The organism is Neisseria yangbaofengii, assembly GCF_014898075.1.
GTDB classification, from domain to species: Bacteria; Pseudomonadota; Gammaproteobacteria; order Burkholderiales; family Neisseriaceae; genus Neisseria; species Neisseria yangbaofengii.
On the sequence record NZ_CP062976.1, the window covers coordinates 2,241,690 to 2,645,607 of the forward strand.

Annotated in this window: 373 protein-coding genes, 8 tRNA genes, 1 other RNA gene and 12 pseudogenes (1 of these 394 running past the window's edge); 214 read left to right on the forward strand and 180 right to left on the reverse strand. The window is 50.3% G+C overall.

Annotation, left to right across the window (positions count from 1 at the left end):
- A pseudogene (locus tag H4O27_RS10900) lies at nucleotides 1–73 on the reverse strand (IS30 family transposase) (it extends 918 nt beyond the left edge of the window).
- Between the two features lie 641 nt (nucleotides 74–714).
- Between H4O27_RS10900 and H4O27_RS10905 the strand changes: the two are divergent.
- From H4O27_RS10905 to H4O27_RS13640, 4 genes are all read left to right on the forward strand, one after another.
- On the forward strand, nucleotides 715–2,895 hold the full coding sequence (locus H4O27_RS10905; protein ID WP_165011104.1) for a YadA C-terminal domain-containing protein: 2,181 nt from the start codon (nucleotides 715–717) through the stop codon (nucleotides 2,893–2,895).
- Between the two features lie 202 nt (nucleotides 2,896–3,097).
- Complete coding sequence (locus tag H4O27_RS10910) at nucleotides 3,098–3,406, forward strand: IS630 transposase-related protein (protein ID WP_165010422.1); 309 nt, start codon at nucleotides 3,098–3,100, stop codon at nucleotides 3,404–3,406.
- Nucleotides 3,407–3,443: 37 nt separating this feature from the next.
- Nucleotides 3,444–3,920: an IS630 family transposase gene (locus tag H4O27_RS10915; RefSeq protein ID WP_226883549.1), complete on the forward strand. Its 477-nt coding sequence runs from the start codon at nucleotides 3,444–3,446 to the stop codon at nucleotides 3,918–3,920.
- 116 nt (nucleotides 3,921–4,036) lie between these two features.
- Nucleotides 4,037–4,318 carry an IS630 transposase-related protein gene (locus H4O27_RS13640; protein ID WP_371870284.1) on the forward strand — a complete coding sequence of 94 codons (282 nt, stop codon included), beginning with the start codon at nucleotides 4,037–4,039 and terminating at the stop codon, nucleotides 4,316–4,318.
- Here the strand turns inward: H4O27_RS13640 and H4O27_RS10925 are convergent.
- The 8 genes and pseudogenes from H4O27_RS10925 to efeU form a co-directional block, all read right to left on the reverse strand.
- A pseudogene (locus tag H4O27_RS10925) lies at nucleotides 4,285–5,089 on the reverse strand (IS110 family transposase); the annotation flags it as partial. The gene H4O27_RS13640 and the pseudogene H4O27_RS10925 overlap by 34 nt on opposite strands.
- Nucleotides 5,090–5,245: 156 nt before the next feature.
- Nucleotides 5,246–5,452 (reverse strand): annotated as a pseudogene (locus H4O27_RS13205) (helix-turn-helix domain-containing protein); the annotation flags it as partial.
- Nucleotides 5,453–5,526: 74 nt separating this feature from the next.
- Complete coding sequence (gene rarD / locus H4O27_RS10935; RefSeq protein ID WP_165010960.1) at nucleotides 5,527–6,429, reverse strand: EamA family transporter RarD; 903 nt, start codon at nucleotides 6,427–6,429, stop codon at nucleotides 5,527–5,529.
- A gap of 228 nt (nucleotides 6,430–6,657) precedes the next feature.
- On the reverse strand, nucleotides 6,658–6,924 hold the full coding sequence (locus tag H4O27_RS10940) for a DUF3079 domain-containing protein (RefSeq protein ID WP_100562778.1): 267 nt from the start codon (nucleotides 6,922–6,924) through the stop codon (nucleotides 6,658–6,660).
- A 179-nt stretch (nucleotides 6,925–7,103) separates the two neighbouring features.
- Nucleotides 7,104–8,810 (reverse strand): signal recognition particle-docking protein FtsY, encoded by a 1,707-nt coding sequence (gene ftsY / locus H4O27_RS10945; protein WP_165010958.1) that lies wholly within the window; start codon nucleotides 8,808–8,810, stop codon nucleotides 7,104–7,106.
- Between the two features lie 191 nt (nucleotides 8,811–9,001).
- Nucleotides 9,002–10,270 (reverse strand): iron uptake transporter deferrochelatase/peroxidase subunit, encoded by a 1,269-nt coding sequence (gene efeB, locus H4O27_RS10950; RefSeq protein ID WP_165010956.1) that lies wholly within the window; start codon nucleotides 10,268–10,270, stop codon nucleotides 9,002–9,004.
- A 427-nt stretch (nucleotides 10,271–10,697) separates the two neighbouring features.
- Entirely contained in the window at nucleotides 10,698–11,858 is a 1,161-nt protein-coding gene (efeO, locus tag H4O27_RS10955; protein ID WP_165010953.1) for an iron uptake system protein EfeO, read from the reverse strand.
- Between the two features lie 56 nt (nucleotides 11,859–11,914).
- On the reverse strand, nucleotides 11,915–12,730 hold the full coding sequence (efeU, locus tag H4O27_RS10960) for an iron uptake transporter permease EfeU (protein WP_165010951.1): 816 nt from the start codon (nucleotides 12,728–12,730) through the stop codon (nucleotides 11,915–11,917).
- Nucleotides 12,731–13,059: 329 nt separating this feature from the next.
- Between efeU and mltA the strand changes: the two genes are divergently transcribed.
- The 20 genes and pseudogenes from mltA (at nucleotide 13,060) to H4O27_RS11060 (ending at nucleotide 35,709) form a co-directional block, all read left to right on the forward strand.
- Nucleotides 13,060–14,385: a murein transglycosylase A gene (gene mltA, locus H4O27_RS10965; RefSeq protein ID WP_165010949.1), complete on the forward strand. Its 1,326-nt coding sequence runs from the start codon at nucleotides 13,060–13,062 to the stop codon at nucleotides 14,383–14,385.
- A 429-nt stretch (nucleotides 14,386–14,814) separates the two neighbouring features.
- The gene (locus H4O27_RS10970; RefSeq protein ID WP_165010947.1) at nucleotides 14,815–17,280 is read left to right on the forward strand and encodes a TonB-dependent receptor; all 2,466 of its coding nucleotides are present in this window, start codon (nucleotides 14,815–14,817) and stop codon (nucleotides 17,278–17,280) included.
- Nucleotides 17,281–17,512: 232 nt separating this feature from the next.
- A pseudogene (locus H4O27_RS10975) lies at nucleotides 17,513–18,013 on the forward strand (carboxyvinyltransferase); the annotation flags it as partial.
- A gap of 5 nt (nucleotides 18,014–18,018) precedes the next feature.
- The gene (locus tag H4O27_RS10980) at nucleotides 18,019–18,627 is read left to right on the forward strand and encodes an IS3 family transposase (RefSeq protein ID WP_193004265.1); all 609 of its coding nucleotides are present in this window, start codon (nucleotides 18,019–18,021) and stop codon (nucleotides 18,625–18,627) included.
- A gap of 396 nt (nucleotides 18,628–19,023) precedes the next feature.
- Entirely contained in the window at nucleotides 19,024–20,178 is a 1,155-nt protein-coding gene (locus H4O27_RS10985) for a JmjC domain-containing protein (protein WP_193004267.1), read from the forward strand.
- 2 nt (nucleotides 20,179–20,180) lie between these two features.
- On the forward strand, nucleotides 20,181–20,414 hold the full coding sequence (locus tag H4O27_RS10990; protein ID WP_165010163.1) for a hypothetical protein: 234 nt from the start codon (nucleotides 20,181–20,183) through the stop codon (nucleotides 20,412–20,414).
- On the forward strand, nucleotides 20,407–20,730 hold the full coding sequence (locus H4O27_RS10995; RefSeq protein ID WP_165010161.1) for a hypothetical protein: 324 nt from the start codon (nucleotides 20,407–20,409) through the stop codon (nucleotides 20,728–20,730). Before H4O27_RS10990 ends, H4O27_RS10995 begins: the two co-directional genes overlap by 8 nt.
- 261 nt (nucleotides 20,731–20,991) lie before the next feature.
- Nucleotides 20,992–21,570: a winged helix domain-containing protein gene (locus H4O27_RS11000; RefSeq protein ID WP_193004269.1), complete on the forward strand. Its 579-nt coding sequence runs from the start codon at nucleotides 20,992–20,994 to the stop codon at nucleotides 21,568–21,570.
- 227 nt (nucleotides 21,571–21,797) lie between these two features.
- Nucleotides 21,798–22,151 (forward strand): hypothetical protein, encoded by a 354-nt coding sequence (locus tag H4O27_RS11005; RefSeq protein ID WP_165010154.1) that lies wholly within the window; start codon nucleotides 21,798–21,800, stop codon nucleotides 22,149–22,151.
- Between the two features lie 354 nt (nucleotides 22,152–22,505).
- Nucleotides 22,506–23,084 (forward strand): winged helix domain-containing protein, encoded by a 579-nt coding sequence (locus H4O27_RS11010; protein WP_165010152.1) that lies wholly within the window; start codon nucleotides 22,506–22,508, stop codon nucleotides 23,082–23,084.
- A 2-nt stretch (nucleotides 23,085–23,086) separates the two neighbouring features.
- Nucleotides 23,087–23,389, forward strand: a complete 303-nt coding sequence (locus H4O27_RS11015) for a hypothetical protein (protein WP_165010150.1) — start codon at nucleotides 23,087–23,089, stop codon at nucleotides 23,387–23,389.
- Between the two features lie 341 nt (nucleotides 23,390–23,730).
- On the forward strand, nucleotides 23,731–23,931 hold the full coding sequence (locus H4O27_RS11020; RefSeq protein WP_165010147.1) for a hypothetical protein: 201 nt from the start codon (nucleotides 23,731–23,733) through the stop codon (nucleotides 23,929–23,931).
- 119 nt (nucleotides 23,932–24,050) lie between these two features.
- The gene (locus H4O27_RS11025) at nucleotides 24,051–24,449 is read left to right on the forward strand and encodes a hypothetical protein (protein ID WP_165010145.1); all 399 of its coding nucleotides are present in this window, start codon (nucleotides 24,051–24,053) and stop codon (nucleotides 24,447–24,449) included.
- Between the two features lie 171 nt (nucleotides 24,450–24,620).
- Complete coding sequence (locus H4O27_RS11030; protein WP_165010143.1) at nucleotides 24,621–24,797, forward strand: hypothetical protein; 177 nt, start codon at nucleotides 24,621–24,623, stop codon at nucleotides 24,795–24,797.
- A 340-nt stretch (nucleotides 24,798–25,137) separates the two neighbouring features.
- A complete protein-coding gene (locus tag H4O27_RS11035) occupies nucleotides 25,138–25,443 on the forward strand; it encodes a hypothetical protein (protein ID WP_165010141.1) in 306 nt (101 codons plus the stop codon).
- A 30-nt stretch (nucleotides 25,444–25,473) separates the two neighbouring features.
- Nucleotides 25,474–26,745 (forward strand): HlyD family secretion protein, encoded by a 1,272-nt coding sequence (locus H4O27_RS11040; RefSeq protein WP_165010139.1) that lies wholly within the window; start codon nucleotides 25,474–25,476, stop codon nucleotides 26,743–26,745.
- Between the two features lie 936 nt (nucleotides 26,746–27,681).
- Nucleotides 27,682–29,769 carry a peptidase domain-containing ABC transporter gene (locus H4O27_RS11045; protein WP_165010165.1) on the forward strand — a complete coding sequence of 696 codons (2,088 nt, stop codon included), beginning with the start codon at nucleotides 27,682–27,684 and terminating at the stop codon, nucleotides 29,767–29,769.
- A gap of 211 nt (nucleotides 29,770–29,980) precedes the next feature.
- Nucleotides 29,981–31,234 carry a UDP-N-acetylglucosamine 1-carboxyvinyltransferase gene (gene murA, locus H4O27_RS11050; protein ID WP_165010137.1) on the forward strand — a complete coding sequence of 418 codons (1,254 nt, stop codon included), beginning with the start codon at nucleotides 29,981–29,983 and terminating at the stop codon, nucleotides 31,232–31,234.
- 129 nt (nucleotides 31,235–31,363) lie between these two features.
- Nucleotides 31,364–33,937, forward strand: a complete 2,574-nt coding sequence (gene mutS / locus H4O27_RS11055) for a DNA mismatch repair protein MutS (protein ID WP_165010135.1) — start codon at nucleotides 31,364–31,366, stop codon at nucleotides 33,935–33,937.
- Between the two features lie 92 nt (nucleotides 33,938–34,029).
- Nucleotides 34,030–35,709, forward strand: a complete 1,680-nt coding sequence (locus H4O27_RS11060) for a purine-cytosine permease family protein (RefSeq protein WP_165010133.1) — start codon at nucleotides 34,030–34,032, stop codon at nucleotides 35,707–35,709.
- A 74-nt stretch (nucleotides 35,710–35,783) separates the two neighbouring features.
- Here the strand turns inward: H4O27_RS11060 and lldD are convergent, their stop codons facing one another.
- On the reverse strand, nucleotides 35,784–36,971 hold the full coding sequence (gene lldD / locus H4O27_RS11065) for an FMN-dependent L-lactate dehydrogenase LldD (protein ID WP_165010131.1): 1,188 nt from the start codon (nucleotides 36,969–36,971) through the stop codon (nucleotides 35,784–35,786).
- Between the two features lie 586 nt (nucleotides 36,972–37,557).
- Here lldD and H4O27_RS11070 point away from each other — a divergent pair.
- On the forward strand, nucleotides 37,558–37,806 hold the full coding sequence (locus tag H4O27_RS11070; protein WP_165010129.1) for a BolA family protein: 249 nt from the start codon (nucleotides 37,558–37,560) through the stop codon (nucleotides 37,804–37,806).
- A 202-nt stretch (nucleotides 37,807–38,008) separates the two neighbouring features.
- Here the strand turns inward: H4O27_RS11070 and H4O27_RS11075 are convergent, their stop codons facing one another.
- The 12 genes from H4O27_RS11075 to H4O27_RS11130 all read right to left on the reverse strand — a co-directional run bounded on the left by H4O27_RS11075 (nucleotide 38,009) and on the right by H4O27_RS11130 (nucleotide 50,190).
- Nucleotides 38,009–38,899 carry an ATP-grasp domain-containing protein gene (locus H4O27_RS11075; protein ID WP_165010127.1) on the reverse strand — a complete coding sequence of 297 codons (891 nt, stop codon included), beginning with the start codon at nucleotides 38,897–38,899 and terminating at the stop codon, nucleotides 38,009–38,011.
- 223 nt (nucleotides 38,900–39,122) lie between these two features.
- Entirely contained in the window at nucleotides 39,123–39,554 is a 432-nt protein-coding gene (locus H4O27_RS11080; RefSeq protein WP_165010125.1) for a pseudoazurin, read from the reverse strand.
- Between the two features lie 30 nt (nucleotides 39,555–39,584).
- Entirely contained in the window at nucleotides 39,585–40,379 is a 795-nt protein-coding gene (locus H4O27_RS11085) for an ABC transporter ATP-binding protein (RefSeq protein ID WP_165010123.1), read from the reverse strand.
- Nucleotides 40,380–40,390: 11 nt separating this feature from the next.
- Nucleotides 40,391–41,614 carry an ABC transporter substrate-binding protein gene (locus tag H4O27_RS11090; RefSeq protein WP_165010121.1) on the reverse strand — a complete coding sequence of 408 codons (1,224 nt, stop codon included), beginning with the start codon at nucleotides 41,612–41,614 and terminating at the stop codon, nucleotides 40,391–40,393.
- Nucleotides 41,615–41,675: 61 nt separating this feature from the next.
- Entirely contained in the window at nucleotides 41,676–42,710 is a 1,035-nt protein-coding gene (locus H4O27_RS11095; protein WP_165010119.1) for a FecCD family ABC transporter permease, read from the reverse strand.
- A gap of 180 nt (nucleotides 42,711–42,890) precedes the next feature.
- Complete coding sequence (locus tag H4O27_RS11100; protein ID WP_165010117.1) at nucleotides 42,891–44,000, reverse strand: ABC transporter substrate-binding protein; 1,110 nt, start codon at nucleotides 43,998–44,000, stop codon at nucleotides 42,891–42,893.
- A 559-nt stretch (nucleotides 44,001–44,559) separates the two neighbouring features.
- Entirely contained in the window at nucleotides 44,560–44,892 is a 333-nt protein-coding gene (locus tag H4O27_RS11105) for a zinc ribbon domain-containing protein YjdM (RefSeq protein WP_165010115.1), read from the reverse strand.
- A 126-nt stretch (nucleotides 44,893–45,018) separates the two neighbouring features.
- On the reverse strand, nucleotides 45,019–45,453 hold the full coding sequence (locus H4O27_RS11110) for an EamA family transporter (protein WP_165010113.1): 435 nt from the start codon (nucleotides 45,451–45,453) through the stop codon (nucleotides 45,019–45,021).
- A 257-nt stretch (nucleotides 45,454–45,710) separates the two neighbouring features.
- Nucleotides 45,711–47,930 (reverse strand): methionine--tRNA ligase, encoded by a 2,220-nt coding sequence (metG, locus tag H4O27_RS11115; protein WP_165010111.1) that lies wholly within the window; start codon nucleotides 47,928–47,930, stop codon nucleotides 45,711–45,713.
- Between the two features lie 128 nt (nucleotides 47,931–48,058).
- Nucleotides 48,059–48,322: a hypothetical protein gene (locus tag H4O27_RS11120; RefSeq protein ID WP_165010109.1), complete on the reverse strand. Its 264-nt coding sequence runs from the start codon at nucleotides 48,320–48,322 to the stop codon at nucleotides 48,059–48,061.
- Between the two features lie 120 nt (nucleotides 48,323–48,442).
- Nucleotides 48,443–49,807: a tRNA uridine-5-carboxymethylaminomethyl(34) synthesis GTPase MnmE gene (gene mnmE / locus H4O27_RS11125; protein WP_165010106.1), complete on the reverse strand. Its 1,365-nt coding sequence runs from the start codon at nucleotides 49,805–49,807 to the stop codon at nucleotides 48,443–48,445.
- A gap of 107 nt (nucleotides 49,808–49,914) precedes the next feature.
- Nucleotides 49,915–50,190, reverse strand: a complete 276-nt coding sequence (locus H4O27_RS11130) for a hypothetical protein (RefSeq protein WP_165010104.1) — start codon at nucleotides 50,188–50,190, stop codon at nucleotides 49,915–49,917.
- A 248-nt stretch (nucleotides 50,191–50,438) separates the two neighbouring features.
- Here H4O27_RS11130 and H4O27_RS11135 point away from each other — a divergent pair, with 248 nt between their 5' ends.
- From H4O27_RS11135 to H4O27_RS11145, 3 genes are read left to right on the forward strand one after another with little or no spacing between them, the layout of a single operon-like run.
- On the forward strand, nucleotides 50,439–50,864 hold the full coding sequence (locus H4O27_RS11135; RefSeq protein ID WP_165010102.1) for a CopD family protein: 426 nt from the start codon (nucleotides 50,439–50,441) through the stop codon (nucleotides 50,862–50,864).
- 15 nt (nucleotides 50,865–50,879) lie between these two features.
- Entirely contained in the window at nucleotides 50,880–51,350 is a 471-nt protein-coding gene (locus tag H4O27_RS11140; protein WP_165010100.1) for a CYTH domain-containing protein, read from the forward strand.
- Entirely contained in the window at nucleotides 51,351–52,106 is a 756-nt protein-coding gene (locus H4O27_RS11145; RefSeq protein ID WP_165010098.1) for a hypothetical protein, read from the forward strand.
- A gap of 172 nt (nucleotides 52,107–52,278) precedes the next feature.
- On the opposite strand, the gene H4O27_RS11150 is transcribed toward H4O27_RS11145, so the two are convergent.
- The gene (locus H4O27_RS11150) at nucleotides 52,279–53,580 is read right to left on the reverse strand and encodes a M16 family metallopeptidase (protein ID WP_165010096.1); all 1,302 of its coding nucleotides are present in this window, start codon (nucleotides 53,578–53,580) and stop codon (nucleotides 52,279–52,281) included.
- Between the two features lie 49 nt (nucleotides 53,581–53,629).
- Complete coding sequence (locus tag H4O27_RS11155) at nucleotides 53,630–54,949, reverse strand: M16 family metallopeptidase (protein ID WP_165010094.1); 1,320 nt, start codon at nucleotides 54,947–54,949, stop codon at nucleotides 53,630–53,632.
- Nucleotides 54,950–55,126: 177 nt separating this feature from the next.
- Between H4O27_RS11155 and H4O27_RS11160 the strand changes: the two genes are divergently transcribed.
- Nucleotides 55,127–56,305: a phosphoglycerate kinase gene (locus H4O27_RS11160; protein WP_165010092.1), complete on the forward strand. Its 1,179-nt coding sequence runs from the start codon at nucleotides 55,127–55,129 to the stop codon at nucleotides 56,303–56,305.
- Nucleotides 56,306–56,681: 376 nt separating this feature from the next.
- Here the strand turns inward: H4O27_RS11160 and H4O27_RS11165 are convergent, their stop codons facing one another.
- Nucleotides 56,682–57,998 (reverse strand): TolC family outer membrane protein, encoded by a 1,317-nt coding sequence (locus H4O27_RS11165; RefSeq protein WP_165010090.1) that lies wholly within the window; start codon nucleotides 57,996–57,998, stop codon nucleotides 56,682–56,684.
- Between the two features lie 400 nt (nucleotides 57,999–58,398).
- Between H4O27_RS11165 and H4O27_RS11170 the strand changes: the two genes are divergently transcribed.
- The 3 genes and pseudogenes from H4O27_RS11170 to H4O27_RS11180 all read left to right on the forward strand — a co-directional run bounded on the left by H4O27_RS11170 (nucleotide 58,399) and on the right by H4O27_RS11180 (nucleotide 60,102).
- Nucleotides 58,399–58,590, forward strand: a complete 192-nt coding sequence (locus H4O27_RS11170) for a hypothetical protein (protein WP_165010088.1) — start codon at nucleotides 58,399–58,401, stop codon at nucleotides 58,588–58,590.
- Between the two features lie 185 nt (nucleotides 58,591–58,775).
- Complete coding sequence (locus H4O27_RS11175) at nucleotides 58,776–59,030, forward strand: Blp family class II bacteriocin (RefSeq protein WP_165010086.1); 255 nt, start codon at nucleotides 58,776–58,778, stop codon at nucleotides 59,028–59,030.
- Nucleotides 59,031–59,450: 420 nt separating this feature from the next.
- A pseudogene (locus tag H4O27_RS11180) lies at nucleotides 59,451–60,102 on the forward strand (IS1595 family transposase).
- Nucleotides 60,103–60,237: 135 nt separating this feature from the next.
- On the opposite strand, the gene H4O27_RS11185 reads toward H4O27_RS11180, so the two are convergent.
- Nucleotides 60,238–60,480 (reverse strand): TolC family protein, encoded by a 243-nt coding sequence (locus tag H4O27_RS11185; RefSeq protein WP_193004271.1) that lies wholly within the window; start codon nucleotides 60,478–60,480, stop codon nucleotides 60,238–60,240.
- A gap of 401 nt (nucleotides 60,481–60,881) precedes the next feature.
- Here H4O27_RS11185 and H4O27_RS11190 point away from each other — a divergent pair, with 401 nt between their 5' ends.
- The 4 genes from H4O27_RS11190 to H4O27_RS11205 all read left to right on the forward strand — a co-directional run bounded on the left by H4O27_RS11190 (nucleotide 60,882) and on the right by H4O27_RS11205 (nucleotide 62,554).
- A complete protein-coding gene (locus H4O27_RS11190; RefSeq protein ID WP_165007255.1) occupies nucleotides 60,882–61,073 on the forward strand; it encodes a hypothetical protein in 192 nt (63 codons plus the stop codon).
- A gap of 306 nt (nucleotides 61,074–61,379) precedes the next feature.
- The gene (locus H4O27_RS11195) at nucleotides 61,380–61,628 is read left to right on the forward strand and encodes a hypothetical protein (protein ID WP_165006934.1); all 249 of its coding nucleotides are present in this window, start codon (nucleotides 61,380–61,382) and stop codon (nucleotides 61,626–61,628) included.
- A gap of 389 nt (nucleotides 61,629–62,017) precedes the next feature.
- On the forward strand, nucleotides 62,018–62,188 hold the full coding sequence (locus H4O27_RS11200) for a class IIb bacteriocin, lactobin A/cerein 7B family (protein ID WP_165007252.1): 171 nt from the start codon (nucleotides 62,018–62,020) through the stop codon (nucleotides 62,186–62,188).
- A gap of 198 nt (nucleotides 62,189–62,386) precedes the next feature.
- Nucleotides 62,387–62,554 carry a hypothetical protein gene (locus tag H4O27_RS11205; protein WP_165007249.1) on the forward strand — a complete coding sequence of 56 codons (168 nt, stop codon included), beginning with the start codon at nucleotides 62,387–62,389 and terminating at the stop codon, nucleotides 62,552–62,554.
- A gap of 70 nt (nucleotides 62,555–62,624) precedes the next feature.
- Here the strand turns inward: H4O27_RS11205 and H4O27_RS11210 are convergent, their stop codons facing one another.
- Nucleotides 62,625–62,987 carry a hypothetical protein gene (locus H4O27_RS11210; protein WP_165007246.1) on the reverse strand — a complete coding sequence of 121 codons (363 nt, stop codon included), beginning with the start codon at nucleotides 62,985–62,987 and terminating at the stop codon, nucleotides 62,625–62,627.
- A 922-nt stretch (nucleotides 62,988–63,909) separates the two neighbouring features.
- On the opposite strand from H4O27_RS11210, the gene H4O27_RS11215 reads away from it, so the two are divergent.
- From H4O27_RS11215 to H4O27_RS11225, 3 genes are all read left to right on the forward strand, one after another.
- Nucleotides 63,910–64,101 (forward strand): hypothetical protein, encoded by a 192-nt coding sequence (locus H4O27_RS11215; RefSeq protein ID WP_165007243.1) that lies wholly within the window; start codon nucleotides 63,910–63,912, stop codon nucleotides 64,099–64,101.
- Nucleotides 64,102–65,235: 1,134 nt separating this feature from the next.
- Nucleotides 65,236–66,525, forward strand: coding sequence for an HlyD family secretion protein (locus tag H4O27_RS11220; protein ID WP_165007241.1), 1,290 nt, complete (start codon nucleotides 65,236–65,238; stop codon nucleotides 66,523–66,525).
- Nucleotides 66,522–68,618, forward strand: coding sequence for a peptidase domain-containing ABC transporter (locus H4O27_RS11225; protein ID WP_165007238.1), 2,097 nt, complete (start codon nucleotides 66,522–66,524; stop codon nucleotides 68,616–68,618). Before H4O27_RS11220 ends, H4O27_RS11225 begins: the two co-directional genes overlap by 4 nt.
- A 357-nt stretch (nucleotides 68,619–68,975) precedes the next feature.
- Here H4O27_RS11225 and H4O27_RS11230 read toward each other — a convergent pair whose 3' ends face one another.
- The 4 genes from H4O27_RS11230 to arsC form a co-directional block, all read right to left on the reverse strand.
- A complete protein-coding gene (locus tag H4O27_RS11230) occupies nucleotides 68,976–69,314 on the reverse strand; it encodes a hypothetical protein (protein WP_165007235.1) in 339 nt (112 codons plus the stop codon).
- 172 nt (nucleotides 69,315–69,486) lie between these two features.
- Complete coding sequence (gene gltX / locus H4O27_RS11235; RefSeq protein ID WP_165007232.1) at nucleotides 69,487–70,881, reverse strand: glutamate--tRNA ligase; 1,395 nt, start codon at nucleotides 70,879–70,881, stop codon at nucleotides 69,487–69,489.
- Between the two features lie 117 nt (nucleotides 70,882–70,998).
- Nucleotides 70,999–71,658, reverse strand: a complete 660-nt coding sequence (locus tag H4O27_RS11240; protein ID WP_165007229.1) for a YdcF family protein — start codon at nucleotides 71,656–71,658, stop codon at nucleotides 70,999–71,001.
- 26 nt (nucleotides 71,659–71,684) lie between these two features.
- On the reverse strand, nucleotides 71,685–72,044 hold the full coding sequence (gene arsC, locus H4O27_RS11245; RefSeq protein WP_165007226.1) for an arsenate reductase (glutaredoxin): 360 nt from the start codon (nucleotides 72,042–72,044) through the stop codon (nucleotides 71,685–71,687).
- A 224-nt stretch (nucleotides 72,045–72,268) separates the two neighbouring features.
- On the opposite strand from arsC, the gene H4O27_RS11250 reads away from it, so the two are divergent.
- From H4O27_RS11250 to H4O27_RS11270, 5 genes are all read left to right on the forward strand, one after another.
- The gene (locus H4O27_RS11250) at nucleotides 72,269–72,715 is read left to right on the forward strand and encodes a TlpA disulfide reductase family protein (RefSeq protein ID WP_371864832.1); all 447 of its coding nucleotides are present in this window, start codon (nucleotides 72,269–72,271) and stop codon (nucleotides 72,713–72,715) included.
- Nucleotides 72,716–72,813: 98 nt separating this feature from the next.
- A complete protein-coding gene (locus H4O27_RS11255; RefSeq protein WP_206224737.1) occupies nucleotides 72,814–73,227 on the forward strand; it encodes a hemerythrin domain-containing protein in 414 nt (137 codons plus the stop codon).
- 409 nt (nucleotides 73,228–73,636) lie between these two features.
- Entirely contained in the window at nucleotides 73,637–74,287 is a 651-nt protein-coding gene (gene ftsE / locus H4O27_RS11260; RefSeq protein WP_165007220.1) for a cell division ATP-binding protein FtsE, read from the forward strand.
- Entirely contained in the window at nucleotides 74,284–75,201 is a 918-nt protein-coding gene (ftsX, locus tag H4O27_RS11265; protein WP_165007217.1) for a permease-like cell division protein FtsX, read from the forward strand. Before ftsE ends, ftsX begins: the two co-directional genes overlap by 4 nt.
- Before the next feature lie 164 nt (nucleotides 75,202–75,365).
- Complete coding sequence (locus H4O27_RS11270; RefSeq protein ID WP_165007214.1) at nucleotides 75,366–75,848, forward strand: CinA family protein; 483 nt, start codon at nucleotides 75,366–75,368, stop codon at nucleotides 75,846–75,848.
- 76 nt (nucleotides 75,849–75,924) lie between these two features.
- Here H4O27_RS11270 and H4O27_RS11275 read toward each other — a convergent pair whose 3' ends face one another.
- The 3 genes from H4O27_RS11275 to H4O27_RS11285 form a co-directional block, all read right to left on the reverse strand.
- Nucleotides 75,925–76,122: a hypothetical protein gene (locus H4O27_RS11275; protein ID WP_165007211.1), complete on the reverse strand. Its 198-nt coding sequence runs from the start codon at nucleotides 76,120–76,122 to the stop codon at nucleotides 75,925–75,927.
- Nucleotides 76,123–76,351: 229 nt separating this feature from the next.
- Nucleotides 76,352–76,678, reverse strand: coding sequence for an FKBP-type peptidyl-prolyl cis-trans isomerase (locus tag H4O27_RS11280; protein WP_165007208.1), 327 nt, complete (start codon nucleotides 76,676–76,678; stop codon nucleotides 76,352–76,354).
- 40 nt (nucleotides 76,679–76,718) lie between these two features.
- The gene (locus H4O27_RS11285; RefSeq protein ID WP_165007205.1) at nucleotides 76,719–76,955 is read right to left on the reverse strand and encodes a DUF2061 domain-containing protein; all 237 of its coding nucleotides are present in this window, start codon (nucleotides 76,953–76,955) and stop codon (nucleotides 76,719–76,721) included.
- A gap of 145 nt (nucleotides 76,956–77,100) precedes the next feature.
- Between H4O27_RS11285 and H4O27_RS11290 the strand changes: the two genes are divergently transcribed.
- On the forward strand, nucleotides 77,101–78,051 hold the full coding sequence (locus H4O27_RS11290) for a D-2-hydroxyacid dehydrogenase (protein ID WP_165007203.1): 951 nt from the start codon (nucleotides 77,101–77,103) through the stop codon (nucleotides 78,049–78,051).
- Between the two features lie 328 nt (nucleotides 78,052–78,379).
- Here the strand turns inward: H4O27_RS11290 and gnd are convergent, their stop codons facing one another.
- A complete protein-coding gene (gene gnd, locus H4O27_RS11295) occupies nucleotides 78,380–79,828 on the reverse strand; it encodes a decarboxylating NADP(+)-dependent phosphogluconate dehydrogenase (protein WP_165007200.1) in 1,449 nt (482 codons plus the stop codon).
- A gap of 455 nt (nucleotides 79,829–80,283) precedes the next feature.
- Here gnd and ggt point away from each other — a divergent pair, with 455 nt between their 5' ends.
- Complete coding sequence (ggt, locus tag H4O27_RS11300; protein WP_165007197.1) at nucleotides 80,284–82,041, forward strand: gamma-glutamyltransferase; 1,758 nt, start codon at nucleotides 80,284–80,286, stop codon at nucleotides 82,039–82,041.
- Nucleotides 82,042–82,090: 49 nt separating this feature from the next.
- Nucleotides 82,091–82,432, forward strand: coding sequence for a hypothetical protein (locus H4O27_RS11305; protein ID WP_165007194.1), 342 nt, complete (start codon nucleotides 82,091–82,093; stop codon nucleotides 82,430–82,432).
- Nucleotides 82,433–82,487: 55 nt separating this feature from the next.
- Here the strand turns inward: H4O27_RS11305 and lpxC are convergent, their stop codons facing one another.
- Complete coding sequence (lpxC, locus tag H4O27_RS11310) at nucleotides 82,488–83,405, reverse strand: UDP-3-O-acyl-N-acetylglucosamine deacetylase (RefSeq protein ID WP_165007191.1); 918 nt, start codon at nucleotides 83,403–83,405, stop codon at nucleotides 82,488–82,490.
- Between the two features lie 514 nt (nucleotides 83,406–83,919).
- On the opposite strand from lpxC, the gene gap reads away from it, so the two are divergent.
- Complete coding sequence (gene gap / locus H4O27_RS11315) at nucleotides 83,920–84,924, forward strand: type I glyceraldehyde-3-phosphate dehydrogenase (protein ID WP_165007188.1); 1,005 nt, start codon at nucleotides 83,920–83,922, stop codon at nucleotides 84,922–84,924.
- 70 nt (nucleotides 84,925–84,994) lie between these two features.
- Here gap and tsaA read toward each other — a convergent pair whose 3' ends face one another.
- Nucleotides 84,995–85,675, reverse strand: coding sequence for a tRNA (N6-threonylcarbamoyladenosine(37)-N6)-methyltransferase TrmO (tsaA, locus tag H4O27_RS11320; protein WP_165007185.1), 681 nt, complete (start codon nucleotides 85,673–85,675; stop codon nucleotides 84,995–84,997).
- Nucleotides 85,676–85,884: 209 nt separating this feature from the next.
- On the opposite strand from tsaA, the gene waaC reads away from it, so the two are divergent.
- From waaC to H4O27_RS11350, 6 genes are all read left to right on the forward strand, one after another.
- Complete coding sequence (gene waaC, locus H4O27_RS11325; protein WP_165007182.1) at nucleotides 85,885–86,865, forward strand: lipopolysaccharide heptosyltransferase I; 981 nt, start codon at nucleotides 85,885–85,887, stop codon at nucleotides 86,863–86,865.
- Nucleotides 86,866–86,965: 100 nt separating this feature from the next.
- Entirely contained in the window at nucleotides 86,966–87,715 is a 750-nt protein-coding gene (locus H4O27_RS11330) for an electron transfer flavoprotein subunit beta/FixA family protein (protein WP_165007180.1), read from the forward strand.
- A 12-nt stretch (nucleotides 87,716–87,727) separates the two neighbouring features.
- The gene (locus tag H4O27_RS11335; protein ID WP_165007176.1) at nucleotides 87,728–88,663 is read left to right on the forward strand and encodes an electron transfer flavoprotein subunit alpha/FixB family protein; all 936 of its coding nucleotides are present in this window, start codon (nucleotides 87,728–87,730) and stop codon (nucleotides 88,661–88,663) included.
- Nucleotides 88,664–88,943: 280 nt separating this feature from the next.
- The gene (locus tag H4O27_RS11340) at nucleotides 88,944–89,555 is read left to right on the forward strand and encodes an IMPACT family protein (RefSeq protein WP_165007173.1); all 612 of its coding nucleotides are present in this window, start codon (nucleotides 88,944–88,946) and stop codon (nucleotides 89,553–89,555) included.
- Nucleotides 89,556–89,706: 151 nt separating this feature from the next.
- Complete coding sequence (gene purD, locus H4O27_RS11345; RefSeq protein ID WP_165007170.1) at nucleotides 89,707–90,978, forward strand: phosphoribosylamine--glycine ligase; 1,272 nt, start codon at nucleotides 89,707–89,709, stop codon at nucleotides 90,976–90,978.
- A gap of 59 nt (nucleotides 90,979–91,037) precedes the next feature.
- Nucleotides 91,038–91,610 carry an L-threonylcarbamoyladenylate synthase gene (locus tag H4O27_RS11350; protein WP_165007167.1) on the forward strand — a complete coding sequence of 191 codons (573 nt, stop codon included), beginning with the start codon at nucleotides 91,038–91,040 and terminating at the stop codon, nucleotides 91,608–91,610.
- An 89-nt stretch (nucleotides 91,611–91,699) separates the two neighbouring features.
- On the opposite strand, the gene H4O27_RS11355 is transcribed toward H4O27_RS11350, so the two are convergent.
- The gene (locus H4O27_RS11355) at nucleotides 91,700–92,137 is read right to left on the reverse strand and encodes a surface-adhesin E family protein (RefSeq protein ID WP_165007164.1); all 438 of its coding nucleotides are present in this window, start codon (nucleotides 92,135–92,137) and stop codon (nucleotides 91,700–91,702) included.
- A 168-nt stretch (nucleotides 92,138–92,305) separates the two neighbouring features.
- On the opposite strand from H4O27_RS11355, the gene recQ reads away from it, so the two are divergent.
- From recQ to dinG, 8 genes are all read left to right on the forward strand, one after another.
- The gene (gene recQ, locus H4O27_RS11360) at nucleotides 92,306–94,630 is read left to right on the forward strand and encodes a DNA helicase RecQ (protein ID WP_165007161.1); all 2,325 of its coding nucleotides are present in this window, start codon (nucleotides 92,306–92,308) and stop codon (nucleotides 94,628–94,630) included.
- A 184-nt stretch (nucleotides 94,631–94,814) separates the two neighbouring features.
- Nucleotides 94,815–95,261, forward strand: coding sequence for an HvfX family Cu-binding RiPP maturation protein (locus tag H4O27_RS11365; protein ID WP_165007158.1), 447 nt, complete (start codon nucleotides 94,815–94,817; stop codon nucleotides 95,259–95,261).
- Between the two features lie 74 nt (nucleotides 95,262–95,335).
- Nucleotides 95,336–95,614, forward strand: a complete 279-nt coding sequence (locus H4O27_RS11370) for an HvfA family oxazolone/thioamide-modified RiPP metallophore (RefSeq protein ID WP_193004428.1) — start codon at nucleotides 95,336–95,338, stop codon at nucleotides 95,612–95,614.
- Between the two features lie 187 nt (nucleotides 95,615–95,801).
- A complete protein-coding gene (locus tag H4O27_RS11375; protein ID WP_165007152.1) occupies nucleotides 95,802–96,641 on the forward strand; it encodes an HvfB family MNIO-type RiPP peptide maturase in 840 nt (279 codons plus the stop codon).
- Nucleotides 96,634–97,323, forward strand: coding sequence for an HvfC family RiPP maturation protein (locus H4O27_RS11380; protein ID WP_165007149.1), 690 nt, complete (start codon nucleotides 96,634–96,636; stop codon nucleotides 97,321–97,323). The genes H4O27_RS11375 and H4O27_RS11380 overlap by 8 nt, the downstream gene beginning before the upstream one ends.
- Entirely contained in the window at nucleotides 97,320–97,898 is a 579-nt protein-coding gene (locus tag H4O27_RS11385; protein WP_165007146.1) for a sigma-70 family RNA polymerase sigma factor, read from the forward strand. Before H4O27_RS11380 ends, H4O27_RS11385 begins: the two co-directional genes overlap by 4 nt.
- 4 nt (nucleotides 97,899–97,902) lie before the next feature.
- On the forward strand, nucleotides 97,903–98,091 hold the full coding sequence (locus H4O27_RS11390) for a zf-HC2 domain-containing protein (RefSeq protein ID WP_165007143.1): 189 nt from the start codon (nucleotides 97,903–97,905) through the stop codon (nucleotides 98,089–98,091).
- 157 nt (nucleotides 98,092–98,248) lie between these two features.
- Entirely contained in the window at nucleotides 98,249–100,408 is a 2,160-nt protein-coding gene (gene dinG, locus H4O27_RS11395; RefSeq protein WP_165007140.1) for an ATP-dependent DNA helicase DinG, read from the forward strand.
- Between the two features lie 389 nt (nucleotides 100,409–100,797).
- Here dinG and H4O27_RS11400 read toward each other — a convergent pair whose 3' ends face one another.
- Nucleotides 100,798–101,112 carry a helix-turn-helix domain-containing protein gene (locus H4O27_RS11400; protein ID WP_371865570.1) on the reverse strand — a complete coding sequence of 105 codons (315 nt, stop codon included), beginning with the start codon at nucleotides 101,110–101,112 and terminating at the stop codon, nucleotides 100,798–100,800.
- A 22-nt stretch (nucleotides 101,113–101,134) separates the two neighbouring features.
- On the opposite strand from H4O27_RS11400, the gene dndC reads away from it, so the two are divergent.
- Genes dndC through H4O27_RS11420 form a run of 4 tightly spaced genes read left to right on the forward strand, consistent with a single transcriptional unit; the run spans nucleotide 101,135 to nucleotide 106,116 of the window.
- On the forward strand, nucleotides 101,135–102,253 hold the full coding sequence (gene dndC / locus H4O27_RS11405) for a DNA phosphorothioation system sulfurtransferase DndC (RefSeq protein ID WP_165007137.1): 1,119 nt from the start codon (nucleotides 101,135–101,137) through the stop codon (nucleotides 102,251–102,253).
- A complete protein-coding gene (locus tag H4O27_RS11410; protein WP_165007133.1) occupies nucleotides 102,250–102,468 on the forward strand; it encodes a DNA modification system-associated small protein in 219 nt (72 codons plus the stop codon). The genes dndC and H4O27_RS11410 overlap by 4 nt, the downstream gene beginning before the upstream one ends.
- A 3-nt stretch (nucleotides 102,469–102,471) precedes the next feature.
- Nucleotides 102,472–104,517: an AAA family ATPase gene (locus tag H4O27_RS11415; RefSeq protein ID WP_165007130.1), complete on the forward strand. Its 2,046-nt coding sequence runs from the start codon at nucleotides 102,472–102,474 to the stop codon at nucleotides 104,515–104,517.
- Nucleotides 104,518–104,544: 27 nt separating this feature from the next.
- A complete protein-coding gene (locus tag H4O27_RS11420; RefSeq protein WP_226883401.1) occupies nucleotides 104,545–106,116 on the forward strand; it encodes an FtsK/SpoIIIE domain-containing protein in 1,572 nt (523 codons plus the stop codon).
- Between the two features lie 232 nt (nucleotides 106,117–106,348).
- Here H4O27_RS11420 and H4O27_RS11425 read toward each other — a convergent pair whose 3' ends face one another.
- Nucleotides 106,349–107,134 carry a class I SAM-dependent methyltransferase gene (locus H4O27_RS11425; RefSeq protein ID WP_165007279.1) on the reverse strand — a complete coding sequence of 262 codons (786 nt, stop codon included), beginning with the start codon at nucleotides 107,132–107,134 and terminating at the stop codon, nucleotides 106,349–106,351.
- A 1-nt stretch (nucleotide 107,135) separates the two neighbouring features.
- Entirely contained in the window at nucleotides 107,136–107,879 is a 744-nt protein-coding gene (gene bioH, locus H4O27_RS11430; RefSeq protein ID WP_165007127.1) for a pimeloyl-ACP methyl ester esterase BioH, read from the reverse strand.
- Between bioH and H4O27_RS11435 the strand changes: the two genes are divergently transcribed.
- The 15 genes from H4O27_RS11435 to purB all read left to right on the forward strand — a co-directional run bounded on the left by H4O27_RS11435 (nucleotide 107,878) and on the right by purB (nucleotide 122,192).
- Entirely contained in the window at nucleotides 107,878–108,603 is a 726-nt protein-coding gene (locus tag H4O27_RS11435; RefSeq protein ID WP_165007124.1) for a ComF family protein, read from the forward strand. The genes bioH and H4O27_RS11435 overlap by 2 nt on opposite strands.
- 63 nt (nucleotides 108,604–108,666) lie before the next feature.
- The gene (gene trmL, locus H4O27_RS11440) at nucleotides 108,667–109,131 is read left to right on the forward strand and encodes a tRNA (uridine(34)/cytosine(34)/5-carboxymethylaminomethyluridine(34)-2'-O)-methyltransferase TrmL (RefSeq protein ID WP_165007121.1); all 465 of its coding nucleotides are present in this window, start codon (nucleotides 108,667–108,669) and stop codon (nucleotides 109,129–109,131) included.
- A gap of 93 nt (nucleotides 109,132–109,224) precedes the next feature.
- Nucleotides 109,225–110,073: a septal ring lytic transglycosylase RlpA family protein gene (locus tag H4O27_RS11445; RefSeq protein ID WP_226883551.1), complete on the forward strand. Its 849-nt coding sequence runs from the start codon at nucleotides 109,225–109,227 to the stop codon at nucleotides 110,071–110,073.
- Nucleotides 110,074–110,190: 117 nt separating this feature from the next.
- A complete protein-coding gene (gene ruvA, locus H4O27_RS11450; protein ID WP_165007118.1) occupies nucleotides 110,191–110,775 on the forward strand; it encodes a Holliday junction branch migration protein RuvA in 585 nt (194 codons plus the stop codon).
- 132 nt (nucleotides 110,776–110,907) lie between these two features.
- A complete protein-coding gene (locus H4O27_RS11455; RefSeq protein WP_165007115.1) occupies nucleotides 110,908–111,057 on the forward strand; it encodes a hypothetical protein in 150 nt (49 codons plus the stop codon).
- The gene (locus H4O27_RS11460; RefSeq protein ID WP_165007112.1) at nucleotides 111,036–112,478 is read left to right on the forward strand and encodes a hypothetical protein; all 1,443 of its coding nucleotides are present in this window, start codon (nucleotides 111,036–111,038) and stop codon (nucleotides 112,476–112,478) included. Before H4O27_RS11455 ends, H4O27_RS11460 begins: the two co-directional genes overlap by 22 nt.
- 49 nt (nucleotides 112,479–112,527) lie before the next feature.
- Nucleotides 112,528–113,073 carry a hypothetical protein gene (locus H4O27_RS11465; RefSeq protein WP_165007109.1) on the forward strand — a complete coding sequence of 182 codons (546 nt, stop codon included), beginning with the start codon at nucleotides 112,528–112,530 and terminating at the stop codon, nucleotides 113,071–113,073.
- A 90-nt stretch (nucleotides 113,074–113,163) separates the two neighbouring features.
- Nucleotides 113,164–113,679 carry a hypothetical protein gene (locus H4O27_RS11470; RefSeq protein ID WP_165007104.1) on the forward strand — a complete coding sequence of 172 codons (516 nt, stop codon included), beginning with the start codon at nucleotides 113,164–113,166 and terminating at the stop codon, nucleotides 113,677–113,679.
- A 652-nt stretch (nucleotides 113,680–114,331) separates the two neighbouring features.
- Nucleotides 114,332–114,565, forward strand: a complete 234-nt coding sequence (locus H4O27_RS11475) for a methionine-binding protein (protein WP_165007271.1) — start codon at nucleotides 114,332–114,334, stop codon at nucleotides 114,563–114,565.
- A gap of 174 nt (nucleotides 114,566–114,739) precedes the next feature.
- Entirely contained in the window at nucleotides 114,740–116,596 is a 1,857-nt protein-coding gene (locus H4O27_RS11480) for an ABC transporter ATP-binding protein (RefSeq protein ID WP_165007101.1), read from the forward strand.
- 160 nt (nucleotides 116,597–116,756) lie between these two features.
- Nucleotides 116,757–117,665 carry a patatin-like phospholipase family protein gene (locus tag H4O27_RS11485; protein WP_165007269.1) on the forward strand — a complete coding sequence of 303 codons (909 nt, stop codon included), beginning with the start codon at nucleotides 116,757–116,759 and terminating at the stop codon, nucleotides 117,663–117,665.
- Between the two features lie 120 nt (nucleotides 117,666–117,785).
- Nucleotides 117,786–118,889, forward strand: a complete 1,104-nt coding sequence (prfB, locus tag H4O27_RS11490; RefSeq protein WP_165007098.1) for a peptide chain release factor 2 — start codon at nucleotides 117,786–117,788, stop codon at nucleotides 118,887–118,889.
- Nucleotides 118,890–118,997: 108 nt separating this feature from the next.
- On the forward strand, nucleotides 118,998–119,588 hold the full coding sequence (locus H4O27_RS11495; protein WP_165007095.1) for a YdcF family protein: 591 nt from the start codon (nucleotides 118,998–119,000) through the stop codon (nucleotides 119,586–119,588).
- Nucleotides 119,589–119,997: 409 nt separating this feature from the next.
- Nucleotides 119,998–120,585 (forward strand): YdcF family protein, encoded by a 588-nt coding sequence (locus H4O27_RS11500; RefSeq protein WP_165007092.1) that lies wholly within the window; start codon nucleotides 119,998–120,000, stop codon nucleotides 120,583–120,585.
- Nucleotides 120,586–120,812: 227 nt separating this feature from the next.
- Entirely contained in the window at nucleotides 120,813–122,192 is a 1,380-nt protein-coding gene (gene purB, locus H4O27_RS11505) for an adenylosuccinate lyase (protein ID WP_165007089.1), read from the forward strand.
- 68 nt (nucleotides 122,193–122,260) lie between these two features.
- Here the strand turns inward: purB and H4O27_RS11510 are convergent, their stop codons facing one another.
- Nucleotides 122,261–123,346, reverse strand: coding sequence for an AOC03_06830 family ribosome hibernation factor (locus tag H4O27_RS11510; RefSeq protein WP_165007086.1), 1,086 nt, complete (start codon nucleotides 123,344–123,346; stop codon nucleotides 122,261–122,263).
- A gap of 446 nt (nucleotides 123,347–123,792) precedes the next feature.
- Here H4O27_RS11510 and rsgA point away from each other — a divergent pair, with 446 nt between their 5' ends.
- The 4 genes from rsgA (at nucleotide 123,793) to rnpB (ending at nucleotide 126,400) form a co-directional block, all read left to right on the forward strand.
- Entirely contained in the window at nucleotides 123,793–124,659 is an 867-nt protein-coding gene (rsgA, locus tag H4O27_RS11515) for a ribosome small subunit-dependent GTPase A (protein ID WP_165007083.1), read from the forward strand.
- Between the two features lie 102 nt (nucleotides 124,660–124,761).
- Nucleotides 124,762–124,989 (forward strand): exodeoxyribonuclease VII small subunit, encoded by a 228-nt coding sequence (locus H4O27_RS11520; RefSeq protein WP_165007080.1) that lies wholly within the window; start codon nucleotides 124,762–124,764, stop codon nucleotides 124,987–124,989.
- Nucleotides 124,973–125,869 carry a polyprenyl synthetase family protein gene (locus H4O27_RS11525; protein WP_165007077.1) on the forward strand — a complete coding sequence of 299 codons (897 nt, stop codon included), beginning with the start codon at nucleotides 124,973–124,975 and terminating at the stop codon, nucleotides 125,867–125,869. The genes H4O27_RS11520 and H4O27_RS11525 overlap by 17 nt, the downstream gene beginning before the upstream one ends.
- A gap of 86 nt (nucleotides 125,870–125,955) precedes the next feature.
- Nucleotides 125,956–126,400: RNase P RNA component class A (gene rnpB / locus H4O27_RS11530), an RNA gene on the forward strand.
- A gap of 288 nt (nucleotides 126,401–126,688) precedes the next feature.
- Here the strand turns inward: rnpB and sstT are convergent.
- The gene (gene sstT / locus H4O27_RS11535) at nucleotides 126,689–127,909 is read right to left on the reverse strand and encodes a serine/threonine transporter SstT (protein ID WP_165007075.1); all 1,221 of its coding nucleotides are present in this window, start codon (nucleotides 127,907–127,909) and stop codon (nucleotides 126,689–126,691) included.
- A gap of 349 nt (nucleotides 127,910–128,258) precedes the next feature.
- On the opposite strand from sstT, the gene H4O27_RS11540 reads away from it, so the two are divergent.
- From H4O27_RS11540 to H4O27_RS11560, 5 genes are all read left to right on the forward strand, one after another.
- The gene (locus H4O27_RS11540) at nucleotides 128,259–130,106 is read left to right on the forward strand and encodes an autotransporter assembly complex protein TamA (protein WP_165007070.1); all 1,848 of its coding nucleotides are present in this window, start codon (nucleotides 128,259–128,261) and stop codon (nucleotides 130,104–130,106) included.
- Nucleotides 130,107–130,170: 64 nt separating this feature from the next.
- Nucleotides 130,171–134,343: a translocation/assembly module TamB domain-containing protein gene (locus H4O27_RS11545; RefSeq protein ID WP_165007067.1), complete on the forward strand. Its 4,173-nt coding sequence runs from the start codon at nucleotides 130,171–130,173 to the stop codon at nucleotides 134,341–134,343.
- 77 nt (nucleotides 134,344–134,420) lie between these two features.
- On the forward strand, nucleotides 134,421–135,311 hold the full coding sequence (locus H4O27_RS11550; protein ID WP_165007064.1) for a homocysteine S-methyltransferase family protein: 891 nt from the start codon (nucleotides 134,421–134,423) through the stop codon (nucleotides 135,309–135,311).
- 157 nt (nucleotides 135,312–135,468) lie between these two features.
- Nucleotides 135,469–135,639, forward strand: coding sequence for a hypothetical protein (locus H4O27_RS11555; RefSeq protein ID WP_165007061.1), 171 nt, complete (start codon nucleotides 135,469–135,471; stop codon nucleotides 135,637–135,639).
- 269 nt (nucleotides 135,640–135,908) lie between these two features.
- Nucleotides 135,909–137,513: a tannase/feruloyl esterase family alpha/beta hydrolase gene (locus tag H4O27_RS11560; protein WP_165007058.1), complete on the forward strand. Its 1,605-nt coding sequence runs from the start codon at nucleotides 135,909–135,911 to the stop codon at nucleotides 137,511–137,513.
- A gap of 178 nt (nucleotides 137,514–137,691) precedes the next feature.
- Here the strand turns inward: H4O27_RS11560 and H4O27_RS11565 are convergent, their stop codons facing one another.
- The gene (locus H4O27_RS11565; protein WP_165007055.1) at nucleotides 137,692–138,321 is read right to left on the reverse strand and encodes a tellurite resistance TerB family protein; all 630 of its coding nucleotides are present in this window, start codon (nucleotides 138,319–138,321) and stop codon (nucleotides 137,692–137,694) included.
- 218 nt (nucleotides 138,322–138,539) lie between these two features.
- On the opposite strand from H4O27_RS11565, the gene H4O27_RS11570 reads away from it, so the two are divergent.
- A complete protein-coding gene (locus H4O27_RS11570; protein WP_165007052.1) occupies nucleotides 138,540–139,970 on the forward strand; it encodes a basic amino acid/polyamine antiporter in 1,431 nt (476 codons plus the stop codon).
- Here H4O27_RS11570 and H4O27_RS11575 read toward each other — a convergent pair.
- Nucleotides 139,967–140,134 carry a hypothetical protein gene (locus H4O27_RS11575; RefSeq protein ID WP_165007050.1) on the reverse strand — a complete coding sequence of 56 codons (168 nt, stop codon included), beginning with the start codon at nucleotides 140,132–140,134 and terminating at the stop codon, nucleotides 139,967–139,969. The genes H4O27_RS11570 and H4O27_RS11575 overlap by 4 nt on opposite strands.
- A gap of 166 nt (nucleotides 140,135–140,300) precedes the next feature.
- Nucleotides 140,301–142,163, reverse strand: a complete 1,863-nt coding sequence (locus H4O27_RS11580; RefSeq protein ID WP_165007048.1) for a ribonuclease catalytic domain-containing protein — start codon at nucleotides 142,161–142,163, stop codon at nucleotides 140,301–140,303.
- Between the two features lie 149 nt (nucleotides 142,164–142,312).
- On the opposite strand from H4O27_RS11580, the gene vapB reads away from it, so the two are divergent.
- Nucleotides 142,313–142,537 carry a type II toxin-antitoxin system VapB family antitoxin gene (gene vapB / locus H4O27_RS11585; protein WP_165007045.1) on the forward strand — a complete coding sequence of 75 codons (225 nt, stop codon included), beginning with the start codon at nucleotides 142,313–142,315 and terminating at the stop codon, nucleotides 142,535–142,537.
- Entirely contained in the window at nucleotides 142,537–142,941 is a 405-nt protein-coding gene (gene vapC, locus H4O27_RS11590) for a type II toxin-antitoxin system tRNA(fMet)-specific endonuclease VapC (protein ID WP_245242693.1), read from the forward strand. Before vapB ends, vapC begins: the two co-directional genes overlap by 1 nt.
- 432 nt (nucleotides 142,942–143,373) lie before the next feature.
- Here vapC and truC read toward each other — a convergent pair whose 3' ends face one another.
- Complete coding sequence (gene truC / locus H4O27_RS11595; protein WP_165007264.1) at nucleotides 143,374–144,108, reverse strand: tRNA pseudouridine(65) synthase TruC; 735 nt, start codon at nucleotides 144,106–144,108, stop codon at nucleotides 143,374–143,376.
- Between the two features lie 139 nt (nucleotides 144,109–144,247).
- Between truC and H4O27_RS11600 the strand changes: the two genes are divergently transcribed.
- The 23 genes from H4O27_RS11600 to waaA all read left to right on the forward strand — a co-directional run bounded on the left by H4O27_RS11600 (nucleotide 144,248) and on the right by waaA (nucleotide 168,220).
- Nucleotides 144,248–144,979, forward strand: a complete 732-nt coding sequence (locus H4O27_RS11600) for an LOG family protein (protein ID WP_165007042.1) — start codon at nucleotides 144,248–144,250, stop codon at nucleotides 144,977–144,979.
- Nucleotides 144,980–145,423: 444 nt separating this feature from the next.
- Nucleotides 145,424–145,780 carry an NADH-quinone oxidoreductase subunit A gene (locus H4O27_RS11605; RefSeq protein WP_165007039.1) on the forward strand — a complete coding sequence of 119 codons (357 nt, stop codon included), beginning with the start codon at nucleotides 145,424–145,426 and terminating at the stop codon, nucleotides 145,778–145,780.
- Nucleotides 145,771–146,250 (forward strand): NuoB/complex I 20 kDa subunit family protein, encoded by a 480-nt coding sequence (locus H4O27_RS11610; RefSeq protein ID WP_165007037.1) that lies wholly within the window; start codon nucleotides 145,771–145,773, stop codon nucleotides 146,248–146,250. The genes H4O27_RS11605 and H4O27_RS11610 overlap by 10 nt, the downstream gene beginning before the upstream one ends.
- A 4-nt stretch (nucleotides 146,251–146,254) precedes the next feature.
- Nucleotides 146,255–146,848, forward strand: a complete 594-nt coding sequence (locus H4O27_RS11615) for an NADH-quinone oxidoreductase subunit C (protein WP_165007034.1) — start codon at nucleotides 146,255–146,257, stop codon at nucleotides 146,846–146,848.
- Entirely contained in the window at nucleotides 146,838–148,094 is a 1,257-nt protein-coding gene (gene nuoD, locus H4O27_RS11620) for an NADH dehydrogenase (quinone) subunit D (RefSeq protein ID WP_165007031.1), read from the forward strand. The genes H4O27_RS11615 and nuoD overlap by 11 nt, the downstream gene beginning before the upstream one ends.
- Complete coding sequence (gene nuoE, locus H4O27_RS11625) at nucleotides 148,094–148,567, forward strand: NADH-quinone oxidoreductase subunit NuoE (RefSeq protein WP_165007028.1); 474 nt, start codon at nucleotides 148,094–148,096, stop codon at nucleotides 148,565–148,567. Before nuoD ends, nuoE begins: the two co-directional genes overlap by 1 nt.
- A 72-nt stretch (nucleotides 148,568–148,639) precedes the next feature.
- Nucleotides 148,640–148,957, forward strand: coding sequence for a cupin domain-containing protein (locus H4O27_RS11630; RefSeq protein ID WP_165007025.1), 318 nt, complete (start codon nucleotides 148,640–148,642; stop codon nucleotides 148,955–148,957).
- A gap of 84 nt (nucleotides 148,958–149,041) precedes the next feature.
- Nucleotides 149,042–149,326 carry a chorismate mutase gene (locus H4O27_RS11635; protein WP_165007022.1) on the forward strand — a complete coding sequence of 95 codons (285 nt, stop codon included), beginning with the start codon at nucleotides 149,042–149,044 and terminating at the stop codon, nucleotides 149,324–149,326.
- 105 nt (nucleotides 149,327–149,431) lie between these two features.
- Nucleotides 149,432–150,727: an NADH-quinone oxidoreductase subunit NuoF gene (gene nuoF / locus H4O27_RS11640; protein WP_165007019.1), complete on the forward strand. Its 1,296-nt coding sequence runs from the start codon at nucleotides 149,432–149,434 to the stop codon at nucleotides 150,725–150,727.
- A gap of 74 nt (nucleotides 150,728–150,801) precedes the next feature.
- Nucleotides 150,802–151,764, forward strand: coding sequence for an MBL fold metallo-hydrolase (locus tag H4O27_RS11645; RefSeq protein ID WP_226883402.1), 963 nt, complete (start codon nucleotides 150,802–150,804; stop codon nucleotides 151,762–151,764).
- 135 nt (nucleotides 151,765–151,899) lie between these two features.
- A complete protein-coding gene (gene nuoG, locus H4O27_RS11650) occupies nucleotides 151,900–154,161 on the forward strand; it encodes an NADH-quinone oxidoreductase subunit NuoG (RefSeq protein ID WP_165007016.1) in 2,262 nt (753 codons plus the stop codon).
- A gap of 2 nt (nucleotides 154,162–154,163) precedes the next feature.
- Nucleotides 154,164–155,240: an NADH-quinone oxidoreductase subunit NuoH gene (nuoH, locus tag H4O27_RS11655; protein ID WP_165007258.1), complete on the forward strand. Its 1,077-nt coding sequence runs from the start codon at nucleotides 154,164–154,166 to the stop codon at nucleotides 155,238–155,240.
- 20 nt (nucleotides 155,241–155,260) lie between these two features.
- Nucleotides 155,261–155,740 (forward strand): NADH-quinone oxidoreductase subunit NuoI, encoded by a 480-nt coding sequence (gene nuoI, locus H4O27_RS11660; protein WP_165007013.1) that lies wholly within the window; start codon nucleotides 155,261–155,263, stop codon nucleotides 155,738–155,740.
- Between the two features lie 77 nt (nucleotides 155,741–155,817).
- The gene (locus tag H4O27_RS11665; RefSeq protein WP_165007011.1) at nucleotides 155,818–156,471 is read left to right on the forward strand and encodes an NADH-quinone oxidoreductase subunit J; all 654 of its coding nucleotides are present in this window, start codon (nucleotides 155,818–155,820) and stop codon (nucleotides 156,469–156,471) included.
- Nucleotides 156,468–156,773 carry an NADH-quinone oxidoreductase subunit NuoK gene (gene nuoK, locus H4O27_RS11670; protein ID WP_165007008.1) on the forward strand — a complete coding sequence of 102 codons (306 nt, stop codon included), beginning with the start codon at nucleotides 156,468–156,470 and terminating at the stop codon, nucleotides 156,771–156,773. Before H4O27_RS11665 ends, nuoK begins: the two co-directional genes overlap by 4 nt.
- Before the next feature lie 81 nt (nucleotides 156,774–156,854).
- Nucleotides 156,855–158,888: an NADH-quinone oxidoreductase subunit L gene (nuoL, locus tag H4O27_RS11675; protein ID WP_165007005.1), complete on the forward strand. Its 2,034-nt coding sequence runs from the start codon at nucleotides 156,855–156,857 to the stop codon at nucleotides 158,886–158,888.
- Nucleotides 158,889–159,000: 112 nt separating this feature from the next.
- Nucleotides 159,001–160,500, forward strand: a complete 1,500-nt coding sequence (locus H4O27_RS11680) for an NADH-quinone oxidoreductase subunit M (protein WP_165007002.1) — start codon at nucleotides 159,001–159,003, stop codon at nucleotides 160,498–160,500.
- A gap of 9 nt (nucleotides 160,501–160,509) precedes the next feature.
- Entirely contained in the window at nucleotides 160,510–161,952 is a 1,443-nt protein-coding gene (nuoN, locus tag H4O27_RS11685; protein ID WP_165006998.1) for an NADH-quinone oxidoreductase subunit NuoN, read from the forward strand.
- Between the two features lie 229 nt (nucleotides 161,953–162,181).
- The gene (locus H4O27_RS11690) at nucleotides 162,182–162,481 is read left to right on the forward strand and encodes a DUF2818 family protein (RefSeq protein WP_165006996.1); all 300 of its coding nucleotides are present in this window, start codon (nucleotides 162,182–162,184) and stop codon (nucleotides 162,479–162,481) included.
- Nucleotides 162,482–162,586: 105 nt separating this feature from the next.
- Nucleotides 162,587–163,711: a glutamate 5-kinase gene (gene proB / locus H4O27_RS11695; RefSeq protein ID WP_165006994.1), complete on the forward strand. Its 1,125-nt coding sequence runs from the start codon at nucleotides 162,587–162,589 to the stop codon at nucleotides 163,709–163,711.
- Between the two features lie 135 nt (nucleotides 163,712–163,846).
- Nucleotides 163,847–165,133: an FAD-binding domain-containing protein gene (locus tag H4O27_RS11700; protein WP_165006991.1), complete on the forward strand. Its 1,287-nt coding sequence runs from the start codon at nucleotides 163,847–163,849 to the stop codon at nucleotides 165,131–165,133.
- Between the two features lie 324 nt (nucleotides 165,134–165,457).
- Complete coding sequence (locus H4O27_RS11705; RefSeq protein ID WP_165006988.1) at nucleotides 165,458–166,663, forward strand: FUSC family protein; 1,206 nt, start codon at nucleotides 165,458–165,460, stop codon at nucleotides 166,661–166,663.
- 222 nt (nucleotides 166,664–166,885) lie between these two features.
- Nucleotides 166,886–168,220: a lipid IV(A) 3-deoxy-D-manno-octulosonic acid transferase gene (waaA, locus tag H4O27_RS11710; protein ID WP_165006985.1), complete on the forward strand. Its 1,335-nt coding sequence runs from the start codon at nucleotides 166,886–166,888 to the stop codon at nucleotides 168,218–168,220.
- Nucleotides 168,221–168,280: 60 nt separating this feature from the next.
- Here waaA and H4O27_RS11715 read toward each other — a convergent pair whose 3' ends face one another.
- Complete coding sequence (locus tag H4O27_RS11715) at nucleotides 168,281–168,487, reverse strand: YMGG-like glycine zipper-containing protein (RefSeq protein WP_165006982.1); 207 nt, start codon at nucleotides 168,485–168,487, stop codon at nucleotides 168,281–168,283.
- Between the two features lie 187 nt (nucleotides 168,488–168,674).
- On the opposite strand from H4O27_RS11715, the gene H4O27_RS11720 reads away from it, so the two are divergent.
- On the forward strand, nucleotides 168,675–169,124 hold the full coding sequence (locus H4O27_RS11720; RefSeq protein WP_165006979.1) for a CopD family copper resistance protein: 450 nt from the start codon (nucleotides 168,675–168,677) through the stop codon (nucleotides 169,122–169,124).
- Between the two features lie 172 nt (nucleotides 169,125–169,296).
- Here the strand turns inward: H4O27_RS11720 and H4O27_RS11725 are convergent, their stop codons facing one another.
- Nucleotides 169,297–169,620 (reverse strand): hypothetical protein, encoded by a 324-nt coding sequence (locus H4O27_RS11725; RefSeq protein WP_165006976.1) that lies wholly within the window; start codon nucleotides 169,618–169,620, stop codon nucleotides 169,297–169,299.
- Between the two features lie 165 nt (nucleotides 169,621–169,785).
- Here H4O27_RS11725 and H4O27_RS11730 point away from each other — a divergent pair.
- From H4O27_RS11730 to H4O27_RS11745, 4 genes are all read left to right on the forward strand, one after another.
- Nucleotides 169,786–169,861: transfer RNA gene (locus tag H4O27_RS11730), tRNA-Lys, on the forward strand.
- A 187-nt stretch (nucleotides 169,862–170,048) separates the two neighbouring features.
- Complete coding sequence (lysS, locus tag H4O27_RS11735; protein ID WP_165006973.1) at nucleotides 170,049–171,560, forward strand: lysine--tRNA ligase; 1,512 nt, start codon at nucleotides 170,049–170,051, stop codon at nucleotides 171,558–171,560.
- A gap of 222 nt (nucleotides 171,561–171,782) precedes the next feature.
- Complete coding sequence (locus tag H4O27_RS11740) at nucleotides 171,783–173,201, forward strand: alanine/glycine:cation symporter family protein (protein ID WP_165006970.1); 1,419 nt, start codon at nucleotides 171,783–171,785, stop codon at nucleotides 173,199–173,201.
- Nucleotides 173,202–173,318: 117 nt separating this feature from the next.
- Nucleotides 173,319–173,765 carry a hypothetical protein gene (locus tag H4O27_RS11745; RefSeq protein ID WP_165006968.1) on the forward strand — a complete coding sequence of 149 codons (447 nt, stop codon included), beginning with the start codon at nucleotides 173,319–173,321 and terminating at the stop codon, nucleotides 173,763–173,765.
- 52 nt (nucleotides 173,766–173,817) lie between these two features.
- On the opposite strand, the gene H4O27_RS11750 is transcribed toward H4O27_RS11745, so the two are convergent.
- From H4O27_RS11750 to minC, 4 genes are read right to left on the reverse strand one after another with little or no spacing between them, the layout of a single operon-like run.
- The gene (locus H4O27_RS11750) at nucleotides 173,818–174,738 is read right to left on the reverse strand and encodes a hydrogen peroxide-inducible genes activator (protein WP_165006965.1); all 921 of its coding nucleotides are present in this window, start codon (nucleotides 174,736–174,738) and stop codon (nucleotides 173,818–173,820) included.
- Nucleotides 174,735–175,010, reverse strand: a complete 276-nt coding sequence (minE, locus tag H4O27_RS11755; RefSeq protein WP_165006962.1) for a cell division topological specificity factor MinE — start codon at nucleotides 175,008–175,010, stop codon at nucleotides 174,735–174,737. Before minE ends, H4O27_RS11750 begins: the two co-directional genes overlap by 4 nt.
- A 3-nt stretch (nucleotides 175,011–175,013) precedes the next feature.
- The gene (minD, locus tag H4O27_RS11760) at nucleotides 175,014–175,829 is read right to left on the reverse strand and encodes a septum site-determining protein MinD (protein ID WP_106740117.1); all 816 of its coding nucleotides are present in this window, start codon (nucleotides 175,827–175,829) and stop codon (nucleotides 175,014–175,016) included.
- Nucleotides 175,830–175,871: 42 nt separating this feature from the next.
- The gene (gene minC / locus H4O27_RS11765) at nucleotides 175,872–176,582 is read right to left on the reverse strand and encodes a septum site-determining protein MinC (protein WP_165006959.1); all 711 of its coding nucleotides are present in this window, start codon (nucleotides 176,580–176,582) and stop codon (nucleotides 175,872–175,874) included.
- A gap of 81 nt (nucleotides 176,583–176,663) precedes the next feature.
- Here minC and H4O27_RS11770 point away from each other — a divergent pair, with 81 nt between their 5' ends.
- Entirely contained in the window at nucleotides 176,664–177,521 is an 858-nt protein-coding gene (locus H4O27_RS11770) for a Rossmann-like and DUF2520 domain-containing protein (RefSeq protein WP_165006956.1), read from the forward strand.
- 189 nt (nucleotides 177,522–177,710) lie between these two features.
- Here H4O27_RS11770 and H4O27_RS11775 read toward each other — a convergent pair whose 3' ends face one another.
- The 3 genes from H4O27_RS11775 to H4O27_RS11785 form a co-directional block, all read right to left on the reverse strand.
- Nucleotides 177,711–178,166, reverse strand: coding sequence for a Spy/CpxP family protein refolding chaperone (locus H4O27_RS11775; protein WP_165006931.1), 456 nt, complete (start codon nucleotides 178,164–178,166; stop codon nucleotides 177,711–177,713).
- Between the two features lie 548 nt (nucleotides 178,167–178,714).
- The gene (locus tag H4O27_RS11780; RefSeq protein WP_165006953.1) at nucleotides 178,715–180,187 is read right to left on the reverse strand and encodes a malate:quinone oxidoreductase; all 1,473 of its coding nucleotides are present in this window, start codon (nucleotides 180,185–180,187) and stop codon (nucleotides 178,715–178,717) included.
- A gap of 299 nt (nucleotides 180,188–180,486) precedes the next feature.
- Nucleotides 180,487–180,726, reverse strand: coding sequence for a TM2 domain-containing protein (locus H4O27_RS11785; protein WP_165006950.1), 240 nt, complete (start codon nucleotides 180,724–180,726; stop codon nucleotides 180,487–180,489).
- Nucleotides 180,727–180,985: 259 nt separating this feature from the next.
- On the opposite strand from H4O27_RS11785, the pseudogene H4O27_RS11790 reads away from it, so the two are divergent.
- Nucleotides 180,986–181,699: pseudogene (locus H4O27_RS11790) on the forward strand (formate/nitrite transporter family protein).
- Nucleotides 181,700–181,772: 73 nt separating this feature from the next.
- On the opposite strand, the gene H4O27_RS11795 reads toward H4O27_RS11790, so the two are convergent.
- Nucleotides 181,773–182,354, reverse strand: a complete 582-nt coding sequence (locus tag H4O27_RS11795) for a 5-formyltetrahydrofolate cyclo-ligase (protein WP_226883403.1) — start codon at nucleotides 182,352–182,354, stop codon at nucleotides 181,773–181,775.
- Between the two features lie 72 nt (nucleotides 182,355–182,426).
- Here H4O27_RS11795 and H4O27_RS11800 point away from each other — a divergent pair, with 72 nt between their 5' ends.
- The 6 genes from H4O27_RS11800 (at nucleotide 182,427) to H4O27_RS11825 (ending at nucleotide 187,008) form a co-directional block, all read left to right on the forward strand.
- Nucleotides 182,427–182,672: a hypothetical protein gene (locus H4O27_RS11800; protein ID WP_165006945.1), complete on the forward strand. Its 246-nt coding sequence runs from the start codon at nucleotides 182,427–182,429 to the stop codon at nucleotides 182,670–182,672.
- Nucleotides 182,673–182,905: 233 nt separating this feature from the next.
- Nucleotides 182,906–183,631, forward strand: a complete 726-nt coding sequence (gene rpsB, locus H4O27_RS11805) for a 30S ribosomal protein S2 (RefSeq protein WP_095503062.1) — start codon at nucleotides 182,906–182,908, stop codon at nucleotides 183,629–183,631.
- 126 nt (nucleotides 183,632–183,757) lie between these two features.
- On the forward strand, nucleotides 183,758–184,612 hold the full coding sequence (tsf, locus tag H4O27_RS11810; protein ID WP_165006942.1) for a translation elongation factor Ts: 855 nt from the start codon (nucleotides 183,758–183,760) through the stop codon (nucleotides 184,610–184,612).
- Between the two features lie 424 nt (nucleotides 184,613–185,036).
- A complete protein-coding gene (gene pyrH / locus H4O27_RS11815) occupies nucleotides 185,037–185,756 on the forward strand; it encodes a UMP kinase (protein WP_165006939.1) in 720 nt (239 codons plus the stop codon).
- 107 nt (nucleotides 185,757–185,863) lie between these two features.
- Nucleotides 185,864–186,211, forward strand: a complete 348-nt coding sequence (locus H4O27_RS11820) for a helix-turn-helix domain-containing protein (RefSeq protein ID WP_165006937.1) — start codon at nucleotides 185,864–185,866, stop codon at nucleotides 186,209–186,211.
- Nucleotides 186,208–187,008 (forward strand): IS3 family transposase, encoded by an 801-nt coding sequence (locus H4O27_RS11825; protein ID WP_193004273.1) that lies wholly within the window; start codon nucleotides 186,208–186,210, stop codon nucleotides 187,006–187,008. The genes H4O27_RS11820 and H4O27_RS11825 overlap by 4 nt, the downstream gene beginning before the upstream one ends.
- A 75-nt stretch (nucleotides 187,009–187,083) precedes the next feature.
- Here the strand turns inward: H4O27_RS11825 and H4O27_RS11830 are convergent, their stop codons facing one another.
- Complete coding sequence (locus tag H4O27_RS11830) at nucleotides 187,084–187,563, reverse strand: DUF2846 domain-containing protein (protein WP_165011030.1); 480 nt, start codon at nucleotides 187,561–187,563, stop codon at nucleotides 187,084–187,086.
- A gap of 332 nt (nucleotides 187,564–187,895) precedes the next feature.
- On the opposite strand from H4O27_RS11830, the gene frr reads away from it, so the two are divergent.
- The 12 genes from frr to H4O27_RS11890 all read left to right on the forward strand — a co-directional run bounded on the left by frr (nucleotide 187,896) and on the right by H4O27_RS11890 (nucleotide 199,561).
- On the forward strand, nucleotides 187,896–188,453 hold the full coding sequence (gene frr, locus H4O27_RS11835) for a ribosome recycling factor (RefSeq protein ID WP_165011032.1): 558 nt from the start codon (nucleotides 187,896–187,898) through the stop codon (nucleotides 188,451–188,453).
- A 74-nt stretch (nucleotides 188,454–188,527) separates the two neighbouring features.
- Nucleotides 188,528–189,274 carry an undecaprenyl pyrophosphate synthase gene (uppS, locus tag H4O27_RS11840; protein WP_165011034.1) on the forward strand — a complete coding sequence of 249 codons (747 nt, stop codon included), beginning with the start codon at nucleotides 188,528–188,530 and terminating at the stop codon, nucleotides 189,272–189,274.
- A 4-nt stretch (nucleotides 189,275–189,278) separates the two neighbouring features.
- A complete protein-coding gene (locus H4O27_RS11845; protein ID WP_165011036.1) occupies nucleotides 189,279–190,076 on the forward strand; it encodes a phosphatidate cytidylyltransferase in 798 nt (265 codons plus the stop codon).
- Between the two features lie 126 nt (nucleotides 190,077–190,202).
- Nucleotides 190,203–191,387: a 1-deoxy-D-xylulose-5-phosphate reductoisomerase gene (gene ispC, locus H4O27_RS11850; RefSeq protein WP_165011038.1), complete on the forward strand. Its 1,185-nt coding sequence runs from the start codon at nucleotides 190,203–190,205 to the stop codon at nucleotides 191,385–191,387.
- Between the two features lie 67 nt (nucleotides 191,388–191,454).
- On the forward strand, nucleotides 191,455–192,795 hold the full coding sequence (gene rseP / locus H4O27_RS11855; RefSeq protein ID WP_165011040.1) for an RIP metalloprotease RseP: 1,341 nt from the start codon (nucleotides 191,455–191,457) through the stop codon (nucleotides 192,793–192,795).
- A 4-nt stretch (nucleotides 192,796–192,799) separates the two neighbouring features.
- Entirely contained in the window at nucleotides 192,800–195,193 is a 2,394-nt protein-coding gene (gene bamA, locus H4O27_RS11860) for an outer membrane protein assembly factor BamA (protein ID WP_165011042.1), read from the forward strand.
- Between the two features lie 70 nt (nucleotides 195,194–195,263).
- Nucleotides 195,264–195,776, forward strand: a complete 513-nt coding sequence (locus H4O27_RS11865; protein WP_165011050.1) for an OmpH/Skp family outer membrane protein — start codon at nucleotides 195,264–195,266, stop codon at nucleotides 195,774–195,776.
- 167 nt (nucleotides 195,777–195,943) lie between these two features.
- Nucleotides 195,944–197,002, forward strand: a complete 1,059-nt coding sequence (gene lpxD / locus H4O27_RS11870; RefSeq protein ID WP_165011044.1) for a UDP-3-O-(3-hydroxymyristoyl)glucosamine N-acyltransferase — start codon at nucleotides 195,944–195,946, stop codon at nucleotides 197,000–197,002.
- A gap of 10 nt (nucleotides 197,003–197,012) precedes the next feature.
- Entirely contained in the window at nucleotides 197,013–197,462 is a 450-nt protein-coding gene (gene fabZ, locus H4O27_RS11875) for a 3-hydroxyacyl-ACP dehydratase FabZ (RefSeq protein ID WP_165011046.1), read from the forward strand.
- A gap of 82 nt (nucleotides 197,463–197,544) precedes the next feature.
- Nucleotides 197,545–198,321, forward strand: a complete 777-nt coding sequence (gene lpxA, locus H4O27_RS11880; RefSeq protein ID WP_165011048.1) for an acyl-ACP--UDP-N-acetylglucosamine O-acyltransferase — start codon at nucleotides 197,545–197,547, stop codon at nucleotides 198,319–198,321.
- A 95-nt stretch (nucleotides 198,322–198,416) separates the two neighbouring features.
- Nucleotides 198,417–198,764 carry a helix-turn-helix domain-containing protein gene (locus H4O27_RS11885; RefSeq protein ID WP_165006937.1) on the forward strand — a complete coding sequence of 116 codons (348 nt, stop codon included), beginning with the start codon at nucleotides 198,417–198,419 and terminating at the stop codon, nucleotides 198,762–198,764.
- Nucleotides 198,761–199,561 carry an IS3 family transposase gene (locus H4O27_RS11890; RefSeq protein WP_193004275.1) on the forward strand — a complete coding sequence of 267 codons (801 nt, stop codon included), beginning with the start codon at nucleotides 198,761–198,763 and terminating at the stop codon, nucleotides 199,559–199,561. Before H4O27_RS11885 ends, H4O27_RS11890 begins: the two co-directional genes overlap by 4 nt.
- 1,170 nt (nucleotides 199,562–200,731) lie before the next feature.
- Here the strand turns inward: H4O27_RS11890 and H4O27_RS11895 are convergent.
- The 3 genes from H4O27_RS11895 to H4O27_RS11905 form a co-directional block, all read right to left on the reverse strand.
- Nucleotides 200,732–201,046 carry a hypothetical protein gene (locus tag H4O27_RS11895; RefSeq protein WP_165010916.1) on the reverse strand — a complete coding sequence of 105 codons (315 nt, stop codon included), beginning with the start codon at nucleotides 201,044–201,046 and terminating at the stop codon, nucleotides 200,732–200,734.
- A gap of 77 nt (nucleotides 201,047–201,123) precedes the next feature.
- The gene (locus H4O27_RS11900) at nucleotides 201,124–201,273 is read right to left on the reverse strand and encodes a hypothetical protein (RefSeq protein ID WP_165010918.1); all 150 of its coding nucleotides are present in this window, start codon (nucleotides 201,271–201,273) and stop codon (nucleotides 201,124–201,126) included.
- A gap of 226 nt (nucleotides 201,274–201,499) precedes the next feature.
- The gene (locus H4O27_RS11905) at nucleotides 201,500–202,204 is read right to left on the reverse strand and encodes an XRE family transcriptional regulator (protein WP_165010920.1); all 705 of its coding nucleotides are present in this window, start codon (nucleotides 202,202–202,204) and stop codon (nucleotides 201,500–201,502) included.
- A gap of 122 nt (nucleotides 202,205–202,326) precedes the next feature.
- Between H4O27_RS11905 and lpxB the strand changes: the two genes are divergently transcribed.
- The gene (gene lpxB, locus H4O27_RS11910) at nucleotides 202,327–203,478 is read left to right on the forward strand and encodes a lipid-A-disaccharide synthase (protein ID WP_165010922.1); all 1,152 of its coding nucleotides are present in this window, start codon (nucleotides 202,327–202,329) and stop codon (nucleotides 203,476–203,478) included.
- Nucleotides 203,479–204,292: 814 nt separating this feature from the next.
- Here lpxB and coaD read toward each other — a convergent pair.
- The 9 genes from coaD to pyrE all read right to left on the reverse strand — a co-directional run bounded on the left by coaD (nucleotide 204,293) and on the right by pyrE (nucleotide 210,024).
- On the reverse strand, nucleotides 204,293–204,805 hold the full coding sequence (gene coaD, locus H4O27_RS11915) for a pantetheine-phosphate adenylyltransferase (protein WP_165010924.1): 513 nt from the start codon (nucleotides 204,803–204,805) through the stop codon (nucleotides 204,293–204,295).
- 167 nt (nucleotides 204,806–204,972) lie between these two features.
- Nucleotides 204,973–205,662 carry a Bax inhibitor-1 family protein gene (locus H4O27_RS11920; protein ID WP_165010926.1) on the reverse strand — a complete coding sequence of 230 codons (690 nt, stop codon included), beginning with the start codon at nucleotides 205,660–205,662 and terminating at the stop codon, nucleotides 204,973–204,975.
- A gap of 46 nt (nucleotides 205,663–205,708) precedes the next feature.
- Complete coding sequence (locus tag H4O27_RS11925) at nucleotides 205,709–206,158, reverse strand: prenyltransferase (RefSeq protein ID WP_226883553.1); 450 nt, start codon at nucleotides 206,156–206,158, stop codon at nucleotides 205,709–205,711.
- Nucleotides 206,107–206,538, reverse strand: a complete 432-nt coding sequence (locus H4O27_RS13210) for a UbiA prenyltransferase family protein (RefSeq protein WP_226883404.1) — start codon at nucleotides 206,536–206,538, stop codon at nucleotides 206,107–206,109. Before H4O27_RS13210 ends, H4O27_RS11925 begins: the two co-directional genes overlap by 52 nt.
- A 146-nt stretch (nucleotides 206,539–206,684) precedes the next feature.
- Nucleotides 206,685–206,960, reverse strand: a complete 276-nt coding sequence (locus tag H4O27_RS11930) for an oxidative damage protection protein (RefSeq protein ID WP_095503041.1) — start codon at nucleotides 206,958–206,960, stop codon at nucleotides 206,685–206,687.
- Between the two features lie 136 nt (nucleotides 206,961–207,096).
- Nucleotides 207,097–207,339 (reverse strand): hypothetical protein, encoded by a 243-nt coding sequence (locus tag H4O27_RS11935; RefSeq protein WP_165010929.1) that lies wholly within the window; start codon nucleotides 207,337–207,339, stop codon nucleotides 207,097–207,099.
- Nucleotides 207,340–207,586: 247 nt separating this feature from the next.
- The gene (gene argA, locus H4O27_RS11940) at nucleotides 207,587–208,891 is read right to left on the reverse strand and encodes an amino-acid N-acetyltransferase (RefSeq protein ID WP_165010931.1); all 1,305 of its coding nucleotides are present in this window, start codon (nucleotides 208,889–208,891) and stop codon (nucleotides 207,587–207,589) included.
- A gap of 7 nt (nucleotides 208,892–208,898) precedes the next feature.
- Nucleotides 208,899–209,303 (reverse strand): MJ0042-type zinc finger domain-containing protein, encoded by a 405-nt coding sequence (locus tag H4O27_RS11945; RefSeq protein WP_165010933.1) that lies wholly within the window; start codon nucleotides 209,301–209,303, stop codon nucleotides 208,899–208,901.
- Nucleotides 209,304–209,382: 79 nt separating this feature from the next.
- A complete protein-coding gene (gene pyrE / locus H4O27_RS11950; protein ID WP_165010935.1) occupies nucleotides 209,383–210,024 on the reverse strand; it encodes an orotate phosphoribosyltransferase in 642 nt (213 codons plus the stop codon).
- A gap of 339 nt (nucleotides 210,025–210,363) precedes the next feature.
- Here pyrE and H4O27_RS11955 point away from each other — a divergent pair, with 339 nt between their 5' ends.
- The 4 genes from H4O27_RS11955 (at nucleotide 210,364) to H4O27_RS11970 (ending at nucleotide 213,232) form a co-directional block, all read left to right on the forward strand.
- The gene (locus H4O27_RS11955) at nucleotides 210,364–211,113 is read left to right on the forward strand and encodes a transferrin-binding protein-like solute binding protein (RefSeq protein WP_165010937.1); all 750 of its coding nucleotides are present in this window, start codon (nucleotides 210,364–210,366) and stop codon (nucleotides 211,111–211,113) included.
- A 135-nt stretch (nucleotides 211,114–211,248) separates the two neighbouring features.
- Nucleotides 211,249–212,025, forward strand: a complete 777-nt coding sequence (locus H4O27_RS11960; RefSeq protein ID WP_165010939.1) for an exodeoxyribonuclease III — start codon at nucleotides 211,249–211,251, stop codon at nucleotides 212,023–212,025.
- Between the two features lie 25 nt (nucleotides 212,026–212,050).
- Nucleotides 212,051–212,581: an alpha/beta hydrolase gene (locus H4O27_RS11965; protein WP_165010943.1), complete on the forward strand. Its 531-nt coding sequence runs from the start codon at nucleotides 212,051–212,053 to the stop codon at nucleotides 212,579–212,581.
- 267 nt (nucleotides 212,582–212,848) lie between these two features.
- Nucleotides 212,849–213,232, forward strand: coding sequence for an ACP-like domain-containing protein (locus H4O27_RS11970; protein WP_226883405.1), 384 nt, complete (start codon nucleotides 212,849–212,851; stop codon nucleotides 213,230–213,232).
- A 77-nt stretch (nucleotides 213,233–213,309) separates the two neighbouring features.
- Here H4O27_RS11970 and H4O27_RS11975 read toward each other — a convergent pair whose 3' ends face one another.
- Nucleotides 213,310–214,389: an endonuclease/exonuclease/phosphatase family protein gene (locus H4O27_RS11975; RefSeq protein WP_165010941.1), complete on the reverse strand. Its 1,080-nt coding sequence runs from the start codon at nucleotides 214,387–214,389 to the stop codon at nucleotides 213,310–213,312.
- A 368-nt stretch (nucleotides 214,390–214,757) separates the two neighbouring features.
- Here H4O27_RS11975 and H4O27_RS11980 point away from each other — a divergent pair, with 368 nt between their 5' ends.
- A complete protein-coding gene (locus tag H4O27_RS11980; RefSeq protein ID WP_165088224.1) occupies nucleotides 214,758–215,105 on the forward strand; it encodes a helix-turn-helix domain-containing protein in 348 nt (115 codons plus the stop codon).
- Nucleotides 215,102–215,902 (forward strand): IS3 family transposase, encoded by an 801-nt coding sequence (locus tag H4O27_RS11985; protein ID WP_193004277.1) that lies wholly within the window; start codon nucleotides 215,102–215,104, stop codon nucleotides 215,900–215,902. The genes H4O27_RS11980 and H4O27_RS11985 overlap by 4 nt, the downstream gene beginning before the upstream one ends.
- 83 nt (nucleotides 215,903–215,985) lie before the next feature.
- Here the strand turns inward: H4O27_RS11985 and H4O27_RS11990 are convergent, their stop codons facing one another.
- Nucleotides 215,986–216,900 (reverse strand): foldase protein PrsA, encoded by a 915-nt coding sequence (locus H4O27_RS11990; protein ID WP_165010009.1) that lies wholly within the window; start codon nucleotides 216,898–216,900, stop codon nucleotides 215,986–215,988.
- Nucleotides 216,897–219,374: an LPS-assembly protein LptD gene (locus H4O27_RS11995; RefSeq protein WP_193004279.1), complete on the reverse strand. Its 2,478-nt coding sequence runs from the start codon at nucleotides 219,372–219,374 to the stop codon at nucleotides 216,897–216,899. The genes H4O27_RS11990 and H4O27_RS11995 overlap by 4 nt, the downstream gene beginning before the upstream one ends.
- 70 nt (nucleotides 219,375–219,444) lie before the next feature.
- Between H4O27_RS11995 and amgK the strand changes: the two genes are divergently transcribed.
- Complete coding sequence (gene amgK / locus H4O27_RS12000; protein WP_165010011.1) at nucleotides 219,445–220,449, forward strand: N-acetylmuramate/N-acetylglucosamine kinase AmgK; 1,005 nt, start codon at nucleotides 219,445–219,447, stop codon at nucleotides 220,447–220,449.
- Nucleotides 220,450–220,656: 207 nt separating this feature from the next.
- Nucleotides 220,657–221,751, forward strand: a complete 1,095-nt coding sequence (locus H4O27_RS12005; protein WP_206224764.1) for an acyltransferase family protein — start codon at nucleotides 220,657–220,659, stop codon at nucleotides 221,749–221,751.
- Nucleotides 221,752–221,818: 67 nt separating this feature from the next.
- On the opposite strand, the gene H4O27_RS12010 is transcribed toward H4O27_RS12005, so the two are convergent.
- On the reverse strand, nucleotides 221,819–222,526 hold the full coding sequence (locus H4O27_RS12010; protein ID WP_165010016.1) for a thiol:disulfide interchange protein DsbA/DsbL: 708 nt from the start codon (nucleotides 222,524–222,526) through the stop codon (nucleotides 221,819–221,821).
- 281 nt (nucleotides 222,527–222,807) lie between these two features.
- Here H4O27_RS12010 and murJ point away from each other — a divergent pair, with 281 nt between their 5' ends.
- Nucleotides 222,808–224,346 carry a murein biosynthesis integral membrane protein MurJ gene (murJ, locus tag H4O27_RS12015; RefSeq protein WP_165010018.1) on the forward strand — a complete coding sequence of 513 codons (1,539 nt, stop codon included), beginning with the start codon at nucleotides 222,808–222,810 and terminating at the stop codon, nucleotides 224,344–224,346.
- Between the two features lie 64 nt (nucleotides 224,347–224,410).
- On the opposite strand, the gene trpC is transcribed toward murJ, so the two are convergent.
- The 5 genes from trpC to H4O27_RS12040 form a co-directional block, all read right to left on the reverse strand.
- Nucleotides 224,411–225,193 carry an indole-3-glycerol phosphate synthase TrpC gene (trpC, locus tag H4O27_RS12020; protein ID WP_165010020.1) on the reverse strand — a complete coding sequence of 261 codons (783 nt, stop codon included), beginning with the start codon at nucleotides 225,191–225,193 and terminating at the stop codon, nucleotides 224,411–224,413.
- Between the two features lie 67 nt (nucleotides 225,194–225,260).
- Nucleotides 225,261–225,866, reverse strand: a complete 606-nt coding sequence (locus tag H4O27_RS12025) for a trimeric intracellular cation channel family protein (protein ID WP_165010022.1) — start codon at nucleotides 225,864–225,866, stop codon at nucleotides 225,261–225,263.
- A gap of 98 nt (nucleotides 225,867–225,964) precedes the next feature.
- Nucleotides 225,965–226,921 (reverse strand): YheT family hydrolase, encoded by a 957-nt coding sequence (locus H4O27_RS12030; protein WP_165010024.1) that lies wholly within the window; start codon nucleotides 226,919–226,921, stop codon nucleotides 225,965–225,967.
- Entirely contained in the window at nucleotides 226,918–227,559 is a 642-nt protein-coding gene (locus tag H4O27_RS12035; RefSeq protein ID WP_165010026.1) for a phosphatase PAP2 family protein, read from the reverse strand. The genes H4O27_RS12030 and H4O27_RS12035 overlap by 4 nt, the downstream gene beginning before the upstream one ends.
- A gap of 467 nt (nucleotides 227,560–228,026) precedes the next feature.
- The gene (locus tag H4O27_RS12040; RefSeq protein ID WP_165010028.1) at nucleotides 228,027–228,824 is read right to left on the reverse strand and encodes a competence/damage-inducible protein A; all 798 of its coding nucleotides are present in this window, start codon (nucleotides 228,822–228,824) and stop codon (nucleotides 228,027–228,029) included.
- Nucleotides 228,825–229,001: 177 nt separating this feature from the next.
- Between H4O27_RS12040 and argG the strand changes: the two genes are divergently transcribed.
- Entirely contained in the window at nucleotides 229,002–230,345 is a 1,344-nt protein-coding gene (gene argG, locus H4O27_RS12045) for an argininosuccinate synthase (RefSeq protein ID WP_165010030.1), read from the forward strand.
- Nucleotides 230,346–230,439: 94 nt separating this feature from the next.
- On the opposite strand, the gene rsmI is transcribed toward argG, so the two are convergent.
- Nucleotides 230,440–231,318 (reverse strand): 16S rRNA (cytidine(1402)-2'-O)-methyltransferase, encoded by an 879-nt coding sequence (rsmI, locus tag H4O27_RS12050; protein WP_165010032.1) that lies wholly within the window; start codon nucleotides 231,316–231,318, stop codon nucleotides 230,440–230,442.
- A gap of 67 nt (nucleotides 231,319–231,385) precedes the next feature.
- Between rsmI and H4O27_RS12055 the strand changes: the two genes are divergently transcribed.
- The 7 genes from H4O27_RS12055 (at nucleotide 231,386) to H4O27_RS12085 (ending at nucleotide 238,554) form a co-directional block, all read left to right on the forward strand.
- The gene (locus tag H4O27_RS12055; protein ID WP_165010033.1) at nucleotides 231,386–231,733 is read left to right on the forward strand and encodes a YraN family protein; all 348 of its coding nucleotides are present in this window, start codon (nucleotides 231,386–231,388) and stop codon (nucleotides 231,731–231,733) included.
- 7 nt (nucleotides 231,734–231,740) lie between these two features.
- The gene (locus tag H4O27_RS12060) at nucleotides 231,741–232,334 is read left to right on the forward strand and encodes a phosphoheptose isomerase (protein WP_165010035.1); all 594 of its coding nucleotides are present in this window, start codon (nucleotides 231,741–231,743) and stop codon (nucleotides 232,332–232,334) included.
- A 71-nt stretch (nucleotides 232,335–232,405) separates the two neighbouring features.
- The gene (locus H4O27_RS12065; protein WP_165010037.1) at nucleotides 232,406–233,008 is read left to right on the forward strand and encodes a BON domain-containing protein; all 603 of its coding nucleotides are present in this window, start codon (nucleotides 232,406–232,408) and stop codon (nucleotides 233,006–233,008) included.
- A gap of 76 nt (nucleotides 233,009–233,084) precedes the next feature.
- Nucleotides 233,085–233,702: a hypothetical protein gene (locus H4O27_RS12070; protein WP_165010039.1), complete on the forward strand. Its 618-nt coding sequence runs from the start codon at nucleotides 233,085–233,087 to the stop codon at nucleotides 233,700–233,702.
- Nucleotides 233,703–234,124: 422 nt separating this feature from the next.
- Nucleotides 234,125–234,946: a type I methionyl aminopeptidase gene (gene map / locus H4O27_RS12075; protein WP_255464572.1), complete on the forward strand. Its 822-nt coding sequence runs from the start codon at nucleotides 234,125–234,127 to the stop codon at nucleotides 234,944–234,946.
- Nucleotides 234,947–235,236: 290 nt separating this feature from the next.
- Complete coding sequence (locus H4O27_RS12080; RefSeq protein WP_165010043.1) at nucleotides 235,237–235,530, forward strand: helix-turn-helix domain-containing protein; 294 nt, start codon at nucleotides 235,237–235,239, stop codon at nucleotides 235,528–235,530.
- Between the two features lie 192 nt (nucleotides 235,531–235,722).
- Nucleotides 235,723–238,554 carry a valine--tRNA ligase gene (locus H4O27_RS12085; RefSeq protein ID WP_165010045.1) on the forward strand — a complete coding sequence of 944 codons (2,832 nt, stop codon included), beginning with the start codon at nucleotides 235,723–235,725 and terminating at the stop codon, nucleotides 238,552–238,554.
- A 199-nt stretch (nucleotides 238,555–238,753) separates the two neighbouring features.
- Here H4O27_RS12085 and H4O27_RS12090 read toward each other — a convergent pair whose 3' ends face one another.
- Nucleotides 238,754–239,929 (reverse strand): hypothetical protein, encoded by a 1,176-nt coding sequence (locus H4O27_RS12090; protein ID WP_165010047.1) that lies wholly within the window; start codon nucleotides 239,927–239,929, stop codon nucleotides 238,754–238,756.
- 330 nt (nucleotides 239,930–240,259) lie between these two features.
- Between H4O27_RS12090 and H4O27_RS12095 the strand changes: the two genes are divergently transcribed.
- Entirely contained in the window at nucleotides 240,260–240,457 is a 198-nt protein-coding gene (locus H4O27_RS12095) for a hypothetical protein (RefSeq protein ID WP_165010049.1), read from the forward strand.
- Between the two features lie 57 nt (nucleotides 240,458–240,514).
- Here the strand turns inward: H4O27_RS12095 and H4O27_RS12100 are convergent, their stop codons facing one another.
- Together H4O27_RS12100 and zupT are read right to left on the reverse strand one after the other, a co-directional pair.
- Nucleotides 240,515–241,864: an MFS transporter gene (locus H4O27_RS12100; RefSeq protein ID WP_165010051.1), complete on the reverse strand. Its 1,350-nt coding sequence runs from the start codon at nucleotides 241,862–241,864 to the stop codon at nucleotides 240,515–240,517.
- A 231-nt stretch (nucleotides 241,865–242,095) separates the two neighbouring features.
- Entirely contained in the window at nucleotides 242,096–242,905 is an 810-nt protein-coding gene (zupT, locus tag H4O27_RS12105; RefSeq protein WP_165010053.1) for a zinc transporter ZupT, read from the reverse strand.
- 441 nt (nucleotides 242,906–243,346) lie between these two features.
- On the opposite strand from zupT, the gene pdxA reads away from it, so the two are divergent.
- Nucleotides 243,347–244,342, forward strand: a complete 996-nt coding sequence (gene pdxA, locus H4O27_RS12110) for a 4-hydroxythreonine-4-phosphate dehydrogenase PdxA (protein ID WP_165010055.1) — start codon at nucleotides 243,347–243,349, stop codon at nucleotides 244,340–244,342.
- A gap of 98 nt (nucleotides 244,343–244,440) precedes the next feature.
- The gene (locus H4O27_RS12115) at nucleotides 244,441–245,445 is read left to right on the forward strand and encodes a S49 family peptidase (protein ID WP_165010057.1); all 1,005 of its coding nucleotides are present in this window, start codon (nucleotides 244,441–244,443) and stop codon (nucleotides 245,443–245,445) included.
- 68 nt (nucleotides 245,446–245,513) lie between these two features.
- Here H4O27_RS12115 and H4O27_RS12120 read toward each other — a convergent pair whose 3' ends face one another.
- Nucleotides 245,514–246,410, reverse strand: coding sequence for a LysR family transcriptional regulator (locus H4O27_RS12120; protein WP_165010058.1), 897 nt, complete (start codon nucleotides 246,408–246,410; stop codon nucleotides 245,514–245,516).
- Between the two features lie 102 nt (nucleotides 246,411–246,512).
- Between H4O27_RS12120 and H4O27_RS12125 the strand changes: the two genes are divergently transcribed.
- The 3 genes and pseudogenes from H4O27_RS12125 to H4O27_RS13215 all read left to right on the forward strand — a co-directional run.
- Nucleotides 246,513–246,911 carry a DoxX family protein gene (locus tag H4O27_RS12125; RefSeq protein WP_165010060.1) on the forward strand — a complete coding sequence of 133 codons (399 nt, stop codon included), beginning with the start codon at nucleotides 246,513–246,515 and terminating at the stop codon, nucleotides 246,909–246,911.
- A 22-nt stretch (nucleotides 246,912–246,933) separates the two neighbouring features.
- Nucleotides 246,934–247,539, forward strand: a complete 606-nt coding sequence (locus H4O27_RS12130) for a nitroreductase family protein (RefSeq protein ID WP_165010062.1) — start codon at nucleotides 246,934–246,936, stop codon at nucleotides 247,537–247,539.
- A gap of 45 nt (nucleotides 247,540–247,584) precedes the next feature.
- Nucleotides 247,585–248,112 (forward strand): annotated as a pseudogene (locus H4O27_RS13215) (transposase); the annotation flags it as partial.
- 310 nt (nucleotides 248,113–248,422) lie between these two features.
- Here the strand turns inward: H4O27_RS13215 and H4O27_RS12145 are convergent.
- Nucleotides 248,423–249,304 carry an NUDIX hydrolase gene (locus H4O27_RS12145; RefSeq protein ID WP_165010068.1) on the reverse strand — a complete coding sequence of 294 codons (882 nt, stop codon included), beginning with the start codon at nucleotides 249,302–249,304 and terminating at the stop codon, nucleotides 248,423–248,425.
- Between the two features lie 196 nt (nucleotides 249,305–249,500).
- Between H4O27_RS12145 and nadD the strand changes: the two genes are divergently transcribed.
- The 4 genes from nadD (at nucleotide 249,501) to H4O27_RS12165 (ending at nucleotide 251,951) form a co-directional block, all read left to right on the forward strand.
- Entirely contained in the window at nucleotides 249,501–250,109 is a 609-nt protein-coding gene (gene nadD / locus H4O27_RS12150) for a nicotinate-nucleotide adenylyltransferase (protein WP_165010070.1), read from the forward strand.
- 124 nt (nucleotides 250,110–250,233) lie between these two features.
- Entirely contained in the window at nucleotides 250,234–250,620 is a 387-nt protein-coding gene (gene rsfS / locus H4O27_RS12155) for a ribosome silencing factor (RefSeq protein ID WP_165010072.1), read from the forward strand.
- Between the two features lie 181 nt (nucleotides 250,621–250,801).
- A complete protein-coding gene (gene rlmH / locus H4O27_RS12160; protein WP_165010074.1) occupies nucleotides 250,802–251,272 on the forward strand; it encodes a 23S rRNA (pseudouridine(1915)-N(3))-methyltransferase RlmH in 471 nt (156 codons plus the stop codon).
- Nucleotides 251,273–251,441: 169 nt separating this feature from the next.
- Nucleotides 251,442–251,951 (forward strand): c-type cytochrome, encoded by a 510-nt coding sequence (locus H4O27_RS12165; RefSeq protein ID WP_165010076.1) that lies wholly within the window; start codon nucleotides 251,442–251,444, stop codon nucleotides 251,949–251,951.
- Nucleotides 251,952–252,446: 495 nt separating this feature from the next.
- Here H4O27_RS12165 and H4O27_RS12170 read toward each other — a convergent pair.
- Nucleotides 252,447–252,523 (reverse strand) — tRNA-Met (locus tag H4O27_RS12170).
- Between the two features lie 223 nt (nucleotides 252,524–252,746).
- Here H4O27_RS12170 and hrpA point away from each other — a divergent pair.
- The 4 genes from hrpA (at nucleotide 252,747) to rnhB (ending at nucleotide 267,175) form a co-directional block, all read left to right on the forward strand.
- On the forward strand, nucleotides 252,747–256,826 hold the full coding sequence (hrpA, locus tag H4O27_RS12175) for an ATP-dependent RNA helicase HrpA (RefSeq protein WP_165010078.1): 4,080 nt from the start codon (nucleotides 252,747–252,749) through the stop codon (nucleotides 256,824–256,826).
- Nucleotides 256,827–257,179: 353 nt separating this feature from the next.
- Nucleotides 257,180–264,634 (forward strand): YadA-like family protein, encoded by a 7,455-nt coding sequence (locus H4O27_RS12180; protein WP_193004281.1) that lies wholly within the window; start codon nucleotides 257,180–257,182, stop codon nucleotides 264,632–264,634.
- A gap of 378 nt (nucleotides 264,635–265,012) precedes the next feature.
- Nucleotides 265,013–266,476, forward strand: a complete 1,464-nt coding sequence (locus H4O27_RS12185; RefSeq protein WP_165009342.1) for an MFS transporter — start codon at nucleotides 265,013–265,015, stop codon at nucleotides 266,474–266,476.
- 108 nt (nucleotides 266,477–266,584) lie between these two features.
- Entirely contained in the window at nucleotides 266,585–267,175 is a 591-nt protein-coding gene (rnhB, locus tag H4O27_RS12190; protein WP_165009340.1) for a ribonuclease HII, read from the forward strand.
- 92 nt (nucleotides 267,176–267,267) lie between these two features.
- On the opposite strand, the gene H4O27_RS12195 is transcribed toward rnhB, so the two are convergent.
- The 9 genes from H4O27_RS12195 to rpmE form a co-directional block, all read right to left on the reverse strand.
- The gene (locus H4O27_RS12195) at nucleotides 267,268–268,038 is read right to left on the reverse strand and encodes a ParA family protein (protein WP_165009338.1); all 771 of its coding nucleotides are present in this window, start codon (nucleotides 268,036–268,038) and stop codon (nucleotides 267,268–267,270) included.
- A 113-nt stretch (nucleotides 268,039–268,151) separates the two neighbouring features.
- On the reverse strand, nucleotides 268,152–268,775 hold the full coding sequence (gene rsmG, locus H4O27_RS12200) for a 16S rRNA (guanine(527)-N(7))-methyltransferase RsmG (RefSeq protein WP_165009352.1): 624 nt from the start codon (nucleotides 268,773–268,775) through the stop codon (nucleotides 268,152–268,154).
- 165 nt (nucleotides 268,776–268,940) lie between these two features.
- Complete coding sequence (locus tag H4O27_RS12205) at nucleotides 268,941–269,603, reverse strand: hypothetical protein (RefSeq protein WP_165009336.1); 663 nt, start codon at nucleotides 269,601–269,603, stop codon at nucleotides 268,941–268,943.
- Nucleotides 269,604–269,759: 156 nt separating this feature from the next.
- On the reverse strand, nucleotides 269,760–269,891 hold the full coding sequence (locus tag H4O27_RS13410; RefSeq protein WP_255464576.1) for a hypothetical protein: 132 nt from the start codon (nucleotides 269,889–269,891) through the stop codon (nucleotides 269,760–269,762).
- Nucleotides 269,892–269,982: 91 nt separating this feature from the next.
- Nucleotides 269,983–270,408 carry an STAS domain-containing protein gene (locus tag H4O27_RS13675; RefSeq protein WP_443093820.1) on the reverse strand — a complete coding sequence of 142 codons (426 nt, stop codon included), beginning with the start codon at nucleotides 270,406–270,408 and terminating at the stop codon, nucleotides 269,983–269,985.
- Nucleotides 270,408–270,686, reverse strand: coding sequence for a SulP family inorganic anion transporter (locus tag H4O27_RS13680; protein WP_443094007.1), 279 nt, complete (start codon nucleotides 270,684–270,686; stop codon nucleotides 270,408–270,410). Before H4O27_RS13680 ends, H4O27_RS13675 begins: the two co-directional genes overlap by 1 nt.
- 324 nt (nucleotides 270,687–271,010) lie before the next feature.
- The gene (gene mnmG, locus H4O27_RS12215) at nucleotides 271,011–272,906 is read right to left on the reverse strand and encodes a tRNA uridine-5-carboxymethylaminomethyl(34) synthesis enzyme MnmG (RefSeq protein WP_165009334.1); all 1,896 of its coding nucleotides are present in this window, start codon (nucleotides 272,904–272,906) and stop codon (nucleotides 271,011–271,013) included.
- Nucleotides 272,907–273,085: 179 nt separating this feature from the next.
- The gene (locus tag H4O27_RS12220; protein ID WP_165009332.1) at nucleotides 273,086–274,741 is read right to left on the reverse strand and encodes an ArnT family glycosyltransferase; all 1,656 of its coding nucleotides are present in this window, start codon (nucleotides 274,739–274,741) and stop codon (nucleotides 273,086–273,088) included.
- Nucleotides 274,742–274,932: 191 nt separating this feature from the next.
- Nucleotides 274,933–275,148, reverse strand: coding sequence for a 50S ribosomal protein L31 (gene rpmE / locus H4O27_RS12225; protein WP_165009330.1), 216 nt, complete (start codon nucleotides 275,146–275,148; stop codon nucleotides 274,933–274,935).
- 225 nt (nucleotides 275,149–275,373) lie between these two features.
- Between rpmE and H4O27_RS12230 the strand changes: the two genes are divergently transcribed.
- On the forward strand, nucleotides 275,374–275,886 hold the full coding sequence (locus tag H4O27_RS12230; RefSeq protein ID WP_165009328.1) for an acyltransferase: 513 nt from the start codon (nucleotides 275,374–275,376) through the stop codon (nucleotides 275,884–275,886).
- 65 nt (nucleotides 275,887–275,951) lie between these two features.
- Here the strand turns inward: H4O27_RS12230 and H4O27_RS12235 are convergent, their stop codons facing one another.
- From H4O27_RS12235 to obgE, 8 genes are all read right to left on the reverse strand, one after another.
- Entirely contained in the window at nucleotides 275,952–276,479 is a 528-nt protein-coding gene (locus H4O27_RS12235; protein WP_165009326.1) for a superoxide dismutase family protein, read from the reverse strand.
- A gap of 132 nt (nucleotides 276,480–276,611) precedes the next feature.
- Complete coding sequence (locus H4O27_RS12240) at nucleotides 276,612–277,655, reverse strand: AbrB family transcriptional regulator (protein WP_165009324.1); 1,044 nt, start codon at nucleotides 277,653–277,655, stop codon at nucleotides 276,612–276,614.
- 118 nt (nucleotides 277,656–277,773) lie between these two features.
- The gene (locus H4O27_RS12245) at nucleotides 277,774–279,270 is read right to left on the reverse strand and encodes a tripartite tricarboxylate transporter permease (protein ID WP_165009322.1); all 1,497 of its coding nucleotides are present in this window, start codon (nucleotides 279,268–279,270) and stop codon (nucleotides 277,774–277,776) included.
- A gap of 9 nt (nucleotides 279,271–279,279) precedes the next feature.
- On the reverse strand, nucleotides 279,280–279,717 hold the full coding sequence (locus H4O27_RS12250; protein WP_165009320.1) for a tripartite tricarboxylate transporter TctB family protein: 438 nt from the start codon (nucleotides 279,715–279,717) through the stop codon (nucleotides 279,280–279,282).
- A gap of 181 nt (nucleotides 279,718–279,898) precedes the next feature.
- Entirely contained in the window at nucleotides 279,899–280,900 is a 1,002-nt protein-coding gene (locus H4O27_RS12255; protein ID WP_165009318.1) for a Bug family tripartite tricarboxylate transporter substrate binding protein, read from the reverse strand.
- 499 nt (nucleotides 280,901–281,399) lie between these two features.
- Nucleotides 281,400–282,806 carry a cysteine--tRNA ligase gene (gene cysS / locus H4O27_RS12260; RefSeq protein ID WP_165009350.1) on the reverse strand — a complete coding sequence of 469 codons (1,407 nt, stop codon included), beginning with the start codon at nucleotides 282,804–282,806 and terminating at the stop codon, nucleotides 281,400–281,402.
- 123 nt (nucleotides 282,807–282,929) lie between these two features.
- Nucleotides 282,930–283,943 (reverse strand): Abi family protein, encoded by a 1,014-nt coding sequence (locus H4O27_RS12265; protein ID WP_165009316.1) that lies wholly within the window; start codon nucleotides 283,941–283,943, stop codon nucleotides 282,930–282,932.
- Between the two features lie 91 nt (nucleotides 283,944–284,034).
- The gene (gene obgE / locus H4O27_RS12270) at nucleotides 284,035–285,186 is read right to left on the reverse strand and encodes a GTPase ObgE (RefSeq protein WP_165009314.1); all 1,152 of its coding nucleotides are present in this window, start codon (nucleotides 285,184–285,186) and stop codon (nucleotides 284,035–284,037) included.
- A 445-nt stretch (nucleotides 285,187–285,631) separates the two neighbouring features.
- On the opposite strand from obgE, the gene sodA reads away from it, so the two are divergent.
- Nucleotides 285,632–286,252, forward strand: a complete 621-nt coding sequence (sodA, locus tag H4O27_RS12275) for a superoxide dismutase [Mn] (RefSeq protein WP_165009312.1) — start codon at nucleotides 285,632–285,634, stop codon at nucleotides 286,250–286,252.
- Nucleotides 286,253–286,317: 65 nt separating this feature from the next.
- Here the strand turns inward: sodA and H4O27_RS12280 are convergent, their stop codons facing one another.
- The 13 genes from H4O27_RS12280 to H4O27_RS12340 all read right to left on the reverse strand — a co-directional run bounded on the left by H4O27_RS12280 (nucleotide 286,318) and on the right by H4O27_RS12340 (nucleotide 295,262).
- A complete protein-coding gene (locus H4O27_RS12280; RefSeq protein ID WP_165009310.1) occupies nucleotides 286,318–286,806 on the reverse strand; it encodes a peroxiredoxin family protein in 489 nt (162 codons plus the stop codon).
- Entirely contained in the window at nucleotides 286,803–287,189 is a 387-nt protein-coding gene (locus H4O27_RS12285; RefSeq protein ID WP_165009308.1) for an acyl-CoA thioesterase, read from the reverse strand. Before H4O27_RS12285 ends, H4O27_RS12280 begins: the two co-directional genes overlap by 4 nt.
- Nucleotides 287,190–287,257: 68 nt before the next feature.
- Complete coding sequence (locus H4O27_RS12290) at nucleotides 287,258–287,620, reverse strand: VacJ (RefSeq protein WP_165009348.1); 363 nt, start codon at nucleotides 287,618–287,620, stop codon at nucleotides 287,258–287,260.
- A gap of 242 nt (nucleotides 287,621–287,862) precedes the next feature.
- Entirely contained in the window at nucleotides 287,863–288,699 is an 837-nt protein-coding gene (locus H4O27_RS12295) for an MlaA family lipoprotein (protein WP_165009306.1), read from the reverse strand.
- The gene (locus H4O27_RS12300) at nucleotides 288,696–288,974 is read right to left on the reverse strand and encodes an STAS domain-containing protein (RefSeq protein ID WP_165009304.1); all 279 of its coding nucleotides are present in this window, start codon (nucleotides 288,972–288,974) and stop codon (nucleotides 288,696–288,698) included. The genes H4O27_RS12295 and H4O27_RS12300 overlap by 4 nt, the downstream gene beginning before the upstream one ends.
- 61 nt (nucleotides 288,975–289,035) lie before the next feature.
- A complete protein-coding gene (locus tag H4O27_RS12305; protein ID WP_165009302.1) occupies nucleotides 289,036–289,626 on the reverse strand; it encodes an MlaC/ttg2D family ABC transporter substrate-binding protein in 591 nt (196 codons plus the stop codon).
- A gap of 38 nt (nucleotides 289,627–289,664) precedes the next feature.
- Nucleotides 289,665–290,174, reverse strand: a complete 510-nt coding sequence (gene mlaD / locus H4O27_RS12310) for an outer membrane lipid asymmetry maintenance protein MlaD (protein ID WP_165009300.1) — start codon at nucleotides 290,172–290,174, stop codon at nucleotides 289,665–289,667.
- A gap of 5 nt (nucleotides 290,175–290,179) precedes the next feature.
- On the reverse strand, nucleotides 290,180–290,956 hold the full coding sequence (gene mlaE, locus H4O27_RS12315; protein ID WP_165009298.1) for a lipid asymmetry maintenance ABC transporter permease subunit MlaE: 777 nt from the start codon (nucleotides 290,954–290,956) through the stop codon (nucleotides 290,180–290,182).
- A 66-nt stretch (nucleotides 290,957–291,022) separates the two neighbouring features.
- The gene (locus tag H4O27_RS12320; RefSeq protein ID WP_165009296.1) at nucleotides 291,023–291,544 is read right to left on the reverse strand and encodes an RDD family protein; all 522 of its coding nucleotides are present in this window, start codon (nucleotides 291,542–291,544) and stop codon (nucleotides 291,023–291,025) included.
- A 272-nt stretch (nucleotides 291,545–291,816) separates the two neighbouring features.
- On the reverse strand, nucleotides 291,817–292,620 hold the full coding sequence (locus H4O27_RS12325) for an ABC transporter ATP-binding protein (protein WP_165009294.1): 804 nt from the start codon (nucleotides 292,618–292,620) through the stop codon (nucleotides 291,817–291,819).
- Nucleotides 292,621–292,919: 299 nt separating this feature from the next.
- Entirely contained in the window at nucleotides 292,920–293,573 is a 654-nt protein-coding gene (locus H4O27_RS12330; protein WP_193004434.1) for an HAD-IA family hydrolase, read from the reverse strand.
- Nucleotides 293,574–293,955: 382 nt separating this feature from the next.
- On the reverse strand, nucleotides 293,956–294,243 hold the full coding sequence (locus H4O27_RS12335) for a hypothetical protein (RefSeq protein WP_165009290.1): 288 nt from the start codon (nucleotides 294,241–294,243) through the stop codon (nucleotides 293,956–293,958).
- 32 nt (nucleotides 294,244–294,275) lie between these two features.
- Complete coding sequence (locus H4O27_RS12340) at nucleotides 294,276–295,262, reverse strand: RluA family pseudouridine synthase (RefSeq protein ID WP_165009288.1); 987 nt, start codon at nucleotides 295,260–295,262, stop codon at nucleotides 294,276–294,278.
- 636 nt (nucleotides 295,263–295,898) lie between these two features.
- Between H4O27_RS12340 and H4O27_RS12345 the strand changes: the two genes are divergently transcribed.
- The 6 genes from H4O27_RS12345 to H4O27_RS12365 all read left to right on the forward strand — a co-directional run bounded on the left by H4O27_RS12345 (nucleotide 295,899) and on the right by H4O27_RS12365 (nucleotide 305,418).
- Nucleotides 295,899–298,850 carry an Rne/Rng family ribonuclease gene (locus H4O27_RS12345; protein ID WP_165009286.1) on the forward strand — a complete coding sequence of 984 codons (2,952 nt, stop codon included), beginning with the start codon at nucleotides 295,899–295,901 and terminating at the stop codon, nucleotides 298,848–298,850.
- A gap of 741 nt (nucleotides 298,851–299,591) precedes the next feature.
- On the forward strand, nucleotides 299,592–301,727 hold the full coding sequence (locus H4O27_RS12350; protein WP_165009284.1) for a TonB-dependent siderophore receptor: 2,136 nt from the start codon (nucleotides 299,592–299,594) through the stop codon (nucleotides 301,725–301,727).
- A 310-nt stretch (nucleotides 301,728–302,037) separates the two neighbouring features.
- Entirely contained in the window at nucleotides 302,038–303,243 is a 1,206-nt protein-coding gene (gene trpB, locus H4O27_RS12355; RefSeq protein ID WP_165009282.1) for a tryptophan synthase subunit beta, read from the forward strand.
- A 92-nt stretch (nucleotides 303,244–303,335) separates the two neighbouring features.
- A complete protein-coding gene (locus tag H4O27_RS13220; protein WP_226883406.1) occupies nucleotides 303,336–303,506 on the forward strand; it encodes a dienelactone hydrolase family protein in 171 nt (56 codons plus the stop codon).
- A gap of 12 nt (nucleotides 303,507–303,518) precedes the next feature.
- Nucleotides 303,519–304,064: a dienelactone hydrolase family protein gene (locus tag H4O27_RS12360; RefSeq protein ID WP_226883407.1), complete on the forward strand. Its 546-nt coding sequence runs from the start codon at nucleotides 303,519–303,521 to the stop codon at nucleotides 304,062–304,064.
- A 79-nt stretch (nucleotides 304,065–304,143) separates the two neighbouring features.
- Nucleotides 304,144–305,418 (forward strand): O-acetylhomoserine aminocarboxypropyltransferase/cysteine synthase family protein, encoded by a 1,275-nt coding sequence (locus tag H4O27_RS12365; RefSeq protein WP_165009280.1) that lies wholly within the window; start codon nucleotides 304,144–304,146, stop codon nucleotides 305,416–305,418.
- 93 nt (nucleotides 305,419–305,511) lie between these two features.
- On the opposite strand, the gene H4O27_RS12370 is transcribed toward H4O27_RS12365, so the two are convergent.
- A complete protein-coding gene (locus tag H4O27_RS12370) occupies nucleotides 305,512–306,465 on the reverse strand; it encodes a bile acid:sodium symporter family protein (protein WP_165009277.1) in 954 nt (317 codons plus the stop codon).
- 324 nt (nucleotides 306,466–306,789) lie between these two features.
- Between H4O27_RS12370 and H4O27_RS12375 the strand changes: the two genes are divergently transcribed.
- Nucleotides 306,790–307,185, forward strand: coding sequence for an MliC family protein (locus tag H4O27_RS12375; RefSeq protein ID WP_165009275.1), 396 nt, complete (start codon nucleotides 306,790–306,792; stop codon nucleotides 307,183–307,185).
- A 102-nt stretch (nucleotides 307,186–307,287) separates the two neighbouring features.
- On the opposite strand, the gene H4O27_RS12380 is transcribed toward H4O27_RS12375, so the two are convergent.
- Entirely contained in the window at nucleotides 307,288–307,512 is a 225-nt protein-coding gene (locus tag H4O27_RS12380; RefSeq protein WP_165009273.1) for a GTP cyclohydrolase I FolE2, read from the reverse strand.
- A gap of 183 nt (nucleotides 307,513–307,695) precedes the next feature.
- The gene (gene polA, locus H4O27_RS12385; protein WP_165009271.1) at nucleotides 307,696–310,491 is read right to left on the reverse strand and encodes a DNA polymerase I; all 2,796 of its coding nucleotides are present in this window, start codon (nucleotides 310,489–310,491) and stop codon (nucleotides 307,696–307,698) included.
- Nucleotides 310,492–310,886: 395 nt separating this feature from the next.
- Between polA and H4O27_RS12390 the strand changes: the two are divergent.
- Nucleotides 310,887–311,310, forward strand: a pseudogene (locus tag H4O27_RS12390) (carboxymuconolactone decarboxylase family protein); the annotation flags it as partial.
- A gap of 232 nt (nucleotides 311,311–311,542) precedes the next feature.
- On the opposite strand, the gene H4O27_RS12395 reads toward H4O27_RS12390, so the two are convergent.
- Nucleotides 311,543–312,547, reverse strand: coding sequence for a quinone-dependent dihydroorotate dehydrogenase (locus tag H4O27_RS12395; protein WP_165009346.1), 1,005 nt, complete (start codon nucleotides 312,545–312,547; stop codon nucleotides 311,543–311,545).
- Between the two features lie 351 nt (nucleotides 312,548–312,898).
- Between H4O27_RS12395 and H4O27_RS12400 the strand changes: the two genes are divergently transcribed.
- Entirely contained in the window at nucleotides 312,899–313,603 is a 705-nt protein-coding gene (locus H4O27_RS12400; protein ID WP_165009269.1) for a fumarylacetoacetate hydrolase family protein, read from the forward strand.
- A 55-nt stretch (nucleotides 313,604–313,658) separates the two neighbouring features.
- Here the strand turns inward: H4O27_RS12400 and H4O27_RS12405 are convergent, their stop codons facing one another.
- From H4O27_RS12405 to H4O27_RS12440, 9 genes and pseudogenes are all read right to left on the reverse strand, one after another.
- Nucleotides 313,659–315,077: a tetratricopeptide repeat protein gene (locus H4O27_RS12405; RefSeq protein ID WP_165009267.1), complete on the reverse strand. Its 1,419-nt coding sequence runs from the start codon at nucleotides 315,075–315,077 to the stop codon at nucleotides 313,659–313,661.
- A gap of 50 nt (nucleotides 315,078–315,127) precedes the next feature.
- Nucleotides 315,128–315,598, reverse strand: a pseudogene (locus tag H4O27_RS12410) (capsular polysaccharide export protein, LipB/KpsS family); the annotation flags it as partial.
- Between the two features lie 126 nt (nucleotides 315,599–315,724).
- Entirely contained in the window at nucleotides 315,725–316,264 is a 540-nt protein-coding gene (gene rfbC, locus H4O27_RS12415) for a dTDP-4-dehydrorhamnose 3,5-epimerase (protein WP_165009344.1), read from the reverse strand.
- A gap of 58 nt (nucleotides 316,265–316,322) precedes the next feature.
- The gene (gene rfbA, locus H4O27_RS12420; protein WP_165009265.1) at nucleotides 316,323–317,198 is read right to left on the reverse strand and encodes a glucose-1-phosphate thymidylyltransferase RfbA; all 876 of its coding nucleotides are present in this window, start codon (nucleotides 317,196–317,198) and stop codon (nucleotides 316,323–316,325) included.
- A 214-nt stretch (nucleotides 317,199–317,412) separates the two neighbouring features.
- Nucleotides 317,413–318,474: a dTDP-glucose 4,6-dehydratase gene (gene rffG, locus H4O27_RS12425; protein ID WP_165009263.1), complete on the reverse strand. Its 1,062-nt coding sequence runs from the start codon at nucleotides 318,472–318,474 to the stop codon at nucleotides 317,413–317,415.
- Nucleotides 318,475–318,686: 212 nt separating this feature from the next.
- Nucleotides 318,687–319,703: a UDP-glucose 4-epimerase GalE gene (galE, locus tag H4O27_RS12430; protein ID WP_165009261.1), complete on the reverse strand. Its 1,017-nt coding sequence runs from the start codon at nucleotides 319,701–319,703 to the stop codon at nucleotides 318,687–318,689.
- A 114-nt stretch (nucleotides 319,704–319,817) separates the two neighbouring features.
- On the reverse strand, nucleotides 319,818–320,087 hold the full coding sequence (locus H4O27_RS13225) for a hypothetical protein (RefSeq protein ID WP_226883408.1): 270 nt from the start codon (nucleotides 320,085–320,087) through the stop codon (nucleotides 319,818–319,820).
- Nucleotides 320,088–320,146: 59 nt separating this feature from the next.
- Nucleotides 320,147–320,515, reverse strand: coding sequence for a hypothetical protein (locus tag H4O27_RS13230; RefSeq protein WP_226883409.1), 369 nt, complete (start codon nucleotides 320,513–320,515; stop codon nucleotides 320,147–320,149).
- Between the two features lie 12 nt (nucleotides 320,516–320,527).
- Nucleotides 320,528–321,172, reverse strand: a complete 645-nt coding sequence (locus H4O27_RS12440) for a glycosyltransferase (protein ID WP_226883410.1) — start codon at nucleotides 321,170–321,172, stop codon at nucleotides 320,528–320,530.
- Between the two features lie 75 nt (nucleotides 321,173–321,247).
- Between H4O27_RS12440 and H4O27_RS13235 the strand changes: the two are divergent.
- Nucleotides 321,248–322,101, forward strand: a pseudogene (locus H4O27_RS13235) (IS630 family transposase).
- Nucleotides 322,102–322,125: 24 nt separating this feature from the next.
- Here H4O27_RS13235 and H4O27_RS12455 read toward each other — a convergent pair.
- The 4 genes from H4O27_RS12455 to gltS form a co-directional block, all read right to left on the reverse strand.
- Complete coding sequence (locus H4O27_RS12455) at nucleotides 322,126–322,602, reverse strand: IS630 family transposase (protein ID WP_226883549.1); 477 nt, start codon at nucleotides 322,600–322,602, stop codon at nucleotides 322,126–322,128.
- Between the two features lie 37 nt (nucleotides 322,603–322,639).
- Complete coding sequence (locus H4O27_RS12460; RefSeq protein ID WP_165011108.1) at nucleotides 322,640–322,948, reverse strand: IS630 transposase-related protein; 309 nt, start codon at nucleotides 322,946–322,948, stop codon at nucleotides 322,640–322,642.
- Nucleotides 322,949–323,147: 199 nt separating this feature from the next.
- Entirely contained in the window at nucleotides 323,148–324,182 is a 1,035-nt protein-coding gene (locus H4O27_RS12465) for a lysozyme inhibitor LprI family protein (protein ID WP_165011110.1), read from the reverse strand.
- 134 nt (nucleotides 324,183–324,316) lie between these two features.
- A complete protein-coding gene (gene gltS, locus H4O27_RS12470; RefSeq protein ID WP_165011112.1) occupies nucleotides 324,317–325,537 on the reverse strand; it encodes a sodium/glutamate symporter in 1,221 nt (406 codons plus the stop codon).
- A gap of 168 nt (nucleotides 325,538–325,705) precedes the next feature.
- Here gltS and H4O27_RS12475 point away from each other — a divergent pair.
- A protein-coding gene (locus H4O27_RS12475; protein ID WP_371870279.1) for an IS5 family transposase occupies nucleotides 325,706–326,457 on the forward strand; the annotation gives its coding sequence in 2 pieces (ribosomal slippage) (nucleotides 325,706–326,042 and nucleotides 326,042–326,457; 753 coding nt in all).
- 434 nt (nucleotides 326,458–326,891) lie between these two features.
- Here the strand turns inward: H4O27_RS12475 and H4O27_RS12480 are convergent.
- Both H4O27_RS12480 and leuS read right to left on the reverse strand, forming a co-directional pair.
- Entirely contained in the window at nucleotides 326,892–329,180 is a 2,289-nt protein-coding gene (locus H4O27_RS12480) for a Tex family protein (protein ID WP_165011012.1), read from the reverse strand.
- 121 nt (nucleotides 329,181–329,301) lie between these two features.
- On the reverse strand, nucleotides 329,302–331,932 hold the full coding sequence (gene leuS / locus H4O27_RS12485; RefSeq protein WP_165011014.1) for a leucine--tRNA ligase: 2,631 nt from the start codon (nucleotides 331,930–331,932) through the stop codon (nucleotides 329,302–329,304).
- 235 nt (nucleotides 331,933–332,167) lie between these two features.
- Between leuS and dnaJ the strand changes: the two genes are divergently transcribed.
- Nucleotides 332,168–333,298: a molecular chaperone DnaJ gene (gene dnaJ / locus H4O27_RS12490; protein WP_165011016.1), complete on the forward strand. Its 1,131-nt coding sequence runs from the start codon at nucleotides 332,168–332,170 to the stop codon at nucleotides 333,296–333,298.
- A 190-nt stretch (nucleotides 333,299–333,488) separates the two neighbouring features.
- On the opposite strand, the gene moaA is transcribed toward dnaJ, so the two are convergent.
- The 4 genes from moaA to msrC form a co-directional block, all read right to left on the reverse strand.
- Nucleotides 333,489–334,463, reverse strand: coding sequence for a GTP 3',8-cyclase MoaA (gene moaA / locus H4O27_RS12495; RefSeq protein WP_165011018.1), 975 nt, complete (start codon nucleotides 334,461–334,463; stop codon nucleotides 333,489–333,491).
- A 134-nt stretch (nucleotides 334,464–334,597) separates the two neighbouring features.
- Nucleotides 334,598–334,924: a rhodanese-like domain-containing protein gene (locus tag H4O27_RS12500; RefSeq protein ID WP_165011020.1), complete on the reverse strand. Its 327-nt coding sequence runs from the start codon at nucleotides 334,922–334,924 to the stop codon at nucleotides 334,598–334,600.
- 137 nt (nucleotides 334,925–335,061) lie between these two features.
- Nucleotides 335,062–335,718, reverse strand: a complete 657-nt coding sequence (locus tag H4O27_RS12505) for a protein-L-isoaspartate O-methyltransferase family protein (protein WP_165011022.1) — start codon at nucleotides 335,716–335,718, stop codon at nucleotides 335,062–335,064.
- An 82-nt stretch (nucleotides 335,719–335,800) separates the two neighbouring features.
- On the reverse strand, nucleotides 335,801–336,292 hold the full coding sequence (msrC, locus tag H4O27_RS12510; RefSeq protein ID WP_165011024.1) for a free L-methionine (R)-S-oxide reductase MsrC: 492 nt from the start codon (nucleotides 336,290–336,292) through the stop codon (nucleotides 335,801–335,803).
- A 152-nt stretch (nucleotides 336,293–336,444) separates the two neighbouring features.
- Between msrC and tpiA the strand changes: the two genes are divergently transcribed.
- From tpiA to H4O27_RS12525, 3 genes are all read left to right on the forward strand, one after another.
- Nucleotides 336,445–337,218: a triose-phosphate isomerase gene (gene tpiA, locus H4O27_RS12515; RefSeq protein ID WP_165011026.1), complete on the forward strand. Its 774-nt coding sequence runs from the start codon at nucleotides 336,445–336,447 to the stop codon at nucleotides 337,216–337,218.
- 6 nt (nucleotides 337,219–337,224) lie between these two features.
- Nucleotides 337,225–337,593: a preprotein translocase subunit SecG gene (gene secG / locus H4O27_RS12520; RefSeq protein ID WP_165011028.1), complete on the forward strand. Its 369-nt coding sequence runs from the start codon at nucleotides 337,225–337,227 to the stop codon at nucleotides 337,591–337,593.
- A 21-nt stretch (nucleotides 337,594–337,614) separates the two neighbouring features.
- Nucleotides 337,615–337,700 (forward strand) — tRNA-Leu (locus tag H4O27_RS12525).
- A gap of 80 nt (nucleotides 337,701–337,780) precedes the next feature.
- Here H4O27_RS12525 and H4O27_RS13240 read toward each other — a convergent pair.
- Nucleotides 337,781–338,634, reverse strand: a pseudogene (locus H4O27_RS13240) (IS630 family transposase).
- Between the two features lie 700 nt (nucleotides 338,635–339,334).
- On the opposite strand from H4O27_RS13240, the gene H4O27_RS12540 reads away from it, so the two are divergent.
- The gene (locus tag H4O27_RS12540) at nucleotides 339,335–339,688 is read left to right on the forward strand and encodes a terminase small subunit (RefSeq protein ID WP_371865580.1); all 354 of its coding nucleotides are present in this window, start codon (nucleotides 339,335–339,337) and stop codon (nucleotides 339,686–339,688) included.
- Between the two features lie 467 nt (nucleotides 339,689–340,155).
- Here the strand turns inward: H4O27_RS12540 and H4O27_RS12545 are convergent, their stop codons facing one another.
- The gene (locus H4O27_RS12545) at nucleotides 340,156–340,965 is read right to left on the reverse strand and encodes a DNA ligase (protein WP_165009054.1); all 810 of its coding nucleotides are present in this window, start codon (nucleotides 340,963–340,965) and stop codon (nucleotides 340,156–340,158) included.
- Between the two features lie 99 nt (nucleotides 340,966–341,064).
- Between H4O27_RS12545 and H4O27_RS12550 the strand changes: the two genes are divergently transcribed.
- The 5 genes from H4O27_RS12550 (at nucleotide 341,065) to H4O27_RS12570 (ending at nucleotide 345,169) form a co-directional block, all read left to right on the forward strand.
- Nucleotides 341,065–341,697: an MBL fold metallo-hydrolase gene (locus tag H4O27_RS12550; protein WP_165009056.1), complete on the forward strand. Its 633-nt coding sequence runs from the start codon at nucleotides 341,065–341,067 to the stop codon at nucleotides 341,695–341,697.
- 148 nt (nucleotides 341,698–341,845) lie between these two features.
- Entirely contained in the window at nucleotides 341,846–343,093 is a 1,248-nt protein-coding gene (locus tag H4O27_RS12555; protein WP_165009058.1) for an OmpA family protein, read from the forward strand.
- A gap of 434 nt (nucleotides 343,094–343,527) precedes the next feature.
- Nucleotides 343,528–344,040 carry an outer membrane protein assembly factor BamE gene (locus H4O27_RS12560; RefSeq protein WP_165009060.1) on the forward strand — a complete coding sequence of 171 codons (513 nt, stop codon included), beginning with the start codon at nucleotides 343,528–343,530 and terminating at the stop codon, nucleotides 344,038–344,040.
- A 32-nt stretch (nucleotides 344,041–344,072) separates the two neighbouring features.
- A complete protein-coding gene (locus H4O27_RS12565; RefSeq protein ID WP_165009147.1) occupies nucleotides 344,073–344,480 on the forward strand; it encodes a murein L,D-transpeptidase in 408 nt (135 codons plus the stop codon).
- 173 nt (nucleotides 344,481–344,653) lie between these two features.
- Nucleotides 344,654–345,169, forward strand: coding sequence for a DUF2478 domain-containing protein (locus H4O27_RS12570; RefSeq protein WP_165009062.1), 516 nt, complete (start codon nucleotides 344,654–344,656; stop codon nucleotides 345,167–345,169).
- A gap of 224 nt (nucleotides 345,170–345,393) precedes the next feature.
- Here the strand turns inward: H4O27_RS12570 and fabF are convergent, their stop codons facing one another.
- The 3 genes from fabF to H4O27_RS12585 form a co-directional block, all read right to left on the reverse strand.
- On the reverse strand, nucleotides 345,394–346,641 hold the full coding sequence (fabF, locus tag H4O27_RS12575; protein WP_165009064.1) for a beta-ketoacyl-ACP synthase II: 1,248 nt from the start codon (nucleotides 346,639–346,641) through the stop codon (nucleotides 345,394–345,396).
- 165 nt (nucleotides 346,642–346,806) lie between these two features.
- Nucleotides 346,807–347,043, reverse strand: coding sequence for an acyl carrier protein (gene acpP / locus H4O27_RS12580; RefSeq protein ID WP_165009066.1), 237 nt, complete (start codon nucleotides 347,041–347,043; stop codon nucleotides 346,807–346,809).
- A gap of 261 nt (nucleotides 347,044–347,304) precedes the next feature.
- Nucleotides 347,305–349,344, reverse strand: a complete 2,040-nt coding sequence (locus H4O27_RS12585; protein WP_165009068.1) for a prolyl oligopeptidase family serine peptidase — start codon at nucleotides 349,342–349,344, stop codon at nucleotides 347,305–347,307.
- 161 nt (nucleotides 349,345–349,505) lie between these two features.
- On the opposite strand from H4O27_RS12585, the gene H4O27_RS12590 reads away from it, so the two are divergent.
- From H4O27_RS12590 to ptsP, 4 genes are all read left to right on the forward strand, one after another.
- On the forward strand, nucleotides 349,506–350,066 hold the full coding sequence (locus H4O27_RS12590; protein WP_165009070.1) for a hypoxanthine-guanine phosphoribosyltransferase: 561 nt from the start codon (nucleotides 349,506–349,508) through the stop codon (nucleotides 350,064–350,066).
- Between the two features lie 119 nt (nucleotides 350,067–350,185).
- Entirely contained in the window at nucleotides 350,186–350,626 is a 441-nt protein-coding gene (locus H4O27_RS12595; RefSeq protein ID WP_165009072.1) for a PTS sugar transporter subunit IIA, read from the forward strand.
- Nucleotides 350,627–350,718: 92 nt separating this feature from the next.
- Complete coding sequence (locus tag H4O27_RS12600; protein ID WP_165009073.1) at nucleotides 350,719–350,988, forward strand: HPr family phosphocarrier protein; 270 nt, start codon at nucleotides 350,719–350,721, stop codon at nucleotides 350,986–350,988.
- 1 nt (nucleotide 350,989) lies between these two features.
- Nucleotides 350,990–352,741, forward strand: coding sequence for a phosphoenolpyruvate--protein phosphotransferase (gene ptsP, locus H4O27_RS12605; RefSeq protein ID WP_165009075.1), 1,752 nt, complete (start codon nucleotides 350,990–350,992; stop codon nucleotides 352,739–352,741).
- Nucleotides 352,742–352,780: 39 nt separating this feature from the next.
- Here ptsP and H4O27_RS12610 read toward each other — a convergent pair whose 3' ends face one another.
- The 4 genes from H4O27_RS12610 to parC form a co-directional block, all read right to left on the reverse strand.
- Nucleotides 352,781–353,533 carry a class I SAM-dependent methyltransferase gene (locus H4O27_RS12610; protein ID WP_165009077.1) on the reverse strand — a complete coding sequence of 251 codons (753 nt, stop codon included), beginning with the start codon at nucleotides 353,531–353,533 and terminating at the stop codon, nucleotides 352,781–352,783.
- 99 nt (nucleotides 353,534–353,632) lie between these two features.
- Nucleotides 353,633–355,264 (reverse strand): sigma-54-dependent transcriptional regulator, encoded by a 1,632-nt coding sequence (locus H4O27_RS12615; RefSeq protein WP_165009079.1) that lies wholly within the window; start codon nucleotides 355,262–355,264, stop codon nucleotides 353,633–353,635.
- Nucleotides 355,257–356,837, reverse strand: coding sequence for an ATP-binding protein (locus tag H4O27_RS12620; RefSeq protein ID WP_165009081.1), 1,581 nt, complete (start codon nucleotides 356,835–356,837; stop codon nucleotides 355,257–355,259). The genes H4O27_RS12615 and H4O27_RS12620 overlap by 8 nt, the downstream gene beginning before the upstream one ends.
- A gap of 177 nt (nucleotides 356,838–357,014) precedes the next feature.
- Nucleotides 357,015–359,345 carry a DNA topoisomerase IV subunit A gene (gene parC / locus H4O27_RS12625; RefSeq protein ID WP_165009083.1) on the reverse strand — a complete coding sequence of 777 codons (2,331 nt, stop codon included), beginning with the start codon at nucleotides 359,343–359,345 and terminating at the stop codon, nucleotides 357,015–357,017.
- Nucleotides 359,346–359,738: 393 nt separating this feature from the next.
- Between parC and H4O27_RS12630 the strand changes: the two genes are divergently transcribed.
- From H4O27_RS12630 to H4O27_RS12655, 6 genes are all read left to right on the forward strand, one after another.
- Entirely contained in the window at nucleotides 359,739–360,530 is a 792-nt protein-coding gene (locus H4O27_RS12630; RefSeq protein WP_165009085.1) for a shikimate dehydrogenase family protein, read from the forward strand.
- 54 nt (nucleotides 360,531–360,584) lie between these two features.
- Nucleotides 360,585–362,270 (forward strand): FAD-dependent oxidoreductase, encoded by a 1,686-nt coding sequence (locus H4O27_RS12635; RefSeq protein WP_165009086.1) that lies wholly within the window; start codon nucleotides 360,585–360,587, stop codon nucleotides 362,268–362,270.
- A gap of 252 nt (nucleotides 362,271–362,522) precedes the next feature.
- Nucleotides 362,523–363,173, forward strand: a complete 651-nt coding sequence (gene pxpB / locus H4O27_RS12640; protein ID WP_165009088.1) for a 5-oxoprolinase subunit PxpB — start codon at nucleotides 362,523–362,525, stop codon at nucleotides 363,171–363,173.
- Nucleotides 363,170–364,099 carry a 5-oxoprolinase subunit C family protein gene (locus H4O27_RS12645; RefSeq protein WP_165009090.1) on the forward strand — a complete coding sequence of 310 codons (930 nt, stop codon included), beginning with the start codon at nucleotides 363,170–363,172 and terminating at the stop codon, nucleotides 364,097–364,099. The genes pxpB and H4O27_RS12645 overlap by 4 nt, the downstream gene beginning before the upstream one ends.
- Nucleotides 364,086–364,826: a 5-oxoprolinase subunit PxpA gene (pxpA, locus tag H4O27_RS12650; RefSeq protein WP_165009092.1), complete on the forward strand. Its 741-nt coding sequence runs from the start codon at nucleotides 364,086–364,088 to the stop codon at nucleotides 364,824–364,826. Before H4O27_RS12645 ends, pxpA begins: the two co-directional genes overlap by 14 nt.
- Nucleotides 364,827–365,059: 233 nt before the next feature.
- Nucleotides 365,060–366,250: an NRAMP family divalent metal transporter gene (locus H4O27_RS12655; RefSeq protein WP_165009094.1), complete on the forward strand. Its 1,191-nt coding sequence runs from the start codon at nucleotides 365,060–365,062 to the stop codon at nucleotides 366,248–366,250.
- A gap of 281 nt (nucleotides 366,251–366,531) precedes the next feature.
- Here the strand turns inward: H4O27_RS12655 and H4O27_RS12660 are convergent, their stop codons facing one another.
- Complete coding sequence (locus H4O27_RS12660) at nucleotides 366,532–368,484, reverse strand: transglutaminase TgpA family protein (RefSeq protein ID WP_193004283.1); 1,953 nt, start codon at nucleotides 368,482–368,484, stop codon at nucleotides 366,532–366,534.
- 152 nt (nucleotides 368,485–368,636) lie between these two features.
- Complete coding sequence (locus H4O27_RS12665; RefSeq protein WP_165009096.1) at nucleotides 368,637–368,945, reverse strand: YfcZ/YiiS family protein; 309 nt, start codon at nucleotides 368,943–368,945, stop codon at nucleotides 368,637–368,639.
- Nucleotides 368,946–369,257: 312 nt separating this feature from the next.
- Here H4O27_RS12665 and H4O27_RS12670 point away from each other — a divergent pair, with 312 nt between their 5' ends.
- Entirely contained in the window at nucleotides 369,258–369,941 is a 684-nt protein-coding gene (locus tag H4O27_RS12670) for a 2,3-diphosphoglycerate-dependent phosphoglycerate mutase (protein ID WP_165009098.1), read from the forward strand.
- A 212-nt stretch (nucleotides 369,942–370,153) separates the two neighbouring features.
- Here the strand turns inward: H4O27_RS12670 and H4O27_RS13685 are convergent.
- A pseudogene (locus H4O27_RS13685) lies at nucleotides 370,154–370,540 on the reverse strand (transposase); the annotation flags it as partial.
- Nucleotides 370,541–370,807: 267 nt separating this feature from the next.
- Here H4O27_RS13685 and H4O27_RS12680 point away from each other — a divergent pair.
- The gene (locus tag H4O27_RS12680; protein WP_165009102.1) at nucleotides 370,808–371,953 is read left to right on the forward strand and encodes a 5-methyltetrahydropteroyltriglutamate--homocysteine S-methyltransferase; all 1,146 of its coding nucleotides are present in this window, start codon (nucleotides 370,808–370,810) and stop codon (nucleotides 371,951–371,953) included.
- A 267-nt stretch (nucleotides 371,954–372,220) separates the two neighbouring features.
- Here H4O27_RS12680 and H4O27_RS12685 read toward each other — a convergent pair whose 3' ends face one another.
- The 3 genes from H4O27_RS12685 to H4O27_RS12695 form a co-directional block, all read right to left on the reverse strand.
- Entirely contained in the window at nucleotides 372,221–373,789 is a 1,569-nt protein-coding gene (locus tag H4O27_RS12685) for an AbgT family transporter (RefSeq protein WP_165009104.1), read from the reverse strand.
- Nucleotides 373,790–373,948: 159 nt separating this feature from the next.
- Nucleotides 373,949–374,167 carry a universal stress protein gene (locus tag H4O27_RS12690; RefSeq protein ID WP_165009106.1) on the reverse strand — a complete coding sequence of 73 codons (219 nt, stop codon included), beginning with the start codon at nucleotides 374,165–374,167 and terminating at the stop codon, nucleotides 373,949–373,951.
- Nucleotides 374,168–374,914: 747 nt separating this feature from the next.
- Nucleotides 374,915–375,706, reverse strand: a complete 792-nt coding sequence (locus H4O27_RS12695) for an inositol monophosphatase family protein (protein ID WP_165009108.1) — start codon at nucleotides 375,704–375,706, stop codon at nucleotides 374,915–374,917.
- Nucleotides 375,707–375,851: 145 nt separating this feature from the next.
- Between H4O27_RS12695 and H4O27_RS12700 the strand changes: the two genes are divergently transcribed.
- On the forward strand, nucleotides 375,852–376,577 hold the full coding sequence (locus H4O27_RS12700) for a 16S rRNA (uracil(1498)-N(3))-methyltransferase (RefSeq protein WP_165009151.1): 726 nt from the start codon (nucleotides 375,852–375,854) through the stop codon (nucleotides 376,575–376,577).
- A 68-nt stretch (nucleotides 376,578–376,645) separates the two neighbouring features.
- Here the strand turns inward: H4O27_RS12700 and glyS are convergent, their stop codons facing one another.
- From glyS to glyQ, 6 genes are all read right to left on the reverse strand, one after another.
- On the reverse strand, nucleotides 376,646–378,709 hold the full coding sequence (glyS, locus tag H4O27_RS12705) for a glycine--tRNA ligase subunit beta (protein WP_165009110.1): 2,064 nt from the start codon (nucleotides 378,707–378,709) through the stop codon (nucleotides 376,646–376,648).
- A 59-nt stretch (nucleotides 378,710–378,768) separates the two neighbouring features.
- The gene (locus H4O27_RS12710) at nucleotides 378,769–380,286 is read right to left on the reverse strand and encodes a glycosyltransferase family 4 protein (RefSeq protein WP_165009112.1); all 1,518 of its coding nucleotides are present in this window, start codon (nucleotides 380,284–380,286) and stop codon (nucleotides 378,769–378,771) included.
- Between the two features lie 85 nt (nucleotides 380,287–380,371).
- Nucleotides 380,372–381,124 (reverse strand): glycosyltransferase family 2 protein, encoded by a 753-nt coding sequence (locus tag H4O27_RS12715; RefSeq protein WP_165009113.1) that lies wholly within the window; start codon nucleotides 381,122–381,124, stop codon nucleotides 380,372–380,374.
- A gap of 36 nt (nucleotides 381,125–381,160) precedes the next feature.
- Nucleotides 381,161–381,976 carry a glycosyltransferase family 2 protein gene (locus H4O27_RS12720; protein WP_165009115.1) on the reverse strand — a complete coding sequence of 272 codons (816 nt, stop codon included), beginning with the start codon at nucleotides 381,974–381,976 and terminating at the stop codon, nucleotides 381,161–381,163.
- Nucleotides 381,977–382,034: 58 nt separating this feature from the next.
- A complete protein-coding gene (gene msbA, locus H4O27_RS12725; RefSeq protein WP_165009117.1) occupies nucleotides 382,035–383,885 on the reverse strand; it encodes a lipid A export permease/ATP-binding protein MsbA in 1,851 nt (616 codons plus the stop codon).
- A gap of 297 nt (nucleotides 383,886–384,182) precedes the next feature.
- Nucleotides 384,183–385,088 carry a glycine--tRNA ligase subunit alpha gene (glyQ, locus tag H4O27_RS12730; protein WP_165009119.1) on the reverse strand — a complete coding sequence of 302 codons (906 nt, stop codon included), beginning with the start codon at nucleotides 385,086–385,088 and terminating at the stop codon, nucleotides 384,183–384,185.
- A 232-nt stretch (nucleotides 385,089–385,320) separates the two neighbouring features.
- Between glyQ and H4O27_RS12735 the strand changes: the two genes are divergently transcribed.
- Nucleotides 385,321–385,854 (forward strand): OmpA family protein, encoded by a 534-nt coding sequence (locus tag H4O27_RS12735; protein ID WP_165009120.1) that lies wholly within the window; start codon nucleotides 385,321–385,323, stop codon nucleotides 385,852–385,854.
- A gap of 210 nt (nucleotides 385,855–386,064) precedes the next feature.
- Here H4O27_RS12735 and H4O27_RS12740 read toward each other — a convergent pair.
- The 16 genes from H4O27_RS12740 to H4O27_RS12815 all read right to left on the reverse strand — a co-directional run bounded on the left by H4O27_RS12740 (nucleotide 386,065) and on the right by H4O27_RS12815 (nucleotide 398,164).
- Nucleotides 386,065–386,140: transfer RNA gene (locus H4O27_RS12740), tRNA-Val, on the reverse strand.
- A 39-nt stretch (nucleotides 386,141–386,179) separates the two neighbouring features.
- Nucleotides 386,180–386,256: transfer RNA gene (locus H4O27_RS12745), tRNA-Asp, on the reverse strand.
- Nucleotides 386,257–386,296: 40 nt separating this feature from the next.
- A tRNA-Val gene (locus H4O27_RS12750) sits at nucleotides 386,297–386,372 on the reverse strand.
- A gap of 36 nt (nucleotides 386,373–386,408) precedes the next feature.
- Nucleotides 386,409–386,485, reverse strand: a tRNA-Asp gene (locus H4O27_RS12755).
- A 34-nt stretch (nucleotides 386,486–386,519) separates the two neighbouring features.
- Nucleotides 386,520–386,595: transfer RNA gene (locus H4O27_RS12760), tRNA-Val, on the reverse strand.
- A 71-nt stretch (nucleotides 386,596–386,666) separates the two neighbouring features.
- Nucleotides 386,667–388,649, reverse strand: a complete 1,983-nt coding sequence (locus H4O27_RS12765; protein WP_165009122.1) for a cation:proton antiporter — start codon at nucleotides 388,647–388,649, stop codon at nucleotides 386,667–386,669.
- A 193-nt stretch (nucleotides 388,650–388,842) separates the two neighbouring features.
- A complete protein-coding gene (gene fabG / locus H4O27_RS12770; protein ID WP_165009124.1) occupies nucleotides 388,843–389,589 on the reverse strand; it encodes a 3-oxoacyl-ACP reductase FabG in 747 nt (248 codons plus the stop codon).
- A gap of 115 nt (nucleotides 389,590–389,704) precedes the next feature.
- Complete coding sequence (locus H4O27_RS12775) at nucleotides 389,705–390,736, reverse strand: WaaS/CpsH family glycosyltransferase (protein WP_165009126.1); 1,032 nt, start codon at nucleotides 390,734–390,736, stop codon at nucleotides 389,705–389,707.
- Nucleotides 390,733–391,743 carry a WaaS/CpsH family glycosyltransferase gene (locus H4O27_RS12780; protein ID WP_165009128.1) on the reverse strand — a complete coding sequence of 337 codons (1,011 nt, stop codon included), beginning with the start codon at nucleotides 391,741–391,743 and terminating at the stop codon, nucleotides 390,733–390,735. The genes H4O27_RS12775 and H4O27_RS12780 overlap by 4 nt, the downstream gene beginning before the upstream one ends.
- 94 nt (nucleotides 391,744–391,837) lie before the next feature.
- Entirely contained in the window at nucleotides 391,838–392,764 is a 927-nt protein-coding gene (gene fabD, locus H4O27_RS12785) for an ACP S-malonyltransferase (RefSeq protein WP_165009130.1), read from the reverse strand.
- A 9-nt stretch (nucleotides 392,765–392,773) separates the two neighbouring features.
- A complete protein-coding gene (locus H4O27_RS12790; RefSeq protein ID WP_165009132.1) occupies nucleotides 392,774–394,021 on the reverse strand; it encodes a DUF1294 domain-containing protein in 1,248 nt (415 codons plus the stop codon).
- A 176-nt stretch (nucleotides 394,022–394,197) separates the two neighbouring features.
- Nucleotides 394,198–395,160 carry a beta-ketoacyl-ACP synthase III gene (locus H4O27_RS12795; RefSeq protein WP_165009134.1) on the reverse strand — a complete coding sequence of 321 codons (963 nt, stop codon included), beginning with the start codon at nucleotides 395,158–395,160 and terminating at the stop codon, nucleotides 394,198–394,200.
- A gap of 400 nt (nucleotides 395,161–395,560) precedes the next feature.
- Nucleotides 395,561–396,634, reverse strand: a complete 1,074-nt coding sequence (gene plsX, locus H4O27_RS12800) for a phosphate acyltransferase PlsX (RefSeq protein ID WP_165009136.1) — start codon at nucleotides 396,632–396,634, stop codon at nucleotides 395,561–395,563.
- Nucleotides 396,635–396,776: 142 nt separating this feature from the next.
- Entirely contained in the window at nucleotides 396,777–397,304 is a 528-nt protein-coding gene (locus tag H4O27_RS12805; protein WP_165009138.1) for a phosphoribosyltransferase, read from the reverse strand.
- A gap of 145 nt (nucleotides 397,305–397,449) precedes the next feature.
- On the reverse strand, nucleotides 397,450–397,629 hold the full coding sequence (gene rpmF, locus H4O27_RS12810) for a 50S ribosomal protein L32 (protein WP_165009140.1): 180 nt from the start codon (nucleotides 397,627–397,629) through the stop codon (nucleotides 397,450–397,452).
- A 34-nt stretch (nucleotides 397,630–397,663) separates the two neighbouring features.
- Nucleotides 397,664–398,164 carry a YceD family protein gene (locus H4O27_RS12815; protein WP_165009142.1) on the reverse strand — a complete coding sequence of 167 codons (501 nt, stop codon included), beginning with the start codon at nucleotides 398,162–398,164 and terminating at the stop codon, nucleotides 397,664–397,666.
- 53 nt (nucleotides 398,165–398,217) lie between these two features.
- Here H4O27_RS12815 and H4O27_RS12820 point away from each other — a divergent pair, with 53 nt between their 5' ends.
- From H4O27_RS12820 to H4O27_RS13650, 4 genes are all read left to right on the forward strand, one after another.
- Nucleotides 398,218–398,808 (forward strand): Maf family protein, encoded by a 591-nt coding sequence (locus H4O27_RS12820; RefSeq protein ID WP_165009143.1) that lies wholly within the window; start codon nucleotides 398,218–398,220, stop codon nucleotides 398,806–398,808.
- 67 nt (nucleotides 398,809–398,875) lie between these two features.
- Nucleotides 398,876–399,595 (forward strand): SAM-dependent methyltransferase, encoded by a 720-nt coding sequence (locus H4O27_RS12825; RefSeq protein ID WP_165009145.1) that lies wholly within the window; start codon nucleotides 398,876–398,878, stop codon nucleotides 399,593–399,595.
- 600 nt (nucleotides 399,596–400,195) lie between these two features.
- Nucleotides 400,196–400,546, forward strand: a complete 351-nt coding sequence (locus tag H4O27_RS12830) for an IS630 transposase-related protein (RefSeq protein ID WP_193004237.1) — start codon at nucleotides 400,196–400,198, stop codon at nucleotides 400,544–400,546.
- On the forward strand, nucleotides 400,474–401,025 hold the full coding sequence (locus tag H4O27_RS13650) for an IS630 family transposase (RefSeq protein ID WP_226883537.1): 552 nt from the start codon (nucleotides 400,474–400,476) through the stop codon (nucleotides 401,023–401,025). The genes H4O27_RS12830 and H4O27_RS13650 overlap by 73 nt, the downstream gene beginning before the upstream one ends.
- Nucleotides 401,026–401,165: 140 nt before the next feature.
- Here H4O27_RS13650 and yidC read toward each other — a convergent pair whose 3' ends face one another.
- The 4 genes from yidC to rpmH form a co-directional block, all read right to left on the reverse strand.
- Nucleotides 401,166–402,809: a membrane protein insertase YidC gene (yidC, locus tag H4O27_RS12840; RefSeq protein WP_165010371.1), complete on the reverse strand. Its 1,644-nt coding sequence runs from the start codon at nucleotides 402,807–402,809 to the stop codon at nucleotides 401,166–401,168.
- 223 nt (nucleotides 402,810–403,032) lie between these two features.
- Nucleotides 403,033–403,254 carry a membrane protein insertion efficiency factor YidD gene (gene yidD, locus H4O27_RS12845; protein WP_165010369.1) on the reverse strand — a complete coding sequence of 74 codons (222 nt, stop codon included), beginning with the start codon at nucleotides 403,252–403,254 and terminating at the stop codon, nucleotides 403,033–403,035.
- Nucleotides 403,251–403,595 (reverse strand): ribonuclease P protein component, encoded by a 345-nt coding sequence (gene rnpA, locus H4O27_RS12850; protein ID WP_165010367.1) that lies wholly within the window; start codon nucleotides 403,593–403,595, stop codon nucleotides 403,251–403,253. Before rnpA ends, yidD begins: the two co-directional genes overlap by 4 nt.
- 2 nt (nucleotides 403,596–403,597) lie before the next feature.
- Nucleotides 403,598–403,732 (reverse strand): 50S ribosomal protein L34, encoded by a 135-nt coding sequence (gene rpmH / locus H4O27_RS12855; protein ID WP_002214728.1) that lies wholly within the window; start codon nucleotides 403,730–403,732, stop codon nucleotides 403,598–403,600.
- Nucleotides 403,733–403,918 lie beyond the last annotated feature (186 nt).

Consider the following 403,918-nt stretch of genomic DNA (forward strand, 5'->3'; position numbering starts at 1 on the left):
GTGTGATGGTTTGGTGGCGGTAATGATGCTGAATGTGGTATCGTTCGTCTTGGGTCGGTTGTGTGTAGCGCATTGCAATCTTTCTTGTCGGGAAAGACAGTATGCTGCCGCATACTGACCTTTTCTGTTTTGCAATGTTGCACTTGATAGGCGAATCCGCCGGCCTTTCCCTTCCCTCTGCCTTATCAGCGGTTGTATCCCAAAATCAGGAAGTTAATTCCATCCGCGTCCGTCAAAACAGCCAAGCCGGTCCTCAAATCTCTACAAAATCCTCGTCATCCGCATCCGTCATTATGGACTGCCTATTCTAAAAAATATCCAAATAATCAAAAAAAATACCGCCTGTCTTTTTTTTCCCACAAACTTATGAAACCAATATGCAAAATGATTTACCCAAGATAATGTCCCGAACAGTGAAAAAGCACAAAACCAAATCAAAAATTCATATATTTCATTCGCTTATTATTTTTTTATCATAAGCGGCAAAAAAAAACATTCCGGCAAACTGGAAAATATCTGCCTGCATCCCTCACCTTCCGTCATAAAAAAAATGACGTAAACCTTGATTTTTAATTTCATACTTTTACAATATGTATTGAAACTTTTCTTGGCGACTATCAATACCGTGTATTCAACGGTCTCATCCTTTTTCAGTTTACGGGGGCCGCCAGAAAAGAAACAACGTCCTTACACCCACCAAAAAAGGTAAAAAATATGAAAAAATTCAACGTAAAAGCATTGAGTCTGGCTGTTGCGGCAGCCATAGCGAGTGGCGCGGTAGGCGCAGCGGAACAAGGCTTTACAGGCGATGAAGCCAAGCAGGGGCAGGCAGCATTTGCCGCTGTTTTCGGTAAAGACACAACATACGATCCGGATGCCGGCACAGTAACTTTCAAAAAAGATAGCGAAGCCCTGTTGCCGAAAATCATGGAAATGAACCAAACAATCAACGGCTTTACTGCCGGCAAAGACTTTATCGCCGTTACCAATGCCGATGGATCCAAAGTTATCCGGTCTGCTACCGAAGATGATGCAACTAAAGACGATTTCGGCGGAAAAGGCTTGAGGGCGGCAGTCAAAGAAAACAGCGAAGCAATCAAAGCCAATAAAACCGATTTAGTCAAAACGCAAAACGTATTGGAGCAAATTATTCACAAATCCGCCGAGTCCTTTACGGAATATCATCAGGACCTCAACGGTTTTAAAGAAGGCGACACCATCATCGTTTCCCAAAACGGCAGTAAAGCCTTCAAAAAGGCTACGGAAGAAGACGTTAAAAACGACAAGTTCGGCGGACAGGGCTTGAAAGCAGTGGTTGCAGAACACGAAGAAGTGTTGGCAGAAGCCAAGCAGCTCATCGTGGATCACGCCGAAGCATTGGCAAACACTGCGGAAGTCGTTAACCAAAACAGCGATTTTCTGACTATGACTGCAACTCTGGCAGCGGAAAATACTCAAGAAATCAAAGGTTTTAAAGCCGGTGATCAAATTGTTGCCACCAACGACGACGGTTCTAAAGTCGTTCGTGCTGCTACCGAAGATGATGTGAAAAAAGCCGGATTTGACGGAAAAGGCTTGAAAGCAGTGGTTACGGAACACGAAGAAGTATTGGCAGAAGCCAAGCAGCTCATCGTGGATCACGCCGAAGCATTGGCAAACACTGCGGAAGTCGTTAACCAAAACAGCGAATTGCTGACTATGACTACAACTCTGGCAGCGGAAAACGCCCAAAATATCAACGGCTTTAAAGCCGGTGATCAAATTGTCACCACCAACGACGACGGTTCTAAAGTCGTCCGTGCTGCTACCGAAGATGATGTGAAAAAAGCCGGATTTGACGGAAAAGGCTTGAAAGCAGTGGTTACGGAACACGAAGAAGTATTGGCAGAAGCCAAGCAGCTCATCGTGGATCACGCCGAAGCATTGGCAAACACTGCGGAAGTCGTTAACCAAAACAGCGAATTGCTGACTAAAACTTCAACTCTGGCAGCGGAAAACGCTCAAGACCTCAACGGCTTTAAAGCCGGTGATCAAATTGTTGCCACCAACGACGATGGTTCTAAAGTCGTCCGCGCCGCTACCGAAGAGGATGTTAAAAAAGCCGGATTTGACGGACTGGGCGTGAAAAATGAATTGGCAAGAATCTCACCCTTAGTCAGCCAGCACGAAACAGCATTGGCAACAATCGGCAAAGATGCAGCTGACGCAAAAAATTCAGCCCAAGCTGCCGAAGAAAAAGTAACCCAACTTGCCGCCAATGTTGACGGCAAAGTGAAAGCAGCCGAAAATGCCGCCGATAAAGCGGTAGATGCCGCTGCCAAAATCGACACCATTACTGGACAAGTCGAACAAGCAAGCAAAGATGTAGCAGACTTGGCAGTTGATGTCAGCAAAAACACAGCAGCATTGAAATTAACCGAGCAAGCCATTGGTGAAATCAGCAACGATGTAAACGCTAATACAAAAGCAATTGCAACCAAAGCTGATAAAGCTGACGTGGAAACCGCGCAAATTGCGGCAGTTGCAGCACAAAAAACCGCCACTGCCAATGCGGCGCAAATTGTTGAACTGAAAACTACAAGCAGCCAGCACGCCGCGAACATCGCTAAAAATACTGCACGTATTGACAGCTTGGATAAAAACGTCGCCAATCTGCGTAAAGAAACCCGTCAAGGTTTTGCTGCTCAGGCAGCCCTCAGCGGTCTGTTCCAACCTTACAGCGTCGGTAAATTTAACGTTACTGCCGCTTTGGGTGGTTTCAAATCCGATACCGCGGTTGCAGTTGGTGCAGGCTACCGCTTTAACGAAAACTTTGCTGCCAAAGCAGGTGTCGCAGTCGGTACTTCTTCCGGCGGTTCTGCATCTTACAACGTAGGTCTGAACTACGAGTGGTAATTTCCTTCATAAAATCCGGACCGACCCGCAGCTTTGGCTGCGGGTTTTTTTACGGGGTTTGTAGAAAATTCCGGCGTTGTTTACACTTTTTCTTTTGTGTTTGAAGACCCGTTTCGGGATTTCCGAGTGTTGCCAAGAATGCCGAAAAGCACGGCAAAGCCGCATATAGTCAATCCCCCTAATATAAATTACAATCTCCCCCATGACCTATTCAACAGACTTTCGCCAACTCGCCTTAGCCAAACTCGCCCAAGGCCTCTCCATCCGTCAAGTAGCCAAAGAGCTTGGCATCGGCAGCGATACCGTGTTCAAATGGAAAAAGAATCCCATTCCCAAAGGCTATCCCAAAGACAGAAAACCCCTCAAAATTACCAAAGAAGCACTGCTTAGAGACGTCGAACAATACCCCGATGCCTATTGCTACGAACGGGCACAACGGCTCAACTGTTCGACCAACGGCATTCACCAGGCATTGAAAAGATACGGAATCAGCCGAAAAAAAGACCAATAAACACCCCAAAGCAGATGTTCAGCTCAGAAAACGCTTTATCAGACTCAGACACCGTTTCCAACTGAAAGAACGTCCGATTGTTTGGCTGGACGAAAGCGGATTCAGAGCTTCCGTCCACCGTCCTTACGGTTATGCCCCAAAAGGCAGACGGTGTATTGATACCCATGACCAGCAGGGACGTAATCAGACTAATGCCATCGGTGCGCTGTATGATAATCAACTGTTTGCGGTCGGTTTGTTTGACTGTTCCATCAACAGCAGGATATTCGACACTTGGGTAGAACGGTTACTGATCCCGCAACTGCCGCCCGAGAATGTGGTGGTGATGGACAATGCTGCGTTTCATAAGGGTAAGGCAGAAGCCTTGCTGAAGGAAAAGGGGCATACCGTCCTATGGATGCCGCCTTACAGTCCCGACTTGAATCCAATCGAAAAGAAATGGGCTTGGTTAAAGGCGAGACGGAGAAAACTTGGGGTGGTGTCTGTGGATGAGTTGTTTAGGAGTGTTATTTAAATTCATGAGATTGACTATATATAGCAAATAAACATATTCTTCGATACAATTCCACCACGGCCTATTCAGAATACTTCAAACAACCCGTACTCAAAAAACTCCGTCAAGGATGGACGATTCGCAGAGCCGCAAAAGAATTCGGCATCGCCATCTCCACCATCACGCTTTGGAAACGCCCTCCGGCTCCTCAAACCCCTCCGAAGCAACGGAAAACCCGCAAAATCAGCGCCCAAGCACTGCTCGAAGATGTTGAGCGTTATCCCGATGCCTATTGCTATGAAAGAGCGCAACGCTTTGGCTGTTCCCATACCGCCATACACAAAGCATTAAAGCGATACAGCATCAGCTACAAAAAAAGACCAACCGCCACCACCGCAGCCATATACAGCGTTTTATGAACAACTGAACGACCGCCAAAGCAACGGCTTTTGAATTTCGTTGTTCCGCTCTCTTTTGGGTGCGGTGCAACGCCCACCAAGCCGGTGTTTTTTATACGACACCTTGCCCAATTCAGGCAGCATGGACAATAAAGCGGCTGTTGTAATGCTACCAACCTCTTTGATTTTCTAAATTAATTCAGCTTTATCACCAAAATGGGTTTGGTTGTGGTCATCAATTTGCCTGTCCAAATCGTCAATCAGTCGGGTTAAATGGGCAATCATCTGTTCAACACTTTTTACTTGGCTGCAATGTACTTGTTCCAGACGGTTTTTTTCAGCCGTTCGTATATCCACCAACTGATTGCGCCGATTGAGCAATGCTTCCAGCACTTCTTCGGCTTCGCTGGGTGGTTGGTACAGCAAAGTGGGCAAGTCTGCTCGTTGTGCCAGCATTTGTGCGTAAAAGGCGAGCATTTTGGCATCGGTTTTGGTCAAAGATTGAGATTGGGCAAATTGGTGTGTTTGACGTGGATTGGTAATAATTACATCAATACCTGCGCGGTGAAGTGCTTTGGCGAGCGGCACTTCCAAACCACCTGTGCTTTCCAAAACTACCAGTTTAACCTAATGTTGTTGAAGGTATTCAATGGCATGATTAAAGCCTTTGGGGTTATTGGTTTCAGTTTTGGTTTTACGCAAAGATGAAACACCGATAACGAAGTTTCGTTTGGCAATATCAATGCCGCCGTAATTTGCGATTGTGGTACTCATCATAAACCTGCCTTGCATTCGGTTGTGTTGTCGGGCAACTGTTCGGTTGTGTTGATGGGTGCTTATCTGCTCTCAAAGCTACAGTACGAGTGTGGGTGAGGGCTTGACTCTTGGGACCGCACGAAATACATATAAGTTAATTGCTTGATATTTTACGTTGGTTTTAATATACAAGGGATCGCGCTTTTTCTGTTTGCGTTGGCGGCTTTGCTGTTGTGCTGAGGCGGCGCGATAGTCTTGGTTTTGGCTATGGCGTTTGATTTCGCGGCTGATGGTGCTTTTGTGGCGGCCGATCGTTTGTGCGATTTGTGTGATGGATTGGTGGCGTTAATGGTGCTGAATGTGGTATCGTTCGTCTTGGGTCAGTTGTGTGTAGCGCATTGCAATCTTTCCTGTTTTGCAATGTTACACTTGATAGGCGAATCCGCTGGCCTGTTCAATTTATGACGGCAAGTTCAACCAACCCGTGCTTTCTTCGCCAGCACCACACCAAACAAATACACCGCAATCCCCAGCCACACCCACGCATAGCCGGTGAATTTTTGCAGGCTGAATGCCTCGCCGAACAAAGTCAGCCCCAAGAAAAACTGCATACTCGGCGACACATATTGAATCATGCCCAAATCACTCATGGAAATACGCTTGGCACCTGCGGCAAACAGCAACAGCGGCAACACCGTCACCACGCCCGACCCAATCAACACCGCCAAGGGCAGCGGCGCCAGACTGCCGAACACCAAATTGCCCTGTTGCGCCACCCATAACAAATAGCCCAACGCAAACGGCACCAAAACCAGTGTTTCCAAAGTCATGCCGGTGAGCGCATCCAGCGGCGCGAGTTTGCGCAACAAGCTGTACACGCCGAAGCTGCCCGCCAACAGCAACGACACCCACGGAATGTGTCCGGCCGGCACCGCCAGCCACAAAATGCCGGCCACCGCCAAGGCAATTGCCGACAGCTGCGTGCGATTGAGCTTTTCTTTGAAAAACAGAAAGCCGAACAACACATTCACCAGCGGCGAAATAAAATAGCCCAAGCTGGCATCGAGAATATGATTATTGGTAATCGCCCAAAGGTAAACCAGCCAATTGAGCGAAATGGCAAACGCCGAACCGACAAAAGTCAGCAGCAATTTTCGGTTGTGCACCGCCTGCCAAAGCGTGCCGATCTGCCCTTTAAATACCAACACACCCAGCGCAAACACCGCCGACCAGCAAATGCGTTGCGCCAAAATCTGATCGGCACCGATAGCCGTGCGGGTGATGGGATACCAATAGAGCGGAAAAATGCCCCAAATCAGGTAGCAGCCCAGTGCGTACAACAGGCCTTTGCGGTATTCGTCGGATTGGATATTCATAAGATGCGGATTCAAAACAAAAGAAAACAGGCAGGCATTTTACGCCCACCTTGAAGGAAAAGTACAACAGAACGAGACTTTTGCAAAACCTTTAATCATCAGTAAACTCAAAGCAACGTCATTATCGGGATTGGCCCGATAATGACGACTGTTTTGATTGTTGATGAGTTTTTTCAAAATTCCCAGGCCATCTGAAACCTTCAGACGGCCTTTCAATCTATTAAACTATTAAACCGTTTTATTTTTCAACGGCAGCTTGATGTGCGGTTTGGCCGCTTTCGGCGCTTCTTTCAAACCCAGCTCGATTTGCTGCTCGTCGCTCAACAGATTGCTCCAGTCGCCGGTCTTATACCAATCGCGGCCGTCTAATTCAATCGGGTGCTGAATTCGCTCGCAGCCATTGCCGCACTGCAAATCGTCTTCCCGGCAATATTTGTCGCAGCCCCAGCAAATCCGCTCCGGTGCTTTGGGAAAAATCGGAAACTTCTTGGCCATGCCTGTGTATCCTTGATTGAGATTGTTGTTATGTTTATGAATTGGCATTATAAAGGGTTTTACCGCACAGATGGTTGTTTTATACGGCTTTTTACGTTTGACTTTAAGAAAGGTTAAGGCCGTCTGAACACGGTTTGCGCCAAACCTGTTCAGACGGCCTCAATTCATATCACGCTCAATCAATCCAACAGCGCATCTACAAACGCCCGTGCGTCAAACGGGCGTAAGTCATCGATGCGTTCGCCTACACCGATATAGCGCACAGGAATCGGGCGGCTGCCGGCCAGCGCAGCCAGAATGCCGCCTTTGGCCGTGCCGTCGAGTTTGGTAACAATCAAGCCGGTCAAACCCAAAGCTTCGTCGAAGGCTTTCACTTGGTTGACCGCATTTTGGCCGATGTTGGCATCCAACACCACGATGATTTCATGCGGCGCATCGGGTATGGCTTTTTGCAGCACGCGTTTCACTTTTTTGATTTCTTCCATCAGGTGCAATTGAGTCGGCAGGCGGCCGGCAGTATCGGCCAGTACAATATCGATGCCGCGCGCTTTGGCCGCCTGCACCGCATCGAAACATACTGCCGCCGAATCACCGGTGGATTGTGAAATCACGGTGACGTTGTTGCGCTCGCCCCATTCCTGCAACTGCTCGCGCGCCGCCGCACGGAAGGTGTCGCCAGCCGCCAGCAGCACCGATTTGCCCTGCGATTGGAAATATTTCGCCAGCTTGCCGATGGATGTGGTTTTACCCGCACCGTTGATGCCCGCCAGCATAATCACAAACGGCTCATTGCTTTCGGGCAGCACCAGCGGCTGCTCCAAAGGCTTAATTAAATCGTAAATGGCATCTTTCAAGGCACCGCGCAATTCTCCGCCGTCTTTCAAGCCTTTCAAGCTTACACGGTCGCGCACGTCTTTCATCAAAGAATTGGTCGCTTCCATCCCCATATCGCTGGTAATCAGCACGGTTTCCAACTCTTCATACAAATCTTCGTCGATTTTTCCGCCGCCGAACACACCCGCCAGCGATTTGGCCATTTTGTCGCGCGATTTGGCCAATCCCTGTTTCAAGCGCGAAGCCCAGCTTAATTTGTTTTGCGCATGGTCTTCTTCCGCCACGGCTTGCGCGGCTGTGTCCGTCGTTACCGCAGTAGCCAATACGCTTTTAGACGGCGTTTCTTCAGGTGATTCATCCAACTTAACTTCTTCAATTTCAATATGTTCCTGCGTATTAACCGCTTCTGCAGGCCCGGCTTCCTCTGCTTGGGTTTGTTCGGTTTCCGGTTCAGGGAAGGTGGTTTCCCAAGTCTGGATTTCCGCTTCTTCTGCTGCTTGCGGCCGAACGTGCGATTCTGCTGATGGCACGGCTTCGGAAGGTTCAACAGTGTTTTCATGCTCATCAGCAATGGCTTCTGCCTGCTCCGGGGTCACCGAAACCACTGCAGTGCCTTCCGGCACTTGTACATAATCAATCACCACTTTGCCATCGTCGCTTAAGACGATTTCTTCCGCGTTCCTATCTTTAATAGAGACATCATCCGCCACTTTGATTTGCGCTGCAATGCGCTCAAACGGCATTTCTGCAGACGTTTCTGCTTCAGCTTGAACGTCATCAATCAGTGTTTCGGTTTGCGTTTGTTTTGCCAAAATTTCTGCTTCAACTGATTGATTTTCAATATTTTCAACTGAAATTTCTTCAGTCGGCGGCACGGCCTGCGATTTTTCCGCCGCTGCCTTGGCAAACGCATTTTCCAGCGCCGCCAGCATTTCTTCTACTGATTGGGCCGGCTCGCCGGCGGCGGTTTGCTCGCTGTGCTGAAGTGCGGGCTTAACTGTTTCTTCGGGAGCAGGGTTTTCCTGTTTTTTGCGGCGGAAGAAATCGAACATGGCGGTTCCTTAAAATAAAATGCTTGAGAAATAAGGGCTATTGTAGCGTATTTTGTTGAGATGGGCAGTATGCCGCGCATAATCATATCGGCTTAAATCTTAGCCGTATAAATGTCGTGTTTACAATTTAAAGGCCGTCTGAAACACTATTGTTCAGACGGCCTTTTTCTGGCACTTGGCAACCACTTTATTTACGACATCCCTAACATTCCTTGCGCTAAAAAACCGCCTTTTTCAAATCCCGGCAGAATGAAGAAATAGCCTCCGCCAAACGGACTGATGTATTCTTCAAGCGGTTCGCCGTTAAGCAGATTTTGTACAAAGATAAAACCGTCTGAAAGATTGGCTTGATAAGCGATAAAAATCAGCCCGACATCCAGTTGTCCCGCTTTGGACAGGCCGCGTGAGTAGTTAAACGCACGGCGGAACAGCAAATGTTTTTTCATAAACTCGTGATCGCGCGGATTGGCAATACGCATGTGGCTGTCTTTTGGCGTAACTTTGCCTTCGGGGTCTTTGGCAAAGTCAGCGGTGTCGCTTTCCTGTTTGCCATCAAGTGGCGCGCCGGTGTATTTTTCTCGGCCAAAAATGGCATTTTGCTCTTGCAGCGGCGTACGATCCCAAAACTCAACAAAATGGCGGATGATGCGTACAGCTTGATAGCTGCCATTCTTTGCCCATTGCGGTTCGTCTCGGCTATTGGCGGCCACCCCTGTCCACAATACTTGTTCGGCAATTTTCGGATCGGCTACATCGGGATTACCAGAGCCGTCACGGTAGCCCAAAAGGTTGCGTGCCGCCAAGGCTTGCGGTTCCGCCTTAGGCAGAAAGCCGTCTATGCTCCAACGGATGATGGCAAACTGCGCGGTATGTTTCAAAATATCACGCAGAGCAGCTTGGCAGGTCTCGGGAGAAAACGCACAAAATTGAATGCTTAAATCGCCGTCACACCAATCTTTTTGCAGCTTGTCATTAGGGAAATCACGCATTTCCTGTAAATGAACCGGCTTATTGGCTGCCAAACCATAACGCTCGTCAAACAAACTGCTACCGACACCGACGGTAATCGTCAAGCCGTCCGGACGGAACGATTTACCGAGCAAGCCACTGCTGGCAGGCGGCATTTTTTCGTCAGAGTCTTGGTATTCGCCGCCTTGGGTAAGAAATTCAATACGGGCGGTCAAAATACGGAACAGTTTTTCCAGTTCTTTCACATCGCGGGCGGTCACATCAAATGCACACATGATGCCGAAAAGCTGATGCGGCGTGGTGATACCGGCTTGATGAATGCCGTGGCAACCGTATGTTTGGGCTGAATGGCGGGTGTAATGTTCGACAGTGGCCTGACTGCCACGACGTTCGCCAACAAAATAACCGCCGGCTACGCCGAACACTCCGGCGGCCAATGCAGTTTTAAATAAGGCTCGTTTGGCCGGCTGGGCAGGTTGGTTTGATTTCATGTCATTGCTCTTGTCAAAAAGGTTAATCGGATCGCGTGATGTCTGTCTCTAATGCCTTCACATAGGCAGTGCCGTCTGAAATTAATTTTGAGGCGGTCGGCGGCCGATTTTTTAGCCGGCAATAAACCGATAAGCAAAGCAATGGGCAGACTGATCCACAATCTCGCATTGGGTAAATCCAAGGCGCGTGCCGGCCATGGATACCGCCGAAAAATAATTTAGAGAGCGCCCAAGCAACAAAAACACCAGCAATCTCATCTTTTACCTCCCATCTTTCAGACGCTTTTTGTATGTAACAATTCAGCCTGAAAAATCATTCAATAATTTAAAATATCTTTTTTAAAACAGATTATTATATTTTAAAACAGCAGGCGGAGGCAGGGAGGTTTTTGTGCTTCCGCCTGCTTGGCTACTGCATTCCAAGCCTTTAATCCAAGCCTAAAGTACCGCGCAATTTACCCAATTCTTCCGCCAAAGTATTGATGGGAGCCTGTAGGGTTTTGCGGTCGGCTTCACTAAGTTTGTCATAAGCTTCAAAGCCGTCGGCAGTTTTGTATTTCGCCAATACTTCATTAACCTGTTTAAAATTGGCATCAACCTTGTTCAACAAGGCTTGGTCTTTTTCCGCAATCTGCGTGCGGAATAATTCGACGATTTTTTCCGCACCTTCTACGTTGGCTTGGAAGTCGCTTAAATCAGTGCGGCTGTAACGGTCTTCTTCGCCGCTGATTTTACTGCCGGCCACCTCCTCAATCAAAACTGCCGCACCGCCAACCACTTTACTTGGCGGGAAATTGAGCATATCAATTTCTTTTTGCAGCTTTTGCACGTCCTCATTTAATTTATCGGCAACCGCTTGCACACCGGTTACATCTTTATCTATCCACAATGCGTATTCAATGCGGTGAAACCCGGTAAAAGCCGCATCCTTCGCGCCGTCTTTAAAATCGTCTTCACGCGCATCAATGGCCGGATCCAGCTCGTTAAACAATTCGGCAATCGGTTCGATACGCTCGTAGTGATAACGCGTAGAAGCAAACAGCGATTTGGCTTTTTCAATGTCTTTGGCTTTGACTGCCGCCACGAATTTAGCTGTTTTGGCAACCAAATCTTTGGCTTCGTTTTGTACATACACTTTGTAATCGGCTAATGGTTGTGCCAATTTTTCCATATCTGCTTCGTTGCCTTTATCAACAAAACCACTGTCGGTGACTATCAGTTTGCCACGCGGATTGGTCAACAGGCCGCAGGTCATTTCATATTCGCCCGGCAGCAGGGTAACGGTCATTTTGTCGGACAAACCCGGCGCAATGTTTTCACGTTCGTCCACCACCATCACACCTTTGAGGATTTCCCATTCTAACTTGCGGCCGCTGTTGTTTTTGATGTTGAACACAGTCTGGCCGCTGGGCACGGTCAATTCCATTGGTTCGCAAGCGGTATCGTTTACTGCAACATTTACCGAACCATCCGCATTGGCTGCCGGAGCGTTGGCCGGAGCGGCAGATTGTTCGGCTTCTGGCGGTTGGCAGGCAGTTAAGCCCAGAGCCAGAAGCACAGACACAGCAGTCAGATTCAAAGTCTTCATTTTATATACCTTTTTTCATGTTTTCACAAAACAAATGATTATGCCGTCTGAAATGATTACTTCAGTCCGACACGCGTATCGCGCCAGAACCAAATCATGACCGGCACCAAATACAGCAACCATACCAATACTTCCCCCTGTGTCGGATGGTCGGTGTAGCCGAAAAAGCCACCCAAAACCACACCGAGCGGACTGTCTTCATGCAGATAGGCCGATGAGTCAAACACAACACCCTGCAAATGATTCCACACCCCCGCTTCATGCAGGGCACGCAATGCTCCGGCCAGCAAACCGGCAGCCACTAAAATTAAAAACACACCCGTCCAACGGAAAAACTTCGTTAAATTCAAACGTATGCCGCCCTGATACAACAGATATCCGATCACCACCGCAGCAACCAAACCTGCAACCGCACCAATAGGCATGGCTGCCGTCGGGCTTTGCTGAAACACGGCCAACAGAAAAAAAACGCTTTCCAAACCTTCACGCGCCACTGCCAAAAACGCCATACCGACCAACGCCCAACCCTGGCCTTTTCCTTGGTTTAAGGCCGCCTGAACCGAATCGCGCAAATGGTGTTTCATCGATTTGGCAGCTTTTTTCATCCACAAAACCATATAGGTCAGCATCGCCACCGCCACCAAACCAATCACACCTACCGCCAATTCCTGCTGCTTTTGCGGAATTTCACCGGTGGCACGGTGAATACCCCAACCCAAACCCAAACACAGCAACGCTGCCAAAATCACACCCAACCACACTTTCGGCATCAGGCGTGTGTGTCCCGACTGTTTTAAAAAACCGGCGACAATACCGACAATCAATGCCGCTTCTATGCCTTCACGCAGCATAATGAGAAAAGCAACCAACATGACAAATAGCTTTCTAAAGTAAAATAAATATGTTACTCATCTTATCTTATTAAGATATTTATATTCTTATAGTTAAGCAAATGCAAATTATTTTTATTTCTTAAAATGGTATTTGCCATTAAATTTTTTAATATTGTGCGAATATGTTTGCCGTATAACACATCAAAACAGCATGACACTCAGACGGCCTAATCCGCAGGCAGGCGGCGATTCTGTGCTAGAATCAAACTCCGCAGGCAAGCGGCTGTTTATGCCGCTGTGCCGTTTCCCTGTTTTCCACGCCGTCTGAAACTCGTGTTCAGACGGCCTTTAACGACTTGAAAAAAGCCATGAAGAAAACTCTGTTCCGCGCTGCTTTATTGGGCATCACCGCCGCCTTACTGGCCGCTTGCCCGAGCAAGAGCGTCAAAAAATTACCGTCCGTCGACCAAACCGTAATCAGCGGCCCCGACCGCCCGACCGGCACGCCGCACCCGGTCGGCACCACTTTCACACCGGGCGGCAATGCTGCCTATCTCGCCGTGCCGCATAACGCCATGCCGCAATGGAACAGCCAAGATTTCGTCAAAAGCCTGCAATCGTTCAAACTTGGTTGCGACAGACTGAAAAACCGTCAAGGCTGGCAAGACGTATGCGCCCAAGCTGCGCAAACCCGGTTGAACCAAGCCGCCGCCAAATCGTTTTTCGAACGCTATTTCACCCCATGGCAAGTGAGCGGTAACGGCTCGCAAGCCGGCACCGTCACCGGCTATTACGAACCGGTATTACACGGCGACACCGTGCAGACCAACAAAGCGCGTTTCCCGATTTACGGCATTCCGTATGATTTTGTTTCCGTGCCGCTGTCGTCCGCCCTGCACAACAGCAAAGGCATCGTGCGCGTGCGCCAAACCGGCCAAAACAGCGGCGTGATTGCAGCCAACGGCACCCACACCGCCGACCTGTCGCAATTCCCGATTACCGCCCGATCGACTTCGATTAAAGGCCGTTTTGTCGGCAACCAGTTCATTCCGTACCACACCCGCGCGCAAATCAACGCCGGCGCGCTCAACGGCAAAGCGCCGATTTTGGGTTACGCCGATGATCCGGTTGAACTCTTTTTTATGCACATCCAAGGTTCAGGCCGTCTGAAAACCCCGAAAGGCGAATATGTGCGTCTCGGTTTTGCCGATAAAAACGAATATTCTTATGTATCCATCGGCCGCTACATGGCTGACCGCGGCTACCTGACTTTGGGTCAAACCACCATGCAGGGCATCAAAGCCTACATGCAGCAAAACACCCACCGCCTGGCCGAAGTCTTGGGACAAAACCCGAGCTACATCTTCTTCCGTAAATTAGACGGCAGCGGCGACCAAGGCCCCGTCGGCGCATTGGGAACACCATTGATGGGCGAATACGCCGGTGCCGTCGACCGCCACTACATCACGCTGGGCGCACCTTTGTTCGTGGCCACCGCCCACCCTGTTACCAACAAAGCCCTCAACCGCCTGATTATGGCGCAAGACACCGGCAGCGCCATCAAAGGCGCCGTGCGTGTGGACTACTTCTGGGGCTACGGCGACGAAGCCGGCAACATCGCCGGCAAACAGAAAACCACCGGCTATGTGTGGCAACTGCTGCCCAACAGCATGACACCGGAATACCGGCCTTAACCCTTGCCGGAAATAAAAACAAGGCCGTCTGAAAACCCGATTTTCAGACGGCCTTGCTTTGCGGGTAACTTTTGTCGGGTTTGTGTAAGCTAATAACAGATAGAGTGAATTAAGAATATACTAAAAATTCAGTGAAGCCGCTGTATCAACGGACACATGCCCGCCAACGCATACACATATCTTTATAATATAGTGAATTCACTATAGCGTTCATACCCATGCATATTTTCTGTGAATTTTATATTGATGCCGTCTGAAAATCAGGGCAAGAACAAGCCGGATCAGGACTGAGCTCCATTTGAAAAACTTAAAAAAATAATATTTTATATAAATACCCTCCAACCAAACAAACACCGTTCACTCCAATGGGATTTTGGTGTCTATTTATGTTATAATATAACATTACTAACTTTAAACATTCTTTACATCATGAATATTCCCCATCATTTTTTTCAAACGGCCTTGAGTGTGTCGGTTTTAGCAGCGTTTTCTGTTTCTGCATCGGCACAAGACGAGGGTGCATCGGCGCAGGAACATGAATTGGCAACCGTTCATGTGCAGGGCAAACGCCGTGATTCGAATGCGGAACAACTTTTAGGCGGACGGGAAACGCTGTATGACGAAGACGATTTGCTCGCCAGTGATTTGAAACGCAGACGCTCGGTTTCGCTGGGTCAGACTTTGGAACAAATCAGCGGCGTACAGAACAACAGTTTCGGAACCAACAACGGCTTGCCGCAAATCCGCAGTTTGAGCGGACCTCGGGTCTATATCAGTGAAAACGGTTTGGGCGTGTCCGATATTGCCGCCATCAACGGCAACCTGCCGACTGCGGTTAATCCTTTTCTGGCTGATAAAATTACCGTGCGCAAATCTTCGGCGGCGGTGCTTTACGGCGGTTCGGCTGTTGGTGGGGCGGTTGATGTGCATACCAATCTGATTACGGATACGCTGCCCGACAAGCCGGTTGCAGGCAAACTGGAAATCAGCGGCGGCTACAATACACCGGCGCTGCAGGTATTCCGTTTGGACGGCAAAGCAGGAAAATTCGCTTGGCATTTGGACGGCAGCAACAGCAAAATTTCAGAATATAAAATTCCTGGCAACAGCAAAGCGGCGGTGTGCCATGATGCGGATAGCCTGTTTAACCCGCAAACCGGCGGCGTTGATTCGACTTTGGCACAGTCTTGCCAAGTAAACGTCCGCAGCGAATCGGTGCTTAATCGGGCATATTTTCCTTATGTGGACAAACGCTATCTGGAAAGCAACGGAGAGGCGTGGCTGAAACAGTGGCTGGACGACGGCTATATCGACAGCGTACAGGATATTTATAAAAAAACCCGTTATTACGGCTATACCGACAATCCTTTATACCGTGCCGGAGAAACAAATGAAAAATCTTACCGGTTGGCCGGCATTGAGGATATTTCCCCCAATCCGAAAGGCAAACTGACCAACAGCCACGCCCACAACCAAAGCGTATCGGCGGGTGTGAGCTATATTGCCGACAAAGGGCATCTCGGCGTGGGTGTGAGCCGCCATTTGTTTGATTACGGCGTACCCGGTTTTGCCTATCTTGCCAACAATACCCGCCAAGACTTGGCACCTATCAATATCCGAGCCGACCAAACCCGCTGGATTGCCGAAGGATTGTACCGCCCTGATGTTTCATGGCTGGAAAACGTCAAAGTCCAATCTGCCTATACCGATACTGACAATGCCGAATATTTGGGCGACCAATTTGCCAACAACCTCAACAGCAGCACCCGACAAGTACGCTTAGAACTCAACCACCGTCCGGCTTCTTTCTGGCGCGGCACATTCGGTATTGATGCCCGTCGCCGCCATATCGACGGCAAAGGCGACGACCGCTTTATGCCCGATTCGGATACCCGGGAACACGCCGTGTTTGCTGTTGAACATTTGAAATGGAAACAGCTTGAAGGAGAATTGGGCTGGCGATTCGGCAAAGTACACCACCAAACTGATTTAACCGGCTACACTGTCGGCCGGGGGCTGAACGAAGGCTATATCCACAACATGAAAGACCGCCACTACACACTGCACAGCGGACAAGCCGCTCTGACTTGGCAACCGTGGCAACCGCTGCGGCTGAAAACCCGTTACAGCCGCTCCGAACGTGCGCCCGAAGTAAACGAAATTTTTGCCAGTAACCGCCATTTCGCTATTTTAACCAACGAACAAGGCGATCCTCGTCTGTCGCCGGAACAGGCGGCTACATGGGAATTCGGCGGTGATGTCGATTGGCACAACCACCGCTTCCATGCAGCTTACTACCAAACCAAGTTTAACAATTATCTCTATCTCGGCCATACCGGTATCTCCAGAGACAACATACCCGTCAAAGAATGGCGACAAAGCGGCACCAAAATCAACGGATTGGAATTGGAATGGAAATATCTGTGGCAAAGCAGCCGATTGGGCGACTGGGAACCCCGAATCTTCGCCGACTTAGTCAAAAACAGCCCAATCAACCGACCACAGTCAGCCGATCCGACTGATGCCGAAGCATGGAAACAATATCTGCGTTACAAGCACGACGGTGCCTATATGCCGAACATGCCGACCTCACGCTACGGCATCGGCCTCAACTGGCAGAAAAACCAATGGCAGGCAGCTCTCAGCCTGACCCGCTATCAAGCGCAAAAACGTCTTGGCCGCAACATCAACCCAGAAATCAGCTTCGGCGGCTACAATGTTTGGGATTTCTACCTGAGTCGCAGCCACAAACTCAGTCAAAACAGCAGTGCCGAATATTTCCTCGATACCCGCAACTTAGGCAACGCCGAAATCCGTCCGCACAACGCTATTTTGAAACACCTAGCCCCGCAACCCGGCCGCAATATCCGCATCGGTGCACGACTGACCTTCTAAAATAAACGCAGGCCGACAACAGGCCGTCTGAAAACCCGATTTTCAGACGGCCTTGTTTTGCGGGGAACTTTGGTTTAACGGCCAAGCCAACGCCGTGCGGCTTTTAAAGCGAATTTGCGACAGCGTCTTTTCCTCTCTGTATTGCCGCTGCAAAATCCCTTATAATTTGCCCATCTGTAACCCTTTTCCGAGTGCGCCGCTGCGGCTGCACCGGCTGATAGAGCGAATACTTATGGACAAACTCAAAATCTCTGCCAACGGCCCGTTAAACGGTAAAATTACTGTATCGGGTGCCAAAAATGCCGCTCTGCCGCTGATATGTGCCGGTTTGCTGACTTCGGGAACGCTGCGGCTGAAAAACGTGCCGATGCTCGCCGATGTCAAAACCACGCAAAAGCTGTTGCAGGGCATGGGCGCACGGGTGCTGACCGACAATATCAGTGAATTTGAAATCAACGGCGGCACGGTCAATAATACTTGTGCGCCGTATGAATTGGTCAGCACCATGCGGGCTTCGATTTTGGTGTTGGGCCCGACGCTGGCACGTTTCGGCGAAGCTCAAGTGAGCCTGCCGGGCGGCTGTGCCATCGGCTCTCGTCCGGTCGATCAGCACCTGAAAGGCTTGGAAACCATGGGGGCGGAAATTGTCATCGAACACGGTTACGTCAAAGCCAAAGGCCGTCTGAAAGGCACTCGGGTGGTGATGGACGTGGTTACTGTCGGCGGAACAAAAAGAAAGTGCAGCGCATTATGGGTTTGTTGGGACTGAAAGCCAAAGTCCGCAGCAAAAAAGCCTACCGTCCGCAGGTAATAGGAGAGGCTTCGGATAATATTCTTAATCGTGAATTTACTGCTGGCAAACCGGCAGACAAATGGCTGACCGATATGACGGAGTTCAAATGCACAGACGGGAAGCTGTACTTATCGCCGATATTGGATGTGTTTAATCGGGAGATTGTGGCCTATTCTTTAAGCCGCAGAGCAAACAGTAAAATGGTGGCGCAAATGTTGGATAAAGCATTTGGCCGTCTGAAAGGCCAAACGCCGCTGCTGCATTCCGACCAGGGTGTGCTTTACCGCACCGGGGCTTATCGGGCGAAACTGGCTGAGAAAGGAATGGTGCAAAGCATGTCGCGCAAAGGAAATTGCTGGGACAATGCGCCGATGGAGCGTTTCTTCGGTACATTAAAAGAAGAGAGCTTCTATCAGGAAGGTGCGTTGTCGGTGGCAGAGCTGACAGAGGTAATAGATGATTACATACGTTACTACAATCATAAGCGGATTAGTTTAAACTTAAAAAAGCTGAGTCCTGTCGGCTACAGAACCCAGCTTGAAAAGGCTGTTTGAGAAAGATTCTTAACTTGTCCAAGTATTGGGGGGCAGTTCATACTATTCAGACGGCCTTTATTTATTTTCAAACGACATTCGAATAATTCATCTCTTTTATCCCCTTCCCAAAAGCAAATCCCATCCGAATTCTCTTTATCAATGATGAGTTATAGTAAATCCACTTTAAAAAGAGTACAAGGCGGCGAGCTGCAGACAGTACAGGTAGTACGCACCGTAATATTTTTAAATACTGATATTTTCTGAAATTTCTTGTTAAAAGAAACCCTCAAATTATCTTTAAATGGCTTTTTATACTCAAAAATCAATCTGCACTTGACGTAAAAAAAAAAACAACGAATATCATCACATACAATTATAAAAATTTTATAAATCATAATCAAAAAGGATAAAAATTTGGAAATCAAATTCAATATAGAGCAGGAAGAGTTTTACCGCGACTACCGCTACCGTAAGCCCTACCTGTTTAAACAAGCCTTGAACCTGCCCGACAAACAAACCCTGTGGCGCGAGATTAACGAAATATATCAACGGGCAAACCCGATAGACGATTCGTTCAAATTCCGCAAAGGGCGGCTGATTCCCAAAGAGCAATACGTCGAAGCCTTCGACAACGTCGGCAAAACACGCTACCGTTTTAACAAAGCCGCTGTGTACGAACACCTCAAAAACGGCGCGACTTTGGTGTACAACCGCATCAACAATGAACCGTTTTCCGACGGCATCGCCCACCAAATCGCCCAATTTGCCCGTGCACAGACCATCGTCAGCGGCTATCTCGCCTTCGGTGAAGATGCATCCTACAAAAACCATTGGGACACCCGCGACGTATTTGCCGTGCAACTCGTCGGCAAAAAACATTGGAGTCTGTCCGCTCCCAATTTCGAGATGCCACTCTATATGCAGCAAAGCAAAGACCTACCGCATATTCCCGAACCCGAAACGGCCGATATGGAAGTAGTATTGGAAGCCGGCGATATTCTCTATATCCCGCGCGGCTGGTGGCACAATCCCGTGCCGATGGGTTGCGAAACCTTCCATCTCGCTATCGGCACCTTCCCACCCAACGGCCATAATTATATGGAATGGCTGATGAACAAAGTGCCCGCCATCGTGGGCTTCCGTCACAATCTGCAAGGCTGGGAACATGATAAAAGCCGTCTGAAAACCGCCGCCGAGGAATTCGCCGCACAGATTGCCGACCCCGACAATTACGAAGCCTTTATGCAGGAATTTCTCGGCGAACAGCGCACCGACAGCCGCTTTGCCTTTGAAATCTTCGGCAACCCACATTCTGACGGCCTGCCCGAAGATGCCTTATTAAGTTTGAATACGGTGGATGCTTCTACGCTGGAGAAAGGGTATCTGATTGCGAATGGGATTAAGCTGAATATTGATGATTCAAGCATACTGTTATTAAAAGCTATTCAGCAAGCAGGTGTAATCAATATAAAGCAGTTTTTTCAATCTCAGGGAGGAGATAAGCTGAAGCTCACCGAAACAATTAATCATTTAATCCGATTGGATATTTTGGAAATTAAGATGGGATAAGAATGGGTACTTTTTTGAAAAAATATATTTTTAATCAGGATATTTTTTTTAGTGGATTAGCCTCATTTTTTGTAATGGCTTTTTTAGAAAACAGGATCAAACCTGATTTTTTTACCCACACTTTTTATTTGGAGAATAAATTAATTTTCCAAATAGTTTTATATGTTTTGTTTTTTTTGGGAGCTTTGTGGGTTAACCGTTTTTTTAATAGAGAAAAGGAAAAAGGAAATGCGTGAATTGAATATACAAGAATTGGAGTTTGTGTGTGGCGGCAAAGGAAAAGCTGCTGTAATAGAGAAAGTTAAGGATGCTACTACCGGTATATATCACGGTATTGTAGGCTATAACTCTATAACTTCTGATGCAACATTAAAAGGAAATTTTGCAGCCGGATATGCCGGTGCCGTTACCTATACAAAAAGTGCAACTAAAGCAGGAATGGCAGGAGCAGCTGCAGGGACTGCTGCTGATGCTACAAATTCTAAAGATCAAGACAGATCCGGTAATGATTATGGAGATCAAGACAAATCTGGTAATAATTATGGCGGATAATAATAAACTTTTCTCAATAAGGAAAAAACACACTTTTCAGACTTCTGAATATTCATCATTTTTCTGAAAATTGGAAGGTGTAGGTATCATCTCCGCTTATCAAGCCTGAGCCTGCGTAGGTACTGTTACGTCGCTTGGAGAAGCTAACCGTACCTACCGCTGTTTTTCTTTCAGACGGCCTTTTTGCTTTCAGGCCGTCTGAAAAAGCAACCGTAGGTTGGGTTGCCAAACTCAACAACCTCTTTTAACTTAAGGAATCCGTTGGGTATTGACCCAACCTACACTTGCCGGTGGCACAATCCCGTGCCGATGGATTGCGAAACCTTCCATCTCGCTATCGGCACCTTTCCACCCAACGGCCATAATTATATGGAATGGCTGATGAACAAAGTGCCTGATATTGTTGGCTTCCGTCACAATCTGCAAGGCTGGGAACATGATAAAGGCCGTCTGAAAACCGCCGCCGAAGAATTCGCCGCACAGATTGCCGATCCCGACAATTACGAAACCTTTATGCAGGAGTTTCTCGGAGGCCAGCGCACCGACAGCCGCTTTGCCTTTGAAATCTTCGGCAACCCACATTCTGACGGTTTGCCGGATGATGCAATGTTAAAGTTGAATGTGGTGGATACTTCGACGATTGAGAAGGGGTATTTGATTGCTAATGGGGTGAAAATCAGTATTGATGAGACTGGTAAAAAGATTTTGGAGCTTATTGATAAAAATGCAACTTTATCTTTTAAAAGCCTATTAACAGATTTCAACAAAGACCAGTATGAGAAAATTAGAGAATTAGTTCATCAACTGGGAAAATTAGATTTTCTGAAGGCTATATTGTGAGGTATTTATGAATAACTGGAAGCAATTTCTATTTTTCACAATATTAGTAATCGTTTTTTATCAACTCTTATACTTTATATCAGATATTTTTTTCATAAAGTATATCCATAAATATCGTATAAATTTGAACTTTGTTCAAGGTAGTTTAAATTTTCTTTCACTATATTTACCCTATATTTTAGTAAACCGCATTTTTAAAAACAGTAATAAAAAAAAGGAGTGTAAAAATGATTGAACTCCAACTTCAAGAATTAACGCTTGTTTCAGGAGGAAATGGAACAGCTGTAGCAAATAATATAGTAAGCAATACAGCTAATATTGCTACGACTAGAGAAGGGTTGACTTGGGGAGATGTATTAGCTTTGCCTGCTGCTGCCGGTGCTACTTATTTTCTTCGTGGCGGAACTAAACAAGCTGCAGCGTCAGCTGCAACATATAATTTAGTTCGTGATTGGACAAATGACGCCATCAATGCACCTCCCTATAACGGAAGACCAATCTTTGAAATTGAACATGGGCTAACTGCACCAGCTAGTACAACAGACAAATCGGGAAACAATTATGACGGAACAAATTATTAATTTTTATACCTATCCTTAAAGGACTAATATGAAAATTACTATGAAAAATATCTCGCAAAATTGGAAGGTTTTAGTTTTTTTAATCATTTCAATTAAATTTGTTACCTTTTTATTATTCAAAACTCTGGAAATTGAAAAAATATTTGGGATGGAATTCCATCAGGCAAGTACTCTTATTAGTGTTCCTGTTTTTTTCTTGTATCTACATTTTAAAAATGAAAAGCCCGCATAGGTACGGTTAGCCGCCCCAAACGGCGTAACCGTACAAATGCCTAAATATTATCAATCCATATCGGAAGCAACCGTAGGTTGGGTTGCCAAACCCAACAAACCTCTTTTAACTTAAGGAATCCGTTGGGTATTGACCCAACCTACACTTGCCGGTGGCACAATCCCGTGCCGATGGGTTGCGAAACCTTCCATCTCGCTATCGGCACCTTCCCACCCAACGGCCATAATTATATGGAATGGCTGATGAACAAAGTGCCCGCCATCGTGGGCTTCCGTCACAATCTGCAAGGCTGGGAACATGATAAAAGCCGTCTGAAAACCGCCGCCGAGGAATTCGCCGCACAGATTGCCGACCCCGACAATTACGAAGCCTTTATGCAGGAATTTCTCGGCGAACAGCGCACCGACAGCCGCTTTGCCTTTGAAATCTTCGGCAACCCACATTCTGACGGCCTGCCCGAAGATGCCTTATTAAGTTTGAATACGGTGGATGCTTCTACGCTGGAGAAAGGGTATCTGATTGCGAATGGGATTAAGCTGAATATTGATGATTCAAGCATACTGTTATTAAAAGCTATTCAGCAAGCAGGTGTAATCAATATAAAGCAGTTTTTTCAATCTCAGGGAGGAGATAAGCTGAAGCTCACCGAAACAATTAATCATTTAATCCGATTGGATATTTTGGAAATTAAGATGGGATAAGAATGGGTACTTTTTTGAAAAAATATATTTTTAATCAGGATATTTTTTTTAGTGGATTAGCCTCATTTTTTGTAATGGCTTTTTTAGAAAACAGGATCAAACCTGATTTTTTTACCCACACTTTTTATTTGGAGAATAAATTAATTTTCCAAATAGTTTTATATGTTTTGTTTTTTTTGGGAGCTTTGTGGGTTAACCGTTTTTTTATTAATAGAGAAAAGGAAAAAGGAAAAGCTACCGTAATAGAGAAAGTCAAGGATGCTACTACTGGTATATATCACGGTATTGTAGGCTATAACCTCTGATGCAACATTAAAAGGAAATTTTGCAGCCGGATATGCCGGTGCCGTTACCTATACATATACAAAAAGTGCAACTAAAGCAGGAATAGCAGGAGCTGCAGCAGTAGCCGACGGGAAAGTTACACATGGTGAGATTGTATCGACAACCCTATTAGCAGGTACTGCCTCAAGAACTACAACTCTTTCCAAAGCTGGGGCAATAGGGTTAGCAGCAGAATTAGTTAAAATCGGCATTGATTATGCAGTCAGTCAACCACCATATAATGGAAAAATGATATACGAAATTGAGTATGACCCTAATACGAGAAATACAAAGAATGTAAAAGAAAAAGATGGAAACAATTATGACGGAACAAACTATTAAAGTTATTAAATTTATATTAACTGTTATTATAGGAGTAGCACTATGGTGGTTAATAAAGTTTACAATTAAAACTTGGCTTTACCCCTTATGGAACTTGCCATCAGATTCTGACTTAGGGTCTATATTTGCTATGTCCATCTCCATGATGATTGCTTATCGTTTGATTTACGGTAAAGCATAGTGTAGGTTATGTCAAGTTCAACAAACCTTCCCTTATAACCCAAGAAATCCGTTGGGTTTTGGCTCAACCTACACTTGCTGATTTTTTGATAGAAATTTTATTTGAAAAATTAGTCAATTATGGATATTAGCCTGTGCGTGTTGTTTTTCATTGCGGCTTTATTGGTTAGCCTGTTTTTTTTAAGACAGAGAAAGGAAACGAAAATGCGTGAATTAGATGTTCGGGATTTGGAAATAATCAGTGGTTCTGTGGGCGTTCCCGGAGCAGTAGTAGGAGGAGTTGCTGGTTTGGCTGCATATTCAGGGTCTGTTGCAGCAGGAGGAAAAGAATTCAGCGTTAGGGATGCAACTTATGCGGCCGGTCTTGGTGCAATGACAGGTACACTTACTGGGCCTGTAGGTATCGGTGTCGCCGTTGACACAATAGGTTTATCTACTGTCGGCGGGATTGCTCAAGGCGGATTAGGACGCCTTAGCGAACAACAAGATGGCAACAATTATGACGGCACTAATTATTAAAAAATACCTATAAATGTCACAGTAATCCGGTAACTGGTTAGCGTAAAGACAACCAGCCGAGAATATATAAATATTACAAGGCAGGTTGATTCTAAAGATTAATTTACCAACTTCGTTGTTCATCATTCAATTTGATTCAGCAAGTTGAATTTTATAATGACAGGAGGATACATGAAATTTCTTTTGGGATTTGTTTTTTTAGGTACATTCTTAGTACAAGTTATTGTAGGGAAATTAATGGGTTGGGAAAATAAATTCGACAAACAAAAATATGAATTCGGAATCAGGTGGGTATTTTTCATTATTTCAGGCTTTGTGACAGGCTTGACCAGCCTGTTTCTTAAGTAAATAAAGGTCTCATAACTTCCGCAAAGGTTTTCAATGTCTCCATATATTACTGTCTGTATTAGCTTGTTTTTTTCTTTATTTTTTTTAGCGAGGATTTTTCAACTTAGTGCAAAATTTAAAAAAAAATATGGATTTAATATCCATATCCTATCCTTAATAATTGCCATATTCACGACTATTGTCTTGTATTTATGCCATCAATAGCCCGCGTAGGTTGCTGATTTTTTGACAGAAATTTTATTTGAAAAATCAGTTGATTATCGACATTGCCTGTACGTGTTGTTTTTCATTGTAGCTTTATTGGTCAGACTGTTTTTTAAGACAGAGAAAGGAAACGGAAATGCGTGAGTTAGCTATTCGGGATTTGGAAATTGTATTTGGCGGACAAGACAAATATGAATCAATCGTTGGGAAAATTGGAGAGTTCATTGGGCAACGTGTAGGAGTAGCAACAGGGCTAATGTCAGGAACATTCACCGGTGCTGCAGGAGGAGCTCTTTACCTGAATGCGACCTCTACCGCTATGGCATTAGGAGGCTTAATTGCTTACCTTATTTTTATCGTCATCCTGAAGGGTAAAAGGCATAACCTGCGTAGGTACATTTTTTTCTTTCAGACGGCCTTTTTTTACTTTCAGGCCGTCTGAAAAAGTTTCTAATATTTAACTATATCAATCATGTCACAAACCCCTTTTTTCCGCCCTGAAGTGTTGGCCGCCCGTGAAAACCGCTGGACAGGCAGGATTATCCTTACGCGGCCGTTTTCTTTTGCCTTTCTGACCGGCTGCGCCTGCTTGATTGCGTCGGCGATTGTGTTGTTTCTGATTTTCGGCAGTTATACCGAAAAAACGACGGTTGAAGGCCAGCTTTTACCAGATTCGGGAGTGGTGCGGGTGTATGCGCCGGATTCGGGAGTGATTACGGAAAAGTTTGTCAACGATGGAGCAAAGGTGAAGGCGGGCGATAAATTGTTTGCGCTTTCAACCTCCCGCTTCGGAGCGCAGGGTAATATTCAGGAACGGCTGGTTTCAGAAGCGGCTTTAAAAAAGACGTTGGCGGAACAGGAATTGGCACGGCTGAAGCTGATTCATGACAATGAAAAACGTTCGCTGGAAGGCACACTCAACCGTTTGAAAATCCAACACCGCCATATTGGCCAACGTATTACCGGCCAAAAAAGCCGGGTAAGACTGGCTGAAGAAATATTGAGGAAATACCGTTATTTAAGTGTGAATGATGCAGTATCAAAGCAGGAATTGATGAATGTGGAAGCCGAAATGTTGGAACAGAGATCAAAACTAGATGCCTACCGCAGTGAGGAGGCGGGCTTATTGCAGGAGATTCAGACGCAGAATCTGACATTGGCGAGCCTGCCCGAACGCCATAAAACCGAACAAAGCCAATTGGAGCGTGCGATTGCGGATATTTCGCAAGAGGTGTTGGATTTTAAAATGCGCTCGGAACAGATTATCCGTGCGGGTAAAACGGGCTATGCGGCCACGCCGAATGTGGAAGTCGGCCAACAGGTTGATCCAACGCGGCTTCTGATGAGTATCGTGCCGGAACAGACCGAACTTTATGCCAGCCTTTATGTGCCGAGTAAAGCGGCGGGTTTTGTGAAACCGAACGAGAAAGTGGTGTTGCGCTATCAGGCTTACCCGTATCAGAAATTCGGTCATGCGGAAGGCGAAATTGTTTCTGTAGCGAAAACGGCTTTGGGTAAACAGGAGCTTTCAGGGCTGGGGCTGATTTTCTCTAATCCTGCTTTGATCAATGAGCCGGCCTATTTGGTCAAGGTTAAGCTGAAAAAGCAGACGGTAACGGCTTACGGCGAAGAAAAACCGCTGCAAATCGGGATGACGCTGGAAGCGGATATCCTGCATGGAAAAAAGAAGCTGTATGAGTGGGTTTTGGATCCGATTTACAGCATTTCGGGGAAGTTAAATTAAATTGCTCAGATAAAAAGTAAGACCATCAAGCCAAACCTTACTGAAAACCATTCGGAAATTCCATTGCCACATGGTTTTTCTGATACATGGGACATTTACCGGAGCGGCATTATAGTGAATTCATTTTAAAAGTATTACAACGTAAACGGCCTTTTCCCAATTTTCAGACGGCATCAATGTGAGCTAAAGAACCCGTGCGTGCTTTGGCACGCACCCTACCGTTGGCGGGAAGGGATTAGCTGTCGTAGGGTGGGCAACTTGTTGCCCGCCAAAACCATATTTCAACTATCATTGATTTACTGGTTTGTACAGAAAATTTGGTTGATTCACTATAGGTGCTTTGGTAACTGCCAGAAATCCTATTGAAATTATAGCTGGCAGTTTGGCAGGAGGTATTACGGGCAATGAAATCGGTTCGAAACTCGGAGAAAAAGTAGGAGGTGATAGCGGTGCAGCTATTGGCAAAAGATTAGACGGTTCTCATCATAAAATATTGTCAGGAGCGTCACTGTGCAAATAAACTTAAAAAATATACTTAGCCATTGGAAACTGCTGCTGATTCTAATCATCGCTTTCCAATTGCTATTTCATTTGATTTTTAATTTTATAAACATTAAATACGTGAAGTTTAGGCGGTATTGTTAACTTGGGTGCTGCTTCCTTAGGAACCCTGCTGGCAAATATCGTTTTCTTTACCATCATTAAAATCAAAAAAACGTAACCCTAGACAGAAAGCTGTTTGAAACCGTCTGAAAACCCAGTTTGGCTTTCAGACAGCCTGAGAACTTTGCAAAACTTCATGGCCTGCCAATAAAAACTAAAACCGCCGTTATTCCCACGTAGGCGGGAATAACGGCGGTTATGTGCATTCTGGCATTTGAATGAGTTTTGCAAAGGTCTCAGGCTCTTTAAAACCACTTTACCTTGTCAATCATGATGAATCCTTTAGACAATCTCTCTTTCGGCTTTAGCCGCAAACTTCCCGTGGTGTTGCAGACCGAAATCGCCGAATGCGGTTTGGCCTGTTTGGCATCAGTGTTGCGCTATCACGGTTTTTACACCGATTTGCGCACGCTGCGGCAGAAATACACGCTTTCGCTCAAGGGGGCGAATATGGCGGATATTGTGCGCTTCGGCGACGATATGAACCTTACTTCGCGTGCGTTGCGTTTGGAGTTGGACGAATTGGCCAATCTGCGTCTGCCCTGTATCCTGCATTGGGATTTGAATCATTTTGTGGTGCTCAAATCGGTGTCTGCCGACCATATCACGGTGATGGATCCGGCGACGGGGTTACGCAAAGTGAAAATGGCGGAAGTATCGCGCAAGTTTACCGGCGTGGCTTTGGAAATGTGGCCGAACACGCAGTTTGAGGAAAAGAAAGAGGTGCAGCGCGTCAAAATTCTGCCTATGCTCAAGGGAATTACAGGCTTGCGCCGTTCGCTGGTGCAGCTGTTGTTGTTGGCAGCGGCAATGGAAGTGTTTGCTTTGGTATCGCCTTTTTTTATGCAGTGGGTTATCGACCATGTGATTGTGACGGCCGACCGAAATTTGCTGGTTACTCTGGCTTTGGGCTTCAGCTTGCTCATGTTGGTGCAGCAGGGTGTTTCCTTATTGCAGTCATGGATAGGTATGCATTTTGCCACTACTTTGAGTATGCAGTGGAAATCGAATATTTTTAAGCGGTTACTGGATTTGCCGACGGATTATTTTACCAAGCGGCATTTGGGCGACGTGGTGTCGCGTTTCGGAGCAGCCGACAGTATCCAAAGTACGCTGACGTCTACTTTTTTCGTGTTGATTCTCAACAGCCTGATGGCGGTATTTACGTTTACGCTGATGTTGGTGTACAGCCCGAAGTTGACGGCGGTGGTGTTGGTGACGCTGCTGATTTATGTTTTAATCCGTTGGGTTGCCTATTATCCGCTGCGTCGCGCCACGGAAGAGAATATTGTACATGCCTCCAAACAGAGCACTTATTTTATGGAAACCATACGCGGTGTGCAGACAGTCAAACAGTTCGGTAAAAGCACTCAGCGGCACGGTACATGGATGGGCTTGTTTGCGGACACGGTCAATACGGGACTAACGGCGCAAAAGCTGGGCATTTGGTTCGGCTTTGCCAATACGCTTTTATTCGGTATGGCCAATATCCTGATTGTGTATTGGGGGGCACTGGATATTTTGGACAGTATGTTTACCGTGGGCGTGTTTATGGCTTTTTTGGCTTATAAAAGCCAATTTGAAAGCCGCATCGGCTCATTGATTAATCATTTTGTGGAAGTAAAAATGCTGTCGCTGCACGGCGAACGTTTGGCCGATATTGTACTGACGGAAACAGAAAGCGAACGCACGCCCGATACCGGCATTCCTAATCTGGAAGGCGGTATCGAAATCCGCTTGGAAAATGTATCGTTCAGATACTCCGACAATGAACCTTATGTATTGAAAGATGTGAACTTAACCGTCAAAGCAGGGGAATCGCTGGCACTGACCGGACGGTCGGGTTGCGGCAAATCGACACTGTTGGATATTTTGTGTGGCAACCTCAAGCCCGAATCGGGTAAGGTACTGGTCAACGGCCACGATATTTACCGTCTGCCGCCTCGCTTTATCCGCAGCTTGAGCGCGGTAGTGCGGCAAAACGATGTTCTGTTTGCCGGTTCGATTGCTGACAACATTGGCTTTTTCGATGAAACGCCCAATCGTGACAAAATCGAACGATGCGCGCAAATGGCAATGATCCATGAGGAAATTATGGCTATGCCGATGGGCTATGAAACCTTAATCGGCGACATGGGCAGCGCACTTTCAGGCGGCCAGAAGCAACGTATCGTACTGGCACGCGCCCTTTATCAAAACCCGAAAATCCTGTTTCTCGACGAAGCCACCAGCCATTTGGATATTGCCAACGAAAAAGCCGTCAACGGGCATTTGAAAAACCTGCCGTTTACCAAAATCATGGCGGCGCATAGAAAAGAAACCGTAGAATCGGCCGACCGGATTTTTGATTTGGCTGCTTAAAATAATTTCACAAAAATAGAATTAAGCTGTCTGAACCTGTTTCGCTGCAACATCGATGATTGCGCCTAAACCATCCAGACAGCCTTTTTTACGCTTGGAGAAAATTTTCACCGTCACATCCACAAAAGCGGCAAAAATCCTTATAATCCCAAGTCAAACCTCATTTTTACGCCCAAACACTGTGTTTTGGCGACTGATAAAGCGAATACTTATGGACAAACTCAAAATCTCTGCTAACGGCCCGTTAAACGGTGAAATTACTGTATCGGGTGCCAAAAATGCCGCTCTGCCGCTGATGTGTGCCGGTTTGCTGACTTCGGGAACGCTGCGGCTGAAAAACGTGCCGATGCTCGCCGATGTCAAAACCACGCAAAAGCTGTTGCAGGGCATGGGCGCACGGGTGCTGACCGACAATATCAGTGAATTTGAAATCAACGGCGGCACGGTCAATAATACTTGTGCGCCGTATGAATTGGTCAGCACCATGCGGGCTTCGATTTTGGTGTTGGGCCCGACGCTGGCACGTTTCGGCGAAGCTCAAGTGAGCCTGCCGGGCGGCTGCGCCATCGGCTCTCGTCCGGTCGATCAGCACCTGAAAGGCTTGGAAACCATGGGGGCGGAAATTGTCATCGAACACGGTTACGTCAAAGCCAAAGGCCGTCTGAAAGGCACTCGGGTGGTGATGGACGTGGTTACTGTCGGCGGAACGGAAAACCTGCTGATGGCGGCGACGCTGGCGGAAGGAACAACGGTATTGGAAAACTGCGCCATCGAGCCGGAAGTGGTCGATTTGGCGGAATGTTTGGTAAAAATGGGGGCGAAAATCAGCGGCATCGGCACTTCGACCATGACGGTCGAGGGTGTGAAAGAGCTGCACGGCTGCGAACACAGCGTGGTTCCCGACCGCATCGAGGCGGGCACGTTCCTCTGCGCCGTGGCGATGACCGGCGGCAAAGTGGTGCTGCGCAATGCTGCACCGAAAACAATGGAAGTGGTGTTGGACAAACTGGTTGAAGCCGGTGCCGTAATTGAGGCGGGCGACGACTGGATTGCCATCGATATGCAGCAACGCCCGAAAGCGGTGGACATCCGCACCGTCGTCCACCCCGGTTTCCCGACCGATATGCAGGCGCAGTTTATGGCGATGAATGCGGTTGCCGAAGGCAGCTGCCGTGTGGTGGAAACCATTTTTGAAAACCGCTTTATGCACGTTCCCGAACTCAACCGCATGGGTGCGAACATCACTACCGAGGGCAACACGGCTTTCGTGACCGGCGTGGAAACCCTTTCCGGCGCGACCGTAATGGCTACCGACTTGCGCGCTTCCGCCAGCTTGGTGATGGCCGGTTTGATTGCCAGCGGCGAAACCATCGTCGACCGTATCTACCATCTTGACCGCGGCTATGAGCACATCGAGAAAAAACTCGGCGGCGTGGGCGCAAAAATCGAACGCGTGCGCGGTTAAGTTTTAATCGTTTGAATCGGAAGGCCGTCTGAAAACATGATGTTTTCAGACGGCCTTTTTCCCGTAAAAAAACCTGTTTTTTGTTACAATACACCATTTTCTTAATCCACGTTTGACAAGGCTTTTTCCATGAGCAAACCCGCCGTTTCACCGATGATGCAGCAATATCTCGGCATTAAATCGCAACACGCCGACAAACTGGTTTTCTACCGTATGGGCGATTTTTACGAGCTGTTTTTCGATGATGCTGTGGAAGCGGCCAAGCTCCTAGACATCACGCTTACCACGCGCGGACAGATGGAAGGCGAACCGATTAAGATGGCCGGTGTGCCGTTTCATGCGGCCGAACAATACTTGGCGCGTTTGGTGAAAATGGGTAAAAGCGTGGCAATTTGCGAGCAAGTCGGCGAAGTGGGGACAACCAAAGGGCCGGTGGAGCGCAAAGTAGTGCGCATTGTCACGCCCGGCACACTCACTGATTCAGCCTTTTTGGAAGACAAAGAAACCAACCGCATTGTGGCGGTCAACCACAGCAAAAAACACATCGGCTTGGCATGGGCATCGCTGCAAAGCGGTGAATTTAAAGTGAAGCAGGTCGATGCGGCACAGTTGGCCGACGAATTGGCGCGCTTGCAAGCAGCCGAGATTCTGCTTGCCGACGGCCAAAACCTGCCTCCTTTGGAAAACGCCAACCTCACGCGCCTGAATGCATGGCAGTTTGCGTCCGATACAGCGGTGAAGCTGTTGACCGATTATTTCGGCAGCCAAGATTTGCGCGGCTTCGGCTTGGAAACAGACGAACACGCCGCGGCGATTGGCGCAGCCGGCGCGCTCATCAACTACATCCGCCTCACGCAGAACCTGATGCCGCAACATCTTGACGGCTTGTCATTAGAAACCGACAGCCAGTTTATCGGCATGGATGCAGCCACGCGCCGCAACCTGGAAATCACCCAAACCTTAAGCGGCAAAAAAGCACCGACTTTGATGTCGACGCTCGACCGCTGTGCCACCCACATGGGCAGCCGTTTATTGGCGATGTGGCTGCACCACCCTTTGCGCAACCGCGACCACATTCGTGCGCGCCAACAAGCCGTGTCCGCTTTGGCGGAGCAATTCGGCGGCATTCAAGGCCGTCTGAAAAACATTGCCGACATCGAGCGCATCGCCGCGCGCGTGGCGGTCGGCAATGCCCGTCCGCGTGATTTGGCCGCACTGCGCGACAGCTTGTTTGAATTGGCCAAACTGGAATTGTCCACCGGAGGCAGCAGCCTGCTGGAAACGCTGCATAAGGTATTTCCCACCACCCTGCCCGTGGCCGAGCAATTACAGGCCGCGATTTTGCCCGAGCCTTCGGTGTGGCTGCGCGACGGCGGCGTGATTAACCACGGTTTTCATGCCGAATTGGACGAATTGCGCCACATTCAAAACCACGGCGACGAGTTTCTGCTGGCTTTGGAAACGCGCGAACGCGAGCGTACCGGCTTGTCCACTTTAAAAGTCGAGTTCAACCGCGTGCACGGCTTTTACATCGAATTATCCAAAGTTCAGGCCGAGCAAGCACCTGCCGATTACCAACGCCGCCAAACGCTGAAAAACGCCGAGCGTTTCATCACGCCGGAATTAAAAACTTTTGAAGACAAAGTATTGACTGCGCAAGAGCAAGCATTGGCCTTGGAAAAACAGCTCTTCGAAGCCCTGCTCAAAGACATTCAGACGGCCTTGCCGCAGCTGCAGAAAGCCGCCAAAGCCGCCGCCGCGCTCGATGTATTGGCCACCTTTGCCTCACTTGCGCAAACACGCCGCTTTGTCTGCCCCGAGTTTGCCGATTATCCGGTGTTGGAAATCGGCGGCGGCCGCCACCCTGTGGTGGAAGAACAGGTGCGCCACTTCACACCCAACCACACCCGTTTCGATCACAAACACCGCCTGATGCTGCTTACCGGCCCGAATATGGGCGGTAAATCGACGTATATGCGCCAAGTCGCGCTGATAACCCTGCTCGCCCACACCGGCTGCTTCGTGCCGGCCGAAGCCGCCAAAATCGGCCCTATCGACCGCATTTTCACGCGCATCGGCGCCAGCGACGATCTGGCTTCCAACCGCTCGACCTTTATGGTGGAAATGAGCGAAACCGCCTACATTCTGCACCACGCCACCGAGCAGTCGCTGGTGTTGATGGACGAAATCGGCCGCGGCACCTCCACCTTCGACGGCCTCGCCCTCGCACAAGCCATCGCCGAACACTTGCTGCAAAAAAACAAATCGTTCAGCCTGTTTGCCACCCATTATTTCGAACTCACCCGCCTGCCCGAAGCCCATGCCGGCGCGGTGAATATGCACCTTTCTGCGCTGGATCAGGGGCAAGACATTGTGTTTTTACACGAAATCCAGCCCGGACCCGCCAGCAAAAGCTACGGCATCGCCGTGGCCAAACTCGCCGGCTTGCCCGCCCGCGCCCTCAAAGCCGCTCAAAAACATTTGTCCGATTTGGAAACGCAAGCCGCCGTCCGGCAACCGCAAATGGATATTTTCCAAGTCATTCCGTCTGACGCAAATGATGTCGAAACCGATAAATTCCTTTCTGAAAAGCCATCTGAAACGCCAAGCGAATTGATGGCCGCTCTGGCCGAAATCAATCCCGATCACTTATCGCCACGGGAAGCCTTGGATGCACTTTACCGCTTGAAAGATTTGGTTTAAGGTAAAATAACAGGCTGTCTGAAAAACAGTTTTCAGACGGCCTGTGGTTTATAATCATCACCGTAATTTAATGTCTTAACACACACGCTGACATGATAAAAAATCAATCTACGCACACCTATACCGCCGAAAACGAAGACGGGTTTTCCCATACCCGCGTGCCTGCCGACCGCTTGCTCGGACGCAGCCATTTCGCCGCCGCCTACAGCAGCGAACACGTCGCCGGTGGTGAATTTGTCGTCGGCGCGGCGTTTGCTGCTTGGGGCGCATCGCCGGCCACCGTTATATTCGGTCTGCTGATCGGTAATTTGGCGGCGGTGTTGAGCTGGGCGTTGGTGTGCGCGCCGGTGGCGGTGCAGTCGCGGCTGACGCTGTATCAATATTTGGAACGTGTGGCCGGCCGGCGTTTGGTGTTTTTCTACAATTTAATGAGCGGCTTGATTTTCGCCGTGATTGCAGGCGGCATGATGACGATTTCCGCAGCTGCCGTCCGCGGTCTGACCGATGCGCCGCCACAGGTACAGTGGTATCCGACCAGCGGTTTGTTTGTGGCGGCGGTGCTGCTGATTGGTTTGGCCACGGTGTGGATTGCGATGCGTGGTTTTGCGCAGGTAACCAAGTTTGCCAAAATCTGTGCGCCGTGGCTGTTTGCCGTGTTTGCCGTGTGCGGATTGGCCGCTTGGCCTTATCTGACCGCCGTCGGCGGCGTGCAGGGTTTGGACGGTTATGAAACGCTGCAACGTTATGTGTGGACGGGCAATACGCCCGACGGCAGTCCGTCATTAACCATGTGGCAGATTGCCGCCTTCGCATGGGGGCTGAACCTGCCGCTGCATTTGGGCATGGGCGATTTGAGCACGCTGCGTTTCGCACGCAAGCCCGGCTACGGTGCCTATTCCGCCTTTGCCGCATACGGCGGCCATTTTGTCGCATGGCTGACCGCCGGTATGCTCGGTGCGGCCAGCGCGGCTTTGCTGCAAACCGACATCGGCAAGCTCGACATCGGCGGCGTGGTCGTACCGGTGTTGGGCGTTGCGGGTACGGCGGCCGTGGTGGTGGCTTCGTTTACCACCGCTGTGCCCAGCCTCTACCGTGCGGGCTTAGCCTTTCACGCTTTTTTACCACGGTGGTCTCTGGCAAAAACCACCGCCGCAGTCGGCGCCGTTACCACGCTGATTGCCTGTTTGCCGCTGATTTTCCTGAAATGGCTGGATTTGATGGCCTATTTCAACATTCTCACTGCCCCCGTGGGTGCGATTATCGCCGCCGAACATTTTATCCTGCCCAAACTCGGCATCGCCCCGTTTTGGCGTTATGGCCGCCGCGACCAAAACAACCGCGCCGCATGGTCGGTATGGGTGTGCGGCATGGTCTTGGCTGTGGTACTGCTGGCTGCCGGTATGCACTTGTTTACCGTGTTCATTCCCTTATGGGCAGCGTGTTTGCTGCTGTACGTCTTTTTAGCCCGCCAACAGGCACCGCAAAGCAACAGGCCGTCTGAACGCCTGTATCACGAAGCCTACGGCAGCGACGATATCCGGCTCACCGCACACACGCAAACGGCAACAACCGCATTATCCCAACGCAGCCACCCGCTGCTTTACGGTGCCGCCGCCAGCCTGCTGCTGATGATTGCCAGCTGCGGCATTCTCTATCTGCCGGCATCGCCGCAGCAATACACTACCGTTTTCCAATGGCTGCTGGCCGTATTCTCGGCGGCTTATTTCATTCAGACGGCCTTGTGGGTGAAGGTGTCGGGGGAAAAAACATAATAAAAGGCCGTCTGAAAGATAATCTTTCAGACGGCCTTTACTTCTTCTCAAACCATCGATTCATCACACTTCGATCACCCGTCACCCAACACTTCACGCAAAGCATTCGGGTTTTTCAGCACATTTTCCGCCTGTACCAGGCAATCGGCGGTGATTTCGCTGATGTTGCGGCAGCCGGTCAAGGTCATGGCAACGCGCATTTCTTTTTCAAACAGGTTCAGCAGGTTGGCGACACCGGCTTCGCCGGCGGTAGCCAGCGCGTAGATGAAGGCGCGACCGATCATGGTACAGTCGGCACCAAGCGCAATCATGCGCACGACGTCAAGGCCGTTGCGGATGCCGGAGTCGGCGAGAATTTTAATGTCACCTTTCACAGCATCGGCAATCGCAGGCATGGCACGGGCGGACGACAACACACCGTCGAGCTGGCGGCCCCCGTGGTTGGACACAACAATGCCGTCGGCACCGAATTTCACCGCATCGCGCGCGTCATCGGGGTCGAGAATGCCCTTGATGATCATCGGGCCTTCCCAGAAATCACGAATCCATTGCAAATCTTTCCACGAAATCGATGGATCGAAGTTGGCACCGAGATAGCCCATGTAGTCTTCCAAACCTACGGCTTTGCCCATGTATTTGGAAATATTGCCCAAATCGTGCGGTTTGCCGTGGATACCGACATCGTACGCCCATTGCGGGTGCAACACGGCTTGCAGGTAGCGGCGCATGGCAGCGTTGGGCCCGCTCATGCCGGAATGGGCATCCCGGTAGCGTGCGCCGGGAGTCGGCATATCGACGGTAAACACCAACGTCGAGCAGCCGGCGGCTTTGGCACGCTCCAAGGCGTTGGTCATAAAGCCGCGGTCTTTCAACACATAAAGCTGAAACCACATCGGCCGCTGAATCTGCGGCACCACTTCTTCAATCGGGCACACGGATACGGTCGACAAGGTAAACGGAATGCTCTTTTTGTCGGCCGCACGCGCAGCCTGCACTTCGCCGCGGCGGGCGTACATACCGGTCAGGCCGACGGGCGACAGCGCAACCGGCATGGCCAGCTTCTCACCGAATAATTCAATGCCCAAATCCAACTCGGACATATCGCGCAACACGCGCTGGCGCAGGGCGATGTTGACCAAGTCGGACACATTGCGCTCCAGCGTGCGTTCGGCATAGGCACCGCCGTCAATGTAGTGGAACAAAAATGGCGGCAAACGGCGGCGCGCGCCTTCGCGGTAATCACTTGCGGATGAAATAATCATAAATCGGCTCCGAAAACAGGGTTAAATACATTTGATTGTGATTTTTATTTATATGAAAAAGTATTGTAATCGTTTTTTCATGAAATTTCATCTGATGGCGCGGGTTTTATGCCACCCAAGGCAGAACTTGTTTTAAAGCAGATATAAAAGCAGTTGGTTTGTTGGGCGAAACGGGTCGAAACCTTTGTAGAAACCGTAAATTTTCAGAAATCTTTAAAGTCCATCAAAACGCCGCCTGCCTTATTGCCGCAGTCGCCGATTGGCCGACCTAAGACTGCCGCAAGCCTGTGGATAAAATGGTGGAAAACATGTGGGCGCGTGGTTGATAAAAGGTAGAGACCTTTGCAAAATCCTGAATTTGGGTACAGTTCTTCGAAGCGGGAGCAGCACAGAAAGCGCAGGCATATCACGAAGACAGGCAAGCCTTCGGGCAGCGCATAACGGAAAATAGACTAAAGATGGAGATTTTACAAAGGTATCAAGGCCGTCTGAAAAGCAAACATACTATTCAGACGGCCTTTTATCATTCATTTCAAAAGATTATTCTGTATAATGTGCAGCCATCATCTGAACAAAGGAACACGCCATGTTAACCCCCGAACAAGTCAAAGCCATGATTGAAGCCGTGGCGCCATGCCAACACGTTGAAGTGGAAGGCGACGGCCACCATTTCTTTGCCGTGATTGTGTCATCCGAATTCGAAGGCAAAGCCCGCTTGGCGCGCCACCGTTTGATTAAAGACGGTTTGAAAGAAAAATTGGCCAGCAACGAACTGCACGCCTTGTCGATTTCCGTCGCCGCTACTCCTGAAGAATGGGCAGCGAAACAGGGGTAATCCTTGCATAGATTCAAGGCCGTCTGAAAGCGTTACGCGTTTTCAGACGGCCTTTGTCTATATGGCTCTTTAAAGCAAAACCGCTGCTCATCGCAAAACTACCTTCTCCCTGAATCGCTCCCGCCGGACAGGAGAGGGGATAGGCTGCTGAAATCGGTAAAGTTACTTTGCAAAATCCAATACGGCTTAGTCAAAATCTCTTTCAGCCGTCGCAACTCCACGTCCCGCACCGAATGGCTTCAATCCGTGCCGCCACGGCTTCGGCAAAACGCGCAGTAGCTTGGTCGCAAGTATGCAGATACAGCGCCGGTTCGATTAATTCCAATTCATTGAGCAGAAAAGTGCCGCCGATGAGCGTCCCGTCCACCCGTGCATACAGCGGCATGTGCGGTAAGGTGCGCAACACGGCTTCGGCGGTCGCTACCGCAAAATCAGGCGGATTCACCGGAAAAACGGCCACGCCATAAGCGGAATTGGCGCGCCATTCTCCCTGCGGCGGCTGACGGCGCACGGCGTGGCTGAAGCGGCCGTTGACGCATACCAGCGAAGTTTCGCCCGCCCGTTCGATGTCGCGGATATAGGGCTGCACCATCAGGCCGTCTGAAATTTCGCTGTCCGCCCATGCCGTGCCCAAGGCTTCGCCTGCACGGATTTTGCACACGCCTTTACCGCTTTGGCCGATAGCAGGTTTCACCACGGCCTCAGGCCATTGTTTGGTTGATAAGATGCGTTGCAACGCTTGCTGGTGCGCTTCGCCAAACCGGCCGTCACACGGCAGAAATTCGGTCGGAATCACACGGATGCCCTGCGCGGCCAAGTCGGTGAGATAGCGCTTGTTCATGTTCCAGCGCATGAGTTCGGGCGGATTGAGAAAATGCTGTCCGTTGCCGATTGCATCATCAATCCACTCGACAAACGCATCCGGTCGGTCGGCATAATCCCATGCGCACAAGGGCAGGATAAACGGTGTTTGCGGCACGTTTTGCCAAGTGTCGAACTGTGTATCAATGCCGCGTTGCTGCAAGGCTTGCGCCAAGGGGACTAAGTTTGGCGGCGGCTCGGGATAGTGGCGGCAGGTGGTGATGGTGAGCATGGTGAGACCTTTGTAAAACTTAATTTAAACCAAGAAATCTATGCCGCCGTTCCCGCGCAAGCGGGAATCCGGAAATTTAACTTTTTGTAATTTCTATCTGTTTCTGAAACTGATCTGCGCGGGAATGGCGAATGACAGGTTTCTGAAATATACAAGTTCTGCAAAGGTCTTGGTTTGGTCTTTTTATTGTTAAAACACAATAAAGGCGGAATCCTGCCTTTGATTATTTCACTTGTTCCAAATATTTTTTCAGACGGCCTTTATTCTGCATGGAACGTTTTTCCATTTCATCCACCGCCGCTTGCGCTTGGGCTTTGTTGACCGGTTTTCCAACCTGAATCACACCGCTCATATTCATCATGCGGTGCGGCGGACAGGTGTACACATACACGCCTTCTTTGGTCAGCTTCAGGGTGAATTCTTTATCTTCTTCCGACAAAAAGTCTTCCGCGCCTTCAGGCACGGCTTTACTTTGCACCCAATGGCCTTTGTGGGCCGGCTTGAAGGTAACGGTGTCGCCGACGGCGGCTTTGACAAAGCCCGGCTCAAACACCATACCGCCATCGGCGCCGTTGTTAAGCATTTTTACTTCGTGGTTAGCGGCAAACGCGCCGGCGGACAAAGCCAGCAGCAGGGCAAACAGGGATTTTTTCATTTCGGTTTCCTTATGGTGGATTCAAACACATTAAGCGGTAAACGTTTGGTTGTTTTCAGACGGCCTATGGCGCAAAGGACGGATCACCGGCGCGCCGAAGCGGTCGTACAGCAATTCGACATCGACTTGATACAGCTTGCTGATTAATTCAGGCCGCAACACGTCTTTCGGCGCGCCTTCGGCATGCACTTTGCCGCCGCCGATTAATACGATGCCGTCTGAAAACTGCGCGGCCAAACTCAAATCGTGCAACACCATCAGCGTGGTCAGACCGTTGGCGCGGGTGTAGTTGGCCACGCGCTCGAGCAGGTTGATTTGATGGTGCATATCCAGCGCCGACACCGGCTCGTCGAGCAGCAGGATTTCCGGCCGGCGCATCATCACTTGGGCAAACATCACCAATTGCCGCTGGCCGCCGCTCAAATTCATCACATCATGGTGCGCCAAATGGGCAATACCGAGCGATTCCATGATGCCTGCCGCTTCGTGCAGCATTTCGTCGCCCACATGCAGCCCCAAGCCGTCCATGCGGCCGAGCAGCACCACTTCCAAAGCGGTCAGCGCGGCTTCGGCAAAGGTGTTTTGCGGCATGTAGCCTATGCGTTTGCGCCAGCTTTGCAGGGTAAGTTTGCCCAAATGCTCGTCTTTGTAGCGGATGCTGCCTTGGTGTGCCACCTCGCCGAACAGGGTTTTCAAAAGCGACGATTTGCCCGTGCCGTTGGGGCCGAGTATGGTGTACACCTTGCCCGGCCCGAAGGCCAGATTGATTTGGTCGGCCACCACAAAACTGCCGCGGCGGATGTGTACGTTTTCAAGTCGGATCATTTCAGACGGCCTTAAGCAAAGAGGGCGGCAAACCAGTTTTTAATGCGCTGCCACAAGGATACTTCGGCGGCAGGCTCGGTTCGGGCAGAGGCGGCATCGGCGGCGGTTTGGTTTTTGCAGCCGTCCGGCCCTTCGCAGCCCAAGCGGATAAAGAATGTGCCTTGCGGCTCGACCGGCAGATATTTGCGGTGGAATTCGCGGTAGGTTTCTTCCGGATTCACGTCGGCAAAGGCGTCGGGATACAGCGCTTTGGCGATGAATTGGGCGGATGCTAGGTCTGAGAGCGAACGCGAAGCGGTATGGTAAATGCCGAATACGCGGCCGTTTCGAACCGCCGGAATGTCTGCCCAACCGGCGCGCCCGGTGAAGCCCTTCAGACGTTTTTGCGCTTCACCGGCAGCAATGCCAATGCCCATCGCCATTGCAGTCGGCTGCTTCAGACCGGCTTCGGTGCCGGAAATAACCACCACATCGGGCTGGGCGGCCAGAAACTGCTCGGGGTTAATCGGCCCCCAATCTTTGATAAACGCGGCAGCAATATTGTCGCCGCCCACTGTGTCGGCAATCGCACCCCACATGTTTTTGCCGAAAGTAAAGCTGTGTTCGGCCGGGCCTTTGTCGCCGAATTCGATGTAGATTTTCGGCTTGGGCTTGCCCGCTTCGGCCACGCGTTTTTGAATGTCGGCCATGCCTTGGGCGTATTCCTCGGCAGCTTGCCCGGCGCGCTCGGGCGTACCGGCGATTTCACCGAAAAGCTTGGTGCTGGCGGTGTGGCGTTCGACCGTTTGCGCGTTGAAATCGACCACCACCACCGGAATGCCCGCTTTTTCAAAACGCGGCATTTCTTCTTTCAGCGTGTCATACTGCCAATCGGCCAACACCACCACATCAGGCTTCATCGCCAAAGTTTTTTCAAACGAAAACGTGCCGGCGTTCACATTGCCGATGTCGCCGATGTTTTGCAGCGAAGGGATTTTGGCAGAGTAAAGCGACCAACTGCCGGGATTGAACTTTTCCCAAAATTCGCGCGAAATACCGACCACATTTTCAAACTTATCCGCACCGGCCGCGGCGATGTAATCAGGGTAATAAAAGCCCAGAACCACGCGTTTGGCCGGTACATCGACCTGCACTTCGCGACCGCGCACATCGGTGAGCGTTTTCACCTCCGCTTGCGCGGCGAGCGCGGCAAGGCCGAATACGGCGGCGGCTAAAATACGGCAAACAGGTTTCATTGATTTATCTCGCTATAAAAATGATTTCAGACTGCCTTATCACAATCAGGCCGTCTGAAACTCATCGCTTGGTTAACACAATCCAAAAGAAAAACGGCACACCGACAAACGAGGTCACAATCCCCACCGGGAACAACGCACCGGGAATAATCACTTTCGACAACACGCTGGCCACCGACAAAAACGCTGCACCCGCCAACATAGAGCCGGGCAGGAAAAAGCGTTGGTCTTCGCCGAGCAGAATGCGTGCCACATGCGGCGCAACCAAGCCGATAAAGCCGATCACGCCGACAAAGCTAATCGCCGTGGCGGTCATAATCGCCACCAGCACCAAGGTTTGAATGCGCAAACGTTGCAGGTTGATGCCCAAACCGGCGGCGCGCTCTTCCCCCAAACGCAGGGCGGTGAGTTTCCATACGTCTTTCGCCAGCAAGCTCACGCACACAGCGGTCACCACAGCGGTGACGATAACCGTTTCCCACGTTGCCTTAGTCAGACTGCCGAACAGCCAAAACAAAATCTGCTGCGAGATTTCCGGCGCGGCGATAAACTGAATCAGCGACAAAACCGACTGAAACAAAAACAATAAAGCAATCCCCACCAACACCAGCATGGCGGAATTGAAGCGGCGTATCGATGCAAAAACAAACAACACGCCCGCCGCCAGCATAGTCATCACAAAAGCACCAATCGGCACGGCAAACGCGTGCGGCAAACCGAAGCCGCCAAAGGCAATCACCAGCGATGCACCCAAACCGGCAGCCGCCGCCAAGCCCAGCGTGTAGGGACTCGCCATCGGGTTATTCAGCAGGGTTTGGATTTCCGCCCCGCCCACACCCAAAGCCGCGCCGACCACCAAGGCCATCACCGCCATCGGCAGGCGCAAATCGTACACAATCACCTTGCTCATTTCATCCGCGCCCTGCATGTTCAGCAGCGATTTCACCACTTCGCCCACCGGCAGCATGGAAGGGCCGGTGGCAATGTCGAACACAAAGCCGATAAGGCTGACGATTAAAAAAGAACAAACAACCAACCAGCGTTTGCGCTCTAAAGCACGCTGGTTTTTGACAATATCGGCAGCAGTAGGGGTCATGATAATAGTTTTAAAATGAATGGAGATAAAGGTAAGAAACCGTTTTTTCAGACAGCCATTCAATGAAGCCGTCTGAAAAAACGGACTCCGGCAACACAAGCGAATCAAGCCATGCGCGGCAACAGGCCGTCTGAAAAGTGACAAGCAGCGGGCACATGCCCGCCGCTTCATCAACCTCCCCTATCGCGGATAAATATAGAATGTACCGCTAGGCACCACCGGCAGGTTTTGACGGTAGAAATCCAAATAGGTTTTTTCCGGATTCAAGTCTTTAAACAGCTGCGGATAAATCGCTTTGGCCATAAACTGAATCGAAGCGCCGTCTGAAAGCGTACGCGAGTTGGCATGGTAAGCGCCGTAAATGCGGTTGTTTTTCACGGCCGGCAAGTTGCTCCACCCCGGGCGTTTGGCAAAACCGGCCAGTCGGCGTTCGGCATCGGCTTTGTTGATGCCCCAGCCCGACACCATCGCTTGCGGATTTTTCTTCACTTCGGTTTCACGGCCGGTAATCACAATCACGTCGGGCTTGGCAGCCAACACCAATTCCGGATTAATCGGGCCGTAGTATTCCACCGCTTTGGCCGCAATGTTGTCGCCGCCTACCAAAGTGGCCATTGAGCCCCACATGCTCTTGCCGAAAGTAAAGCTGTGTTCGGCCGGGCCTTTGTTGCCGAATTCGGTGTACACCTTAGGCTTCGGCAAACCGGCTTTCTTCACGCGGCTTTGAATGGTATCGACAATGCGTTTGTAATCGGCGGCGAGTTTGGCGGCTTTTTGCGGCTGGCCGGTCAAAGTGCCGATGATGCGGGTCGATTCGATGTGTTTATCGACAGTTTGCGCGTTGTAGTCCAACACCACCACCGGAATACCGGCTTTATTGATGCGATCCAAATCCGAACCCAAGGCCTGATACTGCCAATCGGCCAATACCAGCAAATCCGGCTTCAAGGCCAATACTTTTTCAATCGAGAATGTACCGACTTCGACTTCGCCTACATCGGTGAGCCGGTTTAATTTCGGCACGGCTTTGCTGAACGCAGCCCAGCTTGGCGGCGCCCAATCCGACCACACCGCTTTAGAAAAACCGACCACATTATTCAGCGCATTTTTGCCGCCGATGGCCATATAGTCTTGATAATAAAAGCCCAATACCACGCGTTTGGCCGGTAAATCCACGGTCACTTTACGGCCGGCCACGTCGGTAATCTGCACCGGTTTGGCATACGCGGACACTGCGCCCAGCGACAAGGCCGCGGCCACAGCAAGAGAAGACAAGCGCACAAGTTTCATCGGACATCTTTCTAATAGTTAATAAAAATAATTTCTTTTCCGTTAAAATATACGAAAACAAATGATAAATCAAGTGGAGAAATAAACAGAAGGCCGTCTGAAAAGTCGACGGTATATATCTGACGATTGCCTGCCATATAGCCGGAAGGCTGAACCAATCGGCTTTAGGCACAAAACGATACGCGCCGTTAACGGGCTTTTTATTGTAGAAAACCCCAGCGTTGTTTACACTTTTTCTTTTTTTCCTGAAGACCCGTTTGGGGGATTTCCGAGCGTTGCCAAGAATGCCGGAAGGTACGGCAAAGCCGCAGGTTCCCGATAACGCCCGAAAATCTTAAAACAATCGTTCAGGCAAAAATAAAAGCTGTTTGGCATAAAAAGTAAACAACCCGACGATTTCCTACGCTCTTAATGAAGAAATACAGTCAAATTACCTATCATTCCGGCTCATTCCTAAAAAAGAGAAGCAAATACCGTTATAACAAATAAAGCAAAGGCCGTCTGAAACTTTTCAGACGGCCTTCACTTATTATCAACACAGGCGTTTATTCTAACCCAATCAAGCCTTTTTTACAAACTCGGATTTCAGGTTCATTGCGCCGAAGCCGTCAATTTTGCAGCCGATGTTGTGGTCGCCTTCCTGTAAACGAATGCCTTTTACTTTCGTACCCTGCTTGATGACCGACGAGCTGCCTTTGATTTTTAAGTCTTTAATCAAAACGACGGTGTCGCCGTCTGCCAAAACTGCGCCGTTGGCATCTTTGACCGACAAGGCTTCATCAGTTGCTTCTTCGCCGACTTGCCATTCGTGGGCACATTCGGGGCAAACCAAGTTGGCACCGTCTTCATAGGTGTATTCGGATTGGCATTGCGGGCATGGTGGGAGGGTCATGGCGGTGTCCTTAGTGTCGGTTTGGGAAATAGCGGTTGTTTGTTGTGTGGTGAACGGAAAGTGCAAAATATACCGTATTCTTGGTTTTTTGTCTTTTCCGGCGGTTGAGGCCGTCTGAAAACGGGGTTATTTTTTAACCAGAACATACAGGCCGAGCAGGGTGAGAATGATGCCGGTGAGTTTGTTCCACGAAAAGGATTCGTGAAACAGGAAAATGCTCAAGGGAATCAGCAGCAACGCAGCCATGCCGTTGACGGCAACGCCGCTCCATTGTGCCGAACCGCCTGCCTGATAGGCGAGCAGAAAGCCCAGTTCAATCAGGATGATACCTAGGGCGACCAGCCAGACTTTGGCGTTGGACAGCAGCAGTGTGGCCTGTTTCCAGCTGCCGCTGCTGCCGAAAAACGGCATGGCGGCCAGGCAAATAATCATGGCGGCGAGGTAATAGACGGCGAGTAGCAGCATGGGATTGGCGGTTTGATTGTGTAGCGATTTCTGCCCGAGGTGGTAGGCGGTGTTGCCGAGGGCGGCAATCAGTAGGAACAGGATGTATTTCGGCATGGTGTCGGTTTGATGGGTGTGCGAGGCCGTCTGAAAACGGGATTTTCAGACGGCCTGTTGTGTGGAAAAGTGATTGTGAATTCGTTGTATAGTGAAATACCCTCAAAGCACTACATCGTTGGCTACGCCTTGCCGTATGATTCATACTGTCTTCGGCTTGCCGCCTTGTATTGCTTTGGGGTTATTCCACTATAAAACAGTACGGCCTTGTTTTCTTTTAAATGGAATTCACGCTGAAAAGCGGTTTTCAGACGGCCTCAGCCGACTTTGTCGCCCGGCTGTGCGCCTGCATCGACATCCAGCAGTTTCAGTTTGCCGTCTGCCGTGGCTGCGCTCAAAATCATGCCTTCGGATACGCCGAATTTGGCCATTTTGCGGGGAGCGAAGTTGGCGACGGCAATCACCATTCTGCCGTTGAGTTCGGCCGGATTCGGGTAGGAGGCGGCGATGCCGGAGAAGATAATCCGTTGTTCAAAGCCGAAATCGAGGTCGAATTTTAAGAGTTTGGTGCTGCCTTCTACGGCTTCGCAGTTCAACACTTTGGCAACGCGCATATCGATTTTCATAAAGTCGTCAAAACTTGCCTGTTCGCTAACCGGCGTAAATGTGCTGTCTTGGGCAGGGGCGGTTTCGGCCGCTGTCTGAATGCTTTGTTTGTTGGCTTCGATGAGATTGTCCACTTGTTGTTGCTCCACTCGTTGCATAAGGTGTTCGTATTTGTTGATGGTATGCTCGCCCAGAGTTTGGCGGGTATTGTCCCACGTCAGTGCTTCCAGATTGAGGAAACGTGCGGCGTTGGCGGCGACGTTGGGCAAAACCGGTGCCAGATAGGCGGTGAGCATGGCAAAGGCGTTGATGAGTTCGCTGCAAACTTGGTGCAGGCGTTCAATATTTGGACCAAATTCTTTAGTAGTTTCTTCTAATGTATTAATGTCTTCTATGCTATGTAAATATTCTTGAGAATTTTTAGGAACATTACTATGTTCCATTTTATTTCTCATAGTTGAAATTTTTTGTTTAGAGAAAGATCTTAACTCAAACTCTTTATCAGCTAGTTTAGCCAATTCCCACGGTTTGTTGGCATCAACGTATTCATTGACGATGTCGGCCAGTGCCATGATGTCCCGCAGGGCTTTGGCGTATTCCCGGTTTTCGTAGCATTCGGCGACGCTGTCGCTGGCGGCGGCCAGTTGTGCCAATAATGCGCTGTCGGCCACGTTTTTCAGACGGCCTTCAAAACGCTTGGCGATAAAACCGGACGCACGGGCGGCGATGTTGACATATTTTCCGACCAAGTCGCTGTTTACCCGGCTGATAAAGTCGTTGAGGTTCAAATCGATGTCTTCGATTTTGCTGTTGAGTTTGGCGGCGATGTAGTAGCGCATCCATTCGGGGTTCAGACCTTGATCCAGATAGGATTTGGCGGTGATGAACGTGCCGCGCGATTTGGACATTTTTTGGCCGTCTACCGTCAAGAAGCCGTGGGCGAAAATGCCGCTCGGCGTACGGTGGCCGGAGAAGTGCAGCATGGCGGGCCAAAACAGGGCGTGGAAATAGAGGATGTCTTTGCCGATAAAGTGATACATTTCGGTATCGCTGCCGGCTTGGAAAAATTCGTTGAAATCGGTGCCGATGCGGTCGCAAAGGTTTTGGAACGAGGCCATGTAGCCGACCGGTGCATCAAGCCAGACGTAGAAGTATTTGCCTGGCGCATCGGGGATTTCAAAACCGAAATACGGCGCATCCCGGGAAATATCCCAATCGGACAGGCCGCCTTCGCCGTTTTCGTCGGGGTGCAGCCATTCTTTCATTTTATTGAGCGCTTCGGGTTGCAGGTGCGGTTTGCCGTCGTGCGGATTGCTGCCGGAGGTCCATTCTTTGAGGAAGTCGGCGCATTCGCCCAGTTTGAAGAAGAAGTGTTCGGATTCTTTCAATACCGGCGTTGCACCCGATACGGCGGAATACGGGTTGATCAGTTCGGTCGGGGCATAGGTGGTGCCGCAGGCTTCGCAGTTGTCGCCGTATTGGTCTTGGGCGTGGCATTTCGGGCATTCGCCTTTAACGAAGCGGTCGGGCAGGAACATTTGTTTTTCAGGGTCGTAAAGCTGCTCGATGATGCGGCTTTCGATTTTGCCGTTGGCTTTGAGCGCACGGTAGATGGCTTCGGAATGGGTTTTGTTTTCCGGCGAATGGGTGCTGTAATAATTGTCGTAACCGATTAAAAAGCCGGTGAAATCCGCCAGATGCTCTTCGCGCACCCGGGCAATCATGTCTTCCGGTTTCAGCCCCTGCTTTTGCGCCGCCAGCATCACCGGCGTGCCGTGGGTATCGTCGGCGCAGCAGTAGTAGCACTCGTGGCCGCGCAATTTTTGGAAACGCACCCAAATGTCGGTTTGGATATGCTCGACCATATGGCCCAGATGGATGCTGCCGTTGGCATACGGCAGGGCAGAAGTCACTAGAATTTTTCGTGTCATGGTTTATGCTTTGGAAACAATCAAATAAAGATGAGGGATTATAGCGTTTTCGCTGTATTTTGGCGAACAAAAGGCTGTCTGAAAGTTGACTGACTTTCAGACGGCCTGTGGCCTTTTGGATTTCGGGTTTAACGCACCTCGCCGCACGCGCCTTTTTCCAGCTTGAGGACTTTGCCCGTATCGCTGCACACGCTGCAACGGTTGCCGAAGGTTTGCCGCACAGTGCGGCCGCCTGTCTGGATGGCGGCGCAAACGGGATCATATTCGCGCGTGCAGAAGCGTTTTTTACAGGAAGCGGTTTGGATTGCAGGCTCGGCCGGCATCGGAACCGACGGAGTGTAGTGACAGGCCGCAAGCAGCATCAGAGCGGCAAGGAAGGATAAGCGTTTCATGAGTTTCCTTTCTTGGCAGACAATAGATTTGGATTGCACAGCCTTTTGCACAGCATGTAGATCGGCCATGCTTGGCTGACGGGCCGTCTGAAAAAACGGTTGTTTTCAGACGGCCTGCGTTTATTTACCGATACAAAACCGTGAAAAAATCACGCCCAATAAATCGTCGGCGGTAAATTCGCCGGTGATTTCGCTGCAGGCCGCTTGCGCCAAACGCAGGTGTTCGGCCAAGATCTCGATTTGGTGGTTGCCGCAAAGTGCCGCGTTTTCCAGCTCGGCTTCGGCGGCGTGCAAGGCAGTCAGGTGGCGGCTGCGGGCGAGGAACAGGCTTTCGCTTTCGCCCTGCCAACCGATTTCCTGCAGCAGAGCTTGTTTGAGCAAATCCAAGCCTTGGCCGGTTTTGGCGGAGAGTTTGATTAAAGTGCCGGCACCGGTTTGGGTGAGGCCGTCTGAAATTTTTTCTACCGTGTCGCCGGTCAAATCGGCTTTGTTGTGGATTTCTATGCGCTTCAAGCCTTCGGGCAGACCGTTGAGAATGGCTTGGGTTTTGGCATTGATGCCTTCGCGCGGGTCAATCAGAATCAGTGCCACATCGGCTTCGTTGGCTGCTTTTTGGCTGCGCTGAATACCGATTTGCTCGACTACGTCGTCGGTTTCGCGCAGGCCGGCGGTGTCGATGACGTGCACCGGCACACCGTCCAGCGTGATTTGTTCGCGTACGGTGTCGCGGGTGGTGCCGGCGATGTCGGTGACAATGGCGATGTCGTCTCCGGCCAAGGCGTTGAGCAGACTGGATTTGCCGACATTCGGCGCTCCGACCAACACCACGTTCATGCCTTCGCGCAAAATCGCACCTTGTTCGGCACTGGCCAACACGGTTTTCAGACGGCCTTGCAAACCGGCCAGCTTACCGCGCGCATCGGCTGCTTCGAGAAAATCAATGTCTTCTTCGGGAAAATCCAACGTGGCTTCCACCAGCATTCTGAGCGTAATCAAATCATCGACCAGCGCGTGAATGTGTTGCGAAAACGCGCCTTTGAGCGAACGCAAAGCCATGCGCGCGGCGGATTTGCTCGAGGCATCAATCAAGTCGGCCACGCTCTCGGCCTGCGCCAAGTCGAGTTTGTTGTTGAGAAAAGCGCGTTTGGTAAATTCGCCCGGCTCGGCGGCTTTGGCACCGAGTGCGAAACAACGCTGCAACAGCATGTCCATCACCACCGGCCCGCCGTGTCCTTGCAATTCGATGACGTCTTCGCCGGTAAAGCTGGCGGGCGCGGCGAAGTAAAGCATCAAGCCGTTGTCGATGGCTTGGCCGTCGGCATCGAGAAAATCGGTGTACAAGGCCACGCGCGGCTTGGGCGTTTTGCCGCCGTTCAAGGCTTGCGCCAAAGGCAGCAAATCTTTGCCGGACAAACGAATCACGCCGACGCCGCCGCGGCCGGGGGCGGTGGCGATGGCGGCGATGGTGGGATTGGGTGCAGACATGGCCGTCTCTTTTCGGATAAACAAAAAGGATTATAGCAAAGGCCGTCTGAAAAGGGTTTCAGACGGCCTTCGGAGGAAATGTTTTATTCCGGTGACAATGCGCCGGCTTAACGCTTTTTCTTCGCCGGTTTGGCCTTATCCGCTGCAGCCAAACGCATAGCCACGAATTCGACCATCAGGTCTTTTTTGTTCCAGAAAAAATCTTTCATTTTTTCCAAAGAATAAATTTTGCGCACCATCATCGGCAGGCCTTCGTGGATAATTGCGGCCACTTCGCCGTTGGTAGTTTGGTCGTCCATCGCGGTTTTCAGGTCGGTTTGCTTGGCCGCCAAATAATCATTCAGGCGTTTTTTTACGCCGCTGTTGATTTCAAATTGTTTCATGTCTTATTTTTCCGTAATTGTGGGGGTGATTATCTTAATCCGTATAATCACATGGTATATTTTCTTCATTTTAGCAAAATCTGTCGGGCATCGCCATCATACGGCAGGGAATGATAGGAAAATTGCGGCTTATATTCTATAAAATTGTTGGTTTTAAGGGTTTATGATGAAAAACAAGGCGGATTTTGGCGGTATTTGTGGATTTAAGGCTACAATAACGTTTATCTGATTAGGAGGCCGTCTGAAAAATGTATTTATGGTTAAAACTGGCGCATATTTTCTTCATCATTTCTTGGTTTGCCGGGCTGTTTTATCTGCCGCGCATTTATGTGAACCTGGCGCAGGTCAATCCGCAAACCGGAGCCGCCGAATACGCGCGGCTGTTGGGCATGGCGCAGCGGCTGTATAAATTCATGTCGCCTTTGGGTCTGTTGGCCGTGATTTGCGGCTTGGCGATTCCGTTTGCCACCGGCTGGTGGCCGATGGGCTGGGTGCATGGCAAGGCCGCTTTGGGCATTTTGCTGATCGGCTACCAACATATTTGCCGCGCCCACCTGCGCCGCTTCGAGCAACATACCTGCCGCCATTCGCATAAGTTTTACCGCGTGTTTAATGAAGTGCCGGTGTTGCTGATGATTTTGGCGCTGTATTTGGTTGTGTTCAAACCGTTTTGAAAGGCCGTCTGAACTATGTCTGTTGAAATCGAACGCCGTTTTTTATTGAAAAACGATGATTGGCGCCACACTGCATCCGCGCCGCAAACGTTGCAGCAAGGTTATTTGAGCGTGGAAAAAGAACGCACCATCCGCGTGCGCATTATCGATAATCAAGCGTGGCTGACACTGAAGGGCTATATTTCCGATGCGAGCCGCAGCGAGTTTGAATATGAAATTCCGCTGGAACACGCGCAAACGATGATGGCGACGATGTGCCCGTTTAAGATGGAAAAACGCCGTTACCGCGCCGAATTTCAAGGTTTTCTCTACGAAATCGACGAATATTTCGGCGACAACGCGCCGCTGATTGTGGCGGAAATAGAATTGCCGTCCGAAGATGCCGCGTTTGCCCGTCCCGATTGGCTGGGTGAAGAAATCACGTCCGACGGCAAATTCACCAATGCTTATCTGAGCAAACACCCTTACGCCGCTTGGGAGCGTTAATTGCGCCTGCCGCTTGCCCTGCCGCTCATCTGCGCCCTGCCCGCATTGGCCGCCGAACCGCATATCCACCGCCAGGTTTACCCTTTGAGCGTGGCGGACAGAGTACACATCACGCGCTATTGCCACCCCGAAGCGACGGGCGTGTTTTTGTTTCACCCGCACGACAACGAATACACCGCCAAGCAGGTCGCGCTCGAAGCAGTGCGCCGCTATCCGGTATGCCTGATCGCGTTGGAACACCGCGGCACGCGCCGTATTTCGTTTCGCAGCGGCGAATCGTATGCCGATTTCGATCCCAACCGCATCTATTCGCCGCAAGGCCGCGCCGCCACGCTTTCAGGCGGCCTTGATGAAGCTGCCGCACACTCCGCCGCCGCCTTTGCCGATGCGGTGTTAAACGCTTTAAAACCGGCCGGTTTCATCATCGCGCTGCACAACAACACCGACGGCGCCACCAACATCGAAAGCTATGCGCTTGAACCTTTGGCCGGCACCGATGCGCCGGTGTTTGTCCAGCCGCAACACGACGAAGACGATTACTTTTACGTCAACGGCTCACGCGCGTTTGCATTTTTCAAAAGCCGCGGCTTCAATGTGGTGCAGCAAACCGACAATGTAGCCGATGACGGTTCGCTGTCGGTCTATGCGGCCAAACACGGCATCGGCTACATCAACATCGAAGCCGAATACGGCCACGAAGCCGAGCAGCGCAATATGCTGCAAGCGGCATGGGAATATTGGCAGAGCCTGCGTTAGTTTTATATAGCGAATTCACTTTAAAAATAGTACGGCGTTGGTTCGCCTAGCCGTATTATCGATACTGTCTTCGGCTCACCTCCTTGTCTGTTTTAAAGTGAATCCACTATATTTTATAAGACAAAGGCCGTCTGAAACGCTTCAGACGGCCTTTGTGTGGATAACAAAACGTTTATTCCGCACCCACCACCACAACATGCAAATCGCTGAATTTTACCCGACGCTGCCAGGCATCTTTGATTTGCGCAGTGGTGAGTTGTTCCACCGCTTTCGGGTAGTCCTGCAAATAGCTGCTTTCCAGATTATGCACGCCAATCAGGCTTAAGTATTTCAGCAGTTTGGCATTGGAATCAAAGCGCAGCGGGAAGCTGCCGATGATGTTGGCTTTGGCCTGCTTCAACTCGGCTTCGGTCGGCCCTTCGGCGATGAATTGCTCCACCACCGCTTGCACATCGGCCAAAGAAGTGCGGGTGTTTTTCTTTTGCGTCGAATAGCCGATGCTGAACACGCCTGCTTCGGTCAGCGGCATCAGGCTGCTGTACACGCCGTAGGTATAGCCTTTTTGGTCGCGCAGGCGGTTCATTAAGCGGCTGTCGAAACCGCCTCCGCCCAGTACATAATTGCCCGCCACCAAAGCGTAATAATCGGGGTCGTGGCGTTTAATCAGCGGCATGCCCAAAATGATTTGTGCCTGTTCGCCGGCAAACGGAATGTCGCGGCGCCGGGCGGTTTGCGGCTGCACTGACGCAATATCGCTGCCCGCTTGGCTGGTGTGCGGCAAACCTTTCAATGCAGTTTGCACCATTTTTTCGGCTTGGCGACGACTGACATCGCCGACAATCGCCACCACAGCGTTGTCTTTGCCGTAATGGGTGCGGTGGAAGGCGCGGATGTCATCGAGCGTAACGGCTTTCAGGCTGTCCGCCGTCACATAAGCATCGCTGCCGTAAGGATGGCTTGGGTAAGCGAGCTTGGTAAACGCGCGGCCGGCGACAAAATCGGGGGTGGTTTCCTGCTGCTGCAAAGCGGTAACGGCTTGCTTTTGGCGACGGGCAAACACGGCCGGATCAAAGCGCGGCGCGGTTAAGGATTCGTTGACCAAGGCCAAGGTTTGGTTCAGGTTTTTGGCCTGGCTCAAGCTGCGGAAGCTGATGACGGCGGTTTCGTGGCCGCTCTCGCTGCCGATGTTGGCGGCGATGTCGTTGGCTTTTTCGTTGAAGGCTTCTTCATCCAGTGTTTTTGTACCGTTGGTCAGCAGCGCGGCGGTAAATTCGGCCACCTGGCTTTTGCCCGGCGGATTGAACACGCTACCCGCGCCTTTGAAGCTGATTTCCATATCAACAATCGGATTTTCACGACGCTCGACCAGCAGAATCTGCGTGCCTTCAGGTGTTGTCCAGCGCTGAATGTCAGCGGCAGCCTGGGCGGCCAGCGGCAAGGCAGCCAGCGCGAGCAGTAAAGTTTTAGAATACATGGTTACCCTTTCGGTTGAGGCCGTCTGAATGTTTCAGACGGCCTTTCGATTATTTTGCCGACGGTGTTTGCGGTTTCACTACGACTACGCTGGAACGCTTGTCGGTCAACAATTTGGCAGCGGCCTGCACCTCGGCGGCGGTCACTTTTTGCAGACGGCGGCGGATTTCGGCTTCGTCGCTGTATCGGAAACCGCGTGTTTCCAAGCGCCCCATCAAGGAGGCTTGCGAGGTCATGGAATCGCGCGCGTAGATTTCGCTGCTCATCATGCGGGTTTTGACGCGTTTGAGTTCGTCTTTACCCACGCCGTTGTCGGCGATGTCTTGGATTTCGGCGCGCATGGCGGCCAACAAATCCTGTTCGCCCACGCCGTTGCCCGGCATGGCCACCACATTAAACAGCGGCATTTCGCGGCTCAAAATATCGTAGTTCACGTCCACACTCAAAGCGGTTTGCTTGCCGCGCACGAGATTTTTATCCAAGCGGCTGGACGAATTGCCCGACAAAATATCACTCAACACATCAAGCGCGTAAGGCAGCGTATCGCTGATTTTCTGCAAGGCGGGCACACGGTAAGACAATGCGACCAAAGGCTGGCGGGTCACGGCGGAGGCGGTTTCGGCAAATACCGGCTCGCGCTCGACAGGTTCGCTCAAATCGTTGCGCGGCGGCAGGGCTTTGGCGGGAATACTGCCGAATAATTGCGAGGCCGTCTGAAGGGTTTGCTTGGCATCGACGTCACCGACAATCACCAACGTGGCATTATTGGGCGCATAAAACCGGCGGTACCAATCGCGCAAATCATCGGCTTTAAGCGTATGCAAATCATCCATATAACCAATCACGCTGGCGCGCATCGACGGCTTGGTGAAGCTGTTGAGAAAAACGTGTTCCCACATTTTGCCGGCGGCGGTGTCTTCGGTGCGCTGGCGGCGTTCTTCACGAATCACGCTCATTTCGTTGGTGAAATCTTTGTCGCTGAAATTCAGGTTCTGCATGCGGTCGGCTTCGAGCTTCAACACTTCGGGCAGGTTGGCGGCGGAAATGTTTTCGTAATACACGGTTTCGCTGCGGTTGGTGTAGGCATTGAGCGTGCCGCCCAAAGCCGAAATACGGCGGTTGAATTCGCCTGAGGGTACCGACGGCGTGCCTTTAAACATCATGTGTTCCAACGCATGGCTCAAGCCGCTTTTACCGGGTTTCTCATCGATGCTGCCTACTTTATACCAAAGCTGCGATACCGCCACCGGCGCGCGCTTGTCTTCTTTGACAATCACTTTCAGGCCGTTGGGAAGGGTTTGCGACAACGTTTGCGCCCACACAGGCGCGGCAACGGCCAGCGCGGCCAGCCAGACGGTTTTGCGTAACATGGTTTTCCTCATCGTTGCAATTGAATAGAATGATAAACATTTCAATCAAAATGATAAAGCGCGTTTGCATGGTTTCACAGTCGGACATTCAGACGGCCAGAAACCTTTACCCGGTTTCTTTGATGGCGGATAATAGCCGTAACTTCATCCGTTTTCCATTCATACAAAGGAAATATCATGGCATTTTTGAAACTGACCGACCAAAACGTCAACGGTAAAACCGTCCTTATCCGCGCCGACATGAATGTGCCGCTTAAAGACGGCCAAATCAGCGACGACACCCGCATCCGCGCATCGCTCGAATCCATCCGCTATTGCTTGGACAATGGTGCGGCGGTAATTGTGATGACCCATCTTGGCCGCCCGACCGAAGGCGAATTCCAACCGGAAGACGATGTCGCCCCCGTAGCCGCGCATTTGGGCAAACTATTGGGCAAAGAAATCAAAGTGCTGAACGACTGGCGTGAAAATGCGCCCAAACTGCAAGCCGGTGAGATTGCCATGCTGCAAAACGTGCGCATCAACAAAGGCGAAAAGAAAAACGATTTGGAACTGGGCAAAGCCTACGCCGCTTTGTGCGACGTGTTCGTCAACGACGCATTCGGCACCGCCCACCGTGCCCAAGCTTCGACCGAAGCCGTGGCACAAGCCGCACCGGTGGCCTGCGCGGGTGTATTGATGGCGGGCGAACTTGATGCCTTGGGCAAAGCCTTGAAAGAACCGGCACGCCCGTTGGTGGCGATTGTGGCCGGCAGCAAAGTATCGACCAAGCTCACCATCTTGGAATCACTGGCCGACAAAGTGGATCAATTGATTGTCGGCGGCGGCATCGCCAACACCTTCCTGCTGGCGGAAGGCAAAGCCATCGGCAAATCGCTGGCCGAAGCCGACTTGGTGGAAGAATCGAAAAAAATCTTGGCCAAAATGGCGGCCAAAGGCGGCTCCGTCCCACTGCCGGCCGATGTGGTGACCGCCAAAGAATTTGCCGAAACCGCCGCTGCCGAAACCAAATCGATTGACGATACGGCCGCAGACGACATGATTTTGGACATAGGTCCGCAATCGGCCCAAGCCTTGGCCGAAGTGTTGAAAAACGCCGGCACCATCGTGTGGAACGGCCCGGTCGGCGTGTTTGAATTCGACCAATTCGCCGGCGGCACCGAAGCCGTAGCCAAAGCCATTGCCGAGAGTCAGGCCTTCTCGATTGCCGGAGGCGGCGATACTTTGGCGGCGATTGCCAAATTCGGCATCACCGGCCAAATCAGCTACATTTCCACCGGCGGCGGCGCGTTCTTGGAATTCTTGGAAGGCAAAGAATTGCCTGCCGTAGCGATTTTGGAAAAACGCGGTGCGTAATTTCGTTTGATTACGGATAATTCAAGGCCGTCTGAAACGTTGTTTGAACAAGGTTTCAGACGGCCTTCTTTCCTTTTATAGCTGTTTGAAATAAAAATATAGTGGATTCACTTTAAAATAGGACAAGGCGGTGAGCCGAAGACAGTATAGATAATACGGCCAGGCGAACCAACGCCGTACTATTTTAAAGTAGATTCACTATAATACAGCGTTGCCGACTCCCTTATGTACTGGGTGTACACGGCGGTCATCGTCGGCGCCTTGCTTTATTTTTATTTTAAACCGTTATATTTCAAAACAGCACAAACGGATAGCCGTCTTTTGAGTTTTCCGGTTCATAACGCAGAATTTTTTGTGAATTGTTCGGTCGAAACGTTTAAAACAATACCGAATTCATGTGATTGACACGCTCCTCACTATCCAGCACACCCGCATGTTGCAGCAATTGCAAATACGCTTGTGCATAAGCATAATGTGCTTCCGCCAATTTTTGCGCGGCCTCCGCCACTGCCTGTTGCGCCTGTGTTTCTTCCAGATTATTACGCACGCCTACCTGACGGCCTATGCGCGTTGCTTCCAGCTTGGCTTGATTGCTTTCCAGCAGCCTTTGCTGTGCTTCGGTCTGCATGCGTCCGCCCCGCGTATTTTCGTAAGCCTGTCTGACCGCCAGTTTGGTATTGCGTTCGGCGGCGGTGAGCAAATCCCTGTTTTGCAACTCGCGTGAGGCCGCTTCGCGGATACGGCTGGAAATGTGCCCGCCCGTAAACAAGGGCACGCTCAGTTGAACGGTGAGCGTCGATCCTTTGCTGCGGTATTTCATATCGCCCATGCCGCCACCGTAGTTATAGGTATTGTGGTTATCCTGATAACCGCCCGACAAGGTGACTGTCGGCCAGCGTCCGCTTTTGGCCTCTTTTACCGCTTCGGCGGCATTTTCTAATGTTTTGCGCTGCAATGCCCAATCCGGGTTATTCGCCTCGGCCAGAGCCTGCCAATCCTGTTCTTTCGTACCGGCCAGTAAATCGACAGGCATGCGGTTGCGTTTTATCGGGCTGATGCGGGCAGGATCAAGGCCGGTCAGGTTGGCCAACGTATTGTTGGCAACAATGAGCTGGTTGTAGGTATCCACTTCTTTGGCCAAAGCCGCATCAAAACCGGCCTCGGCTTCTTTGGTATCCAAAATAGTGGCCGCCCCTTGCTTGAACATCTCCTGCGCACGCTGATACTGCTGCGAATAGGCGGCTTTTTCTTCCCTTATCGCCTCAAGTTTGTCGCGGTTAAGCAAAACATTGAAATAAGCCTTGGCCACATCCATCCTCAATTTGCCTTCATTTCCGGCCAAACGCAAGTCAGCCATTTCTTCGGCGAGCTTACCCTGCTTGTATTGCGAAAAACGGCTCTTATCAAATAAAACCTGCTGAGCCTGCACATTCCAACCGACCGAGCGGGTGTTGGAAGAAAGCGATTCAGGCTGCGTCTGATAAATTCCGTTGGCCGTAATATGCGGCAAAAGCTGCGCCCGTGCCTGATGCTTTTTCTCCGCATCTGCATCACGCTCGTTTTTTGCGGCGGAAAAATCGGCGGAATACTTCAACGCCGCTTCCCAAGCATCTTTCAAGGTAAACGCCCCAACGGCGGGCGACAATAAAGAAACCGACACAAACACCAGCGGCAATCGTTTTAATTTCGACACGGCACATATCTCAAATCAAATTAAACACCTTCCTTAGTGGCGAATTATTAGATTTAGTTTTTAATCTACCCAAATCATGCGGATTCAATGCCATACGGGTTAACGAAGACAAACCCTTCTTTACTTTATAAAAATAATTATCAAAATTATTTACATGAAAATGTAATTGGCCGTTGTCCTAAATTGACTTGTGACAAGGTTAAAAACCAAGCAGCATTAATCTATTTATGAAAATAAAATTTTGAATATGCATTTAAGGTAAATAGATTTTAATCAAAGTTTTCAAAAATATTCTGAAAACCGGTAAACAAAATTAAGAAATCACACACCAACATTGTACTAATGCTGTAAAGCAGTATTGTTGAAAGATTGATTATTTGATTTTTTTAAGGAGTACGAAATGAAACCTTTGAAAGAACATGAGTTGCAGCAAGTGGCCGGCGGCTACAATTGGGGTGACTTCAAAGCCGACTGGAAGGCATTCAAGCAAGATGCACAAGACTGGTGGAAAGCCGTCGACAACGGTCTGGCCGAAGGTGACCGCATCAGCACTATTTGGAAAAACGCCCGCGATGCGGTACGGAATAACTAAGACATCGATTTGATTACTGATGGCGAATCATTGTATGTTTACTTAACAAATTTGGAAAGCGGCATGTTGGATTCTATAGTTTAGTCCGACTACTGTGTTCCGAAGCGGGGAGTTTTCCCCACAATGTAGCGACGTAGATTGTTGCTGTTTTTACTTTGCTTTTAATTTTTTTAAGGAGACTGATTATGCAGACTTTGACTTTGCAAAACGATTTCGGCCGTGAATTGACCATGGATGAATTGGAGATGATTGCAGGCGGTGCTTGGAGCTGGGGTGATTTTGGTAAATCCACTGTAGGCGGTGCTGTAGGCGGTGCTGCAGGCGGCGCAGTTACTGGTTCATTTGCTGGTGGAGTAGGTGCTTTGCCTGGGGCAGGCATCGGTGCGCTTGCTGGTGCTGCTAGTGGCGCAGCCACCTATTTGGCCGTCGGATGGTGGTAAGGTAATCCATCTTTAAGGTGTTGGAGCAGCAGAATTTGTGTTGACTCCAACACATTAATTATTAATTAGGTTATTTAATTTAAAGTTCTATTACCTTAGAAAGGACTACTATGAAAAATATAGTTATGTACATTGTATTTTTTGCTGTTTGCTCAATAATTCTTTATCTTTTTAAAATATCTTGGATAGAAATTGCTTTAACCTCTATTATCGCCACCATCATATATGCGATAGTAATTAAAAAATTTTGGATTCAATGAAAATATACATCCCAATGACTATAAAACTATGATTAAATTGAAAAAAGAATAATACTAAATGGATTAATATATCATTTGTTAATTTTAGCTGAAGAACTATTTTGCACTACAAAAAATTACTGGAACTGACGTAGATTAGCAGTTAGGTTACACTCAAAAAATGAAGATAACCCATTGCAACACAGTAAATCTACACAGCGAAAGTTGCTTCGTTTTTTTTGTGTTAGAAGTTACTGCTCATTCAGTAGCGGATATACTCGGTATCCAATCTAATTCCGCTATGTTTTTTTACCGCAAAATCCGTCAAGTGATTGCCTGCTATTTGGCACTTCAAGCAGACGAAGTTTTTGACGGCTCTATTGAGCCGGACGAAAGCTATTTTGGCGGACAACGCAAGGGTAAACTCGGTCGTGGTGCAGCCGGTAAAGCGGCTGTTTTTGGTATTTTAAAACGCAATGGTAAGGTCTATACTGTTGTGGTTGAAAACACCAAACAAGATACTTTACTACCTGTTATTAAAAGAAAAATCATGCCTGATAGTATTGTTTATACGGACTGTTACAAAAGCTGTGATGTGCTTGATGTGAGCGAATTTATTCATCATCGCATCAATCATTCACAGATTTTGCAGAGCGTCAAAACCGCATTAACGGCATTGAGAATTTCCGGAACCAAGCAAAACGTGTTCTGAGAAAACACAACGGAATTGACCGTAAATCTTTTCCCTTATTTTTGAAAGAATGTGTGTTCGTTTTAATTTTGGCACACCAAAAGAGCAGTTAAAAATTCTGCGAATTTGGTGTGGTGTTTAGGGCTAATCTACGTCAGCCCCCTTTAATTATTAATCAATCAAAATATCAATAACTTCCAATAACTTAATTTCACGATATCTTTTTTATTGTGTTCTAATAAAATTTCTATCTGCTTTTCCTAAAAAAATGTCAAATTCATTCTGCTTTAATAACAGGCTGCGTCTGATAAATCCCGTTGGCCGTAATCTGCGGCAAAAGCTGCGCCCGTGCCTGATGCTTTTTCTCCGCATCTGCATCACGCTCGTTTCTTGCGGCGGAAAAATCGGCGGAATACTTCAACGCCGCTTCCCAAGCATCTTTCAAGGTAAACGCCCCAACGGCGGGCGACAATAAAGAAACCGACACAAACACCAGCGGCAATCGTTTTAATTTCGACACGGCACACATCTCAAATCAAATTAAACACCTTCCTTAGTGGCGAATTATTAGATTTAGTTTTTAATCTACCCAAATCATGCGGATTCAATGCTATATGGGTTAACGAAAACAAACCTTTCTTTACTTCATAAAAATAATTATCAAAATTATTTACATGAAAATGTAATTGGCCGTTGTCCTAAATTGACTTGTGGCGAGGTTAAAAACCAAGCAGCATTAATCTGTTTATGAAAATAAAATTTTGAATATGCATTTAAGGTAAATAGATTTTAATCAAAGTTTTCAAAAATATTCTGAAAACCGGTAAACAAAATTAAGAAATCACACACCAACATTGTACTAATGCTGTAAAGCAGTATTGTTGAAAGATTGATTATTTGATTTTTTTTAAGGAGTACGAAATGAAACCTTTGAAAGAACATGAGTTGCAGCAAGTGGCCGGCGGCTACAATTGGGGTGTCTTCAAAGCCGACTGGAAGGCATTCAAGCAAGATGCACAAGACTGGTGGAAAGCCGTCGACAACGGTCTGGCCGAAGGTGACCGTATCAGCACTATTTGGAAAAACGCCCGCGATGCGGTGCGGAATAATTAAGTGTAAAACAAATTTCCCACTGGTAAATTTGATGAAACCCAAAGGATTTGGAAAAGATTAGAAAACACATGCTGAATATGTTGCTGAAAATCTGTTTATGTATCTTTATCGCATTCTGTGTACTGACCCCTATAGTGTGGCTTTATGAAACCTTCACAAAGGGTTTTTCATGGAATGAAACGGCTGTTTACGCCAAATCTTTTGTAATATTTGTAGCCTTGGGTCTTTTGAGTAATTGGGCGATAAATAAGTATTTCAATTAAACAATTTTTATTTTTTAAATTTATAAATTTAAAGGAGTAGATCATGTACGAAATCACTTTGAATGAATTGGATCTTGTTTCCGGTGGCGGCAGATGGGTAGACGCAATAGAAAGTGCCGCAAATGGTGCCGGTGCGGGAGCTGCGGCCGGCGGCCTTGCCGGAGCAGGACTTGGCCTTTTAGGCGGGCCGTTCGCACCGGTGACCGTTACTGGAGGTGCTGCAGGTGGCGCGTTAATCGGTGGAGGCATTGGTGCCATCGGAGGTTTTGCCGCCGGCTGGAACGACTGGTAAACCGTTTGTGCGGTAAAACGGTTTGCCGTATTGATGACATTTAAATCATGAGGCTTTCAACATTCAGAATGTTGGAAAGTAATATGGGTTTTTTTATATTGTTTTCTTATCTATAACATAACCACCATTACCCTATTTACATCAAGTTGATTGTATTAACCATTATGGTCATGTGTTAGGTTGGGAAAATTTATTTGTGTTACGACGGGTGAATTTTTCCTTGAATGGAAAAGCTTTTTGAAAAATTCAGAAGGCAGGATGTTGAATCTTATAGTCCGGCACCCTGCATTCTAAATCGGGGGAGACCCCAATAGTGTGGCAACGTGATTGATTGCTATTTTTTAATTTGTTTTTAATTTTTATGTACTTATACAAGAAGGAATATGATCATGAAAGAATTGAATCAAATGGAGTTGGATAATGTTGCAGGCGGTGCTTTCTGGGCTCCCATTGTTGCGGCATATGGAGCTAAATATGTGTTGGGAGCATTAGGAGGATCTGCGGCGACTGGCTTGGCTGCTGGGGTTGCGATAGGAGTTAGCCGTCAAAGCAGACGTTAAACAACGAATTTGCTTTATTTGGAATTTCGAGTATACATTAAATTTTCCAAAATATATGGTCTAATTTATGGGTACAGATAAATTATTGATTACGGTTATCTTAGTCTCTGCTGCTGTTGGCTTGCTGATAGGAGTTGCAATAGGACTAAGTAGTCTTAGATAACTAATTTTTAAGAGATTTTATTAAAGGAGTTAATTATGAGCAGTAGCATGATTGAATTGGAATTATGTGAGTTGGAAAATGTACAGGGCGGAGCTCTCCCGGCGATTCTCTTTGTTCCCGCAGCTAAGTTGATTTATGCCTCTGTCGGCACTGCTGCTGGTGCAGGTGTTGTTGGTTATGGCCTTGCCCGGATATTTGGATAATCTCAATTATGTTGTGGCAACGTGAGTTGTTACTGTTTTTAATTTTTTGTTAATCTTTAGCAACTTTTTCTTATTTTGGAGGAGTAGCTATTGGTGATGGTTTAATTGAAGGTGGATATTTCTGAAAAAATTTTAGAAATCTCTTATTTTTAAATAGTCGGGAACGTAGTTTCTGAAATGGAACTGCGTTTCCAAAAAATAGGGTTTTGATGATGGAAATTATTGCAATCGGTATTATTTTAATAGTTGCAACAATTTTTTTGATCCAAAAAGGTTTAGTCAAACCCGATGACAATGCTGATTGTATTAAAAAGAATCCTGTATTCTTTATTGCTAGTTTTATTTCTATTTTAATAGGAGTGACTTTCTTGTTAATAATAATTTTTCGAAAACTATAAAGCTTTAGTTGAACTAAACTATTAGGATTCAGCATCCCTCTTTCCAAATTTGTTAAGTAAGCATGTAATGATTTGCCATCAGTAATCAGAGTTTTGGTATAAAACGGCCTTGAAAATTTCAATGGATTTGCTCTGTCTTTGTATTTTTTCCTGCTATTGGAGCATATTGATTCTGTTCAATATTTTTATTTTTTAATTTTTGGCGCATCAGGATTTTTAACATTGCTTTTTTCTGGTTATTTAAAAAATATTTCCGATAATTAAATTTTATTAAACGGAAATTAGTATACATCATGTGAAAATTTTGATTGATTTATTTCATAGGATTTCTTTTAACCATGTCCGCACGAAAGTTTCCATTGCTTACCGAAAGTATCTTTTTTGTCACAATGCTTTTCCTGGACTATTTTTTTATTTATTCAAATTTTTCAGAAACACTGAAGATGTCCGCCCTTCAGACTTTGATTTTTGTACCGCTTAATTTTCTTTTAAACAAATGGTTCAATAAGAGGGTATTTGAGAAAAGGAATAACCAGATATACCATATAGTTGATTATTGTTATGATTTTTTTGATTAGAGTAAGTATGATGAATGAGAAGGATAAAACCCTGCTGCTCGTTATCCTTATCGGCAGTGCCATTATCGGTTTCCTGTACGGCATTGCGGTTGGTTTGAACAGTTTGAAGTAATGGGGGCAAACCGTTTTCAGACGGCCTGAATACCTTTGCAAAACCTCAGATTTGAACGGAATTCGAAATGACAGAAGCGAAGAAATCTTAGACATATCATTAATATGGATAAGATTTCGAGCAATACATCATGAAGAAATGCACTAAAAGTGCAGGAACAAAATAAGGGCTTCACTTTTGAATATAGGGGCAATCATGCTTTTAAGCTCAAACAGCAGGCCGTCTGAAAACTTTAGGCGGGCTTCTATTATTTTTAAAAAATAGGGAATGAAAAATATGAAAGAAATTGAACAGGTCACAGGTGGCTGGAGTTGGAGAGGTGCCATCTTTGGTGGAGCTGCGGGAGGTGCAGTGGGAGGTGTAGCCGGCGCAGGTGTCGGACTAGGTATTGGATTTATTGGAGGAGGTCTATTCGGTAAGGATGAACATCAAATGAGAGGTGCTAGTGGAAGCTGGTAAAACTAAGCGGTAATTTACTAGCTTGGATAAGCTATATCGAAATTTTTCTTATAGCTTATCCATTTAATTAAATTTTAATAATAATTATTAAAAAGGATGGATGAGATGACAAGTAAGTCAATAATAATACTATACACTATAGTATTCTTTATACTTTTTTCAACTTTTTATTTTTTATCTAAACACACTTTTATTAATTCCTTATTGTTGAGTTTTTCTATTTCAGTATGCAGTGCGGCAACTGTTATTTTTGCTAATAAATATTTAAAAAAAATGAGGTTGATTAAGATTCTCCTAATCGCTAAAGCATTTTATTCGTTAAACTATTTCATATTATTAAAGTAGAATGAATTTGACATTTTTTTAAGGAAAGCAGATAGAAATTTTATTAGAACACAATAAAAAAGATATTGTGAAATTAAGTTATTGGAAGTTATTAATATTTTGATTGATTAATAATTAAATAATTGCTTACAGGAAGCATCTTTTTTGCCGTGATACTTTTCCTACAGTATTTGTTTATTAGCCCTGAACTTAAAGAAGCCTTGAAGGTTTCGCTCTTGCAGACGCTGATTTTCGTGCCGGTTAATTTCTTTTTAAACAAACGCTTCAACAAGCGGATATTTGAAGAAAAGAAATAAACCTGTGCTGTCTAGCCCTCTTTATGGAAAACTCAGATAAACGAAAAAGTAAACGAGAAAATAAAATGCTGTTGAAGCTATAGTTATTATTAGTTTGGTTATCATATGAATTGAATAAAGCCTTACCGCTTATCTTAAGTGGTATTGGCGCAGTATATGTTATTTTTCAAAATTTAACAAAAAAAACGTAACATCGCCGAACTAAACGAGAATGATTATGTCTCAATCAAAGCTCTCAACTATTGAGCTTTAGTTTAGAGATGATATATCCCTAACTAGAGACTCACAAATTGACATAGTATTTATATTTATAGGTGTAAACAATGAAAGAACTAAATTTATAGGCAGGCAAATTAAAAATGTTTGCTGGATATTGTATGCAACCTTATGTCCATACAAAATTTTCAAGCAAGGGGGTATTGATTTTTGATACTCCCTTTTGTTCTTTATCATAAAAACCAGTAATTCAAATCACTCAGTTTATTGAATTTATATGACCGACCAAAAACCTTTTTTCCGTCCCGAAGTGTTCGAGGCGAAGAAAAACCGTTGGACGGGGCATGTTGTGTTGTCCCGTCCGTTTTCTTTTGTCTTTTTAACCGGTTGTGCGGCAGCCGGAGCCGCGACGCTGATTGCGTTTGCCTTTTTCGGCAGCTATACGCGTAAAACCACGGTAGACGGGCAATTGCTGCCCGCTGCGGGTTTGGTGCGCGTGTATGCGCCGGATACCGGTTTTGTGGCGTCGAAAAAAGTTTCAGACGGCCAATACGTCAATGAGGGGGATGAATTGCTGACGCTTTCGATGCCGCGCTACAACGGCAGCGGTGATGTGCGGGCAAGATTGGTACAGGAAGCGGAAATGCGGAAAAAGATGCTGCTGGACGAAATCGGCCAAAAGAAAATGATGCAGCAGGGCGAGGAAAATACGCTGAAAAGCAATATAGGGAAGCTGGAAGACCAGTTGGCCGATGTGCGCAACCAATTGCGCGGGCAGCGGCAACGGGTAGCCCTGGCCAAACAGGTGATTGAAAAATACCGGCCATTGCTGAAGCAGGGCTTTATTTCCGAGCAGCAGATGATTGGTTACGAAAACGAGCATTTGGATCAAGTGACCCAACTGGGCAGTCTGCAGCGCGAAGAGGCTTCCATCGGGCGCGAATTGGCGCAGCAGCGGCAGGCTTTGGCCGACTTGCCGGAAAAGCAGAAATCGGAATTGAGCCAACTTAACCGCAATGTGTCGGAATTGACGCAGGAAACGCTGAATCTGGACATGCAGCAGGAGCAATCGGTGCGCGCGAGCAAATCCGGCTATGTGAGCATGGCTGATGTCGAAAACGGCCAGCAGGTTACGCCGTCTACTTTGTTATTAAGTATTGTGCCGGAAAAGGCGGATTTGGTAGCAAGCCTTTATGTGCCGAGCAAGGCAGCCGGCTTTATTAAGCCGAGCGACAAAGTCGTACTGCGCTACCAAGCCTACCCTTATGAAAAATTCGGTCATGCCGGCGGAAAAATCATGTCGATAGCGAAAACGGCTGTCGGCAGACAGGAGCTGACTTCATTGGGCAGAGCTGCTACAGGGGAGAACATTCAGCAACAAGCCCCCAACGAACCGGTTTATTTGGTCAGGGTAAAACTCGACAAGCAAACCATCAAGGTTTACGGTGAAGAGAAGCCTCTTCAGACGGGCATGGTATTGGAAGCGGATATCATGCACGAGCGCAAAAAGCTTTACGAATGGGTACTTGACCCGCTTTACACCATTACAGGAAAGCTGCATTCATGAATTATTTGGAAAGAATCTCTTTCGGATTCGGCAAAAAATTGCCTGTCGTGCTGCAAACCGAAGTGGCCGAATGCGGCTTGGCCTGTCTCACGGCGGTGGCCGGTTATCACGGATACCATTCCGACCTGCGAACCATGCGACAACAGTATTCTTTGTCGCAAAAAGGCCTGACGATGGCCGATATCGTGCGCTTTGCCAATCATCTGAACCTGACTTCGCGTGCCTTGCGCCTGGATTTGGCCGACCTGCCTAACCTGCGCAAACCCTGCATCCTGCATTGGGATTTAAACCATTTTGTGGTCTTGAAAGAGACTTCTTCAGACGGCATTGTGATTATGGATCCGGCTGTCGGCAACCGTAAAATCCCGATGGAGGAAGTTTCACAGAAGTTTACCGGTATCGCGTTGGAGTTGTGGCCGAATTCGCGTTTTGAGAAAAAGGAAGCACGGCAAAAAGTCAGCATCTTATCGTTGCTTAAAGGCATTTCAGGCATCGGCTCTTCTCTGGCGCAAGTATTGATTCTGGCCTTTGCCTTGGAAATTTTCGGCTTGGTCAGCCCGTTTTTAATGCAGTGGGTCATCGACCATGTAATTGTTTCGGCAGACCGCAACCTTTTGCTGACTTTGGTTTTGGGTTTCGGCCTGTTGATGATTTTGCAGCAGCTTACCGGCTTGCTGCAATCTTGGGTGAACATGCACCTGACCACTATGCTGAATGTGCAATGGAAAGCGAATATCTTCAAAAGACTGCTGGAACTGCCTGCCGACTATTTCTCCAAACGTCATTTGGGTGATGTGGTTTCCCGCTTCCAAGCGATTGACAATATTCAGGAAACCCTTACTTCCACGGCATTCAAATCCGTGTTGGGCGGCATCATGGCCATATTCACGCTGATCTTGATGTTTTACTACAGCGTGATTCTGACCATTGTCGTGTTAATCGCATTGTTGCTGTATATCATCATCCGCATTGCCGCCTATTACCCGTTGCGGCACGCCACCGAAGAAAACATTATCCACGAAGCCAAGCAGAATACCTATTTTATGGAAACCGTCCGCGGTATCCATACCGTGAAACTCTTTGAAAAAAACGAGCAACGGCATAATTCTTGGATGACCCTGTTTGTCGACACCGTCAACACCAATCTGACCACGCAGAAATTGGGTAATGTTTTCGATTTCGCCAACAAGCTGCTTTTCGGTTTGGAAAGCATCATCATCGTTTATTTGGGCGCGACGCGCGTGTTGGACGGCGTATTCAGCGTCGGTGCACTGATGGCGTTTTGGGCATACCGGCAACAATTTGAAAACCGTGTCGCCGAATTGGTCGACCAATACATTAAAATTAGAATGCTCGGCCTGCATGCCGAACGGTTGGCCGACATCGTTTTGACCGAAACGGAAACGGAAACCGTTGAAGACAGCTACATCCCTGAAATTTCAGACGGCATCGATATAACCGTTGATAACGTATCGTTCAGATATTCGGAAAGCGAGCCCTACATCCTGCAAAACGTCAGCCTGCATATCAAGCAAGGGGAATCGGTAGCCTTTACCGGAAACTCCGGTTGCGGAAAATCTACGCTGATGAACATTCTTATCGGCAACCTCAAACCGGAATCCGGCAATGTCACCGTCAACGGCCACGACATCCACAAACTTTCACCGCGCTTTATCCGCGGCCTCAGCGGCACGGTAACGCAGGACGATGTGCTTTTTGCCGGTTCGATTGCCGAAAACATCTGTTTTTTCGATGAAAATCCCGATATGGCCTTTATCGCACAATGTGCCGCCATGGCGATGATTCATGAAGATATCCTAAAAATGCCTATGGGTTATGAAACATTAATCGGCGACATGGGTAATGCGCTTTCGGGCGGACAAAAGCAGCGCATCATTATCGCCCGCGCACTCTACCGCAAACCGAAAATCCTGTTCTTAGACGAAGCCACCAGCAATTTGGATATTGAAAACGAACGTGCCATCAACCATAACCTCAAAATGCTCAACATCACTAAAATCATGGTGGCACACCGTAAAGAAACCATCGAATCGGCAGATCGGGTAATCAACATGGGAGGATCACAAGCTTAAAATTAAATTTCACCCGGGTTTTATAGTGGATTCACTATATACACGTAAAGGTATTGCCCGACCGCGAAGTAACGGTGATTTTATTCTGTGTATAGACGCGCCAAACATCTTGGTATCGGTACGGAGCCGCCGGGCATAAAATAAGTGAAATCCACTATATTTTTCGGTCACCGCGCACCGGTGCATGGCCTCGACTGCCCGGGCCGGCAGTTATTCCGATTCCGTTAATCGGTAATATTGATTGTTACCGTGGGCGGTACTGGCGACAACAACCGTTCCGGTCTTGGCCGGAAGCAGGCGGGCACTAATAATGGGTTGAATTAAAAAAGGAACCGGCAGACAGTTCTTGTTTCATGCTTATTGATTGGCTTTGGTCCCGCCGGAGCCGTAAACCGCGTTCCAAGCCGAATCCAGCTGTTGGCCGGCTTGCTGCAACACCGTTGCCTGCCCGGCTTTCACCGCCGTTGCCGCTTGGATTTCGCTTTGCAAACGGGTGATGTCTTCCTGCGCTTGTTGGGCACGCTTTTGCGCATCGGCCAAATCGGTTTGCAGGGTAATCAGTTTGCTGTCGTTGTTATTTTGAGCTTTCAGAGCGCTGCGGTAAGCAGATTGCGCCGAGAGCAAAGCATCTTCGGCAGAGCCGGCATAGGCGGCTGCGGATACCGCCAACACGGCGGCAGTCAGAAATCTTTTCATAGGGGCGTCCTTTAAAGATGGGGTTTGCCGGATAATGTAGCATAATCGAGGCCGTCTGAACACTTTGCGCAAGGTTTCAGACGGCATATGATGTCTGAATTATCATTCAAAAGGCCGGCTGAAAACCAATTTTCAGACGGCCTGTTATCCAATCAACAAAACTATCCGCAACTTAGCCGCGGATACGGTGCAACACTTCTTCTTTGCCGATTAAAGCCAAAACTTCGTCCACACTCGGGGTTTTGGCAGTACCGCACACGGCCAGACGCAGCGGCATGCCGAGTTTGCCCATTTTGATGTTTTCTTCGTCGCAGAACGGCTTGAACAAATCGTGAATCGATTCGGCATTCCATTCGGCCACACCCTCAAGTTTGTCGGCAAAGCGCAGCATCCGCGCGGCGGCTTCGTCATCCCAATGTTTTTGCACATCGGCTTCGGCAGGCGTTTGTTTTTGGTAGAAATACAGGCACTCATCCGCCAGCGTGTTCAAATCTTGCGCACGGTCTTTTACCAAGGCCAACACATCTTCCAGCGGCGGCTGATTGGTGTCGGTTAAACCGCGCACGGCCAAACGCTCTTGCAACAACTCGGCCAATTGGTCATTCGGCGTGATTTTGATGTGTTCGCCGTTAATCCAATAGAGTTTCTTCAAATCCATACGGCTTGGCGATGGAGAAACATCTTTCAAATCAAACCATTCGATGAATTGTTCCATAGTGAAAAATTCATCGTCGCCATGCGCCCAGCCCAAGCGTGCCAAGTAATTCAGCATGGCTTCAGGCAAAATGCCCATCGCGCCGAAATCGGTAATCGCCACGGTGTCGCCGCTGCGTTTGGAGATTTTTTTGCCTTGCTCATTCAGAATCATCGGCAGGTGGGCGTATTCCGGCAAAGCGGCACCGATGGCTTTTAAGATGTTGATTTGTTTCGGCGTGTTGTTGACATGGTCGTCACCACGGATGACATGGGTCACGCCCATGTCGTAATCGTCGACCACCACGCAGAAATTGTAGGTCGGTGTGCCGTCGGCGCGGGCAATAATCAAGTCATCGAGCGCTTCATTCGGAATGCTGATGTCGCCTTTTACCAAATCGTGCCATGCGGTTGCGCCCTCCAGCGGGGTTTTGAAACGCACCACCGGCTCTACGCCTTCGGGAATTTGCGGCAGGGTTTTGCCTGCTTCCGGACGCCAGCGGCGGTCGTAAGTGGCGGTGCCTTCTTTTTCAGCCTGTTCGCGCATGGCTTCCAATTCTTCTTTGGAACAATAGCAATGATACGCGTGGCCGCTTTCCAAAAGCCGGGCAATGACTTCTTTATAGCGGTCGAAACGGCGGGTTTGGTAGACAACGTTTTCAGCATTGTCGTAATGCAGGCCGACCCAATTCATGCCGTCTAAAATGATGTTGACCGATTCGGCGGTAGAACGCGCCAAATCGGTGTCTTCGATGCGCAGCAGGAATTCACCTTTGTGCTTGCGTGCATAAGCCCATGAAAACAAGGCGGTACGCACGCCGCCTATGTGGAGGTAGCCGGTCGGGCTCGGGGCAAAACGGGTTTTGACGGTCATGATGGTTTTCCTAATGCGATACTGATAAAAGGAGTTATTGTACTGTTTTCAGGTGGTTTGAACAATTCAAAGGCCGTCTGAAAATATGTTCAGACGGCCTGCGGATAAATTGATGATTCAGCTTCGGCGGGTAAGGATATTCCAGACTTTGTCGCTCCAACTTTCAAATTGGTAGAGAAACAGCGCATAGCTTTCCTGCAACAAAAATTTGTCGCGCTTTTTACCGGCATCGTAAAGCGTGGTCGGCGTGGCGGAAACGGCGGCATTCATGCCGAAATTTTTGGCGATGGCCTGCGCGCGCGCCAAATGATAGGGATCACTCACGATAACCAGCGTTTCAATGCCGTTGGGGCGCAATAAGGGTTGGATGTTTTGCAGGTTTTCATAAGTATTGCGCGACGTGTTTTCAAACACGATGTGCCGCGCCGGAATGCCTTGTTTGATGGCGTAGCGCCGCCCGACTTCGGCTTCGGTCATGTAGCCTTTTTTCGGGGTGCCGCCGGTGAAAATGATTTTATCCACACGCTGGCTTTGATACAGCGTAATCGCATGGTTAATGCGCTCGCGGAACACGGGCGACGGGCGTTTGTCCCACGCCGCCGCGCCCAATACCACGGCTGCATCGGCATGGAAATCTTTCGGCAGCGTCTGATTGCCCATGCGGTACACCTGCCAAACCGTCTCGGCAAACATCGCCGACACCAGCAACACGCTGAGTGCCAGACCGCGCAACAAATAGAAGCGCAAGCCGGTTCGACTGTGGAACAAACGGGGCATGATTCAGGCGGCCTCCCAATGTAAGGTTATGCCAATAGGGCTTCGATGTTTTCCAATGGGCGGCCAATCGCGGCGCGTTCGCGACCGACCAAAATCGGGCGTTCCAACAAGGCAGGATGCCTGACAATGGCGGCAAGCAGCGTGTCATTGTCGATATCGGGCGCGTTTAAGCCCAATTCTTTATATAAATCGTCTTTTACGCGCATCATGCCGCGTACATCGTCCAAGCCGAGTTTGCGGAAAATCTCGGTTAAGGCCGCCAAATCCGGCGGCGTGGCCAAATAATGCACCGTTTCAGCCTCAATCCCGCGCGATTCCAATAAAGCCAAGGCTGCACGCGATTTGCTGCAGCGGTTGTTGTGATACAAAATCCATTCAGACGGCATGATGATATTCCTATGGTGAACCGTCCTATTATCAACCCCATTATGGCTTTACTCAACTATGTTATCAAACGATTGCGAATAAATCTCATTTTTGTGCAAAAATCCAACACCTTGACTTGAACCAAAACATTTGCCGTCTGAAAAGTTTACAATGGGCATGTTATCAATCTCTCATTATTCGGGCCACGACCATGAAAACCTTATCCGCCCTGATTTCCGCTTCCATGACCCTTTTATCTGCCAACGCATTCGCCGCCGATTTGCAAATGTGGAACAGCACCGCGCCGCAATCACTGCAAAACCTGAAAGCACCGGTGCGCGTGGTGAACCTGTGGGCAACGTGGTGCGGCCCGTGCCGTAAGGAAATGCCGGAAATGTCGGCATGGTATAAAGCGCAGAAAAAAGGCAGCGTCGACATGGTCGGCATTGCGCTCGACTCAACCGACAATATCGGCAAATTTTTGAAAACCACGCCGGTGAGCTACCCGATTTGGCGCTACAGCGGCACCGGCAGCAGCCGGTTTATGAAATCGTTCGGCAACCAAGTCGGCGTGTTGCCGTTTACCGTGGTGGAAGCGCCTAAATGCGGTTACAAACAAACCATAACCGGCGAAGTCAACGCCAAAAGCCTGACCGCTGCCTTAAAAGCCGCCCAAGCCGAGTGCAAATAACATTTGCCGCCGCTTCGGCGGTCTGGCGCATCAGGTCTCACCGTTTTGTGCTATAAGTGATTCATACAACAAAAAACAAAACAGAACAGGAGCCGCAGATGGATATTTTTAAAGCCTTAATCGAAAACCACGACGTGCAACGCAAGCTGTGCGGTGAATTGGACACAGCCAAGCAGTGGGAAACAAAAAAGAAAAAATACAAAGCCTTGCGACTTGAATCGGTGGCGCATGCGGTGGCGGAAGAGCGTCATCCGTATCTGCCGCCGATGCAATACGATGAAGGCATAGAAATTGCCCGTCACGCCATTGCCGAGCATCACGAAATGGACGAATTAATCGCTACCTTGAGTGATGGGCGCACCGGCGAGAGCCGCTGGCTGGAAACGGCAGAAGAGTTGATCAAAACAGTCGGGCACCATTTGAAGGAAGAAGAAAACGATGTTTCCGAAGGAAGCAGAGTTTCTGCGAAGCTAAAACGAAATTTTCGTCGATGCGCGCAAAGTGTTGGATAAAGCCCAAATCGACCGCTTAGGCCCACTTTATCAAACCGGATACGAAGAATTCAAAGCGGCGGAAAGCCAATAAATCCTGCTGTTTCACCGGCTTGCCGGCCTGACAATAAGTTGTGGATAAATTCGGGATAAAAATGCCGAGCCTTATCCGTCCTGCCGCTGCTGATTGTGCAGCGGTTTTGCCGTCTGACTGTAAGGAGGCCGAACAAATATTGTTCAAAACGGCGCAAAGCCTTTATAATCGGGCAAATCCGATTTTTTCAGACGGCCTGCGGCAAGGTTTGGCCACAGAGATGAAACGCTGTTTGTTGCACGCATGTTTATATCGGCAAAACAGGGGAAAGTTTGTGGATAATTTTTTTGAGTCCTTTATTTTCAGGCCGTCTGAAACCATTTTTCAGGAAGAATTATGATTCGTTTCGAACAAGTTTCCAAAACCTATCCCGGCGGTTTTGAAGCCTTAAAAAACGTCAGCTTTCAAATCAACAAAGGCGAGATGATTTTCATCGCCGGCCATTCCGGATCGGGCAAATCGACTATTTTGAAACTGATTTCGGGCATCACCAAGCCGACCGAAGGCAAAGTGTGGTTCAACAAGCAGGATTTAAGCGAACTGAGCGACAACCAAATCGGCTTTATGCGCCAACACATCGGCATTGTGTTCCAAGACCACAAAATTCTCTATGACCGCAATGTGCTGCAAAACGTGATGCTGCCCTTGCGCATCATCGGCTACCAACCGGTCAAAGCAGAAGAGCGTGCGCGCATTGCGATTGAAAAAGTCGGTTTGAAAGGCCGCGAATCGGATATGCCGGTGTCGCTTTCCGGCGGCGAACAACAGCGTTTGTGCATTGCCCGCGCAGTGGTACACCAGCCGAGCTTACTCATTGCCGACGAACCTTCCGCCAGCCTCGACCGCGCCTACGCGCTCGACATCATGGAATTATTCAAAACTTTCCACGAAGCCGGCACCACCGTGATTGTGGCGGCACACGATGAAACGCTGATGGCAGATTACGGCCACCGCGTCATCCGCCTGCAGAAAGGACGTTTGGCATGAGTTTGATTCATTATGTTTCGCTGCACGTCGAATCGGCGCGCACTGCGTTGAAACAATTAATCCGCCAACCTGCCGGCACTTTGCTGACCCTGCTGATGCTGGCGATTGCCATGACCCTGCCGCTGTTTCTCTATTTGGGTGTGCAAAGCGGCCAGAGCATTTTGGGCAAATTGAACGAATCACCGCAGATTACCGTATACATGGAAACCGATGCGGCCAAAACCGATACGGATACCGTACAAAATCTGCTGCAACGCGATACGCGTTTGGATACCGTGCGTTTCATCAGCAAGCAAGACGGTTTGGAAGAATTGCAATCGAATCTGGATCAGAATTTGGTGTCGATGCTGGATGAAAATCCGCTGCCGGATGTGTTTATCGTTACCCCTGATGCCAACTCTTCTCCGGCGCAAATGCAGGCGATTTATCAGGATTTGGTGAAGCTGCCGATGGTGGAATCGGCGACCATGGATACGGAATGGATGCATACCCTGTATCAAATCAATGATTTTATCCACAAGATTTTGTGGTTTTTGGCGATTACCCTGGGCATGGCGTTTATTTTGGTGGCACACAACACCATCCGCCTGCAAATCTTGAGCCGCAAAGAAGAAATCGAAATCACCAAGCTTCTGGGCGCACCGGCTTCATTTATCCGCCGCCCGTTTCTGTATCAAGCCGTATGGCAGAGTTTATTCTCCGCCGCCGTGAGCTTGGGCTTGTGTGCATGGCTGCTCAATACCGTGCGCCCGATGGCCGATTCGATATTCAAGCCTTACGGCCTGAATATCGGCTGGCGTTTCTTCAACGGCAGCGAAATCGCGCTGGTATTGGGTTTTGTGACTGCGCTGGGCGTATTCGGCGCATGGCTTGCCACCACGCAGCATTTGCTCGGGTTTAAAGCGAAAAAATAAATGGTTTCGGACGGCCTGTGTTATCCACAGGCCGTTTTTATTCGGCCTTAAAATAACCAACATATTTGCGTTTGTTTTTTAAAACGGCGTACAATCTTTTCAGACGGCCCGAGATCTCGGCATTCAGTTCGTTTTCGATCCTATTCATCCCGAAAGGAACCCTCATGACGGCACTTCAAACCATCGCACAACATTTGTCCGACCACCGCCAAACCGTCACCAGCGCGGAATCCTGCACCGGCGGTTTATTGTCGGCCGCATTTACCAGCATTTCCGGCAGCTCGCAGTGGTTTCACCAAAGCTTTGTCACCTACAGCAACCAAGCCAAGGAAAACACTTTAGGCGTAATGCCCGAAACGTTGTTACAACACGGCGCGGTCAGCCGCGAAACGGTATATGAAATGGCGCGCGGAGCAAAAGCGGTGGCGCAGGCGGATTATGCGCTGAGTATTTCCGGCATCGCGGGACCCGAGGGCGGCAGCAAGGACAAACCTGTCGGCACGGTTTGGTTCGGCTTGGTCACGCCGGTGAAAAACATCGAATGCACGGCTTTATTTGAAGGCGACCGTGAAAGTGTGCGCCGCCAAGCGGTGGATTTTGCGCTGAATCTGTTGGCTGGACATTTAACTGCAAATCAAACTGCCTGATGGGATAAACAAATAAAGCAGGCCGTCCGAATTATTTCAGACGGCCTGCTTTATTTAATCTGTCAAAAAATGACGATTATTGTGCTGTGCTCGCTGCGCTGGCAGTCGCATCAGAAGCAGCGGCAGATTCTACCACTTCTTCAAAGGTCACAGGTGCAGAAGCTTGTTCAGCTTGAACTTCAACCGCAGCGGTTTTAGCTTCTTTTTCTGCTTGGGCAGCCAATACGGTGGCCGACAAAGCGGCAGCAGTCAATAATGCAGCAAATTTTTTCATGGTATTTCCTTCTTACTTATGGTTTTCAAACACAGTATCAACAGCGATACGGTTTCTGTAAGAAAGCTTTAGGTAATAAAAGTTCAAAAAAATTTAGAAATATTACTTTAAATTCAATAATATAATATGTTTATATCATAAGTTTATCCGTATAGGAAACAATAAAAGGCCGTCTGAACAACACGTAAGCATATTATTTCAGACGGCCTTTTATTTTATAAGGAACTATTTAGTCATGAACTTTTAACAGTTCTACTTCAAAAACCAACGTTGCATTCGGCGGAATCACGCTACCGGCACCGCGCGCGCCATAGCCCATTTCCGCAGGAATCGTTAATTTGCGCTTGCCGCCTTCTTTCATGCCGCCGAAACCTTCGTCCCAGCCCTGAATCACTTGGCCGACACCCAAAATAATGGTCAAAGGCTGACCGCGGTCGACGCTGGAATCGAATTTGGTGCCGTTTTCCAACCAACCGGTGTAATGTACGGTGATTTCTTTGCCTTTAACGGCTTCTTTGCCGCTGCCGACTTCAATATCTTCAATAATCAAGCTCATGCTGTTTCCTTCTTTGCGTTGGAGAGGGGGAAGGTTTAGCTTAACACATTTTCTGCGCAGCGGCACATTGATGCAGCGGCAGCGGCATTTCCTGTTTTTTTGTTTTTTTGCGCTCGTAGCGGTTCCACGCTTTTTCATGGAAATAAAACACCACGGTATTCACCATCGGCTCGATCAAAGCCACCGCACTGGAAATGCCGATGCTGCCGGTCAGAACATAGGCCACGCTGAAGGCTACGCCGAAATGAAGCATTGCAAAGGTCATGGTTTTAATCATAATATTTCCCTCCAAGGCCCTCTGAAACTCGGCCTGTATCATTAAGAAGAATAATAACGATTCGCAAATCATGCGTACAGTTGGATATTTTTATTTGACCTTAGCCTAAAACAATCGTTATAAAATTTCTCATAAAGGAAATTATATGAAGCCGCTAAAAATCGTCATGCTCGACCGCGCCACGCTGCCGGACCGCGACATTACCTTTGATTTTCCACATGAATTGATTTGCTACGATACCACCGGGCCGCACGAAGCCTTAGCCCGTATTGACGGTGCCGACATCGTGATGACCAACAAAGTGGTGGTCTCCGCCGAAGCCATTGCGCAAAATCCTCAGCTCAAGCTGATTGCGGTGGCGGCTACCGGCGTGAACAATGTCGATGTCGGGGCAGCAAAACAAGCCGGTGTAGCGGTGGCGAACGTGCGCGCTTACGGCAATGAATCGGTGGCGGAGCACGCCTTTATGCTGATGATTGCCTTAATCCGCAACCTGCCCGCCTATCAGCGCGACGTCGCTGCCGGCTTGTGGGAACAATCGCCGTTTTTCTGCCATTACGGTGCGCCGATGCGCGATTTAAACGGCAAAACGCTGGCGGTTTTCGGGCGCGGCAACATCGGGCAAACTTTGGCACGTTATGCCGAAGCCTTCAATATGAATGTAGTTTTCGGCGAGCACAAACATGCCGAAACAGTGCGCGAAGGTTATGTGTCGTTTGGGGAAGCGGTTCAGACGGCGGATGTGATTTCGCTGCATTGCCCGCTGACCGAGCAAACCGCCAATATGATCGGCGAGACCGAATTGAAACAAATGAAGCCCGGCGCGATTTTGATTAACTGCGGCCGCGGCGGTTTGGTTGACGAAACCGCCTTAGTTGCTGCTTTGAAATACGGCCAAATCGGCGGGGCAGGGTTTGATGTGCTGACCGAAGAGCCGCCGCGCAATGGCAATCCTTTGCTCAAAGTGCATTTGCCGAACTTGATTATTACGCCGCACATGGCTTGGGCAAGCCACGAAGCCATCAACCGCTTGTTTGATATTCTGTTGGACAATGTGGATAAGTTTGTCAAAGGCCAACCACAGAATTTGGTGTAAGGTTTAGAACGCTATCCACAATCAACACCCTTTATTCAGTAAGGTTTCTGTGAATCAAGCCGTATCAGCCCGAAAATACTTCTTGAAAACTTGTGGATAGTTTTGTGAACAATATTAAAATGCCGTCTGAAAGGTTCAGACGGCATTTTAATTTTTATCGATAATTCAAAAAGATAGATTGATGATTTTGTCTATTGGCTTTGTTATTTAATGTGGAAAAACTTATCACAACAAAAATCAAGGCCGTCTGAAATACTTTCCTATTTCAGACGGCCTTGATTCAATCAGCCATTCAAGCGGCTCATGCAAATCAGTTATCCACAATTGATTAAATATCGTAAGTGGTTGACGCGGTGTCGCCACCGGTGCCGGTCCAGTTGGTGTGGAAAAACTCACCGCGCGGACGGTCGGTGCGCTCGTAAGTGTGTGCGCCGAAGTAGTCGCGTTGCGCCTGCAACAGATTGGCCGGTAAACGTTCGGTGGTGTAGCCGTCCAAGAAAGTAATCGCCGACGCCATACACGGCATGGCAATGCCGCTTTCGATCGCTTTGGCCACCACTTTGCGCCATGCCGGCAAGCAGCTTTCCAATACGCCTTTGAAATACGGATCCGTACCCAAGAACACCAAATCCGGATTGGTTTCGTAAGCATCGCGGATATTGCCCAAGAAGGCACTGCGGATAATGCAGCCTTCACGCCACAGCAAGGCGGTGTTGCCGTAGTTCAACGCCCAGTTGTTGGTTTCACTGGCTTCGCGAATCAGCATAAAGCCTTGGGCGTAAGAAATGATTTTTGAAGCCAACAGTGCTTGGCGCAAAGCCTCGACCCACTCGGCTTTGTCGCCGCTGATCGGAGTGACGGTTTTGCCGAACAGTTTGCCGGTTTGCACGCGTTGTTCTTTGAATGCCGACACGCAGCGGGCGAACACGGCTTCGGAAATCAGCGTCAACGGAATACCCAAATCCAAAGCATTGATGCCGGTCCATTTGCCGGTGCCTTTTTGGCCGGCGGTATCCAGAATTTTTTCAACCAGCGGTTCGCCGTTTTCATCTTTATAACCTAAAATATCGGCTGTAATTTCAACCAGATAGGAATCCAACTCGGTTTGATTCCACGCGCTGAAAATGTCGTGCATTTCATCGTAAGACAAGCCCAAGCCGTCTTTCATGAATTGGTAGGCTTCGCAAATCAGCTGCATATCGCCGTATTCGATGCCGTTGTGCACCATTTTGACAAAGTGGCCGGCACCGTCGCGGCCGACCCAATCACAGCAAGGCTCGCCTTCGGGTGTTTTCGCGGCGATGGCTTGGAAAATCGGTTTTACTTCCGGCCATGCGCTCTCGTCGCCGCCCGGCATAATCGAAGGGCCATTGCGCGCGCCTTCTTCACCGCCCGATACACCGGCACCGATAAAGCGAATGCCTTTGGCGGCCAGCTCGCGGGTGCGGCGGGTGGAGTCGGGATAATTGGCGTTGCCGCCGTCAATGATGACGTCGCCTTGATCCAATAAAGGCACCAATTGTTCGATAAAATCATCGACCACAGTACCGGCACGCACCATCATCATGATTTTGCGCGGTTTTTCTAATTTATCGACCAAGTCTTGCAGAGAATAAGCACCAATAATATCGGTGCCTTTGGCGGCACCATTTAAAAAATCGTCTACTTTACTGGTGGTGCGGTTAAATGCTACTACTTTAAAACCGTGATCGTTCATGTTCAAAATCAGGTTTTGACCCATGACGGCCAAACCGATGACACCGATGTCGCCTTTCATTGAAGGAAGCTCCGTTATTGTTAATTTATCGGGCATTACTCTACCTGATTTACAGTGCTTTAACAATCCTTAACTTTCAAATTTTTTGAAAAGTTAGCTTAAGGTTTTTATCCGGGCTGAAAAGCCACAAACAGAACAATATTTAAAATTTAAATATAAAAAGATTATGATTACGAGCAGGCAGCTTTCTTGTGTATAACTTTTATCCCGATTATTTTTCAAAAACTTATCTAAAATAAACTCTAAGGATAAAGCGGCTTGCGGATTGTTTGCAAATGTGGATAATTTTAAAATTTTCAGACAGTCTGTGTATAAATATCAGCTTACCGACAAGCTTATGCCAACTTATTCTTGGAAAATGCGAACGCTTTGGGCTATAGTCGGTCTGTTTAAGGTTATACGTTCAATTTAAGACCATTCAGGCCGTCTGAAACATGAGAAAAGAGGAGTATGAAATGAAATCAACTTGGACATTAAGCATTTTGGCCACTTTGCTGCTGGCCGCTTGTGCACAATCTCCGGCGCCGAAACCGGCCGTGGTTTCCGCCGACACCCATTCACCGGAACAAGGTACGGGTTTGACCGAGCAGAAATTGGTGCATGCCAAAGAATTTATGGCCGCTTCGGCCAATCCGTTGGCCACCGAAGCCGGCTATGAAATCTTGAAACGCGGCGGCAGCGCGATTGACGCGATGATTGCCATGCAAACCACTTTGAGTCTGACCGAGCCGCAATCTTCCGGCTTGGGCGGCGGCGCGTTTTTAGTGTATTGGGACAACAAAGCCAAAAAACTCACCACTTTTGACGCACGCGAAACCGCACCGAAATCAGCCACACCGGAATTATTCCTAGATGCAAACGGCAAACCGCTGGCCTTTATGAAAGCCGTAGTCGGCGGCCGTTCGGTCGGCGTGCCGGGCATTCCGAAACTTTTGGAAGATACCCACAAGCGTTACGGCAAATTGCCGTGGCAAAGCCTGTTTGACAAGCCGATTCAGTTGGCCGAGCAAGGCTTTGCCGTATCGCCGCGTATGTCGCAATCAATTGAGCAAAACAAAGAATCGCTGCAACGTTATCCACAGACTGCCGCTTATTTCCTGCCCAACGGCGTACCGTTGGCCGCAGGTACCGTGTTGAAAAACCCTGAATTCGCCCAATCGGTGAAACTATTGGCCACGCAGGGCAGCGCACCGTTTTATAATGGCAAACCGGCGCAGAATATGGTGAACACCGTCACCGGCGCGGCAGACAATCCGGGGAAAATCACGCTGGCCGACTTCAAAAACTACCGCGTCATCGAGCGCACGCCGGTGTGCGCACCGTATCGTGAATACGAAGTGTGCGGCATGGACGCCCCAAGCTCGGGCGGCATTGCTTTGAGTCAGATTTTGGGCATTTTGCAAACGCAAGACATGAAAAAAACGGGTGCGGAAAATATCCACAGTTGGCGCTGGATCGGCGACGCTTCACGCGTGGCCTTTGCCGACCGTGATTACTATGTGGCCGACCCTGATTTTGTCACTGTGCCGACCAAAGCCTTAATCAGCAAATCTTATTTGGACAGCCGCGCACAAGAAATCCGCGCCGCCGATAAAGCCTTGCCGCAAATCAATGCCGGTAAATTGAGCAATCAATTTGCCGCCGGCAAGCCGGTGGAGCTGCCTTCGACCAGCCACATCGTGATTGTGGATAAAGAAGGTAACGTGGTTTCCATGACTACCTCGATTGAAAATGCCTTCGGTTCCACCTTAATGGCCAACGGCTATTTATTGAACAACGAATTAACCGACTTCGCTTTTAACCCGGCCAATGCTGAAGGCAAAGTGGTGGCCAACAGCGTGGCCGGCGGCAAACGCCCGCGTTCTTCCATGGCGCCGACCATCGTGATGAAAAACGGCAAGCCTTACATGGCGGTCGGTTCACCGGGTGGCAGCCGCATTATCGGTTATGTAGCCAAAACCTTAGTCGCGCACATCGACTGGGGCATGGATATTCAGACGGCCATTTCCCTGCCAAACATGCTCAACCGCGGCAGCACCTATGAAATTGAACAAGACACCGCTGCCGCCGCCCGTGCGCCGCAATTGGAACAGCTGGGTTATAAAGTGCAGGTGCGCGATTTGAATTCAGGCGTACAAGGCATTGTCATCGGTAAAGACGGTTTGCAGGGCGGTGCCGACCCGCGCCGCGAAGGCAAAGTGATGGGGGACTGATGAACATCTGCTTTGAATAAAACATGCCGTCTGAAAGGTTTCAGACGGCATGTTTTTATTTTATACTTTAGCGACGGATATTGTGGATAAAGGAATGGCGATGTTGGGGATTTTCATGTTGTTACTCTTTGGCAAACTGCAAGATTATTTTATCGAAAGCAGCAGCGCATGGTATTGGGCGGCAGCATTGGCGGTGTTGCAGGTGCTGATGGCTGGGTTTGGCGGTGCAACTTTGTTTGGCACACTGTTTGCGGCGGCGACTTTATTTGTGTATGCGTGGGCTTATTTTGCACTGCTGCGTTATGTGGCGGATAATTTGCCGCTGTGGTTACTTATTTTATTTTTGGGTGCGCTGGCGCCTGTCTTTGTTTCTTTTATGAGTCTGGCTTAACAAAATGCCGTCTGAAATATTTCAGACGGCATTTTTATGGATAACTATTTCAACTTTAAGCCGCGCTCGGCAATTCATGGAACGCAGCCGGTAAATCATCTTCGTGACTGAATTCTACCCACTCATAATTGCTTTCATCGGCCAAAATCACACGCAGTAAGGCATTATTGATGGCATGGCCGGATTTGTAGCCTTCGAATGCGCCGATAATCGGGTGGCCGACGATGTATAAGTCGCCGATAGCGTCGAGGATCTTGTGACGCACGAATTCATCGGGATAGCGCAAACCTTCCGGATTTAGGATATCCACATCATCAATCACGATGGCATTGGTCAAGTTGCCGCCCAAGCCGAGATTATGGGCACGCATGAGTTCGACTTCCTGCATAAAGCCGAAGGTGCGGGCACGGGCAATTTCGTCCACATAAGATTTGCCGGCGAAGTCGATTTCAAAAGTCGGCGCGCTGCGGTTGAATACGGGGTGGTCAAATTCGATGGTCAATGTCACTTTAAAGCCGTTGTAAGGAGTGAAACGCACCCATTTGCCGGTTTCTTTCACTTCTACGGGCTTTAAAATGCGCAGAAAACGTTTTTGCGCTTTTTGATCGACAATACCGGCATCCTGCAACAGGTAGATAAACGGCAGGCTGGAACCGTCCATAATCGGGATTTCAGGCGCGTTGAGTTCAATTAAAGCATTGTCCACACCGTAGGCGGATAGTGCGGACATAATGTGTTCGACGGTGCCGACACGCACGCCGTTTTCAGTGACCACGGTGGACGACAGGCGCGTATCGTTGATTAAGTAAGGCGTGAGTTTGATGATTTCGCCCTGCTCGCCGCTCAAATCGGTACGGCGGAAGGAAATGCCGCTGTTTTCCGGGGCGGGATGCAGGGTCAGCGCAACGCGTTCGCCCGAATGCAGGCCGACGCCGGTGACGCTGATGGATTTGGCAAGCGTTCTTTGCAACATAATAAGGCTCTCCGATGATTAATAACCTGATAATACGATAAAAATGAATCAATCAGCCATTATTTTTAATAGTATTTACTTATGATTTTATTAAGGCACAATAGGCCGTCTGAAAAATAGTGGGTAATCGGTGGAAAAATATGCACTTATCCACAGACTTGAAAAGAAGCAGATAGATTATCCCATTTCATAATACGGCTCCCGTATGGGTTAAACCCAGCATAATTGACAATCTATCATTTTGTTTTAAAATTTATTTTTTTACTTATCCACACTACAATCAGGCTATCATCCAAATCATCTTTTTATTTTAATAAAATTTGAATTGTTGTGACGTATCATCTTTTATGTTTTGTTTGACCAACAAGGTTTCCTTAAAACGGCTTTATTTGACTATTTGTTTATTTAAATCAAACATTTTTGAAGTAGTGAAATGTAATCGTAGGTAGTAGTTTTATTTCACGATACAATCAGGCCATCGAAAATTTTTCCCTTTTTATGTAGGAGTATACAGATGAGCATTAAAGTTGCGATTAATGGTTTCGGCCGTATTGGCCGTTTGGCTTTGCGTCAAATTGTTAAAGCCGAAGGTATTGAAGTCGTAGCGGTCAATGACTTGACCCCTGCCGATATGCTGCTGCACCTGTTTAAATACGACAGTAGCCAAGGCCGTTTCCAAGGTACTGCCGAATTGAAAGATGATGCAATCGTGGTTAACGGTAAAGAAATCAAAGTATTTGCCAACCCGAATCCTGAAGAATTGCCTTGGGGTGAATTGGGTGTGGATGTGGTCTTGGAATGCACCGGTTTCTTTACCAGCAATGAAAAATGTCAAGCGCACATCCGTGCCGGCGCGCGTAAAGTAGTGATTTCCGCACCGGGCGGCAACGATGTGAAAACCGTGGTATTCGGTGTGAACGAATCAGTATTGGACGGCAGTGAAACTGTGATTTCCGCCGCTTCATGCACCACCAACTGCTTAGCGCCGATGGCTGCCGTGTTGCAAAAAGAATTCGGTGTGGTGGAAGGTTTGATGACCACCATCCACGCCTACACCGGCGACCAAAACACCTTGGACGCACCGCACCGCAAAGGCGACAAACGCCGTGCCCGCGCCGCTGCCATCAATATCGTGCCGAACAGTACCGGCGCGGCCAAAGCCATCGGCTTGGTGATTCCGGAATTGAACGGCAAATTGGACGGTTCTGCCCAACGCGTACCGGTGGCTACCGGCTCGTTGACCGAATTGGTAACGGTGTTGGAACGCCAAGTAACCAAAGAAGAAGTCAACGCTGCGATGAAAGCCGCTGCGAACGAATCTTACGGCTACACTGAAGACGAAATCGTGTCTTCTGACGTAGTGGGTATTGAGTTCGGTTCATTGTTTGACGCAACCCAAACCCGCGTGATGACTGTCGGCGGCAAACAATTGGTGAAAACCGTGGCTTGGTACGACAATGAAATGTCTTATACCTGCCAATTGGTGCGCACTTTGGCATACTTTGCCGCTAAGATCTAATTGGTTTAAACGTAGAAAAGGCCGTCTGAAAAATGAATTTTCAGACGGCTTTTTTTGCTTATCGGCATAGTTATGCTTGATGTAAGGCAATATCGATAATGGTGGCGGTTTGTGCTTGAATTTGAAATTCCACTTCGTAATCCAAGATGTTCATCACATACACGCGCTCCGGAATATTTTGATAGGCAGGGCGCGGGTCTTGGGCGATGCTTTGTACAATAACATCACGCTCTTTGGTGGATAATGCAGTTTGCAGTGCTTCGTTTTGCCACACAACAGTTAATTCTTGAGGTTTGCCGGTGACAAAACCACTGGCTGCATCTGTCTTGGCTTCGACAAACGGAATATAGGGTTTGATGTCGATAACCGGCGTGCCGTCGAGCAAATCCGCGCCGCTGCAATAGAGTTTCACAGTTTTGTTGGTTTCAATGCGTTCGAGTTTGAGCAATGATAAGCCGAGATGGTTGGGGCGATGAGGGCTGCGCGTGGCAAACACGCCCATTTTTTGTTTGCCGCCCAAACGCGGCGGCCGCACCAACGGCGACCAACCTTCGCCCAATACACCATGAAAAATAAAGCTGACCCAAATATAGCCAAAATCTTCCAAGCCGCGCACGCTGTCGGCGTGAAATTCGGGTTGCAATTCAATGCATACTTCCGCTGCCGGCACCAGGCCCGGCTGACGCGCCACGCCGAATTTTTGCTTGTAGGGAGAATGCACGCGGGCAATGGTTTCGATAGTGTAAGACATGATTGGCAAGGAGAGAAAAACCGTATCATATCACAGCAATAAGTCCCAAATCGGGCATGAATTTGATATAATACGCAGGTTTATTTTGCCGATAAACTGCATGTAAAACAGCGTTTCACGCGTTTTTATATGGCAACAGGTTGGTGAAATAATAATTATTTATTTAAAATCAAACAGTTATAATTGTTTCACGTGAAACGTCACTGCTTATGAAAATTCTGCTCGTCCGTTTGTCCAGTATGGGCGATTTGATTCACACCTTGCCTGCTGTACAAGATTTGGCGCAACAGCGTCCGGATGTGGAATTGCATTGGTTGAGTGAAGCCGGTTTTGCCGATATTGCCCGTTTGCACCCGTTCGTTAAAAAAGTGCATGCCATGAAATGGCGGCAATGGCGTAAAAACCTGATCCAAGCGGAAACATGGCGTGAAATAGGCCGTCTGAAAACTGTTTTGCAGCAAGAACAATTTGATTTTGTATTGGATAGCCAAGGGCTGATGAAAAGTGCCTTATTTGCCAAAATGGCAAAAGCGCCGATTTATGGTTTGGATCAACACAGCGCCCGCGAAAGCTGGGCAGCGCATTTTTATCGGCAGAAGTTTGCCGTGGAAAAAGGCAGAAATGCGGTTTGGCGAAACCGTATATTGTTCGCACAAGTATTCGGTTACGCCATGCCCGATCGGCAATCTTTCGGCTTAGAAGTACCCGAAGCAGGCCGTCTGAATAATTTGCACACGCCTTATTATGTGGCGCTACATGCCACCAGCCGCGACAGCAAATTATGGCCATCCGAAAACTGGGTGGCTTTATTGCAGAAGCTGCATGCTGAGCAGAATGCCAAGGTGTATCTGCCTTGGGGCAGTGCTACCGAAAAAGCACGTGCTGAAAAAATCGCCGCCAATCTGCCGTTTGCCATCGTGTGCGATAAAATGAACTTATTGCAGGCAGCAGATTTATTGGATAAGGCGGTCGGCGTGATTGGTGTGGATACCGGTTTACTGCACTTGGCCAATGCCTTGGATAAGCCGGTAGTCGGTATTTATACCGATACCGATCCGCTCAAAACCGGCGTGCAAGTGTCGCCGTGGGCTCAAAATTTGGGCAATGTGGCACAAATCCCGGCGATTGAAGAAGTTTATCGTATTTTGATGAAATGTGTGGTTGCTAAAAATAATTATCAGGCCGTCTGAAACGCAACGCCGTCAAATTATAGTGAATCCACTATACTTAGCCGATGATTGAGTCGGCTGAATCGAAATTATTTTTGAAATTCCTGTTTAGGAGTATGGAATGAAAGCATTGGTCGCAGTAAAACGCGTGGTTGATTACAACGTGAAAGTTCGTGTCAAAGCTGATGGTTCGGATGTGGATATCGGTAACGTAAAAATGTCGATGAACCCGTTTGACGAAATCGCCGTAGAAGAAGCTGTACGCTTAAAAGAAGCCGGCAAAGTCAGCGAAATTGTCGCTGTGTCTATCGGCGAAAAAAAATGCGAAGACACGTTGCGCACTGCTTTGGCAATGGGTGCAGACCGCGCGATTCATATTGAAGCCGATACCAGGCTCGAGCCTTTGGCTGTGGCTAAATTGCTGAAAGCCGTTGTTGAAAAAGAAAATCCGCAGATTGTGTTGCTGGGTAAGCAGGCGATTGATGACGATGCCAATCAAACCGCGCAAATGCTGGCTGCGTTATTGAATGCACCGCAAGCCACGTTTGCTTCTAAAGTGGAATTGAACGATAACGAAATAATCGTGACCCGTGAAATTGACGGTGGCGAAGAAATGATTGCGTTGAACTTACCTGCGGTGATCAGCGCCGATTTGCGTTTGAACGAACCGCGCTTCGTAAAATTGCCAAACATCATGGCCGCCAAGAAAAAGCCGCTGGAAAAAATGGCTTTGGCCGATTTGGGTGTGGATACTGGCGCACGCGTGAATATGGTGAAAGTATTGGAGCCTAAAGCGCGCCAAGCCGGTGTGAAAGTTGCCGGTGTGGCTGAATTGGTCGAAAAATTGAAAAACGAAGCTAAAGTGATTTAAGGGAGCGGAACCATGAGCGTATTAGTGATTGCTGAACACAACAACCAGCATTTGAATCCTGCTACCCTGCACGCGGTCAAAGCGGCTGAAAAATTGGGTGAAGTTCATTTATTGGTGGCCGGTAACGGTGTCGCCACGGTAGCTGAAGATGCCGAACAAGTTGTCGGCGTGGCTAAGGTATTGGTTGCCGAAGCTGCACATTATGCCGAAGGCTTGGCTGAAGAATTGGCTCCGTTGGTGGTGAAATTGGCTGCCGATTACCGCTATGTTGCTGCTACGGCAACCGCATTCGGTAAAAACCTGCTGCCACGTGTGGCTGCGGTTTTGGATGTACCGCAAATTTCAGATTTGACTGAAATTGTGGATAACCAAACTTTTGTGCGTCCGATTTATGCCGGTAATGCTTTTGAAATGGTGCAAACGCCGTCTGAAAAATTGGTGTTGACTTTCCGCGCCACGGCTTTTGAAGCGGCTGCTGCTACCGGTGGTAATGCTGAAGTGGTGAACGTAGTTGCGCTTGAAGCGCAAAATATCAGCCGCTTTGTGAAACGCGAATTGGCGCAATCCGATCGCCCTGATCTGACCCAAGCCAATGTAGTGGTGACCGGTGGCCGTGCGTTGGGCAGCGCGGAAAACTTCAAACAAATTTTGACCCCTTTGGCGGATGTATTGGGTGCGGCCATTGGAGCTTCCCGTTCGGCAGTAGAAGCCGAATATGCACCGAATGATTTGCAAATCGGCCAAACCGGTAAAGTGGTTGCGCCGCAGCTTTATTTTGCCATCGGCGTGTCCGGTGCCATTCAACACGTTGCCGGTATGCAAGACAGCAAAGTGATTGTGGCTGTGAACAAAGATGCAGAAGCGCCGATTTTCAATGTGGCGGATTACGGTATTGTCGGCGATTTGTTCGAAATCGTGCCACAGTTAACCGAAGCATTGAAAAACTAAAAGTGTAGGAAACCCCAGTGTTGCTTACATTTTTCCTCTTTTGCCTGAAGATCCATTTTTGGGTTTTCGAGCGTTGTCAAGAATGTCGAAAGGTACAGTAAAGCCGTAGATTCTTGATAATGCTCAAAATCCCGAAACAAACGTTCAGGCAAAAAAATAAAAGCTGTTTTGCAATAAAAAGTGTAAACGACCCGGCGGTTTTTTACAATTAAAGTGTTTCACGTGAAACATTTTCAGACGGCCTTTTCATCAGGCCGTCTGAAATTTTTCCAGAGTAATCATGACCATCACGACTTATTCCACCATTGCAGCGCATGTGCGGGCTGAAATCAAAGACAAAGGCAGCCGATTTATTGCCTATGCCTATCCGATACACAGCGTCGCGCAGGTTAAGCAATATGTCGATGCTTTACGTGAAGAACACCACAAAGCACGGCATTGGTGCTATGCCTATCGACTGGGTGTAGATGGTTTGCAGTTTCGTGCCAATGATGATGGCGAACCATCCGGCAGCGCAGGACGGCCGATTCTCGGTCAAATCGATTCGGCAGAATTGACCGATGTTCTGGTGGTAGTAGTGCGTTATTTTGGCGGCACATTATTAGGTGTACCCGGCTTGATTCAGGCGTATAAAAATTCTACTGCCGAAGCCTTAGCCATTGCCGAAATCATTGAGAAAAACATCGAAAAAACGGTTTGGATTCGTTGCGAATATCCTGTGTTGAACGAGGCAATTCGAATTGCTAGGCAGCATCAAGCCAAAATTATCGAGCAAGATTTACAATTGGATTGCAAATTAACCGTGCGCCTGCCTTTGGCAAATTACGAAGATTGTGTGACCGCTTGGCAGCATACCCGACAAATTGATGTTAACTTAGAAGAAATATTTTAGTCTGCCGTCTGAAAATTTCAGACGGCCTATTTATTTCAATTTGTGCTTGGCAAAGTTTGAACCATAGTGATTTAAAGCTGTTTAAGTGTGTGAATATAGGCTATAATTTCGTTTTAATCTGATTCGGAAATCAATGTTTCAAGGAGAAAGCATGAAATTGTTGGTTATTGGCAGTGGCGGTCGCGAGCATGCATTGGCGTGGAAACTGGCGCAATCCGAGCGCGTAGAAACCGTATTTGTGGCCCCCGGTAATGCAGGTACGGCGATTGAGCCGAAGCTGCAAAATATTGCTTTAACCGCGCATGCTGATTTGATTGATTTTTGTAATAAAGAAAACATTGCTTTTACCGTGGTGGGTCCGGAAGCGCCTTTGGCTGCAGGTGTGGTAAACGATTTTCGTGCACAAGGTCTGAAAATTTTCGGCCCTACCCAATATTCGGCGCAATTGGAAAGTTCAAAAGACTTTGCTAAAGCATTTATGGCCAAATACGGCATTCCGACTGCGCAATACCAAACCTTTGAAAACGCTGAAGCCGCGCATAATTACGTTAATCAAAAAGGCGCGCCGATTGTGATTAAAGCCGATGGTTTAGCTGCCGGTAAAGGCGTGATTGTCGCCCTCACCTTAGACGAAGCGCATGCCGCCATTGATGATATGCTGCTTGGTAACAAAATGGGCAATGCCGGCGCACGCGTGGTAATTGAAGATTTCCTGCAAGGTGAAGAAGCCAGTTTTATTGTGATGGTGGATGGTGAAAACGTTTTGCCGATGGCTACCAGTCAAGACCATAAACGCTTATTGGACAATGACCAAGGCCCGAATACCGGCGGTATGGGCGCATACAGTCCGGCACCGGTGGTCACACAAGCCGTGTACGAACGTGCTATGAACGAAATTATTTTGCCTACTGTAAAAGGTATGCAGTCTGAAGGTCATCCATTTAGCGGCTTTCTGTACGCCGGTTTGATGATTGATGAAAACGGTGCGCCTTATACCATCGAATTCAACTGCCGCTTCGGTGATCCGGAAACCCAGCCGATTATGAGCCGCTTGGATACTGATTTGGTCGGTTTGATTGAAGCTGCGATTGACGGTAAATTAAACGAAGTCATTGCCGAATGGAACCCGCAAACTGCTGTCGGCGTGGTATTGGCTGCAGAAAATTATCCGGAATCGCCGAAAAAAGGCGACGTGGTTTCCGGTTTGGACGAAGCCAATCGAATCGGTAAAGTGTTTCATGCCGGTACATCGGTGAACGCGCAAAACCAAATTATTACCAATGGCGGTCGTGTATTGTGCGTGGTCGGTTTGGGTGACGACGTGGCAGCAGCCAAAGGCAAGGCTTACGCAGCTTTGGAAAAAGTCAGCTTTGACGGCATGCAATACCGCAAAGATATTGCGGATAAAGCGATTAATCGCTAATCTATGTTTTTAAAAGGCCGTCTGAAAATTCAGACGGCCTTCCTCATTCAGAAAATACCATGAAACCGTTTCCCCGAATCTTATCTGCCAGCCAACAAAGAAAACTCACCGGCCATTTGAACTCAGGTGGTGTGGTGGCGTATCCGACCGAATCTTGCTACGGTTTGGGCTGTTTGCCGAAGCATGCACAAGGGTTGAAACGGGTGATTCATCTGAAAAAAAGGCCGCAGCATAAGGGTATGATTGTTATTGGCAGCGATTTAGACCAGTTGCAACCTTTGATTAAAAGGCCGTCTGAAAATATGCAAATCTTATTGCAGCAAACTTGGCCGGCAGCAAAAACGTTTTTGCTGCCGTCTGAAAAAAGTGTGTTGCCATTATTGCGCGGTAAAGGCAGGGAAAAACTGGCCGTGCGCGTGCCTGATCATGTCGGTGCACGCCGATTGTGCCATGCTTTGAATACCCCATTGGTTTCTACATCGTGCAACCGGGCCGGAAAGCGCGCCTGCAAAACCGAGCGTGAAGTCAGAAGACAATTTGGGCGGAAAGTGTGGATTATCGGCGGTTTAATCGGCCGTCAGAAAATACCAAGCCAAATTATTGATGGTGAAACAGGCAAACGTTTACGCTGATACGTTTTAAAAATCAGCTAATTACGAAAAATGCCGTCTGAACATATAACATTTTCAGACGGCATTTTTATTGTGGATAATTTTGTGGATTAAAGTTTTTTACCACACACCAATTCATATTGTTTTTCGGTGATCGAGCCACTCATCACACTCATCGGGCGTAAATTAGTGGCAGTGTAGCGTTGGTTGGTAACAGTTTGTCCATGGTCATTCAGCAATTGCAAAGCCGTCAGACGGTAGGTTTTGTTGCCGCAATGGATTTCCCAATCGGCCAATGCCGTTTTATAAGCCGGTGTGTTGACGAATTTTTCTTCGTTGGGTTTGGAAATCACTTTACGGTCGCGGAATATTACCAGCTGGCCGTTTCTCTTAATGCTGCTTTTATCCACCGCGATTTTAATATTGCCATTGGATGTGGTGCCGATGTTTTGCCAATTACCACCGCTTGAGTCGCCCGATGAAGCACAGGCAGCCAAAATCAATGCCAAAGAAGCAGTCATACTCAAGCGATACCATTGCATATTCATGTTTATCCTCGTTTTAAAATCAATCATTGCTATTATGCGTGAAGAATCAAGGTGAAGCAAACCGGCTTTGCAAACCTTACCTTCAGATGGCATAGATTGTGGAAACTAAGCCATGCACACTGATGACAAAACCGTTAAAATAAGGCTTTTCACCCCCACGGACGCATCATGAGCCAGCCCACAGCCCGACAAATTTTGCACGAAGTATTCGGTTATCCCGAATTTCGCGGCAATCAGGAAGCAGTGGTCAATACCTTGGCTCAAGGCGAAAGCCTGATGGTGTTGATGCCCACCGGCGGCGGCAAATCATTGTGCTATCAAATCCCGGCCTTGCTGCGAGAAGGTGTGGCCATTGTTGTGTCGCCATTGATTGCGCTGATGAATGATCAAGTTGCCAGCCTGCATGCGGCCGGTATTGAAGCGGCCAGTGTCAACAGCAGCACTAGCGGCGATGAAGCGCGTGAAATTGCCGATAAATTGGCAGCAGGCCGTCTGAAACTTTTATATGTCGCCCCCGAGCGCTTGGTCACCGACCGCTTTTTGCATTTTCTCGATCAACAAAAAATCAGCCTGTTTGCCATTGACGAAGCCCATTGCGTGAGCCAATGGGGGCACGATTTCCGACCCGAATATCAGCAGCTAGACAGGTTGGCGCAACGTTATCCACAAGTACCGCGCATCGCCTTAACTGCTACTGCCGATGCCGCCACGCGTGCTGATATCAAGCATTATCTTCAGTTGGAACAATCGCCCGAATACATCGCCAGCTTCGATCGGCCGAATATCTATTACCAAGTCATCGAAAAAAACAACGGTAAAAAGCAGCTACTTGATTTTATCCACAAGCAAATGAGCGGCCAAAGCGGTATTGTGTATTGCCTAAGCCGCAAAAAAGTGGAAGATGTGGCACAGTTTTTATGCGACAACGGCTTGGAAGCGATTCCTTATCATGCAGGATTGAGCATGAACGTGCGCGAAGCCAACCAACGCCGCTTTACCTGCGAAGACAATGTGATTGTGGTGGCAACCGTAGCTTTCGGCATGGGCATTGATAAGCCTGATGTGCGCTTTGTTGCTCATCTTGATATGCCACAAAGTATTGAGCATTTTTACCAAGAATCCGGTCGTGCGGGGCGTGACGGACTGCCTGCCGTCAGTTGGCTGTGTTACGGCCTGAATGATTGGGTGCTGCTGCATGAACGCATTGCCGAAGGCAACAGTGACGAAGCGCAAAAGCAAGTTGAAATGCAAAAGCTCGATGCCATGCTGTCGGTATGCGAAACCACCGAATGCCGCCGCGTGTTGTTGCTGCGCCATTTTGGCGAAACTTCACAACCATGCGGCCATTGCGACAATTGCCTGCATCCGCCGACTCGTTTTGACGGTACGGTGTTGGTGCAAAAGCTGTTAAGCTGCGTGTATCGTGTCGGCCAACGCTTTGCTGCCGGATATGTCACTAACGTTTTACGCGGCAAAAGCGACGAATGGATTCAGCGCAACCAGCATGATAAGTTATCCACATTCGGCATTGGCGGCAACCTGACCGACAAAGAATGGCGCAGCGTGATCCGACAATGTATCAGCCTGGGCTATCTCACCGTCAATACCCGGCAATACCAATCTTTACAGCTCACCGATGACGCACGCAAAGTATTAAAAGGCGAAGCCGAAGTATGGCTGCGCCCGCTCAAACGCGACAAAGCCGCTACGCAGAAACCGAAAGAAGAATGGCTGCGCACCGAGCGCGAAGAACGCATTTGGCAGGCACTGCGCAAATGGCGCATGGAAAAAGCCAAAGCGGCGGAAGTGCCGGCTTATGTTATTTGCGGCGACAAAACCCTGCGCGACGTGGTGGAAAAACTACCTCAAAATCTGGCCGAATTACACGAAATCTACGGCTTGGGCGAAGCCAAAATCAACAGCTTCGGCTTGGAAATCTTGGAAGTATGCCAAACCGCCGGTAATGGTCAATATACGCCGTCTAAAAACGCAAACGAAAACATTTCAGACAGCCTGATCACCGAACGCGGTAAAATCATGTGGCAAGCCCTCACCGCATGGCGTGATAAACAAGCGCAAACCGAAGGTGTGGCCTTAAGCAAAATTTTAAGCGACGACACCCTGCTTGACCTTATCCGCCTCACCCCCGAAACCGATTTGGACTTGCAAGGCATATACGGCTTGGGTGAAGTCAGAATCGGCCGTTACGCTACCGATATCTTATCGGTCTGTAATCCCTTTGCCGGTTCACTGGATGATGAAGCGGTAACCACACGCAAACTCATGCGTGAATTGCTCGAATGGCGCCGCAAAACCGCCCGCGTTGAAAACATCGGGCCACACCAAATTTTCAGCAAAGTTACCCTGCGAGCCGTTACCGCCAAAAAGCCGCAAACAATGGCAGATTTGGCGGAGATTCATGGGGTAGATGAAGAGAAGCTGGCAAAGTATGGGGGAATTATATTGGAGATTGTGGATAAGTTTGTGAGTTGATTGATTAAGGCCGTCTGAAAAATAAGCTCAGTTGAATTTCTATTAATCTGACATTTTCAATTAAAAAATTTCTATTAAATTCTATTCAAAAACAACAAACTAAAAAATATTTTAAAATTTTTTGTCAGCTTCATAGTACCGTTTCGTCTAAATCATCATTAATCGAATTAAACGGAACAGATTCATGAAAGAAGCTACCTCTTGGCAGGCCGGCATCAGCTTACTGGTGTTGCGTCTCTTTGCCGCGTATGAATTTTTTGAGGCAGGTTTAGAAAAATGGCGTGGCGAGAATTGGTTTGCCGAAATTGCCGATAAATTTCCGCCTCCCTTTTTATGGCTCTCACCAGAAATCAACTGGCAATTGGCGATGTTTGCCGAATTGATATTGCCCTTACTTTTGCTTATCGGTTTGGCTACGCGCTTTGCCGCAGCCGGATTGATGGTTTTAACACTAGTTGCTTGGGCGGCAGTGCATGCCGGATTGGGCTACAACGTCGGTGAAGGCGGGTACAAAATGGCATTGATTTATTTAGTGGTGCTGCTACCATTGCTTTTACAAGGAGCAGGTCATTTTTCATTGGATGCCTTAATCGGACGCCGATGCCGTTTGAAAAGCAGTTTGCTTGGCTAGATTTATAGTCTCAAAACGGACTTAAAACGTTTTATTTCACATTTAATACATTTTTTTGGAAAGGAAAAAACATGATTAATAAAAAAACTGCTGCTGCGTTGGCAAGTGCGCTGTCTCTGTCCTTAGTGGCTTGTGCTCAGGCAGCTGAAAAAGCTTCGGCAAAGCCGACTGTTGCCCAAGCATCTAAAGCCAAGGCCGGTGAAGGTAAATGCGGCGAAGGCAAGTGCGGTGCATCTGCTGCAAAAACCAAAGCTGCTGAAGGCAAATGCGGCGAAGGCAAATGTGGTGCTGCCCCTGCAAAAACCAAAGCTGCCGAAGGTAAATGCGGCGAAGGTAAATGCGGTTCTAAATAACAGCATGTGTTGTTTCAGGCCGTCTGAAAAGGCGGCCTCAATGGCATCTTTTTGACGTAAAATTTATTTTAAGATGCCGTTTAAAGCCGATTTAATTTAAGACAGGGGTTTTGTCATATAAAATAACAAATGAATGCAACGGGTTTACATTAAACCGGCCGTCTGAAAACAATAGGAACGATAAATCATGATTCAATACACAGGCTTAGGGTATCGCCGTGATTTGGCGGAAGATTTTCTCAATCTGCCTGATGACAGCCCCATTGCGTTTATCGAAGCCGCCCCTGAAAATTGGTTGAAAATGGGTGGTCATGCACGCAAACAGTTTGACCGTGTAGCTGAAAAACTGCCGCTTGCTTTGCATGGATTATCGCTTTCTTTGGGTGGACAAGCACCGTTGGATACCGATTTAATTGCCGGTATCAAACAGATGATGCAGCAGTATGATTGCCGTTTTTTCTCCGACCATTTGAGCTATTGCCATGATGGCGGCCATCTTTATGATTTACTGCCATTACCTTTTACCGAAGAAATGGTGCATCATACTGCCGCGCGCGTGAAGCAGGTGCAAGATATGCTCGGCTGCCGCATTGCAGTGGAAAATACCTCGTATTACCTGCATTCCCCTTTGGCTGAAATGAATGAAGTCGAATTTCTCAATGCTATAGTCGATGAAGCTGATTGCGGCATACATTTAGACGTGAATAATATTTACGTTAATGCGGTGAACCATGGTTTGCTCAAACCTGCCGATTTTCTTGCCCAAGTCAACAAAAGCCGTGTCTGTTATCTCCATATCGCCGGCCATGACCAAGAAGCAGAAGATTTGTTGATTGATACCCACGGTGCGCCTGTGTGCGGCGATGTATGGGATTTATTGGCCGATACTTACGTCGCATTGCCGCATATTCCGCCCACTTTGCTCGAGCGCGATTTTAATTTTCCGCCGTTTGAAGAATTAACTGCCGAAGTCGGCCGTATCCGCGATTACCAGCAAAACGCACAAAAGGCTTACCTTCATGTCTGAAACATCCGCAGAATACCAACATCGCTTTGCCGCCGCTATTCGGGCCGGCGGTAATGCGCAGGATTTCGACAGCTGCCGTTTGGCTGTTTATGTGCGTTTGGTGTACAACAATATCCACGGCTTTATCGATCGTTGTTATACCGAAACACCGCAATATTGTGCTGCTGAAAGCTGGCAGGCTGCTAAAATGCAGTTTATCCGCGAAGGGCAGGCTCAATCGCCTTATTTTCAGGAAATTGCCGGTGAGTTTTTACAATACTGCCGCCAACACAACTTATTTTCAGACGGCCTGTTGGCATTGATGGATTTCGAGCACACCCAGCTTTTGGCAGAAACCGCCATCATTGAAGCTATGCGGCCGTATGATGCCGATGCGGTTTACACCTTGTCGGAGGCGGCATTTTTGCGTCATTATAATTATGCCGTGCATCATGATTTGAGCGAAAATCAAACTGCAATGCTGGTGTGGCGCAATCCGCAAGATGTCGTTTGGTACCGTGAAGCCGACGACTTTACTGCTTTATTGCTGCAAGCTTTGTCGGACAATCCGATGAATTTGGCCGGTTTGCAAGCGATGCTGGCTGAATGGATGCCGTCTGAAAATCCGCATTGGGCAGAAGAATTGGCATCACGTTGGCAAACATGGCATGCAGAAGGTATTTTAGCGGAGCGGCAGCCATGAGCCTGAGCAGCTTAAGCCAGCGCCAACTCGATGAAATCCGACGTCATTTGGTGCGCTTTGCCTGCATTCAGTTGCCCGATCAAACCGATTTGGCCGAAGACTTGGTGCAGGAAACCTTTTTTTCAGCATATCGTGCCGAAGAAAGCTTTAAAGGTGAAGCGCACGTCAAAAGCTGGCTGTTTGCCATTTTGAAAAACAAAATTATCGACAACTTGCGCCAAAGCCGCCGTCAGCGTGCCGTGTTTGTCAGCCGAGAAGAAGAAATGCTTGATGAAGCCTTTGACAATTTGTTCAACAGCCAAGGTCATTGGCAGGCGCATGGACGCCCGAGTACATGGACATCGCCCGAGCAAAGCCTGAATGAAAAACATTTCTACGCCGTATTGGAGGCGTGTTTGTACGGATTGCCGGAAAACACCGCGCGCGTGTTCATGATGAAAGAAATTCTCGGCTTTGACAGTGCCGAAGTCCGCACCCAATGCAGCCTGTCTGCCGCCAATTACCATACCATCATGCACCGCGCCCGAGAAGGTTTGCGCCAATGCCTGCAAATCAAATGGTTCAATCAAGGATAACACCATGAGAAACTGCAAACAGATTACCCGCCTGCTCTCTCTGCAGCACGATGAAGGCACACTTTCTTTCAAGCAGCGAATGCGCATGCATCTGCATTTGACCATGTGCCGCGATTGCCGTGAATACCGCAAACAGCTCGACACCATAGAACAGGGCTTGCAGCAGATGTTTGACGGTAAAAAAGCCGAATAGGTACCTGAAACCTGCGCTGCCCATTATTTCGTTTTAACATTGATGAGGCCGTCTGAAAGCATGGAAATCTTTCAGACGGCCTCATCACTTACCCACAACCCCCACCCAAAAAATGCTAAAATAACGCCTTATTTTCCAAACCTTTTCAGACGGCCTCATGCTCACCGACTTAGAAAAAAACGCCATTCGCGACCACTACCAAAATATCGGCAAAAGCCTGCCGCATTTCCGTCCGCGTGCCTCGCAGCGGGAGATGATTGCGGTCATTGCCAATACCTTTTCGCGTACGCAAACGCGTGAAGAGGGCGGCGAAGCACCGCAGCGCGAAGGCGAGAGCATTGCCGTGATTGAAGGGCCTACCGGCGTGGGCAAATCACTGGCCTACCTGTTGGCCGGCGGCATCATGGCGCAGACGCGCGGCAAGCGGCTGATTGTATCGAGCGCGACCGTGGCTTTACAAGAGCAACTAGTAGAACGCGATTTACCGTTTTTGGTGGAAAAAAGCGGTTTGGAACTCAGCTTTGCCTTGGCCAAAGGGCGCGGCCGTTATCTCTGCCCCTACAAACTCTATCAACTCACCCAAGGCAACGCGCAGCAAAGCCTGCTCGGCTTTGAAGCGCCGACTGTATTGTGGGATAGCAAACCCAAGCCCGAAGAAATCCAGCTTTTGCGCGAAATGGCCGATGAATTCGGCACACGCCGCTTTAATGGCGACCGCGACACATGGCCGGAAAAAATCGATGACGTGATTTGGTTTAAAGTTACCAACGACCGTCACGGCTGCCTCAAAGCCGCCTGTCCCAACCGCGCCGAATGCCCGTTTTATCTGGCACGGGATACATTGGAAACCGTTGATGTTGTTGTTGCCAACCACGATTTACTGCTGGCCGACATCAGCATGGGCGGCGGCGTGATTCTGCCCGCCCCCGAAAATAGTTTCTACTGCATCGACGAGGCACACCATCTGCCGAAAAAAGCCTTGAGCCAGTTTGCTGCCGAGCATTCGTGGAATACCGCCGTATGGACCTTAGAAAAACTGCCGCAAATCACTGCCAAAATCGCCGCATTAGCCGACAAAACCGAATTGGCCAACCTTGCCGACGAAGCCGCCTCCTCGCTGCTCGACAGCCTGCACGAATGGCAATTCCACCTTGCTGAAGAACCCAAGCTCGGCCTCAACGCCGGCGAATACGACAGCGATACCGGCCGCAAAAGCAGCGAACCGATGTGGTTGTGGGAAGACGGCAAAATCCCCGAAGATTTGGAATTGCTGGTGTCCAACACCGGCGTGGCCGCGCGCAGCCTGCTGAAACACGTTTATGGCCTCAACGACGCGCTATCTGCCAGCCGCCGCGACAAAGAGCAAGACGGCGCATTGATCGACCGCATAAGCAGCGAATTCGGCCTGTTTGTCTCCCGCATCGAGCAAATCAGCGCCGTGTGGGATTTGTTTTCCACCGTGCCGAAAGAAAAAGAAGAGCCGCTGGCAAAATGGATTACCCGCCGCGTGGACGACAAAAACGACTATGTATTCAATGCCAGCCCTATCAGCAGCGCCGGCCACCTTGCCAACAGCCTGTGGCGGCGTGCCGCCGGAGCCGTATTAACTTCCGCTACTCTGCAATCTTTGGGCAATTTTAACCTGCTGCTACGCCAAACCGGCCTGATTTGGTTTCCCCAAACCACCACACTCGCGCTGAAAAGCCCGTTTGACTTTGAAGCACAGGGTGAGCTTTATATCCCGCCGATTTACGCCAGCCCGAAAGACCCCCATGCCCACACCGCCGCCATCGTCGAATGGTTGCCCAAGCTGATTGCCGCCGACCAAGCCATCGGCACATTGGTACTGTTTTCTTCCCGCCGACAAATGCAGGAAGTCGCCCTGCGCCTGCCCGAAGAATATCTGCCCTTGCTGCTGATACAGGGCGAATTGCCCAAAACAGTGTTGCTGCAACGCCACTACGAAGCCCTGAAAGCAGGCAAAGCCAGCATTATTTTCGGGCTGGACAGCTTCGCCGAAGGGCTGGACTTACCCGGCGAAGCCTGCGTACAGGTCATCATTGCCAAACTCCCGTTTTCCATGCCTGACAACCCCATCGAGAAAACCCAAAACCGCTGGATCGAACAACGGGGCGGCAACCCCTTTATCGAAATCACCGTGCCCGAAGCCAGTATCAAACTCGTCCAAGCCGTCGGCCGCCTGATCCGCACCGAACAAGACTACGGTCGAGTAACAATACTCGATAATCGGGTTAAAACCCAACGCTACGGCCAACAATTATTGGCATGTTTGCCGCCGTTTAAACGGATTGGGTAAGTAGAAAATAAGGCAAAGCCGTCTGAAAATGGAGAAACATCATTTTCAGACGGCTTTGTTTTATTCCACTATAGTTGAACCACTGTATTTTCCATACAAAACCGGCTGTAGGTTGAGATTGATTAGGTATAGGGATGATAAAAAAATCTTATTTTTCAATAGGTTTTAAATAATAGGATCTTGATCCAGCCTGCAGCTTGTTCCCTTTATTATGAGGAAGTGGGAGTTTCTTTGAAACTTAAAGTCGGAATGTTTTCATACATGCTGATATGTTTCTGCTGATGATAAGGTCTGAACCCGGTTCGGTACAGGATTCAGTTCTTGAAAGTTGATTGTGCAGGCTGAATTGTTCACTTTCAGACGGCCTGTTTGTATGAGCGGATGACTTTCTACCATTTATTCGGTTTCGCTCTCTGAATAATTTCCTCTATGACATTCAGGGCATTCAATTCCAAGCCCTCGCAATAAGCCAGAAATTCAAACAAATCCAAGCGGCGGTCGCCGGTTTCCACTTTGCCGATAAAAGAATGTATGACATCAAGCCGATCTGCCAATGCCCGTTGGGACAAGCCCAGTTCAAGCCGCCGCTTAGTCAGTATTTGCCGCAGATGTATATGTTCACTTGAATAAATAGAGAGGCGTAGGTTTTTCATTGCACCGATTTTAGGTACAATACTATTTGCACCTGTTTTAGGTGCAATCAATACTTAATTTTAAAAGCAGTTTATGAATGCGATACCCATCTATGCAGAAACGCCGTTTGACACCATTCGCGGACAAATAATTGAAGAATACCTGAGTGAGGAACAATCCTATCCGTGGATTGTAACTTTTTCCGGCGGTAAGGACAGTACCTTAGTAGCACATTTGGTTTTTGAAGCCTTGCTTGCACTGCCCGCCAGTATGCGGCGGCGGGAGGTATTTTTCGTATCCAACGACACATTGGTCGAAAGCCCGTTGGTTGTGCGGCATATGCGCGGGGAGTTGGACAAAATTCTGAAAGCCGCCAAGATTTTCAAATTGCCGGTCAGCGGAGAAGTAACGACGCCGAAATTACAGGAAACATTTTGGACTTTGTTAATCGGCAAAGGTTATCCGTCGCCCAACCGCAGTATGCGGTGGTGTACAGACCGCCTGAAAATCCAGCCTACCAGTAAATTTATTCTGGACAAAGTGGCGGAAAATGGTGCGGCTATTATTATTTTAGGCGTGAGGAAAGACGAATCCGCAACCCGTAAAGCCAGTATTGAAAGCCATCAAAACTTAGCCGGTTCTAATCTGACACCGCACGGCAGTCTGCCTAATGCCTTTGTGTACCGTCCGATTGTCGATTTAAGCACGGATGACGTATGGGAATTTTTAGCAGGAAATAATCCGCCGTGGGGTGGTTCGCACGCGGATTTGGTCACACTGTACCGCGAAGCGGCGGGCGGAGAATGTCCGATTGTTTTATCACAGGAAGAAGCCCCGGGTTGCGGCACCAATTCCAGCCGTTTTGGTTGCTGGACATGTACGGTCGTAACGAAAGACAAGAGTCTTCAAGGATTTGTCGATGTCGGCAAAACCGAATATCAGCCATTGATTGATTTCAGGGATTGGCTGGTGGAAATCCGCAATAAACCCGAATACCGCCAAGTAGAACGGCGCAACGGCACCATTACGATTAAAGACGGCAAACACATTCCCGGCCCGTTTACCGTGGAAGCCAGACAAATGATATTGGCTAAATTATTGGAAATTCAGACGGCCTACGGGCATGAATTGATTACTCAGGAAGAAGTAGATTTGATTAAACGGATTTGGGCGGAAGATTTGATTCAATCGCATGTAAGGAAAAAATCATGAATAAGGAAACCGAAAAGAGAGTGGCGGATTTGCTGCTGTGGAGTGACGGCACGGCAAAGCAGCTGATGATTAAAATTGCCGGAGAGCACGGAGTATCCGTCGATGCTTTGGCAGAATTGGTGGCATGGGAACGCGACCAGCAGGAACGTATCCGCAAACGGGGCATGACGGAAGCGTTTAACGAAATCTTTGAAAACAAAACCTACTGGAAATAAATCATGTGGATACACTCAATCCGCTTGCGGAACTTTAAGTCTTACGATAATGCGGTTTTTCACTTTCCCGAACCCGAAGGAGAACGCAATATCGTCTTAATCGGCGCACAAAACGGGCACGGCAAAACCACGCTCTTGGAAGCGGTTTACCTGTGTCTGTACGACAAAGACGCAGTCAGCCACCTTCAGCGCGCCGGTTTGAACGGTAAAGAAAAAGGCTATGCCGATTTTCTTCAATCTGCGCTGCACCATCAGGCAGAAACCAAATATCACCGCAAAGAAATGTCCTTAGAGGTGGAAATCTGCCAATACCGTCAAGACAGCAAATACAGCTTGCGTATCAAACGCAAATGGTATTTCGACACACAAGGAAAATACCAGCCTGCCGACGACTCGGCCGTCATCGAATTGGCGAAAAACGGCAAGTACGAATGGGTTAGGGAAGATATGGTGGGACACTATCTGAATGCCTTTGCCCTGCCGATTGACTACGCACCGTTTTTCTTTTTTGACGGAGAGAAAATTGTCAAAACGGCGGAGGGAAGCGGTGCAGGCGTTTGGCTTAGGCAGGCACTTAAAGGGTTGCTGGGCGTAACCTTATTGGAAAAACTGCGGGACAGTTTAAGAAGCTACCGCACCCAAAATATTCCGAAAAACGCCGATAAAAGAATGCGGGAACAATTGGCAGATGCGGAACTCAGGTTAAGTCAGGCTGAGGTTTCTTTGGATGTACTTAACGAGGAATTATCTGACGCAAATACACAATGGCAGCATTGGACAGAGAAACGCGACAGCCTGATGCAGCAACTTGGCGGCGGCAGCGATATACGCACATCTCAGGATTTGATGCAGCAACGTGAACGGCTGGAGCAGGAGATGACTGAGTTTCAAAGCCATATCAAAGCCGCCGTTAAAGCGATGCCGCTGGCCTTTTTGCCGAGAGGCCGTCTGAATGACTTACAAAAACAATTGGAGCACGAGAAAAACCGTTTGAACCATGAAGCGGGTAAAAACCAAATTGCCGAAAAAGTCGATGATTTTTGGAATGCGTTTGTTGCCAGTGAAAAAGTGAATCGGGCATTTGGAGAAATGGCTGAGGTGATTTTTCGCCGACCTTTGCTGAAAGATGCGGTAGCAGAGTGTTGGGAGCAATTGTTTTATCCGCTGCCTGAAAACTGTGCCGGTAACATCGAACACAATTATCTTTCGGTCAATGCCCATGCTGAAATTCAAAACGAAATTGCCCGCTTAAGCGGTATGCCGCAAGGTGAAATCAGCAAACTGTTGGCAGAACAAGAAAAACGGGAAGCCGAACGGAAACGCATTATCGGCGAAATCGAAAATTTGAAAGGAACCAATAATGACGAATTGGTCGGGCAGCTTCAAGAAGCCAATCAAGAAACGGATAAATACAAAGAATGTTTGGGTCATCTGAAAAGCAATAAGATTCAACAAGAGCAATCTAAAGAACGCTGCCTTAAAGAAATTTCCGATTTGCAGAATCAGATTAGTAACAGCAACCCGCAATTACTTAAATCCCGTCGCGCGGGCGAAGTGGGCGAAGTGATTGAACTGCTGACAGCGGAATTATTGAAACAGAAAGTTGAAGAAGTCGGCGAAGCGGCGACACGGATTAACCGTTCTATTGCGCACGACGAGCGCATCGACCGTATCCGCATCGGCGCAGACGGCACAATGGTTTTGTTCGGCAGGGACGGCCGCGAATCACGGGTGGACTTGTCTGCCGGGCAGATGCAGATTCTGATTATGTCTTTGGTGTCTGCATTGGCGGAAGTAACACGTTATCAGGCACCGTTCATCATTGATACGCCGTTGGCACGTTTGGACGAAGGTCATCGCGAAGGCTTGTTCAACCATTGGAGTCATTTAAGCCAGCAGGTGATTTTGCTGTCGCAAGACACCGAGATTACCCCCGAAGTTTACCGTCGTTTGGAACCGCATATCAGCCGCACTTATCTGGTAGAGGCCGAGTCTCTGGCCAGTGCCGGTGCGCGTTCGCAGGTTACCGCCGATGTGTATTTTGAATAACGGGCCGTCTGAAACATACAGGAAAATATGATGTACCGATTGAAACATACCGATAAAAAATGGGATACCGACTTTTTTCATACTTTGATGAGTGATAAGCGGATCATCTCCAGCGAAGAAGCCAAAAAAATCCGCAGCAGGCTCAACGAAGCAGGCGCACTTCCGTATTTGGACGGTCATTATGATTGGGCAATGCTGTGCATAGGTTATTGCTTCACCAAAGGGTTTACCGACATACCAGGCAAACTGAATCCCGCACCCGATGCCAAGGGAACGGAAATTCCTTCTTTCCAGACCTGTTTTCAGGATTATTCGCGCCTGTGGCTGGTGATGCTGAGTGATGCGTTATTCCGCTTAAATCCTGATCGGGATTTAGGCAAGGAAGATTTGTATGCGCTGATTCATTCTTTATGGCATACCGGCGCGGTAGAGCTGAATGGTTTATGGGAAGGCTGTAAGCGGTTCAAGCCCGATGATGAATTGGCTGCAAGGCAGACTTTTTTGAATGAGCTCACCGATTTGGCTGTGAAAAATGCAGGTTTGGGAAGCATGACAGAGATTTCAGACGGTCAAGCTGAACAAGGACCGTCTGAGAACCAAGAGCAACGTCTGAGGAAGGCGTTTGCACAGCAAAATATCGGCATTGCAGATTTGAAATTCAATCATGCAGGCGCACGTTACGACATCTACCGCCTGCGCTTGAGCAGATACACGGATTTGGATAGATACCACCAAGGTTTGTGCTCAGAATTAGGCGTACAAAAAAGTGCACTGCGTATTGAACCATGCTACAACAATGAAAGTCATGCTTATGATGTGAAGCTGTTGCGTGATGAAAATAAGTGGCATAAATTGGGTGCGCAAAAATTTGCCGAAGCCCTGAAAAGTTATGATAAAGATTATATATTGCCCGTGTGCATCGGAATAGACGAATACGGCAAAGCCCATTTTAAGGATTTGGCTTCTGCACCGCATCTGCTGATTGGCGGCACGACAGGGTCGGGCAAATCCGTATTTGTACGCACACTGTTACGCAGTCTGTTTGATTTATGCAAAGGTCAAGACAAAATGGAAGTGGCGATTCTTGACCCTAAAAAAGTCGACTACCGCATTTTTGAAAACGAAGAAGACCTCTATGAAGAACGGATTCTGGACGATTACGACGAAATGTACCAGTTCCTACTTGAAAGTGTGGAAGAATCCGAATGCCGTTATGCACTTATGAGCCGACATCGGGTTGAAAAACTTGCCCAGCTTCCCGAAAATATTCGTCCGCGCTACCGTGTGATTGTGGTTGATGAGTTGGCGAATTTGCTCAAGCATAAGGATGACATTGAAAAACAGCTGATAATGCTGGCTGAGAAAGCAAGGGCTTCCGGTATTCATTTGATTTTGAGTACCCAGCGTCCTGACGCTCAAGTATTAGACGGCACTTTGCGCAGCAATTTACCGGCACGGATTGCGTTGAGTGTACAAAAATCAACCGAATCCAAAATTATCTTAGATGAAACCGGTGCGGAAAATCTGCTTGGCAAAGGCGACCATTTGGTCAAATGGGACAATGGAACGCCGTTTTTCCTGCATGGATTTGATGTGTAAGTTTCATTGCAGACAATAGAACAAAGTCGTCTGAAACAGTGCAGTGCGGCGGCTTACAAGGGCGGAGTCCTGTATCGAACAGGGTTCCGCCTTTTTATTCCAACTTTAATCCGTCATGATCATTGTAACGGATGTATTTGTGCATAAAATATCCGACTTTTGGGAAGCCCAAACATCATTTTCAGACGGCCTTGCGTTATTTCTTCACTATATCTTATTAGGAACAAACCGTTTACCCCTTCGGATAAAACTGCACCAAACTTTCCCCCTGCGGTAGTTTCAAGGCTTTGACCGCATGGCCGTACACGGTTTCCAGTGTAACCGTGAGGCCGCCTTCTTCTGCGAAAATACGGTCGATACAGGCTTGGGCGGCTTCGGGGCGGGTGAAGGTAATGGCTTGCGACAGGCCCAATGTGTCCATGTCCTGCCGAAAAGTGTCGGCTTTTTTGTAGTGCAGGTCGAGTTTGGCGGTGTCTGTTACCGGGTCGTAGAAGCCGTTGCCGGCGAGCATGTCGCCGATGTCGTGCATGTCGATTAGGGTAGGTGCGCGGCAATCGATGCCGTGGTTTTTCAGACGGCCTGTGAGTTCCGCCAACGTTTCTTGTCCGAAGTGGGTGAAAAACAGCAGGCCGTCGGTTTTGAGGGCGTTTGCCCAGTTTTGGAACACGGGCGGGAGTTCGGCGGCGGTTGTCAGGCTGAGGTTGGCCCACAGCATATCGGCGGCGGCTTCGGGCAACGCTTGGCTTAAAGGTTGGCAATGTTGCCCAATCTGTTTGCCGGTGAGTTTTTGCCAGAAGCTGCTTTTGCGCTCGGCAGCGGCCGTTTGAAGAAAGTCGGGGCGGGGGTCGTATTCGCTGAAGACGGCTTTGGGATAACGCGAAGCCAGCAGGCTGCGGCTGATGTCGGCATCTGCGCCAATCAGCAGGATGTGTTGCGGTATGTGGCGCACCAATGCCAAGCGTTCGTCGGTTTGTCGGGCAAGGTGGCGGTGGATTTGCCAGCGTGGGTCTTGATTCATTTCAGACGGCCTCGATAAAGCGTTGATACACACCGGCAAACTCATCGGCATGGCTGAGAAACGGGGAGTGGGCGGCATGGTCGATCAGGTGCAGCGTGCTGTTTGGCAGATGGCGGTTGAGATATTCGCCCATGCGGGGCGGCGTAATGGCATCTTTTTGACCGTAAACGAGCAACACGGGCTGCTGAATGCGCGCTAAAAACGGCCGTGCATCGGCGCGGTTGACTGCATCCAAAGCGGCTTGCAGGGCTTGCGGTGCGCCGTGGCGGATTAAATCGGGCAATACTTTGTGCAAAATAGTGTCGGCATTTTGTGTGTGCAGTAATTGTAATTGTAGAAACTGTTTGATATGTTTGGCATAATCCTGCTGAAACGCACCGGCCATTTTCGCCAAAGCAGGATTGCTCAAACCTTCGGGATAATCGGCTTCGGCGGTGAATTTGGCAAAGCTGGCGGTGAGACACAGCGATTTCACTTTGTCGGGGTGGCGTGCGGCCAGATAAAGCGCAACCAAGCCGCCGAGCGACCAGCCGAGAATGTGCGCCGGCGTGTCGATTTGTGCGGCGTAATGGTCAGCTACGGCGGCAATGTCGAAATCGTCGGTAAAAGGCTCACCGCCGTGGCCGGGAAGGTTCAGCGCGTGGATTGCCCAATTGTGCGGCAAACGCGGTATGAAATCGTCGAAAACATGGCGGTTGGCCGCCCAACCGTGAATCAGATAAACTTTTTTCGCAGAGTGTGGCATGGATTTTCTTTCTTATTGGCGCAGAATGAAACAACGCTCGTGGTGGCGCGCCCATCGCTGCGTATTATGCCACGATTCTGCTTCAGACGGCCTGTGTCGCGGCTGCTTGGCCGATTTGTCAGAAAGCTTTACCGATGCGGTCAATAGCTGCCCTTTGTGTTTTCGGCAGATTGTCGGCGGGGCGGTGTGTGGCCAGTGTCAGAAAAAGCCGCCGAAATTTGAGCGGATGTGGGCTTCGGTGTATTATGAGGCGCCGGTCAGCGGCATGGTGCATCAGTTCAAACATTTGGGCGACATGAGCATGCGGCGGCCGTTGGCGGATTTAATGCGCCGCCATGCGCCGGATTGGCTGGATATTGCCGAGATTGATTTCGTGCTGCCCATGCCGTTGAGCAAAGCCAGACGGTTTTATCGCGGCTTCAATCAGAGCGAAGAATTGGCCGAAAGCTTGGCGCGTGAATACGGCTGGCAAGTGTTGCCGCGCCAAATGGTCGAGCGCGCCCACAAACCGCCGCAAAGCACGCTCAAAAGCGATGAGCGACGGCGTAATGTGCGCAACATTTTCAAAATAAACAAGCCTTTGCCTGAAAACTGTAAGATATTGTTAATCGATGATGTGTTGACCACCGGTGCAACATTAAACGAATTGGCGAAAATGCTGAAAGCATCGGGCGCAAGCGCGGTTTATTGCTGGTGTTTGGCGCGTTCGCAATTGAAAAGATAGCTAAAAACTTTGACACCACCACGATGCTGTGGCATCTTACCTGACTCTAAGTGACTGATTTATATGTTTACTATCGTTTTGTATCAACCTGAAATCCCCCCGAATACGGGCAATATCATCCGATTGTGTGCCAATACCGGCGCGGAATTACACTTAGTCAAACCACTCGGATTTCCGCTCGATTCCACCAAAATGAAGCGCGCGGGTTTGGATTATCATGAGTTTGCAAAACTGACGGTACACGAGAATTTCGGAGCCTGCTTGAAAGCACTCGAAGGCCGCCGCATTTTCGCATTGACGACTAAAGGCAAAACCCGCCCCGACAAAGCCGAATTCCGGCCGGGCGATGTGTTTTTGTTCGGACCCGAAACGCGCGGTTTGCCGGCGGAAATTCTCGATACGCTGCCTGCCGGGCAAAAGCTTCGTTTGCCTATGCTGCCGGATAGCCGCAGCATGAATTTATCTAACACTGTTGCCGTGATGCTGTTTGAAGCGTGGCGGCAAAACGATTATCAGGGCGGTATGTAATCAACAAGCCGTCTGAACAGTCGTGATTTAAGTGTCGGTGTTTTCTTGAAAACATCGGCGCTTTGCGTGATTAACTCAAGAATGGATTTTGTTTTGACCTTAAGCCGCCATACTTTATTCGCCACGCTGACGGCAGTTGCCATCGGCGTTTTCTCCATCGGTAACGCATCGGCGCAAACCGCCAAAGGTGCGCTGTTGGCCAAGCAGGCCGGCGAAATCATCGTGACCCAGCAAGACAGCATCGTGCGTGCTGAGAAACTGCACCCTTCTGCCAACCGCAGCTACAAAGTAGCAGGCAAACGTTACCAACCGATGACTAAAGTATCGTCGTTCAGCCAAAGCGGCAACGCTTCATGGTATGGCGACAAATTCCACGGCCGCAAAACCGCCAGCGGCGAGCATTACGATATGCTCGCCATGACCGCTGCCCACCGCACCCTGCCGATTCCGAGCTACGCTAAAGTGACCAACACCCGCAACGGCAAAAGCGTGATTGTGCGCGTAAATGACCGCGGTCCGTTCCATGGCAACCGCGTAATGGATTTATCCAAAGCCGCCGCGCAAAAACTCGGTTTCATCAACCAAGGCACGGCTCATGTGAAAATCGAGCAGATTGTGCCGGGCGTAAAACCGCAACAAGCTGCTGCACCTAAAGCCGTTAGCCCGAAAAATACCGCGCCGGCTGCCATTGCCGCCTTGTCGCCTGCACAAGAAATCTATGTGGATTTGAAAGCCTTCGGTACCGAGCGTGATGCACAGGCCTACATCGACCGCACCACCGAGCAGCTGGCTTCTTCTTTGACCAGCCCGAAAATGGCGGTTGAAAAACGCGGCCACGAATATGTGGTGCGCATGGGTCCGTTTACTGCGCAAGAGCGTGCGGATGAAGCCCAAACCCGTGTCCGCAGCTTGGCATACGGCAGCGTAGATTCGACGATTTAACCGTTCAGACGGCCTGTCTTGATGATAAGGCCGTTTGATTCGCTAAACTTGGTATAATGAGGCCGTCTGAAACATTATGTTTTCAGACGGCCTTTTCCACTTAACCCAGAGCTTTTTATGATCAGCAGACTCACCGGCAAACTCATCGACAAACAGCCGCCGCAAATCGTCATTGATGTCAACGGCGTCGGCTATGAAGTCGATGTATCGATGCAAACCTTTTACAACCTGCCTGCATTGAATGAAACCGTGCAGCTTTATACCCAATTGGCGGTGCGCGAAGATGCGCATTTGCTGTTTGGCTTTGCCACGGCGGCAGAGCGGGCGACTTTCCGCCAATTGGTAAAGGTGAGCGGCATCGGTGCCAAAACCGCCTTAGGCATTTTATCGGCCATGAACGCCGACGAACTGGCACAGGCGGTGGCTGAAGAAGACGTGAAGCGTCTGTCTTCCGCGCCTGGCATCGGCAAGAAAACCGCTGAGCGCATGGTGCTGGAATTGCGCGGCAAGCTGGTGTCGGAAAATATTTCAGACGGCCTGTTTGCCCCAACCCAGAGCGCAGACGAAACCGACGACATTGTCAGCACTTTGCTGGCCTTGGGCTACAACGAGCGCGAAGCCAAAGCGGCGGTGAAAGGCATTCCGAAAGGCACCGACGTCGGTGAAGGCGTGCGCTTGGCTTTGAAGAATTTACTGAAGTAAACCAAAAATAAAAACTGAATAAAATCAAATAAATATATTTAAACAACAGGCCGTCTGAAACTTTTCGGACGGCCTGTTGCCTTCATGTTTTGTAAATAAGAATTATTAATATTAACAAGGAAGTAATGGATAATGAGTGAAACCTGCTGCCCGTATTGCGATTACGTATGCGACGATGAAACCCATAAAGCCGCAGCCGCTATAAACGGTGTCGGATATGAAGTTATTTCCAGTGAACCGGCTTTGATTCCGGCGGCGGAATGGGGCAAAATGTTGAATTAAGTCCCATTGTCGTTACAGGATCAAGGCCGTCAGGCGGCGTAAACCATGCCCTTGCCGACGATAGCCTGCCCATTGTTATCGATAATGCCCCCTATACGGACATGGGCGGATCCGCCTATTTCGACCCCGCCGCAAGCGGAAATGCCGACTTTTCACAAAATGCCGGTAGTACACCACCAACTGAAAACGTGCCCCAACCGCACCCCGAAGAAACCGCCAAATCTCTGGCCGGGGATATTGCTTCCCAAATCAATACCGCCACCGACCTTTTGGCCAAACCTTTGGAAGAGCGGGCGCAAATCCTGCAGAGAACCGCCGAACTCAAAAGCGAATTGGCCGCCACCTACGCCAACGGGATGATTACGTTCCAAAACGGCCAAATGCCCGCCGATGCCGCCGATTTTTACGCCCGCAATCCCGGCGCTTTGGCCGAAACCGTCGAAGCCATGCGCCAAGAAGCAAAAGAAATACACAAAATCGGCGGAGAAAACGCCGGCAAAGCCTATCTTATGGGCGTGGCGGGCAAATTGGCCGGCGGCGCGAGCAACGGATTGGATATCTTGGAACTCGGCGGCCGTCTGAACAAGGCTTACCATGAAGATACCCAGTCCAACTGGGACAGCGTATACGGGCAGTTTGCGAAAATCATGGTTGGCGCGGCAGGTGGAGCGGCTGCGTTGGGAACGGCAAGAGCATTAGGAGTTATGCTAACTTTAGCAGGAACTCCATTAGCTGGAGGTCTTGTAGCTTTGGGTGTTGGTATTGGCTTAACAATAGCCATTAGTAATGTAGCGGATTTTATCGAATCCGAAATATCCAAAGGTAATTCCATACTGTCTGCCCCGGTAGATGATGTGACGGATTTGGTACTGGTCGGTGATATGCACCTGCCTATCGATGCGCGCCTCCGTGCTGACAATGTGACTATTTTCGGTAATCAGCGGTTTGACAATATCGAGATAGAGGCCGATAAAGTGGAAATCGTCGGCGGTATTTCCAGCGAGGGAAATTTTATTGTACAGGCCAAAGAAACATCGGTTACGCCGTCTGAAAACGTCGCACAAACGTTTTTAGAAAAAGCACAAGCCGAAGCCGTAGCGGCAGCGCAAAACGGTACGGATTCCACCGTACAAACCGAACAGGTTGAAGACGTACCTGCTGAAGCCACCGAAGCGACTTTGGCTGAACTGCCGATTGCCGAAAATAAAACGGTAATCGGATACGACAGCCCCGAAAATATCTTGCCCGATGGTTCGCGGATAGACGACGAGATGTTCCTGTATTACGAAAATCAAGAAAGTTTGTTGTCCCAGCCCGTAACGGAAAATCCTATCCCTGCCGACGAGACCGTTGTCTATCCCGATATGGTAACGCCCGATATCGGTATGCCTGATATTTACGATGATTACATTATGTATTAAATGAAAAGGCCGTCTGAAATTTTCAGACGGCCTGATATGGGATAAAAATATGTCAAATATCAATAGACCTAATAAAAAATTTGATGCCTTTATGATTTGGGTAGTCCTATTGTTTCCAATCGCGGTTTTTATATTTAGCCCTGTTTATGCCGAGACTGCAGGACAAAAGGAATTCGCAGAATTTTTGGATAATTATTTATTCGGGCATGGTTATTACAAGCCTGATGCTTATCCGTTTGCCTCTAAGATAACCAATAGTTTTTCTTTAATTTTTGCAATTTTCGCTGCTTTTATTGCTGCGGTAATTCAAGGTTGGAAAAAATATGATTTTCCGGAAAAAAATACCATATTTGCAGGATTTATTCTTGTCGTATTGTTGATATTTTTTATTTGGACAAGTGTTGTGCATATGGAATTTTCAACATCTCAAGGCAGAAGTTTTGGAACTAAAGCTTCTTTTTACAATAATTATTTTTTTTATATGACTGCCATGCTGTCAAAAACGGTAGTTATTTATTTTGCAATTAGATTTATTTTAGCATTTCTGGTTACTTTTCTTATTGAGTGGCAAGAGTACCGTGCAAAGAAGAAATAGTTTGGTAAGGCCGTCTGAAACCTTCAGGCGGCCTATAGGAGTGAGTTTTATGCCTGAGAAAAAATTGAAGAATGGTTCTTTTGGACAGTATTGTTTTTTCCGATTGTGGTATTTTTATTGACACCTTCACATGCAGTAAGCCCTGTCGAAAATCAGGTGGCTGTTTTCGTGGACGAATATTTGTTCGGCCAAGGGTATTACAAACCCGAAGCCTATCCGTTTGCGGCGAAACTGACCAACAGTTTTTCTTTTGTCTTTGCAGCTGCTGCAGCGTTTATAGCAGCATTTTCACAAGGTTGGAAAAAATATGATTTTTCTCAAACCGATCCGTTGCTGTTGGTATTAGTTATGCTGCCGCTGACTATTTTCAGTATCTGGTTAACTGTAGAACCTATGGAATTTTCAAAATCAACAAGCAGAAGCTGGGGGACAAGCGAATCTTTCCACAATACTGTTTTTTTATATTTGTTCGCTATGGTCTGTAAAAATACAACGATATACCTTGGTATCAGATTTATTTTGGCATTTAGTTCAACTTTTTTGCTTGAGTGGAAAGAATACCGGGAAGAGAACACAATAAACGGTTTATATGAAAAACCGGCTTAAAAAAAGCCGTCTGAAATTTTCAGACGGCCTTTAGGAACTTTTCATGAATAGAAAACAAATCGAATCATATCTATATTTACGGTATTTTAATTTTAACCGCCCTCCTGTTTATCCTGCTTCCGGCGCACCTTGCCGGCGGGTTGGATTTCTATTTAAACCGTTTGGTTGACGATTCCGTGTTTGCCGACGGTTATTACCGGCCATCCAATTATCCGTTTGCCGCCAAAGTAACCAATGCCTTTTCCGCAGTTTTGGCTACGGTGGGCGGTATTTTTATGGGTGCTTGGCGCAGAAACGGGGTTACTGTTGCCCAATTGCCGAAAATAATCTGGCTAAGCTGTCTAATTATCATTGTATTGGGTTATCATCAGACAGAGATCAGCATTTATCCGCAAGAATATGGATCAGGCCGTTTGACCAATAAAAATTTTTACAATACGTCTTTTTTCTTTCTTTTTGTTATGCTTTGCAAGACAGTCTGTATCTACTGTGCATTCAGAATGCCGGTTCCCCTTGTCCTATATACATTGAAAATAGGCCGGAAACCTGAATGAAACAGGCCGTCTGAAAGTTTCAGACGGCCTGTAGTTCGGTAGGTTGGGTCTTGACCCAACCTACCGCCCAACCTTTTTATTTCCCATCAGGTCAAACCATGAAACTGCTTTTGTTCACCGCACTGATTTTACTCGGTGGCTGCGTATACCACGAAACGCCCTACGGCCGTACCGCCGTGATTGATTTGCCGACGCGCTCGGAAACGGTGATTCGCAAAACCGTCAATGTCAACGCGCCGCCGGGCACGACCGTTATTTATCAAGACAGCACGCCGGCGGGCTATCCGGCAGGCTATCCCGCGTATCCGCGCCGGTATGGGCGTTATGATTGATGCGCCGCGGGGTGGTTTGCCGGTTTAGCATTCGCCTTGCCCCTGTTTTTCCAGTAAAATTACCCATATCGTTTTCACAAATATTTTCTAAAACTTTTTCTCAAAATGTTTCAGACGGCCTGCCCTATTGTAAAAGGCCGTCTGGAACATTTGATTTTAAAAACACATAACAATATGATTAATAAAATATTTTCATGGTTTGAGTCGCGTATCGATCCCTATCCGGCCGCTGCACCCGCTACGCCGGAAAAAGGCTTATGGCGTTTCATTTGGAGCAGCATCGACGGCGTGCGCAAATGGATTGTCGTGCTGGCGTTGGCGACGGCAGTGATCGGCGTGATGGAAGCCTTGCTGTTCCAATTCATGGGTAAAGTCGTCGATTGGCTCGGCCAATACACGCCCGAAACGCTGTTTGCCGAAAAAGGCCTGGCACTGGCGGGCATGGTGGCGATGATGCTGTTTTCGATGGTGTGGACGTTTTTCGCGTCCAACCTGCGCCTGCAAACGCTGCAAGGCGTGTTCCCGATGCGCTTGCGTTGGAATTTCCACCGCCTGATGCTCAATCAAAGCTTGGGCTTTTATCAAGACGAATTTGCCGGACGCGTGTCGGCCAAGGTGATGCAAACCGCGCTGGCCCTGCGCGATGCGGTGATGACCATTGCCGATATGGTGGTGTATGTGCTGGTATATTTCATCACTTCCGGCGTAATTTTGGTGGCGCTTGATTCATGGCTGCTGCTGCCGTTTATCGGCTGGATTATCGGCTTCTCGCTGGTGATGCGCTTTTTAATTCCGAAGCTGGGCAAAACCGCCGCCGCGCAAGCCGATGCCCGCAGCCTGATGACCGGCCGCATCACCGATGCCTATTCCAACATCACCACTGTCAAACTCTTCTCCCACGGCGCACGTGAAGCAGCGTATGCCAAGCAGTCGATGCAGGAATTTATGGTAACGGTACACGCGCAAATGCGTTTGGCGACACTGCTGCACACCTGCAGCTTCTTCGTGAACACCGCGCTGACCCTTTCCACCGCCGCTTTGGGCATTTGGTTATGGCAGCAAGGTTCGGTCGGCGTGGGTGCTGTAGCGACTGCGACCGCCATGGCCTTGCGCGTGAACGGTTTGTCGCAATACATCATGTGGGAATCGGCACGTCTGTTTGAAAACATCGGTACCGTCAACGACGGTATGTCTACCCTGACCAAGCCGCACACCATTCTCGACAAACCTAAAGCGCTGCCGCTTAAAGTGGATCATGGCCAGATTAAATTCGAGCATGTCGATTTCTCTTACGAAACCGGCAAGCCGCTGTTGAACGGTTTCAACCTCACCATCAAACCGGGTGAAAAAGTCGGCTTAATCGGCCGCAGCGGCGCGGGCAAATCGACCATCGTCAATCTGCTGTTGCGCTTTTACGAACCGCAAAGCGGCCGCATTTCGATTGACGGCCAGAATGTGAATGATGTGACTCAAGAGAGCCTGCGCGCGCAAATCGGCTTGGTGACGCAAGACACGTCGCTGCTGCACCGTTCCGTGCGCGACAACATCATCTACGGCCGTCCTGAAGCCACCGATGAAGAAATGCGTCAAGCTGCCGAGCGCGCCGAAGCTGCCGATTTCATTCCTAATCTTTCCGATTCCAAAGGCCGCCGCGGCTACGATGCCCATGTTGGCGAGCGCGGTGTCAAACTTTCCGGCGGCCAACGCCAACGCATCGCCATCGCCCGCGTGATGCTGAAAGATGCGCCGATTCTGTTGCTCGACGAAGCCACCAGCGCGTTGGATTCGGAAGTGGAAGTGGCGATTCAGGAAAGCCTCGACAAAATGATGGAAAACAAAACCGTCATTGCCATCGCCCACCGCTTATCCACCATCGCTGCGATGGACCGCCTGATTGTGCTGGACAAAGGCCGCATCATCGAAGAAGGCTCACATGCCGAATTGTTGGCCAAAAATGGTCTGTATGCCAAATTGTGGTTGCACCAAAGCGGCGGTTTCCTGAGTGAAAACGTGGAATGGCATCAAAGCTAAAGTGTAGGAAATCCCGGCGGTTTCCTACGGCTAAAGGCTTGCGATAACACATAAAATGCCGTCTGAAAATTCAGATTAATTTTCAGACGGCATTTTCGTTTTGTGCCATAATTTCATTTTCCTTTACGACTGGATTATTCATAAAATGCCGTCTGAAATCATGAACCTGTTCTCTACCGCATTCCGTTATGTGTTGATGTCTGCCGGCGTGTTGGCTTTAGCCGCCTGCACCGTCGATTCGCCGCAAAACCAACCGGTGACCGTGCAAAAACCTGTTGTCAAAGCCAAACCCAAAGCCGTCATCGGCCTTGCGCTCGGCGGCGGTGCATCGAAAGGCTTTGCCCACATCGGCATCATCAAAGTTTTGCAGGAAAACGGCATACCCGTGCATGTCGTGAGCGGCACATCGGCAGGTTCGATTGTCGGCAGCCTGTACGCTTCGGGTATGTCGCCCGACCGTTTGGAATTGGAAGCCGAAATCTTGGGCAAAACCGATTTGGTGGATTTAACACTGTCGACCAGCGGCTTCATCAAAGGCGAAAAACTGCAAACCTACATCAATCAAAAAGTGGGCAGCAAACCGATGGAACGTTTTCCGCGTAAATTTGCCGCCGTGGCCACCGATTTTGAAAGCGGTAAAGCGGTGGAATTCAGCCGCGGCAATGCCGGCCAAGCCGTGCGCGCATCGGCTTCGATTCCGAACGTATTCCAGCCTGCGGTCATCAATGGCCGCCGCTATGTTGACGGCGGTTTGTCGCAGCCCGTGCCGGTGACTGCCGCTAAAAACCTCGGCGCCAATTTCGTGATTGCGGTGGATATTTCCGCCAAACCGGTGAAAAACGTCAGCCGCGATTTTTTCTCGTATCTCGACCAAACGCTCAACATCATGAGCACCACCTCGCTGCAGAACGAATTGGGTAAGGCCAGCGTAGTCATCAAGCCGCAGGTATTGGAATTGGGCTCTATCGGCGGTTTCGACCGGAAAAAACGCGCCATTCAATTGGGCGAACAAGCCGCCCGTGCCGCTTTGCCGGAAATCAAACGCAAATTGTCGGCGTATCGGTATTGAGGTTTGAGGCCGTCTGAAAAGCCATGTTTCAGACGGTCTGTTACTTGGCTTCGCCATATAGAAAAAAACACGCAAATCCAGTACAATACGCCCCTAAAATTTTGAAAGCACAAGAAAATCATGGAAGCTGAAGTTATTAATCAGTTGAACAACACCTTAGACGATTTGGAACGGCGCAGCGCCGACATCCGCGTGTACATGGATTACCAAGGCAAGAAAGACCGTTTGGAAGAAGTCATCGGCCTGTCGGAAGATCCCGAATTGTGGAACGATCCGAAAAAAGCCCAAGAAATCGGCAAAGAACGCAAAATCCTCGAAGGCATCGTGCTGACGCTCGACACCATCGCCACCGGTATCGACGACAACCGCATGTTGATTGAAATGACGGTCGAAGAAAACGACGAAGAAGGTTTCTCCGCCGTGCAGAAAGACGTGGCCGGTTTGGAAAAACAAATGGCCGACCTCGAATTCAAACGGATGTTTAACCAGCCGGCCGACCCGAACAACTGCTTCATCGACATTACCGCCGGTGCGGGCGGCACGGAAGCGGAAGACTGGGCGGGCATGTTGCTGCGCATGTATTCGCGTTTTGCCGAACGCCGCGGTTTCAAAGTGGAAATTTTGGAAGAAGACGAAGGCGAAATCGCCGGCATCAACCGCGCGACCATCCGCTTGGAAGGCGAATACGCCTACGGCCTGTTGCGCACCGAAACCGGCGTGCACCGCTTGGTACGCTACTCGCCGTTTGACTCGAACAACAAACGCCACACATCGTTTTCATCGGTGTTTGTCTACCCCGAAATCGACGACAGTATCGAAGTGGAAATCAATCCCGCCGATTTGCGCATCGACACCTACCGAGCATCCGGCGCCGGCGGTCAGCACATCAACAAAACCGACTCTGCCGTGCGCATCACCCACGAACCGACCGGTATCGTGGTGCAGTGCCAAAACGACCGTTCGCAACACGCCAACAAAGCGGCGGCGATGGACATGCTGAAAGCCAAGCTGTATGACTTGGAAATGCGCAAACGCAACGAAGAAAAACAAGCCTTGGAAGAAGGCAAATCCGATGTGGGTTGGGGCAGCCAAATCCGTTCGTATGTGTTGGATTCGTCGCGCATTAAAGATTTGCGCACCGGCTATGAAGTCGGCAACACCAAAGCCGTGTTGGACGGTGATTTGGACGGCTTTATCGAAGCCGGTTTGAAACAGGGTGTGTAAAGGCTCAATGATATAGAGGCCGTCTGAAACGTTTCAGACGGCCTTTTTGGATTGAACTCAATCTGTGAATTATGTTCCAAACAAAGTTATTCCGTTTTTAATGAAATTATGCTGAAAAAAATTGCCGTATGTTTAGGGCTGGCCGTGTGGTCGGTTTTGTTGGTGTTTGTATGGCTGCTCTGGCAAGATTACAGTTATACCCGCCAAACCGTTGATTCAATCCGCCCTGCGGATAAGGCGGTGATTCTGTCGACCAAGGCGTATGAAAACGGCCGTCTGAATCCTTGTTTGGTGGCGCGGGTGCAGGCCGGTGCCGAATTGTATCAAGCTGGAAAAGTGAAGGCACTGGTGATGAGCGGCGGAATTAACCGTGATCATCAATACGGTTCGCGCAATATGCAGGCTATTGCCGAGAAAATGGGTGTGCCGTCTTATGCCATCTTACAGGAAGATCAGTCTGCCAATACTTTTGAAAACATCATTTTCAGCCGCTCGAAAATTGAAGACAGCCGAAATGTGGTGATTGTCAGCGCCGGTTTTCATCTGCCGCGCGCGCGTTGGATGGCGGAAAAACAATGGTCGCAGAACATCCAGCTTTATGCCGCACCGCATTGCACCGAGCCTCATGGCGGTTATGCCTATTCTCTGACCCGGGAAATTGCCGCTATTGTTAAAAACGGCTTAAAAGGGCATTATTAACCTCTCGGTCGGTTTCAGACGGCCTGAGCTGTAGGAAATCGCCGGGTTGTTTACATTTTTTTATGCATAACGGCTTTTGTTTTTGCCTGAACGATTGTTTTAGGGTTTTCGGACGTTATCAAGAACCATGCGGCTTTGCCGTGCCTTTCGGCATTCTTGGCAACACCCGAAAATCCCGAAACCGGTCTTCAGACAAAAAAGGAAAAGTGTAAACAACGCCGGGATTTTCTACACCTGAGACTTGTGCAAACACTCCCCGTCTGTGGCACATTTCTTCGCTATGTGCCGCCCAAAAGCTTGTCTGTCTGGATGATACGTCTGCGCTTTCTGCGCTGCCCTCGTTTCGAACTGCACTTAAATCCAGGGTTTCCAAAGGCCTCTCCTTTTCCTTTTTATGAAAATACACAAAATGTTGCTTTATCTTATCGTGATGGCGCTGCTGGCTTTTACTGCTGCGCTCTACGCCGTATACCGCGGCGAACAAAATGCCGTGCGCCAATCCGAGCATCATCCGCCTCACAAAGCCGATGTGGCGATGGTGTTGGGCAATATTGTCAACCGTCGCGGCAAGCCCAATCCGTGTTTGCGCAGCCGCGTGGAAGCCGGCGTGTGGCTTTATCGGGCGGGCAAAGCGGATTATCTGTTGATGAGCGGCGGCACGGATGCCGATGGCAGCAATCAAGCGGAAGTCATGCGTGATATGGCGGTGAAACTGGGCGTGCCGTCTGAAAACGTGTGGCTGGAAAACCAATCTGAAACCACCTATCAAAACATCAAATTCAGCACCCTGCTTCTAAAAGATCATCACGACATTATCATCGTCAGCGACGGTTTTCATTTACCGCGCGGCTTGTGGCTGGCACGGCATCAATGGCCGGAAAAAAACCTGCAAACCTTTGCCGGGCGTAATTGTGGCGATTCGGCGGCAGTGATGTGGCGCAAACGCGTTCGCGAAGTATCGGCGTGGGTGAAGGCGCTGGTGCTGGATCATGATTAATCTAATCGTTAGGCCGTCCGAATGTTCAGACGGCCTTTGCTTACCTAAAAACTATTGTCAAATCAGCCAAGCCGGACACATTAAGTTGGTCTGTCATCAGGATTTTTACGCAAAATTCGCGTATAATTCCCACCAATTTCGTCGGCGGCCGGCCGAACCCGACACATCACGTTGGAAGCTGCCGCTTTTCCTGCTCCGAAATCCACATGTTCCCATAGGAAACCATCATGATTAACCCCATTGCCGCCCTTTCCCCGTTAGACGGCCGCTACGCCAAATCCGCTGAAGACCTGCGCCCGATTTTTTCCGAATACGGCCTGATGAAAGCCCGTGTCAAAGTCGAGCTGGAATGGCTCAAAGCTTTGGCTGCCGAACCGAAAATCAGCGAAGTGGCTGCGTTCAGTGACTTTACCATTGCCGAAATCGACAAAGTGATTGCCGGTTTCTCGCTTGAGGATGCGGCGGCGGTCAAAGCCATCGAAGCCACCACCAACCATGACGTGAAAGCCATCGAATACTGGCTGAAAGAGCGTTTTTCCGGTGTGCCGGAAGTGGCGGCGGCGAGCGAGTTTATCCACTTTGCCTGCACCAGTGAAGACATCAACAACCTGTCACACGCCCTGATGCTGCAAGAAGCGCGCGAAGCTGTGTTGCTGCCGGAATTGGACGAAATCATCGCCAAGCTCACCGAAATGGCGCACGAATTGGCAGCCGTGCCGATGATGAGCCGCACCCACGGCCAACCGGCCACCCCGACCACCGTCGGCAAAGAAATCGCCAATGTGGTGTACCGTCTGCAACGCCAAGCCAAGCATCTGCAGGCACAGGAATTTTTGGGCAAAATCAACGGTGCAGTCGGCAACTACAACGCGCACATGGTTGCTTATCCCGATGTCGATTGGGAAAACCATTGTCGCAATTTCGTGGAAATCAGCCTCGGCCTGACCTTCAATCCGTACACCATCCAAATCGAACCGCACGACTACATGGCTGAGTTTTTCCAAGCCGTCAGCCGCGTGAACACCATTTTGATCGATTTCAACCGCGACGTATGGGGCTATATTTCACTGGGCTACTTCAAGCAAAAAGTCAAAGCCGGCGAAGTGGGCAGCTCGACCATGCCGCACAAAGTCAACCCGATTGACTTTGAAAATTCCGAAGGCAACCTCGGCATGGCCAACGCCGTGTTGGGTTTTTTGTCGGAAAAACTGCCGGTTTCCCGCTGGCAGCGCGACCTGACCGACAGCACCGTGTTGCGCAATATGGGCGTAGGCGTAGGCTATACCGTATTGGGTTTGGTTGCCCATCTGCGCGGCCTGAACAAACTCGAAGTAAACCCGATTGCCTTGGCCGCCGATTTGGATGCCACTTGGGAACTCTTGGCCGAGCCGATTCAAACCGTCATGCGCCGCTACGGTGTCGCCAATCCGTATGAAAAACTGAAAGACCTCACCCGCGGCAAAGACGGCATCACGCCGGAAGTGTTGAAAATGTTTGTCGAGTCGCTGGAGATTCCTGACGATGCCAAAGCGCAATTGTTGGCATTGACCCCGGCTTTGTATGTGGGTAAAGCAGAAGAATTGGCAAACCGCATTCAAGCTTGTTGAAGCAACATCAAAGGCCGTCTGAAAACTAAGTTTTCAGACGGCCTTTTTATTTAATCGCATGATTCAAATCAATAACGAGTGACTACTGCCAAGCCGCGGTCGGTATATTCGCCCAAGGCTTCGCTGTCGACAAAACGTACACGGCCGCCGGCTGCCAATACTTTTTCAATCATTTCGTCGACGATGTCTTCATAAGCGTGTTCGCCTTTGGCATCTTCGATGTTGATTTCGGTAAGCTTGCGGCCATCTTCGCTTACCTTGGCCGGAATGTGCAAATCCTCTTCCACCGCCAGCAATTCAGCGCGGCCGTCTGAAACAGCTTGCCATACTTCGTTCAGGCCGCCGACAAACAGTTTGTTGCCTTTGGCATTGTTTAATTCGTCGAACACTTTGGCGCGTTCGGCAGACAGCGCTTCTTTGATTTCCGGCCAAACGGTTTTGCCCAATTCATAGGGGTTGTCGCTGTTGCGGCCGCTGTGGATAGACAGCATCACTTGCTCGCCGATGCCTGCGCCATTGTTGAAGTGGCCGATGTTGCGGTCCACGCCCACCACCACAATCGGGGCGGACAATTGTTTTTTGGCCTCCAACAAGGCTTGGCCGACTTCGCGCATTTTATCGGTGACGATTTGGTCGCGCACATGGCTGATGTCTTGGCCCGGGTTGGCTTCGGCGACTTCGTTTTCCACGCTGAACGGGAAACCGAAATTATGCACTTCGTCCAAATATTCTCGGCGGCCGACAAACAATCGAGTGCCGTGTTCGCTCAAAACAGTCAGCAAATACAGCGGGCTGCGGTTCATTGCAAACACCAAATCGCGGGTCAGGAAGTTGTCGGCGATGGTCACGCGCTCCGGAACACGGAAGGGCAGCCGGAATAATTCGGCATATTCCGCGCTGGCGAAAATCACCAAGCCGTCGAGGTTGTATTGGTTATCCACCGATTCGGCCAAGCGGTTGATTTCATCGACGATGTGCGCGGTTTCACGTTTGCCGAATTCTTCTTGCAGACGCGTTACGGCTTCCGATACCAGATTTTTCAAACGGATAATGTCTTTTTCATTGTCGGGCGAGGTGCGGTAAGTCGGCAGCGTAATGGTCACGCTCGGGTAAGATTGCTTGGATTGGATGGTTTTAATGGTATTCAGATTCATCACATGATCCTTTCGGTCTGATGGGGATGGGAGACGTTTCCGGCAAAGTGTCCGGCAAACTGCGTAAGGCTGATGTGAATATTAAAAAATTGATTCGGCATCAAGGAATTAGGCCGAAGTTGAAAAGCAGTGTGTCGGTATCGGCCGGATGGCTTTAAGTTAACATTCGACACCGCAAGCCGCAATTACGCACAATTACATTAACAAACACTTGGCACTGCCGTTTGCTTCAGAATAATTATTTTTGGTTTTAATAAATTGAAAATAAAAGATAAATACATTTCTTTGCACAATGCTGACAAAATTTGTTTGATTACTTTTATTTACGGAACTTAAAACGTTAAACCCTAAATCACATCAAATCAGCAGGCCGTCTGAAAGCCAAGTTTTCAGACGGCCTGCTGCATATTCCTGTAAAATAAGCTTTTTCCAAACCCAAGCCAGATATGAGCCACACCGCCCAAATCATCACCAGCTACGGCCGCCGCTATATCGTCCGCACTCAAGACGGCAAAACTTATGATGCCACCACACGCAAAAAACGCGTTGATTTTGCTTGTGGCGACCAAGTCGAAATCAGCCCGATTAATGCCGAGCAGGCGGTGATTGAAGATTTTCTGCCGCGCCAAAGCCTGCTTTACCGCCAAGACGCTTGGAAAACCAAGCTGATTGCGGCCAATGTCAGCCAATTGCTGATTGTGACCGCTGCTGTTCCAGGCCCGAGCGAAGCCCTGCTGCAACGCGCCTTATTGGCGGCGGAAGCGGCTGACATTGAAGCGGTGATCGTGTTGAACAAGGCCGATTTGCCCGAAACCGCCGCATGGCGCGAAAAACTCGCTTTTTACGGAACCTTGGGCTACCGCGTGCTGGAAACGTGTGCACCGGAAGGGGCGGAAACCTTAAAGCCGATTCTGCAAGGCCACACCAATATCTTTTTGGGGCAAAGCGGCATGGGCAAATCCACGCTCACCAATGCGCTGTTGGGTAACCAAGCCGCGCGTACCGGCGACATTTCCACCGCGCTCGATTCCGGCAAACACACCACCACTCATGCGCAATTGTATGATTTAAATGACGAAACCCGGCTCATCGATTCGCCGGGCTTGCAGGAATTCGGTTTGCACCATTTAGAAGCCGCTGATTTGCTGCACTATTTCCCCGACTTGCGCCACTTGGCAGGCCAATGCCGCTTCCACAACTGCACCCACCGCGCCGAACCCAACTGTGCCGTGAAAGCCGCCGCCGAAGCCGGCGAAGTGAAAACCGAACGCGTGGAATTTTTGCGGCGTGTGACGGATGAATTGCTGCGTTAAGGATTCTATAAAAAAAGGCCGTCTGAAAACGATTCTTTCAGACGGCCTTTTCGCGTTTAAAAATGCTACAATAAGCCTTTGATTTCCCCCCCCCCGATACCCATGAAAAAAGCCGCCCCGAAATCCTTTGAAGAAGCCCTGAAACGCTTGGAAACCTTAACCCAATCCATGCAGAGCAGCGATATGCCGCTGGAAGATGCGCTCGCTGCCTATCAGGAAGGCAACGAATTGGTGCAGTATTGCCAAGAAAAACTGGCCGAAGTCGAACAAAAATTGCAGGTTTTGGATGCCGGCGAATTAAAGGAGCTCAACCTTGATCCAAGCGAATGATTTAAAAGCATGGCAGCAAAAAGCCCAAGCGCAAACCGAATTGCTGCTGGAGCGTTTTTTGCCGTCTGAACACACCAAACCGGCCAAGCTGCACGAAGCCATGCGTTATGTCACGCTCGGCGGCGGCAAGCGTTTGCGTCCGCTGCTGGTGTTGGCTGCATCCGAATTGGGCGAGGCCGACAATGCCGCGGTCGAACAAGCCATGGGTGCGATTGAGATGGTACACGTTTATTCCTTGGTACACGACGATATGCCGCCGATGGACAACGACAGCCTGCGCCGCGGCAAACCGACCTGCCATGTGCAATACGACGAAGCCACTGCGCTGCTGGTCGGCGATGCGCTGCAAGCACAGGCATTTGACGTATTGAGCCGCGCCACCGGATTGCCTGCCGCACGCCAGTTGGCCATGTTGGCGACACTCGCCAAAGCCAGCGGCAGCTTGGGCATGGCCGGCGGTCAGGCGATTGACTTGGCCAATGTCGGCAAAGCGATGAACCAAGCCGGATTGGAAGAAATGCACGGTCTGAAAACCGGCGCGCTGATTCGTGCTGCCGTGGTATTGGGTGCGCTGGCCTGCCCCGATTTGGGCGACGGACACATCGCCCGGCTCGACCAATACGCCGCTAAACTGGGCTTGGCTTTCCAAGTGATTGACGATGTGCTCGACTGCGAAGCCGACACCGCCACACTCGGCAAAACGGCAGGTAAAGATGCCGACAATGACAAGCCGACTTATGTCAAACTGATGGGCTTAACCGAAGCGCGCGCCTATGCCGAAAAACTGAGCGCCGAAGCCGCGGCCTTGTTGCAGCCGTTCGGCGACAAAGCCGCTCATTTGCGCCGTTTGGCGGAATTTGTGACTGCGCGTAAGAATTGAGTTTGCCGGTGTGAAGTGAAACAAAACCGTCTGAAACTGCTAACCCCAAATTTCAGACGGCCTTGTGTTATAATCGCTTCCGCATACAGGCCAGACAGACAGTCGCCGCGTAACGCGTAAGGCTTACGGGGAGGAAAGTCCGGGCTCCAAAGAGCAGAATGCCGGCTAACGGCCGGGCGTGGTAACACGACGGAAAGTGGAACAGAGAGCAGAACCGCCGATGGCCATGATTCCCGCCGGCCTTTTGTGCCGTTGCAAAACGGAATGCCGCAGTCATTAATATGGCGGGGCAAGCAGGGTGCAAAAGGCCGGCGGGAAGGCACAGGTAAGGGTGAAAAGGTGCGGTAAGAGCGCACCGTGCGGCTGGTAACAGTCCGCAGCAGGCCAAACCCCATTCGGAGCAAGACCAAACAGAACGCATTGACGCGGCTCGCCGAGCGTTCGGGTAGGTTGCTGGAGCGTATCAGCAATGGTGCGACTAGAGGAATGACTGTCCAACGACAGAACCCGGCTTATCGTTTGACCTGTGTGCACAGAATGAATCAAGGCCGTCTGAATGTATTGTATTCAGACGGCCTTTTACTAGGTAATAATCAATGGAGATTGTTGAGACTGAATTTGCAGCGTGTTTGGAAGTATAGTGAATCCACTTTAAAATAGTACGGCGTTGGTTCGCCTAACCGTATTATCTATACTGTCTTCGGCTCACCGCCTTGTCCTATTTTAAAGCGAATCCACTATACATCTGATGGTTCAGTGAAAAAGGCCGTCTGAAAATCAACAGCGGATTTTCAGACGGCCTTTTATATATCATCGCATTTATTCGCGGTTGCGGCTCATGTCGGCTGCGGCGGTAAACAGCACGTCGGTTGACGAGTTCAGCGCGGTTTCGGCTGAATCTTGCAACACGCCGATGATGAAGCCGACGGCCACCACTTGCATGGCCACATCGTTGGGAATGCCGAACAAGGCACACGCCATCGGAATCAGCAGCAGCGAGCCGCCTGCCACACCGGAAGCGCCGCAGGCGCCGGCCGTTGCCACTAAGCTCAGCAACAGTGCGGTCAGGAAGTCAACTTGAATGCCCAAGGTGTGCGCTGCCGCCAGCGACAATACGGCAATGGTAATCGCCGCGCCGCCCATGTTGATGGTGGCACCCAATGGAATCGAGATGGAGTAGGTGTCTTCATGCAAACCGAGTTTCTTGGCCAGAGCCATGTTCACTGGAATATTGGCGGCAGAAGAGCGGGTGAAGAAGGCAGTCACACCGCTTTCACGCAAGCAGGTCAGTACCAACGGATACGGATTGCGGCGGATTTTCCACCACACAATCAGCGGGTTCACCACTAATGCGATAAACAGCATGCAGCCGAGCAACACGGTAAGCAGTTGGGCGTAGCTGGCCAAGGCACCGAAGCCGGTTTCGGCTACGGTAGAGGCGACCAAGCCGAAAATACCCAAAGGCGCGAATTTAATCACCCATTTCACCACGGTGGAAATTGCATCAGCCAAATCGGCCACTACTTGACGGGTGGTGTCTGAACCATGGTTGCGGATGGCAAAGCCCAACACCAAGCCCCATGCCAGAATGCCGATGTAGTTGGCATTGGCCACGGCGTTCACCGGATTGGCAACCAAGTTCATCAATAAGGTTTTCAACACTTCGACAATGCCGGAAGGCGGGGCAGTGGAAACATCGCCGGCGCTGGATAAAACGATGTGGGTCGGGAACGTCATGCTGGCAATCACGGCCACCAAAGCGGCGGCGAAGGTGCCGATGATGTACAGACCGATAATAGGTTTGATGTAGGCTTCGTTGCCTTTGCGGTGTTGCGAAATGGCGGCCACCACCAAGATAAACACCAAAACCGGTGCCACGGCTTTCAATGCGCCGACAAACAGACTGCCGAGCAAGCCGACGGCCAAGCCTGCATTAGGCGCAATCCAGCCGACAATAATACCGAGCGCCAAGCCGATGGCGATTTGTTTCACCAGGCTGACGCTGTTGACTGCGTTGAGAAGAGGGTTTTCACTGGACATCGTTCATCCTTGTGTTAAAAGTATGTTAAGAATAAATTACATTCTAAAATAAAACCTTACTATCGGTGGAGATTTTGAGAGAAAATCCGATAATTTAGCATAAAATTTCTAATTTATTAGAAATAGAAAAATTTATGATTGATAATATTGCCGTATTAATATTAGATTGTGTGGCTAATTTGCATAATATATAGCATGGGTGAAAAATTGTTGACGATTTTTATGCCCGATAAAGATATACCGATTTTCAGACGGCCCGAAGCAATGTAAGCGCAGGATTCGGCTGTTAAAAGAAGGTATAAATAGTGTTAGAATCAGAAACCTCCGAATTTCCGTAATATTTGGCAATATGAACAAACTGACCCCGCCGATTCTCTTTACCACGCTGTCGATGGCCTGTATGCAGGCATTTGCGGCCGATGCGTTTGTGCCCCGGGCCGATGATTACGAGCCTGTGCCCGAATCGGAACGTACGCCGCCAAGTATGAGCACGGAAACGGTTAAGCTCGATCCGAAATATCCGGTCAAAGTCGAAACCGACAACAGCGAAGTCAAAGAAATGGTGGAAACCCATTTGCCGCTGATTACCCAGCAACAACAAGAAGAGCTGGATAAAGAGCAAGTCGGTTTCTTGGCGGAGGAAGCGCCGCAAAACGTAACGGCCATGTTGCGCACCAAAGGCTATTTCAACAGTCAAACCAGCATCCGCGACGATCTCGCCACCGACGGCTATGTGGTCAACATCACCCCGGGCCCGCGCACCAAAATCGACAACGTCAGCGTGGCGATTATCGGCGATGTGTTGTCTGAAGGCGATGTCGGCGATTATTACAAAAACGCCATGCAAAACTGGCAGCAGCCGGTCGGCGACAATTTCGATCAAGACCGCTGGAGCAGCAGCAAAACTTCTGTGCTCTCGGCGGTGACGCGTAAAAAATATCCGCTTGCCAAAATCACTAATTCACAGGCCACCATCGACCCTAACCGCAATGCGGCCGATTTGGAAGTGATGGTCGAGAGCAACCGGCCGATTTATTTCGGCGATTTTCAGATTACCGGCACCAAACGCTATCCGGTGAATGTCGTTTCCGGCATGGCGCGTTTTGGGCCGGGCGATCCTTACGATTTGGATAAACTGCTTGATTTTCAGCAAGCCTTGGAGCAAAACGGCCATTATTCCGGCGCTTCGGTGCAGGCGGATTTTGATAACCTGAGCCAAGACCGAGTGCCGGTGAAGGTGAATGTGAGCGAAGTGAAGCTGCATAAATTGGAAACCGGTATCCGTTACGATTCGGAATACGGTTTGGGCGGCCGCATCGCTTACGATTATTACAATTTGTTCAACCGCGGCTACATCGGTTCGGCGGTATGGGACATGGACAAATACGAAACCACTTTGGCTGCAGGTATCAGCCAGCCGCGTAAGAGCAACGGCAAATACTGGACCACCAATCTGGCCTATAACCGTTCGACCACGCAAAATCTGGAAAAACACGCCCTCACCAGCGGGGTGTGGTATGTGCGCGACCGTAATAATATTGATGCCCGCGTCGGTTTGGAATTCATCATTGAAGAGCGCAAAGTACCCGACACCGATTATGATTTAGGCCGCAGCCACGCCACCATGCTCACCGCCTCATGGAAGCGCCAAGACATTGAAACCACGCTGCGCCCTGAAAACGGTTACTATCTTGACGGCAAAATCGGCGCGACTTTAGGCAAAGTGCTGTCATCCACCATGATGGCGAGCGCTCATGCCCGAGCCGGCTATTTCTTCACGCCGGAAAACAAAAAAATCGGCACCTTCATCGTGCGCGGCCAAACCGGCTATGTATATGCCAACGAAGATGAAGAAGTGCCTTCAAGCTTATTGTTCCGTACCGGTGGTGCATCGTCGATTCGCGGTTATGAGCTCGACAGTATCGGTTTGGCCGGCCCGAACGACTCGGTATTGCCGGAGCGCGCGATGTTGGTCGGCAGCTTTGAATACCAATATCCGGTAACTAAAAGTTTCTCTGCCGCAGTTTTCCATGATGTCGGTGATGCGGCACTAAACTTCAAAAAAATGACCATGAAACACGGTACCGGCTTGGGTGTGCGCTGGTTTAGCCCGGTGGCACCGTTTTCATTCGACGTGGCTTACGGCCATCAGGACAAAAAACTTCGCTGGCACATCAGCTTAGGCACGCGTTTTTAATGCTTCAGACGGCATTAAAAGGCCGTCTGAAAACCGAACTTTTATTTTTTTGTATCGTATCACCATGACCACAGAACAAGCATCTACCGCTGCGACGGGCACACCGCCAACCGATAACAGGCCTCCTGAAACGCCGCCTAAGCGCAAACGCCTCCGGCTGCGTGTTTTGGCATGGCTGGTGTTGTGCGCGTTGTTGTGCCTGTTCGGCTTGGCGGGGTGGGTGGCCGGCACCGAATCCGGCTTGCGTTTCGGTCTCTACAAAATTCCGTCGTGGTTCGGCGTGAACATCAGCTCAAAAACCTTGCAAGGCACCTTGATTGACGGCGTGCGCGGCGACGAATGGCTGATTGAAACCAAAGGCGCCGACATCAAAATCAGCAAGCTTACGCTGCAATGGGTGCCGTCTGAACTGACCCGCCCGAGCCTGCACATCAAAAAATTAATTGCCGGCGATATCGCCATTGCCACCAAGCCCGCCCCGCCGAAAGAAGACAAACCTTCAGACGGCCTGCCCGATAGCATCGACTTGCCGGTGACCGTGTTCATTGACCATGCCGAAACCGGCAAAATCACACTAGGCCCGAGCTTTGATGAGCAAACCGTTTACATCGAAAAACTCAAAGCCGCCTATCATTACGACCGTAAAGAGCATCGTTTGGATTTGGCCGAAGCCAAAACACCGTGGAGCGAATCGGCCGGTGCGGCGGTGTTGGGTTTGCAAAGCCCGTTTTCACTCAATACCGCGATTTACACCAAAGGCGAATTGGAAGGAGAAACCATCCACGGCACCACCCGCTTTTGGGGCAGCCTGCAAGACGTGAATACGCAAATCCTGCTCGATGGCGAGAATGTGCATCTGCACGCCGATTCCATCATGCATCCATTTGCCAAGCAGCTGAACGAGATGGTCGGCGAAGTGCATGTGAAGGGCATCAACATTAATCCGGTGGCATTTATGCCGTCGCTGCCCAAAGCCAACCTGACCTTTGATGCCATTCTCGTGCCATCGTTTACCGACGGCATTACCTTAGACGGCTCTCTGGATTTAGGCAATACTCAAGCCGATTTTGCCGACAACAACGGCATTCCCGTGCGTACCGCCTTGGCGGAATTTACTGTTGACGAGCAAGGCATGGTCAAAATCAATGAAGCACTGTTCGGCTTGCTGCAACAAGGCCGTCTGAAAGCAGCGGGCAGCATCGACACCGTCAAGCAGCAATTGGATTTGGCCATCGGCGTGGAAAACATTGTTGCCGCCGATGCGGTGCAACAAAATATTGCAGGCCGTCTGAACGGCAATATCAACGTCAAAGGCGAGACCGCATCGCCTGACATCGATTGGTCGCTCGACAGCGGTTTTGCCCGCACTACCGGCCTGCTTTCCATCCTTACCGACAAGCTGCAAGGCCAGCGCGCGCTCAAGCTTTCGGATGTGAAATTAACGCCGCAGGAAGGCGGCGAAATTACAGCCGGAGGCGAGATTCAGCTATTTAAAAATCAACTGCTTAAGCTCGATATTGTGAGTAAAAATTTCAATCCGGGCAAGATGGATAAGCAGCTTCCGGTAGGCAATATCAACGGCAATATCACGCTGACGGGAGAATTGGGCAAGCAAAAATTCGGCGGCAAAATGCAGTTTGGCCCGAGCATGCTCAACGGCGTGTCATTGAGCGGTAAGGCCGATATTCTGTATGAAGACCAACATCTGCCGCGTGCGCTGGCCGATCTCAAACTCGGCACCAACGTTATCAATACCAGCGGCAGTTTCGGCAAAAAAGGCGACCGCCTGAATCTGAATATCAGTGCGCCTGATTTGTCGCGCTTCGGTTTCGGCTTGAGCGGTTTACTCAATGCCAAAGGTTATTTGGGCGGCGATCTTTCAGGCGGCATCAAAACCTTGGAAACCGATTTGTCCGGCGAAGCACGCGCCCTGCGTGTGGGCGGTTTGCTGAATGTGCGCGATTTGGATTTCAAACTCAAAGGCTCTCCCGATGTAACCAAGCCGTTGACTGCCGAAATTGCCGGCGGCCGGATTGTGTTCGCAGGCGAAACGCCGACCGTGATTGATGCCATCAACCTGAGCATGAACGGTACCGGCCTGAACCACCGTATTCGCGGCGCCGGCAATATGGTTTTGGACAGCAAACCCTACAAGCTCGACCTTGATGCCAACGGCGGACTGAATCAAGACCTCGACCAATGGAAAGGTGTGGTGAATGTGCTCGACATCAGCGGCGCATTTAACCTTAAATTGCAAAACCGCATGAACTTGGAAGCCGGCGCCGAACGCGTGGCGATGAGTCCGGCGCGATGGGCGGCGATGGGCGGCGTGTTGAACCTGCAAAGTTTCGTGTGGGACAAGCAGACCGGCATCACCACCAAAGGCAGCGCGCAAAACCTGCACATGGCCGAACTGCATAATTTTTACCGGCCGCCTGTCAGCCATAATCTGGTGTTGGGCGGTGATTGGGATATGTCGTACAGCGAAAACGCGCGTGGTTATTTGAATATCGTGCGCCAAGGCGGCGATGTGATTCTGCCGCAAAACAACCAGCCTTTGGGCTTGGGCAACTTATCTTTGCGCACCCGTTTCCAAAACAACCGCATCGATGCGCAACTCGACAGCCACAGCCGCTTCGGCCGCGTGGATGCCGATGTCGGCATTAACCAGCAGTTCGGCGGCGATTTGGCCAATGCGCCGCTCACCGGCCGCGTGAACGCCAATATTTCAGATTTGACCGCATTACGTCCGCTCTTGCCGCCATCGGCACAAAGTTTGAGCGGCAGCTTCAGCGGCACCGCTGTGTTGGGCGGCCGGGTGGCGGCACCGAGCATTCTCTCTAATCTGAAGCTTAACACCAATTATGGCAACGGCGACGGTACCATTAATATCGGCCAAGGCAACAGCTTGGATACTTCGCCTTTGAGCGGCCGCATTAATCTGAATGTCGCCAACTTGGAAGTATTCCGCAATTTCATTCCGGTCGGCCAAACCATCAAAGGCCGTCTGATTGGTGCGGTGAATTTGGGCGGCAGCGTCGGCGATCCGCTGTTTAACGGCACGCTCAACGGCGACAATCTGTATTACCGCAATCAGGCGCAAGGTCTGATTCTGGACAACGGCGTATTGCGCTCGCGTCTGCAAGGCCGCCATTGGCTGATCGACAGCCTGAAATTCTATCGCGGCGGCACGGTCGAACTGAAAGGCCGTGTCGAATTGGAAGACGTGAATCCCGATGTCGATGTGGATATCGTGTTCGACAAATACCGCACGCTTTCCCGCCCGAACCGACGTTTAGCGTTAAGCGGCAAAGCCAAAGTGCTGTATAACGTGCAGCGCGGTGTGTCTTTGGTAGGCGGATTGAAAGCCGACTTCGGCCAATTCGGTTTCCAAGAATCGTCCATGCCGACTTTGGATGACGATGTGGTGGTGTTGGGCGAGCCGCCGAAAGAGCAAGCCGCCACCACGCCGATTTTCATGGATTTGGATTTGGACTTAAACGACAGCGTGCGCTTTGTCGGCGAAGGCTTGAACGTCACCCTGGGCGGTACATTGAAACTGACTGCCCGGCCGGGTGAAACAGTGCAGGGCATCGGTACGGTCAGGGTCATTAAAGGCCGGTATAAAGCCTATGGTCAGGATTTGGACATCACCAAAGGCACGATTTCCTTTGTCGGCCCTTTGAGCGACCCCAACCTCAATATCCGCGCCGAACGCCGCCTGTCGCCGGTTGGGGCGGGCGTAGAGGTGTTGGGCAATTTAAGCAATCCGCGCATTACCTTGGTGGCGAATGAAGCCATGAGCGAAAAAGACAAACTCTCGTGGCTGATTCTCAACCGTGCCAGCAGCGGCAGCGACGGCGACGAAGCCGCCCTTTCCGCAGCCGCCGGCGCCCTGTTAGCCGGTCAAATCAACGACCGCTTAGGCTTGGTGGACGATTTGGGCTTTACCAGCCGCCGCAGTCGCAACGCCCAAACCGGCGAACTCAATCCGGCCGAGCAGGTATTGACCGTGGGCAAACAATTGTCGCAAGAATTGTATCTTGGTTACGAATACGGCTTAACCAGCGCCGATCAGTCGGTGAAACTGATTTACCAACTGACCCGCTCTATCCAAGCGATTGCCCGCGTCGGCAGCGAATCTTCCGGCGGCGAATTGAAATACACCATTCGCTTTGACCGCTGGTTTAAAAAATCCGACAAAGAAGTAGATTCGGAAAAAGAAAAACAACCTTAATGAGCAGGCCGTCCGGAAAGCTAAAAACAGCTTTTCAGACGGCCTTTATGATTGAACCGCTTATCAGAAAGACAAACATGAAACCCATTATTTTAGACGGCGGCATGGGGCGCGAGCTGCACCGCCGCGGCGCACCGTTCCGCCAACCCGAATGGTCGGCGTTGGCCTTGACCGAAGCCCCCGATATTGTGCGTGAAACCCATGCCGACTATATCCGCGCCGGAGCCCAAGTGATTACCGCCAACAGCTATGCTGTGGTGCCGTTTCATATCGGCGGACAACGCTTTGCCCAAGAAGCCGAAAGCTTGGCCGCTACCGCCGGTAAACTTGCCCGCGAAGCCGCCGGCCAAAGCGGCAAGCCGGTGAAAGTAGCCGCCTCGTTGCCGCCGTTGTTTGGCTCATACCGCCCTGATTTATTTGATGCCGCTGCTGCGCCTGAATTGGCGCGCCCGTTAATCAACGGCTTGGAAGCCTATACCGATATTTGGTTGGCAGAAACGCAAAGCAGCATTGCCGAAGCCGCATTTTGGAAGACCCGCCTGCCGGACGACGGCAAACCGTTTTGGGTGTCGTTTACCTTGGAAGACACGCACGAACACGATGAGCCGGTATTGCGTTCGGGTGAGCCGGTGGCGGAAGCAGCGCGGGCAGTAGCGGCCTTGGGTGCGCAGGCATTGCTGTTTAATTGCAGCCGTCCGGAAGTAATGCTGGCGGCGGTGGAATGCGCTAAATTAGCGTTGGAAAAGCAAGATAAGTCATTGAAAATAGGCGTATATGCCAACGCCTTCGAACCGGCAGAAGACGGAATGAATGCCGCCAACGAGGGCTTGGACGAAATTCGTTCCGACACCACACCGTCGAACTATTTGCGTTGGGCGCAAGAATGGGTGGCGGCCGGTGCCGACATTATCGGCGGCTGCTGCGGCATTGGTCCTGAGCATATTCGGGTGTTGGCCGAAAAATTATAAATATAGTGAATCCACTTTAAAATAGTACGGCGTTGGTTCGCCTAGCCGTATTATCTATACTGTCTGGCTCACCGCCTTGTTCTATTTTAAAGTGAATTTCAGACGGCCTCGTTTTCATGCGAGGCCGTCTGAACACAGATACTCAAAACGGATAAACATGCGCCCTACTCTTGTGATCAATATCATCGGCAACCTCATCGGTTGGGGGCTTTATTTCCTACTGCTGCGACGGTTGGCCTTGCCCGGTATCGTGCAAATTGTATTGGCGTTTGCACTGTGTTTTGCCGGGATTAAAATCTCCAAAAAAATCTACCGCCGATTGAACTGAATAATTTTCAGACGGCCTAAGGTGTAGGAAATCGCCGGGTTGTCACACTTTTTATGCAAAACAGTTTTTGTTTTTTGCCCGAATAATTGTTTCAGGATTTTTGAGCGTTATCAAGAGCCATGCGGCTTTGCCGTACCCTTCGGCATTCTTGGCAACACTCGGAAATCTCCAAACGGGTCTTCAGGGGGAAAAAAGAAAAAGTGTAAACAACGCTGGGATTTCCTGCATCAATGATGGTTGGTACTTTCTTAAAATCAAAAGGTGAACCTATGAACCCGAAACTTGCTTTTGCACTCTCCGCTGTCTTTGCAGCCACCGCCTGCAGCAGCCCGAATCAACCTGACAGTGCGAACAATCCGCCTGCGGCCGAACAATGCTTTGCCTTAAAACAAGCGCAGATTGAAAACACTCGAATCACCAAGGCAGAATGGTCAAACGATGGATTGGTGGGCGCTGACCGCATGTCATCACTGACCGGAGGCTCGGCCACCGATAGGCAGGCAGGGGCGCATTGTGTGGTGGAGGGCGAAATTGGCGCACGCACGGGTGCGGACGGCAAACCTTACGGCACCAAGTTCCAAATGCGTTTGCCGCAAAACTGGAACCGCAAGTTTCTGTTCCAAGGCGGTGGCGGGGTGGACGGTTTTGTCGCGCCGGCTTTGGGCAGCATTCCGGTGCGCACGTCAACCGCCATGCCTGCTTTGACGCGCGGCTATGCCGTGGTCAGTATGGACGGCGGCCACCCGATGCCGACACCTGATTTCGGTGCCGACCCGCAGGCGCGTTTGGATTTTGCCTATCAATCGACCGGCAAAGTGACGCAAGTGGCCAAGCAGTTGATTCGGAAACTCTACCAAAGCGCACCGCAACACAGCTATTTTATGGGCTGTTCCAACGGCGGCCGAGAAGCGATGATTGCGGCGCAACGCTACCCGACCGAGTTTGACGGCGTGATTGCCGCCAATCCGGGTTTCCGTTTGTCGCGCGCGGCGGTGGCCGAAGTGTGGGACACGCAACAATTGATGAAAATCGCACCGAAAAATTCAGACGGCCACAAAATCTTGGCCAACGCCCTCACCCAAGCCGATTTGGATAAAGTCAGCCAAGCAGTATTGAACCGCTGCGATGCCAAAGACGGCTTGAAAGACGGCGTGATTAACGCGTGGGAAAGTTGCGGCTTCCGCCCTGAAATGGCCGGACTGAGCCCTGCCAAAACCGCCGCACTCAAAGCCGTGTTTGACGGTGCGAAAAACAGCAAGGGCGAGCAGATTTACAGCGGCTGGTTTTACGATTCGGGCATCAACGGCGAAGACTGGCGCCGCTGGAAATTGGGCACATCGCAAACCGCCGAACCGAATGCCCGCAATGTTACGCTTGGCTACGGTTCGCTAAAATGGTATTTCATGACGCCGCCTGTGCCTGATTTTGATTTGAGCCGTTTCGATTTCGACACCGATACGCCGAAAACCTACGCCACCGGCAAAATCAACGATGCTACGGATACCGACATGAGTGCATTCCGGCAAAACGGCGGCAAGTTCATCATCGTAACCGGTATTTCCGATCCGGTGTTTTCCGCCAAAGACCAACGTGATTGGTTTGCCGCCATGCAGCGCGATACGCCGAATGCAGAAAACTTCAGCCGCATGTTTATGGTGCCGGGCATGAACCATTGCGGCGGCGGCAAAGCGTTTGATGATTTCGACCCGCTTACCGCCTTGGAAAACTGGCACGACAAAGGCCAAGCGCCGGAATTGATGCTCGCGAAAGGCAAATCCTTCCCCGGCCGCAGCATGCCGCTGTGTGCTTATCCGAAAATTGCTGTGTACAAAGGCGGCGATGAGAAGAGGGCGGAAAGTTTTGTGTGTGAATAGTCTTTAAAAATAAAAATAATACGGCATTGCCGGCTCCCTTATATACTGGGTGTACACGGCGGTCGCTGTCGCCTTGTCTTATTTCTATTTTAAACGACTATCAAACACGTCAATGGCAAAAGGCCGTCTGAAAAATCATCTTTCAGACGGCCTTTTGCTATCGGCAGCTATCGGCGGATTACAAACCCAACTGCTGTTCCAGTTTTTCCACCAATTCTTCGTCCAGATTCAGTGCTTCGGCCAGTTGGGCGAGGAACACGATTTCTTTGCGCGACATTCCGTCACACACCACCCGTGCGGCAAGGTAGGCGCCGGAAGCCAAAGCGCGGTCGTTGCCGACGGCTTGGGCGATGTCGGCGATACCGGCCGGATTGGCGTATTCGGCAGCTAACCAACGCAAAGTGGCCGGATCGTCGCCGCTCTCGTTGCTGATGAGCTGTTTCTCGTTTTCATCAATCAGGCCGTCTGAAGCGGCGGCGGCAATCATGGTGCGCAATAACACGCGGCTTTGCTCTTCGGCTTTGCTTTCATTCGGCTCGAAATCACTTTTCAGCGGCGCAGGCTTGGTCGGATTGTTTTTCTGCCAGCCTTGGTAGGCTTGGTAGGCCAACATGCCCAGCGCGGCCAATGAGCCTACTTTGGCCAGCGGGCCGGTGTTTTTCTTTTTCAACAACATCGACACCAAGCTGGCCGCCACGGCACTGCCGCCCAATGAACCGAGCAAACTGCCGTTGTTGGCACCTGCGGCAGGTGTGTGATTTTTCTGAACGCTGTTCAAAACCAAATTCAATAAGCTGTTTAAGTTCATGGTCGGTCTTTCTTTGAGTGAGTTGTGTTCCCAACATATCGGTTTTCCGTGTCATTGCCAAGCTGGGCGAAGGTTAAGTATTTGAAAAGTCTGTTTACATTAGAGGCCGTCTGAAAATGATTCCTGCGCTAAGGGTATGTTTCAGACGGCCTTTTTAAGCAGATTTTGTGTAAATCGGTTAAAATTGCCGCCCCCGTAAAAAATTCAGAAAGAGATTGATGTCTTCCAAATCCACAATCGGGCTGACCGCGCTCACGGCGTTGGTGATCAGCTCCATGATCGGATCGGGCATTTTCAGCCTGCCGCAAAACATGGCCTCGGTAGCCGGATCGAAAGCCCTGCTTATCGGCTGGCTGATTACCGGTGTCGGGATTATTTTCTTGGGCATGTCGTTTGCGGTGTTGGCCCGTTTGCGTCCCGACCTTGACGGCGGTATCTACACTTATGCGCGCGAAGGCTTCGGCGGCATGATCGGTTTCTTCTCGGCTTGGGGTTATTGGTTGTGCACCACGGTGGGTATTGTCGGTTATCTGGTGGTGGCGTTTGAAGCGGTCGGCACGTTTACCGATACACCGGATTTTGTGCTGTTCGGCAAGGGCAATACCTTTTGGGCATTTCTCGGCGAATCGGCGGCGGCATGGCTGATTTATTGGCTGGTGGCGCGCGGTATCAAAGAAGCAGCAGGCGTGAACTTGGCGGCGACGTTTGTGAAAGTGTTTCCGTTGATTCTGTTTATCGGCTTGGCCGCTTATTTCTTCAAAAGCGATGTGTTTATGGCCGATTGGACGGGTGCGGGTTTGGCCACGCCGGAAAATCCCGATACCGGCATCATGAACCAAGTGAAAAACACCATGCTGATTACGTTGTGGGTATTTACCGGCATTGAGGGCGCGGCGGTGTTGTCGAAACACGCGAAAAGCCGTGCCGATGTCGGCAAAGCGACCGTGTTGGGCGTGGTGTCGGTATTGCTGATGTATGTGGCGATTACCGTATTGGCGCAGGGCATTTTGCCGCGTGCGCAGATTGCCGCGATGGCCAACCCTTCGATGGCGGGCGTGTTGGCGCACATGGTCGGGCAATGGGGCAAAGTGTTGATCAGCGTGTGTTTGATTGTGTCGGTGTTGTCGTCGTATTTGAGTTGGACGCTGTATGCCACAGAAATCCCGCACTTGGGCGCGAAAAACGGCGCATTTCCGCCGTCGTTTGTGAAGTTGAACCAAAACAGTGTGGCGCACGGCTCGTTATTGTTTACCACGCTGACGGTGCAATTGTGCCTGTTTTTGGTTTGGCAGACCGGCAACAGCTATGAAACGCTGCTGCTGGTTTCCACCTCGATGATTCTGATTCCGTATTTCCTCATCGGCGCGTTTTTGCTGAAACTCGCGTTCGCGCAAAATTTAAGCTTAGGCATCAAAATCACCGGCCTGATTGCTACCGTGTATGCACTGTGGATTGTGTATGCGGCGGGTACGGAATATCTGCTGTTTTCCGTGTTGCTGTATCTGCCGGGTGTGCTGCTGTATCTTTATTCGCAATACAAGCATCATGGCCGTCTGAAACTCAAGGGCTTTGAAAAAGCGATTCTGCTGGTGTTGGCGGTATTGGCCGTGCCGGCGGTGCAGCAATTGGTAGCCGGCCTGTCGGCTTAATAAAGAACAAAAAACGCCTGCTTTTCAGGGCAGGCGGTAACCGTAGTTTTTTTATTTTTAGGCTGCTTCGTTATTGACCAAACAGCGGCACAAGTATTTAAGATGAGTCCAATGGCTGTACTGAGTTTCAGCCTGAAATAGCCTTGAGCAGAGGGCTGCTTCATTTCGAAACAGTCCTTTCCTGATTCGGTTTCGCAACAAAAGTCCCGCTGCCATGGGGCTTTTGTTGTTTCCGGCCCCGCACGCATTATGTTGGTTTTATTTATGCGTATCAAACATTAAAAGGCCGTCTGAAAACGTTTTCAGACGGCCTTTGTGTATGTTCGCAAATCAAACCTTCGGCGCAATCGCTTTTACATAATTCAAACCGATAAACTGCTTCTCCGAATCCAGTCCGGTGATGTTGAGCAGCACTTGCGATTTCGGCAGTGTGTCAAACGGAATGCCCGTCGCGCGGGTCACCAGCGGCAGCCCTTCGATGCGCACCAAGTCTTCTTTCAACACCGTGGCAGTGAGTTCTTTCGTGCCTTGCTGCTCCAAATACACCAAGCTCCAGTAAGCTTCCATTTGGCGTTGGAAATCGGCGTAGGCGGAATAGGCAGTGTCGAAATCACGCAGCGCAGCGAAGAGCCCGGCATCGTTTTTGTGGAACAGGGCTTCGCTGTGTTCGTCAATCAGGCTGATGAGCTGCTTTTGGTTAATGTAGTCGGCGGCGCGGCGCAGCGGCGAGGTGAACCAGCCGTAATGCTGCACGCCCATGCCGATGTGCGGCTCGGATTGGGTGCTCATGCGTACTTTACCGCTCGGTTGCACGCGGAATAAGCCCGGCAAATCGTTTTCGTCGAGCATTTGCGCCCAACTGCTGTTGGCCAGAATCATCATTTCGCTCACCAACGTGTCGATTGGCGAACCGCGTTCGCGGCGCACCACCGATACGAGGCCGTCTGAAGCCACTTCTACGCTGTAATCGTATTGCGGCGTGCGGTTTTCTTCGTATTTGCCGCGTACTTTTTGGCGTGCAACGGCAAATTGATGGAGCCAAATCAAATCCTGATGGTGGTCGAACATGGCTTCGCCGGCGGCATCCAAACCGGTTTCGGCATTGAAATGCGGCTCAATCGCCTGAATACGCAGGTTTTCGGCGATGTTGACCGCTTCGATTTTATTCACGGGTTCGCCAACCAAGTTGAACTCGGCATCAACATCGAAATAAATGCTTACGGCCGGGCGGTATGCGCCTTTGTCCAAGCTGAACGCGGCAATCCAGTTTTCCGGTAACATAGTGATTTTGCCGTCGGGGAAATAGGCCGTGCTCAAGCGGCTCATCACGGTTTTTTCAATCGCGCTGCCCGATTCAATCGCCAACGACGGCGCGGCAATGTGAATGCCCACGCGTTTCAAGCCGTTGCCCAAATCGGTCAGGCTCAAGGCATCGTCCACTTCGGTGGTGGATTCGTCGTCAATCGAAAACGCCGCCGCATCGGCTTTCGGCAATTCAGGCAGCGGCGCAACCGCCATATGCGCCAACACCGTACCCTGCGGATAATGCTTCATTTCAAACGCATCGAGCAGGTATTGCGGCAGGGAGGCCACTGCACCGGTTTGCTTGGCCAAATCATAAGGCTGCAATTTCAACGCATCCGCCGCCTTGATAAACGCCTTATAGGTCAAAGCCTGCTTGTCGGGTGCGTGTAAAATCGTTTTCAAATCCGCCGCGATTTCAGACGGCATCTCTCCTGTCTGCAAGGCCGCCGCCCACGCATCAATCTGCGCATCCTGCTGTTTTTTGCGCTCAATCGCCGCCAAGGCTTGTTTCAAGGTTTCTTCCGGCGCGGCTTTAAACACGCCTTTGGCCTTTTTGTAGAAATACATCGGCGCGGCATAAAGCGCAATCAAAGTCGCCGCCAATTCCGATTGGCTCGGCGCATGACCGAAATATTCTTCCGCAATCGCTTCGGCGGAAAACTCGTCTTCCCCGCACACTTCCCACAGCAAATCCGTGTCAATCTCGGCCGCATCAGCCTGCGCTTTTTCCAAAAACGCCGCCATGTCGCCGCTAAACTCGGTAAACACATTATTCGCCTTCACCTTCGTGCGCTTGCCGTGTTGGGTATCGACTTGGTAAGTGGCGTCGTTTTTCTGCACGACGGCAGCGACTTTAAACTGGCCGGATTCTTCGTAAAAAATATTCATTTGCTTGATTTGGGGTAATTTTTTGAGTGGGGAATTTTAGCAGAAAGGCCGTCTGAAAGCTGAGAAATTTTTAGACGGCATGCGGAATTTGTGATGAATCGGGCAAACTGTGCTACACTACCAAAACGTATCTACACGGAGTGTATATCATGATGCAAGCCACTATTTTTAAAAGTAATCAGACACAAGCACTACGCTTGCCTAAGGCTGTTGCCTTTCCCGACAACGTGAAAAAAGTGGATGTGGTAGTGCTCGGCAAAACGCGTCTGCTTACGCCCAGCGAAAATTTGTGGGACGATTGGTTTGCGCTGCTTGATGCTGCCGATTTCCCCGACCGCGAACCTACTTTTCAAGCCGAACGGGAAAGTTTCTAATGATACTGCGCTATATGCTCGATACCAATATCTGTATTTACACGATTAAAAACAACCCGGCCGCCGTGCGCGAAAAATTCGGGCGGCACCAGCATCATCTGTGCATCAGCAGCATTGTGTTGAGCGAGCTGCTTTATGGCGCGGAAAAATCAGCCAATCCCGAAAAATCATTGGCGATTGTGGAAGGCTTGGCTGCTCGGCTGGAAGTGCAGGATTTTGACGATACCGCTGCCGCGCACGCTGCCGATATTCGCGCGGCATTGGCAAAAAAAGGCACACCCATCGGGCATTACGATGTGTTGATTGCCGGACACGCGCGCAGCCGCGGCTTGGTGTTGGTCAGCAATAATATGCGCGAATTTGAGCGTGTGGATGGTTTGCTTTTGGAAAATTGGGCTGAGTGAAGTTGAGTTGGATAGTTGACAAAGGCCGTCTGAAAAATTTTTCAGACGGCCTTTGTTTACCTTACTAGAGTACTGTTATCAATTAATTAGGTGGAAAATTGGCAAAATGTTCTTGAATGTCTTTAGCAATTGATTTTATCTGGGCGGTATTTAACTGAGCTTCTGAAGGCAAGCTATATTGTGCTGCAATATTATCTAATTGCCAAAGGTTTTCTTCCCCGCTTGGAATGTTATATATTTCGTTAACTGCTTCTTTTGTGGTAGCAATAGATGTTGCTCTGTCTTTACCGATTGAAATGAAATAGGCTGCATAATGACAGGCTTGTTCTCGTTGTTTACTTAGTATTCTGCGTGAGCTAAATCGTAGTTATCAGACATACTTACCTCCTTTTACTTTAAGATTTATATCTTAGGAGTGGCGTTAGAGTGAAGTCAACTTGATTGCATCGGGGTGAGTCTTAGAATTTGCATCATTTTTAACCAAACCGCCCACTCTTCATCCACGGGAGCACTGATGTTCACCCTTTCCCCGTTTTCCAAACTCTGAAACGACAATTCCCGCGCGTGCAGCATCAAGCGGTTGGTGCCCAAGTGTTCGGCCACGGCGTGGTTTTGGCGCAGATCGCCGTAGTTGGTGTCGCCGACGATGGGGTGGAAGATGTGTTTCATGTGGCGGCGCAGCTGGTGTTTGCGGCCGGTGTGCGGGGTGAGTTCTGCCCATGAATAGCGCGATGTGGGATAACGTAAGGCGGATTGGAACGGTAATTCGGTTTGCGCCAAGCAGCGGTAGTCGGTGACGGCATCTTGCAAGGTGGCTTCGGTGCGGCTTTCGGCGATTTGGTCGGGCTGGTATTTGAGCGGATAGTCGATGCGGCCGTGTTCGGGCAAGTGGCCGCGCACAATCGCCCAATAAGTTTTGGCGACGGTTTTGCGTTCGAATTGTTGGGTGAGCGCGCGGGCGGACTCGGGGTCGAGGGCAAACAGCAACACGCCGGAAGTCGGGCGGTCGAGGCGGTGCACGGGGTAAACGTGTTGGCCGATTTGGTCACGCAGGATCTGCATGACAAAGCGGGTTTCGCGGCGGTCAAGCCATGAGCGGTGAACGAGCATACCGGCCGGTTTGTTGACGGCGATGCTGTGGCGGCCGTGGTGGAGAATGTCGAGCATGTTATAGGCTTTGGATTTCAGACGGCCTATATTGTAAATGAGGCCGTCTGAAAAGCTGCGGTTTTTTTTGCACAACCTTTGGGCGTTGTATTTTCAGCCAAATCCGTTACAATCGGTTGAAACAGTTGGAGGGGATGAGATGACGCTGCATAAAAAATTGCCGATGCCGGTGTTGACCGATGAAACGCGCCGCGAAATTCACGGCCGCGAGTCGTATCATGTGTTGAAGATTATTTCTGAGTTTGTCGAGTCGGGCGAGGAATTGCGGGCGATTCAGCCCGCGGTGAGTATCTACGGCAGCGCGCGCACGCCGGTGGATCATGCGGATTATCTGTTTGCCGAACGTTTGTCGCGCAAATTGTCTGATGCCGGTTTCTCGGTGATCTCGGGAGGCGGGCCGGGCATTATGGAGGCGGCGAATAAAGGTGCGTTTGCCGGTGCCAGCCCTGCGGTGGGTTTGAATATTGTGTTGCCGCATGAGCAGCATGCCAATCCGTATCAGGATTTGTCGATTAAATTTCAACATTTTTTCCCGCGCAAGGTGATGTTTGTGAAGCACGCGGTGGCTTATGTGGTGATGCCGGGCGGGTTCGGCACCTTGGATGAATTGTTTGAGAGCCTGACTTTGGTGCAAACGGGCAAAATCCCGAACCGCCCGATTATTTTGGTCGGCAAAGCGTTTTGGGCGGGGCTGCTCGATTGGATTAAAGACCAGCTTTTGGGCAGCCGCCTGATTTTGCCGGAAGACATGGATTTGATTCAATTGATTGATGATGAAGACGAAATCGTGGAATACATTTTTGCGCATTACGAAAATCGGTTGGAAGATTTGTCGGAACAAGGCAACGATACTTGGTCGTTGGGCTTATGATGAAATATAATGAATCCACTTTATAACTAAGTTATTGAAAAGGCCGTCTGAAAAATCATGAATGTGGTTTTCAGACGGCCTTTTGTTTATGAGTGCCAAATGGGCGGCTGATTGGGTAAAACATATCATCGCCTAAAGGTTGGTATACGGGTAATCCTAAAGCATTAGGCTCATATGTCGGAAAGTTTAAAAATGAATACAAACAATAATCGTTATCAAAAAATAATTGAATTTATTGAGGATTTTTTGTGCTTTTCACAATATTAATCTTTAAATGGCTTATAATTTTAGATAAAATGACCAATTATTTTTCGGTATTTTGTGTTATCGGCCAAAGCGGCGGCGGACGGACGGATGTTTTCTTGCTTGCCGTAGTTGCGGCCTGCTGTTTGGGCGAACGAAATACCTTGACCATGTTGCTAATCCACACACTCAGGTGCAACCATGTTAGCCAGTTACTTTCCCGTTCTCATCTTTATCCTCGTCGGCCTGATTGCCGGTGTGGCCTTTCTCTTATTGGGCTCGATTCTGGGGCCGAAAAACCACTACCACGAAAAAGATACGCCGTTTGAGTGCGGCTTCGAAGCGTTTGAAAACGCCCGCATGAAGTTTGACGTGCGCTACTATCTGGTGGCGATTCTCTTTATTCTCTTTGATTTGGAAGTGGCATTTATGTTCCCTTGGGCGGTGGTGTTCAAGGATTTGGGCATGTTCGGATTTTGGTCCATGCTGGTGTTTATTGCCGTGCTGACGGTCGGCTTCGTGTACGAATGGAAAAAAGGAGCGTTGGAATGGGAATAGAAGGCGTATTGAAAAAAGGGTTTGTTACCACCAGCGCCGACACGGTATTGAACTATATGCGTACCGGTTCGCTGTGGCCGGTAACTTTCGGCTTGGCATGCTGCGCCGTGGAAATGATGCACGCCGGTATGGCACGTTACGACCTTGACCGTTTCGGCATTATTTTCCGCCCGTCGCCTCGCCAGTCGGACTTGTTGATTGTCGCCGGCACGCTGACCAATAAAATGGCACCCGCCCTGCGCCGTGTGTACGACCAAATGGCCGAGCCGCGCTGGGTATTGTCTATGGGTTCGTGTGCCAACGGCGGCGGTTATTACCATTATTCTTATTCGGTGGTGCGTGGAGCAGATCGGGTTGTGCCGGTCGATGTGTACGTGCCGGGCTGCCCGCCGACTGCCGAAGCCTTGATTTACGGTCTGATTCAGCTTCAGCAGAAAATCAAACGCACATCAACCATCGCACGGGACTGAGAGCATGGCAACTTTAAGCAACTTCCAGCAAACAGTATCCGATATTCTGGGTGATAAAATCCTGAATATCATCAACCGTTTGGGTGAAATTACCATCGAATGTCTGCCGCAACACTACCGTGAAGTGATGACGGTGTTGAAAGAAAACGAAGCGCTGCATTTCGAATCTCTGGTCGATCTTTGCGGCGTGGATTACAGCAGTTACCGCAATCAGACTTGGCAAGGCAAACGTTTTGCCGTGGTCAGCCAATTATTGTCGGTAAAAAACAACCGGCGTATCCGTGTCCGAGTGTGGGCGCAGGACGATGATTTCCCTTTGGTGGAATCGGTGGTGGATATTTACAACAGTGCCGACTGGTACGAGCGGGAAGCCTTCGATATGTACGGCATTCTGTTCAACAACCACCCTGATTTGCGCCGCATTCTGACCGATTACGGCTTTGTCGGCCATCCGTTCCGCAAAGATTTTCCGGTTTCCGGCTATGTGGAAATGCGTTACGACGAAGCGGAAAAACGGGTGGTTTACCAGCCGGTAACCATCGAACCTCGTGAAATTACGCCGCGTATTGTGCGTGAGGAGCATTTCGGTGAGCAATAAATTAAGAAACTACACCATCAACTTCGGCCCGCAACACCCTGCGGCGCACGGCGTGTTGCGTATGATTTTGGAGTTGGAAGGCGAAACCATCGTCCGTGCCGACCCGCATATCGGCCTTTTGCACCGTGGTACGGAAAAGCTGGCGGAAACCAAAACCTATCTGCAGGCACTGCCGTATATGGACCGCTTGGACTACGTTTCCATGATGGTCAATGAGCAGGCGTATTGTCTGGCGGTAGAAAAGCTGGCCGGGATTGATGTGCCGATCCGTGCCAAATATATCCGTACTATGTTTGCCGAAGTAACCCGCATTCTCAACCATTTGATGGGTGTCGGCTCGCACGCTCTCGACATCGGCGCCATGACCGCCATTCTCTATGCCTTCCGTGACCGTGAAGAGCTGATGGACTTATACGAAGCGGTTTCCGGCGCACGGATGCACGCTGCTTATTTCCGTCCGGGCGGCGTTTATCGGGATTTACCCGACTTTATGCCGAAATACGAAAGCAGCAAGTTCCGCAACGGCAAAGTCTTAAAACAGCTCAACGAAACCCGTGAAGGCACCATGCTCGACTTTATCGACGCTTTCTGCGAACGTTTCCCGAAAAACATCGACACGCTGGAAACCCTGCTGACCGACAACCGTATTTGGAAACAGCGTACCGTCGGCATCGGCGTGGTGTCGCCCGAGCGTGCCATGCAGAAAGGTTTTACCGGCGTAATGTTGCGCGGTTCCGGCGTGGCGTGGGATATCCGCAAAACCCAGCCGTATGAAGTGTACGACCAAATGGATTTCGATATTCCGGTCGGCGTGAACGGCGACTGCTACGACCGTTATCTGTGCCGCATGGCGGAAATGCGCCAGTCGGTACGCATCATCAAACAATGTTCCGAATGGCTGCGTGCCAATCCGGGGCCGGTGATTACCGAAAACCACAAATTCGCCCCGCCCAAACGCAGCGAAATGAAAACCGGCATGGAAGACTTAATCCACCATTTCAAACTGTTTACCGAAGGCATGCACGTTCCCGAAGGCGAAACCTATACCGCCGTCGAGCATCCGAAAGGCGAATTTGGTGTTTATATTATTTCAGACGGCGCCAACAAGCCTTACCGTCTGAAAATCCGTGCGCCGGGCTTTGCCCACCTGCAAGGTATGGACGAAATGGCAAAAGGCCATATGCTGGCCGACGTGGTGGCGATTATCGGCACGCAAGACATCGTATTCGGGGAGGTTGACCGCTAATGTTATCCGCAGAATCTTTACAACTGATTGATGTCGAGCTGGCAAAATATCCCGCTGACCAACGCCGTTCCGCCACCATGAGCGCCCTGCGGATTGCGCAGGAAGAAAAGGGCTGGCTCGCTCCCGAAACCATCGCCTTTGTTGCCGACTATATCGGCATCAGCGCAGCGCAGGCGTATGAAGTCGCCACGTTTTACAATATGTACCAACTCGAGCCGGTGGGCAAATACAAACTCACCGTCTGCACCAACCTGCCCTGCGCCCTACGGGGGGGCGTGGATGCCGGCGAATACCTGAAACAGAAACTCGGCATCGGCTACGGCGAAACCACGCCCGACGGTAAATTTACCCTGATTGAAGGCGAATGTATGGGTGCCTGCGGCGATGCGCCGGTGATGTTGGTGAACAACCACAAAATGTGCAGCTTTATGAGTGCCGAAGCGATTGAAGCCAAACTGGCGGAGTTGCAATAGGCCGTCTGAAAACCGCTTTTCAGACGGCATCGGCCGAAAAAAGCAGTGGCTATGGCGCAAACAGGACAAAACATGAGCCACCAAACCATCCGCAGCGCCGAATTTACCGCCGACAGAGCATGGGGCGCACTGGATATCGCCAATATGAACGGTATCACCGTACGCCTGCATTGGACGGATCAGCCTTACCGTTGGCACATCAACGACGGCGAAGAAGTGTTTGCCGTCATGAGCGGCACAGTCGATATGCACTATCGGGAACACGGCGCAGAACAAGTGGTACGTTTGCAGGCGGGCGATATTTTCTTCGCCGCCGTCGGCACCGAACACCTTGCCCGTCCGCAGGGAGCGGCACGGATTCTGGTGATTGAAAAAGAAGGCAGCGTATAAACAAAGTTGCAGAAAACAGAGGCCGTCTGAAAAGCGGTTTTCAGACGGCCTAGCAAGCCAAGCGGCAGACCAACGGAGCAAATAATGGGCGACCTCAAACAAGTCCGGCAAGCCATCGACGGCTTGGACATGCAGCTGATTAAGCTGCTGGCCGAGCGGCAGAAACTGGTGGAGCAGGCCGGAAAACTGAAGCCGAAAAATGATGCACAGGCCGTTGCCGCCCCCGAGAGAGTCGCCCAAGTGCTTGCCGCCCGACGTTCGCAGGCAGAAGCGGCGGGGCTGTCGCCCGATGTGGCCGAAGCCGTATGGCAGGCGATGATTGAAGCGTTTATCCGCTTGGAAATCGAAGTGAACAAACACACAGTCTGACACGGTTCAGGCATTTGATTTAACAAACAAAACCAACCCGAAGCAATTCAGACGGCCGCAAACCGCCGTCCGGACAGAAAACCGAAATACCCGAGATAAAGCAAAATGGCTATTTACCAATCAGGCGTGATTTTCGACCAAGTCGATACCGCCCAATACGATTGCTGGAAACTGGAAGAATACGTCAAACGGGGCGGCTACCAAGCCCTGCGCCGTATTCTGACCCAGCCTATGACCCAAGACGACGTCATTTCCGAAGTCAAAACCTCAGCGCTGCGCGGGCGCGGCGGTGCGGGCTTCCCCACCGGTTTGAAATGGAGCTTTATGCCCCGTTCGTTTCCGGGCGAAAAATACGTTGTCTGCAATACCGACGAGGGCGAGCCGGGTACGTTTAAAGACCGCGACATCATCATGTTCAACCCCCATGCTCTGATTGAAGGCATGATTATTGCCGGTTTCGCCATGGGCTGCCGGGCGGGTTACAACTATATCCACGGTGAAATTTTCGAGGGCTACCAACGCTTTGAAGCCGCTCTCGCCGAAGCCCGTGCCGCCGGATTTTTGGGCAGCAACATTCTGGGAACGGATTTCTCATTTGAACTCCACGCCCACCACGGCTACGGTGCCTACATCTGCGGCGAAGAAACCGCACTGCTCGAATCGCTGGAAGGCAAAAAAGGCCAACCCCGCTTCAAACCGCCTTTCCCTGCTTCATTCGGCTTATACGGAAAACCGACTACCATCAACAACACGGAAACGTTTGCGTCCGTCCCGTTTATCATCCGCGACGGCGGTCAAAAATTCTTAGAGCAAGGCGTGGAAGGCGCAGGCGGCACCAAACTGTTTTCCATCTCCGGCCATGTCGAACGCCCCGGCAACTACGAAGTGCCGCTGGGTACGCCGTTTGCCGAACTCTTAAAAATGGCGGGCGGAATGCGCGGCGGCAAAAAACTCAAAGCCGTGATTCCGGGCGGATCGTCCGCCCCCGTGCTGCCCGCCGACATCATGATGAATACCAATATGGACTACGATTCGGTCGCCAAAGCCGGTTCGATGCTCGGTTCGGGTGCGATTATCGTGATGGACGAAGACGTGTGCATGGTCAAAGCCTTGGAGCGGTTGAGCTACTTCTATTTTGAAGAATCCTGCGGCCAATGCACCCCGTGCCGTGAAGGAACGGGCTGGCTGTACCGCATTGTCCACCGCATTGTCGAAGGTAAAGGCCGCATGGAAGATTTGGAACTTTTGGATTCCGTCGGCAACCAAATGGCCGGCCGCACCATCTGCGCCCTCGCCGATGCCGCCGTGTTCCCCGTACGCAGCTTCACCAAACATTTCCGTGACGAATTTGTGCATTACATCGAACACGGCAAACCGGCAAAGGCGCACAAGTGGTGTTAAAACTGTTTGCATACAGTCGAAAGCACATTCGTTATTGATGTCGCATAACAAACGATAATAAAACGATAATTAAAGTGAAAACAAAAAAACTTTTCCATATGGTCGGCGGGTTTGCGCTGGCGGTGCTGACCGCTTTTCCCGTAGTCGCGCAGGCGGCGGTATGCAGCAACCGCAATCTCGATGTCGTCGTACTCGGTTCGGGCGGTCCGGAGCTGGACGACAAACGTGCTTCGGTAGGTTATTTGGTGCGGGAAAACGGCCGTGCCGCCGTATTGGTGGATTTCGGTTCGGGTACATCGCTGAATTTCGAGCGGGCGGGTGCGAAAATAGAAGACTTGCAGGCAGTGTTGCTCAGTCAGTTCCACGTTGATCATGTAAATGATTTTCCCGCTTTGGTCAAAGGCGCGTTTTTTACGGGGCGCAGCCGTGATTTGCCTGTTTACGGTCCTTCCGGCAACCATATCGTGCCGGATTTGCCGCAGTATTTGGCGCGTTTGATCGGTACTAACGGCGCGTATTCTTACCTGTCGGGCTTTTTGGACGGCGGCGAGTCGTTCCGTCTCAAACCTGTTACTGTGGCGGCCGACGCATCGCAGCCGAAAGTATTCACCGCTGCGGAGGGCGGATTCCGCATCCGTGCCGTCCCCGTAACGCACAGCATTATTCCCGCGCTGGGCTGGCGGGTGGAAAAAGACGGCTGTGCAGTCGTGTTTTCCAGCGGTACAAGCAATATGGGTCGGACTTTGGACAAAATCATCGCCGATACGGATTTGTTCGTGGCACATAATGCGGTACCAGAAGACAGCACCGACCGCATCGCTTTGAAACTGCACATGAAGCCGTCTGAAATCGGACGCATAGCCGCTGCCAACGCAAAAAGTGTGGTGCTGTCGCACTTTATGAACCGCACTGAAAACGTCATGCAGGAAACAGCCTCCGCCATCGGCCGCCGATACAAAGGCAGGCTGGCGTTTGCGCGGGACTGCGATATTTACGCCGTACACAGCGGCGAAAAAACCGGAAGTTGCGCCCGCTGACTGCCGCACCCGAATAAGCGCGGGTTGGGTTGAAAGTCGGGTTCTGTATCCAAAATATCTAAAATACCCGTCTGAAGACTTTTTTCAGACGACCTGATCAAGAAACCTTAAAAATCCGTAACTAGGAAACTTACCATGTTACAAATCGAAATCGATGGCAAACAGCTTGCGGTAGAGCAGGGGACGACGGTAATCGAAGCTGCCCACCGGCTCGGCACGTATATCCCGCATTTCTGTTACCACAAAAAACTCTCTATCGCCGCCAACTGCCGTATGTGTCTGGTGGAAGTGGAAAAAGCGCCCAAGCCTTTGCCGGCCTGCGCCACGCCGGTAACCGACGGCATGGTGGTGCGCACCCATTCGCCAAAGGCTAAAGAAGCGCAGTCGGGCGTGATGGAATTTCTGCTGATCAACCACCCGCTGGATTGTCCCGTGTGCGATCAAGGCGGCGAATGCCAGTTGCAGGATTTGGCGATGGGCTACGGCAAAACGGCCAGCCGTTATACCGAAGAAAAACGCTCCGTTGCCGGTAAAGACATGGGGCCGCTGGTGTCTGCCGAAGAAATGAGCCGCTGTATCCACTGCACCCGCTGCGTGCGCTTTACCGAAGAAATCGCCGGTGTGCAGGAAATTGCCATGGCAGGGAGGGGCGAGCATTCCGAAATCATGCCGTTTATCGGCAAGGCAGTGGAAACCGAATTGTCGGGCAACGTGATTGATTTGTGTCCGGTCGGCGCATTGACCAGCAAACCGTTCCGCTTCGATGCCCGAAGCTGGGAACTCAACCGCCGCAAATCGGTTTCGGCGCATGATTCGCTGGGCAGCAATCTGATTGTGCAAACCAAAGAACACACCGTCCGTCGTGTATTGCCGCTGGAAAACGAAGCCATCAACGAATGCTGGCTTTCCGACCGCGACCGTTTCGCCTACGAAGGCCTGTATCACGAAAGCCGTCTGAAAACGCCGAAAATCAAACAGGGCGGCGAGTGGATTGATGTCGATTGGAAAACCGCCCTCGAATATGTCCGCAATGCGGTGGAATGTATCGCCAAAGACGGCAACCAAGACCAAATCGGCATTTGGGCAAACCCGATGAATACGGTGGAAGAGCTGTATCTGGCGAAAAAACTCGCCGCCGGTTTGGGTATCGGCAATATCGATACCCGACTGCAACAGCAAGACCACCGTCTTTCAGACGGCCTTAAAGGTGCGCAATGGTTGGGACAAAGCATTCAGGATTTGGCTGCCAACGATGCCGTTTTGGTTGTCGGTGCCAATCTGCGCCAAGAGCAGCCGCTGCTGACCGCCCGCCTGCGTGTGGCAACCCACGGTTCTTTGAAACTGAGCGTATTGGGCAGCCGCAAGGAAACGCTGAATATGCCGCTGCTGGCACAAGAAGCGCTGCACCCTGCCGAGTGGGCAGACCGTCTGAAAAAATGGGCGACCGAAATCGACAATGCCACTTTTATCAGTCTCAAGCAGGCTGAAAAAGCTGCGATTATTTTGGGTGCGGAAGTGCAAAACCACCCTGATTACGCTGCCGTTTATGCCGCCGCACAAGAGCTGGCCGCCGCAACCGGCGCCGTATTGGGCATTTTGCCGCAGGCGGCAAACAGCGTCGGTGCCGCCGCACTGAATATCGACAGCGGTGCAAGCATTCAGCAAATGATTGCCGGGCCGAAACAGGCGGTTATTTTGTTGAATGTCGAACCTGAAATCGATGTGGCCAACGCTGCGCAGGCCGTGGCGGCGTTGAAACAGGCAAAAAGCGTGATGGCGTTCACCCCGTATGTCAGCGATACCCTGCTCGAAGTTTGTGATGTGCTGCTGCCGATTGCACCGTTTACCGAAACCTCGGGTAGTCTGGTGAATATGGAAGGCCGGCTGCAATCCTTCCACGGCGTGGTGCAGGCTTACGGCGAAGCCCGTCCGTTGTGGAAAGTATTGCGGGTATTGGGCAATCTGTTCGGCTTGAACGGGTTTGACTATCACCACAGCGAAGAAGTTTTGAAAGAAAGCGGTTTGGCCGAAACACTGGCCTCAAAACTCGACAACCGCAGCACTTGGGCGGGCGAAGCGCATTTTCAGACGGCCTCGATCCTGATGCGTACCGGCGGTATCGGCATTTACCATAGCGATGCCATTGTCCGCCGTTCTGCGCCGTTGCAGGCAACCGGCCATGCCGCCGTGCCTGCCGCCCGTATCCATCCGAATACCTTGGCTGCGCTCGGTTTGCAGGACGGCGGTTTTGCCGTTGCCAAACAAAACACCGAAAGCCTGCGGGTGGCCGTGGTTGCCGATAAAAATATCGCCGAAAACGTGGTACATCTGCCGCTGCACAGCGAAAATGCAGCGTTGGGCGCATTGATGTACCCGATTGAACTGGTAGGGGAATAATGATGCAGGAATGGTTTGAAAACCTGTTTGCCGTAACATTGGGCATGGGCGGTTTGGGCGTAACGGTCGGTTTGGTGGTATCGGTGCTGCTCAAAATCGTGATTATCTTAATCCCGCTGATTCTCACCGTGGCTTACCTGACCTATTTCGAGCGTAAAGTCATCGGCTTTATGCAGCTGCGCGTCGGCCCCAACGTAACCGGCCCGTGGGGTCTGATTCAGCCGTTTGCCGACGTGTTCAAGCTGCTGTTTAAAGAAGTTACCCGCCCGAAACTGTCCAACAAAGCCCTGTTCTACATCGGCCCGATTCTCTCGCTTGCCCCTTCGTTTGCGGCGTGGGCGGTGATTCCGTTTTCCGAAGAATGGGTGCTGACCAACATCAATCTGGGTTTGCTGTATATCCTGATGATTACCTCGTTGTCGGTGTACGGCGTGATTATTGCCGGTTGGGCTTCCAACTCGAAATATTCCTTCCTTGGCGCCATGCGTTCTTCCGCACAAAGCATTTCCTACGAAATTGCCATGAGTGCGGCGCTGGTGTGCGTGGTGATGGTGTCGGGAAGCATGAACTTTTCCGACATTGTGGCCGAACAGGCCAAAGGCATTGCCGGCGGTTCGGTATTGTCGTGGAACTGGCTGCCGCTGTTTCCGGTGTTTATCGTTTATCTGATTTCCGCCGTGGCCGAAACCAACCGTGCGCCGTTTGACGTGGCCGAGGGCGAATCCGAAATCGTGGCCGGTTTCCACGTCGAATATTCCGGCTTCGCTTTTGCCCTGTTTTTCCTTGCCGAATACATCTTCATGATTCTGATTGCCGCCCTGACGGCGCTGATGTTCCTCGGCGGCTGGCTGTCGCCGTTCCCGCAAAGCTGGGGCATTATCGGTGCACCGAGCGCCCTGTGGATGTTTGCCAAAATGGCATTCGTGTTATACGGCTACCTGTGGATTCGTGCCACTTTCCCGCGTTACCGCTACGACCAAATCATGCGTTTGGGCTGGAAAATCCTGATTCCGATCGGCTTTGCCTATATCGTGATACTGGCATTGTGGATGGTTTCGCCGCTGAGTTTGTGGAAATAAAGATTCAGGTGTAAACAATTATGGCTAATTTATTCAAAACCTTCCTGCTCGGCGAATTGGTAAAAGGCATGGGCGTAACGCTCAAAAACTTTTTCGCCCGCAAAGACACGATTTATTTCCCCGAAGAGAAAACGCCGCAGTCGGTGCGTTTCCGGGGTTTGCACGCCCAGCGGCGTTATCCCAACGGCGAAGAGCGCTGCATTGCCTGCAAACTGTGCGAAGCGGTTTGTCCGGCGATGGCAATCAACATCGAATCGGAAGAACGTGAAGACGGCACCCGCCGCACCACTCGCTACGATATTGATTTAACCAAATGTATTTTCTGCGGTTTCTGCGAAGAAGCCTGTCCGACCGATGCGATTGTGGAAACCCATATTTTTGAGTACCACGGCGAGAAAAAAGGCGATCTGCATATGACCAAGCCGATTCTCTTGGCCATCGGCGACCAATACGAAGCCGAGATTGCCAAACGCAAAGCGGCCGACGCGCCGTACCGCTGATGCCGTCTGAAAATTGATAATCCTTGTTTTCAGACGGCCTGCAACGGTTTGTTGAATATTAAGAAAGAGCGGAAATCATGACTTTCTCCCTCATTATGTTTTATATTTTTGCCGCCATCATTCTCTATGGCGCAGTGCGGACCGTAACCGCCAAAAACCCCGTCCATGCCACGCTGCATCTGGTGCTGACCTTCTGCGTGTCGGCGATGATGTGGCTGCTGATGCAGGCGGAGTTTTTGGGCATTACGCTGGTGGTGGTGTACGTGGGCGCCGTGATGGTACTGTTTTTGTTTGTGGTGATGATGCTGAACATCGACATCGAAGAAATGCGTGCCGGATTTTGGCGGCATGCACCGGTGGCGGGCATTGTCGGCGCATTGTTTGCCGTAGCGCTGATTCTGATTCTGATTAATCCGCAAACCAATCTGGCGGCATTCGGCGAAATGAAAGACATTCCCGCCGATTACAACAATATCCGTGATTTGGGCAGCCGCATTTACACCACTTATCTGTTGCCGTTCGAACTGGCGGCGGTGCTGCTGGTGTTGGGCATGGTGGCGGCGATTGTTTTGGTGCACCGCAAATCCACCAATCCGAAATACATCAATCCGGGCGATCAGGTTAAAGTTACCGCAGACGAAAGCCGTATGCGTCTGGTCAAAATGGCAGCGGTGAAGCCGTCTGAAAATCAAGAAGAAGCCGGAGCCGGCAAACAGGAGGGCGGAGCATGATTACCCTGACACATTATCTGGTATTGGGTGCGTTACTGTTCGGTATCAGCGCCATGGGCATTTTTATGAACCGCAAAAACGTGCTGGTTCTGCTGATGTCGATCGAGCTGATGCTGCTGGCGGTGAATTTCAACTTTATCGCCTTTTCCCAATATCTGGGCGACACCGCCGGACAGATTTTCGTATTTTTCGTATTGACCGTAGCCGCCGCAGAATCCGCCATCGGTTTGGCAATTATGGTATTGGTGTACCGCAACCGCCAAAGCATTAACGTGGCAGAGTTGAACGAGCTGAAAGGCTGACGGGCGTGGCCTGAATGCGGCATACCGCATTTTCAGACGGCCTGAAACCGAAAAGTTTCCTAAATTAAAAGGTTCAATCAAATGAACGAGATGACTTTATATTTAACCATCGCACTCACGCCGCTTCTGGGCTGCCTGCTGGCGGGTCTGTTCGGCAACAAAATCGGCAGGGCAGGGGCGCATACGGCGACCATTCTCGGCGTGGCGGTGTCGGCGGTATTGTCGGCTTATGTGCTGTGGGGCTTTATCGACGGCACACGCACCAAGTTTGACGAAAACGTCTATACTTGGCTGACAATGGGCGGCTTGGATTTTTCAGTCGGCTTTCTGGTGGACAGCCTGACCGCCATGATGATGGTGGTGGTAACCAGCGTGTCGCTGATGGTGCATATCTACACCATCGGCTATATGCACGACGAAGAAACCGGCTACCAACGCTTTTTCAGCTATATTTCCCTGTTTACATTCAGCATGTTGATGCTGATTATGAGCAACAACTTTATCCAGCTCTTCTTCGGCTGGGAAGCCGTGGGCTTGGTGTCTTACCTGCTGATCGGTTTCTACTTCAAAAAAGAAAGCGCCACATTTGCCAATCTGAAAGCATTTTTAGTGAATCGTGTCGGCGACTTCGGCTTTATTCTCGGTATCGGTTTGGTGTTGGCGTATTTCGGCGGCAGCCTGCGCTATCAAGACGTATTTGCCTATTTGCCGAATGTGCAAAACGCCACGATTCAGCTTTTCCCCGGTATCGAATGGTCGCTGATGACCGTAACCTGCATTCTGCTGTTTGTCGGCGCAATGGGTAAATCCGCCCAATTCCCGCTGCACGTCTGGCTGCCGGATTCGATGGAAGGCCCGACCCCGATTTCGGCACTGATTCACGCCGCAACCATGGTAACGGCGGGTCTGTTTATGGTGTCCCGTATGTCGCCGATGTACGAATTGAGCGATACCGCCTTGAACTTCATCATGATTATCGGTGCAATTACCGCCCTGTTTATGGGTTTCTTGGGCGTGATTCAAAACGACATCAAACGGGTGGTGGCATATTCCACGCTGTCGCAGCTGGGCTATATGACGGTTGCGCTGGGTGCGTCCGCCTACTCGGTTGCCATGTTCCATGTAATGACCCACGCATTTTTCAAAGCCCTGCTGTTTTTGGCGGCGGGCAGTGCCATTATCGGTATGCACCACGACCAAGACATGCGCCACATGGGCAATCTGAAAAAATATATGCCGATTACTTGGCTGACGATGTTGATTGGCAATCTGTCGCTGATCGGCACGCCGTTTTTCTCCGGTTTTTATTCCAAAGATTCGATTATCGAAGCAGCAAAAGCCAGCACTTTGCCGGGCAGCGGTTTCGCCTATTTTGCCGTGCTGGCAAGCGTGTTTGTTACCGCATTTTATGCCTTCCGCCAATACTTTATGGTATTCCACGGCAAAGAAAAATGGCGTGAAATCCAACACGGCCACCATCACGATGATGCCCATCATCACGGTTTGGGCAAAAACGACAATCCGCACGAAAGCCCGCTGGTTGTAACCCTGCCGCTGCTGGTTCTGGCCGTGCCGTCGGTGATTATCGGCTACATTGCCATTGAGCCGCTGCTGTACGGCGACTTTTTCAAAGACGTGATTTTCGTGAATCATCAAGCCCATCCGGTGATGAGCGAAATGGCACATGAATTTGCCCACCACGGCGGCGCATTGGGCATGGTGGCACACAGTTTCACTTCGCCCGTGCTGTATCTTGCCTTGGCAGGCGTGGCAACGGCTTGGCTGCTGTATGTCAAAGCGCCGCATCTGCCGGCAAAAATTGCCGCCGCTTTCAGCCCGGTTTATAAGCTGTTGGACAACAAATACTTTTTGGATACCGTATATTTTGCCGTATTCGCCAAAGGTTCGAGAGCGTTGGGCAACTTCTTCTGGAAAGTCGGCGATGTGGCCATTATCGACAACGGCATCGTGAACAACGCCGCCAAACTGGTCGGCGGTGTCGCCGCCCAAGTGCGCAAAGCCCAAACCGGCTTTATCTATACCTACGCCGCAGCGATGGTGGTCGGTGTATTGGTGCTGATCGGCGTAACGTTCTGGCGGCTGTTTGCCGGATAAGCGGTTTTGGCTGCGAAAAATCCGCCGGCTTATTTTCAGACGGCCTTGAGGCCGTCTGAAAACCCGGGCAGGACATCATTCAAGAATTAAAATAGAGAAAACAGGTAAAACGATGTTTTTCAATAACTTGCTTAGTTTGTCAATATGGGTGCCGATACTGGCGGGCCTGCTGGTGCTGGCAACGGGATCAGACAGGCGTGCGCCGCTGGCCCGTGTGATTGCCTTAATCGGTGCGGCGGCCGGATTTTTGGTAACGCTGCCGCTGTTTACGCAGTTTGACCGTTTGAGCGGCGGCTATCAGTTTACCGAGTTTCACGAGTGGATTCCGCTCTTGAAAATCAATTACGCTTTGGGCGTGGACGGCATTTCCGTGCTGTTTATTATCCTGAATGCGTTTATCACGCTGATGGTGGTGTTGGCGGGCTGGGAAGTGATTAAGAAGCGTGCAGCGCAGTATATGGCGGCGTTTTTGGTGATGTCAGGCCTGATTAACGGCGCATTTGCGGCGCAGGATGCCATTCTGTTTTATGTATTCTTCGAGGGTATGCTGATTCCGCTGTATCTGATTATCGGCGTGTGGGGCGGCCCGCGCAGGGTGTATGCTTCGGTGAAACTGTTCCTCTATACCCTGATGGGTTCGCTGCTGATGCTGGTGGCGATGGTGTATCTTTCCTATCAGGCGGGCGGCAGCTTTGCGATTGCCGATTTCCAAAATCTGAAACAGATTCCGATGGGTGTGCAACAGCTTTTGTTTGTGGCGTTTTTCCTGTCGTTTGCGGTGAAAGTACCGATGTTCCCCGTGCATACCTGGCTGCCCGATGCTCACGTTGAAGCACCGACCGGCGGCTCGATGGTGCTGGCGGCAATTACGCTGAAACTGGGCGCATACGGCTTTTTGCGCTTTATCCTGCCGATTTTGCCCGACGCTTCCCGCTATTTTGCGCCGGTAATTATCGTATTGAGCCTGATTGCCGTGATTTACATCGGCATGGTGGCACTGGTGCAGACCGATATGAAAAAACTGGTGGCGTATTCTTCCATCAGCCATATGGGTTTCGTAACGCTGGGCATGTTCCTGTTTGTCGGCGGCGAGCTGAACGATTGGGCGCTCAAAGGTGCCGTCATCCAAATGATTTCGCACGGTTTCGTGTCGGCGGCAATGTTTATGTGTATCGGCGTGATGTATGACCGGCTGCACACCCGCAACATCGCCGATTACGGCGGTGTGGTGAACGTGATGCCGAAATTTGCCGCCTTTATGATGCTGTTCGGCATGGCAAACGCAGGTTTGCCGGCAACTTCTGGTTTTGTCGGCGAATTTATGGTGATTATGGGTTCGGTGGAAGTTAATTTCTGGATTGGTGCGCTGGCGGCGCTGACACTGATTTACGGTGCGTCTTATACCTTGTGGATGTACAAACGGGTGATTTTCGGCGCTGTCAATAATCCGCACGTTGCCGAAATGAAAGACATCAACTGCCGCGAATTTCTGATTTTGGCGGTTCTGGCAGTTGCCGTATTGGGCATGGGTTTGTATCCGCAAGCCTTTATCGAAGTGGTTCATCAGGCGGCAAACGACCTGATTACGCAAGTCGCGCAAAGTAAGATTTGAGGTGTGTGAATGAACTGGACTGATTTGAATTTACTCCCTGCCATGCCTGAAATCGTTTTGCTGGCGGTGTTGTGTGTGGTGTTGCTGGCTGATTTGTGGATCAGTGATGACAAGCGTTTTCTCACCCATACCATGAGCTTAATCGGCATTGTGATTGTGACGCTGGTGCAATTGGCGGTGTGGGAAAAGGGCAGCACGTCTTCCTTCCACGGCATGTATATTGCCGACGGTATGTCGCGTTTGGCCAAACTCACGCTCTATGGTCTGACGGCGGGTCTGTTTATTTACAGCAAACCCTACAATCAGGCGCGTGCGCTGTTTAAAGGCGAGTTTTACACGCTGTCGATGTTTGCCCTGCTGGGCATGAGCGTGATGATTAGCGCGGGTCATTTTCTGACGGCCTATATCGGCTTGGAACTGTTGTCGCTGTCGCTGTATGCCATGATTGCGCTGCGCCGCGATTCGGCCGCTTCCGCCGAAGCCGCCTTAAAATATTTCGTGCTCGGCGCTTTGGCTTCGGGCTTGCTGCTCTATGGCATTTCCATGGTGTACGGCGCGACCGGTTCGCTGGAATTTGCCAGCGTACTGGCCACGGCGTTTAACGAAGAAGCCAACGATTGGCTGCTGAAATTGGGCTTGGTGTTTATCGTGGTGGCGATTGCGTTCAAACTCGGTGCCGTGCCGTTTCACATGTGGGTGCCGGATGTGTATCACGGCGCGCCGACTTCGGTGACCGCCTTTGTCGGTACTGCCCCGAAAATTGCCGCCGTGGTGTTTGCCTTCCGCATTTTGGTGACCGGTTTGGGCACGACATTCCAAGACTGGTCGCAAATGCTGGCGATTTTGGCGGTGGCATCGCTGTTGGTCGGTAACTTGGCCGCCATCATGCAGACCAACATCAAGCGCATGTTGGCCTATTCGACCATTTCGCACATGGGCTTTATCCTGCTGGCGTTTATGGCGGGTGCGGTCGGTTTTGCCGCCGGTCTGTATTACGCAATTACCTATGCTGTGATGAGCGCGGTCGGCTTCGGCGTGTTGATGGTATTGTCGAGTGAAACCATCGAATGCGAAGACATCAAAGATTTGGCCGGTCTGAACCAACGCCATGCGTGGTATTCATTTTTGATGTTGTTGTGTATGTTCTCGATGGCCGGTATTCCGCCGCTTATGGGCTTTTACGCCAAATTTGCCGTAATTAAGGCGCTGTTGTCACAAGGCTATGTCGGCCTGTCGGTGTTTGCCGTCATCATGAGTTTGATTGGCGCGTTCTACTACCTGCGTGTGGTGAAAACCATTTACTTCGACGAAGCCGGCCACGACCAACCTGTCGGCGGCAACTACGCGGTGAAATTCGTGCTGACCGTTAATGCCTTGCTGCTGCTGCTGTGGGGCATCATGCCGCAAACCGTCATCGACTGGTGCGCGGCGGCTTTGAATAATACTTTGTAATCCGTTAATAAAAGCAACGGCAACCTGTAAAAGGTTGCCGTTTTTTGTTAAGATGGCAGGCGTATTGTTCAGACGGCCTTTGGCGCGATTGGCTAAAATGTAGGTCATCTGAACAATATTTAGATCACAACCCAATCGATTTAGGTCTATTTATTTAAAATAAACCAAAAACAATTTGTTTCAGACGGCCTAAAATACCATCAGGCCGTCTGAAACCCGAAAGACCAAAATGACTGCATCCATGTATATTCTGTTGCTGTTGGCGCTGATTTTTGCCAACGCACCTTTTCTAACCAATAAGCTCTTGGGCGTGATTCCCGTGGCCAAAAAGCATTTCGGCCATCACCTGCTGGAACTCTTTATCGGCTTCGGCATCACCGCCGGGCTGGCGTATCTGCTTGAATCCCGCGCCGGAGCCGTGCATCCGCAGGAATGGGAATTTTACGCCGTGACCGTGTGCCTGTATCTGATTTTAGCGTTCCCTTGTTTTGTGTGGTGTTATTTTTGGAACGCACGCAACGTTCAATAATTGTTCAGACGGCATGTTTGTAATATGTGAAAGGCCGTCTGAAACCAATCTATAGGCAGTTACAGCCGCGCGGCAAACCGCCCAAACTTCCCAGCGAGACCAATCATGACCATCCAAAATCTGTCGCAAGCCAAACTCATTGTCGTCAAAGTCGGCTCCAGCCTTGTTACCGCCGAGGGCAAAGGCATCGACCAAATCGCACTCAACCGTTGGGCGACGCAAATTGCCGAACTGAAAGCCAAAGGCGTGCAGGTGATTTTTGTCTCCAGCGGCGCAATTGCCGAGGGCATCAAGCGTTTGGGCTGGACGAAACGCCCTACCGCCATCAATGAATTGCAAGCGGCGGCGGCAGTCGGGCAGATGGGCATTGCGCAGGCTTACGAATATGCCTTTGCCTACCACGGCATCCAAACCGCGCAAATCTTGCTCACGCATGAAGACTTGAGTAACCGCACCCGCTATCTCAACGCCCGCAGCACCTTGCTGACCTTGGTTGAAAAAGGCATGGTGCCGATTATCAATGAAAACGACACCGTCACCACTCACGAAATCAAACTCGGCGACAACGACACCTTGGCCGCGCTCGTGACCAACTTGGTCGATGCCGATGCACTGGTGATTCTCACCGACCAAAGCGGCTTATACGACAGTGACCCGCGCAAAAATCCGCAAGCCGAGTTTATCCGCCAAATCGAAGCCGACCATCCCGAACTCGAAGCCATGGCAGGCGGCGCAGGCAGCAGCGTCGGCACCGGCGGCATGTACACCAAAGTTACCGCCGCCAAACGCGCAGCCTTAAGCGGAGCCGCCACCGTGGTCGCCGGCGGCCGCGAGCCGAACGTACTGGTGCGCCTGCAGCAAGGCGAATCCATCGGCACGCTGTTTACCAGCACCCGCAGCCGTGTTGCCGCCCGCAAACAATGGCTGCTCGGCCATGTCCAACTGGCCGGAAAAATCACCGTGGACGGCGGTGCCGAACGTGCCTTAACCGAAAAACACGCCAGCCTGCTGCCTGTGGGCTGCATCGGTGTAGACGGCCATTTCCATCGTGGCGAACTGGTGGCCGTCGTCAATCAAAACGGCGACGAAATCGCCCGGGGCCTGATCAATTACAGCAGCGACGAAACCGCCAAAATCCTGCAAACCGATTCGCATCATATCCATGACAAACTGGGTTATGCGCAGGAAGAAGAGCTGATTCACCGCGACAATATGGCCTTGCGCCGATAGTGAAAAGCAAAGGCCGTTCTGAAGGTAAGGGTTGTGTGCTTTTCAGACGGCCTTTTATTCCGCTAAATCAATCTATTATTCAATAAAACCGAATTTTGCTAAAATCACTTTTCTTGATTTCAGACAGCCTAAGCTATGCAAAAAATCACCTTGATTTGGTTTCGCCGCAATTTACGTCTGTCCGACAATGCCGTGCTGCAACACGCTTTGGCGCGTGGTTTGCCGCTGGCTGCGATGTATGCTTGGCAGCGGCCGTCTGAAAGTGTGAATCCGCGCCAAACGGCGTTTCATCATCAGGCGGCGGCAGAAATACTGGCGGCCTTGGCAGCCAAAGGTGTGCCGCTGTTTGCCGTGCAGGGTAACGTAGCGGAGGCTGTACTCGATTTGGCCATGCGTTTGAACGCAAAAAGTGTGTTGGCCGACGAAGCCTATACGCCGTCTGAAACCGAGCGCGACAACCGCATTTGGCGGCTGTTGGATGCGCAAGGCATTGCCTTCGAGCGTTTCAACGACCGCACCGTCTTTGCTAAGGCCGGCATCATGAGCGAACACGGCCGGCCGTATCTTGAATTTGCCCCGTATAAACAGGCTTGGTTGCAGGCCTTTTCGCAGCGGATTGCGGAACAAAGGCCGTCTGAACAGCCCGATATTCCGTTTCAGACGGCCTTTGCCGATTTGCCGCCGTTCCCCGATATGGAGCCGGCCGCATTGATGCAGCAAGGCGGCGAACAGGCGGCGTGGCGGCAATGGCGGCAGTTTGCACCGCAATCGGGCATGTATTCATTGCTGAAAGACTTCCCCGCCAAAAAAGCTACGTCGCAATTGGGCGCGTATTTGTCCGCCGGCTGTATTTCACCGCGCGTGTTGGCCGCAGAAGCCGTTGCACGCGGTGCGCATGATTGGCTGGAGAACCTGATTCGGCGCGATTTTTACCAGCAATGGATGTTTCACCATCCCGAAGCGGCGCAGCAGCTTGATGAAGAGAGCACCGTCGATGCCGAATTTTTCCGCCGCTGGACACAAGGCGTAACCGGTTTTCCCCTCATCGATGCCGCCATGCGCTGTTTACAGCGCAGCGGCTGGTTGCCGCCGGTGTTGCGGCAGGCGGCCGCGCAGTTTTGGTGCGTGACCTTGCAGCAACCTTGGCAGCACGGTGCGCGTTGGTTTGCGCAAAATCAGTTGGACGATGATGTTGCCGCTAATATCGGCAATTGGCAAACTGTTGCCGGATTATTGTCGCTGTGCGCACCGCGCGTATTGCATCCGACTGTCACCGCGCAACAGTTCGATCCCGACGGCACGTTTATCCGCCGCCACCTGCCCGAGCTTGCCCATTTGCCCAAAGACGTGATTCACGCACCGTGGCTGGCACGTGCTGATGTCGATCGGCATGGTTATCCGCTGCCGATGGTGGAGATTTAAACCATATTGCCAATTAAAAAGGCCGTCTGAAATAATGTAGGAAATCTCGGGTTGTTGATACTTTGTATGCAAAACAGCTTTTGTTTTTTGACTTAACGATTGTTTTAGGATTTTCGGGCGTTATCAAGAACCATGCGGCTTTGCCGTGTTTTTCGGCATTCTTGGCAACGCCCGGAAATCCCAACACCGGCCTTCGGGCAAAAAAGAAAAAGTGTAAACAACGCTGGGATTTTCTACAGAATAGATCGACAGCAAATATCGATGCTTTTTCAGACGGACTGGAGATTCCGTTTTAAAAACAATAAACCCCAAACCTTAATCTTTATGCGCTCTTTCACATTCAAAAAACCGTCTTTCTTCAAAACTTCCGCCTTTTCACGCCGCCGTACCCCCGAGCGTGCGCATTTTGTCGAAAGCTGGCTTAATTCTTACGAACGCTACCGTTACCGCCGCCTGATTCACGCCGTGCGTTTGGGCTTGGCAGTGGTATTCGCCACGCTGCTGGCGCGTTTGCCGCAGGTCGAACACGGCGAATGGATCGGCATGACGGTGTTCATCGTATTGGGTATGCTGCAGTTTCAGGGGGCGATTTATTCCAAGGCGGTGGAACGGATGATCGGCACGGTCATCGGTTTGGGCGTGGGTTTAAGTGTATTGTGGCTGAACCAGCATTATTTTCACGGCGGCATTTTGTTTTATGTGGCGGTGGGTGTGTTGAGTGCGTTGTCGGGCTGGGCGGCGGTCGGTAAAAACGGCTATATGCCGATGTTGGTCGGTCTGACCATGTGTATGCTGATTGGCGACAGCGGCATGGATTGGCTCGACAGCGGCGTGATTCGTGCGTTGAATGTGTTGATTGGTGCATTGGTCGCGATTGGCGCGGCCAAATTGCTGCCCTTGCGCTCGACTTTGATGTGGCGCTTTATGTTGGCGGATAATCTGACCGAGTGCAGCCGCATCATCTCTGAAGTGAGCAACGGCCAACGCATGACGCGCGAACGTCTGGCGCAAAACCGCGCCAAGATGAAGCAAATTAACGCGCGTTTGGTAAAAAGCCGCAGCCATCTCGATGCGATGTCGGGCGAAAGCCACATCAGTAAACCAATGATGGAATCGATGCAGTTGGCGCATCGCAAAATCGTCAACAGCACCGAATTGCTGCTCACCACTTCGGCCAAATTGCAGCAGCCGGAAATCAGCGAAGACGAAGCCCGACTTGTCAGCCGCCAGTTTGCCCAATTGCAGCGTGAATTGCGTTTGACCGTGCGCTTGATTAAAGGCCACTATGCGCGCCGCATCCGCTTCGACAACGGCCCGAATCCCGAATTGGAAAAACTGGCGCAGCATTTGCCCTTTGATTGGCAGGGCTTTTTATGGCTGGGTGCGAATACCCGCAACGAAGTCGCCGGCTTGGTGATTTTGCTGCAGCGCACCCGCCGCCGCTGGCTGGATGGCTATGAGTTGCAACGTTTGCGCACTTATTTACTGGAAAGTAGGGCGGGCGAAGTTTCGGAAGAACAGGCCGTCTGAAAATATAGTGGATTCACTATAAATTTGATTTTGTCATCAAAAACAGGGCGGGCGATTGTTGGTAATGCCCTTTCGAGAAAACAATAATCTGTTAACATCAGCTTATTCGCAAGGCCGTCTGAAAGCCGATGATCCATGTTTTCAGACGGCTTTTGTTTTCTGTTTGCGATTAAATAAGCTAGAATATCAACCGGACAACGACAACCACAAAGCAGAAATAGCATGATAAGCCGTTGGCTTTACACACAACTTTGGAAAACCGCACCGCCGCTGATTCGCCGGTATCTGAAAAAACGTGCCGGCAAATCGCCTGCTTATTTGGATAACTGGGACGAACGCTTCGGCGCATCTCTGCACAATCCGGTGCAGCAGCCGATTTGGATACACGCCGTGTCGGTGGGTGAAACCCGCGCCGCGCAGCCGTTGATTGCCGCCTTGCGCCGTTATTTTGCCGATGTGCCGCTGCTGCTGACGCAGATGACACCGACCGGCCGCGCCGCCGCTGAAGAATTGTTCCCCGATGCGCAATGCCGCTACTTGCCGTATGACAAGCCGGAATGGATTGAGCAGTTTTTGAGCGAACACAAGCCGCGGTTCGGTATATTGATGGAAACCGAAATCTGGCCGAATCTGATTTACGGTTGCGCCGAGCAGGGCGTGCCGCTGTTTTTGGCCAATGCGCGTTTGTCGGAAAAGTCGCAAAACGGCTATTTGAAAATCCGCCGTTTGGTTGCGCCTGCCATGCAGACCTTGAGCGGCTGCTTTGCCCAAACCGCCGCCGATGCCGAGCGCCTGCACTTAATCGGCGCATCGAATGTACATGTGTGCGGCAACACCAAATACGACATCACGCCGCCGGAAGGTATGCGCGCTTTGGCCGCGGCATTTAAGGAACGCATCGGCAACCGGCCGGTGGTGTTGTGTGCCAGTACACGTGCGCACAAAGGTACCGATGAAGCCGAATTATTACTGAAAGCATGGCAGCAATACCAAGGCGATGCCTTATTGGTGGTGGTGCCGCGCCATCCCGAGCGTTTTCAGACGGCCTTTGATACCGCGGCCAGCTTGGGCTTTGCCGTGCAAAAACGCAGCGACAATGAATTGGTATCGCCGCAAACGCAGGTTTGGATCGGCGACAGCATGGGCGAATTGTTTGCCTATTATTTGAGCGCGGATGTGGCTTTTGTCGGCGGTAGCTTGGTCGATACCGGCTGTCAAAACATCATCGAGCCGATTGCCTGCGGCGTGCCGACTTTGTTCGGGCCTTCTACTTATAATTTTGCCGCTGCGTGTGATTTGGCGGTCAAAGCCGATGCGGCGCAACAAGTTAGGAGTGCGCAAGAGTGGCTGAAAGCCGCCGAAACATGTTTGAATGATGCGGAAGTGAGCAACCGTTTTAGAGGCAATGCCGAAGCGTTTGTGTCGGCACACCGCGGTGCAAGCGAGCGCATGGCCTATGAAATCGGCAAAATGATTTTGAAAAAAGAAGTGTTGCGCTTTAAGAAAGACGATGCGGAAGAAACCGCGCCGGCGGGCAAACAAGATTTTTCAGCATAAGAAAAGGCCGTCTGAAACCAACCGGAGAAGGTTTCAGACGGCCTTTGCCGTTTGGCCGGATTAACGGTTTACCTGGCTGCCGATCACGCCGCCTAAGGCCGCACCGCCCAAAGTAGAAGCGGTATCGCCGCCCAACAGGTTACCTGCTACGCCGCCGACAACGGCGCCGGTTGCAGTATTGCGTTGAGAAGTCGACATGCCGGCACATGCGCTCAAAGACGCGGCAACGGCAATCAGGGCAAAGGTTTTGGTAATCATCGATTTCATAAAAGTCTCCAATCCAAAAGGATTTTTGTTGTTCGGTGTTGTGCAGCTAGTATGGCACAAACTTGGTTTAATAATATCTTGTAAAAGTAAAGACTCTTTAAACTAAGAAAATTTTTTTATGCGTGGCGCTTCTTTTGCAGCGGGTGTACACTATGGCGGCAATTTTACGAAGAATAGAGAATCAGCGATGAGTATTTATGCAGTGGCACACATTGTGCATTTGTTTTGTGCGATTGCTTTTGTCGGCGGCGTGTTTTTTGAAATGCTGGTGTTGTCGGTCATGCACACCAAGCGCGTATCGCGCGAGGCCAGGCGCGAAGTGGAAAAAGCGATGTCGTATCGTGCCGTACGGGTAATGCCGCCGGTGGTGATTGTGTTGTTTTTGTCCGGCTTGGTGATGGTGTTTGAGCGCTATGTGCCGGTGTTCCATCAGCCGTTTGCATCGTCTTTCGGCACCATGCTGTTTCTCAAAGTTTTGCTGGCGTTCAGCGTGTTGCTGCATTTTGCCATCGCCGTGGTCAAAATGGCGCGCGGCACGTTAACCGTGGGTTGGTCGAAATACATTCATGCCGTGGTGTTTACCCACATGCTGCTGATTGTGTTTTTCGCCAAAGCGATGTTTTATTGGGTGTTGTAATACCGAGATTAAAAAGGAAAAGGCCGTCTGAATGTTCAGACGGCCTTTTTTCAGCAGGGTACTATAGTGAATCCACTTTAAAATAGTACGGCGTTGGTTCGCCTAACCGTATTATCTATACTGTTTTCGGCTCACCGCCTTGTCCTATTTTTAAAGTGAATCCACGATAAAATTATTTAGTGGCTGCGTCTTTGGCTTCTTGAGCCGCGTCTTTCGCTGCTTCAACGGCGTTTTCCGCTGCATTTTTTGCATCAGCCGCTGCTTCTTTGGCTGCGTCAGCTGCATCGTTTGCCGCAGCTTTGGCATCGTTTTTGGCATCAGTCATTGCCGAAGCAGCGTTATCAGTCGCTTCTTTTACCGCAGCGGCTGCATCGTTTGCAGCGTTTTTGGCATCAGAGGCTACGGCTTGAGCCGCTTCTTTAGATTCTTGTTTGGCTTCTTGTGAACAAGCCGCCAAACCGGCTACCATCATCGCAGCAATCAGAAATTTTTTCATATTTTGTCCTTTCATTATCAACGTATCGGTTTCGAGCCGATGGAAAATCATAGCACAGCGTATGCTTTGCGACAGCTTTATTTCGATAAAAAACGCCTGAAATAAAAATTTTTTCAAAAAAGTGTTGACAGTAAAAAAGCGGGTCTCTATAATAAGCGTCTTGTCGGGTCGTTAGCTCAGTCGGTAGAGCAGCGGACTTTTAATCCGTTGGTCGAAGGTTCGAATCCTTCACGACCCACCAGATAAAGAAAACCTGCTTAGCAATAGGCAGGTTTTTTTACGCCTGTTGGAAAGGTTGTACGCGATTTCAGACGGCCTTTACCTTTACTAGATAAAACAAGCGGTTTCGCGTAAAATATGCGCAATTTTATTGATCTTCTCAAAAGGCTGTCTGAACCCGCGGCCTGTCTTTATTTTTGGAAAACACCATGAGTGAACAGCACAATCCGTCTGTCGAGCCGCAACTTGACGAAAACCAAATCATGGCTTTGCGCCGTGAAAAACTCAACGATATCCGCAAAGTACGCAATGCCTATCCCAACGATTTCAAACGCGACAGCTTTGCCGCCGATTTGCACAACCAATACGATGCCTTAAGCAAAGAAGAGCTTGATTCGCAAGCCGTGCCGGTCAAAGTCGCCGGCCGCATGATGCTCAAACGCGCGATGGGTAAAGCCAGCTTTGCCACCATTCAAGATGCCGGCGGCCAAATCCAGCTGTACATCAACAATCAAGGCGTGGGCGAAGCGGCGCACGATGATTTCAAACATTGGGATATGGGCGACATCGTCGGCGCGGAAGGGACTTTGTTCAAAACCAACCATGGCGAATTGACCGTGCGCGTGTCGGCGATTCATCTGTTAAGCAAATCGCTGCGCCCGATGCCGGACAAACACAAAGGTTTGGCAGATCAGGAAACCAAATACCGCCAGCGTTATGTGGATTTGATTGCCAACGAAGAATCACGCCGAACCTTCATCAAACGCAGCCGGATTATCCAATCGGTGCGCAATTTCATGGTGGGCGAGCAATATTTGGAAGTGGAAACGCCGATGATGCATCCGATTCCGGGCGGTGCTACGGCCAAACCGTTCGTCACCCATCACAATGCTTTGGATATTCCGCTGTATCTGCGTATCGCGCCGGAACTGTATCTGAAACGCTTGGTGGTCGGCGGCTTGGAGCGCGTGTTTGAGATTAACCGCAGCTTCCGCAACGAAGGTATGTCGGTGCGCCACAATCCCGAATTCACCATGATTGAGTTCTATGAAGCATTTTCCGATTACGAGCGCATGATGCAGATGGCGGAAGATATCATCCGCAGCGCATCGATGACCGTCAACGGCACCGCCAAAATCAGCTACAACGGCAAAGAAGTCGATTTGGAAAGCCCGTTTGAGCGCCTGACGATTTTGGATGCGATTAAAAAATACAACCCGCACTACACGGACGAGCAGTTGAACGATGCCGAATGGCTGAAAAAAGAAATCGTCAAACACGGCGAAAGCCTACCGCCTTCACCGGGCATCGGCAGCTTGCAATTGGCTTTGTTTGAAGGTTGCACCGAGCGCAAATTGTGGAATCCGACCTTCATCGTGGATTATCCGGTAGAAGTGTCGCCATTGGCACGCGCATCCGACAGTAAACCGGGCTTGACCGAGCGTTTTGAGCTGTTTGTGGTCGGCCGCGAATTGGCCAACGGCTATTCCGAGTTGAACGATCCGGAAGACCAAGCCAACCGCTTCAAATCGCAAGTGGCGCAAAAAGATGCCGGCGATGATGAAGCCATGCACTACGATGCCGACTACATCCGCGCGATGGAATACGGTTTGCCGCCGACCGGCGGTTGCGGTATCGGCATTGACCGCTTGGTGATGCTGCTGACCGATGCGCAAACCATCCGCGATGTGATTTTGTTCCCGCAAATGCGTCCGGAATAAGTTTTGTTTTCAAGGCCGTCTGAAACGTTTCAGACGGCCTTTTAGCGTAAATCACCGTATGTGACAGCATTAAAGATGTTGGCATTTCTGAAAATACAACCGTTTAAACAGTCGTTTACACAAATATCAACAATCTGATACAATTGTTTACAATTCATTATTCATTCAGACGGCCTGATTTAAAAGGCCGTCTGAAACCGTTTTTGATTTTGAAAGGTGATTATGACCGAATCTTTACACCAATGGGTCACGGCTATTAACGAGCCGCTTTGGAACGGCCTGATTTTCTTGTTGCTGGGCGCGGGTTTGTTTTTTACCGTAGCGACCGGCTTTGTACAGTTCCGCCTGTTTGGGCAAAGTGTCAAAGCAATGCTCGGCGGCCGCAAACAGGGCGATGACCCGCACGGGATTACGCCGTTTCAGGCGTTTGTAACCGGCTTGGCGAGCCGTGTCGGTGTCGGCAATATTGCCGGTGTGGCGATTGCCATCAGCGTCGGCGGCCCGGGTGCGGTGTTTTGGATGTGGCTGGTGGCTTTAATCGGCATGAGTTCTGCTTTTGCCGAATCCTCGCTGGCGCAGTTGTTTAAAATCCGCGATTACGACAACCATCATTTCCGCGGTGGCCCGGCGTATTATATTACCCAAGGTTTGGGTCAGCGCTGGTTGGGTGTATTGTTCGCCCTGAGCCTGATTTTCTGTTTCGGCTTTGTGTATGAAGCGGTGCAGGCCAACTCGATTGTGGCGGCGGCCGAAGTGGCGTGGGGCTGGAACAAACACGCTGTCGGCGTGGGTTTGGTGATTCTGACAGCTCCGATTATTTTCGGCGGTATCCGCCGTGTGGCCCGTTGGTCGGAAGCGATTGTGCCGGTGATGGCAACGCTGTATCTGCTGATGGCGCTGTATGTGATTGCGACCAATATTTCTATGGTGCCGCACGTGTTTGCGCTGATTTTCAACAATGCCTTCCATTGGGATTCGGCCGGCGGCGGCCTGTTGGGCGGTTTGATTTCGCAAACCATGATGATGGGCATCAAGCGGGGTCTGTATTCTAACGAAGCCGGTCAGGGTTCGGCACCGAATGCGGCGGCAGCGGCCGAGGTAAAACACCCGGTGTCGCAAGGTATGATTCAAATGCTGGGCGTGTTTGTCGATACCATGATTGTCTGCTCGTGTACCGCCTTTATCGTGTTGATGTCGGATGTTCAGTTCGGATCGGACTTGAGCGGCGTGCAGCTGACACAGGCGGCGATTGTCAGCCATGTGGGCAACTGGGGCGCCGATTTCTTGGCGGTGGTGCTGTTTATGTTTGCCTTCTCGACCATTATCGGCAACTATGCCTACGCTGAATCGAATGTTCAGTTTATCAAGAGCAACTGGCTGATTCTGACTATCTTCCGCATGGGCGTGCTGGGCATGGTGTATTTCGGCTCGGTTACCAGTGTGCCGCTGGTGTGGGACATGGCGGATATGGCGATGGGTACGATGGCGTGGATTAACCTGATTGCGATTTTGCTGCTGTCACCGCTGGTGTTCCTGCTGTTGAAAGACTACACCGCTAAGTTGAAAATGGGCAGAGAGCCTGAATTCAAATTGTCGGAACATCCGGGTTTGAAGCGCAAAGTTAAATCGGATATTTGGTAAGAGCAATCAACAAAGGCCGTCTGAAAACGTTTTCAGACGGCCTTTTTATGTTTCGCTGCTTGCTCAAATGATTGAATAATCACATAATATTCATATTGTTTAGTTAGGGGGAATGTCATGCCGTTACCCACACGCAGCAAAACGTTGATACAAGATGACAGTAGCGGATTTGAGTTTGCACAAGACATGCTGCAAGGCGATGCGACTTATGCCATTAATTTTGACCGGATTCAGTTTCACCCTAAAAAGGGTTATCTGATTTTTGAATATTTGCGCTGCCACGAATCGCAATCGGTCAATCCGCATACCTCACATCCTAATCGCTATTTTCAGAAAAACAAATTCAAATTTTTATCCTTATTCAAAATCGCCCAAGATTTAAACGCCACTTTATATTTGGTTAATTACGCCGCAAAAGGAACGCCGCATGCGGACAAAGTACGTTTGATGAAGGTGGTGAACGTGGATGAAGTGCGCAGCGAGCCGGTAGAAACCATTAATGTCGAAACCACACGTAAAGCATTCAGTGCATGGTTTCGTAAGCTAAATCGGGAGTGCTGTTGAAAACAATAAAAAGGCCGTCTGAATTTCAGACGGCCTTTTTTGATGAATCCACTTAATCTTTCACAAACGACACACCGTTTAATTGCGAATTCAAAATAGCGGCGCGCAAAGCGGTCAAGGCTTTCGGGCGCACGAAATTGCGGCGGTAAGCCAGCACCACGCGGCGGGCGGGTGCAGTGCCCTCAAACGGAATGATGCTAAACAATAAGTGATCGTTTTCCGTCAGGGCGGTAGCCGGCATCACGCTGATGGCCAAGCCACTGGCAACCATGTGGCGGATGGTGTTGATGGAGCTGCCCTGCAAGGTATTGGTCAAGCCTTGGATTTTTTGCTTGGCGGCCAATTCCGAGCAGCTCGACAATACCTGGTCACGCAAGCAGTTGCCTTCGGTCAAAAGCAATACTTGTTCTTCGGCCAACATACTTGGGGTGATGGCATCCAGCTCTTCAAACAGATGGCCTTTGGGTACAATCACGAAGAACGGTTCGTCATACAATGGCTCGGTCACAATACCCGGCTCTTGGAAAGGTTCCGCCACCACGATGGCATCCAAATCGCCGCGTTTGAGCGATTCGGTCAGCGTGTAGGTGTAGTGTTCTTCGAGCATCAGCGGCATTTTCGGCGCGGTGTCGCGCAGCGAAACAATCAGCTTCGGCAACAAATAAGGGGCAACGGTGAAAATCAGACCCAGCTTGAATGCGCCTTCCAATTCGTTTTGTTCTTCATTGGCCAAATGCTTGATTAAATCGGCTTCTTCCAATACACGGCGGGCTTGGGCAACAATGCGTTCGCCCGCTTCGGTGGTGATGATGTCGTTGCTGCTGCGGTCAAACAGAGAAACCGACAGCTCTTCTTCCAGCTTTTTAATCGCAATGGAAAGGGTAGGCTGGCTGACAAAGCAGCGTCGCGCCGCGCGGCCGAAATGGCGCTCTTGGGCAACGGCTACGATGTAACGCAATTCGGTTAAAGTCATTCAGCGGCCTTTTTTTGTTCAGGCAGGGTAATGTTCAATTCAAGAACGTCCAAGCCGTCTTGTTTCTCTTGAGAAATGCGGATATCGTCTAAGGAAACATTCACATACTTAGACAGAACTTCCAGCAGCTCTTTGCGTAGTGTCGGCAGGTAATCCGGCGCTCCGTTACCGTTTTCATTGGCACGTTCTTGCGCAATGATGATTTGCAGGCGGTCGCGTGCCACTTCGGCGGTTTTCGGTTTTCTGCCGAACAGGATATCTAACAAAGACATGGCTTAACCTCCGAACAAGCGTTTGAAGAAGCCTTTTTTCTCTGCTTCGAGGAAACGCATTTCGCGATTTTCACCCAGCAGACGGGCAATCACGTCTTTATAGGCTTCGGCAGCTGCCGCGCTGTTTTGGTGAATCACCGGTTCGCCGGCATTGGAAGCCTGCAAAACATTTTGTGATTCAGGAATCACGCCCAACAACGGAATACGCAAGATGTCGCAAATGTCTTGCACCGACAGCATTTCGCCTTTTTCCACGCGCTCAGGCGAGTAGCGGGTAATCAGCAAATGCTCTTTCACGCTGCCGCCTTGTTCGGCTTTGCGCGATTTGCTCTGCAAAATGCCCAAGATGCGGTCAGAGTCGCGCACGCTTGATACTTCAGGGTTGGTGGTGATGATGGCTTCGTCGGCAAAATACAAGGCCATCAATGCGCCTTGTTCGATACCGGCAGGCGAGTCGCAGATGATGTATTCGAAGCCCAGTTTTTTACCGGCCAATTCTTCCATTACTTTTTCCACGCCTTCGCGGCTCAAGGCATCTTTGTCGCGGGTTTGCGAAGCCGGCAGAATAAACAGGTTTTCGCAGTTTTTGTCTTTAATCAGGGCTTGGTTCAGCGTGGCTTCGCCTTGAATCACGTTGATTAAGTCGTACACAACGCGGCGTTCGCAGCCCATAATCAAGTCAAGGTTACGCAAGCCGACGTCGAAGTCGATCACGGCGGTTTTGTGGCCGCGCAAGGCCAAACCGGTTGCAATGCTGGCGCTGGTGGTGGTTTTGCCCACGCCGCCTTTACCTGAGGTTACTACAATAATTTTTGCCACGATATTTCCTTTTCAGATACTCAAATTTAAGATTTTAAAACATTATTCGGTGTCGATTGCGCTGATGACCAAGCGGTTGTCTTGCAGTGAAACTTGCACCGCGCGTTTGTGCAGGTGTTCGGGTAAATCCTGCTCGAAATTGCGGTAAATGCCGGCTACGGAAACCAATTCGGCCTGCATGGAATGGATGAAAATACGTGCGTTGGCGTTGCCTTTGGCACCGGCCAATGCACGGCCGCGCATAGGGGCGTAAATGTGGATGTTGCCGTCGGCAATCAGTTCCGCGCCTTGGCTGACGATACCGGTGACGATTAAATCGCCGTTTTCCGCGTAAACCTGCTGACCTGTGCGCACAGGGGTGCTGATCAATACGGTCGGATTACTGATGACGGTGGCGGATACGGCTTTAATGCCGGCCGGTTGCAATTGCGGCGGCTGCGGCGTATCCGATTTCTCTCCGCGGCTGAACACCAAATGATAGCGTGCGGCATAGGCTGCCCATGCTTCATTGTCGTGGCGCAAGCCCAAAATCTGCATGCCGTAGCGGGCAAACAGTGAAATCACAGCGGCCAAATCCAATGATTCCGGATGCTCGAAATCCTGTACATCCAAAACAAACGGCACAATTTCCAAGCCTTGATATTGGCCGGTACGCTGGCGCAGAAATTCTTCCAATTCAGTTAAATCTGCGGTGTGCAGATGAATAGCCAACACATCCAATCGTGCCGACTTAACGTCAAACGCGGGTTTCATAGTGAGTAAACAATAAAAAAATTTAATGACGTAAGTTTACCGTGTTAATCTAAGCTATTCAATCCGTTTAGGCCGTCTGAAATGAAAAAAATATTCCATATCGTAGGCGCAGGTCGCGTTGGACAAACTTTTGCCGCTTTATTGAGCCGTCATCCCGATTGGCAGCTTTCCCACATCGTCAGCAGCAGCCTGCCGCCGAATGCTTTTGGGGCAACGGTTTTAGCGGATATGGCTGATTTGCCGCCGGCGGATGTGGTGGTGATTGCCACGCCGGACAATGCCATCGAAGCCACTGCCGAGCGCCTTGCCCATAAGGTCGAATTGAGCCCGCAAACCGTGGTACTGCACTTGAGCGGCGCCAAAACCATACAGGTTTTACAAGCGGTTACGGAACGCGGCGCGTTGGCGGGCAGCCTGCATCCGGTGTTTGCTTTTGCCGATGCCGAACGCTCGGTGGCGCATCTGGCCGGAAATTTGTGCGCCATCGAAGCGGAGCAGCCTCAGGCTGTCGAGATTTTGCAACAATTGGCCGGCGCTTTGGGTTTAACCGCGTTTGCGATGCCGTCTGAATATAAAGCACGTTACCATGCGGCTTTGTCGGCGGCTTCCAATTTCAGCGTAACTTTGGCTGCGTTTGCCCAAAATCTGCTCGCGCCTTTGGTCTTGCCAGAAGCCTTATCGCGCCGTTTGGTCGGCAGTTTGATGCAGCAGAGTATCGATAATTTGAGCAAACTACCGCCATTGCAAGCCCTGACCGGACCGATTGTGCGCGGCGACGACGGCACAGTGGCGGCACACTTGGCAGCGATGACGGCAGAAGAGCGGGCGGCATACCGTGTGTGGGCGCAGGCTACCTTGAATTTGGCCGCAGCAAGATTGGATAGACAATCGGTGGAAAAAGTTCAGGCGGCCTTGGATTCGGGAACGGAATCTGTTTGAGGCCGTCTGAAACATATCGCTGCATGGTGGATTGATGCGCCGGTCAATTTAAACCAAACCCAGGCTGTTTGAAACCATGTTTCAGACGGCCTTGGTTCATTGATTAACACATCAAATTATAGTGGATTCACTATGGTTTTGCGGCATTGGCGGCATATCAGAGTGTGGTTCGCCTTGCATATTCGGCTGTCACGGTTGGCCGTGTTGGGCTTTGCGGTGGGTACGTTCTTGTTGGCGTTTTTGCCGGTTTTCCAGCAATTGTTTTTGCTGCTTGGCCGTCAACACTTGGAAAATGCCGTGACGCTCTTTCAAGCGTTTCACTTCCATGTCGGCCATGTGCTGTTTGCGCTCGGCAGCGTGTTGTTCAAATTCGGCCTGACGTTCGTTGATCAAGCGGCGGGCAGCGGCTTCATTGAAGTTTTTGCCGGTAATCAAGGCTTGTTCGGAGGCGCGGCATTGCTGTATTTTTTGTTGGCATTCGGCGCGGTTGGCGGCATAAAGTGCCTGACGTGAGTCGGTTTGTTGCGGACGGTTGGCTTCCATGATTTTTTGGATTTGTGCTTTTTGTTTGCTGCCCAGATTCAATGCTTGCAAACCGCAAGGCAATTTGCCTTTTTGATGCATTTTCTGGCCGTGTTTGTGCATGTGGCTCTGTTTGACCGGACAGCTGTTTTGCGATACGGCTCAGCGACCGGTCAAACCGATTAAAGAAGCAGCGGTAACGGCAATATATAGTGAATCTACTTTAAAATAGTACGGCGTTGGCTCGCAGCTGTATATCTATACTGTCTTCGGCTCGCCGCCTTGCCCTATTTTTAAAGTGAATCCACTATAGTGAATTCACTTTAAAAGTATTACAACGTAAACGGCCAGTTCCCAATTTTCAGACGGCATCAATGTGAGTTAAAGAACCCGTGCGTGCTTTGGCACGCACCCTACCGTTGTCGGGAAGGGATTAGCTGTCGTAGGGTGGGCAACTTGTTGCCCACCAAAACCATATTTCAACTATCATTGATTCACTGGTTTGTACAGAAAATTTGGTTGATTCATTATATAATTCATGCAAATCTGGGTTTTGCTAAGCTTTCGGGCCGTCTGAAAAATCATCAATAGGTTAATTTTTTGGCATTCAAGTTAAACAAAAACAGCGCATCGATGAGCGATGCGCTGTCGGGATAATATCTAAATGCCTATCAATGATGGATGCCCAACACTTTGGCAGTATGGCTGATGATTTCTTCGGCAAATTCAGGATTGTCGTTCAGTTTCACGCCATAGCTCGGAATAAGCTCTTTTATACGGCCTTGCCATGCGTCTTTGTGTTGCGGGAAGCATTGGTTGACTAAGCGAATCATCAGCGGTACGGCAGTTGACGCGCCCGGTGATGCGCCCAAAAGGGCAGCCAAAGAGCCGTCTTCATGCATCACCAATTCGGTACCGAATTGCAATACGCCGCCTTTTTTGTTGTCTTTCTTAATCACTTGCACGCGTTGGCCGGCAGTAATCAGTTCCCACTCGTCAGGATTGGCGTTCGGGTAGTATTCCATCAACGAGGCAATGCGCTCTTCTTTTGTTTTGCGCAATTCGCCCAGCAGGTATTTGGTCAGCGGCAGGTTGTCCCAACCGGCGCGCAAAATCGGCAGCAGGTTGTCGCGGTGAATCGACATCGGCAGGTCCATCATCGAGCCTTGCTTCAGGAAGTTGGGTTTGAAGCCGGCATACGGGCCGAACATTAAATGGCGTTTGCCGTCAACGTGGCGGGTATCCAAGTGCGGTACCGACATCGGCGGCGCACCGACCGAAGCTTGGCCGTATACTTTGGCGTTGTGGCGCTCGGATGTCGCTTCGTTGTTGTTGCGCAAGAACAAGCCGGATACAGGGAAGCCGCCATAGCCACGGCCTTCCGGAATGCCGGATTTTTGCAGCAGCGACAGGGCACCGCCGCCCGCGCCCAAGAAGACGAAACGGGTGCGCAGGGTGAGTTTTTGCGTATTGTCGCGGGTGTCGCAGGTTTTGATGGCCCATGCGCCGTCGGCTTCGCGGTTGATTTCTTCCGCATGGCGGTTGCACAACAATTTCACGCCGCGGCTGGTCAGGTTTTCAATCATTTGGCGGGTGATGTTGCCGAAATCGACGTCGGTGCCTTCTGCCGAGTAGTTGGCGGCAACCGGTTGGTTTTCGTTACGGCCTTCGATGACCAATGGCGCCCATTCGTGGATTTTGTTGCGGTCGGTCGAGAATTCCATTTTCTCGAACAATTTTTGTTTTTTAAATGCGTCAAAACGTTTCGGCAGGTAGGCGCAATGGTCGTCGGTCATCACAAACGACATATGCGGCACGCTATTGATAAACGAGTTGTCGGCCATTTTGCCTTCGCTGACCAAAGCCGCCCAGAATTGGCGGCTGATCATGAATTGTTCGGCAATATTCAACGAACGTTCGGGGTCGACGGTGCCGTCGCTGCCCAACGGGGCATAGTTTAATTCGCACAAAGCCGAGTGGCCGGTGCCGGCATTGTTCCAAGGGTTGGATGATTCTTGTGCAATATCGTCAAGGCGTTCGACAATGGTGATTTCCCAAGAGGGTTCGAGTTCTTTGAGCAGAATACCCAAAGTGGCACTCATGATTCCTCCACCAACCAATACAACGTCAGTTGCTTCAGCCATGGTTATACTCCTAAAGGATGGGCAATGATTTGCCTTTATGATTATTCCGTATTGGTGTCATCTGTGCATATACAGATTGTTAACAACGTATATTCTTAGAATTTAGTAGATTTCGCGCAGAAATGCAAAGATTTTATGAAAGGAATCAGTAGATTCGATGATATAAAGGCCGTCTGAAACATTCAGACGGCCTTGTAGGGTAAGGGATTGATTGTTTATGTATGAAAAATCATTAACATCAAAAAATTTTTAGATTTTCAAAAAAAGTCAAAATAAGTAAGCGTGTTTGCGCTCAAAAATTACACGATAATCGCGCCGAGCGAGTCGGTGGGTTTGAATGCCGCCAATACGCCCTCGATGATGCCGACGATGGCCGGAATGCCGGTCCAGCAGAATACGGCGTAAAACAACCCCATCCATACGCGACCGGCGCAGAATTTATGTACGCCGAACGAGCCAAACAATAAGGCCATGGCGACATAAAGCGCTTTATTGCAAGTGTGGGGATAAGACGCGGCATAAGAAAAAGACGGTTGCATAATACCTTTCTTAATCGATTGTTCTTGTTCTCAACAATGAGTATATAGGGTAGAACGCGGCAGACTCAAGGCCGTCTGAAACAGGTTTACTTGAATTTGCGTGTTTACGAAAAGATTTGAATTAAACTGAATTGAGAAACAAGTTTTCCTTGATAACCAAAATTATTTAGCCGCGCATAAAAATTCTTTTGTGCTGCAGCCAATAAACGGTTACATTGTGCGATTATTTTGTTTTTCAACGGTATAAGCATGAGCGGCAATCGCGATTTTTCCCCGCGAAATTTTGCAAGACAAGATTATCAAAAGCCAAAACAAATCCGTGGCCAGTGTGAAAAAGCCGAGTATTCTCAGCTTTTGGGGCGGCAATGCCGGTTTCGGCTATTTGGCTTATTTGTAAAGTGGTCGGCGGCATTCCGGCTGAACGGGCGGGGTTGGCGGCTTTGTTGGGCGCGGCGGTGTTCCCGATTTGTCTGGTTTGTATTTTGATTGGCGGCGGTGAATTGGTCACCGGCAATATGATGTCGCTCGGTTCCTTAACCAAAACAGTATCGGTCAAACTGTTGGCGCGTAACCGGCTGATTGTCAGTCTCGGTAACTTGGACGGTGCGATGGCGGTTGAGCAAGCTAAGTCGGTATGGATTTCGGTTGTGTCTTTATTTCTGCCGTCGCGTGTAATTGGATGGGGTGTACGGGTATTTGGTTTTGCTTCGGCTTGAAATTCACCTACGGCCGTATTTGGGCGATATGGTTTCCGGTGATGATTTTCGTGTTAATCGGTTTCCAACGGTTTGTTGTCAATATGTTTATTATTCCCGCCGGCATTTGGGCGGGTGCAGATGTGGCGCGGGGATATTTTTCCCGAACATGATTCCCGTGTTTTGGGGGAATGTGGCCGGCGGTCCGTTGTTTGTCGGCGCATCCTAAACCTGTATGCGCCTGCAAGCATTTGCCGAAAGAAGGTTTTTCGATTTAAACGATTTGTTAAAAAACGGCGTCTACCCTGGCATCGGGTAAACTCCGTCTTGATTTCGAGGCCGTCTGAAGGCTTAAAACTTCAATTCGCCCTGTTCCGAAACAAAACTGTCTAAAGCAATATCGTGCGGCTCGATGGGCAATTCACCGACCAATTGGCAGCCGAAGCCCACGCCTATGGTGCGGGGGTGTAAACGGTATTTCATCTGCGCCAAAGACACATCATAAAAGCCGCCGGCCTGCCCCAAGCGGTAGCCGCGTTTATCAATGCCGACAATCGGCACCAACAATACATCCAAGCGATGCACGCGGCGTTTTTCGCCGGCAAACTGCGGAATAAACAATTTAGCTTGTCCGCGTTTGCGCTCGGGTTGCTGTGTTTTGTCGGCCAAATAGCGTGTAAACCACAAGCGTCGGCTGTGCGGCTCAATATAAGGCAGATAAAGTTTTGCCCCGCGCGTCAAGGCCGTCTGAATAAAATCGTCCAAACGCAATTCCTTGCCAAGCGGCCAATATACACCGATGTGGCGGCCTTTTTTGATGTGTCGCTTCAGTAGGCGGTTGATGGTTTGCGTGGCGGCAGCGCGTTCGGCAGGAGGCATTTGCGCCCGCGCCCGGCGCAACTTGCGGCGTAATTCGGTTTTATCAAGATTCATTAGCTTCTCCGTTCGGGCGGATGGGGCGGATTTGAGGTAAAATCCGTTTCTCTTGTCATGAGGAACACGATTATGCGGCATATCGTCATTATCGGCTATTTATTTGTGGCGGTGATGTTTTCCGCCGCACAGCCCGGCATTGCACGCGCCTTGATTTATCTGCTGTTTTGGGCGGTGTTGCCGATGATTTTTTTATCATGGGTGGTGGCCGCACGCAGCCGCAACCGCTTGATGAAACGGGCCGACCGTGCCGAAAGCGAGGCCTTAAGGCAGAAAAAACAAACGGCGGAGCAGGCGCAAAATTCCGATTCGGAATGATTCGGCTGCGGCGATCATTCAGGCCGCCTGAAAAATCCGACAATACGCGCAGCAAAGCACGACATTTCCCTTTTCAGACGGCCTGTTATCCTATATAATTCTCGGGCTTTTGATTTTAAAAGCAAATTTCCATTTTCTAAACTATGCCCACTTTCGCCGAAGGGTGCTTGGTTCAAGCCAAGTTCTATGCGATTGAATGTGTGCTCTTAACCCTTTCAAATTTAAGGAATATTATGTCTCAAATTACCATGCGTCAGATGATTGAAGCCGGTGTTCACTTTGGTCACCAAACCCGTTTCTGGAACCCGAAAATGGAACAATACATTTTCGGCGCGCGCAACAAAATCCATATCGTAAACTTGGAAAAAACCTTGCCGATGTTCCAAGACGCGCAAGAAGCGGTTCGTCGTCTGGTTGCCAACAAAGGCACCGTATTGTTTGTCGGTACCAAACGCCAGGCACGCGAAATCATCCGTGAAGAAGCGACCCGTGCGGACATGCCTTTCGTTGACCACCGTTGGTTGGGCGGCATGTTGACCAACTACAAAACCGTGAAACAGTCTATCAAGCGTTTGGAAGAAAAAACTGCTGCTCTGGAAAATGCTGCCGAAGCCGGTTACAGCAAAAAAGAAATTCTGGAAATGCAACGCGACGTTGAGAAACTGGAACGCTCTTTGGGCGGTATCAAAAACATGAAAGGCCTGCCTGACGCCATTTTCGTGATTGACACCGGTTACCAAAAAGGTACTTTGGTCGAAGCTGAAAAATTGGGTATCCCTGTGATCGCCGTTGTCGATACCAACAACAGCCCTGATGGCGTGAAATACGTGATTCCGGGTAACGATGACTCTGCAAAAGCCATCCGTTTGTACTGCCGCGGTATCGCCGATGCCGTTTTGGAAGGCAAAAACCAAGCCTTGCAGGAAACCGTTGCCGCTGCCCAAGCTGCTGCTGAATAATACAGCGACGAAAGAGGGGGCTTTTAGCCCCTTTTTTCAGATAACCAAGCGCGGCTTAACGCCGCACTTACCGATTCCGAATAAAGCCGATTGGCTTTATTTTCCTAAAAATTCAAGGAGTTTAACATGGCAGATATTACTGCAAAAATGGTTGCCGACCTGCGCGCCGCTACCGGTCTGGGTATGATGGAATGCAAAAAAGCGTTGGTTGAAGCCGAAGGCAACATGGAAAAAGCCGAAGAAATCCTGCGCATCAAATCAGGCGCGAAAGCCGGCAAATTGGCTGGCCGTACTGCTGCCGAAGGCGTATTGGCTTATGCCATCGAAGGCAACTTGGGTGCTTTGGTTGAAGTAAACTGCGAAACCGACTTCGTAGCAAAAGATGCCGGCTTTGTGGCTTTTGCCAACTCTGTGGCCAAAACTGCCGTTGCGCAAAAACCTGCTTCAGTAGAAGCCTTGAGCGAAGCCGTTGAAGCCGAGCGTAAAGAAATCATCGCCAAATTGGGCGAAAACATGTCCGTACGCCGTTTCGAATTGATCGACACCCAAAACCAGCTGACTGCCTACATCCACGGTGCTTTGGCGACTGAAGGTGTATTGGTTGAATTCAAAGGTTCTGAAGATGTTGCCCGTAAAATCGGTATGCATATCGTAGCCGCTAAACCGGTTTGCGTTTCAGAAGCCGAAGTGGATGCTGAAACCGTTGAAAAAGAACGCCGCATCTACACCCAGCAAGCCATCGAGTCTGGCAAACCTGCCGACATCGCTGAAAAAATGGTAGAAGGCCGCATCCGTAAATTCTTGGCAGAAATTACTTTGAACGGCCAACCGTTCGTGATGAACCCGGATCAAACCGTGGCCCAATTCGCCAAAGAAAACGGCACTGAAATCATCAGCTTTGTACGTTACAAAGTAGGTGACGGTATTGAGAAAAAAGAAGTTGACTACGCTGCCGAAGTAGCCGCTGCCGCTAAAGTGTAATCAGCCATGAATAAGAAAGCACCTGGATTCATTCATATTGAATCAGGGTGCTTTTTTTTGAGAATTTTATTCAGACGGCCTGTTGATTTGTATGAAATACAGGCCGTCTGAAAACCGAATGAGTTGAATTCACGTTAAACACATGTTTTGATTTATCTACGGAAAATATAGTGGATTCACTTTAAAATAGGACAAGGCGGTGAGCCGAAGACAGTATAGATAATACGGCCAGGCGAGCCAACGCCGTACTATTTTAAAGTGGATTTACTATACTAAAATTGAATAAAATTCAAGGCGTTTATTCTTGTTAAGCCACTCATTGCACATACCAGCGTATCTCTATTTTTATATTGTTGAATGCCGTCTGAAAACCTAACATAATGTTCAGACGGCCTCTGTAAACCCGTAAAGAAAAGGTATTCCCATGACCCAGCAAGTAAAATACAAACGCGTATTATTGAAACTCTCAGGCGAAGCTCTGATGGGCAAAGATGCGTTCGGCATTAACCGCGACACCATCATGCAAATTGTCGGCCAAGTCAAAGAAATCGTTGATTTGGGCGTGCAAGTTGGTGTGGTGGTCGGCGGCGGTAATATTTTCCGCGGCGTATCCGCGCAAGCCGGCAGCATGGATCGTGCCACTGCCGACTACATGGGCATGATGGCCACCGTCATGAACGCCTTGGCTTTGAAAGACGCATTCGAATCACTGGGCTTGAAAGCCCGTGTGCAATCTGCCTTGAGCATGCAGCAAATCGCCGAAACCTATGCCCGTCCGAAAGCTATCCAGTATTTGGAAGAGGGTAAAGTATTGATTTTTGCCGCCGGTACCGGTAACCCGTTCTTCACCACCGATACCGCCGCGGCTTTGCGTGGTGCGGAAATGAACTGCGACGTGATGTTGAAAGCCACCAACGTGGACGGCGTGTACACTGCCGACCCGAAAAAAGATCCGTCGGCCACCCGCTACGAAACCATCACATTTGACGAAGCGTTGAACAAAAATCTGAAAGTGATGGACGCCACCGCATTTGCCTTGTGCCGTGAACGCAAACTCAATATCGTCGTGTTCGGCATCGCTAAAGAAGGCGCGCTGAAAAACGTGATTTTAGGCGAAGACGAAGGCACATTGGTGCATTGTTAAGCCGTTGTTGCATAGCTGAATGCTTCATGAAGAGAGGCCGTCTGAAAAAAATGAACTGCACCCCAAAAGTTGGACACCCCTCCAACTTTAAAAGGTGCAGTTTTCTTATGTCCAAATATAACCTACACTTCAAATACCGAGCCGTACTCCATTATCACCAAGTGCACAGCCAACAGCGCACCGCAGAGCACTTCAACGTCTCGCGCACCCACCTGCGCCGTTGGATAGCCGCCTATCGCCAAGGCGGTATCGCCGCACTTCAACACCCGCAGGCTGCGTTTATGAAGACCAAACGCAAAAACCCGTTTATCGCCGACAAACCCGACCACGAAAAAACCCGGGCGGAACTGATTGAAGAGTTACGTTACATGAGGGCGGAGAACGACTACCTAAAGCACATGAAAGCCCTCAACGAAAAGAACGCCGCCAAAGCTGCGAAACCGTTCAAACGTTGAGAGCGAAGCACCCGCTGAAATATCTGCTGCACAGTGCCGGCATTCCCAAAAGCAGCTTTCATTACCATATCGGCAAAGCCGATCCCGATGCGGCGGCCAAAACCGCAGTAAGTGAAGTCTATCGCCGACACAAAGGCCGCTACGGTCATCGGCGGATTGCCGCCGTATTGTCATGGAACAAAAAGAAAGTGCAGCGCATTATGGGTTTGTTGGGACTGAAAGCCAAAGTCCGCAGCAAAAAAGCCTACCGTCCGCAGGTAATAGGAGAGGCTTCGGATAATATTCTTAATCGTGAATTTACTGCCGGCAAACCGGCAGACAAATGGCTGACCGATGTGACGGAGTTCAAATGCACAGACGGGAAGCTGTACTTATCGCCGATATCGGATGTGTTTAATCGGGAGATTGCGGCCTATTCTTTAAGCCGCAAAGCAAACAGTAAAATGGTGGCGCAAATGTTGGATAAAGCATTTGGCCGTCTGAAAGGCCAAACGCCGCTGCTGCATTCCGACCAGGGTGTGCTTTACCGCACCGGGGCTTATCGGGCGAAACTGGCTGGGAAAGGAATGGTGCAAAGCATGTCGCGCAAAGGAAATTGCCGGGACAATGCGCCGATGGAGCGTTTCTTCGGTACATTAAAAGAAGAGAGCTTCTATCAGGAAGGTGCGTTGTCGGTGGCAGAGCTGACAGAGGTAATAGATGATTACATACATTACTACAATCATGAGCGGATTAGTTTAAACTTAAAAAAGCTGAGTCCTGTCGGCTACAGAACCCAGCTTGAAAAGGCTGTTTGAGAAAGATTCTTAACTTGTCCAAGTATTGGGGGGCAGTTCAAAATTCAGACGGCCTTTTTGAATCATTTCGTTTTATTATTTTGGTAGGACTTTATCACAGTTACCAGGTGTCGCCATATTTAGACGAGAGATTGCGGCTTTCCCTGTTGCTTCATCTACTTGTTCCAAATTTGCACCGCCAACAAAGGCTCCCATTTTGATATATTGGCGAACGAAATAATTTTTACCGGCATCGGTATTAATTGTTAAGTGATTTTCTGAAAACTCTGATTCAGTAGATAATTTATGAGGTTGATTACCAGTAACCTCTCTATAAAAGAAGACTTTATCTGCAGATTGACCCAAGCATTCGCCATCTACCCAGATATCTTTTTTCAATGCTTTTCCAACAAAACTGTCTCGATAAACATATAAACCTGCATTTCCTTCTGACGGTTTGTTAAATTCTTTGGCTTTATTAGAAGCAGTTGCATCTGCCATGCTTACAGATGCGCAGCCGCTTAGGATAGATAAAGTGAGACTTACTGCAATCATACTATTCAGTAAAATTTTCATACTATTTCCTTTATTAGGTGAAGATTTTTTAGGTTATTCTACATGTTGAGTAGTAAATCGATAATATATGTAAAAAATATTTTCCAAAATAAACATTATAGAAGGTTTAAATAGTGTACAGAAGACATTCAGATGAATAGACAAAGATGCACATCAAAACTTAATTGTTAAATATCGGTTAAAAAACAAGGCCGTCTGAACGGTTTGGCTTGTCGGAATGCTTGATTAACGGTACTATTCAACGTTATTAAGCCGATTTGTGCGCCCAAAAAGCGTGTTTCAGACGGCCTGAGTCCTTATCTGTTTGATTTTAATAATAAGTGAGCTAAGAAATGATTAGTGATATTCAAAAAACCGCTGAAAGCAAAATGCAGCGGTCGTTGGAAGTGTTGAAGGAAAACCTGTCTAAAGTCCGCACCGGCCGTGCGCATACCGGCTTATTGGATCAAGTGGAAGTGGAATATTGGGGCAGCATGGTACCGGTGAGCCAAGTGGCCAACGTGACTTTGATCGATTCGCGTACCATCGGTGTGAAACCGTTTGAAAGCAATATGGCAGCCAAAGTGGAAAAAGCGATTCGCGATTCTAATTTGGGTCTGAACCCTGCGGCGGTAGGCGATTTGATTCGCGTGCCTATGCCGATGTTGACCGAAGAGCGCCGTAAAGATTTGATTAAAGTCGTGCGCAGCGAAGCCGAAGAAGGCCGCGTGTCTATCCGCAATGTGCGCCGCGATGCCAATGACCACATCAAAAAATTATTGAAAGACAAAGGAGTACCGGAAGATGATGCGCGCCGTGGTGAAGAAGCGGTGCAGAAACTGACCGACAAATACATCGCCGAAGTAGACAAAACCCTGGCTGCCAAAGAAGAAGATTTGATGGCTATCTAAATCCTGATTTCAGGATTTGAAACAGGCGGGGCGGTTGGCTCTGTCTTTGCGGTCTTTCTTCCAATGAGGCAAACATGAACAGCAGTACGCAAACAATTTTGGCGCATACCGACGTGCCACGTCACATTGCCGTGATTATGGACGGTAACGGACGCTGGGCAAAAAAACGCTTTCTGCCCCGTGTAATGGGGCATAAACGCGGTCTTGATGCGCTTGAAACCATGGTGAAGCATTGTGCCGAAAGGGGCGTGCAATACCTGACCGTGTTTGCCTTTTCAACGGAAAACTGGCGCCGCCCCGAAGATGAAGTTTCTTTTCTGATGGGGCTGTTTTTGCAGGCTTTGCAAAAGCAGGTGAAGCGGTTGCACGAAAACAATATGCGCTTGAAAATTATCGGCAGCCGCGAACGGTTTCATGCCGATATCGTGGCGGGCATTGAAGCGGCCGAAGCGCTGACGGCCGGCAATACCGGCCTGACCTTAAGCATCGCTGCCGATTACGGCGGCCGCTGGGATATTTTGCAGGCGGCCAACAAAGTGATGGCCGAAGGCCATAGCGAAATCACCGAAGCGCTCATCAGCCGCCATTTGATGCTGGGCGATGCGCCCGAGCCGGATTTGTTTATCCGCACCGGCGGCGAAACCCGCATCAGCAATTTCCTATTGTGGCAGATGGCTTATGCCGAGCTGTATTTTACCGATGTGTTGTGGCCGGATTTCGACGAAAAAGCCTTAAGCGCGGCCATCGCATCTTTCCAAAAACGCGAACGCCGTTTCGGACGCACTTCCGAGCAATTGCCGGTAGAGCAGCAAAGGGGTTGAAACGATGTTGAAACAACGAATCCTTACCGCACTGGTGTTGCTGCCTGTGATGTTGGTCATGCTGTTTTATGCACCTGACGGCCTGTGGGCGGCATTCAGCGGTCTGATTGCACTGGTAGCTCTGTGGGAATATGCCCGCATGAGCGGTTTGAGCAAAATCCAAATCAACCATTTCATCGTCGCCGGCCTGATTTTCGGCATCGTTGCCTATTTGGGCGATTGGAAACTGCCAAACGTGGTGTGGTATGCCGTGTTGGCGTTTTGGCTGCTGATTATGCCGCTGTGGCTGAAGAATAAATGGAAGCTCAAAGGAGGCTGGCAAGCGTATGCCGCCGGCTGGATGTTGATGCTACCGTTTTGGTATGCCTTGGTCGATTTGCGCCCAAGCCCTGAAAGCGCCGTGCCGCTGCTGGCGGTGATGGGTTTGGTGTGGGTGGCCGATATTTTCGCCTATTTCACCGGCAAGGCATTCGGTAAAAACAAAATCGCGCCAACCATCAGCCCGGGGAAAAGCTGGGAAGGTGCTATCGGCGGCGCAGTGTGCGTGACTTTGTACATGACTTGGGTATGGTATGCGGATTGGCTGGCGTTTGAAACCGGTTGGCCGAATGTGCTGTTAATCGGTTTTGTGTTGACCGTGGTCGGCGTGTGCGGCGATTTGCTGGAAAGCTGGCTCAAGCGCGCGGCCGGCATGAAAGACAGCAGCAACCTTTTGCCCGGCCACGGCGGTGTGTTCGACCGTGTGGACAGTCTGATTGCCGTCTTGAGCGTGTATGCCGCCATGATGGCGATTTTGAATTAAAGGCCGTCTGAACTGAAAACATACAGATAATTTTCAGACGGCCTTCATTTTAAAAATATTTAAAGCAGCGAACATTTTATTCTATGCCGTCTGAACGTTTCAGACGGCCTAAGCAGAAATCAAACCATGACCACACAAATTCTCACCATTTTAGGCAGCACCGGCAGCATCGGTGCCAGCACCTTAGACGTGGTTGCGCGCCACCCTGACAAATTCCGCGTTTTCGCGCTGGCAGGGCATAAACAGGTTGAGAAATTGGCGGCGCAATGTGTGCAATTTGCACCTGAATATGCGGTGGCGGCCGATGGCGGGTATGCTGCGAAGCTGCAAAATTTGCTGCAAGCCAAGGGTTGTAAAACCCAAGTGTTGCACGGTGCGCAAGCCTTAATTGATGTAGCGAGTGATGAGCAGGTCAGCGGCGTGATGTGCGCAATTGTTGGTGCGGCCGGCCTGCCTTCCGCTTTGGCGGCGGCGCAAAAAGGCAAAACCATTTATCTGGCCAACAAAGAAACCTTGGTCGTATCCGGTGCGTTGTTTATGGAAACCGCCAAGGCCAATGGCGCGACCGTGTTGCCAATCGACAGCGAACACAATGCCATTTTCCAAGTATTGCCGCGTGATTATCAAGGCCGTCTGAACGAGCACGGCATCCAATCGATTATTCTCACCGCTTCCGGCGGCCCGTTTCTTGAAACTGATTTGGCCGCGTTTGACAGCATCACGCCGGCGCAAGCGGTGAAGCATCCGAATTGGAGCATGGGGCAGAAAATTTCGGTGGACTCCGCCTCGATGATGAACAAAGGCTTGGAGCTGATCGAGGCGCATTGGCTGTTTAATTGTCCGCCGGATAAGCTCGAAGTGGTGATTCACCCGCAGTCCGTTATTCACAGTATGGTGCGTTATCTCGACGGATCGGTGTTGGCGCAAATGGGCAATCCCGATATGCGTACGCCGATTGCCTATTGCTTGGGCTTGCCCGAGCGCATTGAATCCGGCGTGAGCGCGTTGGATTTCGGCAGCTTGTCGGCCTTAACCTTTAAAGAGCCTGATTTCAACCGTTTTCCGTGTTTGAAGCTGGCCTACGATGCCATGCGTGCCGGCGGTGCGGCGCCTTGCGTGTTGAACGCTGCCAACGAAATCGCCGTGGCTGCGTTTTTAGACGGCAAAATCCGTTTTACCGATATTGCCAAAGTGGTGGCCGATTGTTTGGCGCATAATGTTTCAGACGGCCTCTGCGATATTGAAAGCCTGTTGGCACAAGATGCATACACACGCATTCAAGCGCAAGAATGCATTGACCGTTTAAAATAATGTTCAGACGGCATCCTTTGATTAAGGCCGTCTGAACACACAACATCAAAACATCAGGGGGATTTTTTTGCAAACCTTATTAGCATTTGTCGTTGCGATTCTGATTCTGGTCAGCCTGCACGAATTCGGCCATTACATTGTGGCGCGTTGGTGCGGCGTGAAAGTATTGCGCTTTTCTGTCGGTTTCGGTAAGCCGTTTCTGACCAAAAAACGCGGCGACACCGAATGGTGTTTGGCTCCGATTCCGTTGGGCGGCTATGTCAAAATGGTCGATACGCGCGAAGGTAATGTGCCGGAACAAGACTTGCCTTATGCCTTCGATAAACAGCATCCGGCAAAGAAAATCGCCATTGTCGCTGCCGGCCCGCTAACCAATTTGGCCTTGGCGGTATTGCTGTATGGCTTGAGTTTCTCTTTCGGCGTCACCGAAATCCGTCCGTATGTCGGCATGGTTGAACCGGCCAGTATCGCTGCCAAAGCAGGATTCCGGCCGGGCGATAAAATCCAATCGGTCAACGGCACTGTTGTCGGGGAGTGGGGTGATGCCCAAACCGAAATCATTTTGAACGTGGAGGCAGGTAAGGTGGACGTGGCCGTTCAGACAGCTTCCGGTCAAGAAGCGACACGTGTGATTGACGCTGCCGGTACACAGGAAGCGGGTAAAATTGCGAAAAATAACGGCAACATCGGTCTGTGGCCTTTTAAAATCACCAACTATGTCGGATTTGTGCAAGAAGGCAGCCCGGCCGAGCAAGCCGGTTTGAAGGAGGGTGATAAGCTGATCAGTGCCGATGGCCGTGAAATCGGCGAATGGGCGGTTTGGGCGGAATTGTTCCGCGACAGTCCGGGCAAGAAGCTGGGCGTGGTGTATGAGCGCAACGGCCAAACCTTTCAGACAGCCTTACGCCCGAATACAGTAGAATTGAAAGACGGTACCTTGGTCGGTCGCGTTGGCATAGCCGCTCAGCACGATGAAGTGTGGGACAAGCAGGTTCGCTTCCAATATACGCCGTCGGTTGGTAAAGCCTTTCAAATGGGTTGGGATAAAATGGTCGGCTATTCGGCCACCACCTTGAAATTTTTCGGTAAGCTGATTACCGGCAACGCTTCGGCCAGCCATGTTTCCGGGCCGTTGACGATTGCAGACGTCGCCGGTCGTTCGGCTTCTTTGGGCTTGCAGAGTTATTTGGAATTTTTGGCCTTGGTCAGCATCAGTTTGGGTATTCTCAACTTGCTGCCGGTGCCTGTTTTAGACGGCGGGCACTTGGTGTATTATACCGCCGAATGGATACGCGGAAGGCCGTTGAGCGAGCGCATTCAGTCCATCGGTTTACGATTCGGTCTGGCTGCCATGCTGATGTTGATGGCAGTGGCGTTCTTTAATGATATTAATCGTTTGTTTGGATAATTGTATGAAATTAAAACAGATTGCTTCTGCTTTGATGATGTTGGGTTTGGCACCTTTGGCATTGGCCGATTTCACCATTCAGGATATTCGTGTCGAAGGTTTGCAGCGCACTGAGCCGAGCACCGTGTTCAACTACCTGCCGGTCAAAGTAGGTGACAACTTCAGCGATGAGCGCAGTGAAGAAATCATTCGCAACCTGTATGCCACCGGTTTCTTTGACGATGTGCGTGTTGAAACCTTAGGCAATCAAGTGCTGCTGACCGTGGTCGAGCGTCCGACCATCGCCACCTTGAACATCACCGGTGCAAAAATGCTGCAAAACGATGCCATCAAGAAAAACTTGGAAGCATTCGGTTTGGCCCAATCGCAATATTTCAACCAAGCAACTTTGAATCAAGCCATTGCCGGTCTGAAGCAGGAATATATAAGCCGCGGCAAGCAGTCGGTGGAAATCAAGCCGGCTGTGACCAAACTGGCGCGCAACCGCGTTTCCATCGATATCACAGTGGAAGAAGGCAAATCAACTAAAATTACCAACATCGAATTCGAAGGCAACGAGAAATATTCCGACCGCAAACTGATGAAACAAATGTCGTTGAGCGAAGGCGGTATGTGGACTTGGTTGACCAAGAGCAACCAATTCAACGAACAAAAATTCGCGCAAGACATGCAGCGCGTGAATGATTTCTATCAAAACAACGGCTATTTCAGCTTCCGCATTTTAGACACCGACATTCAAACCAACGAAGACAAAACCCGGCAAACCATCAAAGTGGTGGTGGATGAAGGCGAACGCTTCCGTTGGGGCAAAGTACGCATTGAAGGCGACACCCGCGAAGTACCGAAAGAAGATTTGTACAAACTGCTGAAAATGAAAGAAGGCAAGTGGTACGAGCGCCAGCAAATGGTGACTGCGCTGGAAGGCATTCAGAACCGCATGGGTACGGCCGGTTATGCCTTTAGCGAAGTGAATGTGCAGCCGCAACCGAATCCCGAAACCAAAGTGGTGGATTTTGTGTTGCACATCGAACCGGGCCGCAAAGTCTATGTCAACGAAATCAACATCACCGGCAACAATAAAACCCGTGATGAGGTGATTCGCCGCGAATTACGCCAAATGGAAGCCGCGCCTTACGACACATCTAAGCTGCAACGCTCTAAAGAGCGCGTGGAATTGTTGGGCTACTTTGACAACGTGCAATTCGATGCCAAGCCGGTTACCGGCACGCCTGACCAAGTCGATTTGAACATGAGCCTGACCGAACGTTCGACCGGCTCGTTGGATTTGAGCGCAGGTTGGGTGCAGGATACCGGTATGGTGGTTTCTGCCGGTGTGGCGCAGGATAATTTGTTTGGTACCGGTAAATCGGCTTCTGCCCGTTTGTCGCGCAGTAAAACTACGCTCAACGGCTCGTTGTCGTTTACCGATCCATACTTCACTCCGGATGGTGTGAGCTTGGGTTACGACATTTACGGCCGTAAATATGATCCGCGTAAAGCCTCTTCCAGTGCGAAACAGTATCAAACCACTACCGTCGGCGGCGGTTTGCGCATGGGCGTACCGATTACCGAATACGACCGTGTGAATTTCGGTTTGGCGGCCGAGCATTTGAAGGTAAACACCTATACCGGCGCCCCCAAACGTTATCGTGAGTTTATGGGCGAACACACCGGTAGTGAAATCGGCAGCTACAAAGGTTGGCTGTATAAAGGCACTATCGGTTGGGGGCGCAATAAAACCGACAATGCCTTGTGGCCGACCCGTGGCTATCTGACCGGCATCAATGGTGAAGTGGCCTTGCCGGGTAGTGATTTGAAATACTACACCCTGACCCACAATCAGACTTGGTTCTTCCCATTGAGCAAAGATTTAACCTTGATGTTGGGTGGCGAGGTCGGCTACGGCAACAGTTACGGTAACACCAAAACCATGCCGTTCTTTGAAAACTTCTACGGTGGCGGTTTAGGCTCGGTGCGCGGCTTTGAAGGCAGCACCTTAGGCCCGAAAGTGTATGACGAATACGGCGATAAAATCAGCTATGGCGGTAACCGCAAAGCCAACGTATCGGCTGAATTGCTGTTCCCAATGCCGGGTATTAAAGATGCGCGCACCGTGCGTTTGAGTCTGTTTGCCGATGCCGGCAGTGTGTGGGACGGCAAAACCTATACTGATTCCGATAACGACACTTACTACAGCAATGGTGCGACACAAAACGTGTATGGTAAAGGTACCAGCCACAAATCAACCTTTAAAGAAGAGTTGCGTTACTCTGCCGGTGCAGCAGTGACTTGGCTCTCGCCTTTAGGTCCGATGAAATTCAGTTATGCTTATCCGATTAAGAAAAAAGAAGGCGATGAAATCCAACGCTTCCAATTCCAATTGGGTACTACATTCTGATTCAGGCAGGCCGTCCGAACCTGTTCAGGCGGCCTAGGTTTCTTGCCACAAGAATGTAAAGGAATTGATGATGAAAAAATTATCGACAATCATCCGCTTGGGCGGTGCTGCGCTATTGGGCTTCGGCCTGATGGCGCAAACGGCGGCAGCCGAAGCTGTACAGAAACTGGGCTTTATCAATACCGAGCGCGTGTATCTCGAATCCAAACAAGCGCAAGGCATTCAGGCTAAGCTGGAAAAAGAATTCAGCAATCGCCAAAAAAACCTTCAAAAGCTGCAAAAAGAAGGTGCGGACTTGGAGCAAAGGCTGGCCGACAACCGCCTGCAAGGCCAAGCACGTGACAAGCTTGCCAAGCAATGGGGCGAAATGGTACAGCGTTTCCGCCGCGAGCGGGCCGAATTGGCGGAAGACTACAATCTGCGCCGCAATGAAGAATTCGCCGCCTTGCAGCAAAACGCCAACCGCGTGATTCTCGAATTGGCCAAGCAAGAAGGCTATGACGTGATTTTGCAGGACGTGATTTACGTCAACAGCAAATACGACATCACCGACAGCGTGATTAAAGCGCTGAATGCACGATAAGGTTTCAGACGGCCTTGGAAAATGTAATAGGCCGTCTGAAAACATTACACAGCCGTTACCTTATTGTTCTGCCGATTTAGACGGCCTGTTGCGGTCGGCTGCACATCATTTATTCTTTGCCGCTAACGCAATCATTTCCAGCGTTCAGACGGCCTGAAAGTCCCACCATGACTTCACAAACTTATACTCTTTCCCGAATCGTGGCCGAACTCGGCGGCGAATGGCGTGGCGACGATATTGCCATCCAAGCCGTGCGCCCATTGACTGAAGCGCAGGCCGAACACATCAGCTTTTTGGCCAACCCGAAATACAAAGCCGATGTGCACGACAGCCACGCCGGTGCGATTATTGTGTCAGCCAAGTCTGCCGATGAATTCAGCGGTCGCAACCTGATTGTTGCCGCCGATCCTTATCTTTATTTCGCCAAAGTGGCGCGCCTGTTTTCACCCGTCGTGAAAGCCACCGGCGGCGTGCATCCGACTGCTGTGATCGAGCCGAGCGCGATTGTGCCGACCAGCTGCGAAATCGGTGCCAACGTCTATATCGGCGCGAATACCGTTTTGGGCGAAAACTGCCGTATCCTGGCCAATGCCGTCGTCGAACATGACTGCACCTTGGGCGAAGAAACTGTCATTCACCCTAACGCCGTGATTTACTACGGCTGTACCTTGGGCAAGCGCGTGGAAATCCATTCCGGTGCGGTCATCGGCGCCGACGGCTTCGGCCTGGCCTTTGCCGGTGATTCGTGGTTTAAAATTCCGCAAACCGGCGGTGTGACCTTGGGCGATGATGTCGAAATCGGCTCCAATACCAACATCGACCGAGGTGCCATGAGCGACACCACCGTCGGCACCGGCACCAAAATTGACAACCAAATCCAAATCGGCCACAACTGCAAAATCGGTTCGCATACTGTGATTGCCGCCAAAACAGGTATTTCCGGCAGCGTGACCGTCGGCAATTACTGCATCATCGGCGGCGGTGTCGGCACCGTTGGCCATATTGAAATCGCCGACAAAACCAACATCGGTGGCGGCACCAGCCTGACCCACAGCATTACCGAACAGGGGCAGCACATTGCCGGCATCTTCCCCGATATGCCGTATAAAGAATGGGTGCGCAACGGCGTACACATCCGTCATCTGAATGACATGCACAAGCGTCTCAAACAGCTGGAAAAAACGCTCGGCACCGATAACCCAATCCAAACCGATTCTGAAAAATAAAAGGAAAATCATGGACTTCATGTTACCGATTGAAGCAAAAGACATTCAAAAACTGATTCCGCACCGCTACCCGTTTTTACAGCTTGACCGCATTACTGCCTATGAGCCGATGAAATGCCTGACCGCGATTAAAAACGTCACCATGAACGAGCCGCAGTTCCAAGGCCATTTCCCTGATTTGCCGGTGATGCCGGGCGTGCTGATTATCGAAGCTATGGCGCAAGCCTGTGGTACGTTGGCCATTTTGAGCGAAGGCGGTCGCAAAGACAACGAATTTTTCTTCTTCGCCGGCATCGACAACGCCCGTTTCAAACGCCAAGTCATTCCGGGCGACCAACTGGTGTTTGAAGTCGAACTCATCACCAGCAAACGCGGCATCGGCAAATTCAACGCTGTGGCCAAAGTTGACGGCCAAGTGGCGGTGGAAGCCGAAATCATGTGTGCCAAGCGCGTGGTATAAACTTTTAGCGTTGCCACTTATGCAGCAGATAACAGGCCGTCTGAACCTTTTCAGACGGCCTCATTGAAATAAGGAGCATAATATGTCTCTCATCCACCCGACCGCCATCATCGACCCCAAAGCCCGGCTCGATTCCAGCGTGAAAGTAGGGCCTTACACCGTTATCGGCCCGAACGTGCAAATCGGCGCGAACACCGAAATCGGTTCGCACGTCGTGATTAACGGTCACACCACCATCGGCGAAAACAACCGCATTTTCCAATTTGCCAGCTTGGGCGAAATCCCGCAGGACAAAAAATACCGCGACGAGCCGACCCGCCTGATTATCGGCAACGGCAACACCATCCGCGAATTCACCACCTTCAACCTCGGTACCGTGACCGGCATCGGCGAAACCCGTATCGGCGACGACAACTGGATTATGGCCTACTGCCACTTGGCGCACGACTGCGTTGTCGGCAACCACACCATTTTCGCCAACAACGCGAGTTTGGCCGGACACGTCACCATCGGCGATTATGTGATACTCGGCGGCTACACGCTGGTGTTCCAATTCTGTCGCATCGGCGACTATGCCATGACCGCGTTTGCTGCCGGCGTGCATAAAGACGTACCGCCATACTTCATGGCCGCAGGCTACCGCGCCGAACCTGCGGGCTTGAACAGCGAAGGCATGCGTCGCAACGGCTTCACCGCCGAACAAATTGCCAGCGTGAAAGACGTATACAAAACCATTTACCATCGTGGTATTCCGTTTGAAGAGGCTAAAGCCGACATCTTGAAACGCGCCGAAACCCAATCCGAATTGGCCGTGTTTAAAGACTTTTTCGCCGAATCCACGCGCGGCATTATCCGTTGATTAGGTTATAAAAAAATAGCAAAGGCCGTCTGAAACATGTGAACTGCACCCCAAAAGTTGGACACCCCTCCAACTTTAAAAGGTGCAGTTTTCTTATGTCCAAATATAACCTACACTTCAAATACCGAGCCGTACTCCATTATCACCAAGTGCACAGCCAACAGCGCACCGCAGAGCACTTCAACGTCTCGCGCACCCACCTGCGCCGTTGGATAGCCGCCTATCGCCAAGGCGGTATCGCCGCACTTCAACACCCGCAGGCTGCGTTTATGAAGACCAAACGCAAAAACCCGTTTATCGCCGACAAACCCGACCACGAAAAAACCCGGGCGGAACTGATTGAAGAGTTACGTTACATGAGGGCGGAGAACGACTACCTAAAGCACATGAAAGCCCTCAACGAAAAGAACGCCGCCAAAGCTGCGAAACCGTTCAAACGTTGAGAGCGAAGCACCCGCTGAAATATCTGCTGCACAGTGCCGGCATTCCCAAAAGCAGCTTTCATTACCATATCGGCAAAGCCGATCCCGATGCGGCGGCCAAAACCGCAGTAAGTGAAGTCTATCGCCGACACAAAGGCCGCTACGGTCATCGGCGGATTGCCGCCGTATTGTCATGGAACAAAAAGAAAGTGCAGCGCATTATGGGTTTGTTGGGACTGAAAGCCAAAGTCCGCAGCAAAAAAGCCTACCGTCCGCAGGTAATAGGAGAGGCTTCGGATAATATTCTTAATCGTGAATTTACTGCCGGCAAACCGGCAGACAAATGGCTGACCGATGTGACGGAGTTCAAATGCACAGACGGGAAGCTGTACTTATCGCCGATATCGGATGTGTTTAATCGGGAGATTGCGGCCTATTCTTTAAGCCGCAAAGCAAACAGTAAAATGGTGGCGCAAATGTTGGATAAAGCATTTGGCCGTCTGAAAGGCCAAACGCCGCTGCTGCATTCCGACCAGGGTGTGCTTTACCGCACCGGGGCTTATCGGGCGAAACTGGCTGGGAAAGGAATGGTGCAAAGCATGTCGCGCAAAGGAAATTGCCGGGACAATGCGCCGATGGAGCGTTTCTTCGGTACATTAAAAGAAGAGAGCTTCTATCAGGAAGGTGCGTTGTCGGTGGCAGAGCTGACAGAGGTAATAGATGATTACATACGTTACTACAATCATGAGCGGATTAGTTTAAACTTAAAAAAGCCGAGTCCTGTCGGCTACAGAACCCGGCTTGAAAAGGCTGTTTGAGAAAGATTCTTAACTTGTCCAAGTATTGGGGGGCAGTTCAATGTTTTTCAGACGGCCTTTTGTCCGGTTTGCCTGTACCTACATCTTATCGTATTTGCCGGATATATAGATGATCACTATCCATAAAAAAACAAAGATACATGATGACCGATGAGGCAGTAAACAGCAGGTTTTCCAGCGCAGTCATCGGCGGCATAGGACACCGTACTCCGCATTCATTGGTTACGCCGGAAATATAATAAATGACTTCGTTGATAACCAAAATGATAACGGGTTTTTGTATTTTCGGAAAATATTGCGGATAAAATCCCAAAATGGTGTCTAATATCATGCCTTATTCCGTATTGTTAAATACCCAAGAAAGCCATTTCCAATCGTGAGCGGTTTATTGAGTTCTCTTAATTGATGGTTTAGAGAAAAATCAAAAACGTAATACAGGCAAAAAATAATGCGATCAAAATTATTTTGAATACCACCCATTTTTCTTTATATCGCCATGGTTTGTATTCTATGATATTGAGAATAAAGCCAAGTATTGCCGACCATAATGCGCCTAAAAAATCCATTTTGCCCTCTGATATGAAAAATCCCTTATATAGATGATAAAAATCAATAAATAGAAAGAATAAGGTCGAAATTTTCTCAAGAAATTTATTTTTAAAACTAAATTTGATATTTTCAATAGCATTAAGAAATGCAAGTCGGATGGTGCCATTATATTAGATGGTTTTATCGGAGTCTGAAATGCTAAATACATTTTTTATGGAAGCATTTTATTGGTTTGTCGGTTTATTTTCACTTTCTTTGATTCCTTCTGTTTTCTATGATGATGGTTATACTTTTTTAGAAAAAATAGGGTGGTCTGCATTTTTTGCATTGATAGCGGCGTTGATTACCCATGTCATGTAGGGATCATTAGTAACTGTCATGTATGTCTCTGTATTAAAGATTTAATAACGCGATTAAAGAAAAATAAAAAACGTAATACCGGCAAAAAATAATGTGATCAAAATGATTTTGAATACCACCCATTTTTCTTTATACCGCCATGGTTTGTCTTCTGTAATATTTAGAATGAAATCAAGTATTGCCAACCATAATGCGCCTAGAAAATCCATTTTGCCCTCCGATATGAAAAATGCCCTGTACAGATGGTACAGGGGAGAATATTTACAACCCCATCAATGCAAGGGTAACGGGGGAGCGCCATTTGGCAGCGGCTGTTACGGTGCATGCACGGGTGGCAAAATTTTTAGAAAGTTGCTTAAACCAATTTTCCAAAAGAGCGCCTAGGACTTCTTTTCCAACTTTCCCGATGAGAATTTGAATTGGGTATCCCATGTATAGAATTTGCTGGGTTGTAGTTAACGTATTTTCAATACGTTTTGAACAAACGGCAATTTCATTGATGATTTTTGTAGCCATATCAGCGACTTCATCGGTAATCTGATTAGGTGTTGCAGGAACTGCACCCTTAAAAATCACTTTGATTGCGTCTGCAATATCTTGTTTTTCTTCGTAGGTTAAGTCATTTTAATTTCTCCTTTATAGACTTGGCATGATTACTTTGTAACGGTGGCGTTCAGCTGCGGGTTATCGGCCTGTAGATTGACATCGCCTTGGTTTTTGAAAGATGAGCAGGCGGCAATCAGGGTTGCGGTCAGCAAGCAGATTGCGGCTGCGGTCAGTTTAAATTTATTTTTAAAATTCATTTTATTTCTCCTGTTAGTTTTGTTTGAATGAGGTCTGAAAACTCAAGGGTTATCCGGACTTTTTTGTGTCAGTTCCTGACTGACGGAATAAATTTTAAAATTATATTTTATGTTTGGCAAGCAATGTTTTAAATTTTATTTTTAAAATTTAATTAATTGTTGATTTTTAAAATAAAAAACCGCAGAGCCATGCTCTGCGGAAAGGTCATTTTAAAAATTTATTTGACTATCCGCCGCGCCAGACCATTCTTCCGAGCAGTTGGAATTTATCGGCATTGTCAAAACCGACGGCCATCGGTTCGTAATCCGGATTGCTGCTGATAAGCAGCAGGCCGTCTTCGGTTTGGCGGATGCGTTTGATGTAAAACTTTTCTTTAAATACAAATGCGTAAATTTCTCCGTCGGCAATATCCAAGTCGGAAATATCGATTAACACGGTATCCCAGTCTTTGAGTTCGGGCTCCATGCTGTCGCCGCGCACATACATGCCGCGCAGATTTTCAGGGCTCAACCGTTTGGCTGCAAACCAGCGTTGTCGGAACAGCAGCGGATCTTCTTTGTGGTTGCTTATCCAGACGAAATTTCCGCTGCCTGCCGATAATTTGTAGTCGTAGAAACCTATTTCGTGATGGGTGTCGGAACCCTGGCTGTATTCTTGTACGGCTACGGGCGAATGTTCGGGTAAAAGGGTATCCTTGCCGAATTGCAGCCACACGGGACTGACATCTAATACTTCGGCAATTTTTTCCAATCTTTTGGCACGGGGAATAACCTTGCTGTTTTCATCTTCCCAATGTTTGACAGCTTGTGCGGTTACACCGACCGCATCGCCGAGCTGCTGTAATGTCCAACCTTTTTGCTGTCTCATTTGGCGGATTCGGGTATGTATGGTTTCCATAATGTCCATCGCGCAGTGGTTTAAAATTTGCAATATTAAAATATCCTGACTTGAATATCAAATTTAATTTTAAAAATTAGGCCGTCTGAAACTTTCAGACGGCCTTTCCGTATCAATCTGTTAAAATAACCGCAACTTATCTTTCCATCTGAATCATGAAAACAAACCTTACCATTGCCATCTGCGTCGGCGAGGCTTCGGGCGATTTGCTTGGGGCGCATTTAATCCGTGCTTTGAAACTGCGTTGTCCTGACGCGGAATTTATCGGTATCGGCGGCGAACGCATGAAGGCGGAGGGCTTTGAGAGCCTGTATGACCAAGAAAAGCTGGCGGTGCGCGGTTTTGTCGAAGTGGTGAAACGCTTGCCGGAAATTTTGAAAATCCGCAACGGCATTGTGAACGATTTAATCCGCATCAAGCCTGATGTGTTCGTGGGTATTGATGCGCCGGATTTTAATTTGGGCGTGGCGGAGAAGCTTAAGGCAGCAGGGATTCCGACCGTGCATTATGTCAGCCCGTCGGTGTGGGCGTGGCGGCGCGGGCGGGTGAATAAAATTGTGCATCAGGTGAACAAGGTATTGTGTCTGTTCCCGATGGAGCCGCAGCTTTATCTGGAAGCGGGCGGACAGGCAGCGTTTGTCGGGCATCCGATGGCGCAAACCATGCCGCTGGAAGCCGACCGGCAAGCGGCGCGGGTGCAATTGGGTTTGCCGTCTGAAATTCCTGTGTTTGCCTTAATGCCGGGCAGCCGCGTGAGCGAAATCGATTATATGGCGCCGATATTTTTTCAGACGGCCTTATTGCTGCTGGAAAAATATCCGCAGGCGCAGTTTGTATTGCCCGTTGCTACCGCTGCCACGCGCAGCCGTTTGGCGGAAATGTTGGCGCAAGCCGAGTTTGCCCATCTGCCTTTGACCTTGGTGGACAAGCAATCCGATGTGGTGTGTACCGCTGCCGATGTGGTGTTGGTGACGAGCGGCACGGCCACGCTGGAAGTCGCCTTGTGCAAGCGGCCGATGGTGATCAGCTACAAGATTTCTCCGCTGACTTATGCATACGTGAAGCGTAAGGTCAACGTACCCCATGTCGGGCTGCCGAATATTTTGCTGAACAAAGAAGCCGTACCGGAATTGCTGCAACACGATGCCACGCCGGGGAAACTGGCTGCGGCGGTGGCGCATTGGTACGAACATCCGGCAGCGGTGGCGCAATTAAAACAGGATTTCCGTGCCTTGCATGAGTTGTTGAAAAAAGATACTGCCGCTCTGGCAGCAGAAGCAGTGTTGTCTGAAGTGAAGGCCGTCTGAAACGAAAACCCCGTTGATTGCCCAACGGGGTATAAACCCGCGTTCGGGAGGGTATAACACTGTCGCCAGTCCATCGATCCAACCAAACTAACGGGTTGGTTTTATAAGTTTTTGGAGTGTAGGGTCAAGTTATTTGAGATAGTTGTCAATTTTCTGAGCTTTTAATATTTTTTAATTACAAAAAGTTATAAAAAAATAAGCACAAATATTAAAACTAATTCGTATTTCTATTTTCCAAAAAGAAGGACAGCTACAGCAATTAGGTAAATGTTCTAAATTTATTTAATCATTTATTAATGTCTCTGGCGGCCGGGTCGCTAACGCAGCAGGTGCCGTGGTAGGTGGTTATGCAGGAGGTTATGGTTATTTGTTGTTCAGTTGGTTGTAACAATAGCTGCCAGTTACCTGTTTTTTCAGATAATGCAAATGAAAAATTGAATATTCGGTATTTTATAGTGAATCCGTTTTAAAAGCGTACGGCATCGGTTTGCCCGACTCAAAGAAACCGGATTAAGCAACAATACCGGACAAAACCTATCCGGTATTATCCATACTGTCTTTAGATCGCTGCCCTGTCCTGTTTTTTAAAGTGAATTCACTAGGATCTGCGACAGGTCGGAAGGCCGTCTGAAAGAAAAAAATTTCGTTCGGTATTTAAAAGCCACCATTTCATACATTATTTGAATTTTTGTTTATATACAGCCATAAAATATTTAAAAATTCAAAGAGTCAGAGGAAAAATCCAACTAAATATGGCAGGCCGTCTGAAACATTGAAAAAACACCGGACAATGTCGGCACTTTTTTGAATGGATTTATCCGTCTTGCTGATGATCGCTTAAGATTTTTTGATACACATCTTCCGGCAGATAGCGGCGAATCATCTCGCGCCAGCCTTCGGGGCCGACTAAGCCTTTGACCATGGTGGACGATACTTCGGCGATTTCGCGCGGGGGCATCAGGAATACGGTGGAAATTTCCGGTGCCAAATCGCTGTTGATATAGCGCATCGAGCGTTCGTATTCGTAGTCGCCGGCAGTACGGATACCGCGTACAATAAAGTGTGCATGGACTTCACGGGCGTAATGCACCAGAAAACGGTTTTCAAACACGGTGATTTTGACGTTGGGAAATTCAGCGGTCACTGCTTCCAGCATCGCCTGCCGCTCTCCGATGGTATAGGTGTTCTGTTTTTCCGGATTGACACCGATGGCGACAATCAGCTCGTCAAACAAGGCTTGCGCTTCGCGGATCATCCAAACATGACCGAGCGTAGGCGGGTCGAAACTGCCGGCATATACGGCGCGACGGATGGAGGGGGTGTTCATAACGGGAAAAGGAAAGGATTAAGAAGGCGACAGAATAATGCTTGAAAGGCGGGGTGTCAAAGAAAATCCATGATGAGAAAGAACAGGCCGTCTGAAACCGTAGAAGCTCCAAAAAATGGAACATATACCGTTTCAGACGGCCTGTTATGCATTAGCAGCTAAACCGATTAATCATCACTGCCCAATGCCGACAACAAATGCAGCAGGCTGCTGAAAATGTTGTAAAGAGAAATGAAGATGGTCAAAGCCGCGCTGATGTGGCTGTCTTCGCCGCCGTCAATCACTTGGCGTACTTTGAACATAATCAGCAGCGAGCTGAACAGTACAAAACCGGCAGAAATGGTCAGGCTCAGAGACGGAACCTGCATAAACAGGTTGGCCACCACTGCAATCATCAAAATTACTGCACCGACGGTCAAAAAGCGGCCGAGCGAACTCATGTTGATGTTAGAACGACGAGCCGTGGCCGACATGGTGAAGAATACGGCGGCGGTCATTGCAGCGGCGATTCCGACGATTTGAGCACCGTTAGACATGCCCAAAACGTATTGCAGCAGCGGGCTGATCAATACGCCCATGCCGAAAGTGAGCACCATCAGCAGGGTCACGCCGGTGTTGCTGTAGCGGTTTTTCTCAATCATGAAAACCATGGCATAGAAAAACGCAAAAAAGGCGATGGTTGCCATCCAGCCGCTACCAAGGAGGCTGTAGATGCTGAAACCCGTTTTGCTGCTGACGAAGGCACCGGCCATGGCCGGAATAAAAGACAAGCCCAGCAGGCGGTAGGTTTTTTGCAGCACGGTATTTTTCTGCACCGCGCTGCCGGTAGAGGTGTAGTCGTAAACGTCGTTTTGCATGGCGTTTGCTCCTGAAGAAGTGTATGAAAATGAATGAAATCGGATTTTAACAGTAATTGGCTGACTTTGTAATAAATTCGCTCGGCATGCAAACAGAGAATGCCAAACCCGTCATGCCCCATTGCGGCAGCAGTTTGCCCGGCTTGAGAGAAGATGGTGTATTGTCCAATAAATTCAAGTGAACAAACGTTGCCGTGAGCATAAAGACTTGTAAAACCGGCCACGAAAAGCCGTGGAAATACTGAGCCAGCCACACGCTCCGGCAAATTGCTGCGATGAAGGCCAATGCCCTATGGCAATGTTTGGCGCGGGGCAAACCCAAACGCACGGCCAATGTACGTTTGCCGACAGCCCAATCATATTCGATGCCGCGCATATTATTCAGATTCAGCACTATGGTGTGCCACAAACCCATTGCACTGGTGGACAGCCACGAATCGGCGTTCAGACGGCCTGTGTGCAGATATTCGCCACCCCAAACGGCCGGCCGAAAAATAAGAACGCCGCCATATCGCCGGAACCAATGTAGCCGTAGGCCTCCGCCAAAGCAGTGGCGCCGAGCAGCAGCCAAGCCGGCCAATCCGCGCCGCTGCTTTGTGCTAAAGCCGGCAAAGCAGTTACCGGTAGGGAAATGGCAAGCAGGCAATACAATCCGGCACTGAGGCACAAACCTTTTTTCATCGCGCGGCGGTGAATACGGCCGGAAGCCTCCATACGCGGTGGCCCTTGCCGTCCGGCGGAACCGGCACCATTTTGCGTATCTCCGTAATCGTTAACCAGATTGCCGGATATTTGCAAAGCTACCGCTGTGGCGGCGGTTAATATCGCGGTCGGCCAATCGATGATTGCGGCAACGCCGCCGGCAGGCAGCCGCATAGGGTAGCGGCGGCCAAGGGCAGGGTGCGCAAACGGGCGGCGTGTATCCGAGCATTGAGCGACATATCGGAATAAAAGAAGGCTGAAAAATAAAGAGGGAAATCAGTTAAAAGGCCGTCTGAACGTTTCAGACGGCCTGTAAATCGTTAAGCCGGTTCTTGCGGCACATAACCTTGTACTTGGTCGGCACCGTCGCCGAAGAAGTATTGTTCCATCTGCTGTGCCAGATATTCGCGCGCGCGCGGGTCGGCCAAGCTCAAGCGGTTTTCGTTGATGAGCATGGTTTGGTGGCGCGTCCAAGCCTGCCATGCTTCTTGTGATACGTTTTCAAAAATGCGCTTGCCCAATTCGTTCGGCAGCGGCGGAAATTTCATGCCTTCGGCTTCGCGGCCGAGTTTGACGCAATGTACCATGCGGGTCATGGCGGTTCCTTTAGTGGGTTTCAGACGGCCTTCATTTTAACGGATTGTTGCCGATTGCGAAAGGCGCATGCTTTTGGGCACGGACACAAAAATGCCGTCCGAAACGGATTTCAGACGGCCTATATCGGATTTCAGATTAACGGCTGCCTTCGCGGGCAAGGCTCCGGTAGCTGTTGTCTTGATAAGTACCGGTGCTTGGTGCGGTGTATTCAATGCGGTCTTTTTTCTTGAAACGCTGGCCTTGTGGTTGTTCGACTTGTTGCAAGCCCGCAATCGGACCCGAATCGTTGGCGTGGTTCCATTCTGGTTGTTTTGCACCTTTGGCAGCGGCTAAAGTGGCGGCGGTGGCGATTAAAGTAGTGAACAAAATTGTTTTCATGATAAATTCCTTAATGTTGTGAATGCGTTATGGTGTAAAGGTTGCTGTGTTCAACCGATGTGTACATTTTATTCTTGTTCTATCAGTTGATAAATAGGCATTTTGTTGATGTAGTATTTCCTAGTGGGAAATGTTTGGTGTATAGTGGATTCACTATAAATGATTTTCAGACGGCCTAAGTAACAGTTTAGAAAAAACAAAAAAGAGCAGAATATGGATTCTGCTCTTTTTTGTTTAACGCTTTGGCTTACAAATTGTAAACAAAAACTTTGGAATTGCGGCCGCTGTCGATTAAATCCTGACGGCGTTCGGACGGTAAATCTTGTGCCGATGCCGTCTGAAAACCGCGTTCGATGAACCATTCGCCGGCGTGGGTGGATAGGGCGAATAATTTGCGGATACCGGCTTGACGTGCTTTGCGGAACAAGTGTGCCAGCATCAGTTCGCCGTAGCCGCCGTCTTGTGAATCGGGCGAGACCACCAAGCAGGCCAGCTCGCCCAAATGCGGTTCGGCAAAGGTTTTCAAGGCCACGCAGCCATAGATGTGTTGGTCGTGTTCCAACACGGAAAAGGTGTGGATTTGGTCTTCGAGATATTCGCGGCTGCGGCGCAGTAAAATGCCTTTTTCTTCCAGCGGGCGGATAAGCGCCATGATGTTGGGAATGTCGTTGCTGTGCGCGGCGCGGATGTTGACGAAGGAATCGCGGGCGATGGAGGTACCGGCACCGTGGCGGGTAAACAATTCGCGAATCAGGCTGCCGTCGTCGCGGCCGCTGAGAATTTGCGTGCGCGAGACTCCGTGTTCGACTGTGTTGAGGGCGGATTGGATCAGGCGTTGTTGCGGCGGTTGCTGTGCCATTAATTGACGCGCTTCTTGGGCGGAGAGGTTGGTAATCAACAGACCGTCCGAATTTAAAATGCCTGCTTCTTCAATCAGGTAAATCAGTTTTTCCGCTTTGAGCGCAATGGCGGCGGCTTCGGCGATGTCGCTCATGCTGAGGTTGAAGGTTTTGCCGCTTAAAGAATGGCCGAGCGGGCTGATGAGCACCAATGCGCCGCTGTCGAGGCGGTTGACGATGGATTCGGTGTCGATTTTGCGTACCAAACCGGTATAGCCCATGTCGGTGCCGTCGATGATGCCCATCGGACGGGCGGAAAGGAAGTTGCCGCAAGCGATGCTTAAGGGTTTGTTGCGCTGCGGCGATTGCGGAATGCTGCTGCACAGGGCGGCTTCGATATCGCTGCGTAATACGCCGTTGGCCTGTTTGGCCAGTTGCAGCGTGGCTTCGTCGGTGATGCGGCGCCCATTGCGGTAGGTTGGAATTCGATTTTGCGCGGTAAGGGCGGCGGTGATTTGCATGCGTGAACCGTGTACCAACACCAAACGCACGCCCAAGCTGGCGAGCAGGTTTAAATCGGCAGCCAAGCGTTTGAGCGGTTCACCTTCCAACAGGCTGCTGGCCACACCGATGACCAGTGTTTTGCCGCGCAGGTAGTTGATGTAGGGCGCGGCTTCACGAAAGTCGCCGACAAAACCGACAGAAGTATTCATGTGGGAATTAAGCCAATAAAATCAGATAGAAAAGCTGCATGATTAACACAGTCAGCGCGATAAGTGAAGCCAGTGTCCAGTTGAAACCGTCTTTTTTCTTTTCTACAGCCGTAGCCGCCTTTGTGTCGGGCTTGGGTGCGAGCGTCACGCCGTCGAGCAAATCAGCGATTTCATTGCGCGAAAGCTGCTTGTGCTGACGGACTTGTGCACCGATGTTGTGTACCAGACGCACATCGGTCACGGCATTGGGCAGGGCTTCCGGCTGGAACTGCTCTTTCAGGTTGGCCGGATGGTCTTTGGCTTTGAATAAGCCCTCGCATTTTTGGCAAACCACAAAACCTTGCGCCACATTCAATTGAGCGTCTTTTACCCAAAGATGGGTGCGGCAGTGGGGACAGGTGCAAGCTGGCATGGGTAGACCCGTTTCGTAATGTAGGGATTTGGTTGTTATGTACAGGCCGTCTGAATTTTTTCAGACGGCCTGAATTCTATCAGGCCACGCCGTAACGTTCGCGGTAAGCCTTCACCGGCTCGAAAAAGCCGCCGAATTCGGTATTGTTTTGCAACAACGTGAACAAATCGTTCAAATTCGCAATCGACACCACCGGCAAACCGTATTGCTGCCCGACTTCCTGCACCGCCGACAATTCGCCCGTGCCTTTTTCCATGCGGTCAAGCGCGATGGCCACAGCGGCCGGAGTGGCACCTTCGGCTTCAATCAGTTTCACCGATTCGCGCACCGAAGTGCCGGCAGAAATCACATCATCGATAATCAGCACGCGGCCTTTGAGCGGCGCACCAACCAACACGCCGCCTTCGCCGTGGTCTTTTGCTTCCTTGCGGTTGTAGGCAAACGGCACGTTCACGCCTTTTTCTGCCAACATCATCGCCGTGGCCGCTGCCAAAATAATGCCTTTGTAGGCGGGACCGAACAGCATGTCGAATTCCACTTTGCTGGCAGTAATCGCTTCGGCGTAAAACTTCGCCAGTTGCAGGGTAGAAGCTCCATCGTTAAAGAGGCCGGCATTGAAAAAATACGGCGACCGGCGGCCGGCTTTGGTGGTGAATTCGCCGAATTTCAATACGTTTTGAGACAAGGCAAATTTCAGGAAATCTTGGCGGAAATCAGACATAACACAGGCTTTCAAAAGGCGTTGATTTAAAATGGGGATTGTAGGATTATAAAGGATTGCGCGGCAAAACCCAAAGGCCGTCTGAAAAAAATGTTGTGTTCGGACGGCCTTAAGCTGGAAATGCCGGAAATAGGGTAGGCGATTAGGAGGGCGAAAGCATATCTAGACAAAATATTTTTGCACGCCATTGCACGCAAATACGCGAAAAGCTCCGTTAATCTCATGATTCAACCGAATAGCATTATTTATTTAGAATATCAAACATTCCCTTAATAATTACTATGGGCATATTGATATGCCTTAACGATTTATTTTGAAATAAGCGAAAAGGAAAAGAGCATGAAACAATATTTGGCCTTATTGTGTGTGGCGGCATTGGCCGCTTGTGGTGGCGGTGGCGGCGGCACCCCGACAACGCAATCAACCCCGACCAATACACCCAATCAAACTTCGTCAACTGAGGCAAGCCCGCAGAATATTTCAGGTAAACAGTTTTACAGTTCGCAGAACAGCAAAGCCGATGCCGTTACTTTTGACAACAGTAACATCAAAAAAATTAAAATCAATGGCGTCGATATCGACTTAGCGACCATTGGCGGCGGTAATTTTAACAATGATTGGCGCGGTAATTTCGGCGGTATTCGTTCCGGTAATGCCAATGCACCTGCCGGTGTCAGCGATTGGCTGGTTTACAATCAATCCGACAATTTAGTTGCCGGCGTGATTACGCAAGAGGGTAACAACTATGCTTTTTACAACGGTAAATTTACGGATGCCGAACAAATTCCGGCAGCAGGCCAATCAGTTTACAAAGCCGGCGTGACATACTTTAGCGGCGACAGACAAGTATTAAGCCGCACGGATGTGACGGCTGATTTCGGTGCTAAAAAAGTGACTGCCGAAATTAAGCGTGATGCAGAGTTTGGCGGTAACATCGCCTTGAATGCCGACATCAAAGGCAATAAATTTGCTTCTGTCACAGGAGCAGCCACACAGGTTGAAGGCGGTTTCTTCGGTGCAAATGCGGCGGAAATCGGTGGTATCTTTAAAGCCGGTGAAACCGTTGGTGCGTTTGCCGGTAAAAAGTAACGCTTTGAATTAATGATATAAAGCAATATAAAAGGCCGTCTGAAAACTGTTTTTCAGACGGCCTTTCCCAATAAAAAGCTAAGCCCGGCAAGTTCTGTTACAATCTTTTTTATTTCATTTTTAAACACACTCATTATGCTGAAAATCATCTCTGCCAACGTCAACGGCATCCGTTCTGCTTACAAAAAAGGTTTTTACGAATACATCGCCGCTTCCGGTGCGGACATTGTCTGCGTGCAGGAATTAAAGGCGCAGGAAGCGGATTTGTCGGAGGAAATGAAGCAGCCGCACGGTATGCACGGGCATTGGCATTGTGCGCAAAAACGCGGTTACAGCGGCGTGGCAGTTTACAGCAAGCAAAAGCCGGATGCGGTGCAATACGGTATGGGTATTGAAGAATTCGACGGCGAAGGGCGGTTTGTGCGTTGTGATTTCGGCAATCTGACCGTAATTTCGCTGTATTTGCCCAGCGGCACCAGCGCGCCGGAGCGTCAGGAATTGAAGTACCGTTTTTTGGATGCGTTTTATCCGATGTTGGCGGCGATGAAGGCGGAAGGGCGCGATATTGTGGTGTGCGGCGACTGGAACATTGCCCATCAGAATATTGATTTGAAAAATTGGAAAGGCAACCAGAAAAATTCCGGTTTCCTGCCTCAAGAGCGCGAGTGGATTGGCAAAGTGATTGCGACCTTGGGTTGGACGGACATGTGGCGCACGCTTTATCCTGAAGTGCCGGGCTATACATGGTGGAGCAACCGCGGCCAAGCCTATGCGAAAGATGTGGGTTGGCGGATTGACTATCAAATGGTGACGCCGGAATTGGCGGCCAAGGCGGTGTCGGCGCATGTGTATAAAGACGAAAAATTCTCCGACCACGCGCCTTTGGTGGTGGAATATGATTATGCGCTGTGAGGCCGTCTGAAACGGAAATGTTATGTTGAGCGCGTATGACCTTGAAGATTTGACGCTGTTGCTGGTGCACGATACCGAAGTGCCGCCCTTATGGATGGAACGTTGGGCGGTGAGTTATCCGATTATGCTGCAGGCCGAAGTATCGCGTTCGCAAAGCGTTCGGGAATGGCAGCAGGCGGTTCAGACGGCCTTTGCCGCACACCAAAGCCGTCATGTTGCGGTGGTGGCGCACGGCGCGGGTGTATCGGCGGTGTTGGCGTGGCTGTATCAGGCCGATGTGAATGTGCAGAAAACCGTATGCAACATTATTTTAGTGTCGCCGCTGCCGGAAGCGTTTCCCGATGATGCCGGACACACTTTGCAACGTGTCCGCTGCCATTGTCGCGCGGCCCTGGTGATTGGGCAAAGCGGCGATTGCCCGCTTGATTGGGCGCAGGAAAAAGCGCTGCGCTGGAATGCGCGTTTGCTGGTATCGCCGCACGAAGGCCGTCTGAACGGCGCTTTGAGCGGTTGGCAATGGGGTATGAAGCTTATGCAGGAAATGTTATTGACGTGAATAAATTAGAATAATTTCACTAAAAAAGGCCGTCTGAACAGCGTATAAAAGGAATGTTTTAATTTCTATAAGGCTTTTGGGAAGGCGGCCTTTCACAGATGGTTAAGTCGGATATTGATGGCATAACATTTTTTAGATTTCGTATGAATAAACGACACAAATTTTTTCAAATATGTAGTTGATTGTTTACAATTAGAGTTGTAGTATAACGTTTCGTTCGGACGCTAAGTCCGGATGAATCGTGTGAAATAAACAAGGACAATCAACATGAAAAAATGGTGTGTAATGGCTATGGTTGCTGTAATGGCCGCCGCCGGCGCAGCGCAAGCTGCCAACAATAACCCAACGGTCAGCAAAAAAACGGTATCTTACCGTTGCGACCAAGGTCATGCGTTGAACGTAACGTATGGATTCAACAAACAAGGCTTGCCGACCTATGCTTCGGCTTTTCTCAATGGCAAAAGACGTGTGTTGCCGATTAATCTCGACCATTCCGGCGCTGCAGGTACGATGTTCGGCAAAGAAGACAGCTACATGATGAACGCCGATTACATGGATACCAAAAATTACCACAAATCGGCGCTGATGGTGACTGAGCCGGACAACAGTATTCTGTATAAAAACTGTGAGCCGCGCCGTAGCCGCCGTTGATATGTTTTTTTAATTCAAACAAAGGCCGTCTGAAAGCATATTCTTTCAGACGGCCTTTGTTTGATAGCCGACCACTGTTAATTCTGCAATTCCATCGCGGCATCGATTTTATCCGCTGCTTCCTGTTCGTCGCCGTGGTCGGATTCCGGCGTTTCGTGGACATGTTCTGCCGGCGGGTGATATTGGAATTTGCCGTAAATCGGAAAATGATCGGAGCCGATGTGCGGCAATACTTTCAAATCCGCGACCAAGAAATCGTTGCTGTGAAAAATATGGTCGAGCGGCCAGCGCAGCAGTTTCCAATCGGCATGAAAGGTGTTGTACAAACCGCGGCCGATACGTGGGTCGAGCAGGCCGCTGATGCGTTGGAATAGGCGCGAGGTATCTGACCAAGCGACGTCGTTCAAGTCGCCAAACACCATACAGCTTTCATCGGAAGCGGCGATTTCTTTGCCAACCAACAAAAGTTCGCCGTCCCGTTCGGTTGAGGTTTCGCTTTCAGTCGGGCTGGGCGGCATCGGGTGCAGGCAGTAAATGCGGATAAGTTCGCCACCGGGCAGCCCGACTTTGGCGGTAATCGACGGAATATCGTCGCGCACGCGGTATTTGATTTCTGCATCATGCAGCGGCAGGCGGCTGTATAGATGCATGCCGTAAAGATTGTCGAGTGGCACTTTGACTGTGTAAGGATAGTCGGTTTCCAATTCCGCCAGTGCATTTTCCCACCATTGGTCGCTTTCCAAGGTGAGCACTACATCAGGACGGTATTGGCGCACGAGCGACAACAATTTACCGGCCTGGCGGTTGGGCGTGAGCACATTGCTGGCCAGAATGCTGACGGTGCGGTTGTTGTCTTCGCCCTGATAACCCATCACCTGCTTTTTTCTCAAGCGGGTGTAGGCGCTGATTTGCCAAAACTGCCACACGGCGCAGGCAAAGTTCACCACTTCCATCAAATCGAAAATGGCATTACTGCTTTGTTCCAGCCAATAATTGAGCAGCATGCACAACACGCTCAAGGCGGCAATTTGCAGGCGCGGGAAATCGAATATCCGCATCACCCAGTGGTCGGATTTCAGCAGCGACAGCAGGGTAGCCGCTACAGGCACACACAACAGCGCCAACAGCAGCCAATCGCCTAAGGGTAAATCGGACATAATCGTTTCCTGATGAAATCTTGGTCGTTGCCAAACACGTTTTCGCCACTGCCATCATTCGTCACGGTGAAGCTAATCGGTATGGCGGACAACAGAGCCTAGGCCGATGTTAAAAGATGAAGCCGCTTAGGGCAATTTGAAGTTTGATTGGCGAATGTTTCATTATCCATTTTAATGAATGCTTTGTAAACGTGGAAGGATAATGCGGCAAAAGCCTGTGTTGATTGGCGGATACCGCCAGTCAATAAGCAAAGGCCTCAAAACAAGTTTGCTGTAAGCCGTCGAGAAATGATCAAGGCCGTCTGAAAAAATTGAACTGCACCCCAAAAGTTGGACACCCCTCCAACTTTAAAAGGTGCAGTTTTCTTATGTCCAAATATAACCTACACTTCAAATACCGAGCCGTACTCCATTATCACCAAGTGCACAGCCAACAGCGCACCGCAGAGCACTTCAACGTCTCGCGCACCCACCTGCGCCGTTGGATAGCCGCCTATCGCCAAGGCGGTATCGCCGCACTTCAACACCCGCAGGCTACGTTTATGAAGACCAAACGCAAAAACCCGTTTATCGCCGACAAACCCGACCACGAAAAAACCCAGGCGGAACTGATTGAAGAGTTACGTTACATGAGGGCGGAGAACGACTACCTAAAGCACATGAAAGCCCTCAACGAAAAGAATGCCGCCAAAGCTGCGAAACCGTTCAAACGTTGAGAGCGAAGCACCCGCTGAAATATCTGCTGCACAGTGCCGGCATTCCCAAAAGCAGCTTTCATTACCATATCGGCAAAGCCGATCCCGATGCGGCGGCCAAAACCGCAGTAAGTGAAGTCTATCGCCGACACAAAGGCCGCTACGGTCATCGGCGGATTGCCGCCGTATTGTCGTGGAACAAAAAGAAAGTGCAGCGCATTATGGGTTTGTTGGGACTGAAAACCAAATTCCGCAGCAAAAAAGCCTACCGCCCGCAGGTAATAGGAGAGGCTTCGGATAATATTCTTAATCGTGAATTTACTGCTGGCAAACCGGCAGACAAATGGCTGACCGATGTGACGGAGTTCAAATGCACAGACGGGAAGCTGTACTTATCGCCGATATCGGATGTGTTTAATCGGGAGATTGCGGCCTATTCTTTAGGCCGCAGAGCAAACAGTAAACTGGTGGCGCAAATGTTGGATAAAGCATTTGGCCGTCTGAAAGGCCAAACGCCGCTGCTGCATTCCGACCGGGGTGTGCTTTACCGCACCGGGGCTTATCGGGCGAAACTGGCTGGGAAAGGAATAGTGCAAAGCATGTCGCGCAAAGGAAATTGCCGGGACAATGCGCCGATGGAGCGTTTCTTCGGTACATTAAAAGAAGAGAGCTTCTATCAGGAAGGTGCGTTGTCGGTGGCAGAGCTGACAGAGGTAATAGATGATTACATACGTTACTACAATCATGAGCGGATTAGTTTAAACTTAAAAAAGCTGAGTCCTGTCGGCTACAGAACCCAGCTTGAAAAGGCTGTTTGAGAAAGATTCTTAACTTGTCCAAGTATTGGGGGGCAGTTCAAATAGTTCAGACGGCCTTGATTGTTTATGCGCAATTGAAGCGCTTAGCGGATATCTATAAAGGCGCTTGAGTGTAATTCACGCAGCAAATTGGTGGTGGCCTGCTGGGCTTTTTGTTGCGAAATGTATTGGCGCACGGCATTACGTTGGCGCTCTTCCGGCGAGCCTGATTCGCGAATGTCGTTGAGCTTGATAATGTGCCAGCCGAATTGGGTGCGTACCGGTGCGCTGACTTGGCCGGGTTTGAGTTTGTGTACGGCATCTTCAAACGGAGTCACCATCATGCCGTCTGAAAACCAGCCTAAATCGCCGCCGTTGGCCGCGCTGCCGTCTTGCGAGTATTGGCGCGCCAAACCGGCAAAATCTGCGCCGCTGCGGGCTTGGGTGTAGATTTTGCGGATGCTGCTTTCGGCTGCTGCCGCTGCGTTGTCGGAATCGGCTTTAATCAGAATGTGTTGGGCATTGTATTGGCGCAATGGTTCGCCTTGCGGTAGGCCGACACCTTGCTGTTGCGCACGGTTGATGAAGCTGGTGACTTCGCTGTCGCTGACTCGGCTGTTTTCCATAATGGCTTGCTGGCGCACTTTTTCGACAATGATGCTGTCGCCGATTTCACGGCGCACGCGTTTATTGGCATTTTTCAATGCCGGATTTTGCGCAATCACGGCATCGATTTCGGCTTCGCCGGCTTGAATATTGCGGCGTTTGCCAGCCTGCACGATTAAAGATTGGTTGACCATTTGCGCCACGACTTGTTGGCGCAGTTCGGTATCGTTTACTTGCGTGCCTTTAGGCAGGTTGCGGCGTGCATCGGCCAGCGCTTCGCTGACTTGGCGCTGGGTGATGATGTCGTTGTCTACCACGGCGGCGATGCTGTCGGATGCTTTGACATCGGCGGCATGCGCGGCATTCAGGCTCAGGCCGAGTGCCACGGCCAGCATTAAAGGTTTCACATTCATGGGTTCACTACCTCGTTGGTTTTGCTGTAGCCCGGAATGGCTAAGCGGAGTTGTTCAAACGGATTTTGGCCGACGTTGCTCAAATCTTTCAGCTGTAAATTGAAGAAAACGGCGTTTTTCTTGCTGTTTTCGCCGGTGACGTAGCGTTGCGCTACCACGCTGGCGCTCCAGCAGCCGCAATCGCTTTTGTATTCGACACCGGCCAGCATTTCCAACGGTTTTTTCACGGTGATTTCATAGTTATAGCGGGCAACGGCATACAGGTTTTTGCGCAGTGGCCATTGAGCAGCCAAATCGACTTGGCTTAATTTGTCGTACAGGTATTCGCCATCGTCTTGCAGGTAGATGCGGGCGTTGCGGTTGTATTTGTAACGAGCGCTCAATACCTTGCCCGGCTCCGGATTGTAGCGGATCCCTGCAGCATAGCTCTCGGCGCGGTTTTGGTTTTGATTGTAATGGATGTCGAAATCAAAGTGTACGCTGTCGGTAACGTTGCCGCGGGCAAACGCCACCCAGTCGGAACGGTTGCGCTCGTATTGGCTCACACTGCCGTCGAGCAAAACGGTGTCGGTTTTGAAATAGAATTTCTGACCTATGCCGGCGCGGAACAGTTCGGCACCGGTTTTCGGATTCAGGATACGGCTCTGCACGGCGGTCGACAAGCTGTTGGACGCATTAATGCGGTCGTTGCCTGAAAACAGGTTTTCACGGAACAATTGTTCGTAGGTGAAGCTGTTTTCCGAGGTGTCTAAGTTCGGCCAGTCGGTTTGCGGTTTGGTCGCAATGTAGTTGTAAAACAGGCGCGGCTCCAGCGTTTGCAGGTATTCGCCGCCCAAAAATTGCGCGTGGCGTTCAAAGGTCATGCCGCTGTCGACATTGAGCATCGGCAGGAAGCGGCTGAAATGGCGTCGGTTACTGCCGTTGAAGCTGTCTAAATCATAATAAGTGGCGTGTACGCCGACTTTGGGATGCACATAACCCCAATTGTTGTGGAAATCCCATTTTACGCTCGGGTTTAGCACGAAACGGTTGCCGCTTTGCTTGCCGTCATGCTCGAAGCGGGTGAATTGGCCGAAGATATTGGCCTGCATATTATCGAAGCTGCGCTGCCAGCGACCCGACAAGCGCGGCATGATGGCGTAAGGTTCGTCTTTGTAGCCGTATTCGTTGGCCAAGGTTTGGTATTTTTGCGCCATCAACGAGCCATCGAAATTGCCGCCCCAATAGGTGTCGTGGTAGTTTAACCAAGCTTGGCGGTTGAGGTTGACGTTGTCGGCGATGTCGTTGCGGCCATAGAAGTCGCGGTAGTAGTCGTTATCCGATACGCTGTTGAAATCTACGCCGCCGCTGAATTTGGCGGTAAATTGATGGTTGTGGTTCCACTTGAATTGGTAGCGGTTGTTGTGTTCGCTTTTTTTGTCGTCGGGCATCCAAGTACCGTCGGCTTGGCCGTGGTATTTCGGCTCGAGATAACGCACCTGACCGCCCAAATGCACGCCGCGGCCGGAGATGATGCCCGGTGTTACGGTGGCATCTAAATTCGGCGCTAAGTTTAAATAGTAAGGCAGCGACAGCTCAAGGCCGTCTGAACCGGTAGAAATATTCGGCACTAACAAGCCGCTTTTGCGGTTGCCGTTGAGTGGGAAATCTGCCCAAGGCGTGTATAAAACGGGCACGCCGCCGAACACCAGCGAGGCGCCTTTGGCTACGCCGATGCCGGTTTCTTGGTTGGCATCAATACTTTTGGCCTTGATGTACCAGCTGGCATCGCCGGGGGCACAGGTATTGAATTTGGTGTTGATGAGTTTGTAACGCTCTTTGCTGTGCATTTCGGCTTTTTCGCTGACGCTTTGCAGGCGGCGGCCGTCGCGTTCGGTCGCCATGCGTACGTTTTCAGTCACGCCTGCGCCGGAATCCAAGTTGTAGTTGATTTGTCCGCCGCTGACGACCGAGCCGTTTTGATACAGTACAAACTGGTCGCCGGCGGTAACGGTATTGCTGGTTTGGTTGTAATGCGCCCAGTCGGCGTTTAACACTTCATCGTTGCGCTCGATAATCACATCGCCCTTGGCCTGCACCTGTACATTGGTTTGACCTTCGACGTAATCGGCGGTCACGCGGGTGTAATCAGTGGGCAAAGTCTCTTCGCCGCTGCGTTTGACAGCAGTTTTGCCTTGCAGGGCGTTGGCATGCTCGGCCAAGGTTTCTTTGGTGCAAAACAGACAGGTGCTGCCCAAAGACAATTCTTCCGCTTTTTCAGACGGCCTGTTGCCGGCAGCTTGGGTCTTTTCAGCAGCTCCGGCAACGGTTTGCTCTACCGCGGCAACTGGGTTGGCCGTGTCTTGGGCGGTTTCAATCGGCACGTAATCTGCCGCATCCGGCATAAATGCACCGCCGGTCTGTGCGGCGGCCGCTGTGCTGAAGCCGACGCTTAATGCGATGACCAAAGGTTTGAGTGAAAATAAACGAGCCAAAGTTGCACCTTAAATCGGTTTTGCCAGTTAGAATAGCGTTTATTTTAACCTGAAAATCCAAGAAACTGCTATGCAACGACAAATTGAATTACAAAAATGGTTGGAAACCGTTTATCCGAATGAATCTTTCGAACTGAGCTTCGCCGCGGCCGATGCCGATTTCCGCCGCTATTTCCGCGCTACTTTTTCAGACGGCCGCACGGTGGTGTGTATGGATGCGCCGCCGGAAAAAATGAGCGTGGCACCGTATTTGAAGGTGCGGAAATTGTTCGATATGGTCAATGTGCCGCAGGTTTTGCATGTTGATGAATCGTTGGGTTTTATGGTGTTGAATGACTTGGGCAATACCACGTTTTTGACCGCCATGACGCAGGAAACTTCCGAATCCGCCCACAAAGCCTTGCTGCTCGAAGCGATTGACGAATTGATTGTGCTGCAAAAAGCCAGCCAGCCTGACCGATTGCCGCCGTATGACCGCGAAGTATTGCTGCGCGAAATTAATTTGTTCCCGGAATGGTTTGTCGCCAAAGAATTGGGTAAAGAACTCAATTTCAAGCAGCGTCAATTGTGGCTGCAAGCGGTCGATACCTTACTGCCGCCGCTGTTGGCGCAACCTCAAGTGTATGTGCACCGCGATTTCATCGTGCGCAATCTCATGCTGCAATCCGGCCGTCCGGGCGTATTGGATTTTCAAGACGCGCTGTATGGTCCGATTTCCTATGATTTGGTGTCGCTGCTGCGTGATGCGTTTATCGAATGGGAGGAAGAATTTGTGTTGGACTTGGTGATCCGCTACTGGGAAAAAGCCCGCACCGCCGGTTTGCCTGTGCCGGCCGATTTTGACGAATTTTACCGCTGGTTCGAATGGATGGGCGTACAACGCCATCTGAAAGTCGCCGGCATTTTCGCCCGTCTGTACCACCGCGACGGCAAAGACAAATACCGTCCCGAAATCCCGCGTTTCCTGAACTATCTGCGCCGCACCGGCCGCCGTTATGTAGATTTGGCGCCGCTGTATGCGCTGTTGGTTGAATTGGTGGGCGATGAAGAATTGGAGACGGGGTTTACGTTTTAAAGGTGCGAATATCTTAACGGATGTATATTTTCAGACGGCCTTTCCGTATAGATAGGCCGTCTGAAATTTTATGTGTTGGGCGTGGAGAAAATATTAATATATTAATGCGGAAAATACTGAATCTTTTGTCTGAATGATAGTCGAAAAAATTTCAGTGGCCGGATGTTAATCGGCAGCTGTCGGAATAAGTGCAAAAGATTAGGTAAGATGAAGAAAAAAGAGTACTACTATGGTTTAGATCAGCTACGCGCTATTTTAATGCTGGCCGGAGTCATGCTGCATACAGGTTCATTGGTGAACGATTATTATCAATGGAATTATGTGAGTAAGTATTACCAAAACGCGGCCATTCACGATTTTATCTACATTACCCATTTCTTCCGCATGGAAACGTTTTTCATGATTGCCGGCTTTTTTTCGGCCATGGTGCTGGTTAAAAAAGGGCAGGCATACTTTATGGGCGGACGAGTTCGGCGTGTTTTAATTCCCTTGATTTCGTCTGTATTGTTGATTAACACGTTTGAAGTGTGGTTTTCTGTATCGCACGGTTTGAAAAGTTGGGCGGATATAAAAATCAGCGATTTTATCGCCCATTCATGGTTTTTGCTGACTTTGATGATGATATCGTTGATGTGCCTGCTGCCTGCGGATCGATTTCTGGATTGGTTTGGCCGCCGCAAAATCCGGACACAGTCGGCAATGTTGCTGTTTTATATGTTTTTGCCTTATGGCATTCGCTTTGTCATGACCCGTTTTGTTGTACCGGCAGATGACGCGCCGTTGCTGTATTCTATGCTGGGTTATTTTGTTGAGCGTACGCTGCACTATAGTATTTATTTCTTTCTGGGCTACCAGCTTTACCGCAGCGAACGCTTGAAAGACATCATGCGCAATCAGACTATTTTCCGCATCATTGCGCCGGTTGCCGCTGCCGGTTTGCTGTACCAATACAGTTTAATCGGTGAATTGGAAACGCAACAACGCTCCATTGCCAACTATGCCGGTATGTTGGTGGCGGCGCATCTTACGGCGTTGGCAACATCGTGGACACTGTTTGGTTTTTTCTTCAAAGCGCATTGCAGGCCGTCTGAAACCTCGGCGTTTTTGGTTCAATCGGCCATTATCATTTATTTATTCCACCATCCGCTGGTGATTGTGTTCGGTTATTATTTGGATATTCCGGGGCTGGGCTCGGCCGGCTATTTCCTGCCCGTCACCATATGTGTCTATTTATGGTCGTTTTTTATCTACTATATCATTAACAGCAACTCAGTAACGCGTTGGTTGTTTGGTTTAAAATAACATTGTAGTTGCAAAGGCCGTCTGAAAGCATAACTGCTTTCAGACGGCCTTTCATCATCAAAAAACCTTATTGCGCAGGCGCGGCTTTTTGCTCTTCGCGTACTTTTTCCACCAGCAAGTCAACGGTGTTCATACCCGATTGCCAATCTTTAAACTGCACTTGGTATTTGCCGCCGACAATCACCACCGGCGTGCTGCTGATTTGGAAGGTATTGGTTAATTCTTCCATTTTATCGGCACGGGCTTGGCTTTCGGGCGATTCAAATGCCGCCAAGACTTTTTTGCCGTCGAACGCGGTTTGTTCCGGCAGCCATGTTTTCAATACATTCACATCGGCCAAGTTGGTTTTTTCGTTGACGATGGCGTTGAAAATCGGCATATCGGCGGCTTTTTCACCGGCGATTTGCACGGCGGCGGCCAAGCGCGCCAACGGCTTCATTTCAGGGCCCCAAACCACGTGTTCTTTACGCAGGTAGGTATCGTCTCGGAACGATTTGGCATGCTCGCTCAATACCGGCTCCAAGTGGGCGCAATGCGGGCAGAAATAGCCGAAAAATTCGACCACTTCGACTTTGCCGGCTTGCAATTGCGGAATCGGATTGGCCAATACGGTGTAGTTCCGGCCTTCTGCCAAACCGGCAGGGGCAACCGGTGCCGGTGCGGAAGCGGTGTTTTGCGCAGAGCCTTCGGCAGGCACACTGGTTTCGGCTTGGCCGCCGCAAGCTGCCAAGGCCAGAGCCGTGAATGTGGTAAGGATAGTTTTTTTCAGGTTCATGATGGGACTTCCTATAAAGACAGGCGTAATTTTAAAGCATTTTTGGCGGCGCATGAATGGGTTGGCGTGAAAAAGACGGTTTCATTGCGGGAAACAATCTTTCAGACGGCCTGACCATTGGTCGGAAAACATAGCCCAAACTGTCGGCGCTGTCGTACAATAAACGGTTTTTCTCAAGGCCGTCTGAAAATTTCAGCTTCGCGGAAACGATTCTTTAAAATGACGTTCGGATGCTGTTTCGGACGGCACTGTGTGTTAATTCTCAAACTGATGAAACGATTATGAATTTATTAGGTGCTTTGGCCAGAGTCGGCGGCCTGACCATGGTGTCGCGTATTCTCGGCTTTGTACGCGACACGATTATTGCCCGCGCGTTTGGTGCAGGGGTGGCGACGGACGCGTTTTTTGTGGCGTTCAAACTGCCGAATCTGTTGCGTCGGGTGTTTGCCGAGGGGGCGTTTGCGCAGGCATTTGTGCCGATTTTGGCCGAATACAGGCAAACGAAATCGGAAGAAGCCACGCGCGAATTTGTGCGCCATGTGGCCGGTATGCTGAGCTTTGTACTGGTGATAGTGACCGCTATCGGCATCTTGGCCGCGCCGTGGGTGATTTACGTTTCTGCGCCGGGTTTTGCTAAAAATCCGGATAAATTCCGGCTGTCGATTGATTTGCTGCGGATTACGTTTCCCTATATCTTATTGATTTCGCTGTCTTCTTTTGTCGGTTCGATTCTCAATTCCTACCACAAATTCAGCATTCCGGCCTTTACGCCGACGTTGCTGAACATTTCCTTTATCGTATTTGCGCTGTTTTTCGCCCCGTATTTCGACCCGCCGGTGACGGCTTTGGCATGGGCGGTGTTTGTCGGCGGTATTTTGCAGTTGGTGTTCCAACTGCCTTGGCTGGCGAAACTCGGCTTTTTGAAGCTGCCGAAACTCAGTTTTACCGACCCTGCCGTGACCCGCGTGATGAAACAGATGGCGCCGGCGATTCTCGGCGTGAGCGTGGCGCAGGTTTCTTTGGTGATTAACACCATTTTCGCATCGTTTTTGCAATCGGGCAGCGTGTCGTGGATGTATTACGCCGACCGCCTGATGGAATTGCCCACCGGTGTGCTCGGTGCGGCATTGGGCACGATTTTGCTGCCGACCTTATCCAAACACGCCGCCAGCCAAGACAGCCAAGCCTTTTCCGGTCTGCTCGACTGGGGCTTGCGCCTGTGTATGCTGCTGACCTTGCCGGCGGCGGCGGGCTTGGCGGTGTTGTCGTTCCCATTGGTGGCGACGCTGTTTATGTACCGCGAATTTACCGTGTTTGACGCGCAAATGACGCAACACGCGCTGATTGCCTATTCCTTCGGTTTGATCGGTCTCATTATGATTAAGGTGCTGGCGCCCGGTTTCTATGCACGCCAAAACATCAAAACGCCGGTGAAAACCGCTATTTTCACGCTGGTGTGTACGCAGTTGATGAACTTGGCTTTTGTCGGCCCGCTCAAACACACCGGCCTTGCGCTCGCCATCGGCTTGGGGGCGTGCCTGAACGCCGGTTTGCTGTTTTACCTGTTGCGCAAACACGGCATTTACCAACCCGGCGCCGGTTGGAGCGCGTTTGTCGGCAAAATGCTGGTTGCGCTGGCGGTGATGGGCGGCGGCTTGTGGGTGGCGCAAACGTATTTGCCGTTTGCTTGGGTCGGTGTCGGCGGCCTGCAAAAAGTGCTGCAATTGTGCGTGCTGCTGGCGATTGGCGGGGGACTGTATTTCCTGACCTTGGGGCTGCTCGGTTTCCGTCCGCATCATTTTAAGCGTTCGGAAAGTTAGAGGCTTAAATATAAAAGAGGCCGTCTGAAAGCAAGTGTTTTCAGACGGCCTCTTTTATATTTAATCAAAACAACTTCTTCACTTCCGCTTCAATATCATCGGCACGCATAAAGGTTTCGCCGATGAGGAAAGTGTACACGCCGTGGCTGCGCATGAAATCGACATCGTTTTTGTCGCGGATGCCGCTTTCGGTGATGACGGTTTTGCCGCTTAAAGCGGGCAATAAATCCAGCGTTTGCTGCAAATCGACGCGGAAGGTGCGCAGGTTGCGGTTGTTCACGCCCCACAGCGGGGTGGTCATGTTGCGGCATTTTTCCGTTTCGGACGCATCGTGCAGTTCCAGCAATACCGACATACCCAAATCATGCGCCACTTGTTCGAAATGTTCCAATTGTTGCGCTTCCAAAGCGGCGGCAATCAGCAAAATGGCATCGGCACCCCATGCGCGGGCTTGGTAGATTTGGTATTCGTCGATGATGAAATCTTTGCGCAACACCGGCAAACCCACCGCCGCGCGCGCCTGTTTCAAATATTCGGGCGAACCTTGGAAATACGGCTCGTCGGTCAACACCGACAAACATGCCGCGCCGGCCGCTTCGTAGGCTTTGGCGATTTCGACAGGGTCGAAATCGGCGCGGATTAGGCCTTTGCTCGGGCTGGCTTTTTTCACTTCGGCAATAATGCCCGGCAGGTTTTGCGCGTGTTTGGCGCGCAGCGCATCGGCAAAACCGCGTACCGGCCCGGCGGCTCGGGCTTGGGTTTTCATCTCTTCTGAAGAAACGGCGGCTTTTTGAGCGGCGACTTCTTCGGCTTTGGTGGCCAGAATTTTATTCAAAATATCGGTCATGGTCGGCTTTCGGAAAAGTTTGGGAAATCGGTTGATTGGGTTTGTCGGTTTAAAATTTCAGACGGCCTTACAGTTTCGGCAGTGTCAGGCGGGTTTTGTATGCCCGCATCCGCAACACATAGCCGCCAACCAGCAGGATATTGAGCGTCAGCGGGTTGACCCAGTTCCAGCGGTCGAGCAGGAACACGGCCAGCGCGACGATCACGGCGACGGTGCCGTAGAAATCCTGCCGCATAATCATCGGAATGTCGTTCACCAATACGTCACGCACCACGCCGCCGCCGACGGCGGTGATGAAGCCGAGCATGACCACGCCGAAGACGTTCAAATCGTACGTCAGCCCGACTTGTGCGCCGGTGATGGTGAAGGCCGCCAGCCCGAGCGAATCTGCCCGGACGAAGGCTTCGGCCAACACGCGGCCTTGATTGTTTTGCACTTTAAACAGCCACGCCGCCAGCACGGTCAGCGCGGTAATCGTCAGTGCGCCGTATTCGGTGAACACCAGTGGCATGCGTCCGACCAAAGCGTCGCGAACCAAGCCGCCGCCGGTAGCGGTGAGCAGCGCGCAAATCCACACGCCGAGCATGTCCAGCCGTTTGCGCGCGCCCACCAGATAGCCGGAGAGGGCAAAGGCAATCGTGCCGATAATGTGGATGACTTCGGTAGCGTTCATGAGTGGGATTATGCGGAAAAACGGATGAAGCGAGATGATAGCATGAAGCGGTGGGAATGGGTCGGGCCGTCTGAAAGGTCGGGGTTTCAGACGGCCTTTTATAATGCTTCAAATTGTGAAAAATACTGCAACAAGGTATGCGGCAGCCATTGGATATTCAGACGGCCTTCATCTTTACTCACAAAACCGACATGTCCGCCGTGGAGCGGTTGCAGCAGCGTCACGCTGTCGGACACATCGGCGGCGGCGGGCAAAACTTCCGGCGGCAGGAACGGATCGTTGACGGCATTGAGCATCAGCAGCGGCGTGCGCACCGATTTGAGATAAGGCTTGCACGAGCTTTGGCTGTAGTAATCGATGCGGTCGGTAAAACCGTGTAGCGGAGCGGTGAACAAATCGTCGAAATCGCCCAGCGTTTTGCAGTTTTTCAACGGTGAGGCCGTCTGAAACCGTGTAAACGCTTCGGCTTTAGGAATCAGCGAATTGAGAAAATAGCGCGTGTAAAGCAGGCGGGTCATGCCTTTGTCGAAGCGCGTCCCGGCGGCGGCCAAATCCAAGGGGGCAGACACGGCGGCCGCGGCTTTGGGGAGTGCATCAAGGCCTTGTTCGCCCAAATATTTTACTAGGGCATTGCCGCCCAGCGACACCCCGACGGCGTAAACCTTGGCATAACGTTGCGCCAAGGCGTTCAATACAAAACCGATTTCTGCCGAATCGCCCGAATGGTAAAACACCGGTGCGGTGTTGTCGATGCCGCCGCAGCCGCGAAAATGCGCCACCACACCATGCCAACCGCACGCCTGCACGGTTTTCATCAGTTCCACCGAATAATGGCTGCGGCTGCTGCCTTCCAAGCCGTGAAACAACACCAGTAAAGGCGCGTCGGGGTCGGCGGCATCGACAAAATCATAGGCAATCTGCGTTTGGCCGGTGCTGTCGGGCAGCAATTCGCGGCGGTAAAGCGGCGGTTTGCCTTGCAGGGTTTTGGCGAAAATGGTTTCGGCGTTGCCGTTGCGCAGCCAAAACGGGGTATTCGGGGGAGAGAAGGGTTTCATTGGGCAAAACGTTTTCGGAAAAACAAATAATACAGCGCCAGCGTGGTGACCACGCCGTTGGTCCAGCCGACCCACACGTCAGTCGGGTAATGCACGCCCAGATACATGCGCGAATAGCCCATCAGCAGGGCAAAGCAAACGCCCGCCGACAAAATGATGCCGCGATGGCGCGAACGCATACAGAGCAAAAAGGCGATGGTCGCTAAGGCAGCGGAAAAGGTGCTGTGGCCACTGGGGAACGAGCTGTTAGTTTCCGCAATAATGCGCGGCCAAAATTCAGGGCGCGGGCGTGAAACGGAGAATTTGGCTGCCAGCATAATCAGCGTCGGCAGCAGGGTGCTCAAGCCGATAAACAGGCCGTAATCGCGCCTTCCGGTGAACAGCAGCCACGCCACCGTCAGGGCAATCACCGGTACTGCCAGCGAAGTTTTGCCGACATAGTGCATCACGCCGGCAATCGGGGTAAACCATTCGCCGGTGTGGGTGTGAATCCACATCATGAGCGGTTCTTCAAAAGCGAAACAATGGCCGGCAATGACATTGTTGGCGATGATGCCCGCGCTGACCAATAATGCGACACAGACAATCAGGATAAGGGTATGGCGGCCGGTGTGCGCGGATGCGGCGTAGGAATTCATTGAAATACTTGAAATCTTGATAATTCAGTAGGTTAATAAAACAAAAACTATAAAAATTGCGATACTGATAGTCTATTGCATTAGTTTTTGATAATTATTGTTTTTTTCTCATTGGAAAAGCAGGTAAAGGCCGCAGCCTTGGCGTACAAAACTTGCTATTCTGTCATCAAAAGGGTGCCGCATACAACATCGCTCCCGGCATACAAACCGTTGCCGTGCAGTTCGGACGGCATATAACAAGGCGTCAAGCGGTAAAGTAAAAAATCGCAAACGCCGTTTTACCCAACATACGGAGGTTATCATGTCAGTCTTCTTTTTAAATGTGATTATGGTCATCGGTTTCGCATCGCTGGCAACGCTGGCGGCATTGTGGGTAAGCGAGCCGGATTTGTAACTCAGTCTTTTATTTGGTTCAAAAGGCCGTCTGAAAAAAATATTTCAGACGGCCTTTTGCTGATCAATTATTTTCAAACCGTATCTTTCAGTTCGGCACCCAAATCGCATAAGTGCTGCAACACATCCGCCCACGCCGTATCCAGCAGCGCACAAGCCGCTCCTTCGGCCTTAATGCCGAAATCAATATGCGAATGTATGCGCCGGCCTTTGCCGTCGGTGCGCGCCACCGTCGGCAGGCTGTATGAGCGCACGCCGGGGTAAGTCCGCTCGATGTATTCCATCAGCGGTGCCAGGCGCGATTCGGGCTGGCCGAACACATACACGCTGCGAAAACCGCTTTCTACCTGATTGAAACGTTCGGCGTAATACGTATCCAACACCCATTCCGCCATCGGGTGTGCCATCACCGGAAAGCCGGGGAAGAAATAATGTTCGCGGATGGAAAAGGCGGCGATGCTGTTGAACGAATTTGGCACCAGTTCCGCGCCCTCGGGAAAATCGGCCATATTGAGCCGCTGCGCGTGTTCGGCCGAATCGAGCGGTTCACCGCGCTTGAGTGTCACGCCTTCGATGTTTTTCGCTGCTTCAGGGTGGCGTATTAACGGCACGCCCAATGCCGCTGCCGCGGCTTGACGCGTGTGGTCATCCGGCGTGGCACCAATACCGCCGGTCACAAAGGTCGGCAGGCCGTCTGAAAAACTGCGCTGCAACTGCGTGACCAGCAAATCGAAATCATCGGGCAGATACTGCACCTGATTGAGTTTCAGACCGCGCGATTCCAACAAAGATTTGAAAAACGCAAAATGCTTGTCTATCCGCGTGCCGTGCAGGATTTCGTCGCCGATGATGATGAGGTTGAATCGATTCATAATAAAAGCTTTCGTTTTTAGCAGGCCGTTTTAGCGGCGGAGGTGATATACGGGCACAAATTCCGTCTTTTCAGACGGCCTAAACTGGATTATCTGCCGTATTTATAAGATAATAAACCCAATTTAACGGATATGCGCCTGATAAGCGCATTTATTTTTAGTCTGACAGGATTTCTTATGAGCCAAAATCATACCATTTTGCAGTCGTTGCCGACCGGCCAAAAAGTCGGCATCGCCTTTTCCGGCGGTTTGGACACGTCCGCCGCATTATTGTGGATGAAACTCAAAGGCGCGCTGCCTTACGCCTACACCGCCAATTTGGGTCAGCCCGACGAAGACGACTACAACGCCATTCCGAAAAAAGCACTGGAATACGGTGCCGAACAAGCCCGCCTGATCGACTGCCGCAGCCAACTGGCGCACGAAGGCATCGCCGCGATTCAGTGCGGCGCATTCCACGTTACCACCGGCGGCATCGCCTATTTCAACACCACGCCGCTGGGCCGCGCCGTAACCGGCACCATGCTGGTTTCCGCCATGAAAGAAGACGACGTCAATATCTGGGGCGACGGCAGCACCTACAAAGGCAACGACATCGAACGCTTCTACCGCTACGGTTTGCTGACCAACCCTTCCCTGCGCATCTACAAACCTTGGCTCGACCAACAATTCATTGACGAATTGGGCGGCCGCCACGAAATGAGCGAATTCTTAATCGCCAACGGCTTCAACTACAAAATGTCGGTAGAAAAAGCCTATTCCACCGATTCCAACATGCTCGGTGCCACACACGAAGCCAAAGACTTGGAATTTTTAAACTCCGGCATCAAAATCGTGAAGCCCATCATGGGCGTTGCCTTCTGGGACGAAAACGTCGAAGTCAAAGCCGAAGAAGTCAGCATCCGCTTTGAAGAAGGCATTCCGGTTGCCATCAACGGCAAAGAATACGCCGACCCTGTGGAACTCTTCCTCGAAGCCAACCGCATCGGCGGCCGCCACGGCTTGGGCATGAGCGACCAAATCGAAAACCGCATCATCGAAGCCAAATCACGCGGCATTTACGAAGCCCCCGGCATGGCATTGTTCCACATCGCCTACGAACGCTTGGTTACCGGCATCCACAACGAAGACACCATCGAGCAATACCGCATCAACGGCCTGCGCCTCGGCCGCCTGCTTTATCAAGGCCGCTGGTTCGACAGCCAAGCCCTGATGTTGCGCGAAACCGCCCAACGCTGGGTCGCCAAAGCCGTTACCGGCGAAGTAACGCTGGAACTGCGGCGCGGCAACGACTATTCGATTCTCAATACCGAATCGCCGAATCTGACCTACCAACCCGAACGCCTGAGCATGGAAAAAGTCGAAAACGCCGCCTTTACCCCTGCCGACCGCATCGGCCAGCTCACCATGCGCAATCTGGATATCGTCGATACCCGTGCCAAACTGGGCATCTACTCGCAAAGCGGTTTGCTGCAATTGGGAGAAGGTTCGGTATTGCCGCAATTGGGCGGGAAAAAATAATTCGCTTGATTTGGACTGATTCAATCATCAAGGCTGTCTGAAACAAAAGTTTTCAGACGGCCTTTTTGTAAGGATTGGCAGATTTAACTCTGATTTAACTCTGATTCTTCCATGCCAATGCCAAATCATACAACGCCTTTTTGCTCTCGCCGGTAATCTTTGCCGTCAAATCGGCAGCTTGTTTGGTCGGCAGCTCGGCGGCCAACACTTTCATTACGTTTTGCGCGTGTTCGGGCAAATCGCTGCTTTTTTCCTTAACGGCCGGATGCAGAACCAACACCATTTCGCCGCGGGTTTGGTTGCTGTCTGCCTGTAAGGCCGTCTGAATTTCGCTGACCGTACCGCTTAAAAAGGTTTCAAAGGTTTTGGTGATTTCGCGCGCCAACACCAATTGGCGTTCGGGGAACAGGGCGGCCATGTCGGCCAGCGCGGCTTCGATGCGGTGCGGTGTTTCAAACATCACAATCGGGTAATCGGCTTCTGCCCATTTGGCGAACAGTTTCTGCCGTTCGCCCGGTTTCGGCGGCAAAAAGCCGTTGAAATAAAAATTCGGCTCGCTCACGCCTGCGACGCTGAGTGCGCCCATCACCGCGCTGGCACCGACCACCGGCACCACTTTGTAGCCGGCTTGGCGCACGCGTTGGGTCAGTTTCGCACCGGGGTCGCACACGGCAGGCGTGCCGGCATCCGATACTTGGGCCACCGTCAGGCCGTCTGAAAGATATCGGGTGATTTTGTCGGCCATGTGCTGCTCGTTGTGCTCGCGCACGCTGACGAGTTTGCCCTGTATGCCGTAGGCACTTAATAATTGGGCGGTCACGCGCGTGTCTTCGGCGCAGATGATGTCGGCGGTTTTTAGCACGGCCAAGGCGCGCAGGGTGATGTCGGCCAAATTGCCGATAGGGGTGGCGACCACGTATAATGTTTGCGCGCTCAGGCTGTCGTAGGCTTTTTGATGGTGTTTCTGAATCATGATGTTATGCGGCTTTGAATGCCGTCTGAAAGAAAGTGCGCTCATTATATAATAAGGGGGACAAGATATGCGTTTAAACCACAAACAGGGCGCGGCAGGCGAAGATGCGGCGCTGGCTTTTTTGCAGCAGCAGGGCTGCCGGTTGGTGGCGCGCAACTGGCATTGTCCGTATGGGGAAATCGACCTGATTGTCAAAAACGGCAACATGATTCTGTTTGTTGAAGTAAAATACCGCAAAAACCAGCAATTCGGCGGGGCGGCATACAGTATTTCTTCGTCCAAATTATTGAAATTGCAACGAAGTGTAGAGTATTATCTGCAACAATACGGCCTGAATCACGTACCATGCCGCTTGGATGCGGTGCTGATCCAGGGAAGCCAACCGCCCGAATGGGTGCAAAACATCACAGGTTGATTTTTAGATGACGACATTACAAGAGCGCGTGGCAGCGCATTTTAGCGAAAGTATCGAAGCCAAGCAGCAGGCGGCGCAAGTGTTGGCCGAACCGACCGCAGAAGCCGCCCGGTTGCTGCTGCAATGCCTGATGAATGACGGCAAAATTCTGGTGTGCGGCAACGGCGGTTCGGCTGCCGATGCGCAACACTTTGCCGCCGAGATGACTGGCCGTTTTGAAAAAGAACGCATGGAATTGGCCGCAATAGCACTCACCACCGATACTTCCGCACTCACCGCCATCGGCAACGATTACGGCTTCGACCATATTTTCAGCAAACAGGTGCGCGCCTTGGGCCGCGCCGGTGATGTGTTGCTCGGGATTTCCACTTCGGGCAATTCCGGCAATGTCATCGAAGCCGTGAAAGCGGCACACGAGCGCGATATGCACGTTATCGCCATGACCGGCCGTGACGGCGGCAAAATGGCGGCCATGCTGAAAGACAGCGATGTGTTGCTGAACGTGCCGCATCCGCGCACCGCCCGCATTCAGGAAAACCATATTCTGCTGATTCACGCGATGTGTGACTGCATCGACACCATGCTGCTAGAAGGCATGTGATTTCTTTTCAGACGGCCTCATTAGAATAAAGGCCGTCCGAATCCTGTTTGACATCATCCGAAAGGACGTTTATGAAGAAAGCTCTCCAAACTCTGTTGGCGGCGGCTTTGCTGGCAGCAACCTTGAGCGGCTGCGTCAGCGCAGTAATCGGCGGCGCGGCTGTCGGTACCAAATCCGCGGTTGACCGCCGTACCGCCGGTGCACAAACCGACGACAACGTAATGGCCTTGCGCGTCGAGCAAACCGCTTTGTCTTACCTGCGCCAGAACAACCAAACCGCTGATTACCAACCAAAAATCAATGTGGTCAGTTACAACCGCCGTTTGTTGTTGCTGGGTCAGGTAGCCACAGAAGGCGAAAAACGTTTTGTTGAACAAATTGCCCGTTCCGAGCAGGCTGCGGAAGGTATCTACAACTACATTACCGTAGCCACGCCGAGCCGCAATTTCGGCAGCATCGGCGCCGATACTTGGGGCACATCCAAAGTGCGCGCTACTTTGCTGGGCGTAAGTCCGGCTACCCAAGCGCGTACCAAAATCGTAACTTATGACAACGTGACTTATGTGATGGGCATTCTCACGCCTGAAGAGCAGGCTTTGATTACCCAAAAAGTCAGCACCACACTTGGCGTGCAAAAAGTCGTTACCCTGTATCAAAACTACGTTCCACAATAACAAACAGGCCGTCCGAAACCTTTCAGACGGCCTTACCGAACCCTTGATTCGCCACACCAACAGACAGTTTCTATTCATGGCAAAACAGAAATTCCAACTCAGACCCAAACACTTAATCACCGCCACCTTGGCCGTGTGTGTCTTGGCTATCATCGCACTGATTATCGGGGTAATCGGTACGTTTAAACCGCGTGACGAAGAGCGCCGTCAGGAAGGGCAAACGCAAAAACAGCAACGCGAAGCCAATCGCGTTGAAGTATGGAAGCCCAACGGCAGCAGTCAAGAAGCCGTTATACTGAATCCTGATGCCCTCAACACGCCGCGCCGCCCATCGGATGGACAAAACGCAGAGGATAGCGGCGGGCAGGCCGGACGTAATCCGTTTATCAATTCTTCGCCCTCACGCAGCCGTGCCGAATCGCGTGAATCGCAAGAACAGCCACGCCCCGTCAGTCCGCGCAGCGACAGCGAAAGTAACCGTGCCCGTCCGGCAGAAACGAAACCTGCCCGGCCATCACCGTCGCTGCAAAGCCCGACGGTTACGCCGCCACGTCCGGTAGAGCAAGCTGTGCCTGTTCAACCGCGCAGTGAGCCGAAACCGGAACCTCGCCCGGAACCTAAGCCTGAGCCACGGCCTGTACCGGCTCCGCAACCTAAGCCGCAGCAAAAAGAAGTCATCGATAATTTATTCTGAGGCGCCGGCGGCCAACCACAGTTTTAAACCTTTCAGACGGCCTGATGTAGGAAATCCCGGCGTTGTTTACACTTTTTCTTTTTTGCCTGAAGACCCGTTTTAGGATTTCCGAGTGTTGCCAAGAATGCCGAAAGGCACGGCAAAGCCGCATGGTTCTTGATAACGCCCGAAAATCCCAAAACAATTGCTCAGGCAAAAACAAAAGCTGTTTTGCATAAAAATTGTAAACAATCCGGCGGTTTCCTACGCTTGGAACCTTTACAAAATCCCCGTCTTTAGTACATTCTTCGTTATCCACTGCTCGAAAGCCTGCCTATCTCCATGATATGCCTGCGCTTTCTGTGCTGCTAACTTCGAACTGTACTCAAATCCGGGTTTTTGCAAAGGTCTCGGCCTAGAGGAATGCTTAATATGGATTCCCCATGACTAGGCCGTCTGAAAACATGAAGGAATGTATCAACATGATGGATGAAGTATCAATTAAAACCCCCGAAGAAATCGAGAAAATGCGCGAACTCGGCCGCTTGGTGGCCGAGGCACTCGATTACATCACCCCGTTTGTAAAACCGGGCATCACCACCAATGAAATCGACAAGCTGGTGTACGACTACCATGTCAACGTGCAAGGCGGTTATCCCGCACCCTTGAATTACGGCAATCCGCCGTATCCGAAATCCTGCTGCACGTCTGTCAATCACGTGATTTGCCACGGCATTCCCGACGACAAACCGCTGAAAGAAGGCGACATCATCAATATCGACCTGACGATTAAAAAAGACGGTTTTCACGGTGATTCCAGCCGGATGTTTGCCGTCGGCAAAATCAGCCCGATTGCCCAGCGTCTGATTGACGTAACCCACGCTTCGATGATGGCGGGGATTGAAGCGGTGAAACCGGGAGCGACTTTGGGCGATGTCGGCTATGCCTGCCAGAGCGTTGCCGAAAACGCCGGCTATTCGGTGGTGCAGGAATTTTGCGGACACGGCATCGGCAGAGGCTTTCACGAAGCGCCGCAGGTGGTGCATTACGGCCGTAAAGGGCAAGGGCTGGTGTTGCAGCCGGGCATGATTTTTACCATTGAGCCGATGATTAATCAGGGTAAACGCCATCTGCGTATCCTCAACGACGGCTGGACGGTGGTCACGAAAGACCGTTCTTTATCAGCCCAATGGGAGCACGAGGTTTTGGTAACCGAAACCGGCTATGAAATCTTAACCATCAGTCCGGCAAGCGGCAAACCTTAATTGAATTGTTTGGTTGTGTAAAAGTCTTGTGAAGTTTGGGTCTGTCTGTGGATTCAAGATATTGATTTTTATATGAATAATTTTTTAAAATATTTATATAAGAAATATTTATCCGGATTATGACAAGCGCGACAAAACTTCTTTCGAATAATCTGTCTAATATATCTGTACGATGGGGTATCGATATAGATCTTATGCTTTAATTTGATGCGGGCAATGCGTTTGCCTGACTGGGCACAAGGCTCTTAGAGATACTGCTAGACTGAAATATACGATAAGAAGGAAATCTCATGAAGTCGTTTGAGAAAATTGACAATATCCGCGACATCCGCAAAAAACTCGGTTTAAATCAAATGGACTTTTGGAGCCGCATCGGTGTGACCCAGTCCGGTGGTTCGCGTTACGAGTCCGGCCGCAACATGCCTAAGCCGGTACGTGAGCTGTTGCGTCTGGTGCATATCGAACATGTGGACTTGTCAAAAGTCAACCGCGATGATTTGGCCGTTGCTTCTTTGCTGAAAAACCGCGATCCAGATCTGTACGCTTCTTTGAAAAAAGAAGCCAAGGCCGACAAAAATAAATAAGCTGTGTTGTTTATGGCTGTCGCCAAGCAGATGTAAACCCGAGGCCGTCTGAAACGCAAATCTCGTTTCAGACGGCCTTTTTGCGTTATAATCAAGCCTATCCGATTTTCGACATCCGCTGCACCTTAAAATGCACATAATTTAAAGGGAAGGGCGGATGTTTTGTCATATTTTTATCAAACAGAATCCATCATGTTAGACAAATACAATCCCGCCGAAATCGAATCCAAACATTACCGCAACTGGGAAAGCCAAGGCTATTTCCAGCCGAATATGGATTTATCCAAACCCGCATTTTCCATTCAGTTGCCGCCGCCGAATGTAACCGGCACGCTGCACATGGGTCATGCGTTCAACCAAACCATTATGGACGGATTAACCCGCTACTACCGCATGAAAGGCTGCAACACCGCTTGGATTCCGGGTACCGACCATGCCGGTATCGCCACGCAGATTGTGGTCGAACGCCAACTGGCGGCGCAAAACGTGTCCCGCCACGATTTGGGGCGTGAAAAATTCCTTGAAAAAGTGTGGGAATGGAAGGAGCAGTCGGGCGGCACGATTACCGGACAAATGCGCCGTGTCGGCTGTTCCGCCGATTGGACACGGGAATATTTCACGATGGACGATGTGCGCGCCGAAACCGTCAGCGAAGTGTTCGTGCGCCTGTATGAACAGGGTCTGATTTATCGGGGCAAACGCTTGGTGAACTGGGATCCCGTATTGGGAACGGCGGTTTCCGATTTGGAAGTGGAAAGCGTGGAAGAACAAGGCTCGATGTGGCATATCCGCTATCCGCTGGCGGACAATCCGAACGAAGCCGTGATTGTGGCGACCACCCGCCCCGAAACGCTGCTGGGCGACGTTGCCGTTGCCGTCAATCCCGAAGACGAACGCTACACCCACTTAATCGGCAAACAATTAACCCTGCCGCTGACGGGCCGCACCATTCCCGTGATTGCCGACGAATATGTCGAAAAAGATTTCGGCACGGGCTGCGTGAAAATCACGCCGGCGCACGACTTCAACGACTACGAAGTCGGCAAACGCCATGATACCGCCCTGATTAATGTGTTTGACTTGGAAGCGAAAATCCTCGCCCAAGCCGAAGTGTTCAACTTCAAAGGCGAAGCGCAACAAGGCTTTGCCCTGCCCGAACAATACGCAGGCTTAGACCGCTTTGCCGCCCGCAAACAGATGGTGGCGGATTTGCAGGCGCAGGGCCTGTTGGCGGAAGTGAAACCGCATACCCTGATGACTCCGAAAGGCGACCGCACCGGCTCGGTGATTGAACCTATGCTCACCAGCCAATGGTTTGTTGCCATGTCCGCCGCACCGAATGGCGGCGAGCCGGAAAGCGAGTTCAAAGGCTTGAGCCTTGCCGACAAAGCCAAAAAAGCGGTGGACAGCGGCGCAGTACGCTTTATCCCCGAAAACTGGGTCAATACCTACAACCAATGGATGAACAACATCCAAGACTGGTGCATTTCCCGCCAATTATGGTGGGGACACCAAATTCCGGCATGGTATGACGAAGCCGGCAACGTGTATGTTGCCCGCAATCAGGAAGATGCCGAAAAACTGGCGGGCAAAACCGGTCTGACCCGTGATGAAGACGTATTGGATACATGGTTCTCATCGGCTTTGGTGCCGTTTTCTACGCTCGGCTGGCCGTCTGAAACCGACGAACTCGACGCCTTTTTGCCGAGCAATGTTTTAGTAACCGGTTACGAAATCATCTTCTTCTGGGTGGCGCGCATGATTATGATGACCACCCACTTCACCGGCAAAGTGCCGTTTAAAGACGTGTACATTCACGGCATTGTGCGCGATCACGAAGGCAAAAAAATGTCCAAATCCGAGGGCAACGTGATTGACCCTGTCGATTTGATTGACGGCATTGATTTGGAACAATTATTGGTCAAACGCACCACCGGTCTGCGCCGCCCCGAAAAAGCACCGCAAGTGGTCGAAGCCACCAAAAAACTGTTCCCCGAAGGCATTCCCGTATTCGGTGCCGACGCTCTGCGCTTCACGATGGCAAGCTATGCCAGTTTGGGGCGTTCGGTAAACTTCGACTTCAAACGTGCCGAAGGCTACCGCAATTTCTGCAACAAATTATGGAACGCCACCAACTTCGTGCTGATGAACACCGAAGGCAAAGACTGCGGTCAAGACGAAACCCAGCCTTTGGCGTTTACCTTTGCCGACCAATGGATTATCGGCAGATTGCAGCAGACCGAAGCCGCCGTTGCCGAAGCCTTTGAAACCTACCGCTTCGACCTCGCCGCCCAAACCCTGTATGAATTTGTGTGGAACGAATATTGCGACTGGTATATCGAGCTGGCGAAAGTACAAATCCAAACCGGCTGCCCGACCACCCAACGCACCACCCGCCGCACGCTGGTTCGGGCATTGGAAGCCATTTTGCGCCTGCTGCACCCGATTATGCCGTACATCACCGAAGAGTTATGGCAGACCGTTGCCCCGCTCGCCAACGCCAAACACACCGACAGCATTATGCTTGCCGCCTACCCGCAGGCGGATAACGACAAAATCGTTCCCGCCGCATTCGACAAAATCACCGCCCTGCAAGATTTGGCAGGCGCAGTGCGCAACCTGCGCGGCGAAATGGGCATTGCCCCGAACGTGAAAGCACCGCTGTTTGTCGAAGGCGGCAGCGATTTGGCAGACCTGCTCAAATACTTGCCGGCACTGACCCGACTGACCGAAGCCAAACTGGTCGAAACTTTGCCCGAAAGCGAAGACGCACCCGTCGCCGTCTGCAACGGCGCACGCCTGATGCTGAAAGTGGAAATCGACAAAGCCGCCGAAACCGCCCGTTTGAGCAAAGAAGCCGAGAAACTGCAAAAAGCCCTCGACAAACTCAACGCCAAACTCTCCAAACCCGGCTACACCGAAAAAGCCCCCGCGCATTTGGTGGAAAAAGACAAAGCCGAACTGGCTGAGTTGGAAGACAAAATGGCGAAAGTGCAAAACCAGTTGGCGAAATTAAAAGATTGATGATTGAGTTGAATAACTTAATTTTAATCTTGAAATGATAACAAGGCCGTCTGAAAGTTTACCCTTTCAGACGGCCTTGTACTATATAGTCGGAGAATTGAAAAATGCCTGGGGTCGTGCCTTTTCATACGATTATGTACGGTCTTAGGTTCGCAGATTTGTTCACTTCTCCGACTATAAAATTAAACGCCAATCAAAACTATTGCGCCACTGCACCAATCACACCTTGCCAAGCATTTTTACCGTCGTGGTTCGCTTTGCCGGTAAGTACGCTGCCGTTTGCACCATAAAAGCCACCGCTGAATGTACCGTTTAAGACAGGGCGGTTGCCGCTGTTGTCGTGAAAAAACAAATGACCGCCGACATCGCCGCGTTCCCCTACCGAGACACGCAGCGGACTTTTGGGTGAACGGTCTTGATGTAATTCCCAAAGGCCGCCCTTATTGTCATGAATCATCATCGACAAGGTTTTGCTGCCGCCGTAGTATTTTGCAGTCACATCAGCGTTCAGGAAATCAGTTGGGCTGTCGGTATAGTGATAATACATATTACCGCGATAGCTGATTTCATTGTCGCTTACTGGGCGGCGCATTTGACTTTCATCTGCGCTTTGCAGGTAGTGGTAAACAATTTCCGCGCCTTCATATTCGCCGTAATCATTCATTTTTGGGTAGTTGACGGCGGCGAAGCCGTAGTAGCCGGTAATTTTGCCGTTGCTGTCACGCAGCGTGCGGATGTCCTTTCGGATGAATTGGTCTTGTGGCTGAATCAGCTCGATTTCTACCGTTTTACCTTGGTCGTTAAACACCATTTTCAGCGTATTATCCAGCAGCAGACCGTGACGGTTTTCCAAATTTAACCGGCTGAAGACATCCTGGTCACTTTCAACGGCAGTTTGGGGAGCTTGCTCTTCGGGCCGATCGGGCTGTGGTGTATTTGTCTTAACTTCGGGCCGATCGGGCTGTGGTGTATTTGTCTTAACTTCGGGCCGATCGGGCTGTGGTGTATTTGTCTTAACTTCGGACCGATCGGGCTGTGGTGCATTTGTCTCAACTTTGGGCTGATCGGGTTGAGATGGTTTGATGTCGGTTTTCGGTTCTTCCGGCTGCATTTTTACAGGTGGTTGAACTGGATGGTCCGGCTGAACGGCGTCGGTATCAGGTGAAGCAGGAACACTTGGCTTATCGGCCGGTTCATGATTCGGTGTTTCAGATTTGGCCGCCTGCCCAATTTTCTCCGGAGATTGGGCGGACGGTGTAGGTGTCGGCGCAGCACTCGGCGATTTAGCGCCGCCACCGCCGCAGGCAGCCAATAGACAAATGCTCAATATAGTGAGCGGAAAGGTATTCAGAAGATTTTTTTCACGTTGCGTCATGTCGTTGCCCTTAATAGTTAAAATCAAAATTATGCGGCTTGGTGGCCGCTATTGCTTTTATTTGTTCTTTGCTCGCTGATTAAGATAGGTTAAATAAGGCTTAGCCTATTTATGAGTTTTCAAGATTTAATCTATTATACGACTCGCATAATAGCCGAACCAAATGCTGTTATCGATTTTGAAAAGAAAACAAGAGGAAGTGTTTCTTTTTAGAGTAATAAAATTATTCCACTAAATTCCAGTAAAGTATTTATATGCCTAATTGATTTTTCAGACGGCACATATAAATAACGTATAATCCAATCATAACGCTGATGAAAGGCAAAGATTATGCACCGCCCACCGAAAACCATCATCAAAACTGAACCGCTTCCAAAAAATGCCACCGATGAAGCCAAGCTGGAAAAGTGGGCGGAGATTTCCGCCGAGCACGGCTTAAGCGGCGAATGGGCGGTGGCTGCGCGCTTGGGTGAAACGCAGGTGAGTGATGAGCAGATTGAGATGATTGCGAATTTGTTTGGCAGATAAAGAAAAGGCCGTCTGAAGACATGCTGTTTTCAGACGGCCTTTCAGTTCATTACTATTTTATTGCGAAACATTCAGTTTTTTCTGTTCCAGTTTCATCACGCCGCGATGGGTCATGTAGCAGCAGAAAATACAAGCCGCTACGGCAAACAGCAGCAGGTAGAAGCCTGCGTCCCAGCCGTAGCGTTCGGCTAAAATGCCGAACAGGGCAGTGCCGGAGAAACTGCCCAGCACATAGCTCAACAGGCCGCGCAAACCGGTTGCTGAACCGGCGGCGAATGAAGGCACCAGTTCGATGGTTTGTAATGACGACAAGAACATCGGCACATAAATCAAACAGCCGACAATGCCTGCGCCGATGGTGACGGTAGCCAAGTCTTGTCCGCCCCAGTAGGCGAAGATGGCGGCGCCCACGCCGAGCAAGGTGACGATGGCCAAGGGCATGCGTTTGCCTTTGAAGTATTTGTCGGTCACATAACCGGCGAGCAAGGTTGACGGAATTGCCGCCCATTCGAAAATAGCAAACGCAGTGGCCATTTGGCCTTTGCTGAAGCCTTTGGTTTCCAAGAGATACAGCGGCAACCAAGTCAATACGCCGAAGCGGATCATGTAGGTGAACACGTCGATAAAGGAGACGAACCAAACATTGATGTCTTTTAAAATATATTCTTTGAAAATCTGCCAAGTGGTTAAGTTGACATCTTCGGTTTTGGTGACCACCAATTCTTCATCGGCATTGTTCAGAATTTGGTTCATCGGCGGCAAACCTTCGTTGTAGGTGCGGCCTTTACCGAAAATGTAGAAAATCAAAGCCACTACGGCCGCAATGGCGGACGGCACGATAAAGTGCGCAGCCTGCCAATGTTCAGTACCGAGCCAAGCGATGGCGCCGCCGGCAATCGGCGATACCAAGCCGCCGCCGACGTTGTGGGAAATATTGAAAAAGGCGGTGGTCACGCCGCGTGATTTACGCGGAAACCAGCTGGCCAACACCACATAAGCGGGGCCGGCGCCCATGCCTTGGAAAATACCGTTGAGAATACACAGAAACAGAAAAATCCAAAACGAAGCGGAAAAACCCATCATCAGGTTGACCGCACCCGACATCACCAAGCCGAAAATCATAAAGTGTTTCGGATTGGATTTGTCTGCCAGTGCCGACATCACGCCTTTGCTGAGACCGTACACCACCAGCATGGTGCCGGAAATAAAGCCGATGTCTTTTTTGGTGAAACCGAATTCGCTGATTAATTCAGGCGATGAGAGCAAGAAGTTGTTGCGCAGGATATAGTAGGCGGCATAGCCGATGAAAATGCCGAATAATGCCTGCCAACGCAAGCGGTTGTAGCGGTCGAGCACTTCCGCTTCGGGCACCGGCGTGCCCGGTTTGGATTTCAGGAATGACAACATAAAACATCCTTAATTTAAATTTAAATGGAAAAAAATAAATCAAGCTGCTCAAAGCCCGGCAGCTTGATTTTGCTGGAGAAAATGAGAAATATTAAAAAATTTTGACAATTGTAATGTAAATTTAAGCAGCTGGCTATCCAATAGCCCGGCAAGCTTGATTTATGACAATAAAAAGGCCGTCTGAAACCTATTCCTGTTTCAGACGGCCTTTACCCGTGGTTTTCAAATCATTCAAAAATGAAACAATATCAGGCTCAAGGCAATTACGGCCATGCCGGAAGTGAGGCCGTACACGGTTTCGTGGCCGTCTGAATAGCGTTTGGCGGCGGGCAATAATTCGTCTAAGGCAAGAAACACCATCACGCCGGCGATGATGCCGAACACACTGCCGAAAATGGCCGGAGAGAGAAACGGTTTGAGCAGGGTGTAGCCCAAAATCGCGCCCAAAGGCTCGGCCAAACCGGAAGCGAGGCAGGCAAAGACGGTGAGTTTGCGGTTGCGCGTGGCAAAGTAAACCGGCGCGGCAATCGAAATACCTTCGGGAATGTTGTGGATGGCGATAGCAAAAGCCAACGGCATACCGATCGTGGGGCTTTCGAGCGTGGCGAAAAAAGTGGCCAAGCCTTCGGGGAAGTTGTGTGCGGTAATGGCAAACGCGGCCATCATGCCGATGCGGGCAACGTATTGGCGGCGGCTTTCTTGAAAAGTAGGGTCGTTGGCATCCAAGGTTTCGTGCGGATTGGGCACAAGGCGGTCAATCAGCGCAATGGCGGCCATACCGATTAAAAAGGCAATGGTAGCGGCGGCAAAACCGTGCGATTCTCCATGCGCTTGGGCGAAGGCTTCTCTGGATTTGTCGAAAATTTCGGTGAGCGACACATAAACCATCGCGCCGCCGGCAAAGGCCAGACCAAACGATAAGGTGCGCGGATTGGGTGTTTTGGAAAACATCACCAAGCCGCTGCCCAATACGGTAAACAAGCCCGCGGCCAGCGTGATGCCGAAAGCCGTCCAAAGATTAGATGAGCTGATTTCTAACATGATGTGTGTGATGACGTTATTTTATTAAAACGCAAACAGATTATCATAAAAAATAATAGTTATCATTAATATTTTAGATGAAACAGATGGTAAACTGCGTATATCATGGTTGCTTGGCGGTTTAACGACAAGATAGTTTAGAAATAAGCCCAAGACCTTTGCAAAACCCGTAAACTTTTAGAAATCTTTAAACCGTCATTCCCGAGCGAATGGGAATCCGGACCTACCGGTTTCAGGAATATTGGGCTATTCCGGTCATTTTGAGTTCCGGATTCCTGCCTGCGCGGGAATAACGGGCATAGTTTCTTGGTACAAATTGAATTTGGCAAAGGTCTCAGACATAATGAAGACAATTCGGTTTGGCCGCAAAATCCGATGCAAGGCTTGAAAAAAGGCGGCGGCTGGGGGAAACTGATGCCGATTTCAATATAAGGAACCGCCATGAGCCAACCGATTTTAGCCGTTACCAGCGGTGAGCCTGCCGGTATCGGCCCCGATATTTGTCTCGATTTGGCCTTTGCCGATTTGCCGTGCCGTCCGGTGGTGTTGGGCGACAAAAACTTATTGCAACAGCGTGCCGATATGCTGGGCAAAGCGGTGCGATTGGTTGATTTTGAGGCGCAAACGCCGTCTGAAAAAGAAAGCGGTGTATTGGAAGTGCGGCATGTGCCGCTGAACCAACCATGCGAAGCAGGCCGTCTGAATCCGAATAATGCCGCGTATGTGTTGCAATTATTGGATACGGCTTACCAAGGCATTTCAGACGGCCTGTTTGCCGGTATGGTGACTGCGCCGCTGCACAAAGGCGTGATTAATGACGGCCGTACAAGCGGTCATTTTTTCAGCGGCCACACCGAATACTTGGCAGAGAAAAGCAATACCGGGCAAGTGGTGATGATGCTCGCCGGCGGCGGTTTGCGTGTGGCTTTGGTGACCACGCATCTGCCGTTGAAAGACGTGGCCGCCGCGATTACGCAGCCCTTGGTCGAGTCGGTGGCGAAGATTCTGCACGCCGGCTTGCGCGATAAATTCGGCATTGCCCGGCCGCGTATTTTGGTGACGGGGCTGAATCCGCACGCGGGTGAGGGCGGTCATTTGGGTTGGGAAGAAATCGAGGTGATTATTCCTGCGTTGAACAATTTGCAGTCGCAGCAGATTGATGTGCGCGGCCCTTATCCGGCGGATACCGTGTTCCAGCCGTTTATGCTCAAAGATGCCGATGCGGTGTTGGCGATGTATCACGACCAAGGCTTGCCGACCTTGAAATACGCGGGTTTCGGGCAAGGTGTGAACGTGACCTTAGGGTTGCCGTTTATCCGCACATCGGTCGACCACGGCACAGCCTTGGATTTGGCGGGCAGCGGCAAAGCCGATTCAGGCAGTCTGATGGTGGCGGTGAAAACGGCATTGGAAATGGCGTGCAACGGGGAAAATTGATGAAGGCCGTCCGAATCAGTATGCCGTCTGAAAATCGCATGTTCCAGACGGCTATTTGTTATACAATCACATCTTGCGTTTAATCACAGGGAATCATCATGCAATACCGAATCCGCCGCCAAGGCGACCAAGTTCAAGAACATCCGGATCAGATGCCGTCTGAAAGCTGGGAGCGCCACACGTTGCGCGAAGTACTGTTCGAAGCTTATAAAGACCGCCGCCGCGCGCGCTTTTGGAAAAACTTTTGGCGTGCTATCGGTTTGCTGTTGTTTGTGTCGTTTATTTTCAGCATGGGACAAAGCGGCAAGAAAAACAGCCCTATGATGGCCATCGGCACCGCCAAAGCCCACACCGCCGTGATTAATTTAAGCGGCACCATCGGCGGCGGCTACGACGACCAAGTGCAAATGCTGCGGGAGAGCATGGAAGCGGCGTATAAAAACGGCAATGCCAAAGCGATTGTGATTCGTGCCAACAGCCCGGGCGGTTCGCCGGTGGTGTCGAACATTGCGTTCAACGAAATACGCCGTCTGAAAGCCTTGCATAAAGATGTGCCGGTGTATGTGGTGGCGGAAGATACCTGCGCTTCGGGCTGCTATTACATTGCTGCGGCAGCCGATAAAATCTATGCCGACCCATCCAGCGTAGTCGGCAGTATTGGTGTGATCAGCGGCGGTTTTGACGCTTCGGAGATGATGGATAAACTCGGCATCAAACGCCGTCTGAAAACATCGGGCAGCAACAAAGGCATGGGTGACCCGTTTACCCCTGAATCACCCGAGCAGGCGAGAATTTGGCAGCAAATGCTGGATCAAATTCACGGCGAATTCATTAAGGCTGTGCGCGAAGGTCGCGGCAATCGTTTGAAAGAAAAAGAAAATCCCGATATTTTCAGCGGCCGCGTCTATACCGGCTTGGAAGCGAAAAATGTCGGTTTGATTGACGATTTCGGTAGCATCTACAGCGTGGCGCGCGATGTGGTGAAAGCGCCGGAGTTGGTGAATTACACGCCGGAAGACGATTTAACCAAGTTGCTGAGCCGCCGTTTTGGTGCCGAAGTGAAAGCGAAAGTGGAAGAAACTTTGGCGGATATGCTGCGTTGAGTGAGATTGATTCATGAAGGCCGTCTGAACATCAGAATTGATGTTCAGACGGCCTTTTTATGTGTGCATTAACCGTTTGTCTGCTGAATCTTCTCATTAATAAAATCAATAAAGCTGCGTACCTTGGCACTCAAAAATGCACGATCGACATAAGCGGCGTTGAGTTGCTCGTTTACCATGGTGTATTCGGGCAATAGGCGGACGAGCGTGCCGTCTTCCAAATCGTTTTGCACCACCATCAACGGCTGATAGCCGATGCCGCCGCCGGTTTTGACCAGTTCGCGCACCATCAGCGTATTGTCGGTGAGTATCACCGGTTCCAAACTGAGCATGGACTTTTCGCCGGTAGCGGAGTGGGTGATTTCGACAATGCGCTGGTTGGTGTAGGACGGCAGAATCGCTCGGTGCTGCATCACTTCTTCAAGCGTGACCGGTTTACCGTGCCGGCGGATGTATTCAGGCGAAGCCACCAAAACAAACCGAATCATCGCCAAGGGTTTCACAATCAGCGAAGGATTGGGCGTTTTTGATACCCGCAAGGCCAAATCGAAACCTTCGGCAATCAAATCCACATGGCGGTTGTCGAGCACCAAATCCAGCGTTACTTCGGGATAACGTTCGCGGTATTCCACCAGCCAACTGCTCAACAGGCTGTTGGCAAACCAAAGTGGCATGGTCACGCGCAGCATGCCTTGCGGCTTGTCGGCACCGCCGGCGGCTTTTTGTGCAGCAGTGTCGAGCGTATCAAGCGCATAGCTGCATTGGCGGTAGTATTCTTCGCCTGCTTCGGTTAAGTGCAGGTTGCGGCTGTTGCGGTGCAACAGCTTGGCTTGAATGGTGTTTTCCAAATGGCTGACATGTTTGCTGGCCATGGCGGTGGAAATATTGAGCTGTTCGGCGGCACGGGTAAAACTGCCGTTTTGCACCACATGGCGGAATACTTTCAGGCTGAATAAGGTATCCATGTTTTCTTATCCGGAAATAGTGTGTCAATGAAAAGAGTATATATTAACCCAAAGGAATTATCTATACTGCCCGCATTAATTGTTAAATAAGAAGAAAACAAAATGAATTTCTTAACGCGTTTCCAACCCATGCTCTTGTCGATTTTGCGCATCGCCGCTGCGTATATGTTTATGCTGCACGGCTCGGCCAAGCTGTTTGCCCTGCCGCACATTGAAATGTTTGACGGTTTGCAGATTTTCTCGATTTACGGCTTGGCCGGTATTTTAGAATTTGTTGGCGGGATTTTACTGTTGCTGGGTTTGTTTACCCGTCCGGTAGCGTTTATCCTGTCTGGCCAAATGGCGGCGGCCTATTTCATGGCGCACACTGAACCCAATGCCTTACTGCCTTTGTTGAACGGCGGCGAAGCGGCTGCTTTATTCAGCTTTATCTTTATCTACATCGCCGCAGCAGGCGGCGGCGCGTGGGCGTTGGATAACCGGTTTAAAAAATCTCATTGAGATATTGATATAAGGAATGAAAATGGCTTATCAAGATTTACAGCAAGCGGCAGAAACCCGTCGTTCGATTTACGTATTGAACAAAAACCTGCCAATCGGTAACGACGAAGTCAACCAAATCATCGAGCATGCCGTGTTGCACACGCCGTCTTCGTTCAATTCGCAATCGACCCGCATTGTGGCGGTGTTTGGAGCGGAACATGAAAAAGTATGGGGCTTTGTAGAAGATGCTTTACGCCAAATCGTTCCGGCCGAAAAATTTGCACCAACTGAGCAGAAATTGAACGGCTTTAAAGCCGGTGCCGCGACAATTTTATTCTTTGAAGACCAAACCGTGGTGAAAGGTTTGCAAGAGCAATTCCCGTCTTACGCGGAAAACTTCCCGATTTGGGCGGAACACACCAACGCCATGCATCAATATGCAATTTGGACGACTCTGGCCGCGGCCGGCGTCGGTGCCAATCTGCAACACTACAATCCGCTGCCGGATGAGGCGGTTGCCAAGGAATACGATTTACCGGAAAGCTGGACGCTGCGGGCGCAAATGGTCATCGGCGGCATCGAAGCCTCGGCCGGTGAAAAAGAATTTGCACCGTTGGCAGAGCGTTTGAAAGTATTTGGTGCGTAAGTATTTTAAACAACGCAGAGCAATACAAAACATGCCGTCTGAAAGATTTCAGACGGCATGTTTCTTATTAACCGACAGCTCACCGAAAAAGGCTTAAAAGTAGAAAAGCCGCCGCCGTCATCCAAACCGCCGGCTGCAAACAACACCCGTACCGGCCAAGAAGGCCATATCGGCCAACTACATGTCGGCCCCGCCAACGAACACGAGTGCCGCCACTTCGACGGCATAACCGAATACACCGCCGTATATGCCGGCAAAGGCTGCGGCAGCAAAGCCAATCGGGAATGATTAAACAACAAAAAACTTTCAGACGGCATTATGCGTAAAGCCCGCCGTGGCCATCCCTTAACAGACGAAGACAAACAACGCAACCGATACTTATCAAATACCCGTTATGCGGCGGAACAGGGTTTCGGTACATTGCACCGCAAGTTCCGCTGCCATAGGGCAACATATTCCGGCTTACGGAAAGCGAATGCGCAAAGTCATTTGAAAGCAATGTGTTTGAATTTGCCCGAAGCGGCAAACAAATTCAGCCTCATTGCGCCTGCCGCCGAAAAGGGGAGTACCTAAGAAATCGGGCGCTTGGGAGGTGAGATTTTGGGGAATTTAGGGAAATATTGTGTGTTTGGAGGGAAATAAAGGTTACTTGATAACTCAAGTAACCTTTATTGTTTGGGAAAGGGAGTTTTGTACAGGTCTCAGGCTGGGAGAGAGCTTTGTAAAATCCTAGATTTGAGTACAGTTTGAAGTAAGAACAAGCAAAGAAAAGCGCAGATATACTGCAGATAGGCGGGCTTTCGAGCAGTGCATACCAGAAAAATATGTCAAAGATAATGGGCTTACTAAGGATTTTGGCCTAATCTCTGTCTCCAATACCGCATTATCCATTGGTTTTGATTGATTTGAGCCATTTTGATAATGCATGCTTCGGGTCAATTAAGCCATGGCGGTCAAACGCATCCAAAATCACCAGTTGCGCATCGCTCATCATGACATCATTCAACATCGCCTCTATAACCTGATTAATCGTCATTAATTCAAATCCGGCCACTTCACCGTCTTGATTTTCAGGAACGACATCGCTGGATAATACGGCGTCGAAGATATGGAGAATTTCATTATGCAAACCACGGGAAACGGGGCGCAGGCTGTGTAACTGGTTTTGCAGGCTTAGATGTTGCAGATGATGAGGCGATAATCCTGCTTCTTCTTCGCTTTCGCGCAGTATGGTTACAGTAATATCTTCACCACACGATACGCCGCCGCCGACCAAATTATCCAGTTTATTCGGATCAACAGCTTTATGTGCGCTTCTACGGCCAATCCACAGTTGCCATTCGCCGTCTTTGAAGGTGAAACCATTTAGATGCACTGCTTTGCTCATTAAGCCTAAGGGGCGGAAAGCTGCACGTTCGAGTGGGAATAGGATGTTGTCTTGATGGAAAACATCAAAACGCTCATCACGCCAGCCATGTAATATGCCCAGTTGTTTCCAGTCATGCGCCATGTGTTGGAGCGCATCGCCAAGGCTCAGCCAGCTATCTGCGCGCAAATGCAGGCCGTCTGAACGCATTTCCCATTCGCCTTGCCAATCTTTTTCAATTTGCGCTTGCCATTGCCCGTTCAGACGGCCTAAGGGTAAACCGTTCAGCCATAAAGTCTGCCATGAGCCATGCAAACCGTAATTCGCTTGCGCCCATTGCCACAATTTATCTTGGATTGTCTCGTCCAAAACATGAGAAAACCGAGGAACTGCAGACATATTGTTTTACCTTACTATCATTTGTGTTTTAGATTGTAGCGGGTTTGTCCTGATTTGCAACTACCACATTCCCAAGCGCCATCTATGCCGATACGCGGTGATGGTGCAAAACATGTTAATATTGTTGCAACATCATTTCAGACGGCCTTTTCAATCATCGGCCGTGTGTTTTTAACTTTATTTCATTTGGTATTACATGAAAAACATCGGACTTTTCGGCGGCACGTTTGATCCCATTCACAACGGTCATCTGCATATCGCCAAAGCATTTGCCGACCAAATCGGCTTGGATACCGTCATTTTTTTGCCTGCAGGCGACCCTTACCACAAACCGCAAAACACACAAACACCGGCTAAACACCGTTTCATCATGACAGAATTGGCCATTGCTGACGAGCCGCGCTTTGCCGTCAGTGATTGCGATATGGTGCGTGAAGGCGCCACTTATACCTTTGATACCGTGCAGATTTTCCGTCAGCAATTTCCGGCAGCCAAACTATGGTGGCTGTTGGGCAGTGACAGCCTGATGAAGCTGCACACATGGAAAAAATGGCAAACCTTGGTACAGCAGGTCAACATTGCCGTGGCCATGCGCGAAAGTGATAGCTTGAGCCAAACGCCACGCGACTTGCACGCATGGCTGGGCGAAGCCTTGCAAAACGGCAGCGTGCGCATTTTGCAGGTGCCGCTGTACAACATCAGTTCCACCCAAATTCGTGCCGCCTTGGAAAATAAAACCCTTTCGGACGGCCTGATTCCGTCATCAGTTGCGCATTATATCCGGCAGCAGGGTTTATACCGCTAAGTAAAAATACCATTGTCCAGCCTCAGGCCGTCTGAACAAGCCCTTGATAAAATACTGCAAAAAATAGCTTAAATTCAGCCGGATAAGCTATAATGCCGTCTGAAAAACGCAACTTAGGAATAAAATGAACGAACAAGAATTACTCGACTTACAAAAAATGGTCGAAATCGCAGTAAACGCGTTGGAAGACGTGAAAGCCAAAGACATTTCTGTATTGGAAACCCAAGAAAAAACCTCGCTGTTTGCCCGCATGATTGTGGCTACCGGCGACAGTACCCGCCAAGTCAAAGCCTTGGCCAACAATGTGGCGGTTGATTTGAAAGAAGCCGGCTTCGAAATTTTGAGCCAAGAAGGTGATACCGGCGAGTGGACGCTGGTGGATGCCGGTGATTTGGTAGTACACGTTATGTTGCCGGCCGTGCGTGATTATTACGACATCGATACCCTGTGGGGCGGAGAGAAACCTGCTTTCGAAGCCGGTATGCAAAAACCTTGGCATGCGGCCGATTAAGCCTTAAACCTGATTTCATTTGAATCAGGCCGTCTGAATACGCTTTCAGACGGCCTGAGACTTTGCAAAACCCGGATTTGCGTGCCGTTTGAAGTGAGGGCGGCGCATAATGAAGAAATGTGCCAAAGGTAGGATTGCGCAAAAATTTCAGCCTGTATTTTCTCATGGATAGATAGCAGACATGAACATTACCGTTTTAGCCGTCGGCAACAAAATGCCCAAATGGGTCGATGAAGCCGTTAACGAATACGCCAAACGCTTCGGCCGCGAAGTAAATTACACCTTAAAAGAGATTAAACCTGAAAAACGCGGCGCCGGCGTGAATGCCGCACAGGGCATGGCAGCGGAAGAAAAACGCATACTTGAAGCCATTCCGCAAGGGGCATTTCTGGTGGTGTTGGATGAGCGCGGCAAAGCGCCGACTTCGGTCGAATTAGCTGGATACCTAAAAACATGGCAGCAAAACGGCGAACATGTCTGCTTTGTGATTGGCGGTGCCGACGGCATGACCGGCCACCTCAAACAGCAAGCACGCCTGATGATGCGCCTGTCCAGCCTGACCATGCCGCACGGTATGGTACGCATATTGTTGACCGAGCAGCTTTACCGCGCCGTTTCCATCTTAAATAATCACCCTTATCATCGTGAATAAATACCGATTTTTTGTGAAAAACCAAAGGGCCGTCTGAATTTCAGACGGCCCTTTGGTTTGGAAGATTATGTTAATAAATATAAAACTATATCAATTGCTTGATTTTGAAAATATTTCTGATACATTTTCATTACAAAGCAAATAAACAAAATTCAAAAGGAACACAATCATGAATAAGACCTTGTTGGCAATGGGCACGCTGGCAGCATTGCTGTTGGGCGCGTGCGGCGGCCAAAACGAAACCAAACCCGCTGAATCAGCACCGGTACCTGCGACTACTTCGGAAGCACCTGCCGGCAGCGCTAAAGCAGCGGTCGAAGAGCGCGAACGTTTGATGGACATCTTTAAAGAATCTGCCGGTACCATGGGCAAAATGATTAAGGGAGAAACCGCTTATGATGCTGCGGCATTCCAAGCGGCTGCCGACACCTTGGCGGAAAGTGCCGATAAACCTTGGGTGCATTACACCGAAGAGAGCGCCAAAGAAGAATCCGATGCCAAACCTGAAGTGTGGAGCAAACCGGATCAATTTAAGCAGGAAGCCGACAAATTCATCGCCGCTGCGGCTGCTTTGAAAACTGCCGCTGCCGAGGGTAATTTGGAGGCAGTGAAAAGACCGTTTGGCGACGTAGGCCAAAGCTGTAAATCTTGCCACGATTCTTTCCGAGTAAACGATTAATCGCTTAAAAACCGCACAAAAAGGCCGTCTGAAACGAAGCCTCAAGCTGTTTCAGACGGCCTTTTACATGTGCAGCCCCCATCATGAATGATGAAAATAAGATAAGGCTAATGAAGAATATTTCTAGTGTTTTGATTTTTAAACACCTTAAAGGCCGTCTGAACGTATTAATCGGAATGGATTTGCTTAGTTTGAGATTTAATTTCTATATTGATGAATCATGTGAGCTATTGAGTGTTAAAAATTTCATTATTAATTATGGTTTCTATGCTTAAAATTCATTTATAATCATTTGAGATTTGATAATGTGCTGAATTTTGACATCTTTAAATAGATGTGAAAACCAGTCCAAATAGCCTTTAATAATTTTATCTACATGATTTAATTGATAAGAATTGATTTTATTTTATCAATTAGCTTTAATCTATGATTACCCATAGCTAGGAAGCACAAAATAAAAAATCCCTTAGTTTACACTAAGGGATTTTTAAAATCTGGTTGCGGGAGCAGGATTCGAACCTACGACCTTCGGGTTATGAGCCCGACGAGCTACCATGCTGCTCCATCCCGCGTCTGAATTTGTAACTATACGGGAATAGGGCGGAAGTGTCAAGCGTTTTTGCTAAAAAATATTCTGGATCATGTCGGCAAGTATGATTTTGTGCAAACAGGCCGTCTGAAAGACGGCAAAACGATGGAGACAAATTGCTCGGTTTGTTTGCGCTTGTCCGCCTTTTTCAGACGGCCTTTTGCTATAATCAGGCTTTATTTTCTATGAAATAAGCCGAACGCTACATGTATCAAGCCACGTTTCAATTCGATTTGTCCCAAACCCTTTCCAAAGACCGCCATTTCCTGTGCCAAGCCTTGAACAATCCCAAGCGTTTTGGCGGTAAAGAGGCGGTGCAGCAAAAATACCAACAATCGCATCAACGTTTTCTCAACCGACAAGCCAAGCTGCCGAAGCCGGAATATGCAGGAAATCTGCCGGTGCATGAGCGTTTGGACGACATCAAAACCGCCATTCAAAACCATCAGGTCACCATTATTTGCGGTGAAACCGGTTCCGGCAAAACTACGCAGTTGCCGAAAATCTGCTTGGATCTGGGGCGCGGCACGGCAGGTTTAATCGGTCATACCCAGCCGCGCCGTTTGGCTGCGCGTTCGGTAGCAGAGCGTATTGCCGAAGAATTGGGCGGCCCGGTTGGCGAAACCGTCGGCTACAAAGTGCGTTTCAACGACAACACCTCGCGCGATGCCTATGTGAAGCTGATGACCGACGGCATTTTGCTGGCCGAAACCCAAACCGACCGTTTTCTTACCGCTTACGACACCATCATCATCGACGAAGCGCACGAACGCAGCCTGAATATCGATTTTCTGCTGGGCTACCTGAAACAACTGTTGCCGCGCCGCCCCGATTTGAAAGTCATCATCACCTCGGCCACGATTGATGCCGAACGTTTTTCCAAGCACTTTAACGGTGCGCCGGTGTTAGAAGTAAGCGGCCGCACTTTTCCTGTAGAAATCCTTTACCGTCCGTTGCACCAAGCCGATGAAGACGAAGCCGAAATCGAGCTGACCGATGCCATTGTCGATGCCGCCGATGAATTGGCGCGTTACGGCGAAGGCGATATTTTGGTGTTTTTGCCGGGTGAACGCGAAATCCGCGAAGCCGCCGAAGCCCTGCGTAAATCGCCGTTGCGCTGCAGTGATGAAATCCTGCCGCTGTTCGCTCGTTTGTCGAACGCCGAACAGCACAAAATCTTTCATCCAAACGGCACCAAACGCCGCATCGTATTGGCCACCAACGTCGCCGAAACTTCGCTTACCGTGCAGGGCATTAAATATGTCATCGATACCGGTTTGGCGCGTGTGAAACGCTATTCCGCGCGAGCCAAAGTCGAGCAGTTGCACGTGGAAAAAATCTCGCAAGCGGCGGCGCGTCAGCGTTCCGGCCGCTGCGGCCGTGTATCCTCCGGTGTGTGTATCCGATTGTATTCAGAAGAAGATTTCAACCAACGCCCCGCATTTACCGATCCCGAAATCATCCGCAGCAATCTGGCAGCGGTGATTTTGCGCATGGCCGCGCTGAAGCTGGGTGATGTGGCCGCGTTCCCGTTTCTCGAAGCGCCCGACCAGCGGTATATCAATGATGGATTTCAGGTGTTGTTGGAATTGGGGGCCGTCAACGGGCAAAACGAACTGACCAAACTTGGCGAACAAATGGCGCGGCTGCCCATTGACCCGAAAATCAGCCGTATGCTGTTGGCGGCAAAAAAACACGATTGCGTGCAGGAAATGCTGGTTATTGTGTCGGCCTTGTCGATTCAAGACCCGCGCGAGCGGCCGCTTGAGGCGCGCGAAGCCGCTGCCAAGGCGCATGAGCGGTTTACTGACAAGCAATCTGATTTTCTGGCATATCTCAATATTTGGGACAGCTTTCAGCGTGAGCGGGACAAAGGTTTGTCCAACAAACAGTTGGTGCAATGGTGCCGACAATATTTCCTGTCGCACCTGCGCATGCGCGAATGGCGCGAATTGCACAAACAACTGGCCGAAATCGCCATCGAAATGGGCTTAACCGATAAAGAACGTGCGTTCAGACGGCCTCCGGCACAAACGCATTTAAGGCCGTCTGAAAACAAAGCCGACCAAGATTTATCGGCACAATTCAAACAAAAACAATTGGATAAAAAAGACCATCGCGCCAAAATCCGTGCGCAAAAAGAAGCCGGCTACGAGCAAATCCACCGTGCCTTGCTTACCGGCCTGATTGCCAATGTCGGCATGAAGTCGCCCGACGGGCATGATTACACCGGCGCGCGCGGCAGCCATTTTCATCTGTTCCCCGCGTCGGCTTTGTTCAAAAGTAAACCGAAATGGGTGATGGCCGCCGAGCTTACCGAAACTACGCGCCTGTATGCGCGCGATGTGGCGGAAATCAAGCCTGAGTGGATTGAGCAGGAAGCGCCGCACTTGGTACGTTACCATTATTTCGAGCCGCATTGGGAACAAAAGCGCGGCGAAGTGGTGGCCGGCGAGCGTGTGACATTGTATGGCCTGACCGTATTGCCGCGCCGTCCGATAGCCTACGGCAAAGTTGCGCCCGAAGAAGCGCGCGAAATCTTTATTCGCGGCGCGCTGGTGGCACAGGAAACCGATTTGAAGGCGGATTTTTTCGTCCGCAATAAAAAACTGATTCGCGAAGTGGCTGAACTGGAGCACAAATCGCGCAAGCAGGATGTGTTGGTGGATGATGAAGTATTGTTTGAGTTTTACAATCAGCGTTTGCCTGAAATGTATGTGCCGTCTGAAAACCTGCCATTACAAAACACGGCGGAAAAGGCGGGTTCACACCCATCCCGCTCAAGGCCGTCTGAAAAGGCTAAACCGCTTGCCGACATCCGTACGTTCCAAACATGGCTCAAAGCCGCTGAAGCCACCGAGCCCAAGCTGCTTTTTCTCAGTCGCGACGATTTGATGCAACACGCTGCGGCACACATTACCGAAGAGCAGTTTCCCAAATTCTGGAAAACCGCCGACGGTAAATTCAAGCTGGCGTACCGTTTTGAGCCAAATCATCCGCTTGACGGCGTAACCATGACCGTGCCGCTGACCGTGCTCAATCGTCTAAATGCGGCCGAACTGGAATGGCTGGTGCCGGGCATGTTGCGCGAAAAACTGCAGCTGCTGATTAAAGCCTTGCCGAAACAAATCCGCCGCATCTGCGTGCCGGTGCCCGAATTTGTGACCAAGTTTTTAGAAAGCGAACCGAACCGCAGCGAGCCGATTATTCCGCAGCTGGCCCACTTTATCGCCAAAACCGCCGGCGATATGCGCATTCTCGAGCAAATCAATCTGGACGAATGGGCGATGCACGTGCTGCCGGATTTCAATTATTTCAATCTGCGCGTGGTTGATGACGGCGGCCAAGAGTTGGCCGGCGGTCGCAAATTGTACGAATTGCAACAGCAACTCGGCCAAGCGGCGGCGGTAATGTTCCGCGACAACACCCAAGAATTCGAGCGCGGCGATGTGAAAACGTGGGACATCGGCAAACTGCCCGAGTCCGTCAAATTCGCCCGCGGCAAGCAGCAGCTCACCGGCTATCTCGGTTTGCAAAAAGAGAAAAACGGCAACATCGCCCTGCGCCTCTTTGACACAGCCGAAGCCGCCGGGCAAGCACATCGCCAAGGGGTGGTTGAATTGATGAAACTGCAATTAAAAGAGCATGTGAAAGACCTGAATAAAGGCTTGCCAGGCTTCACCCAAGCCGCCATGCTGTTGCGTCACATCAATGCCGATATCCTGCGCGAAGACCTCACCCAAGCCGTGTGCGACCGCGCCTTTATCGGTGACGATGATTTGCCGCGCGATGAAAAAGCGTTTAAAGAGCAAATCAAACGCGCCCGCAGCCGCCTGCCTGCTGTCAAAGAAGCCGTCAGCCGCTATTTGCAGGAAATAGCCGCCGCCTATACCGAACTTAACGGCAAGCTTGGCAAACACCCGTTGGGCCGCCTTTTGCGCGAACGCACCAATGCCTTACTGGCCGAAGGCTTTGCCGGCCGTACCCCGTGGCAGCAATGGCCGCGCCTGCCGGTTTACCTCAAAGCCATGACCCTGCGCATGGACAAATACAGCAGCAATCCGGTTCGCGATCAAGCGCGCGAAGCCGAGATTCAAGACTTGGAACAAATGTGGCAGGCTAAAGTCGATACCTTGATTAAACAAGGCTTGCCCGTGCCGTCTGAAATCGCCGCGTTTAAATGGATGATTGAAGAATTACGAGTGTCGCTGTTTGCGCAGGAGTTGAAAACGCCGTACCCCGTGTCCGTGAAACGTCTGTTGAAAGAATGGGCGCAATGGGCGTAACACCAAAGGCATGATAGAAGCCGCTCCGAGATTGGGAGTGGCTTTTTTGTTGCCGTCCGAAGCTTTTGTTGAAATAAATAATGAGTCAATTATTGTTTGAACAAGGCGGGTTAAGGTAATCAACTTTAAATTTTGGCATAGTAATTGCATGCGTAATGGGTAAAGATAGCTGCATATCAATATATGTGGGAGTAATAATGCAAGATATACGGCTATCTACCTTGATAATAGGGTAATTGGTGTGTCGGATTGATATTTCATTGAGAAATACTAAAGGATGAAATTTGTCGATTACTGACAAATTTTGTCATATCCATCAATTTACCGTTGAATATAACAACTGGGATTAAGCAATGAATAAAATATATAAAGTGGTTTTTAACCAAGTTACGCAAACATGGACTGCTGTTGCAGAAATTGCAAAAGGACGTGGCAAACAAGAATCAAGCGGCGTCGGTGCCCAAGGCATTGAGGCCGCTTCTAAATGGAATGCGGTATTGAAGCCGGTGGCTGCGTTTGTGGTATCGGCCTTTTTGCCGGTAACCGCGGCTCATGCTTATGTAGCTATCGGCGGTACCAATACTCTGTCGGCTACGGACCAAACCAACGAACCGGGTGTGGCAACGGCTAATGCTAGGTCTGGTGGCAATTTATTTAATTATTATAATCCGGAAAATCTCAGTTACGGTAATCCTAAAGATGTCGATCCTAGGATGGCGTGGAACCAGAAAAATGGTATTCAATTGCCGCAATCTAGCGGTATTGCTATCGGTAATAGAGCCAATACCGTATATTATGATAGGGTCAATATATCTTCCGGTATCGCGATTGGTGATTACGCAGCAACTTCAAATGGCTTGGCAGTTTCTGTAGGCCCATTCGCTCAAACAAAAGGTGTATCTTCGGTAGCGCTTGGTGCCGCTGCTTTAGCCGCAGGTAACAATTCATTAGCTATGATGCGCCAATCTGCCGCAACAAAAGATTTTGCAATGGCATTGGGCACAACTGCCATTGCCAGCGGCCAAGCCAGCTTGGCAGTGGGTCACTCTTCAACTGCTACCGGTGAGCAATCTATTGCCATCGGTAGTTCAACGGCAACTGCAGCCACTTTGATGGATGGCGACGTTCCTGTTTCAGGTTCTCAATACGATGGTGAAACCAACGTGCAAGCGAAGGGTACGCGTTCGATTGCGATTGGCCAAGCTGCGCAATCTAAAGAAGCAGCCGAAAACGGTATTGCATTCGGTACCCGTGCCTTGACTTCTAATGCAGATGCTATTGCGGTAGGTACTTTATCCAAATCAAGTGGTAAGCAAGCGATTGCAGTAGGCCGTATGAATGATGTAAGTGGTCAATCTGCGGGTGCTTTTGGTAGTGAGAATACAGTTGCCAATGCCAATACTTATGTTTTGGGTAACAGCGTGACTACTTCTCAAAACAACAGCGTAGTATTAGGTAATGCATCTGCCGACCGTGCTGCTACTTCAGAAACTCAGGCAACTGTAGGCAGCATTACTTACGGTGGTTTTGCCGGTGTTGGTTCTGCAGCAAAAGGTGTGGTATCTGTTGGTAAGAAAGATGCAGAGCGTCAAATCATTAATGTCGCAGCAGGTAATGTTTCTGCTACATCTACAGATGCAATCAATGGTAGCCAGCTATACGCTACCCAAGACGTCATCAACAATGTTGCCAGCTCAGTAGCTAAGGCATTGAATCCAAAGAATTCTAAGGTGGATGCAAAAGGTAATGTAACAGCTAACTTTACCGTTAATGGCAACACATATAACAATGTTCAAGAAGCATTGGAAAATGTTGATACCGTGACTGTTGTTCAGTCTGAAGACAAGTCTGTCACTGTTGCTAAGAAAGACAATGATGCAGACGGTAATACCGTTTACGATGTTGCGGTAGCAAAAGCGACACTGACGCCAAATGAAGATGGTACAGTAAAAAATACCAATCCGGGAGACAATGCGAATAGCTTTGTTACCGGTGATGATGTTGTCAATGCCATCAACAAATCAGGCTTTACTCTGACTACCAGCAAATCTGCCGGCGAGGCCGAAGGCACAACAAAAGAACTGGTGAATCCGGGCGAAACCGTAACCATCGATGCCGGTAAGAACATCAAGCTGACTCAAGCAGCCGGTAAAGTTACCGTTGCTACGACCGATGACGTTGTCTTTAATAAAGTTACCGCAGATACGGTTAATGTAGGTGGTAATACAGTAAATGGTGATGCCATCACTGTTGACGGCAAACCGGTAACCAATATCAATGAAGCCATCAACAAAACAGCTGAACAGGCATTTAAGCCATTAACCTTTGCCGGCGACACCGGTGCAAACTTTGACCGCAAACTGGGTACCCAGGTTAACGTTAAAGGCGGTGCAACTGGTGAGCTTTCAGACGGCAATATTGCTGTAGTATCTAACGGTTCTGACACCTTGACAGTTAAATTGGCTAAAGAACTGAAAGATATCAACAGCATTGCAGTTAATGAAGGCCCAACCATTAATGCCAATGGTATTAATATGAATGGTGATCAGATTACCAATCTGAAAAATAACCTGCCTGCCACTGACAATTCAACGCCTAGCCAGGCTAAGCCTGCTGATGTAACAGGTAATAATGCAGCAACAGTAAATGATGTGTTGAATGCCGGTTGGAACATCCAAGGTAATAGCAAACCAGTTGATTTCGTTAAACCTTACGACACCGTAAATTTTGCTGATGGTAAAGGTACGGCAGCAACAGTAACTTCAGATGGTACGACTTCAACCGTTAAATACGATGTAAAAGTTGATAACCAAACCATCAAAGTGGGCGATGATGGTAATTTGACTGTGATGACAGACAATTTGCCGAAAACTAAAGACACCGTGACTGTTGTTCAGTCTGAAGACAAGTCTGTCACTGTTGCTAAGAAAGACAATGATGCAGACGGCAATACCGTTTACGATGTTGCGGTAGCAAAAGCGACACTGACACCAAATGAAGATGGTACAGTAAACAATACCAATCCTGAAGGCAATGCGAATAGCTTTGTTACCGGTGATGATGTTGTCAATGCCATCAACAAGTCAGGCTTCAAGCTGACTACCAGCAAATCTGCCGGCGAGGCCGAAGGCACAACAGAAGAACTGGTGAATCCGGGCGAAACCGTAACCATCGATGCCGGTAAAAACATCAAAGTTACCCAAGCCGGTAACAAGATTACTGTAGCCACCACAGACCAAATGGTACTGGGCGAAAAAGGCACAGATGGCAAAAATGGTGTTGACGGCTCTATCGGTGTCAACGGTGCGGACGGTTCCGGTGTTGCCATCAACGGCAAAGACGGCTCTGTCGGTCTGAAAGGTACTGACGGTAAAGACGGACTGAATCTGACCCCCGAAGCAATCGTGTTCAACGGTGTTGACGGCAAAGACGGCAAAGACGGCCAAGTAAGCATGAAGTTTGAAAAAGTCGCCCCCGCATTGGACGGTAAAGACGGCCAAAACGGTGAAGGCAACCAAACCCGCATTGTTTACACTAAACCAAACGGAGCTAAGGAAGAAGTTGCGACTTTGAACGATGGTCTGAACTTTACCGGTAACAATGAAGATACCGTAAACAGCCATAAGCTGAATACTTTGGTTAAAGTACAGGGTGAAGGCGTTGACAAAGCGGCTTCGGAAAGCTTCAAGTCGGCAAAAGGCAACATCAATGTGAAAGCGGACGGCAGCAATAAGCTCGAAATCCAATTGAACAAAGATGTTAACTTAGGTAAAGATGGCTCTGTAACCACAGGAGACACCGCCATTAATGACAATGGTTTGACAATCACTGGCGGCCCATCAGTAACCAAAGACGGTATTGATGCCGGTAATAAGAAAATTACCAATGTCGCTGCCGGTGAAGGCGATACCGATGCTGTGAATGTTAAACAGTTGAAAGATTCACGTACTACCGTGAAATCCAGCGACAACAGTATCTCTGTTGATAAGACAGAAACGGCTGACGGCAACCTTGATTACGACATCAAAGTAAACAACCAAGCTGTTGTCGAGAATGCCCAATTGCCGGTGGTTTACACCAACAAAGAAGGCGACAAGGTTTACCTGGTTACCGACAAAGACGGCAACAAAACCTTCAATACCAAGCCTGACGGAAGCGGCGACACTGTTGACAATGGTGATGTCATCGCTTCGATGAACAACGCCGATGGCAGCACAACCGCACCGACCAACTTGGCGAATGTTAAAGGTAACTTGAAGCCGACTTACAACACAGGCGACATGACTGTTGGCGAAGATGGCAAACCGACTGCGGCTGCCGCCACTAAGCCGACTAAGTCACAAGAAGCACCGACACCTGAAGATGCTGCGAAGATGTACAACAATGCAGCAACTGTAGGCGACGTATTGAACGCCGGTTGGAACATCCAAGGTAACGGCGAAGCCAAAGATTTCGTGAAACCTTACGACACCGTAAACTTTGTTGATGGTCAAGGTACAACAGCAGTTGTTACGACTGACGAAAAAGGCGGGAAAACCGATGTGACCTTCAATGTGAATGTAGACGGTAAGACCACCGAGTACACGTACGTGACTAAGAATGGCGATACTGTTTACAAGCACACCGATGGCAACTATTACACCCGGCCAAATGGTGAAGGTGATAAAGTCGATACCGCCGGCAACCCTGTAACCACCCAGGTTTCAGCGAAAACCGGTGCAATTCAGTACAACGACGGCGATGTAAACAACACCGGTAACACGCCAACAGTTGGCAAAGGTAAGGTTGCGCCTAAAGCAGGTGACGAGGATAAAGTCACAACAGTACAAAACGTTGCTGATGCGATCAATGCTTCGGGCTTTACTCTGACTACCAGCAAATCTGCCGGCGAGGCCGAAGGCACAACAGAAGAACTGGTGAATCCGGGCGAAACCGTAACCATCGATGCCGGTAAAAACATCAAAGTTACCCAAGCCGGTAACAAGATTACTGTAGCCACCACAGACCAAATGGTACTGGGCGAAAAAGGCACAGATGGCAAAAATGGTGTTGACGGCTCTATCGGTGTCAACGGTGCGGACGGTTCCGGTGTTGCCATCAACGGCAAAGACGGCTCTGTCGGTCTGAAAGGTACTGACGGTAAAGACGGACTGAATCTGACCCCCGAAGCAATCGTGTTCAACGGTGTTGACGGCAAAGACGGCAAAGACGGCCAAGTAAGCATGAAGTTTGAAAAAGTCGCCCCCGCATTGGACGGTAAAGACGGCCAAAACGGTGAAGGCAACCAAACCCGCATTGTTTACACTAAACCAAACGGAGCTAAGGAAGAAGTTGCGACTTTGAACGATGGTCTGAACTTTACCGGTAACAATGAAGATACCGTAAACAGCCATAAGCTGAATACTTTGGTTAAAGTACAGGGTGAAGGCGTTGACAAAGCGGCTTCGGAAAGCTTCAAGTCGGCAAAAGGCAACATCAATGTGAAAGCGGACGGCAGCAATAAGCTCGAAATCCAATTGAACAAAGATGTTAACTTAGGTAAAGATGGCTCTGTAACCACAGGAGGCACCGCCATTAATGACAATGGTTTGACAATCACTGGCGGCCCATCAGTAACCAAAGACGGTATTGATGCCGGTAATAAGAAAATTACCAATGTCGCTGCCGGTGAAGGCGATACCGATGCTGTGAATGTTAAACAGTTGAAAGATTCACGTACTACCGTGAAATCCAGCGACAACAGTATCTCTGTTGATAAGACAGAAACGGCTGACGGCAACCTTGATTACGACATCAAAGTAAACAACCAAGCTGTTGTCGAGAATGCCCAATTGCCGGTGGTTTACACCAACAAAGAAGGCGACAAGGTTTACCTGGTTACCGACAAAGACGGCAACAAAACCTTCAATACCAAGCCTGACGGAAGCGGCGACACTGTTGACAATGGTGATGTCATCGCTTCGATGAACAACGCCGATGGCAGCACAACCGCACCGACCAACTTGGCGAATGTTAAAGGTAACTTGAAGCCGACTTACAACACAGGCGACATGACTGTTGGCGAAGATGGCAAACCGACTGCGGCTGCCGCCACTAAGCCGACTAAGTCACAAGAAGCACCGACACCTGAAGATGCTGCGAAGATGTACAACAATGCAGCAACTGTAGGCGACGTATTGAACGCCGGTTGGAACATCCAAGGTAACGGCGAAGCCAAAGATTTCGTGAAACCTTACGACACCGTAAACTTTGTTGATGGTCAAGGTACAACAGCAGTTGTTACGACTGACGAAAAAGGCGGGAAAACCGATGTGACCTTCAATGTGAATGTAGACGGTAAGACCACCGAGTACACGTACGTGACTAAGAATGGCGATACTGTTTACAAGCACACCGATGGCAACTATTACACCCGGCCAAATGGTGAAGGTGATAAAGTCGATACCGCCGGCAACCCTGTAACCACCCAGGTTTCAGCGAAAACCGGTGCAATTCAGTACAACGACGGCGATGTAAACAACACCGGTAACACGCCAACAGTTGGCAAAGGTAAGGTTGCGCCTAAAGCAGGTGACGAGGATAAAGTCACAACAGTACAAAACGTTGCTGATGCGATCAATGCTTCGGGCTTTACTCTGACTACCAGCAAATCTGCCGGCGAGGCCGAAGGCACAACAGAAGAACTGGTGAATCCGGGCGAAACCGTAACCATCGATGCCGGTAAAAACATCAAAGTTACCCAAGCCGGTAACAAGATTACTGTAGCCACCACAGACCAAATGGTACTGGGCGAAAAAGGCACAGATGGCAAAAATGGTGTTGACGGCTCTATCGGTGTCAACGGTGCGGACGGTTCCGGTGTTGCCATCAACGGCAAAGACGGCTCTGTCGGTCTGAAAGGTACTGACGGTAAAGACGGACTGAATCTGACCCCCGAAGCAATCGTGTTCAACGGTGTTGACGGCAAAGACGGCAAAGACGGCCAAGTAAGCATGAAGTTTGAAAAAGTCGCCCCCGCATTGGACGGTAAAGACGGCCAAAACGGTGAAGGCAACCAAACCCGCATTGTTTACACTAAACCAAACGGAGCTAAGGAAGAAGTTGCGACTTTGAACGATGGTCTGAACTTTACCGGTAACAATGAAGATACCGTAAACAGCCATAAGCTGAATACTTTGGTTAAAGTACAGGGTGAAGGCGTTGACAAAGCGGCTTCGGAAAGCTTCAAGTCGGCAAAAGGCAACATCAATGTGAAAGCGGACGGCAGCAATAAGCTCGAAATCCAATTGAACAAAGATGTTAAAGGCTTGAACAGCTTGCAGGCGACTGCCGTTAATGCGGGTACTGTGAATGCAGATACCGTAAAAGCAGGTGATACCACTGTGAATAACAAAGGTGTGACCATCAATAACGGTGCCGCAGGCAGCCCGGTGACTTTGACCAAAGACGGTCTGAACAACGGTGGTAACCGCATCACAAACGTTGCCCCGGGTGTAGGTGATACTGACGCAGTCAATGTCAGCCAGTTGAAAGCTTCGAACGCCAATGTTCACAACCGCATTGACGGCGTAGAAAACAACGCCAATGCAGGTGTGGCACAAGCCATGGCAACTGCCGGTCTGCCGCAAGCTTACTTGCCGGGTAAGAGCATGATGGCTATCGGTGGTGGTGTGTACCGTGGCGAAACCGGTTATGCAATCGGCTTCTCAAGCATTTCCGACGGCGGTAACTGGATCGTGAAAGGTACGGCTTCCGGAAACTCTCGCGGTAATTACGGTGCAACTGCTGCTGTAGGTTATCAGTGGTAATCCGATAATCAAACATTTCAGACGGCCTGAAGGCCGTCTGAAAACGGTTTGATGTAAAAAGACGGCTTTTATGCCGTCTTTTTTTGCGTGTAGAAGTTGGATTAACTTGCGTTAAAATGAACATCTTTGTGGGCTGTGCATATTTATATTTATAGTGAATCCACTTTAAAATAGTACGGCGTTGGTTCGCCTGGCCGTATTATCCTACTGTCTTCGGCTCACCGCCTTGTCCTATTTTAAAGTGAATCCACTATACCATGCCGTCTGAAAATTTTTCAGACGGCATTTTTGTATTTATCCGCATTTCTATGTTTAAATGCGCATATCATCTTATAAATTATTCCGCTCAATCTAAACCACACACCAAAGGAATTTTCTATGTCTGCCGTTTTGTCCAACCGCTTTTATTCGCTGTTTGCGTCGGTGTTTTTTCTTTTTGCCGGCTTTGGTTTGTTTTTGAACTCGGCGGGTGTGAAGCTGGCGGAAATGGGGGTCAATAATATCGTCATCGGTGCGTTGAATGCGGCATTTTTTGCAGGTGCATCGTTAAGTGCGGTGGCGGGGCATCGGATTGTGTCGGGGGTGGGGCATATCCGCAGCTTTAGTGTGTTTGGTGCGGTGTTTGCGATGGCATCGCTCACGCACTTGATGACGGAAAACCTGACTGCATGGGGTGTGTTGCGTGTGGTGTTGGGGTTTTGTTATTTCAGCATGCTGATGATTGCGGAAAGCTGGTTTGCCGAGCAGAGTGCGCAGGAAAAGCGGGCGCGGGTGTTGGCGGTTTATAATTTGGTGTATTACTTGGCGTTTACGCTGGGTATTTTGCTGTTGAGCTTTAATTTGTCGAGCGATAATGTGTTTGTGTTGGGCACGCTGTTGGTGATGACGGCGATGTTGCCGGTGTCGCTGACCAAGATGAAAGCGCCGCAGGTACCGCCACGCCAAAAGATTAATGTGCCGCGCGTGTTGGCGATTGCGCCGTTGGCTTTCGTCACTGCGTTTTGGGCGGGTGTGTTGGTGAACGGGCTGTTTACCATGGCTTCGGTGTTTTTGTTGCAGCAGGCGTTTAGTTTGCAACAGATTTCGGCGTTTTTAACATCGGCGATGGTTGGTGGTTTTATGGTGCAGTTACCGCTGGCGCGATTGTCGGATAAATTCGGACGCCGCAATGCGATTTTGGGTTGCTCGGTTTTGGCTTGCGTTGCGGCCTTGAGCGGCTTGGCGGCGATGGCGATGCATTTGGCAACGCCTATGCTGCATAATGCGGTAGCGTTTGTGTTCGGTTGCGGATTGTTTGGCTTGTATGCGTTGAGTATTGCGCGGGCGAACGACCAATTACCGAACAATATGAACACGGTGGAAGTGAGCCGCAGCTTGCTGTTTTGTTATGGTTTGGGTTCGCTGACCGCGCCGTTGCTGCTTGGCGTGGTAATGGATTATGCGCCGCATTTGGGCTTTTACGCGCTGTATGCCTTGGCAGCCGGCGGCTTGGCGGCATTTGCATGGAAGCAGAATGTAGTGCCGGAAGAAGAGCGCAGCGTGTTTGTGAATGTGTCGGGCAACACGGGCGCGATGGCGGCAGATTTGGATCCGCGCAACAATGAAGAAGATGATGATTTCGATGAAATGGTGGCGCAGGCGCATGTGGATAATTTGGACAATATCGATATGCCGTCTGAAAACGAGCCGGCCGATAACGCGGATATGATGGAAGCGGAAACAGCGAATCAGGTGCGGGCGGAAGAATCTACTGCCGAGCCGCCGATTGAGGCAGCCGATTCGGAAATATCTGAAACCGATAAACTTAACCAAGAAAAGCCTAATCAAGATAAACCGCTTTAACTCATAGGCCGTCTGAAAATATTTCAGACGGCCTATGCATTGGTTACAATAACGCTTTTAAGATTGCACAAGGTTTCGGCCGATTACGACCGAAACGGAAAGTATGCCATGACCTTATTATTATCAGCCGGTGTCGATGAAGCCGGACGCGGCCCGCTGGTCGGCAGCGTGTTTGCGGCGGCCGTGATTTTACCTGAGCATTATGATTTGCCCAAATTAACCGACTCGAAAAAACTCAGCGAAAAGCGGCGCGACGAGTTGGCGGCGATGATTAAAGCGCAGGCCGTGGCGTGGTATGTGGCCAGTGCCAATCCGCGCGAGATTCACGCTCTCAACATTCTGTACGCGACCATGTTGGCGATGAAACGGGCAGTGCAGGGCTTGGCCGTACTGCCGGAAAAAGTGTGGATAGACGGCAACCGCGTGCCCAAAGATTTGGGGATTGAAGCGGAAGCCGTGGTAAAAGGCGACAGCAAAATCATGGCCATTTCCGCCGCTTCGGTGTTGGCGAAAACCGCGCGCGATGCCGAAATGTATGCGCTGGCCGAACGCTATCCGCAGTATGGTTTCGACAAACACAAAGGCTACGGTACGGCGCAACATTTGGCCGCCTTGCAGCAATTCGGCGTGTTGCCGGAACACCGCGAAGACTTTGCGCCGGTCAGGGCATTGTTGGCGCAGGGAAGGTTGTTTGAATAAGGGATTTATAAACAAGGCCGTCTGAAAACAAAAGTTTCAGACGGCCTTGTTTATAATAAAATCTAAATATGTTCAATTTGCAGGCAAAACGCTTATGCCTTCACTCGCGCCAGCAGTTCGTCGGCCAGCGCCAAATAAGCTTGTGCGCCTTTGGCGGCGGCATCGTAAGCCAGCGCAGGCATACCGTGGCTCGGGGCTTCTGCCAAACGGATATTGCGCGGAATGGTGGTGTCGAACATCAAATCGCCGAAATGCTGCTGCAATTGTTCGCTCACTTCCACCACTAAGCGGCTGCGGCCATCGTACATGGTGCGCACGATGCCGGTCACGTTCAGATTAGGATTGATGGCTTGGCGGATTTTGCGCACAGTGGCAATCAAATCGGAAATGCCCTCCAGCGCGTAGTATTCGCACAACATCGGCACAATCACGCCGTTGGCCGCCACCAAGCCGTTGAGCGTGAGCAGGGTGAGCGACGGCGGGCAGTCAATCAGCACAAAATCATAGTCGTTTTCCACCACTTGCAAGGCGTTTTTCAGGCGCAGCTCGCGGGCGATTTCCTGTACCAATTCGATTTCGGCGCCGGCCAAGGCGCGGTTGGCCCCCAGCACATCATAGCCGCCGCTTTCGCTTTTCACTACCGCGGCCTGAATGCCGGCATCGCCTAACACCACTTGATACACGCCTTGTTCCAGGCTGGCTTTGTCAATGCCGCTCCCGGTGGTGGCGTTGCCTTGCGGGTCGAGATCGATCACCAGGACGCGTTGGCCGCGCTTGGCCAAGGAAGCGGCCAGATTGACGGTGGTGGTGGTTTTGCCGACGCCGCCTTTTTGATTGGCGATGGCGATGATTTTTGCGCTCATGTGCTTTGCCGATAGAAGAGTATGATGGCTGGAATTGTACCGTTATTTGCGTCAAATGGGTATAACAAGGGCTTCTGAAAATCATAGATTTTCAGAAGCCCTTTATGCAGCATTTATTTCTTGCGCATAATTACCATGTGCCGCTCGGCATTCAGTTGCGGCACATGCATTTCTTCCACTTTTTCCACGGTCACAAAATCCGGCAGGCGGTCGATTTCTTCTTGCGGGAACATGCCTTTCATGGCCGCCCAGTAGCCGCCGTCTTTCAGAAGCTGCGTTGTCCAGTTGACGAAATCGGCCAGTTCGGCAAAGGCGCGGCTGGTAATCACATCGGCCTGAAAATTTTGCACGGCTTCAACGCGGCCGCTGATGACGCGCACGTTGCTTAGGCCCAGTTCAATCACGGCTTGTTGCAGAAACGAGGTTTTTTTTGTGTTGGCATCGAGCAGGGTAATCTGCAAATCGGGGCGGCAAATGGCGGTCGGAATGCCGGGTTGGCCGCCGCCGGAGCCGACATCGAGCATGGTTTGTGCGCCTTCGATATAAGGCAGCAGGGTCAAGCTGTCGAGCAGGTGGTGGCTGATCATCAGCGATTCATCGCGCAGCGCGGTGAGGTTGTAGGTTTTGTTCCATTTTTTGAGCAGCCCGACGTATTCGATGAGCTTGTTTTGTTGGTCGTCAGTCAGGCCCAAGCCCATTTGGGCGAGACCGTTTTGCAGTTGCTGTGTGTGGTTCATGGCGGTTTCCGGGTTAATCATGGCGGGTCATCCGCCTAGACGATATGGTAACGGAAAATGAGGCCGTCTGAACATATTCGGCACAAAAAAACAGGCGGAAAGCAGGCGAGGATACATAATGGTATCGTCGCCTGCTTTCCGCCTGCGAGGAAATAAGCGGTTGAATTACGAGCCGTCTTGTTCCCATGGCGCGCGCAAGCTGTTGGAGTGCGGCGGGCGCACCGGCTGGCGGTTTTGCATGTTGGGTTGGCGATTGAGCAAACGTGATTCGTTGCTGCGGTAAATGCGCTGCTGCCGGATATTTTCGCGCACTTGATGGCTGCGGCGCTGTTGTTCCATGCGCTCACGCATCAAAATGCTGCGGTTGCGCGAATCTTCTACACGCTGCTGCATGTGGCGGTTTTGCTCGCGTTGGTAGTCGAGCTGGTTCTGCAATTGGCGGTTGTGTATGCGTTGCTGTTCCAGGCGGTTTTCCAGTATGCGGTTTTGCTCGCGCTGGCGGTAAATTCGGTCGGACAACACGCGGTTTTGCTGATGCATACGCGCTTCGGTCGGATAACGGCGGCGGTAGTCGCTCATGCTGTCGATGCGGCGAACGTGGGTATTGTAGGCCGGACGATACGAGCGCGGCATACGGTTGTAGCGGTTGTCGTAATAGTAGCCGTCGTCAAGGCTGTAATACAGTAAAGAAGCGACTGTGCCGACGGTGGCGGTGGTGGCAATGGCATTCACGGCGGGGTCGTCTGAAACCACGCAGCCGCTGAGGCCGGCGGCAGTGATGCCGATTACGCCCATGCCGACGAAGCGTTTGACAGTTTGCGTCATCATGTTGGGAGTCCTAAAGGTTAATCGGATGATGTCAGATTGTACTTTAAGCCCGCTGCTTGTTAGATTGAGCATGGGATATGCAAAACTTACGTTTTACTCGATTAAGGTATTCAAAGGCCGTCTGAAATGTTTCAGACGGCCTTTTATGTTTGCCGCTTAAATTTTACACGCGCCGCCGATACAGTTGTCGTCTTCGCTTTCCGCGTCCACGCCGCCTTCGACTGCTACGCCGTCGAAGCCGCCGAGTAAATCGTCTAAGTTGTCCAAGTCAAAATCTTGTTCGTTCATGGTTTGTCTCTTTATGGGTGTTAAAAATACAGTCAGTCATATTATTAGGCCGATGGGTGCGCTTATCAAGCGCTTCAGACGGCCTTTACACTTAACGGCCGATGATGCCGGCCGCTTGCGATTTGTTGTGTGTGCCGAAACGGTCAACCAGCGTGCGGCCGGCTTCGTTTAGGCCGGTTATTTCCACTTCCGTACCGGCTTTGCGGTAACGCAACACTACTTTATCCAAAGCAGACACGGCGTTTACGTCCCAAAGGTGGGCGTAGGTCAGGCCGATGGTGACGTTTTTCACATCGTTGCGGCCGAAATCGAAAGCGGCGTTGAAGTCATCGGACGAGGCGAAAAACACCTGTCCGACCACGTCATAACGCAAAATCCGGCCTTCGCCTGGTTTGTGCACGCTCATGTAGCGGCCGGTTTTATTGGCGAAAAACAACGCCGAGAGCAGCACGCCGGCGAGTAAGCCCAAAGCCAGATTGTGGCTGTATACCATAATGCCGACGGTGGCCAACATCATCACGTTGAAGCCGGCCGGCAATGATTTGAATCATGCCGGTGAGTAAGGTTGCGGCCAGCATATACTGCAAACCGTGTTCCTTCGCTAAACCGGCCAACACCAAGACCATCGTGCCGGTGGCAGCCGAAATCATCACCGGACGGCAGCCGGCAAAGCTGAACGGCCACCGCAATACAAAACGAAGCATACAGGCCGATTTGCGGATCGACACCGGCGATAATCGAAAAAGCAACGGCTTCGGGAATCAAAGTTATCGCCACCGCCAAGCCCGACAGCACATCGCCGCGGACGTTGCCGAACCATTATTGCTGCCAAGCGGGGAAAAGGGGCATGCATGTTTTCTGTTTTTCAATTTAAATCGATGCTTGTGAGGCCGTCTGAAAGGCGGTAGGGTAGGTATCAATCCGCCATGATGGTTTGTTTCATCATTTTGCTGTGCGGAGTGAAAAGGCGGGTGGCACCCACCTTAAATTTAAGTTTATGTTTTCATAAGGATTTTCATGCGCCCTTCAGTCGGCGATTGTGAACCCGAATCCAGCAAAACCTAAGGCCGTCTGAAAGCAAATGCTTGCTTTCAGACGGCCTTTGTACTCGGGAAAACCTTATTTCGCGTCTTTAAAACCGCGTTTCAAATGCACCATTAACAAAGCCACGGCGGCGGGGGTTACGCCGGAAATGCGGCCGGCCTGACCCAGCGTTTCGGGGCGGTGGGCGTTGAGTTTTTGCTGTACTTCTGCCGATAAGCCTTTGACTTTGCTGTAATCGATGTCGCCCGGCAGCTTCAGTGTTTCAATGTCGCGGCGGCTGTCGAGCTCTTCGTTTTGGCGGTCGATGTAGCCTTGGTATTTCACTTGGATTTCGACTTGTTCCACCACATCGTCACCCAGTTTTTCAGACGGCATGGCATCGGGCAGCGTCATCAGGGCGGCGTAGTCGATATTCGGGCGGCGCAGCAAGTCGTGCAGATTGGCTTCCCGGCTGAGTTTTTGCCCCAATACCCGCTCTTGTTCGGCTTCAGACAGTTTTTGCGGCGTGTACCACGTGCTTTTCAGGCGTTGGATTTCACGTTCGATGTTTTCCCGTTTACGGTCAAACGCTTGCCACTGGGCTTCGGAAACCAAGCCGATTTTGTAGCCGTCTTCGGTCAGGCGCATATCGGCGTTATCTTCACGAAGTTGCAGGCGGTATTCGGCGCGGCTGGTGAACATGCGGTAAGGTTCGTTCACGCCTTTGGTAATCAAATCGTCCACCAATACGCCCAAGTAGGCTTGCTCGCGGCGCAATAACAGCGGGTCTTGCCCGCGTACATACTGCACGGCGTTGGCACCGGCCAGCAAACCTTGTGCGGCGGCTTCTTCGTAGCCGGTGGTGCCGTTGATTTGTCCGGCAAAGAAGAGGCCGGAGATGGTTTTGGTTTCCAGGCTGGCTTTGAGGTTGCGTGGGTCGAAATAGTCGTATTCGATGGCGTAACCGGGGCGCAGAATGTGGGCGTTTTCCAAACCTTTCATCGAGCGCACGAGGGCGAGCTGAATATCGAAAGGCAGGCTGGTGGAAATGCCGTTGGGGTAGTATTCGTGTGTGGTCAGGCCTTCAGGCTCCAGAAAAATCTGGTGGCTGTCTTTATCGGCAAAACGGTTGATTTTGTCTTCGATAGACGGGCAATAACGCGGACCCACGCCTTCGATTTTGCCGGTAAACATCGGGCTGCGGTCAAAACCGGAGCGGATGATGTCGTGGGTTTCGAGGTTGGTGTGGGTAATCCAGCACGACACTTGGCGCGGGTGCAAATCGGCCGAACCGCGCACCGACATCACCGGCACAGGCGTATCACCCGGCTGCTCGGTGAGTTGGGAAAAATCAATCGTGCGCCCGTCAATGCGCGGCGGCGTGCCGGTTTTCAGACGGCCTTGCGGCAGATTCAATTCTTTCAGACGGCCTGATAAACCTTGCGAAGCCGGATCGCCTGCACGCCCGCCGGCGTAGTTTTCCAAGCCGATGTGGATTTTGCCGGCCAGAAACGTGCCCGCCGTCAACACCACTGCGCGTGCTTTAAATTCCACGCCCATGGCGGTTACCACGCCGCCGGCGCGCCCGCCGTCAAGCGTGATGTCTTCCACTGCCTGTTGGAACAAATCCAAGTTTTCTTGGTTTTCCAGCATTTCACGGATGGCGGCTTTGTAAAGAATGCGGTCGGCTTGTGCGCGGGTGGCGCGCACGGCTGCACCTTTGGACGCGTTCAAACGGCGGAACTGAATGCCGGACATATCGGTCGCCAAAGCCATCGCACCGCCCAGCGCATCCACTTCGCGCACCAAATGGCCTTTGCCGATGCCGCCGATGGACGGGTTGCACGACATTTGGCCGAGGGTTTCGATGTTGTGGGTAAGCAGGAGCGTTTGCGCGCCCATGCGTGCGGCGGCAAGCGCGGCTTCGGTACCGGCGTGGCCGCCGCCGACGACGACGACGTCGTAAATTTTGGGGTAAATTATGTTGGACATATATATTGGGCTTTCAGGCGGCCTGATCGAATGAAGGAGGTGTGTATTGGGGTTTGGTTGCGTGTGTGAGGCCGTCTGAAAAAATAACGGATTCAAAAACAAACGTGTGATTGTACGCTGTTTTCCCGTCGGATTAAAGGCCGTCTGAAACTGAATTTCAGATGGCCTTTAAATGGTTTTTAGCTTTCTCGGCGCAATAAGGCAAAACCTTCTACTTTATTGCGTGGGCGCGCACCCTGCCAGAGTTTCGTCCAACCTTGCGGTACGGCGGTATTTTGCGGCTGCTGCACCAAGCGGTAGCGGCAGTTTGGATTGTCGGGTTGCAAATCCCAATCGCTGTATTGAGCCCAAGCGGTACGGCTGCGGTGGTCTTGTTGATCTACGCTGATGCACTCGTGGCCTTCGCTGAATTGATGGCGTAATTCGGGGTAAAGCGATAATTCCATCTGCTTCACTACCGGCGCGTAACTTTTGGCGGCATCCAGCCACGGCAGCCACAATGTCATCAATAATGCCCAGGTCAGCGTCACGCCGGCCGCCCAATTGGTCACAGCCTGGCGGCCGCGAATGTGTTTGCGGGTAATCGCCCACAGCCATAAGGGTGTGAACAATAAGGCCACTGCCATTGGAAACGGGTTGATTTCCGGCAGATAATACGGGCTGAAATACGCCGCGCGTTCGGCCAATTTTTCCGGCCGGCCATAATTCATGGCGGCAAAACCGACCCACATAAAGGCGGCTAACAGGCCAAAGGCCATGATGCCAAACCAGTTGATAAACGCTGCTGCGCCGCGTCGCAAGCCGTCGAGTTGTGCCGCGCCGAGCAGAGCCAGCGGCGGCATCAGCCAAATCAAATGGTCTTGGAAACGTTGCGGATTGAAGGCTAAGAGCGCAGTTGCCAAAATAAACCACGCCAGACACAAACCGCTCCAGCCTTGCGCGTTCATCTTGGTGCGGCTGAACGTCCACACCGCCAGCGGCCATGCAGGCAGGGCAAACCAGAGCAGGTTTTTCAGGTAATAAGGCAGGTTAAAGGCCGTCTGAAAATCAACCAGTCCTCCGTAAGTGCCGAACATATGGGCATCGCGCCATATTGCAAACCATTGCGGCTGCAAATACAGCAGCAACAGCGGATACACCACCATCAGCGGCAGCGCGAATGCAAAGGCACCGATTAGGGTCAGGTAATAGCGTTTGGACTGCCATTGCGGATGCAGCACCAAGGCAAACGCCATCACGATTAAGGCCAGCGGCAATAAGAAACCGGCCGTCAGCGACAGCAGCGCCCAACCGCCGCCCAACAGCAGCGCACCGGTAATCACACGCTTGTGTGCCAGTGAAAAACCGCACAACACCATACCCAGCGCGGCAAATACCGCCGACATGTCGCTGATAAAATGCGCCATCGGCAGCAAACCGATGCTGCCGATTAAGATCAGCACCACACTGCGCCCATGGTGGCGGCCTAAGAAATTAAAACCGGCAAAGCCGCACAACAACAAACCGATGGCGGTGAAAAACACGCTGGCAAAGCGTGTGGCCGCATAAGCATCGGCCGCCCAAGGCGAAAGCAGCGCTTGAAAGGCGCCGGCCACCCACAAATACACCGGCGAAATATGGAAATTATGCTGCTCGAACACATGTGCCACCAGCGGTGAGGCAGTGCCGTTGAGCAGGGCTTCGGTGGCGGTGAACAAGCCTGATTCGTCCGGGTTCCACAAATCATGCGAAAACACGCCGGGCCATAACCAAGCGAACACCATCAGCAGTAACAGCCAAGGTTTTTCGTGGGTTTTAGCAGGTTTGCGGGAATCCGGCGGCGTGTAGGTCAGCATGATGCGGCGGTTTCAAAAATCCATTAAAGATGCGCTAGTGTAACAAATTACGGCCAAATCAGGGAATGCTTGGCCCAAAAAGGCGGCAATGGCATATTTTGGCCATGTTTTCTTTCAGACGGTCTTTTTTGGCATGAGGCCGTCTGAACACAAAAAAAAGACCGCCAAAGCAGTCTTTTTTCCGTCGGCAATTAGCGTTTGAACAGGTTGCCGAATTTGTTGTTGAATTTGTCCACGCGACCGGTGGTGTCAACGATTTTTTGTTGGCCGGTGTAGAATGGGTGGCACAAAGAGCAAACTTCGATGTTGAAGCTTTCTTTTTCCATCGCGGATTTGGTCACGAATTTGCTGCCGCAAGAGCAGGTCACGGTGATTTCGCGGTAGTTGGGGTGAATACCTTGTTGCATGTTGTTTCCTTTCGATTAAGCGGGCATAGGGGTTTTACCTATGCTTCAAGACAAGGGGGCGATTATTGCTATTTTTTGCTGTTTCGTCAAGCAGATATTGCGGCATTGGCGGTGTTTTGCAACAGGGCGGTGCAAATATTACCGAATCACGGGCGAAACTTGTGCGGTATTTGTGTGCCTAACCGAAATTGAATTTGGATTGATGATTTTGTATGAGGAAATGCAATGAAAGCAAAGCTGTTTTTCGTATTGTTGAGAACGATCGGCAAATGGCTGCCTGCTTCTTACAGCAAGCCGTTTGGCCAATTGTCCAAAAAAATCCGTGCGGCGCTTGCCCGCCAAATCTCACCGCATTTGGGTAACAATGTCAACATCGAAAAAGGCGCGTATGTGTTGGAAGACACGGTAATCGGCGATCATTCGGGTATCGGTGTGGACTGCGAAATCTGCTACGGCTTGGGCATTGGCAACAATGTGATGATGGGGCCGGAGTGCCTGTTTTATTCCCACAGCCACAAATTCGATAAAGCAACTAAAAAGTTTTCCGGCTACACCGACACCAATCCGATTGTGATTGAAGACGATGTATGGATTGGCCGCCGTGTCATCATTATGGGCGGCGTGACCATCGGCAAAGGTTCGGTTATCGGTGCCGGTGCGGTGGTTACCAAGAGCGTGCCGCCGTATTCTTTGGCTGCCGGTAATCCGGCGGTTGTGAAGAAAAATTTGTTGGACTAGATTGAAAAAAATAAAAGGCCGTCTGAAACCCAATATTTCAGACGGCCTTTATTCATCTATCAAACTTACTCGGCAATTACGCCGCAGTATTTGCGTGCGCCACCGCCGCCCAGTGCAGCAGGATGGTCGTTGTAGTTGTCGCCGCCGGCGTGAATCATCAGCGAGCGGCCTTTGAGCGAATTGATTTTCTTGATACGTGGTGCCGCCACCGGCTGAATATGGCCGTTGGCATCTACTGCCAAAGCAGGTAAATCGCCCAAGTGGCCGCTGTCGTCCCAAGGGCCTTTGTGTGCGCCGGTTTTCTTAGGATCCCAGTGGCCGCCGGCTGCCAAACCTTCTACCGGTTTGCCGTCTTTCTCTTTGGCTGCGCAGCTTGGGTTTTCATGCACGTGGAAACCATAAATGCCTTGTGCCAAACCTTCAATTTTCGGGGTGAACACTGCACCGTATTTGCTTTGGCTGATGCGCACTTCGCCCGCGATTTTATCGCCATTTTGTGCGTCCAGCAGCGACATCGGCACCACAATATCCGCAGGCGCGGCACAGGCCGCAGCGGTCATACCCAATAAAACGGCAGCCAGTAATGTCTTCATCAGTTTCTCCTTAATCTTTGTCAAAGCGTATATTGGATTCAATATACTGGTTTGATTATAACTGATTCTGCAAACAAGCCGACAGGCCGTCTGAAATTTTTCAGACGGCCTGTTAATGTTAAGTTGATACGTTTACCGCGTCCCCACGCCAAACCGACGATCCAATACACCATACAGCCAGCCGGCCAAACCCACAACCACCAGCATACGCAATACATGAAACGCGGTCACCAGCGGTACGCCCAGTTGTAACACTTTGGCGGTAATAGTCATTTCTGCCACGCCACCGGGAGCAAGCCCCAGCCCTAAAGTGGGCAGCGGAATATCCGAGCACGCGGCCAGAAGTTGGGCAACGCCCGCGGTCAGCAGCAGACTAATGCACACCAAAACAGCGGTGACCGACAACAATCTTGGCGCGGCGCGGAAAAAATCAGGGCGGAATTTGGTGCCGAGCGACCAGCCGATGAGCAATTGGCCTGTCCATGACAATTCTCTCGGTATCGCCGACAAATGCACGCCGCAGACAGTCAGCAATACCGCTGCCGCCAATGGGCCGAATGTCCACGGGTTCGCCCAGCCACGTTTTTGAAACACCCAACCCGTGCCGACGCAGCAGGCAATCAGCAGCACTAAGCCGCCATAATGCACGCCGCCTTTGTCGATGATTGAAGTATCCAAGCCGTGATAATCCATAAAGCGGTAGAAAAACGGCACAATGGTCACCACCATCAATACGCGCAGCGAATGGGCGGCCACCACTTTATCCGTGCGCGCACCGTGTTGTTCGGCCAAAGTGGCCATTTCACTCGCGCCGCCGACTGCCGCCGCAAACCAGGCAGTTTTGAAATCGACACCGGCGAAACGGTGCAGCAGCAGCGTGCCGCACAAACTTAAGATTAAAGCAAACAACATGCCTGCACCCAACCACGGCGCATTGGTACCAATCATGCCGGCCATTTTCGGCGTGAAATACAAGCCCAGCGACATGCCGATGATACACAAGCCGATTTTACGGCCGGAGGGCAGGGTGCGGATATTGATGCCGCCGGTGGACAAGGCAGCGCAAGCGAGCAATGAGCCGAGCAGCCACGGAATCGGCAGGTTGAGCAGGTTAGCCAGCAGCGCGCCCGTGAGAGCGGCGGCAAAACCGGAAAGATAGGGAAGAAAGCGGTTCATGGTTTGCGCGGGAAATCGTTATGGTGTATGAGGCCGTCTGAAAGGTTTCAGACGGCCTGAATATTTTCATGATACCAAGAAAACAGCCGCGCTGGATTCGGGCGGCTGTCGTCATGCGTTATGCAGTTTGTTTGCGGCGGCGCAGCCAGCGGAAAACCGGCAGCAACACCATCAACAAGGCCAATGCCCACAATACTTTGTTAATCGGGCCGTGGAACAACACACCCAAATCGCCTTGCGAAATCGACAACGCGCGGCGCAGGCTGGATTCCATCAATTCGCCCAATACATAGCCCAAAATCAAGGCGGACAGTGGGAAATTGAGTTTGCGCAGGAAGTAGCCCAATACGCCCAAGCCTACCATCAATACTAAGTCAAACGTGGTACTGTGAATCGCGTACACGCCGACGAAGCTCACGGCGGCGATGGCCGGAATCAGGATATAGTTAGGAATGTTCAACAGTTTGGCGAAGAAGCCGACCAAAGGAATGTTGAGCAACAGCAAAATCACGTTACCGATAAACAGCGATGCAATCAAGCCCCATACGATGTCAGGTTGCTCGCTGAAAAGCTGTGGGCCCGGGGTGATATTGTACAAGGTCAACGCGCCCATCATCACGGCGGTGGTACCGGAGCCGGGTACGCCCAAGGTTAACATCGGAATAAAAGAGCCGCAAGCAGAAGCATTGTTGGCCGCTTCAGGCGCTGCGATACCGCGCAAGTCTCCTTCACCGAATCTGCCCGATGCACCGGCGAGTTTCTTCTCGTTGGTGTAGGTCATCGCGCTGGCAATGGTTGCGCCCGCGCCGGGCAAGATTCCGACCACGAAACCCACTACGCTGCTGCGCACCATGGCACCGAAGGCAAATAGGAATTCTTTCACGTTAAACAAGGTGCGTTTGCCTTGCTCCAACGCTTTTTGGCCGCGTTCGGTGTGTTCCAGCATAATCAGGATTTCGCTGATGCTGAAGAAACCGATCACGATGGTGGTGAACTGAATGCCGTCTGAAAGGTTTACCGAATCAAACGTGAATCGGTACACGCCGGTCACGGCATCTACGCCCACAGTTGCCAAGGCCAAACCGATTAAGGCGGCTACAGCGGTTTTAACCGGCTGATCGCCTACCAAGCCGCTCAAACAGGTAATGGCAAACGCCATCAGCACAAAATATTCGGCAGGGCCGAATGCAACCGCCCAGTTGGCCAACAGCGGTGCAAACAGCACCACGCCCAAAGTGGCGATAGTGCTGCCGGTAAACGAACTGACGGCAGAGAGAGACAAGGCAATGCCCGCTTTGCCCTGTTTGGCCAAAGGATAGCCGTCGAGCGTGGACATAATCGCCGCCGCATCACCCGGCACGTTAATCAAAATCGCCGAAATGCGACCGCCGTATTCACAGCCCAAATACACGGCTGCCAACAAAATCAAAGCCGATTCAGGCGGCAAACCAAGCGCGTAGGCAAACGGCAGCAAAATCGCCACGCCGTTAATCGGCCCCAAACCCGGCAACATGCCGACGATGGTGCCCAAAAATGCGCCGATTAAGGCCAACAGCAGATTTTGCGGCTCTAAAGCCACGGCAAAACCGCCCATCAAAAAGTTTAAAGTATCCATGTTCCGTCCTTAACCGAAAAAGCCGACCGGCAGCGGAACGTCCAGCAAGCGGTCAAACAGCAGATAGAAGCCGGTGCCCAGCGCAATGCCTGAAATCGCACAAACCTTGAAGCTGCCGCCGAATAAGATGCCGACGGTAAACGCCATCAGTGCGGTGGCCAGCGGAAAGCCGAGCAATTCAAACAAAACGGCGTACAGCAACAGAGTCACTAAGCAGATGCCGAGTTTTTTCAACATATTGGGGGTGTAGCCCAAATCGATGGTTTCGCTGTTGCGGCGAATGACTAAAAACAGACAGGATACGGCCAAGAGTGACAGAATCAGCACCGGATAAGGGCGCGGACCCAACGGATCATAGCTGATCGGAGCGGTATAGCCCCATGCCAGATACAGCAGGAACACGGCAGCAGCGAGCAGCAAGCCGGAAAAACAGCGTTCGAGATTCATAATATCTCCGTGAAGCATTCATTTTTATGGTTCAGCCAGATTTTCAGACGGCCTTTTGTGACGGACAGTCTGATTTTTATGCCGAACATTTATCCAAGAATTGGGATTTTGTGCACAAAACAAGCAGATGCTTTTCAGATGGCCTGATGAAAACCAACAGGCCGTCCGAACACGCAGCAGATTATTTAGTATTCAAGTCGAATTCTTTAGACAACACACGCATTTCTTCGGTGGTTTTCACCACGTATTGCTGCAATTCTTCGCCGGTCAATTCAAACGGCAACAAATCACGGCCGGCTCGGATATCGGCAAATTTCGGATCTTTCAGCATCGCATTGAAGCGGTTTTTCCACCAGTTGAACGATTCGTCAGATACTTTCGGACCCATGTAGTAGCCGCGAATCACCGGCCATTCTACGTCGAAGCCTTGTTCTTTTGCAGTTGGAATGTCTTTCAGCTTGCCTTCCAAACGGTTTGGCGAGAACACTGCCAAAACACGGATTTTGCCCGATTCAATGTGCGGACCCATTTCGGCAATACCGGCACTCACGACATTAATGTGGTTGCCCAATACTGCAGTCACCGCCTCCCCGCCGCCTTCCAAAGCCACGTAAGTCATGTCTTTCGGATTTACCCCGGCAGCTTTGGCCATCATTGCGGTCTGTAACCAGTCTTGGCCACCTACGCTGCCACCTGCGCCGAAGCTGATGGATTTAGGATCTTTTTTCAGCGCTTCGGCCAAATCGTTTAAATTTTTCAAAGGCGATTCGGCATTCACGGCTACCATGCCGTAGTCGGTGCCGACGGCCGCCAACCAGCGCACATCATTTTCGGTGTATTGGCCGAATTTACCTTGCGCCAAGTTCAACAGTGAACCGGTTGAGAAGGCTACAATCGCATCACCGTTGGCCGAATCGTTAGCCACGATTTTATTGTAAGCCACTGCACCTACGCCGCCCGGCATGTAGGTTACGCGCATCGGTTTTTTCAGTTGGCCGGTGTCTTTCAATCCGGTTTGTGCCAGCTTACAGGTCAAGTCAAAACCGCCTCCCGGTTTGGCCGGTGCGATACATTCGGGTTTTTTTGGTTCGCCCGCTTCGGCAGTGTCTTTGTTACAGCCGCTCAAGGCCAATGCAGCCAAAGCGGCCAAGCTGATTGCGGCGGTAGTGGATTTGCGGAACATGTAGTTTCTCCTTACATTAAGGTAAAAGCTCGGCAGTATTGTTGTTGCGGCTTTTTTTGTTGACAATATTTGTGAAATTAAAAGAATCATCAAGTTTTGTCAAGAAGAGATTAAAAAATTTAAGGCGATTAAAACCATATAATTCAAAGGGAAATAGAAAATAAACGCGAAGAAATAAGTAGAAGATCTGAATTCTTTAAATTTTGTTAAGATAAAAATTAATGATTTTTTAATGATGACCGCACCGGTGTGATTTGGCATGCTGCTGAAATCTTAAATAGGAACAGATGGAATTTTTTATGTTATTGTTTGTAATTAATTTATATGGATGGGACAAAGATATTGATGCCGGTGGTGATTCGATAGTCATAAAATATTAATATTTTGATGATTTCGGTAAAGGATTCAGCAACTGCCATTAAAAAGCTTCGTTTGGCCTGAAAAATATCAGACCAAACGAAGCCTTTAATCAACCGATTGAATCGTGGTTTTTCAAGTTTTAGCCACGGCGCCAAGTGGTGATGCCGGATTTGTCTTCCAGAATAATGTTTTCTGCTGCCAATACATCGCGAATGCGGTCGGATTCCGCCCAGTTTTTATCGGCACGGGCCTGTTTGCGGGCTTCAATCAGCGCTTCGATTTCTTCGTTAGACAGGCCGTCTGAAACCGAACCGCCCTGCAGAAATTCGGTCGGGTTGCGTTGCAGCAGGCCGATGATGCCCGCCAGATGTTTCAGACAGGCCGCCAGTTCGGCGTTTTGGGTTTTATTGACTTCGTTTGCCAGTTCAAACAATACCGCTACTGCCTGCACCGTGTCGAAATCGTCGTTCATTGCCGCCACGAAACGGCGGGCGTAATCATTCTCCAAATTTGCCGGATTTTCAGACGGCATGGTGTTTTTCAGCGCCGTATAGAGACGTGTCAATGCACCTTTGGCATCGTCCAGATGCGCATCGGAATAGTTCAGCGGGCTGCGGTAGTGTGCACGCAGGATAAAGAAGCGCACCACTTCGGGGTCGTATTGTTTCAACACGTCGCGAATGGTGAAGAAATTGCCCAGCGATTTGGACATTTTTTCGCCGTCCACACGGATAAAGCCGTTGTGCAGCCAATATTTCACATGGCTTTCAATGGTTTTGCCGACGTGGTGATGACCGCAGGAATGACCGTTCGCCCCCACGCTTTGGGCGATTTCGTTTTCATGGTGCGGAAACTGCAAATCTGCGCCGCCGCCGTGAATATCGAAGGTGTCGCCGAACAGGTTTTCGCTCATCGCCGAACATTCGATATGCCAGCCCGGCCGACCCGAACCCCACGGGCTTTCCCACGCCGGTTCGCCCGCTTTCGTCGCTTTCCACAGCACAAAATCCAGCGGGTCGCGTTTGAAGCCGTCCACTTCCACCCGTTCGCCCGCCCGCAAATCGTCTAAAGATTTGCCCGAAAGCTGGCCGTATGCCGCAAATTCACGCACCGCATAATACACGTCGCCGTTATCCGCCGCATACGCCTTGCCTTTGGCAATCAGCCGCTCAATCATCGCAATCATCTGCGCAATGTTTTCCGTCGCCTTCGGTTCGATGTCGGGACGCAGTACGCCCAAAGCGTCCGCATCTTCGTGCATGGCTTGGATAAAGCGTCCGGTCAAATCGCCGATGCTTTCCCCGTTTTCCGCTGCACGGGCAATGATTTTGTCGTCGATGTCGGTGATGTTGCGCACATAAGTGAGCGGATAACCGCTCTGGCGCAGCCAGCGGGCAATCATATCGAACACCACTATCACACGGGCATGTCCGAGATGGCAATAGTCGTAAACCGTCATGCCGCAAACGTACATACGCACGTTTGCGGGGTCGATGGGCGCAAAAGGTTCTTTTTGGCGGGTCAGGGTGTTGTAGATGGTTGGCATAATCGGTTTCATAATGAGGATAATCGGTTTTTGTTTTGACAGAAGATAGGGAGGGGGGTAGAATGCAAATTAACACGGCTCCCCTCGGTTGTACTGTTACAGTATGGCTGCTGGGGAGTTTTTTCATGTCCACCAGTTCTGCCAATCAGCAGGTGCTCCCATACCTTGCAAGTTTAGTCCCAAATCACTCAATTCTGGGAAAGTCAGCAAGTGTTGTTTCATTCGGCAGCACCAGCTTGACGAAGGGTTAATGATGCTCAGTAAATGCTTGCAGATGAGCAGTAGTAAGAAACACCGTGTCTTTGCTTGTTCTTGATTTTCTTTTGTAGGAAAAGCACTTAACCAAGCTAGACTGTCTGTTGGTGGTAACTTTGGTTGGTCTTTTATATCTCTGTTCCATAAACGGCAATGGTGTGCGCATACATTACGCAAATGGTTTAAACTTCTTAACCAACTGGCGAAAATTCTGCCGTTTGCCACACCGTATTTCGTTGAAATTTCATCTTGTTCTTGTGTGCGCATTCTGGCAAACAATGTTGACATAGTACCAAAATCCCATATTTCACAGGCAACCCATATAGGAATAGGTAAACCGTATTTGGTTTTATTATGATGGATAAAACCCTCTTTTGATCGAGAGATTAATGCAGCATGTTTAGCTAACCAAACTTGATGGTTGGTAATACCTTTATGGCTATCTAAATTTTCTGGATTGGCAAAGTCTTCGTGAAGACATTCAGGTTTAAGATAGGCAAACTTATCCAGCCGGCCGCCTAACGTATGAGCAATATCGGTTCGGAGAGCGACTTCAATCCGTTCTAAAGCATCAGACACCAATAAGCGCAATTGCTTGTCGAATACGTATAAATCAACTGCATCTTTAAAACAAGCATTGGGTTTAAACGTATCTAATGTTAATTTATCGGTTTTGACTTTTTTGGGTTTTTTAAATTGATCCAGTATGACCAATTCGCCGGATACTTCGCGTAAAGAATAAAAATAGCCGCTTAAGCGGTAGTATCCGATTCGAGCTAAATATTCTTTAGCTTTTTGCTCATTTTCAACTTGCAGACCTCGAGTTTTTAATAGTTCAAGCTGCTCATCAAAATCAAGCCAAATCTTGGGATTATTCGCCATTGTACGTTATCCAACACTGACCGTTTGCTCTTTCAAACAATATTTCAGACGACCTGTATCCCACCTGCGAGCCGTCTGAAAACCTGATTCCTTATTCCGCCTTAAACACGCTCGTATCGGTTTTCGGTTGCTGTTCGGCGGTTTCGGCGTTGGCTGCTTGTTCCGCCGCTGCTTTTTCGGCTTCAATCCGTTTTTTCTCATTCAGATACATACCGATTTGGCGCACGAGTTCTTGTGTGCCTTGGTGTGCTAAGGCACTGATTTTGAAAAGGCGTGGGGTGGTTAAGTCGAATTGGAAGCGGTCGTCGGGTTCGGGGTAGTCCCAGCCGATTTGGGCGAGGAAGTCGGCGGTGCGCTCTTCGGCTTCTTCTTCGCTGAGCATATCGAGTTTGTTTAAAACCAGCCAGCGGGGTTTGTCGTAGAGGGTTTCGTCGTATTTGCGCAGTTCTTCGACAATCGCCAAGGCTTCGGCAGCGGGGTTGACGCTTTCGTCAAACGGAGCCAAATCGACGACGTGCAGCAATAAGCCGGTGCGGGAGAGGTGTTTGAGGAAACGGTGTCCCAAGCCTGCGCCTTCGGCTGCGCCTTCGATCAGGCCGGGAATGTCTGCCATGACGAAGCTGTTGTTTTCGTCCAAACGTACCACGCCTAAATTTGGGTGCAGGGTGGTAAACGGGTAGTTGGCGATTTTCGGGCGGGCGGCGGATACGGCGGAAATCAGGGTGGATTTGCCGGCGTTGGGCATTCCTAAAAGACCGACGTCGGCGAGGACTTTCAGTTCCAAATGCAGCGAGCGGGCTTCGCCTTCTTCGCCGGGCGTGGACTGTTTGGGCGCACGGTTTACCGAGGATTTGAAGTGGATATTGCCCAAGCCGCCTTTGCCGCCTTTGGCGAGGCAGATGCGTTGGCCGTGGTGGGTAAGGTCGGCGACGATTTCGTCGGTGTCGGTGTCCCGAATCAGGGTGCCGACGGGCATTTTGAGTTCGATGTCGTCTGCGCCTGCGCCGTAGCGGTCGGAGCCGTGTCCTTTTTCGCCGTTTTTCGCCTGATAGCGTTTGACGAAACGGTATTCTACGAGGGTGTTGGTGTTTTCGTCGGCAACTGCCCACACGCTGCCGCCTTTGCCGCCGTCGCCGCCGTCCGGCCCGCCGCGCGGTACGAATTTTTCGCGGCGGAAACTGGCTGCGCCGTTACCGCCTTTGCCTGCGGCAACTTCGATTTTTGCTTCGTCGATGAATTTCATTTGATTCTCAATATTTTTAAAAAGTTGTTTGGTGTTTCAGACGGCCTATGGGTATTGTTTGGATTAGAAAGTGGTGTAGAAAATCCTAGCGTTGTTTACACTTTTGCGTTATTTGCTTGAAGGCCCATGTTGGGATTTCCGAGTGTTGCCAAGAATGCCGAAAGGCACGGCAAAGCCGCATGGTTCTCGATAATGCTCAAAAATCCTAAAACAATCATTCGGGTAAAAAAACAAAAGCTGTTTTGCATAAAAAGTGTAAACAACCCGACAATTTCCTACAGCAGGCCGTCTGAAAAATAATGGGTTGAGAGTTATTATAAAGGATAAGTCAAGGGATTGTGTGCTTATCTTCGGCGTGCGGTTAGGCTTGCTTATTTTGCAAATAGGAATTAATATCAATATTATTTAATTCGCCACGCACAACTGCAAAGAGAAAGGAACGCATATGGCTTACACTTTACCTGAACTGGGCTACGCCTATGATGCTTTGGAGCCGCATTTCGATGAAATGACGATGAACATTCACCACACCAAGCACCATCAGGCTTATGTCAATAATGCCAATGCAGCGTTGGAATCGCTGCCCGAGTTTGCAGCTTTGCCGGCGGAAGAGCTGATTGCACGCTTGAAAGAATTGCCGGCCGATAAGCAAACTGTGTTGCGCAACAATGCCGGCGGTCATGCCAACCACGCTTTCTTTTGGAAAAACCTGAAAACCGGCACCACTTTGCAAGGCCGTCTGAAAGAAACCATTGAGCGCGATTTCGGTTCGGTAGACGAATTCAAAGCCGAATTTGAAAAAGCCGCCGCCGGCCGTTTCGGTTCGGGCTGGGCATGGCTGGTGTTGGATGGCGACCGCCTGAAAGTGGTGTCGACCGCCAACCAAGACTCACCGCTGATGGGCGAAGACGTGGCCGGCTGCAAAGGCTACCCGATTATCGGTTTGGACGTGTGGGAACACGCTTATTATCTGCAATACCAAAACCGCCGGCCGGACTACGTCAAAGCGTTCTGGAATGTGGTGAACTGGGATGAAGCGGCGAAGCGTTTTGAAGAAAAGGCGTAATCGTTGATTGAATCAAAGGCCGTCTGAAACTTTTCCGTTTCAGACGGCCTTTTTAAAATCATCGCTTACTTTGCCAATTCTTGGTCGATTTCTTGGTAAAGCTTGTTGAAATCCGGTTCGCCGACAAAGGTTTTCAGGACTTCGCCTTTTTTGTTGATGAGCACGGAAGTCGGGTAAACCTGTGTGCCGAAGGCTTTGCCGACGGTGCCGCCCTCATCGTACATCACGGTAAACGGCAGGCCGTATTCTTTGACGTATTGATGCACGCTTTCAACCGGGTCAATCGGTTCGGCAATCCCCAACACTTGGAAATCTTTGCCCTGATAACCGTTGGCCATTTTGATGACTTTCGGCATTTCGCTCACGCAGCCGGGACAGGATGGGAACCAGAAATTGATAAAGGTCACTTTGCCTTGCAGGCCGGCATTATTGACCGTTTGGCCGTGCAAATCAGTCAGGCTGAATGTTGGCGCGGATTTGTTGTCGGGAATCAGGATAAAGGCCAACAATGCGCCGACAATGGCCGCGGCGGCGAGGGTAATCGGTTTTTTCATGCGATAAATGATTCAAGCGAGGTTAACAGGTTGTCGGGAAAACGGATGCTGCGGCCGCCGGCGGCATCGACCGGCATTAGCGTGATGTCGGCTTCAACGGCGTTTTTGCCGCTGTGCACCAGTTCGATGGTTTGCGTCAGCAGCAGGTGGCGCGCGGTTAATTCTTTGATGTGGCTGTGTACGCGCAATTCGTTGCCGTCGACAGCGGGGCGGCGGTAGCGGATGTCGATGCGGGCGACGACCAAATGTACGTTATCCAGCAGCGATAATAAACCGCGTTGGTCGAAAAGTATCCAGCGCGCTTCTTCGAGAAACTCAAGATAGCGCGCGTGGTTGACGTGGCCGTAGCTGTCGATGTGGTAATTGCGGACGCGGATATTCATGGGTTCATGAGGCCGTCTGAAAGCATAGGGCGCACAGTAATCTGTTTTCAGACGGCCTATCAAATAGATTAATTCAAATTCAATGGCTGAAACGCTTCGCGCGCCAATGGCTCGGCTTCCAAGTCGGTGATGACGGTGGAGAGCTGGATATCGAACCATTCGTTGAAAATATCGGCGTGCAAATCCGGCCACTTGCTTTCGTCTTCGCACCAGTCGGCCAGTTCGGCAGCGAAAATATCTTCAAAGCGCGATTCGATTTCGTCCCATACTTCATCAGAGGTTTCGCACGGGCGTACGAGATAGGCATTGGCATCGGCCTGCAAATCTTCCAAAGTCAGATCGGCCAGATGGTTGCCGGGCAGGGATTGCAGCCAGTTCCAAAATGGATCGAGCGGCACGAGTAAAAAGACGCTGCGGTTGACTTCGTACATGGTGGTTTCCTTTTGTTGGGTGGAGCGGTTGGCCCGGTCTTTTGCGCTGAACGTACTGGAATAATAGCCCAAAGGGGGTGTCATGAAAAGGCCGTGACCTTGGCAAAATTGCCATCTTTGGCACATTTCTTCGTTATGCGCTGCGTTAACGACGAACGGCACTCAAATCCGGAGGGGGCAAAGTTTTCAGGCCGTCTGAACGCAATGTATGTTTTCAGACGGCCTGGGCATCATGCGGTTAATTAATCCAAGCGAATCATGCCGCTGCCGGCAGGCTGGAGATTTTCCCAATCATCAGCAGGTGCGGCGGTGTCGGGTTCGGCCGCTTCGATCGGAGCGTTTTGCGCGGGGTTGCCACTGTCGACCAAATCATCGATGTCGATGTCTTCGTCGGTACTTTGCACGGCTTGGCCGCCGGTTTGCCGGTTGCGCACACGCATGTACAAATCGCGGGTGTAGCTGTATTTGTCGATGGCGGCACCTTCCAGGCTGTCGGTTAAGTCGAGCAGGTTTTCGCGGGTCTCGACGGCGTTGAGTGCGGTGGTGCTCCAGCGGCCGGCACTGGTTTCAAACACCGCGTTTTTCACCGGATAAGCCACGGTTACGGCTGTACCCAAGGTGTCGCGCACGGTAGAAGGTCCTATCAGCGGCACGACAAAGTAATTGCTGTTTTTCCAGCCCCATGAAGCCATGGTGTCACCCAAGGAATTTTTGTTGTTCGGCACGCCGCCTGCGCCTGCTACGTCAATCAAACCGCCCAAGCCGAAGGTGGTATTCAGGCCGACGCGCACCAAATCTTCGCTGGCGCGTTTGATGTCGAGACGCAACACGTTGCTGCCGAAGCTGACTACGTCGCGCAGGTTGTTGAAAAAGTTGCTCACGCCGGTGCGCACAGGCTGTGGCGTGACTTTACGGTAGCCGCGGGCAATGGGTGCCATGACGTATTGGTCGGCTTTGTCGTTGAACTTGGAGACGGCGCGGTTGTAAGGCTCGTAAGGGTCGGCCGGATTGCGTTCGGCAAAGGCCGGTTGGGCGGCGGATAAGCCGATAAGCAGCAGGGAAGCAGCGGTTTTTTTCATGGGGTCACCCAGTCTTTAATTTCATACAGATCAGCCAGCGCCCGCACCGATTCGGGAATGTGGCGCAGTTCGACGGCTTTGTTTTTTAAACGAAATGCGGTCAGCAGCAGCGATACGCAGGCGGAATCGGCGCGGCTGACATTGCTTAAATCAAGCGCACAGGTTTCTTTCAGACGGCATTGCTGCTCGAATTGGCGGTAGGCTGAATCGGTCACGGTTTTGACGGTAATGTCGCCGCCCAGATACAGCACGTTGTCGCGAAGTTCTGAATTCATGAGGTTTTGAGTCTATGCAGTTTGGCGTAAAAAGGCACGGCCAAAGCCGTGCGCTTAAGGATTATTTGCCGCTGTTTTTGGCTTTCAGGTCGGCAATCAGACCGTCGATGCCTTTGGCTTTCACGGTTTCGCCGAATTGGTTGCGGTACACAGTTACCAAGCTTGCGCCTTCAACGGCCACGTTGTACACGCGGTAGCGGTTGCCGCTTTGATAGGTGGTGAAATCCATGTTGACCGGTTTTTCACCTGCCACGCTCACTTCGGCACGTACGGTAATTTCTTTACCGTTGCGGGCAACGACGGGATTGTCTTTCACGTTTACTTTGGCATTTTTGAATTTCATCATGGTGCCGGAGTAGGTGCGGATCAACAGAGTTTGGAATTCTTTGGTCAATGCCTGTTTTTGTGCATCAGTGGCGGTGCGCCAAGGGTTGCCCACGGCCAACGCGGTCATGCGTTGGAAATCGAAATAAGGCATGGCGTAGTCTTCTGCTTTGCGGCGGGCAGTGTTGGCATCGCCGCTTTTCAAGATGGTCAGAACCTGAGTCGCGTTTTGGCGGATTTGGTTTACCGCATCTGCAGGAGCGGCAGCCGCTAAGCTGATGCTCAATAAACCGATGCCCAAGGCACTGAAGAATGCTGATTTTTTCATGTTTGCGTATTCCTAAAATTAAAAAAATATTGTTGTGTTTATGGGGCAGAATCTGCGTCGGCCGAAGTGGCTGAATCAGAATTGCCGGATTGTTTTTCGGCAAAGCCGGTCATGAATTTGCCGATTAAGTTTTCCAAAACCATGGCCGAGCTGGTGACGCTGATGGTGTCGCCTTCGGCCAAATTGTCCGTGTCGCCGCCTTGCATCAAGCCGATGTATTGTTCGCCCAAGAGACCGGAAGTGAGGATTTGGGCGGAAACGTCGCTGCTGAATTCATATTGTTTGCTGATGTTCAGGGTCACGCGTGCCTGATAGCTTTTCGGGTCGAGCGTGATGGCGGAAACGCGGCCGACCAATACGCCTGCGGATTTAACCGGCGCGTTTGATTTCAAACCGCCGATGTCGCTGAAATCGGCATATACGGTATAGGTTTGCTGCGTGCTGCCCATGCCGGAGCCGCCTGCTACGCGGAAGGCCAAAAAGCCTACGGCCGCCACGCCCAATAAGATAAACAAACCGACCCAAAATTCCAAAATACTTTTTTTCATTGTCGTTACTCAGTAAACATCCATGCGGTTAAAACAAAATCAATTGCCAAAATGGTCAGGGCGGAAGACACCACCGTGCGTGTGCTGGCGCGTAAAATCCCTTCGGAAGTCGGCACGCAGTGAAAACCTTGATGCACGGCGATCAGTGTCACGGCTATGCCGAACGCCACCGATTTAATCAGGCCGTTGACGACATCGTAGCCGATGGTCATGTTGCTTTGCATTTGCGACCAGAAAATGCCGCTGTCCAAGCCCAGCCACTGCACGCCGACCAGATAGCCGCCGAAAATACCGGCCACGTTGAAAATCGAGGCCAAAAGCGGCATGGAAAACACGCCTGCCCAAAAGCGCGGCGCCACCACGCGGGCAACAGGATCGACCGCCATTACGTTCATCGCTTCAAGCTGCTCGGTGGTTTTCATCAGGCCGATTTCGCTGGTCATCGCGCCGCCTGCGCTGCTGGCAAACAAAATCGCCGCCAATACCGGTCCCAGTTCGCGCAAAAGGGAAGCGGCCACCATATAGCCCAACACATCGGCGGCTTTGAATTTCGCCAACTGCGTGTAGCCTTGCAAACCGAGTACCATGCCGACAAATAAGCCCGAAACGGCAATAATCAAGACCGACATCACACCGGCAAAATAAATCTGACGAATGCTCAGGTGCGGGCGGGTAAACGCCGTGGCCGATTTCGCCAGAATTTGCAGCAGAAACAAGGTCACGCTGCCGAGAGATTGGATAAAGCCCAAGGTTTTTGAGCCGACGGATTGGATAAAATTCATATTTTTAAAACAGTTATCTTTCAGATGGCCTGCTCATCGGGCCGTCTGAAACCGGAAAAGGTTTGTTTAATGGTCGGGTGCGTCCACTACGATGGTTTGCGCCAGCATGTCTTCCAGCGAACGGCGGTTGTAACCGCGCGCCAGCACCAAAAAAGCATTAATCAAAATCGGCAGGCCGACCAAGCTATTAACGGCATAAACCAACAGCTCGCGCCTGAACACATATTGCGCCGCCGTCAGCCGTTCGCCTGTCGCTTCCAGTACCGGCCGAATCTTCATCAACCGCTTGCCGACGGTTTGGCCGCGGCGACGGATAAAATGAAGCTGCACACCGAGATAAAACAGCAGCAACAGTAACGACGTGCCCAAGTTGATGAACAAAAACGCATCATTACTCAGCGTGTATTGGTCGGTTAGGCTGAATACGGCTGCCATCACGATAAAACACACCATTGCAAAAAATTGGTTAATCACTACCGCGCCCAAGCGTTTCCACGGGGAAGCCAAGGTCAGGCCGAGTTTGGCGGCGGCATCGTTAACAGCAACGGCCGTCGTGCCGGGGCGGATTTTATATGGGGTCGAAGGCATGGCTTCTCCTTGTGATGTTTCAGACGGCCTTCACAGCAGGTATAGGGAGTCGCCGGGTTGTTTACACTTTATTTATGCACAACAGCTTTTGTTTTTTGCCCGAACGATTGTTTCAGGATTTTCGGGCGTTATCAAGAACCGTGCGGCTTTGCCGTGCCTTTCGGCATTCTTGGCAACACTCGGAAATCCCCCAAAACGGATCTTCAGGCAAAAAACAAAAAGCGTAAACAACGCTAGGGTTTTCTACACATAAGGCCGTCTGAACGTGATGCTTAACCGCCTAATAAATCCTGCTGCAAAGTTGTTTGCGCCGGATAACGGTAGGCCACCGGTCCATCGGCTAAGCCGCCGACAAACTGCTGCACCCACGGCGAATCGAGTTCGCTCATTTCGGCAGGTGAGCCGCTGAACATGATTTCGCCGTGCGCCAAAAAAATCACTTGATCGACGATTTGCAGCGATTTTTCAATATCGTGCGTCACCATCACGCTGGTCGAACGCAGAGCAGTGTTGGCGCGGCTGATTAAGTGGGCAATCACGCCCAGCGAAATCGGGTCGAGACCGGTAAACGGTTCGTCATACAGCATAATTTCAGGGTCGAGCGCGATGGTGCGCGCCAAGGCCACACGTCGCGCCATACCGCCGGACAGTTCGGACGGCATCAATTTTTCCACGCCGCGCAAGCCGACGGCATTGAGTTTCAGCAATACCAAATCGCGGATCACCGCTTCGGGCAGTTTGGTCAATTCACGCATGGGAAACGCCACGTTGTCGAACACGGTCAAATCGGTAAACAACGCGCCGTGTTGGAACAAAACGCCCATGCGGCGGCGGTGTTCGTGCAGTTCGGCGGCGGAAAACTTGGCCAAATCGCGGCCTTCAACCAATACCTGCCCCCGCTGCGGGTGAATCTGGCCGGTAATCAGGCGCATCAGCGTGGTTTTGCCGCTGCCCGAGCCGCCCATTACGGCCGCAAACGCACCTTGCTCAATCGTGAAACTGATGTTGCTCAGAATCGGGCGGTCGCCATAGGCAAAAGCCACGTCTTTCATTTCGATAAAGGGCGTCGGGTTCATAAACAGAATGCGGTTAGGATGTATTTTAATTACCTGTATTTTAATGCGTATGCCGGTTTAGAGCAATTTCAGACGGCCTCAAAGCCTTTAATAATTTGTTAAAACGCGTGAAAAGATAAGGCATTGGCGGGTTTGGGCGGGTGGTAATTGCACAACAGCATGCATAAGTGTATGTAATTGTGTGTCGGCTTTGCGGGTAAATAGAGTTTTTACGGTGATATGAATACGAAAGCGCAATATATAAGGCCGTCTGAAACATTGGCTTTCAGACGGCCTTTTATTGTTCGCAATCCGATAGTTTACAAGGCCGCCAAAAAATCCGGTAAAGCAGATAAATTCGGCAAAACCGCCAAATGCGGACTGGTACGCAGTTTTTCTTCCGTATGCGCGCCGGTGGCGACTGCAATCGCCTGTGCGCCTGCGTTGGCGGCCATGTCCAAATCATACGTTGTGTCGCCGATGACGACGGTTTCAGACGGCATTACGCCCAGCTCGTCACACAATTTCAACACCATGTCCGGCGCGGGTTTCGACGGTTGTTCGCTGGCGCAGGCGGTAGCCAGCCAAAAGCTGGCGGTGCCGGTTTGGGCAATGGAATTGTCCAAACCCGTGCGGCCTTTGCCGGTAGCTACTGCAAGCCAGTAGCCTTGTGCTTTCAGCGTTTCCAAGCAGGCCATGGCATCAGGGAACAGGGTCATGTTGCGGTTGTTCGGGTTTAAGTGATGCGCGGCGTAGGTTTCGATGATTTCTTCATGTTGGCGTAAGTTCAAATCCGGCGCAAGATGGCGCACGATGGCCGGCAGGTTGTAGCCGATAAGCGGGCGGATATGGCCGGCTTCGGGTGCGGCGTGGCCGTTTTCGGTAAAACTTTCCTGCACGGTGGCGATAATCGGCAGGGTGGTGTCGGCCAGTGTGCCGTCCCAGTCGAAAATAACGAGTTTCGGTTTCATAATCGGTTCCTTTGTGTTCGGACGGCCTGAGGTCATGGGTATCAAGCTTTTAAGGGGTTTCAATAATCTAGGCCGTCCGAAATGCCAATCCCGTCTGCTTATATTTTTGAACCGGTCGGCCGCAGAAACGGCCCGACGAACGGCATAACCGGCAGCATGATAAGGTTACCGGCAATGGCAAACGGTGTCAGTATAATCGCTGAGACGGCGCTTACATTTCTTAACTCCGCCGCCGTCTCTTTGGCTTTCGATATGGGCGACCGCCGGCGTTTTGAAACGGTATGTTTTGAAACAGTATTCGGAAGGCAGAGGGGGCATGGGGTATGCTTCCCTTGGATACCGTTATAGCGGCGGAAGTAAGGCAGCTTTTGCGCTGTTTGCCACTTCAAATTGTTTGCCCAATTCCGTTGCCCGCAAAACTTTGCCCAACTCGTTTTCGGGCGTAATGTCGGTAACACAGGCCGTTTTCAGCGAACAGCGCCAAACGGCTAGGCGGCAGGTTTTTGCTGTCGGGTTTGGTGAAGCCGAAAAGAATAGGTGTTTTCATCTTTGAAATAGTGGTTTTAGGCAAGCCGTCCAAGTTGTCCAAAGCACTGCCGGTTAAATGGCATCCGGAAAAGGCCGGCGTAGTAAGCGCCGCTACCGACAGTTTGGAGAAAGCGGGTTTCTTCATGATGCACCTTTTTTGTATTTTGTTTGTCTTGTTCAGACGGCCTGATGCTGATTGTCCAACATCACAATAAACTGCGTCAATTCCTGCGGCAGTTCGGCTTTTAAAATCAGCTTCCCGCCCGTGAGCGGATGGTCTAAATGCAGTTCGGAAGCATGGAGGAACATGCGCTTTAGGCCGAGTTTTTGCAGGCGTTTGTTGGCTTGGTAGTCACCGTAGCGCTCGTCGCCGGCAATAGGGCTGTGTTGCGACTGCATATGCACGCGGATTTGGTGGGTGCGGCCGGTTTTGAGCGTGGCTTCGACTAAAGTAAGCGCAGACAGGCCGACTTGGTGCAGTAGGCCGTCTGAATAACGTTTGAGTACGCGGAAAATGGTGTGCGCCGATTGGCCGTCGTCACTCACGCGCACCATTTTTTCGCCTTGTGCGCCGGTATATTTGAACAATGGCAGTTTGACGTGGAAACGGGCGTTGTTCAGACTGCCCACGCCCAGCGCCAGATAGATTTTTTTCGGATGGTCGTTGCGGATCATTTCGTGCAGTTTCACCAAGGCGCTGCGTTTTTTGGCAATCATGAGCAGGCCGCTGGTGTCTTTATCAAGGCGGTGCACCAATTCCAGATATTTGGCTTCGGGACGGGCTTGGCGGATTTGTTCGATCACGCCGAAACTCACGCCGCTGCCGCCATGTACCGCTACGCCCCAAGGTTTGTTAATGACCAACAAAGCATCGTCTTCATACACAATCTCAAATTCGCGCGCAGGGGCGGGAGTTTGTTCAGACGGCCTCTGTTTTTCAGCAATGCGGATGGGTGGAATGCGCAAAATTTGGCCGGCTGCGATGCGGGTGCCGGGTTTGCAGCGCTTTTTATCCAGCCGTACTTCACCGGCGCGGATAATGCGGTGAATATGGCTTTTAGGCACGCCCTTGAGAATTTTTATCAGATAGTTATCAAGGCGTTGGCCTGCTTCATGTTCGGTAAGGGTGATTTGGCTGACTGAATCTTTGCGTATCGGGTACATTTTCTCTATAATCCAAACATTCGTTTACACCGTTTTGTAAACGGGCGCGCGGCATGAAGTTGCGGCCGCCGCTGCCGCAGGGGAAGCCCTTTCGGAAAACGGATTTATTGTTAAAAATAGATTTTATATTAAAAACGCACTCTACAAAGCATTTCCTTCTGTTTATGCACAGCCAGTAAACGGAAGAGCGTAATTAAGTTTGAATTGATTTGCCCATCTCACAGAGCATAAGACGAACGGATTTTCGGGGTTCGCCCGCCGCGCAGCAATCTGAAGAATAACAACAGGCAAACGATGAAGAAGATGACGGCTACCTGATTTATGCGGCTTGATGAGGTTCAATCCGCGCTTAATTTTAGGCCTGGCATACTGAAAAGACGGTATACAGGCGGCGGTATCTTAATTTCATGATACCGAATTGTTCTTTATGACCTTCTTTATCCGAACCCGACCGCACATGACCGTATTTTCCAGGCGGCATGAAACCTTGCGGAAATTCAACTCAAAAACTGATTACATCAGGACAAGCAACCTGCCGGCGCAAGTATTCAAGCCGGCAGCGCGTCCCGCTCGTGAGTGCCGGCCGGCTGCGTGAGGCCGTCTGAAAAGACGGTGCAGCCCAACGAGGTTACTATCATGAAACGTATGTTATTTAATGCAACGCAAGCCGAAGAGCTGCGCGTTGCGATTGTCGATGGCCAAAATCTGCTCGATTTAGACATCGAAACGCTGGGTAAAGAACAGCGTAAAGGCAATATTTACAAAGGGGTGATTACCCGTATCGAGCCGTCGCTGGAAGCGTGTTTCGTGGATTACGGAACCGACCGCCACGGCTTTTTGCCGTTTAAAGAAGTGTCGCGTTCGTATTTCCAAGATTACGAAGGCGGCAGAGCCCGCATTCAAGATGTCTTGAAAGAGGGCATGCAGGTCATCGTTCAGGTTGAAAAAGACGAACGGGGCAACAAAGGCGCAGCGCTCACCACCTTTATCAGTCTGGCCGGACGCTATCTGGTTTTGATGCCGAACAATCCGCGCGGCGGCGGCGTATCGCGCCGTATCGAAGGCGAAGAGCGTCAGGAACTGAAAGCCGCTATGGCGGAATTGGACGTACCGCGCGGCATGAGCCTGATTGCCCGCACCGCCGGTATCGGCCGCAGCGTGGAAGAATTGCAGTGGGATTTCGATTACCTGCTGAAACTGTGGCGTGCCATCGAAGAAGCGGGTGAAGCGCACAAAGATCCGTATTTGCTGTTTATGGAAAGCTCGCTGCTGATTCGTGCCATCCGCGATTATTATCGTCCGGATATCGGCGAGATTTTGGTCGACAATCAAGAAGTGCACGACCAAGTGTCTGAATTCATGAGCTATGTGATGCCGAACAACGTAGGCCGTCTGAAACTTTACGAAGACCATACGCCGTTGTTCTCACGCTTCCAAATCGAACACCAAATCGAAAGTGCATTCTCACGCAGCGTGAGTTTGCCTTCAGGCGGCGCCATCGTGATTGATCACACCGAAGCGCTGGTGTCGATTGACGTCAACTCCGCCCGTGCCACACGCGGCGCCGATATCGAAGACACCGCCTTCAAAACCAATATGGAAGCGGCCGAAGAAGTAGCGCGCCAAATGCGTTTGCGCGACTTGGGCGGCTTGGTGGTCATCGATTTCATCGACATGGAAAACCCGAAACACCAACGCGATGTGGAAAACGTGTTGCGTGATGCGCTGAAAAAAGACCGCGCCCGCGTGCAGATGGGCAAGCTTTCCCGCTTCGGTCTGCTTGAATTGAGCCGCCAACGTCTGAAACCGGCTTTGGGCGAAAGCAGCCATGTGGCCTGTCCGCGCTGCGCCGGTACCGGCGTAATCCGCGGCATTGAATCGACCGCGCTGCACGTGTTGCGCATCATTCAAGAAGAAGCCATGAAAGACAATACCGGCGAAGTGCATGCACAAGTGCCGGTGGATGTGGCGACCTTCCTGTTGAACGAAAAACGCGCCGAGCTGTTTGGCTTGGAAGAGCGTTTGGACGTGTCGGTATTGCTGATTCCGAACATTCATCTGGAAAATCCTCATTACGAAATCAGCCGAATCCGCACCGATGACGTAGAAGAAGATGGTGAACCGAGCTACAAACGCGTGGCGGAGCCTGCGGAAGACGAAAACGCCAAACCGTTCGGCAGCGAGCGTGCCAAAGCTGCCCGCCCTGAACCTGCGGTAAAAGGCGTGCAGCACACACAGCCTGCGCCGACCGCGGCGGGGCAAAAACCGGCCACTTGGTGGGACAACTTCAAAGCCTGGTTGGGCAAAATCTTCGGTGGTTCGGCAATCTCTGCCGAGGCTGAAAGACCGGCGGAAGAGAAGGCAGAAAAACGCCAGGCCAACCGCAACGGCAATAACAACCGCCGTCAGCAAAACCGCCGCCAAAACCCGCGCCGCAACAAGCGTGACGGCAGCAAGGTAGAAGTGCAGGAAGTCAGCGCCAAAGCCAAGGAAACTAAAGCCGTTGACAGCAGAGCCGAAAACAAGGCCGAAACCAAAACAGAAGACAAGGAAAACAACCGCAACCGCCGCGAGCGCAACCGTTCGAATAAAGAAGAACGCAACCAAGCCGCGGCCGCACCGGTTGCCGACCTGACCGATATGCCGTCTGAAGCCGCCGGGCAAGCCGCACCGGCCGCCGGCAAACGCAGCCGCAACAACCGCAATACCAACAAAAACATTGCCGTTGAAACTACTTCAGAAAACGCAATGGCTGAAAATGTTGCAGCGGAAAACGTGGGGGAGGTAGCCGTTGAAACCGCACCGGCTGCTGAGAAGCAGCCACACGAGCGCAACAACCGCAACCAACGCGATCGCAGCAACAACCGCAATCAGCGTGATCGCCGCAGCAACAAAAAACGCAATATTCCGTCTGCCGAGAAAATCGAACATTATCTGAATATCGCCGATTCGGCAGATAAAGTCCGCTTTGCTGTGGCGCATGTGTTTGGCGAAGCCGTGGCACGAGATCCGGTGGCTGTTGCCGTACCGGGTAAGCCTGCGGTAGAGGAGAAAGGCCATGCACCATTAGTGGTAGTGATTCCGGATCCGATTGAAGCGGAAGCCGTGACTTCCGCTATCAAAACCGAAACACCTGAAGCGGAAGCCATCCGTGTGGAAGAAAGCACCGATGACGAACGCGCCATGATCGACAGGGCCGTCGGCAATGTAACCGCTGCCGTGACTTCAGTATTTGCCATTGAAGCGTCTGATGAATTTCTGCCGATGACTGCCGTGCCGGCCGACCAAGAAGCCCAAGCCGTGGCGGTAATGGAAGACGAGCTGATTGCGGCCAAAGCATCCAAAGAAGTCGAAGCGGCGGTGCAAGAAATGGTGGCAAAAGAGCAGGCAGTTGCGGTGAAACCTGCTGATGCCATGCCGCCATTGGGCGACTTGGTGTTTGTCGAAACCAACCCTGATGCTGTTGCCGCCTTGGCTGCCCAAGCGCAACCGGAAAAAGTGTACGGTTTGCGCCGTGCCGATGTGCCGAAAGCGGAAACTGAAAGTGTTGAAGTTGAGATGATTTTGGTGGAAACCCGCAAAGATTGATCAATAAATCTTGGTAAAAGCCCGATGATAGACATCGGGCTTTTTTGTTTTTTCGTCATGGTTAGCAGGTAGAGACTTTTGCAAAGCTTTATAAGCTATCAATAAATATCCGAACGGCCGTCATTCCCGCGCAGGCAGGAATCCATCTTCAACATTTAAGCAACCTATTTTATTCAATAGTTTGCCATAACTAAAAGCGAATACCTTCCTGCGCCGGCTTTTTGAAGGAGTTTTGCAGGTGTAGAAAATCGCCGGGTTGTTTACACTTTTTATGCACAACAGTTTTTGTTTTTTGCCCGAACGATTGTTTTAGGATTTTCGGGTGTTATCAAGAACCATGCCTTTGCCGTGCCTTTCGGCATTCTTGGCAACACTCGAAAATCCACAAACGGGTCTTCAGGCAAAAAAGAAAAAGTGTAAACAACGCTGGGATTTTCCACGCATAAGGCCGTCTGAAAGCCGTTGGGACGGCCTGTTGGCTTTTATATATGATTCAAGCCGATGGATATAGTGGATTCACTTTAAAATAGTACGGCGTTGGTTCGCCTAGCCGTATTATCCAACTGTCTTCGGCTCACCGCCTTGTCCTACTTTTAAAGTGAACCCGCTATAAAAAGCGCATGTGGTATTTTTACCATTTTTATGTAAACAAACAGGCAGCAGTTGCCAGGATAAATTAGCTAAATATAGAATATAACTATTATCATTCATGATAAATCAGTCGATATTCAGGAGAAAAAAATGTTCCGTCACAATCTGACCACCGCAGCCGTGTTGGCTGCTTTATCATCTGTTGCCTTTGCCGCCGAAACTGAGCAGGCGGTAGATTTGGAAACTGTTCATGTTTCCGGCCAGCGTTCTTACAATGCCATCTCAACCGAGAAAGACGGCGAATACAGTTCGTCTGCCGTGACCGTCGGCACCAAAATTCCGGCATCTTTGCGCGATATTCCGCAATCCATCAGCATCTTGACCGACCGGCAAATCAAAGACCGCGATGTCGATACCTTCGACCAATTGGCGCGCCAAACACCGGGTATGCGCGTGTTGGCCAACGACGACGGCCGTTCTTCCGTGTATGCGCGCGGCTATGAATACAGCGAATACAATGTTGACGGTTTATCATCGCCGATGGCCAGTATTTACGGTACCATGCCCAATCTGTTTGCCTTCGACCGCGTGGAGTTGATGCGTGGTCCGAGCGGTTTGTTTGACAGCAGCGGTGAAATGGGCGGGATTGTGAACTTGGTGCGCAAACGTCCGACCAAAGATTTCCAAGCCCACGCCGGTGCGGGCGGCGGTACCAAAAAACAATACAAACTGGAAGGCGATGTATCAGGCCGTCTGAATGCCGATGGCAGCGTGCGCGGTCGTGCCATGGCGCAAACATTCGGTTCATCGCCGAAACCGGCAGAAGACAATAACCATCACGAAACTGTTTATGCCGCGCTGGATTGGGACATCAATCCGAACACCGCCTTCGGTTTGGGCTATCTTTATCAGCAACGCCAAATCACCCCCGACAACGGCTTGCCGACCTACACCGACAAAACCACTTTGCCGGTGACACATGACGTGTTTGTCGGTGCGGATTGGAACGATTTCAACATGAAAAGCCATGATGTGTTTTCCGATTTGAAACACTATTTCGATAACGGCGGCTACGGCAAAATCGGTATGCGCTATGCCGACCGTAAATCGGATTCGAATTATGCTTTCGGCGGCAGCGGCGTGAGTCCGACCAATACCGTCAATGCCACCGGTTTGGGTATTGAAGCCGAGCAAAAAGCTTTCACCATGGATGCCAGCTACAGTCAGCCTTTCGCCATCGGCGGCACGGCCAATGAATTTGTCGTCGGGGCGGATTATAAAACCGTCGATGCCAAGCTGGAACGCGGTCAATATGCGTTGGCGCGCGGCGTGGATTACCGCAATCTGTCATCGGTTGCTTATGTCGATGTGTTGGACAGCGCCCGCAATTTAAACAACGCCACTTATATTACTTCCGACAGCAAAACCCGAGAATTAGGTATATACGGTAAGGTTGTGTTCCGTCCGGTGACCGATTGGTCGGTGATTGCCGGTGGCCGTATCGGCTATTACAAGCAGGACAACAGCGGCACTACCCGCCGCGGCGGCACCACCGCAATTTCCGATTCCAACGGCAACAACACCAAATTCACCGGTTACTTGGGCTCGGTATGGGATGTTTCGGATACCGGCAGCCTGTATGCCAGCTACTCAACTTTGTTCCGCCCGCAATCGGAAACCGGTGAAGACGGCTCGCCGCTGAAGCCGCGCGAAGGCAATCAATTGGAAGTGGGCTACAAAGGCAGCTACCTGAACGACCGCCTGAACACACGCGTCTCGCTGTACCGCTTGCAGGATAAAAACGCGGCGGCCGGCGTTGCCGGCTACGGCTATTCTTTGCCGCTGGCCAAGCGCGTGATGCAGGGGGTTGAAACCGAAATCAGCGGTGCGATTACGCCGAAATGGAATATCCACGCCGGTTACAGCTATTTGAACAGCAAAATCAAAACGCCGTCTTACGCATCAACCAGCGATGATTTGTTCTTCCTGTTTATGCCGAAACACACGGTGAATTTGTGGACGACTTACAAACTCACGCCGGAATTCACCATCGGCGGCGGTGTCAATGCGATGAGCAAGTTTGAGTCGAACCAAAACGTGAAAACCGGCGGCTATGCCACCTTTGACATGATGGCGGCGTATCAAGTGACGCCTAAATTGAAAGTGCAGGTCAATGCCGACAATATTTTCAACCGAAAATACTATGCCCGCGTGGGTACGGCCGCGACGTTTAATATTCCGGGTGCCGAGCGCAGCGTGATGGCGAATGTGCGCTATGATTTCTAATGCGTTAAAATAAAAAAAGGCCGTCTGAAATTTCAGACGGCCTTTTCATTGAACTACTTTATTAAACGATGAATTCAGACGGTTTAAATATCGGTTTCCGGATAAACCGCTTGGATTTGTAAATATTCTTCCAAACCGTATTTGCCGTCGGCCTCACATCAATGCTGATTTTATGATTTTAAACAAATCATTTGCCGGAACCGTCTGAAAACAAATCGCAGGTAAATCGTTTATAATAGAGACGGATTCGCCGTCTCAATACTTTTCAGACGGCCTGAATGAAACAAATAATAGAGGAGATAGCCAAAACATGGCAAAAGAACAGTTAAATCCCATGATCCTGCCGGATTCAGACGGCAATTTCGGTAAACACGGCGGCAAAATCGCCCATCCCGAATTGGCCAAAGCCTTAGAAGAATTAAACACCGCGTTTCACAACATCATCGGCGAAGAAGATTTCATCAACGAAATGAAACGCCTGCAGGCCACTTATGTCGGCCGCCCGAGCCCGATTTACCATGCCAAAAGCCTGTCGCGGCGCGGCGCACAGATTTTCCTGAAGCGTGAAGATTTAAACCACACCGGCGCACATAAAATCAACCACTGTATCGGTGAAGCACTGTTGGCGAAAAAAATGGGCAAAACCAAAGTCATCGCCGAAACCGGCGCGGGGCAACACGGCGTGGCGCTGGCGACCGCTTCGGCTTTGGTCGGCTTGGAATGCGAAATCCACATGGGCGTGGCCGATATTGCCAAAGAGCACCCCAATGTCTCGCGCATGAAGATTTTGGGTGCGAAAATTGTGCCGGTTTCTGCCGGTGCGGGTACGTTGAAAGAGGCGGTGGATTCGGCGTTCGAATCGTATTTATCGCAAATGGATGCTGCTTTGTTCGCCATCGGCTCGGTGGTGGGGCCGGCACCCTATCCGGAAATGGTGGCTTATTTTCAATCGATAGTCGGCCACGAAGCGCGCGAACAGTTTGCCCGACAATACGGCGGCTTGCCCGATGAAGTGGTGGCCTGCGTGGGCGGCGGCTCGAATGCCATCGGCTTGTTCAACGCCTTTATCGACGATGAATCGGTAAATTTAGTCGGCGTCGAACCGGCCGGCGAAGGTTTGGACAAACCCGGCCGCCACGCCGCGACCATGGCCAAAGGCACGTTTGGCAATATTCAAGGCTTTAACTGCTACTATCTGCAAGAAGAAGACGGCACGCCTGCCGCCGTGCATTCCATCGCGTCCGGCTTGGATTATCCGGGCGTGGGGCCGCAACACTGCCTGCTGAAAGACAATGGCCGCGGACGCTACGAATGCGCTACCGACCAAGAATGTTTGGATGCGTTTTTAACCCTGTCGCGCGAAGAGGGCATTATTCCGGCGCTGGAGTCTTCCCATGCTGTTGCCTATGCCTTGCGCCGTGCTGCCGAACTTGGCAGCAGCAAACGTCTGTTGGTGAATTTGTCCGGCCGTGGCGACAAAGACATTGATTATGTGTTGAGTAAAATCGAAGTTTAATGATACTAATAGGCCGTCTGAAATTATTTTTCAGACGGCCTAATCTAACCCAAATCTCACCCAAGTCTAACCATCAGAGAAAGGAAATCCCCATGAGCATTCTCACGCGCATCGTCAGCTATACCGACAGCAGCGGTACCACCCTGCAAAGCCATTTCGCCTATCCGGCACAAGGTGAAAAAGCCGCCGCCGTGTTGGTTGCACCCGAATGGTGGGGCTTGAGCGAACACGCCAAAAACAGCGCCGAACGTTTGGCTGAGTAAGGTTATGCTGCGTTGGCCGCTGATTTATACGGCAATGCCATGCTCACCGAAGATGCTACTGTGGCCGGTGAAAACATGATGAAGCTGGTGAATAATCCGGAATTGCTGGCCGAACGCACACAGCTGGCTTTAGACGCGCTGGCGGCACAAGCCGAAAGCGACGGCGGGCGCTTGGCCGCCATCGGTTTCTGTTTCGGCGGCCGTGTGGTGCTGGAAGCCGCCCGCCGCGGTACGCCGTTGAAAGCGGTGGCCAGTTTCCACGGCGACCTGACCCCTTCCGAACCGGCCGGAAAAGGCACCATCAAAGGCGAATTGTTGATTGAACACGGTGAGTTGGATACCTTGGTGACCATGGAAGGCGTTGAAGCCTTCCGGGCCGAAATGCAAGCTGCCGAAGCCCGTTTCCATATTGACGTGTTCTCCAATGCCAAACACGGCTTCACCAACCCGAAAGCCACTCACAACGGTGAGCGCAACGGCGTGGATTTAGGCTACCAGCAAGAAGCGGCCGAGCAATCATGGCAAAATATGCTGGATTTGTTCAAACGCGTTTTGTAATGATGTTTTAAAATATAGGCCGTCTGAACAAGGCTTTTCAGACGGCCTCAACAATAACGACTTCAAGGAAAAGGAAAACATGAAACGAGAAACCATCGCCCTGCACGCAGGCTATCATTCCGACCCGACCACCAAAGCCGCCGCCGTGCCGATTTACCAAACCACGTCGTACACCTTTGACGACACCCAACACGGCGCAGATTTGTTCAACTTGGCTGTGCCGGGCAACATCTACACCCGCATAATGAATCCGACTACCGCTGTGTTGGAGGAGCGTGTAGCCAAGCTAGAAGGCGGCATCGCCGCATTGGCGGTAGCCAGCGGCATGGCGGCGATTACTTATGCCGTGCAAACTTTGGCGGAAGCGGGCGACAACATCATCACTACTAAAACGCTCTACGGCGGCACCTACAATTTCTTTGCACACAGCCTGCCGCGCCAAGGCATTGAAGTTCGCTTTGTCGATGCCGGCAAACCCGAGCAAATCGCCGTGCTGGCCGATGAGCGCACCAAGCTGGTGTATTGCGAATCCATCGGTAATCCGGCGATTAACGTGGTCGATATCCGAGCCTTCGCCGAAGCCGCCCACGCACAAGGTTTGCCGTTGATGGTGGACAATACCGTGCCGTCTCCGGCTTTGTTCCGCCCGATTGAACACGGTGCCGATATTGTGGTGCAGTCGCTGACCAAATACATCGGCGGCCACGGCACCACCATCGGCGGCGCGATTATCGACGGCGGCCGATTCCAATGGGCAGGCAATCCGCGTTTCGACAAAATTTTCAACCAACCCGACCCGTCTTACCACGGCGTGAACTATACCGAACATTTCGGCGCGGCGGCCTACATTGCCCGTGCCCGCGTGGTGCCGCTTCGCAATACCGGCGCTACCTTGTCGCCGCAAAGCGCTTTTTTACTGCTGCAAGGCTTGGAAACACTCGCCCTGCGCATGGAACGCCATTGCGAAAACGCCGTGAAAGTGGCCGAGTTTCTGCAAAACCACCCGCAAGTGGCGTGGGTCAACTATCCCGCGCTGGCCGACAGCCCGTATAAAGCCTTAATCGACCGCGACTACGGCGGCAAAGCATCGGGCTTGCTCAGCTTCGGCATCAAAGGCGGCCGCGAAGCCGGTGCCAAATTCATCGACGCGCTGCAACTCTTCCTGCGCTTGGTCAACATCGGCGATGCCAAATCACTCGCCACCCATCCGGCCAGCACCACCCACCGCCAGTTAAACGACGAAGAACTCACCGCCGCCGGTGTCGGCGCCGACATGGTGCGTTTGAGCGTGGGCATTGAACACATCGACGATTTGCTGGCCGATTTGTCGCAAGCTTTGGAAGCGGCGAAGTAATGCTTTGAATGGGTTTGAATAAACCGTCAGGCCGTCTGAAACCATATGGTTTCAGACGGCCTTTCTATCGTGGATTCACTATATATCCAAACCTTATTGCGCTTTGCGCTTGTCCCGCCACGCAAACAGGTTGCCCAATACCGTGCCGGATACCGAGTGCCACACGCAGGCGACGGCGGTGACAACGGCGGATTCGGCGTTGGTCGGGAAGAATTTCGCGCTCAAGCCCGTGGCCAAACCGGCGTTTTGTACGCCCACTTCGATCGCCAGCGTGCGTTTTTTCGCCGTGTTCATACCGAACAATGCGCCCGAGTAAAAGCCCAATATATAGCCGATAATGTTGTGCGCCGCAATCGCCAATACCATCACAAACGCCGATTCCATAAAGCGGTGGCCGTGTACCGCCGCCACGCCGCCGACAATACAGGCAAATGCCAAAACCGCTACGCCGGGCATAATGGCGCGTACTTCGGCAAACCAGGCTTGCCGTTCAAACAACATATTGCATACCGAACCGATCACCACCGGCAGCAGCGTTACCAGCAGCATGAATTTAAACATTGCCCAGCCGTCCATTTCTACGGTTTGTCCGACCAAATACATCATCCACAAAGGGGTCATCACCGGTGCCAAAACAGTAGAAACGGTGGTCATGCCGACTGAAAACGCCACGTCGCCTTTAGCCAAAAACGCCATAATGTTGGAAGACACGCCGCCGGGACAAGCACCGACCAACACCAAGCCCAAAGTCAGGCCGGGCGACAGATTGAAGGCTTTGGCAATGCCAATGGCGGCCAGCGGCATAATGGTATATTGCGCGATTGAGCCGACAAAAATATCAAACGGGCGTTGCGCCAAAATACGGTAATCGTCCTTACCCAAAGTCATGCCCATGCCCAGCATGATGATGCCCAACACTAAAATCTGTGTGTCGCCTTTTACCCAAGCAAAGGTGGCCGGTTCGATAAAAGCGGCGATAGAAGCTAAAATAATCACGGGCGCAGTAAATCGCGTCAGTTGGTGGCTGATGGCAGCAAAAATCGACATCTTGTTATCCTTATATAGAAATATAGAAAAATCGGTAAGGTGTTTTTAACAGATTTTTACTGCAGTTAGCAAATCCGTTACCGCAAAATATGCGGCAATTTATCAGATAAGTGCACATAATCTACTGTTTATTAAAATAATATTTCATCAATATACCAACAAAATAAGGCCGTCTGAAACATAATGGTTCAGACGGCCTTACAATTGGCGTTTACAGGCTAATTTTTCAGACGGCCTGATAAATTTTACAGAAAGCTATAGTAGAATGTAGTCCATTAATTATTGGTAATGCATAAGCATACCGCAACTGAAAAGGAGTGTTTTATGAAAACCATCACCGCCGCCGCATTGGCCGCTTCGATTACTCTGCTGGCTGCCTGCGCCCAAAGCGGCAACAGCCACGACAGCCACAACCACCATCATCACGGTGATGGCCGCCACCATCACCATGCCGATATGAGCCAACCGATGACCTTTGAATGCGACAACGGCATGACGGTAAACGTTAAAAACATCGGCCAAGACAAGGTGAAACTCACCGTAGAAAACCGCAGCGCCGTGTTGACCCGAGCTTCCGCCGCTTCCGGCGTACTCTACGCCGGTAACACCGGTCTGTGGGGAATGGGCGCGGAATGGCACCAAAAAGGCAGCGAAGCCCACTTTGAATATACCGGTCCGGACGGTGCCAAAGGCGCAACAGCCTGCTATTACGGCAAATGATTTCAGCGTTTGAATAACGTGTCATCATCATAAAAACACGTTTTCCTAAAAGCCAAAGGCCGTCTGAATCACGTTCGGACGGCCTTTGCCATGGTCTAACCATCAATCTTTATCATTACCGGCCACATCATTGACCACATCTTCCACGAACTGCTCCACCGGATTAATGCCCGACTGCTCGCGAACGATTTGACGTTGCTCATCGGTCAGCGGCTCATATACTTCCGTCGCCGATTCTTCACGTTTGCGGTCTTGTTCGTCAAAACTCTCGTAAGGCTGCGGCTTGACTTTGCTCAAATCCACTTCATCATCTTTAAAAATGCCCATATCTCGCTCCTTTGCGTTATTGTGGGGTATGGATTGAGTGTAAACAAATAGAGGTAGGGTGGCAAGTAAGGACGGGTAAAAGGCCGAGACTTTTGCACAACTCAATTTGCGCCGGCTAATGTCGCGAGATTTTTGAAAAATCTTGAGTTTTTACAAAAATGACGGCCTTTGTTTACCCAATCGTCAATGCGCCTCATCCCAATTTTTCCCCACGCCCACTTCAGCCACCAGCGGCACGTTCAATTCGCCTTTGGCGGCATCGGCCATAATCTCGGGCAGCTTCTGTTTTACCAAATCCAATTCAGACTCCACCACTTCCAGCACCAATTCGTCATGCACCTGCATAATTAGTTTGCTTTGCAGGCCGTCTGAAAGCAGCCATTGGCGCACGTCTTTCATGGCGCGTTTGATGAGATCGGACGCAGTGCCCTGCATTGGGGCATTGATGGCGGCGCGTTCGGCACCGGCGCGGGCGTTGCCGTTTTTACTGTGGATATCGGGCAGGTAGAGTCGGCGGCCGAATTGGGTTTCGACATAGCCCTGCTGCGCGGCTTGTTCTTTGGTGCGCTGCATATAGTCGGCCACGCCCGGATAGCGGGCGAAATAGCGGTCGATAAAGTTTTTCGCCGATACGGCATCGATGCCGAGTGATTTGGCAAGGCCGTATTGACCCATGCCGTAAATCAGGCCAAAGTTGATGGTTTTGGCGTAGCGGCGTTGGTCGTCGGTGACGTTTTCGGGGGCAACGCCGAACACTTCGGCGGCGGTGCGGCGGTGCACGTCTTCGCCGTTTTGGAAGGCTTCGAGCAGGGTTTTGTCTCCGCTCAAATGCGCCATAATCCGCAGCTCGATTTGCGAGTAGTCGGCAGAAACGATTACGCTGCCGGCCGGTGCGTTAAAGGCGCGGCGAATTTTGCGGCCTTCTTCGGTGCGGATGGGGATGTTTTGCAGGTTGGGGTTGTTGCTCGCCAAGCGGCCGGTGATGGCGACGGCTTGGGCGTAGGTGGTGTGCACGCGGCCGGTGCGCAGGTTGACCATTTCCGGCAGCTTGTCGGTGTAGGTGGATTTGAGCTTGGCTAGGCCACGGTTTTCCAAGATGATTTTCGGCAGCGGAAAATCGGCGGCCAGCTGTTCCAGCACGGCTTCGTTGGTCGATACGCCGCCGGATGCGGTTTTTTTCAGGCCTTTGGTCGGAATGCCCATTTTTCCGAACAGGATTTCTTGCAGCTGCTTCGGCGAATTGAGGTTAAACGGCTGGCCGGCGGCTTCGTAGGCTTGCTGTTCCAATTCGAGCAGACGGCGGCCGAGTTCGTGGCTTTGGGCGGCCAATTCGGCTTTGTCGATTTGCACGCCGGTGCGTTCCATCTCGAACAACACCTGCGCCACGGGCAATTCCATGTTTTGATAAATGTCGCGCTGCTTATCGTCCATTTGTCCGGCCAAATGGTTTTCGATGCGCAGGGCAAAATCGGCATCTTGGCAGGCGTATTCGGTGGCTTGTTCCAAGGCGACATCGGCAAATGAAATCGCTTTCGCCCCCTTACCGCATAAGGATTCGTAGGTCACGGTTTCCAAGCCCAGCCAGCGTTCGGCCAGCTCGTCAAGGCCGTGTCCCAAATGGCTTTCGACAATGTAGGAAGCGAGCATGGCATCGCCGCTGATGCCTTGGAGCGCGATGTCGTAATTGGCGAACACGTGTTGGTCGTATTTGAGGTTTTGGCCGATCTTGTGCAGCGTTTCGCTTTCTAGAAAAGGTTTCAGACGGCCTAATACGCCTTCCAAAGCCAATTGGTCGGGCGCGGCGGCCGGCGTGTGGCCGACCGGAATATACGCCGCTTCGCCGGCTGCAAAAGCGATGCTGATGCCGACCAATTGCGCATTCATGGCATCGAGTGAGGTGGTTTCGGTGTCGATGCCGATGGTGTGCGCGGCGGCGAGTTTGCTTAATAATGCGGCAAACAGTGCTTCCGTGGTCACTGCTTGGTAATCCAGCTTGGCCGGTTTTTCGGCTTGGGCAATGATGTGTTCAGACGGCATTTCGGCGGCCAATGCGGCTTGTTCGCCGATGTCGGGATTGCCGAACAAATCATCGCCTTGCGCCGTTTCACGCAAACGCTCTTCCGCTTCTTTCAGCCAGGTGCGGAAGTTGAGGCGTTTGAATTCGACCGCCAATTGCGACCATTTCGGGGGTTGGCGGCGCAGGCTGTCGAGGCCGTCCGAAAGTTCGCCGTGCAAATCCAAATCGGTTTTAATCGTCACCAGTTCGTAAGACAAGGGCAGGCGCGGCAGGGCGGCTTGCAGGTTTTCGCCGGCTTTGCCTTTGATTTCGGCCGCATTGGCCATCACGCCCTCAAGCGAACCGTATTGCTCCAGCCATTTGGCGGCGGTTTTCGGACCGCATTTTTCCACGCCCGGCACGTTATCCACTTTATCGCCCATCAGCGCCAGATAGTCGCGGATTTGGCCGGGGCGCACGCCGAACTTGGCCGCCACGCCTTCGCTGTCAAGCGTTTCGCCGCTCATGGTGTTGACCAGGGTTACTTGCTCGTTGACTAACTGCGCCATGTCTTTGTCGCCGGTGGACACAATCACTTTCATGCCCGCTTCGCCGCCTTGTTGTGCCAATGTGCCAATCACGTCATCCGCTTCCACACCCGGAACCACCAACACCGGCCAGCCCATCAACCGCACCAGTTCCGGCAGCATTTCCGCTTGCGGACGCAAATCATCGGGCATAGGCGGGCGGGTGGCTTTGTAGTCGGCAAACATATCATGGCGGAAGTTTTTGCCTTTGGCATCAAACACCACCGCGCAATAATCGTGAACATGGTCGGCGCGCAGGCGGCGCAGCATGTTCAATACGCCGTACACCGCGCCGGTGGGCGTGCCGTCCGGGGCGGTGAGCGGCGCCATCGCATGGTAGGCGCGGTAGAGATAAGATGAGCCGTCGACTAAAAGCAGGGTTTGGTTTGATGACATGATAAAGCCTTTGCGAAGACGGCACGTGATGAAACAGGCCGTCTGAAATCTAAGAAAATAAAGTGCATTATAAAGGAAAAGGCGGCTTTTTTTGTATATTGCGGCCATGGCCTTGCAAACAGATAAAATAGCCGCATTAACCAATGGAATGTCTGAAAATAGTTTCAGACGGCCTTGTAATAAATAAGCTAATGCAATGACGGGGATTTATAGTGAATCCGCTATAATTTTTAATAAAATCATATATCTGCTGCCGATGCAATTTTGGGTTTAAGCAAACGGCTTTTGGGGCTTTTGCTCTGGGTCCGAATCGGTTGGCATGGTTTGTTTATTTTGATTCGGTTGGGAAAGGAAATCAGCACGGCACGTTTGACCGTACACAATTTGGATACTGCCCCGAAGCTTTGGCATTTTATCAAGAAGCCGGCAAAATGAATGCCGCCAACAGCCTGACCGCAGGCGAAGCGGAAGTGGTGCAAATCATCGCGCCAAAACCAACGAATGCGGCTTCTGCGTGGCCGGCCACGCCAAATTGGCAACCTTGGAAAAACTGATGTCTGAGCAGTTTGTCCAAGCCGCGCGTGTGTTGGATGCGGGCGCATTTGACGATGAGAAATCGTCTGCTCCGGCGGTGTTTACCCGAGTGGCGATGGCGAAAAAAAGTACGGTAGCCGATGCCGGACTGCAAGCCTTCTTTGCTGCCGTTACAACCGGCAGCAAGCCGTTGAAGCGTCGTGCGTGGCTTTGGCGGCTTTGCGTAACTATGCCGGCAATCCGCCGCAAGCCGGCATCAACCCGCAATTGCAAGTATTTGCTTAATGGATTGTTGATTTGAAATAAACAAAGGCCGTCTGAAATATTTCAGACGGCCTTTGTCCTAGGTAGAGATGGAAAAATTTTTTGTCATCCGTGTAAGGTTCTGAATCTCAAGGAGCGGATTATCGGGGCAAGCCCGATAATGGCGGCAGATAGATTTGTGGTTCGAATTGAGTTTTGCCGACAGGCCGTCTGAAATATTTCAGACGGCCTGTCGGTTTATCGGGCATGATGTTTAGCGAATCGCTGCCACGCAATCTTTTACCAGCGAGGGGCCTTGGTAGATTAAGCCGCTGTACACTTGCACGGCGGTGGCGCCCAAACGGATTTTTTCGGCTGCGTCACGGCCTTCCATAATGCCGCCGACACCGATAATGGGCAGTGCACCGTCGATGTATCCGGCCAATAATTTCAGCACTTGGTTGCTTTTCTCGCGCACCGGCAAGCCGCTCAAGCCGCCTTGTTCTTGCGCTAAGGCATGGTTGCCCAACGATGATTTGTCGATGGTGGTGTTGGTGGCGATGAGGCCGTCCATTTGCACGCTTTTGACCACGTGGGCGATGTTTTCGATTTGCGCTTCGTCCAAATCAGGGGCGATTTTCACTGCCAGCGGCACGTATTTGCCGTGTGCGGCGTGTAAGTGTGCCTGCTTGTTTTTCAAGGTTTCCAGCAAGGCGCTCAATTCGTCGCCATCTTGCAGCGCGCGCAGGTTTTTGGTGTTGGGCGAAGAAATGTTTACGGTGATGTAGTCGGCGTGGGCATAGGCTTTTTCCAAACAAATCAGGTAATCATCAGCCGCATGCTCAATCGGGGTGACGGCGTTTTTGCCGATGTTGATGCCTAAAATGCCTTTATAGCTGCCGGCTTCGATGTTGCGGATCATGGCATCGATGCCGTGGTTGTTAAAGCCCATGCGGTTGATGATACCTTGGTACTCGGGCACGCGGAACAGGCGCGGTTGCGGGTTGCCGGGCTGCGGTCGGGGTGTGACGGTGCCGACTTCGAGAAAGCCGAAACCGAGTGCACCGAACGCATCGATGCATTCGCCGTTTTTATCCAAACCTGCCGCCAAGCCGACCGGATTGGGCAGATGCAGCCCCATCAGTTTGGTGGCTTTGCCTTGGTTGTCGGCAAAGGGAATCAGGCCGAGTTTGTCGCAGATTTGCAGACCTTTGATGGTCATATTGTGGGTGGTTTCGGGATTGATTTTGAATAGAATGGAGCGGGCAAGGGCGTACATGGACGGGCTTTCTCGATAGTGGAAACAATGGCGGTATTTTACCTGAAAAAGATGGCTTAGGCCGTCTGAAACCGTGCGCAAGCTGACGATGGCCAAGCTTCGGACGGCCTGAGCCTTTGCAAAATCCTTATCTTTGGCACATTTCTTCGTTATGCGCTGCTTGAAAGTTTGCCCGGCTTTGTGATACGTCTGCGCTTTCTGTGCTGCGCCCACTTCGAACTGCACTCAAATCTGAGGTTTTGCAAAGGTTTCGGCCTGATGAATCAACGCTTAAGCGAAAACGCACATCAGCCCGGGCGAATCTGCTAAACTGTCGGCCAAATTGTCTTGATGAAAAACAGAGGAGAAATCATGTCATACGTTTTCGAGCCGGTTCAGACGGCCGCTTTGCCGGTGGCAGGCAGCAGCGACAAATATTCCGTGCGCCGTGTGTATTGTGTCGGCCGTAATTATGCCGGTCATGCGCGCGAGATGGGTTCCGATCCCGACCGCGAACCACCGTTTTTCTTTTGTAAACCGAACGACTGCCAATCGATTGTGCCGGTGGCGGCCAATGAAACCGTCGATTTGCCGTATCCGGGCTTAACATCAAACTATCATTATGAAGTGGAATTGGTAGTGGCCGTCGGTAAGGGCGGTCAGAATATCCGTGCGGAAGATGCCCAAGGACATATTTTCGGCTACGCGGTCGGCTTGGACATGACCCGCCGCGACTTGCAGGCGCAAATGCGCGAAACCGGCCGCCCGTGGGAAATCGGCAAAGCGTTTGATTTTTCGGCGCCGATTGGTGAATTGCACCGCATCAGCGAAACCGGTGCGCTGTCTGACGCGGCGATTGAATTGAGTGTCAACGGTGAAACCAAGCAAAGCAGCAACATCAATCACTTGACGTGGAGTGTGGCGGAAACGATTGCTAAATTATCGGAATTGTTTACCTTGCGGCCGGGCGATTTGATTTTTACCGGTACGCCTGAAGGTGTAGGGGCGGTGGCGAAAGGCGATATCATCCGAGCGAAAGTCGAAGGCTTAACCGGTATTACCGTTTGCGTGAAGTAAATATGAAATTTTAATCAACAGGCCGTCTGAAAGATTACCTTTCAGACGGCCTGTTTTATTTTGAAGGTACCAAACCTGCTTCGTGCTGCCATTTATCTAGTAAATACTCAAAAGCCTTCGGATTTTCATAGCCGTTTTCGATGGCGGCTTGCAGCCAGGCGCAGGCAATGGGCACATTGGCGACCACGCCTTGGCCGTAGTAATACAGGCGGGCAAGATGGTATTGTGCTTCGGCATGACCTTGCTCTGCCGCTTGTTCAAACCAATAGGCGGCTTGGCGGTTGTCGGCTTTGACACCTTGGCCGTGGAAATAGATGAAGCCTAGGCCAAACGCTGCAGCGGCATGGCCTTGCGCGGCAGCTTGCATATACAGTTTGCGTGCTTCCACATAATTCACGGCCTGATTGCGACGGCCTTGGTGGTGGGCGAGTGCGGTTTGATGGGTTTGCTCGGTTTGCTGGTGTTGCAGAGCGGCGGTTTTGATGCGCTCGTATTGCTCGGGGCGGTACAGCGCGGCATCGCTCAACAGCTTTTGGTAGGCACTCAAGCTGCCGTGTTCGGCAGCTTCGCGGTAATAATGCCCGGCGGTTTGCGCATCGGCTTTAATGCCCAAGCCGTAGCGGTAGATATCGCCCATCAGTTGCAGGGCTTCGGGGTGGCGGTGCCCGGCTGCGATTTTGGCGTGTTTGGCCGCTTGCAAGGGATCGCGCTCGGTCAGGCGGCCGGTCAGGTAATGGCGTGCCAAGGCGGTACGCGCTTGTTGGTCGCCGTTATCGGCGGCGGTTTGATACCAATTCAAGGCCTCGGCATGGTTTTGTTCGGCCAGAACATCGGCCAACAGGGTTTGTGCAGCGATAAAGCCGTTGTCGGCGGCAAAGCGCAGATGATGGGAGGCAAGGGTATTGTCGATGTTTGTGCCTATGCCGTAGCGGTAGATTTTGCCCAGTTGCCAATGGGCAACGGGCAAGCCTTGTTCGGCAGCCCGGTGATACAGCTCGCGGGCTTTGGTTAAATCAGGTTCGGCAGAAAAATGATGGTGCAACGCCAAAAAATATTGGCCGAACGGATGACCTTGTGCTGCCGTTTGCTGCGCCCAATACACGGCCTGCGTATCATGGCGGTCGGCATAATATTCGAGCAGGCTCAGTTGCGCGGCGAGCAAGCCGCTTTCGGCCAACCAAGCATATTGCTGAATGTGGCGGTCAAATGATGCGCCCATGCTTTCGCGGATGCGCAGCAGATTGTAGGTGGCGTAGGGGTGTTTTTGTTGGGCGGCAATGTCGAGCCACGAAAGAATCGCCGGATAATCGGGCTGAGGCGCTTCCATCATGATCAGGCTGACTTCAAACGCTGCATCCGGATGCCCTTGTTCCGCCGCTTGGCGCAGCAAGGCCAAACCTTGCATGCTGTTCGGGCTTTTGGCCAACAGCGTACGGGCTTGCTGGTAAAGGGTTTCTGGGACAGCGGCGGACATGATGGACGGGATTATGCGTTAAGAGTAGGACATTATACTGTTTTTGGTAAAGTTTTGTTCATTATCATGGCATGAATGTCAGGTTTTGGCGATAAAAGGCCGTCTGAAAAATCCGGCGCATGGTTGTATTTGGACAAACGGTGCGTCAAAATCAAATCCATTGCCTGCCGCGCTTGGCTAAGCATTTCAGACGGCATATCCGCCGTCAGAATCAACTGTTCCAAACGCGATGGGCGGGTTGTGTCGTAATAAATGCCGATATCGTCATAAACCAGTGCAAACGGGGGATAACCGGCCACGCCTAAGCCTAATGAGCGCAAGAAGCCGTCTTCCAATGCCACAAAAGGCAAGCTGTGTGATTGTGCAAACGCACGCGCTTTATGGGTGGTTGGACGCAGGCCCCAGCCGATAACTGTTTCCGCATGTTGGCTGCTTTTTCGGATGGTGTACTCGGGCAGAAAATCTGCAAGATTAGGAATTTTGCGGATGCCGCGAGATGGAATGTAAGCGTTTTTTACCATATGGATTTTTATCGGGAAAAGCGGAAAGGTTTCAGACGGCCTTGTCAGCCACAAAACAGTTGGATACTATTCTACCGAAAAAAACAAAGGCGGGTGTATCCCCGCCTTGATTCATGGAGTTACTGCTTAGAAAGTTGCTGCTTCGGCAAGTAACTTACCCGCCAAATCCTTGGCCGATAAGTTCGGTTCGCCCAATAAAGGCCAGTCAATCCCAACCGCAGCATCATTCCAAATCAGGGAATGTTCCGCATTCGGGTTGTAATAATCGGTGCATTTATAGACAAATTCCGCTTCATCGCTCAACACATAAAATCCATGGGCAAAGCCTTCCGGTACCCATAATTGGCGTTTGTTGTCCGCCGATAAAATATCGCCGACCCAGTGTCCGAAAGTAGGGCTATCGCGGCGCATATCCACGGCTACATCAAATACTTCGCCCGATACGACACGAACCAGCTTGCCTTGGGTGTTTTCGGTTTGATAATGCAAACCGCGTAACACGCCTTGGGTGGATTTACTGTGGTTTTCCTGCACAAAAGTGCGGTCGGCCACATTTTGGCGGAACCATTCATCGCGGAAGGTTTCCATAAAGAAACCGCGCTCGTCACCGAAGACTTTGGGTTCGATAAATTTGACATCGGGAATACGGGTGTCGATGACATTCATCATGTTTTTCCTGAAAAAAAGTGTTTCAGACGGCCTGGAAACCGGTAAAAACGGCTTCTTAATCTTTGCCAACCAATCGCAATAAATACTGTCCGTATTCGTTTTTACACATCTGCTGTGCCAAGGTTCTGACTTCATCACTGCTCAGCCAGCCATTGCGCCAAGCGATTTCTTCCAAACAGGCCACTTGCAGGTTTTGAATGTTTTCAATGGTTTCTACAAATGCAGCCGCTTCCAAAAGGCTGGCGTGTGTGCCGGTATCAAGCCAAGCGAAACCGCGGCCGAGCAGTTGGACATTGAGAGAGCCGTCGTCCAAATACATTTGATTCAAGGTGGTGATTTCCAATTCGCCGCGTTCAGACGGCCTTACTTGCTTGGCAAATTCCACCACGCGATTGTCGTAGAAATAGAGGCCGGTGACCGCCCAATCGGATTTGGGCTGTTTGGGCTTTTCTTCAATTGACAGGGCTTTGAAATTATCGTCAAACTCAATCACGCCGAAACGTTCGGGATCTTTCACTTGGTAGCCGAATACGGTGGCGCCTTTGGTTTTCACAGAAGCGGCGGCCTCCCTCAACGATTGGCTGAAATGCTGGCCGTAGAAAATATTGTCACCCAACACCAAGCATACCGAATCATCGCCGATAAATTCTTCACCAATTAAAAATGCCTGTGCCAAACCGTCGGGGCTGGGTTGGATGGCGTAGGAAATTTGAATACCGAAATCGCTGCCGTCGCCTAGCAAGCGGCGGAAAGCATCGTTGTCTTCCGGCGTGGTGATGACCAACACATCACGGATTCCGGCCAACATCAACACCGACAAGGGGTAATAAATCATCGGTTTGTTATACACCGGCAGCAATTGTTTCGATACGCCGCGGGTAATCGGGTAAAGGCGGGTGCCGCTGCCGCCTGCGAGAATGATACCTTTCATCGGCTTGTTTTCCTTGTGTAGTTTGTGTTCGGACGGCCTTAATGCCGCCTGAACGTGTTTTTTTATTTGAGACCTTTGCAAAACCCCGGATTTGAGTACGGTTCGAAGTTAGAGCAGCACAGAAAGCGCAGACATATCATAAAAATAGGCAAGCTTTCGAGCAGTGCCTAACGAAGAAATGTGCCAAAGACGGGGCGTTTGCAAAGGTCTCTATTTAATTGCCCAAACGCTCACGGTTATAACTGCCGTCTAACACGTGCGACCACCAGGTTTTATTGTCCAGATACCATTCTACTGTTTTGCGGATGCCGCTTTCAAAAGTTTCCTGCGGCTGCCAGCCCAAGTCACGGCTGATTTTCCCTGCATCGATCGCATAGCGCACATCGTGACCCGGGCGGTCTTTCACATAGGTAATCAAATCCTCATAACGCGCTACGCCTTGCGGTTTGTTTGGCACCAATTCTTCCAACAAGGTGCAAATGGTGCGCACCACTTCGATATTGGCTTTTTCATTGTGGCCGCCAATATTGTAGGTCTCGCCGATTTCACCTTCCGTCACTACTTGATACAGCGCACGCGCATGATCTTCGACATAGAGCCAATCGCGAATCTGCATACCGTCGCCATACACCGGCAGCGGTTTGCCATCAAGCGCATTCAGAATCATCAGCGGAATCAGTTTTTCAGGGAAATGGTAAGGGCCGTAGTTGTTGGAACAATTGGTAACAATGGTCGGCAAGCCGTAGGTACGCAACCATGCACGCACCAAATGGTCGCTGGAAGCTTTGGAAGCCGAATAAGGGCTGGAAGGAGCGTAAGGCGTGGTTTCGGTGAACAAATCATCCGTGCCGTGCAAATCGCCATACACTTCATCAGTAGAAATATGATGGAAACGGAAGGCTGATTTTATTTCGGACGGCATATTCTGCCAATACGCGCGTGCTGCTTCCAAAAGCGTGTAAGTGCCGACAATATTGGTTTCGATAAATGCCGCAGGGCCATCAATGCTGCGGTCGACATGGCTTTCCGCCGCCAAGTGCATCACCGCATCCGGCTGATGCTCGGCAAACACACGATCCAGCGCTGCTCGGTTGCAAATATCGACTTGTCCAAACGCATAGCGCGGATGATTAGCCACAGATTCCAGAGATTCCAAATTACCCGCATAAGTGAGTTTGTCCACATTCACCACTGCATCTTGCGTATTATTGATGATATGGCGGACAACCGCCGAACCGATAAAACCGGCGCCGCCGGTAACAAGAATTTTTTTCATGATGGAGACAATTGAAATATTGTGATAGATATAGTAAATCCACTTTAAAATAGTACGGCGTTGGTTCGCCTGGCCGTATTATTCATACTGTCTTCGGCTCACCGCCTTGTCCTATTTTAAAGTGAATCCACTATAATATTTATCCTATTTGTCTGATTTTATCACAAATTAATAAAGGCCGTCTGAAGCTTCAGGCGGCCTTTCTTTATCGCTTAATCATCATAGCCATTCGGATTATTACTCACCCAGCGCCATGAATCTTCCATCATTTGGGTTAAACCAAATTGCGCTTTCCAGTCGATTTGTGATTCGGTAAACGCAGGATCGGCAAAACAAACGGCAATATCGCCATCTCGACGCGGTTTGATTTGATAAGGAATATCCAAGCCGGAAGCTGCTTCAAAAGCCTTAACCATATCCAAAACAGAATAACCGTTGCCCGTACCCAAATTATAAATATGCACGCCTGATTCTTTTGCTTTAGCTTGCATGGCTTTCAAATGACCATCGGCCAAATCAACTACATGGATATAATCGCGTACACCGGTGCCGTCCGGTGTAGGGTAGTCGTTGCCGAATACCGATAAATAAGGCAACTTGCCCGAAGCCACTTGGCAGATATAAGGCAGCAAATTATTTGGAATACCATTAGGATATTCACCAATCAAACCGCTTTTGTGCGCACCAACCGGATTGAAATAACGCAGTAAAATCACACTCCAGCGCGGATCGGATTTTTGAATATCCGATAAAATGCGTTCCACCATGTATTTCGATGTACCGTAAGGGTTGGTCGTACAGCCCACCGGCATATCTTCCGTAATCGGCGTACGTGCCGGGTCGCCGTAAACGGTAGCTGACGAACTGAACACAATGCTGAACACGCCTGCTTTGGCCATTTCTTCCGCCAAAATCAGGCTGCCCGAAACATTATTATCATAATACTTCATCGGCTCGGCCACGCTTTCGCCCACCGCTTTCAAACCTGCAAAGTGCATGACCGTTTCAATTTTGTGTTCGGCAAAAATCTTTTGCAGCAAAGCACGATCACGAATATCGCCTTGATAAAAGGTAATGTCTTTACCGGTAATTTCTTTTAAGCGTGGCAGAATCTTGGCACTGGAGTTGCACAGATTGTCGAGAATCACGATATCGTAGCCTGCTTCAATTAGGGAAACGGCGGTGTGTGAGCCGATAAAGCCGGTACCGCCCGTAACGAGAATGCTCATAGCGTTTTCCTTGTTCCTTTTCAATAAGGCCGTCTGAAAAGTTTCAGACGGCATGGGATCTTTACAATCTTCAAAAAGTATTGTGTTGCGAAATCTTCAGTAATGGTTAATGGATCAGAGAATATGATACCACTCTAAAATCAGCCGGCCAAAATAACGGGCTGCATCTTCAAAGTTCTTGAAGTCTTTTTTAGACTTGCGGCCGATACTGAAGCCTTTGTTGTTGCTCAAAATTTTAAGGCGGTAGTCTTTTGCCAACATTTTTTCGGCGAAAATCTTAAATTGGTTGATGTCTCGAACGGAAATGTTGAGGTGGATGTAATCTTGGGCGTTGACTACATCAAAGGCTACCTGACCAAAAGGGGTGGCCGTTTCAAAAACCAATACATTGTTATTCCATACCCAATTTTTAACCCAAGGAATGTGGCGCTCGGTAATCAGGGTTAAGCCGGAGCGTAGACCTTGCTGGAAATCGATACCGTTTTCTTTTTTTGTAATTCTGGCGTTAAGTCAATCCAACTTAATTGACTCCGCTCAAGTGATTTGGTCTGCAATGTAAGTTTGATGGTTTTGCCTTGTTGGTCAATGGCTTGGCAATTGTCAATTACCGGAGCCAGGTTGAGCAGTGGAGGGCCGATTAAGTAGACTTTGTTCTCTGTTTGAAAGACATCGTAAAAAATAGAGGTATTATCGTATTTTTGTGTATAGGTAGGGTCAATAAATTTTTCTTCGCGGGAATTGATTCTCCTAAGTGGCCAATTTTCAGGAATAATGAGGGCATTGGGCGTAATAATTTTGCGTTGGGTTTTCATGGGTTTTCTTTATTAATTGATTAAGTGGTAGAAACGATTAATGGCTTTTTGCTGGTAATCTTCAATATCATAAGTGGTCAGGGTCAGTTTGCCTGCCAAAAAGTCACCCAAGCCTTGAGCCAGTCCTGTAACTGAATTTTCAACCAGGTAGCCTGAACGGTTTTCCAAGACTCCGCGTGAACAGACAATATCGGTGGCAATAATCATCTTTTCCAGAATCATGGCTTCAAAGAGCGTCATGGGTTGCCCCTCATGGTTGGAGGAAAGCACAAAGCAGTCAGCCTTTTTGAGCAAAGGGAAAGGGTTGGAGCGTAATCCCAGCAGATGAACCTGATTTTCCAATTTGAGTTCGGCAATCTGCTGGCTTAAAGCATGACGCAGAGCCCCGTCGCCAACAATCAGTAACCGGCTATCGGGATAATCGGCGGCAATTTGTGCAAAGCTGTTGATGAGCTTGGCATGGTCCTTTTCCATCGACAGGCGCCCAATGGTAATAAACACTTTACCTGTCCCCTGAAAGTATTGCTCGTCTTCAGGCAGGAGGGGTTCGGCTGCCAGACTTCGGGTTTGTTCAGGTTGCTGGAGATTATCGGTATAGTCGAATTTTTCCAGCGGAATATTGAAGGGTCGGGCCAGATTGGACTGATTACGTTGCATGGTTGGTTTGGAGACGGAAATATAGTATATTAAAATAAGAATTCCCAAGTCAACACTGAATATTTAGAGTCCAAAATGTCATACTCAATAGAACTACGAGAAAAAGCATACCAATACTATCAGGCATGCAAAAATGCCAGCGAAGTTTGCAAAGCATACCAAATTGACCCAAAAACATTTCGAAGTTGGAGAAAACGCTATGAGCAAACTGGTTCATTTGAACATCAAGTCAAAGGTGGCAATGCAACCAAAGTCAATAAAAACCTGCTCATAAAATATGTTAAAGAACACCCTGATGCATACCAGCATGAAATTGCAGCTCATTTTGGGTGTACGCCGGCTAATATTTGTTATTTGTTCAAAGTATTGGGTATTACGCGTAAAAAAAGACCACGAGCTACAAAGAACAAAAACCAGAACAGGTAGCCACTTATCAACAAGCATTAAATCAATATGCTGATTATCAAGTTGTTTTCCTTGATGAAACAGGATTTGATACTTTTTACTACCGTCCTTATGCCTATTCACCAAAAGGGCTTCCAGTTAAAGCGCAAATCAGTGGTAAACGATACCAGCGCACATCACTGGTTGCAGCTCAAATCAAAGACCAAAGTAATCTAATTGCACCCATGATTTATTCAGGCACGATGGATAGTCGTTTATTTGAAGCATGGTTTGAAGGCGTATTGCTGCCTGAATTAACTGAACAATCTGTTATTGTGATGGATAATGCTCGCTTTCATCGGATGTCTGTTTTAGCAGAGATTTCAGAAAAAGAGGGGCATAAAATCTTAGCTCTTGCACCTTATTCGCCAGAGCTTAATCCGATTGAAAAAGCATGGGCGAACATTAAAAAGCATCTACGAAAAGTGCTGCCTGAAATGGGCAATTTTATGGCCGCATTAATGAGTAGTTTTTATTTTAATTAACTATATATAGTCAATCTCATGAATTTAAATAACACTCCTAAACAACTCATCCACAGACACCACCCCAAGTTTTCTCCGTCTCGCCTTTAACCAAGCCCATTTCTTTTCGATTGGATTCAAGTCGGGACTGTAAGGCGGCATCCATAGGACGGTATGCCCCTTTTCCTTCAGCAAGGCTTCTGCCTTACCCTTATGAAACGCAGCATTGTCCATCACCACCACATTCTCGGGCGGCAGTTGCGGGATCAGTAACCGTTCTACCCAAGTGTCGAATATCCTGCTGTTGATGGAACAGTCAAACAAACCGACCGCAAACAGTTGATTATCATACAGCGCACCGATGGCATTAGTCTGATTACGTCCCTGCTGGTCATGGGTATCAATACACCGTCTGCCTTTTGGGGCATAACCGTAAGGACGGTGGACGGAAGCTCTGAATCCGCTTTCGTCCAGCCAAACAATCGGACGTTCTTTCAGTTGGAAACGGTGTCTGAGTCTGATAAAGCGTTTTCTGAGCTGAACATCTGCTTTGGGGTGTTTATTGGTCTTTTTTTCGGCTGATTCCGTATCTTTTCAATGCCTGGTGGATGCCGTTGGTCGAACAGTTGAGCCGTTGTGCCCGTTCGTAGCAATAGGCATCGGGGTATTGTTCGACGTCTCTAAGCAGTGCTTCTTTGGTAATTTTGAGGGGTTTTCTGTCTTTGGGATAGCCTTTGGGAGTGGGATTCTTTTTCCATTTGAACACGGTATCGCTGCCGATGCCGAGCTCTTTGGCTACTTGACGGATGGAGAGGCCTTGGGCGAGTTTGGCTAAGGCGAGTTGGCGAAAGTCTGTTGAATAGGTCATGGGGGAGATTGTAATTTATATTTTGGGGATTGACTATAGCAATTTGATAACATGGATAAAGCTTATCAATATTATAATGCTTCGGTATGATGTTATTTGGTTTGGAGGCCGTCTGAATATTTCAGACGGCCTCCAAACTTGTTGAGTAAATTAAAAAAACAGGGTTTCCGAAAGGGAAGTCCTGCTTTGATTTTAGGGCTTAGTTAATGGTAAAACCACGCAGGTATTGGGTGCGCTCGCGGGTCATGCGGGTGTCGCATTGCAGTTGCAGATATTCGGCTTGCGCCGGATTATCGGCAGGTGCAGCGGCTTGCAGGCAATTTTGTGATTTGCTTTGAATCCAGCTGCGTTGCTCACCCAAAATACCTTGTTGTACGCCACGCTCCATGCTGTTCCATACACCGTTGATTTCGGCTTCGGCTTGGCGGTTTTGCGCACGTGCGGTTTCTAAGTCATTGATGGAGAACGATGGATTTTGAGAAGATGAATCCGCATTCGGGCTGATGATTTCGGTGTGCGAATCCATGCCGATTAAGTCTTGCGGGACGCCGTCTGATTGGCTGGCGGCATTATTTTCCAAAATATCGTCCGGGTCGGCTTCTGGCGGTTCGTCGAAAACTTGAGTTGTGCTTAGGCGGATGGCTTCTTCTTTGCTTACCGCTTGGCCGTCAATCATGACAATGCTTTTTACGCCATATGGCAGTAGGGCGGCGGATAAGGTCTGTGCAGCGAAGTTCACGACATTGTCTTCCAGACTCACGCCGTCGGCTTCGCTTGGTGTGTAGCGGATGGTGGTGGTGAAGCTGTTGCCGGAGTAGCTCAGGTTGCTGCCCATGATTTTTTGTTCGATGATTTCGCCTACGCTGCTGCTGCCGTAAATCAACGGGCTGTTGGTTGCGGCGCTGTTGGCAATATCGGTCGGGATGATGATACGTAAACCTGCATTACACAAGGTTTTATTGCCTTCGCGCACGGTTTGGGCATCTTCTAAGGTGATATCGAGTAGGGAACCGGCGGCAATGATTTTATCGGCATCAACAAATTGCCGGCTGTCGTTGCGGGCAAATGCACGCGCTTCTTGCTTGATGATGTCTTGGATATTGTTGCGGATGTTTTGCACCACGGCAGGGGCGGCACAGGCCAATTCGGCGGTGTTATTCTGCTTGTTCGATTCATCGCCGCAAGCAGTCAATAAACCGGTGGCGAGCGTTAGAGCCAGCAGTTTGCGATACATAAATATTCTCCTTAACGGGTATTGCCGTGTTAAATGAAAGCGGCAATACGCATTTTTGATGTTTCAGACGGCATAATAACAAAAGCACTTGTAACAAGTAAGATGTTACAAGTGCTTTTTCGTTCATTAACTGATTATTTGAGGAAGTTTAAGAAGCCCGACAAAATAATCGCATTGACGATATCGACAAAGAATGCGCCGACCATCGGTACAATCAGGAATGCTTTGTGTGATGAGCCGAAGGTTTGGGTAATCGATTGCATATTGGCAACCGCAGTCGGCGTGGCACCCAAGCCGAAGCCGCAGTGGCCGGCAGACAATACAGCCGCGTCGTAGTCGTGCCCCATCACCATATAAGTCACGAAGGTCGCATACAGAATCATCACCACCACTTGAACCGCCAAAATAATCGCCACCGGGCCTGCCATACCGGTCAATTCCCACAGTTTCAGGTTCAACAGTGCCATAGCCAAGAAGAGCGACAGCGAAGCATTGCCGAATACGTCAATCGCGCGGTCGAACATGTTGACTTTGAATGCTCCGGTCAAGACGTTACGCAGAATTACACCAAAGAACAAGCACCATACGAATTTCGGCAAATCAATCAAATATTGTTTGTCGTAGTTGTCCATGATTTCGGCAAAAGCCAAACATGCAGCGAACATCGCCAAAGTTTCCACGGCATTGTCTGCGGTAATCAGGCGTTGGCGGTGCGCTTTTTCAAAGATGTCATCGTTGTTGTCGTTGGTGTTTTCGGTTGAGGTTTCTTCGGCAGAAACCGGTTTGCGGCCTTGGCGGTTAATCAGACGGCGTGCTACCGGGCCGCCAATCAGACCACCGAATACCAAACCGAACGTAGCGGCTGCCATCCCTAAGGTAGTTGCCCCCATAACGCCGTATTCTTTCTCGAAGGTTGGCCCCCAAGCACCTGCGGTACCGTGACCACCGGTCAGTGTTACCGAACCGGTCATCAAACCAATCAGCGGATCCAAGCCCAATACGGTCGCTAAGCCTACACCCACGGCGTTTTGTACCACGATGAACAAGCCCACCACCGCAGTAAAAATCACCAATGGCAAACCACCGGCTTTTAAGCGTGAGAAGTCTGCACTTAAGCCGATGGAAGTAAAGAAAATCAGCATGAAGGCATCTTGCAAAGGTTTTTCAAATTTGAAGCTGACGCCGTACATTTGGTGCAAAACAAACAATACCAAAGCAGCAATCAAGCCGCCGGCAACCGGCTCAGGGATGTTGAAATCGCGCAGAATGCGGACTTTTTTCACCAAAAATTTACCCAAAAGCAGCACCAACGTTGCCGCAATCAGGGTGTAGTAACTGTTAAATTCCCATTCCATAATAGTTTCTCTCTATGTAAAAAAGGGTTTGTCAAAGATAATTGACGATATTAGGGGAGTCGTTAAATTTTGTCAAAGAACAAAGCTCATTTTAATTGCATATTTACATTTTGGTATAGAAAATCCTAAGGCCTGTCGACATTCAAATTTTCAGTGTATCCCATCCTCATGACCAGATATATTCTTACCGAAGCACGGTGGGCAATAATTGGGCCTTTATGCCAAGGAAAAGTTGGCGATGCCGGCCCAACCGCTGTCGATAACCGATTATTTATAGAAGCCATACTATGGATTATCCGTACCGGCAGTCCTTGGCGCGATCTGCCCGAAGAGTTCGGCAATTGGAAAAGTATCCACAAACGCTACCGCAGATGGGTTTTGGCCGACCGTTTTCGTCATATTTTTGAAGAACCGAACCGTGATCTCGATATGGAGTATGTCATGATTGACGGCACAATCGTCAAAGTTCACCGCCACGGTCAGGGTGCAAAAGGGGGACTCGAAACCAGGCCATCGGCCAATCCAAAGGCGGAATGACGACCAAGATTTTGGCTATGGCGGATGCTTTGGGGAACCTGATTGACTTCAAACTGATGCCTGGTCAGCGCAATGGCATTTGCGGCGTAGAACCGCTGATTAAAGATAAGGAATTTGATGCTTTGTTGGCGGATAAAGCCTTTGATGCCGACTGGCTGGTCGAAGAGCTGACCGAAAGGGGGAGTAAGGTGGTTATTCCGCCGCGTAACAACCGCAAATCGCAGCGGGAACACGACAAGATGATGTATTGCTGGCGACATTTGATTGAGAACTTTTTTTGCAAACTCAAAGAATTCAAGAAGATTGCGATGCGTGCAGAAAAAACTGGCCAGTCTTTTACTGCCAATATTTACCTTGCGGCTGCCGTATTGCGATTAAGGTAAACTTGAATGTCGACAGCCCCTGGTGTTGTTTGCACTTTTTCTTTTTTGCCTGAAGGCCTATTTGGGATTTTCGAGCGTTGCCAAGAATGCCGAAAGGCACGGCAAAGCCGCATGATTCTTGATAACGCCCGAAAATCCTAAACCAATCGTTCGGGCAAAAAACAAAAGCCGTTTTGCATAAAGAGTGTAAACAACCCGACGATTTCCTACAGCGGCAGATTCCTTTGAATTCGGCTAGATAGCGCTGTGCCAATGCCGGAGCTTTTTTTAAGACGGCCATGGTTTCAAAGCCGGTTTGAGGCGGGAGTGAGGAATGGAATACATGATTAAGCCGTTGATAAGGTGAATAGAGTAAAAAATCCCGTTTTTTTCTATATTTTAGCAATGCTAAAAAACGGGATTTTTTACACGTCATGTCCAGCCCTATGTTTATATTATTTCTTCAACTTCGCAAACGCATCCGCCATCGCGGTATTGCCCACTGCTTTTTCACGCGGATTGCGTTGATTGCTGTTTGAACGTGTTTTACCGCTACTGGATTGATTTTCAGACGGCCTGCCGCTGCGTGTGTCGGCTGCACCGCCTTCATCATCCAAGCGCATGGTGAGCGCAATGCGTTTGCGCTTTTCGTCCACTTCCAACACTTTCACTTTTACCACATCACCGGCTTTTACCACTTCGCGCGGGTCGCTGACGTATTTGTCGGCGAGTGCAGAGATGTGGACGAGGCCGTCTTGGTGTACGCCGATATCGACGAATGCGCCGAAATTGGCAACGTTGCTGACCACGCCTTCCAAAATCATGCCGATTTGCAGGTCCTTGATTTCGTTCACGCCTTCGGCAAATGAGGCCGTCCGGAACTCGCCGCGCGGGTCGCGGCCGGGTTTTTCGAGTTCGGCGAGGATATCCAACACGGTCGGCAGGCCGAATTGTTCGGTGGTGTATGCGGCGGGTTTGATGTGTTTGATTTGTTCGCGGTTGCCGATTAAATCACCAGCGTTGATGTGCAAATCATCGAGCATTTTGGCGACAATCGGATAGGCTTCGGGGTGTACGGAGCTGGCATCGAGTGGCTCTTTGCCGCCGTTAATGCGCAAAAATCCGGCGGCTTGTTCGAAGGTTTTTTCACCCAAGCGCGGCACTTTTAAGAGTTTTTTTCTGGTGTCGAACGCGCCGTGTTCGTCGCGGTAGGCAACGATATTTTGCGCAAGCGTTTGGTTCAGGCCGGAAATGCGGGCGAGCAGCGGGGCGGAGGCGGTGTTCACGTCCACGCCCACGGCATTTACGCAGTCTTCCACTACGGCATCGAGCGATTTGGCCAGTTGGCTTTGATTCACGTCATGTTGATATTGGCCGACGCCGATGGATTTCGGATCGATTTTCACCAATTCGGCGAGCGGGTCTTGCAGGCGGCGGGCGATGGAGACGGCGCCGCGCAGACTCACGTCCAATTCGGGGAACTCGCGCGCGGCCAGTTCGCTGGCGGAATAGACGGACGCACCGGCTTCGGACACAACGATTTTATGCAAACCCATTTCCGGCATGGCTTTTACCAATTCGCCCGCCAGCTTGTCGGTTTCGCGGCTGGCGGTGCCGTTGCCGATGGCAATCAGCTTCACACCGTGTTTTTTAATCAAAGCGGCAAGCGCTGCCGACATATTGTTTTCTTGGTGTAAATACACAATCACGGTGTCCAGCAGTTTGCCCGTGTCGCTCACCACCGCGCATTTCACGCCGTTGCGGTAGCCGGGATCAAGACCGAGTGTGGTCAGACGGCCGGCGGGGGCGGCGAGCAGCAAGTCTTTGAGGTTGCGGGCGAATACGGTAATCGCATCGGTATCGGCGTTTTCTTTCAGACGGCCTAAGGCTTCCAATTCGAGCGACAGGAAGATTTTTGCGCGCCACGCTAGGCGCACGGTGTCGCGCAGCCATTTGTGGCCGTCTGAAACGTGGAAATGTTTGGCGATGAAGTCTTCGTATTCAGAAGCTTGGGTAATCGGCGTGTCATCGGGCCGGTATTTCAGCGCGACGGACAACATGCCTTCGTTGCGGCCGCGCAAAACGGCCAGTGCGCGGTGGCTCGGCATGGTGCGCACGGCTTCGCGGTGGTCGAAATAATCTTTGAATTTTTCGCCTTCGTTTTCTTTGCCTTCCATCACTTGCGCGTGGATTTCGGCTTCGTTCCACAATTTTTCACGCAGGCGGCCGATGAGTTCGGCATCTTCGGCGAACTGTTCCATCAAAATTGCGCGTGCGCCGTCGAGCGCGGCTTTGGTGTCGGCGATGTCGTCTTTGACAAACGGCGCGGCGGCAGCTTCCATGTCTTGCGGCTGCTCGTTCAGCAATAAATCGGCCAGCGGCTGTAAACCTTGCTCGCGGGCGATTTGCGCTTTGGTGCGGCGTTTGGGTTTGTAGGGCAGGTATAAATCCTCCAGCGCGGTTTTGTTGTCGCAGGCTTCGATTTGCTCGCGCAGGCCGTCTGAAAGTTTGCCTTGTTCTTCAATGCTTTTTAACACGCTTTCTTTACGCGCTTCGAGTTCGCGCAGGTATTGCAGACGCTCGGCCAGCGTGCGCAATTGCGTGTCGTCCAAGCCGCCGGTGGCTTCTTTGCGGTAACGCGCGATAAACGGCACGGTCGCGCCTTCGTCAAGCATGGCGACGGTGGCGGCAATTTGGGCGGCGGTGGCGGAGAGTTCTTGAGCGAGAATGTGGGTGATGTTCATGGTTGGTAGTCGGGGCAAAAAGGCCGTCTGAAAAAAAGATTGATTATAGCGGATATAAAGCAAAAAGGCCGTCTGAAATCTTTCAGACGGCCTTGCCGGATTCGGTTTTTTCCAACAATGTTTACACCACGATGTTCACCAAACGGCCCGGAACAACGATGATTTTTTTCGGTGCTTTGCCTTCCATGAATTTCACTGCGCCTTCGTGGGCGAGTGCGGCGGCTTCGACGGTTTCTTTGGAAGCATCGGCGGCAAGGGTGAGTTTGCCGCGCAGTTTGCCGTTTACCTGCACCATGATTTCGATTTCGGATTTCACCAGTGCGGCTTCATCTGCCTGCGGCCAGCCGGCTTCCCACAGTTTCGTGCCGTTCAATTCGCTCCACAGGGTTTCGCTGATGTGCGGGGCAATCGGCCACAGCAGTCGGGTTACGGCTTCCAGCACTTCTTGGGCAACGGCTCTGCCGGTTTCGCCCGAAGTATCGGTTTTGTCGTATTGGTTCAGCAGTTCCATCACGGCGGCGATGGCGGTGTTGAACTGTTGGCGGCGGCCGTAGTCGTCGCTGACTTTGACGATGGTGCTGTGCAGTTTGTGGCGCAATTCTTTGAGTTCTTTGCTCAAACCGTCTTGGCTGCCGGCAAACGCTTTGCCTGCTCCGCCCTGTTTCAGGTATTCGTAAACCGTGCGCCACAGGCGGCGCAGGAAGCGGTGCGCGCCTTCTACGCCGCTGTCGCTCCATTCGAGGGACTGCTCGGGCGGGGCGGCAAACATCATGAACAGGCGGGCGGTGTCTGCGCCGTAAGCGTTAATCAGCTCTTGCGGATCGACGCCGTTGTTTTTGGATTTGGACATTTTTTCCGTACCGCTGATGACGACGGGCAGTCCGTCGGCTTTCAGCGTGGCGGAAACGGGTCTGCCTTTTTCGTCGGTCTGCACTTCGACATCGGCGGGGTTAATCCAGTCTTTGCCGCCTTTTTCGTTTTCACGGTAATAGGTTTCGCAGACGACCATGCCCTGCGTGAGCAAGCGTTCAAACGGTTCGTCCACTTTGACCAAGCCTTCGTCGCGCATCAGTTTGGTGAAGAAGCGGGCGTAGAGCAAATGCAGAATGGCGTGTTCGATACCGCCGATGTATTGATCGACCGAACCCCAGTAATCGGCGGCGGCAGGCTCGATCATGCCGTCTGAAAACTCGGGCGACATATAGCGGAAGAAATACCAGCTCGATTCCATAAAGGTATCCATGGTATCGGTTTCCCGCTTGGCGGGTTTGCCGCAGCACGGGCATTGGGTTTCGTAAAATTCGGGCATTTTTGCCAACGGCGAACCCATGCCGTCCGGCACGACGTTTTCCGGCAGTACCACCGGCAAATCTTTTTCGGGAACCGGCACGTCGCCGCAATCGTCGCAATGGATAATCGGAATCGGGCAACCCCAGTAGCGTTGGCGGGAAATGCCCCAGTCGCGCAGGCGGTATTGGGTTTTCGGTTCGCCCGCACCGCTGCTTTGCAGTTCGGCGGCAATCGCTTCAAATGCCGTCTGAAAATCCATGCCGTCAAATTTGCCGCTGTTGACCAACACGCCGTTTTCTTTGTCGGCATACCATTCTTGCCATTGGTTTGCATCGAATGCGTTGTCGCCGACGGCAATCACTTGTTTTTTCGGCAGATTGTATTTTCCGGCAAACTCGAAATCACGTTCGTCATGCGCCGGAACCGCCATCACTGCGCCGTCGCCGTAACCCCACAAAACATAGTTGGCAATCCACACTTCCAGCTTGTCGCCGTTGAGCGGATTAACCACGAAGCGGCCGGTCGGCACGCCTTTTTTCTCCATCGTCGCCATATCCGCTTCGGCAACCGAACCGGCTTTGCACTCGGCGATAAACGCCTGCAATTCGGGTTTGTCGGCGGATGCGGCGGTTGCCAGCGGATGTTCGGCGGCAACGGCAACATAAGTCGCACCCATCAGCGTATCGGGGCGGGTGGTATAGACTTGCAGGAATTGTGCGTCATCACCTTCCAAACCCTGTTTGCTGTCGTCTGAAACCGCAAAACGCACGGTCATGCCGCGTGATTTGCCGATCCAGTTGCGCTGCATGGTTTTGACTTGTTCCGGCCAGTGTTCCAGCTTGTCCAAATCGTTAAGCAATTCTTCGGCATAATCGGTGATTTTGAAGTAATACATCGGGATTTCGCGTTTTTCGATTAACGCCCCCGAACGCCAGCCCCGACCGTCAATCACCTGCTCGTTCGCCAACACGGTTTGATCGACAGGGTCCCAGTTTACCGTGCCGTTTTTGCGGTACACCACGCCTTTTTCAAACAGTTTGGTAAACAGCCACTGTTCCCAACGGTAATATTCCGGCTTGCAGGTCGCCACTTCACGATTCCAGTCGATGGCGAAACCCAAACTTTTAAGCTGGGTTTTCATATATTCGATGTTGTCATACGTCCACGCCGCCGGCGCAACGTTGTTTTTCATCGCCGCATTTTCCGCCGGCATACCGAAAGCGTCCCAACCCATAGGCTGCAACACATTGAAACCGTTTAACAATTTAAAACGGCTCAACACATCGCCGATGGTGTAGTTGCGCACATGCCCCATATGCAGCTTGCCGCTGGGATAGGGGAACATGGACAAACAGTAATATTTCGGTTTGGAAGCGTCTTCGGAGACGTTGAAAATACGGGCGTCGTCCCATTTTTGCTGCGCCGCCGGTTCGATGGCGGACGGTTGGTATTGTTCTTGCATGATTCGTCTGCTTTACGCTGAAAAAAAGTGAAAAATTAGCATGGGATTATAGCAGTTTACTGGCGAATTGTCGGCAATTTGCGGAATCTGTTTGCATAGGAAATATGTAATAAAAAGGCCGTCTGAAAAAATATATTCCTGTTTTTCAGACGGCCTTTTATTTTTCCCCTTGAGATTCCCGTCACTGCCCATATCTGCACACCAGTTTTAACACCTAAACTATTCCACTACGAATATGAGCAACCAAGACTATTACGAAACCCTCGGCGTTGCCCGCAGCGCCGGCGAGGACGAAATCAAAAAAGCCTACCGCAAACTGGCGATGAAATACCATCCCGACCGCAACCCCGGCGACAAAGCGGCGGAAGAAAAATTCAAAGAAATCCAAAAAGCCTACGACACCCTTTCCGACAAAGAAAAACGCACCATGTACGACCAATACGGCCACGCCGCCTTCGAGCAAGGCATGGGTGGCGGCGCGGGCGGTTTTGGCGGCGGATTCGGCGGTGCACAAGGCTTTGACTTCAGCGATATTTTCAGCCAAATGTTCGGCGGAGCGGCAGGGGGCGGCCGTCAGCCGAATTATCAAGGCGCAGATTTGCAGGTCGGCGTAGAAATCACCCTTGAAGAAGCTGCCAAAGGCATTAAAAAACGCATCAATATTCCGACCTACGAAGAATGCGATGTCTGCCACGGCAGCGGTGCCAAACCCGGCACATCCGCCACCACCTGCTCCACCTGCCGCGGCAGCGGCACAGTTCACGTCCGCCAAGCCATTTTCCAAATGCAGCAGACCTGTCCGACCTGTCACGGCACCGGCAAAGAAATCAAAGACCCGTGCATCAAATGCCGGGGCGAAGGCCGCATCAAAACCAGTAAAACCGTCGAAGTCAATATTCCCGCCGGCATCGACGACGGCCAGCGCATCCGCTTGAGCGGCGAAGGCGAACCGGGCCAGCACGGCGCACCGGCAGGTGATTTGTACGTCAACGTCAGGGTTAAAGAACACAAAATCTTCGAGCGCAACGGCTTGGATTTACACTGCGAACTGCCGATCAGCTTTGCCGTAGCCGCCCTCGGCGGCGAAGTCGAAGTACCGACTTTAGACGGCAAAGTCAAACTCAACATTCCGCATGAAACCCAAAACGGCCGCCGCATGCGCGTCAAAGGCAAAGGCATCAAATCTTTGCGCTCCAGCGCCACCGGCGATTTATACTGCCATGTGGTGGTGGAAACACCGGTCAACCTGACCGACCGCCAGAAAGAATTGCTGGAAGAATTTGAAAGCATTTCTACCGGACTCGACCGCAGCCAAACCCCGCGCAAGAAATCGTTTTTAGATAAGTTGGGTGATTTGTTTGATTGATTTTGAGTAGTATAGTGGGTTCACTTTAAAAGTAGGACAATGCGGTGAGCCAAAGACAGTATAGATGATACGGCTAGGCGAACCAACGCCGTACTGTTTTAAAGTGAAGCCACTATAAATAATAAAAGGCCGTCTGAAACATAAATGTTCAGACGGCCTTTTATTATTTATAGATAAACAAAATAAGTGCCTAACCACCGGTCAACGCCATCACCCGAATAATCTTCTTCGGATTTTCCACAAATTCGTGTTTTTCCGGCTTCATTGCAATCGCATCGCGGATGGCTTGGTCAAGATCGGCATCGCTGCAGTTATCGCGCAGCAGGTCGCGCAATGGGGCTTTGTCTTCTTGGCCGAGGCAGAGGTGGATGTTGCCGGTGGCGGACAGGCGCACGCGGTTGCAGGTGGCGCAGAAGTGTTGGCTCATCGGGGTAATCAGGCCAAGAGTGAAGCCGTTGTTCTCGCTTTGCCAGTAGCGCGCCGGGCCGCCGCCGATTTTGCCTTCAAACGGGCTTAAACCAAACTTTTGGCGCAATTCTTCCAATACCGGTTGCAGGCTGACTTTGGCGTGGGCTTGGCCGGTGGTGCCCATCGGCATCGCTTCGATGAGATTCAGGATAAAGCCGTGTTCCATGCAGAAGGCGACCATTTCGTCCAAATCCATGTCGTTGATGCCTTTGAGTGGCACCATATTGATTTTGATGCGCTCGAACCCGGCTTCTTTAGCGGCTTTGATGCCGTCGAGCACTTGCGGCAGACAGTCGCTGCCGGTGATGTTGGTCACGCAGTCGCGGCGGAGGCTGTCGAGGCTGATGTTTAAGCGGCGCACACCGGCTTGGCGCAAGGCGTAGGCGTGTTTGTCGAGCCGGGTGCCGTTGGTGGTGAGCGAAATGTCTTCGACACCGGGTTGGCGGTTGATTTCGGCGGCCAAATCGGCCAAACCTTTGCGCAACAGGGGTTCGCCGCCGGTCAGGCGGAAGCGTTTGGTGCCGAGGCGGGCGAACGCAGAAGCCACGCGGCCGAGTTCTTCAATGGTCAGCCATTCTTTGGGAATGGAAAAACCTTTGAAGCCTTTGGGCAGGCAATAAGTGCAGCGCAGGTCGCAGCGGTCGGTCACGGATATCCGTAAGTAGTCGACGGTACGGCCGAATGGATCGGTCAGCATGATGAAGCTCTAGTTATTCCGGTTTAGTTATTTTGTGGTATTTTGGTAAAATTTTATCTTTAAAATTATGAGTTTAATCTTATCGTGTGTTTCGCGAAATGGCAAAACAAAATAACCTTTTGCGCTTTAGGTTTTTAATAACGAGCGATATTCGCATCTACTTGTAATGCCCATTCGTCTATGCCGCCTTGCAGGTTATACAATGGCTCAAAGCCCATGTCGGCCAAGTAAAGCGCGGTGTGAAGGCTGCGGATGCCGTGGTGGCAATACACCACAATCGGCAGACCGTCATCGGGCAACTCGTTGTGGCGCAATGGGATCAGGTTCATCGGGATATGAATGGCGTTGGGCAGGGCGCAAATTTCGACTTCGTCATCGGTACGCACATCAAGCAAATGAAATTCGCGGCCTTCATCTTGCCATTTTTTGAATTCAATCACGGAAAGTTGCGGAATCGTCATTATTCGGTCTTTGTCTTTATATAAATATAAAAAGTAAAACAGGCCGTCTGAAAGGAAATGTTTCAGACGGCCTTTCTTTTGAGTGCGGCCGAAACAAATCATCCGGCAGTCTCTTGCGTTTAATATGGCGGCAATCTTTAAAAATCAAAGTTGCCGAAAGGTCGGTTGGTTTTGTCGTTGAGGTGGGAGATGAGGGTGTCGAACAACACGCTTTGGCTGAATCGGTTGCCGTTGCGGGTGACGAGCAGGGCGCGTTGCACCGGTTTGTCGCCGACCACGACAACCATACGGCCGCCGTCTTTCAATTGTGCTTTTAAGGTTTCGGGCACATCATGCACGCCGCCGCCAACGTAAATCGCGTCGAAGGGTGCGCCTTCGGTGTGTTCGGCCAAGCCGTCGTTTTGCGCGTAATAAATATTTTGATAGCCCAAGTCGTCCAACACAGCTTTAGCACGGTTTTGCTGCTCAAGATCAAGATCGTCTGAAACCACTTCGCCGGCCAATTCCGCTAACAATGCGGTGGCATAGCCCGAACCGGTGCCGATTTCCAATACTTTGTCTTGTTTGCTTAATTTCAAACCCTGCGCCAACCGCGCCACAACTTTCGGCTCCAGCATTTTATGGCCGTTGGGCAGCGGCAATTCGGTATCGGAATACGCCAAACCTTGCTGGTTATCGGCAACGAAATGTTCTCGCGGAATGTCCATCAGGGCATCGAGCACATTAAAATCCAACACGTCCCAAGGGCGGATTTGTTGTTCGACCATATTGAAACGCGCTTTGTCAAAGTCCATGATTGTGCTCCGTGTCTGGGGTTATCGGGAAAGAACCGTTATTATAGAATCGAATCGGCCGCCTTGCCATATTTCAGACGGCCTATTTTATTGCGTGGCGGCTGAGTATATCAGCCAATTCATTTAAATAGCGTGCATCGGTTTCATCAAACTGCGCCAGTTTGTCGTCATCCGCATCCAACACACCATAGCAGCAGCCGTCTGAATCAAACAGCGGCACCACAATTTCCGATTGCGATAAGGACGAGCAAGCGATGTGGCCGGGGTGTCGGCTGACGTCTTCAACCACAATAGTTTCGCCGCGTGCCCATGCCTGACCACATACACCGCGTCCATAAGGAATCCGCGTGCAGGCCAGCGGGCCTTGGAATGGAGCCAACACCAATTCTTGGTGTTCTTGTTCAACCAAATAAAAGCCGACCCAAAACCAGCCGAACGCTTCTTTTAAGATGGCGGCGGTGTTGGCCAAGTTTGCAATCAGATTGGTTTCACCGCTGATGACGCTCTCGATTTGCGGCAGTAATTCTTGATAACGCGCGGTTTTGCCGGTGTGGGAAAGGTGAAGAGAATGCATACGGGAAGGCCGTCTGAAAAATATAAAACCGAATTATAGACCAATTGGCAGGTCGGCAGGAAACAAGGCCGTCCGCACAGGAAATATTGCTAATCATGTCGATATGAACTACACTTCGTCACAGTGATTTAATCTGACGGAGCAAGAGCAACATGCAACACGAAATCGGTATGTGGGATCAAAAATGGGTCATCGGCAACTGGAAAATGAACGGCCGCCTGCAAAACAACAATGCACTCATGCACCGCTTCCGCATCATGCCGACCGCCGAGCGCGTATTAATCGGCTTGGCCGCGCCGACCGTGTATCTGTTGCAGCTGCACAACGCCATGCAGATTGTGTTGAACAACCGCATTTTAACCTGCGCCCAAGACGTCAGCCGTTTCCCGAACAACGGAGCCTACACCGGCGAAGTGTCCGCCGAAATGTTGGCCGACATCGGTACCGACATCGTCTTAATCGGCCACTCCGAGCGCAGCCTGTATTTCGGCGAGAAAAACGAAATCCAACGCCGCAAAATGGAAAACGTATTAAACGTCGGCCTGATTCCATTATTGTGTGTCGGCGAAAGCTTGGAAGAGCGCGAAGCCGGCCAAGAGCAGGAAGTGATTGCACACCAATTATCTGTATTGCAAGGCTTAGACACCAAAAACATCGCCGTGGCATACGAACCGGTTTGGGCGATCGGCACCGGCAAAGTCGCCACCGTCGAGCAAATCGCCGAAATGCACGCGTTTATCCACAAACAAATCTTGTCTTTGTGTGGCAACGATGTTAAAATCCGAATTCTTTACGGCGGAAGCGTGAAAGCTGAAAACGCAGCAGACATTTTCGCCGTGCCACATGTAGACGGCGCATTAGTCGGCGGCGCATCCTTGTCTTATGACTCGTTTACCGCCATCATCGACGCCGCGCAAGCATCATAGGGAATTATGGAAGCCTTTAAAACCGTTATTTGGATTGTGAACATCATTTCCGCATTGGCCGTGATTGTGTTGGTATTGCTCCAACACGGCAAAGGTGCGGATGCCGGTGCGACTTTCGGTTCCGGCAGTGGTAGCGCGCAAGGTGTGTTCGGTTCAGGCGGTAATGCCAACTTTCTAACCCGTTCAACCGCCATTGCAGCCACCGTATTTTTCGCCACCTGCATGGCGATGGTGTATATCCATTCCAACACCACGCGCCACGGTTTAGACTTTAGCACCGTGCAGCAAAGCCGGCCGGCACAAACTGCACCTGTACCAAATAATGCAAACACCATACCTGCTGCACCCGTTCCCGCCTCATCTGCGCAGCAGTAAATGAAAAAGTAAAAGTTACCGGCCGACATGGTGGAATTGGTAGACACGCTATCTTGAGGGGGTAGTGATCCTAGATCGTTCGAGTTCAAGTCTCGATGTCGGCACCATCAAAAGAAAACCGTCTGAAATTCAGGCGGTTTTTTTACGTCCAATGCCACCTAATTCCATCGTCGAAACCCTGATATAGTTAATTAAAATAAAAACTACTCATTAATGCAGCCATAAAATTGCCTATTTCAGGCAGCACTTTTCGTAGATGCTTTTTAATGTTCGCCCATGCTTTTTCAATCGGATTAAGCTCTGGCGAATAAGGTGCAAGAGCTAAGATTTTATGCCCCTCTTTTTCTGAAATCTCTGCTAAAACAGACATCCGATGAAAGCGAGCATTATCCATCACAATAACAGATTGTTCAGTTAATTCAGGCAGCAATACGCCTTCAAACCATGCTTCAAATAAACGACTATCCATCGTGCCTGAATAAATCATGGGTGCAATTAGATTACTTTGGTCTTTGATTTGAGCTGCAACCAGTGATGTGCGCTGGTATCGTTTACCACTGATTTGCGCTTTAACTGGAAGCCCTTTTGGTGAATAGGCATAAGGACGGTAGTAAAAAGTATCAAATCCTGTTTCATCAAGGAAAACAACTTGATAATCAGCATATTGATTTAATGCTTGTTGATAAGTGGCTACCTGTTCTGGTTTTTGTTCTTTGTAGCTCGTGGTCTTTTTTTACGCGTAATACCCAATACTTTGAACAAATAACAAATATTAGCCGGCGTACACCCAAAATGAGCTGCAATTTCATGCTGGTATGCATCAGGGTGTTCTTTAACATATTTTATGAGCAGGTTTTTATTGACTTTGGTTGCATTGCCACCTTTGACTTGATGTTCAAATGAACCGGTTTGCTCATAGCGTTTTCTCCAACTTCGAAATGTTTTTGGGTCAATTTGGTATGCTTTGCAAACTTCGCTGGCATTTTTGCATGCCTGATAGTATTGGTATGCTTTTTCTCGTAGTTCTATTGAGTATGACATTTTGGACTCTAAATATTCAGTGTTGATTTGGGAATTCTTATTTTAATATACTATAAATAAAGGCGTATAGCATAATTGGCTGGTGTGGTTATCCTGTTTTTTGTCTAAATAATCATCTAATGCAGTCCAATTGAATAAAGCATAAATCGGGGGGATATTGAGGGACCAAAAATACACTTGAACAAACCCCAAAAATGCTCCCTGAACGCCTGACAAATCAAGAATGCCAAGCTTGCTGATAACTGTATAAGCTGGCAGACGGTGGCCTGTATTTGGCTGTTACGCCGATAGGCGGGAAGCTATCGTCAATCCACTCAATATAAATCATAGTGAATCCACTTTAAAATAGTACGGCGTTGGTTCGCCTAGCCGTATTATCTATACTGCCTTCGCCTCACCGCCTTGTCCTATTTTAAAGTGAATCCATTATATTTACCGCTTTCTTAACTACTTTTTTATCATTTTCACCACCAACACCAGCGCAGGCCGTCTGAAAACCCGTTCGCACTTGTTAGCAAAAGTTAAGGTTAATTTAGTATTTTTTAGTAATCCAACCTTGCAGCATAGCGGATAACCCGTAAATTTCATTACATTTCAGACTCGTAAGAACTTGCAGCGCAGCACAGAAGCCGTACAATGGCACATTCGGTAACAGGGAAAACCAACCATGGCACGACCAAGCGAATGAACAGCGGAGCTTATCGCAGCCGCCCAAATCTACATTGAAAACCTACCCGCAGGCGAAGCCCTGCCCACCTTGGCAGGCCTAGCCCTGTATCTTGGCAAAAACCGCAGCACACTGGCCGAATATACCCGCCAAAGCCCCGAAATCGCCGCCGTAGCAGAGCAGGTGCAGACCATGCAGGAAATACGCCTGATTAACGGCGGATTAACCGGCGAATATAACGCCGCCTTTGCCAAACTGCTGCTAACCAAGCACGGTTACAGCGACAAGCAGGAAATCGACCACACAGGCACAGCCATCAGCCCGCCGCCACCAATGAGCGCAGCCGAAATAATGGCTGTATTGGAAAAAGCCAAAGAAATCCTGTAAAGAGCAGATATGACCCCGAACAAATCCGCACCGCACGGCACACCGTCAAACTGACCGCCCGCCACCCGCTGCACACCGCCACACAAACCGAATTTGCCCGCCTGCTCTGAACATATCGGCGCAAACCGTCCAATCATGGGAGCAGGGCGCCGCCACCCCGGCGGCACAGCCCTGAAACTGCTGCACCAATCCCCCCGAACTGGCCGAACAACTGCAAGCCGTCTGAAAAACGGGTAAAAAAATCGACCGCAAATTGACCGCTTTCAGACCAAAACCCCCGCCGAACTATCCCGCCCCTATCCCGCCGTAAAATTTTAACTTTGGCAAAATGGGTATTTTTGAATTTAACCGGAATTATATTGTTTAGTAACATATAGTTATCTTGCTAGTTCAAGTCTTGATGTGATCGAGGTTGTGCTGCAACCGTATTTTCAGACGGCAGTGTTTTGAGGTTATTTCACGATAGTTCAGCGGTCGCTGCGTTTGCGGAAATAGGTGGCGAATCTAGGCGTGCCTTTTTTGGTAAAGCCACGATAGCGGTAGGTGATGACTGAGCCGACGGGAGGCGGATTGAGGCGGTCGGCATCTTTGAAGCCGCTGCCGATTTTGAATTCGCCCAGTTGGTTTTTGCAGCCGATTGCGCCCAGTTTGCCGCTGTTTTTGCCTTTGCCTTCGTAGTGGCGGGTGACGGTGCATTCGGCATCCTGAATGCTTTTGAGTTTGAGCAGTTGGTCGCTGCGCCCGCCGGCGTAGGCAAGATTGGGGTTGCGCAGCATCACGCCTTCGCCGCCCAAGGCTTCGATTTGTTTCAGGTGTTGGAACACATGTTCCCGGTTTTTGACCGCTATCTGTTTGATGATGACAATCGGGGCTTTAGGGTGGGCGTGCAGCCATTTTTGCAGCACGGCCAGACGTTGGTAAAGATTTCCTTGGGCGGACGGAACATCGAAGACGTGCAGTTTGATGTCTTGCCAGCTGCCGTTGTGGCGGCGGACGGCGGCGGAAATGTGTTCAAACTGTTGGCGGCCGCTGTACAGTTCTCCGTCCAGCGGATAGGGCGGGAAATCGGCGGTATAGCCTTTGGGCGGTGTGAAGGCATAACCTTGGCGGCTGATGAGTTTGCTGCCGTCCCAATAGGCGCGAACGCCGTCGAGTTTCTCGCTCATCGCCCAGCCTTGAATGTTTTGATTTTTGTATTCTTGTGCCAGCAATAAATCGGCGGCAAACAATCGGCTTGAGATGAAAAGCGCGGTAAAAATGGGTATGATGAGTCTCATGGTGTTCGTTTCCGTTTCTTATAATAATTTAAGAAACTATATTGTATTATACTAGTAGGCCGTCTGAAATATGCATATCGGCCGGGAAGGAATCAAATCATGGCTTTACAGGTTGAGATTATGGCGGTTACGCCGTTTCGTCAGAATTGTTCGCTGTTGTGGGATGATGAAACGCATGAAGCGGTTTTGACTGATGTGGGCGGCGATGTGCTGTTTTTGTTGAAGCAGGTTGCGGAAAAAAAGCTGACGGTAAAAGAAATGTGGCTCACGCACGGGCATTTGGATCATGCGGGCGGGGTGGATGAGTTTTTGAAGAAATGCCCCGTGCCGGTTATAGGGCCGCATAGGGAAGACGAGTTTTTGCTGCAGGCGTTGCCGCAAACCACGGCACAATTCGGCTTTCCGGTGTCGCCTGCGGTGGTGCCGACCCGTTGGTTGAGTGAGGGTGAGATACTGACAGTCGGCCAATACGAATTTACAGTATTGCATATTCCCGGCCATACACCGGGGCATGTGGTCTTTTATTGCGCTTCGGAAAATCTGCTGGTTGCGGGCGATGTGTTATTTTACGAGACAATCGGTCGCACAGATTTCCCGAGAGGTAATCATGAAGATTTAATCAATCATATCCGTAGTAAGCTTTTGGTATTGCCGCCTGAAACGCAGGTTATACCCGGGCACGGCAGATTGACGACTATTTCACATGAAAAGCGACATAATCCGTTTCTTTAATTCCAATTTTAGTATGTTTTATGATGTACTCTGTAAAAACTCATTAATTTAATGAAATTCGCTGTTACAAATAATAATGCCTCATGTAGTATGGTTATTAGTTCGCGAATATGCGGAGTTTCTACAACAAACATACAAGGAAATGGATATGTCTTTAGATTTAGGTAACTTGTTGCAAGGCCAAGTGGGCGATGTGTTGGGGCAATTTTTAACGGCCAACGGCGAAGCCGCTGAAAACAGCACGCAAGCAGCCGGTTTGGCGGTACCTGCGATTATCGCCGGTTTGGTGAAACATGTTAGCGGCAATACTGCCAACGCTTCAGGTTTGTTGGATTTGATTACCGGTGAGGGTGGCGCACGTTTGAATACTGCGGTTGCTGATGTTGCCACCGGTAACGGCGCAGGCAGCCTGATTGATTTGGGCAAACAGTTGCTGCCTGACCTGTTGGGCGGTAATGCGCCAAACGTGGCCGACCAAATTGCAGCAGAAAGCGGTATTTCTAAAGCATCTTCAGGTTCTTTGCTGGCATTGGCATTGCCTTTGGTACTGTCTGTTTTGCGCGGTAAAGTACAAAGTGGCAACTTGAGCGGCAGCCAATTGCTGGGCTTGTTGGGTCAACAACAGAGCTGGTTATCACGCGTATTGGGCCCGAACATGTTGTCGGCACTGGGTATCGGCAGCTTGAGCGGTTTGTTCGGCGGCCTGACTAATGTGATTAGCGGTTTGGGTGCAACCGGCGCAGCGGCAACAGCTTCTGCCGCGAATGCATCTGCGGCTGCGGCAGCACCTGTAGCGGCCAAAAAAGGCGGCGCAGGTAAATGGATTGTGTTGGGTTTGGCTGCTTTGGCAGCATTGTTTGCCTTCAAGAGCTGTGGTAACAAACAAGAACCTGCTACGGCACCTGCACCGGTTGAAGCCGGCGCCTCTGCTGCTTCTGATGTAGCAGTTCTTGCTGAAGCATCTGCGCGGGTTGTTGCATCTGAAGTGGCTGCTCCTGCAGCTTCTGACGCAACGCCCGCTGTGGCTTCAACAACTGATCCTGTGGTTCAGGAGGCGGATTCGGCGGCTCGTGTATTGGTGGAAGATGGTGTGGCTAAATTCTACTTTGCGACCGGTAAAAACGACATTGCTGAAGGTGCGGATGCCATCGTTGCAGAAATAATTGCCGCCGGTAAAGAAGGCAAAAAACTGGTAATCAGTGGTTTTGCAGACAGCACTGGTAATGCGGCAGCCAATGAGGAATTGTCTAAACAACGTGCTCAAGCTGTTCAAGCTTTCTTTGAAGCGCAAGGCGTGGATGCAGCGAATATTGAGTTGCGTAAGCCTGAAAACACCACCGGCGCAGTCGGCAATGAGCAAGAAGGCCGTCGCGTTGAAGTGAAAGTAGAAGGATAATCGAATCGGTGGTGATTTGGTAACTTAAGCAAAGGCCGTCTGAACGTAAATTGTTTCAGACGGCCTTTTGATGTGATAAACAATATGAATTTAAAATATGGCATGAAAATTGCATGGTATATTAAGCAGAAATAGGGTGTTTTCAATCAATTAGTGAAATTCCAAATAAAACAACACCTAATAGTAGAATGTGTGATTAAAGCATATTCTGATGTCAAAACAACGAGATTGACGGTTTAGGTTGTTGTTGAATGAAATTGTTGCAAAGTGACAATAAATGTCAGTTTCTGACGACATTGGAAATGCGACATTTTGGCCAATCAGGATTGAAAATGCCATGTAGTTATTTTTTAAGAAAGCGGCAGCAGGATAGTGCCGGAATCAATTAAGGCCGTCTGGAAAAGGCGGTTTGGGAAATCAACAAGGATTATCTTATGAAAACTAATCAAATCGTTAAAATCGGTTTGTCGTTATTGGCAACCGGCTTGTTGGCAGCATGTGCGACCAAGAGCGATATCACGCCGGAAGGTACCACCGATAACCCGGTGTTTCCTAAGCCTTATTCATTGACCTTCAATAACGACCGCGGTACGTTCCCGACTTGGGATGAGTTGGATCAAATGCGTCCGGGCTTGACCAAAGACGACATATACAAAATCTTGGGGCGTCCGCATTACGATGAAGGCATGGTTGGCGTGCGCGAATGGGATTACCTGTTCCACTTTTATACTCCGGGCGTAGGCGTGGATCCTGATAACACTTCAGGTGTAGAAGGCATCACCACTTGTCAATACAAAGTAATCTATGATAAAAATAAATTTGCGCGCAGCTTCCACTGGAATCCCGTATTCCCTAAAGATGCCGCCTGTCCTCCTCCCGCACCTAAAGCAGAGCCGCAAGTGATTATCCGCGAAGTGGTGACCACACCGCAACGTATCCGTCAGTAATGGGATAGAATTTGAAAAAAGTTTGGTTAACTATGGCCTTAGTATTGGGCTTGAACACGTTTGCCAGTGCCGATACGGTCAGCGATTATGTGAAGCGTAAGAAGGTCATTGTGGATACCGCTAAAGCCGAATTGTGCTTTGCTGATGATAAACAATGCCACCCTGTGCTTATCGGTAAAACCACGCCTAAGGGGACTTTCCCTATGACCATCATGGCTACGAAAAAATCGGGCTATGGCGGTGAGGTAATCGGTTTTAAAGAAGAGCACGATTTTTTATTTGCATTGCATCGCGTTTGGTTGGGTAAACCTTCCGAGCGCCGCATGGAACGTATCGCTTCGCCATTGGTGGCTGAACGCATCATGACCAATGGTTGCATCAACGTTACGGACAACGTGTATGAAAAATTGCGCCATTATTTCACTTTGGAAGTGATTTAAGCGGATAGGCCGTCTGAAAAGGATGTTGGGAACCCGACATCCTTTTTTGTTTTGGGGGTAGAAGACATCAAGCGCTGGGAATTGGATACGGTATTCGGACGGCTTCGAGAAAAGCTTGCCACTGCGGCAGAGTTAGCATAAGCTTTTATCCGTTTATAACCGGAGACAAAACCATGAAACCGATTGCCGTGTTGATGTATCAAGGTGAAGGAACCCGCGAATTACAAGCCTTATGGCAGGCGGTGCAGCATTGGCAACAGCAGGGATTAAAGGTAGCGGGTTTGTTGAATCCTTTGGATGAAAACGGCCAAAAATTACGCAAACGTGTGCAGTCTTTAACGGATAGCAGGGTATATACCATTATGTATGATCAAGGCTGCACCATCGATGCCTGTCTGCTTGATCCAAGCGGTCTGGCGGCTTCTTCTGAAGTCATCCGCGAAGCCTTGCAAGCGCCGCCCGATATTTTGGTGTTTAATAAATTCGGTCATGCCGAAAGTGAAAACGGCGGCTTGATTGATGAATATGCCCAGGCCATCGGGCAAGGTATTCCCGTAATTTCCTTATTGCAGGATAAATACCTGCCGGATTGGCGCGTGTTTACCGATGGTATGGGTGAAGAATTATCCGGCTTGGAAGAGGTTTTGGCATGGTGTGAATATCAAGTTCAAAGTCATAAAACGGATTAATCGGCGTTGGGTATACCTTTATCAGTAGGTAAATATTATAGTGGATTCACTTTAAAAATAGGACAAGGCGGAGAGCCGGAGACAGTATAGATAATACGGCCAGGCGAGCCAACGCCGTACTATTTTAAAGTGGGTTCACTATAGTAGGTAAACCTTAGGATTTATCCATACAAAAAGGCCGTCTGAACAATATTGTTGTTCAGACGGCCTTTCAAATTAAATTATCAGCCTTCAAATTTTTTGAATACCAGTGTACCGTTGGTGCCGCCAAAACCGAAAGAGTTAGAAATGGCGACATCGATGTTCAGGTCGCGTGCTTCGTTGGCACAATAGTCCAAATCGCAGCCTGCTTCGATGTCTTGATCTTCCAAGTTAATGGTTGGTGGCGATTTTTGATCGTGAATTGCCATGATGCTGTACACGGCTTCCACGCCGCCGGCAGCGCCCAGTAAGTGGCCGGTCATGGATTTGGTGGAGTTCACCACCACATTTTTAGCGTGTTCGCCCAAAGCCAGTTTCAGAGCTCTGGTTTCGTTGGCATCGCCCAATGGGGTAGACGTGCCGTGTGCATTAACATAATGCACATCGCTTGCGTTCAAACCGGCATCTTTCAATGCGCGGGTCACGGCCAGAGCAGGGCCTTCTTCGTTTGGTGCGGTAATGTGGTAGGCATCGGAGCTCATACCGAAGCCGACGATTTCAGCATAGATTTTTGCACCGCGTTTTTTGGCGTGTTCCAATTCTTCCAATACCAATACGCCGGCACCTTCGGCAATCACGAAGCCGTCACGTCCTTTATCCCACGGGCGGGAAGCTGCGGTAGGGTTGTCGTTGCGGGTCGACAAAGCCTTCATGGCCGCAAAGCCGCCAACGCTCAATAAGTTGATGGAGCCTTCGGCACCGCCTGCTACCATCACGTCTGCATCGCCGTATTTAATCAAACGCGCGGCATCGCCGATAGAGTGCGCCCCGGTGGTACACGCCGATACCATGCCGTATGAAGGGCCGCGGTAGCCTTTTAAGATAGTCACATGACCGGCAATCAGGTTAATCAGCGAACCCGGAATAAAGAACGGATTGATTTTGCGCGCTCCGCCTTCTTGCACCGCAATGCCGGTGGCTTCGATGCTCGGCATGCCGCCGATGCCCGAACCGATGTTCACGCCGATGCGGTCTTTGTCCAAATCAGGGGTGTCGTCCAAGCCGGCGTCTTGAATGGCTTGCAAGGCAGCAGCCAAACCGTAGTGGATAAAGGCATCCATGCGGCGGGCTTCTTTGGCGCTGATGTATTCGCCGATATCGAAATCGCGTACTTCGCCGGCGACTTGGCTGTTGATTTCGGATGCGTCAAAGCGGGTAATCATGCCGATGCCGCTTTTGCCTGCGAGCAGGTTGCTCCATGCGGTGGCGACGTCGTTGCCGACCGGTGATACTTGGCCGAGGCCTGTGATGACTACTCTTCGTTGACTCATGATAATCTCGCTGTCGTTAATCGGGATTGGTGGACGGCAAGGCAAAAATGCTGTTGAGGCCGTCTGAAAATTAGAATTTTTCTCTAATTTTAAGCATATCTAATAAGGTAAAAGCCCCTGTATGCGAAATCGCAGCAGAGGCCGGTGTGTCAGGGAGGCTACGGATTAGTTGTTGTGGGCAGTGATGTAGTCGATAGCCAATTGTACGGTGGTGATTTTTTCGGCTTCTTCGTCAGGGATTTCGCAACCGAAAGCTTCTTCCAAAGCCATTACCAATTCAACGGTGTCTAATGAGTCTGCGCCCAAATCGTCTTGGAAAGAAGATTCGTTTTTTACTTCGGCTTCATTCACGCCCAGTTGTTCAGCAACAATTTTTTTAACTTGTTGTTCGATATTTGACATGTTAGTCGTTCCTTATATGCCTTGCGGCGGGTTTGAAAAAATAAAATAAATCGGATGTATTTTACCGAATTCGTTTAGAGTTTTCCATCTAAAAATGCACTTTATGCATTTTCAAGGAATGCTTTCGTTACGCTGCATATTATCATAGGCTGTTTTTATCCTACAAGCAGCATTTTGTTTTTGTTTGTTATCAATAGGTTAAGCGGGTGGGTTTTACATGGGAACGCTGTTTGCAGGCCGTCTGAACGGGGATTTTGCCGTTCAGACGGCCTTTTTCACTAAAAAACTGTTTAAAAACGTCAGAATACAGGCCAGTTCGTCGGCGGAATCCTGTTGCGTGCCGTTGCCGGTGTGGCCGCCGTTGTCGGGGCAATACAGCCACGATTGCGGGCTGTGGCTGTGCAGTTTGGCGTAAAACTTCAGCGCGTGGGCGGGGTGAACGCGGTCATCGCTCAAGCTGGTGGTGATTAAGGCAGGCGGATAGAGTCGGCCGTTTGAAAGGTTGTGGTAGGGCGAATGCTGCTGCCAGTAATCGCGGCAAATGTCGTATTTTTGTGTGTTGCCGTATTCGTCTGTCCAGCTTGAACCGGCCGACAATAAAGGATAGCGCAGCATATCGGTCAGCGGCATTTCGCATACCATCGCACCGAAGCTTTCCGGCTGGCGTACAAAGGCAGACGCTACCACCAAGCCGCCGTTGCTGCCGCCTTGCAGGGCGATGCATGCGGGCGAACTCACACCGCGACGGCTTAAATCGTCAACGATGGCGAGCAAATCGTCGGTGCTTTTGTGTTTGTGCAAACCTTGCGCGGCTTGATGCCAATGCGGGCCGAATTCGCCGCCGCCGCGTACGTTGGCCAATACAAACGCATGGCCTTGTTCCAGCCAGTATTTGCCGATGCTGCCCAAATAATGCGGCAATTCGGGCACGCCGAAGCCGCCGTATACATACACCAAAGTCGGTGTGTGCGGCGTGAGGCCGTCTGAAACGTTTTTGCCGATATGATAATAAGGAATCTGTGTGCCGTCTGCCGAACTTGCCCGAAACTGCCGCACTTGAATACCGTCGGCGGCAAACTGCTGTGGTTGGCGGCGCATGACGGTGAGTTCCATCACGTTCAAATCCAAGGCATACAGGGTCAGCGGCGTGGTGAAATCGCTGGCGGCCAAATACACTACATCGCCGCCCCACGGCTGGTCGGTCATTTCCAATGCGCCCATCGGCAGGCGCGGCAACTCGGCTTCCTGCCAAGCGCCATCGGCAAAACGCCATGCTTTCAGACGGCCTTGCACGTTTTCCAAAGTGCCGGCGACCACAAAACGCTTGGTCGTTTCCACGCTTTCCAAGGCTTGCGTGTCATTGGGTGCGAACAACAATTGCGCCGCGCCGAGTTCGCCTTTGTTCAGCTTTACTGCCAACAGGCTGCCGCTCGGGTAGCTTTGGTTGGCGCGATGCCAGTCTTTGCGCAGGGTCAGCATCAAATGGCCGGACAAATAGCCGACCACATCGCAATCTTCCGGCAGGTTCAAAGGTTTGGCTTCGCCTTGCGCGGAAACCTGCAAATAGGTTTTGGTATAAAAACCTTGTGAGGCTTCGATTAAGTCAATCGGCGAACCTTGCGGGTCGAGATAACGCCAGGCATTGACCATCATGCCGCCGCGGTCGATTTGGAAAACCGGCATGCTTTCTTCAAAACTCTGCCCGCGCCCGACCAGCCACACTTCACGCGGATAGCCCGCTTGCGTGAGTTGGCGCTCGTCCCATGCAGGGCATACCCACACGCTGTTTTCATCGCGCCATGAAATGTGGTTTTTGCCGGCAGGGAAGTGAAAACCGCCGTCCACCAGTGTGCCGGCGGCCAAATCCATTTCCAAGGTATAGGCCGTGTCGCCTCCTGCGCGGCTCAAGGTCAGCAAGACCAGGTTCGGTTTTTCCACCAAATGCGACACGCCGCCGAGGTAAACGTCATCGCCCAAAATCTCATCGAAATCGGCCACTGAAAACAAGGTTTCCCATTCCGGATAGCCCGAGCGGTATGTCGCGGCGGTGCAGACGCGGTACACACCTTTCGGGTATTCCGCGTCTTGATGGAAATGATACATGCGCGCGCGATGCTCTTGGCAAAACGGAATTTGGCGCGTGTCCTGCATTTGCGCCAAAATGCCGTCTGAAAGTGTGCGCGCGGCATCGTTTGCCATAAAACGCGCTTGGGTTTCTCGGTGCGCTTGGGCAGCGAAGTCTTGTGTGGCGGGGGAGTCGAGGTTTTCGAAATGTTGGAACGGGTCGGAATGCTGCGTCATGGCGGATAGGCCGTCTGAAAAAAGTCAAGGGCATATTATAGCGCAAAGGGTTGGTAAAAAGTTTTCAGACGGCCTGATTATCATTGTGTATTGCGATATTTTAGCCGCCGTCGTAACCCTGCTGTTATAATCGGATTTTAGATTTTCAGCGGTACAGACAAATGGATCCCGAAACCAAACGCCATCAAACCCAAGCCATGCTCGACAACGCCGAATTGTTGTTCAGCCAAGAAGAATGCCAAGCTGCGTTGCAGAAAGTGGCCGACGACATCACCCGCGATTTGGGCGACAAATATCCGCTGCTGCTGCCCGTGATGGGCGGGGCGGTGGTATTTACCGGCCAATTATTGCCGCTGTTGCGCTTTCCGCTCGACTTTGATTATGTGCATGTTTCGCGTTACGGCGACAAATTGCAGGGCGGTAATTTCAATTGGAAACGTATGCCCGATGCCGGGCAAATCCGCGGCCGCCATGTGGTGGTGTTGGATGACATTCTCGACGAAGGCCACACCATGCACGCGATTCAGGAAAAGCTGTTGGAAATGGGCGCGGCCAGTTGCCGTGCGGCGGTGTTTGCCAATAAACTAATCGGCAAAGAAAAGCCGACCAAAGGCGATTACGTCGGCTTGGATGTGCCCAACCGCTATGTGTTCGGCTACGGCATGGATGCAGCCGGCTGTTGGCGCAATTTGGGCGAAATTTACGCCCTTAAGCAGGATTAATGACTCAGCCGCCTGAAAATAAAGCTGTAAAACTACACCAAGAAACGTTCGGACGGCCTTGTTTATCCGGTTATCCGCAACCATCTGGACACCATAAAAACCTTATTTCAGGAACGCAAATGATTGGCTTACTTATCATTACCCACGAAACCATAGGCGAAGCCTACCGTGGTTTGGCGCATCATTTTTTCCCGGAAGGCAGCCCTGAAAACGTGCATATTTTGGGCGCACAGCCGAACGAAGATCAAGACGACGTGATTAACCGCGCCATTTCCATGATTCAGGAGTTTCCGGAAGATTGCCACGGCGTATTGATTATGACCGACATTTTCGGCGCGACCCCGTGCAACGCCGCCCGCCGCATGGTACGCGAAGGCAAATCGGCGATTCTCACCGGTCTGAATGCGCCGATGATGATTAAAGCCGTGCAATACGCACCGGCCGCCACCGACTTGACCGAGTTTACCGAAACCGTCAAAGAAGCGGCCATTCGCGGCATTTTTGCCATCACGGCCACGCCGGACGATTTGATGTGCAAAAAAGCAGCAGAGGCCGTCTGAAACGTATTCATCAGACCCGTTGCCATGAAGAGATTTTTTTCAGACGGCCTGAATCGGCAGGCCGTCTGAAAGTGTATGAATAAGGAAAAGCCATGCTCAAGCAAGAAATCGAAATTATCAACAAACTGGGCTTACACGCGCGCGCCTCGAGCAAATTCACCCAAACCGCTTCACGCTTTCAAAGCGAAGTGTGGGTCAGCAAAAACGGCAGCCGCGTCAACGGCAAAAGCATTATGGGCTTGATGATGCTGGCCGCCGCCAAAGGCAGCGTGATTGAAATCGAAGTCGACGGCAGCGACGAAGCCGCCGTCATGCAAGCCCTGACCGATTTGATTAACGATTACTTCGGCGAAGGCGAATGATATGAGTATCGTGCTACACGGCGTGGCGGCGGGCAAAGGCATAGCCATCGGCCATGCGCACTTGGTTTCCCGTAGCAGCACCGAAGTGCCGCAATACGATATCGAGCCGGAAAACATCGATGCGGAAGTGGCGCGATTTGATGCGGCGGTGAAAGCCACGCGCAAAGAATTGGAGCAGCTGCGTAACGCTATTCCCGAAAACGCCCCGACCGAATTGGGTGCGTTTATTTCGCTGCATCTGATGCTGCTCACCGACGTGACGCTTTCACGCGAACCGGTCGATTTATTGCGCGCGCAAAACATCAATGCCGAATGGGCGTTGAAACAGCAAAGCGACAAACTTGCCGCCCAGTTTGACGAAATCGAAGACGCCTACCTGCGCGAACGCAAACAGGATATGCTGCAAGTGGTGCAGCGCATTCACAATCATTTGGTCGGCCAAGGCAACGAATTGAATCTGGCCAATAATCCGTTTGAAGATACCATTCTGATCGCGCACGATTTGTCGCCGGCCGATACCGTGTTGTTTAAAGAACAACATATTACCGCGTTTGTCACCGATGCCGGCGGCCCGACCAGCCACACTGCGATTTTGGGCCGCAGCTTGGATATTCCGTCGGTGATTGGTCTGCACAACGCCCGCAAGCTGATTACCGAAAACGAAATCGTCATTGTCGACGGCATCAACGGCATTTTGCTGATTAATCCCGATGACGTGGTGCTGGCCGAATACCGACGTTTGGAACGCGAATACCGCAGCCACAAGCGCGAGTTGAACAAACTCAAGAAAACCGCCGCCGCCACCGCCGACGGCATCAACATCGAATTGCTCGCCAACATCGAATCGGCCGAAGACATCAAAGCTTTACACAACATCGGTGCCGACGGCGTGGGCTTGTTCCGCAGCGAATTTCTCTATCTCAACCGCGAAAACATGCCGTCTGAAGACGAGCAATACGAAGTCTACAGCGAGATTGTAAAAAAGCTCAAAGGCAAGAATTTAACCATCCGCACCGTCGATTTGGGCGTGGATAAAAATCCGCGCTGGTTCGGCCAAAACGCCACGCCCAACGGCAGCCTGAACCCCGCTTTGGGCTTAACCGGCATCCGCTTGTGCTTGGCCGAGCCGGTGATGTTCCGCACGCAAATGCGCGCCATCTTACGCGCCGCCCGGCACGGTCCCGTGCGCATGATGTGGCCGATGGTCACATCGCTGTCCGAAGTGCGCCAATGCCTGATTCATTTGGAAACCGTGCAGAAACAATTGACCGAACGCGGCGAAGCATTCGGCGAAGTCAGTATCGGCTGCATGATTGAAATCCCATCGGCTGCGATGACCGTCGGCAGCATTCTGAAAATGGTCGATTTCATTTCCATCGGCACCAACGACTTGATTCAATACGTGTTGTCGGTCGACCGCGGCGATGATGCCGTCAGCCACCTGTATCAGCCGAGCCATCCGGCGGTATTGAAAATGATTCAGCACGTCATCCGCACCGCCAACCGCATGGATAAAAGCGTTTCCGTATGCGGCGAAATGGCCGGCGACACTGCTTTTACCCGTGTCTTGCTCGGCATGGGCTTGCGCCGCTTTTCCATGAACACCAATAATTTGTTGTCGGTGAAGGATATTATTCTGAAGAGCGATACCAATCAGCTCGAATATCCAATTGCCAGGCTGCTGCGCAATGATGATCCGGAAAAATCGGAAAAGCTGTTGAAAAAATTAAATCAAATTCCGAACGAGGAATAAAAAACAGGCCATCTGAATTTCAGACGGCCTGTTTTATTGCTATTCTTGAGTCGGACAATCCGGTAAATACACATCAAAACGTGTGCTTTTGCCCGAATATTGGTAAGCCGGTTTTTCGCCGCGGAGAAACTCGCCTAAACGCGGGCGTTTGACCACCACGCGTTTTTTGGCTATGGCGCGGGCGGTACCGAGCAGGGCGGCTTCGTCTTGTGCCGTGCCGACCAAGCCGTGGAAATAAGCCATCTCTTTTTTGACGGCAGCGGATTTTTGCCGCTCGGGGTACATCGGGTCAAGATAAACCACATCGGGGCGGCCGATTTGTTGCGACAACTGCGGCATCAGCGCGGCCGTGTCACCGAAATGCAGTGTGATGCGTTGTGCAATTTCTGCGGTACCGGAGTGTTGCAGGGCGCGGTTGAGGCCGTCGTGCAGCAGGCAGGCAACGGCGGGGTGTTGTTCGAAGGTATGCACGGTTAAACCCAGCGAAGCCAACACAAAGCTGTCGCGTCCTAAGCCGCCGGTTCCGTCCCATATGGTGGGCTTGCCGGTGTGGTTGACTGCTTTGGCGATGAGTTCGCCACCGCCTTTGGTGCGGCGGTATTGGGCGGCACCGCCGGCAAAATCGACTTGTACGCGGCCTTTTTCTCCGGCGCGGCACAGGCTGATGCCGTCTGAACCGGCGTAGAGGTATTCGCCGTTGTCGGGCAATTGGCGGACGATGGTCAGACCGAATGTATATGCCAGCTCGTTGGCGGAAGCTTGGGCAGATTCGGCAAGGTAAATGCAAGTCATGTGTTCGGACGGCCTTTTTCATGCAGAGGCCGTCTGAAAGTTTTTCAGACGGCCTGAGTGGTTTCGGACGGCCTTAAATATCAAGACCGTTTGAATGATTTAGTTAATGCTCAAGCGTTCCATACGGTAGCGCATCGAACGGAAAGTTATACCCAACAGCTTGGCCGCTTGGGTACGGTTGTAGCGGGTTTGTTCCAAAGCCTTTTGAATGATGTCGCGTTCGATTTGGTCGAGGTAATCCTGAATCTGCATGGTGCGCGGGTCAAACGGCGGCAAAGGCTCATGATTCAATGACGTTTCCGATACGGAGTCACTAATGTCTTTCAAAGAAAGACTGTGCCGGCCGCGCGGCTCATCATCGGCGGGTGTGTTGTGGATTTGCAGGTCATCCAGTTGGATTACGGTGCCGACAGTCAGGGCAACGGCACGCTCGAGAATGTTTTCCAATTCGCGGAAATTGCCCGGGTAGCTGTAATGCAGCAGGGCTTCTTGGGCTTTGGGACTGAGCTTGTAGGTTTGATTGCCGTGGCGGTGTTTGTAGAGCAAATACAGAATCAGCGCGCCCAAATCTTCACGCATTTCGCGCAATGGCGGCATGTGCAGTGACACCACGTTTAAGCGGTAATACAAGTCTTGGCGGAATGCGCCGCTTTCGACCAGTGCTTCAAGGTTTTTGTGGGTGGCGCAGACAATGCGTACGTCTACAAAACTTTCGCGGGCATCGCCAATGCGGCGCACGGCTTTTTCCTGAATAGCGCGCAAGAGTTTTACCTGCATGGCCAAAGGCAGGTCGGCCACTTCGTCAAGAAACAGCGTGCCGCCGTCGGCATGTTGGAAAAAGCCCAAGCGGTCTTGGTCGGCGCCGGTAAAGCTGCCTTTTTTGTAACCGAAAAATTCGCTTTCCATCAGGTTTTCCGGAATTGCACCACAGTTGACTGCGATAAACGGCTTATCGGCGCGATCGGATAATTCATGTATAGTGCGTGCGGCCTGTTCTTTACCCGTACCCGACTCACCGGCAATGTATACCGGCACATCGCTGCGGGAGAGACGGCGGATTAAATGGCGCGCTTCAACCATTTGCGGCGAGGTGCCCAGCAGGCGCGGCATATCGGCTTCGCCACCCGGTTTCGGCGTTTCTTGCGATGGCATGGCTTCGCTGCCGGAGAAGCGCTCTTTCATAGAACGCAGGCCGTCGGGCACGGAAATCGGCTTGTTCAAATCACGCGATGCAGTTTTGACGGCAGCAGACTGCGCTTGACGGGCAACCATCGCAGCCGGCGGTTTATTTAAGGCGGCGGTCACCGGTGCAGGCGCAGGTTTGACCGGTGGCGGTGTAGACGGTACTTCGGCATTGTCGGCCACTTTTACCGCCGATTTCACCAACGAACGCAGTTGCGATAGGGTAATCGGTTTTTGCAGGTAATCGAATGCGCCCGCCTTTAAGGCTTCCACCGCCTGATCAGCATTGCCGTAGGCGGTAATCACGGCCACGGGCGTGTCGAGCATCAGTTCGTCGATGTATTGCACCACTTCCAAGCCCGAGCCATCGGGCATACGCATGTCGGTCAATACCAGCGAATAATCGTTGTTGTCGAGCTTGTCTTTGGCTTCTTCGACACCTTCGGCAGTTTCCACGCGCAGCCCCATTTTCATTAGGGTCATTTCCATCAGGTCGCGGATGTCGGCTTCGTCATCGACAACTAAAACGGGATCTTGCAGCTTACTCATTGCTGTCCTTCGGTAAAATCAGTTCAAAACCGTTCATTTCAGGATGATAGTGCAGTTGGCCCAAGTTGGCATGCGCCAATTCGCGGGCAACGTACAAGCCCAAACCTGTGCCTTGTTTTTCGGTGGTGTAAAACGGCTCGAACAAATGATTGCGCACTTCCGGTGCGACACCTTTGCCGTTGTCGGCCACCACAATCGAGATGTGCATGCGGCCGCTCGGGCGGATTAATACGGTGATGGCATTTTCATCCTGACGGCTGTGGCGCCAAGCATTGTTACATAGGTTCCACATGATTTGCTGCAAATGCATGGGGTCGGATAAGACGGTTAAGTTGGAGCCTTCCATGTTCATACGCAGGCAGCCGATGGCGGCAGGATTGTTTAAGGTAAATTCCTGCTTGAAACCGAGCCAGAATTTCATCAGGTGAATCGGCGCGCGGCTGATGTTGTCGCGCTTGTTGAGCAGGGAAATGTCTTCCAGCATTTTGTCGATGCGCTGGATGTTGCTGTCGATGATGCCGTAGAGCTTGGCTTTTACCGGATCGATGTCTTCATCATCTTGCAGTAAATCGCTGGCGTGGCGGATGGCCGACATCGGGTTGCGGATTTCGTGCGCCAGATTGGCGGTGAGCTGACCCAATGACGTTAATTTGGTCGACATCGCTTCGGCCGCTACTTCGCGCAAAGAACGCACATACAGCATCAGCAATTCGGTTTGCTCCTGAATCAGGGGTACGGCGCGCACGTGCATGGCGTGTTGGAAAATATGAATATCGGTTTCAAAAGCTTTGTCGGGCTGATATTGCCAGCGCGACACCAATTCGCCGAACACAAATTCCTGTTGATCCACTGCCAAACTCGGAAAATAATTTTTGGCTTGTTTGTTGAACAGCCAAACACGCTGGCCGGCATCAATCACAATCACCGCTTCTTGCACGCGGTTCAACACCAATCGATTCAAGCCGCTGATACGGCGGTAGGCAAGCTGGTGTTTGCTGGCCGATTCGGTGGCCTGCTCAAGGTATTTGGCGGCAAAAGCGGTCAACATGGCGACCAGATAGCTGGCACCAATCAGCAATACGCAGGTAATGACGCTTTGGTTTTTCCATTCCAGCGGTGAGAATTGGATACCGCCGTCTAGAAACAGCAAAATCACAAACAAAAGCGAGGCATAACCGGCATAAAGCATCGGGTAATGGCCATAGCTCAAGAGGCAAGACGTGGCGATAAACGGCAGCACCAAAATAGCAAAGCCCGAATCGAGCCCTCCCGCGATATACACCAGAATGATCATCATGGAAATATCGACCACCGCGCTGGCATTAGGTAAATCAAGCGATTGCCATTGCCAATCCGGTCGGAATACCGACAGCAGAACTAAAAAGGAATACAACGCCGCCCAGCTATAAAATTCGACGGTTGGAAATGCCACGTTTTTCAGATTGATGCCGCTGTATATCCCCAAAACTTGGAAAACCAGTAGCGACAACACGATTACTATCCGGGCCACATTAATCAGCCCGGGAATGCGTTCGCTTAAGTTGTCCAATTCCTGATTACTGAATTTTGTCATGTTCAGCGCACCTATTAAGATACTGTTATTTTATTAATCATTAGAATAAATGATTCGGCAGCCTGTCGTATGACTGCCGGATTTGCCGTTCCCAATCAATCGGCAACAGCCTGTATTGTCCAAAGAATATCACGATTTGGCATAAAGTGTGATGACATCGGCCAAATCATGCTGAGGTTATACGGAACCTGCGCCGAATAATTGTTTCAGGCGGCCCGAAAGCGGCAAAGGTTTGCCTTTTTTGCCGCGTTTGCCGCTGATGCCGGCGAGCTGAATGCGTTCTTTATGCGTTGCACCGCGTTTGCCTTCGCTTTCGGCGTGGATTTCCGGTGTAGAGACGACGGCGATGTGTGCCAATTGTTCTTTCTCGCCCAAGCTGATAAGCTGCAGACCGCGGCCTTTGGTCATGACTTTGAGTTCGTTGAGCGTAAAGGCCAAGGCTTTGCTTTCTTCCCATAAAGAGGTTTGACACTCGGCCACCGCCACCACTTTGCAATCCGGATTAATCAGCGACGAAGCATATACCGGCACCGGCGGCAACACCGTTTCGCCCGCTTCCACGTTCATTACCACTTTACCCGCTTTCACGCGGCCGACCATGTCGCCGAGTTTGGCGATAAAGCCGTAGCCGCTGCTGTTGCTCAACAGATAATGCTGATCCGGCAGGCCGGTGAGCATAGCGACCACTTCGGCACCGTTTTGTATATCGACCAAAGAAGCCACCGGCACGCCGTCACCGCGTCCGCCCGGGATTTCCGAGGCATCCAGCGTGTAGGTACGGCCTTGCGAATCGAGCACCACCACCGGCCACACGGTACGGCTTTCTAAGGTCTGTTTCAAACCGTCGCCTTCTTTGAACGTGGTCTGCGCCAAATCCAAATTGTGGCCGACGCGGCTGCGTATCCAGCCTTTTTTCGACAAAATCAGCGTCACCGGCTCGTCGGCGGTGGTTTGTGTCAGCGTGGCGCGGCCGGCTTCTTTGACTAAGGTACGGCGCTCGTCGCCGAATTGCTTCATGTCTGCCTGCATTTCTTTGATGATGAGCTTTTTCTTTTCGTTCTCATCACCCAGCAGCAGATTCAGACGGCCTTCTTCTTCGCGCAGTTCGGCCAGTTCTTTTTCCAGCTTAAATCCTTCCAAACGTGCGAGTTGGCGCAGGCGGATTTCGAGAATGTCCTCCGCCTGGATTTCGCTCAAATCAAACGCCGCCATCAAATCGGCTTTCGGTTCGTCCGATTCGCGAATCACACGAATCACTTCGTCAATGCTTAAGAAAACTTTCAGACGGCCTTCGAGAATGTGTAGGCGTTTTTCCACTTGGGTCAGGCGGAATTTCAGACGGCGTGTTACCGTAATCACACGGAATTCCAGCCATTCTTGCAATATAGCCTTCAGGTTTTTTTGTGCAGGACGGTTGTCCAAGCCCATCATGACCAAGTTGACCGGTACATTGCCTTCTAAAGAAGTTTGCGCCATCAGCGTGTTCATAAACGCATCCGGCTCAATGCGGCTGGATTTCGGCTCGAATACCAAGCGCACGGGATGTTCGCCGTCGGATTCGTCACGCACTTTTTCAATCAAATCCAGCATCAGTTTTTTGGTGTTGAGCTGGTCTTGGTTGAGCTGTTTCTTACCGGCTTTCGGCTTCGGATTGGTTTGTTCTTCGATTTCGGCAAGAATCTTGGCGGCGTTGGCGTTGGGCGGCAGCTCGGTCACAACCGCCCGCCATTGGCCGCGCGCCAGTTTTTCGATTTCATAACGCGCACGCACGCGCACGCTGCCTTTGCCGCTTTCGTAAATCTGCTGCAAATCGGCAGCAGGGGTGATGATTTGGCCGCCGCCGGCAAAGTCGGGTGCGGGAATGTAGCCCATCAAATCGGCGGTTTCCAGCGAAGGCTTCTTCAGCAGGGCAATCGCCGCTTTGGTGACTTCGGTGAGATTGTGCGACGGAATTTCGGTTGCCATGCCCACGGCAATGCCGCTGGCACCGTTGAGTAGCACCATCGGCAGGCGGGCGGGCAGGTGGACGGGTTCGTCAAACGCGCCGTCGTAGTTGGGCACGAAATCGACTGTGCCTTGATTAATTTCGCTGAGCAATAATTCCGCAATCGGCGTTAAACGCGCTTCGGTGTAACGCATGGCCGCCGCACCGTCGCCGTCGCGCGAGCCGAAGTTGCCGATGCCGTCAATCAGCGGATAACGCAGCGTGAAATCCTGTGCCATGCGCACCATCGCTTCATATGCCGAGCTGTCGCCGTGCGGGTGGTATTTACCTAAAATCTCGCCGACTACGCGCGCCGATTTCACCGGTTTTGCCCCCGCAGTCAAACCCATGTCGCGCATGGCATAAAGAATGCGGCGCTGCACCGGCTTCTGGCCGTCTGAAACTTCCGGCAGCGCGCGGCCTTTGACCACGCTCATGGCATATTCCAGATATGCGCGTTCGGCATATTGGCCCAGAATCAGACGGTCGGATTGGATAGGGGAAACAGGGGTTGGCTCGTTCATGGTGCGGCTAAAATTAATAGTGAAATTCAAGCGCCGTATTGTAAAGCAAAACCGCGTTTCTTGCTTAAGTTTGAAAAGGCCGGTGCCTTTGCAAAATCCCCGTCTTCGGCACGTTTCTTCATTATACGCTGCCCGAAAGCTTGTTTGTCTCCATGATATGCGTGCGCTTTCTGTGCTGCGTTCACTTTGAACTGTACTCAAATCTGGCGTTTTTCAACGGTTTCAGGCCGTCTGAAAGGACAACGGGTTTCAGACGGCCTGACTGAATTTTTCCGTGCAGTGATTACGGTTTTGTGATGTCTCTTATGCAGGATATGAACTGGTTTGCCCTCCAAAATTGCGCTAGACTTTTTTCGATTACATCACACTACATTTTCGATAAAGGATAGTGCCATGGAGATTCAATTAAACGGCTCAACGCGGATTTATTATGTGATCGGCGACCCGGTTGCGCAGGTGAAATCGCCAAGCTTGGTCACCGAAGCGTTTCAAAACAAAGGCTTGAATGCGGTGTGCGTGCCTGCGCATGTCGCGCCCCATCAGCTGGCTGCGTTTTTCAATGCAGTGAAAGCCATGCAGAATGTTGACGGCTTGATGATTACTGTGCCGCACAAAATCGCGTTTGCCGGTTTGTGCGACGAATTATCCGACGCGGCGCGTTTCTTACACGCCACCAACTGCGTGCGCCGTGAAGGCGGTAAATGGGTCGGCGATATGTTCGACGGTCAGGCGCAGGTGGAGGCTTTGCAGCGCAACGGTGCGCAGTTGCAGGGTAAAAAAGCGATTGTGGCCGGTGCGGGCGGTGCGGGTACGGCCATTGCCCACGCGATTTTGACGGCCGGCGTCAGCGAACTGGCAATTGTGGAAATGGACACCGCCCGCCGGGACGGTTTGATTGAGCGTTTAAACAGCTTGGGCTTAGGCAAAGTCTATGCCGGAACCACCGACCCGACCGGTTTTGGTATTGTGGTCAATGCCACGCCGATGGGCATGCGCGAAGATGACCCGCTGCCGTTTGACGGCGATAAGCTGACGGCGGATATGTTTGTCGGCGATGTGGTCACCACGCCTGCATTGACGGCATGGATTGCCCACGCGCAAAAAATCGGCTGCCAAACGTCCACCGGTATGGATATGTTTGAAAGCGTGCGTGATTTGATGGTGGATTTTTTGCTGGCGAAATGATTTCAGACGGCCTTTGTTTATCAGGCCGTCTGAAACCCGAATCGGAGAACAAACATGACAAAACAAGTAGATGTATTGGTAATCGGCGGCGGTGCGGCCGGTATGACTGCTGCTCTGACTGCCAAGCGTGAAGGCCTGGATGTGGTATTGTGCGAAAAAGCGCCGTATGTGGGCGGCATTACCGCTACTTCCGGCGGCACGACGTGGGTGCCGGGTACGCATTTGAGCGACAAAGCCGGTGTGCCGGATAAAGTTGACGACGCGCGCACGTTTTTAAGCCATGTCTGTGCCGGTCGCGGCGGCGATGAGCTGCGCGAAGCATTTTTGGTATCCGGTCCGGAAATGATTCGCGAATTGGATACACACACCGATGTGAAATTTGCGGCCGCTACCGCCCACCCCGACTATATCGGCAACTTGCCGGGCGAAGCGTATGGCGGCCGTGCGCTGGCGCCGGTGCCGTTCGAAGCAGCGGTGTTGGGCAAAGATTTCGACCGAGTGCGCCCGCCGCGCCGCGAGTTTATGGGCTTGGGCGGCATGATGGTCAACCGCAGCGAATTGGACGCGCTGCTCAATCCCTTCAAAAGTGCAGACAATTTCAAAACCACGATGAAAGTGGTGCTGCCGTATTTTAAAGACCGTCTGAAATACAAGCGCGGTACGCGTTTGGTGATGGGTAATGCGCTGGTCGGCCGTCTGTATTACAGCTTGGTCAAACACCGGGTGCCGGTGTGGTTCGAATCGCCGCTGGTGCGTTTGCTGGTGGAAGACGGCAAAGTGGTCGGTGCGGCGGTAAAACGCGACGGCGTGGAAACCGAAATCCGCGCCCGCAAAGGCGTGGTGCTGGCGACCGGCGGTGTCGGCCGCAATGCAGCGTTGCGCGAACAATTTTTCCCGAAAGGCACGCCCGATTCTTATGCGCCCGAAAGCAACACCGGCGACGGCATTCAAGCCGGTGCGGCTATTGGTGCGGCTTTGGGTAACCAAACTGCTCCGGCCTTGTGGTTCCCGACGTCTTACCATCGACTCGACGACGGCTACCAAGCCATGTGGCCGCACATCATTCTCGACCGCGCCAAGCCCGGCTTACTGGCGGTGTTGCCCGACGGCAAACGCTTTGTCAACGAAAGCGATTCCTACCATGACTTTTCCGACGCACAAATCCGCCGCAGCCAAGAGCAGGGCGGGACGGTGTTGCCGGCTTATCTGATCGTCGATGATGCGTTTGTCAACAAATACGGCTTGGGCTTTATCATGCCGGGAGGCAAATCGTTGCAGCGATATTTGAAACGCGGCTATCTTAAAAAAGCCGCTAATCTGCACGATTTGGCCGTGCAGTCGGGCATCGAACCGGCTACCTTGCAGGCAACCGTAGCGCGTTACAACGAATTGGCTGCCACCGGCGAAGACAGCGATTTCGGACGCGGCAGCAGCAAAATGAACCGTTTCAACGGCGATGCCAATGTCCGGCCCAACCCCTGCTTGCGCCCGTTTGTGACGCAAGGTGCGGTGTACGCGCTGATGGTCAAACCTGCCGATTTAGCAGGCAGCTTGGGATTGGAATGCAACACCGTCGGCCAAGTGCTGCATGAAAACGGCCAAGCCATCGAAGGCTTGTATGCCTGCGGCAACGACTTGGCTTCCATTTTCAAAGGCACTTATCCCGGCCCCGGCACCACCATCGGCCCGGGCATGGTGTTCGGCTGGCGCATTGCGAAACATTTGGCAGGAAAGCTGTAATTCTTGCTTGATTAGGATAACAGGCCGTCTGAAATGTTCAGACGGCTTTTTTTAAGTGGATCCGCTATATAGTGGATTCACTATAATTTTTTAATATAAGCCGTTGGGCGTAAGTCAAAATAAGGCTTTTTCGCTGCAACATGCTTATATTATTGACAAATGTTTTGTGCGACATTATAAGCATGGAAAAGGCAGTGTCCCTGCGCCCGTCCGCTTTTAATTAAGAAGAACATAATTAAGAAGAACACAATCATGTCTGCATTCGAAATCCATCCTATCAGCGAAACAGCTCTATGCTGCAATTTGCCGCCGCCCGCCTGTTTAGACAACCAGCGCCGGCTGTGGGCCTTGGCTGATATTTTGGCCGCATGGCCTCAGGTAGCCGAAACCGTTACCGGCATGAACAATCTCACCGTGTTTGCCAAGCCCGGTATGCCGCTTGAAGAATTGGCGGCGGAATTATCACATATTTGGCCGCAAACCGGAGCGGCACAACACCAAGGCCGGCATATCGACATCCCTGTGGTTTACGGTGGCGAATACGGCGTAGATTTAGCGGGAGTGGCGGCATTTCACGGTATCAGTGCGGCAGAAGTGGTACGCCGCCATACCGAGCCCGTTTACACGGTTTTCATGATGGGTTTCCAGCCCGGTTTTCCTTATTTGGGAGGTCTGCCCGAACATCTGCACACACCCCGCCATGCGGTGCCGCGCACGCAGGTGCCCGCCGGTTCGGTAGGCATCGGCGGCAGCCAGACCGGCATGTACCCGTTTTCCTCGCCCGGCGGCTGGCAATTAATCGGCCATACCGATGCACCGCTTTTTCAGACGGACTCTTACCCGCCTACGATGTTGCAGGCGGGGGATACCGTGCGCTTTGTGGCAGAAAGGATTGAACTGTGATTGATATTCAGGAAGTGACGGCACTGGCGCATGTGCAGGATTTAGGGCGTTACGGCCGGCGCCGTTTCGGTATCGGCCATGCCGGTGCGATGGATACGCAGGCATTGCAGGCAGGCAATATCCTGCTGGGGAATTTACCCGGAGCCGCGGCAATCGAAGTAGTGCTCGGCGGCTTAAGCGTGCGTTTCGGCCGCGATACACCGTTTTGCATTACCGGTGCCGTTTATGAAGCCGATCTTGACGGCGAACCGGTTTATTCCTATTGGCGTTACACCGCCGAAGCAGGGCAGACACTGTATTTGAAGCGGGCGGTGCAGGGGATGTACGGTTATCTATGCGTGGCCGGCGGTATTGACGTCCCCGAAGTGATGGGTTCGCGCAGTACCGATTTGAAGGCCGCTTTCGGCGGTTTTGAAGGGCGGGCGCTGCATTCGGGAGACATTTTGCCGCAAGGCGCGGGCGAACACTATTTGAGCCGTGTAGGCATCGCCCCCTTGTTTTCAGACGGCATCATCCATGCCTTGCCCTCATCCGAATATCACTTGTTCGATTGTGCTTCCCGCACGGCTTTTTGGAATACTTTGTGGCGGCTGCAAAGCGACAGCAACCGAATGGGATATCGTTTTTCCGGTGCAGAGCTGAATTTGGCCGGAGCCGTGGAAATGTTGTCGCACGCCGTGACCGCCGGTACCGTGCAAGTGCCGCCGAGCGGCCTGCCCATCGTGTTGACCGCCGACTGCCAAACGACCGGAGGTTACCCGAAAATCGCCTGTGTGGCGGCCGCCGATTTGGGCAAACTGGCACAAACACGCTTCGGCAGTGCAGTCAGATTCCGCATGACCGACACGGCACATGCCCTGCGGCTGCAACGCAAAAACCAAGCCTATCTCAATCACATTAAAAGGATAGCCGGTGAAAACAGTTGATTTAAATGCCGATTTGGCTGAAGGTTGCGGCATCGACCACGATTTGATGCGGCGCATCAGTTCCGCCAACATCGCTTGTGCCGCCCATGCCGGCGATGCCGTGGAAATGTACCGTGCCCTGACATGGGCAAAACAATACGGCGTACGCATCGGCTCTCATCCCGCTTTTCCCGACCGTGAAAACTTCGGCCGCCGCAACATGGTGATGCCGTCTGAATACCTGCGCGTGCACCTGCTTTATCAGCTCGGCGCACTACAGGCTTTGTGTGATACGGCAGGCGTGGCAATGAGCTACGTCAAACCGCACGGTGCGCTCTACAACCAGGCTGCCGCCGATGAACAACTGGCGGCTTTGATTGCCGATACAGTGCGTGCCTTCAACCCGAAATTGAAACTGATGGCCTTGTCGGGCAGTCTCTTGCTACAAGCCGGCGAGGCGGCGGGTTTGGGTGTCATTTCCGAGGTATTTGCCGACCGCCGCTATCTGGCCGACGGCTCACTCGTGCCGCGCACCTGCTCCAATGCACAAGTCGACAGTGATGATGAGGCCGTGGCACAAGTGCTGCGCATGGTCGAAAGTGGCGAAGTAGAAAGCGTGGACGGCACGGTGGTCAAAGTGCGTGCCGACAGTATCTGCTTACACGGCGACGGTGCGCACGCGCTTGAATTTGCCGATAAAATCCGTGCAGCTTTGCAGGAGGAAGGAATAGGCATCAGAGCTGCCTGAATCTTCATCTATATAGTGAATCCACTTTAAAATGGTACGGCACCGACCCTCCCGGATCGAAGAGAACGGTTTTGTAACGGATAAACAACAATCCGGGCAAAACCTGTCCCGTATCATTCATACTGTCTTCGACCCGCCTTATCCGTTTTAAAGTGGATTTACTGTATTTGATTTATCCGGATGGCTTTACTTTTTGAAACCTTGACGACAACAAACATAAAAGGAGAAATAATATGTCTTCCAGCAACCGCCGCAATGCCTTATTGGGCGCGGCTTTTTTGATGGCCACGTCTGCCATAGGCCCGGGTTTTCTCACCCAAACCGCCACTTTCACACAAAGCCTGTTGGCCAGCTTCGGCTTTGTGATTTTGATTTCCATCCTGCTCGACATCGGTGCCCAGCTGAATATTTGGCGGATTATCACCGTATCGGAACAGCGTGCGCAGGATATTGCCAACCGCGTTTTCCCCGGTGCAGGTTACTTTTTGGCCGCATTGATTGTAATGGGCGGCTTGGCTTTCAATATAGGCAACGTCGGTGGTGCAGGCTTGGGCTTCAATATTCTCACCGGTTGGACGGTGGAAACCGGGGCAGTGGTCAGCGGTTTGATCGCTATCGGTGTGTTTTTGTTCCGCGAGGCGGGCAGGGTAATGGACAAGTTTGCGCAAATCATGGGTTTCGTGATGATTGCGCTCACCTTTTACGTGGCATGGAAGGCATCGCCGCCTTTGGCCGAAGCAGCGGTCCGCACGTTTATCCCGGAAAAACTCGATGCGGTGGCAATTGTGACGCTGGTCGGCGGTACGGTGGGCGGCTACATTACGTTTGCCGGTGCACACCGTTTGCTGGATGCAGGTATCAAAGGCAAAGAAGCCTTACCGGAAGTCAACCGCAGCTCGGTATCGGCTATTCTGATTGCGTCCACCATGCGCGCGGTGCTGTTTCTCGCCGTGTTGGGCGTGGTGTCGCAAGGGGTTGCGCTCGATCCGAAAAATCCGGCGGCCACGCCGTTCGAGCATGTTGCGGGCAACGTCGGCCTGATGATTTTCGGCGTGGTGATTTGGGCGGCTTCGATTACTTCGGTGATCGGTGCGGCTTATACGTCGGTTTCGTTTATTTCCAGCTTCAGTCCCAAAATTGAACACCATAAAAACAAATGGATTATTGCCTTTATCGCACTTTCCACTTTGGTATTGGCCACCATCGGCCGTCCGGCGCAGGTGCTGGTGTTCGTAGGTACGCTCAACGGTTTGATTCTGCCGATTTCATTGGGTTTGATCTTGCTGGCGGCCTATCGCAAAGACATCATTGGCGATTACCGCCATCCGAAATGGATGACGGTATGCGGTTTGGCAGTAGTGGTTGCCATGGCAGTATTGAGCGGCATGACCTTGGTGAAATACATCGGCGGATTATTGGCTTAAACGAAAGCTCTGAAGCAAACAGGCCGTCTGAACACAGCGATATTGTTTCAGACAATCTTTAGTTGTAGGAAATCGTCGGGTTGTTTGCACTTTTTATGCAAAACAGCTTTTGTTTTTTACCTGAAGACCCGTTTTAGGATTGTTGAGCGTTATCGAGAACCATGCGGCTTTGCCGTGCCTTTCGGCATTCTTGGCAACACTCGGAAATTCAAAAACGGGTCTTCAGGCAAAAAAGAAAAAGTGTAAACAATGCTGGGATTTTCTGCACCTTAGCCATCAAATTACCGGTAACGCCTGGCAGCTTTTTTTACTTCACGGAACCAGCGTTTTTGTGCGCGTCTGCCGGCAGGCTTACCGGCATACAGCCAGTGTTCATAACGCGTCAGTAATGCTTCGGCAGCGGAGTCGTCCGCTTGATTGCGACGTAAAATAGCGCGTAATTCGGCGGGGGTGACGGCAGGAACCGTGTCATCGTCTTCGCCTAAAATGGCGCGTTTGAGCAGTATGAAACCGTCTTGCAACTCGTCGCGTTGGCGGTTTTTCAGCCACCAGCGCAATAAAGGCAGCAGCGCGAACGCAAGGGCAAGCGGCAGGAACAGCAACAGGCTTTTCAGGTTGAAGCCGCCCAAGCCCAGTTTTTCAAAAAGATTATTTTGTCGGGTTTGGTCGTAGTTCACCACCCATTGCTGGAAATAGAATTGTCCGGCATCGTGCCATTTGCCGAACACATTATTGCGCGACAGCAGTGATTGCTCGCTTTGTGGCAGTGCTTGGCTGATGCCTTGTTCGGTGCGCACGCCGGAAACAGCAGCGGTCGGATCGATGCGCAGCCATACTTGTTCGCTCGGCAGCCACACTTCCGCCCACGCGTGGGCATCTTTAGAACGGATTTGCCAGAATCCGGCCTGCTCGTTGAATTCCGCCCCCTGATAGCCGGTGACAATCCGCGCCGGTAAACCGGCCGCCCGCATCATCACGGCGAAACTTTGGGCGTAATGTTCGCAAAAACCTTGTTTGGATTGGAACAAAAATTCATCGACTACATGTCCGCTGCTTAACAAGCGCGGTTGCAGGGTGTAGCTGAAGCCTTGACGGCGGAAATAATTAAGCGTGTTTTGGATGAAACGGCGTTCGTTTGGTGCGTTTTCGGCCAGTTTCTTCGCCAGATTCAAGGTTTGCAGGTTGCCGTTGGGTAGGCGGGTGTAGCGGCGGTATTCGGCTTCGTTTAAAGTGTGCGGCAGGGTGTCGCTCAAGGAGGCTTGCAGGTGCAGGCGGCGCAAACCTTCGCGGCTGCGTTCGGCGCGCAAGGTGCCGCCCAAACGCCGTGCCAAACCTTGTGGCGGAGCGCCGACGGGATAGTCCAATGCGGGCAATACGCCGTTTTGGTCTCGGATAATCATTTGATAATCAATACGTTGGCCGTCTGAAACGCTTTGCGCATTGTCTTGGGCGAAACTCGGCGCAGCCTGCCATGTGCGGCCGTTAAAATCATCCATAATGATGGCGCGCCAGTAAAGGTTTTTCGGCTCGACAGTGAGGCCGTCTGAAAAAATCACATTGGCCACCCATTCGTTACTTTGCACCAAATTGCTGATGCTGCCCGGCTGCATGGTGTCGGAAAGGCCGGTTGAGGCTTGGTTGTCGCTCTTTTGCGGAATACCCCATAAGGGTTCGTCCAAACGCGGTACGCTGACGAACAACACCGCCGCCGCCGGCAAAGTCAGCAGCAATGCCATGCCGCTCCAGCGCCATGATTCGCGCAGGTTCAAACCGCCCAATACGGCGAAACACGCACTGACGGCAAACAAAGCGGCCGGCAGCCACAAGCCCACCGCCAAACTTTGGGTCAATAACACAGACGAGCCAATCAGAAACAGCATCGCCAGCAGCAACACATGCCAATCGCGCCGCGTGGCGCTTTCAAATGCCTTGAGCGTGACCATCAGCAGCAGAAAAGCGATGCCGCCCTCGCGTCCGAACACCGTGCCCAGTTGCATCCATACCAAACCGCCCGCCGCCGCCGCCATCAAAATCAGTACAGGGGCAGGCAATTTGCCGATGTTGAGATGCAGCAACACGCCGCGAAAAACCAACAGGGCAACAAATAAAAGCGTAATAGCAGGGGGCAGGGAAAACATCATCGGCAGTGCGGCAAACAGCAAGGCGGCCAGAATCACAATGGCCGTGCGCGGTGGCGGCGGAAGCGACAGAAAAGCAGGGGTGGAGGGAAGCATGGTAATGTGTGGTCGATGTTGTTATGATTCAGCGCGTTATTTTACCTGTGTTTTGCATTGCGGTGTCATGAAATCACAAGGCCGTCTGAAAACACTTTCGCTGCGAAAGGTTTTCAGACGGCCTTTTAGTATAGGTTTATTGAATCAATGGCTTAGCGTTGCTTCAGTTGGAAAATGACTTTTTCACTTTCACAGCAGAAATTGAAGGTCATCATCAGTTTGAAACCTTCTTCCACGCCGCCGATGTCGCTGATGATTTCGCAAGCCTCGCTTTCCACCGAGCGGGCAAGTTCGGTGTAATAGCCTTCCGCTTCGCGGGCGAGCTGTTCGGTTTCGTAGATTTGGACGATTTCAAAGCTGCAATTGTTGTTGTCGAGCACGGTGCCGACTTCGACAGAACAATCAGGGCATTTGCCTACGCCATTTTCTTCGGTTTCAAAAGGTTTGGCTGATTTGTCCATGCTGATTCTCCTTCGTGGATTAGAAATTTCAGTATAAATCAGTATAAACCTGAAAAAGGCCGTCTGAAAGCGGTTCGGACGGCCTTTTCACTTTATTAACATTTGGTCGGTAGTTTGATTAAAATAGGATAAAAAACAAGGTATAAACCGGTCTTTATCATTCTAATGGTTTGAACAAGGCCGTCTGAAAAATGTCTGAGTGACGAATCAGATAGGCAAATCAGCAGCGTTTGCGCACAAATCCGCAAAACGGGCGCAAATTATGTTATAAATAAAGCTTTCAAAATCCCCTAAACAAATGGAGCAATAAGAATGGAATTGGTATTTATCCGCCACGGACAAAGCGAATGGAACGCAAAAAACCTGTTTACCGGCTGGCGTGATGTCAAACTGAGCGAAAAAGGCTTGGCCGAAGCCGCCGAAGCCGGCCGCAAACTGAAAGAAAAAGGCTATGAATTCGACATCGCCTTCACTTCCGTGCTGACCCGCGCCATCAAAACCTGCAACATCGTGTTGGAAGAAAGCGACCAACTGTTTGTGCCGCAAATCAAAACCTGGCGTTTGAACGAACGCCACTACGGCCGGCTTCAAGGTTTGGACAAAAAACAAACCGCCGAAAAATACGGCGACGAGCAAGTGCACATCTGGCGCCGCAGCTACGACACTTTGCCGCCATTATTGGACAAAGACGACGAATTTTCAGCGCATAACGACCGCCGTTATGCCCATTTGCCTGCCGATGTCGTGCCGGACGGCGAAAACCTGAAAGTGACGCTGGAACGTGTGTTACCGTTTTGGGAAGACCAAATCGCCCCCGCCATTTTGAGCGGCAAACGGGTCTTGGTGGCGGCGCACGGCAACTCATTGCGCGCCTTGGCCAAACACATCGAAGGCATTTCCGACGACGACATCATGGCTTTGGAAATCCCGACCGGCCAGCCTCTGGTGTACAAATTGGATGACAATTTGAAAGTGGTTGAGAAATTCTACCTGTAAGGGTTTGAGTTTCGCGGTTTGATGAAAAGGCCGTCTGAAAACGATGATTTCGTTTTCAGACGGCCTAAAACCTTTGCAAAACTCCCTTTTCCAAACAATAAAGGTTACTTGGGTTATCAAGTAACCTTTATTTCCCCTCCAAACATACAGATTTCTCTAAATTTCCCTAAACTCCCCCGAATCCTGCCGCCCAAGCGCCCGATTTTCCATTTTCAGGCGGCAGGCGCATCGAGGTTGAATTTGTTTGCCGTTTGGGGCAAATTCAAACACACCGCTTTCAAATGACTTTGCGCATTCGCTTTCCGTAAGCCGAAATATGTTGCCCTATAGCATCGGAACTTGCGGTGCAATGTACCGAAACCCTGTTCCGCCGCATAACGGGTATTTGATAAGTATCGGTTGCGTTGTTTGTCTTCGTCTGTTAAGGGACGGACACGGCGGGCTTTACGCATGATGCCGTCTGAAAGTTTTTTTGTTGTTTAAGCATTGCAGCCTTTGCCGGCATATACGGCGGTGTATTCGGCTGTGCCGTCGAAGTGGCGGCACTCGTGTTCGTTGGCGGGGCTGACATGCAGTTGGCCGGTATCGGTGTGTTGTTTACAGCTGTTTGAATTTGCCGTCTTTTTTATCCGAAGGGCGTCTTTGTCTTTGCCGCCGGCGGTTTGGATGATGGCGGCATCGATAACGGCGGCGGCTTTTTCTATAGTGGATTCACTATACTTTTAAGCCTTTGCCGGTTAATCGGTTCTGACGGATAAGGCAGGGTTGCAAAGGTCTCGGCCTTTACTTTACAGGCCGTCTGAAACTTCGCAGATTCTGTTATACTCAGATGTTAATTATAAAACCGTTACCTAAAAAGGATTATCATGAGCACGCTTTTCCCAAACGCGACTTTACGCGACCGCGCCCCTTTCCGTTTCGACATTGTCGGCAGCTTTTTGCGCCCTGCTGCCTTGAAAAAAGCCCGCAGCCTATGCGCGTGCGGCGAGTGCTCGACCGATGAACTGCACGAAGTGGAACACGCCGAAGTGAGCCAATTGATTGCCAAAGAAAAAGCAGTCGGCCTGCCGAACGTGACTGACGGCGAATTCCGCCGTACATGGTGGCACTTGGATTTCCTGTTTGAATTATTGGGCGTGGAATTGGTAGAAGCCGAGGAATACAGTACCAAATTCCAAGTACACATGCGTCCGATTACGCTGAAAATCACCGACAAAATCGCATTCCCGAAAGTGCATCCGTTCATCAACCACTTCAAAGCCCTGAAAGCCGAAGCGGGCGATTATCCGGTGAAATTCACCATTCCGTCGCCAAGCATGCTGCACCTGATTACCTGCGTGCGCACGCCGAATCCGCAATTGATTAAGCGCTATCAAGACAACGAAGCATTGCTGTTCGCCGACATTACCCAAGCCTACATCGACGCGGGTAATGCGCTGTATGCCGAAGGCTGCCGCATTTTGCAATTGGACGACACGTCTTGGGGCGAATTCTGTTCGGAAGAAAAACGCGCCAAATACGAAGCACAAGGCTTGGATTTGGACGGCATCGCACGTCAATACGTGAAAGTGCTCAACGACATCCGCGCCGCCTTACCGCAAGACATGGCCGTTACCATGCACATTTGCCGCGGCAACTTCCGTTCGACTTGGTTCTCCAGCGGCGGTTACGAGCCGGTAGCGGAAATTTTGTTCGGCGGCTGTAACGTTGACGGCTTCTTCTTGGAATACGACAGCGACCGGGCCGGCGACTTTAAACCGTTGCGCTTCATTAAAGACCAGCAAGTCGTATTGGGTTTGGTTACCTCAAAATCCGGCGAACTGGAAGCCAAAGAAGAAATCATTGATCGCATTAAAGAAGCCACTCAGTACGTTGACATCAACCAATTGTGTCTCAGCCCGCAATGCGGTTTTGCTTCTACCGAAGAAGGCAATGAGTTGACCGAAGAAGACCAATGGAAAAAATTGGCACTGATTCGCAGCATTGTCGATGAAGTGTGGGGCGGCAAATAATCTTATCGGTTGAAAGATTATTGAAATAAGGAAAGGCCGTCTGAACGTAAAAGATTCAGACGGCCTTTTTTTGTTTCCGTGAATTAATTAGGTCAGGCTGAGGCTTTTCGGAACGCCTTCAAAGCCAACAGACACAAGGCTAATGGCCGCCATTTTGGTTTTTGTTGGTGGTTCATGAGGTTCTGTAAAGGTTTCAGGCCGTCTGAAAAATAAAGCAGCAATGCGCACTTTATCTTTCAGACGGCCTTGTTCATTAAATCCTAAACCTTAAGGCTGGTAATATGTTGCCGAACCCGGACCTACCGGCCAGCCCAATACGAACACCCACACATAGAACAAAATCATCCAGCCGATGGCAAAGGCAATCGAATAGGGCAGCATCAGCGAAACCAATGTTCCTACACCTGCGTCTTTTTTATAGCGGATGGCGATGGCCAAGGTCAGGCTGAAGAAGGGCATCATCGGCGTGATGATGTTGGTCACCGAGTCACCGATACGGTAGGCTGCCTGAATCATTTCCGGCGCGTAACCTGCCAGCATCAGCATAGGCACGAAAATCGGTGCGGTTACCGCCCATTGCGCCGAAGACGAGGCAATTATCAGGTTAATCATGCCGCAGATGATGACGAAGAATACAAATAGCAAGCCGCCGCTCAAGCCGATTTCTTTTAAGAATTCCGATCCTTTCACCGCCAAAATCGGGCCTAAGTTGCTCCAGCCGAAGTAGGCCACAAATTGCGATACAAAGAAAATCAAGGTCAGGTAAGTCGCCATCGAACGCATGGAGCTGACCATACCGTCAACCGCGTCGGAACTGGTTTTCAAGGTTCCTGCTACTTTGCCGTAAGCCAAGCCGGAAAGGGCGAAGAACACGAAAATCAACGCCACAATACCCGACATCAAAGGCGAATTCATCAAATCGCCGGTTTCCGGATGACGCAGCGGCGCACCTTCGGGCAGGCTGGCGGCGGTAATCAAACCGAGCAACACCGAAATCATGGCAAAAGCTGCCCACAAACCTTTTTTCTCTTGTGCGTTCAATTGCTCAATGCTCATGCCTTCCGCGCTGCCGTCGCCTTCGGATTTGTCGTATGCGCCCAAGCGCGGCTCGATTAATTTATCGGTAATCAGAAAGCCGAGACCGGTCACCAAGAAGGTGCTGGCCGCCATAAAATACCAGTTGGCTTGCGCGCCGACCAAATAATCCGGTGCAATCAATTGCGCAGAAGATTGGGTAATGCCCGATAAAATCGGGTCAACTGTGCCGATTAATAAGTTGGCGCTGTAGCCACCTGATACGCCGGAAAATGCAGCGGCGATACCGGCCAAAGGATGGCGGCCGAGCGAGTAGAACATCATCGCGGCCAAAGGAATAATCACCACATAGCCCAGTTCCGCCGCGATGTTGGACATTACGCCCGCGAACACTACAGACAAGGTCACCAAGCGTTTTGGCGCATTCAGCACAATGGCGCGCATGGCCGACGAAATCAGGCCGGATTTTTCCGCTACGCCCACCCCGAGCAAGGCCACCAATGCGGTGCCCAAAGGCGCGAAGCCGGTGAAGTTGCTCACCAGATGGGTGACAATCTTGGCCAAGCCTTCGCTGTTGAGCAGGTTAATCACGCGAATCATGCCGTCTTCGGCGCGGCCTTTAGTGCCTTCAGGTCGCGGGTCAACCACGCTCACGTCAAAATACGCCCCGACTGCCGATAAAATCAGCAATGCAATAATCAAGGCTAAAAATAACACCACCGGATTGGGCAGAATATTGCCCAGTCGTTCGACGATATTGAGAAAACGGTTAATGCCCGTTTGTTTAGTCGTTTGTGCCATAAATCCTCCTTTGTGAAATCAATATTTTAGCTATTGTATGTGGAATTTCGTAAATTGCTAAATATCAGGAAGTTATTAATGCACGTTTTTCGGATATAAGAAAAAGGCCGACTGCACCTGAATTCAGGTGCAGTCGGGTGCCGGGATAATCTGCTTGGATTATCCGGTGCGCACCGCCAAAACATCGGTTTGCGCGTTTTGAACGATATATTTAGAAGCCGGGCCGGCCAGTATGCCTTCCAAAGCATTCGGGCCGGCGGCACCCAAAACGATCAGATTGATGTTTTCACGCTGCGGAATGCCTTCCGACAAAAGTTGCTTAGGGGTTGCCGGTTTGCAAAAACAAATCCACTTAGCCGGCACCTTGCTGACGCGCATGTCCGGCATAATCGTTCAACATGGTTTTGGCTTCGGTTTAGAGTTGTCCACAGACGTTTTTGCGTGAGCAACGTGGTATGCCGTATCAGCGATTGAGCGAGAATATGGGCAATCACTAAGCGCGAATGGTTGTGCAGGGCAATGGCCACGGTTACGGCTTTATAAAAGGCTTTTTCTGCTTATGGGGTGCATCGATGGTGACAAGGAAGTTGCGGTATTCGAGTAACATGAGGTTGCCACCTTTTTTGTTGTCAAACAGCAGGTAAGTATTATAGTGAATCCACCTTAAAATAGTACGGCGTTGGTTCGCCTGGCCGTATCTATCTATACTGTCTTCGGCTCACCGCCTTGTCCTATTTTAAAGTGAATCCACTATATTATCTGCTTTCATTTTTAGTATAGCTGCCAAGCAGCAATGGGGGCGTAGTGTATTTACACTTATTTCATGTTTATATTGATTTCAATTGCTTATCTTAATTGAACAGTAAGTACGCAATTATAAAAAAAACAGCAGGCAAAAAAAACCATTCATACCAAGGGAGAAGTATGAATGGCCAATACATTGCGGGAAAACGTCTTACTTGCTGCACTGCCCAAAAGGGATAAAAGAGCAGTGTGTACCAGCGGGATTAATTCTACTATTCTTAGTATTAAATGCGGTTAAGAAGTGAAATAATTTTAGTAAATTGTCTAATTTATTTAGTAAATTGTCTAATTTAAGCGAATATTAAAATCAGATAAAAGGCTTTATTGATTCTGGCGTATCCAAGCAAGCCATTTATTGAATAAATTCGGCTCGAGCGCGGCGATGACCGAGCGTTTGAATACATGCTCGCCGCTCCAAAACGCATCGCCTTCCAAAGTATCCAAGCAGCCGCCCGCTTCTTCAAAAATCAGCGCACCGGCGGCATAATCCCACAATTTCTGCCCGCCGTGAACATACACATCATAGCGGCCGCTTGCCAGATAACACCAATCCATCGTACTGCAACCCATACTGCGGCTGGCACCGACCGGCGAGAGCGTGCTCATGCGGTTGGTGAGTTTGCCCGAGCGCAGGTATTTTATTTCTACACCGGCAATGGATTCTTTTAAGTTTTTTTCCACCAGGCGCAAGGGCAGGCGTGTGCTGTTTAAAAACGCGCCGTGGCCGCGTTCGGCATAAAAGCATTCGCCGCTGACCGGATTGTAAATCACTCCCAATTGCGCACACCCGTTCTGAATATGAGCCACGGAAATGGCAAAATGCGGCAGACCGTTGACGAAGTTATTCGTGCCGTCGATGGGGTCGACCACCCACAAACCGCTTTCCGAGTGTGCGTTCCACAGACGGATTTGCTCTTGCAGGGTCATTTCTTCGCCCATCATCGGACTGTTGATAACCAGCGGCAAACCTGCTGCCAGCGCGGTTTGCGCCGCCAAATCGGCTTCGCTGAGCATGGAACCGTCAACTTTGCGGCTGACCGGTGTATTGAGAAAACGCGGCATCACTTCCGTTTGCGCGACGTGACGAACCAGTTTTTGCAATCGGTGTAACAATTTTTATCCTTAAATAAGCAGAGGTCGCTTAAAATAGCGTTACCGCATCGGCCGCATGCCCCATGCCGGTATCGCGTCGACCCGAATACGGCTTGACCGCTTCGGTTTGTCTGACACATTATATACGTTAATAATCTTGAAAACTATGCCCCGTTTTTATCTTACCGATTCGCTTGCTTCAGGCCAAATCCTTGACTTGCCTGATAATATTGTGCGCCATCTGAATGTATTGCGTTTGAGACATGAAGAAGAAATTGTTTTATTCAACGGCAACGGCCATGCTTATCCTGCCCGCTTGCTGGATTTGGAAAAGCGCCGCGCCCGTGCCGAAGTATTGCGCGAAGAACGTACCGACAACGAATCTCCGCTGAACATCACTTTAATCCAATCCGTTTCCAGCGGCGAGCGCATGGATTTTACCCTGCAAAAAAGCGTGGAACTGGGCGTGAGCGAGATTCGGCCCGTGATTAGCGAACGCACCACCGTGCGCCTGCAGGGCGAGCGTGCCGACAAGAAAGTAGAACGTTGGCAGGAAATTGTCATTTCCGCCTGTGAACAAAGCGGCCGCAATATTGTGCCTAAAGTGTTGCCGCTGATTTCCTATCGTCAGGCTTTGCAGCAAATGCCGTCTGAAAAAACCAAATTATTATTGAGTTTAAACCGTGCGAAAAAGCTGAATCAAATCCAACCGTCTTCAGACAGCCTGATTTTCATGGTCGGTCCTGAAGGAGGATGGAGCGCTGCTGAAGAAAAACAAGCCTTTGCCGCCGGTTTCCAATCTGTCACCCTGGGTCCGCGCGTGTTGCGCACCGAAACCGCTTCGCTGGCGGCCATCGCGGTTATGCAGACGCTGTGGGGCGATTTTGTGTAGGGTAAAATATAGAAAAGGCCGTCTGAAACTCATGTTTCAGACGGCCTTTGGTTTAAATCATCAAAACCTTATTCGCTCAACAAAGCAATATCGGCCACTGCATTCATCTGCCCGGCCAATTGGTCCAGCAAAGCCAAGCGGTTTTGTTTGACGGCGGTATCGTCAGCCATCACCATCACACCGTCAAAGAAGGCATCGACTTGCGGCTTAATGGCGGCCAATTCGGTCAAGGCCGTCTGAAAATCACCTTGGGCAAGGGCGGCGGCGATTTTCGGCTGTAAATCGCGTGCGGCGGCAAATAAGGCTTTTTCTTCGTCTTGCTGCAACAGGCTTTCGTTGACAGTGCCCAATTCGGCATCGGCTTTTTTCAGCAGATTTTGCACGCGTTTGTTGGCAGCGGTCAGTGCAGCGGCTTCCGGCAGCGCTTTAAATGCAGCCACGGCTTGCAGCTTGGCTTCCACATCGTTCAGACGGCTTGGGTTTTTCGCCAATACTGCGGCCACGATGTCTTGCGGATAATCGTTTTGCAGCAACACAGCCAAACGAGCCTGCATAAATTCAGCCACTTCAGACGGCGTATTGGCATTGAGCAAACCTTGCGGGAATGCGGCAAAGGCCGTCTGAATCAGCTCGTTAACGTTCAAATCGTTTTGCATCACCATGCGCAAAATACCCAAAGCCGAGCGACGCAGGGCGTATGGGTCTTTGTCGCCGGTCGGAATCAGACCGATGCCCCAAATGCCGACCAAGGTTTCCAGTTTGTCGGATAATGCGGCGGCAGTGGCGACTTTGCCTTCCGGCAGCGCATCGCCTGCAAAACGCGGTTGATAGTGTTGCTCGATGGCATTGGCGATTTCTTCGGTTTCGCCGTCCAAGCGGGCATAGTATTTGCCCATCGTGCCTTGTAATTCAGGGAATTCGCCCACCATTTCGGTCACCAAATCAGCTTTTGACAAACGGGTAGCGCGTTCGGCAGCGGCGGCATCTGCGTCCAAACTTTCGGCGATATGGCGGCTGATGGCAGCCAAACGCTCAATGCGTTCGGCTTGGTTGCCCAGTTTATTGTGGTAAACCACTTGTGAAAGCTTAGGCAGACGGCTTTCCAGCGTGGCTTTTTGGTCTTGTTGATAGAAAAATTCGGCATCGGCCAAACGCGCGCGCAACACGCGCTCGTTGCCGGAAATGATGTTCGAAGGGTTGGCGGCTTCAAGGTTGGACACCAATAGGAAGCGGTTCATCAGCTTGCCCGAAGCATCTAAGAGCGGGAAGTATTTTTGGTTTTGCTGCATAGTCAGAATCAGGCATTCTTGCGGCACGGTCAAGAAATGTTCTTCAAAACCGGCTTCCAATACCACCGGCCATTCCACCAATGCGGTCACTTCTTCCAATAAGCTGTCGTCGGCCGCTACGGTAGCGTTCAGACGGCCTGCTTGTTGGTTCAAAGCCGTCTGAATCGCAGCTTTGCGCTCCGCAAACGAAGCAATCACTTTGCCTTCAGTACGCAGTTGTCCGGCATAACTGTCGGCCTGTTGAATGGTGATCACGCCGTCTGAAAGGAAGCGGTGACCTAAAGTGGCATTGCCGCTTTGCAAGCCCAAAATGCTCGCGTTCACCACATCGGCGCCGTGCAGCACAATCAGGCTGTGCACCGGACGCACAAAGGTAAAGGTGCTGCTGCCCCAACGCATCACTTTCGGAATCGGCAGCTTTTTTACTGCCTGATTAATGATGTCCTCCAACAATCCACCTAAAGGCTTGCCGGCCTGCGTGTATTCATAGGCATAGACATCTTGTTTACCGTCGTTGATGATTTTCAAATCCTCGATTTTAGCCCCCGCGCCACGGGCAAAGCCTTCCAGTGCTTTGGTCGGTGCGCCGTTTTTCATGGCGTTGGCCACAGCAGGGCCTTTTTTCACAATCTGCTGATCGACCTGAACAGACTTCACGTTTTTCACCTGTACGGCCAAACGGCGGGGCGAGGCATAGGCGGTAAATTTTACTTCGCCGTCAATCAGTTGCGCTTTTTCCAATCCTTCGGCAATGGAAGCGGCAAAATGGTTGCCCAGATTGTTCAAGGCTTTCGGCGGGAGTTCTTCGGTTAAGAGTTCGATTAGGAGGGTTTGGGTCATCATATACTTTCTGTTCTTACGGCCATGGATTGCAGGCGGTCTGTTCAATTATAGAATCGGAATCAATATGTTTGCGGTCTCGATAAAATGCGGAAATCGGTGTAGCAACGTTGATAATCGGCTCTTGATAGTGGTGGGAAATAGTCATCAATGTTTTCCAATGTGTTGACAAAACTGTTCCAACTGTGGCGGTTTGCCAGAATATCGTGGCTGTGTTGCCAAGTCTGTTGCAGTAGAGTTTTGTCTGTCAATATTTGCTTAATACGGCGCAGGTTAGTTTCAAAGCAGTCGTTGTCGGAAAGCAGCGTATGTTCATGAATTAACTCACTAATGCCACCCACATTGTAAGAAATAACCGGTAGGCCGTTAGCAATGGCTTCAATCAATACGTTGGGTAGACCGTCGTATTGTGAGGTATAGAGGAAAGCGGCATATTGTTGCGTACTTGTAATCTGGGCGAATGAGTCATATTTGCCAAAGTATTTTACATTTTCAAGTGCCTGTAATTGCTCTAATTCTTTTCGACAAACACGCTCAGATTCACCGTAAACATGGAACTCCTGCTCAGGCATGGCCTTTGCAATTTGATATAGTAGCTCAGGGCGTTTTTGTTTGGCGATGCGACTGGCCCATAAAATTGGTGCTTTAGACAAGGATGATCCGGCATACGGGTGGAGTTTTCCCAAAAATGGGAAGTATACAGTTTTCATTAGAGCACCTAGGCCGGTAAGTTTGTTTTGTTCTTCGGGATACCATTTTGTATCACAGAATATACCTGTCATCACACGAAAAGTTTCAGGAAGATAGTGGGCATAACCGAAATAAATATTTGGCTCATATTCGTCTTCACAAAAAACGCTGGCAAACAGTTTCTTATTCATAGATTTTAATTGGTGGCCATATCTTTTGAACACTCCCCAGCCTAGTGCACAGTTGATATTATGAATACTTTGAGCAGGTATTTGTAATAATAGGCGAGCCAGCAGTTCTTCAGATTTATAAAGGTTGAGCTTAGAAGCAAACTCGTAAAAATTCAGATGGACTGTTGAGGCGGGTAAGCGATCAATCCATGTTGATTCTGTATTTTCGGTAGTGATCAGTAAAACTTTCATACCTTTTTCGTGTTGTGCATTAATGTGGTGCAGTAAGCCGAGGTCTGCGCCACCACGTTTTAGCCAAGGTGCAAGAAAAACTACATCGTAATCTAAAATTTGGAGATGTCGCATAAGTAGTCCATAGGCTTCTCCATAACTGTTATTTTCTAGATTCGGCCAAGGGCGGTGAGTGTTTTGTGATAATTGGTTAAGAAAGTCGCGGCTTGGTTGTAGTGCAGGCTCAATAGATCCTAAATCACGTAATTCTTCAATCAGGAAAGAATTGAGATTATGACCATGATGTTCCTGATGCTTGTTTTTAGGTGGTTTTGGCCACCATTCCCGACGTTCAATTTTACCACCTGCACGAATTAGCCGTTGTTTAAGTGGTGTATCAGGAAAATTCTTAACCAACGGTTTGAAAATAGTTTTCCAGAGCGCACGCACGGTAGATTTAATCATAGATTTGAATAAGTTTTTTTTCATTTTTTATTCGCGTTTATAAATAGAAATTTAGTTGGTTAAATAAGTCATTTAAAAGAGAATATGCAGACTTCAAATGGTATTAAGCTCATAAGTTGACTTTTTTGAAAAATTCAGATGGCGGAATCATAGAGTTGAATTGGAGATGTTCCTGTAACATTGAATTTTCGCGTCGACGGTAAAACAGGTAGGTTTGTTCTACTGGGCGAATTTCGACGCCAGCCGCAATGCAACGTAAATTGAAATCCCAATCCTCAAATGAAAATTTAGTTTTTTTACCAATTGTTTCGTTATATGGAATTTGACGGTATAAATCAGTACGACTGAATGAAGAAGATACCCAATAATGGTTGTTCATCATTTGTGCTTCAGGAATTTCGCGGCTGGGAACTATGGTCTGAATACCAGTATGTTTACCAAAACTTAACACGTGGCCGGGCATACATAATACGGCTTTATCACTACGGAGCTGTAGGTTTACAGATTCTTGTACCCAGTTAGCACTAAAAAAATCATCACCATCCAAAAAACCGACGTATTCTGTTTGGGTATGATCTATGCCGATATTACGTGAGGCGGATAGTGAAGCATTGTTGGTTTCAATAATTAGGTCATGGCTACTACCGTGGCCATGAAGATAATTTTTTACAGTTTGAGCAGTAAATTCTTCGGCGCAATCAAGAATGCAGATCAAATTAACATGGTTTCCTTGAGTAGCCGAATAGTTACGGATGCGCTGGAAGCCAAGTAGACTTTTGTGAGCATAGACACCTTCACCGTGGAAGGTCATAATTATAGTAGCTGGAGGTAACGTTTTTTTTGTCAATGTAGGAGATGACATTTTCTGTCCTTATTCTCGTTAAAATAATACAGTTAATCAGTTTTGTTTGCCTTTTAGGCAGTTTATCAGTTTTTTCAGGAGAGATTGTTTCGATTGTTTTCTTAGGTCGTGTATCAAATCGTAATAACCAAGTCCGTGTTTGTTGAAAAGACAGCCGTGCTTAATATATACATCTTGCCAACTTGCTTTTACAGCTTCCGTTTGGTTAATCAAGTGGTTGCTAAGGGAAGATTGGTCTTGTCGGCGACGGTAACGAAATAAGATACGATCTATTTGGTGTGCTTCTCCGCCGTATTCAAGCATCCTTATCCATAGATCCCAATCTTCGTGAGATTTTAAGTTTTCATCAAATCCACCAAGCCTGTGGAAATCTTCAGCACGATGTAGGGCAATAGCAGGTATATGATTGCCTTCTAGTAGTTTTTTCAGATTTTTATAAGGAGGTAATTTCCATAGGCCTGTTTGAGCATCGAAAAATTCGGTTTGAGGATATACCAGCTTACAATCAGGCCTACCTTCTAATACCGCTACACATTCGGAAATGTAATCAGGCAGTATTAGATCATCTGCGTCGAGAAACAGGTAGTAAGAACCCTTTGCAATCCGAGAAGCAGCATTGCGGGCAGCAGATAAGCCTTTATTGTCTTGACGTATCAAATGAATATGCGGATAGTTTTTTAGGATATTATCAAGCTGTGTTGCTTCCGTAGTATTGGAACCGTCATCAACAACAACGATTTCCAAGTTTGGATAATGTTGACTATCGACTGATTCAAGCGTTTCTGCAATGTATTTCCCACAGTTGTAATAGGGAATCATCACCGTAACAAGTGGTGTACCGCTTTGTTTCATTATGAAAACCTATGTGTCATTTGAGATGGGTCAAATCGGAAACAAGCTTTATGAAAGTTTATTCATTGATTTTAGGCATATGGCTTAATGCTGCATAATAGCCACCTTTGGCCATCAATTCGTTGTGGTTACCTTGCTCAATAATATGTCCGTCATCCATCACAATAATGCGATCAGCTTGTTCGATGGTGGTTAAGCGATGAGCAACAATGATGCTCGTGCGACCGTGCATAAGATTTTCAAGAGCTTGTTGGACAAGGCGTTCAGATTCATTGTCCAGTGCGCTGGTGGCTTCATCTAAAAGCAAAATCGGCGCATCTTTTAAGATGGCGCGTGCGATAGAGACTCGCTGACGCTGCCCTCCTGATAATTGATTACCGTTACTGCCAATAGGCATATTCCAGCCTTGTGGGTTTTGTTGTACAAAGTCCCATAAGTTGGCGGCTTTTAAAGAATTTTCTACTTCTTTCTCAGTTGCATTTGGACGGCTGTAAAGAATGTTGTTGTATAGGGTATCGTCAAATAGAAATACGTCTTGTGAAACCAGTGCAAACTGGCTGCGTAAGCTTTCGAGGGTATAGTCCTCAATGTCAGTACCATCAAGCAGAATTTTACCTGATTTAGGGGTAACGAAACGCGGCAATAGATTAACAGCAGTAGTTTTTCCGCTACCTGAACGGCCAACAAAGGCTACTTTTTCACCTGGACGAATATTCAGATTGAAGTTATCTAATGCAGGTCTGGATTGGTCGCCATATTGGACAGTGATATTTTCAAATTTCAGGCTACCATACGCACGATTGGCTACTAACTTGCCATTGTCAGGCTCATTTTTAGTGTCAAGAAATTGACAGATATCATCTGCAGCCAAAAACATTGCTTGCATAGGAATGCTGATGTTTGAAAGATTCTTAATCGGACTAACCATTTGCAGCATGGCTACAATAAAAGCCATAAATTCACCGATGGTAGTAACACCACTCTGACTTTGCCAAAGAGCAATAAAAATCACGACTGCCAAGGCTAGTGAGGCAATGAGTTCGCTAATAGGCGAACGTGCTGCGGAGGCATGGGTGATTTTTTTGGTTACGCGCAGGATTTTGTCATTGACGAATGCAAAGCGTTTTTGGGCTTCTCCATAACCACCAAACATTTTTACTACTCGGTGGCCTAAGTGTGTTTCATTTACTACATTAATCATATGAGCAATGCCAGCCTGCGCACCAAACTGAATATCTTTCAGACGGTCACGATAGTAGCGAGAAAGCCAAGATAATACCGGAAACATTAACAGGACTACTAAGCTAAGCTGCCAGTTTAGGTAAAGCAATACGCAAATAAGGCCAATTACAATCAAAGTATCGCGTGTAAGCGTTATGAATACATTACTGGCATTATTCATCACTGCAACTGCTTGCATAACAAAGCGGTTTGAGATCGTTCCCGATTGTGCTTCCTGTTGGTCTTTCGAAGAGAGCAGCAGCATTTTGGTAAATAAATCTTGCCTTAGTGAATAAGTGGCTACAGCACCTACCCATGACAGTAAATAGGAACTGGCAAAACGACAGATACCGCGTACCACAATTAGGAAAATGAAGAATACAGGTACTGCCCAAACTTTGTTTTCTGTACCCCAAATAGCATAATTAATTTGATTTTTTAAGTGGAGCAAATTATCGTACCACTGCCCGCTTGTCTGGAACATCGGAGGGGATTGTGGTGGTGCGAAGCCTTGATTGACTAGAGGCGCAATAAATGCTGCTAAATAACTTTCAGTAAATGCTACGCCTGTGATAGCGAGTAATCCGAAGAAAATTCGCATTTTATAGGGATAGACATATTTCATCAGACGCATGAAATTATGTGAATCCTCTTTGGTAAATAAGCCGAAGGTCAGTTTTTCAATCATAGTAGTACTTTTATAGTGGCTGCTTTAAAGCAACCTTGGGTTTCTAGATGGGGTTACACGTGCCTACGGTTTTACGATTGCAAAATATTTACATGCATTTGTATTTTTTACGCTTTTGTTTAATTGAGAGTTGGTTGTATTAGATGTAATTCCATGATAGGAAACGTTAATCCCAAAGTTATATGAATATAAATTTTAAGGCTCAACCATCTGTCATGGTACTGGTTAATTTCAAATTCATATTAATAATTTATTTTCAGACGGCCTTTATGATTGGGTTAAGGCCGTCTGAAATTGTTATGCTGCTTCGTTTTTAATCAATGGAAAGCCCAGTTGCTCACGGCTTGCCACGAATTTTTGTGCCACGGTGCGGCTCAAGGTGCGGATACGGCCGATGTAGGTGGCGCGCTCGGTAACAGAAATGGCTCCACGTGCATCAAGCAGGTTAAAGGTATGACCGGCTTTCAACACCAATTCGTAAGCAGGCAGGGCAAGGCTGATGTCGTCGATGTCCAGCAGGCGTTTGGCTTGGGCTTCGTAGTCGTTAAATTGGCGCAGCAGCCATTCGGCATCGCTGTATTCGAAGTTGTAGGTAGATTGTTCGACTTCGTTTTGACGGTACACATCACCATAAGTTACCGCTTGGCCGTCGGGAGTGTGTGACCAAACCAAGTCATACACATTTTCTACGCCTTGTAGATACATCGCCAAGCGTTCGATACCGTAGGTGATTTCGCCCAAAACCGGCGAACAGTCAATGCCGCCGACTTGTTGGAAATAGGTAAACTGGGTAACTTCCATGCCGTTGAGCCATACTTCCCAGCCCAAGCCCCATGCGCCCAAGGTCGGGTTTTCCCAGTCGTCTTCAACAAAGCGGATGTCGTGTACTTTCGGATCGATGCCCAGTTCGCGTAATGAGTCGAGATACAAATCTTGAATATCGGCCGGTGCCGGTTTTAGGGCGACTTGGAATTGGTAGTAGTGTTGCAGGCGGTTGGGGTTGTTGCCGTAGCGGCCGTCTTTCGGGCGGCGGCTCGGTTGCACATAGGCGGCATACCAAGGCTCGGGGCCGAGTGCGCGCAGGCAGGTGGCAGGGTGGCTGGTGCCGGCGCCGACTTCCATGTCGAAAGGTTGGATTAAGGTGCAGCCTTTATCGGCCCAGAAGGTTTGCAATTTGAAGATGATTTGTTGGAAAGTCAGCATGGCTTTTGTGATTCTGATAATCGAAAGGCGTTATTTTACTGTTTTGATGAGGTTTTGAATAGTTTTGTTCGTCGTTATCCGCGGATTTTTCAGACGGCCTTGTATGATTACTGCGATTGTTGGCGACAGCAGCATTTTTAAGATAAAAGAAGTTGCGTTACGAATACGGCTTTTTAGGTATAATGGCAGCCGAATGCTTTTTAATGGTTTAACTTAAAAGAGGAAATAGAAGATGTCGGATAATGATGATCACAAAGAACAACGTCTGGGTTTATGGATCGCCGGCGGTGCGGCGGCCTTGGCAACGGTAGTGACCTTGTTCTTTTCTGTTTGGGGTTGGGAAACCGGTAAAATCGAAGGTTCGCCGAATTATGGCCAAACCGAAATGGCTGCGCATGACCATGCTGTTGCAGGGCTGGCACATAATCTTGCTGATGACGCGGCAGCAGTATTTGTGGAAAACGGTATCGTGAAATTTTACTTTGCAACCGGCAAATCTGATTTGGCTGCCGGTGCGGAAGAAGCGTTGAAAGATGTATTGGCCGGTGTGAAAAACGGTCAAAAAGCAGTGGTATCCGGTTTTCATGATTCGACCGGTAACCAGGCGTTTAACGAGCAATTGTCTAAAGACCGTGCCTTGGCAGTGAAAAAAGCCTTGATGGGCTTCGGTGTAGCAGAAGAGCAAATTGAATTGCGTAAACCTGCGGATACCGAAGGCAGCGGCAATAATGCGGAAGCGCGCCGTGTGGAAGTGGTGTTAGAATAAAGCCGATTATTTGAAGATAATTTGAAATGCCGTCTGAAAAAAGGTTCAGACGGCATTTTTAATGAGTGGAGTGTTTTGAATTATCCGGTAAGTTCGTTTCACACTGAGTATAGATAATGCCGTTGTATTGATTGTCTCAATATTTGAGAAGGGCATCTGAAACGATAAGCATGAAAAAAGCCTTATGTATTGCATAAGGCTTTTTGATTTTGGTGGGTGATGACGGAGTCGAACCGCCGACATTCTGCTTGTAAGGCAGACGCTCTACCAACTGAGCTAATCACCCGTATTAAGAAAAGCACCGAATGACGGTGCTTTCTGATTTTGGCGCGGCGGACGGGGCTCGAACCCGCGACCCCCGGCGTGACAGGCCGGTACTCTAACCAACTGAGCTACCACCGCGCAAGTAATAGTAATTGTGTTGCTACAACTGCAGGAAACTTGGTGGGTGATGACGGAGTCGAACCGCCGACATTCTGCTTGTAAGGCAGACGCTCTACCAACTGAGCTAATCACCCGAAAAGATATTGGTAACCCCAATATCTATAAAGATTTGGCGCGGCGGACGGGGCTCGAACCCGCGACCCCCGGCGTGACAGGCCGGTACTCTAACCAACTGAGCTACCACCGCGCAAGCAATTGTGTTGCCACAACTGCAGGAAACTTGGTGGGTGATGACGGAGTCGAACCGCCGACATTCTGCTTGTAAGGCAGACGCTCTACCAACTGAGCTAATCACCCATTGACGCAAAACTGCGAAGACACTATTAAATCAAAAAACGGTATCTTGCGCAAGTTTTATTTTTGCATAATTAAGCTTCTCCCTGCAAGCTCCAGTTTTCAAAAGAAATAATTTTTTCTTGCGGGCCGGCGACGACCAAGATGTCGCCGGAAGCCAGAGTGAAATCCGAGTCAAAATCTTCAATACGGCTGGCACTGCGGCGGACAAACAATAATTTGATGCCTAAATCAGCCAAAGGCAAATCGCACACGGGATGGTCAATGGCGTAGGCTTCACCGGTCAGTGCAAAGGCATGGCGGCAGATATGTTTGTGTTCTTCGGAGAAAATGGTTTCGTCATCACTGCCGACGAATAAGTCTTCCAAGAAGGCATAGCCGCTGCGGCGGATGTTCATAATGGTTTGATGAACATGGCTGTAGGGTGATCCATTGGCCAACATGGCATAGCTGGCTAAGGCCAAACTGGTTTCTTTGGTGTCGGAAACGGCTTCTTCCACGCCCATTTCAGTCAGGCTTTTGACGTAATCGTCGTTAATGGCGCGTGCATAAACCGGCATGGTAGGATGCAGGGAAACAATGTTGTTCACCACATGTTTGGCTTCGGCCATATTGTTGAGCGTCAGAACCACCATTTTGGCGCGCCCCAGTCCTGCTGCTTCCAGCACTTCGCGTCGTTTGGCATCGCCGAATGCTACCGGTTCGCCTGCGCTGCGGGCAACTTGGATCCGTTCGACATCCAAATCCAGCGCGAAGTAGGGGATATTTTCCTGTGCCAAAATACGGCCGACAGTTTGACCACCCCGTCCGAAGCCGATGATCAAAACATGGTCGGATTTGCTCATGGTCTCGACCAGCATATGATGCAAATCCAGTGCTTTCATGTCCCAGTTGGATTTGATGAAGCGGTTGATGATTTTATCGCTGCTGCCCAGTAAGAACGGCGCGATGATCATTGACAACAACACGGCAGCAGTAGCGGCTTGTTCCAATTCGGGCGAAACCATGTTGATTTTGCTCGAAATCGACAACATTACAAAGCCAAACTCGCCGCCTTGTGCCAAATACAACGCAGCCTTCATGCTGTCGCCGACCGGATGTTTCATACGGAAGGCAATCAGGAACACAATCAATGATTTCAGCATCACCAGCATCACCAGCAACGCCAAAATCATCTGCCAATTATTAATCAGCGCTTGAATATCCAGTTTCATGCCGACGGTGATGAAGAAAAAGCCGAGCAGAATGTCGCGGAACGGGCGGATATCGTCTTCCACTTGGAAGCGGTATTCGGTTTCCGACAGCAACATGCCGGCGACAAATGCGCCCAAAGCCAGTGACAAACCTTCCAGTTCGGTCAGGTAGGCCACGCCCAATGTCACCAGCAATACGTTGATCATGAACAATTCAGACGACTTGCGTTTTGCCACCATGCGGAACCAAGGCGACATCACTTTGTTGCCGATAAAGAACAGCACACCGAGCGTCACCATCATTTTCAGGGCTGCCCAGCCCAGTTCTGCCCACAAATTGCCTTCGCTGCCGCCCGCCAGCGCCGGAATCAGAATCATCAGCGGCACCACTGCAATATCCTGCATCAGCAAAACACCCATCGACATTTGGCCGTGGGGCTGCCCCAATTCGGTTTTTTCCGACAAAATGCGGCTCACAATCGCGGTGGACGACATCGCCAATGCGCCGCTGACGGCAAACGCCCAGTTAAACGGCGTGCCCATCAGCATCAAAATGCCCATAATCGCCAACATGCTGATGACAACTTGCAAGCCGCCCAAGCCGAACACCAGTTTCTTCATCGCTTTGAGTTTCGGCAGCGAAAATTCCAAGCCGATGCTGAACATCAAAAATACAATACCGATTTCACCCAAATAATCTGTGGCGTGGCTTTTCGGAATCAGGTTGAACATGCCCGGGCCGGCGATAAAGCCGACCAACAGATAGCCGAGCATGGAAGGAATATTGAATTTGCGGCAATAGATAACGGTGATGACCGAAACCAGCAGAACGATGACGACATGCGCAAGGGAAAATTCATGCATAAAAGGCGGCTTTGCTATGAATAGATAGAAGAGTGAGCAAGGCCGTCTGAAAAAATCTTAGCAAAAACAGGGCGGGGATTTATGCAAACGGCGAAAGACAAATTATAGCAAAAACAGGGACGATTTAGGGTTTTATCGACAAAAGGCCGTCTGAAAAATATTTTTCAGACGGCCTTTCAAATTTACTTGAATATCAAGGCATCAACATGCCGCCGTTGACATGCAGCGTTTGGCCGGTGATGTATTTCGCCTGGTTGGAAGCCAAGAACAAAACCGCATCGGCGATGTCTTGCGCTTCGCCGAATTTACCCAATGAAGTTTGCGCTTCAAACATTTTGCGGGTTTCTTCCGGCAGGACGCGGGTCATGTCAGTATCGATAAAGCCGGGTGCCACGCAGTTGACGGTTATGCCGCGGCTGCCGACTTCGCGTGCCATCGATTTGGCAAAACCGATTAAGCCTGCTTTGGCAGCGGCATAGTTGGTTTGACCGGCATTACCCATCACGCCCACAACGGAAGTGATATTGATGATGCGGCCGCTGCGTTGCTTCATCATGCCGCGCAACACGGCTTTAGAGGCGCGGAAAACAGATTTTAGGTTGACTTGCATGATGTCGTCCCATTCTTCTTCTTTCATGCGCATCAACAGGTTATCGCGCGTGATGCCGGCATTGTTGACCAAAATATCCAGTTTGCCGAATTCTTTTTCAATCCCGGCAATCAATGTTTCAATGCTTTCCGGTTCGGCAGAATTCAGAACATGGCCTTGACCGTTCCATTGTGCCAAACGCCCGCTAATCGCTGCGGCACCGCTGTCGCTGGTAGCGGTGCCAATCACGATGGCGCCCGCAGCGGCTAATGTATCGGCAATCGCCGCACCGATACCGCGCGATGCGCCGGTGACCAAGGCGATTTTGCCGCTTAAATCTTGATTACTCATTCAGAATCCTTTCGTTGCGTAAAATGAAGTTTCAGACGGCCTTTATAGCATAAATAGGCTTTTTAATCTAATTTTGCAAGACTGTATGCCATCTGAAAAGATGGGGTATTTATTTTTATTTCGGCAAATCAATCGGGTGATGCGGATGAATATCTAAAATATAGCGTATCCAGTTGCCGAAGCTGTATTTCTCATAAATTTCAGACGGCATTTCATGATAAGGCTTATCCATGAATGTTTTTAATCCGTCTAAATTGTTGCCTTGCCACACGAAGATGTTATCAGGATGATAAAAATCGTATCGGGTGATGTCGGTATTGGTGGTAATCAGTTTCTTGCGGTAGCCTAAAGCTTCAAATGGTCGGAAGGATAGTCCGTTGTGAGCGGGAGTTTTAAAGTCGGTAAGAACTCTAGCTTGTGTTTGAGTGGCGTTCAGATTGTCTGCAAAACTTCTGATTCCCTGGAAAGTTTGAATATTATCAGGGTATTGTTTAGACAAAATATCGGGGGGAATATCCAAACTGCCGATATGAAAATCTAAGCTCAAGCCTAATTTTTCAGCAGCCTTGGCGAAGGTGCCGATTTCTTCAACGCGGTTAGGGTAGTGTAAACCGACAAAATATAAATCATGCTTGGGGTTGGCAGAGATTGTCGGGATATGGTCAAAATAGAAATTTGTTGCCGGTAATAGACCGGGTCGGTTAATTAAATCTGCAGGGTCAAAAACGTAAAATTTATCAAATAATCCGATATATTGGTGGATTTTTGAGAAGCGGCTTAATCCGTCCCATTGATAATTAATCATCTTATGACGAACGTGGCGTTTGATGGTTTGCAGAAAATCTTCTGTGTAAATATCGCCTCGAATAAATAAGGCATAATCTACACCGCCATATCGAGTGATTTCTTTTTCGACATGCTTGAGCAGTATTTTGGACTTTAATTTATCTTTTGCATGTCCGTCATGCAGAACGACTTGCTGAAATTTTATTTTCAGGCGGCTAAGACAAGACGGATAATGGAAATCCCGGCCAGGCTGAATGGCGCTGACCACCTGAAATCCATGATGTTTTAATGCGGTTTCTATGGTTTGATAAATCAGGTTGTCGGTTGGCATCCCGAGTAAAATAGTTGGCTTCCGGTTCATGATTCCATGATTCCTAACAGGCGGTAAAGCCAGTTTTTCAATGCATATTGCTGCTTGATTTCAGGCGGGATAGGTCGGTAAGGACGGGCTAAAAAGTCATTTAAATCATTTAAATGATTGCTGTCCCAAACAAAAATATTGTCTTCGTGATAGAAGTCGGCATTTAAGATGGTTTGATTGGTGGTAATTAATTTTTTATCGAAACGTAGTGCATCAAAAACGCGGAATGATAAGCCGTAATAATCAAACTGGGCAAAGTCGACAATGGCTTTACAGCAAGCTGCATTATGCATATTTTGTTCAAAAGTTAGGACAGTATCACGATTAAGATAAGTGATGCCGTCTGAACCAAAAGCAGTTCTGGCTCGATCATCTTTACAATAGATATGGAAATCTAAAGGAAAATGATGGCGGCGCGCTTCTTCGATGAACAGTTTGGTACGTTTTTCCCGGCGTGATTCATAGCCACCCAAAAAATACAATTGGTCATTCGGCGGGCATGTTTCAACCGGAATATCAAAGAAAAAATTGGTTGTCGGTTTAAAGCCGTATTGCGGATAACGTACGGCGTCGTTGGGATCGAAAACCCAGCAGTGATCAAAATAATCCAAATATTCAAAAATATCCGGAAAACGATCGATGCCATCCCATTGGTAATTGATGCAGATGTTACTGTGTTGCCGGATGGTGTGGATAATTTCTTTAGGATAAATATTGGCACGGATACACAAGGCGTAATCGGCTTTTTTTCCCTTTAATGCGGATAGCTTTTTTTGAATGTCATCAGAGTAGCGAAGATATTTCATTCGTTTTTTGTAATTAAGATCTTTTTTGATGACTTTTTGATAAGTGCCGTAAATTCTGCTAGTTAGATTAGGATAATAAGAATCTCTATCATCATAACAAAGGTTAATCACATCGAAGCCGTGGAAACGCAGATTTTTTTCCAAATACTGATCAAATCCGTATATATGTGGAATGGCTAAGATAATGGTTTTATTATTCATCTTTTTGTCATAATGTTGAAAGTTTATAGACATTTCAGACGGCCTACTCCCGTTTCCCGGCCGTCTGAACATTCTGCCATGAGATGAAATTAAATCAATGCGCTTCAACAAAAGCCTTAACGCTATCGCTAGAAACCAACGCGCTGCATACGGCTTCTTTGTTGATGCGTTTGGCCAGGCCTGCCAATACTTTGCCCGGACCGCATTCGGCAGATTCGGTGATGCCTTCGTTAACTAAGGCATTGACAGTTTCCGTCCAGCGCACAGGGCTGTAGAGTTGGCGAACCAGTGCATCTTTAATGGCTTCGGGTTCGTCGTAAGCGGCCACATCGGCGTTGTGAATTACACGGATTTTCGGTTGCTTGATGTCGGCTGTTTTCAAGGCTTCGGCCAATTTCTCGGCAGCAGGTTTCATTAGGCTGCAATGTGAAGGTACAGACACTGGCAGCGGCAGGGTGCGTTTGGCGCCGGCTTCTTTAGCGGCAGTCATGGCACGTTCTACGGCGGCGGCATTGCCGGCGATGACCACTTGGCCGGGTGAATTGAAGTTAACGGCTTCGGCTACTTCGCCTTGTTCGGCAGCCGCGCAGATGGCTTTGACTTGTTCGTCTTCTAAGCCCAAAATTGCTGCCATAGCGCCTACGCCTTGCGGCACGGCCGATTGCATTAATTCTGCACGCAGGCGAACCAGTTTCACAGCATCGGCAAAGCCTAATGCACCGGCGGCAACCAATGCGGTGTATTCGCCCAAGCTGTGACCGGCAACCACGACCGGTGCTTTGCCGCCGGCTTCTAAATGGGCGCGGTAGGTGGCCACTCCGGCAGCCAGCATAATTGGCTGAGTGTTAACGGTTTGGCCAATCAACCCGGCATCTTCCCCGTTAATCATCGCCCACAAATCTTGGCCCAATGCGGCAGAGGCTTCATCGAAAGCGGCTTTAACGACGGTTTGTTCGCTAAAGCCGTTCATCATTCCTAAACTTTGCGAGCCTTGGCCGGGAAAGAAAAATGCAAAAGACATGATATTCCTTTAATTTCTTAATCTTAATAATGAGAGAAGAGGATTATCTGCGTAATGTATCAGTAGGGCATAGGTTATGGCAATATTTATTGTTACGGTCAGCCAAAAAATGCGGATAAAACTGATTTTGCTGGTTTTGTGATTGTAAACGGCGCGCGAAACCAAGGCACCGGGCCAGCCGCCAAGAGCATCAAGAATATGCAGGTTTTTTTCGGGAATTCTGCCTTGATATGCTTGTTTTTTCTTTTTTGAAGTTTGCGCGATTTGTTTGTCAAATTTATACATCAGGTAAGACACGACGCTGACGGCAAAATACAGTCCGGCCAATATCTCGGAAACGGATGCCACGCACACGATAAACGCGACGGCAATCAGGCTGTTGATTAAAAATTTCGGCATATTGGCGCTGTAAAGTTTTGGGTGGTTGTAATCTGAAGGGAAGTCATCATACAGGAAAGCTTCATCGCCGCGCAAAACCACTTTGGCCGCTTTTTGGCGTTCTTCTTTAACCGTCGGTTTGCAATAAAAGCTGACGCTTTGACCGATTTTCGGGCGAGCGGTGGCGTAGTGGAAGCCGCTGATGTGGAAGAACACGGTTTGCGCCTCGCTGCCATAGCGGATAAAGCCGTAGCCTTTGGCATCATCCCATGAGGTAATTTCACCGCTTAATACTTGATTTACCGGAAGGACGGCCAAGGTTTCGGGTGCTTTATAAAGCTTGTAAATGCTTTCAACAATACGCGGTTGCTCGGTAGGCAAAACCGCTGTATCTGTTGCAGCTTCGGTTGAGGCCGTCTGAAATTGCGATTCTGCTTCCGGCGGAGGTAAAAAGGTGGCATCAGCCATCATCCATTGGCCGTTTTCGTGTTGGAATAAATTTCCTTCGAACTGATCGCCGATTTCGGGCACGCGGCTTTGGTCGGCTAGAAATTGGCCCAAGATGAAAATCGGTGACGGGTTGCCTTCTTGCCTGCCGAAGCCGCCGTTTTGCATAAAATCCCAGTCGGCAATGGTAATGATGGTTTTTTGTGCAACAGGCGTTGCGCGCTCGGTAAGGGTGATGTTTTGGGCGGAAGGTTTGTGCTGGCTATGGTCAAGGTTGAAGCATACGCGGTCGCCCGTTTGCGGCGTAAGATAACCTGCGGCCAATGATAGGCCGTCTGCAAAGATGCGCTGTCCGATGTCGGTCATGATGGTGCCGCGTTGCATGTCGTTGAACCAATGAAGAATTGTCCCGTAGTATTTTTCTTGAGTCATTTTTATTATCTAAAATCGGTTGTTGGATGTAAAAAGTTATAAGCGGTCGATTATACTGATTTATTATAAAAATGTGCACTCCGGTTGCATAAAAAATACCGTTTATGCTAATTTTCTTGCATTGCGTTGCAAGTTGTGCATAACGGTATTTTGTACTGCGGATAGTTGAGCGGATATCAGTATTTCACCAATACCGCCCCCCATGCGAAACCGCCGCCGATGCCTTCGAGCAGCAGGTTATGACCGCGTTGGATTCGGCCGTTGCGGATGCCATGGTCTAGAGCCAATGGAATTGATGCGGCGGAAGTGTTGCCGTGATCTTGCACGGTGAGGATGACTTTATCAGTATTCAAGCCCAAGTGTTTGGCGGTGGCGTCAATAATGCGTTTATTGGCCTGATGCGGTACTAACCAGTCGATTTGGTCTTGTTCGTAGCCGGCTTCGGTAATGACATCATCAGCCACTTGCGACAGCATTTTCACGGCGAATTTGAATACGCCCGGGCCGTCCATTTTCAGGTAAGGTGTGCCGCAGATTCGGCCGTTGGCGATTTGCACCGGCACATTCAATAAATCCAGATAATTACCATCGGCTTTTAATTTGCTGTGGATAATGCCGGGCTCGTCTGACGCGCCCAAAACGACTGCGCCGGCACCATCGCCGAACAGTACGCAAGTGGTGCGGTCGTTCCAATCAAGAATACGGCTGAAGATTTCTGCACCGATGACCAACACGTTTTTGGCCATGCCGCTTTTGATGTAGGTGTTGGCTATGGTTAAGGCATACATGAAACCCGCGCACACGGCTTGTACGTCAAAAGCAGGGCAGCAATTGGTGATGCCGAGTTTTTGCTGCACGATGGTGGCGGTTGAGGGAAACTGCATGTCGGGTGTAGTGGTGGCGACAATGATTAAATCAATATCGTCGGCGGCAAGCTTGGCCGATTCCAGTGCGCGTTGTGCGGCTTGTACCGCCAAGTCGCTGGTTTTTTCGTTGTCGGCTGCAATATGACGGAATTTAATACCGGTGCGCGTGGTAATCCACTCGTCGGAAGTATCCACTTTTTTCGCCAAATCATCGTTGCTGACGCGGTTGGCGGGAAGATAGCTGCCGGTGCCTAAAATTTTGGCATATTGCATAATGAAAAGCCCTTTGAAATGATTGGAACAGATTGCCGTATTGTAAGCGAAAAATCAGGATTTTTGTAACAAAAAACCATTGCTTTAATAAAGGATTAGGTAAATTCTTTTAATTAAGATGACTAATCATTTTAAGACCGGGGCTTTTGCTAAATCCCCCATCTTTGGCACATTTCTTCGTTATGCACTGCCCGAGAACTTGCCTATCTTTGTGATATGTCTGCGCTTTCTGCGCTGCGCCCACTTCGAACTGGGCTCAAATCCGCGGTTTTGCAAAAGTCTCAGGCCGTCTGAATGTTGGGTTTCGGACGGCCTTTTGTACAGGATGATTTTGGAGATCTGTGCTTTAAATTCTGATGAGGCACATTCATGCCGTCTGAATTTAAAGATAATTTGCCGATTAAGGGGTGCTGATATGGGAGGCACCGCTATCCAAGGCTTCTTGTTCGCGTACTTCTTCCAAAGCAGCCAATTGTTCGGCCACGCCTTGTTCGATTTTGGCTAAGCCGGCAGATTTGGCTTCGTGATAGGCTTCTTCCAGCGCATACATAAAGCCGATTTCATCGGTGCCACCGTGGCTTTTGATGACCACGCCGCGCAAGCCTAAGAAAATCGCGCCGTTGAATTTACGCGGATCGAGCTTGGCTTTCATGCCTTTGAGTGCAGGCAGGGCGGTAACGGCAGCCAGTTTGTTAAACAGATTGCGGTTAAATTCATGCTTTATTTCACCGCTCATGAATTTCACTGCGCCTTCAATGGTTTTCAGCATGATGTTGCCGACAAAGCCATCGGCCACGACCACATCTACTTGATCGTTGAATACTCCGTTGCCTTCGACGTTGCCGATAAAATTCAATTTGCTGTTTTTGAGCAGCTTGAAGGTTTGCTTGACTGTTTCCGTACCTTTGATGTCTTCCGTGCCGACATTGAGCAAACCGACGCGCGGCCGGCCTTTTTCCGGATACATCGCCTGGACTAATTCGCTGCCAATCACGGCAAACTGGGTGAGCTGATCGGCACTGCAATCCACGTTGGCGCCCAAGTCCAGCATCATTGTGAAATGGTTGGCATTGCTGGAAGGCATGAATTTGGCTATGGCAGGGCGCTCGATGCCCGGAATGGTTTTGAGCACAAAGCGGGCAGTCGCCATCAGGGCACCGGTATTGCCGGCGGATACGGCAGCTTGCGCGTTGCCTTCTTTCACTTGATTGATGGCCACGCGCATAGACGAATCTTTTTTGTTTTTCAGTGCCAATTGCGGCGCTTCGTCCATTTCAACCACTTGGCTGGCCGCAATGATGCTGATGCGATCCATCGGGGCATTGGCGGATTTTAATGCTTGCTGAAGGGCGGCTTCATCGCCGACCATCATTAAGTGCACGTTGGGCTGCTTTTTCAGAAAAGCAATGGCACCCGGCACGGTAACCGTTAAGCCGGCGTCACCGCCCATGGCATCTACGGCTAATGTAATCATGTTGTTCTCCGTTTTGTGTTTCAGACGGCCTGATTGAATGTTCAGGCCGTCTGAAAACAGAAATGCCGTGAATAGGCGACATTTCTTAAGGAAGGGTTGCGCTGCTTGATACGATTGTATTTGGCAGCAATCCATCGAAATATCAACTGCGGCTTTGTGCGGCTAATTCGTTATGCCCGTCGATGTCGATTGCATCCCATGGGTAGTTGATCCACCAGTCTTCTACGGTAATGCCGCTGAAATAAGGGATATTTTCCGGCAGTTTGCCGACTTTCGCTTTGATTTTTTCGTGTAATACGGCTACGCCGATGCTGCCAAAATTTTCTTTCATCAGTTCGGTCAGGCAAAATTCCATGGTCACGCGGCTGTCGTCCACTTCGTCAACGACCAACACGTTTTTGCCTTTTAAGGCTTCCGGCAAAGGATCGAGCCATTGCACTTTTTTTACTTCTTCGGTTACCTGACCTTCGTTGTCACTGTCGTAATAGGCAGTGGTGACGGCGTAAATCGGGATTTCCAAAAAGCAGCGCAACATTCGGGCAGGGATAAAGCCGCCGCCGCCGATGGCAATCATGGCATCGTATTTAACGCCGGAATTTTGGATTTTTTCAGCCAAGCCTTTGATCACACGATGAATATCATCGTATGTGTACCAGATTTTCTGAGTCATTTTAACGTCCCGATTGAGAAAATGTAACGAATGAGCGGCGGTTTGGTTTTTATGTGCTTGCTGCCGTTCATTCATATCAGAGATGTAACGTAAAAAAGCCAGCATTGCAGGGCAATATTCTGGCTTTTTCAGTTAGTCGAATAAATTATTCGACTTTGGCTTTAACCACTTTGCGACCACGGTACATGCCGTTAGGTGAAATGTGGTGTGGGCGGTGTACTTCACCGGTGTTGCTGTCAACAGACAGAGCAGGTGCAGTCAGCGCATCGTGTGAACGGTGCATACCGCGTTTTGAAGGGGATTTTTTGTTTTGTTGAACGGCCATTTCAAGCTCCTAGATAAATAATACTGTGTCCTAATTAGCTGTTTTTCAAGTCTTTTAAAACAGCGAAAGGGTTGGGTTTGTCCTGATTGACGTGTTCCAGCGAAACATTGTTGCAGTCTTCGTGACGCGGTGAAAACGGTAAAGCCATCAGGATTTGGTCTTCAACCAATTCTCGCACATCAAGCGATTTGGTTATCAGCATACCTTCCAATTCCTCATCGGACAGCATGGCATCATCCAAATGCTTGTCATCGGCAAACAAAACAATGCGGCTGGTTTCGTTGAGTTTGAACGGCATAGGCTTCACGCAACGCTGGCAAAGCAGCGGCATATCGGCGCGCACCGTCAAATCAAGAAACAGTCGCTGCAAGCGGTCGCGTCCGCCTTGCAGCGTAAACGAAACTTTGGTTTGCTTGTCAGCCGGATATTCGTGCGACCAAACACGTTCGTCCAACTCATTGAGCAGGAAACTGCCTTGCAGATTCTGCTTTTCGGCGGCGAAAACTTCTGGGTCAATCAAATTAGGGTCTAACATAAACGGGGTATGATATAATTTCGGCAGTCTAACGTCAATATTTTTAAGAAAAAATGAGTGAAAAACTGCCATTAATTTTAGGGTCGGGTTCGGTATTTCGCCGCGAGCAACTGGCGCGTTTGGGTTTGGCTTTTCAGACGGTTTCGCCGGATTTTGATGAAACACCGATTAAAGGAGAACACGCCCAAAGCACCGCCTTGCGTTTGGCAGCAGGCAAAGCACGCTCGTTGGAATCCCGATTTCCGAACGCACTGATTATCGGTGCCGACCAAGTGGCATGGTGCAATCAGCGTCAATTAGGCAAGCCGATGAACGTGGCGAATGCACAACAAATGCTGGCCGAACTCAGCGGGAAACGCATAGAATTTTACAGCGCAATCGTGCTTTTGAACACCGTTTCCGGTCGTATGCAGCAGCATGTTGACCACACTGCCGTCACCATGCGCGAATTAACTGACGTACAAATCCGCCGTTATCTTGAGCGCGAGCCTGATGCCGTGTATTGCGCCGGTGCGGCCAAAAGTGAAGGTTTGGGCGCAGTTTTGTTGGCCAAAATCGACAGCACCGATCCCAATGCGCTTATCGGCCTGCCGATTTTCCGCCTGATTGATTTTTTAAACAATGAAGGCGTGGAAGTGTTGTAAGGCCGTCTGAAAAGGTGATGAAGCCGTCTGAAAGGTTCAGACGGCCTATTTGAATAGAAAGTAAATCATGCCCCCCGTTTTATACCTGATTCCTACCCCTTTAGGCGCACCGGATACACCGTGTTTGCTGCCGCACGAGCAAGCGCAGATTATCGGCTTGACCGATTTTGTCGTGGAAGCCGAGAAAACTGCCCGCACGCATTTGAAACACTTGGGCGTGACCGCACCCATCCGTGAGCTGAATCTGCAAACACTCAACGAACACACCGATTTGAAAGCCCTGCCCGAGTTGCTCAAGCCCTTACAAGAAGGCCGCAGCATGGGTATTGTCAGTGAAGCCGGTTGTCCGGCGGTGGCGGATCCGGGGGCGGATTTGGTGGCATTGGTGCATCAGCACGGCTTTGAAGTGCGGCCGTTAATTGGACCGTCCAGCTTATTGCTGGCCTTGATGGCTTCGGGTGCAAATGGGCAGAGCTTTGCTTTTAAAGGCTATCTGCCGTCTGAAAAAGGCGGGCGCATCGAAGCCTTAAAAGCCTTAGAAAAACGCAGCCGCAGCCAAAATGAAACTCAACTCTTCATCGAAACTCCATACCGAAACGATGTTTTGCTGGCGGACGCGCTGGATAATCTGCACACCGAAACGCGCCTGTGTATTGCTTGCGATTTAACACTGTCGACACAAACCATCATCAGCAAAACGGTAGCCGGTTGGAAAAAAATGGGTGAATTACCGAATTTGAAAAAACGGCCGACGATATTTGTGTTGCATGCGGGACGGGCTGTCTGAAAGTTTGTATAGGTTGTGCCGCTTTCAGACGGCCTGTCATGACGATCTGAAATGGCAAAAGGAATGCTTGATGAGAACAAGAAATTATTTGCGTATCCTGCTGCTGGGCTGCGCTTCATTTGCCTATTCCTTGAGCATTTATAGTGAATCCACTTTAAAATAGTACGGCGTTGGTTCGCCTAGCCGTATTATCTATACTGTCTTCGGCTCACCCGCCTTGTCCTATTTTAAAGTGAATCCACTATAATTTTCTTTTGCATCAATGCGAGGGTAGCAGGTGCGTGTGACCGAACAGGATGGAAAATTCCGTTATCAGTTCGGTAAACCCAAGCATGCGGAATTGGCGTTTGAAAACGACCGGCAGGAAGCGATTGGCCGTTACCGCGTTGGGGTGGTATCGGTCGTGATTTGTGGGCGAATTTGGTGCTGCAAAACGGTGATTACCAATATACGCCGTTTTCGTCGATGGATAGATTGTCGCCGCGTCATGAAACGGTCTACGGGGTTGCGGTGAACAGGCCGGTGAACGGTGAAGAGCAGTATGTCACGCAGGTAAAGTGCAGTATAGCAAATAAACATAATCTTCGATACAATTCCACCATGGCCTATTCAGAAGACTTCAAACAACTCGTACTCAAAAAACTCCGTCAAGGATGGACGATTCGCAGAGCCGCAAAAGAATTCGGCATCGCCATCTCCACCATCACACTTTGGAGACGCCCTCCGGCTCCTCAAGCCCCTCCAAAGCAACGGAAAACCCGCAAAATCAGCGTCCAAGCACTGCTCGAAGATGTTGAGCGTTATCCCGATGCCTATTGCTATGAAAGAGCGCAACGCTTTGGCTGTTCCCATACTGCCATACACAAAGCATTAAAGCGATACAACATCAGCTACAAAAAAAGACCAACCGCCACCCGAAAGCCAACAGAGGGCTCAGAAAAAACTTCCTGAAGTTACTGCACCGCTACATCCGCCGTAACCGTCCGGTTGTTTATTTAGACGAGAGCGGATTCAGAACATCCTGTTACCGGCCTTACGCTTATGCGCCAAAAAGCCGGCGCTGTTATGCGCTCCATGATTGGCAGGGACATCATCAGACCAATGCTATTGGGGCGTTATTTCACGGCAAACTGTTTGCCGTCGGGTTGTTTGATTGCAGTATTGACCGCCGAATATTTGACGCTTGGGTGGAGCGGATTTTGATTCCGGAGCTACCGCAAAACAGTGTGGTGGTGATGGATAATGCGACGTTTCATAAGGGGAATGCTTTAGCACTTCTGAAGGAGAAAGGCCATACTGTGTTATGGCTTCCGCCCTATAGCCCTGATCTGAATCAGATAGAGAAAAAGTGGGCTTGGATTAAAGGTGTTAGGAATCGGCTGCGAATTATGGATGTGGATTGTCTGTTTCAGATGTGTATCGATAAATAAGTTTGTTTGCTATAAGAAGCGTAAAATTGTGGCAAATTTTCCGGAAGAATTGATGTTTTAATCACCATGTGCCGTCGGTTGAATCATACAAAAAGGCCGTCTGAAAAATCATTTTCAGACGGCCTTCGTTTTATTTCGCATTAAGAAACCACTTCGCCTTGGGCTCGTTGTTTTTCAATGCTTTTGTTGATGTACCATTGTTGGGCGATGGTCAACAAGTTGTTGACTACCCAGTACAGCACCAAGCCCGCAGGGAAGAAGAAGAACATTGCCGAGAAAATCAACGGCATAATTTTCATCATTTTCGCCTGCATAGGGTCGGTTGGCGGCGGGTTCAGATAGGTTTGGACGAACATGGTCGCGGCCATAATCAGTGGCAGGATAAACCACGGGTCAGGGCGGCTCAAGTCTTGAATCCAGCCCAGCCAAGGTGCTTGGCGCAATTCTACCGAAGCGAACAATGCCCAGTACAAACCGATGAACACAGGAATTTGCAACAGCATAGGCAAACAGCCGCCCAGCGGGTTGATTTTCTCGTCTTTATACATCTGCATCATGGCTTGTTGCTGTGCCATACGGTCGTCGCCGTATTTGTCTTTAATCGCTTGCAGCTTAGGTGCAACGGCGCGCATTTTCGCCATCGAGCGGTAAGAAGCGTTGGTCAGCGGATACAGCACGGTTTTGACGATGATGGTCAAGGCAACAATCGCCCAGCCCCAGTTGCCGATCAAATCGTGCAATTCGTTCAACAGCCAGAACAGTGGTGAGGCAAACCAATGCACTTTGCCGTAGTCTTTGGCTAATTGCAGGTTGTCGGCTACTTGTACCAAAGTATCGGTGGTTTGCGGGCCGGCATACAGGTTCATCACGGCTTGGCTGTTGCCGTTGGCCGGAATGGCGGTTAACGGCACGCTCACGCCGGCGCTGTAAAGATTGTCGTTGCGGCGTTTCAGGTCGATTTTGCAGTCGCCTTGGGCGCAGACGGTTTGGCCGTCTTTCGGCTGCAGAATCCAAGCGGCCATGAAGTGATGCTCAATCATACCCAGCCAGCCGGTTTTGGTTTGACGGGCATATTCGGCTTCGTTTCTGCCGGATTTAGCATCGTCATCCAAGTCGGAAAAATCGACTTTTTGGAAGTCGTCTTCAGGGGTGTACACTGCCGGGCCGACGTAAGAATGGGTGAAGTAGCCTTGGCCTTCCGGTTTGCTGTTGTCGCGCACGACATTATAGTTGGCCGACAGATTGACCGGATGGGCGGCGCTGTTGGCCACATCAAAGCGCACGTTCACCAAGTAGCTGCCTTTGGTGAAGGTGTATATTTTATCGATTTTTAGGCCGTTGGTTTCCGGGGCGCTCAAGCGTACTTCGACTTTGTCGCCGTCGAGCGCGTAGTCTTTTTGTGCGGCGGTAAAGTTCACGCCTTTTAAGACATTATTGCCTTGCGCATCCAGTAATTCGGATTGGGCAACGTAAGTGTATTCTTTGCTGTCGTTAAACAAAACGAAGTTTTTGCTTTCGTCACCGGTGGCTTGGTATTTTAACAAAGCCAGGCGGCGCAAATCCCCGCTTTTTTCATCGATCACGGCTTTCACGGTATCGGTGGTCACGGTAATCGGTGCGGCGGCGGTGAGTGCGGCTTCATTTTGGGCAACGGCCGCCTGCTGTTGCTGCCGGGCGGTTTGTTGTTGTGCCGGTGTCGGTTTTGGTGATGGGAAGAGTTTTTCCCAGCCCGTCAAAATCAACAAGGCGATGGCAAAAAATGCCATAAGTCTTTTGAAATCCATAAGAAATTCCTGGAATTGCTGGATAGGTAAATAAAGTGCCGAATATTGCTTCAGACGGCATTATATAGAAATCACTGAGAAATAAAAGGAAATCATGCCGATAAGCGATGATTCCCATGAAGACGGGTATGAAGGCATTCCCATATTTTCAGACGGCATCTATATAGTGAGCAGTAAAACGGGAAGCAGAATAAAAGAAAGAGAATCCCGCTTAATGGCAATTTTAAGGCACGGGATCGTGGCCGGAGCCGCCGAAAGGGTGGCAGCGGGCGATGCGTTTCAACGCCAGCAGGCCACCTTTAAGAGCCCCATGTTTCTGAACGGCTTCTACGGCATATTGCGAACAAGTCGGCGTGAAGCGGCAGCGCGGCGGAATAAGCGGGCTGATGGCATATTGGTAAAACCGAATCAGCAGCAGCATCATTTTAGCCAAAGGCGATTTCATCGGTGTTTCCGCATCATAAGTTGGGCGAGCTGATCGCGGGCTTCGGGCGCGTTGTCCCGCGTAAACAAGCAGCGCACCTGCACCACATAATCATGCGGCGGCAGTTGGTCGCGGTGGCGGCGGAACCAATCGCGAATCACACGTTTCATGTAATTGCGTTTATTGGCGCGTTTGGCGGTTTTTTTGCTGACCACCAAACCTAAGCGCGCATGGCCCAAGCCGTTGTCACCGGATTGCGAAACATGCAGTAAACCGCGGCTTTTGCGGTTTCTCAACGCAAAAACGGATGAATAATCATCCGTTTTTAATAAGCGATACTGCTTGCCCAAGCCGTAATTCAAGATTACACGGCCAAGCGTTTGCGGCCTTTGGCACGACGTGCGGCCAATACTGCGCGACCACCGCGGGTTTTGGAGCGAACCAAGAAACCGTGGGTGCGTTTGCGTTTGGTAACGGAAGGTTGATAAGTGCGTTTCATGTCTTTTCCTAAAAAATCGGTAGAACTAAACCGTGGATTACACCCCAATTTCAGGCTTTTGTCAATCAATATAGTGACTTCGTTTATTCGGATGGGCGGAATGTGTTGGATTTAACATTTATTAAAACGTAAGACAAGGGCGGCGATATACGCAAGCGGCGCGATGAAGTCGGATAAAGCTGCCGA

What these genes read in the sequence shown, in the direction of transcription:
- H4O27_RS10905 (WP_165011104.1), top strand. Translation starts at nt 715, where the DNA reads ATGAAAAAATTCAACGTAAAAGCATTGAGTCTGGCTGTTGCGGCAGCC.
- H4O27_RS10910 (WP_165010422.1), top strand. Translation starts at nt 3,098, where the DNA reads ATGACCTATTCAACAGACTTTCGCCAACTCGCCTTAGCCAAACTCGCC.
- rarD (WP_165010960.1), bottom strand. Translation starts at nt 6,429, where the DNA reads ATGAATATCCAATCCGACGAATACCGCAAAGGCCTGTTGTACGCACTG.
- H4O27_RS10940 (WP_100562778.1), bottom strand. Translation starts at nt 6,924, where the DNA reads ATGGCCAAGAAGTTTCCGATTTTTCCCAAAGCACCGGAGCGGATTTGC.
- ftsY (WP_165010958.1), bottom strand. Translation starts at nt 8,810, where the DNA reads ATGTTCGATTTCTTCCGCCGCAAAAAACAGGAAAACCCTGCTCCCGAA.
- efeB (WP_165010956.1), bottom strand. Translation starts at nt 10,270, where the DNA reads ATGAAATCAAACCAACCTGCCCAGCCGGCCAAACGAGCCTTATTTAAA.
- efeO (WP_165010953.1), bottom strand. Translation starts at nt 11,858, where the DNA reads ATGAAGACTTTGAATCTGACTGCTGTGTCTGTGCTTCTGGCTCTGGGC.
- efeU (WP_165010951.1), bottom strand. Translation starts at nt 12,730, where the DNA reads ATGTTGGTTGCTTTTCTCATTATGCTGCGTGAAGGCATAGAAGCGGCA.
- mltA (WP_165010949.1), top strand. Translation starts at nt 13,060, where the DNA reads ATGAAGAAAACTCTGTTCCGCGCTGCTTTATTGGGCATCACCGCCGCC.
- H4O27_RS10970 (WP_165010947.1), top strand. Translation starts at nt 14,815, where the DNA reads ATGAATATTCCCCATCATTTTTTTCAAACGGCCTTGAGTGTGTCGGTT.
- H4O27_RS10990 (WP_165010163.1), top strand. Translation starts at nt 20,181, where the DNA reads ATGGGTACTTTTTTGAAAAAATATATTTTTAATCAGGATATTTTTTTT.
- H4O27_RS10995 (WP_165010161.1), top strand. Translation starts at nt 20,407, where the DNA reads ATGCGTGAATTGAATATACAAGAATTGGAGTTTGTGTGTGGCGGCAAA.
- H4O27_RS11005 (WP_165010154.1), top strand. Translation starts at nt 21,798, where the DNA reads ATGATTGAACTCCAACTTCAAGAATTAACGCTTGTTTCAGGAGGAAAT.
- H4O27_RS11015 (WP_165010150.1), top strand. Translation starts at nt 23,087, where the DNA reads ATGGGTACTTTTTTGAAAAAATATATTTTTAATCAGGATATTTTTTTT.
- H4O27_RS11020 (WP_165010147.1), top strand. Translation starts at nt 23,731, where the DNA reads ATGACGGAACAAACTATTAAAGTTATTAAATTTATATTAACTGTTATT.
- H4O27_RS11025 (WP_165010145.1), top strand. Translation starts at nt 24,051, where the DNA reads ATGGATATTAGCCTGTGCGTGTTGTTTTTCATTGCGGCTTTATTGGTT.
- H4O27_RS11030 (WP_165010143.1), top strand. Translation starts at nt 24,621, where the DNA reads ATGAAATTTCTTTTGGGATTTGTTTTTTTAGGTACATTCTTAGTACAA.
- H4O27_RS11035 (WP_165010141.1), top strand. Translation starts at nt 25,138, where the DNA reads ATGCGTGAGTTAGCTATTCGGGATTTGGAAATTGTATTTGGCGGACAA.
- H4O27_RS11040 (WP_165010139.1), top strand. Translation starts at nt 25,474, where the DNA reads ATGTCACAAACCCCTTTTTTCCGCCCTGAAGTGTTGGCCGCCCGTGAA.
- H4O27_RS11045 (WP_165010165.1), top strand. Translation starts at nt 27,682, where the DNA reads ATGAATCCTTTAGACAATCTCTCTTTCGGCTTTAGCCGCAAACTTCCC.
- murA (WP_165010137.1), top strand. Translation starts at nt 29,981, where the DNA reads ATGGACAAACTCAAAATCTCTGCTAACGGCCCGTTAAACGGTGAAATT.
- mutS (WP_165010135.1), top strand. Translation starts at nt 31,364, where the DNA reads ATGAGCAAACCCGCCGTTTCACCGATGATGCAGCAATATCTCGGCATT.
- H4O27_RS11060 (WP_165010133.1), top strand. Translation starts at nt 34,030, where the DNA reads ATGATAAAAAATCAATCTACGCACACCTATACCGCCGAAAACGAAGAC.
- lldD (WP_165010131.1), bottom strand. Translation starts at nt 36,971, where the DNA reads ATGATTATTTCATCCGCAAGTGATTACCGCGAAGGCGCGCGCCGCCGT.
- H4O27_RS11070 (WP_165010129.1), top strand. Translation starts at nt 37,558, where the DNA reads ATGTTAACCCCCGAACAAGTCAAAGCCATGATTGAAGCCGTGGCGCCA.
- H4O27_RS11075 (WP_165010127.1), bottom strand. Translation starts at nt 38,899, where the DNA reads ATGCTCACCATCACCACCTGCCGCCACTATCCCGAGCCGCCGCCAAAC.
- H4O27_RS11080 (WP_165010125.1), bottom strand. Translation starts at nt 39,554, where the DNA reads ATGAAAAAATCCCTGTTTGCCCTGCTGCTGGCTTTGTCCGCCGGCGCG.
- H4O27_RS11085 (WP_165010123.1), bottom strand. Translation starts at nt 40,379, where the DNA reads ATGATCCGACTTGAAAACGTACACATCCGCCGCGGCAGTTTTGTGGTG.
- H4O27_RS11090 (WP_165010121.1), bottom strand. Translation starts at nt 41,614, where the DNA reads ATGAAACCTGTTTGCCGTATTTTAGCCGCCGCCGTATTCGGCCTTGCC.
- H4O27_RS11095 (WP_165010119.1), bottom strand. Translation starts at nt 42,710, where the DNA reads ATGACCCCTACTGCTGCCGATATTGTCAAAAACCAGCGTGCTTTAGAG.
- H4O27_RS11100 (WP_165010117.1), bottom strand. Translation starts at nt 44,000, where the DNA reads ATGAAACTTGTGCGCTTGTCTTCTCTTGCTGTGGCCGCGGCCTTGTCG.
- H4O27_RS11105 (WP_165010115.1), bottom strand. Translation starts at nt 44,892, where the DNA reads ATGACCCTCCCACCATGCCCGCAATGCCAATCCGAATACACCTATGAA.
- H4O27_RS11110 (WP_165010113.1), bottom strand. Translation starts at nt 45,453, where the DNA reads ATGCCGAAATACATCCTGTTCCTACTGATTGCCGCCCTCGGCAACACC.
- metG (WP_165010111.1), bottom strand. Translation starts at nt 47,930, where the DNA reads ATGACACGAAAAATTCTAGTGACTTCTGCCCTGCCGTATGCCAACGGC.
- H4O27_RS11120 (WP_165010109.1), bottom strand. Translation starts at nt 48,322, where the DNA reads ATGAAACGCTTATCCTTCCTTGCCGCTCTGATGCTGCTTGCGGCCTGT.
- mnmE (WP_165010106.1), bottom strand. Translation starts at nt 49,807, where the DNA reads ATGTCTGCACCCAATCCCACCATCGCCGCCATCGCCACCGCCCCCGGC.
- H4O27_RS11130 (WP_165010104.1), bottom strand. Translation starts at nt 50,190, where the DNA reads ATGAAACAATTTGAAATCAACAGCGGCGTAAAAAAACGCCTGAATGAT.
- H4O27_RS11135 (WP_165010102.1), top strand. Translation starts at nt 50,439, where the DNA reads ATGTATTTATGGTTAAAACTGGCGCATATTTTCTTCATCATTTCTTGG.
- H4O27_RS11140 (WP_165010100.1), top strand. Translation starts at nt 50,880, where the DNA reads ATGTCTGTTGAAATCGAACGCCGTTTTTTATTGAAAAACGATGATTGG.
- H4O27_RS11150 (WP_165010096.1), bottom strand. Translation starts at nt 53,580, where the DNA reads ATGTATTCTAAAACTTTACTGCTCGCGCTGGCTGCCTTGCCGCTGGCC.
- H4O27_RS11155 (WP_165010094.1), bottom strand. Translation starts at nt 54,949, where the DNA reads ATGTTACGCAAAACCGTCTGGCTGGCCGCGCTGGCCGTTGCCGCGCCT.
- H4O27_RS11160 (WP_165010092.1), top strand. Translation starts at nt 55,127, where the DNA reads ATGGCATTTTTGAAACTGACCGACCAAAACGTCAACGGTAAAACCGTC.
- H4O27_RS11170 (WP_165010088.1), top strand. Translation starts at nt 58,399, where the DNA reads ATGAAACCTTTGAAAGAACATGAGTTGCAGCAAGTGGCCGGCGGCTAC.
- H4O27_RS11175 (WP_165010086.1), top strand. Translation starts at nt 58,776, where the DNA reads ATGCAGACTTTGACTTTGCAAAACGATTTCGGCCGTGAATTGACCATG.
- H4O27_RS11190 (WP_165007255.1), top strand. Translation starts at nt 60,882, where the DNA reads ATGAAACCTTTGAAAGAACATGAGTTGCAGCAAGTGGCCGGCGGCTAC.
- H4O27_RS11195 (WP_165006934.1), top strand. Translation starts at nt 61,380, where the DNA reads ATGTACGAAATCACTTTGAATGAATTGGATCTTGTTTCCGGTGGCGGC.
- H4O27_RS11200 (WP_165007252.1), top strand. Translation starts at nt 62,018, where the DNA reads ATGAAAGAATTGAATCAAATGGAGTTGGATAATGTTGCAGGCGGTGCT.
- H4O27_RS11205 (WP_165007249.1), top strand. Translation starts at nt 62,387, where the DNA reads ATGAGCAGTAGCATGATTGAATTGGAATTATGTGAGTTGGAAAATGTA.
- H4O27_RS11210 (WP_165007246.1), bottom strand. Translation starts at nt 62,987, where the DNA reads ATGCTGAATCCTAATAGTTTAGTTCAACTAAAGCTTTATAGTTTTCGA.
- H4O27_RS11215 (WP_165007243.1), top strand. Translation starts at nt 63,910, where the DNA reads ATGAAAAATATGAAAGAAATTGAACAGGTCACAGGTGGCTGGAGTTGG.
- H4O27_RS11220 (WP_165007241.1), top strand. Translation starts at nt 65,236, where the DNA reads ATGACCGACCAAAAACCTTTTTTCCGTCCCGAAGTGTTCGAGGCGAAG.
- H4O27_RS11225 (WP_165007238.1), top strand. Translation starts at nt 66,522, where the DNA reads ATGAATTATTTGGAAAGAATCTCTTTCGGATTCGGCAAAAAATTGCCT.
- H4O27_RS11230 (WP_165007235.1), bottom strand. Translation starts at nt 69,314, where the DNA reads ATGAAAAGATTTCTGACTGCCGCCGTGTTGGCGGTATCCGCAGCCGCC.
- gltX (WP_165007232.1), bottom strand. Translation starts at nt 70,881, where the DNA reads ATGACCGTCAAAACCCGTTTTGCCCCGAGCCCGACCGGCTACCTCCAC.
- H4O27_RS11240 (WP_165007229.1), bottom strand. Translation starts at nt 71,658, where the DNA reads ATGCCCCGTTTGTTCCACAGTCGAACCGGCTTGCGCTTCTATTTGTTG.
- arsC (WP_165007226.1), bottom strand. Translation starts at nt 72,044, where the DNA reads ATGCCGTCTGAATGGATTTTGTATCACAACAACCGCTGCAGCAAATCG.
- H4O27_RS11250 (WP_371864832.1), top strand. Translation starts at nt 72,269, where the DNA reads ATGACCCTTTTATCTGCCAACGCATTCGCCGCCGATTTGCAAATGTGG.
- H4O27_RS11255 (WP_206224737.1), top strand. Translation starts at nt 72,814, where the DNA reads ATGGATATTTTTAAAGCCTTAATCGAAAACCACGACGTGCAACGCAAG.
- ftsE (WP_165007220.1), top strand. Translation starts at nt 73,637, where the DNA reads ATGATTCGTTTCGAACAAGTTTCCAAAACCTATCCCGGCGGTTTTGAA.
- ftsX (WP_165007217.1), top strand. Translation starts at nt 74,284, where the DNA reads ATGAGTTTGATTCATTATGTTTCGCTGCACGTCGAATCGGCGCGCACT.
- H4O27_RS11270 (WP_165007214.1), top strand. Translation starts at nt 75,366, where the DNA reads ATGACGGCACTTCAAACCATCGCACAACATTTGTCCGACCACCGCCAA.
- H4O27_RS11275 (WP_165007211.1), bottom strand. Translation starts at nt 76,122, where the DNA reads ATGAAAAAATTTGCTGCATTATTGACTGCTGCCGCTTTGTCGGCCACC.
- H4O27_RS11280 (WP_165007208.1), bottom strand. Translation starts at nt 76,678, where the DNA reads ATGAGCTTGATTATTGAAGATATTGAAGTCGGCAGCGGCAAAGAAGCC.
- H4O27_RS11285 (WP_165007205.1), bottom strand. Translation starts at nt 76,955, where the DNA reads ATGATTAAAACCATGACCTTTGCAATGCTTCATTTCGGCGTAGCCTTC.
- H4O27_RS11290 (WP_165007203.1), top strand. Translation starts at nt 77,101, where the DNA reads ATGAAGCCGCTAAAAATCGTCATGCTCGACCGCGCCACGCTGCCGGAC.
- gnd (WP_165007200.1), bottom strand. Translation starts at nt 79,828, where the DNA reads ATGAAAGGCGACATCGGTGTCATCGGTTTGGCCGTCATGGGTCAAAAC.
- ggt (WP_165007197.1), top strand. Translation starts at nt 80,284, where the DNA reads ATGAAATCAACTTGGACATTAAGCATTTTGGCCACTTTGCTGCTGGCC.
- H4O27_RS11305 (WP_165007194.1), top strand. Translation starts at nt 82,091, where the DNA reads ATGTTTTTATTTTATACTTTAGCGACGGATATTGTGGATAAAGGAATG.
- lpxC (WP_165007191.1), bottom strand. Translation starts at nt 83,405, where the DNA reads ATGTTGCAAAGAACGCTTGCCAAATCCATCAGCGTCACCGGCGTCGGC.
- gap (WP_165007188.1), top strand. Translation starts at nt 83,920, where the DNA reads ATGAGCATTAAAGTTGCGATTAATGGTTTCGGCCGTATTGGCCGTTTG.
- tsaA (WP_165007185.1), bottom strand. Translation starts at nt 85,675, where the DNA reads ATGTCTTACACTATCGAAACCATTGCCCGCGTGCATTCTCCCTACAAG.
- waaC (WP_165007182.1), top strand. Translation starts at nt 85,885, where the DNA reads ATGAAAATTCTGCTCGTCCGTTTGTCCAGTATGGGCGATTTGATTCAC.
- H4O27_RS11330 (WP_165007180.1), top strand. Translation starts at nt 86,966, where the DNA reads ATGAAAGCATTGGTCGCAGTAAAACGCGTGGTTGATTACAACGTGAAA.
- H4O27_RS11335 (WP_165007176.1), top strand. Translation starts at nt 87,728, where the DNA reads ATGAGCGTATTAGTGATTGCTGAACACAACAACCAGCATTTGAATCCT.
- H4O27_RS11340 (WP_165007173.1), top strand. Translation starts at nt 88,944, where the DNA reads ATGACCATCACGACTTATTCCACCATTGCAGCGCATGTGCGGGCTGAA.
- purD (WP_165007170.1), top strand. Translation starts at nt 89,707, where the DNA reads ATGAAATTGTTGGTTATTGGCAGTGGCGGTCGCGAGCATGCATTGGCG.
- H4O27_RS11350 (WP_165007167.1), top strand. Translation starts at nt 91,038, where the DNA reads ATGAAACCGTTTCCCCGAATCTTATCTGCCAGCCAACAAAGAAAACTC.
- H4O27_RS11355 (WP_165007164.1), bottom strand. Translation starts at nt 92,137, where the DNA reads ATGAATATGCAATGGTATCGCTTGAGTATGACTGCTTCTTTGGCATTG.
- recQ (WP_165007161.1), top strand. Translation starts at nt 92,306, where the DNA reads ATGAGCCAGCCCACAGCCCGACAAATTTTGCACGAAGTATTCGGTTAT.
- H4O27_RS11365 (WP_165007158.1), top strand. Translation starts at nt 94,815, where the DNA reads ATGAAAGAAGCTACCTCTTGGCAGGCCGGCATCAGCTTACTGGTGTTG.
- H4O27_RS11375 (WP_165007152.1), top strand. Translation starts at nt 95,802, where the DNA reads ATGATTCAATACACAGGCTTAGGGTATCGCCGTGATTTGGCGGAAGAT.
- H4O27_RS11380 (WP_165007149.1), top strand. Translation starts at nt 96,634, where the DNA reads ATGTCTGAAACATCCGCAGAATACCAACATCGCTTTGCCGCCGCTATT.
- H4O27_RS11385 (WP_165007146.1), top strand. Translation starts at nt 97,320, where the DNA reads ATGAGCCTGAGCAGCTTAAGCCAGCGCCAACTCGATGAAATCCGACGT.
- H4O27_RS11390 (WP_165007143.1), top strand. Translation starts at nt 97,903, where the DNA reads ATGAGAAACTGCAAACAGATTACCCGCCTGCTCTCTCTGCAGCACGAT.
- dinG (WP_165007140.1), top strand. Translation starts at nt 98,249, where the DNA reads ATGCTCACCGACTTAGAAAAAAACGCCATTCGCGACCACTACCAAAAT.
- dndC (WP_165007137.1), top strand. Translation starts at nt 101,135, where the DNA reads ATGAATGCGATACCCATCTATGCAGAAACGCCGTTTGACACCATTCGC.
- H4O27_RS11410 (WP_165007133.1), top strand. Translation starts at nt 102,250, where the DNA reads ATGAATAAGGAAACCGAAAAGAGAGTGGCGGATTTGCTGCTGTGGAGT.
- H4O27_RS11415 (WP_165007130.1), top strand. Translation starts at nt 102,472, where the DNA reads ATGTGGATACACTCAATCCGCTTGCGGAACTTTAAGTCTTACGATAAT.
- H4O27_RS11420 (WP_226883401.1), top strand. Translation starts at nt 104,545, where the DNA reads ATGATGTACCGATTGAAACATACCGATAAAAAATGGGATACCGACTTT.
- H4O27_RS11425 (WP_165007279.1), bottom strand. Translation starts at nt 107,134, where the DNA reads ATGAATCAAGACCCACGCTGGCAAATCCACCGCCACCTTGCCCGACAA.
- H4O27_RS11435 (WP_165007124.1), top strand. Translation starts at nt 107,878, where the DNA reads ATGGATTTTCTTTCTTATTGGCGCAGAATGAAACAACGCTCGTGGTGG.
- bioH (WP_165007127.1), bottom strand. Translation starts at nt 107,879, where the DNA reads ATGCCACACTCTGCGAAAAAAGTTTATCTGATTCACGGTTGGGCGGCC.
- trmL (WP_165007121.1), top strand. Translation starts at nt 108,667, where the DNA reads ATGTTTACTATCGTTTTGTATCAACCTGAAATCCCCCCGAATACGGGC.
- ruvA (WP_165007118.1), top strand. Translation starts at nt 110,191, where the DNA reads ATGATCAGCAGACTCACCGGCAAACTCATCGACAAACAGCCGCCGCAA.
- H4O27_RS11455 (WP_165007115.1), top strand. Translation starts at nt 110,908, where the DNA reads ATGAGTGAAACCTGCTGCCCGTATTGCGATTACGTATGCGACGATGAA.
- H4O27_RS11460 (WP_165007112.1), top strand. Translation starts at nt 111,036, where the DNA reads ATGGGGCAAAATGTTGAATTAAGTCCCATTGTCGTTACAGGATCAAGG.
- H4O27_RS11465 (WP_165007109.1), top strand. Translation starts at nt 112,528, where the DNA reads ATGTCAAATATCAATAGACCTAATAAAAAATTTGATGCCTTTATGATT.
- H4O27_RS11475 (WP_165007271.1), top strand. Translation starts at nt 114,332, where the DNA reads ATGAAACTGCTTTTGTTCACCGCACTGATTTTACTCGGTGGCTGCGTA.
- H4O27_RS11480 (WP_165007101.1), top strand. Translation starts at nt 114,740, where the DNA reads ATGATTAATAAAATATTTTCATGGTTTGAGTCGCGTATCGATCCCTAT.
- H4O27_RS11485 (WP_165007269.1), top strand. Translation starts at nt 116,757, where the DNA reads ATGAACCTGTTCTCTACCGCATTCCGTTATGTGTTGATGTCTGCCGGC.
- prfB (WP_165007098.1), top strand. Translation starts at nt 117,786, where the DNA reads ATGGAAGCTGAAGTTATTAATCAGTTGAACAACACCTTAGACGATTTG.
- H4O27_RS11495 (WP_165007095.1), top strand. Translation starts at nt 118,998, where the DNA reads ATGCTGAAAAAAATTGCCGTATGTTTAGGGCTGGCCGTGTGGTCGGTT.
- H4O27_RS11500 (WP_165007092.1), top strand. Translation starts at nt 119,998, where the DNA reads ATGTTGCTTTATCTTATCGTGATGGCGCTGCTGGCTTTTACTGCTGCG.
- purB (WP_165007089.1), top strand. Translation starts at nt 120,813, where the DNA reads ATGATTAACCCCATTGCCGCCCTTTCCCCGTTAGACGGCCGCTACGCC.
- H4O27_RS11510 (WP_165007086.1), bottom strand. Translation starts at nt 123,346, where the DNA reads ATGAATCTGAATACCATTAAAACCATCCAATCCAAGCAATCTTACCCG.
- rsgA (WP_165007083.1), top strand. Translation starts at nt 123,793, where the DNA reads ATGAGCCACACCGCCCAAATCATCACCAGCTACGGCCGCCGCTATATC.
- H4O27_RS11520 (WP_165007080.1), top strand. Translation starts at nt 124,762, where the DNA reads ATGAAAAAAGCCGCCCCGAAATCCTTTGAAGAAGCCCTGAAACGCTTG.
- sstT (WP_165007075.1), bottom strand. Translation starts at nt 127,909, where the DNA reads ATGTCCAGTGAAAACCCTCTTCTCAACGCAGTCAACAGCGTCAGCCTG.
- H4O27_RS11540 (WP_165007070.1), top strand. Translation starts at nt 128,259, where the DNA reads ATGAACAAACTGACCCCGCCGATTCTCTTTACCACGCTGTCGATGGCC.
- H4O27_RS11545 (WP_165007067.1), top strand. Translation starts at nt 130,171, where the DNA reads ATGACCACAGAACAAGCATCTACCGCTGCGACGGGCACACCGCCAACC.
- H4O27_RS11550 (WP_165007064.1), top strand. Translation starts at nt 134,421, where the DNA reads ATGAAACCCATTATTTTAGACGGCGGCATGGGGCGCGAGCTGCACCGC.
- H4O27_RS11555 (WP_165007061.1), top strand. Translation starts at nt 135,469, where the DNA reads ATGCGCCCTACTCTTGTGATCAATATCATCGGCAACCTCATCGGTTGG.
- H4O27_RS11560 (WP_165007058.1), top strand. Translation starts at nt 135,909, where the DNA reads ATGAACCCGAAACTTGCTTTTGCACTCTCCGCTGTCTTTGCAGCCACC.
- H4O27_RS11565 (WP_165007055.1), bottom strand. Translation starts at nt 138,321, where the DNA reads ATGAACTTAAACAGCTTATTGAATTTGGTTTTGAACAGCGTTCAGAAA.
- H4O27_RS11570 (WP_165007052.1), top strand. Translation starts at nt 138,540, where the DNA reads ATGTCTTCCAAATCCACAATCGGGCTGACCGCGCTCACGGCGTTGGTG.
- H4O27_RS11575 (WP_165007050.1), bottom strand. Translation starts at nt 140,134, where the DNA reads ATGAAGCAGCCCTCTGCTCAAGGCTATTTCAGGCTGAAACTCAGTACA.
- H4O27_RS11580 (WP_165007048.1), bottom strand. Translation starts at nt 142,163, where the DNA reads ATGAATATTTTTTACGAAGAATCCGGCCAGTTTAAAGTCGCTGCCGTC.
- vapB (WP_165007045.1), top strand. Translation starts at nt 142,313, where the DNA reads ATGATGCAAGCCACTATTTTTAAAAGTAATCAGACACAAGCACTACGC.
- vapC (WP_245242693.1), top strand. Translation starts at nt 142,537, where the DNA reads ATGATACTGCGCTATATGCTCGATACCAATATCTGTATTTACACGATT.
- truC (WP_165007264.1), bottom strand. Translation starts at nt 144,108, where the DNA reads ATGCTCGACATTCTCCACCACGGCCGCCACAGCATCGCCGTCAACAAA.
- H4O27_RS11600 (WP_165007042.1), top strand. Translation starts at nt 144,248, where the DNA reads ATGACGCTGCATAAAAAATTGCCGATGCCGGTGTTGACCGATGAAACG.
- H4O27_RS11605 (WP_165007039.1), top strand. Translation starts at nt 145,424, where the DNA reads ATGTTAGCCAGTTACTTTCCCGTTCTCATCTTTATCCTCGTCGGCCTG.
- H4O27_RS11610 (WP_165007037.1), top strand. Translation starts at nt 145,771, where the DNA reads ATGGGAATAGAAGGCGTATTGAAAAAAGGGTTTGTTACCACCAGCGCC.
- H4O27_RS11615 (WP_165007034.1), top strand. Translation starts at nt 146,255, where the DNA reads ATGGCAACTTTAAGCAACTTCCAGCAAACAGTATCCGATATTCTGGGT.
- nuoE (WP_165007028.1), top strand. Translation starts at nt 148,094, where the DNA reads ATGTTATCCGCAGAATCTTTACAACTGATTGATGTCGAGCTGGCAAAA.
- H4O27_RS11630 (WP_165007025.1), top strand. Translation starts at nt 148,640, where the DNA reads ATGAGCCACCAAACCATCCGCAGCGCCGAATTTACCGCCGACAGAGCA.
- H4O27_RS11635 (WP_165007022.1), top strand. Translation starts at nt 149,042, where the DNA reads ATGGGCGACCTCAAACAAGTCCGGCAAGCCATCGACGGCTTGGACATG.
- nuoF (WP_165007019.1), top strand. Translation starts at nt 149,432, where the DNA reads ATGGCTATTTACCAATCAGGCGTGATTTTCGACCAAGTCGATACCGCC.
- nuoG (WP_165007016.1), top strand. Translation starts at nt 151,900, where the DNA reads ATGTTACAAATCGAAATCGATGGCAAACAGCTTGCGGTAGAGCAGGGG.
- nuoH (WP_165007258.1), top strand. Translation starts at nt 154,164, where the DNA reads ATGCAGGAATGGTTTGAAAACCTGTTTGCCGTAACATTGGGCATGGGC.
- nuoI (WP_165007013.1), top strand. Translation starts at nt 155,261, where the DNA reads ATGGCTAATTTATTCAAAACCTTCCTGCTCGGCGAATTGGTAAAAGGC.
- H4O27_RS11665 (WP_165007011.1), top strand. Translation starts at nt 155,818, where the DNA reads ATGACTTTCTCCCTCATTATGTTTTATATTTTTGCCGCCATCATTCTC.
- nuoK (WP_165007008.1), top strand. Translation starts at nt 156,468, where the DNA reads ATGATTACCCTGACACATTATCTGGTATTGGGTGCGTTACTGTTCGGT.
- nuoL (WP_165007005.1), top strand. Translation starts at nt 156,855, where the DNA reads ATGAACGAGATGACTTTATATTTAACCATCGCACTCACGCCGCTTCTG.
- H4O27_RS11680 (WP_165007002.1), top strand. Translation starts at nt 159,001, where the DNA reads ATGTTTTTCAATAACTTGCTTAGTTTGTCAATATGGGTGCCGATACTG.
- nuoN (WP_165006998.1), top strand. Translation starts at nt 160,510, where the DNA reads ATGAACTGGACTGATTTGAATTTACTCCCTGCCATGCCTGAAATCGTT.
- H4O27_RS11690 (WP_165006996.1), top strand. Translation starts at nt 162,182, where the DNA reads ATGACTGCATCCATGTATATTCTGTTGCTGTTGGCGCTGATTTTTGCC.
- proB (WP_165006994.1), top strand. Translation starts at nt 162,587, where the DNA reads ATGACCATCCAAAATCTGTCGCAAGCCAAACTCATTGTCGTCAAAGTC.
- H4O27_RS11700 (WP_165006991.1), top strand. Translation starts at nt 163,847, where the DNA reads ATGCAAAAAATCACCTTGATTTGGTTTCGCCGCAATTTACGTCTGTCC.
- H4O27_RS11705 (WP_165006988.1), top strand. Translation starts at nt 165,458, where the DNA reads ATGCGCTCTTTCACATTCAAAAAACCGTCTTTCTTCAAAACTTCCGCC.
- waaA (WP_165006985.1), top strand. Translation starts at nt 166,886, where the DNA reads ATGATAAGCCGTTGGCTTTACACACAACTTTGGAAAACCGCACCGCCG.
- H4O27_RS11715 (WP_165006982.1), bottom strand. Translation starts at nt 168,487, where the DNA reads ATGAAATCGATGATTACCAAAACCTTTGCCCTGATTGCCGTTGCCGCG.
- H4O27_RS11720 (WP_165006979.1), top strand. Translation starts at nt 168,675, where the DNA reads ATGAGTATTTATGCAGTGGCACACATTGTGCATTTGTTTTGTGCGATT.
- H4O27_RS11725 (WP_165006976.1), bottom strand. Translation starts at nt 169,620, where the DNA reads ATGAAAAAATTTCTGATTGCTGCGATGATGGTAGCCGGTTTGGCGGCT.
- lysS (WP_165006973.1), top strand. Translation starts at nt 170,049, where the DNA reads ATGAGTGAACAGCACAATCCGTCTGTCGAGCCGCAACTTGACGAAAAC.
- H4O27_RS11740 (WP_165006970.1), top strand. Translation starts at nt 171,783, where the DNA reads ATGACCGAATCTTTACACCAATGGGTCACGGCTATTAACGAGCCGCTT.
- H4O27_RS11745 (WP_165006968.1), top strand. Translation starts at nt 173,319, where the DNA reads ATGCCGTTACCCACACGCAGCAAAACGTTGATACAAGATGACAGTAGC.
- H4O27_RS11750 (WP_165006965.1), bottom strand. Translation starts at nt 174,738, where the DNA reads ATGACTTTAACCGAATTGCGTTACATCGTAGCCGTTGCCCAAGAGCGC.
- minE (WP_165006962.1), bottom strand. Translation starts at nt 175,010, where the DNA reads ATGTCTTTGTTAGATATCCTGTTCGGCAGAAAACCGAAAACCGCCGAA.
- minC (WP_165006959.1), bottom strand. Translation starts at nt 176,582, where the DNA reads ATGAAACCCGCGTTTGACGTTAAGTCGGCACGATTGGATGTGTTGGCT.
- H4O27_RS11770 (WP_165006956.1), top strand. Translation starts at nt 176,664, where the DNA reads ATGAAAAAAATATTCCATATCGTAGGCGCAGGTCGCGTTGGACAAACT.
- H4O27_RS11775 (WP_165006931.1), bottom strand. Translation starts at nt 178,166, where the DNA reads ATGCACAAACACGGCCAGAAAATGCATCAAAAAGGCAAATTGCCTTGC.
- H4O27_RS11780 (WP_165006953.1), bottom strand. Translation starts at nt 180,187, where the DNA reads ATGGCTGAAGCAACTGACGTTGTATTGGTTGGTGGAGGAATCATGAGT.
- H4O27_RS11785 (WP_165006950.1), bottom strand. Translation starts at nt 180,726, where the DNA reads ATGCAACCGTCTTTTTCTTATGCCGCGTCTTATCCCCACACTTGCAAT.
- H4O27_RS11795 (WP_226883403.1), bottom strand. Translation starts at nt 182,354, where the DNA reads ATGAATCTTGATAAAACCGAATTACGCCGCAAGTTGCGCCGGGCGCGG.
- H4O27_RS11800 (WP_165006945.1), top strand. Translation starts at nt 182,427, where the DNA reads ATGCGGCATATCGTCATTATCGGCTATTTATTTGTGGCGGTGATGTTT.
- rpsB (WP_095503062.1), top strand. Translation starts at nt 182,906, where the DNA reads ATGTCTCAAATTACCATGCGTCAGATGATTGAAGCCGGTGTTCACTTT.
- tsf (WP_165006942.1), top strand. Translation starts at nt 183,758, where the DNA reads ATGGCAGATATTACTGCAAAAATGGTTGCCGACCTGCGCGCCGCTACC.
- pyrH (WP_165006939.1), top strand. Translation starts at nt 185,037, where the DNA reads ATGACCCAGCAAGTAAAATACAAACGCGTATTATTGAAACTCTCAGGC.
- H4O27_RS11820 (WP_165006937.1), top strand. Translation starts at nt 185,864, where the DNA reads ATGTCCAAATATAACCTACACTTCAAATACCGAGCCGTACTCCATTAT.
- H4O27_RS11830 (WP_165011030.1), bottom strand. Translation starts at nt 187,563, where the DNA reads ATGAAAATTTTACTGAATAGTATGATTGCAGTAAGTCTCACTTTATCT.
- frr (WP_165011032.1), top strand. Translation starts at nt 187,896, where the DNA reads ATGATTAGTGATATTCAAAAAACCGCTGAAAGCAAAATGCAGCGGTCG.
- uppS (WP_165011034.1), top strand. Translation starts at nt 188,528, where the DNA reads ATGAACAGCAGTACGCAAACAATTTTGGCGCATACCGACGTGCCACGT.
- H4O27_RS11845 (WP_165011036.1), top strand. Translation starts at nt 189,279, where the DNA reads ATGTTGAAACAACGAATCCTTACCGCACTGGTGTTGCTGCCTGTGATG.
- ispC (WP_165011038.1), top strand. Translation starts at nt 190,203, where the DNA reads ATGACCACACAAATTCTCACCATTTTAGGCAGCACCGGCAGCATCGGT.
- bamA (WP_165011042.1), top strand. Translation starts at nt 192,800, where the DNA reads ATGAAATTAAAACAGATTGCTTCTGCTTTGATGATGTTGGGTTTGGCA.
- H4O27_RS11865 (WP_165011050.1), top strand. Translation starts at nt 195,264, where the DNA reads ATGAAAAAATTATCGACAATCATCCGCTTGGGCGGTGCTGCGCTATTG.
- lpxD (WP_165011044.1), top strand. Translation starts at nt 195,944, where the DNA reads ATGACTTCACAAACTTATACTCTTTCCCGAATCGTGGCCGAACTCGGC.
- fabZ (WP_165011046.1), top strand. Translation starts at nt 197,013, where the DNA reads ATGGACTTCATGTTACCGATTGAAGCAAAAGACATTCAAAAACTGATT.
- lpxA (WP_165011048.1), top strand. Translation starts at nt 197,545, where the DNA reads ATGTCTCTCATCCACCCGACCGCCATCATCGACCCCAAAGCCCGGCTC.
- H4O27_RS11885 (WP_165006937.1), top strand. Translation starts at nt 198,417, where the DNA reads ATGTCCAAATATAACCTACACTTCAAATACCGAGCCGTACTCCATTAT.
- H4O27_RS11900 (WP_165010918.1), bottom strand. Translation starts at nt 201,273, where the DNA reads ATGAATTTTAAAAATAAATTTAAACTGACCGCAGCCGCAATCTGCTTG.
- lpxB (WP_165010922.1), top strand. Translation starts at nt 202,327, where the DNA reads ATGAAAACAAACCTTACCATTGCCATCTGCGTCGGCGAGGCTTCGGGC.
- coaD (WP_165010924.1), bottom strand. Translation starts at nt 204,805, where the DNA reads ATGAACACCCCCTCCATCCGTCGCGCCGTATATGCCGGCAGTTTCGAC.
- H4O27_RS11920 (WP_165010926.1), bottom strand. Translation starts at nt 205,662, where the DNA reads ATGCAAAACGACGTTTACGACTACACCTCTACCGGCAGCGCGGTGCAG.
- H4O27_RS13210 (WP_226883404.1), bottom strand. Translation starts at nt 206,538, where the DNA reads ATGCGGCTGCCTGCCGGCGGCGTTGCCGCAATCATCGATTGGCCGACC.
- H4O27_RS11930 (WP_095503041.1), bottom strand. Translation starts at nt 206,960, where the DNA reads ATGACCCGCATGGTACATTGCGTCAAACTCGGCCGCGAAGCCGAAGGC.
- H4O27_RS11935 (WP_165010929.1), bottom strand. Translation starts at nt 207,339, where the DNA reads ATGAAAACAATTTTGTTCACTACTTTAATCGCCACCGCCGCCACTTTA.
- argA (WP_165010931.1), bottom strand. Translation starts at nt 208,891, where the DNA reads ATGAATACTTCTGTCGGTTTTGTCGGCGACTTTCGTGAAGCCGCGCCC.
- H4O27_RS11945 (WP_165010933.1), bottom strand. Translation starts at nt 209,303, where the DNA reads ATGCCAGCTTGCACCTGTCCCCACTGCCGCACCCATCTTTGGGTAAAA.
- pyrE (WP_165010935.1), bottom strand. Translation starts at nt 210,024, where the DNA reads ATGTCTGATTTCCGCCAAGATTTCCTGAAATTTGCCTTGTCTCAAAAC.
- H4O27_RS11955 (WP_165010937.1), top strand. Translation starts at nt 210,364, where the DNA reads ATGAAACAATATTTGGCCTTATTGTGTGTGGCGGCATTGGCCGCTTGT.
- H4O27_RS11960 (WP_165010939.1), top strand. Translation starts at nt 211,249, where the DNA reads ATGCTGAAAATCATCTCTGCCAACGTCAACGGCATCCGTTCTGCTTAC.
- H4O27_RS11970 (WP_226883405.1), top strand. Translation starts at nt 212,849, where the DNA reads ATGAAAAAATGGTGTGTAATGGCTATGGTTGCTGTAATGGCCGCCGCC.
- H4O27_RS11975 (WP_165010941.1), bottom strand. Translation starts at nt 214,389, where the DNA reads ATGTCCGATTTACCCTTAGGCGATTGGCTGCTGTTGGCGCTGTTGTGT.
- H4O27_RS11980 (WP_165088224.1), top strand. Translation starts at nt 214,758, where the DNA reads ATGTCCAAATATAACCTACACTTCAAATACCGAGCCGTACTCCATTAT.
- H4O27_RS11990 (WP_165010009.1), bottom strand. Translation starts at nt 216,900, where the DNA reads ATGAATGTGAAACCTTTAATGCTGGCCGTGGCACTCGGCCTGAGCCTG.
- amgK (WP_165010011.1), top strand. Translation starts at nt 219,445, where the DNA reads ATGCAACGACAAATTGAATTACAAAAATGGTTGGAAACCGTTTATCCG.
- H4O27_RS12005 (WP_206224764.1), top strand. Translation starts at nt 220,657, where the DNA reads ATGAAGAAAAAAGAGTACTACTATGGTTTAGATCAGCTACGCGCTATT.
- H4O27_RS12010 (WP_165010016.1), bottom strand. Translation starts at nt 222,526, where the DNA reads ATGAACCTGAAAAAAACTATCCTTACCACATTCACGGCTCTGGCCTTG.
- murJ (WP_165010018.1), top strand. Translation starts at nt 222,808, where the DNA reads ATGAATTTATTAGGTGCTTTGGCCAGAGTCGGCGGCCTGACCATGGTG.
- trpC (WP_165010020.1), bottom strand. Translation starts at nt 225,193, where the DNA reads ATGACCGATATTTTGAATAAAATTCTGGCCACCAAAGCCGAAGAAGTC.
- H4O27_RS12025 (WP_165010022.1), bottom strand. Translation starts at nt 225,866, where the DNA reads ATGAACGCTACCGAAGTCATCCACATTATCGGCACGATTGCCTTTGCC.
- H4O27_RS12030 (WP_165010024.1), bottom strand. Translation starts at nt 226,921, where the DNA reads ATGAAACCCTTCTCTCCCCCGAATACCCCGTTTTGGCTGCGCAACGGC.
- H4O27_RS12035 (WP_165010026.1), bottom strand. Translation starts at nt 227,559, where the DNA reads ATGAATTCCTACGCCGCATCCGCGCACACCGGCCGCCATACCCTTATC.
- H4O27_RS12040 (WP_165010028.1), bottom strand. Translation starts at nt 228,824, where the DNA reads ATGAATCGATTCAACCTCATCATCATCGGCGACGAAATCCTGCACGGC.
- argG (WP_165010030.1), top strand. Translation starts at nt 229,002, where the DNA reads ATGAGCCAAAATCATACCATTTTGCAGTCGTTGCCGACCGGCCAAAAA.
- rsmI (WP_165010032.1), bottom strand. Translation starts at nt 231,318, where the DNA reads ATGATTCAGAAACACCATCAAAAAGCCTACGACAGCCTGAGCGCGCAA.
- H4O27_RS12055 (WP_165010033.1), top strand. Translation starts at nt 231,386, where the DNA reads ATGCGTTTAAACCACAAACAGGGCGCGGCAGGCGAAGATGCGGCGCTG.
- H4O27_RS12060 (WP_165010035.1), top strand. Translation starts at nt 231,741, where the DNA reads ATGACGACATTACAAGAGCGCGTGGCAGCGCATTTTAGCGAAAGTATC.
- H4O27_RS12065 (WP_165010037.1), top strand. Translation starts at nt 232,406, where the DNA reads ATGAAGAAAGCTCTCCAAACTCTGTTGGCGGCGGCTTTGCTGGCAGCA.
- H4O27_RS12070 (WP_165010039.1), top strand. Translation starts at nt 233,085, where the DNA reads ATGGCAAAACAGAAATTCCAACTCAGACCCAAACACTTAATCACCGCC.
- map (WP_255464572.1), top strand. Translation starts at nt 234,125, where the DNA reads ATGACTAGGCCGTCTGAAAACATGAAGGAATGTATCAACATGATGGAT.
- H4O27_RS12080 (WP_165010043.1), top strand. Translation starts at nt 235,237, where the DNA reads ATGAAGTCGTTTGAGAAAATTGACAATATCCGCGACATCCGCAAAAAA.
- H4O27_RS12085 (WP_165010045.1), top strand. Translation starts at nt 235,723, where the DNA reads ATGTTAGACAAATACAATCCCGCCGAAATCGAATCCAAACATTACCGC.
- H4O27_RS12090 (WP_165010047.1), bottom strand. Translation starts at nt 239,929, where the DNA reads ATGACGCAACGTGAAAAAAATCTTCTGAATACCTTTCCGCTCACTATA.
- H4O27_RS12095 (WP_165010049.1), top strand. Translation starts at nt 240,260, where the DNA reads ATGCACCGCCCACCGAAAACCATCATCAAAACTGAACCGCTTCCAAAA.
- H4O27_RS12100 (WP_165010051.1), bottom strand. Translation starts at nt 241,864, where the DNA reads ATGTTGTCATTCCTGAAATCCAAACCGGGCACGCCGGTGCCCGAAGCG.
- zupT (WP_165010053.1), bottom strand. Translation starts at nt 242,905, where the DNA reads ATGTTAGAAATCAGCTCATCTAATCTTTGGACGGCTTTCGGCATCACG.
- pdxA (WP_165010055.1), top strand. Translation starts at nt 243,347, where the DNA reads ATGAGCCAACCGATTTTAGCCGTTACCAGCGGTGAGCCTGCCGGTATC.
- H4O27_RS12115 (WP_165010057.1), top strand. Translation starts at nt 244,441, where the DNA reads ATGCAATACCGAATCCGCCGCCAAGGCGACCAAGTTCAAGAACATCCG.
- H4O27_RS12120 (WP_165010058.1), bottom strand. Translation starts at nt 246,410, where the DNA reads ATGGATACCTTATTCAGCCTGAAAGTATTCCGCCATGTGGTGCAAAAC.
- H4O27_RS12125 (WP_165010060.1), top strand. Translation starts at nt 246,513, where the DNA reads ATGAATTTCTTAACGCGTTTCCAACCCATGCTCTTGTCGATTTTGCGC.
- H4O27_RS12130 (WP_165010062.1), top strand. Translation starts at nt 246,934, where the DNA reads ATGGCTTATCAAGATTTACAGCAAGCGGCAGAAACCCGTCGTTCGATT.
- H4O27_RS12145 (WP_165010068.1), bottom strand. Translation starts at nt 249,304, where the DNA reads ATGTCTGCAGTTCCTCGGTTTTCTCATGTTTTGGACGAGACAATCCAA.
- nadD (WP_165010070.1), top strand. Translation starts at nt 249,501, where the DNA reads ATGAAAAACATCGGACTTTTCGGCGGCACGTTTGATCCCATTCACAAC.
- rsfS (WP_165010072.1), top strand. Translation starts at nt 250,234, where the DNA reads ATGAACGAACAAGAATTACTCGACTTACAAAAAATGGTCGAAATCGCA.
- rlmH (WP_165010074.1), top strand. Translation starts at nt 250,802, where the DNA reads ATGAACATTACCGTTTTAGCCGTCGGCAACAAAATGCCCAAATGGGTC.
- H4O27_RS12165 (WP_165010076.1), top strand. Translation starts at nt 251,442, where the DNA reads ATGAATAAGACCTTGTTGGCAATGGGCACGCTGGCAGCATTGCTGTTG.
- hrpA (WP_165010078.1), top strand. Translation starts at nt 252,747, where the DNA reads ATGTATCAAGCCACGTTTCAATTCGATTTGTCCCAAACCCTTTCCAAA.
- H4O27_RS12180 (WP_193004281.1), top strand. Translation starts at nt 257,180, where the DNA reads ATGAATAAAATATATAAAGTGGTTTTTAACCAAGTTACGCAAACATGG.
- H4O27_RS12185 (WP_165009342.1), top strand. Translation starts at nt 265,013, where the DNA reads ATGTCTGCCGTTTTGTCCAACCGCTTTTATTCGCTGTTTGCGTCGGTG.
- rnhB (WP_165009340.1), top strand. Translation starts at nt 266,585, where the DNA reads ATGACCTTATTATTATCAGCCGGTGTCGATGAAGCCGGACGCGGCCCG.
- H4O27_RS12195 (WP_165009338.1), bottom strand. Translation starts at nt 268,038, where the DNA reads ATGAGCGCAAAAATCATCGCCATCGCCAATCAAAAAGGCGGCGTCGGC.
- rsmG (WP_165009352.1), bottom strand. Translation starts at nt 268,775, where the DNA reads ATGAACCACACACAGCAACTGCAAAACGGTCTCGCCCAAATGGGCTTG.
- H4O27_RS12205 (WP_165009336.1), bottom strand. Translation starts at nt 269,603, where the DNA reads ATGATGACGCAAACTGTCAAACGCTTCGTCGGCATGGGCGTAATCGGC.
- H4O27_RS13410 (WP_255464576.1), bottom strand. Translation starts at nt 269,891, where the DNA reads ATGAACGAACAAGATTTTGACTTGGACAACTTAGACGATTTACTCGGC.
- H4O27_RS13675 (WP_443093820.1), bottom strand. Translation starts at nt 270,408, where the DNA reads ATGATGTTGGCCACCGTCGGCATTATGGTATACAGCCACAATCTGGCT.
- mnmG (WP_165009334.1), bottom strand. Translation starts at nt 272,906, where the DNA reads ATGTCCAACATAATTTACCCCAAAATTTACGACGTCGTCGTCGTCGGC.
- H4O27_RS12220 (WP_165009332.1), bottom strand. Translation starts at nt 274,741, where the DNA reads ATGCTGACCTACACGCCGCCGGATTCCCGCAAACCTGCTAAAACCCAC.
- rpmE (WP_165009330.1), bottom strand. Translation starts at nt 275,148, where the DNA reads ATGCAACAAGGTATTCACCCCAACTACCGCGAAATCACCGTGACCTGC.
- H4O27_RS12230 (WP_165009328.1), top strand. Translation starts at nt 275,374, where the DNA reads ATGAAAGCAAAGCTGTTTTTCGTATTGTTGAGAACGATCGGCAAATGG.
- H4O27_RS12235 (WP_165009326.1), bottom strand. Translation starts at nt 276,479, where the DNA reads ATGAAGACATTACTGGCTGCCGTTTTATTGGGTATGACCGCTGCGGCC.
- H4O27_RS12240 (WP_165009324.1), bottom strand. Translation starts at nt 277,655, where the DNA reads ATGAACCGCTTTCTTCCCTATCTTTCCGGTTTTGCCGCCGCTCTCACG.
- H4O27_RS12245 (WP_165009322.1), bottom strand. Translation starts at nt 279,270, where the DNA reads ATGGATACTTTAAACTTTTTGATGGGCGGTTTTGCCGTGGCTTTAGAG.
- H4O27_RS12250 (WP_165009320.1), bottom strand. Translation starts at nt 279,717, where the DNA reads ATGAATCTCGAACGCTGTTTTTCCGGCTTGCTGCTCGCTGCTGCCGTG.
- H4O27_RS12255 (WP_165009318.1), bottom strand. Translation starts at nt 280,900, where the DNA reads ATGTTCCGCAAATCCACTACCGCCGCAATCAGCTTGGCCGCTTTGGCT.
- cysS (WP_165009350.1), bottom strand. Translation starts at nt 282,806, where the DNA reads ATGCCAACCATCTACAACACCCTGACCCGCCAAAAAGAACCTTTTGCG.
- H4O27_RS12265 (WP_165009316.1), bottom strand. Translation starts at nt 283,943, where the DNA reads ATGGCGAATAATCCCAAGATTTGGCTTGATTTTGATGAGCAGCTTGAA.
- obgE (WP_165009314.1), bottom strand. Translation starts at nt 285,186, where the DNA reads ATGAAATTCATCGACGAAGCAAAAATCGAAGTTGCCGCAGGCAAAGGC.
- sodA (WP_165009312.1), top strand. Translation starts at nt 285,632, where the DNA reads ATGGCTTACACTTTACCTGAACTGGGCTACGCCTATGATGCTTTGGAG.
- H4O27_RS12280 (WP_165009310.1), bottom strand. Translation starts at nt 286,806, where the DNA reads ATGAAAAAACCGATTACCCTCGCCGCCGCGGCCATTGTCGGCGCATTG.
- H4O27_RS12285 (WP_165009308.1), bottom strand. Translation starts at nt 287,189, where the DNA reads ATGAATATCCGCGTCCGCAATTACCACATCGACAGCTACGGCCACGTC.
- H4O27_RS12290 (WP_165009348.1), bottom strand. Translation starts at nt 287,620, where the DNA reads ATGTACGAAGTCAACCGCAGCGTCTTTTTACTCGTGCCGCTCGATCCA.
- H4O27_RS12295 (WP_165009306.1), bottom strand. Translation starts at nt 288,699, where the DNA reads ATGAAAAAAACCGCTGCTTCCCTGCTGCTTATCGGCTTATCCGCCGCC.
- H4O27_RS12300 (WP_165009304.1), bottom strand. Translation starts at nt 288,974, where the DNA reads ATGAATTCAGAACTTCGCGACAACGTGCTGTATCTGGGCGGCGACATT.
- H4O27_RS12305 (WP_165009302.1), bottom strand. Translation starts at nt 289,626, where the DNA reads ATGAAAAAATCAGCATTCTTCAGTGCCTTGGGCATCGGTTTATTGAGC.
- mlaD (WP_165009300.1), bottom strand. Translation starts at nt 290,174, where the DNA reads ATGAAAAAAAGTATTTTGGAATTTTGGGTCGGTTTGTTTATCTTATTG.
- mlaE (WP_165009298.1), bottom strand. Translation starts at nt 290,956, where the DNA reads ATGAATTTTATCCAATCCGTCGGCTCAAAAACCTTGGGCTTTATCCAA.
- H4O27_RS12320 (WP_165009296.1), bottom strand. Translation starts at nt 291,544, where the DNA reads ATGCCTTCGACCCCATATAAAATCCGCCCCGGCACGACGGCCGTTGCT.
- H4O27_RS12325 (WP_165009294.1), bottom strand. Translation starts at nt 292,620, where the DNA reads ATGAACCCGACGCCCTTTATCGAAATGAAAGACGTGGCTTTTGCCTAT.
- H4O27_RS12335 (WP_165009290.1), bottom strand. Translation starts at nt 294,243, where the DNA reads ATGAAGAAACCCGCTTTCTCCAAACTGTCGGTAGCGGCGCTTACTACG.
- H4O27_RS12340 (WP_165009288.1), bottom strand. Translation starts at nt 295,262, where the DNA reads ATGTACCCGATACGCAAAGATTCAGTCAGCCAAATCACCCTTACCGAA.
- H4O27_RS12345 (WP_165009286.1), top strand. Translation starts at nt 295,899, where the DNA reads ATGAAACGTATGTTATTTAATGCAACGCAAGCCGAAGAGCTGCGCGTT.
- H4O27_RS12350 (WP_165009284.1), top strand. Translation starts at nt 299,592, where the DNA reads ATGTTCCGTCACAATCTGACCACCGCAGCCGTGTTGGCTGCTTTATCA.
- trpB (WP_165009282.1), top strand. Translation starts at nt 302,038, where the DNA reads ATGGCAAAAGAACAGTTAAATCCCATGATCCTGCCGGATTCAGACGGC.
- H4O27_RS13220 (WP_226883406.1), top strand. Translation starts at nt 303,336, where the DNA reads ATGAGCATTCTCACGCGCATCGTCAGCTATACCGACAGCAGCGGTACC.
- H4O27_RS12365 (WP_165009280.1), top strand. Translation starts at nt 304,144, where the DNA reads ATGAAACGAGAAACCATCGCCCTGCACGCAGGCTATCATTCCGACCCG.
- H4O27_RS12370 (WP_165009277.1), bottom strand. Translation starts at nt 306,465, where the DNA reads ATGTCGATTTTTGCTGCCATCAGCCACCAACTGACGCGATTTACTGCG.
- H4O27_RS12375 (WP_165009275.1), top strand. Translation starts at nt 306,790, where the DNA reads ATGAAAACCATCACCGCCGCCGCATTGGCCGCTTCGATTACTCTGCTG.
- H4O27_RS12380 (WP_165009273.1), bottom strand. Translation starts at nt 307,512, where the DNA reads ATGGGCATTTTTAAAGATGATGAAGTGGATTTGAGCAAAGTCAAGCCG.
- polA (WP_165009271.1), bottom strand. Translation starts at nt 310,491, where the DNA reads ATGTCATCAAACCAAACCCTGCTTTTAGTCGACGGCTCATCTTATCTC.
- H4O27_RS12395 (WP_165009346.1), bottom strand. Translation starts at nt 312,547, where the DNA reads ATGTACGCCCTTGCCCGCTCCATTCTATTCAAAATCAATCCCGAAACC.
- H4O27_RS12400 (WP_165009269.1), top strand. Translation starts at nt 312,899, where the DNA reads ATGTCATACGTTTTCGAGCCGGTTCAGACGGCCGCTTTGCCGGTGGCA.
- H4O27_RS12405 (WP_165009267.1), bottom strand. Translation starts at nt 315,077, where the DNA reads ATGTCCGCCGCTGTCCCAGAAACCCTTTACCAGCAAGCCCGTACGCTG.
- rfbC (WP_165009344.1), bottom strand. Translation starts at nt 316,264, where the DNA reads ATGAATGTCATCGACACCCGTATTCCCGATGTCAAATTTATCGAACCC.
- rfbA (WP_165009265.1), bottom strand. Translation starts at nt 317,198, where the DNA reads ATGAAAGGTATCATTCTCGCAGGCGGCAGCGGCACCCGCCTTTACCCG.
- rffG (WP_165009263.1), bottom strand. Translation starts at nt 318,474, where the DNA reads ATGAAAAAAATTCTTGTTACCGGCGGCGCCGGTTTTATCGGTTCGGCG.
- galE (WP_165009261.1), bottom strand. Translation starts at nt 319,703, where the DNA reads ATGAGCATTCTCGTTACGGGCGGTACCGGCTTTATCGGCTCACACACC.
- H4O27_RS13230 (WP_226883409.1), bottom strand. Translation starts at nt 320,515, where the DNA reads ATGAAAACCCAACGCAAAATTATTACGCCCAATGCCCTCATTATTCCT.
- H4O27_RS12440 (WP_226883410.1), bottom strand. Translation starts at nt 321,172, where the DNA reads ATGCAACGTAATCAGTCCAATCTGGCCCGACCCTTCAATATTCCGCTG.
- H4O27_RS12460 (WP_165011108.1), bottom strand. Translation starts at nt 322,948, where the DNA reads ATGACCTATTCAACAGACTTTCGCCAACTCGCCTTAGCCAAACTCGCC.
- H4O27_RS12465 (WP_165011110.1), bottom strand. Translation starts at nt 324,182, where the DNA reads ATGTATCGCAAACTGCTGGCTCTAACGCTCGCCACCGGTTTATTGACT.
- gltS (WP_165011112.1), bottom strand. Translation starts at nt 325,537, where the DNA reads ATGGAATGGGAATTTAACAGTTACTACACCCTGATTGCGGCAACGTTG.
- H4O27_RS12480 (WP_165011012.1), bottom strand. Translation starts at nt 329,180, where the DNA reads ATGAACATCACCCACATTCTCGCTCAAGAACTCTCCGCCACCGCCGCC.
- leuS (WP_165011014.1), bottom strand. Translation starts at nt 331,932, where the DNA reads ATGCAAGAACAATACCAACCGTCCGCCATCGAACCGGCGGCGCAGCAA.
- dnaJ (WP_165011016.1), top strand. Translation starts at nt 332,168, where the DNA reads ATGAGCAACCAAGACTATTACGAAACCCTCGGCGTTGCCCGCAGCGCC.
- moaA (WP_165011018.1), bottom strand. Translation starts at nt 334,463, where the DNA reads ATGCTGACCGATCCATTCGGCCGTACCGTCGACTACTTACGGATATCC.
- H4O27_RS12500 (WP_165011020.1), bottom strand. Translation starts at nt 334,924, where the DNA reads ATGACGATTCCGCAACTTTCCGTGATTGAATTCAAAAAATGGCAAGAT.
- H4O27_RS12505 (WP_165011022.1), bottom strand. Translation starts at nt 335,718, where the DNA reads ATGGACTTTGACAAAGCGCGTTTCAATATGGTCGAACAACAAATCCGC.
- msrC (WP_165011024.1), bottom strand. Translation starts at nt 336,292, where the DNA reads ATGCATTCTCTTCACCTTTCCCACACCGGCAAAACCGCGCGTTATCAA.
- tpiA (WP_165011026.1), top strand. Translation starts at nt 336,445, where the DNA reads ATGCAACACGAAATCGGTATGTGGGATCAAAAATGGGTCATCGGCAAC.
- secG (WP_165011028.1), top strand. Translation starts at nt 337,225, where the DNA reads ATGGAAGCCTTTAAAACCGTTATTTGGATTGTGAACATCATTTCCGCA.
- H4O27_RS12545 (WP_165009054.1), bottom strand. Translation starts at nt 340,965, where the DNA reads ATGAGACTCATCATACCCATTTTTACCGCGCTTTTCATCTCAAGCCGA.
- H4O27_RS12550 (WP_165009056.1), top strand. Translation starts at nt 341,065, where the DNA reads ATGGCTTTACAGGTTGAGATTATGGCGGTTACGCCGTTTCGTCAGAAT.
- H4O27_RS12555 (WP_165009058.1), top strand. Translation starts at nt 341,846, where the DNA reads ATGTCTTTAGATTTAGGTAACTTGTTGCAAGGCCAAGTGGGCGATGTG.
- H4O27_RS12560 (WP_165009060.1), top strand. Translation starts at nt 343,528, where the DNA reads ATGAAAACTAATCAAATCGTTAAAATCGGTTTGTCGTTATTGGCAACC.
- H4O27_RS12565 (WP_165009147.1), top strand. Translation starts at nt 344,073, where the DNA reads ATGGCCTTAGTATTGGGCTTGAACACGTTTGCCAGTGCCGATACGGTC.
- H4O27_RS12570 (WP_165009062.1), top strand. Translation starts at nt 344,654, where the DNA reads ATGAAACCGATTGCCGTGTTGATGTATCAAGGTGAAGGAACCCGCGAA.
- fabF (WP_165009064.1), bottom strand. Translation starts at nt 346,641, where the DNA reads ATGAGTCAACGAAGAGTAGTCATCACAGGCCTCGGCCAAGTATCACCG.
- acpP (WP_165009066.1), bottom strand. Translation starts at nt 347,043, where the DNA reads ATGTCAAATATCGAACAACAAGTTAAAAAAATTGTTGCTGAACAACTG.
- H4O27_RS12585 (WP_165009068.1), bottom strand. Translation starts at nt 349,344, where the DNA reads ATGACGCAGCATTCCGACCCGTTCCAACATTTCGAAAACCTCGACTCC.
- H4O27_RS12590 (WP_165009070.1), top strand. Translation starts at nt 349,506, where the DNA reads ATGGATCCCGAAACCAAACGCCATCAAACCCAAGCCATGCTCGACAAC.
- H4O27_RS12595 (WP_165009072.1), top strand. Translation starts at nt 350,186, where the DNA reads ATGATTGGCTTACTTATCATTACCCACGAAACCATAGGCGAAGCCTAC.
- H4O27_RS12600 (WP_165009073.1), top strand. Translation starts at nt 350,719, where the DNA reads ATGCTCAAGCAAGAAATCGAAATTATCAACAAACTGGGCTTACACGCG.
- ptsP (WP_165009075.1), top strand. Translation starts at nt 350,990, where the DNA reads ATGAGTATCGTGCTACACGGCGTGGCGGCGGGCAAAGGCATAGCCATC.
- H4O27_RS12610 (WP_165009077.1), bottom strand. Translation starts at nt 353,533, where the DNA reads ATGACTTGCATTTACCTTGCCGAATCTGCCCAAGCTTCCGCCAACGAG.
- H4O27_RS12615 (WP_165009079.1), bottom strand. Translation starts at nt 355,264, where the DNA reads ATGAGTAAGCTGCAAGATCCCGTTTTAGTTGTCGATGACGAAGCCGAC.
- H4O27_RS12620 (WP_165009081.1), bottom strand. Translation starts at nt 356,837, where the DNA reads ATGACAAAATTCAGTAATCAGGAATTGGACAACTTAAGCGAACGCATT.
- parC (WP_165009083.1), bottom strand. Translation starts at nt 359,345, where the DNA reads ATGAACGAGCCAACCCCTGTTTCCCCTATCCAATCCGACCGTCTGATT.
- H4O27_RS12630 (WP_165009085.1), top strand. Translation starts at nt 359,739, where the DNA reads ATGGAGATTCAATTAAACGGCTCAACGCGGATTTATTATGTGATCGGC.
- H4O27_RS12635 (WP_165009086.1), top strand. Translation starts at nt 360,585, where the DNA reads ATGACAAAACAAGTAGATGTATTGGTAATCGGCGGCGGTGCGGCCGGT.
- pxpB (WP_165009088.1), top strand. Translation starts at nt 362,523, where the DNA reads ATGTCTGCATTCGAAATCCATCCTATCAGCGAAACAGCTCTATGCTGC.
- H4O27_RS12655 (WP_165009094.1), top strand. Translation starts at nt 365,060, where the DNA reads ATGTCTTCCAGCAACCGCCGCAATGCCTTATTGGGCGCGGCTTTTTTG.
- H4O27_RS12660 (WP_193004283.1), bottom strand. Translation starts at nt 368,484, where the DNA reads ATGCTTCCCTCCACCCCTGCTTTTCTGTCGCTTCCGCCGCCACCGCGC.
- H4O27_RS12665 (WP_165009096.1), bottom strand. Translation starts at nt 368,945, where the DNA reads ATGGACAAATCAGCCAAACCTTTTGAAACCGAAGAAAATGGCGTAGGC.
- H4O27_RS12670 (WP_165009098.1), top strand. Translation starts at nt 369,258, where the DNA reads ATGGAATTGGTATTTATCCGCCACGGACAAAGCGAATGGAACGCAAAA.
- H4O27_RS12680 (WP_165009102.1), top strand. Translation starts at nt 370,808, where the DNA reads ATGAGCACGCTTTTCCCAAACGCGACTTTACGCGACCGCGCCCCTTTC.
- H4O27_RS12685 (WP_165009104.1), bottom strand. Translation starts at nt 373,789, where the DNA reads ATGGCACAAACGACTAAACAAACGGGCATTAACCGTTTTCTCAATATC.
- H4O27_RS12690 (WP_165009106.1), bottom strand. Translation starts at nt 374,167, where the DNA reads ATGCGCGTCAGCAAGGTGCCGGCTAAGTGGATTTGTTTTTGCAAACCG.
- H4O27_RS12700 (WP_165009151.1), top strand. Translation starts at nt 375,852, where the DNA reads ATGCCCCGTTTTTATCTTACCGATTCGCTTGCTTCAGGCCAAATCCTT.
- glyS (WP_165009110.1), bottom strand. Translation starts at nt 378,709, where the DNA reads ATGATGACCCAAACCCTCCTAATCGAACTCTTAACCGAAGAACTCCCG.
- H4O27_RS12710 (WP_165009112.1), bottom strand. Translation starts at nt 380,286, where the DNA reads ATGAAAAAAAACTTATTCAAATCTATGATTAAATCTACCGTGCGTGCG.
- H4O27_RS12715 (WP_165009113.1), bottom strand. Translation starts at nt 381,124, where the DNA reads ATGTCATCTCCTACATTGACAAAAAAAACGTTACCTCCAGCTACTATA.
- H4O27_RS12720 (WP_165009115.1), bottom strand. Translation starts at nt 381,976, where the DNA reads ATGAAACAAAGCGGTACACCACTTGTTACGGTGATGATTCCCTATTAC.
- msbA (WP_165009117.1), bottom strand. Translation starts at nt 383,885, where the DNA reads ATGATTGAAAAACTGACCTTCGGCTTATTTACCAAAGAGGATTCACAT.
- glyQ (WP_165009119.1), bottom strand. Translation starts at nt 385,088, where the DNA reads ATGCTGACTTTCCAACAAATCATCTTCAAATTGCAAACCTTCTGGGCC.
- H4O27_RS12735 (WP_165009120.1), top strand. Translation starts at nt 385,321, where the DNA reads ATGTCGGATAATGATGATCACAAAGAACAACGTCTGGGTTTATGGATC.
- H4O27_RS12765 (WP_165009122.1), bottom strand. Translation starts at nt 388,649, where the DNA reads ATGCATGAATTTTCCCTTGCGCATGTCGTCATCGTTCTGCTGGTTTCG.
- fabG (WP_165009124.1), bottom strand. Translation starts at nt 389,589, where the DNA reads ATGAGTAATCAAGATTTAAGCGGCAAAATCGCCTTGGTCACCGGCGCA.
- H4O27_RS12775 (WP_165009126.1), bottom strand. Translation starts at nt 390,736, where the DNA reads ATGAACCGGAAGCCAACTATTTTACTCGGGATGCCAACCGACAACCTG.
- H4O27_RS12780 (WP_165009128.1), bottom strand. Translation starts at nt 391,743, where the DNA reads ATGAATAATAAAACCATTATCTTAGCCATTCCACATATATACGGATTT.
- fabD (WP_165009130.1), bottom strand. Translation starts at nt 392,764, where the DNA reads ATGTCTTTTGCATTTTTCTTTCCCGGCCAAGGCTCGCAAAGTTTAGGA.
- H4O27_RS12790 (WP_165009132.1), bottom strand. Translation starts at nt 394,021, where the DNA reads ATGACTCAAGAAAAATACTACGGGACAATTCTTCATTGGTTCAACGAC.
- H4O27_RS12795 (WP_165009134.1), bottom strand. Translation starts at nt 395,160, where the DNA reads ATGCAATATGCCAAAATTTTAGGCACCGGCAGCTATCTTCCCGCCAAC.
- plsX (WP_165009136.1), bottom strand. Translation starts at nt 396,634, where the DNA reads ATGATTACATTAGCCGTAGATGCCATGGGCGGTGACGCCGGCTTAACG.
- H4O27_RS12805 (WP_165009138.1), bottom strand. Translation starts at nt 397,304, where the DNA reads ATGACTCAGAAAATCTGGTACACATACGATGATATTCATCGTGTGATC.
- rpmF (WP_165009140.1), bottom strand. Translation starts at nt 397,629, where the DNA reads ATGGCCGTTCAACAAAACAAAAAATCCCCTTCAAAACGCGGTATGCAC.
- H4O27_RS12815 (WP_165009142.1), bottom strand. Translation starts at nt 398,164, where the DNA reads ATGTTAGACCCTAATTTGATTGACCCAGAAGTTTTCGCCGCCGAAAAG.
- H4O27_RS12820 (WP_165009143.1), top strand. Translation starts at nt 398,218, where the DNA reads ATGAGTGAAAAACTGCCATTAATTTTAGGGTCGGGTTCGGTATTTCGC.
- H4O27_RS12825 (WP_165009145.1), top strand. Translation starts at nt 398,876, where the DNA reads ATGCCCCCCGTTTTATACCTGATTCCTACCCCTTTAGGCGCACCGGAT.
- H4O27_RS12830 (WP_193004237.1), top strand. Translation starts at nt 400,196, where the DNA reads ATGGCCTATTCAGAAGACTTCAAACAACTCGTACTCAAAAAACTCCGT.
- yidC (WP_165010371.1), bottom strand. Translation starts at nt 402,809, where the DNA reads ATGGATTTCAAAAGACTTATGGCATTTTTTGCCATCGCCTTGTTGATT.
- yidD (WP_165010369.1), bottom strand. Translation starts at nt 403,254, where the DNA reads ATGAAATCGCCTTTGGCTAAAATGATGCTGCTGCTGATTCGGTTTTAC.
- rpmH (WP_002214728.1), bottom strand. Translation starts at nt 403,732, where the DNA reads ATGAAACGCACTTATCAACCTTCCGTTACCAAACGCAAACGCACCCAC.